This window comes from Pseudomonas fluorescens NCIMB 11764, from assembly GCF_000293885.2.
GTDB lineage: Bacteria > Pseudomonadota > Gammaproteobacteria > Pseudomonadales > Pseudomonadaceae > Aquipseudomonas > Aquipseudomonas fluorescens_B.
Genome location: NZ_CP010945.1, coordinates 1,601,454 through 2,062,826 on the forward strand (window position 1 = coordinate 1,601,454; position 461,373 = coordinate 2,062,826).

Sequence of the window (461,373 nt, forward strand, 5' to 3'; positions counted from 1 at the left end):
CGATTTCGGGGCCGCTTCGCGACCCAGCGGGAGCGAGCTCCCTCGCCACAGGAGCCCGCTCACACAGAATGTTGCTTACAGGATATAACGGGACAGGTCTTCGTTCTGCGCCAATTCGCCCAGGTGGCTGTTGACGTAGTCGGCGTCGATCAGGATCACCTTGCCGTCGTGGGCGCTGGCCAGGTCACCGGCGCTGAACGACACCTCTTCGAGCAGTCGCTCAAGCAAGGTGTGCAGGCGACGGGCACCGATGTTCTCGGTCTTCTCGTTGACCTGCCAGGCGATCTCGGCGATGCGCTTGATGCCGTCCGGCTGGAACTCGATGGCCAGGCCTTCGGTTTTCAGCAGTGCGCAATATTGCTCGGTGAGCGACGCGTGCGGCTCGCTGAGAATGCGTTCGAAATCTTCCGGTGTCAGCGCTTTCAGCTCGACACGGATCGGCAGACGACCTTGCAACTCAGGCACCAGATCGCTCGGCTTGCTCAAGTGGAATGCGCCGGAAGCGATGAACAGGATGTGGTCGGTCTTGACCATGCCCAGTTTGGTGTTGACGGTGCAGCCTTCGATCAGCGGCAGCAGGTCGCGCTGTACGCCTTCACGAGACACATCGACGCCACCGGAGTTACCGCGCTTGGCCACCTTGTCGATTTCGTCGATGAACACAATGCCGTGCTGCTCGACCGCTTCCAGCGCCTTGGCCTTCAACTCTTCATCGTTGACCAGGCGGCTGGCTTCTTCGTCGCGCACCAGCTTCAGCGCTTCCTTGACCTTAAGCTTGCGGCTCTTGCGTTTGCCCTTGCCCATGTTGGCGAACAGGCTTTGCAGCTGGTTGGTCATTTCTTCCATGCCCGGTGGCGCGGAGATATCGACGCCGGCCACTTCGGCGACTTCGATTTCGATCTCCTTGTCATCCAGCTGACCTTCGCGCAGGCGCTTGCGGAACAGCTGGCGGGTGTTGGAGTCGGCCGACGGGGTGTCATCGTTGCTGAAACCCATGCGCGCCGGTGGCAGCAGGGCGTCGAGGATGCGCTCTTCGGCGGCGTCTTCGGCGCGGTGGCGAACCTTGGTCATTTCCTGTTCGCGCAGCAGCTTGATAGCGGCGTCAGCCAGATCACGAATGATCGACTCGACGTCGCGACCGACGTAGCCGACCTCGGTGAACTTGGTCGCTTCGACCTTGATGAACGGCGCGTTGGCCAGTTTGGCCAGGCGACGGGCGATCTCGGTTTTACCGACACCGGTCGGGCCGATCATCAGGATGTTCTTGGGTGTGACTTCAACGCGCAGTTCTTCCGGCAGCTGCATCCGGCGCCAGCGGTTGCGCAGCGCGATGGCGACGGCGCGCTTGGCATCGTCCTGGCCGATGATGTGACGATTGAGTTCGTGGACGATTTCACGGGGAGTCATGGACATAGTAATTGGCGGTCCTCAAGCAAAAGTGAGCCGTGGCGCTAAGGCCGGAACAGGCTTACTCGGCGAGGTCCTGCTCCTCAATGGTGAAGGTGTGGTTGGTGAATACGCAGATGTCGCCGGCGATGCCGAGCGCGGTTTCGACGATTTCGCGGGCGGACAGATCGGTTTTCTTCAGCAGCGCGCTGGCGGCAGCCTGGGCGTAACCGCCACCGGAACCCATGGCGATCAGGCCTTCTTCGGGTTCGACCACGTCGCCGTTGCCGGTGATGATCAGGGACGCGTCTTTGTTGGCGACCGCGAGCATGGCTTCGAGGCGGCTGAGGGAGCGGTCGGTGCGCCATTCTTTGGCGAGTTCGACGGCGGCGCGAACCAGGTGACCTTGATGTTTCTCGAGCTGGCCTTCGAAGCGCTCGAAGAGGGTGAAGGCGTCAGCGGTGGCCCCGGCAAAACCGGCGATAACCTGGCCGTGGTACAGGCGACGAACTTTCTTCGCGTTGCCTTTCATCACGGTATTGCCGAGAGAAACCTGGCCGTCGCCGCCCATGACGACTTTGCCGTGGCGGCGAACTGAAACGATGGTGGTCAAGGGAGAGTCTCCACGCAGCGGGGCGAAAATGCCTTATGCCAACTCATATGGGGGTGGTGGAGCGTTTTTCAACTGCGGGGTATGGCGGGGGACGAGCGGTGTGCAGCTCGCAAAAAAGGCTTGGAGCGAATACCTGTGGCGAGGGAGCTTGCTCCCGCTCGGCTGCGAAGCAGTCGTAAATCCGGCCATCGCGGTTTGTCTATAAGCCGCGATGGCTGAATTGGGAGCGCTTCGCACTCCAGCGGGAGCAAGCTCCCTCGCCACAAAGCAGGTTGTGTCCCGGGGGAATCAGCGGTTCTGGCGTTGTTGTAACAACAGGTTGCTGAAGCCCGCGCCGGCCAGTTGCTTCTGCGCGGTGGTCAGTTGTTCGCGGTTGCTGAACGGTCCAACCAAAACGCGATACCAGGTCTCGTCTTTGACCGTGCCGGATTCAACCGCCACCGCCTGACCGAGCAAGATGATCTGCGCACGCACCTTGTCGGCATCGGCTTCCTTGCGGAACGAGCCGGCCTGCAGGAAAAACTTGGTCACCGGCGCGGCCTTGGCCACGGGTGGCGGCGGTGGCGGGGTGATGCCGGCCAATGCCGCTTGAGCGCGCGCAGTGTCGATCTTCGCCGCTTCCGCTGGTGTGACCGGCGTGGTCGGTACAGCCGGCGTCGGCGGCGTTTTCTCCGGCACGGCATCCGGCGGCACGATCACTTCCGATTCCGGCAGCAGGGTGTAGAAGTCGTACTTCGGCTTCACCGGTTGCGTCGGGCTCGGCGGGGTCTTGTTGGCCTCGGCGATCTTGCTGGCTTTCTGCTGCTCGATCTTCTCGCGCTTGACGCTCTCGCTACCCTTGCCCGGTTCCAGCTTCATCAGGAACACAATGAACGCGCCGACCGTCAGGCCGATGGCCATCCACAGCCAGCCCGGAATCGGTTGCTTTGCAGGAGCTTGGTAACGGCTGGCGCCACGCTTGGGTGCAGGTTTTTTCTTGGCAGCCAACTTACATACGCTCCAGAGTTTCCAGACCCAAGAGTTCCAGGCCTTGCTTGAGAGTGCGGCCGGTCAGCGCGGCGAGGCGCAGGCGGCTTTGCATTTGCGCCGGGGTTTCAGCGCTGAGGATCGGGCAGTTCTCGTAGAAGCTGGAGAACAGGCCGGCAACGTCGTACAGGTAGGTGCAGAGGATGTGCGGGGTGCCTTTCTCGGCCACGTTGTTCAGTATTTCACCGAATTGCGCGAGTTTGGCAGCCAGCTCATGTTCATGCGCGGCTTCCAGGACGATCTGCCCTTCGACTTCGCTGAAGTCCTTGCCGAGCTTGCGGAACACGCCCGCCACGCGGGTATACGCGTACAGCAGGTACGGCGCGGTGTTGCCTTCGAAGTTCAGCATCAGGTCGAAGTTGAAGCTGTAGTCGCTGGTGCGGTGCTTGGACAGGTCGGCGTATTTCACCGCGCCAATGCCCACGACCTTGGCGATGTTGCGCAGCTCGGCCTCGGCCAGCTCCGGGTTCTTGTCCTTCACCAGGGTGTAGGCGCGTTCCTGGGCTTCGGTCAGCAGGTCGATCAGCTTCACGGTGCCGCCATCACGGGTCTTGAACGGACGGCCATCGGCGCCATTCATGGTGCCGAAGCCCATGTGTTCCATTTCCATCGGGTGCGTCACGAAGCCGGCCTTGCGGGCGACCGCGAACACTTGCTGGAAGTGCAAGGCCTGGCGCTGGTCGACAAAATACAGCGCGCGATCAGCCTTCAGCTTGCCGCTGCGGTAACGCACGGCCGCCAGGTCGGTGGTCGCATAGAGGTAGCCGCCATCCGCCTTGACGATGATCACCGGCAGCGGGTCGCCGTCGGCGTTCTTGAATTCGTCGAGGAACACGCACTGCGCGCCGTTGCTCTCGACCAGCATGCCGGCGGCCTTGAGGTCGTTGACCACGTTGATCAGGTCGTCGTTGTAGGCGCTTTCGCCCATCACGTCGGCCATGGTCAGTTTGACGTTCAGCAGTTCGTAGATTTTCTGGCAGTGGGACAGCGAGATGTCCTTGAACTTGGTCCACAGCGCCAGGCAGTCCGGGTCGCCGGCTTGCAGCTTGACCACCAGGCCACGGGCGCGGTCGGCGAACTCTTCGGATTCGTCGAAGCGTTGCTTGGCGGCGCGGTAGAAGTTTTCCAGGTCCGACAGCTCGTCGCTGGTGATCGGGTTTTCCTGCAAGTACGCCATCAACATGCCGAACTGGGTGCCCCAGTCGCCCACGTGGTTCTGGCGGATCACTTCGTCGCCGAGGAATTCCAGCACCCGGGCCACGCCGTCGCCGATGATGGTCGAGCGCAAGTGACCGACGTGCATCTCTTTTGCCAGGTTCGGTGCGGACAGATCGACAACCGTGCGTTGCACCGGGCCGGCCTTGCGTACGCCGATGTGCTCGTCGGCCAAAGCGGCGTCGAGGCGCGTAGCCAGGGCCTGGGTATTCTGGAAGAAGTTCAGGAAGCCAGGACCGGCGATCTCGGTCTTGGTGACGTTCTCGTCGGCCGGCAGTGCAGCGATGATTTTTTCGGCCAGATCCCGCGGCTTCATGCCGGCAGGCTTGGCCAGCATCATGGCGATGTTGCTGGCGAAATCGCCGTTCTTCTTGTCGCGGGAGTTTTCCACCTGGATCGCCGGCGACAGGCCTTCAGGCAACACACCTTCGTTGACGAGTTGGGTGATGGCTTGTTGGATCAGCTGGCGAATGGTGTCTTTCATGGTCTTCTCTTTCGACCGCAAGCGCGGCGGCGCTTCGATGCGCTGGTGGAAAAACTGGGCATTATCCGTTGCGAAGGCGGGCTTGCCAACCATTGTAGGTTCATTGCGGACTTACGGCGGATGATTCCCTTGTGGCGAGGGAGCTTGCTCCCGCTGGGGCGCGTAGCGGTCCTAAATCAGTCGCCTTAATCTGTCTGGCGGTTCTCGGTTGGCAGTTTGCGGCCGCTTCGCAATCGAGCGGGAGCAAGCTTACTCGCCACTGGGTTTCAGTATAAATCTACAGGGTCGACATCCAGCGACCAGCGCACCGCCCGCCCGCTCGGCATCTGCTCCAGTACCAGCAACCAATTGGCCAGTAACCGATGCAGCGGCGCCCGCGCCGTCGCTTGCAGTAACAACTGCGCGCGATAACGCCCGGCCCGGCGTTCCATCGGCGCCGGCACTGGCCCTAGCAGCTCGATCCCGGTCAGGTTCTGTTCGGCCAGCAACCGTTCAGCCTCACTGCATGCTTCATCCAGAAACCCTTCCGCCTGCCCCGGTTTGTGCGCTTCCGCCCGCAGCAGCGCCAAATGTGCAAATGGCGGCAAACCGGCAGAACGCCGCTCGCTCAGCGCCTGCTCGGCAAAGGCGAAGTAACCTTGTTCGGTCAATTGCACCAGCAGCGGATGATCCGCCAGATGCGTCTGGATAATCACCTTGCCCGGCTCTTCAGCCCGGCCCGCACGTCCGGCCACCTGAACGATCAGTTGCGCCATGCGCTCGCTGGCGCGGAAGTCGCCGGAGAACAGTCCGCCGTCGGCATCGAGAATCGACACCAGCGTTACTCGTGGAAAGTGATGCCCTTTGGCAAGCATCTGCGTGCCCACCAGAATGCATGGCTGACCCTTCTGAATGGTCGCGAACAACTGATTCATCGCGTCCTTGCGCGATGTGCTGTCGCGGTCGACCCGCAGCACCGGCACGTCCGGAAACAGGATGGCCAGGCGTTCTTCGGCACGTTCGGTGCCGGCGCCGACGGGTCGCAAGTCGACCTTGCCGCATTTCGGACAGTGCCGGGGCACGCGTTCGACGTAGCCGCAATGGTGGCAGCGCAGTTCGCCGGAGCGCTGGTGCACGGTCATCCGCGCGTCGCAGCGCTGGCATTCGGACATCCAGCCACAGTCGTGGCACAACAGCGTCGGCGCGAAACCTCGACGGTTGAGAAACACCAACACTTGTTGGCCGGCTGCGAGTGTCTGGCCAATGGCTTGCTGCATTGGCCCGGAAATACCGCTGTCGAGCGGGCGACTTTTCACATCCAGGCGAAGGAAGCGCGGTTGCTTCGCGCCGCCCGCCCGCTCGTTCAGCCGTAGGAGGCCGTACCGACCGGTGTAGGCGTTGTGCAGGCTTTCCAGCGAAGGCGTGGCAGAGCCGAGCACGATCGGGATGTTTTCCTGTCGTGCGCGCACCAATGCCAGGTCGCGGGCGTGATAGCGCAGGCCTTCCTGCTGTTTATAGGAGCCGTCGTGCTCTTCGTCGATGATGATCAGGCCGGGATTTTTCATCGGTGTGAACAGCGCCGAGCGGGTGCCGATAATAATGTCGGCGTCGCCATCCCGGGCGGCGAGCCAGGCTTCAAGACGCTCGCGGTCGTTGACCGCCGAGTGGATCAGCGCGATGCGCGCATTGAATCGTTGCTCGAAGCGCGCCAGGGTTTGCGGGCCGAGGTTGATCTCCGGGATCAACACCAGTGCTTGCTTGCCGGCTTCGAGGGTTTCACGAATCAGCTGCAAATAGACTTCGGTCTTGCCGCTGCCGGTGACGCCGGCCAGCAGGAACGCGTGATAACTGTCGAACCCGGCGCGAATCGCTTCATAAGCGGCCCGTTGCTCAGGGTTGAGCGGCAACTCGGGTTGCGCCAGCCAATGCTCGTGGCGCGCGCCGGGAGCGTGCTTGCGGATTTCGACTTGCACCAGGTCCTTGGCCAGCAGCAGGTCGAGGCTGTCCTTGCTCAGCATCAGTTTGCTCAGCAATTGATGAGCGACGCCGTGGGGATGCTGGGCCAGTGTCGCCAGCGCTTCACGCTGACGCGGGGCGCGGGCGATACGCGGGTCATCGAGGCTGGCGCCAGGCGCGGCGGACCAGAAACGTTCCTGGCGCGCTTCGGCCAGCTCACCCTGACGCAACAACACCGGCAGCGCCCAGCTCAAGGTGTCGCCGAGGCTGTGCTGATAATACTGAGAGGTCCACAGGCACAGCTTGAATAATGCGGGTGGCAAGGGCGGTGTGGCGTCGAGCAGGGCCAGGGCCGGTTTGAGTTTTTCTGCCGGTACTTCACTGGTGTCGGTGACCTCCACCAGAATCCCGATCATCTCCCGCCGGCCGAACGGCACCCGCAAGCGCATGCCCGGTTGCAACTGGTCGCGCAGGACCCCGGCAGGGGCGCGGTAATCGAACAGGCGGCGCAGGGGCGAAGGCAGGGCGAGGCGCAGAATGGCGTCGGGCACGCGGCTATTTTCTCGATGATTGAGCGGTGAGGAAGGCCGGGAGCCTAGCAGACGGTCGGTCTCAGCGACAGCTTGCGTGATTGAGATTGTCTGGTAGAATCCGCGGCCTAATTACGTGCGGTATTCAACAATGGTGTTGAGTGGCGGCACGCTAGCCTGAGGAATTCATCATGAAAGCCGATATCCATCCAACATACGAAATCACCGCAGTTACCTGCAGCTGTGGCAACAAGTTCGAAACTCGTTCGAACCTGGCCAAGCCTCTGGCGATCGACGTATGCAACGAGTGCCACCCGTTCTACACCGGTAAGCAGAAGACTCTGGATACTGGCGGCCGTGTACAGCGCTTCGCAGACCGCTTCGGTGCTTTCGGCAAGAAGCCTGCTGCTGCAGCAGAGTAAGGTTCGAAAGCCCCATGGGCTTTACCTTGCTAATGAAAAAGGCGTCCCTCGTGGGCGCCTTTTTTGTGTCCGCGATTTGGTTCTCGGGCGCCCAGGCCTTCTGCCCTGTGCCGAGTGGGCTGGCGTCGGTCGCGGTGCAACGCGTGGTGGATGGCGACACAGTGCGCCTGAGCGATGGCCGCAGTGTGCGCATGATTGGCTTGAATACGCCGGAGCTGGGCAAGCAGGGCCGCTCCGACGAGCCGTTCGCCGTGGCGGCGCGCAAACGTCTGGAAGCCTTGGTGGCTGCCAGCGACGGGCGGGTCAGCGTGCTCCCGGGTAAAGAGAGCAAGGATCACTACGGTCGCACCCTTGCACACCTCTATGGCGCCGATGGCGTCAACCTCGAAGCGCAGATGCTCGCTGAGGGCCTTGGGTTTCAGGTGGCGGTCGCGCCGAATGTCGATCTGGTCACCTGTCAGCAAGCGGCGGAACACAGTGCGCGACAGGCCGGGCTCGGCGTTTGGCGTCAGTCACCTGTACTGAAAGCGGAGCAGATCAACGCGTCCGGTTTCGCCGTGGTCAGTGGGCGTGTGAGCAAGGTTCAGCGCAATCGCGGCGGCGTTTGGATCGAGTTGCAGGATTCGCTTGTACTGCGAGTTGCACCCAATTTGCTGGGGCAGTTCGACGTCGCGGCGCTGGAGCGCTTGAAGGGCAGCCAGATCGAGGCACGTGGCTGGGTGGTGGACCGTTCCCGCCGTGGCGGATTGAAACAGGGGCAGGCGCGCTGGCTCCTGCCTCTGACCGATCCGGCGATGCTGCAAGCGGCGCCCTGATAAAAAATTGTAGACATTTTTTATGTCGATTGTGAACAGTCTATCCCTTATGTTCCGTGGCTCTTGGCCCAAAGTCGTAGGGCCGGGCGCTTGACAGGGGTGACTGGTCAGTCTTGTGGGGACTTTGCGAGGCGCGTATCCTCGCTGACCAGTCTGTCCAACAGTAAAAGCGGAATGCCCCCATGTCTGATCTGAAAACTGCCGCTCTCGAATATCACGCCCATCCTCGTCCAGGTAAGCTGAGTGTCGAGCTCACCAAGGCCACCGCTACCGCCCGCGACCTGTCGCTGGCCTACAGCCCCGGCGTAGCCGAACCAGTACGCGAAATCGCTCGCGACCCTGAACTGGCCTACAAATACACCGGCAAAGGCAACCTGGTTGCAGTCATTTCCGATGGCACCGCGATTCTGGGCCTGGGCAACCTCGGCCCGTTGGCTTCCAAGCCCGTGATGGAAGGTAAAGGCGTGCTGTTCAAGCGCTTCGCCGGCATCGACGTATTCGACATCGAAGTCGATTCCGAAAGCCCGCAAGCCTTCATCGACACCGTTAAGCGTATCTCCATTACCTTCGGTGGCATCAACCTGGAAGACATCAAGGCGCCTGAGTGCTTTGAGATCGAACGTGCTCTGATCGAGCAGTGCGACATTCCAGTGTTCCACGATGACCAGCATGGCACCGCGATCGTGACCGCGGCCGGTATGATCAACGCCCTGGAAATCGCTGGCAAAACCCTCGCCGACGCCAAGATCGTCTGCCTGGGCGCCGGTGCTGCCGCCATCTCCTGCATGAAATTGCTGGTGAGCATGGGCGCCAACATCGAAAACATCTACATGGTCGACCGTACCGGTGTGATCCACTCCGGCCGTGACGACCTGAACCAGTACAAGGCTGTCTTCGCTCACGCGACCGACAAGCGCACCTTGGCAGATGCCCTGCAAGGCGCGGACGTGTTCGTTGGCCTGTCCGGCCCGAACCTGCTGAGCGCTGAGGGCCTGAAGTCCATGGCGGCCAACCCGATCGTATTCGCGTGCTCGAACCCGGATCCGGAAATCGCCCCGGAACTGGCTCACGCTACCCGTGACGACGTGATCATGGCCACCGGCCGTTCGGACTACCCGAACCAGGTCAACAACGTACTGGGCTTCCCGTTCATCTTCCGTGGTGCCCTGGACGTTCGCGCCAAGCGCATCAACGAAGAGATGAAAGTGGCGGCGGCCAACGCCCTGCGTGAACTGGCCAAACTGCCGGTTCCTCAGGAAGTGTGCGACGCCTACGGCGGCATCAAACTGGAATTCGGCCGTGAGTACATCATCCCGAAACCAATGGATGCCCGTCTGATCACCCTGATCTCCGATGCCGTGGCCAAGGCTGCGATCGAGACCGGTGTGGCCACCCTGCCGTATCCGAAGAACTACCCGCTGAAAAGCGTGGATGACGTGTTCAACGGCTAAGCCGTTGTAGCGCTTCGATCAGAGGCCCCGATTCGTATGAGTCGGGGCCTTTTTGCATCTGGGCCTTTGTATCGCCCGCGAAGAGGCCGCGTCATACAGCGTAGAAACGACAGGCGATAAAAAGCCCCGCACTTCCATCGAAGGCGGGGCTTTTGCATTGTGCCGCGCGATCAGAACAAATCGATAGGCGCCGCTTCATCCGCTGGCAGTGGGCTTCCCGGCGCGTTGCCGTTACCCAGCTCATTCACCGAGGGCGGCGTATCTTCGGCCTTGAACAGCTCGAAGTACGCGCCTGGCGTGCCTGGGGTGGCTGCGCGACCACTGACCGGATCAACCCGCAGGCTCAGAATGCCTTCCGGCTCTGGCTGCGTATGCGGCGGCTTGTCCTTGAGCGCGGCTGCCATGTAATTCATCCAGATCGGCAGCGCCACAGTGCCGCCGAACTCGCGCTTGCCCAGGCTTTCCGGCTGGTCGAAACCGGTCCAGACGGTGGTCACGTAATCAGCGTTGTAGCCCGAGAACCACGCGTCCTTGGATTCGTTGGTGGTACCGGTCTTGCCTGCGATATCGGGGCGACCCATGGCCAGTGCGCGGCGGCCAGTGCCGAGCTTAATCACGTCCTCGAGCATGCTGTTGAGGATGTAAGTGGTACGGCCATCGACAATGCGTTCAGCCACGGCGGGTGCCTGAGGCGCGGGTTGGCCCGGAGCCTCACCCGGCGTCGCGTTGACCGTAAAGGCCTCGGCCGCGGGGGCGGCAATGCCATCCGTTGCGACACCACCTTTCGGCACGCTCGGCGGGTTGGCGACGAACAGCGTGTCGCCATTACGGCTTTCGATCTTGTCGATGATGTACGGGCTGATCTTGTAGCCGCCGTTGGCAAACGTGCTCCAGCCGGTGGCGATTTCCATTGGCGTCAGGGTCGCGGTGCCCAGGGCCAGCGACAGATTGCGCGGCAGGTCCTGCTTGTTGAAGCCGAACTTGCTGATGTAGTCGATGGTGCGATCAATGCCCAGGGCCTGCAACAGACGGATCGACACCAGGTTGCGCGACTTGTAGAGCCCTTCGCGCAGGCGGATAGGGCCGAGGAAAGTGTTGGTGTCGTTCTTCGGGCGCCAGACCTTGTCCAGGTATTCGTCGACGAACACGATCGGTGCGTCGTTCACCAGGCTGGCGGCGGTGTAGCCGTTATCCAGTGCGGCGCTGTAGACGAACGGTTTGAAGCTCGAGCCCGGCTGACGCTTGGCCTGCAGGGCGCGGTTGTAATTGCTCTGCTCGAAGGCGAAGCCGCCGACCAGCGAGCGAATGGCGCCGTTCTGCGGATCAAGAGAAACCAGCGCGCCTTGTGCTTGCGGGATCTGGCTGAACTTCAGCGAATTGTCCGGCTGGCGTTGCACGCGAATCAAGTCGCCGACCTGGGCAACATCCGACGGCTGCTTCGGGTTGGCACCCATGCTGTTGGTGTTCAGGAACGGCCGCGCCCATTTCATGCTGTCCCAGCCAACATGCTCGTCGCCGGTACGGGTCATCACCTGCAGGCCGGTCTTGTCGACCTGAGTGACGATGGCGGGTTCAAGGCTGCTGATCGTGCGTTGCTTGGTCAGTTCGGCGGCCCAGGCTTCACGCGTCTTGCCCGGCAGGCGTGACTCGGGACCGCGATAACCATGGCGCTGATCGTAAGTCATCAAGCCTTCGTGAAGCGCGGTGTTGGCCATTTCCTGCAGGTTTCTCGGCACGGTGGTCGTGACGCGGAAACCTTCGGTGTAGGCATCGCTGCCATAGCGGCCGACCATTTCGGCACGAGCCATTTCAGCGATGTAGGGCGCGTTCACTTCCGGGGTAGGCACGTGATAACTGGCGTTCAGCGGCTCGTTGATCGCAGCGGTGTAATCGGCTTCGGTGATTTTTCCGAGCTTGTACATGCGCCCCAGGATCCAGTCGCGACGCTCCTTGCTGCGCGCCGGGTTGGCCAGCGGGTTGAAGCGCGACGGGGCTTTTGGCAAACCGGCGATCATCGCCATCTGCGCCAGGCTGACGTCACGAATCGACTTGCCGTAATACACTTGCGCCGCCGCCTCGATGCCGTAGGCGCGGTTGCCGAGGTAGATCTTGTTGACGTACAGCTCAAGGATCTCGTCCTTGGTCAGCTGCCGTTCGATCTGCAGCGCCAGGAGGATTTCAGTGGTCTTGCGCGAAAAGCTGCGTTCGCTGGTCAGGAAGAAGTTCTTCGCCACCTGCATGGTGATGGTGCTGCCGCCGGACTGAATGTGGCCGCTTTTGACCAATTGGGTGGCGGCGCGCATCAGGCTGCTGGGATCGACGCCATAATGGTTGGCGAAATTGTCGTCTTCAGCACTTAGTAACGCATTTATGAAATTGGGAGGAATATCGGCGAAACGGATCGGAGTGCGGCGCATTTCGCCAAATTCTGCGATCAACTTGTTATCGCTGCTGTATACCCTTAGAGGAATCTGCAACTGAATGCTTCTCAGCGCCTCCACAGACGGCAATCCGGGGCTAAGGTAAAGAAAAGCGCCGGTCAGACCAAGAAGCAGTCCGCAGAAAACGGCGACGATGGACCAACCGAAAAACTTCAGCAGACGAATCAAGGCTTTGGGATATCCAGGGCAAAGAATGAATGAGGCATCAGGGTTCAGGTAAAAAAGGAGAACGACCCGCGCTTGACGTAAAAAGCGGAAAAAATCGCTGGGCATTATAAGCATTTTTCCGTCGAGAGCGTCATTTGCGCTGCTGTCAAGACGGGTGGATGGAACGCAATGGACATTACAGAGTCCGTAACTCACGGATAGTCATAGGGAATTGGTAGTGCTAGGACTCTTCAATAAAAAGGCCAATACGCTTTTGGGGATCGACATCAGCTCTACGTCGGTGAAGCTTCTGGAGTTAAGCCGCCAGGGCGACCGCTACCGGGTCGAAGCCTATGCGGTAGAGCCGTTGCCTGCCAGCGCGGTGGTCGAGAAAAATATCGCCGAGCTCGAAGGCGTGGGTCAGGCACTCACGCGCGTGCTGCTCAAGGCCAGAACCAGTCTCAGGAACGTCGCAGTGGCCGTTGCCGGCTCGGCGGTGATCACCAAGACCATCGAAATGGATGCCGGTCTTTCCGACGACGAGTTGGAAAACCAGCTGAAAATCGAGGCTGATCAATACATCCCTTATCCGCTGGACGAAGTGGCCATCGACTTCGAAGTCCAGGGTGCATCGGCGCGCAACCCCGAACGGGTCAATGTGTTGCTGGCTGCCTGTCGCAAGGAAAACGTCGAAGTCCGTGAGGCGGCGCTCGCACTGGCCGGCCTGACCGCTCGCGTGGTCGATGTCGAGGCCTATGCGCTGGAGCGATCCTTCGGTTTGCTGGCCGGACAGCTGGCAGCCGCTCAGGACCGTCTGACGGTTGCCGTGGTCGACATCGGTGCGACCATGACCACGCTCAGCGTCCTGTACAACGGACGCATCATCTACACCCGCGAACAATTGTTCGGTGGTCGTCAACTGACGGAAGAAATCCAGCGACGTTATGGCCTGACCCTCGAGCAAGCAGGGTTGGCAAAGAAGCAGGGCGGTTTGCCGGACGACTACGTCAGCGAGGTGCTGCAGCCATTTCGTGATGCGCTGGTGCAGCAGGTGTCGCGATCGTTGCAGTTTTTCTTCGCCTCCGGGCAGTACAACGCTGTGGATCACATCCTGTTGGCCGGTGGTACCGCATCGGTGCCGGGGCTGGACCGGTTGATCGAGCAGCGTTTGAGCACGCCGACGCAGGTGGCCAATCCCTTCTCGAACATGACCCTGAGCAGCAAGGTCAACGCTGGCGCCCTGGCCAGCGATGCGCCGGCGCTGATGATCGCTTGCGGGCTGGCCCTCAGGAGTTTCGACTGATGGCGCGGATCAACCTTTTACCCTGGCGCGAAGAACTGCGGGAACAGCGGCGCAAACGCTTCTTGCTGGCGCTGGTGGGTGTGCTGGTGGGCTCAGTGGCAGCGTTACTGATTGCGGACCAGGCCATCAATGGCGCCATCGATCGACAAGTCGCCCGAAACGATTACATCGGTAAACAGATTACGGTGGTCGACGAGCGGATCAAGCAGATCAGTGATCTGAAGGCCCGTCGCCAGCAGCTCGTCGAGCGCATGCGCATCATCCAGGACCTGCAAGGCAATCGTCCGATCAGCGGGCGGATCTTCGATCAGTTGGCGCGTACGTTGCCGGACGGGGTGTATTTCACCGAGGTGAAAATGGAAGGCAAGACCCTGTCCATTACCGGCGCGGCAGATTCCAATAACCGTGTGTCAGACCTTATGCGCAACCTGGATGCATCGGACTGGTTCGACGCGCCGAACCTGACGGAAGTCAAGGCGACCACCGCCGGCCAGCTGGATCAGGCCAACGTCTTCCAGTTGACCGTGCGCCAGACCCAGCCAGCCGCTACGGAGGCTGTTCAATGAGGCTGGCCGAATGGATTGAAGGCTTGCGCAAGATTGACATCAACGATCTGGACACCAACAACCTGGGTTCCTGGCCGCCTGCCATCAAGACGCTGGCGGGTGCGCTGCTGATGGTTCTGGTGCTGGCGCTGGGCTACAGCTTTTCCATCAGCGACCTTGAGAGCCAGCTGGAACTCAAGCGTGAGGAAGAGTCGACGCTCAAAGAGCAGTTTGCCTCCAAGGCGCACATGGCGGCGAATCTGGAGTTATACATCCAGCAGATGAAGGAAATGGAGAATTCCTTTGGTGTGCTCTTGCGGCAATTGCCCAGCGACACCGAAGTGCCCGGTCTGCTGGAGGACATCACTCGAACCGGTCTGGGCAGTGGCCTGGAGTTCGAAGAAATCAAGCTGCTGCCGGAGGTCACCCAGCCGTTCTACATCGAGCTGCCGATCCAGATCACCGTCACCGGCGCGTATCACGACCTCGCCACGTTCGTCAGTGGCGTGGCCGGGTTGCCGCGCATCGTCACCCTGCATGACTTCGATCTCGCACCGGCCAACCCCGAGGGCGGGACGAAATTGCGCATGAGCATCCTTGCCAAGACTTACCGGTATAACGACAAGGGGCTGCAGAAATGACCCCGATGCGTTTTATCCCGATGATCGGAATACTGGTCGTTCTGGCCGGTTGTGGCGGCGACACTGACTTCCGCGACCTGGACGCGTACATGAACGAAATGCGCCTGCGTGCACCGGGCAGGATTGAACCAACGCCGACATTCCGGTCTTACCCAACGTTCACCTACAACGCCGCTAACCTGCGCAGTCCCTTTTCCCGGCAGGTCAAGGTCGACCTGGCTGGCCAGAAACACGGCTCACGCAACGTCAAGCCTGATCCCAACCGGGTCAAGCAGTACCTCGAAGGTTTCAACATCGAGCAGTTTGAAATGGTCGGCACGATCTCCAATGCGGCTGGCTCCTTTGCGCTGTTGCGCGGGGCAGGCGGTGTGCATCGGTTGAAGGTCGGCGATTACCTGGGACGTAACGATGGCCGGATCGTTGCCATCAGCGGCTCGCAAGTCGATGTGGTCGAAATCGTTCCTGACGGCGAAGGCGCCTGGCTGGAACGGCCGCGGACCATCCCTTTGAAAGAGCACTCATAGTGGAACTCGAATAATGAACAGGATTTTCGCAACCTTCGGAGTTTCGCTATGGATAGCGTTGCTTTCGCCGATGGTACAAGCGGCCAACCTCAAAGCGCTGGATGTCGCTGCGCTGCCGGGAGACCGCGTCGAGTTGAAGCTGTCATTCGATGGCGCGCCCCCAGCGCCCCACGGTTACACGACGGAGCAGCCTGCGCGGATCGCGCTGGACCTGCCTGGTGTGGTCAGCCAGCTAACGAGCAAGACTCGCGACCTGGGCGGTGGCAATGCCCGCAGTGCCACGGTGGTGGAAGCCAAGGACCGCACGCGGCTGATCATCAACCTGACTCAATTGACCCCGTACACCGCTCGTGTCGAAGGCAATAATCTGTTTGTGGTGGTCGGGCGCGGAACCAGTAACGCAGCACCTGCACCTGCAACCGCATCCAAGCCGCCACGCGTCGCCACGGCAACTCCCGCGCCGGCCAAGGCCTATGCGCCGGTGAGCAAGGCGATCCGCGGCGTGGATTTCCAGCGCGGCACCCAGGGTGAAGGCAATGTGGTCATCGATCTCTCGGATCCGTCCATCGCCCCGGACATTCAGGAGCGCGATGGCAGGATTGTCGTCGGTTTCGCCAGGACCCAATTGCCGGAACCGTTGCGGGTCCGTCTGGACGTCAAGGATTTCGCCACGCCTGTGCAGTTCGTCAACGCCAGCGCTACGGGAGACCGGGCGACCATCAGCATTGAGCCCAGCGGCGCGTTCGATTACTCGACCTATCAGACCGACAACAAGCTGACCGTCAGCGTCCGCCCGATGACCGTAGACGACTTGCAGAAGCGCAACGCCGAGCGTTTTGCCTACACCGGTGAAAAGCTCTCGCTGAACTTCCAGGACATTGACGTGCGCTCGGTGCTGCAACTGATCGCCGATTTCACCAACCTCAATCTGGTGGCCAGCGACACGGTGCAGGGCGGCATTACCTTGCGCTTGCAGAACGTGCCGTGGGATCAGGCGCTGGACCTGGTGCTGAAAACCAAGGGCCTGGACAAACGAAAGATCGGTAACGTGTTGCTGGTGGCGCCGGCCGATGAGATTGCCGCCCGCGAACGCCAGGAACTGGAGTCGCAGAAGCAGATCGCCGAACTGGCGCCTTTGCGTCGCGAGCTGCTGCAAGTCAATTACGCCAAGGCGGCCGATATCGCCAAGCTGTTCCAGTCAGTGACCAGTGCCGAAGCGAAAGTCGACGAGCGGGGTTCGATCACCGTCGATGAACGAACCAATAACATCATCGCCTACCAGACCCAGGACCGTCTCGACGAGCTGCGCCGTATTGTCGCGCAACTGGATATCCCGGTGCGTCAGGTGATGATCGAGGCTCGGATCGTCGAAGCGAACGTCGACTACGACAAGAGCCTCGGTGTGCGTTGGGGTGGTTCGGTGCAGAACAAGGGCAACTGGAACACATCCGGTGTCAGCAACGGCGCCAACGCGTCGTCGACCATTGGTACGCCGGGCAGCACCAGCACCAACTCACCGTTCGTCGACATGGGCACCGCCGCCAACACTTCAGGGCTCGGCATCGCCTTCATCACCGATAATGTGCTGCTGGATCTTGAGCTGACCGCGATGGAAAAAACCGGTAACGGCGAAATCGTCTCGCAACCCAAGGTGGTTACCTCCGACAAGGAAACCGCAAAAATCCTCAAGGGCACCGAGATCCCGTACCAGGAAGCCAGCTCCAGCGGCGCTACGTCGGTATCGTTCAAGGAGGCCTCGCTGTCGCTGGAAGTGACGCCGCAGATCACCCCGGACAACCGGATCATCATGGAGGTCAAGGTCACCAAGGACGAACCGGACTACCTGAACAAGGTGCAGGATGTACCGCCCATCAAGAAAAACGAGGTCAATGCCAAGGTTCTCGTCAATGACGGCGAGACCATCGTGATCGGTGGGGTTTTCTCAAATACTCAGAGCAAGGTTGTAGATAAGGTGCCATTTCTCGGTGATGTGCCGTATCTTGGCCGCCTTTTCCGGCGTGACGTGGTTTCGGAGAAAAAATCCGAGCTGCTGGTATTTCTCACTCCGCGTATCATGAACAATCAGGCGATTGCTGTGAGTCATTGATTCTGTGCGAAATTTGATTCTTGTTGGACCGATGGGGGCTGGAAAAAGCACCATCGGCCGGTTGCTGGCCAAAGAGCTGCGCCTGCCATTCAAAGATTCCGATAAGGAAATTGAATTGCGCACGGGCGCCAATATCCCATGGATTTTCGATAAGGAAGGCGAGCCGGGCTTTCGTGACCGCGAGCAGGCGATGATTGCCGAGCTGTGCGGCTGCGATGGCGTGGTGCTGGCGACCGGCGGCGGCGCGGTCATGCGCGAAGCCAACCGTCGAGCACTGCGCGCCGGTGGTCGGGTGGTTTATCTGCATGCTTCTGTCGAACAGCAGGTTGGCCGTACCGCCCGTGACCGCAATCGACCCCTGTTGCGGACTGCCGATCCGGCCAAGACCCTTCGGGACCTGCTGGAGTTGCGCGATCCGCTGTATCGGGAAATCGCCGACCTGGTGGTGGAAACCGATGAGCGACCGCCGCGAATGGTGGTGCTCGACATTCTTGACCGCCTGCAGCAGCTGCCTCCCCGTTAAAGCACAGCGCGAAATGCGCTATCCTCGGCGTCCTGCCACGACCGCTCAAGGTTGTGGCGCAAGGTTGCCGAACGGCGTCACACCAGCAAATGCCGCGGACATTCGATAACTCAAGGCAGGACGCCTGATTCCATCTTCACTGTGGGGACACATGCAGACACTCAAGGTCGATCTAGGCGAGCGCAGCTACCCGATTCATATTGGCGAAGGTTTGTTGGATCAGCCTGAGCTGCTGGCCCCGCATATTCGCGGGCGGCAAGTGGCGATCATCTCCAACGAAACCGTTGCGCCGCTCTATCTCGAACGTCTGACCCGCAGCCTTGCGCAGTTCTCGGTGATTTCCGTGGTGCTGCCCGACGGCGAAGCCTTCAAGACCTGGGAAACCCTGCAACTGATTTTCGACGGTCTGCTGACCGCACGCCATGATCGCCGCACCACCGTGATCGCCCTCGGCGGCGGTGTGATTGGTGACATGGCCGGTTTTGCTGCTGCCTGCTACCAGCGCGGTGTCGATTTCATCCAGGTTCCGACTACCCTGCTGTCGCAAGTCGACTCCTCGGTCGGCGGCAAGACCGGGATCAATCATCCCCTGGGCAAAAACATGGTCGGCGCCTTCTATCAGCCGAACGTGGTCCTGATCGATACCGCCTCCCTCAATACCCTGCCGGCTCGCGAGTTGTCTGCCGGGCTGGCTGAAGTCATCAAGTACGGGCTGATTTGCGACGAGCCGTTCCTCACCTGGCTCGAAGAAAACGTCGATCGCCTGCGCGCCCTGGACCAGGTTGCCCTGACGTATGCGATCGAACGTTCCTGCGCGGCCAAGGCGGCGGTGGTCGGTGCCGACGAGAAGGAAACCGGCGTTCGTGCCACCCTGAACCTGGGACACACCTTCGGCCATGCCATCGAAACCCACATGGGATATGGTGTGTGGCTACATGGCGAGGCGGTAGCTGCTGGCACCGTAATGGCCCTGGAGATGTCCGCGCGCCTGGGCTGGATCAGCGAGCAGGAGCGTGATCGCGGCATTCGCCTGTTCCAGCGTGCCGGCCTGCCGGTCATTCCGCCCGAAGAGATGACTGAAGCCGATTTTCTCGAACACATGGCAATTGACAAGAAAGTGATCGACGGTCGTTTGCGCCTGGTGCTGCTGCGCCACATGGGCGAAGCGGTGGTGACCGACGATTATCCGAAAGAGGTTCTACAGGCCACGCTGGGAGCGGACTACCGCGCCCTGGCTCAGCTTAAAGGTTAATAAGATCCCGATGACTAGTTTGCACGCCGACGAGGCTTTCCTCGGCCATTACCAGTTAAGCCATGACCCTTTTGCTCCACGGGTGCCTGGCTTCAAATTCTTCCCGGCCCAGCGCAAACCGGTGCTGGGGCAACTGCACCACCTGGCCCGCTACAGCCAGTTGCTGCTGGTGGTTACCGGCCCGCAAGGCAGTGGCAAGACCCTGTTGCGTCAGGCTCTGGTGGCCAGTACCAACAAACAATCCGTTCAGAGCGTGGTGGTTTCCGCTCGTGGCGCGGGCGATGCGGCTGGCGTGCTGCGTCAGGTGGCCCAGGCGTTGAACGTCGCTCAGGCAGAGATCGGCCCGATCCTGTCTCAGGTCGTGCAGCTCGCGCTGACGGGTCAGGAAGTCTATTTGCTGGTGGACGATGCCGAGCAGCTCGACGAGTCCGCACTGGAAGCCTTGATGGAGCTGGCCGCGGGTGCACCGGAAGGTCGTCCGCATGTGTTCCTGTTCGGCGAGTCCTCGCTGATCGCGCAACTCGAGGCGTTGAACCTTGAAGAAGAGCGCTTCCACGTCATCGAACTGCAGCCTTACACCGAAGAAGAAACCCGCGAGTATCTGGACCAGCGGCTAGAAGGTGCAGGTCGCGGTATCGAACTTTTTACCGCGGATCAGATCTCTGATATTCACGAAAGCTCCGACGGCTGGCCTGGCAACATCAATCAGGTTGCCCGCGATGCAATGATCGAAGCCATGATTGCCAGCCGCTCTGCGGTCAAGCGTCCAAGTATGGGGTTCAACATGCCGAAGAAACACGTATTGGCGATTTCCGCCGTTGTCGTGGTCGCGGTGGCCGCCGCCTGGTTGATGCCGGGTCGCAGCAAAGCACCGACCACCGGCGCACCTGCCAACGAACAGGCGCAACTGCCGCTTGGCCAGGGCACGCCACAACCTAACAGCGGCGGCGCACCTGCCGTGGAGTTCGCCGGTAACTCGCAACCGATGCCGTTGCCGCTGGTCGGTAATTCGCAACCGGTCATGCGCGGTCCCCTCGCGGAAGCGGCCGGTGGTATCACCGAAGGCGACGATGGCGTGCCGGTCGAAGGCTCCAGCGATACACCGCCGACCGTGACCACCACCGCGCCTCCTGCAGGCGTTCCTGCCGGTCCTGCACCGACGCCAGCCGCCAAGCCGACGCCTGCGCCGACTCAGGTCGCGACAGCCAAGCCTGTCCCGACTGCCCCTGCGGTGAAGCCGGCTCCAGCGCCAGCCAAGCCAGCCGCGGTCGCTACCGCCAAGCCTGCCGAGAAGCCAGCCGCTGCTGCTGCCAAAGGCGCTGGCGGCACCTGGTACGCCGGGCAGCCGACGAGCAACTACGTGGTGCAGATCCTCGGCACCAGCTCTGAAGCGGCCGCGCAATCCTTCGTGAAGGAGCAGGGCGGCGAGTACCGTTATTTCAAGAAAGTCCTCAACGGCAAGCCGCTTTACGTCATCACTTACGGTAGCTTCGCCAACCGCGATGCGGCCGTTACCGCCATCAAGGCCTTGCCAGCGAAGGTTCAGGCTGGTAAACCTTGGCCTCGCACTGTCGCCAGCGTCCAACAGGAACTGGCAACAACTCGCTGAAGATTCGGCGGCCTTACCCAGGCCGCCTCTCCAAGCACCTCAAAATTTCTGCAAGTGCGCGCCGTCTCTACAGACCGCGTGCCTTGTGGTGTCTGCGTTACAGTAGTCTTTGAGTCGTTGCGGTCAGAATTAAAAAAGTTTTGACTAGCACAGCAGATCGCTTTAAACCTTTCACAAATGCGACATAGATTTGCGACAGTTCGTCGTCAAATTTGTGAGCGTCTGTGTCGCTGTGTACAATGACCACCCTTTTGCCCCCGCTAAGCCGGCGTACGTTCGGCGTGGAATGCAAGTGGTTGAATTGAAAAGAAATTTGCCTTGATAAGAGGCAGCCTGGTGAGAAAGTGTCTATGAAAGCAGGTCTGTACCAACCAGATGAATTCAAGGATAACTGCGGTTTCGGCCTGATAGCCCACATGCAGGGCGAGCCCAGTCATACCCTTTTGCAAACGGCCATCGAGGCCCTGACCTGCATGACCCACCGCGGTGGGATCAACGCCGACGGCAAGACCGGTGACGGTTGCGGTCTGCTGATTCAAAAGCCGGATGTGTTCCTGCGAGCGATCGCCCAGGAAACCTTTGGCGTCGAATTGCCCAAGCAATACGCAGTGGGCATGGTTTTCTTCAACCAGGACCCGGTCAAGGCCGAAGCCGCTCGCGAGAACATGAACCGCGAGATCCTGGCTGAAGGCCTGACCCTGGTCGGCTGGCGCAAAGTGCCGATCGACACCAGTGTCCTCGGCCGCCTGGCCCTCGAGCGCTTGCCGCAGATCGAGCAGGTCTACATCGGTGGTGAAGGCCTGAGCGATCAGGACATGGCGATCAAGCTGTTCAGCGCCCGTCGTCGCTCGTCCGTGGCCAACGCCGCCGACGTCGATCACTACATCTGCAGCTTTTCCCACAAGACCATCATTTATAAAGGCCTGATGATGCCGGCGGATTTGACCGCCTTCTATCCAGACCTCAGCGACCAGCGCCTGCAAACCTCGATTTGCGTGTTCCACCAGCGCTTCTCCACCAACACCCTGCCGAAATGGCCGCTGGCGCAACCGTTCCGCTTCCTCGCCCACAACGGCGAGATCAACACCATTACCGGCAACCGCAACTGGGCCCAGGCCCGTCGCACCAAGTTCACCAACGATCTGATGGATCTGGAAGAACTCGGCCCGCTGGTTAACCGTGTTGGTTCCGACTCCTCCAGCATGGACAACATGCTCGAGCTGATGGTCACCGGTGGCATCGACCTGTTCCGTGGCGTGCGGATGATCATTCCGCCTGCGTGGCAGAACGTCGAAACCATGGACCCGGATCTGCGTGCGTTCTACGAATACAACTCGATGCACATGGAACCGTGGGACGGCCCGGCCGGCGTGGTCATGACCGACGGTCGCTACGCGGTGTGCCTGCTCGACCGTAACGGTCTGCGCCCGGCGCGCTGGGTCACGACCAAAAACGGTTTCATCACCCTGGCGTCCGAAATCGGTGTCTGGAACTACCAGCCTGAAGACGTGATCGCCAAGGGCCGTGTGGGGCCGGGACAGATCTTTGCCGTGGACACCGAAACCGGTCAGATCCTCGACACCGACGCCATCGACAACCGCCTGAAGTCCCGTCATCCGTACAAGCAATGGCTGCGCAAGAATGCCCTGCGCATCCAGGCGACCATGGAAGACAACGATCACGGTTCGGCTTTCTACGATGTCGACCAGCTCAAGCAGTACATGAAGATGTACCAGGTCACGTTCGAAGAGCGCGACCAAGTGCTGCGCCCGCTCGGCGAGCAAGGCTACGAGGCCGTTGGCTCGATGGGCGACGATACGCCGATGGCCGTGCTGTCCCAGCGCGTGCGCACGCCGTACGACTATTTCCGCCAGCAGTTCGCGCAGGTTACCAACCCGCCGATCGACCCGCTGCGTGAAGCCATCGTCATGTCGCTGGAGATCTGCCTCGGTGCCGAGCGCAACATCTTCCAGGAGTCGCCGGAACATGCTTCGCGTGTGATCCTCAGCTCGCCGGTCATTTCTCCGGCCAAGTGGCGCTCGCTGATGAACCTCGATCGTCCGGGCTTCGAGCGCGCGATCATCGACCTCAACTACGACGAAAGCGTCGGCCTTGAAGCCGCTGTGCGTAACGTCGCGGATCAGGCTGAAGAAGCCGTTCGCGCCGGTCGCACCCAGATCGTCTTGAGTGACCGTCACATTGCCCCGGGCAAGTTGCCGATCCACGCCTCTCTAGCCACCGGCGCGGTGCACCACCGCCTGACCGAAAAAGGCCTGCGTTGCGACTCCAACATCCTCGTGGAAACTGCTACCGCACGCGATCCGCACCACTTTGCCGTGTTGATCGGTTTCGGCGCTTCGGCGGTCTATCCGTTCCTGGCCTACGAAGTGCTGGGTGACCTGATCCGCACCGGTGAAGTGCTGGGCGACCTCTATGAGGTGTTCAAGAACTACCGTAAGGGCATCACCAAAGGCCTGCTGAAGATCCTGTCGAAGATGGGTATTTCCACCATCGCTTCGTACCGGGGTGCGCAGCTGTTCGAAGCCATCGGCCTGTCCGAAGAAGTCTGCGACCTGAGCTTCCGCGGCGTTCCGAGCCGTATCAAGGGCGCACGTTTCGTCGACATCGAAGCCGAGCAGAAAGCCCTGGCCGCCGAAGCCTGGAGTCCGCGCAAGCCGATCCAGCAGGGCGGCCTGCTGAAGTTCGTCCACGGTGGCGAATATCACGCCTACAACCCGGACGTGGTCAACACCTTGCAAGCCGCTGTGCAGCAAGGCGACTACAGCAAGTTCAAGGAATACACGGCGCTGGTGGACAACCGCCCGGTGTCGATGATCCGCGACCTGTTCAAGGTCAAGACTCTGGACAAACCGCTGGACATCAGCGAGATCGAACCGCTGGAGTCGGTGCTCAAGCGCTTTGACTCCGCGGGCATCTCGCTTGGCGCTTTGTCGCCGGAAGCTCACGAAGCCCTGGCCGAAGCCATGAACCGCCTCGGTGCGCGTTCCAACTCCGGTGAAGGCGGCGAAGACCCGGCGCGCTACGGCACGATCAAGAGCTCGAAAATCAAGCAAGTCGCGACCGGCCGTTTCGGTGTCACTCCGGAATACCTGGTCAACGCTGAAGTGCTGCAGATCAAGGTCGCCCAGGGCGCCAAGCCCGGCGAAGGCGGTCAACTGCCAGGCGGCAAGGTCAACGGCCTGATCGCCAAGCTGCGTTACGCAGTGCCGGGCGTGACCCTGATTTCGCCACCGCCGCACCACGACATCTATTCGATCGAAGACTTGTCGCAGCTGATCTTCGACCTGAAACAAGTCAACCCGAAGGCCCTGGTTTCGGTGAAGCTGGTGGCAGAAGCCGGTGTTGGCACCATCGCTGCCGGTGTGGCCAAGGCCTATGCGGACTTGATCACCATCTCCGGTTACGACGGCGGCACTGGCGCATCGCCGCTGACCTCGATCAAATACGCGGGCGCTCCGTGGGAACTCGGCCTGGCCGAAACCCACCAGACCCTGCGCGGTAACGACTTGCGCGGCAAAGTGCGGGTGCAGACCGACGGCGGCCTGAAAACCGGCCTCGACGTGATCAAGGCCGCGATCCTCGGCGCTGAAAGCTTCGGCTTCGGCACCGCGCCAATGATCGCGCTGGGCTGCAAGTACCTGCGTATCTGCCACCTGAACAACTGCGCCACCGGCGTCGCGACTCAGAACGAGAAGCTGCGCAAGGATCACTACATCGGCACCGTCGACATGGTGGTGAACTTCTTCACCTACGTCGCCGAAGAAACCCGTGAGTGGCTGGCCAAACTGGGCGTGCGCTCCCTCGAAGAGCTGATCGGCCGTACCGATCTGCTGGAAATCCTCGAAGGCCAGACCGCCAAGCAGCAACACCTGGACCTGACGCCATTGCTGGGCAGCGATCACATCCCGGCAGACAAGCCTCAGTTCTGCCAGGTCGACCGCAACCCACCGTTCGACAAAGGCTTGCTGGCCGAGAAAATGGTCGACATGGCCACTTCGGCCATCAACGACATGAGCGGTGCCGATTTCGCCCTGGATATCTGCAACTGCGACCGCTCCATCGGCGCGCGGATCTCCGGCGAAATTGCGCGCAAGCACGGCAACCAGGGCATGGCGAACGCGCCGATCACCTTCCGCTTCAAAGGGACGGCCGGTCAGAGCTTCGGTGTGTGGAACGCCGGCGGCTTGAACATGTACCTGGAAGGCGACGCCAACGACTACGTCGGCAAAGGCATGACCGGCGGCAAGCTGGTCATCGTTCCGCCGAAGGGCAGCGCCTACAAGACTCAGGACAGTGCGATCATCGGCAACACCTGCCTGTACGGCGCGACCGGCGGTAAATTGTTCGCGGCCGGCACCGCAGGCGAGCGTTTCGCAGTGCGTAACTCCGGTGCTCACACCGTGGTGGAAGGCACCGGCGATCACTGCTGCGAGTACATGACCGGTGGTTTCGTCTGCGTTTTGGGCAAGACCGGTTACAACTTCGGCTCAGGCATGACCGGCGGTTTCGCCTACGTGCTCGACCAGGACAACACCTTCGTTGACCGGGTCAACCACGAACTGGTGGAAATCCAGCGGATCAGCGGCGAAGCGATGGAAGCCTACCGCAGCCACCTGCAACGCGTGCTGAACGAGTACGTCGAGGAAACCGACAGCGAGTGGGGTCGTGAACTCGCGGAAAACCTCGATGACTACCTGCGCCGTTTCTGGTTGGTCAAGCCGAAGGCTGCCAGCTTGAAAACGTTGCTTTCCAGCACCCGTGCCAACCCGCAGTGATATGCGCCTGAACAGTTTGATGAGGTTTTAACAATGGCTGAACGTCTGAATAACGACTTCCAGTTCATCGACGTCGGGCGCAAAGATCCGAAGAAGAAACTGTTGCGTCAACGCAAGAAAGAGTTCGTGGAGATCTACGAACCCTTCAAACCCCAGCATTCGGCCGATCAGGCCCACCGTTGCCTGGGTTGCGGTAACCCGTATTGCGAATGGAAGTGCCCGGTGCACAACTTCATTCCGAACTGGCTGAAACTGGTGGCCGAGGGCAACATCCTTCAGGCCGCCGAGCTGTCACACCAGACCAACACCCTGCCGGAAGTCTGCGGCCGGGTGTGCCCGCAGGATCGTCTGTGCGAGGGTGCCTGCACCCTTAACGACGGTTTCGGCGCGGTGACCATCGGTTCGGTCGAGAAGTACATCACCGACACCGCGTTCGCCATGGGCTGGCGCCCCGACATGTCCAAGGTCAAGCCGACCGGCAAACGTGTCGCGATCATCGGCGCAGGCCCTGCCGGCCTCGGCTGTGCCGACGTGCTGGTACGCGGCGGCGTGACCCCGGTGGTGTTCGACAGGAACCCGGAAATCGGCGGTCTGCTGACCTTCGGCATTCCCGAGTTCAAACTGGAAAAGACCGTGCTGAGCAATCGTCGCGAAGTCTTCACCGGCATGGGCATCGAGTTCCGCCTGAACACCGAAGTGGGCAAGGACGTGTCCGTCGAGCAACTGCTCGAAGAATACGATGCCGTGTTCATGGGCATGGGCACCTACACCTACATGAAGGGCGGCTTTGCCGGTGAGGATCTGCCGGGCGTGCATGACGCGCTCGACTTCCTGATCGCCAACGTCAACCGCAACCTGGGCTTCGAAAAGTCGCCGGAAGATTTCGTCGACATGAAAGGCAAGAAGGTTGTGGTGCTGGGCGGCGGCGACACGGCGATGGACTGCAACCGTACCTCGATCCGCCAGGGCGCCAAGTCGGTGACCTGTGCGTATCGCCGTGACGAAGCGAACATGCCGGGCTCGCGCAAAGAGGTGAAGAACGCCAAGGAAGAAGGCGTGAAATTCCTCTACAACCGCCAGCCGATCGCCATCGTTGGCGAAGACAAGGTCGAAGGTGTGAAGGTGGTCGAGACCCGTCTCGGCGAACCGGACGCCCGTGGCCGTCGCAGCCCCGAGCCGATCCCGGGTTCCGAAGAGATCATCCCGGCCGACGCTGTGGTTATCGCTTTCGGCTTCCGCCCGAGCCCGGCGCCGTGGTTCGAGCAGTTCAGTATCCAGACCGACAGCCAGGGCCGTGTTGTGGCGCCGGAACAAGGTCAGTACAAGCACCAGACCAGCAACCCGAAAATCTTCGCCGGTGGCGACATGGTTCGCGGCTCTGACCTGGTGGTGACGGCGATCTTCGAAGGCCGCAATGCGGCTGAAGGGATTCTGGATTACCTGGGCGTCTAACCCGACGGTCCAGACCTGACAGGCAGTAACCCTGTGGGAGCTGGCCGGCCAGCGATAGCATCACCTCGGTCTGACTGATCACCGAGGTGGCCGCATCGCTGGCCGGCCAGCTCCCACATTGGTTTGCGGGTGTTGCTGAAATCTGCGTATTTGTTGCGACAAATTGACCCGATAGACAAAAGGCTGACCTGCAACCGTGCCTTTTGCCTCGCGCTCTGAGAAAATGCCCGCACTTTTTTTCCGGATGCCGACATGACTGCCCTGAAGAACGACCGTTTCCTTCGCGCCCTGCTCAAGCAACCCGTAGACGTCACCCCTGTGTGGATGATGCGTCAGGCCGGTCGCTACCTGCCGGAATACCGCGCCAGCCGTGCCAAGGCCGGTGATTTCATGAGCCTGTGCATGAACCCGGAGTTCGCTTGCGAAGTCACCATGCAGCCACTCGACCGCTATCCGCAACTGGACGCGGCGATCCTCTTCTCGGACATCCTCACCATCCCGGATGCCATGGGCCAAGGCCTGTACTTCGAAACCGGCGAAGGCCCGCGCTTCAAGAAAGTTGTCAGCACGATGGCCGATATCGAAGCCCTGCCGATTCCTGACCCGCACAAAGACCTCGGCTACGTGATGGACGCGGTCAGCACCATTCGCCGCGAACTGAACGGCCGTGTGCCGCTGATCGGTTTCTCCGGCAGTCCATGGACGTTGGCTACCTACATGGTCGAAGGCGGTTCGTCGAAAGACTTCCGCAAGACCAAAGCCATGCTCTACGACAACCCGCAAGCCATGCACCTGCTGCTGGACAAGCTCGCGCAGTCGGTCACGTCCTACCTCAACGGCCAGATCATGGCCGGCGCGCAAGCGGTACAGATTTTCGACACGTGGGGCGGCAACCTCTCAGCGGCGGCGTATCAGGAATTCTCCCTGGCCTACATGCGCAAAATCGTCAGCGGCCTGATCCGCGAACACGAAGGCCGCAAGGTTCCGGTCATCCTGTTCACCAAGAACGGCGGCCTGTGGCTGGAAAGCATCGCCGACGCGGGTGCTGATGCGCTGGGCCTGGACTGGACGTGCGACATCGGCAACGCCCGCGATCGCGTCGGCAACAAGGTCGCGTTGCAAGGCAACATGGACCCGACGGTGCTCTACGCCAAACCGGAAGCCATTCGCACCGAAGTCGGCCGGATCCTCGCCAGTTATGGCAAGGGCAGCGGTCACGTGTTCAACCTCGGACATGGCATCACCCCGGAGGTCGATCCCGAGCATGCGGGTGCGTTCCTGCGCGCGGTGCATGAGTTGTCGGCGCAGTATCACGAGTAGTCATACCCGCGTTTCATCAAGCCTGTCCGGTCAACGCCGGACAGGCTTTTTTTATGCCTGAAAAACGTATGCCAGCCTGATGCGTTTTCATCTGTAAGAAATTTCTCTCTCTTTGTCAGATGAGTGAAGAGAGAGATCAATCCTCATGTAAGCGAAGACTTGTCCTACATAGAAAACGCGTTCATCCCGGTAAGGTTCCAGCCCTTCGTTTGGTGCCGCACACCGAGCGGCACTACGAACAGTGGCGCCCGCAAGGCGCCTTAATTTTCGATAAGTAGTCTGGAACGCAGTGATGAAAAAAAAATTCCGCAAGGGAGGTGCACTAACCGCATGCGCCTCTCCAATGATCCTGTTATCGGCAATGTTGGCGTCTCAAACTGTTGCTGCCCATGGCTATCTTGAAGTGCCACCTTCGCGGGCATTGCTTTGCCAGAAAGGCTTGAACACCCACTGTGGCCCCGCGCAATACGAACCTCAAAGTGTCGGCGAAACGTTCAAAGGCTTTCCGGCGGGTGCAGGTGGTGCTCCTCTGCAAGGGCCGATCGACGGCAAGATTCCGAGTGGCGGTCATCCATCGTTCTCCGCGATGGATGCCCAGTCCGCCACCCGTTGGCATCTGACGGAAATCAAGGACCGCAACATCGATTTCCAATGGCGCTACACCGCGGTTCACCCGGCAACCAAACACGAATACTTCATCACTCGCAACGGCTGGAATCCGAACGAGTCGCTGAAACGGGCCACCTTTGAAAGCACGCCGTTCTGCACCATTGAGGGTGGTAATCAGAAGCCTGGATCGGGTGATAAGCACAACTGCACCATCCCGACAGACAAGTCCGGCCAGCATGTGATTCTGGCGGTCTGGACGGTTGGAGACACCGACGCAGCGTTCTACAACCCGGCCGATGTGAACATTATTGCCGAAGCAGAGTTGCCGGGCGGCTGGTCTTCCGTTGGCGGTATCGCACCGTCGACCGAATTGCTGATCGGCGACAAGGTCAAGGCCCGTGCATTCTCCGCCAATGGCGTTAGCCCGGATTACGACGTGGAAATCGCCATCGCCACTGCCGAAGAAGGCTTGCCAAACAACTGGGCGTTCAAACTGGCAGAAAAGATCAACGCCACTCACACCCTCATCCGCGCCGGTATTCGTGGTGAGAGCGGCAACATCGAACCGGTCCGGGGTAACAACACCCTTTATGCCCAAAAAGAAAGCGGCGTGACCCGTTTCGAAGTTCAACTGGACATGAAGGAAGACGCTGCAGCACGCATGTCGGTAGCTTCTCAGCAAGCTGAATACGTTCTGGAGAAAGGCCTGGCCAAGGTCGGTTTCAGCATGATCTCCAATCGCAAGATGAACGTTGAAGCGACCTTGTTCGATGAGAACAACAAGCCGGTCGGCACCACCTCTGCACAGGTGGACAGCGGCTCGACGACGTTGACCCTGGATGTGCGCAGTAACCCTGGCCAACACACGCTGACACTGGTCGGCACCACCCTGGATGGCCGTACCACTCGCCAGGATACCCAGCCGACCAACATGACCGGTGAAGGCGCTGGCGTCGAGCATGACTTCGTGTTCCCTGAAGGCCTCGGCGAATACACCGCCGGTACCAAAGTGCTGCAACCGAAGACCAACGAAGTCTTCGAATGCAAGCCGTTCCCCGAGTCCGGCTACTGCAAGCAATACAGCCCGACCGCCAATGGTTTTGAACCTGGCGTAGGGGCGCACTGGCACATGGCGTGGGACAAGCTTTAAGCCCGCCGTAACCCTTCAGGCGATCCGCGAATGGATCGCCTGAGGGTTCATCCTCTTGTAGAAAATCGAGTTGAAAAATGACGGTTTTGGGTTATTCCACCCAACGCGTATGGCTGCACTGGTTATCGGTGGCACTCATCGCCTGGACCCTGATTTTCGGCTTTTATGTGGCCCGCGTTCGAAGTGAGCGACTCGAGTGAGCAGGCGCTTGAGCACACTCTGCCTGCTGGTTATGTCCGCAGGTTACGCAACGTTTCTGGCGTGGCAGGAGTGGGGTTTTCGCAAAACTCTCGCCCCGCCGTTGTCGTTCGCTGCGACCTTACCGGCGCCAACGCCCCGTGCGCCCCTCGATACCACAGCGGTCGCAACGGTGCTCGGTCTGGCGACTGAAACCTCGTTGCTGCCCAGTGCCGAAGCGCTGACCTTGCAGGCCAGTTTTGTCCTCGACACAGGCTTGTCCAGAGCGTTGCTGGCGGACGCTCAAGGCTCACGGATTTACCAGGTGGGGGATCAGTTGCCGGGCGGCAGCGTCCTGCGTCGCGTCGAGGTGAATCAAGCGGTGTTGTGGAACAAGGGTCGAGAAGAGGTGCTGACGTTGCAGAGCTCTTCCGCGAGTTTCCTGCGCCAACTCGACTCGCCATCCCAACCACCGACACCGGTCAGTTCTACGCGTTTTCTACGCCCTCTTTCCGGGCAGTCAGAGTGATCACACCCATGAACAGCTTCATCGGCGCGTATCCCTTGCGCATCCTTCTTTTTCTGGTCGCTTTGGCGACGACGTTCTTTCACGACACGTTGCAAGCCGAGGAAGAAAAATGGCAACTGGCGATGAACAATGCCGAGTTGCGCGACATCGTCGAAGAAATCTCGAACATTCTCGGGACCACAGTGGTGCTCGACCCCAGAGTCTCCGGGCGCATCACCGTCATGTCCCGCCAGGCCCTCGATCGCGAGGGCGTTCGCCGGTTGTTTTATTCGGTACTCGATGCCCATAACTTTACGGTGATCGACGAAGGTGACCGCATTCTGATCACGCCGGTCACCGAAGCGAAAACCCGTGCAGGCCAGAGCACCGCGACAAACGTCACGGCATCGCAGTTTGTCACCCGGGTCATTGAATTGAACACCAGCAGCGCCTCCGATATTGCCGGGCTGGTCCGGCCGCTGGTGTCGGTCAATGGTTACGTCGGCCCGTCGGTGTCGGCGAATGCGCTGGTCGTCACCGATACGGCTGCCAATGTGGGTCGTATTGCCAAGGTTGTGGGTCAGCTGGATGCGGGGCAGAACAACCTGCATGCCGTGGTGCAGATGCATCACGCCCAGGCCGCCGACGTGATGACGATCATTGAGTCTTCACTGGGCAAGCGCGCCGCCGATACGCCGATCCAGGTGCTTGCCGACACCAGGACCAATCGACTGATCCTCATTGGTCCACCGTCGGTGCGTCAGCGCCTGATCGACCTCGCACGCAGTCTCGATACGCCCGCCACTGCATCCCTCGACAATGCCCGGGTCATCCGTTTGCGCCACAGCGATGCCAAGCAATTGGCCGACGTTCTGGAAATGATGGGGCAGAGCCGAAAACAGGCATCGAACCTGGGCGCCGTGAAGGATGGCTCGTCCGGCGCGACGTTCATGATCAAGGCCGACGAAAGCCAGAATGCGCTGGTGCTGATCGCCGAGCCCGCGCAAATCCGCACCATCGAAAACATCGTGCGCCAGTTGGACCAGCCCCGGGCCCAAGTGTTGATCCATGCCGCTATCGTCGAAATCTCGGGAGACATCGCCGAAGCCGTAGGCGTCCAGTGGGGCATCAGCAGCGGCGACGCGAAAGGCTTTATCAACTTCCCCGGCACCGATATTCCGATCATTGGCGGGCTGACTTTCGACGAGAAAAAATAGGCGCCGGAAGGCGCGCTCCTGAAACTGGGCAATGACCGTTTTGGCGCGTTGATTTCGGCGTTGGCCAGCAATACCCATAGCAATCTGCTTTCCACGCCGAGCCTGTTGACCCTGGACAATCAGGAAGCGGAAATCATCGTCGGCCAGAACGTACCGTTCAAGACCGGGTCCTACGCCACCAACAGCAACGGGGCGGGCAACCCGTTTACCACCGTCGAGCGCAAGGACGTCGGCATCAGCCTGAAGATCAAGCCGTACATCAACGAAGGTTCGACGTTGCGCCTGGAAGTGGAGCAGGAGGTGTCGGACATTGCGCCGTCGGTGTCAGGAATCGATTCTTCCGACCTGATCACCAACAAGCGTGCACTCAAGAGCACCATTCTCGCCGACGATGGCGAGATCATCGTGATCGGCGGTTTGATCCGCGACAGCGTTCGTACCCAGCAAAGCGGCGTGCCGCTGCTGCGCAATATTCCTTATCTAGGCGCGCTGTTTCGCTGGACCCGGGATACGCAAACCAAAAGCAACCTGATGGTCTTTTTGCGGCCCACCATCGTGCGCAGCAAGGAAGATCTGGCGGATGTAAGCCAACAGCGATACGACGCGCTGCGCAAGCTGAGCCAGCCGGGGGCGCACGGGAACAACTCGTTATTGCTACCGGCAGAATCGCGCCAGTTGTTCGACCCGGCCCCTGATGCGCCGGTGTTTGATTTGCGCAAGCAGACCCCGGTTTCGCCATGAGCGGAAAAATCGAACAGTTGCCCTTCGGTTTCGCCCGGCGTTTCGGTGTTTTGCTGGCGAGCGAGGGGCCCGATTCGAGCCTGGTGCTGCGAGCCGATACGCCGCTGACAGCCCTGTCGGAAGCACGCCGGATGTGCGGGTGGAATCTGCCGATCCAGGTGCTGGATGCCGAGGTCTTCGCAGCACGTCTGGCCGCTGCTTACCGTGACGGTCAAAGCGCGGCGGAGCAGGTGGCCCAGGGCCTGGATGACGAACTGGATCTGCTCAGCCTTGTCGATCAGGTCCCGCAGACCGCCGACTTGCTGGAACAGCAGGGCGACGCGCCGATCATCCGGCTGATCAACGCCCTGCTCAGCGAAGCCGTGCGCGAGCAGGCCTCGGACGTGCACCTTGAAACCTTCGAGCACACTCTGTCGGTGCGCATGCGGGTCGACGGGCAGTTGCGCGAAATGCTCAGGCCGCGGCGTGAATTGGCGACGTTGCTGGTGTCGCGGATCAAGGTCATGGCGCGTCTGGACATCGCTGAAAAACGTATCCCGCAGGACGGTCGAATGGCCCTGCGACTGGCCGGGCACGAAGTCGATGTGCGGGTCTCGACATTGCCGTCGGCGCACGGTGAGCGGGTGGTGCTGCGGTTGCTCGACAAACAGGCCGGGCGCCTGGAGTTGCAGCGACTCGGCATGCCTCCCGACACCCTCGCGGCGTTGCGCCAGTTGCTCGGAAAACCCCACGGCATTCTGCTGGTGACCGGGCCCACCGGCTCCGGCAAGACCACCAGTCTGTATGCCGCGCTGAGCAGCCTGAATGACCAGACGCGCAACATCCTGACGGTCGAAGACCCCATCGAATATCACCTGCCGGGTGTTGGGCAGATGCCGGTCAATCCGAAAGTGGACATGACCTTTGCCCGAGGCTTGCGGGCGATTCTGCGTCAGGATCCGGATGTGGTGATGGTCGGCGAAATCCGTGATCGCGAAACGGCGGAAATCGCCGTCCAGGCCTCGCTGACCGGGCACCTGGTGCTCTCGACGCTGCACACCAACAGCGCGGTGGGCGCGGTGACACGGCTGGTGGACATGGGGGTTGATGCCTACCTGCTCGCGTCGTCGCTGGTGGGCATCCTGGCTCAACGTTTACTGCGTACGTTGTGCCCGCATTGCAAGGCGTCGTTTCGCGCCGATGCGGCCATGTGTCAGCGTCTCGGGCTCGATGTGGCGGCGCCACCGCAGCTCTTCAGCGCCGTGGGGTGTGAGCAGTGCCAGCACGGTTATCGCGGGCGTATCGGGATCTACGAACTGATCAGCGTCACGCCGGCCGTGTCGACGCTGATTCATCAGGGCGCCAGTGAGCAGGCGTTGATCGATGAGACGCGCAAGGTCTCCCGCAGTTTGTTTCAGGACGGTCGGCAACGGGTGCTCGACGGCGTGACCAGCCTTGACGAGTTACTGCGCGTGACTCAGGAGGACTAGCGAGTGCCGACGTTCGAATACCGCGCTGATGATGCCCAGGGCCGACGCTGCAAGGGCCGACTGGAAGCCGACAGCCCGCGTCATGCACGACAGCTGATGCGCGAGCGCGGTTTGTGGCCGCGTGAATTGAATGAGGTCAACACGGGCGGCGCTACCGGTGCGCAACCGCGCAGTGGGCGGCTGGGGGCGGCAGAACTGGCGCTGTTGACGCTGCAGTTGTCCACGCTCGTTCAGGCGGGTCTGCCCCTGGAAGAAGCACTGGAAGCAGTGACCAGACAGAGCGCCAGGCGCAAGGTCGCCGGCCTGTTGTCGGCGGTCCGCAGCCGGGTGATGGAAGGGCATGCCCTTTCAACCGCGCTGGGGCTGTTTCCCAAGGCGTTCCCCGAGTTGTTTCGCGCCACCGTCGCGGCCGGCGAGCGTTCCGGGCACTTGGGTCATGTGCTCGAACAGCTGGCGGCTTACACCCAGGCGCGCCAGGCATCGCGGCAGAAAATCCAGATGGCCTTGGTCTACCCGATGATCCTGATGCTGGCGAGCGTGGCGATCGTGGGTTTCCTGCTCGGTTATGTGGTGCCGGACGTGGTGAAAATCTTCGTCGACAGTGGCCAGCCGTTGCCTTGGCTGACGCAGGCGCTGATCGGGTTGAGCGACGGTCTGCGTAACCATTTCCTGGCATTGATGGGCGTGCTGGCGACGTTGATCGGCCTCTGGCGCTGGAGTTTGCGCCAGCCGCCCTGGCGCCTGCGCTGGCATCGCCTGGCCTTGAAGCTGCCGGTAGCCGGTGAGGTGCTGCGGGCGATGGAAGCCGCGCGGTTTGCCAGCACCCTGGCGATCCTCGGAAAAAGCGCCGTGCCGCTGGTGGACGCGCTGGAAATCGCTGCCGCTGTCATCGGCAATCTGACCATTCGTGCGCGCATGGTCGATGTTGCCCGCTCCGTACGTGAAGGCGGAACCCTGACCCGGGGCCTGGAACTCAGCGGCGATATCCCGCCGATGATGCTGCACATGATCGCCAGCGGCGAGCGCGCGGGCGAACTCGATCACATGCTGGTAAGGGCCGCCGAACAGCAGGAAAACAGCCTGGCGGCGCGCATCGCGCTGGTTGTGAGCCTCTTTGAACCGGCCATGCTGGTGCTGATGGGCGGCGTCGTGCTGCTGATCGTCATGGCCATTCTTCTACCGATACTCAGCCTCAACCAATTGGTGAATTGATCCATGCAACCTCTACGCAGCAACTCGCGCCGCGGGCAACGCGGTTTTACCCTGATCGAAATCATGGTGGTGGTCGTGATCATCGGCGTGCTGGGGGCCATCGTGGTGCCGCAGTTCATGAGCCGGCCCGACCAGGCCAAGGTCACCGCAGCAAAAATTGATATCCAGGCCATTGCCACCGCCCTGGAAATGTACCGCCTCGACAACTTCCACTACCCCTCGACGCAGCAAGGGCTGGAAGCCTTGAGCAAACGTCCTTCGGGCCTGCCGGCGGCGAGGAACTGGAACCCTCAGGGTTACCTGAAAAACCTGCCGGTCGACCCGTGGGGCACGCCTTATCAGTTTCTCAATCCTGGTGTGCAGTCGATCGACGGCAGCTACGACTTGTATTCCCTGGGCTCCGATGGCGTGGTGGGCGGCGAAGGGCATGCGACCGATATCGGCAATTGGGGCGACTGATTCATGCGCCAACGTTGCCGCGGGTTTACCTTGCTCGAGTTGATGATCGTGATCGTTGTGATCGGCGTGCTGCTGTGCATGGTGAGTCTGGTCGGCGGCCCGAATCCGGTGCGTCAGGCGCGGCACGAGGCGCACGGGATGGCAGGTCTGATTCAACAGCTGCGTGAGCGGGCGGTGCTGGATGGCGAGGAATACGGCCTGCGGATCAGTGACAGCGGTTACCGCGCGATGCGCCTCGATGCTCGAGGCTGGGAGCCGGTGGCTGCGTTTTACAAGTGGCCCGACACCTTGCGGCTACACCTTGAACAGGATGGGCATTCCCTTATGCTGGGTGCCGATGAAGGACTGCCGCAATTATTGATGCTCAGCAGCGATGAAACCAGCGCCTTTACGCTGACGTTCGCGACCCGGGACAGCACGCTCCTGAGCCTTTCGAGCGATGGACTGGGTGAGGCAGTGATTGATGGTTAAGGGCCTGTCTCGGGCACGCACGTGTGGATTCACACTGCTGGAAATCATGGTGGCCCTGGCGGTCTTCGCCACACTGGCGGCGGCCGTGCTGTCGGCGAGCCAGTACGTGTTGAAACAGACCGGGGCGGTCGAGGAACGCCTCTTCGCCACCTGGTTGGCCGATAACCATTTGAACGAACTGCGCCTGCAACCGGGGCTGCCCCTCGGTCAACAGCAGCGCGTGGTGCATATGGATCGCCGCGACTGGCTGCTGCGCCAGCACATCAGCGCATCGACTGACCCGCGTCTGCTCAAGGTCGACGTTGACGTCAGCCTTTCCGGTCGCGAACAAACACTGCACCGCGCCAGCGGCTGGATACCTGATCGTCATGAATAGGCAATCCGGTTTCACCTTGCTGGAGCTGGTGATCGCCATGGCGATATTCGCTTTGCTCGGCCTGGCCAGTTGGGGCTTGTTCGATGGCGTCGTGCGTGCACAGCAGGGCACGACAGCCCACGAGCGTGAGTTTCGACGCCTGCAACGGGCGGTGGCGGTGATTGAGCGGGACGTGTTGCAGGTTACCGAACAGCCAGTCGTGCTCCAGCCAATGGGGCTGCAGTTGCAGCGCAGCCACTGGCGCAATCCTCTGGACCAGCCCCGCAGCGAGCGCCAGACACTGACGTACCGACTCGAAAACGGTGTGCTGTGGCGTGAAAGCCAAGGCGAGGGCACGCCCCTCATGCAACGGCAACGACTGCTCGACGATGTGCGGGACGTGAGCTGGCGTTTGTTTGATCGTCAAACCGGATGGCGCAGCGAGGGGCCGTCGGGGCGAGACGCGAAGGCACCGATGGCAGTGGAACTGCAAGTGTCGGCAGGCCGTTTCGAGGCGATCCGTCGGGTGTTGCTGTTGCCGGGCGTCTTGCCATGAACGGGCGTCAACGGGGCATCGCGCTGATCAGTGTGTTGCTGGTCGTGAGTCTGGCGTTGTTGATCACCAGCGGCATGCTGCGCAGTCATCGACTGTCGTTGCAAGGCAGCGGGCAAGCGATGCATTACGTTCACTTGCGGCAACTGGCGGGTGCCGGTGAAACCTGGGCGCTTTTACAGCTACAGGACGCCGCGCGTGCTTCGCAAAAAAACGTTGACCTGACTCAGGACTGGGCGCGGACGGCGCCCGACTTCGACATCGAGGGCGTGCAGTTGCGCGTCGATATCGAAGACCTCGCCGGGCGATTCAATCTCAATTCATTGTTGACCCAGGGTCAGATAGATCAGGTCACCCTTGATCGTTGGGGACGCTTGCTCGAGCTACTCGATCTTGCGCCGCTGCAATTGAGTCAGGTCGGCGCATTACAAGAACTGAGCCAGCTGCGCCTGCTTCCAGGTGTCGACGGCCAGCTGTTGCGTCAACTGGAGCCCTGGGTCGCGGTGCTTCCCACAGAGGCCGCGCTGAACATCAACACCGCGCCTGCGCTGGTATTGAGGATGCTCGATGGCGTGGAAGCGACGACAGCCGACGCGCTGGTCCGTCAGCAATCGGCCACTGCATGGGCGAGCGTTCAGGCCTTTACTCAAGACCCGCTGCTCTCCGGCGCAGGTGTGAGCAGACATGGGCTGGGCACCGGCAGCCGCTGGTTCCGGATCACAGTGCAGGTCATTCAGGGCCAAAACCGTTTGCGCCTGGCCACTGATGTCGAGCGAGACCCCGACACGCACCAATTCAAGATCCTGCAAAGACGTCTTCTTCCTTCGAGTACCCATGAGATGCCGCGATGAACACCTGGCTTTACCTGACCGCCGAGGGCCTGACCGAGCCGTCGACCGACTGGCCGTGCTGCCTGTGGCCTTCGACCGGCCAACGCCAGTTCATGCCATTGAATCAAGCCGCGCAGTCACTGAACGGGCAGACGGTCGATCTGTTGTTGCCCATGGAAATGTGCAGTTGGGTGCGCAGCGATCCGTGGCCTTCCAGGCGTCAGCCCGCTGCGCAAGCCATTGCGTTTGCCGTTGAAGATCAGCTGAGTGACGCGCTGGAGAAATTGCACCTGGGCATTGGCGCTCGCGACCGGGAAGGGCGCTATCCGGTGATGGTGATCGGTCGAGAGCGATTTGCCGCTGTGCTCGCGCTGCTGGCGGAGGCGGGGGTTGGCGTCCGTTCTGTCTTTGTCGATGCCGATGTGTTGCCCGGGGCTCAGGCGGTCGTCGTGCGCTGGTTCGGTCGATGGTTGCTTGGCGGCGCAATGCCGGCTCGCGTGGCGGTGTCGGATGACGGGTTGACCTCGCTGAGACCGGCATTGCCCCCGGATATCCGGTGGGTCGACGAGCGTCACGATGCGGTCGATGTCGACCAGTGCCTGACCCTTCGCCACCCCCAGGCCATCAACCTGCTGCAAGGAGCATTCGCCCCTCGCGGCAAACGTCTGCCCTGGCATTTCGGTGGATTGGCGTTACTGATGCTATTGCTGCTGACCTGGGGTGCCAGCGCCACGCGAATCCATTTTATCGAGGGTGAAACCCGGCGGCTCTACAGCCAGAACGAGCAGCGGTTCAAGGCCCTTTACCCTGACCAGAGCCGCATCGTAGACCTGGCGACGCAACTCAAGGTGCTGCAGAACCAGACCGCCGAACCGGAGAAGACACGTATCGCCGGTTTGGTGGGGCTGATCGAGCAGGTCATCGGCGCGAGTCATGTTGAAGTTCAGCGTATCGAATTTCGTACAGGCGACGGCTGGAAAGTCCGGCTGACTGCCAACAGTTTTGCCGAGCTTGAGCAACTGCGTGAGCGCGGACGGCAGCAAGGTGTGCCGGTCAGGCTCGACAGTGCGAGCAGAGAGCGCAATCGGGTACAGGCGACATTGGTTGTGGAGGACAACTCATGAAAACCGTCTGGCAACGCCTGTCCAATCGTGAGCAGCGACTGCTGTTGGCCGTGGGCGTATTTTTGCTGGTTGTCGCGGTGTTCAGCCTGATCTGGCAGCCGACCCGTCAGCGTCTGGAAGCCGTCGAACGCGGTCATCAACAGCAACGGGCCTTGGCGGCGCAGTTGCAACGGGCGCAACCCCGAAGCACCGTTGCGGTCGTTGCTGACCAGCCCTTGTCGCTGCGTATCAGCGAAAGTGCCACAGCGGCGGGCCTCGAACTGCATCAGATGGATGCCGATAACAACTTGCTGCGTTTGACCCTCAGCGGTGATGCGAAGACGCTGCTGCAATGGCTGGATCGTGCTGAGCGGGATGGGGCTGTGGTGCAATCGCTGGTGCTGGAAAGGCGTGATGCGGTGCTTGAGGCGCGGGTGGTGCTCAGGTAGTTGCGGTGGGTTGGGATTGCCCACTGCGCAGGTGCCTGGGGGTTTTCACGAGCAGGCTCGCTCACACAAGGGGCAGGGTCTAAACCTGTGCAGCCCCCGGCAACGGCGGTAATTTTGCCAGTTTCAACGCGATCAACAACGCCACCACCAGCAACGCCCCGATAAACAACCCGATCCCGTTCCATCCGCCCAGGTGCCAGAACACCCCGCCCGCTGTGCCGGCGATGCTCGACCCGGCGTAGTAGCTGAACAGATACAGCGACGAAGCCTGCCCCTTGGCTTTGGTGGCGCGGCGCCCAATCCAGCTGCTCGCCACCGAGTGAGCGCCGAAGAAGCCGAAGGTGAAAATCAGCATGCCGATGATCACCATGGGCAGTGGCGTGAACATCGTCAGGGCCAGGCCGGCGAGCATCAGCACGATGGTGGCCCAGAGCACCTGGCGTCGGCCCAGCTTGTCGGCCAATGCACCGATTTTCGCCGAGCTGTAGATGCCCGACAGGTACACCACCGAGAGCAGCCCGACGAAGGCCTGGTCCATGTGGTACGGCTCGGCCAGCAGGCGATAACCGATGTAGTTGAACAGCGTGACAAACGCGCCCATCAGCACAAAGGCTTCGAGAAACAACAACGGCAGGCCGGCGTCGCGAAAGTGCATGGTGAAGCCGTCGAGCAGGCTGCGCGGGTGCAGTGAGCGGGCGCGGAAGTTGCGTGATTCGGGAAGGATTTTCCAGAACACCGCCGCCGCGATCAGCGCCAGGCCGCCGATCACCAGCATCGCCGTGTGCCAGCTGACGAAGTCGATCAACACCCCGGTGATCAAGCGTCCGCTCATCCCGCCGATGGCATTGCCGCCGATGTACAGGCCCATCGCCAGGCCGATGTGTTGCGGATGGATCTCCTCGCTCAGGTACGTCATGGCGACCGCCGCCAGGCCGCTCAACGACAACCCGATCAGCGCGCGCATTACCAGCACGCCGTGCCAGCTCGGCATCATCGAACTGGCGATGGTGCACAGCGCCGCGGCGAACAGCGCCGTCACCATCACCGGTTTGCGCCCGACACGGTCGGAGATCGGGCCGGTGATCAGCAAGCCGATGGCGAGCATGCCGGTGGCCACTGAAAGAATCAGACTGCTCTGCGCCGCGTTGATGGAATATTCGTGGGACAGCAGCGGCATCATCGGCTGCACGCAGTACAGCAGCGCGAAAGTCGCGAAGCCGCCGGAGAACAGGGCCAGCACCGTGCGCATGAACATCGGCGTGCCTTTTTCGATGTAGATTTCCTTGAGCTCAGCCACGGCATCATCCAGCGCGGCGGGCGGAACTTCATGGGCGAGTGGGGCGACAGCAGTTTTCACGTCAGACCTCGGGGCAGGCAGCCGGTCAGGCAATGAAAAAAGCATATAGCTGCCTAATGATTCAATCCAATATATTGTTCGACCTGTTTAAGAGGTTTTGCGACCTAATGGGGGTTTCATGGAATTGCGTCACCTGCGCTACTTCATTGCCGTCGCCGAAGAACTGCACTTCGGCCGCGCCGCCCAGGTGCTGGGCATCTCGCAACCGCCGTTGAGTCAGCAGATTCAGGCGCTGGAGCAGGAGGTCGGCGCACGATTGTTCGAGCGTACCAATCGTCGGGTCGAGCTCAGTGAAGCCGGGCGATTGTTTCTGGAAGAGGCGCGGTTGGTGCTGGCGCAGGTCGACAAAGCCGCGGATGTGGCGCGACGGGCGCAGCTCGGTGAGTTGGGCGAACTCAAAATCGGTTTCACCTCGTCGGCACCGTTCAACTCGACCATCCCTCAGGCGATTTTTTCATTTCGCCAGCGTTTTCCGGCGGTGCACCTGAACCTGCGGGAAATGAGCAGCACCCAGGTGGCCGAAGCGCTGGTGGACGAGTCGATCGAAGTCGGGATCATGCGCCCGTTAGGTTTGCCGGATTCGCTCAGCGTGGTGGAGTTGATGCGCGAGCCGCTGGTCGCCGTGCTCAGTTCCAAGCATCCGCTGGTGCAGGACAGTGAAGCGGGATTGTTCCTGTCGGCGTTGGCGCTCGAACCGTTCGTATTTTTCCCGCGCAGTTATGGCAGTGGTCTGTATGCGCAGTTGCTCAGCCTGGCGCGGGACGCCGGTTTCAGCCCGCACTTTGCCCAAGAGGCGGGTGAGGCCATGACGATCATCGGTCTGGTGGCGGCGGGGTTGGGGGTGTCGGTGTTGCCGGCGTCTTATCAGCGGATGCGGATTGATGGCGTGGTCTATCGGCCGTTGCTCGACCCGGAAGCGGTTTCGGCCGTGTGGCTGGTGCAGCGCAAGGATCAGAAGTCGCCGATGGCCAAGGCGTTTGTGGAGTTGTTGACGCGTAAGGTAGAACCCCTCCAATCGTGACCGAACACAAACCTGTAGGAGCCGGCTCCTACAGTTTTTGCATCGTGTCAGCGGTGGTTGTGGGACGTTTCCTAAGACGTGTTCCGGGAGGCTACAGCAGCTTGCGGCAGCGCCTACAACTACGCCAGAATCCGCCGGCTTGTGCGCTTTGGGGAGCATCGGTAACTTGATTCGTGTCACTGATTCCCAGTGATCGGGTTTAGTAGCCCGGTTTTCCTTCCCAAAAAAATGCATAAGCGTCGATCAGTCAGGCATACGCCTGCACTTGATGGTAGCTGTGCGCATGGCGCCCTTGGGTGCGCCGGATTTGGGTCGGTGTCCGGTCTACTAACTTGCGTACAGCTGCCACCCTTCCGTTTAGTAGCGAGACAGGTTGCAGCACTACTAACAGGAAGACCTTCCCAATGTCCAAGCCAACTCCGAATCCGCCGGATTCCGATCCGGTCACTCCATCCGTATCAACAGATTCCGAAACACGCCAACCAAGCAAAATCTTCCTCATCGCCCCCGACATCGACAACCAGACCCTACTCGAATACGCCTGTGAATCCCTGGCATCTGCCAACGTCATGGCGAGTGATTTCGCGAGGTATCTGGAGGGATCGCAAAGCAACACACTGCTGGGCATTCAACAGTCGATCATGCTCGGGGAACTGGCGGTGAACCGGGTGCTGGATAACCTTGACCCACCCTAGCTCAGCACTCGATTGATCGTTCCGAGAGGGGCTTGTGAGGCTCTAAAGATCCTGGGCAACCAGGCCATCGCCGAGAACTCAACGTTTCTCACTGAGTGCTTCACACTCGGGAATCGGCGATGGCTTGGGACTGCCAAGGCACAGCGAGTACACCTGCTCCCAGTCTGCTTCAATTTCATCGAAGGGTACCCACGGCTTGGCCACCGAAAGAGTAATGAGATAGCGTTCTTCGGTCGGATTTCTGGAATCACTAAACTGTCCTAGAAGCAGCATTGCTTGATACTTGTCTCCTGCCTGCCAAAAGGATCTCCCTGATCGCTCACTGTCCCGAAGCCACGCTCGCCATTCGGGTGTATCGGCGATGGTGGGGTTGCTCCGCAGGCCCCTCGCCACCCAGCCTTTTTCGCGCCATTGGTTCTGTAAGTCGAGAACGACCTTAAGGGCGTCGTCGAGCAGCAACGGTTCTATTTGAGGGGACATGCGGATGTCGTCAATGACATTGTCGTCGAACCCAACCGTGAAAAAGCGAGCCAGAGGCGTGACGAACCCGAACTGCGGGTCGATGAATCGCATTCGTGCATCCACCATAGGAACTCCGAGCCACAGGTGCCCACGGATTAACGGGCTAAAAGAGGCTGAAGAGCGATTACGCATCTCTTCATACGTTCCGCCTATCTCCACGGCGACTTCCGGTTCATCCCACAAAGGCTGTCTCAGTTGGTGTATGGCGGCCAGCGCCAAAACAGCCAGAAGCAACCAGCCTGCTCCTCGGCGCCAGCTGCGCAAGTTCATGCCTCGCCACCGGAGGCGATTTCTCGAATCGACTGCTCTAATGCCCCTCGGTTGCTGTCGTTTAGCATCTCATCGAACCTCGCCGCCGCCCGGAGTACGAAAGGCATGCGCTGCTTGATGTTCGACAAGTCCGCCAGCGGGTTGGAACTAAAGCCGATGGTGCGTTCGTCCTTAACGCTTTGGCATTGGCTCGTGAGGGTCAACTCGATAGCCTGAGCCACGCCAGAGGGAAAACCGGTCACGTAGGCAGCATGATTGGTACGCAGCAAGGCCACCAATTGCTGGTCCTCGTAAATGGCTGGCTGGAGGATATTGCGCTGCTCATGCCACGCCAGAAACTCCACGCTTTGGGCAATATCCCCTTCATCAATCAACTCGAAAGCACGAAAGATTTCCTGATGAAATTGTCCAAAGCGGAGCTTTTTCTGCCCCGCAGGCCAAAGCACTGACCACTTCGGATGTCCGTAAATCCCCGCTCGCGCTTCCAGACATTTCTTCAACTCCTTCAAGCCTCGCTTCGCATAGAACTCATGCAGCGGGAAAATATCCAGAAACAGCGTGGTGTTCCCCAGTGCCATCATGTCGTACACATGCCGGAACTGTTGCTGCACCAACGACAAGTCATTTCCCTTGAAACGGAGATCTACGGACGGAACCGGGTTACGCGCATCGGCTTCTTTGTAGTCACGCAGCGCTTCGGCCTGTTCGGCCATCCTGTCAGCTGTAAACAACCCGAATTCACTACGGCTATCTCGCACGCGCTGTCGGGATTGATGTTCCGCGCCAATATGTCCAATGGTGTCCGCCGCATGCAGCAGTCCGCAGCCAACCTGCTTGGAAGCAAATGCAGCAAGCCCGGCCCACTGAAACCGCGAATCATGCAACCACAGCCGGGCATAGGCTGCGTTGATCACTCGGTTGCGTTCCACCGGATCAGCAATCAGCACGCCGCCAGGGGCAACGATGTCTTCGGCTTGGCGTTGGTAGATGCGCCAAAGGCATGCGCACGTGAGGATGGGGACCTTGGTCACCATGGTCTTGACGCCGTAAAGCAGTTCTTCTTTGCATTCACAGTCAGCAACGGGCGTGCTGTTGTGGTTCAGGCGCTGATTATCGCTGGGGTGTTCTTTGAAGCATTGGGTCATGGCTGGAGGGTCGCTTGTCAGGAAATGCCTGAACCCTAACAGCCATAAATCCCGCCCAGATCACGCGGACCCAAAATCAGACGTCACTGGCAGACGAGATGCGCAAAGTGCGAGGAAATTACGATGAAGCGGGTAGGAAATATCCTCAAGTGCCTCGTTCATCGTAGGAAATCCATGTTTCTTGCTGTGGTGAATCAAACGATTGCTGCAGGCGGCGATCGTTTGATTTTGCTTAGGCCCACCGCCGAAAAATCAACGACGTATTAACCCCGCCAAACGCAAAATTATTGTTCATCACATACTGATTACTCATCTGCCGAAACTCGCCGCGCAGGTAATCGAGCTTGCCGCAATTGGGATCGACTTCATCAAGGTTGAACGTGTGCGCGTACAGGTTGCTGTTCATCATTTCGATGCTGAACCAGGACTCCAAAGCACCGCAGGCGCCGAGTGTGTGGCCGAGGAAGCTCTTCTGCGAACTGATCGGCATGTGCTCACCGAACAGCGAACTGGTGGCCAGCGTTTCGGCGATGTCGCCCTGTTCAGTCGCGGTGCCGTGACCGTTGACGTAGCCGATGTCCGACGGCTGCAAACCGGCGTCTTCCAACGCCAGTTCCATGGCCCGGCGCATGGTGGACTGCTCTGGACGCGTGGTGTGCTGGCCGTCGGCGTTGCTGCCGAAACCGACGAGTTCGGCATGAATATGCGCGCCGCGCGCCAGTGCGTGCTCCAGTTCTTCAAGCACCAGCATGCCGCCGCCTTCCCCGATCACCAGGCCATCGCGACCGCTGTCGTAGGGGCGCGGGGACGTCTGTGGCGCATCGTTTTTCAGGCTGGTGGCGTAAAGCGCATCGAAGACCATGGCTTCGGTGGGGCATAGCTCCTCGGCCCCACCGGCAAGCATCAAGGGCAAACGCCCGAACTTGATCGATTCGTAGGCATAACCGATGCCCTGGCTGCCGCTGGTGCAGGCGCTGGAGGTCGGGATCAGCCGGCCGGTGAGGCCGAAGAAGATGCTGATGTTCGCCGCCGTGGTGTGCGGCATCATGCGCACATAGGAGTTGGCGTTCAGACCTTCGGCCACGGAGTTGAGCAGCATGTTGCCGAACGCCTTGATCTCGTCGGTGCTGCCCGTGGAGGAGCCGCAGGCGACGCCCATGCGGCCGTCCTTGATCGACTCGTCACCCAGCAAACCTGCATCGGCCAACGCCTGCTCCGCCGCGCCGACGGCCAGGCGCGAAACCCGGCCCATGCTGCGCAGTTGTTTGCGGGTCCAGTGGCTCGGTACCTTGAAGTCATCGATGGGCCCGGCCAGGCGTGTGTTGAGTTCGGTAAAGCGATCCCATTCGTCCATCCGGCGAATGCCGCTGCGGTTGGCCGCGAAGTTGGCGGCGATGGTTGCCCAATCGCTGCCCAATGAGGTGATGCCGGCCATGCCGGTGACGACGACGCGTTTCATCAGCACAGGCCTCCGTTGACGGCCAGCACCTGCCGGGTGATGTACGACGCTTCCGCCGACATCAGGAAATTCACCGCGCCGGCCACCTCTTCCGGGGTGCCCATGCGCTGTGCGGGGATCATTTTCATCAGTTCTTCCACTGGCACGTTTTCGTCGAGCATGGCGGTGTCGATCAAGCCCGGGGCGACACAGTTGACGGTAATTTTGCGCTTGCCCAGTTCGATCGCCAACGCTTTTGCCGCGCCGATCAAACCGGCCTTGGAGGCGCTGTAGTTGACCTGCCCGCGATTGCCGATCAACCCCGAAACCGACGTGATACAAACGATGCGTCCGGCGGCGCGACGACGGATCATCGGCATCATCACCGGGTGCAGCACGTTGTAGAAACCGTCGAGGTTGGTGCGCATCACCACATCCCAATCATCCTCGCTCAGCGCTGGAAAAGCACCGTCGCGTGTCAGGCCGGCGTTGAGCACCACGCCGTAGTAGGCGCCGTGGCTTTCTACGTCGGCTTCGAGAATGGCTTTGCAACTGGCGCGGTCGGACACATCGAATTGCAGGATGCGCGCGTTGCGGCCCAAGGCTTCGACTTCGATCTTCACGGCCTCGGCGTCCGCAAGACCGCTGCGGCAATGCAGCACGATGTCATGCCCGGCCCGGGCCAGACGCAAGGCGATGGCGCGGCCGATGCCACGGCTGGAGCCGGTGACCAGTACGGATTCAGTCATGACCGGACTCCTGGGGTTTCATTAAGGTATTGGGCGGCTTGCGGCGGACGAAACACGTTCAGACGAGCGGTGGCGTGAATGCCGGGGGCGTTGATGTGGCATTCGAACACGCCCATGCCGTTGTCGTCTTCCAGCGAACGCATCCCGTGGATGGTCAGCTCGGTGCCGGCGGGAAAATATTCGACGTTGCATTCAAATTTACGGGTGCCGAGCAGGAAGCCCAGCTCCACACCGTCGCCCCGCTGGCGCGCATGGCAACCGGCGAAGGCGGCCACGCTCTGGGCCATCAATTCGATGCCGACCCACGCCGGCAGGCTGCCGTCGGGACGACTGAACAGGCCATCGGGCTTGACGGTAAGGCGGGTGTGGATCTGCTCGTCATCGAACGCCAGGATCTGATCGATGAGGATCATGTCGCCAGCGTGCGGCAGCAGTTCGGCGAGCGGCCAGTCAATCATGGGGCGTCTCCGATAATCAGGCTGACGTTATTGCCCCCGAAGGCAAAGGAATTGCTCATCAGGTAGCGAGGTGCAATGGACGCCAGGCGATCGGCCGGGGTCACCCAATTCAGGGCCGGCAGATCGGGGTCGGGCTGGCCGTCCCAGACATGTGGCGGCAACGCATGGTGTTGATTGTCAGCGCTCAGGCTCAACCAGCAGAACGCCGCTTCCAATGCGCCGGCCGCACCGAGGGTGTGGCCGGTCATCGGTTTGGTCGACGAACAGGGTACGCCGGCCGGGAACAATGCCGACACCGCCAGGCTTTCCATGGCGTCGTTGTGCTGAGTGGCGGTGCCGTGCAGATTCAGGTAACCGATCTGTTCAGGTTGCAGGCTCGCCCGGCTCAAGGCTTTGCGCATCGCCTGCAGGGCGCCACGGCCGGTCGGTTCCGGTGCGGAAATGTGGTGCGCATCGGAACTCGCCCCACTGCCCAACAGGGCAATCGACGGTTCGTCGCCAGCCACTTTCGTCATCAGGAACAGCACGGCGGCTTCGCCGATGTTGATGCCATGACGATTCACCGAGAACGGGTTGCAGCGTTGTTCGGACACTGCCTCCAGCGCCGAGAAGCCGTTGAGGGTCAGCTTGCACAACGTGTCGACGCCGCCGCACAGCACCGCGTCGCACAGGCCCAGGTCCAGCAGGCGTTGGGCACTCATCAGCGCCCGGGCGCTGGAGGTGCACGCGGTGGAAATCACATAGGCCGGGCCGCTGAGTTGCAGCCAGTCGGCAAGAAAATTCGCCGGTGCGCCGAGTTCCTGTTGCTGGTAGTCGTAATCGACAGGGAACTGATCCTCGCGGATGTAATGAGCCAACCCATGACTGGCTTCATCGATGCCGGAGGTGCTGGTGCCGAGGATCACGCCGATGCGATCACGGCCATAAGTCTGGATCGCTTGATCGATGTCGTCGCGAATTTGCAGCGCCGCTTCCAGCAGCAATTGGTTGTTGCGGCTGCTTTGTTTCGCCAGTTCCACAGGGATCGGCGCCAGTTCGCCGCGCACCGCGGCCACCGGCAACGAGCGTTCCGGCACCCAGCCGGCCTCGCTGCGCATGCCGGAGCAATCGCCGGCGAACAGGTTGTGTGCAACTTCCTGCTTGCTGCGGCCCAGGGCGCAGATCACCCCGAGGGCGTTGAGGTAAGCGGTCATGGCGTTTCACCGGTCAGGGGCGTGACTTGATACGTCGGACCTTTGGGCACGTTCAATTCAAAGCTCATCGATTGTGAGTAACGGACTTCCCAGTGCGACGGCAGGGAACGTTGTGCGCCATGCTGCCAGGCGCCGGGATAGTTGCCCTGTAATTCATCTTTGGGCGTGAGCGCAAACAGCAACGCGGCGAACAACTCACGGGCTTCCGGATTCGGTGGCAGCAAGCCGTCAGCCTGCCATTTGCCGTCGATCAGTTTCTGACGTGCCTGTGGAATGCCCAGCAAATCCATCATCGACCAGCGAATGCCCGGGCCTTCACGCGCAATCACCAACACCCAATCCTGACGCTGGCCGTCCAGCAGCCGCTGGATGTGCAGTTGCTGTGGCAACGGCACGCTCGGGGTTTGCTCGGGCAAGGGCGCGTGGCTGGTGCAGGCGCTCAGCAACACGACCGCGCCGAGCAGCAAATATCTCAGCATGTATTTTGAGCGACTGGCAATGAACATCACACAACACCTTCAAGCGGTTTGCGCGCCACCACATTGACCAGGGTTTCTTCCCGTTGGCCAACAGGTTTTGGCTGGCGCAGGCCAAAGCGTTCGAGCAGGCCGAAATCCTTGGCGCGACTCCACCACAAGTATGGATAAGACACGTTCTGCGCGCTGAATTCGAACCCTTGGCGACGAATCATCTCAAGGTACTCGGCGGCGCTCTTTTGCACGTGCATCGGATGGCGGAACAGCCAGCGAATCACCCAGGTATCAATGTAAGCCTCGGTGGATTCGGCGAACAGCAGATAACCGCCGGGCTTGAGCACGCGGTAGAACTCGGCCAGTGCCTTGTCCTGCTCCACCAGATGGTGGAAGGTCTGGTGACAGAACAGCAGGTCGACGCTGGCATCCGGCACGGCAAGCGTGGCGCAGTCGCTGCCGACCAACTCCACGTCCATGCCCTGACGGGCGGCTTCTTCGCCGCTCAAGTCGAGGCTGTGCGGGTCGGCGTCCACGCCAATCAGGCGCTGTGGCGCAAAGGTCTGGCGCAGGTACTGGAACGACTTGCCCTGACCGCATCCGGCATCCAGCAACACCGGGTTGCCTGGCAACGGTTCGCTGAACAGGCTGCACAGGTCATTGATTGCGACGCGCAACACATGGTGCTGCCAGGTGTGGCTGCGCAGGAACCAGAAACCGAACCGGGTCTCTTCGACGTAGTGTTCGCTCAAATAGCTCACGAAGCGTCACTCGCGCAAATTTCCGAAAGCATGCGCAACCGGCGCTTGGCTTCGCTGACGAACGGATTGCGCTCGTCCCACGCATAACCGGCCAGGATCGAGCTGATCATGCGGCGAATATCCGCCGAGCCGCCCTCGTGATAAATCACGTCCTGGAATGTTCCGGCGTACCAGCCTTCGACATAGCAACGGAACGTATCGACGCCACGCTTGAGCGGTTCGGCGAACTCGGCCTGCCAGTCGACGCTTTCCCCCTGCAACTGACGGTGCAGAACCCCGGCGGCCATGCTCGCCGAACGCATGGCGATGGTCACGCCGGAGGAGAACACCGGATCGAGGAATTCCGCCGCGTTACCGAGCAGTGCAAAACCGGGACCGTGCAGGGTTTTGACGTTGGCCGAATAGCCGCCGATGGTGCGCGCCGGCGTATCCCACACAGCGTTGCCCAGCACGCCGGAGAGGCTTGGGGTTTCAGCGATAAACCCCCGCAGGCACTCGTCCAGATTGTCCATGCGGCCTTCATAGTGTTCGGCTGCCGCGACGACCCCCACCGAGCAACGGCCGTTGCTGAACGGAATGGTCCAGAACCAGATATCGCGCTGGGTCGGATGGGTGGTGATGAGGATCTTTTCCCGTTCGAATGCCGGGCTGTCGATATGGTCTTCGATGTGCGTGAACACGGCTTGGCGCACTGGAAAATTCGACGGTGCCTCAAGGTCGAGCAAGCGCGGCAGGACACGGCCGTAACCGCTGGCGTCGAGCATGAAGTCCGCTTCGATCGCGTACTCGCTGCCGTCTTCACGACGCACGCCGAGCTGCGGTTTCGCCCGGTCGACATCGACGCTGAAGATGGCTTCGCCGTAGCGGATTTCGACACCCTGCAGCGCGGCCTGATCGGCCAGCAGTTTGTCGAAGTCGGCGCGCTGGACCTGGAAGGTGGTCGGCTTGCCGTCACTGAACGTGTCGCCGAAATCGAAAGCGCTATAGCGCTCGCCCCAGGCAAATGCTGCACCGTTTTTCATCTGGAAACCGGCGGCGTTGACGGCATCGAGCATGCCGGCCTCCTCGACGAAATCCAGGCAGTGCGACAGCAGGCTTTCGCCGATGGAAAACCTTGGGAAATGCTGGCGCTCGATCACCAGGACATCATGCCCTTTGCGCTTGAGCAGCGCGGAGGCGATGGCGCCCGACGGGCCGGCGCCGATGATTACTACCTGACGACGTTCCATTTCAACGATTGGCATGGGGGCTCCTTGCCGGGACGGCAGCTTTCAAGGGGATTCGATGCATGCCGACCAATGCCGGCAGCAGTGTCGCGATCAGGCCCATCAACATCAGCGCAAAGTACAGCGGCGGGCTGATGAGCTGTTGTTGCAGCAGCAGGTTGAGAAAGACGATCTCGCTCAAGCCGCGAATATTCAGCAGTACGCTTTCGCGCCAGCGGCTGGCGCCAGCAAACGAAGCGCCGGCCCAGCCGAGCCCCAGCCAGTTACCCAGCAGTTTGCTGGCAATCGGCAACAGCAGGAGCGCGGCCAGTTGCGCCCAGCTCAGGCTGTCCATGGCGCTGTGGACATTGATCTGCACGATGCCGAACGTGAGGATCAGCGGGATCGCGACCCAGGTTTGCAATCGATTCATCCAGATCGCTTGCACCGGCAACACCAGCGGCACCTTCAGCGCGGCCATGCACAGCAGATAGCCGATGCCGACAATCAGCGCGTTGAGTTTGTAGTGTTCAGCCACCACCAGCAGTGCAAAGAAACACCCGCTGTAGAGTCGTGGCTGGCGCAGGCCGGCAACCCACATCAGTGCGGGCACACAGGCGCAGGCCAAGGGCAGCAGCAGACTGCTCAGGTGCAGGCTGCCCTGGGCAATGGCAAACAGCGTCCAGCAAGTGAGGTCGATCAGAATCGCCGTCTGCACCAGTCGCCGGGTGGCGGTGGTCGGGTAACCGATATGCCGCAAGTACAGATACAACACCGGTATTGCGGTGATGGCGAACAGCAAGCCCACCGCCAGCGAACTGATCCACGGCTGGGGCGGCAGCCACCAGATCGCGGTGGCCAGGCCGCAGGCAAACGGCACGCAGAAACTCGGCAGAGCTATTTTCAGGCTCTGGCGATCAAGGCGCAGGTCGATTACGTCGCTGAGGATGTAACCCAGCAACAGTGCGAAACTCAGGCTGTAGAGGTTTTTCAGCCAGATCGGTGCGACGAGCGTCGCGCCGCTCAACTGCCAGTCGGGTTCGATCCAGAAGTACATCAGCAACGGCAGGCCGACGGTGGCCAGCAACAATTGACTGACGATCGGGATCAAGCCGAAGTGACGCCCGACACGGGTGGCCACGGCGAACAGCGCCAGGGCCATTGCCCAGAACAGCACGACCATCATGCTGCCGACTCCGCGACGCTGGTCGCCTGCACGTGTCGCCCGGCCCACGGCGCGAGCAGGAAGCTGAACGCCAGGCCCAGGCTCACCGACAGTCCGAAGTTACTCACCGCCGGCGTGCTGGACACCGCCAGCAAACCGAACGACAGCCAGGTGGTCAACGCCGCCAGCAAGGTGCCCAGCAGGCTGACGGCGGCGCCGCCGACCTGTTCGCGCATGAGGATCGCGTAGTCGACGCTGATCGCCGTCACCAGCAGCAGGCCGAACAGGCTGAACAACGTCAGTGGCTGGCCGAGCCAGCCAAGACTGGCGAGGCTGCACAGCGCTGCCAGAAGCGGCAGTGAGACGATGCGCAACGCGCCGCCGAGGCCGAACGGCAGGATCAACACCAGCACGATCAGCACGCAGGAGGCGAGTTTCAGTTCGGCGGCGCTGATCTGCGTCTCGGCGAAAACCTGGTTCAATTCACCCAGGCGATCCACTAGCTCCACACCCGGCAAATCCAGCGCCTGAACCCGCAGCAGCGCGGGGTTGTTCAGGCCTTGCAGGCTGACCATCGCCGCCACGCCGTCCTCGGTCGGGCCCAGCCACAGTGTGCGATAGGGTTCGGCCAACGGACCGGTCAGCGCGCTGTCGATGTCTTCAACCGGCAATGCCTGCAACTTCGCCAGCTCTGCTTTCAGTGCTTCAAGCGGCACGCCGACGTCGAGCAGCGGTTGCCAGAATTGCGGCAACCTGTTCAGCGCTTCGCGTACCAGATCTTGCTCGCGGGGCTGACTCACCAGTTGGTTGAGCGACAGGTAGCCCTGGAGTTTGTCCAGGTTGACCAACTGATCCAGGCGCTCGCTCAACGCGGTTTGGCGTTCGAGCAGTTCTTGCTGATTGGTGGCCCGTACCAGGAAGAACTGGCTGGTGGGTTGGTAACCGGTGATGCGCGCAATGGTCTGGGCTTCGTCCGTCAATTGCTGCGGCGCGCCGACCCATTGGCGAATGTCGTTTTTGCTGTCGAGCTGCAACAGACCGCCGACGCAGAAGGCGATCAGCAGCGCCAGCAGCACTGGCGTACGGGCGAAGTTCAACAGCCTTTCGCGCAGTGCCAGCAAATATTCGGCGACGCGCAGCGGCCACTGTGCCGGGCGCAAATCCGCACCCTTGAGCAGTGCCGGTAGCAGGCACACCGCTGACAGGTAGGCGCCGATCAGTCCGGCGGCGGAGAACACGGCGATCTGGGTCAGCGCCGGGAACGGCGTCCAGGCCAGCGCGAGGTAACCGATGCAACTGGTGATCAGGCTCAGCGTCAGGCCAGGCAGCGTCAGGCGCAATGCGGGCCAGCTGTGCCAGGGTTTCAGGCTCCAGCTCTTGGACAGATAGTGCAGCGGGTAATCGACCGCGACGCCGATCAGGCTGGAGCCGAGCACCAGCGTCATCACATGCATATGGCCGAACAGCGCCACACACGCCACCGCGCCGAACAGCATGCCGACCAGAACCGGAACGAACGCCAGCAACACGCGCCAGCGGCGGAAGGCCAGCAGTAACAGCAACAAAATACCGACGGTGGCGCCGCCGCCTACCCAGGTCATTTCCCGAGTCGCCTGTTGTTGACCGGCGGCGGCGTAGAGCAAACCGCTGGCGGCCAGCAGTTGCACGTCGCTATGAGCTGCTTCTTCGCGGCTGTGCTTGAGCAGTTCGGCCACTTGCAGCGGCAGGTTCATGTCGAAGGCATTGCCGGTGGTGCGCGCACGGAGCATCACCCAGCTCTTGCCGTCGGCATCGGCGACCAGTGCGCCGCTGCCGATGTCCAGTTGCACCGAACCGTGCTGCGGCTGGCTGTTCTGGATGCGTCCGGCCAGGCCCAGCCAGTCATCCTGGCTCGGCACCAGGCTGAAACCGGTGAACGGGTCGAACAGCGCCTGCACCCGTTGCTGGATAAAGGCGTCGGGGTGCTCGATCAGTTGCTGTCGATCCGTTGCTGAAAGCATCGCCAGCCGGCCTTGCAGCAATTGCGTGCGCAGCGCCGGCAAGTCGGCTTGCAGGGTCCATTGGACTCTTTCGAACAAACCACTGGCCTGCCATTGCTCGCCCAGTTTCTGCGCCATGGCGACGGCTTGCTGACGATCCTTGTGACCGACCAGCACCAGCATTTCGCGGTTCAGCGGTTCTTGCATGCGTTGCTCGGCGCGCAGCTCCAGCGCGTCCGGTGCCGTGCCCGGCACCAGTTCCATCAGGTTGGCCGACAGCGGTGCGCCGTCACGCCATTGCCATCCGGCAAGCGCGAGCACTGCCAGCAGCAGGATCAGAAACAGGCGTGGAAGCGTGCGTTCACTCGGCAAAGTCATGTTGCTCCGCATCGCTCAACGGTTGGGCGCTGGTGCTGTCCTGCATGCGTAACAGGGTGCTGTCGCCCTGGGTTTCCAACAGTTCGATGCTGTGCACCAGTTCACCACCGGTGATGTTGATCTGATTGAACACTTGCTTGAGCAACAGCGAGCGCGGAATCAGGGTCAGTTTCCAGTTCTGCGCCTCGCCGCTCAGGGACAGTTCGAAGTCCCGTTGCAAGCCGCTGCTGTCGCCTTGCAGCACGGCGAGGAACAAGCGGTTCTGCTCGGCACCGGCACTCTTGCCCGGCAGCATCTGCCAACCGCTGGCGTCACGTCGTGCGATGCCTTTGTCGGTGATGCGGTAATCCTGTTGCAGCGGGGTTTTCAGTAGCCAGAGGAGGCCGTGGTTTTTCGCCAGGACGAAGGTGCCCTTGCTGGTTAACGGCTGGGGCAGGGCGCGCAGGTGTTTTTCCTGGATGAAGTCGCCGTGGATCACATCGGGTCTGGCCAATTGATCGCTAAGCTGTTGCAGATCGAAGGCGTGAGCCATCGATGACAACCCGAGCAGCGCCAAAGCAGCGAGGTATCGAAACACCTGTGGCGAGCGAGCTTGCTCGCGCTGGGCTGCGAAGCGGCCCCAAAAACCTGCCAGCCATGGCCCTGTTTGTGAGTGCTGCGCACTCAAGCGCGAGCAAGCTCGCTCGCCACAGGAAACGGGGTTGGCCTCAGAAGAGGTGTCGATATCGGTGTTCATGGCAGCATCCTTTCAACGGCGTCGGTGAACACTTTCGGTGAGGCCATCTGCATCTCGCGGCTGGCCATGTCGACAGCCACCTGCACGGAACTGGCCCGGGTCAAACGTTCACCGGTTTGCAGATCGCTGATCAGGTAATTGATCTTCAACCGGTTCTCCCACTCCACCAGATTCGCCCGCACATTCAGCTTCTGGCCGAACACCGCGCCGCGCACGTAGCGCAATTGCAGGTCGATCACCGGCCAGGCGTAGCCCGATGCAACCATGGCGTCGTAGTTGTGGCCGATCCTGTCCAGCAGCGCGCAGCGAGCGACTTCCAGGTATTTGACGTAATGGCCGTGCCAGACGACGTTCATGGTGTCGACGTCAAAGAACGGCACGAGGATTTCCGTATCGGTGTGAAGCACTCCCTTGCTACGCATGCAGCCTCCAGTGTTGTTCGGCAATCCGTTTCAGGCACAGGCGCAATTCGCCTTCCAGTGCGCGGTCTTCGATGACTGGCGGGAAGTCCTTGGCCAGCGCTTCGTGCATGGCGGCAAGGGCGGGTGGCAACGGGCGGGCATTTTCAGCTTTGCTGCGCAGCCACACACCCTGATTGGCGGCGAGCAGCGTGGCGGCGGCGACCTGTTCGGTCAGCTCCAGCACACGGATCGCATCACGGGCGGCGATGGTGCCCATGCTCACCTTGTCCTGGTTGTGGCATTCGGTGGAGCGGGAGAACACGCTGGCCGGCATGGTGTTTTTCAATGCTTCGGCGGTCCAGGCGCTGGTGCCGATCTGCACGGCTTTGAAGCCGTGGTTGAGCATCGCGCGATCCGCCGTGGCGCCGGACAGATTGCTCGGCAAGCCATGGTTGTAACGCTCGTCCACCAACAGTGCGAGTTGACGGTCGAGCAGGTCGGCAACGTTGGCCACCAGGTTTTTCAGGCTGTCCATGGCGAACGCGATGTGGCCGCCGTAGAAATGCCCGCCGTGCAGCACGCGCTCGGCTTCGGCGTCGATGATCGGGTTGTCGTTGGCGCTGTTGAGTTCGATCTCGATAAACGAGCGCAACCAGTTCAGGCTGTCGGCCAGGACGCCGAGCACGTGGGGCGCGCAGCGCAGGGAATAGCGGTCTTGCAAGCGATGCAGCGGCGCGGTCGGTGCGTCGATCGCCAGGTCCTTGCGCAGCCACGCGGCGACTTGCATCTGCCCCGGATGCGGTTTGGCGGCGAACAGGCGCTCGTCGAAGTGCTCTGGATTGCCTTGCAGCGCGACCACGTTCAGCGCGGTGATTCGGGTGGCCAGTTGCAGCAAATAATCGGCGCGGGCGTAGGCCAGGCAGGCGAGGCCGGTCATCACGGCGGTGCCGTTCATCAGTGCCAGGGCTTCTTTCGGGCGCAGAACCAGCGGTTCCCAACCCAGTTCGCGATGCACGTCTGTGGCCTGGCGACGTTCGCCGCGGAACATCACTTCGCGCTCGCCGGACAAGGTCGCCGCGACATAGGACAGTGGCGTCAGATCACCGCTGGCGCCTACCGAGCCCTCTTCCGGGATCAGCGGCAGGATGTCGTGTTCGAGGAACGCTTGCAGGCGCTCCAGCAATTCCACGCGCACCCCGGACACGCCGTGGCACAGCGACTGCAAACGCGCTGCGAGCACCGCGCGGGTGGCCTGGGCGTCGAGCAGTTTGCCCAGCCCGCAACCGTGGAATGTGTACAGATGACGCGGCAACGCCTCGACGTGATGCAGCGGCACCGCGACCACGCAGGAATCGCCATAACCGGTGGTCACGCCATAGATCACGCCTTCCTTGTCCAGCAGGGAATCGAGGAATCGCGCACCCTTGGCGATGCGCTCGCGGTACGCAGGATCGTCCTGCAACTGCGTCGGCACCTGACGGTTGGCCAGGGCCAGCACGTCTTCGATGCGCAAAGGGAGTTCGCCGAAGGTTACCGGCTCAAGCGTTGGCGTCGTCATCGGTCTTCCAGAAGGGGTAAAAGTTGAACCATTGTTGAGGTGCTTCGAGGCAATAGTGACCCAGGCGTTCGGCGTAGCGGGTCGCCCACTGATGAATGACCTGTTCGCGGTCGCTGCGTTTCCAGGTGATCGCGTCAGCGAACGGTTCCAGGGTCAGCCGGTAATCACCGTCGGGTTTTTTCAGGCACAGCAGCAGGTTGACCGGGCATTTCAACAGCCCCGCGAGCAGCCACGGCCCTTGCGGAAACTTTGCCGGCTGGCCAAGGAAATCCACGGTCACGCTGCGCCCGCCATGCAACGGCACGCGATCACCGGCAATCGCCAGCCACTCGCCGCGCTCCAGGCGCTCGTGCAGTTGCAGCATGATCACCGGGTCCAGTTCGCTGACCTGGATAAGCCGCAGATTGGTCGCCCCGGCTTCGCCCAGCAAACGGTTGAACTGCTCGGCGTGCTTGGTGTGCACCAGCACGTTCATCGTGACCTTTTCGCCGATCTCCGCCAGCGCGCGACACACCTCGAGGTTGCCCAGATGCGCGCCCACCAGCAGTTGCCCGCGGCTGCCGCGCAGCTGATTGCGCAGCAATGCCGGATCGATGATTTCGATCTGCTCGAGGCTCAGCTTGCCGTTCCACACGTCGAGTTTGTCGAGCATCGAATCGGCAAAGGCCATGAACTGACCGAATACGCGCCAGTGGCTGGGGCGTAATTCCTCGCGATGACTCCAGTCGGCGAGGCGCTGCTGGTATTGCCAGGCACTGTGGCGGGCACTGCGACCGAACAGGAAAAAGTACAGGACGATGCCGTACAACAGCGGGCTCAACAGTCGGCGGCCGAGTACCTTGGCGCCGAACGCGGTGAGCTTCATCAGCCAGAAACTGCCGCGCTCCTGGCGGTCGGCCCAGTGTTCCTTGTCTGCGTTGCTGCTCATGCTCGCCACCGTCGCCAAAGGATCACCGGGGCTCGCAGCAACATGCCGAAGAACAGCCGGGTGTGCATGCTCGAAATCAGCACGTTGTCGTGGAACATCCGGAAGTGTGAGACACCGTCCAGCGGGTAGTGCACCTTGGTCGGCAGCCACTGCATCGGCTGATTGCGCCAGGCCAGACGCACCAGAATGTCCGAGTCGAAGTCCATGCGCTTGCCGATTTTCGCCGAGTCGATCAGCGCCAGGGTTGGCGGCAATGGATAGACGCGGAAGCCGCACATGGAGTCGCGAATCTGCAGCGACAGGGTGTTTATCCAGACCATTACGTGCGTCAGGTAGCGGGCGTACAGACGACCTTTCGGCACGCTGGCATCGTATTGCGGATAGCCGCAGATCACCGCGCGCGGATGGGCGCGTGATTGTTCGATGAACGTCGCGATGTCTTGCAGGTCGTGCTGACCGTCGGCGTCTACCTGCAAGGCATGGCTGAAGCCCAGGCGCGAGGCTTCGCGCAGGCCGGTCATGACCGCGCCGCCCTTGCCCTGATTGGCGGCGAGGCGGATCAGGTAAACCATCTCGCGTTGGGCCAGTTGATCGAGCACCGCCGCGCAGGCCGGGTCGCTGGCGTCGTCGACCAGAATGCATGGCAAGTTGCTTGCGATCACTGCGTCGACCACGGTGGTGATCGCGGTTTCGTGGTTGTAGACCGGGATGATTGCGCAGGGGTTATGCATGATGTGGAACCTGCGCAAAACCCCTGTGGAAAGAGCGCTTGCTCCCGCTGGGCTGCGAAGCAGCTCCAAAACTGATTAGTGCTGACATCAAGGCGACTGCTGCGCAGTCGAGCGGGAGCAAGCTCCCTCGCCACAGGTTAAGCATTGCCTGCAGCCTCCAGCAAAATCCGCCCGCTGGAGCAGGTGGCGGTCTCGTTGCGATAGGCGAAATACAGCTTGCTGCGCACCGGATCGAAGCGCAGGTGTAACTGGATTTCATCGCCCGGACGCACCAGTTGCTGGAATTTCAGCACTTCCATGCCGGCGAACTTTTCCGGCAGTTTCATCAATTGCTGACCAAGGTTCAGTGCCCATTCCACCTGCACCACACCGGGCAGAACCGGCGCCTGGGGGAAGTGGCCACTGAAGTAGGCGAGGTCCGGTGGTATCGCCAATTGCAGGCTCCACTCGCCATCGACTTCGACCTGCTCCAGCACTTGCGGCGCTTTCGGGCGCGGCGCCAGCAGCAAGGCTTCCACCTCGGCCTGAGGCAGTTTGCCTTGAGTGTTGAGCGGCAGTTGCCGCAGCAAACGCCAGCGTCGTGGCAGGGCGAGGGCTTCGCAATGCTGGCTGAGGTGTTGGCGCAGTTCCTGAGTGAGGGTGCGTCGGCCCTGATTGCGCAAGGCATGCAAACCCGATTCGCTGAGCACCAGCAATGCACCCAGCGAGGCACGATTCTCCTGAACCACGCCGAGGCGCGCTTCCGCGATCCATTCGTGGGCCATCAGCGCCTGCTCCAGCATCGGCAGCGAGATACGTTTTTCTTCCAGTTTGACGATCCGGTCCAGCCGCCCGAGCAGTTCGAAGCGGCCGTCGGCGGCGATTCGCGCCGCATCCGCAGTGTGTTCGATGTGACCGGGCGGCAAGTATGGCGACGCAATGAGCAGCGCGCCGTCGCTGTCCTGGCTCAACTCGATGCCGGCGAAGGCTTGCCAGAGAGTGTTGCCCTGACGCCAGGCGATGCCACCGGTTTCCGAACTGCCGAAGATTTCCGTCGGCCACTGTTGCAGCCGTTGTTGAAGGCTTTGCGCTGCCTCGGCGGGTAAAGCGCCGCCAGAGGAAAACACCCGGCGAACCGCGCTCAGCGCCGGCCAGTCAAGGTTGTCGCCCATGCGCTTGAGCAGCGCCGGGCTGGCAACCCACGCAAAGGTCGGGTGTTTGCGGCTGGCGCGCTGCAAATCTTCTGGAAAGGCCAGTTGCTTGCGCACGAATGAACGCCCGGCGCACAGCGGCCACAACACCCGAAACAGCAGACCGTAGATGTGCTGGGTGGCGACGCTGCCAATCAGGCACGCCTCGCCCAGATCGGCACCCCAGAGCTGCTCCAGCGCTTCGACTTCATTGGCCAGTTGGCGCAGGGGCTTGTCGATGCGCTTGGGTTCGCCGCTGGAGCCGGAGGTGCACAGGCTTAGCGTGCAGCGATCCAGGTCCAGGGCCGCGGCGGTCAGTGACGCGTGGCGATAATCGCTGAGGTGCGCATCATCGGCCTGATCCGTCAGCCACAGGTCGGCTTCGCTCGACCAGCGTTGACGCGTTTGCGGTTGCAGGTCGGCAGGCAGCAGCACGCTGACGCCGGCGCGCCAGGCACCCAGCAGCGCAATTGCCAGGTCGGCGGCATCCTCAAGGTGCACGGCAATGCGCTGCACGCCCTGCGTTTGCAGGCCGGCGGCCAGACTCAGGGCCTGTTCGCACAGTTGTGCGTGATTCAGCACCGGATCAGCCGTCACAGCACGTTCCGGTTGAGCCTTGAGCAACAATTGCTCAAGTTTTATCCAATTCATGGGTGGCCTCGTACCCGTTGTCGTATAAGCCATTCAATGGCAAACATCAGGCCGATCAATCCATAGGAGATCAGGCCGGTGTACAACATCCACCAACTCAGCGGCGCCCAGAGGGTCAGGGCTGCAGCGCACAAACCGTTGCAGAGAAAAAACACACACCAGGCAATGGTGACCTGGCGGGTATAGCGAATTGCCTTGGCCGGCAAGCGTGGTTCACGCAGGCGGGCAAGGCGTTCGATCATCGGCGGGCCGTATTTCAAACTCAACCCGAACAGCATCAGCATGAAGCCGCTGATCAGCACGGGGTACCAGCGCAGCATGGCGGGGCTGTCGAACAGTGCGAGCAACAGGCAAAACACGATGGCGATGGTGGCCATCCACCGGTTTCCCGGTCGGCGCACGCCCGTCAGCGCCCGAGCCAGCCACAGGCTGCCCAGCAGCAGACCGAACTGCCACGGGGCAAAATGTTCCATGCCGAAATACACCGCAAAGGGGTACAGCAGGCCCGCCAGCAGCAGGCCAAGGCCGATCACTCGGCTCATGCGGCGGGTTGAACCAGACGGTAGACCGCCTCGACCACGTCGCTGACGGTACGCACCGTTTTGAATTCTTCAGCGGCGATTTTCTTGCCGGTCTGGCGCTTGATGTGGTCGATCAGGTCGACCGCGTCAATGCTGTCGATTTCCAGGTCCTGGTACAGGTTGGATTCGAGACTCACACGCTCGGGGTCCAGCTCGAAGAGTTCTACCAAGGCATCGCGCAGGGTGTTGAAAATGTCATCACGAGTTTGCATGGTCCGGTCTCAAGCTGCCTGTTTTGCGGTGACGAACGCCGCAAGGCTCGCCACGTTGCTGAAGTGATTACGGGTGTCCTTGGCGTCGGCGTCGATTTTGATGCCGTATTTTTTCTGGATCGCCAGGCCGAGCTCCAGGGCGTCGACGGAGTCCAGGCCCAGGCCTTCGCCAAACAAAGTCTGGTTATTGCCGATGTCGTCGACGCTGATGTCTTCGAGGCCCAGGGCTTCGATAATCAGTTCTTTGATTTCACGGTGCAGATCGCTCATCTTCGGCGAGCTCCTTAATAAAGTAGTGATGCAAGTAATCATTGAGCTTGCGCGAGGCTTGAGGTGCGGGCCCTTGCACGGCGAAGGCCTGTGGGTCTATATCGGCCCCGACCCGAAAACTGAAGTGCACGCGGCGTTTGGGGATCCGATACCAGGGTTCGGCCTTGGTCAACGTGGTCGGGCTGACCTTGATGACCACCGGGGTGAGAATTTTCGCACCGCGCAGTGCGATCGACGCCGCACCCCGATGAAAGGAGGGCGTTTCACCGGGCTGGGTGCGGGTGCCCTCCGGAAAAATGATCAGGGTCTGGCCGCTTTTCAGTGCGTCGGCTGCCGCATCGAGCATGTCCATGCTGCCGTCGTTGCTGATGTATTCGGTGCGGCGTAGCGGGCCGCGGGTAAAGGGGTTTTCCCAAAGGCTGCTTTTGACCACGCAGTTGGAATGGCGTACGAGGCCGATCAGGAACACCACGTCGATCAGCGACGGGTGATTGGCGATGATCATCTGCCCGGGGCGGCCGAGTTTTTCCGCGCCCTCAATGTCGTAGGTCAGCACGCCGGTACGGGCCATGAACCGGACGAAAAACCAGAAACAGCGACTGACGGTTTGCCGCGCGCGTAGCCGGTGCGTCTGTGCGCTGCCGGGCAGGCAGCCCAGCACCGGAAAAACCACCAGGCGCAGGCACAGCCCACCCAGTCCGAAGAGGGTGAAACTAGCGGCGGTGGCCAGCAAACGCCAGTAATAGGCGTCGCGGTTTTTTTCACTTACAGGTTGCGTTGCCAGGTCCATACACGATTTTTCCAGGCATGTTGGCAGGTGGTCTGCTGGCCTAGCAGGGTACGCAAGAGATTCAGGGCATGGGGCCAGTGGGCTTTGGACAACTCATCCGAAGTGCTGTTCAGGGACAACTGCCAATCGTTGCCGGGTGTCAGCAACAAACCCACCGCGTAGGGAAAGGGCACGTCGTCGATCCAGTCCGAATAGGCTTCGGGTGGCTGTTCTTCGGTGACCACCAGCAGAACCGCGGGTGCGCCTTCGGCAAGCAGTGCCGCCGCCTCTAGCATGCCGTGTTCAAGGCCATCGCCGGCGGCAGCCAGGGCGGTCATTTCACTGGTTTCGCCACGCATGATCGACCACAGGCCGATGACCGCGTTATGCACGGACAGGCTGAACTGGGTCGGCGACAGTGGCTGATCGGCGGCCAAATCGCTGAGGATGTCGAAGGTGCGCGGGGTTTCGCCGTGGCGGGAAATAAAGACCAACGGTAGATCAGGGCGACCATCGGCCAACGGCCAGCCGACACTGAACGCCATCCGCGCAAGACGGCTGAGCCGCCGCCGCTGCATGGCCGGCAGAAACGAGACGTCGGGGGCAGCATCGCAGCTTGGCAGCGCGACCGGTTGTCGGCTCCAGGCCTGCCAATCGTCCACGCTTTCGAGCCCAGGGGCCCACGCGCGCCATTGGGCGATGTTGAAGTTGATCACAGGCATTCATCCCGCCCCTGCGGGCTTTCTTGACGCGACGAGGCGCGAAAACGCGACTCACCTTACGTGACGCTTAGCGTCGAGTGGCGCGCATTATCCCGGTGCGGCGGGCGTGTAGCAAATGCTGGTTACATTTTGCACAACGAAATGTACCGATTGGTCCGTGAGTGGATGTCGTTTGGCCATTATCCACATCGGGTCGTGGATGTCTGTCGGCTCCGGGAGCCTTTTTCTTGACGAGATGGCGGCTTTTTCAGTGAGCGTTTGCACCTGACTGTGTAGTCCTTGTGCCGGCGAGGTAGCTAAGCGACGCCGTGGACTACTACACTCGGTCATTCTTTGATACACGGAGGTTTTGACATGCGGCGCGTGGTATTCAATCAGAAAGGCGGCGTAGGCAAATCCAGCATTGCCTGCAATCTGGCGGCGGTCAGTGCCAGCGAGGGCTATCGAACCCTCCTGGTGGATCTCGACGCTCAGGCCAATTCTACCCAGTACCTCACCGGGCTCACCGGTAATGACATTCCGATGGGTATTGCCGACTTCTTCAAGCAGACACTGTCTTCGGGGCCGTTCTCGAAGAAAAACCAGGTCGATATCTACGAAACCCCGTTCGACAACCTCCATGTCATTACCGCCACTGCCGAGCTGGCCGACTTGCAGCCCAAGCTTGAGGCGAAACACAAGATCAACAAGCTGCGAAAATTGCTCGAGGAACTGGACGGCGATTATGACCGGATCTACCTCGACACCCCGCCAGCGCTGAATTTCTATGCGGTTTCAGCGTTGATTGCCGCTGATCGGGTGCTGATTCCGTTCGACTGCGACAGCTTCTCGCGTCAGGCGCTGTACGGCCTGCTGGCGGAAATCGAAGAATTGAAGGAAGACCATAACGAAGGGCTGGAGGTCGAGGGTATCGTCGTCAACCAGTTCCAGGCCCGCGCCAGCCTGCCGCAGCAGATCCTCGATGAGCTGATTGCTGAAGGTCTGCCGGTGTTGCCGGTGTATTTGGCGAGTTCGGTGCGCATGCGCGAATCGCATCAGGCCAACACACCGCTGATCCATCTTGATCCACGGCACAAGCTGACCCAGCAATTCGTCGAGCTGCATAACCTGCTGGAAAACGCCTGATTCGCGCAAACGACGCCGGCCATTGTGGTGATATTAAATCCCCTGGCTACGTAGCCAGCTCATCAACTGCGGCAACGGAAAGGCCCCGCTCTGGCGCGCCACTTCCCGACCGTTCTTGAACAGAATCAGGCTCGGAATCGAGCGAATCCCCAACTGCGCCGACAACTGCTGGTTGGCCTCGCTGTCCAGTTTCGCCAACCGGCACTTGCCCGCCAGCTGAGTGGCCGCCTGCTCGAACACCGGCGCAAACGACTTGCACGGCCCGCACCAGTCCGCCCACACGTCCACCAGCAAGGGCAAATCACCCTTGATCTGGCTGGCGTAATCGCCTTGTTTCAGCTCGAACGGTTTGCTCGGCAGGACTTCGCCCTTGCAGCGGCCACATTTCGGATGGTCGCTGAGGCGCTCGGCGGGTATGCGGTTGAGGCCGTTGCAGTGGGGGCAGGGGATGAGGAGTGGGGCGGTCATGAGGGTGGTCCTTTTAAGAAGCCGTCCCCCTGATTTGGAGACGTTTGCTCATATTTTCAACCGTTCGAACAATCGCAGCGAATCTACGCTAGGAGAACGCTGGCGCGCCGCCGGTCGGCTGAAGATTATCGCAACTTGCGATATTCACTCCCTGTGGTTAACTCATCCATAGCCAATGCGATAAGGAAATTGCATGCGTGTGTTTTCTGAAAAACGAATATGGGATTCAAAGGAAAAATGGCCAAATTCAGCAACTGCGCTTGACCATTGGTATCGACTGCTCAAGCGAAATAGTCCTTGTGATTTTGCCGCCATGAAGTCGTTGTTTTCTGCGACCGACAAGGTTGGGGAGTTACATGTATTCGATATCGGGGGAAATAAGCTGCGCTTGATTGCATATGTCAGGTACCGGAGCCAAAAGCTGTACATCAAGCACGTACTGGATCATCGCGAATATGACCGAGGAAAATGGAAGGAGGGAAAAGAATGAGTGCATTGATCAAACAGGCGGCTGAGCACTGGGAGTTTGTTTCACCCTTGTTGCGGAAGCCGAAAAACGAAGACGACTACGACAGGCTTGTTCTTGCGCTCGATGAGTTGCTCGAAATAACAGGTGATGACGAGTCGCATCCTCTAATGAGTCTTGTCGACATCATCGGAGACTGGATAGAGGAATGGGATCACAAACATCACCCTATGCCCGAAGCCAGCGGTGCTGATGTTCTTGGTTACATGATGCGCGAGCACGGTTTGACTCAGAGCGATCTGCCTGGTGTTGGCACTCAATCGGTGGTGTCCGAAATCCTCAGCGGCAAGCGTCAGCTCAACCTGCGACAGATCCGTTGGTTGGCCGAGCGCTTCGGTACGTCAGTGGAAACCTTTATCTAGCCAGGTTCAGGAAGAACAACTGATCTCCAAATGCTTCCCCCACTCCGGCGGCCGCTCGGCATAGCTTTCCATCCCCGGCTGCTCCTCGAATGGCTTGCTCAGTACCGCATGCAGCCGGCGAACTTCTGAGTAGTCGCCGCTTTCCGCCGCGTCGATGGCTTTCTGCGCCAGGTAGTTGCGCAGGATGTAGAGCGGATTGACCGCGTGCATCCGTTGGCGGCGCTGTTCCTGATCAGCTTCACCTTCGCGTGCAACACGGGCGACATAGCGCTCGGCCCAGGCATCGAAGCCCTTGATGTCGACGAAGTCGTCGCGCAACCGGGCCACGGCCGGTTCCGGTGATTCATCACCGAGGCGGCGGAAGAACAGACTGTAGTCGACGCCGCTGTTCTGCATCAGTTGCAGCAGCTGTTCCAGCAGTTTCTGGTCGTCGTCTTCGGCGGTGGTGAACCCGAGGCGGCGGCGCATCAGGTCCAGATAGTGAGCCTGGAACAGTGGCAGGTACAGGCCCAGGGTTTCACGCAGGGCCTCGACGCTGATGAACGGCGTCAAGGCTTGAGCCAAAGCGCTGAGGTTCCACTGACCAATCGGCACCTGGTTGCTGAAGGAGTAGCGGCCCTGGTCATCGGAGTGGTTGCAGATGAAATTGGCGTCGAAATCGTCGAGGAAGGCGAACGGGCCGAAATCGAAGGTGATGCCGAGGATCGACATGTTGTCGGTGTTCATCACGCCGTGGCAGAAACCATAGGCCTGCCATTTGGCGATGAGCTCGGCATTGCGCTCGACGATTTCGCGGAACATCGCCAGATAAGGTTCGGGCTGTTCGAGGCATTCGGGGAAGTGCAGGGCCAGCACGTGCTCGCCGAGTTCTTTCTGTTTCTCTGGGCGTTTGGTGTAGTAGAAATATTCGAAATGCCCGAAGCGCACATGACTCGGCGCCAGGCGCAGGACCATGGCGGCGCGCTCCTGTTTTTCGCGCCACACCGGCGTGTCGGAGCCGATCACGCACAACGCGCGAGTAGTCGGGATGTTCAGTGCATGCAAGGCTTCTGAGGCGAGAAACTCGCGGATAGACGAACGCAGTACCGCGCGTCCATCGCCCATGCGCGAAAAAGGCGTCTGGCCGGCACCTTTGAGGTGCAGGTCCCAATGTTCGCCGGCCTCGTTGTAGACCTCGCCCAGCAACAGGCCGCGACCATCGCCCAGCTGCGGGTTGTAGGAGCCGAACTGATGCCCGGAATAGACCATCGCCCGAGGCACCGCATCGGCCCAGAGCTTGTGGCCGCTGAACAGCTCGGCAAACTCCCCGGTTTCGGCCACGGCCGGATCAAGGTCGAGCAGCGCCATGGCGGCAGGGCTCGCGACTACGAGGCGCGGGTTGTCGATGGGCTCGGGCAGCACGTGGGCGGAAAACGTATCGCCCAGGCGATCGAAGCGGTTATCGAAGGTCAGTTCGTCGAGGGCTTTCACCGGCCATCTCCAGCAGAATGTCCGAGCATTCTGCTAGGGACGGGGCGGTTAGTCGAGCTTGGCGGCTGGTGGCTCTTGCGGTGGTTTGCCATCCACCAGCGGCACGATGGTTTTGGTTTCCGACTCGACCGGCACCATTTTGTATTCCTGGCCGTGCAGGTTCTTCAGGTAAACCTCCATCTGCCGGAACGAGATGTTGATGTGCTGTTTCTTGAACTCGCGGTTGATGAAGCGGTTGACCTCATCGAGCACCGGGTTACGGTCACCGAGGTCGCGCACATGCATGCGTAGCTCGTGGTCGAGGGTACTTTCGCCGAAGTTCAGGAAGTACACGTGGGGTTCGGGGTCTTTCAAGACACGCGGATTGTCCCGGGCAGCCTTCAGCAGCAGTTCTTTCACCAGGTCCAGGTCCGAGCCGTAATCGACGCCGAGCTTCAAGGTCACCCGGGTGATGGTGTCGGTCAGGGACCAGTTGATCAGTTGCCCGGTAATGAACGTCTTGTTCGGGACGATGATGTCCTTGCGGTCGAAGTCGGTGATGGTCGTGGCGCGGATGCGAATCTTGCTCACCGTGCCCGACAGGTTGCCGATGGTGATGGTGTCGCCGATCCGTACCGGGCGTTCGAACAGGATCATGATGCCGGAAATGAAGTTCGCAAAGATCTCCTGCATCCCGAAACCAAGACCGACCGAGAGCGCCGCCACCAGCCATTGCAACTTGTCCCAGCTCACGCCGAGGGTCGACAGGGTCGAGACAAAACCGACGCCGGCGATCACGTAGGACAGCAACGTGGTCGTGGCATAGGCGCTGCCCTGGGCCAGGTTCAGCTTCGACAACACCAGAACTTCCAGCAGCCCCGGCAAGTTGCGCGCGAGGGCGAAGGTGATGCCGATGATGATCAGCGCACCGAGCATGTCGCCGATGCTGATCGGCACCATGCTCATGTTGGCGCCGGTGCCGCTGGTGTATTCGTAGAGGGTGATGTTGTCCAGGTACGAGAACACCGAGATAAGGTCAGACCAGACCCAGTACAGCGCCGCCATGAAGCCGCCGAGTAGCGCCAGACGAATCAGGCGCAGGGACTGTTCATTGACCTTTTCGATGTCCAGGGTCGGCTCTTCGATCACTGCTTCGCCGTCGCCAGCCTCTTTGGCGGCCTGACGTTTGGCCAGCGCCCGCTGATAGGCCAGGCGCCGTGCGGCAACACTGAGCCCTCGGACAAAGGTGGCTTCGATCACCAGCCAGAACATCAGCAGGTAAAGGGTGTTGATCAAGCGGTCGCTGAGTTTCAGCGCGGTGTAGTAGTAGCCAAAGCAGACGGCGACGAACAACGCAATGGGCAACGCGGTGAACAGGATGCCCACCGCCTTGCGGAACAGTGAGGCGTTCTGGTGCGTCGGGCTGCTGATCAGCAGGCGGCTGAGCAACCAGGCCATCAGTGCGTAGCAGGTCAGTACCACCGGCATGCCGAGCACGTCATCGGCCAGTGCTGCCGGTTGCAGCTCGGCAACCGCCACCACGGCGACCAGGGCCATCACCACCAGACCCAGTCGGCGGACCCAGCCCTGGAGGAATTCGACCTGGGGTTTTTCCCAGCGGAAATGCAGTTCAGCGACGCCGCCCGGCGCGAGGATTCGGTAGGCGGTGTAGAACACCAGCCAGGCCTGGGCCATCTGCAACAAGGCCGAGCCCATGTTGGCGTTCTGCCCGCGAGCGTCGATCTGCAAGGCCAGGCCGCACAAGGCCAGGCCCAGTGCGACCGGCATGGCCAGCAGAATATTGATCAGAATCGCCTGCGGCGTGTGCAGCTGGCTGTCACGCTTGAAGTGGCCGATGTCCTGGTGAACCTTGTTCAGTCGGGCGTACAGGCTTTTGCGTCGCCACAACAGGGCGCCGATCAGCAGAACCAACGGCAGGAACAGCAGCGGTCGCTGTGTCAGGCCGTCGATCAGTTCGCTCACGCTCGACGCCAGCGGCAGGGTCGCGATCTGGCGTTGCAGACGCTCCGGCACGCCGCGCATCCATTCCGGATCGAGCGGCTTGTTGCTCGGAATCCAGAACATCTGCTCATCGAGGGTCGCCCGCAGGCTTTGCGCGGTACTGAGCAGCTGTTTCTGATTGAGTTGCAGCGTGATCGATTCGTTGAGCACCGCGCTGAGTTCGCGGTTCAGCCGCTCCAGCAGGTCGGCGCGGGTCGTGGCCAGTTCCAGCAGGCTCTTGCGCAGTTGCGGGGTGACTTGCTCGGGAGGTTGGGTCGAGAGCAGGTTGTCGACGTAGGTCGCCGGGTTGCTGAGCAGTTCCCGTTGCTGGCTGACTTCGAACTGATACAAGCGGATATCGGCGATCTGGTCGGCCAGGTCACGGTCAAGCTTGAGGCGCGGCAGGCCCTGTTTCTGTTTGTAGAGAATCTTCGACAGCAGCAGGCTGCCCTTGAGCACGTTGATTTGTTCGTCCAGGGCCGAATCGCTCTGGGTCACGTTGTCCAGCTGCTGCTTGGTTTGCAGGTTCTGCTGGGTGACGACGTTCAAGCGGTCAGTGCTTTTGAGCAGATAGTCGGAAAGCTTCAGATTGGCCGCGCTTTCGGTGGCTAGCAGGGCGCTGCTGCCGGATTTCTGAGCCTCGATGGACTGCTGCGTCACGGTTTCCTGAGACTGGGCCAGGCGTTTCTGGTTGATCAGGGTTTGCAGCTCCTGGATCTCCCGGTCCAGGCGATCGGTTTTTTCCGTCAGCAAGTCATGCTGGCTGTTGCCCAGATCCTGCAACTGGCTGTTGCCGGCCAGTTCCTGGCGGCGCAGCGGGATCAGCGCGTTCAGTGCGGCCAGCTCGGCATTGAGCAGGTCACGCTGTTCGCCGCTCAAGGTCTTGCCGTTGTCCTTGCCAGCCTTGAGGATGTTGTTGATCTGCTGGATGCGCGTCTGGCTGGTGGAAATTTCAGCCTGGGCGCGCTCGGGCCGGGTCTGGGCGGTAATGACCAGGCTGTTCGCTTCGGCGAGGGCTTTTTGCATGTCGCTTTGCTGGGTCGAACGCTCGGTGAGCATCTGCTCCAGCTGCTGAATGGACTCTTTGCTATAGCGTTGCGCCACCGGCGTCACGTTGGTGGCCTTGAGGCGAGTCAGTTCGCGCTGGTTCTCGATGTTCTGCTTCGGCGCCGTGGCGAGTTGCTGCTTGAGATCGGTCAGCTTCCGCTCGTAATCACGCTTATTCTCGAGCTGGGTCAGCGTGTTCTGCAGGAGGGTCTGCAGGGCCTTTTGGTCGGCTTCCGGCAGTTTGCGCTCGGCAATCTTGTCCAGGTTTGCCTGCACGGCTTCGCTGGACGGCGGTTCGGCCGCTTGCAACGTACCGACAGAAAGACTCAAGCCCAGCAGGGCCATGATGAAAAAGGTGCGCAGGGTTGACATAGAGACCGATCGAAAACGAGACGAAGTGTGGAGTTTAGAGGAAGAGTCCCGGACCCGGGCGACTTCCTTCGGGGAATCTGACGCCCACTTTGCCGATCTTGTTCCCCTCCATGACCGCGACGGTCCAGATGGTGTTGTTCCATTCCACCTGGTCACCCACCACTGGCGCACCGCCCACTTTGTGGGCAATGAAACGGGCCAGAGTCATATCCGGATCGATGCCCTCGACTTTCAATCCGTACAGGGCAGCAACCGCGGCCAGCTGGGCATCTCCTTCCAGTACGAAGTCGCCGAAGAAGCGCAAATCCAGACCTCGTTGCGGTGCCTGGCTGAACAATTTTCCGAGGGCCGGAAGGTTGTGTTCGTGACCGATTACGCACAGCAAATCATCGACTTCGAGCACCGTACTACCCGACGGATGGAGCAGTTGCTGGCCACGAAACAGGGCCGCGATACGCGTGCCTTCGGGCATTTTCAGTTCGCGAAGGGGCGAGCCGATGCACCATTTTTCAGCGCCGAGGCGATAAACGAACAGCTCCCACTCGCTGGTGACATGCACCTCCAGCGCTGCGCGGGAGATCGGCGCCGGCTCGGGCGGAACGGTCACCTTCAACAGCTTCGCCACCCATGGCAGGCTCGTACCCTGCACCAGCAGCGAGACCAGCACGATAAAGAACGCGAGGTTGAAGTACAGCTGAGCGTTGGGCAGGCCGGCCATCAGCGGGAACACCGCCAGGATGATCGGGACCGCACCACGCAGGCCAACCCAGGAAATAAAGGCTTTTTCCCGGCCGTGGAAGGCCTTGAACGGCAACAGGCCGACCATCACCGACAGTGGCCGTGCAAACAGAATCATCCACAGCGCCAGGCCCAGGGCGGGCAGGGCGATGGGCAATAAATCATGCGGCGTCACCAACAGCCCCAGCACCAGGAACATGCCGATCTGCGCCAGCCACGCCATGCCGTCGAGCATGTGCAAGATGCCGTGGCGGCTGCGCACCGGACGGTTGCCGATCACCAGGCCGCACAGGTAGACCGCAAGGAAACCGCTGCCGTGCAGGGCGTTGGTCAGGGCGAACACCACCAGGCCGCCGGCAATCACCAGAATCGGATAAAGGCCGGTGGCCAGATTGATCCGGTTGACCAGCTGCAGCATCAACCAGCCGCCACCCAGGCCGATCACGCCGCCAATGCCGAATTCGCGCACCAGATGCACCAGCAGGTTCCAGTGCAGGCCGGTTTCGCCGCTGGCGAGCATGTCGATCAGGGTGACCGTGAGGAACACCGCCATCGGGTCGTTGCTGCCGGATTCGATCTCGAGGCTGGCGGTGACCCGTTCGTTAAGGCCCTTGCCGCCGAGCAGCGAAAACACCGCCGCGGCATCCGTGGAGCCGACGATGGCACCGATCAGCAGGCCTTGAATCAGGTTCAGATTGAACAGCCACGCCGCGGCCATGCCGGTCAGCCCGGTGGTAATCAGCACGCCGACCGTGGCCAGCGACAGTGCCGGCCATAACGCCACGCGGAAACTCGACACCCTGGTTCGCAAGCCACCGTCGAGCAGGATCACCGCCAGCGCGAGGTTGCCGACCAGATAGGCCGTCGGGTAGTTATCGAAAATGATGCCGCCGCCATCGACGCCGGCCGCCATGCCCACGGCCAGGATAATCACCAGAATCGGGATGCCGAGGCGGGACGAAAGTGAGCTCACCAGAATGCTTGCACCTACCAGCAACGCGCCGATCAAGAACAGGCTGTTGATGGTCGTCGCATTCAAAGGCAGTACTCCAGAAAGCTGAAAGGCGGGCACAAACTGACCACGCAGTCTGCGTGCCAGCGATTCTAACCTGTTGAAATGTGATGCTGTCAAAAAGGTTTTTGACGGAGCGAACTACATCGCCAGGTCGAGCGCATTTACTGTGGCGAGGGAGCTTGCTCCCGCTCGGCTGCGAAGCAGTCGCAAAAATCGGATCTCGTGTGGAACCTGATTCACCGCGTTGCCTGCTTGGGGTCGCTACGCGACCCAGCGGGAGCAAGCTCCCTCGCCACAGGGGCAGTGTTAGCCGTTAGAGACTGAACCGCCCAACCATGTTGTTCAGGTCCAGCGCCAACCGCGACAGCTCATTGCTCGCTGCGCTGGTCTGATTGGCCCCGGTTGCCGATTGCACCGACAGATCACGGATGTTCACCAGGTTGCGATCCACTTCCCGCGCCACCTGCGCCTGCTCTTCGGCCGCGCTGGCGATGACCAGGTTGCGTTCGTTGATTTCGACGATGGCGCTGTTGATCGTGTCCAGCGACAGGCCGGCACCCCGGGCGATGTTCAGGGTCGACTCGGCACGCTCGGTGCTGTTGCGCATCGAATCCACAGCGTGTTCGGTGCCGCTTTGAATGCTGCCGATCATCCGTTCGATTTCACTGGTCGACTGCTGGGTGCGATGCGCCAGGGCGCGGACCTCATCCGCCACTACCGCAAAACCACGACCGGCTTCACCCGCGCGAGCGGCTTCGATCGCCGCGTTCAACGCCAGCAGGTTGGTCTGGTCGGCCAAGCCACGGATCACATCCAGCACCTTGCCGATGTCACGGGATTCATTCGCCAGGTCGCCAATCAGCGTGGCGGTGCTTTGCACATCGGCGCTCATGCGTTCGATGGCGCTGACGGTTTCCTGAACCAGATCGCGGCCATCGCCAGCCGATGTGGTGGCGTTCTTCGACGCTTCGGACGTGCTCACCGCGTTGCGCGCCACTTCTTCCACGGCGCTGGTCATTTCGTTGACCGCGGTGGCTGCCTGTTCGATCTCGTTGTTCTGTTGGGTCAGGCCGCGTGCGCTTTCGTCGGTGACGCTGTTGAGCTCTTCGGCGGCGGAGGCCAGTTGCGTGGCCGAGCCGGAAATCCGCTGCAGGGTGTCGCGCAGCTTGTCCTGCATCTTCGACATGGCCAGCAGCAAACGACCGGCTTCGTCTTCGCCATCAACGGTGATCGGGCGAGTCAGGTTACCTTCGGCGATTTCTTCGGCAGCGCTCAAGGCATTGGCGATCGGTTTGGTGATGCTGTTGGTCAGCAACCAGGCAAACAGCACGGTCAGGCCGGTGGCGATGACCAGCAAAGTGATCACCAGATTGAAGGACATCGAATACTGGTCACCTGCATTACGGTCGGTTTTGTCGATCTGCAGGGTATTGATTTCAAGCAACTTCGCGAGGGCTGCGTTGACTTCTTCGGAGTTGGCGAGCAACTCGGTGTTCAACAACTTGCGCAGGTCGTCGACCTGATTGTTGCGCGAGAACGTCTTCATCCGCTCTTCGAGTTGGCGATACTGCGCCAGCAACTGCACGTACTTATCATAGGCGGCGCGTTCTTCCGGGCCCTCGATCAGTTGCTCGTAGACTTTCTGGGCATCGCGGATCTGCTGGTTGCGCAGGTCGAACAGTTCCATGGTTTTCTGCTGAACATCAGGTTCGCGGTTTACCAGCAAACGATAGGACAGGACCCGAAGTCGCAAGGTCAGCTGGGTGAACTCATCCAGGCTTTTGATGCTCGGTACGCTCATGGAGGCGATGTCTTCACCGGCACCACGGATCTTGCTCATCTGGTTCAAGGCAAACACACCCAGAACCAGCATCAAACCGCCAATCAGAGCGAAGCCGAGGAACGCCCGCGGCGCGATATTCATATTACGAAGGGACATGGTGTTTACCGAAAAGAGCGCAGCCGTGCGGCGCTGGGACTGACGTATGGATGACTTATCGGTCATACGACTAAAGTCTTGAATGCCTGTGCGTATTTGTCGCAGCGAGGGCCCGGCGACGAAGTGCAGGAACCAGATTCGCCAATCACAGTCTTTAAAGTTCGCGAGGAAGGTCACCCGCCAGCAAAATCAAGGCCTTGCGCCCCAATAACCCTGGCATCCGTGGTGACTTTTCTTTATCGTACGCGCCCTTTGAAAATGCCTGGAAAATCAAAATGTTGGAAGCATCCCTAAGCCAATTGGAACAGCTGGTCAGCGACCTTGTTCAACAGAACCAGAACCTGCTCGGCACCAACCAGACCCTGAGCGCAGAATTGGCCCAGGCCAAGGATGAAAACGAAAGCCTGCAGCTGAGTCTGATGGAGCAGGAAGAAAAACAAGGCGCCACCGCCGCCCGCATTCAGGCCCTGGTTGAACGCGTCAGCGCCGGCCCGGTCAGCGCATGAGTCAGGGCGCCGCAGGGGTAAAAGTCGTCTCGATCCTGGGGGAGGACTATTCGATCAAGGCGCCGGCCGGGGAAGAGCAAACCCTGCTGGACGCCGCCATGATGTTGAAAGCCGCTTTGGCCGACACCAAAAGAAAGTACCCGACGCTGATCGGTGACCGCCTGCTGGTGCTGGCAGCCATGAATCTGTGCTCGCAGCAGATCGAAATGCAAAAGCAACACAAGCTCGAACTCGACCGTTACCAAGAGCAAGTCAGCGCCACGGTTGAAGTGATCTCCAAGACGATCAATCAGGCCTGATCGGCTTTGCGCACAACCAAAGAATAAATTGTCGTTTGTGTTGTATACAATCGGCACGGCTGTTGCAGTGTTTCAGCCTCTTATTCTTTGGGGGTGCTCCATGCAGTTCTGGCGACGCAGTATTCAATGGCAGTTGATCCTGAGCATGGGCACCGCCCTGCTGGTCAGTATTCTGATCGTGGTTGGCATTTATACCCTCGTGGTCAACCGTCTTGCCCAGAGCTACCTTGTCGAACAAGCGCTGCCGTCGAGCATCGAAGCGATGCGCAACGACATCGAACGCATCCTGGTGCAACCCCTTACCGCCGCCAAGGACATCGCCAGCAACAGCATGGTGCGTGACTGGCTGGCCGGGGGTGAAGACAGTGCCCGGACCGCCGCGTTCGTGGAGTATCTGGAAGGCATTCGCGCGGAACACAAAGCGTTTACCGCGCTGATCGTCGGCACGGCTTCAAACCACTATTTCACTGAAAAAGGCCTGGACCGGACCCTCAGCCGATCCAACCCCAAGGACGCCTGGTTCTACTCGTTCCTCGACAGCAACCAGCCGCGCACCCTCAATATCGACAATGACACCGCGACCGGAGAGTTGGCGTTGTTCATCGACCTCAAGGTCGAACAGGCCGGCAAAGTCGTGGGCGTTGCGGGCCTCGGGTTGAGCATGAAAGAGTTGTCGGAGCTGATCCACAACTTCAACTTTGGTGAGCGCGGCAAGGTCTATCTCGTACGTTCCGACGGTTTGATCCAGGTTCATCCCGAGGCGCAGTTCAGCGGAAAACGGACCCTGGCCGAGCAAATTGGCGGCTCAGCGGCGCAAACAGTCATGGGTCAAAAAGCCGCCACCAGCAGCGGATTCACCCGCGACGGCGAAGATTTCCTGGCATTGAGCCTGCCTTTGCGGGATCTGGGCTGGACCCTGGTGGCCGAAGTGCCACAGTCGCAGATCTACGCCGAAGCCCGCCGCGCCATGTGGATGAGCAGCGGCATCGGTCTGGCGGTGGCGCTGGTGTGCCTGTTGCTGGTGGTGTTGCTGGCCCGTGGCCTGGTGCGCCCGATTCGTCAGGTAACAGCGGCATTGGTAGCCATCGGTAGCGGTGGTGGAGATTTGACCCACAGGTTAGATTCCAGCCGCGCCGATGAGCTGGGCGACCTGGCGCGCGGTTTCAATCGATTCCTCGACAGTCAGCGCGAGATGATCGGTGAAGTGCTGACCACCAGTGAGCGCTTGCGCACCGCAGTCAGTCAGGTGGCGAAGGTTGTGGACAACACCGCCGAACGCTCCGGGCGTCAGCAGGAAATGACCGACATGGTCGCCACCGCCGTCCACGAAATGGGCCTGACCGTGCAGGAAATCGCGCAGAACGCCGGCAACGCCGCGGTTGCTTCGCAGAATGCTCGCGATGAGGCGATGCAGGCGCGGGAAGTGGTCGGCGGTTCGATCCGGCATATTGAAAGCATGTCCGATGAAATCGGCCACGCCGCTAGCGCGGTAGGCGAGCTGGCCAATCAGGTGGCGTCCATCGATCAGGTGCTGGCGGTGATTCGCGGGATTTCCGAGCAGACCAACCTTTTGGCGTTGAACGCAGCCATCGAAGCGGCGCGGGCCGGGGACATGGGGCGTGGATTTGCGGTGGTGGCGGATGAAGTGCGCACGTTGGCTCGACGTACGCAGGCTTCCACCGATGAGATTCAGCAGATGATCGGCAGCCTCAAGCAGGGCGCGGAGAACGCGGTGTCGTCGATGCACACCGGGCAAGCGGCGACGGGCACCGGGGTTGAGTCCAGCCAGCGCACCGGGGCGTCGTTGACGGCGATTACCGGGCAGGTCGAGCGCATCAGCGACATGAACCATCAGGTGGCGACCGCGACGGAAGAGCAGTCGGCGGTGACGGAAGAGATCAACCGCAATGTGCAGGGGATTTCCGATCTGGCCCGGGCGACGGCGGGGGAGGTCAGGGCTTGCCGTGAGGACTGTCAGACGTTGCAGCGATTGGCGGATGATCTGGCGCGGCAGATGGGCAGTTTCAAGCTGAAGTGATGTGTTGGTTGTGCTGATGCCATCGCGAGCAGGCTCGCTCCCACAGGATTCGGGTGTTGATCACATTATCTGTGACCGACAGAGATCCCTGTGGGGGCGAGCCTGCTCGCGATTGGATTTCAGCAGCATTGCAAGGCTTTAGTTAAAACCACTCATCCTGCATCCCAAGACACACATCATCCCGAGCCTCAAGAATCGCCAGTTCATGGTGGCAACCCGGCACTTCCCACGTCAGGAAATACCGCGCCGCCTGCAGCTTGCCCTTATAGAAGCCCGCATCCGCCGCATTCCCTTTGGCCAACCCTTCCTCGGCGCGAATCGCCTGTTCCAGCCAGCGCCAGCCAATCACTGTGTGCCCGAACACTTTCAGGTACAGCGCCGAGTTCGCCAGGCTGCTGTTGACCTTGCCTTGGCCCAGATCGGTCAGCAGGCCAATGGTCACGGTCTGCAGGCGTGCCACCAGTTTCTCCAGCGGTTCACGCAACGGGGTCAACGAATCGTATGCGTGAGCGCGCTCGGCAGTATTGGCGATCAGGCGGATCAATTGCTTGAGTCCCGCGCCACCGTTCTGCGCCAGTTTGCGCCCCAACAGGTCGAGCGACTGAATGCCGTGGGTGCCTTCATGAATCGGGTTCAGACGGTTGTCGCGGTAATACTGCTCGACCGGGTACTCACGGGTGTAGCCGTGGCCGCCGAGAATCTGGATCGCCAGTTCGTTGGCCTTCAGGCAAAACTCTGACGGCCAGGATTTGACGATCGGGGTCAGCAAATCCAGCAGCTCATGCGCCTGTTTGCGCTCGCCTTCGGTTTCCAGTGTCGTGGTGTCATCGAACAATCGCGCCGCATACAACCCAAGGTCGAACGAACCTTCGACGTAGGCTTTTTGCGTGAGCAACATGCGTTTCACGTCAGCATGTTGAATGATCGCCACCGGCGCGGTGTTCGGGTCTTTGCTGTCCGGCACGCGGCCCTGTGGGCGCTCGCGGGCGTACTCCAGCGAATACAGGTAACCGGCGTAGCCGAGCATCACCGCGCCCATACCGACGCCGATCCGCGCCTCGTTCATCATCTGGAACATGTAGCTCAAACCGTGGTGCGGCTTGCCCACCAGATAGCCGACGCATTCGCCGTTGTCGCCGAAGTTCAGCGCCGTAGACGTGGTGCCGCGCCAGCCCATCTTGTGGAACAGGCCGGCCAGCAACACGTCATTGCGTTTGCCTAGGCTGCCGTCATCGTTGACCAGGAACTTGGGCACGATAAACAGCGAAATCCCCTTCACCCCGGCCGGCGCGTCCGGCAGTTTGGCCAGCACCATGTGCACGATGTTTTCCGACAGCGGGTGATCGCCGCCGGAGATGAAAATCTTGTTGCCCTTCAGGCGATAAGTGCCGTCCGACGCCGGCTCCGCGCGGGTACGAATATCCGACAGGGATGAGCCGGCATGGGGCTCGGTCAGCGCCATGGTGCCGAAAAAGCGGCCGTCGATCATCGGCTGCAGGAAGCGTTGTTTCTGCTCTTCAGTGCCGAAGCTTTCGATCAGGTTCGCCGCGCCCATGGTCAGGAAGGGATAAGAAGTTGACGCCGCGTTGGCCGATTGAAAGTGCGCGAAGCAGGCCTGGGACAACAGTGTAGGCAGTTGCATGCCGCCGGCGTCGAAACTGCGCGCAGCGTTGAGGAAACCGGCTTCGAGGAAAGCATCCACGGCCGGTTTCACTTCCGGAATCAGAATCGCCTGGCCGTCCTCATAGCGCGGTTCGTTCTCGTCACCCTTGCGGTTATGCGGGGCGAAGAACTTCTCGGCGATGTTGCGGGCAGTGCCGATGGCAGCATCGAAGGTCTCGCGATTGTGCTCGGCGAAACGCTCACGCTGTGTCAGGCCTTCGGCATCGAGGACTTCATACAGCTCGAAAGCCAGATTGCGGGAACTGAGCAACGTCTCGGACATGGCGGCCTACCTTTTTTTGGAATAGGCCGAGTCTAGGCGTGGGAATAGAGGCTGAACAGGATGATTGATGAGCGTGATGGTGGGATGCGGGCAGCGCGAATCAAATGTGGGAGCGAGCCTGCTCGCGATGAGGCCATAACATTCAACATATTAGTTGAATGCTATACCGCTATCGCTAGCAGGCTAGCTCCCACAGGGGAGGTTGCTGACCGGGCGACCATTGCGGACGCCCGGTCTTGTTGCGATTTAGCCGATCGTCATCAAGCTCGCATTACCACCCGCCGCAGCGGTGTTAACACTCAATGCCCGCTCGATCACCAGACGCTCCAGCGCGATGTTGGTCTCGCCCTGGGACAACCCGTGAACCCCGACGATCGCCCCGGCACGCTTGGCCACTTGCTGGCAAACCGCGCGCAGCTGATCGGAATGGCCGTGATGCAGGACCGCATCAAACACCACTTCGTCCTTGTTCCAGTCGGCAACCAGCTTGATCTTCGCCTGAATTTCCTTTGGCATGCGTGCGAACAATGCCTTGGTCAAGTCAGCTTCCGGCCAAACCGCCGAACCACCGACAGCCAATACCGCCGCCAGTTGAGTCAACAGATCGCCTTCGACTTCCGCCAGGCACAGCACGTGTTCACGCGGCAGAATGGCGTAGCTGTTGCGCTCGCCAGTCGGCCCCGCCAGCACACGGGTGATCCCGCTTTGCGATTGCGCCGCGAACTGCACGCACAGGGTGCTCAGGTCGCTGAGCTTGTTGCTGTCGGCCCAGGCTTGCAGCGCAGTCAGCGGTTTGCTCATGGCGTCACGCAGACGAACATCCGGTGCAGTGACGGCATCGCCGCGAGCGAAGGACTGTTCGATCGCATCGGTAGGACGGGTCGACAGCAGGCGGTACAGGTACAACGGACCACCGGCTTTCGGGCCAGTGCCCGACAGGCCTTCGCCACCAAACGGTTGCACGCCAACCACAGCGCCAACGATGTTGCGGTTCACGTAGACGTTACCGGCGTTGACGTTGTCGATCACCTTGGCGATGGTCTCGTCGATACGCGTGTGCACGCCCAGCGTCAGGCCGTAGCCGGAAGCGTTGATCTGGCCGATCAACTGGTCGATGTCCTTGCGCTTGTAGCGAACCACGTGCAGCACCGGGCCGAAGATCTCGCGTTGCAGTTCGTCGAAGCTCTCCAGCTCGATCAGCGTCGGCATCACGAAGGTGCCGCGTTTGACTTCTTCGCTGTTGGCGATCGCCACCTGATACACGTTGCGTCCTTTGTCGCGCATGGCCTGGATGTGCTTCTCGATGCCCGCCTTGGCTTCGGCGTCGATCACCGGGCCGATGTCCACGGACAGGCGCTCAGGGTTGCCGAGACGGCATTCAGCCATGGCGCCCTTGAGCATTTCGATGACGCGATCAGCGGAATCTTCCTGCAAGCACAGTACACGCAGGGCCGAGCAACGTTGACCGGCGCTGTCGAAGGCCGACGATACGACGTCGATCACAACCTGTTCGGTCAGTGCCGAGGAGTCGACGATCATCGCGTTCTGGCCGCCGGTTTCGGCGATCAGCGGAATCGGACGACCCTGTGCATCCAGACGACCGGCGACGTTGCGTTGCAGCAAGCGAGCGACTTCGGTGGAACCGGTGAACATCACGCCTTTGACCCGATCGTCACCGACCAGACGGGCGCCAACGGTTTCGCCACGACCCGGCAACAGTTGCAGCACGCCTTCCGGAATCCCGGCTTCGAGCAACAGGCGCACGGCTTGAGCGGCGACCAGCGGGGTTTGTTCCGCTGGCTTGGCCAGAACCGGGTTACCGGCGGCAAGCGCAGCAGCGACCTGGCCACTGAAGATCGCCAGCGGGAAGTTCCACGGGCTGATGCAGACCACCGGACCCAATGGGCGGTGGGCGTCATTGGTGAAATCGTTGCGAGCCTGCACGGCGTAATAACGCAGGAAGTCCACGGCTTCGCGCACTTCGGCGATGGCGTTGGCGAAGGTCTTGCCGGCTTCGCGAGCCAGCAGGCCCATCAGCGGCTGAATCTCGCCTTCCATCAAATCGGCGGCACGTTCCAGGATCGCAGCACGTTCGGCGGGCGGAGTGGCCTGCCAGATCGGCGCAGCGTTCAGGGCGCACTGGATCGCGTTGTCGACGTCGTCGACGGTTGCTTCCTGCACATGGCCGACCACGTCACGCAGATCGGACGGGTTGAGCACTGGCGCAGGTGTTTCAGTGCTGGAGGCGCAACCGAGCATCGGTGCGGCCTTCCAGTGGTTGTGAGCGGTGGCCAGCAAAGCACAGGACAGCGAAGCCAGACGATGTTCGTTGGCCATGTCGATGCCGCTGGAGTTGGCGCGCTCGGCACCATAAAGGTCACGCGGCAGCGGGATACGCGGGTGCGGCAGGCCGAAGCCGCCTTCCAGCGTCGCCATCTGCTCGATGCTGGCCACTGGATCGGCCACCAGCTCCTGAATCGAAATGGACTGGTCGGCGATACGGTTGACGAACGAGGTGTTCGCGCCGTTTTCCAGCAGACGACGAACCAGGTACGCCAGCAGTGTTTCGTGAGTACCAACCGGAGCGTACACGCGGCACGGACGGTTCAGCTTGCCTTCGGAAACTTTGCCTACAACCTGTTCGTACAGCGGTTCACCCATGCCGTGCAAGCACTGGAACTCGTACTGGCCGGGGTAATAGTTCTGCCCCGCGATGTGGTAAATGGCCGACAGGGTGTGGGCGTTGTGCGTGGCGAACTGCGGATAGATGACTTCCGGCACCGACAGCAGTTTGCGCGCGCAGGCGATGTAGGAAACGTCGGTGTACACCTTGCGGGTGTAGACCGGATAGCCTTCCAGGCCTTCGACCTGGGCGCGCTTGATTTCGCTGTCCCAGTACGCGCCTTTTACCAGGCGGATCATCAGGCGATGACGACTGCGACGCGCCAGGTCGATCACGTAATCGATCACGTACGGGCAACGCTTCTGGTAAGCCTGGATCACGAAGCCGATGCCGTTCCAGCCGGTCAGTTGCGGCTCGAAGCACAGGCGCTCCAGCAGATCCAGCGACAGCTCGAGGCGGTCGGCTTCTTCGGCGTCGATGTTCAGGCCGATGTCGTACTGCTTGGCCAACAGGGTCAGCGACAACAGGCGCGGGTACAACTCGTCCATCACACGCTCGTACTGCGCACGGCTGTAACGCGGGTGCAGTGCCGACAGCTTGATGGAAATGCCCGGGCCTTCATAAATCCCACGACCGTGGGACGCTTTGCCGATCGAGTGGATGGCTTGTTCGTACGAGGCGAGGTATTTCTGCGCGTCGTGCTCGGTGAGTGCGGCTTCACCCAGCATGTCGTAGGAATAGCGGAAGCCTTTGGCTTCGAACTTGCTGGCGTTGGCCAGGGCTTCGGCGATGGTTTCGCCGGTAACGAACTGCTCGCCCATCAGGCGCATGGCCATGTCGACGCCCTTGCGGATCATCGGCTCGCCGCTTTTGCCGATAATGCGGCTCAAGGACGAAGTCAGGCCGGCTTCATTGTGGGTGGCGACCAGTTTGCCGGTCAGTAGCAGACCCCAAGTGGCGGCGTTGACGAACAGCGACGGACTGTTGCCCAAGTGCGGGTGCCAGTTGCCGGTGCTGATCTTGTCGCGAATCAGTGCGTCGCGAGTGCCTTTGTCCGGGATGCGCAGCAGCGCTTCGGCCAGGCACATCAGCGCCACGCCTTCCTGGGACGACAGGGAAAATTCCTGCAGCAGGCCCTGAACAATCCCGGCACGGCCGCCGGCGCTCTTCTGATTGCGCAGTTTCTCGGCAATCGAGGCCGCCAGCTTGTTGGTGGCTTCGGCCATGGCGACCGGCAAGCGAGCCTGTTCGATCAACATCGGCACCACTTCCGGCTCAGGGCGACGGTAAGCGGCGGTGATCGAAGCACGCAGCACCGATTGCGGCAGGATGCTTTCGGCGAACTCGAGGAAGCACTGGTGTGCATGGTCGACATGGACTTCGCCACTGTCGTCAGCCTCTTTGGAGGTCAAACCGTTCAGCTCGGTCAGGGTTGCACCACCCTCGAGTTTTTCCAGGTAATTGAAAATTGCCTGCTTGATCAGCCAGTGCGGCGTGCGATCAATCGAGGTCGCGGCCGCCTTTAGGCGCTCGCGGGTCGGGTCATCAAGTTTGACCCCAAGGGTGGTGGTAGCCATATTTTTATCCTCATGTTTGCCACGACCGCGTGGCATCAGCTGGCCGCAAGATTAGCTGGGCAACCTTTGAGGTGCAACCGGGTGCAACCCTTTTTTTGTCGGAATTATAAGCAGCTCGTCAGGAAATAAATTCCGATACGAACGTACCGCACTTGCTTGGTGCTTTTAATTCTAGGAACGGTCGTTGACTGCGCTAAAAGGAAGCAAAAACCGGCTTTTTTCGGATAAATCCGACTAGGTGCAACTTATTCTCGCGAAATGGGTTGCACCTTATTTGCATTGTTGAATAGCATTCGCGGCTAAGGTGCAACCAGTCAAAAAGACAGGTGTATCTGGCTGATGGCTTTCCTGGGGAAACATCAGTCATAAATGCGCGGGATCTGAAATCGTCTGTCAAACGTCGTCGTTTGCGCGCGGTTCACCAGCCGCCGCTACATAAAAACAAAGCCAGGGCGTAACTTAATGAGCGTTAGCAATCCAACCCTGATCACCTTCGTGATCTACATCGCAGCAATGGTGCTGATCGGCTTCATGGCCTATCGTTCCACCAACAATCTTTCTGACTACATTCTGGGCGGTCGCAGCCTGGGCAGCGTCGTGACTGCATTGTCCGCCGGCGCCTCCGACATGAGCGGCTGGTTGTTGATGGGCCTGCCGGGCGCCATCTACATGTCCGGCCTGTCCGAAAGCTGGATCGCCATCGGCCTGATCATCGGTGCTTACCTGAACTGGCTGTTCGTCGCCGGCCGTCTGCGCGTGCAGACCGAGCACAACGGTGATGCACTGACCCTGCCGGACTACTTCTCCAGCCGCTTCGAAGACAAAAGCGGTCTGCTGCGGATCATCTCCGCGGTCGTGATCCTGGTGTTCTTCACCATCTACTGCGCTTCCGGCATCGTGGCCGGCGCCCGCCTGTTCGAAAGCACCTTCGGCATGTCCTACGAGACAGCGCTGTGGGCCGGTGCTGCGGCGACGATTGCCTACACCTTCGTCGGCGGTTTCCTGGCAGTAAGCTGGACGGATACCGTGCAAGCCACGCTGATGATCTTCGCTCTGTTGCTGACGCCGATCATCGTGCTGCTGGCCACCGGCGGCGTCGACACCACGTTCCTGGCCATCGAAGCGCAAGACGCCAGCAACTTCGACATGCTGAAAAACACTACCTTCGTCGGCATCATCTCGCTGATGGGCTGGGGCCTGGGCTACTTCGGCCAGCCGCACATCCTCGCGCGTTTCATGGCGGCGGATTCGGTCAAGTCGATTGCCAAGGCACGTCGTATCTCCATGGCTTGGATGATCCTGTGCCTGGGCGGCACCGTGGCTGTAGGCTTTTTCGGTATCGCTTACTTCTCCGCGCACCCAGAAGTCGCTGGTCCTGTGACCGAAAACCCGGAGCGCGTGTTCATCGAGCTGGCCAAAATCCTCTTCAATCCTTGGGTTGCCGGTGTCCTGCTGTCGGCTATTTTGGCCGCGGTAATGAGCACCCTGAGCTGCCAGTTGCTGGTGTGCTCGAGCGCCCTGACCGAAGACTTCTACAAAACCTTCCTGCGCAAAACCGCTTCCCAGGTTGAGCTGGTTTGGGTCGGTCGCGCCATGGTGCTGCTGGTTGCCCTGATCGCTATCGCGCTGGCGGCTAACCCGAACAACCGTGTACTCGGTCTGGTCAGCTACGCCTGGGCCGGTTTCGGTGCTGCGTTCGGTCCGGTTGTGCTGATCTCCGTGATCTGGAAAGACATGACCCGCAACGGCGCACTGGCCGGTATTCTGGTTGGCGCGATCACCGTCATCGTGTGGAAACACTTCGAGCTGCTGGGTCTGTACGAAATCATCCCTGGTTTCATCTTCGCCAGCCTGGCGATCTACATCGTCAGCAAACTGGGCAACCCGACGGCGGGCATGCTTCAGCGCTTTGCCGCTGCCGAGGCAGATTTCCGCCTGAACAAGTGATCGGGACGAGCTGAGGCTCCGACCTTTCGCCGAACATGAAAACGGCCCGCTTCCTTTGGAGGCGGGCCGTTTTTTTTGCTTGCGGGGGACAAAGACCCGCTCCCCCATTGGCCGGTGGTGGTTTTGAGGGGGATGTCTGTAGTCGGATGTCCCGATTTTTTGAAGGAAGAATCTATAAAAAAGTAGGGCGAATCTGAGTTTCCTGTCCCTTCATCAACACCCCTTGTCGCTCATGCAGAATCGCCCGCCTACATTTTGCAGAGACACATCGGATGTTCGCTCTCGCCAATCAACCGCGCTTCACGCTGACCGTCGACGGCAACCAGAATGAGCTCAAGGTGCTTGAGTTCACGGGAAAGGAAGCCATCAGCCAGCCCTACCGTTTTGACCTGGAACTGGTCAGCGAACGGCCGGACCTCGATCTCGAAAGCCTTCTGCATTGTCAGGCGTTTCTGAGTTTTGATGCGCAAGGTTGCGGCATCCACGGTCAGATTTATCGCGTGGGCCAAGGCGATTCCGGTCAACGTCTGACGCGTTATCAGATCAGCCTGGTGCCGCGTCTGAGCTACCTCGGGCAGCGCGTCAATCAGCGGATTTTCCAGCACAAAAGCGTGCCGACGATCATTGCGCAGGTTCTCAAGGATCATGGCATCCAGCGTGATGCCTTCGCGTTTCGTCTTGGCAGTGACTACCCCGAGCGCGAGTACTGCGTGCAATACGCGGAAAGCGATCTGGCGTTCATCCAGCGGTTATGTGCCGAAATTGGCATTCACTACCACTTCCAGCACAGCATCGACGGGCATTTGCTGGTGTTTGGTGATGATCAGACGGTTTTTCCTCTGATCGCCAAACCGACGCTTTACTTGCCCGACACCGGTATGGCGGCAGATGCGCCAGCGATCAATCGCTTCAACGTACGACTGGAAACCCGCACCACGGCGGTAGCTCGTCGCGACTACGACTTCCACAAACCGCGACTGCAACTTGAAAGCCGAATCGACAACGGGCAGTTGCCGGCCCTTGAGGACTACCACTTTCCAGGCCAGTTCACGGATCGCGAATACGGTAAGGAGCTGGCTCAGCGAGCGCTTGAACGCCACAACGCGGACTACCGTCAGGCTGAAGGGTGGGGCGATGAAACTGCTTTGGTAAGCGGGCATTTCCTACGCTTGGCCGAGCACCCGCGTCAGACATGGAATGACCTGTGGCTGATCACCCAAATTGAACACCATGGCCGTCAGCCGCAGGTGCTGGAAGAGATGGCCGGCAGCAACCCGGAAGATTTCCAAGGCTATCGAAATACCTTTCTGGCAACGCCGTGGGATGTTTCGTTTCGCCCGGTTCATATCGGGAAACCCTCTTTCACCGGTTATCAAACGGCTGTAGTCACGGGCCCAAGTGACAGCGAGATCCACTGCGACGAGTACGGCCGGGTCAAGGTACAGCTTGCTTGGGATCGTGACGGGAAGCGCAACGAACATTCCAGTTGCTGGCTGCGCGTCGCCACGGGCTGGGCGCATGACGGCTACGGCATCGCACTGATTCCTCGGGTCGGCATGGAAGTACTGGTGGGGTTCGTCGATGCCGACGTGGATAAACCGGTGGTCATGGGCTGCGTTCCCAACGGCGCCAACTCGGCACCACTGAATCTGCCCGCCGACAAAACCCGCAGCATTTTCCGCAGCCAAAGCAGTCCCGGTGGTGGCGGTTACAGCGAATTACGCATTGAGGATCGCAAAGGCGCCGAGGAAATCTACCTGCGGGCCCAGCGAAACTGGACTCAAGAGGTATTGAGCGACTTGCACGTCGAGGTCGGCAACCGGCGCAGTGCGGTCGTTGGTGTAAGCGATAACCTGCACGTGCGCGGTGATCGACACATCAGCGTCGGCAACCAGAGCGTTAAAGCGAGCGGACAAGTCGTCATCGAAGGCGGTACCAATGTCACGCTTCAGGCGGGCGGGCACTGGATCAACATCGGCCCCGCCGGGATCTTCAGCAGCGTTCCGATAGAACTCGGTGGTGCGCCGATGCCGGCAATGAGTGCGCCGAGCAGCCAAAGACAGCTCGCCGCACTCAGCGTCGCACAGATTCTGAGCCTCAAAAGCGACGCGCCGTTCTGCGAAGAATGCGCGCGTTGCAAGGAGGGTGTCTGTGCAGCCTGATCGCTTGTCACCTCGCGAATGGCTGGAGCGCCAACCGCTGAAACCTTCGGAGCAACTGTTCGCGATCTTCAGCAATACAAGCTCCGCAGAACCCTTAAAGGCCTGGCAGCGATCGATCGCCGCTCAAGCACCCTGTCCGATCTGGGCCGACACCGACTATGCCGAGTGGGAGCCGGTCATGCCTTATGTCGGAATCGTCGCTGCCGGCAGTGAGTTTCTGGAATGGGCGGCCACGACCGAGTCTTGCGACTGGGGTTGGCTCGCGGTGTCTTCTTCGACTCGGGAAGTGTTGGTCGAGCATTTATGCAGCCTTACGCAAGTGCTTTTGCCTAATGGCAGCGCGGTATTTTTCCGTTTCTGGGATGGGCGTTATTTATTGCCGATTCTTCAGTCTGCCGAGGTAAACGCGGCACAACTGATGCCGGTGATCGGGCGTTGCCTGATCAATGGCCAGTCACTTGAAATTGGCGGTGACGCGCTGAAAACCTCCAGGGTTTTTCCATGGTGGGAAGTCTCCGCAACGCTGCTGGAACATCTCGCTGACCAGTCAAGCACCACTCGGGTGAACAACTTGCTCAAGTGGCTGAGCGAAGACCGTCCTGATCTTTTCGAGGCGTTCTCCGAAAACGTCTTGCGGCACAAGGTGGTGGTCTTTTTAGAGGCGCCAGACCTGCCGTCAGCACCGAAATCAGCCTTGGTGGATTACCTGATATCGGAGCTGGACTGATGGATCAGATCGTACAGATCGAGCAGGAGCTCGACGGCTTCAAAGACACCTTGACGCTCTATCGCGAACAACTTGGCAACTGGTTCAACCGTACTGCCGACAAAGTCAGCCGGGCGACGGACATGCCTTCGCTGATGGGCGTGGAACGGCAAATCAAGCTCGGCAGTACCACCCAGTCGGTCAGCAGTAGCGATGACGATTTTATCTCCAGTGTTGCTCAGTGTCCTGAGAGCAGGATTCTGGAGATCGAAAGCAAGTTCGAGTCGGTTTACGACATTCCACTGGGGAACATTCAGGTTGATGTGATTGCCGTTGATGGCGGCGAAAAGACAACGGTCACGCTTGATGAAAACGGCAAGGGACGGTTCGAAGGTACACCCGGCAAGTTCTACCGTGTTCATGTCCACAGCGCGGTGACTTCGGATCAAGTTGATGAGCTTTTCAAGTCTTACGACGACCTGAGCGAACAACTCGAAACCTGGCTGCGCAACGAGTGGCAAGGTTTCAAGCCGCAATGGTCGCAGTCGGTTTTTGCCGCAGCGGGTAACGGCATGCTTGCTGGAAGTTGGGCCGCAATTATTGGTGTGTGGGACAGCCTCAACGTGCTCTCGGACATTCTCAAGGATCCCGGCGAGTTCGTTGAGCGACTGGGTAGCGGTGCTGATGAGCTGGCCAGGCTCGCAAAAACGGCTCCGGACGTGATGGCAAAAGTCCAACTGTTGGCCAGCGATGAAGCGGCACTGTGTTTGTTGCTGCGCACCGCCAGCCTCTGGTTGGAGATGCTGCCGCCCAGCGAGGTCGCCGGAAAAACCGCCGAGGCTGTATCAACAGTCGTCGTGCAGTTGCTCATCGACATTCTGATCGGGATTGTCCTGACCTTCGCTGGCGCGGGGGCTGGCATTGCTTATCTGAGTATGCGTTTTGCCAGTTACGGCGCCCGCCTCGTCAGCGCCGTGCAGGGATTCGTCAAAGCGATCTTCAACCTCATCGATAACTTCATGAGCTACGTCGACCGCTACAAAAAGGTCGCAGCAAGGGGCGTGGCGGCGGGCCCCAGAAGTGGCGGGGTGCAGCTGCGTTGGGACGCCAAACGCAACACGACCCTCAAGCAAACCGAACACCAGGACGACGTCCCGGTTCAGGCGAAAAACCCCAACGGCGACCCTGCCGATTCCGCCGATAAAACCGCCACCAACAAATGCCCGGTGTCGATGGTCACCGGCGAAGAGCTGCTGACCCTCACTGACGGCTCGCTGGACGGCATCCTGCCGTTCGACTTCACCCGCCTCTACCGCACCAGCGCTGTCGAGATCGATGGCGGGCTCGGTTTCGGCTGGAGTCACAGCCTCGCGCATCGACTGGAAATCGAGGGCGACAACGTCATCTGGATCGATCACGAAAATCGCCGCACCTCTTTTCCACTGCCGAGCATCGAACGCCCGGCCATCCACAACAGCCTCTCGCGCGCGGCAATTTTCCTGGGCGACGAACCAGAAGAATTGATCCTCGCCCAGGCCGGCGATGACACGCGTTTCTATCACTTCATCAACGGCCGACTGACAACGATCAGCGACGGTTACGACAACCGACTGCGCGTCACACGCGACCGCCAGGAGCGCATCAAGCGCCTCGATAACGGCGCCGGCCGTGCCTTGCTGTTGCGTTATGAGCGCAGCCATCTGGTCGCCGTCGATTATCAGGTTTTCGTCCCGGCCCAAAATCTCGACCAGGCTTGGCACACCGAACAGACGCTGATCAGTTACCGCTACAACGACCGCCGGCAACTGATCGAAGCCACCAACGCTGTCGGCGAAAGCGAACGTTACGACTACGACGATCAGCACGTCATCCTGCAGCGGCAACTGGCCGGTGGGGCGAGTTTCTTCTGGGAGTGGGAACGGTCCGGCAAGGCGGCGCGATGCATCCGTCATTGGGCGTCATTTGCCCAGATGGAGGCGCGGTATGTCTGGGACGACGCGGGCAGCGTCACGGTCCGCAACAGTGATGGCAGCGAAGAGGTTTACCAGCACGATGATCGCGCGCGGTTGGTGCGCAGGATCGGGCTGGATGGCGGCGAACACTTCAAGGCCTACGACGACAAAGGCCGGTTGATTGCCGAGCAGGATCCGCTCGGCGCCGTCACCGAATACCACTACGACGAAGTCGGGCGGCTGGTCGCGCTGATTCCACCGGAAGAGGAACCAACTTCCTACGAGTATCGCAACGGTTTCCTGCATGCGCAGTCCCGCGGCAAAGCCGTGTGGACGTACCGGCGCAATGCCCAGGGCGATGTCATCGAGGCGACCGATCCTGACGGTCATGTCACCCACTATCACTACGATGAAAAAGGGCAGTTGCTGTCGATCCGGTATCCGGATAACAGCCGTCATCTCTTCGTCTGGAATGCCTTGGGCCAACGGGTTGAAGAGACCTTGCCGGACGGTGGTCAGCGGCGGTTTTCCTACGATGCGTTGGGTCGGCAGATTACCCGCCAGGACGAACACGGCGCCGTCACCCGCTACCAGTGGGATGCCGTCGGACGACTGCTTCAGACGACGCTTCCCACAGGTGCCACTCGGGCATTCAGCTACAACGCCTACGGAAAAATCACCGCTGAACGTGACGAACTGGGTCGTGCCACGCGCTACGAATACCTCGACGATTTGCACTTGGTCAGCCGCCGCGTCAATGCCGACGGTTCGCAGCTGAAGTATCGCTACGACAACGCACAGCTATTACTGACGGAAATCGAAAACGAGTCGGGTGAGAAATATCGCCTGGATTACACGCCCGGCGGATTGATCCGACAGGAAACCGGATTCGATGGTCGTCGCACCGCGTATGCCTACGACCTCAACGGCCATCTGTTGGAGAAAACCGAGTTCGGCGATGAGGGGGCGCGGTGGGTTACCGCTTATGAACGAGACTCGGCAGGGCGGTTGCTGGTCAAGACGCTGCCCGACGGCATCAAGGTCGAGTATGGCTACGACAGCCTTGGCCGCCTGATCAACGTCAATGACGGCCACGATCATCCGCTGGAATTCGAGTACGACCAACAGGACCGCCTGATCACCGAACATCAGGGCTGGGGCACCTTGCGCTATGGCTACGATGCCTGCGGCCAGCTCAACCGCATGCGCCTGCCGGACGGCAGCAAACTCGACTACCACCACGAAAAGGGCGGCGCGCTGAGCGCCATCGACCTCAATGGCGCGCGGCTCACCACTCACCAATTCGCCTTCGGCCGCGAGCAGCAACGCCAACAAGGTCAACTCACCAGCCACTATCACTATGACGAACAGGGCCGGCTGCAAGCCCACGCGATCAACCAGCCAACCCGATCGCTGTACCTGCGCCACTACAGCTACGCGGTCAACGGCAACCTGGCGACCATCGCCGACAGCCGCCACGGCCAGCGCAGCTATTACTACGACCCGCTCAACCGCCTGACCCGCGTACGCCATACCCGCGACGACCTACCGGAAACCTTCGCTCACGACCCTGCTGGCAACCTGCTGTTGCAGGATCGCCCCGGCGTGGCGACCGTTAAAGGTAATCGCCTGCTGATGCAGGGTGACCGCCATTACGACTACGACGCCTTTGGCAACCTCATCCGCGAGCGGTGCGGTACTGGGCAAAAACTCGTCACCGACTACCGTTACGACTGCCAGCACCGGTTGATCGGCGTCACCACACCCGACGGACGTTGCGCGAGTTACCGCTACGACGCCTTCGGCCGCCGCATCGCCAAAACCGTCGACGGTCACACCACCGAATTCTTCTGGCAGGGCGACAACCTCGTCGCCGAAAGCAGCCGCGAGCATTACCGCAGCTACGTCTACGAACCCGGCACTTTTCGCCCATTGGCCATGCTCGACGGCAAAGGCCCGCGCAAGGCGTGCCCGTTTTACTACCAGCTCGATCACCTTGGTACGCCGCAGGAGCTGACGGACTTTGGTGGCGAAATTGTCTGGTCGGCGAAGTACAACGCCTACGGAAAAGTCACGCATTTAGCAGTTGGCGGGGGAGAGCGGCTCGAACAACCGCTGCGGTTTCAGGGGCAGTACTTTGATGTCGAGAGCGGTCTGCATTACAACCGGCATCGGTACTATGATCCGGAGGTAGGGCGATATCTGACGCCGGATCCTGTGAAGCTGGCGGGCGGGCTGAATCAGTACCGCTACGCGCTGAATCCGACGGGGTGGGTTGATCCGTTGGGGTTGAACGGGAATTGTCCGCAGTCGGTTAAGCCCGGGTGTAAGGCGCCGGATGATGCGACTGGCGCTAGGGTTGATGAGGGTGAGCCGCCTCTGCCGAAGATGACGCCTGAACAGAGGCGGGCGAGAATTGATGAGTTGGCTGAGGCGAATGCTTATCGGGAGTTGGAAAAAATTGAGAAGGCGACTCCAGGGGGACATTTTTTAGAAAAGCACGGCGCGCAAACTACGTTGCAATCGCAGATGGAGCGCGTGACGTCGGGTAAAAATCCGACAACGGGGGTAGTAGAAACCTACAGTAGTGGAAGGAGAAGAGGGGAGCCTAAAATACCTTCTGCGGCGACTCACTTCTTGAGCCACAGGGATCAGCTGAATGCTATACACAGAGCGCAATTGATTTTTCGACAAGCCGGTCTACTGGCGTCACGCAGGCCTATTGATATGGGGAAAAAAGTAGGGGCGGGGTATAAGCGAGGAAGTCTAGAGTATGGTGAACAGACCAAGGCGGTAGTCATATTGGATGATGTCGGGCGGCCTAAAACTTCTTATACGGACTTTGATTGATGAAAGATTATTACAATATCGCTGATATACGCAGTCTGCTTTTTGTCTTTGATATCGAGAACACGGATGACGAAGAAAGGGAGGAGATAATAGTTTCCAAAAATGTAAATGATGAGAAGGAGCTTTCTGAGCTGTTTGATGTTTTGATTAGGCCTGAATTTCTTGTTTATAAGGAGAAAGAACGAGAGTTTTTAATTAGTACAATCTCATATTTTTTAGATGTAAATGATACGTTTGATCAGGTCTTTAAGAAGATGACGACCTACTTTGATGATGAGGTCATAGATCAAAGGAAGTTTATGACGATTCTTTTAGGTTGTTTGCAGCGGTATCAGCGAGACGAGAGTTGATCGTTGGATTTCTCATAAGTGATCGAGAAATTTCTGGGCAAGGTCGTCGGAAGTTTCCTTCAAGTCGCGGCGGTTTCCATGAACTGGTTTGGAATACGTTCCATCGATAGTCTCTGGTGGTCACTGAAAATTCAGTGGCAGGGTGTAGGAACCCTTCAAGACTAGAGAGGACGCTTTGGCGTCGACACTTGAATTGCGGCCATCAACATGCGTCCGTAAGATCAGTTGCGGCGGCTGTGCGCGGGCACGCTTCGGTGTGGTCGAGTTCTCTGGTCTCGATATTCCTACCCCGCGTATAGCTGCCACCCAAGCCTGTAGGAAGGCCGATGGTAGCTTCCCTTCTTACCAGAGGTTTAAAAATGACAAATCTTCACCCCGATCCACCCTACGAAAAACCAGCCCCTCCACCCAAAAGCCGCTTCATGGCACTGACCAGCAACTGCGACGACATGCCCACCTTGTTCGTCGATACCCTCGCACCACTCGACGTTTTATACGACGCGGCCAGCTTTCGAATCCGCGCCGTCACCCAAGTCATGGAAAACCTGTCGATGCGTGGCTCGGTCGAGTGTCAGTCCTTCATCCTCAGTGACTTTGCCTTGCTCTGCGCCATTCCGTTGCGAGACGGGTGTGATGTGCTGGATGTGCTGGGGCGGCGGTTGAAAGCGCTGTCGTAACATCGGTAAAGGGGGATCCTTCCGGTTTAATTGCAGGAAGGATCGTCCGGATGATTTTTGATGACCTACTTTGGTAGGTACTGATCCTGAGATTTGACGAATGCGTCGAATTCCGCGGAGTTGTAAACCTCTAGGCAACCATAAAAAACCATACTTTTATCGGAGTGCTTGCTGACGGATGAGGTCCTTGCGTAGGCATTACGCATGTATTTCTCGGTTTCTGCGTAGGGATCGTGCGTGACTTCAAGGGTGTCCTCGTTTTGAACGATCAGATGCTGACCTTTTCCCATCGACGAGTAGGCGCCAATCGCGAGTCCTATATCAGATTTGATTTCTGACTCGCCCTTGAATTGGCCGGAAATACAGTTGGCCAACCCATAATTTTTAAGCGTTTCTCGAGCCTTGTCGATACTGATTTCAGCAGATATGGCTCGCCCTGAAACCAATAGCAGTGCCAGCACAATTAACTGCGAGCGCGTCATCCTTTCAACTCCCAAAAGTTTATTTTTTCCAGCTTTACCCTCGGATTGTCATAGGTGTGGCTGTCTTGCCTATGGTAGTCACTTTCGTCACCGGTCACGCTCCCGTTCCAAAGGGTCGCGTGGCCTGATGCGTCGCTCCACCCGGTGATCTCCATGACAATGACGCCTTTTTTGCCATTTATAAAATTTGAATTACTTTGCGTCAAAATATGGTCGGGTTCGCCCCAGTTATGTCTAAGAAACGCGAGGAAATCTACCACCTTCATGATGTAGGGGAGTTGGTCCGCTCCACTCAATCGATAGATGGGCTGGTTTTTTATGATCGTGCCTTTGGGGATTTTGTATCCGCCATAGTTAAAGGCTCTGCTTATCCTCAAGGCGCAGGCATTCGCATAAGCATCAGGCTTTTCAACTCTTGCCGCTTCGACTCCGTCGCCGACATGAGCGAATGCCCGCTCAGCCGCGAAGCCCTGACGTTCGCCTCGGTACAAGGTAAACTTCCCGGCCTTCGCAGGAGCAATCATGAATTATCGTCACGCCTTCCATGCCGGCAATCACGCCGATGTGTTCAAACACCTGACTTTGACCCGCCTCATCGCCCTGATGTCGCGCAAGGAGCAGCCGTTTGCCTATCTCGACACTCACGCCGGCATTGGTCTGTATGACCTGCAGGGTGATCAGGCGAGCCGCACCGGGGAGTACCTGGAAGGCATCGCGCGGTTGTGGGATCAGCCGGACCTGCCGGCGTTGACCGCCGATTACATGAAGGTGCTGCATGACATGAACCCGGATGGCCAGTTGCGCTATTACCCGGGGTCGCCGGAGCTGGCGCGGCGTCTGACGCGGCCGCAGGATCGGGTGATGCTCAACGAGAAGCATCCGCAAGACGGTGTGTTGCTCAAGGACAATATGGCCGGCGACCGTCGGGTGAAGGTTCACCTGGGCGAAGGCTGGCATGTGCCTCGGGCGATGTTGCCGGTGCAGGAGAAGCGGGCGGTGATGTTGATCGATCCGCCGTTTGAACAGCTGGATGAAATGCAACGCTGTGCGGCGGCGCTGAAAGAGGCGGTTGGCCGGATGCGCCAGACCGTGGCGGCGATCTGGTACCCGGTGAAGGACCAGCGCATGTTGCGGCGTTTCTATCAGGATCTCGCAGGGTCGGGCGCGCCGAAGTTGTTGCGGGTGGAATTGCTGGTGCATCCACTGGACACGCCGAACAGTTTGAACGGGTCCGGGTTGGCGATTGCGAATCCGCCGTGGGGGCTGGAAGAGGAATTGCGTGAGTTGCTGCCGTGGTTGTCCAAGAAGCTTGGGCAGACCCAGGGTGGGTGGCAGATGGATTGGTTGATTGCTGAGTAAGCAGAGAATTTGTGGCGAGGGAGCTTGCTCCCGCTGGGGCGCGGAGCGGCCCTGATTTCGGTAGCGATGTTCATTCAGCAAGAACCCGCATACCGATCTTATGACTGCTTCGCAGCCGAGCGGGAGCAAGCTCCCTCGCCACAGGTATTGCGCTAAGTCAGATCGGGCACGTCACGCCCGTACCGCCAATCCCGCAATACCCTTCGGGATTCTTGGCCAGATACTGCTGGTGATAGGCCTCGGCGAAGTAGAACGTCGGCGCTTCTTCGATTTCAGTCGTGATCGTGCCTTTACCCGCCTTGGTCAACTCGGCCTGGAATACTTCCTTGCTGTGATTGGCGGCTGCCAATTGAGTCGGGTTGGTCGCGTAGATGACCGAGCGATATTGGGTGCCGATGTCGTTGCCCTGACGCATGCCCTGAGTCGGGTTGTGCAGTTCCCAGAACATCTTCAGCAGCTCTTCATAGCTGACTTTCGCCGGCTCGTAGACCACCAATACCACTTCGCTGTGGCCGGTCAGGCCCGAGCAGACTTCTTCATAGGTCGGGTTCGGCGTAAAGCCGCCGGCGTAACCCGCCGCCGTACTCACCACACCTTCACGCTGCCAGAACTTGCGCTCCGCACCCCAGAAGCACCCGAGACCGAAGATCGCGAAATCCACGTCCATGGCAAACGGGCCCAGCAGCGGGGCGTCGTGGACGAAGTGTTTTTCCGGCACGGTCATCGGGGTTTCGCGGCCAGGCAGCGCTTGTTCTTTTGTAGGGAGCACGTTTTTGTTCACCAGAATTTCCGAGCGCAGAACCATTATCAGTCCTCTCAGTCAGGTTGAAATTGTCAGACGCGCAGTTTGCCCGAATGCAGCCCCGCTGTCAGGCGAGCGGGCCACGCGGGTAGCGCTTGAGCTTTTCGATCAGCTCGGAGCCCGGGATCGGTCGGTCGAACAGGTAGCCCTGGCCGACGTCACAGCGGTGGCGGCGCAGGAAAGCCAACTGCTCGGCCGTCTCGATGCCTTCCGCCACGACCTTGATTTTCAGGTTGTGGGCCATGGCGATCACCGCGGAGGTGATTTCCATGTCGTCCTGGTTGTCCGGGATTTCGTGAATGAAGCTTCGATCAATCTTAATGATGTCGATCGGGAATTTTTTCAAGTAACTCAGCGACGAGTAACCGGTGCCGAAGTCGTCCATGGCCAGCGTCAGGCCCAGGCGTTTGAGCTGGTCGAGCTGCAGGTGGGTGTCTTCGGTGGCTTCCAGCAGCAGGCCTTCGGTCAGTTCCAGCTCCAGCAGGTTCGCCGGCAGCGCTTCTTCCTTGAGGATGTTGGCGATCGACGACACCAGGTCCGGGTCGGAAAACTGCTTGGGTGACAGGTTGATCGCCACTTGCAGGTTGCCCAGGCCCGCCGCCGTCAGGTCTTTGCTCATGCGGCAGGCCTGGCGCGCGATCCATTTGCCGATCGGAATGATCAGGCCGGTTTCTTCAGCGACGCTGATGAACTGATCCGGGCGGATCATGCCCTTTTCCGGATGGTTCCAGCGCAGCAGCGCTTCCATGCCGAGCAGGCGGCCGCTGCGCAGGCAGAGCTTGGGCTGGTAGAACACGTCCAGCTCGTTTTGGGTCAGGGCGCGGCGCAGGTTGTTCTCGACGAACAGTTTGTAACTGGCTTCGGCGTTCAGCGCTTCGGTGAACACCTGGACCTGGTGCTTGCCGTTGGCCTTGGCCTTGTGCAGCGCGAGCCCGGCGTTACGCATCAGGGTTTGTGGATCGCGGCCATGCAGTGGCGCGCAGGCCAGGCCAACAGAGCCGGTGACGCTGATCAGCTGGTTGTCGACGAACATCGGTTTGTCGAGGGTCGCCAGCAGTTGGTTGGCGACTTGCTGGCCCATCGCGAGGTCGGTGTCGTCCAGCAGTACGGCGAATTCGTTACTGGCGAAACGCGCCAGGCTGCCGCTCGGGATCAGGCTGTTGCGCAGGCGCCGCGCCAGGCTGATCAGCAGCTTGTCGCCGGTCTGGTGGCCGAGGCTGTCGTTGATCCGCTTGAAGTTGTCGATGTCCACCAGCAACAGGCTGATCGGGGTGTCGCTGTCTCGGGCGAAGCGTTCATCGAGGTTGCGGATGAACGCTGGTCGGTTGCCGAGGTTGGTCAGGTTGTCGGTGTAGGCCAGGCGCTCGATGCGCTGCTGGGCGAGTTTGGTCTGGGTGATGTCTTCGTAGATGCCGATGTAATGCGTCAGCTCGCGGTTGTCGCCGTACACCTTGGAGATCGACAACTGGCCCCAGTAGGGTTCGAGGTTTTTGCGCCGGCTTTTGAATTCGCCCTGCCAGCTGTTGCTCTTGGCCAGCGCCGAGGGCGCGTCGAACAGCAGTTCGCTGAGGTTTTCCAGGGCCGGCAGTTCCGACAGCCGCTGGCCGTGGACTTCTTCGGTGCTGTACTGGGTGATCGCGGTGAAGCTCGGGTTGACGTATTCCACCACACCGTCGCAATTGACCAGCAAGAAGGCGTTGGCACTCTGCTCGACCGCCCGCTGGAACAGGTGCAGGGCGCTGGTGACGGTGCGGCGGTTGTGGTTGTTGATGACCTGGGCGAACTGATCGGCCAGCTCGCCAGCGAAGGCGATTTCGTCGGACTGCCAGGCGCGGGTCGCACCCGTTTGTTCCAGGCAGAGCACGCCGACCACCTGGCCATCCACGCGAATGCTGGCGTCGAGCATCGCGTTGACGTTGCGCGGGCGCAGGCTCTCGGCCATTTCCCGGGTGCGCGGATCACGAATCGCATTGTGCGCATCGATCGCTCGGCTGCCGTGCAGCGCATCCATGTAATCGGGGAAACCGCTGATGTCGATTGGTTCCGGCATCGCGTATTCCCGAGTGGCACGGTGATACGCCGAGATCGGCACCAACATCGAGCCGTCGAGGTTCCACAGGCTGGCGCAGTCGATTTCGTAGATGTCACAGGCACTGCGGGTGATCAGTTCAGCGGCTTCTTGCAGGGAATTGCCGGAGCTGTAGCGCTGGCGGGTCAGCAGCAGGATCAGGTCTTGCTGGGCGCGCACGCGATCCAGGTGCAGGAGTTGCTCCTGTTGGGCGCGCTGATTGAGTTCAAGGGCGATCTGCAGGCGCGAGTTCTGGGTTTCCAGGTCCAGCGCCGGCAGCAGCGGTTCGCCCTCGAACAGACCGTCGACCACCAGCAGGTAGCCGCGCAGCAGGTGTCTGTTGTGTTGTTTGTAGGCTTCGCCCATTTCCAGCAGGCTCAACGTGCCGGCGGCGGTGTGCAGGGAGTAGCGGATCAGGTAATGCGGGCACTCGGTGAGTTGCTGCTGGATGGCGTCATGCAGCTGATAGCGCGCTTCGGGCTCCATCAGGCTGGCGTAGGGTGAGCCGACCAGGGCGCAGAGCTCCACTGCCGGCAGACCGAACTGTCGCTCGCAATTGGGATCGAGAAACAGCAGCGCCCAGCTTGGTTCATTCAGCCGTTCGAAACGCAGCATGCCGAGCCGCGAGGGCACAGGCAACTGCGTCACTACCTCGGCCACCATACGGCTGGCGGCATCGGGTTGGCTCTTCATATGGAGGGAAACTCGCTTCGAATGTGCTGATCGCGCCGGGCTCTCGCCCTCTTTACTGTTGCCTGCGGCAAGGTTGCATCATTGCGACACTGACTGACAAGAGACATGAAGGCCAAGTGCTATAAGAATATGTCGGCAGAGGCGAAGATTTCTTCAGCGTGGGCCGAAAAGTAATGTTTTTACCCAAAAGATCGCAGCCTTCGGCAGCTCCTGCAGAGGAATGCAATCTCATGTAGGAACTGCCGCAGGCTGCGATCTTTTTGCGATTAACGCAATTTGATGTTTGTCGAATGCAGCGGTTTGCCTTCCCGGTCGTGATAACTGACGCGAATCCGCTCTGACTCTACGATCAGATGGGCAAAGTTGTCCTGGCTGATCACCTCGCTGGTCAGTTCATGCCGATAAACTCCCGCGGCAGCCTGCGCCAGTGGTTGATCGAGGATGAAGGTGGAGGCCTTGGCGTAGGGCAGCAGTTTGCTGTTGCACAGCGGCGAGGAGACGATGGTGTGAACCTCGAAATCTGGGTCTTCGCTGTGTGTCAGCCGGCTGGTGAGGGAGCCGTGCACATCGCCGGACACGAAGAAGACGTTCTTGATGCGCTGTGTGCGAATAATCTCCAGCAATCGCAGGCGTTGTTCCGGAAAGGCTTGCCAGGCGTCATTGCCCAGGCGCTTGCGATCGGGATAGAACATCACACTGGTGACGACGAATTTCACCCGGGCCGGACTGTGAATCAGCCAGTTGCACAAGGCTGTTTCCTGCTCGTTGTCGAGGATCCGCCGGTCGCTGGCCGATAGATTGCGTCGGGTTCGGCTGTCGGTGACAAACCATTCGATATCACCATGGGTGAATTGATACCAATAGCGCTCCAGGCGTCGTTCGATGTTTCCATCTTCCAGCAACTCTCGGGCGGGGCTGTGGCTGGCTTGATATAACTCATAGGCGGCGATGGCATTGTTATAGAGATCGTCGTCGTTTTTGTTTTTATTGGCGGGCCAGTTGTCTTCGATTTCATGGTCGTCGAGGATCATGTAAGTCGGTGTGCCGGACATCAACTTTGCAATATGTGGCTGGGAAAAAGCGATGCGGTACTTACTGAGTATTTCCTTGTATTCCCGATCCGGGGCGATGATGTTCAAGTCATCGATATAGACTTGGTCGCCCGTCATCAACAGTGCGCTGATGGGCGTTTCGGTGCGCTGTGCCAGATGGGTGATGGAAGCGAAGATCCGGTCGCCCAGATGCGGGAGCGACGGCGCACCGACCGTCATCCGCAGGTAGCGGCATGACCCGACGATGTAAGCTCGTGGCACGGCGGGATTGCTGGACGGGGTGCTGAAACGGTAGACAGCCCGGGGCCATTGCAACGGCAGTTCCTGAATCGTCTCGACGGTGTGCACCGGGCTCATGGGGCTGAACCAGCCCGCCTGGTATTCGTACTCGGTATCGGCGGCGAGGCCGTTGAGCGCAAAGACGTCGCACATGTCTCGCGCGGCAGTCAGTTGAATGAACATTCCTTTGGACCAGGGTGTGTCGCCGCTGCGTCGATAACGAACTCCACCAAATACCAGCGTGTCTTTTTGAAGTTCTCCACGTAAAAAGATACGTGCGTGATGAGCTGTAGTGTGGCCAATGATCGGGCCGACTGTAGGTTTGAACATATTCGAATCCATTCGAAGAAGTGCTAACTAATCAATTAAGTCTGTTTAACTTTTCGTCAGTTGTTTGTGTAACTAAGCCTAGAGGCTGGCCGGAAAAAAATATCGTGCCGAAGTGGATTCGAGTTGTGGGTGAACTCAGCCGCGGGCGTAGGAAAGAGTCTTTTTTCAAGGCAAAAAAAGCCCCGCCAAATTGGCGGGGTTGAGGTACGAGCGTGGCGCTCGGAAAACGTGGAACGCGACAGGCCCTCCGGTGAAGGAGGGCCGGCCGGTGTTACAGCAAGATGGTGCGGATGTCCGCCAGCAGGTCGCTCAGACGCTTGGTGAAGCGTGCAGCAGCGGCGCCGTTGATCACACGGTGATCGTAGGACAGCGACAGTGGCAGCATCAGTTTCGGCTGGAAGGCTTTGCCGTCCCAGACTGGCTGGATGGTTGCCTTGGAAACACCGAGGATCGCCACTTCCGGCGCGTTGACGATCGGCGTGAAGCCGGTGCCGCCAATGTGGCCGAGGCTGGAAATGGTGAAGCAGGCGCCTTGCATATCGTCAGCGGTGAGCTTCTTGTCGCGGGCTTTGGCGGCCAGCGCAGCGGCTTCGGCTGCCAGTTGCAACAGGCTCTTCTGGTCGACGTTCTTGATGACCGGTACCAGCAGGCCTTCAGGGGTGTCGACCGCGAAGCCGATGTTCACGTACTTCTTGCGGATGATCGCCTTGCCGCTAGGTGCCAGCGAACTGTTGAAGTCCGGCAGTTCCTTGAGCAGGTGCGCGCAGGATTTGAGCAGCAGCGGCAGGATGGTCAGCTTGACGCCGGCCTTCTCTGCAACGGCTTTCTGAGCGATACGGAACGCTTCCAGCTCGGTGATATCAGCCGAGTCGAACTGAGTCACGTGTGGAATGTTCAGCCAGCTGCGGTGCAGGCTCGACGCGCCGATCTGCATCAGGCGAGTCATCGGCACTTCTTCGGTTTCACCGAAGCGGCTGAAGTCCACGACCGGAATCGGCGGGATGCCCGCGCCACCGGTTGCGCCTGCAGCAGCGGCCGGTGCTTCCTTGGCCTTCTGCATCATCGCCTTGACGTAAACCTGCACGTCTTCTTTCAGCACGCGACCGTGCGGGCCGCTTGGGCTGACCGCGCTCAGCTCGACGCCGAATTCGCGGGCCAGTTGGCGTACGGCCGGGCCAGCGTGAACCTTGGCGCCAGGCTTGGCCGGTGCCGCTGCAGGTGCGGCCGGTGCCGGAGCCGCAGGTGCCGCGGCGGCTGGAGCAGGCGCAGCAGCGCTCGGTGCCGCAGCCGCCGGAGCCGGGGCAGCAGCAGGCGCAGCGCCTTTGACTTTCAGCTTCAGGATCAAGTCGCCAGTACCGACTTCGTCATCCAGCTTGATGGAAACGCTTTCCACCACGCCAGCGGCAGGCGATGGAATTTCCATGCTGGCCTTGTCGGATTCCAGGGTGATCAGCGACTGGTCGGCGGTGACGGTATCGCCTGCCTTGACCAGCACTTCGATGATCTTGGCCTTGCCCGACGAACCGATGTCAGGGACGTGAATGTCCTGAACACTGTCGGCAACCGGTGCAGCCGGGGCAGCAGCGGCAGGCGCCGGAGCAGCGGCCGCAGGAGCAGCAGCCTGTGCTGGCGCGGCAGCGGCAGGGGCCGCAGCACCCGCCACTTCCAGATCCAGGATCAGGTCGCCAGTGCCGACTTCGTCGTTGAGCTTGACGCTGATGCTCTTGACCACGCCAGCGGCAGGCGATGGAATTTCCATGCTGGCCTTGTCGGATTCCAGGGTGATCAGCGACTGATCAGCGGCGACGGTGTCGCCGACCTTGACCTGGATCTCGATGATCTGGGCCTTGCCTGCCGAACCGATGTCCGGCACGTGCACTTGCTGAACCGAAGCGGCGGCAGGCGCGGCGGCTGGCGCTGGAGCAGCGGCGGCAGGGGCAGCAGCCGGTTTCTCTTCAGCTTTTGCAGCTGGCGCAGCGGCAGCCGCAGGGGGCGGTGCAGAGGCCGGGGCAGCGGCACCTTCGACTTCCAGCTCCAGCAGTTCGTCGCCTTCTTTCAGGCGATCGCCCAGCTTCACTTTCAGGCTCTTGATGATACCGGCCTTCGGCGCAGGCACTTCCATGCTCGCCTTGTCCGATTCCAGCGTCAGGATGCTCTGGTCGGCTTCGATGCGGTCGCCGACCTTCACAAACAGTTCAATTACTTCACCTTCACCGCTGCCGATGTCAGGTACGCGAATGAGTTCGCTCACAGAGTGTCTCCTCAGCAGTCCAGTGGGTTGCGTTTTTCCGGGTCGATACCGAACTTGGCGATGGCTTCAGCCACCACTTTAGGTTCGATGTCGCCGCGGTCAGCCAATGCTTCCAGGGCTGCCAACACCACGAAATGACGATCGACTTCGAAGAAGTGACGCAGCTTCTTGCGGCTGTCACTGCGGCCGAAACCGTCGGTGCCCAGGACTTTGAATTCCTTGGACGGTACCCACTGACGAATTTGCTCTGCGAACAGTTTCATGTAGTCGGTAGAGGCGATGACCGGACCTTTACGGCCGCTCAGGCACTCTTCGACGTAGCTCAGTTTAGGCTTCTGGCCAGGGTGCAGACGGTTGGTGCGCTCAACGGCCAGGCCATCGCGACGCAGTTCGTTGAAGCTGGTAACGCTCCACACGTCGGCGCCGACGTTGAACTGTTCACGCAGGATCTTCGCCGCTTCACGGACTTCACGCAGGATGGTGCCGGAGCCCATCAGCTGAACGTGGTGCGCCGCTTCGCGGGTGTCTTCTTCGAGCAGGTACATGCCCTTGATGATGCCTTCCTCTACACCGGCCGGCATGGCTGGCTGCTGGTAGGACTCGTTCATCACGGTGATGTAGTAGAAAACGTCCTGCTGCTCTTCGGTCATCTTCTTCATGCCGTCCTGAATGATCACCGCCAGCTCGTAGCCGTAGGTTGGATCAAAGGTGCGGCAGTTCGGGATGGTGGCAGCCAGGATGTGGCTGTGACCGTCTTCGTGTTGCAGGCCTTCGCCGTTCAGCGTGGTCCGGCCGGCGGTGCCGCCGATCAGGAAGCCACGGGTACGGCTGTCGCCGGCAGCCCAGGCCAGGTCGCCGATACGCTGGAAGCCGAACATCGAGTAGAAGATGTAGAACGGCAGCATTGGCTGGTTGTGGCTGGAGTACGAAGTACCGGCCGCGATGAAGGAGCTCATGGCGCCCGCTTCGTTGATACCTTCCTCGAGGATCTGGCCCTTCTTGTCTTCCTTGTAGAACATCACCTGGTCTTTATCGACTGGCTCGTAGAGCTGGCCGACGGACGAGTAGATGCCCAACTGACGGAACATGCCTTCCATACCGAAGGTACGGGCTTCGTCCGGGATGATCGGAACGATGCGCGGGCCGATTTCCTTGTCCTTGACCAGCTGCGCGAGGATCCGCACGAACGCCATGGTGGTGGAAATCTCACGGTCGCCCGAGCCGTCTAGGATAGCCTTGAGGGTATCCAGCGATGGGGTCGGTACGCTGAAGCTCTGCGCGCGGCGCTGTGGCACGAAACCGCCCAGTGCAGTGCGGCGCTCGCTCAGGTAGCGGGCTTCGGCGCTGTTCGGTTCAGGTTTGAAGAACGGCAGGTTTTCCAGCTCTTCGTCCTTGACCGGGATGTCGAAGCGGTCACGGAACAACTTAAGGCTGTCGACATCGACTTTCTTGGTGTTGTGCGCAGTGTTTTTCGCTTCGCCGGCACCGGTGCCATAACCCTTGATGGTCTTGGCCAGGATGACGGTCGGTTGTTCTTTGTGGTTGACCGCTTCGTGGTACGCCGCGTAGACCTTGTACGGGTCGTGACCGCCACGGTTGAGTTTCCAGATCTCGTCGTCGGACAGATCAGCAACCATCGCCTTGAGTTCTGGCGAGTTGAAGAAGTGTTCACGCACGAACGCGCCGTCTTTGGCTTTGTAGTTCTGGTACTCGCCGTCGATGACTTCGTCCATGCGACGTTGCAGGATGCCGTCGACGTCTTTGGCCAGCAGTGGGTCCCAGAAACGGCCCCAGATGACTTTGGTCACGTTCCACTGAGCGCCACGGAACACGCCTTCGAGTTCCTGGATGATCTTGCCGTTGCCGCGAACCGGGCCGTCGAGGCGCTGCAGGTTGCAGTTGATGACAAAGATCAGGTTGTCGAGCTTCTCGCGGCCAGCCAGCGAGATCGCGCCCAGGGATTCCGGCTCGTCGCACTCGCCGTCGCCCAGGAAGCACCAGACTTTCTGCTTGCCTTCCGGGATGAAGCCACGGGCTTCCAGGTACTTCATGAAGCGAGCCTGGTAGATCGCCTGGATCGGGCCCAGACCCATGGATACGGTCGGGAACTGCCAGAAATCAGGCATCAGCCAAGGGTGCGGATAGGACGAGAGGCCCTGGCCGTCCACTTCCTGGCGGAAGTTGTTCATCTGGTCTTCGGTGATGCGGCCTTCCATGAACGCGCGGGCATAAACGCCTGGCGAGGTGTGGCCCTGGAAGTAGATCAGGTCGCCGCCGTGTTCGTCGGTCGGGGCCTGGAAGAAATAGTTGAAACCGATGTCGTACAGGGTGGCGCTGGAGGCGAAGCTGGAGATGTGACCGCCCAGGTCAGAATCTTTCAGGTTCGTACGCATCACCATGGCCATCGCGTTCCAGCGTACCAACGAGCGAATGCGGCGTTCCATGAACAGGTCGCCAGGCATGCGTGCTTCGTGGGTAACGGGAATGGTGTTGCGGTATGGCGTGGTGATGGCGTAAGGCAATTGCGAACCGCTGCGGGTTGCGAGTTCGCCCATACGGGTCATCAGATAATGAGCACGGTCTTCGCCTTCTTTGTCGAGAACCGATTCCAGGGCGTCCAGCCATTCCTGGGTTTCGACGGGATCGAGGTCTTGCATGGCTTGCTCCAGGGCGGAAAGGCTTCCAGAATCGGTTGCCTGAGTTTGCGACTGGCCTTGTGGGCAGACGATATAAATTCTTGGATTGCCGAGAGGTTGTTCCGGCGGCGTGTAGTTTTACTACAAATCATCGGGCATTTCAGCCTTTCGAATGTATATACGAGTAGTAAAACTACAGATGAGCGGCTTGTGGCCTCCAGCTGCGTTGTGAGAATAATCGTTAAGGTTGGTCTTTTGCCAACCAAAAAAGGTGAAAGCTTGATGCTGTCTACCAAAAATGAAGAAATTTCAGCTATTTCTAACCTTTGTTCGACAGTCGATCACGTAGTGCAATTTGAAAATTCACTACATGCAGCCCTCTACACGCCGATCAAGGATAGACCATGAGCCTCCCTTCGCTTGCCGAACTGCCTGGCATTCTCCTGCCGTTTGTCACCCGTGCCGAGCAGTCGTTCCGTGCAGCGGTCGAGGCGCTCGATGATGATCATGGCCTGTCTTCGTGGACACCTGAACGCTGGGCGCAGTTCGCCCGTGTCACTGCCGCCAGCGACTTCGTGATTGAACAAAGCATTCGTGACCCTTTGATGTTGCTGGCACTGGTGCAGTCCGGCGAACTGGATCGCGGCTTTGCCCCCGGCGAGTTGTGCGCGCAGATTGCGGCGGCGGTGAATGCCGGGCAGACCGAAGACGAACTCGGCCGCGTCTTGCGTCGCCAGCGCACCCGTCATCAAGTGCGGATCATCTGGCGTGACCTGACCCGTCAGGCCGACCTCATCCAGACCTGCCGCGACCTCTCGGACATGGCCGACGCCAGCATCGATCAGGCTTATCAATGGTTGTACTCGCGCCATTGCCAGCAGTTCGGCGTGCCGACCGGTCGACGCAGCGGCGAGCCGCAGCAGATGGTCATCCTCGGCATGGGCAAGCTCGGCGCGGTCGAGCTCAACCTGTCTTCGGACATCGACCTGATCTTCGCCTACCCCGAGGGCGGCGAAACTGTCGGCGTGAAACGCTCGCTGGATAATCAGGAATTCTTCATCCGCCTCGGTCAGCGCCTGATCAAGGCACTGGACCCGATGACCGTCGACGGTTTTGTGTTCCGCGTGGACATGCGCCTGCGACCCTACGGTTCGGCCGGTGCGTTGGTGCTGAGCTTCAACGCGCTGGAGCAGTATTACCAGGATCAGGGGCGCGACTGGGAGCGCTACGCGATGATCAAGTCGCGGGTGGTGGCCGGCGATCAAGTGGCGGGTGCGCAGCTGCAAGAGATGCTGCGGCCGTTCGTTTACCGGCGTTACCTGGACTTCTCCGCCATCGAAGCGCTGCGCACGATGAAGCAGTTGATCCAGCAGGAAGTCCGGCGCAAGGGCATGGCCGACAACATCAAGCTCGGCTCCGGCGGCATCCGCGAAGTCGAGTTTATCGCCCAGGCATTTCAGCTGATCCACGGCGGCCGCGACCTGAGCCTGCAACAACGTCCTCTATTAAAAGTATTGAGCACCCTGGAAGGTCAGGGCTACCTGCCGCCGGCGGTGGTCAGCGAACTGCGCGAAGGCTACGAATTCCTGCGTTACACCGAGCACGCCATTCAGGCGATTGCAGACCGCCAGACCCAGATGTTGCCGGACGGTGCGCAGGATCAGGCGCGTATTGCCTTTATGTTGGGCTTTGCCGATTGGGACGCCTTTCATGAGCAACTGATGTATTGGCGCGGTCGTGTTGCGTGGCACTTCGGCCAGGTGATCGCCGATCCCGACGAAGAGGAAGGGGCTGAAAGCGAAGTGGTGGTCGGCGGTGAATGGCTGCCACTGTGGGAAGAGGCGCAGGACGAAGAGGCCGCTTGCCGCCAGTTGGAGGAGGGCGGTTTCGTCGATGCCACCAAAGCCCTGAAAGCCCTGGCCAGCCTGCGCAGCAGCCCGCAATTGCGCGCGATGCAGCGTTTGGGGCGCGAACGCCTTGATGCCTTTATTCCACGGTTGCTGGCGCAGGCGGTCGAACACGCCAATCCGGATCTGGTGCTGGAACGCGTGCTGCCGCTGGTTGAAGCGGTGGCCCGGCGTTCCGCGTACTTGGTGCTGCTGACCGAAAACCCCGGCGCGCTGCGACGCTTGCTGACCTTGTGCGCTGCGAGCCCGTGGATTGCCGAACAGATCACCCGCTTCCCGCTGCTGCTCGACGAATTGCTCAACGAAGGCCGGCTGTTCAAACCGCCCCTGGCGCCGGAGCTGGCCGCTGAGTTGCGCGAGCGCCTGACACGAATTCCCGAGGACGACCTCGAGCAGCAAATGGAAGCCCTGCGCCATTTCAAGCTGGCGCACCGCTTGCGCGTCGCCGCGTCGGAGATCGCCGGCAGCCTGCCGTTGATGAAAGTCAGCGATTACCTGACCTGGCTCGCCGAAGCGATCCTCGAACAGGTGCTGGCCCTGGCCTGGCGCCAGACGGTAGCCAAATACGGCACGCCGCTGCGCAGTGACGGTACGCTGTGCGATCCGGGCTTCATCATTGTCGGTTACGGGAAAGTCGGCGGGCTGGAATTGGGGCATGGTTCGGACCTGGACCTGGTGTTCATTCATGACGGTGACCCGCAGGCTGAAACCGACGGCCCGAAACCGATTGATGGCGCGCAATTCTTCACCCGGCTCGGGCAGCGGATCATTCACTTGCTCACGGCCCAGACCAACTCCGGCCAGCTCTATGAAGTGGACATGCGCCTGCGACCGTCCGGTGCTTCCGGTCTGTTGGTGAGTTCGCTTGGCGCGTTTGCGCGTTATCAGGAAAACGAAGCCTGGACCTGGGAACATCAGGCGTTGGTGCGGGCGCGGGTATTGGTGGGCAGTCAGGACGTCGGCCAGGCGTTCGAGAAGGTTCGCGCGGCGATTTTGGGCAAAGTCCGGGATTTACCGACCTTGCGCCAGGAGGTCAGCGAGATGCGCGCCAAGATGCGCGACAACCTCGGCAGCAAGAGCACCGCGGCCGGCACCGGGGCGAATGCCTTCGAGGCCACGGCGCCGTTCGATCTCAAGCAGGACGCCGGAGGTATCGTCGATATTGAATTTATGGTGCAATACGCGGCCTTGGCGTGGTCCGAAACACACCCGCCATTGCTGCGCTGGACCGACAATATCCGCATTCTGGAAGAGCTGGAACACGAAGGGCTGATGCCCGCCGAAGACGCCAGCCTGTTGCGCGAGGCCTATAAAGCCTACCGCTCCGCCGCGCACCGGCAGGCCTTGCAGAAGGACGCCGGGGTGATACCGGGCGACCAGTTCGTGGACGAACGACGGCAGGTGTTGCGGATCTGGCGCGAGTTGGGTCTAAGCTGAAACGTGGCCGTTGGAACGACGAGATTCAAATGTGGGAGCGAGACCGGCTTGCCGGCGATGAGGCCGTCACATCCGGCAGGTATGCTGACTGTCACGCCGCTTTCGCGAGCAGGCTCGCCCCCACAGTAGATCTGCAGTGTTTTGTAGAATTCTCGAGGCGGGGAGGCGTATGCCTCCCCGGTTCGTTTTTGGAAACCACATGAAAATTCTGATCGTTGGGCCCAGTTGGGTCGGTGACATGGTGATGGCGCAGACACTGTTTCAGTGTCTCAAGCAACGCCACCCGCAGTGCGAAATCGACGTCCTGGCCCCCGAATGGAGCCGGCCGATTCTTGAACGCATGCCCGAAGTTCGCCAGGCCTTGAGCTTTCCGCTCGGTCACGGTGCTTTGGAGCTGGCGACGCGTAGGCGCATCGGCAAATCCCTGGCCGGCCAGTACGACCAGGCGATCCTGTTGCCCAATTCCCTGAAGTCGGCATTGGTGCCGTTTTTTGCCGGCATCCCGAAGCGCACCGGCTGGCGCGGCGAATTCCGCTACGGCCTGCTCAATGACGTGCGTACGCTGGACAAAGAACGTTACCCGCTGATGATCGAGCGCTTCATGGCGCTGGCTTACGAGCCGGGCCTTGAACTGCCGAAACCGTACCCGCGCCCGAGCTTGCAGATCGATCCGGTCACCCGCGAAGCGGCGCTGGCCAAATTCGGTCTGGCCCTCGACCGCCCGGTGTTGGCGCTGTGCCCCGGTGCCGAGTTCGGCGAGTCCAAGCGCTGGCCGTCCGAGCATTACGCCAAGGTCGCCGAAGCGAAAATTCGCGAAGGCTGGCAAGTCTGGCTGTTCGGTTCGAAAAACGATCACGCCGTAGGCGAAGACATCCGCGCGCGCTTGATTCCCGGCCTGCGGGAAGAGTCGGTGAACCTCAGCGGCGGCACGTCGCTGGCCGAAGCCATCGATTTGCTGTCCTGCGCACATTCGGTGGTGTCCAACGACTCCGGCCTGATGCACGTTGCCGCGGCACTGAATCGCCCGCTGGTGGCGGTGTACGGCTCGACGTCACCGGGCTTTACGCCGCCGCTGGCCGAGCACGTCGAGATCGTGCGCCTGGGCATCGAATGCAGCCCGTGCTTCGATCGCACGTGCCGCTTCGGTCATTACAACTGCCTGCGCCAGCTGATGCCGCAAGCGGTGAACGAAGCCTTGCAGCGGTTGCAGGGCACTGTGGTCGAGGTCAAATAGTTTGCGGGTTCTGCTGATCAAGACTTCTTCGCTGGGCGACGTGATTCATGCGTTGCCGGCGTTGACCGACGCGGCCCGGGCGATTCCCGGCATCACGTTCGACTGGGTGGTGGAAGAAGGTTTCGCCGAGATCCCGACCTGGCACCCGGCTGTAGGCAAAGTGATTCCGGTGGCGATCCGTCGCTGGCGCAAGAACATCTGGCAGACCATCAAGAGTGGCGAGTGGAAGCGCTTCAAGCAAAGCCTTCGCGCCACGAAATATGATCTGGTGATTGACGCGCAGGGCCTGCTGAAAAGCGCCTTGCTGACCCGCTATGTCAAGGCGCCGGTGGCAGGCCTCGATAACGGCTCGGCACGGGAACCGATCGCCGCGCGTTTCTACGATCGGCGTCTGGCGGTTGCCCGTGGCCAGCACGCGGTTGAGCGAGTGCGTCAGTTGTTCGCCATCGCCCTGGGCTACGACCTGCCCAATGGGTTGGGCGACTACGGCCTGAACGTCGAGCGCCTGGTGGAACTGCCGCGCAAGAACCCTTACGTGCTGTTCCTGCACGGCACCACCTGGGATACCAAGCACTGGCCTGAAGCCTACTGGCGCGAGCTGGCCGAGCGCGTCGGCTACCTGGGCGTCGGCGTGAAGCTGGCGTGGGGCAATCCGGCGGAAAAAGCCCGGGCCGAGCGCATTGCCAAGGACATGCGGCACGTCGAAGTGCTGCCCAAACTGAATCTGGCGGGCATCGGCAAAGTGCTGGCCGGTGCGCAGGCGTGCGTGGCGGTGGACACCGGCCTCGGTCACCTGGCCGCTGCACTGGACGTGCCGACGCTGTCGCTGTTCGGCCCGACTAACCCGGGCCTGACCGGCGCTTACGGCAAGGCCCAGATCCACATGGCCAGCGATTTCCCCTGCGCTCCGTGCCTGCAAAAGAAATGCACCTATCAACCGACGGCCGAAGATGCCCGCCGGTTCGACCTGAAACGCGAGTGGCCGCTGTGCTTCACGCGTCTGAATCCCGAGCGTGTCGCGACCCGACTGAGCACGTTGTTACTGGCTGAGGAGCTGCGCTGATGCAATTGGCATTCGTCTTGTACAAGTACTTTCCATTCGGGGGGTTGCAGCGTGATTTCATGCGCATCGCCCTGGAATGCCAAAAGCGTGGCCACCAGATTCGCGTCTACACGCTGATCTGGGAGGGCGATATTCCGCCGGGTTTCGAAGTGCTGGTGGCGCCGGTCAAGGCGTTTTTCAATCATCGGCGTAACGAGAAGCTCAGCGAGTGGATGGAGGCCGATCTGGCCAAGCGTCCGGTGGATCGCCTGATCGGCTTCAACAAAATGCCGGGCCTGGACGTTTACTACGCGGCCGACGGTTGCTTCGAAGACAAGGCGCAAAACCTGCGCAACTCGCTGTACCGTCGCTGGGGCCGCTACCGGCACTTCGCCGAGTACGAGCGCGCGGTGTTTGCCAGGGACGCCAAGACTGAAGTGTTGATGATCTCCGAGGTCCAGCAGCCGCTGTTCATCAAGCATTACGACACGCCGCTGGAACGCTTCCATTTGCTGCCGCCGGGCATTTCTCAGGATCGGCGCGCGCCACCGAATGCGGCTGAGATTCGTACCGGGTTCCGTCGTGAATTCAACCTGAAGGACGACGAGTTGCTGCTGGTGCAGATCGGCTCCGGGTTCAAGACCAAAGGCGTGGATCGCAGCCTCAAGGCGCTGGCCGCGTTGCCCGCTGATCTGAGGAAACGCACCCGGCTGTTTGTAATTGGCCAGGATGACCCCAAATTGTTCCAGATGCAGAGCGCTGCGTTGGGGCTCGGCGACAACGTGACGTTCCTCAAGGGCCGCAGCGATATTCCGCGTTTCCTGCTCGGGGCCGATCTGTTGATCCATCCGGCGTACAACGAAAACACCGGGACTGTGCTGCTCGAAGCCCTGGTGGCCGGTTTGCCGGTGCTGGTGAGTGCGGTGTGCGGTTACGCCCATTACATTGCCGAGGCCGACGCCGGTCTGGTGCTGGATGAACCCTTCGATCAGGCGCAACTGACGCAATACCTGACCGGTATGTTGAACGACGCTCAAGCACGGGCGGCCTGGAGCCGCAACGGTCTGGCCTTCGCCGAGACGGCAGACCTCTACAGCATGCCGCAACACGCGGCCGATGTGATTCTGGCGGAGCACGCTTAATGAAGTTGATGCTGGCTGAACCGTTCAAGAGCCTTTGGGCCGGACGCGATCCATTCGCCGAGGTCGAAGGGCTTCAGGGCGAGGTGTACCGCGAGCTGGAAGCTCGTCGCACGTTACGCACCGAGGTGAACGGCAACGGGTTTTTCGTGAAGATTCACCGTGGCATTGGCTGGGGCGAAATCTTCAAAAACCTGCTGACGGCCAAGCTGCCGGTGCTCGGCGCGGGTCAGGAATGGAAAGCCATTCAGCGCCTGCAGGAAGTCGGCGTGCCAACCATGACGGCGGTTGCCTACGGCGAGAAGGGCAGCAACCCGGCGGATCAGCATTCGTTCATCGTCACCGAAGAACTGGCGCCGACCGTCAGCCTCGAAGACTTCAGCATCGACTGGGTCAAGAACCCGCCGGAGCCGAGACTCAAGCGCGCGCTGATCGCCGAAGTGGCACGCATGACCGGCATGATGCACCGCGCCGGGGTCAACCACCGCGACTGCTACATCTGTCACTTCCTGCTGCACACTGACAAACCGGTGACTGCTGACGACTTCAAGCTCTCGGTGATCGACCTGCACCGCGCCCAGACCCGCCCGACGATTACCCAACGCTGGCGCAACAAGGATTTGGCGGCGCTGTACTTTTCGGCCCTGGACATCGGCCTGACCCGACGCGACAAGCTGCGTTTCCTCAAGGGTTATTTCCAGCAACCCCTGCGCCAGATCCTCGGCGAAGAAGCCGGGTTGCTCACCTGGCTCGAAGGCAAGGCCAGCAAACTCTATGACCGTAAACAGCGATACGGGGATGCGCTCTGATGTCGGGCTGGAGACTGGAACCTGCTTACAGTGACCTGGCCGATGATTTTGGCAGTCTTGAGGCGGTGTTTGCCCTTCAGGGCGAGCAGTTGACCCGCGACCCGTTGTCCGAGGTTGTCCGCGTCCAGCTCAAGGGCGTCAACTATTACGTCAAGCGCTACGTGGGCGCAGGCAAAGGCCTGCGCCGCTACCTCGGCAAGCCGCGGGTGAAGATGGAATGGCAAAACCTCAAGCGCTTTGCCAAGTGGGGCATTCCCACCGCAGAGGTGGTGGCCTGGGGGCTGGAACGGCGCGGTGCAGCCTACGCTCGCGGTGCGATGATCACCCGTGAACTGCCCAATACCGAAGACCTGAATGCCCTGGCTGAACGACGTGACCCGAAACTGACGGATCGCGCCTGGGTCGATCACATCAGTCGGCAACTGGCCGGTTACACCCGGATCATGCATGACAATCGCTTCACCCATAATGATTTGAAGTGGCGCAACCTGCTGGTCGACGATCAGGCACAACTGTTCCTGATCGACTGTCCCAACGGTGACTTCTGGAGCGGCTTCTGGCTCAAGTACCGCATCACCAAGGATCTGGCATGTCTCGACAAGGTCGCCAAGTATCACCTGTCGGCCACCCAGCGACTGCGCTTTTACCTGCAATACCGCCAACGGACGCGGCTCAATGCGGCCGATAAAAAGCGGATCCGGCACGTGGTGAGATTTTTCGAGGGGCGCGAATGACTGATTTTCTGGCCGCTGAAGACCGGGCGCTTTTGGAGCGTCACGGCCTCGGCACCTTCGATGCACTGTGGGCCCGGCAGCTTGAGGCTGTGGATGAGCCCAACACCGCGCGCGGTGGCTGGAGCAGCGTGTTTCGGCTGGATCTTGAAGGTCACGGCTTCTACCTCAAGCGCCAAAGCAACTACCAGATGCGCACCTTGCACGCGCCCTTTGGCGAGCCGAGTTTTGCCCGGGAATTTCGCAACATCAGCCGTTATGAAAAGCTTGGCATTCCGGCGCTGAAAGCGGTTTTTTTCGGTGAGCGCAAGGTCGACGGCGAGGTCCGCGCGGTTTTGCTGACCCGTGCACTGGACGGCTGGGATGACCTGGATTCGCTGTTGCAGCGCTGGTCGGATCTGAGCCCGGCGCAGCACTCGGCCATTTTGCAGGCCTGCGGGCTATTGGCTCGGCGCCTGCACGGTGCGCGTCAGGTCCACGGCTGTTTCTACCCCAAGCACATTTTTCTCCAGGCCACCGGCGACGGTTACATGGCCCAGCTCATCGACCTGGAAAAGACCCGGCCGCTGCTGTTCGGTCAGCGTGACCGGATCAAGGATCTGGAACCGCTGACCCGGCGCTCGCCCCAGTGGAGCGATGCACAGCTGCGCGAGCTGTTGGCCACCTACCTGGATCAACCGCCGGACAGTTCGCTGATCGACAGCTGGCTGGCGAAATTGACCGCGCGGCGTAGTTACAAGAGGTCCAACTGATGCGTTTGTCCGAACTGAAAGAGGCGGGACGCGACCCGGTGCTGCCGCTGAGTATCTCGCTGGCCGATGCCGCCGGGCCTGCCGAGTTGCAGTTGTTGAGCCTGTTGCGGGTGTTGCCGGGCCAGCGCTATGTCGGCGCCGGTGTCTGGCGTGGCCGGCCGGTATTGGCCAAGTTGCTGGTCGGCAGCAAAGCGGCGCGGCATTTCCAGCGTGAGCTGAGCGGCGTGCGCTTGCTCGCGGACCAAGGGCTGACTACGCCGCAGCTGTTGGCCGATGGCCTGAAGGACGGCGAAGGTGGCTGGCTGCTGTTCGATTACCTCGAAGGTGCGCAAAGCCTGGGGGATACCTGGAAACGGGTCGAGCATTTGCCGGTGCTCTCGGATGGGCAAGGGGCCGTGTTGGCCGAGGCGCTGGGCGCGATCGGCCAGATGCACCGCAAAGGGCTGTGGCAGGAAGACCTGCACCTGGACAACCTGCTGCGCCAGCGCGGTCGCCTGTATTTGATCGATGGCGCCGGGATTTGCAGTGAAACCCCCGGCCAGCCGCTGTCGCGACAGAAAGTCCTGGAAAACCTCGGGGTGTTTTTTGCTCAGTTGCCCAGGTCGCTGGAGCCGTTCACTGAAGAATTGCTGGTGTATTACCTCCTGAGCAATGGCGAACATGCCTTGCCGATGGAGGCGTTGCAGAAGCAGATCGACAAGGTGCGCAGTTGGCGCCTCAAGGACTTTCTGATCAAGGTCGGCCGCGAATGCACGCTGTTCAGCGTGCAGCGTGGCGCCTTCGGTTTACGGGCGATTCGCCGCGAAGAAGAAGCGGCGATGTTGCCGGTGCTGGAACAGGCCGATGCGTTGCTCGATCAAGGGCATCTGTACAAGACCGGCGGTGCGGCGAGCGTCGGCAAGGTCGAAGTGGCCGGTCGTACCCTGGTGATCAAACGCTACAACATCAAGGGGTTCGCCCACTGGCTCAAACGCTTCTGGCGCCCGAGCCGTGCCTGGCATTCCTGGCGCGAAGGCAATCGATTGGCGTTCCTCGGGATCGCTACGCCGAAACCGTTGGCGGTGCTGGAAAAGCGTTTTCTCTGGTTGCGCAGTCGGGCTTATCTGGTGACCGAGCACCTTCCGGGGCCGGACATCATCGAACGGTTCGCGCCGTACGTTGACAGCGGTGATGCGCCCGAAGCCGAGCTGGTGGCGCTGGATCACCTGTTTGCGGAGCTGATTCGCGAGCGGATCAGCCACGGCGACTTCAAGGGCCATAACCTGTTCTGGCAAGAGGATCGCTGGGCGCTGATCGATCTCGATGCGATGTGCCAGCATGGCTCGTTCCACAGTTTCGCCCCGGCCTATGCACGGGATCGGGCGCGGTTCATGCGTAACTGGCCTGAAAGCAGTGCATTGCATCAGGTGATTGATCAGCGTTTGCCCAAAGATATCTCAGGCGCTGGCTGAATCGGACCTGCGGTCCTATCGCGAGCAAGCCCCCTCCCACACTGCTCCGGGCCTTACGCAGATTATGCGCAAAGCCAGGAAACTGTGGGAGCGGGCGTGGTCTGGGCGGCCTTGCGACGATTGCGTCAGGCCAGTCACCCGAGATTAAGGGACAAGTTCTTATGAAATGTCCTACATGATCTCCAGACCCCATGAACTGTGCCCTGAATAGTCGCGATGCTAGTTTGCCTGACGTTCCTCGGAGGGCAGGTCTTGACTATAAAAACGGTTGTCCTATTCATCGCATGCTCATTGGCACTCTCCGGCTGCGGCACCGCTGTCACAGTCCTGCAAAATGACGAAGACGCGGCGCGCAGCCTGCGCAAGCAAAAAACCTACTGCCAGTCCATCCCGCGTATCTACAGCGGCCTGGCCTACGATTTCTGCGTCTTGAATGCCCCGCCTGACCCTACGGGCTTTCTCGTCCCGCTGGTCCTGCTGGATCTGGCGTTGTCGGGTGCGCTGGATACCGTTTCCCTGCCCTACACGATTTACCGACAAGGGGTGGATGGCAATATCAGGATCTACTGGCGGGCGAGCCGCGGTTAGCCCAGGGTTTCGGCGTCGTGCAGGCCATCATTGCGCCGCTGATAACCGTAGGGTCATTCCTACTATGTTTACGCTATAATCCCGCCCTTTAGCTGTCTCTCGCCCTCTTGCGAGGGCACATTCATTTTGAGGCGCCTTGCGCCTGCATGCAGACTAAAGAGGCTAGACCCCTGTGGCATTGACGATTCTTGGCCTGTCCGGCGCCCTTAGCCATGATCCTTCCGCAGCGTTGTACATCGACGGCAAGCTGGTCGCGGCGGCTGAAGAAGAGCGCTTTGTGCGCGATAAACATGCAAAGAACCGCATGCCTTACGAATCGGCGAAGTTCTGCCTCGAGCAGGCCGGCATCAAGCCGTCCGACGTTGACGTGGTCGCCATTCCGTTCGCGCCGATCAGCCTGTTCGGCAAGGCACGCTGGCACTACGCCAAGCGTTACTGGTACGCCCCGGACCGCGCACTTGACGCGATCCTGATGGGCAATCGCCGCTACAAGCGCTACCGCAACAAAATCGTCTGGTGCCTGGAGCAACTGGGCTTCGATCCGAAGAAGATCAAGATCGAGCCGGTCGAACACCACCTGGCTCACGCCTCCAGCGCTTACCACTGCTCGGGTTTCAAAGAGAAAACCGCGATCCTCGGGATCGACGGCAAGGGCGAGTACGCCACGACCTTCTTCGGTTACGGCGAAAACGGCAAGATCCACAAGATCAAGGAATTCTTCGATCCGGACTCCCTCGGCGGCCTGTACGGCGCGATCACCGAGTTCCTCGGTTTCGAGATGCTCGACGGCGAGTTCAAGGTCATGGGCATGGCGCCGTATGGCGATGCCAGCAAGTACGATTTCTCGCGCCTGGCCTCGTTCGAAAACGGCGAGCTGGTGATCAACACCGACTACGCCAACGTCATCGGCCTGCGTCGCTATAAAGAGAAGGGCAAGGGGTTCTACTTCTCGCCGAAGCTGATCGAGTGGCTGGGTCCGAAGCGCGAAGGCGACATCGCCGACGAGCCGTACATCCACTACGCCGCGAGCATGCAAGCGCTGTTCGAAAAGATCTCGCTGCAGATGATCGACCACTATCTGGGCGATGTGCTCAAGGAAACCGGCAAACTGGCCTTCGCCGGTGGCTGTGCATTGAACGTGAAGCTGAACCAGAAAATCATCGCCCGCGACGACGTCAAGGAGCTGTTCGTGCAGCCTGCGTCCGGTGACGCCGGCACCGCGGTCGGCGCGGCGGCTTATGTGTCTCACGCCCGTGGCGTGCCGGTCGAGAAGATGGAACACGTCTACCTCGGCCCGTCGTACAGCAACGAAGACGTGCTCGCCGCATGTGCCCGACACCCGAGCAAGCCGGTATGGCGCAAGCTCGAGAACATGCCGGAAAACATCGCCAAAATCATGGTCGATGGCAACCCGGTCGCCTGGTTCCAGGGGCGTATGGAGTTTGGTCCGCGTGCCTTGGGCGGTCGTTCGATCATCGGTTGCCCGAGCGCGACCGGCGTGGCTGACCGCATCAACCACCAGATCAAGTTCCGCGAGCGCTGGAGGCCTTTCTGCCCGTCGATGCTCGACACCGTCGCACCGCAGATGATCAAGATCGATCACCCTGCGCCATTCATGACCTTCACCTTCGAAGTGGCGGAAGAGTGGAAGACCCGCGTGCCGGAAGTCGTCCATGAAGACGGGACGTCCCGGGCCCAGGTGCTCAAGCGCGAATACAACCCGCGCTACTACGACATGATGAAGGCGCTGGAAGTACTGACCGGCAACGGTGTGTCGCTGAACACCTCGCTCAACCGTCGTGGCGAACCGATGATCTGCTCGCCGACGGATGCCCTGAACATGTTCTTCGGTTCCGACCTACAGTATCTGATCATGGAAGACATTCTGGTGGTCAAAGAGGGCGCGGACGCATATGACACGCTCGGCTGAACGCCATGTGCTGCAGTTCTGCCACGGTTATGACGGTCCGTTTCTGGACTGCGCCCGGCAGTACGCCAGCCTGTTCGCGGGGACCGGTTATCGAGTGACCACGGTGTTTCTGACCGGGGTTGCCGATGCCCGAGTCGCCGAGGCCTGCGCCTCCGATGAAGTGCTGTTCATGGAATACAGCTCCAAGGCTATTCGTGGCCTGAAGCTGGGTGCCATCGGCGATCTGCGCAAGATCGCCGCTTCGCGCAATTTCAGTTTCTGCATTGCTCACCGTTTCAAACCGATCTACATCGCCTTGCTTGGCACGTCGTTGCCGGTGATCGGCGTGCATCACGCGTTTGACGACTACAAACGCGGCACCCGCAAACTCTTTGTGAATTTTTTCCGCAAGCGTTTGAGTCTGCTCGGGGTTTCCGATGCGGTACGCGACGACATACGCAGTTGCCTGCCGAATTGGCCGGCTGCACGGATTCAGACGCTCTACAACCGCATCAACGTGCAAGCCTTGCAAGGCAGTCACGTGTCGGTTCGCGAAGCTCGGGAAACCCTGGGTCTGTCCATGGATGCGTGGATTATCGGTAATGTCGGCAGACTGCACCCGGACAAGGACCAAGCCACGTTGCTGCACGGTTTTGCTGCGGCGTTACCGGGTTTGCCGGCTAACAGCCAGCTGGTGATTCTCGGTATCGGTCGGCTGGAACAGGATCTCAAGGCCATGGCCCGTGAACTGGGGATCGGCGACCGCGTGCTGTTCCTCGGTCAGGTGCCCGAAGCCCGTCGTTATTTTCGTGCATTCGATGTGTTTGCCTTGAGCTCCGATCACGAACCGTTCGGCATGGTGCTGCTGGAAGCCATGGCCGCAGGTGTGCCGTTGCTCGCGACGGCATGCGGCGGTGCGAAGGAAGTGGTCGAGGGCGTCGGGATTCTATTCCCGCTGGGCGACGCCGAGCACTTGGCTCAAGGGCTGCAACACCTGGCTGCGATGGATGATCAGCAGCGTCGCCAGTGTGCCGAGTTGATGCTCGACCGTTTACGCGAGCGCTTCTCCGACCGCGCGGTACGCGATGCTTTCTGGCATTTGCCCGCCGTCACCGAACTGGCGGCGAGGGGTTGATGCTCAACCGATTTCAAGGATGGCGCGAACGTGGCTGGGCGGTGGTCGATGCCTCGACATACGCCGAGGCCTGGCACCGTTATGGCGGCAGCGTCGCCACTCATCCGCTGGTGGTCGAGCGCCTGGCGCAGTTGGCCGATATTCCGGTGCGTTACCTGGCCTGGGCGCCCAATGGCGAAGTCCAGGCGGCGATTCCAACCTGGGGTCGCGACCTTGCCTTGTCCAAGGACGTGCTCAAGCGCAACGGTAAAAAGGGCCTGTTCGATCTCGGCAATGCTGAGTTGATCCTGCCGGCCGCCGCTGATACGCAAGCGCCCCTGCGCCATCGCGCGCGTTACTTGTCCGCACTGAATGAAGGCCGCTTCAGCGGCATCAGGCTGCAGGCAGAACAACTGGCCATGGCCCGTACGCCCGAAGAACTGTCGAAAAAATTTCGCTATAACCAGCGCCGCGAATTGCGTCTGCTGGAAGAAGCGGGCGGTGTGGTGCGGCCGGTCAGCGACTTTTCCAGCGGCGAACTGGCGGCGATTTACTGCGACCTGTTCCAGCGTCGCTGGGGGTTTCCGGCGACCGGTGCCGAGCGCATGGCCGAGGTGATCGAGTTGTTGCGTGACTTGCTGATCGGCTCGGTGATTTTCCTGAACGATGCGCCGATCGCGATTCAACTGGTGTACCGCGTCGAAGCGCCGCAATGGATCAGCGTCGAGTACATCAACGGTGGCGTCGATCCCGAGACCCGTGAATTCAGCCCCGGCAGCGTCTTGAGCTTTCTCAATACCCAAAGCGCCTGGGAGCATGCACGCGCGCTGGACAAGCCGCTGCGTTTTTCCTTCGGTCGCGCCGACCGTGAATACAAGGACCGCTGGTGTAATCCTGTGCCGGTGTTCACCGTATGAGCGAGCCCATGAGTCGAAAACAGCAATTGCTCAAGCGGCACCGGCGCAACAAACGCATCGGCCTGCTGATCGCCTTGATGCTGTTGATCGTCATCGGCGTGCTGGTGGCCTGGTGGCTGCCGCTGGTGCTGGCGGTGCTGGGCTGGATTGCTCATGAAGCCTGGTTTGCCGATCATTTGTTCTATTCGCCCAAGGACGATTACGCGTACAGCTTCCCGCCTTACACCCCGCAACCCAAGATTCACCTGGACGGCGAGCGTTTGCGCCTGGATGACGGCGTCATGCTGGTGGACGACGCTACGCTGGTATTGGCCCTGCGGATCAAGAGCACCTGGCTTGGACGCTTTATCGACCCGGCAGTCGAATTGTCGGGTGGCGATAATCCCGATCGACAAACCTTCGAGCGTGGCGCCAACGGGCTGCGCTACCTCAACCTCAGTGGTCAGGCGCAAGTGCTGTCGCGAGGCGAGTTGCGTCTGCGTGGACGTTTTTGCCGAGTGCTGGGCGAGCCCGTGCTCTGGGCGTTCGAACAACCGGATTACCGCCGTCAGCGGGTAATGGTCATTGCGCCACACGCCGATGACGCCGAGCTGGCGGCTTATGGTTTGTACAGTCAGGCCGACGAAGCCTGGATCGTCACCCTCACCGCCGGCGAAATCGAAGCGGAACACTATCAGCAGATCGGCCTGAACAAGGTCGAAGCAGCGCGGCTCAAGGGGCGGCTGCGGGCCTGGGACAGCATCGCCGTGCCACGCTGGGCCGGAGTGCCCGAAGCCCATTGCGTGCAGTTGGGCTATTTCTGCCTGCAGCTGGCTGCGATGCAGGCAGCACCGTCCCGGCCAGTGGGTTCACGGGAAGCGGAGATGGACGACACCCGCTTGTTTCGCCAGTTGAACCCCTTTGCACTGCCGGGCGATGTCGATGGGGCGCCGACCTGGAACAACCTGTTGGCCGACCTGCGCGAGTTGCTGTTGCGGGCACGACCTGAAGTCATCGTGTTGCCGCACCCCACGCTCGATCCGCACCCGGATCACCTGTGCGCCCAACAAGCGATCCTTGAAGCACTGCGAGGTCTGGAGTGGCAGCCGACCACGTTGCTCGGTTATGCCAACCATTTGCATGACAATGATCGCTGGCCCATGGGGGATGCCGGTCATGGCATCGCGCTGCCGCCGGCCTTTGATTCGTCGGTGCCGATGCAGCCTTATTGCCTTCCGGTTCCCCCGGAACTTCAGCGTGATAAAGCCATGGCGCTGGGAATGATGCACGACCTGCAGCCGCGCATGCCCTTCAAGCGGCGACTGCGGCGGTTGATACAGTGGCTTTTGGCCAGTAGAGTGCCGCCCCCTTATGGCGAAAATGAATTTTTTCGCAAGGCGGTCAGGCGCCAGGAATTGTTCTGGCTTCTGAAGCATGACGAAACACCTGTGAAGCAGAACTGAAGCAGAACTCTGCCTAGCATGGTGGCGTTCCCAGCATTGACAGCGAGTTATCCGTGATTAATCCATGCCCGCGTATTTTGTTTCTGATGCCTTATTTCGGCAGCTGGCCCTTCTGGATGCCGTTTTTTCTGGAGAGCTGCCGTCGCAATCCGGACATCGACTGGCTGTTCTTCACCGACTGCGGGGTTCCCGAGAATCTGCCGCCCAACGTGACCATCGAATGCATGATGTTCAGCGATTACTGTGGATTGGTGTCCCAGCGGCTGGGTATCGATTTTGCGCCGACCCAGGCTTACAAACTGTGCGACATCAGGCCTGCGTTCGGACTGATTCATGCCGACCGCCTGGAGGGCTATGATTTCTGGGCCTTCGGCGACATTGATCTGGTGTACGGCGACTTGCGCAGCTACTTCACCGCAGATCGTCTCGCTTCGTACGACCTGTACTCCACTCACGAGCGGCGAGTGGCCGGGCATCTTTGCCTGATCAGAAACACCCCCCGCAAGCGTGAGTTGTTCAGGCAGATCAAGGACTGGGAAGCGCGTTTCACCGATCAGAAACATCATGCGATCGACGAAGGTGCATTCAGTCGAATCTTTCTCTGGCGCAAGAATTTTCCCCAGCCCTTGTTCAAGTTGGTGGGCAAGTTCAACCCGTGGCGTCGACGCAGTGAATTCACCGAGGCATTCAGTACGCCCGGTGGTTGCATCAAGTGGCATGACGGGACCGATAATTTCCCGCACCAATGGTTTTGGCGCGACGGCCATCTGACCAATGATCGCGATGGCGATCGCCGGTTTCCGTATTTCCATTTCGTTTGCTGGAAACGCAACGAGTGGCCACGGTTGCCTCAACCCGATCCGGCGGAGATCAAGCGCCTCGCCGCTGAACCCGCCTGGGTCATCGACGCGACTGGTTTTCACCGGGGAGAGTTATGAGTCAACGGTCAAAGGTTCTGCAGTTGCAGCCTGACTACAATGTCAAAGCCCATGACTTTGCCGACCTGGCAGAGCAGATCGTCAAGGCTTTGCCGGGCGATCGCTATGAGGTGACCGCGGCGTTTCTGCGCGGCAAGCCCGGGCCGGGCGAGGCCGTGAGCCGTGCCGCGCGTTCCGTTTATTTCGAGTTTTCCGACAAGTCGCTCAAGGGCATGCGCCTGCGCGCCATGTGGCGGCTGTATCAGTTTTGCCGTAAAGAAAAATTCGATGTGGTGATCTGCAACCGCTTCAAGCCGGTCAACATGATGCTGACGCTCAACCGCTGGTTGAAAGTGCCATTGTGCATCGGCATCTCCCATGGCTTTGGTGAGTACGACCGATTCTACCGACGTCGCCAGACCCAGCGTCTGATCGATCGTCACTGGCGATTTGTCGGTGTATCGCCGGCGGTCAAACAGTACCTGCTGGACTGTGACTGCGGTTTCACCGACCAGAATACCTACGCCATTACCAATGCGATCGACATCGAACAGGCCGAAGGCTTGCAACACAGCCGCGAGCGCGCCCGTGAACTGCTCGGGATTGATCCGTCGGTGCGACTGATCGGCGCATTGGGCCGGTTGGTGCCGGTCAAGGGGCACACTTACCTGTTGCAGGCGTTTGCGGCACTCAAGGACAAATACCCGAATACTCATTTGGCGATCATCGGTGCCGGCCGCGAAGAGTCGCGCCTGGCCGCCGAGATCGAGCGTCTGGGCCTGAGCGGACGTGCGCACCTGCTGGGCTTCAAGGAAAACGCCTTGCAGTACGTTCGCGCCTTTGACATCTGGACCATGCCATCGCTGGCCGAAGGTCTCGGGCTGGCATTGCTCGAAGGCATGAGCGGTCACCTTCCGGTGATCGCCTCCAACGTACCGGCGATGCTGCCGTTGATTCAGGGCGCGGGCGGTCTGGCGATTACGCCGAAGGATGTGCCGAGTCTGGTCGCGGCACTGGATACTTACCTCGAGCTACCGGATGACGCGCTCAAGGCCAAGGGCGAACAAGCCTACCGTTATCTCCAGGAACAACACGATATCGAGGTGTTCCGCCAGGAATACCTGAACCTGATCGACTCCGGCTTGAGCAAGGCCCGCAAGGAACAATCATGAGCGACGCACAACCCATCGTCACGGTCATCATCGCGTCGTATAACCACGGTCGTTATATTGAGGAGAGCATTCTCAGCGTCCTCAACCAGACCTATTCGAACATCGAGCTGCTGGTGGTCGATGATGGTTCCAGCGATGACAGTGTCGAGCGGATCAACGCCTTGCAGGCGCAACACGGTTTTGATTTCCGTGTTCAGCAGAATCAGGGGCTGACCAATACCCTCAACGGTGCGATTGCGCGCGCAAAGGGCAGTCTGATCGTGCCCTTCGGTTCCGATGACATCATGTTGCCCGAGCGCATCGCCACGCAGGTCGCGCACATGGATGGCAAGCCCGAGGTCGGCATCTGCGCCGGCAATATCGAGCTGATGGACGCTGACGGCATTGCGTACCCGGAGTCGCGCCAGCGCCGCGATGTGCCGTTCCGCCGCCTGGACTTCGATGACATGTTCCTCGAGCGCAAGCCCTATCCGCCGGCACCGACCCTGATGATCCGCCGCGAAGCGCTGGACAAGGTCGGCGGGTTCGATCCGAACATTCGCCTGGAAGATTTGCTGATCGAACTGAAGGTGACCCATGCCGGCTACTTCATTGATGGTTTGAACGTGCTGATGGCGCGCTATCGCAAGCACGCCACCAATTCCTACAAGAATCACCGTTTCATGATCGACAACATTCTGCGCACCTATGCCTTGTTCAGCGATCACCCGCTGTACGATCACGTGCGCTACAAGTTTCTCAGTTCGATGTTCCTGAAGACTGCCAATCGAGACCGAAAACTGGCGCGTGAGCTGCTGGCGCAGATTCCGTTCAAGGCGTGGAACAAGAAGACCTGGCGTGGTCTGGGGCGCTTGTATTTCTCGCCTCTGGAAAAGGATTGAGCCATTGGCTGAATCCGGGCCGCAGTCCGGTGTGCCAGGACTGGCCAAACAAAAAGAGCAGCCGAGGCTGCTCTTTTTCGTTGCGCGTTGCTAATCAGTGAACCTGGGCGGGTGAGCTCGCAGCCAGCACTTGTTTGTGCAGGGTGTCCACCGCAGATTTCGATGCTGTCACGGCATACCCTTGCAGCAATGCCTGGAAATGATCCTCGAACAACCAGCGTCGATCGACGGTGTATCGCTGCATATGACGCAGGTTGCGCTGACGCAAAGACAGGCTCAGTGACGAAGGGTAGATGCGCAGGTCCGCCACGTCGATCAGACCGAACTCGCCGTCCTCCAGCACCAGCACATTACCCAGATGCAGGGAGCGGAAATACACCCCTTGCTCATGCAACTGCGCCATGAACTTGCCGAAGCGTTCCACCAGCGCCTGACGCACGTCCGGAGCCGTGATTGCTTGCAGGACCTGGCGCAGGGTATTTCCCGGCAGGGGGGTGTAGTGCACGGCACTGCCGCCATCGTCCAGGCGGTACAGGTCGAGGATCTGCGGCGTCGGGAATCCCATGTTGCGCAGTCGCTCGCTATTGACGGCAAAGCGTTCGGAGTAGGCGTTGAAACTGCCCGAAGTGTACCAGCGACGAGGTCGGAACAACTTGAGGAAGCTGTCATCGGCCAAGCGCAGGACCTTCGGCCCCAGGCCATCTTCTTCAATCACCCGTGCGTGGGTGGTCAACGCTTGCAGGGCCGGTTGCGTCAGTCTCTTGATCGAAACGGCCAGCAGGCGACCAGCGCGTTGGTTGATACTCAGCGCGGCGATCAGTGCCAGAGGAATCCACAACAGGAACCAGTGTTCCTTGGGGCGTGAAATGATCCCGCCGCCTTCGGTCAGGCCCGCACCGATACCGAACACCAGCCAGGTGGAGGCGATGATGAACAGCGGTTGCACGCGATGGCGCCAGCTGCTCAGCAGGCCCCAGGCCTGGAAGAACAGCCATGGGATAAAGCCGAAAATACCGACGTAGTAAAGAACCCCCAAAGCGAAGCTGTGGGGTTCTGCCAGCGTGTAGCCCAGGCCCGGATCGACGTTCAGGCTGGCGTCGTAGCCATGACCGATCCAGGGGTGTTCGGCGATTTTTTGCAGGACCATCTGCCAGATTTCGAAACGGTAGGAGTCGCCTCGTCCGAAAATCATGTTCGAAAAAAATGCAATCACCGACGCTCCGCCGACGAGCATGATGCCCAGTAATACGATTGACCGTCGATTCCAGCAGATGAAACTCAGCCACAACGCCGCCAGTGTCAGTGCCACCAGCGGTGTCCGGGAGCCGGTAGCGATCACCGCAATGAACATGATCACCATTGCCGGGACACTCAACCAGAGTATCTGCGGGCGCTTGCAGGTCATGCTCAGGCTCAGCCAATAGGCGCAGAAGAAGCCGAACAAGTGCGAGCTCAACAATGGATTGTCGAATGCGCCGCCACCAATCAGGCGTTGGCCCGGCTCATAGATGTGGGCAAACACGTACAGGTTGTAGACCGACGCAACCAGACCGACCATGGCGGCGCTGAACAGCAGGGGCTGGACGATATCGTTGCGATAGCGCACCAGCAGGTAGCACCCGACGAACAGCATCAGCGTGTGGAGCGGTGGCTTGAACTTGCCGGAAAACCCTTCATCGCCCGGGCTCCAGCACAGACTCAACAGCGCCCACCCGGCGAACAGCAGCATCGCAATGAAGATCGGCTCGCGCAGCAACTCTTTGAGCTCGCGTGGTCGCAGGCAAAGCGCCATCAGCGCTGGAATGCTGAACAAACCATAGTAGAGCTTGTGAAGCAGACTGCGGTCCGGCAGGAAAAACAGCGAACACAGAAGTAAAAGATAGCCCAGTGGAAGTATCCACAGGCAAATGAAATCGAAGACTCGATTGGACGTACTGTTGAAACCACTGAGTCGCATGTTGAGAAATTCAATCCTGAAGTTGATCGGCCATTCCGATGGTGGCTATATGATACTGTTTGCGCCGACTAACAATAACAGCCTTTATGGGATTGCCAGAACCCTGGGGAAGCTGTGCTAAAGTCAGCGTCCTTTTTATCGACATTCGCGTGATATGGCCGACTCCAGTCTCTCCGCAAGCCCCTCGAGCTTGAAAATCTACTTCCGTCTGCTCGGTTATGTCCGGCCGTACATCGGCCTGTTCCTGATCAGCATCGTCGGTTTTCTGATTTTCGCTTCGACGCAGCCAATGCTCGGCTACATCCTCAAGTACTTCGTCGATGGCCTGTCCAATCCCGAAGCGGTGCTCTTTCCCAGTGTCCCCTACCTGCGCGACCTGCAACTGCTGCAAGCCGTGCCGTTGCTGATCATTTTGATCGCCGCCTGGCAGGGGTTGGGATCTTATCTGGGCAACTACTTCCTGGCCAAGGTTTCTCTCGGGCTGGTCCACGACCTGCGGGTTGAGTTGTTCAATAACCTGCTGGTCCTGCCCAACCGATACTTTGACAAGCATAACTCCGGTCACCTGATTTCCCGTATCACCTTTAACGTGACCATGGTCACCGGGGCGGCCACAGATGCGATCAAGGTCGTAATCCGTGAAGGCATGACGGTGATCTTCCTGTTTGCCTCGCTGCTGTTCATGAACTGGCGCCTGACTCTGGTCATGGTCGCGATCCTGCCGCTGATCGCGTTGATGGTCCGTACCGCGAGCAAGAAATTCCGCAAGCAGAGCAAGAAGATCCAGGCGGCCATGGGCGACGTGACGCACGTGGCGTCGGAAACCATCCAGGGTTATCGTGTGGTGCGCAGCTTCGGCGGCGAAGTCTACGAACAGAAGCGTTTCTTCAATGCCAGCCAGGGCAACACCGACAAGCAATTGCGCATGACCCGCACCGGCGCTATCTACACGCCGCTGCTGCAGTTGGTGATCTACAGCGCCATGGCCGTGCTGATGTTCCTGGTCCTTTTTCTGCGTGGCGATGCGTCCGCCGGTGACATGGTGGCCTACATCACCCTGGCGGGCCTGCTGCCCAAGCCGATCCGTCAATTGTCCGAAGTCAGCTCGACCATTCAAAAAGGCGTGGCGGGCGCCGAAAGCATCTTCGAACAACTGGACGTTGAACCGGAAGTCGATACCGGTACCGTCGAACGCGATGCGGTGACCGGACGCCTGGATGTGCGGCATCTGAGCTTCACCTATCCTGGCACCGAGCGTCAGGTACTCGACGACATCAGTTTCTCGGTCGAGCCCGGGCAAATGGTGGCGCTGGTCGGGCGGTCCGGCAGCGGCAAGTCGACCCTGGCCAACCTGATTCCGCGTTTCTATCACCACGACAATGGCGAAATCCTGATCGATGGCGTCGAGGTGGAACAGTACAAACTGCTGAACCTGCGCAAGCACATCGCCCAGGTCACCCAGCACGTGACGTTGTTCAGCGATACCGTGGCCAACAACATCGCGTACGGCGATCTGGCCGGTGCGCCCCGTGAAGACATCGTAAAAGCGGCGAAAGACGCTTATGCGATGGACTTCATCGCACAACTGCCCGAAGGCCTGGACACTCAGGTCGGCGAGAACGGCGTATTGCTTTCCGGTGGCCAGCGCCAGCGTCTGGCGATTGCCCGGGCCCTGTTGAAGAACGCGCCTTTGCTGATTCTCGACGAAGCCACCTCGGCACTGGACACCGAATCGGAACGGCATATCCAGGCGGCCCTGGATCAAGTGATGAAAGGCCGCACGACCCTGGTGATTGCTCACCGTCTGTCGACCATCGAAAAAGCCGACCTGATCCTGGTCATGGATCAGGGCCGGATCGTCGAGCGCGGCACGCACGCCGAACTGTTGGCGCAAAATGGTTATTACGCCCGCCTGAATGCCATGGGGCTTGATGCCCCGGCTGAAGATATCGCCTGATTCCTGTCGACGTTCGTTCGTCGTGAACGACTGAAAAGAGTCGCAGTCTGTCGTTTTAGAACGTTTACAGGCTGCGATTTTTTTGCTTTTGGCACCCTCGTTCATGCCATGCGCAAGCCCTGCGTCAACCCTGTGCTAATATCCCGCCCTTGTTCATTTTGTATGTGGGATGCTCCATGAAGTTGTCCATGCCGCGATTCGATCAAGCCCCTGTCTTGGTGGTCGGCGATGTCATGCTCGACCGTTATTGGCATGGTGGTACCTCACGGATTTCCCCTGAGGCGCCGGTACCGGTGGTCAAGGTCGAGCAAATCGAGGACCGCCCGGGCGGTGCCGCTAACGTTGCCCTGAACATTGCCGCGCTTGGCGCACCGGCCTCGCTGGTCGGTGTGACCGGCGACGACGAAGCTGCCGACAGCCTGGCCAACAGCCTCAAGGGTGCTGGTGTGCGCGCATTGTTCCAGCGTATTGCGCACCAGCCGACCATCGTCAAGTTGCGGGTTATGAGTCGACACCAGCAGTTGCTGCGTATCGACTTCGAAGAACCCTTTGCCACCGACGCCCTGGCGCTGGGCGAGCAAGTTGACGAGTTGCTTGAAGGCATCAAGGTGCTGGTGCTGTCCGACTACGGCAAAGGCGCGCTGAAAAATCATCAGGTACTGATCCAGGCCGCCCGTGCCCGTGGCATTCCGGTGCTGGCCGATCCCAAGGGCAAGGATTTCTCGATCTACCGGGGGGCGAGCCTGATTACCCCGAACCTCAGCGAATTCGAAACGATCGTCGGCGGTTGCGCCGATGAGCACGAACTGGTGAGCAAGGGCGCGCAACTGATGCACGACCTGGACCTTGGCGCGTTGCTGGTGACTCGTGGCGAACACGGCATGACCTTGCTGCGCCCGGATCATCCCGCGTTGCACTTGCCCGCGCGCGCGCGGGAAGTGTTCGACGTGACCGGTGCCGGCGACACGGTGATTTCCACCCTGGCGGCCGCGATCGCCGCTGGCGAGGAATTGCCCCACGCAGTGGCGTTGGCCAACCTGGCGGCGGGCATCGTGGTCGGCAAGCTCGGTACGGCGGCCATCAGCGCTCCGGAGCTGCGGCGTGCCATCCAGCGTGAGGAAGGTTCCGAGCGCGGTGTATTGGGTCTGGAGCAGTTACTGCTGGCGGTAGACGATGCGCGTGCGCACAAAGAGAAAATCGTCTTCACTAACGGTTGTTTCGACATCCTGCATGCCGGTCATGTGACCTACCTCGAACAGGCACGGGCCCAAGGGGATCGCTTGATCGTTGCGGTCAACGACGATGCATCGGTAAGCCGTTTGAAAGGGCCGGGACGTCCGATCAACAGCGTCGACCGTCGCATGGCTGTGCTGGCGGGGCTGGGCGCGGTGGATTGGGTGATCAGCTTCCCTGAAGGCACTCCTGAAAACCTGCTGCGCGAGGTCAAGCCGGACGTGCTGGTGAAGGGGGGCGATTACGGGATCGATCAAGTGGTCGGTGCCGACATCGTGACGGCCTACGGTGGTACTGTGAAGGTGCTGGGATTGGTGGAAAACAGCTCGACGACAGCGATTGTCGAGAAGATTCGAAGTCATTGATGAGATCTAGACTCCGTTTCACACAGTGTGTGAACGGGTTTTATCGTGAGGATATAACCGTCCCAGACGATGTTGGCCGGAATTAACCCAATGCTCTTACCCGCTTTTGTCTTGTGGTAAAAGATTTATGAAAGTGATGCTCCTGGTAATGGACGAGCAGCGCGTCATTCTGGATCGACTGTATGAAATCGTGCAGCAGAACTGCGACGAGTGTGTTGTCTATCGCCTGAGCAAAAAGCAGCAGCTGAAACTTGGTTCGTTTCTCGCGACAGTCAACTACCAGACATTCGACCGGATCGTGATTTTTTCCAGGGTCAAGCGCCTCGTCCCGCAACTAAGGGTCCTGAAATGTATTCCGGGCCTGGTGTTTCTCGAACATGACGCTTATCAGAATTACATGCCCGCGAGTAAATACCTTCGGGTTTACTCGCGTCTTTACAGTCGTTTGCCCAGCTCTCGCGCGCTGGTTTCCGGCGCTGTCGTAGCGCGTCGGATGCAAGCTGAAAACATTGATGCAGTGTTCGTTTCGAAGGGATATGACGAACAAATGCTGCACAACACCAACAGTGTCCGGGACATCCCGGTGGCTTTTCTGGGCAGTCTGAAAAGTACTGAATACGCGCAGCGCAGAGCGCTTCTGGAGTCCCTTTCCCGGCGTACCGGCATGTTGGTGGGCCGCACCAAATCGGGCGCTGAGTATCTGGAAATGCTCAATCGCATCAAGATTTTCGTGAGTGCCGATATCGGCATGAATGAATTCATGATCAAGAACTTTGAAGCAATGGCGTGTGGCTGTGTATTGCTGGCCTGGAGTCAGGGCGAAGAAGACCAATTGCTGGGTTTCCAGGACATGCACAACACGGTTTTCTATCGCTCTGAAGATGAGGCCGTGGAAAAACTCCAGCTGCTGCAGAGCGACCCGTTGCTGACGGCTCGTATCGCCAGTAACGGGCAGGCATTCGCCGAGAGCCAGTATTCCTTTGCTCGGGTGGGGCGCACGCTCGCTGCCGAGATTCAGCGTGAAATGCGTCCTTGGCAGCCACCTTCATTGTTGACTCGCCTGTGGGTAAAGCTGCGTTACGGTATGCAGGTTCCAGAGTAACCATGGAAAATCCTCCGTCCCAAGCCGATGAGCCAATGGCGCTGGACGCATTGCCCGGTGGTCATCAGTCTGTTCCGGGCGGGCTGCCGCAGGAACTGAAGGAGTGTCTGCGCAGGGCGCCGCGGGTTCTGCTGGTTGCCAACAATCCAGCGATTACCCGGGACGATTTCCAGGCGCTGAACATCGGCGCCGACGATGTCGTCGTCAGCTTCAACAAGTGTGTCCTGGCGCCGCTGCTTTCCCCACAAAGCGTTAATCTCTTCGTTCATGGTTTCAATTCGCCGGACGCCTATTTTTTTGGTCTTCCTTACGGGCCTGAAGTGCAGCGGCTTTTCCGGCAGGCCGACGCGCGGTGTTTCACGATGCTAGTCGGTTGCACCGGGGCCATGTGTCCCTTGCCACAGGTGGCGCTCTATTGGGAGCGTATCCCGTTGCCGGCATTGTGGAACTACCCGGTCGATCGCCCGGGCGGTAAACGCTATGTCGGACCCACCACCGGTTTCAATGCGCTGGTGCTGTTCGACTGGCTGCGCGGGCAGGCAGGGTATGACTATCAGCTCATGACGTTAGGTTTTTCCGACGAGGCGGGTAAACGCTGGGGCGGGCATGCATGGGATTATGAGCGTGACTGGCTGAAAAACTCAGACGTTATCGTGATACCTCTGCGGCGTCGACGTTGGTGGCAGAAGCTGTTTGATCGCGGATGATTTGTCGCCGGTTGCCCACAGGGGCCTGATTATTTTTCAAGGGGTGCTGTAGTGTTGAATATTGCGGTGGCTTTTTTTGGTATCCCGAGAAATTCGCAGATCTGCTTTCCTTCCATTCAAGAAAACGTTCTGGCGCTGCTTCCTTCCGACAGCAACGTAAAATGCTTTTATCACCTGTACAAGATCGACGAAGTGCAGAACTCCCGTTCGGGCGAGCAAGGTGAGCTGAAGGCTGACAACTACGAGCCCTTCGAAACCATGACCGGGCAACTGACCTCGACCGAGGGTGTGCTGGAGCGCTGGAACTTTGAACAAGTGAAAGCGCTGGGCGATACCTGGGCAGATGACTACGCCTCACTCAGAAACCTGATCTATCAACTCAATTCGCTGCACACCGTTGCGACCATGATGGAATCTTTCAATCCTGATTTCGTCGTCTACGTGCGGCCGGACATTTTCTTTCATACACCGCTTCCCGCTTATGTGTTCAAGCACGCAGAAGCCCGGCGACGTAATACCTACATTCCCGACTGGCAGTGGTGGGGCGGGCTGAATGATCGTTTTGCCATTTGTGGTCGCGACACCTACGTCGCGTACGGCAAAAGGATCGAGCGCATGTTTGATTTCAGTAAAGTGACGGGAAGGAAGTTGCACTCCGAGCGGCTGCTCAAATTTGCACTGCAACAGGCAGGGGCGAAGATCTGCACCCTGGAGACCCAGGCGTCGCGTGTTCGTATCAACGGCGCCTTTGCCGAAGAATCGTTCTCTCCCAAGCGCGGCATGGGCAAGCGCGAGAATCGCTATTTCCATTTTTTTGCGCGGTTACGCACCTTCATGGACAAACAACGAGCCGGTTAGATCGAACCTGATTTATTTGCGCAAGCTTCCCTGTACCAACCGCACCAGGCGCAAGGCCTTGACGCTCAGTTTCTTCAGTCCCCGTCGCGGGGCTTTGGGTGCTTCCAGCCCTTGTTGTGCAACCCAGTCCTTCCAGCGAATACGCTCCTCGCGCACTGTCCAGCCTTCCTGGATGGCAAAGCTCTCCGCCAGATACAGTCCACGGGTGCTGGCGGGTATAAGTTTGTCGCGCTTGAGCGTGTACAACTCGGGGCGCGGGACGCCATCTTCCAGAGGCATCAAGTACAGATCCGGACGTTTGCGATCCAGGCGGGCCACCAGTTGGTCGCCTTCCAGTCGTTCGTCGACATGAAACAGGCTCAGGGACTTGGCTTCCCTGGGCACATCCAGGCGCAAGTCATAGATCAATTGCAGCGACGCTGTCGGCAGGTGCACGTAAGCCCGCGGACGCTCGATCAGTTGCATGTTGGCGCAACGCACCGGCCGCGCCGAGCCGGAAAACGGGGTGAGGCGAAAGGGCAAGGCCTCGCGATAGTGCAGCGCAGACGAGTAGGGCGCTGGCAGCCAGGTGTCGTTGAAACGTCCACCGAGCCAGCCTTCCGGAGTTTCCAGCAGGCACTCTTCGGCTATCTCCTGAATCGCCGTGTGCAGGGGCAGGTTCAGCTCGTGGGCCGGTACGTAACCGGAGATCAGTTTGAGCACCACGTCGCCACGATCCTGCCGACGCTGGCGTACCAGCACCCAGTAATCGCGATTCTGCCAATGCAGGGTCAGGCGCACCGAGACCCCGAGGTTGGCCAGCTCCAGCGCGAACCGCTCGTTGTCAGCCACCGTCACCGGGCGGCGACGCTGCAGGGTCTGGGAAAAATTGAGCGGCATCCCGACGCTCTGGTAGTTCAAGCCTTCGGGAGTCGCTTCGACGAATAACGGCAGGGTCTTGAAGTTGCTCGGATTCTTTCTAATGAGCGTACGCGGCATGTCGGCTCCTGCTTTAAGGCCGCGAGGGGCGGCATCAGTTGCTACGTAGGACCTGGGCAACGGTCGCGACGTTGTGGGCGAGGTGCAGCGGATTGATGGTCCCGACAATAGCACTGGCGACACCCGGATGTTCAAACAACAACTCGAAGCTGGCGCGCACCGGGTCTACACCCGGGCTCAGGCAGACATGACCGCTGGCCAGGGCTTTCTTGACCAGGATGGCTTTGCCGTGTGCAGCAGCATAGTCAATGACCGGCTTCTCGTTCTGATCGTTCAGATTGTAGGTGACCATCGCGCAATCACCTTGCTCCAGAGCCTTCAAACCGCCTTCGACGGTTTTGCCGGAGAAACCATAGCCGCGAATCTTGCCTTCGGCCTTGAGCGCGGCGAGGGTCGTATAGACTTCGCTGTCGTTGAGGATCGCCAGGTCGTTGCCGTCGGAATGCACCAGCACCAGATCGATAAAATCCGTTTCCAGGCGTTGCAGGCTGCGTTCCACCGACAGGCGAGTATGCGCAGCGCTGAAATCATGACGGGACAGACCGTCGGCAAATTCCTCGCCGACCTTGCTGACGATCACCCAATCCTGGCGCTGCCCCCGCAGCAACGGGCCGAGCCGTTCTTCGCTGCGGCCATAGGCGGGGGCGGTGTCGATCAGGTTGATGCCCAGATCGCGCGCGAGTTTGAGCAACATGCGCGCTTCGTCATCGCCGGGAATCTGAAAGCCATTGGGGTATTTCACGCCTTGATCGCGGCCGAGTTTGACCGTGCCCAGACCCAGCGGCGAAACCATCAGGCCGGTGCTGCCCAGTGGACGATGCACATCGTGCAGGGTGGGTTGGCTCATGGCAGCAGTTGCTCCCAGGCCGGGACGCCCATCGGCGGTTTCGGCAATTCGGGCAGCGGCGCCGGATGGCCTGGCTGGATGCCGTCGCGTTGCAAGGCGTTGATCACGCGGTCGGCGAAGTCCGGCGCCAGCGCCAGTTTGGTAGGCCAGCCGACCAGCAAGCGGCCTTCTTCGGCAAGGAAGGCGTTGTCCGGACGGGTCAGGCCCGATTGCAGCGGCTCGGCGCGGTCCACGCGCAAGGTCGCCCATTGCGCGGTGCTCAAGTCGATCCATGGCAGCAACTGGCCGAGTTCTTTCTGCGCGGTGGCAATCTGCTCGGCAGGTTCGCGTGCAACACCTTCGGCTTCGGCAATGTCGCCACCCAGGTACCAGACCCATTGGCCATCGGCGGCCGGGTGCGTGGTGACGGTGATGCGCGGTTTGGTGCCGCCGCCCAGGCAGTGGGCGTACAGCGGTTTGAGGCTCGGGCCTTTGACGATGATCATGTGCAACGGTCGGCGTTGCATGGCGGGCTGGCTCAGGCCCAGCGCTTCAAGCAGCGCCGCCGTGCCGGCTCCGGCGCTCAAGACGATGCGCTGGGCGCGGATCTCGCGCCCGTCGACCTTCAGGCCCACCAGGACGTCACCGTCCAGCAGCGGTTCGATGTTCTGACCGGCGAGCAAGCCATCGCCCGCCAGATCGGCCAGGCGCTGGACCAGGCTCGGCACGTCGATCACCAACTCCGCCAGGCGGTAGACCTTGCCCTTGAAGCGCTTGTCCTGCAGGGCCGGCGGCAGTTGGTCGCCCTTGACCTGGTCGACGCGGCCACGCACGGCTTTGCTGGCGAAGAAACTGGTGAGGTTGCCGGCGATCGTGCCGGGAGACCACAGGTAGTGGGCTTCGGACAGCAGGCGCACACCGGACAGGTCCAGTTCGCCGTCGCCGGCCAAGGCTTCACGCCAGCGACGGGGCATGTCGGCGATGGCTTCCGAAGCGCCGGTCAGGGCACCATGCAGCGCGTATTTGGCGCCGCCATGGATGATCCCCTGGGACTTCACACTCTGCCCGCCGCCAAGGCTGGCGCTTTCCACCAGCACGGTCGAAAAACCCTGGCGGCGCAAACGCGCATTCAGCCAGAGGCCGGCGACACCAGCGCCGACAATCAAAACGTCGGTGGAAATAACGGATGGCATGCAGCGACCTCAGTGTTCAAGACGAGGGCGCAGTATACAGAGCTAGGACGGGAAAAAAGATCGCAGCCTTCGTCAATGCCCAGCGGTTTTGGAGAAGAGCTGGATCACGACGACACCCAGCACAATCAACGCCATGCCCAACATAGCCGGCACATCCAGCTTCTGCCCGTAAATAAACAGCGCTGCAACGCTGACCATCACGATCCCCATGCCGGCCCACACCGCGTATGCCACACCCACCGGAACGCTGCGCACGACCAGCGTCAGCATCCAGAAGGCGATGCCGTAGCCGACGATCACCAGAATCAGCGGCAGCGGCGTGCTGAAGCCTTTGACCGCTTTCATCGAAACAGTGGCAATCACTTCGGCGCAGATGGCAATAGCCAGGTAGTAGTAAGCGGTCATGGGTGCATCCTCATGTGAAGTGTTGCTTTCTGAGGTCGGCATTTTAGTGATTCTCCAGATGCGGTAAAGTCATTACCTATCTGTTATGGCGATGGGTTGATCATGAACACGCAATGGAATCTGGAGCAGCTACGGCTGTTTGTCAGCGTAGCGGAGCAGCGATCGTTTTCCGCCGTCGCACGGGATCAGCGCAAGGCGCAGTCGGCGGTCAGCAGCTCGATTGCGTTGCTGGAGGAAGACTTGGGTGTGAGCCTGTTCGACCGCAGCAGCGGCCGTCAGCCAAAACTCACCGAAGCCGGCAGTGCCTTGCTGGAGGAGGCGCGGGAAGTGCTGCGCCAGTGCGAGCGACTCAACGGTCGGGCGCTGGCGATGATGCGCGGGCAGGAGGCTCGTCTGCGGGTGGCTCAGGATGAGGCGATGCCCTACCAGCCGATCATCGAAAGCTTCGAAGCACTTGGCGAGCAATTTCCCAGCCTTGAAGTGCAATTGACCAGCGCGGCCCAGGGTGATGTGGCGCGCAAACTGGTGGAGCGTCGGGCCGATCTGGGGTTGCTGTTTTATCACGACCAGATTCCCGAAGCGCTTGAGCGGCGCGTGCTGGGCAGCGTTGAAATGGTTACGGTCTGTGGCGTCGGGCATCCGTTGGCGGCGAACGCTGCCGTGAACTGTCAGGAACTGGCGCAGCATCGACAGCTGCTGATGTCCACGCAGTCCAGTGTCTACCCCGGCAGCGAGCCGGCCAGCCCGCAAGTCTGGCGGGCCGACAGCTTCTACGTGATGGCCGAATGGCTGGTGCGGGGCCTCGGCTGGGCCTGGCTGCCGCGACACGTGGTGCAATACCCGGCGTATCAGAATTTGATGGTCGAACTGGTCAGCGAATGGACACCGCCGGCGCTGGTGGTGGAATTGGTCTGGCGGCGCGACGAACCCCTTGGCCCGGCGGCTCGCTGGCTGGCGGAACGTTTTGCCGTGCACTTGCAGGCGATCGGCGAGAAAAGCCGATAAACTCCGCCGCCATGAATAGAACTCTCTACACCGCGCTGTTTTACCTGGGGCTGCCACTGGTAGCGATTCGGCTATGGTTGCGCTCGCGCAAGGCGCCGGCGTATGCCAAACGCATCGGCGAGCGTTTCTCCCTCGGGTTGCCAGCGATGAAGCCGGGCGGCATCTGGGTACACGCGGTGTCGGTGGGCGAAAGCATTGCCGCAGCGCCGATGATTCGCGCGTTGCTGCAACGCTATCCGGCGCTGCCGATCACCGTGACCTGCATGACCCCGACCGGCTCCGAACGCATCCAGGCGATGTTCGCCAGCGAGCCGCGCATCCAGCACTGTTATTTGCCTTACGACTTGCCGTGCGCAGCGGCGCGATTTCTGGACCGGGTCCGGCCAACACTGGCGGTGATCATGGAAACCGAACTCTGGCCCAACCATATCCATCAATGCGCCAAACGCGGGATTCCCGTCGCTCTGGCCAATGCACGACTATCCGAGCGTTCGGCCAAAGGCTATGGCCGTTTCGGCAAGCTGACCCAGCCGATGCTCGCCGAGATGAGTCTGTTCGCGGTGCAGACCGAAGCCGAAGCCCAGCGCTTCCGTGAGTTGGGCGCCCGTGCAGAAACCGTTGAAGTGACCGGCTCGATCAAGTTCGACCTGACCATTGATCCGCAATTGCTCCTGCGCGCCGCTGAGCTCCGCGGGCAATGGCAGGCTCAGGAGCGTCCGGTGTGGATCGCCGCCAGTACTCACGACGGTGAAGACGAAGTGGTGCTGGCGGCGCATCGGCAGTTGCTGGCCGGTCATCCCGATGCGTTGCTGATTCTGGTGCCGCGTCACCCGGAGCGATTCAACTCGGTGTTCGACCTGTGCAAGCAGCAGGGTTTCGCCACGGTCCGTCGTTCCACCGGCGAGCCGGTGACCGCAGGGACTTCGGTGTTGCTTGGCGACACCATGGGCGAGTTGCTGTTTCTTTATGCCTTGGCTGATAGCGCGTTTGTCGGCGGCAGTCTGGTGCCGAACGGTGGCCATAACCTGCTGGAGCCCGCCGCCCTGGCGAAACCGGTGCTCAGTGGGCCACACCTGTTCAACTTCCTCGAGATCGCCGCGCAGTTGCGCAGCGCCGGCGCGTTGCAGGAGGTGGAGGATGCCGAAGGGCTGGCCCTGGCCGTGCAGCGACTGTTCGAATTGCCGCGCGATGCGCAGCGGATGGCGCAGGCGGGGTTGAAGGTGATGCGCACCAATCAGGGCGCGTTGCAGCGGTTGCTGGAGGGGTTGGGGCGGTTGATCGACAAGCCCTGAGTCTGTCACTGAAATAGTGTGGCGAGGGAGCTTGCTCCCGCTCGACTGTGAAGCAGTCGTGAAATCAGCCGTTGCGGTCTATCTGACAGACCGCGTGCTCAGGGTTTGGGGCCACTTCGCAGCCCGGCGGGAGCAAGTTCCCTCGCCACAGGTTAGCCCTGCCGCAACGCTCCCTCAGGGCCGGGCTTTGAGCTGCTCTGCCGCAGCCTTGGCCAGATCCGGTGGCAGGAAGTCCTTGTCCGGGTTGTAGTCGGCCTTGAGATAGCGCTTCAGATCCTGCAAATCCCCCGGGTTCAACGTACCGGCGGCCTGCTTCAGGCGCAGGTTGTCGAGGATGTAGTCGTAGCGGGTGTTGTTGTAATTGCGCACCGAGGTGTACAGCTGACGCTGGGCATCGAGCACATCAACGATGTTTCGCGTGCCCACCTGATAACCGATTTCGGTCGCTTCCACTGCGCTCTGGTTGGAGATGATCGACTGTTTGCGCGCCTGTACCTGTTCCACATCGGTGTTCACCGCGCGGTGCAGGTTGCGGGTGTTTTCCACCACTTGCCGACGCAGGCCTTCACGCTGTTGTTCAGTCTGGTCCAGGCGCGAGTACGACTCGCGCACCTGCGAACTGGTCAGCCCGCCGCTGTAGATCGGGATGTTCAGTTGCAGGGCCAGCGTGCGCTGCTCGACGGGGCCGCCATAAGACTGGCGGAAGGCATTCGGGTTGCTGAAACCGAAGGCGTCGTTGTCGCCTTTCTCATACTTGGCCACCGCATCCACCGTGGGCGCGTGGCCAGCCTTGCGCTGCTTGAGGGTTTCTTCGGCAGCGCTGACCGCGTAGTTGCTGGCCAGCAGATTCAGGTTCTGTTTGGCAGCGGTGTCGACCCAGGCCTTGGCGTCATTCGGGGCCGGCGGCAGGATCGGCAAGGTGTGGACGATGCCCTGGATCGAGTTGTACTGACGGTTGGTCAGGGTGATCAACGCTTCAAATGCATCATCCACCTGGCGCTGGGCAACGATCCGGTTGGCCCGTGCCGTGTCGTAACTGGCTTGCGATTGCAGCACGTCGGTCTTGTCCGACAGGCCGACATCGAAGCGCTCGTTGGACTGGTCGAGCTGGCGCTTGAATGCCGCTTCTTCAGCCTTGGTCGAGGCCAGGGTGTCCTGGCTGCGCAGCACGTTGAAGTAGTTTTCAGCGGTTTGCAGAATCAGGTTTTGCTCGGTCGCCGAGAGTTGCAGGGCTGCCTGCTCATTGACGTCCTTGGCGGCCTGATACTGGAACCAGCGATCGGCACGAAACAACGGCTGAGCCAATGTCGCCCGATAGGAGTTGGCGCTGCGGTTGGCGATGGCCGCCGGTTGATCGATGTCGGTGCGCACGTTGGCCACCTGGGCGCCGCCGGAGATATTCGGCAGCAGGCCGGCGCGGGCCTGGGGCACGACTTCCTTCTGGGCGCCGTACTGGGCGCGGGCGGCGGCCAGGTCGGCGTTGTTGTCCACCGCTTCCTGGTAGACGCTGACCAGATCGGTATTGGTCGATAAGGGCGCTTCTGCTGCCCAGGCCATTCCATTGGAAGCACAAGACACGGCAAGGGCCAGTGAAAGTTTGCGCAGCATGCGGCCATCCCTAAAAATTACGCTGATAATTTGAGCGCCAAAGGTACGGCGCAGGCCACGTAGCGTCAATGCGCTGCATGGCCGATGCGAGTGTAGTTGCACGCTCGTTCCGCAACAATCCTGTAATTGCGCCATTCATCATGGTGTTTACAGCGGTGTTGGCGTTCTTTGCCACTTGTGTCTAGACTGGCCGGGTTCTTGTCGGGGTGCCTTGCTATGAGGCTGAGATCGAATAATTTCGGATCCCGTTGAACCTGATCAGGTTAGCGCCTGCGTAGGGAACAAGATTTCTCGTCACCCGGCGAGTCCTCTTGTGCTTCGTCCGGGATGTTGTTCGACAATCGAACACCCCTCGAGCACTGAGCACAGCACCAACAGCGATGTCATGGCTGATTGGTCGCGTCCATTCGTTACAGGTTCGCTCCGACAAAATTCCAATGCCTGGATGCTGTCTGGAGAGCCCGTGATGACGATAAAATTAAAAAACACTACGAACCTGAGTGACTCGGCCCAAGTCGATCAACAATCGGTTCAGCCGTTTACCCGTTCGCAAAAAATCTATGTCCAGGGCTCTCGTCCGGACATCCTCGTGCCGATGCGCGAAATCAGCCTCGACGTGACCCCGACCGACTTCGGCGGCGAGATCAACTCGCCGGTGGTGGTGTACGACACCTCGGGCCCGTACACCGATCCCAACGTCATCATCGATGTGCGCAAAGGCCTGGCCGATGTGCGTTCGCCGTGGATCGAATCCCGTGGCGACACCGAGCGGCTGCCGGGCTTGAGTTCCAACTTCGGCCAGGAACGCCTCGCCGATGCCGAGCTGACCAAGCTGCGTTTCGCCCACGTCAACAACCCGCGCCGGGCCAAGGCCGGGGCCAACGTCAGCCAGATGCACTACGCGCGCAAAGGCATCATCACCGCCGAGATGGAATACGTCGCCATCCGCGAGAACATGAAGCTCGAAGTGGCCCGTGCCGCCGGGTTGCTGGACCAGCAACACGCCGGTCACAGCTTCGGCGCCAGCGTACCGAAAATCATCACCCCCGAATTCGTCCGTGACGAGATCGCCCGCGGTCGCGCAATCATTCCGGCCAACATCAACCACACCGAACTGGAACCGATGATCATCGGCCGTAACTTCCTGGTGAAGATCAACGGCAACATCGGCAACAGCGCCTTGGGTTCGTCCATCGAAGAAGAAGTGGCGAAACTGACCTGGGGCATTCGCTGGGGTTCGGACACGGTCATGGACCTGTCCACTGGCAAGCACATTCACGAAACCCGCGAGTGGATCATCCGCAACTCGCCGGTGCCGATCGGTACCGTGCCGATCTACCAGGCCCTGGAAAAAGTCGGCGGCGCTGCCGAAGACCTGACCTGGGAGCTGTTCCGCGACACGCTGATCGAACAGGCCGAGCAGGGCGTCGACTACTTCACCATCCACGCCGGCGTGTTGCTGCGCTACGTGCCGCTGACCGCCAAGCGCGTGACCGGCATCGTTTCCCGTGGCGGTTCGATCATGGCCAAGTGGTGCCTGGCGCACCATAAAGAGAACTTCCTCTACACTCATTTCGAAGACATCTGCGAAATCATGAAGGCCTACGACGTCAGCTTCTCGCTGGGCGATGGCCTGCGTCCGGGCTCGATTGCCGACGCCAACGACGCTGCGCAATTCGGTGAGCTGGAAACTCTCGGCGAGCTGACCAAGATTGCCTGGAAGCACGACGTGCAATGCATGATCGAAGGCCCCGGCCACGTGCCGATGCAGTTGATCAAAGAGAACATGGACAAACAGCTCGAGTGCTGCGACGAGGCGCCTTTCTATACCCTCGGTCCTCTGACCACCGACATTGCGCCGGGCTACGACCACATCACCTCGGGTATCGGTGCGGCCATGATCGGCTGGTTCGGTTGCGCCATGCTCTGCTACGTGACGCCGAAGGAGCACTTGGGCCTGCCGAACAAGGATGACGTGAAGACCGGGATCATCACCTACAAGATCGCCGCGCATGCTGCCGATCTGGCGAAGGGACATCCGGGCGCGCAGATTCGCGACAATGCCTTGAGCAAGGCGCGCTTCGAATTCCGTTGGGAAGACCAGTTCAACCTGGGCCTGGATCCGGACACCGCCCGTTCGTATCACGATGAAACCCTGCCGAAGGATTCGGCCAAGGTCGCGCATTTCTGTTCGATGTGCGGGCCAAAATTCTGCTCGATGAAAATCACCCAGGAAGTCCGTGAATACGCGGCCAACCAGCGGATCGAAACCGTCGATGCCGAAGTCGCCCAGGGATTGGCGGAACAGGCCGAGCGGTTCAAGCAGGAAGGCAGTCAGCTGTACAAGAAGGTTTGACCTGACCTGAAAAGGTGGGGCCTGTAAGGGCCTCATCGCCAGCAGGCTGGCTCCCACACTGGATTTGGGGTGTTCACAAGTCCCCTGTGGGAGCCAGCCTGCTGGCGATAGCGATCCACACAACAACAAATGTCCCTCTGAGATAACACCCCTTGAGCATTCAACCCAGCACTTATTCCCCTGACATCGCGGTGCCGACCGACAAGCGTGTCTTCGGCGGACGCGATCTGTTTTCCCTGTGGTTTTCCCTCGGCATCGGCCTGATGGTTTTGCAGACCGGCGCATTGCTCGCGCCAGGTCTTGGCCTGTCCGGTTCGCTGTTGGCGATCTTCCTCGGCACGCTGGTCGGCGTTCTGCTGCTCGCCGCTGTCGGCGTGATCGGCAGTGACACCGGCCTGTCGTCGATGGCCGCGCTCAAACTCAGCCTCGGCAAGCGTGGCGCGAGCCTGCCCGCGGTGCTGAACCTGCTGCAACTGATCGGTTGGGGCTCGTTCGAAATCATCGTGATGCGCGACGCTGCCAGCCTGCTTGGTGCCCGTGCGTTCAGCGAAGGCAGTCTGTTCACCAGTCCGCTGCTCTGGACGTTGTTCTTCGGTGCCTTGGCGACTTTGCTGGCTGTCAGCGGTCCGTTGACCTTCGTGCGGCAGATACTGCGTAAGTGGGGCATCTGGCTGTTGCTGGCGGCGTGTATCTGGCTGACCTGGAACCTGTTCGCCAAGGCCGACCTGGCCGCGTTGTGGGCGCAGGCGGGTGACGGTTCGATGCCGTTCGCGGTGGGCTTCGACATTGCTATCGCGATGCCGCTGTCGTGGCTGCCGCTGATTGCCGACTACTCGCGTTTCGGCAAGCGGGCGAAGAACGTTTTCGGCGGTACGGCGATCGGCTTCTTTATCGGTAATTTCTGGCTGATGAGCCTGGGCGTGGCCTACACCCTGGCGTTCGCGCCGAGCGGTGAAGTGAACGCCTTGCTGTTGGCCTTGGCGGGTGCGGGCCTGGGGATTCCGCTGCTGCTGATTCTGCTCGATGAGTCGGAAAATGCGTTTGCCGACATTCATTCGGCGGCCGTCTCCAGCGGGATTCTGTTGCGCTTGAAAGTCGAGCACCTGGCGTTGGCCATTGGTGTGGTCTGCACCCTGATCGCCTTGCTGGCGCCGTTGGCTCAGTACCAGAACTTCCTGTTGTTGATCGGTTCGGTGTTTGCGCCGCTGTTCGGCGTGGTGCTGGTGGATCACTTCATCTTGCGCAAACGCAGTGCTCGTGTGGCGTCAGCTGCATTGCGCTGGCCGGCGTTGCTCGCCTGGTTGGGCGGGGTGAGCACCTATCACTTGCTGGCCAATCTGTATCCGGACATCGGCGCAACCCTGCCGTCGTTGATTCTGGCAGGGCTGCTGCAGCTGGTGCTGGGCCGGGCCTTCAGTTACGGCCGGGAAACAGCTCGGGCTTGAGAATGCCGTTCAGGCGCGGGTAGGGGATCTTCAATTCGACGTGGCCCAGCGCGTAAGGCGCGATGGTGCTCACTTCGTACTTGAGGATCACCCCGCCGTAGGTCAGCGCCACGTTCGGGGTTTTCTGGAACGGCCACTGCTTCACGAACTCCGGCTCCTGATCGAGCTTGGTGCTGATCAGCCAGCTGTTGTGCGCCACCTGCGCCGCTTTCCAGAATGCTTCTTCCTGCCCCGGCACCAACATGTCGGACAAGGTCAGCACTTTATGCTGCTGGCGCGAATAGTTGATGAAACTGCGACCCGGCGTGCCATGCGCACCGCCGGTGTCCAGGTAGCTGGAAAACTCAACGATCACCAAGCCGTCATGCTGCTCACGTACTTTCGCTTGCAGGTAACTGCTGTAGCGCGGGCCGGCAGTGCGCAAAAACTCATCGCGATAAGCCGCCAGCGTCGGTGCCGCGGGGGCGTCGGGTGAGGTGCGGGTCATTTGCAGCAGGCGTTTTTCGACGATGCCGTCAAGCTGAGGCTCGGCGGGAAAGCGCAGCGTATCAATGTTTACCAGCGGGCACTCGGGTGTGGTGCAGCCCGGTTTCAGCGTTTCGGTCGCGTCGCGGGTGGTTTCCAGCGGCGCCCGGTAGTTGGGCTGGAACAGACTCTGGCAAGCGCCCAGGGTCAGGGCGATTGCGGCCACGGAGGCGATTTTAAAAAGCGACATGGGCGTCCTTCATAAAACAGGGAAAGGCGAAAAGTTAACCGCTTCGACTCTCAACGAAGCAGTCAGTTCGCCACTAAGCTAATTAGAGTTGGTTTCGCCCTCACCGTCTATCCCGCTGACGGGAAAGGGGCTGCATCAAACGTCACGGGCGCGTTAGGATGGCGCGAAGTCGAGGCAGGAGCCTCGCTGCACATACGAGGATAGTCATGACTGATTTTGCCAACGCCATTCCGACCGCCGTCGATATCGTCCGGCGCGAAAAGTGCTACGAGGGCTTTTACAAGCTTGATCGTGTGCACTTGCGCCACGAGTTGTTCGCCGGTGGCATGAGCCGCGAAATCAATCGTGAAGTGTTTGTTCGCCACGATGCCGTCTGCGTGCTGCCTTACGACCCGCAGCGTGACGAAGTGGTGCTGATCGAGCAGTTTCGCGTCGGTGCCATGGGCAAGACCGATAACCCGTGGCTGATCGAGCTGGTCGCCGGTCTGATCGACAAGGATGAGGTGCCGGAAGAGGTTGCTCACCGCGAAGCGCAGGAGGAAGCTGGGCTTGTATTCGGGGCGCTGTGGCCGATGACCAAATATTTTCCATCGCCGGGCGGCAGCAATGAATTCGTGCATTTGTACCTGGGGCGTTGCGAGACAACCGGGGTCGGCGGCCTGCATGGGCTGGAGGAAGAAGCAGAAGATATCCGCGTTTCGGTCTGGGCGTTCGAAGACGCGCTGCAAGCCGTACGCGACGGACGTATTGCCAACGCGCCAAGCATCATTGCCTTGCAGTGGCTGGCTTTGAATCGCGTTGAAGTGAGGGGGCTATGGTCGTAAACAAGCTGCGCGATCGTTACAGGGTCGACCTCGTGGGGCTGCAAGCCTCTTGCGAGGCCAACTACGCGCGCCTGATGCGACTGTTGCCGGACATGCGCAACGAACCGGCGGCGCGGCGCATTGCCGTGACCCATGGCGAGCAGATGCTCGGCGTGCTGGCGCTGGAAGTGCTGCAGGTCTGTCCGTATACCACCACCCTGCAAGTGCGCCAGGAGCACAGCCTGCCGTGGTTGCCGGTGCCGCAACTGGAAGTGCAGGTCTATCACGACGCCTGCATGGCCGAAGTGGTCAGCGCCGAACATGCGCGACGCTTTCGCGGCATCTATCCTTACCCGAACGCCGCGATGCATCAGCCGGACGAAAAGGCCCAGCTGAACATGTTTCTGGGGGAGTGGCTGAGCCATTGCCTGGCGCTGGGGCACGAGTACGAAGTCGTTCGTTGACGTTGTTGTGAACTGCGTCAGGTTCGCGCGTTTCCTCTTTTGACCATCCCCCAGCATAATTGCGGCACTTCATCATCCCGTGATTCAGCCCTGGGAGATCGCCTTGCCGAGCGTATCCACATTGACCACCGCCGATCCGGCGTTGCTGGTGCAACTGTCCGACAGCCATCTGTTTGCCGAGCCCGACGGTACGTTGCTGGGCATGAATACGCGCGACAGCCTGCAAAAGGTCATCGAGCTGGTCAGGCTGCAACAGCCGCAGATCAATCTGATCATCGCCAGTGGCGACCTTTCCCAGGACGGGACGCTGGAGTCGTACCAGCAGTTTCGCGACCTGACCCGACAGCTCGATGCACCGGCGCGCTGGATTCCTGGCAATCACGATGAACCGCAGATCATGGCCGAAGCCGCGACTCACAGCGCTTTACTGGAACCAATGGTGGATATCGGCAATTGGCGCGTCACCTTGCTTGATTCCGCGGTGCCCGGTTCGGTGCCGGGGTATCTGCAGGATGAGCAACTGCAACTGCTGGCCCGCTCGTTGAGCGAGGCGCCCGAGCGGCATCATCTGGTGTGTTTCCATCATCATCCGGTGCCGATCGGGTGTGCGTGGATGGAGCCGATCGGGTTGCGCAATCCAGAGGCGCTGTTCGCGGTGCTGGATCGGTTCCCGCAGGTGCGCGCTGTCTTGTGGGGGCATGTGCACCAGGAAATTGATCAGGATCGTAATGGCGTACGCCTGTTCGCCTCGCCTTCTACCTGCATTCAGTTCGAGCCGGGGAGCGAGGATTTCAAGGTGGGGGAGCAGGCGCCGGGATATCGATGGTTGCGGCTGTTGCCGGATGGGCAGATTGAAACCGGCGTGGAGCGTGTAACTGGCTTTGATTTCACGGTCGATTATGGCTCCAACGGCTACTGAATATCTGCGGTGCTGCCATCGCCAGACGGCTGGCTCCCACTCTGCGTCGTGCACAAATCCCTGTGGGAGCCAGCCTGCCGTCGATGGCGTCCGCTCAGACGATATCAATTCCACGGATATCCCCGATTCCCCCGACACCCTGTAAACTCCGCCTTCTTTACCCGACGCACAGGGAGTTCAAATGTCCGGTTCGATCCTTTATATCCACGGTTTCAACAGCGCGCCTTCGTCGAAAAAAGCCACGCAGTTGATCGAAGTGATGGAGCGTCTGGGCTTGAGCGATCACCTGCGCGTTCCAGCCTTGCATCACCATCCGCGCGAAGCCATCGGTCAGCTGGAACAGGCGATTGCCGAACTGGGGCGGCCACTGCTGGTCGGCAGCTCACTCGGCGGCTACTATGCGACTCACTTGGCCGAGCGCCATGGCCTCAAGGCCCTGTTGATCAATCCTGCCGTCAGTCCGCACCGGATGTTCGACGGGCACCTGGGGACACAGAAAAACCTGTATACCGATGAGGCCTGGGAACTGACCCACGACCACGTGACGGCCCTGGCCGAGCTGGAAGTGCCGGCGCCCCGGGACCCGCAGCGTTATCAGGTGTGGTTGCAGACCGGTGATGAAACACTGGATTATCGCCTCGCCCAGCAGTATTACCGGGCTTGTGCCTTGCGCATCCAGGCCGGCGGCGACCATGGTTTCCAGGGTTTTGCCGAGCGATTGCCGGCAATGCTGAGTTTTGCCGGCATCGGCGCAGATTTGTATCAGGCGATTGATTTCACTGCACTTTGATCCTTGCCTCTTATTCACAGAACATTGACGACGAGACCCCATGGCCACTCCCAGCGCTAGCTCTTATAACGCAGACGCCATCGAAGTCCTCTCGGGCCTCGACCCGGTGCGCAAACGCCCCGGCATGTACACCGACACCAGTCGGCCGAATCACCTCGCCCAGGAAGTCATCGACAACAGCGTCGACGAAGCCTTGGCCGGGCACGCGACCTCGGTGCAGGTCATCCTGCACGCCGATCACTCCCTGGAAGTCAGCGATGACGGTCGTGGCATGCCGGTGGACATTCACCCGGAAGAGGGTGTTTCCGGGGTCGAGCTGATCCTCACCAAGCTTCATGCGGGTGGCAAGTTTTCCAACAAGAACTACCAGTTCTCCGGCGGCCTGCACGGGGTGGGTATTTCGGTGGTCAACGCCTTGTCGACCGAAGTCCGTGTGCGCGTAAAGCGTGACGGCAACGAATACCAGATGACTTTCGCCGACGGTTACAAGAAGACCGAACTGGAAGTGGTCGGCACCGTCGGCAAGCGCAACACCGGCACCAGCGTATTCTTCGCCCCGGACCCGAAATACTTCGACTCCCCGAAATTTTCCATCAGCCGCCTCAAGCACGTACTCAAGGCCAAGGCCGTCCTGTGCCCGGGTCTGCTGGTCAGCTTTGAAGACAAGGCCACCGGCGAGAAAGTCGAATGGCATTACGAAGACGGTCTGCGCTCCTATCTGGTCGACGCAGTCAGCGAATTCGAACGCCTGCCGGACGAACCGTTCTGCGGCAGCCTGGCCGGTAACAAGGAAGCGGTCGACTGGGCGCTGCTGTGGTTGCCGGAAGGTGGCGACAGCGTGCAGGAAAGCTACGTCAACCTGATCCCGACGGCCCAGGGTGGTACCCACGTCAACGGTTTGCGCCAGGGCTTGCTCGATGCCATGCGCGAGTTCTGCGAATTTCGCAGCCTGCTGCCGCGCGGCGTGAAGCTGGCGCCGGAAGACGTCTGGGAACGCATCGCCTTCGTCCTGTCGATGAAAATGCAGGAACCGCAATTCTCCGGCCAGACCAAAGAGCGGCTGTCGTCCCGTGAAGCGGCGGCGTTTGTTTCCGGTGTGGTCAAGGACGCGTTCAGCCTGTGGCTCAATGCGAACCCGGAAACCGGCATGCTCCTGGCGGAACTGGCGATCAACAACGCCGGCCGTCGCCTGAAGGCGAGCAAAAAGGTCGAGCGCAAGCGCATCACGGCGGGACCGGCACTGCCAGGCAAGCTCGCCGACTGCGCCGGGCAGGACCCGATGCGTTCCGAGTTGTTCCTGGTGGAAGGTGACTCCGCCGGCGGTTCCGCCAAACAAGCACGGGACAAAGAGTTTCAAGCCATCCTGCCGTTGCGCGGCAAAATCCTGAACACCTGGGAAGTCGACGGCAGTGAAGTGCTGGCCAGCCAGGAAGTACACAACATTGCCGTGGCGATCGGTGTCGATCCGGGTGCGGCGGACATGAGCCAGCTGCGTTACGGCAAAATCTGCATCCTCGCCGACGCCGACTCCGACGGTTTGCACATTGCTACGCTGTTGTGCGCGTTGTTCGTCCAGCATTTCCGTCCGTTGGTGGATGCCGGTCACGTCTACGTCGCGATGCCGCCGCTTTACCGTATCGACCTCGGCAAAGAGATTTACTACGCCCTCGACGAAGCCGAGCGCGATGGCATTCTCGACCGTCTGGTGGCCGAGAAGAAACGCGGCAAGCCTCAGGTCACCCGATTCAAAGGCCTGGGTGAAATGAACCCGCCGCAACTGCGCGAAACCACCATGGACCCGAACACCCGGCGTCTGGTGCAGCTGACCCTGGACGATTTCGAAGCGACGTCGGAAATGATGGACATGTTGCTGGCGAAGAAGCGCGCCGGTGACCGTAAATCCTGGCTCGAATCCAAAGGCAACCTGGCCGAGGTTCTTGGCTGATGCGGGTTGGCCTTGCCCTGGCATGTGCGTTACTTCTGACCTCTGTTTCGGCGTTCGCCGAACCGGCACCGGAGTTGCGCCTGTTGTCCGAACATCCCGTGGAGGGCATGCGCGGCGGCAACCTGTCGGGGCTGGCGCAGTGCGGCAAGGATTTGTGGACGATTTCCGATCGCGACGACGATCAGATCTACCGACTCGAGACCGGCGATACGGTCTGGCAGGCGGAAACCGTACGTATCGGTGTGCCGCCTGTGCCGGACAGCGGTTTGCCCTGGGGTTTGCGTTCGCGGACGTGGGCGGCGTCGTTCGTGCGGGGCGGGGATCTGGATTTCGAAGGCATCACCTGCGACAACGCCGGCAATCGCTACATCGTCAGCGAGTCCCACGCAGCGGTACTGCAAGTGCCGCCCGTTGGGCCGACGTCCTGGCTGAAGATCTCGCCGATGCTGGTTCGCGAAGCCCGGGCCAGTGGCATGTTGTTGCACTTCAACGCATTGTTCGAAGGTCTGGCGATCAACCCGGCCGGCGATCAATTGTGGTTGGCCGCCGAACGTGAGCGCCGTGGCCTGTTGTTGATCAAGCGTCAGCAAACGGTCTGGGATTGCGACGGCGGTTGTGTACTGCTGAGCGAGGCCGGCATGGAAATGCAGCCGGCGAAATTTCCCAAGGCCAGGGCAGTGTCGCGCGACTTTGCCGACCTGTCGTTGTTCAACGGCAAGCTGTTTACCCTTGAGCGCAATGCGTTCGAAATTTGCCGCCGTGACGCGGTGACGGCCAAGGTCGAGCGTTGCTGGTCGTTTGCCGACGAAGCCTTGCAGGATAACCGTCGTTATCCACAGGGCTATGGCCTGACGGAAGCACTGATCGTCGACGCCGATGGCGCCTGGGTCGGCATCGACAACAACGATGGTGCCCGTGCTGATGGCGAGTACCGCCCGATTGTCTGGCGCTTCGCCGCGCCTGAAGGTGGCTGGAGTGCCAAGCCGTGACGCCGCAAACGCCCGGGAAACGCGCGGGTCGGGTGTTCATGGTGCTGGCCTGGTGCGCAGCGCTGTTTCTGGCGACGCGGTTTTTCGGCCAATGGGAGGAGCGTCAGCAAAATCCCAATGTCGTCGTCAGCTCGGAACAGGGCGAAGGTTTTATCGAAGTGAAACTGGCGAGCAACACCCAGGGGCACTTCGTCGCCAGCGGCCAGATCAACGGCCAGCCGGTGGATTTCATGCTGGATACCGGGGCAACCGATGTGGCGATCCCGGCAGAAATGGCCGAACGGCTGAAACTTGAAAAAGGCTTCGGGGTGACCCTGAGCACCGCCAACGGTCGTACCGAGGGTTATCGAACCCGTGTCGACCGGCTGCAACTGGGCGACATCGTGCTGCGTGATGTGCGCGCCATCGTCGTGCCAGGCCTTGATGGCAAGCAAGTGCTGCTCGGTATGAGTGCACTGAACAAACTTGAATTTACCCAGCGCGGTGGCACCATGCTTCTGCGCCAGACAACGAACCGATGAGGCCCGCATGAGCGACTCCCTTGATCTCAGCCTGGACGGTGTAGAACGCCGGTCACTGGCTGACTTCACCGAAAATGCCTACCTCAACTACTCCATGTACGTGATCATGGACCGTGCCTTGCCGCATATCGGCGATGGCCTGAAGCCGGTACAGCGTCGCATCATTTATGCGATGAGCGAGTTGGGGCTGGACGCCGATTCCAAGCACAAGAAATCGGCGCGTACCGTCGGTGACGTGCTCGGCAAGTTCCACCCGCACGGCGATTCGGCCTGCTACGAAGCCATGGTCCTGATGGCTCAACCGTTCAGCTACCGCTACACGCTGGTCGACGGTCAGGGTAACTGGGGTGCGCCGGATGATCCCAAGTCCTTCGCCGCCATGCGTTACACCGAAGCGCGGCTGTCGCGTTATTCCGAAGTGCTGCTCAGCGAACTGGGCCAGGGCACGGCCGACTGGGGCCCGAACTTCGACGGCACCCTCGACGAGCCCCTGGTGTTGCCGGCACGTTTGCCGAACATCCTGCTCAACGGCACCACCGGGATTGCCGTGGGCATGGCCACCGACGTACCGCCGCACAACCTGCGGGAAGTCGCGACAGCGTGCGTGCGTTTGCTCGATGAGCCGAAAGCCACGGTCGAACAGCTCTGCGAGCACATCCAGGGCCCGGATTATCCGACCGAAGCGGAAATCATCACCCCGCGCGCCGATCTGCTGAAAATGTATGAAACCGGCAAGGGCTCGGTGCGCATGCGCGCCGTTTACCACATCGAAGACGGCGACATCATCGTCACCGCGCTGCCGCATCAAGTGTCCGGTGCCAAGGTGCTGGAGCAGATCGCGGCCATGATGCAGGCCAAGCCGTCCAAGGCCCCGCAGATCGCGGACCTGCGCGACGAATCCGACCACGAAAACCCGTGCCGGATCGTAATCATTCCGGGCGCGCGCAAGAATTTTGACCACGACGCGCTGATGCAGCACCTGTTCGCCAGCACCGAGCTGGAGTCGAGCTACCGGGTCAACATCAACATCATCGGCCTGGACGGCAAGCCGCAGCTGAAAAACCTGCGTGCGCTGCTGGTGGAATGGCTGGAGTTCCGCGTTCAAACCGTGCGTCGTCGCCTGCAATTCCGCCTCGACAAGGTTGAACGTCGTCTGCACCTGTTGGACGGTTTGTTGATTGCCTACCTCAACCTGGATGAAGTGATCCACATCATCCGCACCGAGGAACACCCGAAAGCCGCCCTGATCGCGCGTTTCGCCCTGAGCGAAATCCAGGCCGAGTACATTCTCGACACCCGTTTGCGTCAGTTGGCGCGCCTGGAAGAAATGAAGCTGCGCTCCGAGCAGGATGAACTGCTCAAGGAACAAGCCAAGCTGCAAGCCCTGCTGGGCAGCGAAGCCAAGCTGAAAAAACTGGTGCGCACCGAGCTGATCAAGGACGCCGAAACCTATGGCGACGACCGTCGCTCGCCGATCGTCGAGCGCACCGAAGCCAAGGCCCTGACAGAGCACGATCTGCTGCCGAACGAGAAAGTAACCGTCGTGCTGTCGGAAAAAGGTTGGGTTCGTTCCGCCAAGGGGCACGAAATCGACGCCACCGGGCTTTCCTACAAGGCTGGGGACGGTTTCAAGGCCCTGGCACCCGGGCGTTCCAACCAGTTTGCCGTGTTTATCGACTCTACCGGTCGTAGCTATTCGGTGGCTGCTCATACCTTGCCATCAGCCCGTGGTCAGGGCGAGCCGTTGACCGGTCGTCTGACGCCGCCACCCGGCGCGAGTTTCGAATGCGTGCTGATGCCGGATGATGACTCGCTGTACGTGATCGCCTCCGACGCCGGTTACGGTTTCGTGGTCAAGGGTGAGGACTTCCAGGCCAAGAACAAGGCGGGCAAAGCGTTGCTGAGCTTGCCGAACAACTCGAAGGTCATTCTGCCGCGCCCGGTGGCTGATCGTGAGAACAACTGGCTGGCCTCGGTGACCACCGAAGGTCGCCTGCTGATCTTCAAAATCAGCGATCTGCCACAATTAGGTAAGGGCAAAGGCAACAAGATCATCGGGATTTCCGGTGAGCGTGTGGCCAGTCGCGAAGAATATGTCACGGACATCGCTGTTCTGCCGGAAGGCGCCACCTTAGTGCTGCAGGCCGGAAAACGTACCTTGTCACTGAAGGCGGACGACCTCGAACACTACAAAGGTGAGCGTGGGCGGCGTGGAAACAAACTTCCACGAGGCTTCCAGAGGGTAGATGCGCTGCTCGTCGAAAACCTCAATTAAGCGTCCTAGAGCGCTCGATCTGCGATTTAACGCGTAGATCGACGCTTTGCCGCTGGAGTCGGAACGCATATTCACGGATGATATGGCCTTTCCAAGCGCCGGCGTGGCCGAGCGTTCTTCATATTTATTGAGTATTTTCACTGTGGTTAGCCTTGTGGCAACCACCTGGATGGGACGATGACTGCTCTGCGCCTTCCTTTTATTTTGATGCTCGCCGGCGTTCTTGGCCTGGCGGGTTGCAGCACTCACCAACCGGTGTCGCTGTATCAGCTGGACAGCGGAAGTCCGGCTCAGCCTGCGCAAAGCGCGGGCATGGCGGTATTGCTCGGCCCGGTAACGGTCGCCGACTATCTGCAACGTGAGACATTGCTGCAGCGTCAGCCGGATGGCAGCTTGCAGGCTTCGACCGATGGTCGTTGGGCGGGAAGCCTGTCTTCCGACATCGATCAGCTGTTGCTGCGTCAGGTGGCAGGTCATCTGGACAGTCAACGCGTGGTGCTGGCGCCGGCAACGCTCGGCTTCACGCCGGACGTTCAGGTGCTGCTGACCATCACGCGCCTGGACTCGGGTGAGTCGCAACCGGCGATCCTTGATGCGCAATGGCGTTTGATCGACCGTCGTGGTCAGGTGCGCGATAACCGCATCATTCATCTGCAGGAACAACACGCCGGCGGTACTGCCGCGCAGGTTCAGGCTCAGGGTGTGTTGTTGCAGAAACTTGCCGAGCAGTTGTCGGTAGCGCTCAAGCCGCTGGCTAACCAGCCACCGATTGCGGAAGCGCCAAAGAAACCGGCTGCCAAGCCTGCGGCGCCAGCGACGGAACAGGAAAAGCAGCCGAAGATTCCGATGGCTTCGCCTATCCGTACCGATATGGAAGTGTTCAGGTTCTAAGCCTGGATTGATCCAACACAAAGCCCGCAGAGATGCGGGCTTTGTTGTTTCTGCAGGTTCATCTCCATTGCCTGTCCCGGCCTCATCGCCAGCAGGCTGGCTCCCACAGGGGACATGTGGACGCCATAGATCCAATGTGGGAGCCAGCCTGCTGGCGATGGGGCCAGAACAGACAACAAAAAACCCGCAGACAATCACTCATCTGCGGGCTTCTTCACATCAGGGCCTAAGGTTTACGCCCGGCGCTCATGCATCCGCGCCAGTTGCCGCTCCAGCATCGACGGATAAGGCTCCATCAGCCGCTCTACACAGCATGCACCCTCAGGGCTGGCAATCGGACGGATCCGCGCACGCTGGCGAATCAGCGCGTCGTCGCTGATCTTGCGCTCCACCAACAGCAGATTGCGGCTGTGTTGCGACAGTGCCAGGGCGTCCTGGGCGGTTTCGGTCAGTAGCAGGTCAATCTGGCTCAAGCCAAACAACTCGTCGCCCAGGGTCAGGCCCAACTGCAATTGCAGGGTGATGCCGCTGTCCGCGACTTCGATCTGCAACTGATGGCCCAGCGCCCGCAGCAACTCACCGCAGCAAATGGCGTTGGTCAGGTAGTCGTCACCGCTGTCTTCGGTGTGGAACACCATCAACGTGCTGCCATCGTTCAGGCTATGCAGTTCGCCCTCATAGAGTGACGCGGCCTGGTCGAGGCAGTCGCGATAGCGTTTCAGCAATTCTTCCAGGCGCGCACGTGGCAGGCGGCGCAACTGATCCTGGGCGCCCAGTTGCACGGCCAGCACCGCGCTGTGTTGCGGCACGTTCGATACCTGCGGTTTGACCACTGGCTTCGATGCGCTCGCTACCGACTCGTCACGCAGGTCGGCAAACGCATCGTCGTCATCTTCATCTTCTACGGTGCTGACGATATGCCGTGGCGCAGGCTTGAGGCCAGCGACAGGCTTGGTTTCGTCGAAGCTCGGATCACGCAGATTGCGCACTTCGAAGGCCGGCTCGTCGTCGCCGTCTTCGTAATCGTTTTCGTCGTACTCGGGTTCCGGCTCAGGCTCTGGCTCGGCCGGCTCCGGCGCGAAGTTGGCGTGCAGCTGGCGAGCCAGGTCGCCGATCTCGTCCTGACGCCCGGTTGCCGGGGTGTATTCATCGATGTTGCGCAGCCACACGCGCAATTGCAGCAGCGGTGTGGAGATGTGCCGACCCAGGCGCAGGCTCAAGGCCAACGACAAGGCCAACAGGATTGCACTCAAGATGCCCATGCTTTGCAGGCTGATGGTCATCGGCTGCTGGAACTGATCCATGTCCAGGCTGATGCGCAGTTGCCCGGCAGTCACGTCCTGGAAGGTGATCTTGCTCTGGTACATGCCCTCCGCTTCGCCCAGCAGGCTGTGCTTGGGGCGCTGGCCGGCTTCGGCGAGGATGCGGTTGTCCACGCTGTAGATGGCGGCGTGGGCCACCAGCTTGTTCTTGGTCAGGTTGTTGAGCAGCACGTTGAGGCTGAGGATGTCGTTGGACACCAGCAGCTCCGTGGCGGACGTGGCGGTCTGCGTGGTCAGGCTTTCGCCCAGGGCATCCGCCTGCTCGTGCATGGCCTGCTTGAACTGCAAACCCATCACACAGGCGTAGATCACCAGGGCCAGAGCGACCAGGATCACGTTATGGCTGGCAATGCGCAATGCAATCGGTACACGGCGGTGGCGCAGTGCACGGAAGATCAGCAGAAAGAAGTTATCGGTTTTTACTGGCGTGGGCCGGTTCACTTGAGCTCGGCTCTTTTGTCCGTGAAGTTGACGCGCAGTATAGCGACAGGCCCTAGACCGGCAAAGCGCTCACGGTGCCCGATGGTCACTGAAAGTGGGTAGAATGCGGTTTTTTTCCACCTGCGGGGGTGCGCCTTGCGCGAAATCGTCCTGATAAACATCACGGGAGTCGACCGTCCGGGTCTGACTGCGGCCATTACCGGCGTTCTGGCCCAGGGTGGTGTGAACATTCTCGACATCGGTCAGGCGGTGATCCACGACACCCTGTCGTTCGGCATCCTGGTTGAAATTCCTGACACCGAGCAAGGCAACTCGGTGCTCAAGGACATTCTGTTCACGGCTTACAAACTCGATCAGCAGGTGCGTTTCACGCCGGTGTCCGAAGATGATTACCAGCAGTGGGTCGGCAATCAGGGCAAAAAGCGCCACATCGTGACGCTATTGACCCGCAAAGTGACCGCCGGGCAATTGCAGGCCGTGAGCTCGATCACCGCCAAATATGGCCTGAACATCGACCACATCGATCGTCTGTCCGGGCGCATGCCGCTGGACACGCCGGCTGACAAAGGCAAGGGCTGCATCGAGTTTTCCGTGCGTGGCGAAGCGGCTGATCCGCAAGCGCTGCGGGCCGAGTTCCTCAGCGTCGCCCAGGAATTGAATGTCGATATCGCCTTCCAGGAAGATTCGCTGTTCCGCCGCAACCGTCGTCTGGCGGTGTTCGACATGGACTCCACACTGATCGAAGCCGAAGTCATCGACGAATTGGCCAAGGCCGCTGGCGTCGGCGACCAGGTTTCGGAAATCACCGAGCGGGCGATGGCCGGAGAGCTCGACTTCCGCGCCAGCTTCAAAGAGCGTCTGGCCTTGCTCAAAGGTCTGGACGTCAGCGTGCTGGATTCGATCGGCGCCTCCCTGCGCCTGACCGAAGGTGCCGAAACCCTGTTTGCCGAACTCAAGCGCCTGGGCTACAAGACTGCGATCTTGTCGGGTGGCTTCACTTACTTCGCCAAGCAATTGCAGGCCAAGCTGGGCATCGACTACGTGTTCGCCAACGAGCTGGAAGTGGTTGATGGGAAGGTCACCGGCGTGGCGGTCGAGCCGATCGTCGATGCCCAGCGCAAGGCGGATCTGCTGAAGGAGCTGGCGCACAAGGAAGGTTTGCGTCTGGAGCAGACCATCGCGGTCGGCGACGGTGCCAACGATTTGCCGATGCTGGCGATTGCCGGGCTGGGTGTAGCGTTTCGCGCCAAACCGCTGGTCAAGCAGTCGGCGAAGCAGGCGATTTCCACCCTTGGGCTGGATGGCGTGCTGTACTTGCTGGGCTTTCGGGACCGTGACGGGCAGCTCTGAGTTTTCCATAACTCAGAAAGTGCCTTTGTGGCGAGGGAGCTTGCTCCCGCTGGGCTGCGAAGCGGCCCCAAAAAATGGACTGCTAGGCAGTCCAGGCGGGAGCAAGCTCCCTCGCCACAGTTATCGGATTCACCCTCAAAGCGTTTTCCACAACGAATCAAATTCTTCCTCAATACCGACCACGCCGCTCCCCGCGGCGTTGTCGTTTCTGGTGGCCTCCAGCGAACGATAGGCAAACTGATTGAAGCTGTTGGTGCTCGCCACCCGGCGGTCCAGTCCGGCCCGGCGTTCCTCGCCATTGGTGTTGATCACCACCTTGTTGCCTTCCTGAAAGGGCAGGCGCGGGGCGAGCAAGGTGGCCGGCAGGTCTATCGCGCTGATCGCGGGCAATAGCAAGCCTCGCAGATATTGGCTGTGGTCGTCACGGGTGCGCACCAGTTGCAGGCCGCAAGGCTCGGCGTAGGGCGCGACTTGCTCGATACCCATTTGCGTGCCGCCGCCGCGAACCTGGCGGATCCAGCGCACCACCGCGATGCTCCAGCCCGACCCCGCCGTATCCTCGATGCCCACCATCTCGCCTGCCTGTAACTCGGCCGGCACGTCACCGGGCCAGGCCAGGCAATAACCGCCCGGGCTGTGATTGATCACCGGCAAGGCGTAGGTCGGAAAGTGACGGTTGCGGTCGGAGTCTTTTTGATTGTCGTCGTTCTGAAGTTGCGGGTATTCGATTTCTTCGTAGGGCAGCAACGTGTCGGCGGTGCCTTGCGGCGCTGCGTCGAAGGCGTGGTGCCATTGGTCTTTTTCCCGAAGGGAGGGCGAGGTCGCCGCGAACTGTGCGCGCCCGGCACCGGGATGTTTCAGGATCTCGCTGAACGGACGCTGCCCGCCCAGATAGAAGTGCAGCGCGCTCATGCCCACGCACAAGGTCAAGGTCCCTTGACTGGGCGTGCGCTGGAAACTGCGTTCGACCGCCTGGCCCCAGGCGGCATTCAGGTGTTGCAGCGTATCCAGGCTCAATCCTGCCGGCACGGGCAGTGGCACCGCACTGTCGGTTTTTTGCAAATGGGCATCAATGGCTGTGACCAGCGGCAGCGTATCGAGCCCCAGCAAGCATTCCTGTTGCTCGGGCCGGAATTTCGAACGGTAACGCGGCCCGATGTCGAGCTCCGGTGCGACGCCAAACAGTCCGCCGCTCGCGGATTCCGGTTGCAGCTTGATCAATTTGCTCCACGGCTCCAGCACTTCGGCGAGCCGCGCGATCTGGTTCTGGCGCAGTTGATTGCATCGTGCGGCGCCCAGCAGCAGTGCGACCACGTACGTCTGTTCGATGCTCAGGGTTTGCGTCTGGCTGGCCAGCTCATCGCGCAGGCTCAGGTGCTGGAGCCGATGAGAACAGGCGATCCGATACAGCAGATGCAGTTCCAGCCACACACCTTCCGGCACGGGACAATAGAGCTCGGTGGCGCGGATCAGAGGACCGTTGAGGCAATGGATCGCCCGTTGCAATGCTTGGGCCAGCAGCGGCGCGCGGTCCTTGCTGAGGCGCGGCGAGAGGCGCACGACGATCTGTTTATAGCCAATCGCCAAATGACTTTGCAGCGCCTGGCAAAGGTTGGCGATCTTGCGCGAACGCTCGTCGAGGACAATCGACTGGTACAGGAAGTGCCGCTCCAGGTGTTTGCAAACGTAATACACCTCGGGCCTGAGTAACTCGAGTAATTGCAGACGATTGTCGCTGGGTGTCAGCAGTTGATTCAGTTCGCTCAAGCCTTGATAGAGCTGGCGAGCGGTTTCGCCGATGTTGGCCTTGGGGAGGTCGGCGATCCAGCGCTTGAGGTCGCGCGGGGTGGCTTCGCAGAACGACAGGCGCAACTGTGCAGGGATCGGCGCGCGTAGCAAAAGGTGAGGACTGGTCTCATTCATGCCGTGAACAAACTCCAACCGGGAAAATGGGCAGTGAATGACCTGACTGTAGCAGTTCTGGTCGGCGACCGTTTGTCTGTCAGCCGAGTGAGGTTCGAGTGTGCTACTAATCTGACAGACGTGCGACTGGATACGCACGGTCGTACGGCCTGCTGCCTGTGCCGGGCAGGTCTCTCGTAACTTCAAGGAGATGAAGTTTATGTCTAGATACGTAGTGGCAAATCAATGGGGCGGTAGTTCTGCACCCTGGCATCCGGGCGGAGACTGGACGTTAGGCGCGCGGGACAACCAGAAGGTTGTCGCGATCGAGATCAAGTCGAGCGATGGCGGCAAGAGCTTCACCGGCACCATGACGTACGCGGGTGAAGGTCCCATTGGCTTCAAGGCTCAGCGCACGGGCCAGAACCAGTACAACGTTGAAAACCAGTGGGGCGGTAACGACGCTCCATGGCATCCGGGTGGCAAGTGGGTCATCGGGGGGCGGGACAATCAGAACGTTGTCGCGTTGAGCGTGACCTCCAGTGATGGAGGGAAAAACCTCAGTGGCACCAATACCTACGCCAACGAAGGACCGATCGGTTTTCGTGGACAGATAGAGTAGGGGCACCACCGAAATGTCCGACCCCACGAAGACGTTCGTGGGGTTCGGATCAGGGGATCAGGCTTTTGGCAGGCCCATGCCCTGGCCCATCTGCACCGGCGAACCGGCCGCCAGTTCTTCAGCCCACTGCACTTGATCAGGGCCGAACAGCACTACAGCCGTCGAACCCAGCTTGAAACGACCCAGTTCCGCACCTTTTTCCAGGTGGATCGGCGCACGAGCCGCTTCGTCGTAGCGGAAGGTTTTCAGCTCGCGCTTCGGTGGCGTCACCAGGCCCGCCCAGACGGTTTCGATCGATGCGACGATCATCGCGCCCACCAGCACCACGGCCATCGGCCCGCGCTCGGTGTCGAAAATGCACGCCACACGCTCGTTGCGGGCAAACAATTCCGGAACGTTTTCAGCGGTGGTCTGATTGACCGAGAAAATCCGGCCTGGAATGTAGACCATCTCGCGCAATGTGCCGGCCAGCGGCATGTGCACGCGGTGATAGTCCTTCGGTGACAGGTAAATGGTCGCGAAATCACCGCCCATGAACGGCGCTGCGTTGGCAGCGTCACCGCCCAGCAACTCCAGCACGCTGAAGCTGTGGCCCTTGGCCTGGAACACGCGACCGTGTTCGATCGGACCGAGCTGGCTGACCGCGCCGTCGGCCGGGCTGAGGATCGCGCCCGGGGTTTCGTCCAGCGGACGAGCGCCGTCTTTCAACGCGCGGGTGAAGAACGCGTTGAAGTGCTCGTAGGCGGTCAGGTCTTCGACCAGGGCCTGGGACATGTCCACCTGATAGCGCTTGGCGAACCACGCGGTGAACGCATTCTTGAACCAGCGCACGCGGCATTCGGCGATGCAGCCGGCCAGTCGCGAGAGCAAGTGGTGGGGCAGCAGGTATTGGCTGAGGATAAACAAACGCTTATTCATTAACTGTCCTTAAAAACCTTAAATCTCTACAGGCGTATCGGGATGGTTGCCCCATTCGCCCCAGGAGCCGGCGTAGCCTTTGACCCGCGGATAACCGAGGGACTTGGCCACCAGATAGGTGAAACCAGAACGGTGGTGAGTCTGGCAGTGGGTAATCACTTCTTTGTCTTTGCTGATCCCGAGTTGTTCGAGGATCTGCGGCATGTCGGTACGGATGCGCAGGTTCCGCGCCCGGTCCATGCCCGCGGTCCATTCGAAATTGACCGCGCCGGGAATGTGTCCGGCCTTGGCCGCCAGGACTTTCTCGCCGGAGTACTCCAGCGGCCCGCGCGCGTCCCAGATCGCCAGGTCGGGGGCACCGAGGCGGCTTTGCAGGTACTCGCGGGTGGCGGTGGGTTCATCGTGCAGGGTCAGGGCAACCGGGCCGCCGACCGCGGGAGGGATCTGGATCGACATGGGCAAGCCTTCTGCCAGCCACGCCGTAAGGCCGCCATCGACATAGTGGTACTTGCTGTGGCCGATGACGTCCAGCAGCCAGATAAAACGCCCGGCCCAACCGCCGCCTTCGTCGTCATACACGACGTAGACCGCGTCGGGGTTGTGGCCCAGCTCACCGAACAACGCTTCGAGTGCCGCGTGCGGCGGCATCAAGCCTGGCGCCGGCGGCTGTCCGAGTTGCGTGCGTTTCGGATCGACAAAACGCGCACCGGGAATATGCCCTTCGGCATAGCGGGCACTGCTGGTCAGGTCCACCAGAATCAGTTCGCGGGCGTCGAGACGGGCGAGCAAGTCGCTCGGCTCGATCACCAGCGGCAAGCCAGAGAAGTCAGACATGTGAGGTCTCCAGGGCATAAAGGGGAGGATTGTAGCGGGTCATTGGCCGCGATGGCTAAAGCTGTGCAGGGCTTTCTCGATGCACTGCGCGGTTTTGCCAAAGGCCTGCACGGTGATTTCCGAGAACGGCCCGCCCCCCTGATCCGCCACGACGATCATGATCACGCGGCCGTTGTTGACCAGCGAGCGCAACAGCAGGTGTTCGCCACCGAACTGCGAACGCAGGCCGGCCGGCAGCAGGGCCGAAAATTGCGCGTTGTTGGCCGGAGACAGGCGCACCTGCGCCTGTTGCGAAAGCAGGCGTTGCAGTACGGTGCTTTGGCTGACCACGAAATTCAGGCCCGCGGCTTCTTTCGGCAACCCGGCGATCTGGTGCACGCGCAGATTGGCGTGCGTGCGGTCGGCCATCAGGATCATCACCCGACGCATGCCGCACGCGACCAGCGCGTCACGGGCCGAGTTGGTCAAGTGCATGGCATTGGTGAAACGACTCGGCTCTACCAGCAGTTCGGCGCATTGTGCGCGCCACTTGGCCAGGTCTTCGGCGGTCGGTGCCGGGGCTGGCAGCAGTCCGGCGTGAACGCGGTTCATGCCCCACGGCCAGAGCAGCGCAACGGCTGGGTGCCAGAGGTCGGGCATGGCGTGTTGACGCGCACTGTTGGCGGCCTGCTGGTGCAATTGTTGCTGCACTTCGTCCATCGGCATTTGCAGGTAAAGGCTGGTCAGGTACTGCCAGCGTTCGCTGTGCGGACTGTCCCAGGCCTGTTGCGCCGACAGCGCCAGACCGTTGGACAGCAACACGGTGTTGGCCGGTTGATTGAGCCAGCGGCGAAGGGTCGGATCGTCATCAAGACGGTTCTGCTGGCGCAATGGATGATCGCTGTCGCGGGCGATGCGCAGGACTTTCACCAGTTCCCGCTGCTCGTTGAGCAACAACTTGTAACCCTGCTGCACCCAGATCGGCAGGTGCCAGATATCCACCAGCGCCTGAGCGATTTCCAGCAGGCGAACGCCGAACAATTGTTTCTCGACGTTGCGGGCCGACTCGCCTTTATGGATGACCCGCAGTTCCCATTCTTCAAGCAGCTGCGGATGGGTCAACGCCATGGGCCACAGCGGCGAAAGAAACAGCAGGCTGCCCCAGTGGATGTCCTGCCACAGCCGCGCCAGGCGAGCGGCGAAAAAACCGTTGGCCTGTTGCGTCGCGTGCTGACTGATCATCTGCAACTGACGCAGGGCCACGGGGATTTGCGACTCAGGTTCCGCGGGCAACCGGGCGAGCAGTTCTTCGGTGCGCTTCAAACCGAGGCGATTGATCGCCACCTCGAGGTTTTCCGCCGGCTCGGTCATGCTGCCGTGGGTGTGCCGGTTGGCTTCGCGGATCACGCTCAAGGCCAGGGCGGGGCTGTCCTGCATCAACTCGGCGATATCGCGCAGGGAACTGCGATCGTCGCGGATGGCTTTGCAGACACGGTCGTGACTGGCCTGCGGAACCGGCAGGCGCACACCGTCAAGAAGCTTGACCCAGCCTTCGAGTGTGGTGGGTTTTGGAGTTGGGACGTTCGTTTCGTTAGCCATGTCTGGACGCGACCATCGTCTGCATTACCTATGCCTGGAGCGGGCCAAATTGGCTTTTCGCCTGAACTGGCTATAGTCTGGCGCAGTTTTGCCGATAAGTAGAAGAAGAGATTTTTTAACTTCCGAATATGACCTTGAACCCGACTCAGTAAGTGCTCTCCTACCTATGGCTAAAATAATCGGCATCATCGTCGTATTCGCGAGCGTGCTCGGCGGATACGTGCTCTCCCACGGCAAGATTGCAGCCCTGATTCAACCCTTCGAGGTGTTGATCATCGGTGGTGCGGCCCTTGGCGCATTCCTCCAGGCCAACCCCGGTTACATGACCCTGCACGTGCTCAAGAAGTCCTTGAGCATGTTCGGGTCGCGGTTCAATCACGGCTACTACCTTGAAGTGTTGGGCCTGATCTACGAGATCCTCAACAAGAGCCGCCGCGAAGGCATGATGGCCATCGAAGGCGACATCGAAGATGCCGCTGCGAGTCCCATCTTCGCCAAGTACCCGTCGGTGCTCAAGGACGAGCGCATGACCGCGTTCATCTGCGATTACCTGCGCATCATGTCCTCCGGCAACATGGCTCCCCATGAGCTGGAAGGCCTGTTCGACATGGAACTCTACAATCTCAAGGAAGACCTGGAGCACCCCTCCCACGCGGTGAACGGCATCGCCGACGCCATGCCCGGTTTCGGTATCGTTGCGGCGGTATTGGGTATCGTGGTGACCATGGCGTCCCTGGGCGAAGGCGACCAGAAATCCATCGGTCTGCACGTCGGTGCGGCACTGGTCGGTACGTTCTTCGGTATTTTGGCCGCCTACGGTTTCTTCGGTCCGCTGGCCCATTCCCTGGCCCACGATGCCAAGGAAGAACTGAACGTCTACGAAGCCATCAAGGCTTCGCTGGTGGCTTCGGCTTCCGGCATGCCGCCATCGCTGGCGGTAGAGTTCGGGCGCAAGGTTCTGTACCCGGCGCACCGTCCTAGCTTCGCTGAGCTGGAACAAGCGGTTCGCGGTCGCTAAGCCATGGAAAACAATCAGCCGATAATCATCAAGCGCGTCAAGCGCATCGCCGGCGGGCATCACGGGGGCGCCTGGAAAATCGCCTTCGCCGACTTCGCGACGGCGATGATGGCGTTCTTCCTGGTGCTGTGGCTGCTGTCTACCGCAACACCGGAACAGAAGATCGCCATCGCCGGTTACTTCAAGGACCCGGTCGGCTTTTCCGAAAGCGGCACGCCTTACATCATCGACCTGGGCGGCACGCCGACCCTGGCGCCGGAAAACACCCTCAACCCTGAGGTGAAGTCCCAGCCGCAGCCGGACAAGGTGACTGTCGACGCCGAACAGGTCGAAGGCATGGCTGAGATGGTGGAGAAGGAACGCCTCGAACTGTTGCTGCAAGAATTGCAGAACAAGGTCGAAGAGAACCCGCAGCTGAAGAAATTCAAGGACCAGATCCTGTTCGAGATCACGCCGGACGGTTTGCGCATCCAGATCGTGGACGCCGAAAACCGCCCGATGTTCGACTCGGGTTCAGCGCGTCTCAAGCCTTACTTCGAAGACATCCTGCTGGCCATGGCCGACACCATCAAAGCGGTGCCGAACAAGATCAGCATCAGCGGCCACACCGATGCCAAGCCGTACTCGGGCACTGGTGACTTCGGTAACTGGGAGCTTTCGGCCAACCGGGCCAACGCCGCACGCCGTGCGCTGGTGGCCGGCAGTTATCCGGAACAGCAGATCGCACGAGTGGTCGGTTATGCCTCGTCGGCCTTGTTCGATCGCGAGAACCCGCTCAACCCGGTCAACCGCCGAATCGACATTGTCGTGCTGACCAAGAAAGCCCAGCGTGCCATCGAAGGTTCGCAAGGCGCGGAACCGACGCCAGAGCCGACCCAGGGGCAGGGTGGCCCGGGTGAGGTGCCTGCCACGCCAGCTGATCCGAACGCGTTGCCGGCGGATAAAGAGCCGTTGCCGGCGCATGAGCTTCGTGAGCGGTTGAATCTGTTTGATGATCCCAAGCCAACAGACCCGCCGAAACAATGACGCACAAAAAAGCCGCGAGATGATCGCGGCTTTTTTGTCTCTGCAGGAAGCGGCTTAGTAACTGCTCTCCGGCAAACTCGCGATGATCGAGCGATAGCTGTTCATCCGTTGCTGCTGCACGCGGCCTTCTTCCAATGCCTTGAGCAATGCGCAACCCGGCTCGCGGTCGTGCTTGCAGTCGCGGAAGCGGCAGGTGCCGATCAGGTCGTTGAACTCGATGAAGCCGGCTTCGACGTCGGCGCGGCTGACGTGGCCGAGGCCGAACTCACGAATACCCGGGGAGTCGATCAGCTCTCCGCCACCGGGGAAGTGGAACAACCGCGCGGTGGTGGTGGTGTGAGTGCCCTGGCCGGACAGCTCGGACAACGGGCCGACGCGGGTGTCGACTTCCGGCAGCAGGCTGTTGACCAGCGACGACTTGCCGACGCCGGACTGGCCGACGAACACGCTGATGCGCCCGTCCAGCTGTTCCTGAAGTTGTTCCATGCCATTGCCATGGTGCGCCGACACTTCGAGGACCGGATAACCCAGCGTGCGGTAAACCGCGAGCAAGGCATTCAGCGCCGGGGCGTTCTGCTCGTCGATCAGGTCGAATTTGTTGAGCAGCAGCAGCGGCCGAATCCCGGCATGCTCCGCCGCGACCAGATAGCGGTCGATCAGGTTGGCGTGAGGCTCGGGCAGTGGCGCGAAGACGATGACGATCATGTCGACGTTAGCGGCTACGGGCTTGAGCTGGCCACGGCTGTCCGGACGGCAGAGTTCGGTCTTGCGCGGCAGTTGCGCCACGATCACACCGATGCCCTGGTTGCCGGCACGCCAGACCACCTGATCGCCGGTCACCAGCGCCGGCAGGTTGGCACGCAAGTGGCAGCGGAACACCTGTCCGGCCAAATCGCCATCGAGGGCTTCGACTTCGACCTGCACACCGAAGTGCGCGATCACCAGGCCGGTCTGTTCCGGACCCAGGTCGCCACCTTCGAGTGCCTCGACAGCCGAGGACTCGCGTTTGGCGGCGCGTGCAGCGCGTTCGCCCTGAATCTTTTCGATGCGCCAGTTTTGACGACGATTGAGTTGGCGTTTGGCCATGGGTGTTCCGTATCAAGAATGCAGCGATTAGGTAAAACGGCCGCGAGTTTAGCACGCCCGGCCACCGGCCTAGGCTAAACTGCGCAGCATTGCCTAGGAGCCGACACATGCAAAACCCGCAGAATCTGATCTGGATCGACCTGGAAATGACCGGTCTGAACCCTGATACCGACGTCATCATCGAGATGGCCACCATCGTCACCGACAGCGATCTGAACACCTTGGCCGAAGGGCCGGTGATCGCGATCCATCACAGTGATGAAATCCTCGCCGGCATGGACGAGTGGAACACCCGTCAGCACGGCGGTTCGGGCCTGACCCAGCGCGTGCGCGACAGCCGCATCAGCATGGCCGAAGCGGAAGCCGAGACCATTGCCTTCCTGGAGAAGTGGGTGCCGAAGGGTAAGTCGCCGATCTGTGGCAACAGCATTTGCCAGGACCGTCGCTTCCTTTATACCCACATGAAATCCCTGGAAAGCTATTTCCACTACCGCAACCTCGACGTCTCGACCCTGAAAGAACTGGCCGCTCGCTGGGCGCCGGACGTGCGCGACAGCTTCAAGAAAGGCAGCACCCACCTGGCGTTGGACGACATCCGCGAATCCATCGCCGAGTTGCAGCATTACCGCAAGCATTTCATCAAGTTCTGATTGGCGGCGGAGGGCTTTTGTGGCGAGGGGGCTTGCTCCCGCTCGGCTGCGAAGCAGTCGCAACCCAGTCGATGCGGTACATCTGAAAGAGCAAGGTGTCTGGTTTTGGGGCCGCGTCGCGGCCCAGCGGGAGCAAGTGTCCTCGCCACAGGTACTCAGTGTCTGTTCTTGCCCTCTTTTGGTGCCGGGACTAAATGGCTAGACTGCGCGCCTTCCTGCAAGGACCGCCACCATGTTGCTGATGCTTTACCTGATCGCCATTACCGCCGAAGCCATGACCGGTGCCCTGTCTGCCGGTCGTCGGGGCATGGACTGGTTCGGCGTGGTGCTGATCGCCTGCATCACGGCGTTGGGCGGTGGTTCGGTGCGTGACGTGCTGCTCGGCCATTACCCGCTGACGTGGGTGAAACACCCGGAATACCTGGTGCTGACATCGATTGCAGCCATGTTCACGGTCTTCGCTGCGCGCTGGATGCGTCACTTGCGCTCACTGTTTCTGGTGCTCGACGCCGTGGGCCTGGTGGCGTTCACCCTGATCGGTTGCATGACTGCCCTGGAAATGGGCCACGGCATGCTGGTGGCCTCGGTCAGCGGCGTGATCACCGGGGTATTCGGCGGCATCCTGCGCGACATCTTCTGTAACGACATCCCGCTGATCTTCCGTCGCGAACTCTACGCCAGCGTGTCGTTCGCGGCGGCGTGGTGCTACATGCTGTGCCTGTATTTGAACGTGCCGGGAGAACAGGCAATTCTGATCACCCTGTTCGGCGGCTTCCTGCTGAGGTTGTTGGCGATTCGTTTCCACTGGGAAATGCCGAAATTCGTTTATAACGACGAAGCCTGACGTTCGGCGTGTTGCTTCAACGCCCATTCCACATGCTCGCGAACCAGTTCCGACGGATACTCGCGCCGCGCCTTCAACGCTTCCAGCACCGGAATGCTCGACGGCGCATTCCCCAGGCCCACCGCCAGATTCCGCAACCAGCGCTCATAACCGGCACGCCGTAACGGCGAGCCTTCAGTGCTGCTGAGGAACTTGTCTTCGTCCCACATAAACAGCTCCGCCAGTTCGGCGTTGTCCAGATTGTGCCGTGGCTTGAAGTCGCTTTCGCCGGACGGGCGAGCGAAGCGGTTCCACGGGCAGACGATCTGGCAGTCGTCGCAGCCGAAGACCCGATTGCCGATCAATGGCCGCAAGTCTTCGGGGATCGCGCTTTTCAGTTCGATGGTCAGGTAGGAAATGCAGCGACGGGCATCCAGCACATAAGGGCCGACAAAGGCGTTGGTCGGGCAGATGTCGAGGCACGCGGTGCAGCGGCCGCAATGTTCGGTGCTGTGGGGCGGGTCGACGGGCAGCGGCAAGTCGACAAACAGCTCACTGAGGAAGAAATAACTGCCGGCCTTGCGATTCAAGACCAGGGTATTTTTGCCGATCCATCCAAGGCCCGCCTGTTCCGCTATGGCTTTTTCCAGCACCGGCGCACTGTCGACAAACGCGCGGTAGCCGAACGGGCCGATGACCGCCTGAATCTTTTCTGCCAGTTGTTGCACACGTTTACGGATCAATTTGTGGTAATCGCGGCCCAAGGCATAACGCGACACGTAGGCTTTTTCCGGTTGGGCGAGGCGTTTGGCCATTTCAGTATCACCCGGCAGGTAATCCATGCGCAGGGACACCACCCGAAGCGTACCGGGCACGAGCTCTTCCGGGTGTGAGCGTTTAGTGCCGTGGGCACCCATGTAGTCCATTTCGCCGTGGTAGCCGGCCGCAAGCCAGCGCTCCAGGTGCTGTTCATGCTCGGCCAGGTCCAGGCCGCTGATGCCGACTTGCTGAAAGCCCAGCTCGCGGCCCCAGTCCTTGATGGATTGGGCGAGGGCGGGCAGGTCTGTGGTAATAGCAGGCATGAGGCGAGAGAAACCGGAGCTGAGGTGCGTATAATTCTGCCAGACATCGGAGCCCGAAGACGCATGCCGCACACTAAAGATGATTTACCCGACGCGCTGTACAGCGCCGCACAAGTGCGAGCCCTCGATGCGAGCCTGATTGCGGCGGGTACGCCGGGCTTCGAATTGATGCACCGTGCAGCACGGGCGACCTGGCGTGCGCTGGTCCGACAGTGGCCGACGGCCAACGAGCTGACGGTAGTCGCCGGTCAAGGCAATAACGCCGGTGATGGCTATCTGGTGGCGGTGTTGGCCCGGCGTGCCGGTTGGCATGTGCGCGTATTGGCGGCGGGTGATCCTCAGCGTTTGCAGGGCGATGCCGGGTTGGCCCACGCCGAGGCCCTGTCCGAAGGCGTTGCCGTTCAAGCCTGGAGCGCGCAATCCGATTTGCGCGGTGTCGTGTTGGACGCCTTGCTGGGCACCGGTCTGACAGGCGAGGTGCGAGAGCCTTACGCCAGTGTCATCGCCGCGATCAATGCCAGCGATCTGCCGGTTGCTGCCGTGGACATTCCTTCGGGACTGTGTGCCGATACAGGGCGTGTGCTCGGCGTGGCCGTTCGGGCGAATCTGACCGTGACCTTCATCGGTTTGAAGTTGGGACTGTTCACGGGCGAAGCGGCGGACGTGGTGGGTGAGTTGGTTTTCAATGATCTGCAGGCTTCTCCCGAGTCGTACAACGGGATTGGCGTCAGTGCGCGTCGCCTGACGGCCGGCAAATTGCCGCGTTTGGCGGATCGCGCGCCGACTGCCCATAAAGGCAAATTCGGCCATGTTTTGTTGATCGGCGGGGATCGCGGCTTTGGCGGTGCCATTTTGTTGAGCGCGCAAAGTGCCCTGCGCAGTGGGGCCGGCATGGTTTCGGTGGCCACCCGCAGCGAGCATGTGCCCGCAGCACTCGCCCGAATCCCCGAAGCCATGGTAGTGGGCACTTCGTCAGCCAATCAGTTGATGGGATTGCTGCAAAAGGTTTCCGTGCTGGTAGTGGGGCCGGGCCTGGGGCAGGCTTCGTGGGGGCGCAGTCTGTTGTCGGCGGCGGCCAATGCGCCGTTGCCGCAGGTATGGGACGCCGACGCGCTGAACCTGCTGGCCGAACAACATGTGAGCTTGCCCATGGACTGCGTGATCACCCCGCATCCAGGGGAGGCGGCGCGGTTGCTCGGGATAAGTACCGCTGAAGTTCAGGCTGACCGTCCGTCCGCCGCTCACGCATTGAGCAAAAAATACACAGCTGTCGTGATTCTGAAAGGCGCCGGCAGCCTGATCGCCAGTCCCGACGGGCGCCTGGCGTTGTGTCATCAAGGCCACCCGGCCATGGCCACCGCTGGTCTGGGCGATGTGCTGGCTGGATTGGTTGGCGCATTGCTGGCGCAAGGCATGAATGCGTACGACGCCGCTTGCCTGGCGGTCTGGCTGCACGCCAATGCCGGTGCGCAACAAGGTAAATCGGGCCGTGGGCTGGCGGCCAGTGATCTGATTCCAGCCATTCGTCAGTTGTTGGAGGAGCAAGCACCGTGTCTGAAGTAACCCTGTACCTGGCTGATGAAGAGGCGATGACCGCATTTGGCGAGCGCATCGCAAAAACCACTCAAGGGCACGGTCTGATTTTTCTGGAAGGGGATCTGGGGGCGGGCAAGACCACGCTGTCGCGGGGCATCATCCGGGGCCTAGGGCATGTAGGCGCGGTTAAAAGTCCGACCTTCACGCTGGTCGAGCCCTACGAGATCGGTGACATCCGCGCCTTCCATTTCGATCTCTATCGCTTGGTCGACCCTGAAGAACTGGAGTACCTCGGCATCCGCGACTACTTCGAAGACGACGCGTTATGCCTGATCGAATGGCCCCGCAAAGGTGCAGGCTTTTTGCCAAAGCCCGACCTGACCATTACCATTAGCCCGCAAGGCAGCGGGCGTTCGCTGAAAATTTTGTCCCAGGGCTCGCGTGGCGAGTCGTGGTGTGCCGCTTTGGCATTGGAATCCAATTAAATGATGGGGTCAGGTATGCGCTTTCGCGCGATGGTAGCTGCCGTAGGGATGTTGTTTTTGGCGGTGACCGTCGACGCTGTGGCTGAAACAAAGGTCAACAGCGTTCGCCTGTGGCGGGCGCCGGACAACACACGGTTGGTGTTCGACCTGACCGGGCCGGTGCAGCACAGCGTTTTCACCCTGACATCCCCGGATCGACTGGTTATCGACATCAATGGCGCGTCCCTCGGCGCACCACTGAACGTCAATGCTTCGAATACGCCCATCACCGCCATGCGTTCGGCCCAACGCACGCCGACCGACTTGCGTGTGGTCATCGACCTGAAAAAAGCCGTCACGCCAAAAAGCTTCACCCTGGCGCCGAACGCCCAGTACGGCAATCGCCTGGTGGTCGATCTGTTCGATAACGCCGCCGACGCCGCGCCGATCCCGCCGCCGACCAACGTGGCGACCGTGGCACCGGTCCCGGTCACCCCGGTAGATCCACCGGTCAAATTGCCGCCCGCTCCGGCTGGCAAGCGCGACATCATCGTGGTCATCGATGCCGGCCACGGCGGTGAGGACCCGGGCGCCTCCGGCTCTCGCGGCCAGCGTGAAAAAGACGTGGTGCTGGCCATCGCCCGCGAATTGCAGCGTCAGGTCAACGGCATGAAGGGCTTCCGCGCCGAACTGACCCGCACCGGTGACTACTTCATCCCGTTGCGTGGCCGTACCGAAATCGCCCGTAAGAAGGGCGCCGACCTCTTTGTCTCCATCCACGCCGACGCCGCGCCTTCGGCGGCTGCGTTCGGTGCGTCGGTGTTCGCCTTGTCGGATCGCGGCGCCACGTCTGAAACAGCCCGCTGGCTGGCCGACAGCGAAAACCGTTCCGACTTGATCGGCGGTGCCGGCAACGTCAGCCTCGACGACAAGGACCGAATGCTCGCAGGCGTTCTGCTCGACCTGTCGATGACCGCGTCCCTGACCTCCAGCCTGAACGTTGGCCAAAAAGTGCTGAGCAACATCGGTCGCGTGACGCCACTGCACAAACAGCGCGTGGAACAAGCCGGTTTCATGGTGCTGAAATCGCCGGACATCCCGTCGATCCTGGTGGAAACCGGATTCATCTCCAACGCCAACGAAGCGTCGAAACTCGCGGCGGCCAGCCACCAGCAAGCGCTGGCGCGCTCGATCAGCAGCGGCGTGCGTCAGTTCTTCCAGCAGAATCCACCGCCGGGCACTTACATTGCCTGGTTGCGTGATTCCGGCAAGATCGCCCAGGGCCCACGGGATCACCGGGTCAACCCGGGCGAAACCCTGGCGATGATTGCCGTGCGTTATCAGGTGTCCCCGGCCACCTTGCGCAGTGCCAACAATCTCAAAAGTGACGAGCTGAAAATCGGTCAGACCCTGACCATTCCCGGCACTGAACTGGCGTCCAAAGAATGAATCAGGCCGTGATCAACAGCGCTCGCATCGAGCTCCTCAGCCCGCGACTGGCGAACCAGATTGCCGCCGGTGAGGTGGTTGAGCGTCCCGCTTCGGTGATCAAGGAGTTGCTGGAAAACAGCCTCGACTCCGGCGCCAGGCGCATCGATGTCGATGTCGAGCAGGGCGGCGTCAAGCTGCTGCGGGTGCGCGACGATGGCAGCGGCATTTCTGCCGATGACCTGCCACTGGCCCTGGCGCGACACGCCACCAGCAAGATCCGCAACCTGGAAGATCTCGAACAGGTCATGAGCCTCGGGTTTCGCGGTGAAGCACTCGCCTCGATCAGTTCCGTGGCGCGCCTGACCCTGACGTCCCGCACCCGCGATGCCGATCAGGCCTGGCAGGTTGAAACCGAAGGCCGGGACATGGCGCCCCGCGTGCAACCGGCCGCTCACCCGGTGGGTACTTCGGTGGAAGTGCGTGACCTGTTTTTCAACACTCCGGCGCGGCGCAAATTCCTCAAGACCGAAAAAACCGAATTCGATCACCTCCAGGAAGTGATCAAGCGTCTGGCCCTGGCGCGCTTCGACGTGGCGTTCCATTTGCGCCACAACGGCAAAACCATCCTCAGCCTGCACGAAGCCCATGATGACGCGGCCCGTGCGCGGCGAGTGGCGGCGATTTGCGGTTCGGGTTTTCTCGAACAGGCGCTGCCGATCGAGATCGAGCGCAATGGTCTGCATTTATGGGGTTGGGTTGGCTTGCCGACGTTCAACCGCAGCCAGGCGGACTTGCAGTATTTCTTCGTCAACGGCCGTGCCGTACGCGACAAACTGGTGGCTCACGCGGTGCGCCAGGCGTATCGCGACGTGCTGTTCAATGGTCGGCACCCGACGTTCGTGCTGTTTTTCGAAGTCGATCCGGCCGGTGTCGACGTCAACGTGCACCCGACCAAACACGAAGTACGCTTCCGTGACGGACGCATGGTTCACGATTTTCTTTATGGCACCTTGCACCGCGCTTTGGGCGATGTACGGCCGGATGATCATTTGGCGGCGCCGGTGGCGACGGCCATTGTTCGCCCGACCGGCATCGATGCGGGGGAATTCGGTCCCCAAGGCGAAATGCGCCTGGCGGCCAATGCGCTGCTGGAACAGCCTCAGGCACAACCGTCATTCAACACCGCTGCGGGTTCCGGCGCTGGCGCCGGTTATCAGTATCAGTACACGGCGCGTCCCCAGTCGGGCGTGCCTGCGGCTGAAGCCCAGGCGGCGTATCGTGAATTTTTTGCGCCGTTGCCTGAAGCCAACGCCGTCGCACTTCCGGCCGGTCAGGACGATATTCCTCCGCTGGGTTATGCGCTGGCGCAGCTCAAAGGCATCTACATTCTTTCGGAAAACGCCCAGGGCCTGGTGCTGGTGGACATGCACGCCGCGCACGAGCGGATCATGTATGAACGCCTGAAAGTCGCCATGGCCAGCGAAGGCCTGAGCGGTCAACCGTTGTTGGTGCCGGAGTCTTTGGCTGTGAGCGAGCGCGAAGGTGACTGCGCCGAAGAAAACGTCGCGTGGTTCCAGCGTCTGGGCTTTGAATTGCAGCGTCTGGGCCCGGAAACGCTGGCCATCCGGCAGATTCCAGCCTTGCTCAAGCAGGCGGAAGCCAATCGATTGGTGAGCGACGTGTTGTCGGATTTGATGGAATACGGCACCAGCGACCGGATTCAGGCGCACCTGAACGAATTGCTCGGCACCATGGCCTGCCACGGCGCGATTCGGGCGAATCGGCGTCTGGCCCTGCCGGAAATGAACGGTCTGCTGCGTGATATGGAAAACACCGAGCGCAGCGGTCAATGTAACCATGGCCGGCCGACCTGGACCCAATTGGGCCTGGACGATCTGGACAAACTGTTCCTGCGCGGTCGTTGATGAGCCAGCTCCCTCCTGCGATTTTCCTGATGGGCCCGACAGCAGCGGGCAAGACCGACCTGGCCATCGAGCTCACCAAAGTCTTGCCTTGCGAGTTGATCAGTGTCGATTCGGCGCTGGTCTATCGCGGCATGGACATCGGCACCGCCAAGCCCTCGAAAGAGATTCTGGCCGAATTCCCCCACCGTCTGATCGACATTCTCGATCCGGCAGAGAGCTATTCCGCTGCGGATTTCCGCCGTGACGCCCTCGAAGCCATGGCCGACATCACCGCACGCGGAAAAATTCCGCTGCTGGTGGGTGGCACAATGCTCTATTACAAGGCTTTGGTTGAAGGTCTGGCGGACATGCCAGCCGCGGATCCTGAAGTCCGCGCGCAGATCGAAGAAGAAGCCGCACGCCTTGGCTGGCAAGCCCTGCATGACCAATTGGCACTCATCGACCCGCAATCCGCCGCACGTATTCACCCGAACGATCCCCAGCGCCTGAGTCGAGCACTGGAAGTTTATCGCGTCAGTGGTCAGAGCATGACCGAGCTGCGGCAGCGACAAAGTGCGCAAAGTACTGAAGCAGCCGCTTCGGGACTGCAACAATTGCCCTATACTGTCGCGAACTTGGCCATTGCTCCGGCAAATCGCCAGGTACTGCACGAGCGAATTAAACAAAGATTCACTTTAATGTTGGAACAGGGATTCATTGACGAGGTCGTAGCCCTGCGTGAGCGAAGTGACCTGCATTCAGGGTTGCCGTCTATACGTGCGGTAGGCTACCGACAAGTCTGGGACTACCTGGATGGCAAGCTGACGCAAGCCGAGATGCAGGAGCGTGGAATCATTGCCACGCGCCAATTGGCAAAGCGTCAGTTCACCTGGCTGCGCAGTTGGGCTGATTTACACTGGCTGGACAGCCTGGATTGCGACAATCTGCCGCGCGCCTTGAAATACCTGGGGACCATCTCCATATTGAGCTGAGTCCTTGCAATTGCCGTCTATCCTTGGGGGTGTGACGGCCACAAGCCATCTGTTTACCTATTTTTTTATATTGAATCCTTAAAGGAGTGCGGCACATGTCAAAAGGGCATTCGCTACAAGACCCTTACTTGAATACTTTACGTAAAGAGAAAGTTGGGGTGTCGATCTACCTGGTCAACGGGATCAAACTGCAAGGCACGATCGAGTCTTTCGACCAGTTCGTTATCCTGCTGAAAAACACCGTCAGCCAGATGGTTTACAAACACGCTATCTCTACAGTGGTGCCGGTTCGTCCAATTCGTCTGCCTAGCGCAACCGAATCCGAGGCAGGCGACGCTGAGCCAGGTAACGCCTGATAGGAGTCTCCTTTGTTCTTTGAGCGCCACGGTGGTGGTGAGCGAGTGATCCTCGTTCACTTGGATGGACAGGACCCTGAGGCGCGCGAAGACCCGCAGGAGTTTCAGGAATTGGCTAATTCGGCCGGCGCCGAGACCGTTGCGTTTTTTAACGTGCCGCGTCATCGGCCAACCGCCAAATACCTGATCGGTAGCGGCAAGGTCGAGGAACTACGCGACCTGGTCCATGCCGAAAAGGCAGATCTGGTGATCTTCAATCACATCCTCACGCCCAGTCAGGAACGTAACCTCGAACGTGTTTTCGAGTGTCGCGTGATCGACCGCACCGGCCTGATTCTCGATATTTTCGCCCAGCGCGCCCGTACCCATGAAGGCAAGCTCCAGGTAGAACTGGCCCAACTTGACCACATGAGTACCCGTCTGGTTCGTGGCTGGACTCACCTTGAACGTCAAGGTGGCGGTATCGGCATGCGTGGCCCGGGTGAAACCCAGCTGGAAACTGACCGCCGCTTGCTGCGGGTTCGCCTGCGACAGATCAAGGGCCGGTTGGAAAAAGTGCGCAGCCAGCGCGAACAGTCGCGACGTGGTCGTACGCGTGCGGATATCCCTACCGTGTCTTTGGTGGGGTATACCAACGCCGGTAAATCCACGCTCTTCAATAACCTGACGAAATCCGACGTGTACGCGGCTGACCAGTTGTTTGCCACGCTGGACCCGACCTTGCGCCGTCTGGAACTGGACGACCTGGGGCCGATTGTCCTGGCTGACACTGTGGGTTTCATTCGCCACTTGCCCCACAAGCTGGTCGAGGCATTTCGGTCTACCCTCGAAGAGTCGAGTAACTCCGACCTGCTGTTGCACGTGATCGACGCGGCCGAACCGGATCGCATGTTGCAGATCGAGCAGGTGATGGTGGTGCTGGGCGAGATTGGTGCCCAGGACTTGCCGATCCTCGAGGTCTATAACAAACTCGATTTGCTTGAAGGCGTTGAACCACAAATCCAGCGCGACGAAAACGGCAAGCCTCAACGGGTCTGGCTGTCTGCGCGTGATGGCAGTGGTCTGGAACTGCTTGAACAAGCCATTGCCGAGTTGCTGGGCAGTGAGTTGTTTATCGGTACCTTGCGCTTGCCGCAACGATTCGCTCGACTGCGTGCGCAGTTCTTCGAACTCGGAGCAGTGCAGAAAGAAGAACACGACGAAGAAGGTGTCAGCTTGCTGGCCGTTCGATTGCCGCGCTCGGAGCTCAATCGGCTGGTCAGCCGTGAAGGCGTTGTGCCGACAGAGTTCATCGAGCAACACACTTTGCAATAAAAGCCTGAGAAAGCGGTTGTGCCGTGGTGACAGGCATTCTGTAGCATTGGTCGGCGCGCCGTGGGTGCGTCTTTGCTTTATCAGATGGAGAGCGCTATGGCTTGGAATGAGCCGGGTGGCAACTCGAACAATCAGGATCCTTGGGGTGGCAAGCGCCGCAATAACGGCGACCGCAAGGGACCACCGGATCTCGACGAGGCCTTCCGAAAGCTGCAGGAAAGCCTGAATGGGTTGTTCGGTGGTGGTAAGAAACGTGGTGACGACGGCGGTGGTTCGGGCAAGAGTGGCGGCTTCGGCGGCCTGCTCGGCATCGGCCTGGTCGTATTGGCGGCCGTGTGGTTGTACAGCGCGGTCTACGTGGTCGACGAGCAGGAGCAAGCCGTGGTGCTTCGCTTCGGCAAGTACTATGAAACCGTCGGCCCGGGCCTGAACATCTATTTCCCGCCGCTCGATCGAAAGTACCTGGAAAACGTCACGCGTGAGCGTGCCTATACCAAGCAGGGTCAAATGCTGACTGAAGACGAAAACATCGTCGAAGTGCCGCTGACCGTGCAGTACAAGATCAGCAACCTGCAGGACTTCGTGCTGAGCGTAGACCAGCCGGAAATCAGTCTGCAGCACGCGACTGAAAGTGCCTTGCGCCATGTGGTGGGTTCCACCGCGATGGACCAGGTGCTGACCGAAGGTCGTGAGTTGATGGCCAGTGAAATCAAGGAGCGTCTGCAACGCTTCATGGATACATACCGCACCGGCATCACCATTACCCAGGTCAACGTACAGAACGCAGCGGCACCGCGTGAAGTGCAGGAAGCTTTCGATGACGTGATTCGCGCCCGTGAAGACGAGCAGCGTTCGCGCAACCAGGCTGAAACCTACGCCAACGGCGTCGTGCCGGAAGCCCGTGGCCAGGCCCAGCGCATCCTTGAAGATGCCAATGGTTACCGCGATGAAACCGTCTCGCGCGCCAAGGGTGAGGCCGATCGCTTCACCAAACTGGTCGCCGAGTATCGCAAGGCACCTGAAGTCACCCGCGAGCGTCTGTATCTGGACACCATGCAGGAAGTCTTCAGCAATACCAGCAAGGTTCTCGTGACCGGCAACAAGAATGGCCAGAGCAATCTGCTGTACTTGCCGCTGGACAAGATGGTCGAAAGTGGTCGCAACACCAGCACGTCCGTGCCTGGCGCGGCTGCCACCAGCAATGAAGCGAATGCACGTGCGGCAGCTGATCTGCAGCAACAGCCAGCACGTACCAGGGAGAGTCGCTGATGAGCAATAAATCGCTGATCACCCTTATTGTCGTCGTCGTTGTAGCGATCGCAGCCTGGAACTGCTTCTACATCGTGGCTCAGACCGAGCGTGCGGTGCTGCTGCAATTTGGTCGTGTGGTTCAGGCCGATGTTCAGCCTGGCCTGCATGTGAAAGTGCCTTACGTTAACCAGGTGCGTAAATTCGACGCGCGTCTGATGACGCTGGATGCACCGACACAACGCTTCCTGACGCTGGAAAAGAAAGCGGTCATGGTCGATGCCTACGCCAAGTGGCGGGTGAAGGACGCCGAGCGCTTCTACACCGCAACTTCCGGTCTCAAGCAGATCGCTGACGAGCGTCTTTCCCGTCGTCTGGAGTCGGGCCTGCGTGACCAGTTTGGTAAGCGCACGCTGCATGAAGTGGTTTCTGGTGAGCGCGACGCGTTGATGTCCGATATCACTGCCTCGTTGAACACGATGGCGGAAAAAGAGCTGGGCATCGAAGTGGTCGATGTTCGGGTCAAGGCCATCGATCTGCCGAAAGAAGTAAATCGCAGTGTGTTCGAGCGCATGAGCTCCGAGCGTGAGCGTGAAGCTCGCGAGCACCGCGCCAAGGGTAACGAGCTGGCGGAAGGCATTCGTGCCGACGCCGATCGTCAACGCCGCGTGCTGCTGGCTGAAGCCTATCGTGAATCCGAAGAGGTTCGCGGTGATGGCGATGCCCAGGCCGCTGCGATCTACTCCAAGGCCTACGGCCAGGATCAGGAGTTCTACGGTTTCTACCGTAGCCTGCGCGCCTACCGTGAAAGCTTCGCGAACAAATCCGACGTCATGGTCCTGGACCCAAGCAGCGACTTCTTCCGTTACCTGGAAAAAGCCAAGCCTTGATACGACGTTGACCTGAATCATCCCCCGCCTGGCGGCTAAAGCCTCGGGCGGGGTGATCCTTTGGGAAAACGTGTGTATGATGCGGCAGCCGGGAAATTCCCGGCTTTTTTGCGTCTGCACGTTTGATTGCTGTTGTTTATGCAGGCGCCCGAGTCGAATGACTCGACAGGTTTTTCGAGGAAAGTGATTGGCGAAGCTTATTTTCAGGCTTTTCGCCGCGTTGTTCATGCGTGGCTTGTCAACAAGGCCGATCATTTTCTGCTTCACTCAAGGCTCGCCCAAAGGCTGGCCGCCCGGACCATAGGGGAATGGCGTAATGGCAACGGTAGACCGCTGGCTGCTGCCAGATGGCATCGAAGAAGTACTGCCACCGGAAGCGGCGCGCATTGAAGTCGCGCGTCGTCAGGTGTTGGATCTGTTCCAGAGCTGGGGTTACGAGTTTGTCGTGACTCCCCATATCGAGTACCTGGAATCCCTGCTGACCGGTGCCGGCCAGGACCTCGATCTGCGTACCTTCAAGGTCATCGACCCGCAATCGGGTCGGCAGATGGGTTTCCGTGCCGACATCACGCCGCAAGTGGCGCGCATCGACGCGCACACCCTGCGTCGCGAAGGTCCGAGCCGCCTGTGCTATGCCGGCAGCGTGCTGCACGCTCAGCCACGCGCCTTGTCGTCCTCGCGCAGCCCGATTCAGCTGGGCGCCGAGTTGTACGGCGATGCCAGCCCGAGCAGCGACGTGGAAGTCATCAGTCTGATGCTGGCCATGCTGCAACTGGCCGATGTGCCGGATGTGCACATGGACCTCGGTCATGTGGGTATCTACCGCGGCCTGGCCCGCGCGGCCGGTTTGTCCGGTGAAGTTGAACAACAGTTGTTCGATGCGTTGCAACGCAAGGCCATCGACGAGGTCATTACCTTGACCGAAGGCTTGCCTGCCGATCTGTCGGGCATGCTGCGGGCGTTGGTTGACCTGTGTGGCGGCCGTGAAGTGCTGGAAGCTGCGCGCGTACGTCTGGCAGATGCGCCGGCGCCAGTGTTGGCGGCTCTGGATGACTTGCTGGCGATTGCCGAGCGTCTGTCCACGCGTTTCCCTGAATTGCCGCTTTACTTCGACCTTGGCGAGCTGCGCGGCTACCACTACCACACCGGTGTGGTGTTCGCGGTGTTCGTGCCGGGCGTTGGCCAGTCCATTGCCCAGGGCGGTCGTTACGACGACATCGGCGCCGACTTCGGTCGTGCCCGTCCGGCAACCGGCTTCTCTACCGATTTGAAAACCCTGGTGACCCTGGGGCGTGCTGACATCGAGCTACCGTCTGGCGGTATCTGGATGCCTGACAGTACGGATGCGGCACTCTGGCAGCAGGTTTGCCAGTTGCGCAGTGAGGGTCAGCGTGTCGTTCAGGCCTTGCCTGGACAACCTTTGGCCGCCGCCCGTGAAGCGGACTGCGACCGGCAATTGATTCAGCAGAACGGGCTTTGGCAAGTATCGCCACTGGCTTCTTGAGTTTTCCTGTCGGCCCGTGGCCGGCACCAAGTTTGCGCGAATGAGGACAAGTGTTATGGGTAAGAATGTCGTAGTCCTGGGCACCCAATGGGGTGATGAGGGCAAAGGCAAGATCGTTGATCTGCTGACCGAACATGCTGCCGCCGTAGTGCGCTACCAGGGTGGCCACAACGCTGGCCACACCCTGGTGATCGATGGCGAAAAAACCGTCTTGCACCTGATCCCGTCGGGCGTACTGCGCGAAGGCGTGCAGTGCCTGATCGGCAACGGCGTGGTGGTTGCACCGGACGCCTTGCTGCGCGAGATCGTCAAGCTGGAAGAGAAAGGCGTGCCGGTGCGTGAGCGCCTGCGTATCAGCCCGTCCTGCCCGCTGATCCTGTCCTTCCACGTTGCGCTGGACCAGGCCCGTGAAAAGGCCCGTGGCGAGCTGAAGATCGGTACCACCGGTCGCGGCATCGGCCCGGCCTACGAAGACAAGGTTGCTCGTCGTGGCCTGCGTGTTGGCGACCTGCTCAACATGCCGCGCTTTGAAGACAAACTGCGTGAACTGGTGGATTACCACAACTTCATGCTGGTGGGTTACTACAAAGAGCCAGCCATCGAATTCGACAAAACCCTGGCCGAATGTAAAGCATACGCTGAGCTGCTCAAGCCGCTGATGCTGGACGTGACGGCCGAGCTGCACGATCTGCGTCGCGCAGGCAAAGACATCATGTTTGAAGGCGCCCAGGGTTCGTTGCTGGACATCGACCACGGTACCTATCCGTACGTGACCAGTTCTAACACCACCGCTGGCGGCGTTGCTACCGGTTCGGGTGTTGGCCCGATGTTCCTGGACTACATCCTGGGCATCACCAAGGCTTACACCACGCGTGTAGGCTCGGGTCCATTCCCGACTGAACTGTTCGACGAAGTCGGTGCGCACCTGGCCAAACAAGGTCACGAGTTCGGCGCGACGACCGGCCGTGCCCGTCGTTGTGGCTGGTTCGACGCCGTTATCCTGCGTCGCGCTATCGATGTGAACAGCATCTCGGGCATCTGCCTGACCAAGCTGGACGTGCTCGACGGTCTGGAAACCATCAACATCTGCGTCGGCTACAAAGATGCAGAAGGTAAAGTTGTTGCCCCGACTGATGCTGACAGCTACGTGGGTCTGCAGCCTGTGTACGAAGAAGTGCCGGGCTGGACCGAGTCGACCGTGGGTGCCAAAACCCTGGAAGAGTTGCCAGCGAACGCACGTGCCTACATCAAGCGTGTTGAAGAGCTGATCGGTGCGCCGATTGACATTATTTCGACGGGCCCGGATCGCAACGAAACCATCGTTCTGCGTCACCCGTTCGCTTAATAAGCCGTTGATGTAAAACACAAAGGGCCCTTAATCGGGCCCTTTGTCGTTTTTGCCTGTTGGACGGCATGACCTTTGCTGTGATCTTCATTAAGAGCACGTCTTCTGGCGTGCCATCAATTTAATGGCGTCCAGGCAGAGGGATATCAAGTGTCGGCGGTTCTCTCATTGTTACAAAGCCGTCTATTGCGGCCGGTGTTCGTTACCCTTGGTATCGCCCTTTTGGTGCAGGTGCTGGTGGCTGTTGCTCTGACTCGAAGCACAGTGACTGCACTGGAAGCCGATCTGGGTGTGCGCCTTGGGGCGGACAGTCAAAAGCTCTCTGGTGAGCTGGAGCAGGCAGGGCGTGAAGTCACGTCGAGCCTCGACAACCTCTCCACCAGTACACGCCAGCGCCTCACGGCCGGTTTGTCCTCGAAGCTGGAGGAAGAACAGGCTCAGCTGCGTGCCACGCTGGAAAAGGATCTGAAGGATTCCGCCAATGATATGGCGCAGCTCCTGGCCTCGGTCGCACCCCGCGCCATGTGGGACAGCGACGTGCCAACCCTGTCCGAATTCGCCCGTCGCGCCCAGCGCAATCCGAACGTGCTGTTCGTGGTTTATGACGACGCAACGGGGCAGCATCTGACGCGCTACCTCAATCGCGAAAACCCGATCAACAAGGCCCTTCTGGAGAAAGGCCAGGGCGAGCGCGCACTGGACAAAGTGCTGGATGCGGCGAAGAACGATCCTTCGGTCTACTACCTCGAAGCCTCGATCAACCCAAATGGCGTGGAAATCGGCAAGGTTTTGATGGGCGTTTCCACCGCCTCGGTGGAAACCGATCTGGCCGCGTTGGACAAGCGCTTCTCGGCGCTGATCGCCAGCAGTGATCAACTGGTCGGCGATAGCCTCAAAGGTGCGGCAGCTGACAGCGCCACCGCGATGCGGGCTCGCCTGACCTCCGCTCAGTCGACCGCCTCGGAAATGAAAGCCAACACCACCAGTACCGTGCAGGAAGCTGCAGCGACCTTGCGCTGGCGCATCGGCATGGGTCTGGCGCTTGTGGGTTTCGGCGTACTGCTGTTGCTGGCCGTGGTCCTGGGTCGTCGTGTGGTCAACCGCTTGAAGATGCTGATTGCCGCGATGGACGACCTGGCGGCAGGCGAGGGTGATCTGACCAAGCGCGTGCAGATCAACAGCAAGGACGAGATTGGCGATATGGCGTCGGCGGTCAATCGCTTTGTGGACAAGTTGCAACCCATCGTGCGTGAGGCGGGCGACGTGGCCCAGCGCACGGGCGTTGAAATTGGCGCCATGACCTTGCGTAACGCTGGTGCCGACGCGGCCGCGGGCATGCAGCGTGACGAGGTTGCCGAAAGTCTGCGCGCGTTGTCGCAGATGGCTGATGAAGCGCAGTCTGAAAGTCATGCCATGCAGGCAGCCTTGCAGCAGGTGGTGGACATCCGTTCTGCGACCGATGAAAACACCCGGACCTCGGCGAAAGTCGGCAGCTTGATAGAGGCGTTGGCCGGACAGGTCGATACCGGGGCGAAAGTCATCGAGCGACTGGCGCAGCAGAGTGAACAGATTGAAGTGGTGCTCACCGTGATTCACGGGATCGCCGAGCAGACCAACCTGCTGGCGCTGAACGCTGCCATTGAAGCAGCGCGTGCAGGCGAGACCGGCCGCGGCTTTGCCGTAGTGGCGGACGAAGTACGGGCATTGGCGAGCAAGACCCAGAGCTCCACGGGCGACATTCAGGCGCACATCGTGGCCTTGCAGCAAGGTGCACGTGAGGCGGTTGCCGCGATCGGTCAGGCCGGGCGTCAGGCCAGCGAAGGTCTGCTGGTATTGCGTGACAGTGCGCGGTTGCAGCAGTCGGTGCAGGTGTCGGTCGAGCAGGTGCATGCGGCCATTGGCCTGGCAACGCAGGCAGCAGCGCATCAGGCGCAAGGCGCGCAGGCGGTGCGGGGTCGGGTTGAAACCATTCACGCGCAGGCTGAGAAAGCGGCTCAGGCGGTGGTGGAGACTACGGCGAGCGGCAAGGTGCTGGACGGGTTGGCAGCGCAGTTGAAGGCGAGCCTGGGGCAGTTCAGGGCCTGATAAGGTCTGAAGATCAAGAGATCGCAGCCTTCGGTAGCTCCTGCACAGGAATATGCGTTTCCCTGTAGGAGCTGCCGAAGGCTGCGATCTTTTTTGCTTTGTTAGCGGCTCAGGTACATTCGCGTTGTAAGCAGATAAACCGGTAGCCCCGACACCAATATCAACAACGCCGCATAAGGCGCCGCCGCCGCAAACTCTACGTTCGCGGTATGCGCCCAAACTTCCGTCGCCAACGTATTAAGTCCGGTCGGACTCAGCAGCAACGTCGCCGTCAGCTCCTTCATCGCGTCCAGAAACACCAGCGCAAACGCCGCGCCGAGTGCCGGGAAAATAATCGGCAGGGTCACCCGGCAAAACGCACTGAAGGATGAGGCCCCCAGCGTGCGAGCCGCCTCTTCCAGCTGCGGCGCAGCCTTGTTCAATGCCGTACGAATCGGCGCCTGAGCCAGCGGCAGAAACAGCAGCGCATAAGCGATCAGCAGCAACGCTGAGGTCTGGTACAGCACCGGCACGTAGTGCAGCGCGAAATACACCAGCGTCAGCGCAATCACCAGTCCTGGCAGCGCATGCAGGAGATACGGCAATCGCTCGGCCCAGATCGCCAGTTGGCCTTTGTAGCGCACCACCAACAAGCCCACCGGCACCGCCAGCACCAGGCACAACGCTGCGCCACCCAGCGATAGCGCCAGAGAAGAAAGCAGTGCCTCGCTGATCGCTGCCACCGGGAACGCCGCTGAAGAACCGACCGCCAGCCAGTACGCCAGCATCCCCAAGGGAATCCCGCTGCCGATGATCGCCAGTGCCAGGCAATAAATTTGTCCGGCGACAGCCCAGGGCCCTAATCGAACCTGTTCCGCTTGTCGCGCGGCGCCCTGGCCGGTGCGCACGTGCCGGCCTTTACCGCGGACTCGCAGTTCAAGCAATAGCAGCATCAGGCATAGCGCGAGCAACACAGCGGAAAGCATCGCCGCGTTGGCGTTGCTGAATTCCAGTTCGAACTGCTGATAGATCGCCGTGGTGAATGTCTGCAAGCCGATGATCGACAGCGCACCGAATTCCACGAGCATGTGCAGGGCAATCAGCAACGAGCCGGCAAGCAGCGACGGCCAGAGCAGTGGCAGGGTGATTTTGAAGAATACACCCCAGCGATTCTGTCCAAGCGTCCGTGCGGACTCCTCGAGAGAGGGGTCAAGATTGCGCAGGGTCGCCGCAACCGGTAAAAAAATCAGCGGATACTTGGACAGGGTCATCACCAGGATCGCCCCGCCCAAACCTTCGAAGTGGGCGCTCAACGAAACCCAGGTGAAGCTGCTGACAAAGGCCGGCACCGCGAACGGCAGGCACAGGATCACGCCCCACAAACGCCGTCCGGGCAAGTTGCTGCGCTCAAGCAGCCAGGCCAGCGAGAGGCCGATCACGCCACAGGCAACCGTCACACCCACCATCAATGCCAGGGTATTGCGCAGCAGGCCGAACACATACGGTCGCCACAACAGATGCAGCGCCTCGGCCCAGCCGGCCTGCCAGGTCTTGAGCCCGACGTATGCCAGCGGTAAAAGACTGAGCACCACCAGCAGCAAAACCGGTAACAACAGCCAGATCGAAGGCCGCTTGCGCCGTGGCACGTAAGCCCCGCGAGACGCAGGGACTGATAACGATGCGCCCATCAGTTCAAGCCAACGTCACGTTCCAGGTCCAGGGCTTCTTCGGCGTTGCCAAGGTCGGCCGGCGTGACTTTCGGCGCTTGCAGTTCGCTGAATGGCTTGAGGCCGCGATCCGATTGCATGCCTTTGTGCAGCGGGTATTCGGCGGTGGTCTGGGTGATCACGCGCTGACCTTCTTCGCTGGCCATGTAGGCGAGGAATTGCTGGGCTTCTTTTGGGTGTTTGCTGGATTTCAGGACGGCAGCGCTGGAAACGGTGATCAGTCCGCCGACGTCGCCGCCGGTGAAGTAGTGCAGTTTCGAGTCGAGCTGGCCTTTTTCACGCTGCAAGGCGAACCAGTAGTAATTGTTCACCAGCACGGTGGCGACTTCGCCGTTTTCCACGGCTTTCAGCGCCACCATGTTATTGCTGTAAGTCTTGCCGAACGCGCGCAGGCCGGTCAGCCATTCTTCGGCTGCGTCCATGCCGTGCACCTTGATGATTGCCACGGCTTGTTCCTGGAACGCGCCGCTGGTGGGCACGAAGCCGACCTTGCCTTGCCATTTCGGGTCGGAGAATTCCATCACCGATTTCGGCAGGTCTTTTTCATCGATGAGCTTGGGGTTGAATGCAACGACGCGGACTCGTGCAGTAATTCCGATCCAGGTGCCATTGCCGGCGACGTAGTCTTTGGGCAGGACGGCGAGGGTGGTGGCATCGGTTTGTGCCAGCAGGCCCTGTTCGCCCAGTTTGTTCAGCGGCGGCGATTCTTCGGTGTAGATCACGTCGGCGGGGGAGCGATCGCCTTCTTCGACGACCTGGCTGGCAAGCTGGTTGCTGCTGCCTTTGCGCACATTGACGTGGATGCCGGTCTTGGCTTCAAAGGCTTTGGCGACGGCGTCGCCGACTTCCTTGTGTTGGCCGTTATAGAGTGTCAGGGAAACTGGATCAGCCGCCTGGGTGAGGGAGGTGGCGAGTGCCAGGCCGAGCAGGGTGAAGGTCAGGCCGCGGCGCAGGGTATTTCGAAACATCATTCGCAGGGTTCCTCACTGTCGCATTGCAAAATCTTGCAACAATGATAAACGATATTGTTTCTCAAGTGCGCCTTGCGGCGCTGGAAGGGTTTTGCTAGAGGGGGCTGGTTCAGATCTGTGTGGCGAGGGAGCTTGCTCCCCTCGGCTGCCAAGCAGTCGTTGATCCTGAGCGCGCGGTGTCAATTTTGAAATAGGTCGGGAGCGCTTCGCTCTCCAGCGGGAGCAAGCTCCCTCGCCACAAAAGCCTTCATGTATTTTCGAAAGCCAGAAACGCAAAAACCCGCTTTCGCGGGTTTCTGTGAAACTCAAGGTCGTGACCTTGAATTTGAATTGGTGCCCAGAAGAAGACTCGAACTTCCACGACCTTGCGGTCACCAGCACCTGAAGCTGGCGTGTCTACCAATTTCACCATCTGGGCATAATCTTCAGCGTTGCCGCTGTTGATGTGGCGCACTATACGGAGAGCGTTTTGATCTGTAAACCCCTGATTTGGTTTTAATAAATCAGAAGCCTGGAATGCAAAAACCCGCTTTCGCGGGTTTTTGTGTGAGCCTTGAAATTGAACTAATCTCAAGCTCTAAATTGGTGCCCAGAAGAAGACTCGAACTTCCACGACCTTGCGGTCACCAGCACCTGAAGCTGGCGTGTCTACCAATTTCACCATCTGGGCAGTATCTACAGCGCTAGTGCGTCGTCGATGGCGCGCACTATACGGAGCGTCTTTTTAACTGTAAACCCCTGGCATCAAAAAAACCTGAAAAATATTACCAGTGGCATTCAAGTAAGCTTTTCGGTGTCGATAAAGGGCTTTAGATGGGCGCTCATAGCCTGAAATTTCCCGTTTCATTACGCCTATGCCAAACTAACCCGCATATAGACAAGGTGAAAACTCTCTAATGGCCGATTGGCAGTCCCTCGATCCCGAGGCCGCTCGTGAAGCGGAAAAATACGATAACCCTATTCCTAGCCGCGAACTGATCCTTCAGCACCTTGCTGATCGGGGTTCGCCTGCTAACCGCGAGCAACTGGTCGAAGAGTTTGGTCTGACCACAGAAGACCAGATCGAAGCCCTGCGCCGCCGCCTGCGCGCCATGGAGCGCGACGCTCAACTCATCTATACCCGTCGCGGCACCTATGCGCCGGTGGACAAGCTCGACCTGATCCTGGGCCGCATCAGCGGTCACCGTGACGGCTTCGGTTTCCTGGTCCCGGACGACGGCAGTGACGATCTGTTCATGAGCCCGGCGCAAATGCGTCTGGTGTTCGATGGTGACCGTGCCCTGGCGCGTGTTTCCGGCCTGGACCGTCGCGGTCGCCGTGAAGGCATGATCGTCGAAGTGGTCTCCCGCGCTCACGAAACCATCGTCGGCCGTTACTTCGAAGAGGGCGGTATCGGCTTCGTGGTGGCGGACAATCCGAAGATCCAGCAGGAAGTGCTGGTCACGCCGGGCCGCAATGCCAACGCCAAGATCGGTCAGTTCGTCGAAGTGAAGATCACTCACTGGCCGACCCCACGCTTCCAGCCGCAAGGCGACGTGGTCGAGGTCGTGGGCAACTACATGGCGCCGGGCATGGAAATCGACGTTGCCCTGCGCACCTACGATATTCCTCACGTCTGGCCTGAGGCGGTACTCAAAGAGGCCGCCAAGCTCAAGCCTGAAGTTGAAGAGAAAGACAAAGAGAAGCGCATCGACCTGCGTCATCTGCCGTTCGTGACCATCGACGGTGAAGATGCGCGCGACTTCGATGACGCGGTTTACTGCGAAGCCAAGCCTGGCAAGCTGCGCCTGTTCTCCGGCGGCTGGAAGTTGTACGTGGCGATTGCCGACGTTTCCAGCTACGTGAAGATCGGTTCGGCACTGGATAACGAATCCCAGGTTCGCGGCAACTCCGTTTACTTCCCGGAGCGCGTCGTGCCGATGCTGCCCGAGCAGCTGTCCAACGGCCTGTGCTCGCTGAATCCGCACGTCGATCGCCTGGCCATGGTCTGCGAAATGACCATCTCCAAAACCGGTGAGATGACCGACTACTGCTTCTACGAAGCAGTTATTCACTCCCATGCCCGCCTGACCTACAACAAGGTCAGCGCGATGCTGGAAACGCCGAAACTCACCGAGGCGCGTCAGCTTCGTGGCGAGTACAACGACGTTCTGCCGCATCTGAAGCAGCTTTACTCACTGTACAAAGTGCTGCTGGCCGCTCGTCACGTGCGTGGCGCGATCGATTTCGAAACGCAGGAAACCCGGATCATCTTCGGGACCGAGCGCAAGATTGCCGAAATCCGCCCAACCGTTCGTAACGATGCGCACAAGCTGATCGAGGAATGCATGCTGGCGGCCAACGTGGCCACCGCCGAATTCCTGAAAAAGCACGAAATTCCTGCGCTGTATCGCGTCCACGATGGTCCGCCGCCGGAGCGTCTGGAAAAACTGCGCGCCTTCCTTGGTGAGCTCGGCCTGTCCCTGCACAAAGGCAAGGATGGCCCGTCGCCGAAGGATTACCAGGCCTTGCTGGCGAGCATCAAGGACCGTCCGGATTTCCATCTGATCCAGACCGTCATGCTGCGCTCGTTGAGCCAGGCGGTGTACAGCGCCGATAACCAGGGCCACTTCGGCCTGAATTACGAAGCCTATACCCACTTCACCTCGCCGATCCGCCGCTACCCGGACTTGCTCACGCACCGGGCGATCCGCAGCGTCATCCATTCCAAGCAGAACACCCCGCACGTTCGCCGTGCCGGCGCGATGACTATTCCGAAAGCGCGCATCTATCCATACGACGAAGCGGCGCTGGAACAGCTCGGCGAGCAATGCTCGATGAGCGAACGCCGTGCCGACGAAGCCACCCGCGACGTGGTGAACTGGCTCAAGTGCGAGTTCATGAAAGACCGTGTGGGCGAATCGTTCCCGGGTGTGATCACCGCAGTGACCGGTTTTGGTCTGTTTGTCGAGCTGACCGACATCTACGTCGAAGGTCTGGTGCACGTCACCGCGCTGCCGGGCGATTACTACCACTTCGATCCTGTGCATCACCGCCTCGCCGGTGAGCGTACCGGTCGCAGCTTCCGCCTTGGCGACACTGTTGAAGTGCGCGTGATGCGCGTCGACCTCGATGAGCGCAAGATCGACTTCGAGATGGCTGAAAAAACCATCAGCGCACCGATCGGCCGCAAGAAGCGCGGGACTGAAACCGCTGCACCTGCTGCGAAAACGGCTGCTGAGCCGGCGCCGGCGAAAACCGGTCGTCGTCCTGCCAAGGAAAAGGCGGTCGAAGCCTATCGCCCGAGCGATGCTGCGGCGAAAAACGCTGAGCTGCGTAAAAGCCGTGAACTGAAGCAGGCGTTGCTGTCTGAAGCGAAAAGCGGTGGTAAAGCGGCGTCTGGGGGAAAGACCGGACGGTCGGCGCCTGACAAGGCTCCCGGCAGCAAGCCAAGCAAACACCGTAAAGGCCCGCCGAAAGCGGGCTCGGCCCCAGCCAAAAGCGGCGGGGCGCGTAAACCTAAGGCCAAGTCATGAGTCAGTTGGAAAAAATCTACGGCGTACATGCGGTAGAAGCATTGCTGCGTCATCACCCGAAACGCGTCAAGCAGATCTGGCTGGCTGAAGGCCGCAGTGATCCGCGGGTTCAGACGCTGATCCAGCTCGCTGCGGAAAATCGCGTAGCTGTCGGCAACGCCGAGCGTCGTGAACTCGATGCCTGGGTTGAAGGTGTGCACCAGGGCGTGGTGGCGGACGTGAGCCCGAGCCAGGTGTGGGGTGAGGCGATGCTCGACGAGCTGCTCGATCGTACCGACGGGGCGCCGCTGCTGCTGGTGCTTGACGGCGTGACCGATCCGCACAACCTTGGCGCTTGCCTGCGTTCGGCCGATGCGGCCGGCGCGTTGGCGGTGATCGTTCCGAAAGACAAGTCGGCCACGCTGACCCCGACGGTACGAAAAGTGGCCTGTGGCGCAGCGGAAGTGATTCCGTTGGTCGCGGTGACCAACCTGGCGCGTACCCTGGAAAAGCTCAAGCAGCGCGGCTTGTGGGTCGTCGGTACGGCGGGCGAGGCTGAGCAGAGTCTGTATCAGCAAGACATGACCGGCCCGACCATTCTGATCATGGGAGCGGAAGGCAGCGGCATGCGTCGCCTGACTCGCGATCTTTGCGACTACCTGGTGCACCTGCCGATGGCCGGCAGCGTCAGCAGTCTCAACGTGTCCGTGGCGACTGGCGTTTGCCTGTTCGAAGCCCAGCGCCAGCGCAGCGTCAAGGCTGCAGCGGGCGGCAAAAAGTCTTAAAGCGGTTGTAATCCCTGTGGGAGCGGGCCTGCTCGCGATAGCGGTGTAACATTCAGCATAAATATTGAATGTTGCGTCCTCATCGCGAGCAGGCTCGCTCCCACAGTGGTTTGTGTCAGGGCGAAAAGGAACGGTGTGAACGAACTGTTCAAATAATCACCAATTGCCTTGCACCTCTTCTGTCCCTTCTCTACAATTGCGCCCCTTGCTGTGACGGCAGGCACGCATGTGTCTATCGCAGGCAAGTCCATAAGTGTCATTCACTCCTTGTCTGACCGCTTTTGAGCGGCAGGCTACAACCCGTAAGGAGCATTCATGCGTCATTACGAAATCATCTTTTTGGTCCACCCGGATCAAAGCGAGCAAGTCGGCGGCATGGTTGAGCGTTACACCAAGCTGATCGAAGAAGACGGCGGCAAAATCCACCGTCTGGAAGATTGGGGCCGTCGTCAACTGGCCTACGCAATCAACAATGTTCACAAGGCTCACTACGTGATGCTGAACGTTGAGTGCACTGGCAAGGCCCTGGCCGAGCTGGAAGACAACTTCCGCTACAACGATGCAGTGATCCGTAACCTGGTCATCCGTCGCGAAGAAGCCGTTACCGGCCAATCCGAGATGCTCAAGGCTGAAGAAAACCGCAGTGAGCGCCGTGAGCGTCGCGACCGTCCTGAGCACGAAGGCGCTGAAAGCGCTGATAGTGATGACAGCGACAACAGCGATAACGCTGACGAGTAATCCACGGACCTTTTAAGGAGCCTATCAAATGGCACGTTTCTTCCGTCGTCGTAAATTCTGCCGCTTCACCGCTGAAGACGTGAAAGAGATCGATTACAAAGATCTCAACACTCTGAAAGCTTACGTATCCGAGACCGGCAAAATCGTTCCAAGCCGCATCACCGGTACCAAAGCACGTTATCAGCGTCAGCTGGCCACCGCTATCAAGCGCGCCCGCTTCCTGGCCCTGCTGGCCTACACCGACAGCCACGGCCGCTGAGACCGGGCAGTCGACACGTAGCAAAGGATTGAAAGCATGCGTGCCTTAGCTGAGTTCATCATGCGCGGCCGTATGCAGGCCACTCTCGTAGTGGCTGGATGCGCAACATTGCCGTTGTTGTATTGGTTGGGTGCTGCCGCCGGATGCCTTGTGCTCCTGCGGCGCGGATTGAAGGACGCCCTTGGCGTACTTGCTCTGGGACTGCTGCCGGCGTTGATCTGGTGGCTTTACTCCGATGACCCACGGGCACTCCTGGTGCTGCTGGGGTCTTCGAGCCTTGCGTTGGTTTTGCGCGCAAGCGAGTCCTGGAACCGCGTGCTGCTGGTCAGCATAGCGATGGGAGTGGTGTTTGCAGTGGTGCTGGGGACAGCTTTTGCTCCCCAAATCGAGATGCTGGCGCAGGCCTTGATAAAGGTCATGCCGTCGCTACTCGGTGATGTCTACCAGAAGTTGTCGGTAGACGAGCAAGCGCATTTTGCGTCCCTGATTGCACCGGTCCTGACCGGCCTGATTGCGGCCTTGTTGCAAATCGTCAGTGTGCTGAGCCTGATTGTCGGGCGCTACTGGCAGGCGTTGTTGTACAACCCGGGTGGTTTTGGTCGCGAGTTTCGCGCCATCCGATTCCCGCTTTTACCAGCGATGTTGCTGCTGGCGTGCATGCTTCTGGGGCCGAACATCGGTCCACAGATGGCCATGTTGACGCCGTTGTGCAGCGTACCGCTGGTGTTCGCCGGGCTGGCCCTGATTCACGGGCTGGTGGCGCAAAAGCGACTGGCCAGGTTCTGGCTGGTGGGGTTGTACGTCACGCTGTTGCTGTTCATGCAGCTGATCTATCCGTTGCTGGTGGTTCTGGCCATCGTCGACAGCCTGATTGATTTTCGCGGTCGTCTGGTGTCGAAAGACCCCGATAACGCGAACGGTGAAGGTTAAAAGTTAAGAGGATTTTCACATGCAACTGATCCTTCTGGAAAAAGTCACCAACCTGGGCAACCTGGGTGACAAAGTGAACGTTAAGGCTGGTTACGGTCGTAACTACCTGCTGCCTTACGGCAAAGCTACCGCCGCGACCCCAGCCAACCTGGCTGCGTTCGAAGAGCGTCGCGCTGAGCTGGAAAAAGCCGCAGCAGACCGTAAAGCATCGGCTGAAAGCCGTGCCGCCCAACTGGCTGAGCTGGAAGTGACTATCACTGCCACCGCTGGTGACGAAGGCAAGCTGTTCGGTTCGATCGGTACTCACGATATCGCTGATGCACTGACCGCCTCTGGCGTTGAAGTTGCCAAAAGCGAAGTTCGTCTGCCGAACGGCACCATCCGCAACGTAGGCGAATTCGACGTAGCCGTGCACCTGCACGCCGAAGTTGAAGCCACCGTACGCGTTGTCGTGGTAGCAGCTTAAGCAGCACTTGTCGGCTGGCACCCTCGGGTGCTTGCCGGTAACATCGGGCACGATCCTGTTTACAGGTCGTGCCCTTTGTCTTTCTGAACCCCCCAGCTTTTCTTAAATAAACCTAGTGGCCATGAACGATATCTCCGCTCCCGAGCAATACGATCTGCAAACCGCTGCCCTGAAGGTGCCGCCGCATTCCATCGAGGCCGAACAGGCTGTGCTCGGTGGTCTGATGCTGGACAACAACGCCTGGGAACGTGTGCTCGATCAAGTCTCCGACGGCGATTTCTACCGGCATGACCACCGCCTGATCTTCCGCGCGATCGCCAAGCTCGCCGACCAGAACTCCCCGATCGACGTCGTGACCCTTGCCGAGCAATTGGACAAGGAAGGTCAGACTTCGCAGGTCGGCGGCCTCGGTTACCTCGGCGAGTTGGCGAAAAACACGCCGTCCGTCGCCAACATCAAGGCCTATGCGCAGATCGTCCGCGCGCGGGCAACGCTGAGGCAACTGATCGGCATCGCGACCGAGATTGCCGACAGCGCCTTCAACCCGGAAGGCCGCACCGCTGAAGAGATTCTCGACGAAGCCGAGCGTCAGATTTTCCAGATCGCCGAGGCCCGGCCTAAAACCGGCGGCCCGGTGAGCGTGAATGACCTGCTGACCAAGGCAATCGACCGCATCGACACCCTGTTCAACACCGACAACGCCATCACTGGCCTGTCGACGGGTTACACCGACCTTGATGAAAAGACCAGCGGCCTGCAGCCAGCCGACCTGATCATCGTCGCCGGCCGTCCGTCCATGGGTAAAACCACCTTTGCGATGAACCTGGTGGAAAACGCCGTGCTACGCAGCGACAAGTGCGTGCTGGTGTACTCGCTCGAGATGCCAGGTGAATCGCTGATCATGCGTATGCTCTCGTCCCTCGGCCGCATCGACCAGACCAAGGTCCGTGCCGGTCGACTGGACGACGACGATTGGCCGCGCCTGACCTCGGCGGTCAACCTGCTCAACGACCGCAAGCTGTTCATCGACGATACGGCGGGTATCAGCCCTTCGGAAATGCGCGCGCGGACCCGGCGCCTGGTGCGTGAGCACGGCGATGTTGCCCTGATCATGATCGACTACCTGCAATTGATGCAGATTCCGGGTTCCGGTGGTGACAACCGGACCAACGAGATTTCCGAAATCTCCCGTTCCTTGAAAGCCCTGGCCAAGGAATTCAATTGCCCGGTGGTGGCGCTGTCACAGCTCAACCGCTCCCTGGAGCAACGACCGAACAAACGCCCGATCAACTCCGACCTCCGGGAATCCGGAGCGATCGAGCAGGATGCCGACGTCATCATGTTCGTGTACCGGGACGAGGTGTATCACCCGGAAACCGAGCACAAAGGCATCGCCGAGATCATCATCGGCAAGCAGCGGAACGGCCCGATCGGCACGTCGCGACTGGCGTTCATCGGCAAGTACACCCGCTTCGAAAACCTGGCGCCGGGCAGCTACAACTTCGACGACGAGTAACCCGGCAAAAACCTGTGGCAAAGCAGTTTTTGTGGCGAGGGAGCTTGCTTCCGCTTGAGTGCGCAGCGCTCACAAGATCTTGGGGCCGCTTCGCAACCCAGCGGGAGCAAGCTCCTTGGCCACAAAGGCGTGACCTTAAGATCGGCGCTCAAAACAACCACCGACATTTCCGACCATAGCCGTCGGAATTGGTTATTTTTTGTGCTATATTCCGCGCCCGCGATTTTTCATCTCAACACCGGTCATCGTCATGCAAACAGCCAAGCCGTTATTTGACTATCCCAAGTACTGGGCCGAATGTTTCGGTCCAGCGCCATTCCTGCCAATGAGCAGGGAGGAGATGGATCAGCTTGGCTGGGATTCGTGCGACATCATCATCGTCACCGGTGATGCCTACGTTGACCATCCGTCGTTCGGCATGGCGATCATCGGCCGGCTGCTGGAGTCGCAAGGTTTCCGCGTCGGGATCATCGCCCAGCCGAACTGGCAGTCCAAAGACGATTTCATGAAACTCGGCGAGCCGAACCTGTTCTTCGGCGTCGCGGCCGGCAACATGGACTCGATGATCAACCGCTACACCGCCGACAAGAAAATCCGTTCCGATGACGCCTACACCCCCGGTGGCCTGGCGGGCAAACGTCCGGATCGTGCGAGCCTTGTTTACAGCCAGCGCTGCAAGGAAGCCTACAAGAACGTGCCGATCGTGCTTGGCGGCATCGAAGCGTCCCTGCGCCGCATCGCCCACTACGATTACTGGCAGGACCGGGTGCGCAACTCGATCCTGATCGACGCCTGCGCTGACATCCTGCTCTACGGCAACGCCGAGCGTGCGATCGTCGAAGTTGCCCAGCGTCTGTCCTACGGTCACAAGATCGAAGACATCACCGACGTGCGCGGCACCGCGTTCATCCGTCGCGATACGCCGAAAGACTGGTACGAAGTCGATTCCACGCGCATCGACCGTCCGGGCAAGATCGACAAGATCATCAACCCGTACGTGAACACCCAGGACACTCAGGCCTGCGCCATCGAGCAGGAAAAGGGCCCGGTTGAAGACCCGAGCGAAGCCAAGGTCGTGCAGATCCTGGCGAGCCCGAAAATGACTCGCGACAAGACCGTGATTCGTCTGCCATCGGTTGAAAAGGTCCGTGGCGACGCGGTGCTTTATGCTCACGCCAACCGTGTGCTTCACCTCGAAACCAACCCGGGCAACGCCCGTGCACTGGTGCAGAGGCATGGCGAAGTCGACGTCTGGTTCAACCCGCCGCCGATTCCGATGACCACTGAAGAAATGGACTACGTGTTCGGCATGCCTTACGCACGTATCCCGCACCCGGCGTACGGCAAGGAAAAAATCCCGGCCTACGACATGATCCGTTTCTCGGTGAACATCATGCGAGGCTGCTTCGGTGGCTGCACGTTCTGCTCGATCACCGAGCACGAAGGCCGGATCATCCAGAACCGTTCCGAAGAGTCGATCATTCGCGAAATCGAAGAGATCCGCGACAAGGTCCCAGGCTTTACCGGCGTCATTTCCGACCTCGGCGGCCCGACCGCGAACATGTACCGAATCGCCTGCAAGAGCCCGGAAATCGAATCCGCGTGCCGCAAGCCATCGTGCGTGTTCCCGGGTATTTGTCCGAACCTGAACACCGACCACTCGTCGCTGATCCAGCTGTATCGCAGCGCCCGTGCCTTGCCGGGTGTGAAGAAGATTTTGATCGCGTCCGGCCTGCGTTATGACCTCGCGGTCGAGTCGCCGGAATACGTCAAGGAGCTGGTGACCCACCACGTCGGTGGTTACCTGAAGATCGCCCCGGAACACACCGAGGAAGGTCCGCTCAACCAGATGATGAAACCGGGCATCGGCAGCTACGACAAGTTCAAGCGCATGTTCGAGAAGTACTCCAAGGAAGCCGGGAAAGAGCAGTACCTGATTCCGTACTTCATCGCCGCTCACCCGGGCACCACCGACGAAGACATGATGAACCTGGCCCTGTGGCTCAAGGGCAATGGCTTCCGCGCCGACCAGGTGCAGGCGTTCTACCCGTCGCCAATGGCCACCGCCACCGCGATGTACCATTCGGGCAAGAACCCGCTGCGCAAGGTCACTTACAAGAGCGACGCCGTGACCATCGTCAAGAGCGAAGAGCAGCGTCGTCTGCACAAGGCGTTCTTGCGTTACCACGACCCGAAAGGCTGGCCGATGCTGCGTGAAGCGTTGACCCGCATGGGCCGCGCCGACCTGATCGGGCCAGGCAAGAACCAGCTGATTCCGCTGCATCAGCCGGCGACCGACAGCTATCAGAGTGCCCGTCGCAAGAACTCGACGCCGGCGGGCAGCCATAAAGTGGCGGGTGAGAAGACCACCAAGATCCTGACCCAGCACACTGGCCTGCCACCGCGTGCCAGCGATGGCGGCAACCCGTGGGACAAGCGTGAACAGGCCAAGGCGGCGGCATTCGCCCGCAACCAGCAGGCGGCCAAGGAGCGCAAGGATGCGGCCAAAGGCAAAGGACCCAAGCCTGCGCGCAAGCCGGTGGTACCACGGTAAACACTGACCGCTGACAACAGAACGCCAACCTTCGGGTTGGCGTTCTGCGTTTCTGGATCGGTGATCACCTGTGGCGAGGGCGCTTGCTCCCGCTCGACTGTGAAGCAGTCGCAAACCAGCTGGCACGTCTTGATAGAAGGGACTCATTACCTGATTCAGGGCCGCTGCGCGCCCCAGCGGGAGCAAGCGCCCTCGCCACAATGACGGCGTACACTCACTCCTGCGCCACAAATGCGTGCAACTCCCCCAAACCAATTCTCCGCATTGCCCGATTTTGGTGCTGTACTGCCTAAGCAAATCTATGAAAGCGCCAGCGCCACTGGATGGCATAAGTCTTGCGCGCTTTCGAATACGCTCAAGGCTCGCAGGAGGCACGCCGTGTCGATTCATGTCGCATTGCACCACGTCACGCATTACCGCTACGACCGCGCCGTCGAGCTCGGGCCGCAGATCGTTCGCCTGCGCCCGGCCGCCCACAGTCGCACGCGGATACTGTCGTACGCGCTGAAAGTCTCGCCCGAGCAGCATTTCATCAACTGGCAGCAGGATCCCCAGGGCAATTACCTGGCGCGGTTGGTGTTCCCGGAGAAAACCGCGGAACTGCGGATCGAAGTCGATCTGCTGGCAGAGATGGCGGTGTTCAATCCGTTCGACTTTTTCCTCGAGCCTTACGCCGAACAGATCCCTTTCGCCTACGCTGCCGACGAGCGCAAGGAACTGGCGCCGTACCTGGAAACCTTGCCGCTGACGCCGAAGTTCAAGGCGTATCTGGACGGTATCGACCGCACGCCGTTGCCAAGCGTGGATTTCCTTGTCGCGCTGAACCAGCGGCTGAGCGAAGACATTGGCTACCTGATTCGTATGGAGCCGGGTGTGCAAACGCCTGAACACACGCTTGAGCATGCCTCCGGTTCCTGCCGCGACTCGGCGTGGTTGCTGGTGCAATTGCTGCGCAATCTCGGGCTGGCCGCTCGTTTCGTCTCCGGTTACCTGATTCAACTCACCGCCGACGTCAAAAGTCTGGATGGCCCTTCTGGTACCGAGGTGGACTTCACTGATTTGCACGCCTGGTGCGAAGTCTATTTGCCGGGGGCCGGCTGGATCGGCCTGGACGCGACGTCGGGGCTGTTTGCCGGTGAAGGACACATTCCGTTGGCGTGTAGTCCCGATCCGGGCTCTGCGGCACCGATCAGTGGCTTGGTGGAACCGTGCGAGTGCGAATTCACCCATGAAATGTCCGTGGAGCGGATTTGGGAAGCGCCGCGGGTCACCAAGCCCTACACCGAGGATCAATGGCTGGCGATCCAGGCGCTGGGCCGGCAGATCGATGCCGACCTGCTGGAAGGCGACGTTCGCCTGACCATGGGCGGGGAGCCGACCTTCGTCTCCATCGATGATCCAGACGGCGCCGAGTGGAACACCGCTGCACTCGGGCCGGACAAGCGTCGCCTGTCCGCCGAACTGTTTCAGCGCATGCGCAAGCGTTACGCGCCCAAGGGCCTGGTGCACTTCGGTCAAGGCAAGTGGTACCCCGGCGAGCAACTGCCGCGCTGGTCGCTGAACTGTTACTGGCGTCGGGACGGCGTGCCGATCTGGCACAACAGCGCGCTGATTGCCGACGAGCAGGAAGACTACGGCGCCGATGGCGAGCTGGCGGGGCGCTTTCTGGCAAGTGTCGCCGAACGTTTGAAAATTCCGACACGTTTTGTGTTCCCGGCTTACGAAGACAATTTCTATTACCTCTGGCGCGAAGGCACGTTGCCGCAGAACGTCAGCGCCGAAGACTCACGACTGGAAGAGCCGCTGGAGCGTGCGCGTCTGCGTAAAGTCTTCAGTCAGGGGCTGGATAAAGTAATCGGCCAGGTCCTGCCGCTGGCGCGCACCGCCAAGGGCGATCAATGGCAAAGCGGTCGCTGGTACCTGCGCGATGACCACTGCCGCTTGGTGCCGGGGGATTCGCCGCTGGGCTATCGCTTGCCGCTGGGATCGCAGCCGTGGGTCAAGGCCGCCGAGTATCCGTTCATCTATCCCAACGACCCTAACCAGGAATTCCCGGCGCTTCCGGACACCCAGCAGCTGAACAGCCCCGGAGCCGCGGCTGAAGCGGTCGAGCGGGATCTGGAGGTCGACGAATCCGCCGACTGGCTGACGCGCACCGCGTTTTGCGCCGAGGCGCGGGAAGGGCGCTTGTACCTGTTCATGCCGCCGCTGGAGCGGGTCGAGGATTATCTGGAACTTGTCACCGCGATCGAGGCCACGGCGCAGGAATTGCACTGCCCGGTGTTGCTGGAAGGCTATGAGCCGCCGAGCGATCCGCGTCTGAGCAACTTCCGCATCACCCCGGACCCGGGCGTGATCGAGGTGAACGTGCAGCCGTCCGCCACATGGGACGAACTGGTCGAGCGCACCGAGTTTCTCTACGAAGAGGCGCGCCAGACCCGGCTGACCACCGAGAAATTCATGATCGATGGCCGACACACTGGCACCGGCGGCGGTAACCATTTCGTACTGGGTGGCGCGACGCCGGCTGACTCACCGTTTCTGCGTCGTCCCGACCTGCTGCGCAGCCTGATCAGTTACTGGCACAACCATCCGTCGTTGTCCTACCTGTTTTCCGGGCTGTTCATCGGCCCGACGTCCCAGGCACCGCGCGTCGATGAGGCACGCAACGATGCGCTGTACGAGCTGGAAATCGCCTTTGCACAAATGCCTGAACCGGGCGAAGAGTGCGCGCCATGGCTGGTGGATCGGTTGTTGCGCAACCTGTTGATCGACGTGACTGGCAACACCCACCGCGCCGAGTTCTGCATCGACAAGCTTTATTCACCGGACGGCGCGACGGGGCGCCTTGGTTTGCTGGAGTTGCGTGCCTTTGAAATGCCACCGCATGCGCGCATGAGTCTGGCGCAACAGTTGTTGCTGCGAGCGCTGGTCGCGCGATTCTGGCGCGAGCCTTATGCGCCGCCGAAACTGGCGCGCTGGGGCACTGAATTACACGACCGGTTCCTGTTGCCGCACTTTATCGAACAGGATTTCGCCGATGTCATCGTTGATCTCAACGCCTCGGGTTACCCCGTGCGGGCCGAGTGGTTTGCCGCGCATCTGGAGTTCCGCTTTCCCAAGGTCGGCGACTACGCCGTCAGCGGCATCGAACTGGAAGTGCGCCAGGCGCTCGAGCCGTGGCATGTGCTGGGCGAGGAGGGCGCCGTTGGTGGCACGGTACGGTATGTGGATTCTTCCCTTGAGCGTTTGCAGGTCAAGCTCACCGGCCTGCCGCCGCAACGTTATTTGCTGACCTGCAACGGCGTTCCGGTGCCCTTGCAGCCCACCGGGCGGGTTGGCGAGTTCGTGGCCGGCGTGCGTTTCCGCGCCTGGCAGCCGGCCAACTGCCTGCAACCGACCATTGCGGTCCATGCGCCGCTGGTGTTCGACCTGCTCGACACCTGGATGCAGCGGTCGCTGGGGGGCTGTCAGTACCACGTCGCCCATCCGGGCGGGCGCAACTATGACAGCTTGCCGGTGAACGCCAATGAAGCCGAAAGTCGGAGAATGGCGCGTTTCTTCCGCATCGGACACAGCCCAGGGAAACTTCCTATCCCGATTCTGGAAGTTAACGACGAGCTGCCGATGACTCTCGATTTGCGACGTTTCTAAACCGTACGCGACGCTCGGATTTTTCGTATATCCGGGCGTCATGAGCCTGCGTTAGTCTGACCGTTCCTTGCTGTCTGCCGAGCTTTCCATGCCTGACCTGCTAGACCGCTACCCGCTGACGGCGGGCACTTATCACGAACTGCTCGACAACAGCGGCGCGGTGCGTTTGCACTGGCGTCGGCTGTTCGACCAGTTGCAACGCAGTACGCCCGCGCAGCTGGTGCAGCGTCAGGCACTGCTGACCCGGCAGATCCAGGAAAACGGCGTGACCTACAACGTCTACGCCGATCCCAAGGGCGCGGATCGACCGTGGGAGCTGGACCTGCTGCCGCATGTGATCGCCGCGGATGAGTGGGCGCTGTTGTCAGCCGGGATCGCACAGCGGGCGCGTCTGTTGAATGCCGTCCTGGCGGATTTATACGGGCCGCAGCGGCTGATCGCTGAAGGCTTGCTGCCGGCTGAACTGGTGTTCGGTCACAACAACTTCCTCTGGCCCTGTCAGGGCATCACGCCGCCCGACGGGGCCTTTCTGCATCTGTATGCCGTGGATCTGGCGCGCACGCCCGACGGGCGCTGGTGGGTCACGGCGGATCGGACTCAGGCACCGTCCGGCGCGGGTTACGCCCTGGAAAACCGCACGATCGTGTCCCGGGCCTTCCCCGAGTTGTACCGAGATTTGAAGGTGCAGCATCTGGCCGGGTTCTTCCGCACGCTGCAGGAAACCCTGGCCCGTCAGGCTCCGAGCGATGATGAAGCGCCGTTGGTGGTACTGCTGACACCGGGGCGTTTCAACGAAAGCTACTTCGAACATCTGTACTTGGCACGGCAGCTCGGTTATCCGCTGGTGGAGGGTGGCGACCTCACGGTGCGCGATGCCACGGTGTACCTGAAAACCCTGAGCGGCCTGCGTCGCGTCCACGCGATCATGCGTCGCCTCGACGACGACTTCTGCGATCCGCTGGAATTGCGCACCGACTCTGCGCTGGGCGTGCCGGGCCTGCTCGAAGCCGTGCGGCAGGGGCGAGTGCTGGTGGCCAACGCGCTGGGCAGCGGCGTTCTCGAGTCGCCAGGACTGTTGGGCTTTCTACCGAGGATCAATCAATTCCTGTTCGGCGAAGAGCTGATTCTGCCCTCCATCGCCACATGGTGGTGCGGCGAAGCGCCGGTGCTGGCCCAGGCATTGGAAAAGTTGCCGGAGCTGCTGATCAAACCGGCGTTTCCTTCGCAGAGTTTTGCGCCGGTATTTGGCCGTGACTTGAGTGAAAAACAGCGCCAGACCCTTGCTGAGCGCATGCAGGCGCGACCTTACGCCTATGTGGCGCAAGAGCTGGCGCAATTGTCGCAGGCGCCGATCTGGCAGGCTGAGGACGGTCAGTTACAGCCTCGGGCGATCGGCATGCGCATGTATGCGGTGGCCAGTCGCGATGGCTATCGGGTGCTGCCCGGTGGTTTGACCCGTGTGGCCGCCGAGGCCGATGCCGAAGTGGTGTCGATGCAACGTGGCGGCGCGAGCAAGGACACCTGGGTGCTGGGGGATCGGCCACCGAGCGGCGAGCAGTGGAAAGCCCAGCGCAGCATCGGCGTGCACGACCTGGTGCGGCGCGATCCGTATCTGCCGTCCCGGGTCGTGGAAAACCTGTTCTGGTTCGGCCGCTACTGTGAACGCTGCGATGACAGCGCTCGGTTGCTGCGGATCATGCTGGCGCGCTACGTCGACGGCGATGACCCGCAAGCTCTGGAGGCGGCTGTCGAACTGGGCGAGCGGTTGATGTTGCTGCCCGATGAAGGCGAATTGCCTGAACGGCTACTGGCGGCGCTGCTCGGCGACGACTGGCCGTTCAGCCTGCGTTCCAACCTGCAGCGCTTGCAGTGGGCGGCTTCTCAGGTGCGCGGCAAGCTCTCGCGGGAAAACTGGCAGGCGCTGGTGGAGTTGCAGCGCGAGGCAATCGAGCTGGAAACCGAAGAGCCGGATTTCGGCGAGTTGCTGGATTTCCTCAACCGTCTGGTGATGTCGCTGGCGGCGCTGTCGGGTTTTGCCCTCGACGACATGACCCGGGACGAAGGCTGGCGCTTCCTGATGATCGGCCGGCGGATCGAGCGCCTGCAATTTCTCAGCGGCAGCCTGGCGGCGTTCCTGCGCGGTAGTGGTGCCTTCGACCAGGCCGGACTTGAATGGCTGCTGGAACTGGGCAACAGCAGCATCACCTACCGCTCGCGGTATCTGGCGGTGGCGCAATTGATTCCGGTGCTGGACCTGTTGCTGCTCGATGAGCAGAACCCTCACGCCGTGTTGTTCCAGCTGAAACTGGTCACTCGCACCCTCAAGCGGTTGAACGATGATTTTGCTGTGCCGCGCGAAGCGGGGCTGCCGCACTTGGTGGAACGGCTGGCGCGCTTCGATCTGGGGTGCCTGGAGAATTCGTTGTTCGGCGATGCCAGCGTTCGTGCCGCCATAGAGGGTCTGGCCGATCTGCTGCAAGAGATCGCTGACGCCAGCGGACAAGTGTCGGATCGTCTGGCGTTGCGCCATTTCGCCCATGTCGATGATGTCAGCCAGCGCACGGTGTCCGTCTGATGAGCGCCCGTTACCAGATTTTCCACGACACCCATTATCACTACGACAGCCCGGTGTCCCTCGCCCAGCAATTGGCACACCTGTGGCCGCGATCGTGTGCCTGGCAGCGCTGCACCGAGCAGCAATTGCAGATCAGCCCCGATCCGACATCGCGCCGGGACGAGCTGGATGTGTTTGGCAACCCGCTGACCCGACTGGCATTCGAGCGGCCGCACGATGAACTATTGGTCAACGCCCGGCTCACCGTCGAAGTGATGTCTCGGCCAACGCTGGATTTCAATCAATCCCCGGCCTGGGAAGACACCCGCAACGCACTGACCTACAGCAGTCAGCCGCTTTCTCCTGAATTGCTGGAAGCTTGCCGTTACCGGTTCGAATCGCCCTATGTGCATCTGAAGCGCAACTTCGTCGAGTTCTCGGAAAGTTGTTTCCCCGCGGGCCGTCCGTTGTTGCTCGGCGTTCAGGCGCTGATGGAGAAAATCTTCAGCGAGTTCACCTTCGACGCCGAAGCGACGCAGGTGGCAACGCCACTGGTGGAAGTGCTGGAGCGCCGGCGCGGGGTTTGCCAGGACTTCGCTCACCTGATGCTCGCTTGCGTGCGTTCCCGCGGGTTGGCGGCTCGTTACATCAGCGGTTACCTGCTGACTCAGCCACCGCCCGGCCAGCCACGGCTGATCGGTGCCGACGCCTCGCATGCCTGGGTTTCGGTTTTTTGCCCGATGCTGGGCTGGGTGGATTTCGATCCGACCAACAATGTGCAGCCGGCGCTGGAACACATCACCCTGGCCTGGGGCCGGGATTTCTCCGATGTCTCGCCGTTGCGGGGGGTGATTCTGGGGGGCGGTAATCACGACCCGGAAGTCCGCGTCACCGTAATGCCACTGGAGTAACGCAGGGCCAGCAGCGTAACTGCTGACCCTGGACACAGATCCGGTGGGCCTGATCAGATCATCGGGCCCTGAGGGTCTCAGGCGTCGGGCGCCTGATCTTTCGGTGCTTCAACATCACTTTCTGCGGCCACTTCACCGTCTGTTTCCGGGTTCAGTGCGGCGGCTTCTTCTTCAGCTGTAGCTTTCTTGCGCTGAAGCTTTTCCTCTTTCTTCTGCTCCTTGGCCAAGTCTCTCTGACGTTTGGCGAAGGAATAATTAGGTTTAGCCATGGGCGATCCTCTGGGGTCGAAGGTGAGGTTGAGCGGCGCATATTCTGCCCTGTATCGGTGCCGAGCCGTTAGCTGGGTTTTTGCTCTGTCCACTTTGGCACCACGGTCGGCTGCCAGGCATCCAGGGCATCGAGCAGGGTTTGCGGCGATTCGCTCAGTTGCAGCATGTCACGGTGCGCTTCGCGAACGAAGCCTTCGCCGACGATATGATCAAGAAAACCAGTCAATTTGCTGTAGAAGCCGTTCACTTCCAGCAGACCCAGTGGTTTGCCGTGGTAGCCGAGCTGGCCCCACGTCCAGACTTCGAACAGTTCCTCCAGAGTGCCCAGGCCGCCGGGCAATGCGATAAATGCGTCGCTGAGCTCAGCCATCCGCGCCTTTCGCGCATGCATGCCGTCGACCACTTCGAGGCGAGTCAGGCCGCTGTGGCCGATTTCCTTGTCCTTGAGGCTTTGCGGGATGATCCCGATCACTTCACCGCCGGCTGCCAGTGCAGCATCGGCCACAATCCCCATCAACCCCACGGCGCCGCCGCCATAGACCAGGGTCAACCTGCGCTCGGCCAATGCTCGCCCCAGGGCGACAGCCGCTTCACGATAAGCCGGGTTGGTGCCGGTGCTGGCACCGCAAAATACACAAACGGATGCTAAAGACATGCCTTGCTCCAGGGTCAGGATGGCCACAGAGTAAAGGCTGAGGCGCTGCGCTCCAAGGTCTAAACTTCGCGTTGGGACGTTTCACAGGTACCACTGGCGCCACAGGCATAAGCGGCGAGCAAACTGCACAAAAAGCTGTTGATCGACATGACAGACGCTCCATATTGGTGATGACGACCTGATGATAGGGCCGCCCTGGACGTCTGGCTGGTAGATTATTTGGATAGGTGTCATAGCTCTAAAGTTGTATACAATTTTTGATTCAGGTCATAGGAACTTGCGAAGTTTTCAGGCAGTCTTCTGTCCATTCGCACTTTTGTTTACCCCCGCCTTGGAGATTCACCATGTTTGCCAAACTTGTTGCGGTATCCCTGCTGACACTGGCCAGCAGTCAATTGATGGCTGCCGAGTGCAAGACGACCATCGACTCCACCGACCAAATGTCCTTCAACACCAAGGCCATTGAAATCGACAAAAGCTGCAAGACCTTCACCGTTGAACTGACCCACTCCGGCAGCCTGCCGAAAAATGTGATGGGTCATAACTGGGTGCTGAGCAAAGAGGCTGACATGCAGCCGATCGCCACTGACGGCCTGGCTGCCGGTATCGACAAGAACTATCTGAAGGAAGGTGATGCGCGCGTTATCGCCCACACCAAAATCATCGGTGCCAAGGAAACCGACTCGGTGACCTTCGACGTGTCGAAGCTTGATGCTGCCGAGAAATACGGCTTCTTCTGCTCGTTCCCGGGCCACATTTCGATGATGAAAGGCACGGTTACGCTGAAGTAAGCGAATCGGGTTCATAAAAAAAGCGTCCTGCGAGGGACGCTTTTTTTGTGCCTGACATTTGACCGAGTCATCGTTCATCGCTAGCAGGCTAGCTCCCACACTGGATCTGCGACACTCCGCAAGTCCCCTGTGGGAGCTAGCCTGCTAGCGATGTGGTCGGTTCAGGCGCCGCCCTTGCTTATGGTGCAAACGGCATCACGCGCTTGTGGTGGGTCTTTTTGTACGTATCGCAGATGATCTTGAACGCTTCCTCACGCACCGGCTCACCGTGCAGGAACGCATCGATCTCGGCATACGTCACGCCGTGGGACGCTTCGTCCGGCTTACCCGGCGACAGGTCTTCCAGGTCGGCAGTCGGGACTTTCTCCACCAGTGCTTCTGGCGCACCGAAACTGCGGGCAATGGCCCGGACCTGGTTTTTCACCAGGCCGCTCAACGGGGCCAGGTCGCAAGCACCGTCACCGAACTTGGTGAAGAACCCCATCACCGCTTCTGCCGCGTGGTCGGTGCCGATCACCAGGCCATGGGCCGCGCCAGCGATGGTGTACTGGGCGACCATGCGCATCCGCGCCTTGGTGTTGCCGAGGACGAAATCCACTGACACCGCGTGCTTGCCTTCGAAGGCTGCCACTTCATTGGCCAGGGATTTGACTGCCGGGCCGATGTTCACGGTGTGACGCTCGTCCGGCTTGATGAAATCCACCGAAGCCTGGGCGTCGTGTTCATCGAACTGGGTTTCATACGGCAGGCGCACGGCGATGAACTTGTAGTTGTCATCACCGGTGCGGGTGCGCAGTTCACGCATGGCGCGCTGGGCCAGCAGGCCGGCGGTCAGGGAATCGACCCCGCCGCTGATGCCGAGCACCAGGGTCTTGAGCCCGGAATTGACCAGGCAATCCTGGATGAAGGTAATGCGCCGGGCGATTTCCGCCTCGAGGGCGGCCTTGTCGGCGAATGGCGGTTGAACCTTGAGCTGCTCAGCAATCTCACGCTGTACGGCTTGCATGAATTCACTCCTTGCTTGGTGTGCTGGAAAGGGCGGCAGGAACTTTGAAAACGTGTCGCAAGTAGGCGACGAAATTCGGGTCTTTGCAGTGAGTCTTGCCAGGCTCGTCGGAGATCTTTGCCACCGGTTGGCCATTGCAGGCCGCCATTTTAAGCACGATGCTCATCGGTTCAACACCTGGAATATCGCACGTCAGGTTGGTGCCGATGCCGAAGCTGACATTGATCCGACCGCGTAATGCGCGAAATATTTCCAGCGCCTTGGGCAGCGTCAGACTGTCGGAGAACGTCAGGGTCTTGCTCATCGGGTCGATGCCCAGCTTTTGATAGTGGGCGATCGCCTTTTCTGCCCAGATCACCGGATCCCCGGAGTCATGGCGCAGGCCGTCGAAGAGTTTGGCAAAGTACAGGTCGAAATCGTTGAGGAAGGCATCCATGGTGATGCAGTCAGTCAAGGCGATCCCCAGCAGGCCGCGGTATTCGCGGACCCAGCAATCGAGGGCGGCAATCTGGCTGTCGATCAGTCGCGGACCGAGTTGCTGGTGGGCCATGATCCATTCGTGGGCCATGGTGCCCAGCGGTTTCATGTCCAGTTCCCGGGACAAATGCACGTTGCTGGTGCCGACGAAACGTCCGGGGAAATCGTGCTTGAGCACGTTCACCACTTCTTCCTGCACACGGTACGAAAAGCGACGGCGGGTGCCGAAATCGGCTACTTGCAATTCCGACAATTCGTCGCTGCTGGCGTTGGCGGTCAGCCAGTCGAACTTGCGATAAAGTTGCTCGCGCGCTTGCTCCAGAACGATGTCCCGGTAGCGATAGCGGTTGCGCACTTCGCTGACGATGGACAGCAGCGGGACTTCAAAAAGAATCACATGCAGCCAGGGCCCGCGCAGGCGGATAAACAGCTCGCCGTTTTCGATGCCGGTGTGGACGTAGCGCAGGTTGAAGCGGAACAAGCCGAGGAAGCGCAGGAAATCCGGCTTCATGAAGCTGATGCGCTCCATGAAACTCAACTGGTCGGCGCTCAGGTTCAACTCGGCGAGGCGCTCGATCTGAAAGCGGATTTCCGCCAGGTACGGGCGCAGGTCTTCACTGTTGCGGCAACGGAACTCCCATTCGACGTCCACGTTCGGGTAGTTGTGCAGCACCGCCTGCATCATCGTCAGTTTGTAGAAGTCGGTGTCGAGCAGGTTCTGCACGATGCGATCGGCAAACACACTCTCGCTCATAACGGGGTTCTCCAGGCTGGCCGCGGCCCGTGGCAGTGGCGTTGCAGCTGTTTCAATGAATGGGGCTAGTGGCGCATATCCGCGCGGGGTATTGCCAGCGATTTTTGCATCGCAGCAGATCCCTGTGGCGAGGGAGCTTGCTCCCGCTCGGTTGCGCAGCAGCCGCAAAACGGTAAACGCAGCTTTTCAGTTTGAACGTAGCGGCTGTAGGGGGGCGCTTCGCACCCCAGCGGGAGCAAGCTCCCTCGCCACAGTGATGGTGCTTTGCCACAGGTCTTGGTGAAGCCTTAAGTTTGCGGTACTTCCGGGCTATCAATCTGCTCCAGCATCCACTTCACAAAGTCCCGCACCTTGGGCACTTCCGCCGAATGTTCCGGGTACGCCAGGTAATAGGCGTCGGAACTGGGCATCGCGTGCTGCCAGGGTATGACCAGTTTGCCGTCGGCCAACTCCTCTTCCACCAGAAACCGCGGCAACAGCGCCACGCCACAGCCGACCTGCGCGGCGCGGATGCACATGTAGAAGGTCTCGAAGCGCGGCCCGTGGTAGCTGTGTTCGGTGTGGTAACCCTGACTGTCGAACCAGTCGTGCCAAGCCTGCGGACGGGAGGCGTTTTGCAGCAGGACCAGGTCGGTGAGTTGGGTGGGATCAGTGAACGGTGTCGCCGGCAGGCTACCCGGTGCACACACGGGAACAAGCTCTTCGCCGAACAGCTTCAGGCATTCGGTACGGGGGCGTGAGCCCTGGCCGAAATAGAACGCCAGATCGCTGCGACCTTGCAGCAGGTCATCGGCTTCCTGCTCGCTGCACAGGTCCAGGTGGATCGATGGGTGACGCAGGCGCCAGCCTTTCAGGCGGGGCACCAGCCAGCGGGCGCCGAAGGTCGGAGGGGTCGAGACGCGCAGGACTTCGGTTTCCCCGCCGTAGGAACGCAGGTAGTGGGTCGACATCTCGACTTGCGTGAGGATTTTTCGTACCTCAACCAGGTACAAATCACCGGCCGGGGTCATTTGCAGGCGTCGACGCACCCGGCGAAACAACAGGTGTTGCAACAATTCTTCCAGTTGCGCGACCTGTTTGCTGACCGCGCTCTGGGTCAGGTTCAGCTCTTCGGCCGCCCGTGTGAAGCTCAAATGCCGGGTCACGGCCTCGAAACACTGCAATGCGGTGATCGACGGCAGGTAACGTTTATTCAGCATGGGGTTGTCCTTTTTCTTGTTTCTTTCTGACCAGCAATTCGCAGCATGAATAAACGGAATGATATCTCTCTTAAAGGTCGTTTGTTGGGTAACCTCCGGCAAGCTAAAACTACAGGTCTGATCAGTCGTGATTTTCCGGCTGCATGTTTTGTGTTTTTTGCTCGAGGAGTGACCCATGGTTGCCGCATTGCTTGATCGTCTTGGTGTGAATCCGGCCCTGTACCAGAACGGCAAAGTGCCGGTGCATTCGCCAATCGATGGCAGCAAGATCGCCTCTGTGAACTGGGAAGGTGCCGCTGAAGTCGAGCAGCACATCAGTCGCGCAGATCATGCGTTCGAATTGTGGCGCAAGGTCCCGGCCCCGCGCCGTGGCGAACTGGTACGCCAGTTGGGCGACATCCTGCGTGAATACAAGGCCGATCTCGGCGAGCTGGTGTCCTGGGAAGCGGGCAAGATCACTCAGGAAGGCCTGGGTGAAGTTCAGGAAATGATCGACATCTGCGATTTCGCCGTCGGCCTGTCCCGTCAACTGTACGGCTTGACCATCGCTTCCGAGCGCCCGGGCCACCACATGCGTGAAACCTGGCACCCGCTGGGCATCGTGGGCGTGATCAGTGCGTTCAACTTCCCGGTGGCGGTCTGGGCCTGGAACACCACGCTGGCGCTGGTCTGCGGCAACCCGGTGATCTGGAAACCCTCGGAGAAAACCCCGTTGACCGCACTGGCCTGCCAGGCGCTGTTCGACCGCGTACTGAAAAACTTCAGCGACGCACCTCCGCACCTGAGCCAAGTGATCATCGGCGGCCGCGATGCCGGCGAAGCGCTGGTCGATGACCCGCGTGTCGCGCTGATCAGCGCCACCGGCAGCACCCGCATGGGCCGCGAAGTGGCACCGAAAATCGCCGCACGATTCGCCCGCAGCATCCTGGAGCTGGGTGGCAACAACGCCATGATCCTCGGCCCAAGCGCTGATCTGGACATGGCTGTTCGCGCGATCCTGTTCAGCGCCGTCGGCACCGCCGGCCAGCGTTGCACCACGTTGCGTCGCCTGATCGCTCACGAATCGGTGAAAGAAGAAATCGTTACCCGCCTCAAGGCCGCTTACTCGAAAGTGCGCATCGGCAATCCGCTGGAAGGCAACCTGATCGGCCCACTGATCGACAAGCACAGCTTCGACAACATGCAGGACGCGCTGGAGCAAGCCTTGAGCGAAGGCGGTCGGGTCTTCGGCGGCAAGCGTCAGCTGGAAGACAAATACCCGAACGCTTACTACGTCTCGCCGGCCATCGTTGAAATGCCGGAACAGAGCGATGTGGTCTGTCACGAAACCTTCGCGCCGATCCTGTACGTGGTCGGTTACAAGGACTTCGCTGAAGCGCTGCGCCTGAACAACGCCGTTCCACAAGGCCTGTCCTCATGCATCTTCACCACCGACGTGCGTGAAGCCGAGCAGTTCATGTCGGCGGTGGGCAGCGACTGCGGCATCGCCAACGTCAACATCGGCCCGAGCGGTGCGGAAATCGGCGGCGCGTTTGGTGGCGAGAAAGAGACGGGCGGTGGTCGTGAGTCGGGCTCCGATGCATGGCGCGGGTACATGCGCCGCCAGACCAACACCGTGAACTACTCGCTGGAGTTGCCGTTAGCTCAAGGGATTACGTTCGACTGATCGGGCCCCATCGCTGGCAAGCCAGCTCCTGCACGGCCTGTGTCGTGGCGCATAACCTGTAGGAGCTGGCTTGCCAGCGAAGCTTTTTCTGTTTGTTAGGTTTCTGTTGGAGTCTGGCAATGCCGTTACGCGAAGAGTGTCTGTGGGAAAAACTGACGCCGCAAAGGCCTGATAACGCGGCGCTCAAGGGTGAAGTCACGGTCGACGTCTGCGTCATCGGCGCCGGTTTCACCGGTCTGTCGGCGGCGGTGCATCTGCTGGAACAAGGCAAAACGGTGTGTGTGCTGGAAGCCCATCGTGCCGGTCATGGCGGTTCGGGGCGCAACGTCGGGCTGGTCAATGCCGGCATGTGGATTCCGCCGGACGACATCGAAGCCGGGTTTGGCGAAGCGGTGGGCAGTCAGCTCAATCGCATGCTGGGGGCGGCACCTTCGTTGGTGTTCAGCCTTGTGGACAAGTACAACATCGATTGCCAGTTACGCCGCGAAGGCACGCTGCACATGGCGCATAACGCTCGTGGTGAAGCGGACTTGCGCAGTCGTGAAGAACAATGGAAACGTCGCGGCGCACCGGTCGAACTGCTGACCGGTCAAGCCTGCGAACAGGCAACCGGCACCCAAAAAATCGCCGCCGCACTGCTGGATCGGCGTGCTGGCACGATCAACCCGATGGCTTACACCACGGGGCTGGCCAAAGCGGCCATCGGCCTCGGCGGTCAGCTGTTCGATCATTCCCCCGTGACCCGGCTCGAACGTCAGGGCCAGAAGTGGTCAGTACAGACCGCGCAGGGTTCGGTGCTTGCCGAGCAGGTTGTCATCGCGTCCAACGCTTATACCGAAGGCGACTGGACAGAGCTTCGGCGCAATTTCTTCCCCGGTTATTACTATCAGGTGGCATCGGTGCCACTCACTGAAGAAGCCGCCCGGCAAATCCTGCCCGGTGGCCAGGGTTCCTGGGACACCCGTCAGGTGCTCAGCAGCATTCGCCGCGATAAAGACGGTCGGCTGTTGCTCGGCAGCCTGGGTAATGGCAATCAGAAGCCGACCTGGTTCCTCAAGGCCTGGGCCGATCGCGTTCAGCAGCACTATTTCCCCTACCTCAAACCGGTGGAATGGGAGTGCACCTGGACCGGTTGCATCGCCTTCACCCCCGATCATTTGATGCGCCTGTTCGAGCCAGCGCCCGGTTTAGTGGCAGTCACTGGCTATAACGGTCGGGGCGTGACCACTGGCACTGTAGTCGGCAAAGCCTTTGCCGATTATTTGTGCAACGGAAATCCGCAGGCGTTGCCGATCCCCTTCGCTCCGATGCAACCACTGGCCGGGGCTGGCCTGCGTAGCTGTCTGTATGAAGCGGGATTTTCGCTGTATCACGCGGGCCAGTGCTTGCGGATCGTGATTTGATTGTTGAAATTTGTTGCGGGGAGCGGCGCTTTTCGGCGCAGCGACTAGCCTGTAAAAGGTGCGGGTTGTAGCAGTACCGCACCAGCAGTGTGCACTTCGGTGACGCGCGTTGTTACAGGCTGGTTGCACGTCGTTTGGCGCTGCGGTTGCAATGATGGCGCGCACGGGTTGCGCCTTGATAAATAAATGGTTTCACCTTCAGCGGTTTAGACGGTTGCACGTCCAATGAAAATGGGCTCGAAACAGTCGATATAACAATAAAGCAGCGACTTTTTTCAGAATAAAAAACCGATGGCACGGCCCTTGCTCTGAGCATTCAGTGAAGTTGCAGTGCCAATTAAAAAAAAACCTTGGAGCACCACCTCATGTCCCAGACGTTTTACAAGAAAGGCTTTCTGGCCCTCGCAGTGGCAACTGCGCTGGGTGTTTCTGCGTTTGCACAGGCTGACGTAAAAATCGGTGTGGCGGGTCCAATGACGGGCGCCAACGCGGCATTTGGCGAGCAGTACATGAAGGGTGCACAGGCCGCAGCCGATGCCATCAACGCATCGGGCGGCGTTAACGGGGAAAAAATCGTACTGGTCAAGGGCGATGACGCCTGCGAACCGAAACAGGCTGTGACGGTCGCCAAGGACCTGACCAACCAGAAAGTGGCAGGCGTGGTCGGTCACTTCTGCTCCTCGTCGACCATTCCGGCCTCCGAGATCTACGACGAAGCAGGCATCATCGCAATCACTCCGGGCTCCACCAACCCACAGGTGACCGAGCGCGGCCTGAGCGCCATGTTCCGTATGTGCGGCCGTGACGACCAGCAGGGTATCGTGGCCGGCGACTACATCGTCGACGTGCTCAAGGGCAAGAAAGTCGTGGTTCTGCACGACAAGGACACCTACGGTCAAGGTCTGGCGGATGCCACCAAGGCCCAACTGGCCAAGCGCGGCGTGACCCCGGTGCTGTACGAAGGTCTGACCCGTGGCGAGAAAGACTTCAGCGCCGTGGTGACCAAGATCCGTGCAGCCGGTGCCGATGTCGTCTATTTCGGCGGCCTGCACCCGGAAGCCGGTCCACTGGTTCGTCAACTGCGTGAGCAAGGCCTCAAGGACGTCAAATTCATGTCCGATGATGGCATCGTGACTGATGAACTCGTGACCACCGCCGGTGGCCCGCAGAACGTTGATGGCGTGTACATGACCTTCGGCGCCGACCCACGCCTGCTGCCAGACAGCAAGACCGTGGTAGACACCTTCCGCAAGGCCGGTACCGAGCCTGAAGGCTACACCCTGTACGCCTACGCTTCGGTTCAAACCCTGGCGGCTGCTTTCAACGGCGCCAAGTCCAACAATGGCGAAAAAGCGGCCGAGTGGCTGAAGAAAAACCCGGTTAAAACCGTGATGGGCGAGAAGACCTGGGACGCCAAGGGCGACCTGAAAGTCTCCGACTACGTGGTTTATCAGTGGGACAAGGATGGCAAATACCACCAACTGGAAAAACAGAAGTGATATGAGCTGCTGAATTGCCCGGTGCCTTGTGCACCGGGCAGTCAACCAACATGTCCGTGCAGTACCTGTCTTTTCTCGTAGAGCTGCACACAACCGTGTTGCGCGGGTGGCTGAACCCCGGTCCGTCGCACCCGGCTTCTGTGCAGTCTCTCAAATGCGTGAGATTGCGTTATGGATGGTATTTTCCTGCAGCAACTGGTCAACGGCCTGACCCTCGGGTCGGTCTATGGCCTGATCGCCATCGGCTACACAATGGTCTATGGCATCATCGGCATGATCAACTTCGCCCATGGTGAGGTTTACATGATCTCCGCTTACCTCGCGGCGATCAGTCTGGCTCTGCTGGCATACTTCGGTATTGAATCCTTCCCTCTGCTGATGCTTGGCACACTGGTCTTCACCATCATCGTCACGGCGGTTTATGGCTGGGTCATCGAGCGTGTCGCCTACAAACCCCTGCGTAACTCAACCCGACTGGCACCGCTGATCAGCGCCATCGGTATTTCCCTGATCCTGCAAAACTATGCACAGATCGCCCAGGGCGCCCGCCAACAAGGCGTACCTACCTTGCTGACCGGTGCATGGCGAGTGGAAGTCGGAAGCGGCTTCGTCCAGCTCACCTACACCAAGATCTTCATTCTGATCGCCGCATTCGCCGGCATGGCCCTGCTGACCTACGTCATCAAGTACACCAAGCTCGGCCGCATGTGCCGCGCCACCCAGCAAGACCGCAAGATGGCCTCGATCCTGGGGATCAACACCGATCGCGTGATTTCCTACGTGTTCATCATCGGTGCCGCAATGGCGGCCCTGGCCGGTGTGCTGATCACCATGAACTACGGCACGTTCGACTTCTACGCAGGCTTCGTTATCGGTATCAAGGCGTTCACCGCTGCGGTACTTGGCGGAATCGGCTCGCTGCCTGGCGCGATGCTTGGCGGGATCATCCTCGGCATTTCCGAGTCGCTGTTCTCGGGTCTGGTCAACTCGGACTACAAAGACGTTTTCAGCTTCTCGCTGCTCGTTCTCGTTCTGGTCTTTCGGCCCCAAGGCCTGCTCGGCCGTCCTCTTGTGTCGAAGGTGTAAGCGATGTCTTCAACCACTAAAAAAACCATTGATCTCAAAAGAAGCCTGGTTGACGCGATTCTTGCCGGTCTGGTCGCCCTCATTGTGTTCGGCCCGATTGTTGGCGTAGTCCTCGACGGCTACGGCTTCAATCTGGAAACGACCCGAGTGGCGTGGATTGTCGCCATCGTCATGGCCGGCCGCTTTGCCCTGAGCCTGTTCCTGCAAACGCCCAAAGGCCTGAGAATTCTCGAAGGTTTTGAAAGCACAGGCTCCGGGGTACATGTACTGCCGCCTGACTACAAGACCCGGTTGCGCTGGATCATTCCAGTGGTGATCGTCGTCGCCGTGGTGTTCCCGTTTTTCTCCAACTCCTACCTGCTGGGCGTGGTCATCCTCGGGCTGATCTACGTGCTGCTGGGGCTTGGCTTGAACATCGTGGTCGGCCTGGCCGGCCTGCTCGACCTCGGCTACGTGGCGTTCTACGCCATCGGGGCCTATGGCCTGGCACTCGGCTATCAATACCTGGGGCTGGGCTTCTGGACGGTGCTGCCACTGGCAGCGATCACCGCCGGCCTTGCCGGTTGCATCCTCGGCTTCCCGGTATTGCGCCTGCACGGTGACTACCTGGCGATCGTGACCCTGGGCTTCGGTGAAATCATTCGCTTGGTCCTCAACAACTGGCTGAGCCTGACGGGGGGCCCAAATGGCATGGCGGCGCCGCTGCCAACCTTCTTCGGCCTGGAGTTCGGCAAAAGGGCAAAGGACGGTGGCGTTCCGTTCCATGAGTTTTTCGGTATCGCCTACAACCCGGACGTGAAGTATTACTTCATTTACGCGGTGTTGTTCCTCGTGGTACTGGCCGTGCTGTACGTCAAGCACCGTCTGACCCGTATGCCGGTCGGTCGCGCCTGGGAGGCCTTGCGTGAAGATGAAATCGCCTGCCGCTCCATGGGTCTGAACCACGTGCTGGTCAAGCTTTCGGCGTTCACCATCGGTGCGTCGACGGCGGGTCTGGCGGGTGTGTTCTTCGCCACCTACCAAGGCTTCGTCAACCCGACCTCGTTCACCTTCTTCGAGTCGGCACTGATCCTCGCCATCGTGGTACTCGGTGGTATGGGCTCGACCATTGGCGTCGTCATCGCAGCCTTCGTGCTGACCGTGGCCCCGGAACTGCTGCGTGGCTTCGCGGAATACCGCGTGCTGCTGTTCGGCATCCTGATGGTGTTGATGATGATCTGGCGACCGCGCGGCCTGATTCGGATCAGCCGTACCGGTGTGACCCCGCGTAAAGGAGTAGCGCCATGAGCGAAGTCGTACTCTCGGTCGAGAAACTGATGATGCACTTCGGCGGCATCAAGGCGTTGAACGATGTCAGCCTGAAGGTCCACCGCAACTCGATCTTCGCATTGATCGGCCCCAACGGCGCCGGCAAAACCACGGTGTTCAACTGCCTGACCGGTTTCTACAAGGCCTCCGGTGGCAAGATCGAACTCAGCGTGCGGGGCGAGCAGACCAACGTCATCCAGTTGCTGGGCGAATCGTTCAAACCGGCGGATTTCGTTTCGCCAAAATCCTTTCTCAGTCGGCTGTATTACAAGATGTTCGGCGGTACCCACCTGGTGAACCGTGCCGGGCTGGCGCGGACCTTCCAGAACATTCGCCTGTTCAAGGAAATGTCGGTGCTGGAAAACCTGCTGGTTGCCCAGCACATGTGGGTCAACCGCAGCATGCTCGCCGGTATCCTCAACACGAAGGGCTACCAAAAGGCTGAAAGCGATGCGCTGGACCACGCCTTCTACTGGCTGGAAGTGGTGGACCTGGTGGACTGCGCCAACCGTCTGGCCGGTGAACTGTCCTACGGCCAGCAACGCCGTCTGGAAATCGCCCGGGCCATGTGCACCCGGCCGCAGATCATCTGCCTCGACGAACCGGCCGCCGGCCTCAACCCTCAGGAAACCGAAGCGCTGAGCGCGATGATCCGGCTGCTGCGCGACGAGCATGATCTGACCGTGGTGCTGATCGAACACGACATGGGCATGGTTATGAGCATTTCCGACCACATCGTGGTGCTGGACCACGGCATCGTCATTGCCGAGGGCGGGCCTGATGCGATACGCAACGATCCGAAAGTGATTGCGGCCTACCTGGGTGCCGATGAAGAGGAAGTGGCGCTATGAGTCAACCTATCCTCGAACTGAAGGATCTGGACGTGTTTTACGGGCCAATCCAGGCCCTGAAAAAAGTCTCGCTGCACATCAACGAAGGGGAAACCGTCAGTCTGATCGGCTCCAACGGTGCCGGGAAGTCGACCCTGCTGATGTCGATCTTCGGCCAACCGCGGGCGGCTGACGGGCAGATCATCTATCAAGGGGTGGACATCACCCACAAGTCGTCGCACTACATCGCGTCCCACGGTATCGCGCAATCGCCGGAAGGACGGCGGGTGTTCCCCGACATGACTGTCGAGGAAAACCTGCTGATGGGCACCATCCCGATCGGTGACAAGTACGCCAAGGAAGACATGCAACGCATGTTCGAGCTGTTTCCGCGGCTCGAAGAGCGACGCACCCAGCGCGCCATGACCATGTCCGGTGGTGAACAGCAAATGCTCGCCATCGCCCGTGCGCTGATGAGTCGGCCCAAACTGTTGTTGCTTGACGAGCCGAGCCTGGGTCTGGCACCGATCGTGGTGAAACAGATCTTTGCCACGCTGCGGGAACTGGCCAAGACCGGAATGACCATCTTCCTGGTCGAGCAGAATGCCAACCACGCGCTCAAGCTGTCGGACCGGGCGTATGTCATGGTCAACGGCGAGATCCGAATCACGGGCACCGGCAAGGAGTTGCTGGTTAACGAGGAAGTGCGTAACGCCTATCTCGGCGGCCACTGATTTCGCTGTTGTAACACCAAGCCCCGGCGCGCAATCGCCGGGGCTTTTTTACATTTTCAATACTCCCGCAGGTGTCCGCGGTGTGCTTTCTGGAAATTGTGGAAAACAAATTCATCAAGCTCTCAAAGCGCGACATAAAGCCGCTGCAAATAGTTGTTTTGTCACGCTTTTGACTTGTCCCCGTTTGCTGTGGAGCTGGCTGTGAATAACGTGGGAGTAGCTGGCTGAGGGCCTTTGGATACGTGGCTTGCAGCGATGTGGTTGTTTTTTGATCAGGTGTTTTTACGCGACTGGGGCTCGGCTTTGTCAACCTTTTTATTGGCTGGGAAATCAGTCCGGAACGGAGGGGTGATGCCTGTGGATAAGTCTGTGGTTAAACTCTGGAAAGAGTCGGCTGAGGGCCGTAGTTACTGGCTCGGCGCCATCGCTGGTTTACCGGGTCGATCGTGCAAAATGCCACGGGCTACACAGTGAGCGCTTCAGGGTCAAGCAAAAAACTTTGTAATTTGCCCGCAAAGCCTTGTGCACAGCGGCTTTCAGCTTTTTCACTTGCCCCCGGAAACTGTGGACCGGCCTGTGGATAACGTGCGCGTACATGGCTGCAGGCCACGGGGGATAAGGCGCCGCTGACATTGATCGTTTTTCATACAGCTTTTGTGGTGGTTGCCGCTGTCGGCAAGGCCGGGCATGCTGCCAGCTGATTTTCTATTCCAATGGCTGCCCGTCGGCCGAAGCAAGGAGAACACGATGTCCAACACCCTGTTTATTACCGGCGCGACTTCCGGTTTTGGTGAAGCCTGTGCCCGTCGTTTTGCCGAGGCTGGCTGGAAACTGGTGCTGACAGGTCGTCGTGAAGAACGCCTCAATGCCCTGTGCGCCGAGTTGTCGAAGCAGACCGAGGTCCATGGCCTGGTGCTCGACGTGCGTGATCGCAAGGCCATGGAGGAGGCGATTGCCAACCTGCCGCCTTCCTTCGCCAAGCTGCGCGGGCTGATCAATAACGCCGGCCTGGCGCTCGGCGTGGACCCGGCGCCGAAGTGCAACCTTGATGATTGGGACACGATGGTCGACACCAACATCAAGGGCCTGATGTACAGCACTCGCCTGCTGCTGCCACGCCTGATCGCCCACGGCCGTGGCGCCAGCATCGTCAACCTCGGTTCCATCGCCGGCAACTACCCGTATCCAGGCAGCCACGTGTATGGCGCGAGCAAGGCGTTCGTCAAACAGTTCTCGCTGAACCTGCGCTGTGACCTGCAGGGCACGGGCGTGCGAGTCAGCAACATTGAACCGGGCCTGTGCGAGAGCGAATTCTCGCTGGTGCGTTTTGCCGGTGATCAGGAACGCTATAACGCGACCTACGCCGGTGCGGAGCCAATCCAGCCACAAGACATCGCCGAGACCATTTTCTGGGTGCTCAATGCGCCGGCACACATCAACATCAACAGCCTTGAGCTGATGCCGGTGAGCCAGACGTGGAGCGGGTTTGCGATTGAGCGTAACGGAGCCAAGGCGTAATTATGGCGAGGGAGCTTGCTCCCGTTGGACTGCACAGCAGTCCCTTTCTTTTCAGGGGTAAGCGGGGCCGCTTCGCGGCCCAGCGGGAGCAAGCTCCCTCGCCACAGAGGATTTAGCCGAGATAATCGGCCAATCCGCGATAGCAGGTCGCCAAGTGATAAGGCGTGGTCGAAGGCATGTCCTGGCGGCTCACTTCACCGTTTTCATTGCGACACTCATACCAGCCCTCCGAATGCAGGGAGCGCTGTTGCAGTGCCTGCAATTGGCGCAATACCGATGCCTTGCTGTGTGGACGCAAGGTCAGCGCACGCAGGTATTCAGCCTGGGCCCAGATGCGTTGGGTGCCATCCTTCGATTGCCCATCGAGCGTGAGCATTGCCCGCACCGCCCCACTCGATTGATCGACACCCAACTGCTCTGTGTACGCAAAGGCGCGTTCCAGGGAGGCGTGCAGTTTGGAGCCGCGCAACAACGGTGAAGACTCCAGCAGGAAATACCACTCGAACTGATGCCCCGGTTCAAACCAGTTATCCACAGCACCCAGCGGTTTTTCCATCAGCACACCGTGCTGCGAATCGATAAAGCGCTTCTGCATGGCTGTGCATAACTCGACGAGCGCGCGCTGCACTGCGAGGTCTTCACGCACCGACAGTGTGGCGAGGAAGGCTTCGGCCAGGTGCATCAGCGGGTTTTGCAGCGGCCCGGTATTCAGCGACGACCAGTCACGTTCAAGGCAAGCTTCGTACAGGCCGTCGCCCGTGGCGAAACGCTGCGCAACCACTTCCAGCACGGCGTTGAGCACTGACTCCACCAGCGGTTCGCGAACCTTGTCCCAGTAATGGGCGCAGGCGAAGAGAATGAAGGCGTGGGTGTAGAGATCCTTGCGCTGGTCCAGCGGCGCGCCTTGCGGATCGATGCTGTAGAACCAGCCACCGTGTTCGGCGTCATGGAAATGTTGCTGCAACGAGCGGAACAGCGCCGCGGCACGCTCTTCGGCGCCGGGTATCTGGCCGATCAGGCTGGAAAACAGATACAACTGCCGCGCGCAGGCCATGGCCCGGTAGCGTTGAGGTGGCAAGGGCAGATGTCCGGCGTCCAGCGCCTCGTAGGGCAGGGCCAGTTCGGCGTTCCAGCCCGGGCCTTGCCAGAGGGGCACGATCACGTCCTGGAAATGCTGATGCACTGAGGAGAACAGAGCGATCAAGTCAGGCTGGGAGGCGGAGCGGGGAGAATGAGGCATTGGCTGGCGTCGTCACGGCAGGGTCGATTGCGCGCCATGTTAACAGGCCTGAGAGTTGCGGTGTCTGTCAGGCCGCCTTCGCGGGCAAGCCCGCATTGGTTCTGCGCACACGCATCTCAAGCCCGCTCCCGACATTGGTTCTGTGTACACGTGTGTGCGGGCTTGCCCGCGAGGGGGCCATCACTGACGGTAGAAAATCAACCCGCCAACAACCACACTCCAGCCGCCGCCGAAACCGCGCCCGCCAGCCGAACCAACGGCGCCGCCGCCTGCGGCAACACACGAACCACCGCATAACCCGCCGCGTGCAAGGCTGCCGTCGCCACTACAAACCCTGCGGCATACGCCCACGGGCTCGACATTTCCGGCAATTCCAGCCCATGCGCCACGCCATGGAACAGCGCAAACAGCGCCGTCGCACCCACCGCCATGCCCAATGGCGGACGCACCGCCAGTGCCACCGCCAGGCCCAGCGCCAGCACCGATGCGGCGATCCCGCTTTCCAGCGCCGGCAGGTTGAGCCCTTCAAAACCCAGCAGTCCGCCGATCAACAGGGTGCCGACAAACGTGCACGGCAGCGCCCAGCGTGCGGCGCCTTTCTGCTGCGCCGCCCACAACCCGACCGCAACCATCGCCAGCAAGTGATCGAGGCCGCCGATCGGATGGCTGATACCGGCGATCAAACCATTGTCGCCGTGCCCGGGGTGGGCAAAGGCGATGGCCGGGGTCAGCAGCAGGGCCATGGCGCCGAGAATGCGTTTAAGAGACATGGATAAGCTTCCTTGTTGATAGGTGTGGTCGTGATCAGGCTGCGGTCAGCAGGCCCTGGCGTTCGATGAACGCGATGATTTCTTCCAGGCCCAGCCCGGTTTTCTGGTTGCTGAAGACAAACGGTTTGCCGTTGCGCATGCGCTGGGTGTCGCTGTCCATCATCTCCAGCGACGCGCCCACCAAGGGGGCGAGGTCGATCTTGTTGATCACCAGCAGGTCGGATTTACAGATCCCCGGCCCACCCTTGCGCGGCAGCTTGTCGCCGGCCGAGACGTCGATCACGTAGATCGTCAGGTCCGACAGTTCCGGGCTGAACGTGGCCGACAGATTGTCGCCACCGGACTCCACCAGAATCAGGTCCAGCCCGGGAAAGCGGCGGTTAAGTTGATCCACGGCTTCGAGGTTGATCGAGGCGTCTTCGCGGATCGCCGTGTGCGGGCAGCCGCCGGTTTCCACGCCGATGATCCGCTCCGGCGCCAGGGCTTCGTTGCGCACCAGAAAGTCAGCGTCTTCGCGGGTGTAGATGTCATTGGTCACGACGGCCAGGTTGTAGCGGTCGCGCAGCGCCAGGCACAGGGCCAGCGTCAAAGCGGTTTTGCCGGAACCGACCGGGCCGCCGATGCCGACGCGCAGAGGTTGTGTGTTCATGTGATTCTCCAAAGTAACAGGCCCTAGGAACGGAACAGACGGCTGTACTGGCGCTCATGGGCCATGCACGCCAGGGACAGGCCGAAAGCGGCGCTGCCGTAGTGTTCGGGGTTGATTCGGGTGGCGTTCTGCTGGGCTTGCTGCAATAGCGGCAGCAATTCGCTGGTCAGGCGTTGCGCGGCTTGCTGCCCCATCGGCAGGGTCTTCATCAGCACTGCCAGCTGGTTTTCCAGCCAGCTCCACAGCCAGGCCGCCAGCGCGTCCTGCGGACTGATGCGCCAGGCGCGCGCGGCCAGTGCCCAGCCGAGGGCCAGGTGTGGTTCGGGACGCTGATCGAGAAAGGCGCGGGCCAGGGTATCGAGTTCCGGCAAGCCGTTGAGCAGTTGCTGCAAGGAATAACCCATCTGCCGGCTTTCCTGATGCAACTCGCGGGTTTCCCGGCTGGCGCGGTGTTCCTCGCAGCGTTGCAGCAATTCGCCCCAGTCTTCTTCGGCGGCGGCCACGCAATGGGCGAGTAGCAGCGGCGCTTCGAAACGCGCGAGGTTCAGCAGCAACTGATCGCTGATCCAGCGTCGGGCGCTGTCGGAATTTTTCACCCGACCGTTATCCACCGCCATTTCCAGGCCTTGGGAATAGCTGTAGCCGCCAATCGGCAATTGCGGACTGGCCAGGCGCAGCAGCGCCCAGGCCGGGTTCATAGGCGTACGCCGAACTGGTGCAGTTTCGGCGGGTAGTTGAAATCCTCGTCGCCATGCCGCGAATGGTGATGGCCACCGCCATAGGCGCCGTGCTCCGGCTGGAACGGCGCCTCGATGTTTTCGACCCTGGCATCAAGTTGCTCGAGCATCGCCTTGAGCACGTAGTCATCGAGCAGACGCAACCAGCCATCGCCGACTTGCAGGGCGACGTGGCGATTGCCGAGGTGATAAGCCGCGCGGGTCAGCTCGAAAGCGTTGGCGCAGGTGACGTGCAGCAGGTGTTCGGGGTGGGCACAGACGCGGACGATGCGACCGTCTTCAGCCTGTAGGCATTCGCCGTCATACAGCGGCGACTGACCGCGCTCCAAAAACAACCCGACGTCTTCACCCTCGGCACTGAAACAGCGCAAGCGGCTTTTGCTCCGGGCTTCGAAGGTCAGGTGCAATTCAGCGGCCCAGACGGGTTGAGGGTCGATTCTGCGGTGAATCACCAGCATCGGAAGGCTTCCAGCAATGGACATTGCTGTGGTTAGAGCAAGGGGCTTGCCAATCGGGGGATGTGTAGGAAATGCCTGTCGGAGCGACGGTTATGTTTCAGATTGTTGTAGTAATTTGGTGCGCGGCATTGTTGGGCGCACCAAATGATGGCGCGCGGTGTGCTCTAGATCAGTCGCGCGTTGCACAACTGGGTAGGGACCGGCTTGCTGGTGTTAGGTGTTGTGATGAAAGCGAGGTTATTCGGTACTGCCGAGTCCCTGCCAATGCTTCAGCCCGATAAAGATAAACCGCAACTGCTGAGTGATTTTTGCCTGCGGCGTCAGATGCTCGGGCAATGCTTCTGCCGGTGGATCAATGATGTCGGGCAAGGTTGCGAACACGCTTTTAACAATCAGGTCGGCCATGACACTCAGGCCGGCGATGTCCAGGTGTTGCAGCTTTGGCATCAATGACAAGTCGGCCGCCAGGTCCGAGCTGATGTCTTCGCGCAACCGTCCGATGGCCAGGCGCACCGGCAGCGAACCGCCGTACTGCTCGCGGGCGAGAAACAGGAATTGCGAACGATTGGCCGACACCACGTCGAGAAAGATCCGCACCGAGGCATCGATGATGCCGCCCATCACGAATTCGTTGTGGCGCACCAGGCGGATGGTTTCGCGGAAGGTCTGACCGACTTCGCTCACCAGTACCAGGCCCAGTTCATCCATATCGGAAAAATGCCGGTAGAAACCGGTGGGAACGATGCCGGCGGTTTTCGCCACTTCGCGCAGGCTCAGGCTGCCGAATCCTCGGCCGCATTCCATCAAATGGCGGGCAGCGTCCATCAGGGCGTTGCGGGTTTGTTGTTTCTGTTCGGCGCGGGGCAGCATCGCAAGGGTGTTTTTCTGGACAAGACAGCGACGCACTCTAGCAAATCGGCTTTGCTGGCGTCGAACGACGATCGGGGGACACCTAAAAGAGGGGCAGGTAGAGAAGGGGTGCTTCTATAAAATCAAAAGCCCAATCCGTGGATTGGGCTTTTTTTCAGGGCCGCCATGGGCTCAGCTCAAAGCGCTGTTGCGTTCGATCACGCGGTCACCACCACCTTCAGCGAGGATTTGACCTTGTGGGGTGCGATCGGAACCACCTTCAGCGAGGGTTTGACCTTGTGGAGTGCGTTCGGAACCGCCTTCAGCGAGGGTTTGACCTTGTGGAGTGCGTTCGGAACCGCCTTCGGCGAGGGTTTGACCTTGTGGAGTGCGTTCGGAACCGCCTTCGGCGAGGGTTTGACCTTGTGGAGTGCGTTCGGAACCGCCTTCGGCGAGGGTTTGACCTTGTGGAGTGCGTTCGGAACCGCCTTCGGCGAGGATTTGACCTTGTGGAGTGCGGTCCGAGCCATCTTGAGAGATCAGGCCTTTTTCTTTCAGGCGATCGTTACCGCCTTCGGCGACGGTCTGGCTGAACACCGAGTGGGCGGCTTTCACTTGTGGGGTTGCCTGGTCAGCAGCTGGCAGAGCGAAAGCGGTGCTGGCCAGCAGTGAGAGGGAAAGGCTAAGCAGTAATTGGCGTTTCATGATTGGGTGCTCCGTGGGAGGGCGATAAAGTGGGTACGAGGGCAATGCTACTCTCGATAAGTCGATATAAAAGTTCATAAACGCAATGGTAATAATCAACAGAATTGATTGTTCCCTGGGAAGGCTCTAGAACGGGCCTCTCCGGCGAGGCTTTTTGCACTGGTGTGGGTATTTTCGACCCACTCGTGCCGCGCAAAAGTGCGGGGTCGGTAACGCCGGGTTTGCGAGAGCAGGGTGTCCCCGACCGATTATTTGAACGTTAAGCCCATTTCGGTTAAACCTGCGCGCCGTTTCCCAGTCCTAGATTTCATGGCAGGCCGGTTCTGGCCTAACGTTTCACACGTGCGTCGCAGTCAGGGCGCTCAGTCGTATTCAGGAGCCCTGTGCAATGACGCGCACCCCCAAGATTTTTGCCTGGACCTTTGCCAGCCTGGTTGTGTTGCTGGCGATACTGGTTCTGATCATCGTGTTCTTCGATTGGAACCGGATCAAACCGACCATCAACTCCAAAGTCTCCGAAGAACTGCATCGACCGTTTGCCATCAATGGCAACCTGGCGGTGGTCTGGCAGCGCGAGCTCGACGAAGGTGGTTGGCGGGCGTGGGTGCCGTGGCCGCATGTGGTGGCAGAGGACCTGAGCCTCGGCAACCCTGAGTGGTCGAAGCAGCCGCAGATGGTCACGCTCAAACGCGTCGAACTGCGCCTGTCGCCGCTGGCATTGCTGGCTCAACGCGTGGCGATCCCGCGCATTGACTTGACCGAACCGAACGCAGACCTCCAGCGTCTGGCCGATGGCCGCGCGAACTGGACGTTCAAGTTCGACCCGGAAGACCCGAACGCCGAGCCTTCAAATTGGGTGGTCGACATCGGCGCAATCGGCTTCGACAAAGGCCACGTCACCCTTGACGACCAGAGCCTGAAAACGCAGCTCGACCTGATCGTCGACCCACTGGGCAAACCGATTCCGTTCGGCGAAATCGTCGGCGACAAAGCGGCGAAAACCGCGCTGGAGAAGGGTGCGGCACCCCAGGATTACGCGTTTGCGCTGAAGGTCAAAGGCCAATATCACGGACAGAAACTCGCTGGAGACGGCAAGGTCGGCGGTTTGCTGGCGTTGCAGGATTCGGCCCGACCGTTCCCGCTCCAGGCCCAGGTCAAGATCGCTGACACCAGCGTCGAACTCGCGGGCACGCTGACCGATCCACTCAATCTCGGCGCATTGGACCTGCGACTGAAACTGGCCGGCAGCAGTCTGGGCAACCTCTATCCGCTGACTGGCGTGACTCTGCCGGATACGCCGCCCTACGCCACCGACGGCCACTTGATCGCCAAGTTGCACGAGGCCGGCGGCGCGGTGTTCCGTTATGAAGCGTTCAACGGCAAGATCGGCGAGAGCGACATTCATGGCAGCCTGGCCTACGTCGCCAGCGAGCCACTGCCGAAACTCAGCGGTTCACTGCTCTCCAATCAGCTGTTGTTTGCTGACCTTGCACCCTTGATTGGCGCCGACTCCAACGCCAAACAAAAGGCCCGTGGCGGTGAAAGCAAGCAACCGGCGGACAAAGTGCTACCGGTCGAAGAGTTCAAGACCGAGCGCTGGCGTGACATGGACGCCGATGTCGAATTCACCGGTAAACGCATCGTCCACAGTGAAAAACTGCCGTTCAATGACCTTTATACCCACTTGGTGCTGACCGACGGCGTGCTCAGCCTCGAGCCCCTGCGCTTCGGTGTGGCCGGCGGCAAGCTGGATGCGCAGATTCGCCTCAACGGACGTACCGAGCCGTTGGAAGGCAATGCCAAGCTGACCGCGCGCGGGTTCAAGCTCAAGCAGCTATTCCCCACCTTCGAGCCGATGAAGACCAGTTTCGGCGAGCTCAATGGCGATGCCGACATCAATGGTCGTGGCAACTCGGTGGCAAAACTGCTGGGTTCGGCCAACGGCAATCTGAAAATGCTGATCAACGACGGGGCGATCAGTCGCGAGCTGATGGAGCTGGCCGGACTCAACGTCGGCAACTATGTGGTAGGCAAGATCTTTGGTGACAAGGAAGTGAAGATCAATTGCGCGGCGGCCGACTTCGACATCAAGACGGGCCTGGCCACCACGCGGCTGTTCGTCTTCGACACCGAGAACGCAATCATCTACATCGACGGCACGGCGAACATGGCCACTGAGCAACTGGACCTGACGGTGACGCCGGAATCCAAGGGCTGGCGTTTGATTTCGCTGCGTTCGCCGCTGTATGTACGGGGCAAGTTCATCAAACCCGATGCCGGTGTGAAAGCGGTGCCGCTGATGTTGCGGGGCGCGGGGATGGTGGCGCTGGGTGTGATCGCGGCGCCGGCGGCGGGGTTGTTGGCACTGGTGGCGCCGAGTGGTGGCGAGCCGAATCAGTGTGCGCCGTTGTTGCAGCAGATGAAGGCGGGGAAGGCGCCGGTGACCGTTAAACCCACCAAGTAAAATCTTCGGTGTCTATCAAGACGCCTTCGCGGGCTTGCTCGCGAAGGCGGTCTGTCCGGCGCTACAAATCTTTCAGAATGTCCGCCATATCATCCGCATGCTCTTCTTCCTGAGCCAGGATGTCTTCGAAGATGCGCCGGGTGGTCGGGTCTTTCTCGCCGATGTACTGAATGATCTCACGGTAGCTGTCGATGGCGATGCGCTCGGCGACCAGGTCCTCGTAGACCATCTCTTTGAGCGAGTTACCGGCCACGTACTGTGCGTGGGAGTTTTTCGACAGCAGGTCAGGGTTGAATTCCGGCTCGCCGCCCAGCTGCACGATGCGCTCGGCCAATCGGTCGGCATGCGCCGCTTCCTGATTCGCGTGCTCAAGGAACTCGTCGGCGGCGACATGGGCTTTGAGGCCGTTGGCCATGAAATAGTGGCGTTTGTAGCGCAAGACGCAGACCAGTTCGGTGGCCAGCGATTCGTTGAGCAGGCGCAGCACTTCGTCGAGGTCGGCGCTGTAGCTTTCGGTCACCGCGCCGTTCTCGACGTTCTGGCGGGCCCGTGCGCGAAGGGTCGTTACATCAGACAAATGCATGTCACTCATCTCGTTCTCCTTGGAGGCTGATCCGGGTTTGCGTCACCTTCTGGGGAGGTGATCACTACCTAGTTGTGAGTGATGAGCGTGGCGAAAAGTTTGATGTAATTTCCATCGAGAAAGATCGCAGGCTGAGCCAGCGCCTACAGGGGCATGCGTTTTCCTGTAGGCGCCGGCGCAGCCTGCGATCCTGGCAGTAGGCCAGACAATCGAGCTTCTTCCTGCAGCCAGGCAAAGAATGCACGCACGGGCGGATGGCGCTCGCGGCCCGGAACGCAAAGCGCGCTGTAACCGGCACCCTGCACTTGAATGTCACTGCGGTAAGCCACCAGCAAGCCACTGGCCACACTCTCCGACACCAGAATATTGCTCGCCAGCACCAGGCCTTGCCCGGCGATGGCGGCTTGCAGGGCGTAATGTTCTTCATCGTATTCCCGGACAACCGGTTGCCCCGTCAGCCAGGTTTCGCCGGACTGCGCGCACCACGCCGCCCAGCCATGGGCGTAGAGCTTCGAGTTGTGCCAGCGCACGCTGATCAACGTGGGGGCCTGGCCACTTAGGGCCAGCGCGACCTGTCCAGGCGAGCCATAAACGCCAAACGCCTCATCGAACAGGCACAGACCATAAAGGTTCGGATAGTCATCCAGGCTGTAGCGCACCACCAGATCGACACTGGCGTCCTGATGCAAATCGATCACTTCGCAATGGGTGTCCAGGCGCAGGCTGATGGTCGGATGCCGGGCGTAAAACCGCCCAAGCCGAGGCACCAGCCACAGCGCGGCAAACGCGGCCGTGGTGGAAATCGTCAGGCTCGCGCCGCTGCGTTGCGGGCGCAAGGTGTCGACGCTCTGGGCCACTTCCAGAAAAGCGCCGTGCAGGCTGTGGAACAGACGCTCACCGCACTCGGTCAGGCGAACCTGCCGTGGCAGGCGCTCGAACAGCGGCACGCCGAGCCAGCCCTCCAACGAACGAATCTGATGGGAAACCGCCGTTGGCGTCACGGACAGTTCTTCGGCGGCGGCCTTGAAGCTCAATAGGCGAGAGGCCGATTCAAAGGCGCGCAGGGCGGTCAACGGCAGCGAGGCGAACATGGGTTACTCCATGGGTGAAATAAATTCATCCAGACTGATTTTTATTCATTTGAGACGAGTCAGCGGCGAGCTCAATCTGCACGCCACAAGCCGTTTGAGTTTAGTCCCCAGGAGATTCAGATGAACAGAGTTCTTGCCATTCACGCCAGCCCACGGGGCGAACGTTCCCACTCCCGGCGCTTGGCCGAAGTGTTTCTCAGCGCCTGGCAGGCGCGTCACCCGCAATCACAATTGACCCGCCGCGAAGTCGGTCGGGCCTTGATTCCACCGGTCAACGAAGCCTTTGTGGCCGCCGCGTTCTACCCCGAACCCGAGGCACGGCCGCTGTCGATGCAGGCCGATCTCGCGTTCAGCGATCAACTGGTGGGTGAATTGCTGGGCCACGATGTGCTGGTGATCTCCACGCCCATGCACAACTTCAGCGTGCCCAGCGGCCTCAAGGCGTGGATCGATCAAGTGGTGCGGCTCGGGCTGACGTTCAACCACACGCTGGACAACGGCGTCGCTCAATACGAGCCGCTGGTAAAGGGCAAGAAAGCGCTGATCGTCACCAGCCGTGGCGGGTTCGGCTTCGGCCCCGGGGGCGAACTCGAAGCGATGAATCATGCCGATACCCTGCTGCGCACGGCGTTGGGTTTCATCGGCATTACCGATGTCACCGTGGTCGCCGCCGAGGGCGAAGAATCCGCCGAGCGCACCTTTGAAATCTCCGTCACCGAGGCCGAGCAACGTTTGCTGACGCTGGCCAGGGAGTTCTAGATGGCCTGGGTGTTTTTGCTGATCGCCGCCGGGTTTGAAGTCACCTTCGCCATGGGCATGAAGTACGCCGAAGGTTTCACCCGGCCCTGGCCTTCGCTGATCACGGTCGTGGCGGCGGTAGGCGGGATCTACTTCCTGACCCTGGCAATGCGTGAGTTGCCAGTGAGCATCGCTTACCCGATCTGGACCGCCATCGGTTCGCTGGGCACCGTGTTTCTAGGGTTTGCGTTGCTCGGCGAAAGCCTGACGGTGGTCAAACTGGTGTCGGTGGGGCTGATCGTGGCGGGGGTGGCAGGGCTGAAGTAGGACGGATGTCATAGACTGGTCGTCGTGTTGTCATTTTTGATGACGATGCTTGGCTGATGTCTTGCATTCAGCCTTGCTTCACCTCACCGATCACAAGGACGTCCACCCATGTCGCAAGGTTCTGCCCCGCGTTATCCGTTGGTGCTGGTCCCGGGAATGCTCGGGTTTATCCGTCTGGTGCTTTATCCGTACTGGTACGGGATTGTCGGAGCGTTGCGCCAAGAAGGGGCGACGGTGATTGCGGTGCAGGTTTCACCGCTCCACTCGACCGAGGTGCGCGGTGAGCAATTGTTGGCGCGCATCGACGAGATCCTGCAGGAAACCGGCGCCGAGAAGGTTAACCTGATCGGCCACAGCCAGGGCTCGCTGACCGCCCGTTACGCCGCCGCGAAACGCCCGGATCTTGTGGCGTCCGTCACGTCGGTGGCAGGGCCCAATCACGGCTCGGAACTGGCGGATTACCTGCACAAGCATTACCCGGCAGACAGCGTGAAGGGACGGCTGCTCGCCTTTTTTCTCTGGATCATCGGTGCGTTGATGAGCCTGCTGGAAACCGGCTATCGCGGGCCGAGGCTGCCGGTGGATATTCACGCTTCCCATGAGTCCCTGACGACGGCCGGGGTGACGCTGTTCAATCAGCGTTATCCACAGGGCTTGCCTGACACGTGGGGCGGGCACGGGCCGGAAGAGGTCAACGGCGTGCGCTATTACTCGTGGTCCGGCACCTTGCAGCCGGGCAAGACCGATCGCGGGCGCAATCTGTTCGACGGGACCAACCGCAGTTGTCGGCTGTTTGCCAAAACCTTCGTGCGTGAAGTCGGGCATTGTGACGGGATGGTCGGGCGCTACAGCTCGCATCTCGGGACGGTGATTGGCGATGAGTATCCGCTGGATCACTTCGACATCGTCAACCAGTCGCTAGGGCTGGTGGGAAAGGGGGCCGAGCCGATCCGGTTGTTTGTCGAGCATGCGGCGCGGTTGAAAGCGGCGGGGGTTTAACCCGCGTTGTGGCGAGGGGATTTATCCCCGTTGGACTGCATAGCAGTCCCTTTTTTTGGGGCCGCTTCGCAGCCCAACGGGGATAAATCCCCTCGCCACAGATCAGGCGACGCTAATCTTGCGGCCCAACACCGTGGTCCAGCGCTCCGAAAGAATCACCCCGCCCAACGTCAGCACACCGCCCACCAGGTGATACATCGCCAACTGCTCATGCAGCACCAGCGCGGCAATCAGCGCCGTCAACAACGGCAGCAGATTGAAAAACTGCGTAGTCCGGCTCGGCCCCAGGCGCACCACGGCCTGCATCCACGCCAGTGGCGCAACCATCGACGCCAGCAGGCAGGCATACAGCACCAGCGGAATGTTCTGCAGCGTCGGGCCGATTTTCGGCGACACCGCGAACAGCGGAAACAGCACCACCACCGCCACCCACACCTGCAGATACAACAACACCAGCGGTGGCAAACGCAGCTGCCACTTTTTCAACAGGGTGCTGTAGATCGCGTAGGCCAGCGTGGCGATCAGCATCATCGCATCGCCCAGATTCACCCCGTGCTCCAGCAAAGCACCGAGGCTGCCGGACGAGACCACCACCAACACCCCGGCAAACGACAGCACGGCACCGGCCAGCGCGCCCGCCGTCAGACGCTGACCGAGACTGATGATCGCCATGGCCAGCGACATCAACGGCATCAGCGACAGGATGATGCCCATGTTGGTGGCCGACGTCAGCGACGCCGCGAAATACGCCAGGCTCTGATAAACCGCCATGCCGAGCACGCCGAGGACGAAAATCTTCCCCAGGTTCGGGCGAATGGCCGACCAATGGGCAAAGACGGGTTTGAGCATGAATGGCGTGAACAACAAGCCGGCCAGCAGCCAGCGGTAAAAACCGATTTCGGCGGGGAAAATCGCGCCGGCCGACATTTTGGTGATCACGGTGTTGCCGGCCCAAATGAAAATGGCCAGCAGGGGATAAGCGTATTGCATCGGAAAAACCAGAAACGTTAATGAGGAGTGATTATCGCCTGTCTGGATGAAAGCCTATACTTCGATCCAGACAACCCGCCCCGGATGACGGACAGGATGACCAGTAAACACATCGACCTGCTGGACTTCAGCGAATTGCCTTCGCCGGTCTACTTCCGTTATGCCGACTTCGACACCCACGAGTATGCCTCGGCCCACCGTCACCCCTGGGGCACGCTGGAATATTCGGCCAACGGTGTCCTGCACATGGAAATCGGCAGCAGCCGGTTCATGTCGCCACCGCAATATGCCGTGTGGGTGCCACCGCAGATCGAGCACAGTTTTTACAGCAATCAACCGATCAACTACCGCGCGGTCTGCCTCGCGCCGGCGCTCTGCCAGGAACTGCCACAGCAGGCTTGCACCCTGGCGATCAGCGACATTCTCAAAGCGATCCTCAAGGACTTCGCCGCCCGAGATGTGAAAATTCCCGAACAGGCTGCGGACCAGCGCCTGGCGCAGGTGCTGGTGGACCAGCTGCAGCAGGCGCCCGCTCACGAGTGCTACTTGCCCTACGCCAGCAACCCCGGCCTGCTCGGGATACTGGAAGCCTTGCAGGTGGAACCCGGGGATAACCGACCGTTGTCGGCGTGGGCTGCACAGATTCACGTCAGTGAGCGCACGCTGGCGCGGCAGTTTGTGCGCGAACTGGGCATGAGTTTCGGCGAGTGGCGACAGCGCGTGCGCTTTCTGGCAGCGATCGAGGCACTGGACAGTCACCGCAGCGTTCAGGAAATCGCTTTCGACATGGGTTACAGCACCGGCTCGGCGTTTATCGCGATGTTTCAACGTCAGGCCGGGTGCACGCCGGAGCAGTATCGCCGTAGCCATCTTGAGAACAGGAAGGTGTAACAGGCTTTGTCTACACTCCAGAATGAGGCCGCACCCCTCGGTGCGGCAACAAGGAGAAAACTCCATGAAGATGTTGCGTGTCCCTTTGTTGATGATCGGTTTGCTGCTCTGTTCCCAAGGCTTCGCCACCACAGCCCAACAGAACAAGATGACCACCTGCAATGCCGACGCTACCGCGAAAAGCCTCAAGGGCGACGAGCGCAAAGCTTTCATGAGCACTTGCCTTAAAGCGGCGCCAGCCGCCAATGACGCGAAAGCCTTGACCCCTCAGCAAGAGAAGATGAAAACCTGTAATGCCGATGCGGCGACCAAAGCCCTCAAGGGGGATGAGCGCAAGGCGTTCATGAGTGATTGCCTGAAGAAAAAGTAAACACTGGACTGGGGGGCTGTGAGGATCTCATCGCCAGCAGGCTGGCTCCCACACTTGGAATGCATTCCCCTGTGGGCAGCTAGCCTGCTAGCGATGGGGCCGGCAAGGTCACTACAAAAAACACCTGAGCCCCCGACCAAGGTCGCCCTACACAATCCCTAGTGCTGACACCCGAACGCTGGCAGACTGCCAATCCTTTTAGGCCGTTCGTTTTGAGGCTGTATGCCAACGTTTTCTCAACGCCAAGTCTTGCTGCTGATCAGTTGGGTCATCATCTTTGGTGGTTTGCTGCTGGTGATTCCGCTGCGCTTGCTGCCAAGCCTGCTCGCCGGTTTGCTGGTGTTCGAACTGGTCAACATGCTCACCCCGCAATTGCAGCGGCTGATCGAAGGACGGCGTGCACGCTGGCTGGCGGTGGCATTGCTGGGGACGCTGGTGGTCAGTGTACTGGCGCTGATCTTTGCCGGGGCCATCAGTTTTCTGTTGCACGAGGCGGAAAACCCCGGGGCTTCCCTCGATAAATTCATGGGCGTGGTCGACCGTGCGCGCGGGCAATTGCCGCCGTTCATCGACGCCTACCTGCCCGCCAGCGCCGCCGAGTTCCGCGTGGCCATCGGCGAGTGGATGAGCAAACACCTTAGCGACTTGCAGCTGGTCGGCAAAGACGCGGCGCACATGTTCGTGACGCTGCTGATCGGTATGGTGCTGGGGGCGATCATTGCCTTGCAGCGTGTGCCGGACGTGACCAAGCGCAAGCCGCTGGCCGCCGCCCTGTTCGATCGTTTGCACCTGCTGGTGCAGGCCTTTCGCAACATCGTGTTCGCCCAGATCAAGATTTCCCTGCTCAACACCTTCTTCACCGGGATTTTCCTGGCGGTGGTCCTGCCGATGTTCGGCATCAAGCTGCCGCTGACCAAGACCCTGATCGTGCTGACTTTCCTGCTCGGCCTCCTGCCGGTGATCGGCAACCTGATGTCGAACACGCTGATCACCATCGTCGGTTTGTCGCTGTCGATCTGGGTGGCGGTGGCGGCGTTGGGTTACCTGATTGTTATCCACAAGCTCGAATACTTCCTCAACGCGCGCATTGTCGGCGGGCAGATCAGTGCCAAGTCGTGGGAGTTGCTGCTGGCAATGCTGGTGTTCGAGGCCGCGTTCGGCCTGCCGGGGGTGGTGGCGGGGCCGATTTATTACGCGTACCTGAAGAGTGAGTTGAAGCAGGTGGGGATGGTTTGATCCCGCGTCGATCTAATTGTGGCGAGGGAGCTTGCTCCCGCTGGACTGCGTAGCAGTCCCCCTTCTTTTCGGGGAAAAGCAGGGCCGCTTCACGGCCCAACGGGAGCAAGCTCCCTCGCCACAAGGTTTCGGGTCAGTCCATCGGGCCGTAACGCTTGGCCGCTTCAATCGCCAACCCGCTGCCGATGCTGCCAAAGATGTTCCCTTCCACATGCCGCGCATTCGGCAACATTGCCGACACACTGTTGCGCAACGCCGGAATCCCGCTCGAGCCGCCGGTGAAGAACACCGTATCCACCTGATCGACCCGCACATTGGCGTCGTTCAGCAGTTGGGTCACGCTGTTGCGCACACGCTCCAGCAGGTTGTCGATGGCCGATTCGAACAGCGCCCGGCTCAGCTCCACGCTCAGTCCCGGTTCGATGCGGTCCAGCGGCACATGGCGGCTGTCGGCGTGGGTCAGCTGGATCTTGGTTTCTTCCACTTCCATCGCCAGCCAGTGCCCGGCGCGTTGCTCGATCAGCTTGAACAGACGGTCGATGCCGCCGGTGTCTTCGATGTCGTAACGCATGCAGCCCAGGGCCAGGGTCGACTTCTGCGAGTACACCGAGTTGATGGTGTGCCAGGTCGCCAGGTTCATGTGGTGGCTGGTGGGCATGTAGGCGCCGCTCTTCATGCGGCTGCCATAGCCGAACAGCGGCATCAGGCCTTGCAGGCTCAGCTGCTTGTCGAAATCGGTCCCGCCGATGTGCACGCCGCCGGTGGCGAGGATGTCATCGTGACGGTTGTCGTGGTTGCGGCGCTCGGGCGACAGGCGCACCAGCGAGAAGTCGGACGTACCACCGCCGATGTCGACGATCAGGACCAGCTCTTCCTTTTCGATGGTCGACTCATAATCGAACGCCGCCGCAATCGGCTCGTACTGAAAGGACACGTCCTTGAAGCCGATGGCGCGGGCGACGTCCACCAGGGTGTTCTCCGCTTCCTGGTCGGCCATTTCATCGTCATCGACGAAAAACACCGGACGGCCCAGCACCACTTCTTCGAACTCCCGACCAGCGGCGGTTTCTGCGCGCTTCTTCAGCTGGCCGATGAACAGCCCGAGCAGGTCCTTGAACGGCATCGCCGTACCGAGGACGCTGGTGTCGTGCTTGATCAGCTTGGAGCCCAGCAGGCTCTTGAGCGAGCGCATCAACCGGCCTTCGTAGCCTTCCAGGTACTCGTGCAGCGCCAGTCGGCCGTACACCGGGCGGCGTTCTTCCATGTTGAAGAACACCACCGACGGCAGGGTGATCTTGTCGTCCTCCAGCGCGATCAGCGTTTCCATGCCGGGGCGCAGCCAGCCGACGGTGGAGTTGGACGTGCCGAAGTCGATACCACAGGCACGGGCTGGAGATGCGTTTTTCATGTCTTTCAGGTTCCGGTTAAAAAACGGCCGCGCAGTGTATGCCAGTGCGGCGCAGATTCGAAGGCCGACTATCCGCTAAATCTCAGCCAATAGCGCCTTGATAAGCTGGCGGAATGCCCCAAACTTGTCTGCATTGAGCCTGGCAGCCATCGGACGGTCGCAAGAACCGCCCACTGCTGCCGATAAACTTCTGATGCGCCCTCCGGTCACAACCTTGAGATCGGTCAACCCGGCAGCTGCCAATGAGCGCATGCTGCGAGTGACGGCGCGATTTTGATAAGGGATGGTGATTCCACGATGGACTTCAAAGACTATTACAAGATTCTCGGTGTGGAACCGACCGCGGACGATAAGACGATCAAAGCGGCTTATCGCAAGCTGGCGCGCAAATACCACCCCGACGTCAGCAAGGAAAAGGACGCCGAGGCCAAGTTCAAGGACGCCTCGGAAGCCTATGAAGCGCTGAAAAGCGCCGACAAGCGCGCCGAATACGACGACTTGCGCAAGTACGGCCAGCATGGCCAACCGTTCCAGGGCCCGCCAGGCTGGCAGGGGCGTGGTGGCGGTGGTTTCGGTGGCGGCCAGGACACGGGCGATTTTTCGGACTTCTTCAGTTCGATCTTCGGCAACCGTGGTCCGGGTTTTGGTGGTGGACAGTCGGGCCGCAGCGCCGGACGTCGAGGGCAAGACGTGGAAATGGAACTTGGGATCTTTCTGGAAGAAACCCTCTCGAACGAATCGAAGAAGGTCACCTTCCAGGTGCCGCAGTACAACGCGGCCGGTCAGCACGTCAGCAACACTAGCAAGAGCCTGAACGTGAAAATCCCGGCCGGCGTGACCGACGGCGAACGCATCCGCCTCAAAGGGCAGGGTGCACCGGGCATCGGTGGTGGCGCCAACGGCGATTTGTTCCTGATCATTCGCTTCGCGCCGCATCCGAAGTTCGACGTCGAAGGCGAGAACCTGATCATTACGCTGCCGCTGGCTCCGTGGGAGTTGGCACTGGGCACCGAAGTGGCTGTGCCTACACTGACAGGCAAGATCAACCTCAAGGTGCCGGCCGGCAGTCAGAACGGCCAGCGCATGCGCGCCAAGGGACATGGCTTGCTGAACAAGGCTGGTCAACGAGGTTACCTGTTCGTGCAATTGAAAGCGGTCATGCCTAAAACCTCGAACGATGAGGTCAAGGCGTTGTGGCAGGAACTGGCGAAAAAAGCTGCATTCGACCCGCGAGAAAATTTCTGATCCAAGAGACGGAGTAGCCCATCATGAGCAGCCCCCTGATCGTTCAACTGGACATGGCAGAATTCTGTGAGGCGTCCGATTTGTCGGACGTCTACGTGATCGAAATCGTCGAGCACGGCATCCTCGAACCTCAGGGCAAGCAGCCCAAGGATTGGCGTTTCAACGATTATGAGCTGGCCCTGGCCAAGCGTGCCGCCAAGCTGCGGCACGACCTGGAGCTGGAGTGGGAAGGCGTCGCCCTGGCGCTCGACCTGCTTGAAGAGGTGCAGCAACTGCGGTCCGAGAACCGCATGCTCAAGCAGCGGTTGGGGCGGTTGGTGGCTGAATAGCGCTGAGCACTGAACCTGTGGCAAGGGCTTGTCGGGACGCCGCACCGTACTGCTCGGCAGCCCAGCGGGAGCAAGCGTCCTCGCCACAAAGCCTTTTCCCGCAACACCCCTAGATATTTCTCGGCAACACCACGGTGAACAGTGTTCCGTCCACTTCGTTCGAGCTGACTTCAATCGTCCCGGAATGCGCATCGACCACTTCCTTGACGATGAACAAGCCAAGGCCAAGGCTAGTGGACGGCTGGCCGAGTTCTTCATCGGCGCTGCGTACCAGCGGATCGAAGATCGTACCGATGGCCTCTTCGGGAATCGGCGCTCCGAAGTTATGCACCGTCAGGCGAACGGTATCCGGTTCGCCGGTGAGGGTCACCGTCACATCCCGCTTGTTCGACCCATGCTGCAACGCATTGCCGATCAGGTTTTGCAGCAGTTGAGCCAGGCGTCCGGCATCCCAGACGCCTGAGGTGTCCCCCTCTGCATGAACCATAGGGTCGCACTCCGGATTACCGGCACAGGCTTCGGCCACTGCTGCGTGGACGGCATCGGCCAGGTCCATCGGCTTCGGTTCAATCGGCAGGCTCTTGCCCAGGCGACTTCGCACCAGCTCCAGCAAATCGCTGACCATCACCGCCATGTGCCGCGCACCGCGCTTGATGTTGATCGCGCAAGCCAAGGCATCGCCCTCAAGCGTGGCTTTGCGCATCAGCATTTCAGTGGACATGCTCACGGCTTGCAAGGGGGCGCGCAGATCATGCCCGAGTATCGCCAGAAACAGGTCCCGCGAATGGTTGACCTGTTCGGCATAGGCCGCCGTGGATTCGGCAAGGGCTTCATCGATGGCTTCGTTGAAACGGATCATGTCCTGGAAGTGGGCAAGTTCCGGCGATTCCAGGCTGTCGACCCACAGACGAATCACACAGGCGCGCAAATGGCGGAACTCACTGGTCATCTGCACCAGGTCGAACCCCACGGTATGCCGCAGTTCACCATGACTGGCGCCAGCTTCGTCCAGACTCGGGGTTTTCTCCGGACCTTCGCCCTTCGCTTTGGCGAGTTGCTCGCGGGCGGTTTGCGCGGTGGTCATGTCCCGCGCTGCCGCCAACAGAATTGCCTTGGCATGATCGCGCAAGGCCAATCGATCCATGTGATCGGCTGCCGGGGTAATCGTTCTGGCGAACTGCTCCCATTCATCGACGATACGGTCTACGTGCTGCCTGATGAATTCGGATAAGCGCATGGTCGGTTTCCTGATGGCAATCCGGGGCATATTAGCCCCTTTGACGTCCCCTAAAAACTACCATTACGCCGGCGACCATTCTTTGACGGCTTCAGGGTACTAATTATTTATTTTTTAGATCTTGAAATTAATTGCATTGTCCGATTTTTGCGGTTTTCCAAGTGGTTTTTTAATCTTTTGTTTTTAACCGCATTCAATAGTCTGGTGGTTCTTTTCATCGCATAAGGATTTGCGAAATGACCCAACTATCGGACGTTCCGGCGTTGCAAGTTAATTCCGGACAGAGACAAGGCCAGGATAATGTCCATCATGATTATCTTCTGAGCAAACTGCCTTCGCCGCTAAAAGACGCACCGGTTTCGCGTCTGCTGTCGATGGCCGATTCGGCAGCGGGTTTTCCGGAGTGGTATTTGAATGCACGCGCCATCGATCGTCAGTACCTCAAGCAACTGACAGATGAGCGCTGGCGCACTCAGGCCCCGCTGGACGAAGCGCTGGAGCATTTGCAGCAGGACATCCTCGCCTTTGCCGAACCCTTGCTCGTCAAAGCATTAAAGGAACAACTGAATCTCGATCTGGACGTCAATGCGACGCTCATTCGCCTGTATATCCCGGCAAAGCTGGGTTTTGGCATCGATACCAATGCCAGTCGACTCAGGCAATCGACTTTGCTGGAAGCGGCGCTTCACAATTTCGAGGAGCCTGAAACGCAGGCCGACGCATTTCGCGATGGCTCTGGCATCTTCACCCTGGACGACGAAAACCAGTTACAGCGGCATGCGCTGACCGTCGAACGGTTTGCTGCCCTGTGCCGGACGCTTGATATCGGTACGAACTATCAGCAGCACATAAAGGGCCTGCTGAGTCCGCAAGGAGACACGGCCAAAGCGTTGGTTGAACGGCGATGCCTGGCCAGCGAAAAAGCCGCTTTCGACGAAGCCGCGCTGATCGCTTACTTGAAAAGCGACATCAGTTCCTATGGCTACGGGAAACTCAAGCAAGTTCGTGGCAATGAAAAGGGCATCCTATGGAACAATCGCCCTTGGCAATGTCATCGACTTTCGCTAATGGGGTTCAGGTTATCCGGCATCCTGTTATTCAGCGCGGTGGCAGACCCCATTGAAGTGAAAAGAATCTACGACAGTCTGGTTCCCGCGCACCAGCGCACACTGCTGGAATGGTCCAGGCGTTTGACGCTGCTGCCAGGCCAGGAATTTGCCCAGTTCAAACTGCTCGAGGCGTTTTTCGCCAATGGCCCCGGCGGCCTCGTCGACGCCATGCTGCAAAGGGAAGATGATTTTCAACAAAGCCGTCTCGACGGGACGTTGATCGCCTATGTTCCGGATGATCCTGAGCACCCGCTCAAAGAGTATGCGTCCTTCACTGACTTCATGAAGGAACTGGCGAGCCAGTTGCGCTCGCCGGACTATCAACAGTTTTTCAGCCGATTCGTCGCACAAAAAGACCATGGCAAATTCTTTGCCCGGGTTCGCGAGCGTTTCACCACGTTCACCTGGACGCAGCGTGAACCGCTGGACATGGGGCCGTGGTGGCGAGAGACCGCGGTTGAAAACGCCAACGCAGAGCCCATCACCCTCATCATCTCAGGCGATCTCTGGACGCAAATCGGTCGCTGGCGCAGGGACAAAGCCATTGCCGATGCGCGGCACATCGCTGTGCCGACCGGGGACGAAGACGCGACCACCCGCTGGAATCGGTTGACCAGCTATCTGACCATCGGCTGGAACGTGTTCAACTTTGGCGCCATGTTGGTGCCGGGGCTCGGCGAAGCGATGCTGGCGGTCATGGTCGGGCAGATGCTGTTCGAAACCATGGAGGGCATTGAAGAGTGGAGCAAGGGCGACAGGGAGGAAGCGGCGGCCCATCTCACCGGCGTCATGATCAATTTCGCCCAACTGGCGATCATGGCGGCGGGAAACGTCTTGCCCGCCGGTGCGGCGGCGTCGGTCAAACCGTCGGCCTTTATCGATCAGTTGAAAAAGGTTGAGTTGCCTGACGGCCAGACGCGCCTGTGGAAGCCGGACCTGTCGCCCTACGCCCATGACCTGACGCTGCCCGAAGGGGGGACGCCAAGTGAGCAGGGGCTGTACCGCCACAGCGAAAAAGACTTTCTGAAGCATGAAGGCAAGCACTTCGAAGTCAGAAACGATCCGCGCACCGGTCAGCCATACCTGCAACATCCGGATCGGGCGCAGGCGTATCAGCCAACACTCGAACATGACGGTGCGGGAGTATGGAGGACCGAGCTCGACCGACCTCTCGAGTGGGACAAAACCACACTCATGCGGCGCATGGGGCCGTCGGTCGAGGGGTTCTCCGACACGACGCTGGAGCAGATTCGGGTCGTCAGTGGTATCGAAGAAAACCAGTTGCGCAGGTTGCACGTGGTCAACGAACCCGCGCCAGCATTGCTGACCGACACGATCGAGCGGTTCAAGACCTGGGCCGAGGTGCAAAAACTGCCCGAACAGATACTGCGCGATGAGGTGCCTGAAGCGTTCATCGAACAGGTGCCCCGTTTGCTGGTTGACCTGCCGAGATGGCCCGAGCAAAAAAACATCGAGCTTTTTGACGGCGCAGGTATTGCCGGGCGTTCGACAAAGTACGGCAATGTCGACGCGTCGCCGGCCAACACGCTGAAGATAAGCCGTGCCGAGGTCAGCGCAGGAAAACTTCCAGAGCTTGCCGTGAAGTTCATGAGCGAGGCCGACGTCCACGCAATGCTCGGACAGGGCATTTCGACAGACGAGCACATCCGGATCGATGCGTTGAAAAACAAGTTGGCCGTACGGGCGGGCAATCAGCGTGATTCGCTGTTCAACGCGCGGGATCGTCGTCTGCAACAGACCGACAATCGGCAAGTGCTGGCGCTTCAGGACGCGTTCAGCGGCCTGCCCACGGTGATCGCCCGGGAGTTGCTGGCCGACCTCGAACCGCAAGAACGGCTCAAAATCACCGACTCTTCGCGCATCCCCTTACAGCTGCAAGAGCGTACGCGGGGGACTTTGCAGGCGTTACGAGCGGCACGCGCCTACGAAGGGCTGTTTCTCGATGCCGCGTACAGTGTCGATACCGAACGGCTGGCGTTGCACTCGTTGCAAGCGTTGCCCGACTGGCCCGACAACGTGCAGATCGAAATCCGCGAGGATTCATTTGATGGACCGTTGCACGACAGTGTCGGCCCGGCCAATGCCTCCGTTCGCCGTGTGTTGGTCAGCGAGGACGGTCAGTACCAGGCCCGCGATGACGATGATCTGCACCTGCATGGGCCCGATGATCTCTACGCGTCCGTACTGCACGCCCTGCCTGATGCCGAACGAAACGCGCTGGGGTATCACATCAATCAAGGCGCAACGCTCAAGCAGGCCGTTCAAAAAACGCCCTTGCCACGGGACAGGTTCAACGCGCTTCTGGCGCAGAACCCTGTCCGTAAACCCGCTTACGACCCGGCCACGATGCGGCTGCGTGGCGGTATGCGCGGAGTTTCCCAAGGGCTGCGGCGGGTCACCGGGAACATTACGCCACAGGAACGTGTGCGGGTTGTCCGCCCAGGCTGGACGGAGGCCGAGGCGCAGGCTTATCTGCAGGCGGGTGGCAGCGAGGTCAGTTTTGAGCAGAGGGCGAGTGCCCTGGAAGGGGAATTCGATCGGTTGAACACCAATTTCCAACGCTGGCTGAAATCGCCGACTGAGTCATACCGCTTCACGTCCGCCGGCATCGCTGAATGGCGATCCAGAAACGCGCTGTACAAAGCGATCAGAGAGTGTTGGCAGCACTCCGGATTGCGCCATGTGGATTCGTTTGGCGAGTTGCAAGGCGTTGTGCTCGACCTCGAGAACATGCCGCTGGGCCGTCATCTGCGCACCATGCCCATGCTGGAGGGCACCTTCGATCACGTCACCCGCCTCAATCTGACCCTGACCGAATTGACCGACGCGCATATTTCCCTGCTCTATCATTTCCCCCGATTGCGTTCGCTCAACGTCAACGGTAATTCGCTCACCCGGATTCCTCGTGCCGTCGGTCGCATGCGCGCACTGACGGAATTGAACATGCGAGGAAACCGCATTGTCCTGGATGCGCAAGGCGTCGCGGACCTGCGCAACCTGACACGGCTTCAGGTCCTGGACCTGTACGGCAACCCTCTGGGCCGGGAACCGGATATTGGCAGCATGCGCATGTTGCATACGCTGATCCTGGCCGACACTGGCATTCGGACCTGGCCGGACGGTTTGTTCGCGCAGCCACGCTTCCGGCATTTTTACCTGGACATGCAGTACAACGAAATCACCTACGTGCCCATGGTCGCGCGTGGCTCCGTTGAGGCGGAATTGCTGGCGCGCACGGTGTTGAGCCGGGACACGGATTATCTGCCGGCCTTCAATCTGCAGACGCTCAGGGAGTACATCGCGTCCGTCGGCATGGACCCCGATCGACCGTATCCGCCTCGTGGCGTGCGTGACAGCCTCGATTGGGAGGCCGGCATGACCCGACGGGAATGGGTGGCCAAACAGGCAGTGTGGAACAGCGTCGAGGATGAGATCGGCTCGCTCGGGTTTTTCAACGAGATTCGCAAACTCACGGAATCGGGACATTTCAAGCACGACCCCGGGTTTCGGATCGACATGACTGCCAAGGTCTGGCGAATGCTCGAAGCGATGTCGAAAAATACCGAGCTGCGGCAAAAACTCTTCACTATGACCACCGTGCCCACGGCGTGTGTCGATGCCGGCGCGCAGCTGTTCAACGCCATGGGAATGGAAGTGCTGATTCATGAGGCGTATGAACTGGCCAATCCTGCGCTGGTGGAGGCTGAACTGGTGTCGCTGGCGCGGGGCAAGTCACGTCTGGATGAACTCAGCAGGATTGCCCGCAAAACGGTCTCCGAACGCGAGGCGGTTGGCGAGCAATTCAGGCGCGTCAATGCCGCGGGCGAGGTCACTGGCACGATTGATGAGGTTGAAGTTCACCTGGCGTTCATGACGGATCTTGCCGAGCGTCTGGACCTGCCCTGGCAGACGCGAAAAATGCAGTTCAGAAAAATCGCCGCGGTTACGCCAGCGATGATCGAGGATGCTTTGCGACGTGTACTGGACCTTGAGGAAGGAGAGCTTCTGGCTGATTTACTCGTCGATCAACCGTTCTGGGCATCCTATGTCGAGGGCGTCAATCGGGGGGTTGTCAAAGGTTTCAGTCGCCGGATCGAAGCCACGATCGAGTTCTACTCAGCATTGGAAAAACGTGCAACCGAGACAACACTGTCTCTGGAGCAAAAGGCTCAGTTGAAGGAAGAGCTCAGGGTACTCGGTGCTGAATTGAACAAGCCGGAAAGCGCGTTTGCACCGGGACGCGTCATGACCGAAGCGGAATATGCCGCCGAGCTGGAAGTCATCGACGAAGACAGGAAAGCCTTTATCAAAACCTTCACACGCCAGGCGATCGAACGGGCAAGACTGCAACGGGTGGAAATTCCTTTCACCGTACAGCCGAACAGCTGATCGTTATTGCTTTACGCCGGGGCCCGGCAAGGCCCCGGTGATCCAGTCAACCGATCAAAACAGGAAGTAACGCTGAGCCATCGGCAGCACATCCGCTGGCTCGCACCACAGCAGGACACCGTCGGCCTTGACCTGATACGTCTGCGGATCGACATCGATACTCGGCAGGTAGTCATTGTGGATCAGGTCGGTTTTCTGCACCTCACGGCAGCCTTTGACCACAGCGATTTTCTTCTTCAAGCCCAAGGCCTCGGGAAGACCGGCCTCCTGCGCCGCCTGGCTGATAAACGTCAGGCTGGTGGCATGCAGCGAGCCGCCGTAACTGGCGAACATCGGACGGTAATGCACCGGTTGCGGTGTCGGAATCGAGGCGTTGGCATCGCCCATCAGACTGGCGGCAATGGCGCCACCCTTGAGGATCAGCGTCGGTTTGACTCCGAAGAACGCCGGGCGCCACAGGACCAGATCCGCCCATTTACCCACTTCGACCGAGCCCACTTCATGACTGATACCGTGGGTGATTGCCGGGTTGATGGTGTATTTGGCGATGTAGCGTTTGGCGCGGAAGTTGTCGTTGCCTTCACCATCATCGGGCAACGGGCCGCGCTGTTTTTTCATCTTGTCGGCGGTCTGCCAGGTGCGCGTAATGACTTCACCGACACGGCCCATGGCCTGGCTGTCGGAGCTGATCATCGAGAACGCGCCGAGGTCGTGGAGGATGTCCTCGGCGGCAATCGTCTCGCGACGGATACGGCTTTCGGCGAAGGCCACGTCTTCGGCAATGCTTGGGTCCAGGTGGTGGCAGACCATCAGCATGTCGAGGTGTTCGTCGATGGTGTTGCGGGTGAACGGCCGGGTCGGGTTGGTCGAACTCGGCAGCACGTTGGCAAAGCCGCAGGCCTTGATGATGTCCGGTGCATGCCCGCCGCCCGCGCCTTCGGTGTGATAGGTGTGGATGGTGCGGCCCTTGAAGGCGGCGAGGGTGGTTTCGACGAAACCCGACTCGTTGAGCGTGTCGGTGTGGATCGCCACCTGCACGTCGTACTGATCGGCGACGCTGAGACAGTTGTCGATGCTCGCAGGTGTGGTGCCCCAGTCTTCGTGCAATTTGAGACCGATGGCGCCGGCCTTGACCTGTTCGATCAACGGCTCCGGCAGGCTGGCGTTGCCCTTGCCGGTGAGGCCGATGTTCATCGGGAACGCATCCGCCGCTTGAAGCATCCGCGCCAGGTGCCATGGGCCGGACGTACAAGTGGTCGCGTTGGTGCCGGTGGCCGGCCCGGTGCCGCCGCCGATCATGGTAGTGACGCCACTCATCAAGGCTTCTTCGATCTGCTGCGGGCAGATGAAGTGGATGTGGGTGTCGATGCCGCCAGCGGTGAGGATCATGCCTTCACCGGCGATCACTTCGGTGCTGGCGCCGATGGCGAGGGTGACGTTGGGCTGCACGTCCGGGTTGCCGGCCTTGCCGATGCCGGCGATGCGCCCGTCCTTGAGACCGACGTCGGCCTTGACGATGCCCCAGTGGTCGATGATCAGCGCGTTGGTGATCACGGTATCGACGACTTCGGCGGCCAGTAGCTGGCTTTGGCCCTGGCCGTCGCGGATGACTTTGCCGCCGCCGAATTTCACTTCTTCGCCGTAGGTGGTGAAGTCCTTTTCCACTTCGATCCACAGCTCGGTGTCGGCCAGGCGGACCTTGTCACCGACGGTGGGGCCGAACATGTCGGCGTAGGCTTGTCTCGAAATTTTCATATGTTTGCCTTGGAAAGTGCGGCAGTCCGCTGCCCATTGTGGCGAGGGAGCTTGCTCCCGCTCGGCTGCGCAGCAGTCGTAAAAATCTACCGTCTGGGTGTATTCAGATAAATCGCATTAGCTGTATTGCGTGCGCTTCGCGCTCGAGCGGGAGTAAGAGCTCCCTCGCCACAAAGACGGTGTTAATCGAGGTCACCCATGATCCTGCCGGCAAACCCGAACACCCGGCGATGCCCGGCCAGGTCGACCAGCTCGACTTCGCGGCTCTGCCCCGGCTCGAAGCGCACGGCGGTGCCGGCGGGGATGTTCAGGCGCATGCCGCGGCTGGCGGCGCGGTCGAAGGTCAGGGCGTCGTTGGTTTCGAAAAAGTGGTAGTGCGAGCCGACCTGGATCGGCCGGTCACCGCTGTTGGCGACTTTCAGGCTGACGGTGCGGCGGCCGGCGTTGAGTTCGATGTCGCCGGGCTGGATCTGGAATTCACCGGGAATCATCAATGGGCTCCCTGGAGAATTTTGTAGTAAAGGGCGGTCGGCTTGTAGCGGCCGCTCGGGTCGCAGGCGTAGTCGGGGATTTCGCCGGCCCGGCTGTAACCCAGAGCCTTGTAGAAGTCCTCGGCAGGGGAGCCGGCTTCGGTGTCGAGGTAGAGCATGCCGCGCTTGTGCTGGAGCGCGGCCTGTTCCAAAGCGCTCATCAACTGTTGGCCCAGGCCACGGCGGCGCGCGTGTTCACGCACCAGCAGTTTCTGCACTTCGGCGCGGTTCAGGCCATTGGCTTTCTGACACAGGGTCAGTTGCACACTGGCCTGCACCTGTTCGTCCTTGACTACCACCCACAGCAGCACGTTGCCCTTGTTGAGGTTGTCCTGAACTTCATCGAAATAGGCGCGTGCCTGAGTGGCATCCAGATCGGCCATGAAGCCGACACTGGCGCCATAACCCACGGCGTCGAGCAGCAGATCAATCAAACCCTGGCGATAGTGCGCGAAGCTTTCAACATTGACGCGGCGCAGTTGGGCGGCGTTCATCGGGCGTTACTCCTTGCTGGCGGGCGACGGTTCGGCGCCAGGGTTGAGGGTCAGTTGCATGAAGGTCAGGTCCAGCCAGCGACCGAACTTGGTGCCCACCTGAGGCATTTGCCCGGTGGTCACGAAACCGACGCGTTCATGCAGGCGGATGGAGGCGGCATTGCCGCTTTCGATGGCAGCGACCATCACATGTTTGTCGCAGCCTTTGGCGCGTTCGATCAGCACGTCCATCAATTGCGGACCGAGACCATTGCCGCGCTGGTCGCTGCGCACATAGACCGAATGCTCGACGGTGTGGCGGAAACCATCGAACGGTCGCCAGTCACCAAATGAAGCGTAGCCGAGTACGCTGTTATCGCCGTCGACGATCACCAGGATCGGATAGCCCTGGGCTTGCCGGGCGCTGAACCAGGCCTGGCGGTTGCCCAGGTCGACAGCCTGGTCGTTCCAGATCGCCGTGGTGTTGAGTACGGCGTCGTTGTAGATGTCGCGGATCGCCGGCAGGTCAGCGTGCACCGCATCGCGGATGTGGTAAGTCATGGCACGGCCTCAGGCGATGGGTTGGTGGACGGTGACCAGTTTGGTGCCGTCGGGGAAGGTGGCCTCGACCTGGATCTCCGGGATCATCTCCGGGATGCCTTCCATCACTTGTTCGCGGCTGAGCAGGGTGGTGCCGAAGTGCATCAGCTCGGCCACGGTCTGGCCGTCACGGGCGCCTTCGAGCAGCGCTGCGGAAATATAGGCCATTGCTTCCGGGTAGTTGAGTTTCACGCCGCGCGCCAAACGCCGCTCGGCCACGAGGCCGGCGGTGAAGATCAGCAGCTTGTCTTTTTCGCGTGGGGTCAGGTCCATCGTTTGGAATCCATCCGGGCAGATAAAAAAGAGTTGGATCTGCTGGCGCAGATCCCTGTGGGAGCGGGCAAGCCCGCTCCCCGGGATTGCATTTCAGGTGCTCCATATTCGGGGTGGGACGGCTTCTCGGTCGAGGAGTGCCGGCCTGAGCATCCGCCACAAATCAATCAGCCAGCCCCGCGCCAGCAATGCCTCACGGGCCAGGCATCGTGCAACCAACAGCCCCGGCAACTGCGTCAAATCCCCGCGTACTTCATGGTTCAGCGAACGGCATTTCTCCAGCAGCTCGCTATCAATCTCCCCCGTTACCAACAACGTCGCAAACACCGGTTGCCCATCCATCCCGATCGGCGAATCGAGCAAACCATCACCGCCGACAATGCGCTGGCGTTCATGCCAGAGCAACTGGCCGTCGCGACGGATGTCCAGCTGCGCCTGGAAATGCCCGAGGTCAAAACGCTCGCCACTGGCCGGGCGGCCCAGCGCCACGACGTCCCAGTAGAACAACCGCCCGTCGCCTTCCAGATCGATGGACGTGCTGAGCTCAGCCTGGGCGGCGCTGAAGATAATCGTCTCTTGCGGCAGCCACTCCAGTGTCGCGCCGCTGGCTACTTTCAGATCAAGTGTCTGATAAGCCGGCCCGGCCGCGCGATACCACTTGGCAGCGCCGGGGCTGGTAATTTGCGCCCACGCCCCGTGGCCGACACTGGCGCTGATGTCGAGCCGGTCGCCGCCGGCAATCCCTCCGGGCGGATGCACGATGATGTGCTGGCACACTTCGGGCCCTTCGGCATACAGATGCTTCTGCACCCGCAACGGACCTTTGTGCCGGCGCTGAACCGGGCGCGTGCTGTCGCCGAATCGGGCATAGCCCAGTTCCAGCTCGGCGTGCCAGCTAGGCGTGAACAGCGTGGTGTGGGCAGGTAAATTCATGGTTTTCAGTTATCGTCAGGACGCTGCAGATTAAATCGTAACCAGACCGCGTACACCCTCGGCTTCCATATTTTCTCCGCGACCCTGCTGCACGATCTCGCCGCGTGACATCACCAGGTATTGATCGGCCAGTTCGGCGGCGAAATCGTAGAACTGCTCCACCAGCAGAATCGCCATGTCGCCCCGTGCCGCGAGCTTCTTGATCACTGCGCCGATCTCCTTGATCACCGAAGGCTGGATGCCTTCGGTCGGCTCGTCGAGAATCAGCAACCGCGGTCGGCTGGCCAATGCCCTCCCGATGGCAAGCTGCTGTTGCTGACCACCGGACAAGTCACCGCCGCGCCGTTGCTTCATTTGCAGCAGCACCGGGAACAGCTCGTAGATGAACGCCGGGACTTCCTTCGCTTCACTGCCAGGAAACCGCGACAGGCCCATCAGCAGGTTTTCTTCCACGGTCAACCGGCCAAAAATCTCCCGGCCCTGAGGCACGTAAGCGATTCCGGCGTGAACCCGTTGGTGCGGCTTGAACGTGGTGATCGGCTTGCCTTCCCAGTTCACCGCGCCTTCTTTGGCCGGCAGCAATCCCATGAGGCATTTGAGCAGGGTGGTCTTGCCCACGCCATTGCGCCCGAGCAGGCAGGTGACTTCACCGACCTTCACGTCGAACGACAGGCCCCGAAGGATGTGGCTACCGCCGTAGTACTGGTGCAGCTTGTCGACTTGCAGCATGTCCAGATTCCTTGAATTTCAAACAGAACCCCTGTGGGAGCTGGCCTGCCAGCGATGGGGGCGGCACATCAAGCATCGATGTTGTCTGACCCACTGCTATCGCTGGCAGGCCAGCTTCCACAGTGACCGTGTTGGCAGGTTCAGCGACCGAGGTACACCTCGATCACCCGCTCGTTTTCCTGCACCTGTTCCAGCGACCCTTCGGCCAGCACGCTGCCCTGGTGCAATACGGTGACGTGGTCGGCAATCGAGCCGACAAACCCCATGTCGTGTTCCACCACCATCAGCGAATGCTTGCCGGCCAGGCTTTTGAACAGCTCGGCGGTGAATTCGGTTTCGGCGTCGGTCATGCCCGCCACCGGTTCGTCGAGCAGTAGCAGTTGCGGGTCTTGCATCAGCAACATGCCGATCTCCAGAAACTGCTTCTGACCGTGGGACAACAAGCCTGCCGGGCGATTGACCGAGGTGGTCAGGCGAATGGTCTCCAGCACTTCGCTGATGCGATCCTTCTGTTCTCCACTCAAGCGAGCCCGCAGGCTGGCCCACACGGACTTATCGGTTTTCTGCGCCAGCTCCAGGTTTTCGAATACGCTCAGGGCTTCGAACACTGTCGGCTTCTGGAACTTGCGGCCGATGCCGGCCTGGGCAATCTGTACTTCGCTCATCTGCGTCAGGTCGAGGGTTTCACCGAACCAGGCTTTGCCATGACTGGGGCGAGTCTTGCCGGTGATCACGTCCATCAGCGTGGTCTTTCCCGCGCCGTTGGGGCCGATGATGCAGCGCAATTCGCCGACGCCGATGTACAGGTTCAAATCGTTCAGAGCCTTGAAACCATCGAAGCTGACGCTGATGTCTTCCAGGGTCAGGATGGTGCCGTGGCGGGTATCCAGGCCGGGGCCGACGCGTTGGCCGAGGCCGATGGCGTCGCGGCTGCTGCCGGCGTCCTTGTTCGGGTTCGGTGGATAAAACGCCGGTTCGAGCATGAATTCAGCCGTCGCAGTCACTCTCATTGGTCACCCCTTTTCTTCAGCAGGCCGATCACGCCTTTGGGCAGGTACAAGGTCACGACGATGAACAACGCGCCGAGGAAGAACAGCCAGTATTCCGGGAATGCCACGGTGAACCAGCTCTTCATGCCGTTGACTACACCAGCACCGAGCAGCGGGCCGATCAGCGTGCCGCGACCACCCAGCGCCACCCAGACAGCGGCTTCGATGGAGTTGGTCGGCGACATTTCGCTCGGGTTGATGATGCCGACCTGCGGCACATACAGCGCACCGGCCAGACCGCATAACACCGCGCTCAATACCCAGACAAACAGCTTGAATCCGCGAGGGTCGTAACCGCAGAACATTAGGCGGTTTTCTGCATCGCGCAACGCGGTCAGCACCCGGCCGAACTTGCTTTGCGCGAGGCGCCAACCGATGAACAGGCTCGCCACCAGCAACAGCACCGTTGCGAAAAACAGCACGGCGCGCGTCCCCGGTTCGGTGATGCCAAAACCGAGAATGGTGCGGAAATTGGTGAAGCCGTTGTTGCCGCCAAATCCGGTTTCGTTGCGGAAAAACAGCAGCATCCCGGCGAAGGTCAGGGCCTGGGTCATGATCGAGAAATACACGCCTTTGATCCGCGAACGGAAGGCGAAGAACCCGAACACCAGCGCCAGCAACCCCGGCGCCAGTACCACCAGGCACATCGACCAGAGGAAACTGCTGGTGCCGGTCCAGTACCACGGCAGTTCGGTCCACGACAGAAACGTCATGAATGCGGGCAAACCATCGCCCGAAGCCTGGCGCATCAGGTACATGCCCATCGCATAACCGCCGAGAGCGAAGAACAGACCATGGCCGAGGGACAGCAGGCCGGCGTAGCCCCAGACCAGATCCAGCGCCAGGGCGACAATGGCGTAGCAAAGAATCTTGCCCACCAGGGTCAGCGTATAAGCCGAGACATGAAACGCGCTGTCCGGCGACAACAGCGACAGCAGCGGCAGCGCGAGCAACAGAACGAGGATCACCGCGCCGACGGCAATCGTGACTTTGGGGCCGGCCTTTTGGCTGGCCGTGAGCATCAGGGGCTGGTTCATCAGTCGATCACCCGTCCTTTCAGTGCGAAGAGGCCTTGCGGACGTTTCTGGATAAACAGAATGATCAGCGCGAGGATCAGGATCTTGCCGAGCACGGCGCCGATCTGCGGTTCGAGAATCTTGTTGGCGATGCCCAGGCCAAACGCGGCGAGCACGCTACCGGCCAACTGACCGACACCGCCGAGCACCACCACCAGGAACGAGTCGATGATGTAGCTCTGGCCGAGGTCCGGGCCGACGTTGCCGATCTGGCTCAGCGCGACGCCGCCAAGGCCGGCAATGCCCGAGCCTAGGCCAAAGGCGAGCATGTCGACGCGCCCGGTGGGCACGCCGCAGCAGGCCGCCATGTTGCGATTCTGAGTGACGGCGCGCACGTTCAGGCCCAGGCGCGTCTTGTTCAGCAGCAGCCAGGTCAGCACCACCACAAACAGCGCGAAGGCGATGATCACGATGCGGTTGTACGGCAGCACCAGATTGGGCAGCACCTGAATCCCGCCGGACAACCAGGCGGGGTTGGCCACTTCCACGTTCTGCGCGCCGAACAGCAATCGGACCAGCTGAATCAGCATCAGGCTGATGCCCCACGTCGCAAGCAGGGTTTCCAGCGGGCGACCGTAGAGGTGACGAATCACCGTGCGTTCCAGTGCCATGCCAATCGCGGCGGTGACGAAAAACGCCACCGGCAACGCGATCAGCGGATAAAACTCGATGGCTTGCGGAGCGAAACGCTGGAACATCAGTTGCACCACGTACGTCGAGTAGGCGCCGAGCATCAGCATCTCGCCGTGGGCCATGTTGATCACGCCGAGCAGGCCGAAGGTGATCGCCAGGCCAAGCGCCGCGAGCAACAGGATCGAGCCGAGGGACATACCGCTGAAGGCTTGCCCGAGCATTTCGCCGATCAGCAGTTTGCGTTTGACTTGGGCCAAGCTGGTTTCGGCAGCCGTGCGCACATTGGCGTCGGCTTCGATACCCGGTTCCAGCAGACTCTCGAGACGAGTGCGGGCCAATGGATCGCCGGTTTCGCCGAGCAGACGCACAGCGGCGAGGCGCACGGCCGGGTCGGTGTCGACCAGTTGCAGATTGGCCAGGGCCAGGCTGAGGGCGGCGTGGACGTTTTCATCTTTTTCGCCAGCCAGTTGCTGGTCGAGAAATTTCAGCTGCGCGGGTTTGGCGCTTTTCTGCAATTGCTGGGCGGCGCCCAGACGGATTTTGGCGTCGGCGGCGAGCAATTGGTGGCTGGCCAGCGCGGTGTCGATCAGACCCCGCAGGCGATTGTTCAGGCGCAGGGTTTTCGGTTGACCGTCGACCATCAACTCGCCTTGCTGCAGGGCGTTGATCAGTTCGACACGGGCCGGATCGGGCTGCGCGGCCCAGGTTTCCAGGAGTTTGGCTTGCTGCACGGGATTGGCGGCGACGAAATCTTCGGCGTCGCTGGCGTGTACAGCCATCGGCAGTAACAACGCGATGGCGAGGATGAAGCGGTAAAGGGCGGTGGGCATATGCATGGCCTTGCGCGGACTAAATGTGGAGACAGACTTACTGTGGCGAGGGAGCTTGCTCCCGCTGGACTGCGCAGCAGTCCCCTTCTTTCCAGGTCAGTAAGGGGGCCGCTTCGCGGCCCAGCGGGAGCAAGCTCCCTCGCCACAAAAGCCCGCTCTCACAGGAGTTTTGTCGGGCCCTGGGCTGTGTGCCAAGCCCGACATCCAATGGCTTAGTTGCTCTTCACCGCATAATCCGGCTTCTTGTCGTTGCCGGGAATGAACGGGCTCCACGGCTGGGCGCGGATCGGCCCTTCGGTCTGCCACACCACGTTGAACTGACCGTCCGCCTGGATCTCGCCGATCATCACCGGCTTGTGCAGGTGGTGGTTGGTCTTGTCCATGGTCAGGGTGTAACCCGACGGCGCGGCAAAGGTCTGACCGGCGAGGGCTTCGCGGACTTTGTCGACGTCGGTGGACTTGGCTTTCTCCGCCGCTTGCGCCCACATGTGAATGCCAACGTAGGTGGCTTCCATCGGGTCGTTGGTCACCGCTTTGTCGGCGCCCGGCAGATTGTGTTTCTTCGCGTAGGCTTTCCAGTCGGCGACGAATTTCTTGTTCGTCGGGTTCTCTACCGACTCGAAGTAATTCCACGCCGCGAGGTTGCCCACCAGCGGTTTGGTGTCGATGCCACGCAGTTCTTCTTCACCGACCGAGAACGCCACGACCGGAACGTCGGTGGCTTTCAGGCCCTGGTTGGCCAGCTCTTTATAGAACGGCACGTTGGAGTCGCCGTTGACGGTGGAGATGACAGCGGTTTTGCCGCCCGCCGAGAATTTTTTGATGTTGGCCACGATGGTTTGATAGTCGCTATGGCCGAACGGGGTGTAGACCTCTTCGATGTCCTTGTCGGCCACGCCTTTGGAGTGCAGGAACGAACGCAGGATCTTGTTGGTGGTGCGCGGGTAGACGTAGTCGGTGCCGAGCAGGAAGTAACGCTTGGCGCTGCCGCCTTCTTCGCTCATCAGGTATTCCACTGCCGGGATCGCCTGCTGGTTCGGCGCGGCGCCGGTGTAGAACACGTTCGGCGACATTTCTTCGCCTTCGTATTGCACCGGGTAGAACAGCAGGCCGTTGAGCTCTTCGAACACCGGCAGCACCGATTTACGCGACACCGACGTCCAGCAACCGAACACCACAGCGACCTTGTCCTGGGTCAGCAGTTGACGACCCTTTTCCGCGAACAGCGGCCAGTTCGACGCCGGGTCGACGACCACCGGTTCCAGCATCTTGCCGTTCACGCCGCCCTTGGCGTTGATCTCGTCGATGGTCATCAACGCCATGTCTTTCAGGGACGTTTCGGAGATCGCCATGGTGCCGGACAACGAATGCAGAATACCGACCTTGATGGTCTCGGCGGCCTGGACGGTCCAGGTCATGCCCATCGCGGCAATGCTTGCCGTGAGTGTGAAAGCCTTGATCAAGCTGCGACGCTTCATTGTGCGATCTCCATGAATTTATGAATTTTCTTGGTTGGCAGATGCGGACTACTGAAGGGTCTTTAGCAAGGGCTGTGCCTGTTCGGCAAAGGCCGGGAAAACTCGGGATAGAGCCTTTGGCGGACTGGGGCGCGCACCAGACTGGGGCCTGAGTGCAAGGCAGGTGCGCCTGCGTGCGCAGCATTGGTGCTGACGGTGTTTAACAGCAAATCCCGGCAAGCGATAAATATGTACCGCCCGTTGCGCTGCGCAATCTTGATGATGAGGGACTCTCAATCAGGCGAGCAGAGCATGGACAGCACTTCGATCAATACACCTTCAACCGCCCGGGCGACGGCACGATTTCCCGCCCTGGGACCAACATTCATGAGCGCCGATGATGCGGCCTATTGGGCGCATCGGCAGATTGGCGCGCGCTATGACCAGCACTACGGCGGCGTAATCCTGCAACGGGCCGACGGTAAATATCAGCCCACGTTTCCTGTGCCAGGCAAGAAAGGGCGTTTCGATTTCGACACCCTGCTGTCTGCCGACAACCCTGGGGAGCTGTTCGTCTCCCCTGGCTACAGTGGCGCTGCGTATTACTTGTCCCATTCGGCCAATCACGCCGAAGTCCTGCGTGTTCACCCAGGCTGGACGAACGAGCAGATCAAGTTGAGCCTCGGTTTTTTTTCGAGACACTACATCCTCAGCGACATGCAGGATTCGGGTGCCTATGGACAGCGCCACTATTTATCGGGGCCGGATGGCTCGCTGATCAAATACGAGTCCACTCAACCGGCAGAGGAGAAAAAGCTCTTTGAGGTGGCGTTCAAGGCTTTCGGGCCGTTCTCCGACGTTGAGCGATTGATTCAAAAATTGGCCACGACCGGCACGCTGAGCGTACTGGTACCCAACGCTCAGTGGGGCGGAGTGCGAGGAAACGTGTCGGCGAGCTGGAGCCTCGGTACTGCCGCGCAGCGAAGTCCGACGCCGGTACAGCCGTTTTTTTGTGCGGTGTCCGATCAAGTGGACAAGGCGATAGAAGCCGCAGCAACGACGCTCCCCCCGACGTCCGACAGCCTTTATCTAGGGTTTGTGGTGACCTCTGCCGGCAGCTCGGAATGCATGGCGACCTATCCGGTTCTTTCCAGCAATCCGGCAGCCGAACTGTTCAAAACATTTCCGATGCGAGCGGATCGCAAGTTGGAGCCTTTGCTCGATTTCGACCTCAACGGCGTCTATTTCATATCGCACAGTGATGGGGCGCAGAGTGCCAACGAGCCTTGGCTGTATGAGCGGTTTTTTTCACCGGACGAGCTGGCGGCTGGCATCAGGTTTTCGCTGTGGGATGTTTACCGGCAGGAGTACCCGGACTATCTGAAGGTGTACGCCCGGACCCGCGACGGTGCCGTTTTGCAGTACCAGCCTTCGGCGCACCAGCGTGAAGCTGCGCTGAAGGACAGCACAGACTTCAACGCGCGACTGAAGGAAGGTACGCTCAAGCCTGCGGTTTACGTCAAGCAGGTGGCAGCAGCCGGCGAGTTGACGGTGCTGAAGGACAGCGCGTTATGGGATGTTGTCGGGAACGTTGGCACCGACTGGCAACCCTATGCGAGGTCAAGACGTTTGAGTCCCGCTTTCCTCCTCGCCGACGATGCTGCACGGTTTGCGCATGGGTACATCGGCAGCCGCCGTGAACAAGGCTTTGTCGGGATGATTTTGCAGGATCAAGACAAGCGTTTTGTCGCCACTGAGCCGGTTATCGGCGCGCAGCCGCGGTTTGCCCTGGACCGGCTCTGTCCTCTCGACGCCTCAGGAGCACCGATCGTACTGCTCGAGGGACACTCGTTTTATGGGTTGTACGCTTCACGCTGGCAAACGGACTCAAGTGCTGTTGTCCGTGCCGACGCGGAAGAGCAATTGACGCAGGCGCAAATGTTCACCACCGAGGACATTCGCTCAGTGCTCGCCAAGAGCGCGCATGTTGCCGATTTTTACCTCTCGGGTTCGCCAGACAGCCTGCTGGCTTACAGCCCCGATTTATCGAAAGTGGCCGCTCGCAACAAGGTGAAAGAGCGAGTTACCTTGCTTGCCGATGATTCCACCTTGATAGATCGGGAGCTGGCAGTCGGCACACTGGCACCCGATGCCGTGGTCGAAGAATTGGCCGGGACTGGCCGATTGCGTGTGGTCGCGGGCAATGATGTGTGGGGGCCGCGGGGAACGGTGCTGGGTGATGAATCAGCGCCCGCAGGCGTTTCCGTTCCGGTGCTCGGCGCGATTTTTTCCAATGCCGAAGACGCGGTGCTGAACGCCCGTCATCGCGCCCGGCTCGACTACCGTGCGGCGGCTGCGGGTTGGGGTTTTATCCTTAAGCACAAGGACCGCGAAGAGTATGTGGCGACCGAAACGGTGCCTGCCAGCCACCTGGGGGCGCTGAACCAGGCTAGCGACTTTGGCGCGCCCGTATTGATCGACGAGTTTCGCACCCTCGCGCTTTATTACTCGGCAAGCTGGATTCCCGATGGGTTATCGACAACGGACGCCTGGTTTGCCCGTCATTTTGCTTCCATGACCGAACTGGCTGCGGCGATCCATGACGACGATGGCACCCAACGCCTTACGCATTTTCAGGACCTGAGCGTTTTTATCGCGACCCTGGATGGGGCCTTGTTGCGCTATCAATATTCGGCCACCTCAACACAATTCGACGCGAACGGTTTGCAGCAGCTCAAGTCGCTGTTGCTCAACGCCACGCCGCCCTTTGCCAACGTCATTCAATGGATCGCCAAGGCCGGAGAGCTGAAGGTGCTGCGTACCAGTGAGCTGTGGGACGAGACGGGCATTGTCGGCGCCGATTGGAAATCCTATGTACAGCTCCAGCGACGAGCGCTCAGCCCGGTCTTTGTGTCGCAGGATGATGCAGTGCGCCATGCGCTGGAGCAGTTGGGCTCGCGGCGAGAGCGGATCTACGGTGGCCTGGTGCTGCGTCGGCTCGATGGTTTGTTTGTCGCAACATTGCCGGTGGCCGTCGAGGTCGAGAATTTCCCTGCCAGCTGGATTCGCCTGGACGAGTTGATCGAGCAGGGACTGTTTCTGGCCGGGAGCACGGTTGTCGCCCGCTACCATTCGCGAATGCAGGTCGAACCGATTTTCGCGCTGTCGAACCGCGAGCGGGACGTGTACCTCACCATGTTCTCCACTGATTTTCTGGCGGCAATCCTGAGCGGCTCGTCGCTTTCGCCCGGCAAGGAATATCTGCTGGGGCTCGACGGCAGCCTCATCAGCTACACCCTCAGCGCCAGTGCTGCGGAAAAACAACTCGCGCGGTCATTGGCGTCCCCCAGTCAATTGCAGCGCCGGCACACCCCGATAGAGCTGCAAATGCGCAATGGCACGCTGACCCCGAGTGAATACGTCAATCAGGTTGCAAGAGCCGGTCGGTTGCAAGTGATCAAAGGCAGCCGACTGTGGGGCAAGGCCAGGCAGTTGTCGGTATGGAGCGCTTATTCCGAGGGAGGCCCTTCGCAAGTGCATCGGTCGGCTATTGCTGATCCGGCGTTCAGTCCGGTCTTCACGCAAATGGACGACGCCGTACGGCATGTCCACCGAGCGGTTGGCGTTCGAACCGGATTGATGTTCGGGTTCATACTCAAGGCGCTGAACGCCGAGCGGTATGTGACGACGATGCCGATCGACGGGCGGCAAGGAAGTCTCGCCGTCGAGAAGGTATTTCCCGACGGGCTATTGCCTCTGGGGTACCGCGTGGAGGGGATTTTTCTGTGTTCCTCGGCCGGAGCGGGGCGACTGCCGCACGACTTGAATCAGAGTTTCATCTCGCCTCGGGATCTGATGTACGGGTTGGACGCTGTCCGTGTGCGCACGGAGGCAGTCACTGCTTTCCTCTCCGTCTTTGTGTCCTGTGCCGATGGCGCCTTGTTGCGATACAAGCCCAAGTCCATCGCACCAGAGTGGACCCAGTTGCAGGTCGCGCTCGCCTACGAAAAGGTCCTGCAATCTGGAAGCGAAACGCTGTTCGAATATCTGCGTAAAGTGATCGCAAACGGTGAGTTGCAGGCAGTGGTGCGCAGCGCTTTCTGGTCGCCGTTCAGGGTGGACTCCCGAGGTGTCAAAACCGGCATCGGGTTGGTGAGATGGGCGCCGGATAACAGCTTTGCCCTCGGGCCTGTATTCGCACATGCCGATGATGCGGCTCGTTCGGCCCAAAGACAGATTGGCGATTACGTTGCTCAGGAGTTTCTGGGGGGGATCCTGATGCATGAGGCGAGCGCTTCATTCGTTGCTGTCGAGCCGCTTGAAGACGGCCCCGACAGTGGCGCTGCCAGTTCGCTGTTTTACTCGGGGGTGGGCGGGCCCATTGCCCCTGTTTCCATACCGGGGGCGCAACCATTGCCATTACCGATATTTCCTCCGGACTACAAATGGGTCGCCGTCCATCAGTTCTACAAACGCTTCAACCTGTTGGTCAAGGACCCCTCTGCGATGGATCGATTGCTGCTGGATAACCTGGCCCTGGCGGACCTGTGGTTCAGCCGGGACGTGGTGAAAAAGAGCGGGGTCTCCGGCGGTAGTTGCTACTTCTCCGGTCGCGGGGGCGCGCTGTTCAAATTCACCCCCAGTTTCTCGGCACAGGAAACCGCATTTTTCAATGAGGAAGCAAAGGACGGGGTCGCTGCTTACCTCGCTCGACTCGCAGGCGTCGGCCGGCTTGAAGTCGTGGACACCGATGGTTACTGGCGCCGCCTCGGACGTCTGGACTCGACCTGGACGCCGACGGTACAACCGGACGTGAAGCCAGACCGTGACGAGCTGTAGAACGCCTGATGAGCCGTGCCCACACGTACGCAAGCAGTTCGGGGGGGAGGAATAACTATGTACCGCCATGGGCGTATTTCACAGTGCGACAGTGAGTGTTCAATGAAGACTCACTGGAGTACTCCCATCATGGATGAACAACCTCAACAGCCTGACTCGACAACTGCTGTATCAACATTAAGTGTATTGGGCCGGACCTTTCTTTCGGCAGACGACGCCGCCTGTTATGCCCACGAACGGGTAGGGCGGCGCCGTAATCGCGGTTACTACGGCTATATCCTCCAGCGAGATGATCAGCGGTACGTGATTACTGAGCCCGCCGAACAATTGGCCAGTTCGAGTACGCATCACGAGCGTGTCCCCGACAATCATGTCTTGCACAGTCGGTTTTACGCTCACCCCGCGCTTTCGACACTCGACGCACACGCAGCAGCGGATCTGGAATGGTCCGTCGAAGATGCGGCAACGAGCTTGCTGATGTTCAGTGTCAAAGCGTTGCGTAATAGCCTCGCAACCGACCTGTCGGCCTATCTGTCGGGGGCCGAAGACAGCTTGATCCGGTTCACCCCGGACAGCTCTCGCTCGCAGGCACTGCTCAAACAGTTGGGAACCAGCCAATCGCCCGGCAAGCTTGCCCTCGACCTGGAAAAGGGCGTGGTCAAACCGGAACAACTGGTGACAGAGGCGGCGGCCGCTGGCGATTTGCAGGTCATTATCAGCAACGGTCGCTGGCGACCTCGGGGGAAAGTCACGGAGCACTTCGTTCCCGGCCCCTGGGAACGGAATGTCCCGGAGAGAGTGTCGTTGGGTGCGGTGTTCCAGTCGGCCGACGCAGCGGCGCTCGATCGTTATGCCCGAAACACCGGACAACGTGATGAAGGACAGACCTGGTTCGGCTTCATTCTCAAGCACAGGGACAAAGAAGAATATGTCGCTTCAGAACTGGTTCCCGTCAGCTATCCAAGAGACAAGCTTTTCCTGGAGCGCAGTGTGTTCCGACGTTCCCCAACGTCCGGGGACTATGTTTATCCCGAGTCCTTCGCTCCTCACTCCTATTTCTATTCGCGCCAGCGGGTTAACCATGAGCGGGATGCGCCCCGACGCTGGCTGGCCGAGCATTTCATTGTTCCGAAAGATTTGTGGGTCGCTGTCTACAACGCCAAAAAACGCCCTGTCTTCGGGGAAAGAATTCCGGCGCTGCTTTACGTGTCGACGCCGGATGGCGCACTGCTGAAGTACGAGCCCCGACCGGACACCCCGCTGTTCGACAACGATGTTCCGAACATGGGCCTGGAGGCCATTCAAAACAATCTGGCCAAGGGCGTGTCGAGCGCAACCGATTTTGTCGCGACGGTCGCCCGCAACGATGCATTGCACGTGTTGCGCACCAGTGTGTGCTGGGACAGGAAAGGGCTGGTGGGCGCCAATTGGGCGCCGAGCCAGAACGTGCAGCGTCGTTCGCTCGGTCCGGTGTTCCTGACGGCCGATGACGCCGCCGTGCATGCTCGTTCACAAGTGCCTGCCGGCACGCCAAGGGCATTCGGTGGTCTGATTCTCCAGCGCTCTGATGGGCGTTTTGTGGCCACTGATCCTGCCGATATCCCCCAGGAAGACTTCGATATCAAGTGGATCTTTGCGGATGCAGCGATCGAGCTCGGTCAGTTTCCGACAGACTGCACGATCGTGGCGCGTTATCGCTCACGGGTGCTGCGCGCGTTACCCGTCCTGTTATCGGACGTCGACAAAGAGCTCTATCGCAACATGCTCTCTGTCGATACCGTTTACACCGCCTTCATGCGCAGAACACAGGCGCTCGATGAATACCTGTTTGCACCCGACGGATCGATCATCCGTTACCGGATCGGCACATGGGAGCGCATCCGCGCGGACCTGGGCATAGCGATCAGCCTGTCGGGTAAGCCGGCTCGTGATCTGGACGCCACCTGGATCAAGGATCAGATCCATGCCGGTACGTTGACGCCGACAGCGTGGGTTAAAAAACTGGTCAATTGCGGGTATCTGAAAGTGGTTGCAGGAAGCCGCCTATGGGGCCCGGCTCGAGAAGTCACGGAGTTTGAACCGTATCAGACGATACCCCAAACGACGGGTTACCCAAGGGCCTTGGTGGAGCCGGCTTACACTGCGGTCTGCATCCAGGAACAGGATGCCGCCCGCCTGGCACATGAACAGGCGGGCAGTCGTTCATTACCCGGCTTTGGATTTATCCTGCGCAACGCTCGCGATGGTTCATTCCTCGCGACGCTGCCCGTGAGTGTGCGCAACTCACGGTTGGCGTATGACCGTGTGTTTCCTGGCGTATTGCCTTACCGCTACGTGGACAGTGGGCTCATCCTGTGTGCGGTCGCTACGCCGCCGGGGCTGCCGGACGATGACTACCGGCACTTCTTTTCGCCCATGGAGGTGAGTCTGGCGCGTGACAGCGTCCGTACGTCTCACGGGTACAGGCCGATTTATTTTTCCTGTGGCGACGGCGCCTTGCTACGTCTTGAACTCGCGCCGTTCGATCCGGTGGTGTCGCGGGACAAATATGGCCAGGTGCAGGTCAGGGACAACCCGTTTGCGACAACGGCGCAGGCTCAACGTGATCAGGACGATATCAACCGTGGCTCACTCAAACTGACCGATTACATTCGGCGTATGGCAGCGGCGGGGAAACTGGAGGTGCTGTTGACCAGCGCTTACTGGTCCCGTGCCGGTGAGGTGGGTCAGGACTGGTTTGCCGGTATGCCGTTTGTGTCCGTCGAAGCAAGGTGGGCAAACACCTCCAGTCTGCCGTTTGGGCCGATGTTTCATCATCCCGACGATGCTGCTCGTTATGCTCAGTTTCGAGCGGAACACTTTAATCGGGGATTGGCGTGTACAAGCGCAATCCTGGCCAAACCCGATACCTTTTCATACGTCGGCATGCAGCCCCTCGCTGGCACGAGTCATCCCGATGCAGCCATCAGGCTGATCTTCCGCACTGCCAACGACCTTTCAACTGCACCAGACACTCGATTGCCACGCTTGCCTGACGGCTACACATGGATGGCCAGTCATCAGATTGATCAGTCAGGCAAGGTGCAAGCGGGATCGGATGCCGACGTTGAGAACTATGCTTCTCCCGAGTCGATTCATTCGCACACTCAAGTCGTGAAAAACAAAGGCTTCGATATCACGGCTTTCTACTATTCCTCACGCGACGGCGCATTGCTGAAGTACGTACCGACCTATTCGATAGCGGAGCAAGCACTGCTTAACGTCATGCTGGTGCAGCCTCCCAATGATCGATGGACCACCGTGATGTCGTTCGAGGCGTTCATTTCCAGGCTGGCTGACACCAGCCATTTAGAAGTACTGAGGGCCGCCGGTTACTGGCGCCAGCCCGGGCGACTGGGCGCCGACTGGAAAGACGTGCGCCAGCAGTTTCCCGACGTATCCGTCCAATACCCCCGGGATGAGTTGTAACCGTGTCCGCAGCCTGACCACCTCGCACCCGGTCAACGCTTGCGCATGAGGCCGATGAAAAACAATCCGCCAATCGCCGCCGTGGCCACGCCTATGGGCAAGTCCTCGGGGGCGATCAGGGTGCGCGCGGCGACATCGACCCATACCAGAAACACACTGCCCAACAGCACGCACACCGGCAGCAATCGCCGATGTTCAGCCCCCACCAATCGGCGTGCGATGTGCGGCACCATCAACCCGACAAATCCGATGGACCCACTGATCGACACCAGCACCCCCGTCATCAGCGACGCAATCAAAAACACGCGCAGGCGTACGCTACGGGCGTTGAGCCCCAGCGTCACGGCCGTCTGTTCACCCGCCATCAACGCGTTCAACGGACGGGCCATGCCCAGCAACAAAACCAGCCCGAGCAACACGCTCGCCGCCGGCACCGCGAGCAATTCCCAGCGCGCCAGTCCGAGCCCGCCCAGCATCCAGAACATCACCGCCGAACTGGCACGGTGATCGCCGAGAAACAGCAACAGATTAGCGATCGCCATCATCACGAACGACACCGCCACGCCGCACAACAGCAGCCGGTCACTGTCCAGCCGACCGTTGCGGTTGGCGATCACCAGGACGATCAGCATGCTCAGCAGTGCACCGATAAAGGCGGCGATGGGCAAGGTCAGCAGGCCGACGATTTCACCGACATGCAGCACCACGATCACTGCGCCAAGTGTCGCGCCGGACGTCACCCCGAGCAAATGCGGATCGGCCAGCGGGTTGCGCGTCACCGCTTGCAGCACCGCGCCGATCAACGCCAGGCCGGCGCCCACCAGCGCGCCGAGCAACATGCGCGGCACGCGGATCAACCACACGATATGTTCCTGACCGGCTGTCCAGCTCACCTCGCCAAAGCCAGACACCTTGTGCAGCAAAATGTGCCAGACCGCGTCCACCGGCACCCGCGCCGGGCCGAAGCCCAGTGACACCACGCACGACACAATCAACAGTGCGCCGAGGGCGATCAGCAACAAGGCGTAGCGACGACTGGTCATTCGCCGTGGAAACCCTTGGCCAGGGTTTCAACCGCCAGCACGTTGTCGATGCCAGGCGTGGCCTGCACATACGGAATGACGATGAAGCGCTGGTTCTTGATCGCGTCCACCGATTGCAGCGCCTTGTTGTTCAGCAGGAATTGCACCTTCTGCTCGGCGGTGACCTCGCCGTAGTCGACGATCACGATCACCTGCGGATTGCGCTCGACCACGTTTTCCCAATTCACGCGGGTCCAGCTCGCGTCGGTGTCATCCAGAATGTTGCGCCCGCCCGCCGCGTCGATCAGCGCTTGCGGCATGCCCAGGCGACCCGAGGTCATGGCGCGGTCTTCGCCACTGTCATAGAGGAACACGCGGGGTTTTTTGGCCGGCAGATCCTTGCGCACGTCCGCAACTTGCGCCTGCATTTGGGCGATCAAGGCGTTGGCACGATCCTGCACATCGAAGATTCTGCCGAGGTTGCGCAGGTCGTTGTAAGTGTCTTCCAGCGTGGCGGCCGGGCGCTTCATCACGAACGCGCAGGATTCGGTCAGCTCGTAGACGTTGATGCCCAGCGGCTGCAACGTTTGCGGCGTGAGATCACCGCCGACGCGCATGCCGTAATCCCAACCGGCAAAGAAGAAATCGACGTTGGCGTTGAGCAGGGTTTCCACTGACGGGTATTTGGCCGCCAGCTCCGGCAGGCCGTCGAGGATGGTCTGCATCTGTGGCGTGACCGATTTCCAGCCGGTGACGCCGCTGTAGCCGGCCATGCTCGGCTTGAGGCCGAGGGCGAGCATCATTTGCGTCATGTTGATGTCATGGCTGACCGCGTGTTTCGGCGCTTGCGCGAAGGTCACTTCGCGGTTGCAACTCTGGACCGTCAGCGGATATTTCGTTGCTTCGGCAAGCGCTTGGGCACTGCCCAGCAACAGCGCGACGCACAGCAGGGAACGCAAAGTCATGGTTGGGTTATCCAGGTGATTCGTGGGTAGCCGTGCAGAGGGTGTTCATCGATCAGCGCTTCGACGCCGAACACATCACGCAGCAGCGGGGCAGTCAGGACTTCTTTGGGTGTGCCGCTGGCGACGATGCGGCCGTGATCGAGCACGTACAGCCGATCACAGAACGCGGCGGCGAGATTGAGGTCGTGGATGCTCGCCAGGGTGCCGATCTGCAGGCGCTTGACCAGTTGCAACAGCTCCAGCTGATAGCGCGGGTCGAGGTGATTGGTCGGCTCGTCGAGGATCAGCAGCTGTGGTTGCTGGGCGAGTGCGCGGGCGAGGATCACGCGTTGCTTTTCGCCGCCGGAGAGCGTGGCGAAAGCGTGGTCTTCAAAACCGTTGAGGCCGACGGATTCCAGTGCTTGCGTCGCGAGGTTTCGGTCTTCGAGGGTGTCACCGTCGAACAGGCCTTTGTGCGGTGTCCGGCCCATGGCGACCACTTCGTCGACGGTCAGGCCGAAGGCGTCGGGAAATTCCTGCAACACCACGGCGATGCGTTGCGCGCACCAGCGCGAGGATTGTTTCCATACGTTGTGGTGGTCGAGTCGAACCTCGCCGTTTTCCGGTTTGCTGAAGCGGTAGGCGCAGCGCAGCAGACTGGTCTTGCCGCTGCCGTTGGGACCGATCAACCCGACAAACTCACCGGCGGCCACGTGCAACGAGGCATCACGCAGCTGGAACTGGTGATGACAGTGGCCGTGGCCCATGGGTGTCCAGGCGAGGTTTGTGAGGTTCAGCGAGGTCATTGCATTCCTGATTGATCGTTTTAACTGTACACATCACCTGTGGCGAGGGAACAAACGCCCTCGCCAAAACAGCTTCGGCTGCACTTGGGCACTGTTCAGGGCAGCAGGCAGAGGCCGGTCAAGAGGTACTGTTCATCGGGATGGTGAATCACTTCTTCAAAAGAAAACCCGCAGCCATGGCTGCGGGTTGAATGATGCACTAGAGTTATACAGTAACACTTAATATGACCGGGCGATAAGTGCCGAAGTCTACACGTGCCTCTAAAACAAGCATCTCGCCTGTTTCATGATGAAGATGAGGCCGATTCAGTTTGTCGGTTGAAGCGCGAAAGCAGCACGCGATCCAGCAACCAGACCACCACCAACGAAGCCCCCACCAATGGAAACGCCACCGCCAGCACGAGCATGATCACCACCCCGGTTTTCCATTTCGGCAGATCGTGGCGTAGCGGCGGAACACCGAACTTGCCTTGCGGGCGGCGCTTCCACCAGATCACCACGCCGCTGACGGCGCTGAGCAGAATCATCAGGCAGATCAGCAACACGATGATCTGGTTGAGCACGCCGAACATCTTGCCTTCGTGGAGCATCACGCCGATTTCCGTGGCGCGGGCGACGGTGCCGTATTGCTCGAAGCGCACATCGGCGAGGACGTTGCCGGTGTATTGATCGACGTGCAGAGTGGCATCGTTGCGCGGGTCGTCGGCGAATACAGCGATGGTGAACACGCCGGTGGCGGTGGTCGGGAACGTGATGCTGTAGCCAGGCTCGACCTTGCGCTGTTCGGCGATGTTCTGCACGTCTTGCAGGCTGATGGTCGGCGCCGCAGGACCGGCTTGCGCGCTGTCGTGGGCCATGTGTTCGGCGTGGTCACCGGACATCGGCATCGGCGTGTTTTCCATCGCCCAGGGCACGGTCTGGCGGGTGGCGGTGTTAAGGCTGCGGGCCTCGACATCGGACTTGGGCATGTCATTCCACATGGCGTCCGGGAACACGTTCCAGACCCCGGCGTATTGCTTGCCCCAGAACCCGGTCCAGGTCATGCCGCTCAGCAGCATCACCAACAGAAACGCGGCACCCCAGAACCCGGTGACGGCATGCAGGTCGCGCCACAGCACGCGACCGCGACTGCTCAGGCGCGGCCACAAGATGCCGGCGGCCTGACCTCGCGGCCACCACAGAAATACCCCGGAGACCACCAGCACGATGCCCCAGCCAGCGGCGAGTTCGATCAGTCGATCACCGACTGTGCCGATCATCAATTCACCGTGGATCGCTCGGGCAACGGCTTGCAGATTCTTCTTCGCGTCTTGCTCGCCGAGAATGTCGCCGTGATAGGGGTCGACGAAAACATTCAACTCATTGCCGGCGTTGAGCACGACAAACTGCGCGCTGCGTTCGGCGTTGATCGGCGGCAGGTACTGCTTGATCGTTGCTTGTGGATAAGCCTCTTTTACCCGCTTGAGCAGGGCATCGGCCGGGACACTGTGATGACCGGCCGGGACGTTCATCAGGCTGCCGTACATCAACGGATCGAGTTGCGGCTTGAACAGGTAAATGACGCCGGTCAGGGCCAGCATCACCATGAATGGCGCGACGAACAGACCGGCATAGAAATGCCAGCGCCAGGCCAGGTTGTAGAAATTCGGTTTGGGCTGTTTCATCGGTTGTGCTCCGCTTGGCTTGGTACTTTTGTTGTTGTCTGGTGACTGCTGTGCAGTCATTCGCGAGCAGGCTCGCTCCCACAGGTTCAACACTTTCCATGTGGAAGCGGGCTTGCCCGCGATGTTCTTAGAAACTCATGTCCACCTTGGTCCAGAGCGTGCGCCCCGGTTCTTTGATGGCCTGCGGGTCATTGGCCGGGTAGCCAAAACCGGCGTTGCCGGCCAGGTTCAAATGCTCGGCGTAAGCCTTGCCGAACAGGTTGTCGACGCCGCTGCTGACCTTCCAGTTCTTGTTGATCCGGTACGCACCGTTGAGCGAAAACACGCCGAACCCCGAGGTCTTGTCGAAGTCCTTGCCGACCACGTTGCCTTTGTTCTGGTCGATACGATTTTGCGCGGCGACCACTCTCCACAGTGCGCCGGCGCTCCAGTTGTCTTCGCTGTAGGTCAGGCCGAAACGTGCATCCAGTGGCGGCATTTGCGGCAACGCGTTGCCGTCGCTGCTGTTCTTGCCCCAGGCGTAGGCGAGGGTCGCATCGGCCTTCCAGTTCGAGGTCAGCTTGTAAGCCGCACCGAGTTCACCGCCCATGATCCGCGCGTCGATGTTCTCGGCTTGCGAGGTCATGCCCATCATTCCCGGCGTGTAGTTGAACAGGATGTAATCGCGCACCTGTCCGACATAACCCGAGGCCCAGGCTTCGAGGTCTTCGGTCTTGTATTGCAGGCCGAAGTCGAGCTGGGTGGTTTTTTCAGGCTTGATCGAATCGAAGGCATTCACCGAGCCGGCAGGGCCGGAGTTGGGCGAAAACAGCTCCCAATAATCCGGGAAACGCTGGGTGTGACCGAGACCGGCGTACAACGTGGTCGGGCTGTCGGCGAGGTCGTGTTCGTAGCGGACGAAGCCGCTGGGCAAGGTGTCGGCGCGGGTGTCGTCGGCGGTCGGGTTGCGCCGGGTCATCATCCCCGAGCCAATGGTCTGCCGAAAATCCCTGGCCGAAGCGCGGTCCAGTCGCGCGCCGGAGATCAAGCGATCGCGGTCGGCGGCGTACCAGGTCAATTCGCTGAACACGCCGTAGTTGTGGAAGTCGGCGTCCTTGTCGCGCGGCAGATCCTTGTAGGTGTCGATGCCCATGGCGCTGCGCTTGCGGTGTTCGTTAGTCTGCGCGTCGATGCCGCTGATCAATTGCACATCGGCCCAGCGCCAGGTGCCCTTGATCCGCGCACCGAGGGTTCGCCGATCGACACTGGAGGCCATCGGCCCAGCCATCATCCCGGTGCCGGACGGCGTGCGCAGGGTGTAGTTGTCCATCACGTGGTCGGCGTAGTTGTAGTAGATCTGTGCTTCGACCTTGTCCAGTACGTCGCCGATGTTGGACTTCTCGAAGCGCAAGCCGAGGCTTTCGCGTTTGAACTGCGCACCGTCCATGCCGCGTCCGGCATAACGGGCTTCGCCATCGCCCTTGCCGGCGGTGAGTTCCAGCAGCGTGTCGGCGTCCGGGGTCCAGCCAACGGCGACGTCGCCGTTCCACTTGTCGTAGCGCGACGCCACGGTGTCGTTGTTGCCGTCGCGGTAGTCGTCGGAATGCGCGGTGTTGCCGATCACTCGCACGTAACCCGACTGGCCGCCGGCGGCAGCATCCACCACTTTGTCGAAGCGACCGTTGGAACCGGCCAATACGCTGGCATTCACGCGTGTACCGAGTTCGCCGAAGCTTTCCGGCTCACGGTCGAACAGGATGGTGCCGGCTGACGCGCCTGGCCCCCACAGCACGGTTTGCGGGCCTTTGATGACGGTAAGTTTGTCGTAGGTTTCCGGGGAGATGTAGGAGGTCGGCGCGTCCATCCGGCCGGGGCAGGCCCCGAGCATCTGGCCGCCGTTGGTGAGGATATTCAACCGTGAGCCGAACATGCCGCGCAGCACAGGGTCACCGTTGGTGCCGCCGTTGCGTACCAGGGCGAAACCGGGAATGGTCTTCAGATAGTCGCCGCCGTCGCTGGCCGGCACCGGTTGGCGCGGGTCCTTGGGGTTGGTGACGACGGTCAGCGGCGAACTCGGCGCGACGGCGGTGATCACCGTCGGGCTCAGTTCTTCATGCTGGCCGGCGTGCTCGTCGGCCAGCACCATAGGGGTCAGCAAAGCGCCGCAAAGAACGGCAGTGGCGTGCCTGAAACGAACGCGCGTTTCGTTCAGGGCAAAAGTGGCTTGGGCAGCGCTCAAGCGCGTGTCAGCAGAAAGCGTGGACATGACAATTTCCATCGAACAGTCGTAAACGACACGGCCGGCCGCCGACGCCATCCCCTGTGGGAGCGTGCCGTGTGGCGAGGGAGCTTGCTCCCGCTGGGCTGCGTAGCGGCCCTTTTGTGAGTGCTGCGCACTCAAGCGGGAGCAAGCTCCCTCGCCACACAGACTCGCGCCCACAGGGATGGCGCAGGCAATCTTCAGGACCGTGTGAGATTGGGGGGGTGTTTACGTGACGATGGGCGGCGCGCGGGTGCGGGCGCCGGGGAAGAAGGTCTGCCGGGCGTGGCCCAGGCGAGTGGCGGGTTTGGTGAAGGTAGTGGCTGTTGGTGTATCGAATGCGATGAAGGACTGGCCACCCGTCAGTGCCGGGCAATTGAACAGCAGGCTGCAATAGCCGCACTTTTCCCAGATGGCGTGATGAGGTGTCTTGGGTGGGCAGTGCTCGGCGGCGGCTTGCGCGCCGTGGTCGCCGTGCTCCATTGCCGGCATCTCCATGGGCATGTCCATCGACATGTTCATGGAGACTTCCATCAGGGCGGAGGCGCGCGGATCCATCGGCATCGACTGAGAAATCAGCGGGCCGATGAAGATCATCAACATGGCGAACAGGCTGATCCAGCTACCGCGGGTCAGGCTCAATGGCTGACGACGGGGGGCAGATGACCTGGCGCTAAGCGGGCGCATGGGCGTATTCAGCGTTGGCGATTACGGGGTGTGCGCGTGCACTTGCACGCCGTTCGGCGCGGTTTTCTGCACTGCGACTTCGACCGTCACATCACCGGATTTCTCGAAATGCATCGTCAGCCGGAACCGTTTTCCGTCGCTCAGCAGGCTGCGGTCTTTGAGTTCCAGCAGCATCACGTGATACGCCATCGGCGCAAACGTAACGCTCCCGCCCGCCGGGATTTCGACGACCGGCACTTGCTGCATTTTCATCAGATCGTTTTGCATCACGTGCTCGTGCAGTTGAGCGATACCTGCAATCGGCGAGTCGACGCTGAGCAGTTTGTCTGCGGTTTTACCGTGGTTTTGAATCACGAAATAAGCCGCAACGGTCGGCGCGTTAGGCGGTAACTCTTGCGACCATGGATGAGCGATCTCCAGTTCGCCCGCCTTGTATTCATGGGCATTGGCAAAGCAGGCAGGCAGCAGCAACGCAGCCAGAACGATGAGTTTGTTCAACATGACAGTTCTCCAGAACGATTCAAGACGCAGGTCAATTGCGAGAAGGAATCACACCAGAGGGGATGCGCGGGGGTTGAGATTCGGCCATTGCTGGCGCGGAGTGGGCGTGTCGAGAGAAGCAGCGGGCAGGCTTCGATTGGCCTCGAAACGCGCGAAGTACAACTGCGGTACATGCCCGGGCAGTGCCACCAACGGCGCTGAGCCGGAGCAACACCAGCAATGCTGCATGCTGGAATGATCGTCGTTCTGCGGCGCTTTCTGTTCAAGCGTCCCCAGGGAAATCGCCACCATCTTCGTGCCGGTGGACGAGCAAAAACTGCCCCACAACAGCTGTTCGGCCGGCGATTTCGCCGTCTGCGCCATCGCTCCGGTCATCGGCATGGCGAGCATGTTGAACAGCACTGCGAAGCAGGCTATCCAGGCAATTGCGAGCCGTTGTCGGGACATGGGACAGATCCGGTTGAGTGGGAGATCAGGCGCGGCTATTTAGCCTGATCAATGCCGATAAGTAAAAAAGCGGCCTGCGGTTTGGTGTCGCAGCGTATTTCAGATGAGTGTAGCGGCTCCGATTTGAAATGCCGGGAGGAGTGGTGACTCGCCGCAAATACTTAGGCGTCCGTCAGTGCGGCCAGGACTTCACTCACCGACCCGAACTCCCGATCCACCCCCGCCAACACCGGCCGCTTCAACACCAGCACCGGCACCCCCCGTTCCCGCGCCACGTCCAGTTTCGGCTCGGTGGCAGTGCTGCCGCTGTTCTTGCTGATCAGCACATCAATCTGCCGGCGCTCGAACAGCTCACGTTCATCGTCAATCAGAAATGGCCCGCGGGCGCCAATCACTTCGCAGCGTTCGTTGCCGGGATAAACATCCAGTGCGCGCAACGTCCAGAATTGCTCCGGCGGGATTTCGTGCAGGTGTTGCAAGGGTTCACGGCCAAGGGTGAACAGCGGTCGGCGGAACGGTTTCAGCGCTTCGATCAACCCGGCCCAGTCGCTGACTTCGCGCCAGTCATCCCCGGCTTGCGGCTGCCAGGCCGGACGCCTGAGTGCCCAGCAGGGAATACCGGCCCGTTGCGCGGCAGTCGCAGCGTTCTGGCTGATTTGTGCAGCATAGGGATGAGTCGCGTCCAGCAGCAGGTCAATCCCTTCATCGCGGATGAACTGCGCCAGACCCTCGGCACCGCCATAGCCTCCGACGCGCACCTGGCAATTCAGATCGGTCGGCACTCGACCGACGCCGGCAAGGCTGTAGATGTGTTCCGGGCCTAGCGTACGGGCGATTGCCAATGCTTCCGTCACACCGCCGAGCAGCAAAATGCGTTTCATTGAAAAGCTCCCACATGGCCGACGATGCCGCCCTGGCGATCGATGGCAAACACTTCGACCTGAACCTGCGCCGGCACCACACTGCGCGCAAACGCCAGCGCGTGTCCGCACACCGCATCGCCAAGCGCGATGCCGGCCGCGCTGGCCATGGCCAACGCCTGTTGGCTGGTGTTGGCTTCGCGGATCGCTTGCTGCAACGCTTCATTCGCGCCGACCGCCGCGGCCCATTCGGCCAGTTGCGGCAGGTCGATACTCGAATGCCGGCTGTGCAGATCCATGTGCCCGGCCGCCAGTTTGCTGATCTTGCCGAAACCGCCACAAATGCTGAGTTTATCCACAGGCACTTTGCGCAGGTGCTTGAGCACGGCGCCGACGAAGTCGCCCATTTCGATCAGGGCGATTTCAGGCAAGTCGTAGACGCGGCGCATGGTGTCTTCGCTGGCATTGCCGGTGCATGCGGCGATGTGCAGGTAACCGTTGGTTTTCGCCACGTCGATGCCTTGATGGATCGAGGCAATGTACGCCGCGCAGGAAAACGGCCGGACGATGCCGCTGGTGCCCAGGATCGACAAGCCACCGAGAATGCCCAGTCGTGGATTCATGGTTTTCAATGCCAGCGCCTCGCCGCCCTCGACGTTCACCGTGACCTCGAAACCGCCGTGATAGCCCAGTTCCTCGGCAAGCAAGGTCAAGTGGTCGGTGATCATTTTGCGCGGGACCGGGTTGATCGCCGGTTCGCCGACAGCCAACACCAATCCTGGCCGGGTGACCGTGCCCACCCCTTGGCCAGCACTGAATCGAATGCCTGGTTCGGCGTTCAATCGCACTTGGGAAAACAGCAGTGCGCCGTGGGTCACGTCCGGATCGTCGCCGGCATCCTTGATCGTGCCGGCCTCGGCGCCGTCATCCACAAGCCGACAGAACTCCAGACGCATCTGCACCTGCTTGCCTTTGGGCAGGACGATGTCCACTGCATCCGCGGGCTCGCCGCCGAGTAGCAGGCGAGCGGCCGCGAGGCTGGTCGCGGTGGCGCAACTGCCCGTCGTGAGGCCGCTGCGCAGCGGTGCGGGTTGTTCGGCAGTTTCGTCACGCATCGAAAGGTTTGACCACGTCCAGCAAGGTAATCGGCAGCGCCTGGCGCCAAGTGTCGAATTCGCCCAGCGGCTGCGCCTGAGCGATGTGGATGCGCGTCAGTTCGCCGCCATGCCGCTCGCGCCAAGCCATCAGGGTCATTTCACTTTGCAGCGTGACGGCGTTGGCGATCAGGCGACCACCGGGTTTCAACTGAGTCCAGCAGGTGTCCAGCACACCCTCGCGAGTGACGCCGCCACCAATGAAAATCGCATCCGGGCGTTCCAGTCCGGCGAGCGCTTGCGGTGCACTGCCGCGAACCAGTTGCAGGCCGGGCACGCCAAGCGCGTCGCGATTTTGCTCGATCAACAGTTGCCGTCCTTCATCGGCCTCGATGGCCAGCGCCCGGCAACTCGGGTGGGCACGCATCCATTCGATGCCGATCGAGCCGCTGCCGGCGCCGACGTCCCACAGCAGTTCACCGGGCACCGGGGCCAGGCGAGCGAGGGTGATTGCGCGCACGTCGCGTTTGGTCAGTTGGCCGTCGTGCTTAAAGGCTGAATCCGGCAAGCCGGCCAGTCGCGACAGGCGCGGCGCATCGGGTTCAGCGATGCATTCGATGGCGATCAGATTCAGATCGGCGATCACCGGGTCGGCCCAATCGCGGGCGACGCCGTCGATGCGTCGCTCGACATCGCTGCCCAAATGTTCCAGTACGGTCAGGCGACTTGGCCCGAATCCGCGCTCGCGCAGCAGTGCAGCAATCGCCGCAGGGCTTTGACCGTCGTTACTGAGTACCAGCAGGCGAACACCGCTGAACAACTGCGCGTTGAGCGCCGCGATCGGGCGGGCGACGACGGACAGCGTGACCACCTCCTGCAACGGCCAGCCCATTCGCGCCGCGGCCAGCGAGCAGGAGGAGGGCGCCGGCAGGATCAGCATTTCATCGCCGGGCAGTTGTCGAGCGAGGGTGGCGCCGACACCGAAGAACATTGGATCTCCGCTGGCGAGCACGCAGACCGGATCGCCCCGCAGGGCCAGCAACCCATCGAGGGAGAATGGACTCGGCCACACTCGGCGTTCGCCGCGGATACACGCCGGGAGCAGATCCAATTGTCGTTGGCTGCCAAAGATCTTCGACGCGGCCAACAGCGCATGCCGGGCATTTTTGCCCAGACCTTTGAAGCCCTCCTCACCAATGCCTGTCACGGTCAGCCAGCGTGCCATGTGTGTGCTCTGTTCAACTGTATAAAGCGGCACATGATACGCGTCGGCAGTGAAGGCGAGTAATGGAATGTTTTAAGTGGCCTGCCCCAGTTGCTGGATGACGGTTTTCAAGTTGTAAAGCCTGAACTTTCTTGCATCGCTGATTGATGGTTTAAAAAGAATTAACGATGGATTTGAAGAGCGCGGAATACCTGGGCTTTACGGTATGTTCGGAAGCGTTCGAAACTGACAAGAGCGCGATCGTCAAACAGATCCCCAGGGTTTGTTCTCCCTGTTTGCCATCACGCTTTGGTCTATGGACTGGGAGTACAAAGACGAAAGCGTCGTCGAGCCATATTACAGGCATGTCTCCGGTCAACTAAGTCAGGCTTGTTTGAATGAAGTTTCTGGTGTTGAAAATCAAATGGGAAAAGTTACAAGAGATATGTTGTCTGCACTATTGGCAAATACATCTGCCCTTTGCTCCTTGTCCCCGAGTCCAGCGGGAAGAATTTTGTTTCGGGACTGGAGCGAGAGCAGCGTCACGCTCACGCATCGCGCCGTGCCATTCACTCTGAACAGCGCAAGGTTTGATGAGGTCCGTCCAGTGTTGAAGGATCGGCTCGGCATTATCGCTGACGCGATATTCGAGTTTTATTCGCAACGTCTATGTGGGGCGCCGGATGATTGATTGAGGGAGCAAGCGTTTGCGACACGCGGTCTTAGGATGCCGTACGGCAAAGCAGGCATAATACTGCTCGCTTCCATCCGGAGGCGCTTCCACTTTTGATCCGGTCGTCCCTTTGAACAAACACTCTGCGCCCATCGCTTTACGCCCCTCGGCTTGTCCGGGGCTGCTGCGTATCGTTCAGGCCAGGGATGGGGGTATCTGCCGAATAAAGCTCGCCGGTGGTGTGGTGAGTACTGCGCAGGCCTGCGCCATTGCCGATGGCGCACAGCGTTACGGCAGCTCAGTGATCGAGGCGACTAATCGGGCCAACGTGCAGATTCGTGGCATCGCACATGAGCAGGCCGCGCTGATTGAAGGTCTGCTCGCCGCGGGCCTCGGCCCTTCGAATGCGGCCGGCGACGATGTACGCAATCTGATGCTGAGCCCGAGCGCAGGCATCGACCGGCAGATGCTGTTCGACACCCGCGACCTGGCCCGGCAGATCCTCGCTACCCTGCAAGAGCACGAACCTTTCCACGACCTCAGCGCCAAATTCGCCGTGCAGCTGGATGGGGGCGAGGGCCTGGCGATGCTCGAACACCCTCATGATCTGTGGTTGTCCGCTGTCGAGCGGGAGGGCGAGCGGCGCTTGGCTTTCGGTTTGGCCGGGTGTCTCTCCGACGGGCCGGTTGGTTCGGTGCCGCTGGAAGAGGGTCATGCGCTGGTGGTCGCCGTGCTTGAGTTGTTCCTGGAGCTGGCCCAGCCCGATCAAACGCGAATGCGCCATTTGCTGAGCGAAATGACGACCTGCGGGTTTCTCGCCCGGCTGGCCGAGCGTGTGCCATTCAAGCCCGTTACAGCCTGGCAGCGTTCATTGACTTCAAACGTTCTGCACATTGGCGCCCATCCGCAGGCGCAAGCCGGTCATGTCTATGTCGGCGCCGTACCGCCGCTGGGGCGGCTCGATTGCGCGATGCTTCGGGGGGCTGCTCAGCTGGCGCAGGAATACGGCGACGCAACGCTGCGGTTCACCCCGTGGCAAAGCCTGCTGTTGCCGAACGTCCGCGACGAAAACGCCGATGAAGTCATCCGGCGTCTGCATCGGTTGGGCCTGCTGTGCGACGCCGATCAGTCCTTGTCGCGGTTGATCGCCTGTACCGGTTCCAGTGGCTGCGGCAAAGGCCTGGCCGACACCAAGGGCGACGCTCTGCAACTGGCCGCGCTGTTGCAGCGTCATGGCCAGGTATTGAACGTGCATCTGTCCGGCTGCTCACGTTCCTGCGCCGCCGCGCATGTTGCACCCATCACTTTACTGGCGATCAGCCCCGGTCATTACGACCTCTATTTTCGCGAAGGGGGGCAGCCAGGTTTCGGCGCCCTGCACGCACGCAACCTTACTATTGAAGCGGTCGCAGCCCTGCTCGACGCCCGCTCACGGAGCCCCTTTGATGCTTGATTACATCCGCGACGGTCAGGAGATCTATCGCAACTCCTTCGCGATCATTCGCGCCGAGGCCAACCTCGAACGAATCCCGGCCGATCTGGAAAAACTCGCGGTACGGGTGATTCACGCCTGCGGCATGGTCGATGCGATTGACGGTCTGCAATTCTCCGACGGCGCGGGCAAGGCCGGGCGCGATGCGCTGGCCGCCGGCGCGCCGATTCTGTGTGATGCGCGGATGGTGTCCGAAGGCGTGACCCGCACACGCTTGCCGGCGAACAACGAAGTGATCTGCACCCTGCGCGATGAAAGCGTTCCGGAGCTGGCGCGCGAGCTGGGAAACACCCGTTCCGCCGCCGCGCTGGAACTGTGGCGCCCGCACCTGGAGGGCAGTGTGGTAGTGATCGGCAATGCGCCAACCGCCTTGTTTTATCTGCTGGAAATGCTCGATGCCGGCGCGCCGAAACCGGCGCTGATTCTCGGCTTCCCGGTGGGCTTCGTCGGCGCCGCCGAATCCAAGGCAGCGCTCGCGGCGGACAGCCGTGGCGTGCCGTTTGTCATCATGCAAGGCCGGCTGGGCGGTAGCGCCATGGCCGCCGCCGCCGTCAATGCCCTCGCCACGGAGATCGAATAATGCAGCAACCTGGACGTTTGATCGGCCTTGGCGTCGGCCCCGGTGATCCAGAACTGATTACCGTCAAGGCTCTGCGCCTGCTGCGCGAATCGCCGGTGGTGGCGTACTTCGTTGCCAAGGGGAAGAAGGGCAATGCCTTCGGCATCATCGAAGCGCATTTGCAGGATGCACAAACCTTGCTGCCGCTGGTGTATCCCGTGACGACCGAAGCATTACCGGCACCGCTGTCCTATGAACAGGTGATCAGTGATTTCTACGATGCGGCCGGCGAAGAACTCGCCGCTCATCTCGATGCCGGACGTGACGTTGCAGTGATCTGCGAAGGTGATCCGTTCTTCTACGGTTCCTACATGTACCTGCACGATCGTCTGGCGGAACGTTATGAGGCTGAAGTCGTGCCAGGTGTCTGTTCGATGCTCGGCGGCGCTTCGGTCCTTGGTGCGCCACTGGTGTACCGCAATCAGAGCTTGTCGGTCCTGTCCGGCGTATTGCCTCATGACGATCTCAAGCGCCGGCTGGCTGATGCCGACGCGGCGGTGATCATGAAGCTGGGGCGTAACTTCCCCAAGGTCCGTCAGGTGCTCGAAGAGCTTGGTCTGGCAGAGCGCGCGCTTTACGTCGAACGCGCGACCATGGCCAATCAGAAGATTGTGCCGCTGGATCAGGTCGAGCCCATGTCCTCGCCGTACTTCTCGCTGATCATCGTTCCGGGTGAAAGGTGGCAAGGCTGATGACTCGTCCAGCTCCGGCGATTGTCATCCTCGGCAATGGCAGCCTTGCGACCGCGCGCAATATTCAAAAACTGTACCCCGACGCCGTGATCCATGGCCTGGCCGATCGGGTTGAAGGCGCGGACCGTGCCTATCACGAATTCGGCGCAACCCTGCGCGAACTTTATCAGCAGGACACGCCGATCATTGCCCTGTGCGCGGCCGGTATCGTGATCCGCACACTGGCGCCGTTGCTGCTGGAAAAAGGCGCCGAGCCGCCGGTGCTGGCCGTTGCCGAAGATGGCAGCGCGGTGGTGCCGCTGCTGGGCGGTCTGGGCGGCGTGAACGTGCTGGCGCGGGAAATCGCGGCCGCGCTGAACGTGGCGGCGGCGATCACCACCAGTGGCGAGTTGCGATTCGGCACGTGCCTGCTCAATCCACCCAACGGATATGCCCTCGGCGACCTGGAACTGGGCAAGCGCTTTGTGTCCGATTTGCTGGCCGGTGAAACCGTGCGCATCGAGGGTGAAGCGCCGTGGTTGGCGCAGGCGCAGTTACCTGAAAACCCGCAAGCGCGACTGGCAGTTCACGTGGGGCATGCCGAGCGTACGCCGGCGGCGAACGAACTTTTGATTTATCCGCGCAACGTGTTGGTGGCCATCAGTGCCGGCGTGGCCAATGTGCCCAATGCCGTTCGCGATGCTTTGCACCAGACAAAAATCGCCGTGCAGTCGGTGGCGTGTCTGTTGGCTGCAGACAGTGAAATGTCGAGCGCTGCATTGCATGAAGCGGCGCTTGAACTGGGTGTGCCATTGCGCTTTGCCTCGGCGACGGGTGCGGTCAGTGAGCTGGCACGCAACGCCATCACCCCGCCTGTTTTGATCTTCGGCAATGACGCCATTGCCATCGCGGTGGCCGAGCAGCCTCTGGACCCGTTATCGATCGGCCGTCCCCGGGGGCGTCTGGCGGTGATCGGTCTTGGCCCCGGCGCAGCCGAGTTGATGGTGCCCGCGGTCAAGGCTGAACTGGCGCGCGCCAACGATGTGCTGGGCTACGAAACCTATGTGCGCATGGCTGGCCCGTTCCGCGCCGATCAAGTGCTGCATTGCACTGACAACCGCGAAGAGATGCAGCGTGCGCGTCACGCGTTCGAGCTGGCGGCGCAAGGGCGTTCCGTGGTCGTGGTTTCGTCGGGTGATCCGGGTGTGTTCGCCATGGCGGCGGCGGTGCTCGAAGCCCTGCACGAATCCAGTGATGCGAACTGGCACAACGTCGATCTGGAAATCCTTCCCGGTGTTTCCGCATCACTGGCCACCGCTGCTCAGGCGGGTGCGCCGTTGGGGCATGACTTCTGTGTGTTGTCGCTGTCGGATAACCTCAAGCCTTGGGACATTATCGAGAAACGTCTCGATCTGGCGTCGCAGGCTGATCTGGCGCTGGCGTTCTACAACCCGATCTCACGCTCCCGTCCCTGGCAGCTTGGCCGGGCGCTGGAAATCGTCGCTCGACACCGTACGCCTCAGACGCCAGTTGTTTTGGGGCGCGACATCGGCCGCCCGGGTCAGACGTTGCGAGTAACAACCCTTGGCCAGTTGACCCCGGACCAGGTGGATATGCGCACCATGGTGCTGGTGGGATCGTCCACGACCTGCGTATTTTCGCGGGCAGGTGGCGGTGATTGGGTATACACCCCTCGCTGGTACGGAGAAAAACCCTCTTCCTGAAGATGTACTCTTCAATGAAAAGCCATGGCAGCCGAGTGTCCTCTCGCGTTGCCATGGCTTTTTTTTTGGGTTCTTCACGGAAGCCCGGGAAACACAGAAACAAGAACGCCGGTTTGAATCATTGCGCTTGCCAGAGGCTTCACGCCTCTGGTCATCGCTGCCGTCAGGGCACCAGGTAACCCTTCACCCCTGTGAAAATGATCTGTGCAGCCAGTGCGCACACAAACAACCCCATCAACCGACTGACAATCTGCAAACCTTGGTCACCCAGTATCCGCTCGATGCGGTTCGACAGATAAAGCACCACACCCACCGTGAAACTGGCCAGGGCGATGCTGAGGATGGCGGTGAGTTTGTCGTCCCAGTGCGGCTGGCTCACCCCCATCACCAGCAACGCACCGATGGTGCCGGGGCCGACGGTCAGGGGGATGGTCAGCGGCACGATGGTGACGTCCTGCTGCACATTGTCGGTCTGGACCGCGGACTTGCCTTGGGCCATGCCCAACGCCGAGATAAACAGCACGCTGCCGGCGCCGATGCGGAACGCGTCCACGGTGATGCCAAACACATTGAAAATGACCCGCCCGAACAGGTACAGCAAGACGCTGGACACCAGCGTGGCCGTTGCCACTTTCCACGCCAGCCGACGTTGCTCCTTGCGTGAATAACCGCGGGTCAGGCTGATGAAGCAGGACAACACGAAGAACGGGCTATAGAGCACCAGCATCTTCAGGTAAACGCTGAACAACACATGGAGCATGGGACAAGCTCACTGGCGAGGGAAGTCGTGGGGGAGTCTATCAGGCGTGATCGGGTCTGTCGGCTCAGGACGTTTGAGCCGTTGCCCGGTTCTGCTGATCGCGCTGGGCTACCCAATGCTCGATCAGTTCGCGCAACTGCGACAGCTCGACCGGCTTGGCCATGTGCCCGTCCATGCCGGCCTGACGCGCACGCTCTTTGTGTTCGGCGAGGATATGCGCGGTCAACGCCACGACAGGGGTGCGAACCCGCTGGTTGCCGACTTCCCAGGCGCGCAATTGCTGGGTGGCCGAGAAACCATCGAGGATCGGCATTTCGCAATCCATCAGTACCAGGTCGTAACGCTGGGCCTTCATGGCCTGCAAGGCTTCTTCGCCATTGCTGGCGGTGTCCGGTTGCAGGTTGAGTTTGCCCAGCATGCCGCGAATGACTTTGGTCGAAATGCTGTTGTCTTCGGCAACCAGAATGCGGAAGTCGCTGGGCACCTTGACCGGCAGGGTCGGGCCCGTGGGCAGGTGCGGCGAAACGGCGAGGCCCTTGTTGCGCTGGTTCAGTTCATCCGCCAGCGTGGTCTTGAGGGTGTAGCCGGCCACCGGTTTGGCGAGGATGCGCTTGATCCCGGAGTTGCGCGCGATGATCTTGCTCGGCGCATTGCTGATGCCTGTGAGCATGATCAGCAGGATGTCGTGGTTGAGGCTCGGGTCTTCCTTGATCTTGGCCGCCAGTTGCATGCCGGTCATGCCGGGCATGTTCTGGTCGAGCAGGACCACGTCGAAGTAATCGCGCAGGTGCGCCTTGGTCCGCAGCAGCGCCAGCGCCTCCTTGCCGGACGGGACAGCGCTGACATTCAATCCCCAGGCGCTGCACTGTTGCACCAATACTTTGCGGCAGGTGTCGTTGTCGTCCACCACCAGCACCCGAGCACCCTGCAGCGGGCCATCGAGGTCGGAGGTCGGGTGTTCGAGGCGGTCAGGGTCCAGGGGCAAGGTCAGCCACAAGGTGCTGCCCTGGTTGGCGCCGCTCTTGATGCCGAATTCGCCTTGCATCAAACGGATCAGCTGGCGGGCAATCACCAGCCCGAGGTTGCCGCCCAGTCGGGTGGCGGAGAGGAAGTTCTTGCTGTGCAGTTCGGCGTGCATCAGCGCGTCGCGTTCTTCGGCGTCCATCGGCTCGCCGCTGTCCTGCACGGCAATGCGCAGGCGCGGCCTGGCGCTGCGCTCGTCGAGGGCGACGACGATCAGGATCTCGCCTTCGTCGGTTTTCTTCAGGGCGTTTTCCAGCAGGCTCAGCAAGGTCTGGCGCAGGCGCGTCGGGTCACCGCTGATGACCCGCGGCACTTGCGGCTGGATAAAGCTGATCAGTTCGACGTTCTGCTGTTCGGCCTTGGCGCGGAAGATGCTCAGGCAATCTTCGATCAGCGCATTGAGATCGAACTGCACATCGTCCAGCTCGATCTGTCCGGATTCGAGTTTGGAGATGTCGAGAATCTCGTTGATCAGGGTCAGCAGTTCGTTGCCGGCGCTGTGGATGGTTTGCACGTAGTCGCGCTGCTTGACCGACAGCGGTGTGCCCAGCAACAGTTCGGTCATGCCCAGCACGCCATTCATCGGGGTGCGGATTTCGTGGCTGATCTTCGCCAGGAATTCGGCCTTGGCATTGATTTCGGCGTTGCTGGCGGCGAGGTCGCGGCTGATGCTGAAACGGTCCTCGGTGATGCTGCGCTGGCGTTCACTCAGGGCAATACTCATCAACAGACCGCTGATGCAGATGAACACCAGGAGGGCGATGATCAGGCCCTGCGGTTCAATCAGCGTCAACCCCAGCAGGGCCGGCAGGATGATCAGCGTTCCCGCGTTGAACACCACCATGGCTGCCACGAACAGCCGCGCCGGGCGATAGCCTTTTTGCCAGTGCCAGGCGCTGACGAACAACATCGTCAGGCCCGCCAGAGCGACCAGCGTATAGGTGATGATGTTCAGCGGCAGCGTATTGACGAACAGCAACAGCAGGCCGCAGACGGTGATGAGCAGGATTTCGCCGAGCAGCAGTTTGTTCAGCGGATGCGGGCCGAGCGGAGCAAAGAAGCGGTAGGCAAGCATCAGCCCGCACGGTGCGGTGAGCAGCAAGGCGAGGTAGGCACCCGGTGTCTGCACCGCGTGCCAGTCCGGTAACCACGGTCCCGCGAGGTTCAGCAGCAGCCCGAGGCTGAGCATCAACAATGCTTCACAACCTGCCAGCCACAGGCTACTGCGCGATCGGGTGTAGGCATATCGAATCAGGTTGTGCAGGACCAGCATGCCGATGCAGCCGAACAGCAGGCCGTAGATCAACGTCTGACTCTGATTGGCCGCGGTCATGATGGCTGATTGCAGGGTGATGTAGGGCCGCATCTGGTGTTCGGAAACCAGGCGCAGGTAAACATCGAGGGGTTTGTCGCTTTGCGGCAACGGCAACATGAAGTCGCTGTTGGGTAATGGCCGTTCAACCTGGGGCTGTTCGGTGCCGGTGTTGAGCTGATCAATCAGCTTGTCGCCGTCCAGCACATACAGATTGAGGTGCGACAGGTCGGGCGCAAACACCCGCAGTAATTGCTCGTGCTTGCCCGGTGAGAGCCTGAAACGCAGCCAGAGCGCACCGCCGGGCTCCGCCGCGGTGAGGCGTTCGAGTTCGGTGGGGCTGAATTGGTTGGTGTAGCGAGCGGAACGGATGTCGCTCAGCTGCAGGTCGCCCTGTTCGTCGAGCAATACCGCCCAACCACTGCCTTGCGCGGCCTGGGCCGGGAGCATGCAGAGCAAAGTCAGCACGGTGACAGTGAAACCTATGGCAATCCTGAGCCAGCGCACGGCGAAATCCCTTCGTAGGTTGATGCCAGAATATAACTATGCGCGGCGCCGGAATAGTCCGGCAAGGGGTTGAAACCCTTGCCCGACCGAATGGATCGATTATTCCTGATTTTCGCCACGCTCGCGGGCAATGGCGCGGTAGCCAATGTCCTTGCGATAGAAACAGCCTTCCCAGTCAATCTTCGCCGCCAGCCTGTAAGCCTGCTGCTGAGCAGCATCAACGCTGGCGCCCATGGCGGTAGCGCAAAGCACACGACCACCGGCCGTCACCACTTGACCGTCTTTCAGTGCCGTACCGGCGTGGAAGACTTTGCCTTCCAGCGCGGCGGCTGCATCCAGACCGTTGATGGCCACGCCTTTAGCGTAGTCGCCAGGATAGCCGCCTGCCGCCAGCACGATGCCGACGCTCGGACGTGGATCCCACTGGGCTTCCACCTTGTCCAGAGCTTGTGCCAGGGCGGCCTCGACCAGCAACACCAGGCTCGACTGCAAACGCAGCATAACCGGTTGGGTCTCAGGGTCGCCGAAGCGGCAGTTGAATTCGATGACTTTTGGGTTACCAGCCTTGTCGATCATCAAGCCAGCATAGAGGAAACCGGTGTAAACGTTGCCTTCTTCGGCCATGCCGCGCACGGTTGGCCAGATCACCAGGTCCATGACGCGCTTGTGCACTTCGCTGGTCACAACCGGTGCCGGGGAGTAAGCGCCCATGCCGCCGGTGTTCGGACCGGTATCGCCGTCGCCAACACGTTTGTGGTCCTGGCTGGTGGCCATCGGCAATACGTTCTTGCCGTCGACCATGACGATGAAGCTGGCTTCTTCGCCGTCCAGGAACTCTTCGATGACCACGCGCGAGCCGGCGTCGCCGAACGCGTTGCCGGCGAGCATGTCGCGCACGGCGTCTTCGGCTTCGGCCAGCGTCATGGCAACGATCACGCCTTTACCGGCGGCCAGGCCGTCGGCCTTGATCACGATCGGTGCGCCTTTTTCACGCAGATAAGCCAGGGCTGGCTCGATCTCGGTGAAATTCTGGTAGTCGGCGGTCGGGATCTTGTGACGCGCGAGGAAATCCTTGGTGAACGCTTTCGAGCCTTCCAGCTGGGCAGCGCCCGCCGTCGGACCGAAGCAGTCCAGACCGCGGGAGCGGAACAGATCTACGACGCCAGCCACCAGTGGCACTTCCGGACCGACGATGGTCAGGGAAACGTTCTTCTCGGCGAAGTCGGCCAACTGTTCGAGGGCCAGCACGTCGATAGCGACGTTTTCGCACTTGGCTTCAATGGCGGTGCCAGCATTGCCGGGCGCTACGAAAACCTTCTGCACGCGCGGATCCTGAGCCACTTTCCAGGCCAGGGCGTGTTCACGGCCACCGCTGCCAATGATCAAAACATTCATTTCGAAAAACCTCGGATGACGCTAATTCTGTTGAGCGCCGCAGGGGCGCTTTTCTGTGGGAGCCGGCCTGCCGGCGATGCAGACAACTCGGTTTATCGGCTAAACCGAGGGGATGCTATCGCTGGCAGGCCAGCTCCCACAGTGGATCGTGTACTTAGTGACGGAAGTGGCGCATGCCGGTGAATACCATGGCGATGCCAGCTTCATCAGCCGCTGCAATCACTTCTGCATCACGCATCGAGCCGCCCGGCTGGATTACTGCGGTAACGCCGGCCTTCGCCGCATTGTCCAGACCGTCGCGGAACGGGAAGAATGCATCGGAGGCCATGACCGAGCCGGCGACCTGCAAACCGGCATGTTCAGCCTTGATCGCAGCGATACGCGCAGAGTTGACGCGGCTCATCTGGCCAGCGCCGACACCGATGGTCTGACGATTCTTGGCGTAGACGATGGCGTTGGACTTGACGTACTTGGCGACTTTCCAGGCGAAGATCAGGTCGTGGATTTCCTGTTCGGTCGGTGCGCGCTTGGTCACGACTTTCAGGTCATCGGCGCCGATCATGCCGATGTCGCGGCTCTGCACCAGCAGGCCACCGTTGACGCGTTTGTAGTCCCACGCAGCGGCACGGTCAGCCGACCACTCGCCGCAGGCCAGCAGGCGCACGTTGGCTTTTGCCGCGACGATGGCGCGGGCTTCTTCGCTGACGCTTGGGGCAATGATCACTTCGACGAACTGACGCTCGACGATGGCCTTGGCGGTCTCGGCATCCAGTTCACGGTTGAAGGCAATGATGCCGCCGAAGGCGGATTCGGTGTCGGTGGCGTAGGCCAGTTCGTAGGCCTGGCGAATGCCGCCCTCGGCGTCGGGGCTCACGGCAACGCCGCACGGGTTGGCGTGCTTGACGATCACGCAGGCCGGCTTGACGAAGCTCTTCACGCATTCCAGCGCGGCGTCGGTGTCGGCCACGTTGTTGTACGACAGCTCCTTGCCTTGCAGTTGGGTCGCGGTGGCGATGCCGACTTCGGCAGGCTTGGCTTCCACATAGAACGCCGCGCTCTGGTGCGGGTTCTCGCCGTAGCGCATTTCCTGAGCCTTGATGAACTGGCTGTTAAAGGTGCGCGGGAACTCGCTGCGACCGGAGGTCGAGAGGGTTTCAGCGGCCTGGTTCACGGTGCCCATGTAGTTGGCGATCATGCCGTCATAGGCGGCGGTGTGTTCGAAGGCCTTGAGCATCAGGTCGAAACGCTGAGCGTAGGTCAGGCCGCCGGCCTTGAGGCCTTCGAGGACGCTGGCGTAGTCGCTGGCATTCACCACGATGGCCACGTCTTTATGGTTTTTCGCAGCGGAGCGGACCATGGTCGGGCCGCCGATGTCGATGTTTTCGATGGCGGTCGGCAGGTCGCAGCCTGGCTTGTTGATGGTGGCTTCGAACGGGTACAGGTTGACTGCAACCAGATCGATCGGCTTGATGCCGTGCTCGTTCATGATCGCGTCGTCGATACCGCGACGACCGAGGATCCCGCCGTGGATTTTCGGGTGCAGGGTTTTCACCCGACCGTCCATCATTTCTGCGAAACCGGTGTAGTCCGCGACTTCCACTGCGGCAACACCGTTGTCGCGCAGCAGCTTGAACGTTCCGCCGGTGGAAAGGATCTCGACGCCCAGGGCTTCAAGCTCTTTGGCGAATTCGAGGATCCCGGTCTTGTCGGAAACGCTGATCAAGGCGCGGCGGATCGGCAGGCGGGTAGTCTGGTCGGTCATTTCAATTTCCATCAAAAGCAAAGGAGTCAGCAAAAAAGGCGACCGTTTTTACGCGGGCGCCTTTCTGGTTTGATTGAATGCTTACAGCAAATCGTACTGCTTGAGTTTCTTGCGCAGGGTGCCTCGGTTCAGTCCGAGCAGCTCGCTGGCCTTGGTCTGGTTGCCCTTGACGTAGTTCATCACGCACTCGAGCAGGGGCGCCTCGACTTCGGAGAGCACCAGGTTGTACACATCCGTGACGGCAGCGCCCTCAAGGTGGGCGAAATAATTGTGCAGCGCCTTCTCGACACTCCCGCGAAGGGTCTGACCTTCTTCGCTCGGCGTGTTGAGGTGCTGTTTCAAATTCACGTTGTCGCTCACGGGTGTTGTTCCACTCACTAAAGTCTCGGTCATCATCGTCATGCGGCCACCTCTTCTCCGTCCCCTGTCAGGCTCTTGTAACGTTCGGCGAAGAAGCCCTGAACGTTGGCGCATTGTGCTTCCGTATCTTCCAAACGATTGAAGTGGGCGCGGAACTCCCTGGCGCCCGGCAGGGTTGCGAGATACCAGCCCACATGCTTTCGAGCAATGCGTACGCCCATGACATCTCCATAGAAGACGTGCAGCGCAGCCAGATGCTCTAGCAGAATGCGTTCCACCTCGATCAGTTCCAGCGCCGGGAGTTTCTCGCCGGTACGCAGGAAATGGTCGATCTCGCGAAAAATCCATGGCCGCCCCTGGGCAGCCCGTCCAACCAGCAATCCATCGGCACCGGTCGCGTCGAGCACGTATCGGGCCTTCTCCGGCGAATCGATGTCGCCATTGGCGAAGACCGGAATCGACACCGCCTGCTTGATCGCGGCAATGGTGTCGTACTCGGCTTCTCCGGTGTACAGATCGGCACGGGTGCGGCCATGAACCGCCAGCGCCGTGATACCTGCCTGCTCGGCGATCTTCGCCACCGTCAGACCGTTCTTGTTGTCCCGGTCCCAGCCGGTGCGGATCTTCAGGGTAACCGGCACATCAACTGCAGCCACCACGGCCTGCAGGATCTCGGTTACCAGTGCCTCATCCTTCAACAGCGCAGAACCGGCGGCCTTGTTGCAGACCTTCTTCGCCGGACACCCCATGTTGATATCAATAATCTGTGCGCCCAGTTCGACATTGGCCCGGGCCGCATCCGCCAGCATCTGCGCATCGCCACCGGCGATCTGTACCGAGCGTGGCTCGGGATCGCCTTCGTGGATCATGCGCATGCGCGATTTGCGGGTGTTCCACAAACTCATGTCGCTGGTGACCATTTCCGAGACTACAAGTCCTGCGCCCAGTCGCTTGCACAGCTGACGAAAGGGTTGGTCGGTGACACCCGCCATGGGGGCGAGAATCAAGCCGTTGTGCAATGTGTATGGACCGATGCGTACCGCCGACATAGGACTTTCCAGTTGTGGGGCCGGATCATGAGAGTTCGAAAAAGGGTTGGCATGATACCCGCTCTCGATGACTGGATAAAGGCTGAATTGAACAAAATCTGAACAGTTATTCTGTTATCGCCAGCAGTTTGGTTTGAGCGGTCGCTGTCAGAAATGTGCCGTCAAACCCGTAGCACTGAACCGTTTCACTCGGGCGAGTGGAAGCTCAGGCTGTAGTTCACGGCTTTGGCGCCTGGGTCGAGGATATCCAGGGCAATGTGGATCGGCGTTTGCGGCGGCATTTCCGCCATGCCTTCGAGATCGCCGTTGAGGTACTCGCCGGGCTTGAAGCGACGGCTGGCGATCAGATGGCCGTTGAGGTCGGCAAAACGCAATTCCAGCAGCGGGAACGGCTGGGAGAACGGCGCGCGGTTGTAGATGATCGCGTCGACCACCAGTGCGCCATTGAATTCCGGATGGCTGCGCACCACCAGGTTGCTGCTCTTGATTTTCGCGATGTCGACTTTCGACGGCACGGTGCAGCCGATTTGCGGGCACAACTGCTGGAACCACGGACGGTACTGATCCTGGCGCGCCAGTTCATCGAAGTGGTAGGCGATGTACTGGCCGACGAGCGCGCCGGCACCGAGCAGAATCAGCAGCAACCAGAGAAGCCGTCGACCCCAGGGGGATCGGCGTTTCTGCCAATCGAGTTGCAGCGGGTCGTCGGTCAGGTCTTGCAGAACCTCGGCACGCATCGCCGGCTCGCTGCGTTCGCGACGCTTGCGCAAGGGTTCGATCGAGGGCAGGTCGTCGTCGAACTCGTCAGTGGTGTCGGCCGCTGACAGGCGTTCGTGATGAAGCGGGGCGTCGAGCGGATCGTTCAGGCGTAGTTGCGGCGGCAGAGGCTCGTCGTCCAGTTCCACCGGTTCCAGGGACAGCGAGGGCTCGGTGCGCGAGGGTGTGCTCGGCTCGACGGTCGGTTCTGGCGTGATCGTGGCTTCGGCCGCTTCGGCGCGATCGGCAGCCGATTCGCTGAACAGGCTGTCGGACCAAGGCTCTTCGTCGGGCTCAGTGGTATCCCGACGGGCACTCAGATTGTCTTCGCGGTGGCGTCCGAACTCGGTAGTCGGCTGGATTTCCCGCTGTTCGAGCCGGGCGAGTTCTTCGTCCAGGTCCAGGCTGTCCAGGTCGAGTTCAGCGGCAGACCACTGCTTCTGGCTGATGGCCCGTGGTTCTGGCTCGGCGGTCTCGACGATGGCCGGAGCAACCCGGGGGATCACGTCCTTGCCTGCCTGCTCAAGCAACTGCTTGGCGGCGTTGAACACCTGCAGGCATGAGCCGCAACGAACCACCCCACGGGCCACGCTCAATTGAGCATGGCTGACGCGGAAGCTGGTTTGGCAATGCGGGCACTGAGTGACGAAGCTGTCGGTCATGCGGCGATCCGGATTATGCAGGCGCTCATTCTAGCGCCGACGGCCAGTGATGCGCACCCAGCCATCGCGATTGGCGATCGGGTCCAGATCGAAATCACGGGCGTAGGCGTTGGCAACCTCTTCGCCTTGTTCGGCAAGAATGCCGGACAGTGCCAGGCGGCCACCCGGCTTGACCAGGCTGGACAGTTGCGGCGCCAGGGACACCAGCGGGCCGGCGAGAATGTTGGCCACCAGTACGTCGGCCTGAACTTGCGGCAGGTCCTCGGGCAGATACAGCGGGAACAGCGCTTCGGCGATGTTGTTGCGCCCGGCGTTGTCGCGCGAGGCTTCCAGCGCCTGCACGTCGATGTCGGTGCCGACGGCTTGTTTGGCACCCAGCAGCAGGGCGGCAATCGCCAGGATCCCCGAGCCGCAACCGAAGTCCAGCACGTTGCAGTCTTTCAGGTCCTGACCGTCGAGCCATTCCAGGCACAGCGCGGTGGTCGGGTGCGTGCCGGTGCCGAATGCGAGGCCCGGGTCCAGCAGAATGTTCACGGCGTCGGGTTCAGGGGCAGCGTGCCAGCTTGGAACGATCCACAGGCGCTGGCCGAAGCGCATTGGCTGGAAATCGTCCATCCAGGTGCGTTCCCAGTCCTGGTCTTCGATGACTTCGCTGTGATGCTCGGGCAGCGGGCTGCCCGTCAACAGCTCCAGATGCGCCAGTACGCTGGCCGCTTCGGTGCCACCTTCGAACAGGGCCAGCAGGTGGGTGTGCGACCACAGCGGGGTGGTATTGAGTTCCGGTTCGAAGATCGGCTGATCTTCGGCGTCCATGAAGGTCACCGACACGGCGCCCACTTCAAGGAAAGCGTCTTCGTAGGTTTCGGCTTGTTCTGGGCTGATGGCGAGACGGACTTGCAGCCAAGGCATGGCGGGCACCTTTGAAAAATATTGATTGCAGCCTAGCGGGCTGCGAGAAGCGCACAAGTTTACGCGAGCGCGACGCAGAAGACGACCGGGTTGCCAGGGTTCAGCGGTTAACAAATCACTTGTGGCGAGGGAGCTTGCTCCCGCTGGGGCGCGAAGCGGTCCCAAAATGGCCCAACCGGATCTGTCTGGCACCGCCCTGTTGAATGGTCCTTGCGGTCGCTGCGCAACCGAGCGGGAGCAAGCTCCCTCGCCACAATGGTTTTGCGTGGAGCATTCTGCAGAAACAACAAAGCCGCCCGAAGGCGGCTTTGTTGTTCGGGCTAAAGCTTAGTGCTTGTCGCCAGCCAGCTTGTGTTCCAGGTAGTGGATGTTGATCCCACCTTTGCAGAAGCCTTCATCGCGGACCAGATCGCGGTGCAGCGGGATGTTGGTCTTGATCCCGTCGACAACGATTTCGTCCAGCGCATTGCGCATGCGCGCCAGCGCTTCGTCACGGGTTGCGCCGTAGGTGATCAGCTTGCCGATCAACGAATCGTAGTTCGGCGGAACGGCATAACCGCTGTACAGGTGCGAATCGACGCGAACGCCGTTGCCGCCTGGGGCGTGGAAATGCTTGACCGTGCCTGGGCTTGGCATGAAGGTTTTCGGGTCTTCGGCGTTGATCCGGCATTCAAGTGCGTGACCGCGGATGACGACGTCTTCCTGGGTGTACGACAGCTTGTTGCCAGCGGCGATGCTGAGCATCTCCTTGACGATGTCGATGCCGGTGACCATTTCCGAAACCGGGTGCTCAACCTGAACGCGGGTGTTCATTTCGATGAAATAGAACGCGCCGTTCTCGTACAGGAACTCGAAGGTGCCCGCGCCACGGTAGTTGATGTCGATGCAGGCTTTGACGCAGCGTGCGAGGACTTCAGCCCGTGCTTTCTCGTCGATGCCCGGTGCCGGCGCCTCTTCGAGAACCTTCTGGTGACGACGTTGCAGCGAGCAATCGCGGTCGCCCAGATGGATGGCATGGCCCTGGCCGTCGGAAAGTACCTGGACTTCCACGTGACGTGGGTTGGTCAGGAATTTTTCCAGGTAGACCATCGGGTTGCCGAACGCCGCGCCAGCTTCGGAGCGGGTCAGTTTCGCCGAGGAAATCAGGTCTTCTTCTTTATGCACGACGCGCATGCCGCGACCACCACCGCCGCCAGCGGCTTTGATGATCACCGGATAACCGACTTCGCGACCGATGCGCAGAGCGGTTTCTTCGTCTTCCGGCAGCGGGCCGTCAGAGCCCGGAACGGTTGGAACACCGGCAGCGATCATCGCGTGCTTGGCCGACACCTTGTCACCCATCAGGCGAATGGTGTCGGCTTTCGGGCCAATGAAGGCGAAGCCGGAGTTCTCGACCTGTTCAGCGAAATCAGCGTTTTCCGCAAGGAAACCGTAGCCTGGGTGAATGGCGGTAGCGCCAGTCACTTCAGCCGCGGCGATGATAGCCGGGATGTGCAGGTAAGAGTGGGCGGCCGAGGCCGGACCGATGCAGACGGATTCGTCTGCCAGGCCCAGGTGCATCAGCTCTTTGTCAGCCTTGGAGTAAACGGCGACGGTCTTGATGCCCATCTCTTTGCAGGCACGCAGAATCCGCAGTGCGATCTCACCGCGGTTGGCGATCAGAACTTTTTCCAACTTCGCAGTCATCAAAGTTTCTCCGCGGTTCAAACGATGGTGAACAGCGGTTGGTCGTACTCAACCGGCTGGCCGTCTTCGACGAGGATGGATTCGATCACACCGCTGGTTTCAGCTTCGATGTGGTTCATCATCTTCATGGCTTCGACGATGCACAGGGTGTCGCCTTTCTTCACGGTCTGGCCGACTTCAACGAAGGACGGCGAGCTTGGCGAAGACTTGCGATAGAAGGTGCCGACCATCGGCGAACGGGCAACGCTGCCGTTCAGGACAGGGGCGGCCGGGGCGGCAGGCGCGGCAGCGGCGGCAACCGGAGCAGCAGCAGGTGCTGGAGCCGGAGCGTGCATTGGAGCCGGTGCGTAGTACTGCTGAGCCGGGGTCTTGCTATGGCGGCTGATGCGTACGGACTCTTCGCCTTCCTTGATCTCGAGCTCGTCGATGCCGGACTCTTCCAGCAATTCGATCAGTTTCTTAACTTTACGGATATCCATGAATCATCAACTCCCAAGGGTCGGTCAGGGGCGTTTAACGCTTGTTGTTCAAGCCGTTGCCTGTCTTTCAAGCTGCTCTAGTGCGGCCTCCAGGGCCAGTCGATAACCGCTGGCGCCAAGGCCGCAGATCACTCCCACCGCTACGTCGGAGAAGTAAGAGTGATGGCGGAAAGGTTCGCGTTTGTGCACGTTAGACAAATGCACTTCGATGAATGGGATGCTCACCGCCAGCAGCGCGTCACGTAATGCGACACTTGTGTGCGTAAAAGCTGCTGGGTTGATCAGAATGAAGTCCACACCTTCGCTGCGGGCAGCGTGGATGCGGTCGATCAATTCGTACTCGGCGTTGCTTTGCAGGTGCAGCAAATGATGGCCGGCTTCACGAGCACGGCGTTCCAGGTCCTGGTTGATCTGCGCCAGTGTCGTAGCGCCATAGGTGCCCGGTTCACGGGTGCCGAGCATGTTCAGGTTGGGGCCGTGCAGAACCAATAGGGTCGCCATCTGCTGTTCCTTCTTATCCGCTGTGCATTTGTCAGAACCCGGCGACTATGCCGCAAAGCCTTTGTGACTGTCCAGTTCTATGCAATAGCCAGCACGATGGCCGATGTTTGCGCGAAATATGTGACCGGGTGATTAAATCCGGTCATTTGCTTTCGCGACACGTTCGGCGAAGTCCGTGGCGTTGATCTCGCCGATCACTCGCACCTCGGTGCGTTCGACACCGTCCTTGCCGAAAAACATCAGCGCCGGTGGGCCGAACAATTTGTAGCGGTCGAGTAGCGCACGTTGCTCGGCGTTGCTCGCAGTGATGTCGAAGCGGATCAGCCGATAGCCCTTGAGGCGTTCGACGACCTTCGCGTCGTTGAGCACTTCGTGTTCGATGACTTTGCAGCTGATGCACCAGTCGGCGTACCAGTCGAGCAGCAGTGGGGTGCCGGACGATCTGGCGTCCGCGAGGGCGCGATCCAGTTCAGCCGGGGTGGTGATGGTTTGCCAGTTGCCGGTGTGTTGCGGCTGCCCGTTGCCATTGACGATACGCGGCTGGCCGATGGGATTGAGCGGATCAGTCTGGCCGCTGAAGGCGCCATACCAACACGCCAGCGCATAAAACAGCAGGAACATGCCGAGCAATTGACCGACACGTTTTCGCGGCGGTTTGTAGACGAACTCCAGCGCACCCATGAACAGGCCGACGCCACCGGCCAGCAAGCCGATCAGCAGCAAGGTGATCTGCCCCGGCAACACCCGACTGAGCAGACCGATCGCCAGCCCCAGCAACAAAACGCCAATCGCGTTTTTCACGTAGACCAGCCACGGCCCGCTTTTCGGCAGCCAGGCTGCACCGCCGGTGGCCACCAACAATAGCGGGGCGCCCATGCCGAGGCCGAGCATGAACAGCTTCAGCCCGCCGCCCAGCGCATCGCCGCTGGCGCTGATGTACAGCAACGCGCCGGCCAGCGGTGCCGAGACGCAGGGCGAAACCAGCAGACTGGAAACCACGCCCAGCACCGCCGCACCCCATAACGAGCCACCTTCGGTGCGACCGGCGATGCGGTCCAGTCGGCTGCTGATCGCCTGCGGCAACTTGAGTTCGAAGACGCCGAACATCGCCAGGGCAAACACGGCAAAAAACATCGCGAACGGCACCAGCACCCACGCCGATTGCAGCCTCGCCTGAAGATTGAGCTGTGCGCCGAACAGCCCCATCAACGCACCGAGCAGGGCGAAACAGGCGGCCATCGGCAGCACATACGCGAGAGACAGATTGAAGCCGCGCAAGCCACCGACCTGGCCACGCAACACCACGCCGGACAGGATTGGCAGCATCGGCAATACGCAAGGGGTGAACGTCAGGCCCAGGCCGGCGAGGAAGAACAGCGCCAGTTCCCGCCAGCTCCAACTCGTGGTCGCGCCGCTGCTGCCATCGATACTCAGGCGTTCGGTTTCAGGCGGATAGCACAGGCCTTTATCGGCACAGCCCTGATACGTCACGGCCAGCGTAAAGGCGCGTTGATCGGTGCGTGGCAGTTCTATATCGAGGATCCCGTGGTAAACCTCGACATCGCCAAAATATTCATCGTGCTTTTGTTCACCCTTGGGCAATTGCGCCGTGCCGAGTGCGAGATCGGCGGGGTCGGCGCGAAACTGAAAGCGATGGCGGTAGAGGTAGTAACCCTCGGTGGCGACGAAACGCAGCTTTATCGATTGCGGCGTGCTTTCGACCAGACTGAGCTGAAAGGCTTCGCGCACCGGCAGGAAGTCGGCGCTGTTGTTGATCGAGCCCAGCGTGGCGCTTGGCCGACTCTCCAGCAGCCCGGCGGCGTTGGCCGGCAGGGCGAGAACAAAAAACAGCAGGCAAAGCACACGGCGCATGACAATCTCGCGTATCGGAGGTGCGGGAATGATAGCGGAGTCGTCGCGGATGCGTATGTAGGCGCTGTCGAGTGAAACGAGGCTGCGATCTTTTGACGTTGATCCAAAAACCAAAATCAAAGATCGCCGCCTCGTTTCACTCGACAGCGCCTACAGGGAGTCTGGTCAGACGCGGAAGGCTTGAACGGCTGTATGCAACCGCCCTCCCAGCACCAACAAATGCTCCCCTTGCTCACGTCCCTCACCGATGCGCAGCAGGTTATCCCCACCCAGCTGGTGAATCCGCTCACTGTGATCGCGGATCTCGCTGACCGCGCCGCTTTGCTGAGCGGTGACATCGGCGATGCGTACGGCAGTGTCGGAAATGGTCTGGATCGCCCCGACGATTTTATCCAGCGCGCCGTCAGCGGCCTGGGCCTGATTGGCCGTTGCTTCAGCATGCTCAACCTGCGCACGCATGCCTTGCACCGATTGCTGCGCCGCCGTTTGCAATCCGGCGATCAAGACCTGAATCTCGGCCGTGGCGCCAGCGGTGCGTTGCGCCAACGAGCGAACCTCTTCAGCCACGACGGCAAAACCACGGCCCATTTCCCCGGCGCGAGCCGCTTCAATGGCTGCGTTCAAGGCCAGCAGGTTGGTCTGGTCGGCAATCGAGCGAATCACCGTCAGCACGCCGCCGATGGTGGCCGATTCCGAGGCCAGGTGTTCGATCATCTGTGCATTGCCTTGCACTTCATCGACCAGTGCGTGCAGCCCGGTGAGGCTCAGGCCGATGACTTTTTGCCCATGTTCCACCGCCAACCCGGCATGGCGGCTGGCGTCGGCAGCCTGGCTGGCATCACCGGCCACTTGTTGAATGGTCGCTTCCAGTTCGCCGAGAGAATCACGGATGAGCGCCGTGTCACCCGCCTGATGCTCGGCGCCGCTGTGCAGGTCATTGCTCAATTCGGCCAGGGTGCGGCTGCTGCCGGCGACCTGTTCGGCGTTAAGGCGAATGGTCCCGACGAGATCGACGAGGTAGGCGCGCAGACGGTTGAGCGAGGCTTGAATGTCATGCAGCTCGCGATTGGTCTTGCCCAATTCAATGTCCCGGCTGAAGTCGCCTTCGGCCCAGGTCGAAAGCGCCGGCGCGAGGTTGGTCAGTGTTCGGGCCAGGCGTCGTTGCAGGGTGTCGATGAGCAACGCGATCAGCAGGATCAGGCCGATCATCACGCCTTGCATCAGCCGCACTTCGCTTTGGATCTGCCCATGCTGGGCGCGGACCACCGGTTCCAGCCCGGCGATGGTCTGTTGTACCGCAGCGATTTTCAGGTGAGTCGCGGCGCTGAGGTCGGTACGTTTCTGGATCTGCTCACGGGTGCGCGCAAGCTCCGCGGGATAGCGGGTTAGCAGGCTGTTGAGTTCGCGTTTGAGCCCGACGCCAGCATCTTCGGTCACGGTTTTTTCGGTGTTCTCCAGGCCCATCATCGCGGCGAAATCATCGGTGCCCGATTCACTTTTACTGGCAACGCCGAGTAGCGGCAGGGCATCCAGACGTTCTGCTTGAGCGCGGATGTTGGTGACTTCACGCTCAACATCCGCAGCCAGTTCGCTGCGACCGCTGCTGACCAGTTTGTCCCGGGCCAGCGACAGTTTGCCCAGGTGTTGGGATGCATTAAGCAGAGGCGTCAGATAAGTCGCGTTATCGCTGGCGTACTGGCTGAGCTGATCGAGGCTGGCACCGAGCTCGCGTTCGGCTTGCAGCAGCAGTGCCTGAGGATCTCCCGCGAGTTTGCCGGCGGCCAACAGGTCGGTTTTGCTGAACTCATCCAGGTTCGTCAGGCTGGGGCGCAAGGTGTCGGCCAATGCCGGCGGCAACTCCACGAGCTCCTTTTGCAATGCGTCTATGGCCTGGCTGGCGCTGCTCAGGCGCAAGGCATCACCGCTGGCGAGGTAATCCTCGACGTTGCGCGCCACTTCATTTTGAAACTGCTGTGACAGCCCCAGGTAACGCTCCATCAACAAATACGGGCGTTCCAGGGCTTTTTGCGACCACCAGAGCGTGGCGCCGAGGGCCACGCACACGGCGACTAAAAGGAGGGTGTTGAGATTGGTCAGCAGCTTCAGGCGCATCGCGGGACTACCAACGGCAGAATGGTAAGTCCCTGAAGTTATTGCGTTTCTGTTACAGGGTTATGACTGACTGGGTGGATTCCGATGAAAAGGTGGCATTTTGCTTTGATGCCCGCGCCGCCTGTACGCGGTTGCGCCCGGCGTGCTTGGCACGGTACAGAGCCTCGTCCGCCTGGCTGGCCATCATCAGGCCGTCGGAGTCTTCGCCCAGCTCGACCACCCCGGCGCTGAAGGTGCACCAGAGATCCTGCGGCTGCGCGGGGTAATGAATTTCCGCAAAGCGCTGACGGATTTCATCGAGGACGTTGTAGGCGGCTTCGATATCGGTGTCCGGCATGACGATGGCGAACTCTTCGCCGCCGTAACGGCCGATGAAGTCAGTCTTGCGCAGGCGTTGCTTGAGAAACAGCGCCAGGCTCTTGATCACGCGGTCGCCCATCGGGTGGCCGTGACTGTCGTTGACCCGTTTGAAGTGGTCAATGTCGAGCATCGCGAAGCTCAAAGGCTTGCTCTCGCGGCGGGCGCGAAACGAGCAGTCTTCGAGCAATTGCAGAATGTGCGTGTGGTTGTACAGCCCGGTGAGGCTGTCGCGGACCATCCGCGCTTTGAGATTGCGCGCGCGCGCTGCGCGGTTGCGCACCGTGGTGATCAGGTGGCGCGGCTTGATCGGTTTGGTCAGGAAGTCGTCGCCGCCCTCGCTCATGGCGTCGAGCTGCTTGTCCAGATCGTCTTCGGCGGACAGGTAAATGATCGGCACGCTGACGTAGCGGTCGTTGTGACGAATGACCTTGGCCAGTTCGGTACCGGTGCAGGTCGGCATGTACATGTCGAGGATGATCAGGTCGGGCTGGAAGTCCGCGAGTTCAGCCATGGCCTGGATCGGCTCGATCAAGGTCCGCGTGACGATTCCGGCGCTGTTGAGCAGGCGCTCGGTATGCAAGGCCTGTGCGCGGGAGTCGTCGATGATCAGCACTTTATAAGGTTCGTATTGCGCAACGCAGGTCAGGACTTCGATCTTTTCCAGCAGGCTCGAGGCTTCGAGGGTGCCGGTCAGGAACTCCTGGCCGCCGGCACGCACCGCCGCGAGGCGGGTCGGGGTGTCGGTTTCGAGCAGGCTGAAAAACAGCAGTGGCAACGGTTCATCCAGACCGACCTGGGCTTCGGCGGCCAGTTTCAGGCCGATGCCGGGACCGCTGAAGTCCACGTCCATGACGATTGCGGCGGGCAAGCGTTCGACCATCGACGAACGAAAGGCCGCCACGCTGTCGAGGGATTGGGCGCTGAGTCCAAAGAATTCAAGCTGCTTGGCCAGGCGCTCGGCACGGTCGTGATCCTGGAGCATCACGTAGATCGGCTTGCGCAGCGGCGGCAGGAAGGTTTGTTCGAGTTGATCGCCATGTCGCAGGCCGGTGCGCGACAAGCGCTGCATCAGGCGATTGAGATCAGTGATCAGGCCGCTGCTCAGGCGTCCGCGATTGGCATCGACGGCTTCCAGCGACTGGCCGATGTGGCGCGCCAGCTGGATGTGTTCCGGTTGTTCGAAACGCTCGGCGAAACGCTGCAGGCGCAGGTTGGCCTCGCTCAGTTCCGATAAATCGGTGACGGACCACTCGCTGCGTTGCAGGCGCTGCCAGATCTCAAGAATTTGACGTGCCTGATGAATTACCCGCTGGGCAAAGTGGTGCTTGAGGCGCTCACGGCTGGGGTCTTCTGGCTCGGTCATATCCTGACTACTAGTTAGGGTGCATGCTGAGATCGACTGGTGGCTCTATGCTAGCACCTCTTTTCGTTTGCATGAGTGTCGTACGTCAATAATCTGCAAAGCGACGTCATTCAGTTTCTGACTGGCTGGTCTGAAAATGCCTGAAGGTTATTCCGAAAGGCCCGTGGGCTGGGTGTCTCAGGGCACTTTTCGTGTTTTTGTGCGAAGCGTCCGTAAGCTTGGCGAGTGTTATTTGTCAGGGAGTTCTGGTTTTTGGCTTGCTGGATTCGAGCCGGGTTTTCGGCGTGTAGGGTGTCAGGGAAACCCTTAGACGCCATCCACGAATCATGACCCAGTGTTTCAAAGACCAACCCAGCGATCAGCAGCGCCTCAACCACAACAGCACCCCCATCGCTGACTGTGAATGCAAAGAGGAGCTGCTTTATGGCAGCAAGGCACTCATTACCGACGTGCCGATTCTTACTTGCGCCTGCCTATGGCGACACTACCAGCGCGAGGCGGAAGAGATTGTCGCACCCGGTGGGGTACTGATTGCCGACCCGGTAGAGCGCAACCGCGTGATCAACGCTGCCTACGCTCGCCTGTGGCTGCACGATTCAAGGTTTCAGTGGGCCGGGCTGGCGGCATTTGCCTCCAAGCAGGTCGGCTGCGGATTACTGCATGCGGCGGACAGTATCGACCTCATTCGCAAGGAGTACGAGGCGCGGCAGCGTGTGCGCGATAGCCGCAGCGAGTTCGGGTTGCTGACGCCAGACAAGATGGCCGAGCAGGCGGATGAGTTGCGTGGCTATAAGGAAGCGGATGCGCGTAATCCTGTGCCCTCTGTGGACTTTCGTTCAACGGGTGAGGACTTGTCGCTGGTGCAGCAGCAGTTCCGGCATGTGCACGACATGATGGCGCTGGGGAATACCACGCTGTTTCTGGATATTTATCCGTTGCATGAGTTTTATGCGAAGCGTGGGTTCAGAGAGTTGAAACAGTGCTTGGGAGCACGAGCGGGAATATTTGGGCATCCGAAGTTTCCGGTGCTGTGGCCGGTGGGGGAGGAAAAGCTCGAATTCGGGCTGGATTACACCGAGATTTTTCTGGGTTTTGAGGCGATAGAGGACGGAGATATTGCCGCAGGTGTTAAGCATTTGGCGCGGCATGAGCAGAAGAATATCCTCCAGCCAACGATTTACCAGGACCGCCAACTGGTAGCTTTGCTGCGTGCCAATCACGCCTCCTACGTTACGGGGTTTTCTTCAGGCGTTGCCCAGGCGATTGAGTTGACCCTTACCAGTCAGTGTCAGCGTGTCGGGGACGGGCGCACCGTCGATTTTGGCGACAACCCACTGGCGGACTTGTCCGACATCAATCAGCGAATGGCATTCGTGCTCCAGGCAGCGACACGCTTTGATCGGATGCTCGGTGACCACAACCGTTATGCATTGGAGCAGTCAATCAACGAGATCGCAGCAAGCGGTAGTAGTCAATGACTCTTCGATCACATTGGTTCGGCTGGCGCTGCGGCGCCTTTCTTCTTGTCCTGGCTGGCCTGACGTGGGCCGTCATACACCGCCTGACGCAACCTCTCTGGGATGAACCCGAAATCGTCGTGGAAATGGGGGGGACGTATGAAAACCTGCTCAGAAACTCTTCAGCTCCCTTTAGTCCGGAGATCCGTGACCGCATCTGGTTCGGCATTCCCATGACCGACGCACGATTGCGATTTGTTGATCCACAGTTCGGATTCACCACGCCGGCGGCGCGCTTTTTCACTGTCAATTTTGACGACAATGTCATTTCCGGTATCCGCATGTCCCCGCAGGTCGAACCGCTGCTAATCGATGATGCCCTCGAGGTAGTTCTCGATCTGCAAGACCAATGGCGTGAAAAAGGTTGGGTGGCAAAAGGGCTGCGAAACAATCCCACAATCTCCGATACCCCTGAGTGGCGGGCCTACTTGAGTAAAGGAATTCTCTCCGGACGATCCTATTGGCAGGCGGGCGACAAGTATCAGGCCATGCTGATAATGGGGCGTTTCGAGGATTATCGAAATCCGAGTCAGGAACGCTACCTCATCACCTTGGACCTCGGTAAAGCCTGGCGGCCCTTTGACGAAATCGAAGACATGTACGACGAGCCCAGTCACTTCCCCGCCCCACAACCCAAATAAAAAGGAGCCCCACCATGCCAACTCCCGCCTTCATGACCCTGCGCGGCGAACGACAGGGTGATCGACACTGACAGCGAAGTGCTTGACCAGATCGAGCGGGGAGAGTGGTGGTTGGTCAGGCCTGAAGCCGATTACGCTGACTGGGTCATGCCGGAGCGGAGCTTTGATCCTGCGATCATGGAGCTGATGCAAAATCCCCCCGCCCAGGCCACAAGATCGCCAAGGCTCTTTCGCCTCCTGGACAGCGTAACCGGTGAGCCGCTGGCGCAGCGTCACTATATTGCGACGGTGGATGGGGACACGGCGCCGCGCAGAACTGACGGAAAGGGCATCGCGCATCTTTTTCTATCGGCGGAGGTTCAGCCAATCTCAATGAAGGTCACTGGCGTTTAACACGGGCAGGGCGGCTCGGGTTCATGGACACGGTTTTCACCGCTACCTGACGGTAATTTACCCGGATAACCTGACGACGGGTGCCGGGCAAAGGCACGTTGTTGTATGGTTGTGGTCGAACCGATGAACTCAAGTGATTGAAAGGATATCGCCATGCTGGACTGGAAGAACCGCGCGGGCAGCGCGCCTGAACGTGCCGCCGAACCGAAATCGGCCACCCGCAGCTACATCGGCGGCCTGTTGTTCAGCCGGGCGCTGGCCACGTTGATCGGCCTCTACCTGATTGTGGCCGTTGCGCTTGGCTGGTACTGGAGCCAGGAGCCGGCGCTGTTCCCGGTTCAACAGAATGCCCAGGTGGCTGCCGAGAAAGAAGGCAAGCAGATGGTCATCGGCTACACCACGGTCGAAACCCTCAAGACGGTTGCCGACACCTTGTTGACCAAACCGGGCGGTTACATTTCCAACGATCGTTTCCCGCCGGGCCTGTGGATGGATAACACGCCGAGCTGGGAATATGGCGTGCTGGTCCAGGTCCGCGACCTGACGCGTGCGTTGCGTAAAGACTTCGCCCGTTCGCAATCGCAATCGGCGGAAGACTCCGATCTGGCGAAAGCCGAGCCGCGTTTCAACTTCGACAATAAAAGCTGGGTGCTGCCGTCCAGTGAGTCCGAGTACCTGGAAGGCATCAATTCCCTGAGCCGCTATCAGGCGCGCCTGTCCGATCCGACGCAGAAAAACGCGCTGTTCTATGCCCGCGCCGACAACCTCAACAACTGGCTGGGCGATGTGGGCACCCGCTTGGGTTCGCTGTCACAACGTCTGTCGGCCAGCGTTGGCCGGGTCAAACTGAACACCGCGCTGAAAACCGAAGTGGTCGCGCCGGGTCAGGTGCCACAGGTGGACGAGGAAGTCGTCGAAACACCGTGGATGCAAATCGATAACGTGTTCTACGAGGCTCGCGGCCAGGCCTGGGCGTTGTCCCATCTGCTGCGCGCCATCGAGGTCGATTTCGCCGATGTGCTGGCGAAAAAGAACGCGACGGTCAGCGTGCGCCAGATCATTCGTGAGCTGGAAGCCTCGCAAGAGCCGGTCTGGAGCCCGATGATCCTCAACGGCAGCGGCTTTGGCGTGCTGGCCAACCACTCACTGGTCATGGCCAACTACATCTCCCGGGCCAACGCAGCGGTGATCGATCTCCGTCAACTGCTCAATCAGGGCTGAGTCATGGTCGATAGCGCCAAAGAGGCCGCCCATCGCGCAGCCTCGGATGCCGAACAGATCGCCTGGGTCGACGAGCAGGACAACCTGCTCGGCGCTCTGGTTCGCTCCGACCTGCGCGAGCGCGGGCTGATCGGCCGCGGCACGTACATCATGCTGTTCAATTCCATCGGTGAGCTCTGCGTGCATCGGCGCACGTTGAGCAAGGCGATTTATCCCGGTTACTGGGATGTGGCGGCAGGGGGCATGGTGCTGGCCACCGAAACCTACGCCGAATCGGCCGCCCGTGAACTGGAAGAAGAGCTCGGTGTGAGCGGCGTGGAACTGACCGCCCATGACCATTTTTTCTTCGAAGACACTGGTAATCGCCTCTGGTGTTCGGCGTTTTCGGCGGTGTGGGACGGCCCGTTGATCCTGCAGTCGGAGGAAGTGCTCGAAGCGCGCTTTATTCCCGTCGATCAGGTCATGCTGGAAATCCAGCAAAAGCCTTATTGCCCGGACTCTTTGGCCGCCTTGAAGCGCTATCTCCGGGCTCGCGGGGAAGACGTCGCATAAGAGGCATAAATTGGCGCCGATTGGCTCTTAGCAATCGGCGTTTTTGCCGTTACACTGCGCGACCTTTTCAAGCTGAACCGGCATTGCTTTTTGTAGGAGCTGCCGCAGGCTACGATCTTTTGACATTGCTTTTGATTCAACATCAAAAGATCGCAGCCTCGTTGCACTCGCCAGCTCCTACGCAGGGCTGTACCGGTTCAGTAGCGCTGCCCCTGCCTGAGTGGGGCTTCGCGGTCGATGGCACTTGCCCAAGTGCCGCGACCAGTCTTTGTCCTCCCAAGAGGATTGCCGGTGGCCAAAAAAGCCGCATCCTTCGCCGCCCTTGGTGGCCTGGTATTTTCCACCGACGCAGGTCGTCATTGCCCGGAGTGCAGTAAACCGGTGGACGCCTGTATCTGCAAACAGACCGTTATCCCCGCCGGCGACGGCATCGCTCGCGTGCGTCGCGAAAGCAAGGGGCGTGGCGGCAAGACGGTGACCACCATCACCGGCGTGCCGCTGGCCGAAGACGCGCTCAAGGACCTGGCCACCACGTTGAAGAAGCGCTGTGGCACCGGTGGAGCGTTGAAAGACGGAATCATTGAAATCCAGGGCGATCATGTCGAGCTGCTGTTGGGCGAGCTGATCAAACTCGGTTTCAAGGCGAAGAAGTCCGGCGGCTAGCAGCCTCTGTGAAAACCACCCCCGGCTTGATCCGGGCCTGATTCAACCCGGGTCCGCCGTCGCCTACATGGTTTTCACAGAGCCTGTTCTGACCGGTTTCTAAACTCACTGCGGTCAGCGAGGTCTATCCCCTCGTTGACGAACCGTCATTTTCATCCTTTAGACTGCGCCGGCCTGAACCCAGGCGACGCTCTATGACTTCTTTATAGGGGACTTCAATGTCCGTACGACGCACACGCAAAGACGATGGCAGCCAATGGACAGTTGCGGACAGCCGCAGTGTTTACGGGATTCGCCATTGGGGGGCCGGGTATTTCGCGATCAATGATGCCGGTCGCGTCGAGGTTCGTCCGAACGGTCCGACCAGTTCGCCCATCGATCTGTTCGAACAAGTCGACCAGCTGCGCAAGAGCGGCCTGTCCTTGCCGTTGCTGGTACGTTTCCCGGACATTCTGCAAGACCGCGTGCGTCAGCTGACCGGCGCGTTCGACGCCAACATCGAGCGCCTGGAATACCAGAGCAAATACACCGCGCTGTACCCGATCAAGGTCAACCAGCAAGAAGCGGTGATCGAGAACATCATCGCCACGCAAAACGTGTCGATCGGCCTCGAAGCCGGTTCCAAGCCTGAGCTGCTGGCGGTACTGGCGCTGGCGCCGAAGGGCGGGACCATCGTCTGCAATGGTTACAAGGACCGCGAGTTCATCCGTCTGGCGCTGATGGGCCAGAAGCTGGGCCACAACGTGTTCATCGTGATCGAGAAAGAATCCGAAGTGGGGCTGGTGATCGAAGAAGCCGCCTCGCTGAAGGTCAAGCCGCAGGTCGGCCTGCGTGTGCGTCTGTCGTCCCTGGCCTCGAGCAAGTGGGCAGACACTGGCGGCGAGAAATCCAAGTTCGGTCTGTCGGCGGCGCAATTGCTGTCGGTGGTCGAGCGTTTCCGCGCGGCGGGCCTTGACCAGGGCATTCGTCTGCTGCACTTCCACATGGGTTCGCAGATCGCCAACCTGGCGGACTACCAGCACGGCTTCAAGGAAGCGATTCGTTACTACGGCGAACTGCGCAACCTCGGCCTGCCGGTGGATCACATCGACGTCGGTGGCGGTCTGGGCGTCGACTACGACGGCACGCATTCGCGCAACGCCAGCTCGATCAACTACGACATGGACGATTACGCCGGTGTCGTGGTCGGGATGCTCAAGGAGTTCTGCGACGCGCAGAGCCTGCCGCACCCGAACATTTTCTCCGAAAGCGGCCGCTCACTGACCGCGCACCACGCCATGCTGGTGGTGCAAGTCACCGACGTCGAGAAACACAACGACGACGTGCCGCAGATCGAAAACAAGGAAGCGCTGCCGGAAACCGTGCAGTGGCTGGTTGACCTGCTCGGCCCGACCGACATCGAAATGGTTACCGAGACCTACTGGCGCGCCACACACTACATGAGCGACGTGGCCACCCAGTACGCCGACGGCAAGCTGACCCTGGCGGAAAAAGCCCTGGCCGAGCAATGCTACTTCGCCGTGTGCCGTCGCCTGCACAACTCGTTGAAGGCCCGTCAGCGTTCCCACCGTCAGGTGCTCGACGAACTCAACGACAAGCTGGCCGACAAGTACATCTGCAACTTCTCGGTGTTCCAGAGCCTGCCGGACACGTGGGCCATCGGCCAGGTCCTGCCGATCCTGCCGTTGCACCGTCTCGACGAAGAACCGCTGCGTCGCGCCGTATTGCAGGATCTGACCTGCGACTCCGACGGCAAGATCAAGCAATACGTCGACGAGCAGAGCATCGAGACCAGCCTGCCAGTGCACGCACTGAACGAGGGCGAGGATTACCTGCTGGGGATTTTCCTGGTCGGCGCCTATCAGGAAATTCTGGGCGACATGCACAACCTGTTCGGCGACACCGACTCGGTGAACATCTACCAGAATGCCGACGGCAGCGTATACCACGCGGGTATCGAAACCCACGACACCATCGAAGACATGCTGCGTTACGTGCATTTGTCGCCGGAAGAGCTGATGACTCACTACCGCGACAAGTGCGCCAGTGCACGCATCACCGCCGCCGAACGGACCCAGTTCCTCGACGCATTGCGTCTGGGCCTGACCCGTTCGTCTTACCTGTCTTCTTGAGGTAAGTCGCCGCGCTCATCAGGTTGTCTGAAATTGTTCCGCACGCTGCGGAAATTTCGGATGACCTGGTGCGGCGGTTCTCTATTTCCCCGCGAAATTGCCCACACTCCCGGCTATCAAAGCCATATGGTCTTCTTTTCGCGTAGGCCATTTCCTAAGTTGTACTTCGGCACTCTACTCAGCCATGGCTCTCGGCGAGAATCCCCGGCCGCCCCTCCTGTAGAGAATCGCCGATGTTCGATCCAGTCAACGAACCTTCATTTCGTCTGGACGTAGCCGGTCTGCCCGACCCTTTCGAAGTTCTGGCCTTTACCGGTAGAGAAGCGATCAGCGAGCCCTTTGTGTTCGATGTGGACCTGCTGATCGATGACCCGACGCTCGACCTTGCGAGCTTGCTGTACCGCCCGGCCGCTTTACATTTCGGGCCGGAGGGCAGCACGGTGCATGGTCTGTTGCATGAACTCGTCCAGCGTGACCATGGCCCGACAGTCAGGCTTTGCCATGTGCGTCTGAGGCCCAGGCTGGCTTGCCTTTCCCAGCGTTTCAGTCGACGCATTTTCAACGACGTCTCGGTGCCCGAGATTCTCAGCCAGGTGCTCAAGGAGCACGGCATCACGGGTAAGGATCGACGCTTCGAACTGAGTGGCGATTACCCGCCCCGTGATTTCTGCACGCAGTATCGGGAGTCGGATTTGCAGTTTCTCCAGCGCCTGTGCGCCCAGGAGTGCCTGCATTATCACTTCGAGCATCACGCACGCGGGCACTGCGTGGTGTTTGGTGATGGTCGTGGCCATTTCCGTCCCGCTGCGAACGCGCCGTTCCAGGTCGATGGCGAGCAACCGGCGGTGCGGCAGTTTCAGCTTCAGGCGGGGCAGCGTACCGTGCCGGGTGTGGAAGGTCGTACAGACTTGCCGACGTTGCGCAGTGGTCAGATGATGCCGTTGTCCGGCCACCCGGTTGCCGACTGGAATCATTTGTGGCTGCTGACCCATGTCGAACATCAGGGTAGTCAGGATCCAGTGGCTCCCTACAGTAATCGGATCCGTGCGCTTCATGGGGCCACCTCCTTCGTCCCGCCTCCCTGTGCGGTGAAACCGCGGATGCACAGCCTGCAACGAGCCTGGGTGGTCGATGTCGATGAACCTCGGCCGGATCCCTCTCGGCCAGTGGCCGTGCAGTTCGACTGGCTCTATCAGGGCGAAGGCGCGGCCCCCAGCCATTGTTGGCTACCGCTGGCCGCTGAGCTGGAGGATCCGAGCGTCTCGCTGCTGAGCGAGGGCACCGAGGTGGTGGTGAGCTTTATCGAGGGCGATCCGGATCAGCCGCTGATTTGCGGGTTTCTTCATACGCCGTCGCGGGTCGAGGTGGTCGAGGAACCCAGCCCGCCAGAGGCCAGCTCACTCCATGACGGTTTGCTGGAACTGCTGCGCTCGGGTGAACCCTTGGTGCTGTTGTGTCTGTTACCCGGCGGCGGCAGCTTCAGCCACTGCTCGCAGGCGCTTTGCACCTGTCGGGCAGCGACGCTGTTTGGCCAGAGCGGTGCTGCATGATTGGCGCAACCCCGCAATGGCTGTTGCTGGACGTCCCGAGTGCGACTCAGGCGAGCGCAACACTGCAACAGGTATTCTCGCAGGCCCAGCGGTTCTGGCTGTTCGAGGGCACCGAACTGCAGGCGTTGCGTGAAGACGGCCCGGCGCTGGTCGACCTTCGAACGTGCGCGGCGCTGGCCGAGTTGTGCTACAGCGATACGCAGGCCTTGCGTGGCTTGCTGATTGTCAGCGAGGTGTCGTCATCACGATTGCTGGCGCATTTACGCCGCATGCTCATCGTGACTTGCGGGCTGCACCATCGAGCCTTGTTGAGTTATTACAATCCGAACACGGCCAGTTACTTTTTCGACGCCTGTGATGCCCGGGAGCTGAGTCGCTGGCTGGGACCGATCAGTCAGTTGCACTGGTTCGGCGGGACGTGGGCCGATCGAGCGATCGGCAGTCAGGGCTGGCAGCAGTTGTTCAACCCGGGGCTCGCCGTCAGCCCGCTGGCGGTCGAAGAAAGCCTCAGCCCCCGTCAGCGGGAAACCCTGCAAACCTGCCTGCTGGAACAGCATGCCTGGCACTGGAGCCAATCCACCGGGACCGATTACCGCCGCTTGTGGTCCCATGTGCAGGAAGGGCTGGCGCTGGGTTTCAGCGAACGGCCGGTACTCGATGGCTGGCTATGGCTACGCTTGCAGTACCCCCGCGCTTCGCTGGTGCCGCCATTATCGGGGCTGACCCAGCAGGAACGCCTCGATAGCCTGCGCATTCGGTGGCAGAACGATCAACCCTGAATACGAGGTACGGCATTAATGACGAGCACTCTGCGGCGACTGTTCTGCCTGGCAATGGGCGGGTGTCTGCTGTTGGCGATGACGGCGTGCTCGCCACTGAAATTGCTCAATGCCCTGACGCCCGACGGGAGTTTCGACAAGACCGAGGGCATCGCCTACGGTGCTGATCCGCGGCAAAAACTCGATGTGTACGTGCCGAGTCATCCCGTGGCGAACGCCCCTGTTGTGGTGTTTTTCTATGGCGGCAGCTGGAACAGCGGGTCCCGCAGCGATTACGGGTTTGTCGGCGAGGCTTTGGCGTCTCGGGGGATTGTCGCGGTGCTGGCAGACTATCGGTTATATCCGCAGGTGCGTTATCCGCTGTTCCTGGAAGATGGCGCAAAAGCGGTTGCCTGGACACACGAACACATTCGGCAGTTTTCCGGGAATCCGCAGCGGCTATATCTGATGGGCCACAGTTCCGGGGCGTACAACGCTGCGATGTTGGCGCTGGACCCCGACCTGCTCGGCGCGGTAGGCCTGTCGCCACACAATCTCAGCGGCTGGATCGGTCTGGCGGGACCGTATGATTTTTTGCCGATCAAGAATCCGGACGTACGCCCGGTATTTTTCTGGCCGGATTCACCGCCGCAGTCGCAGCCGATCAATCACGTCAGTCGTGGCTCGCCACCAGCCTTGTTGATGGCCGCGACGGACGATGAGCTGGTCAACCCGGCGCGCAACACCGGCGGCCTGGCGCGCAAGCTGCGCGAGGCGGGCGTACCGGTGCAGGACCTGTACTTCTCGCGTCCCGGCCACGCCACGCTGGTAGCGACCCTGTCACGACCGATGCGCGGTCTGGCGCCGGTGCTGGAGCAGGTCGCCGCGTTCGTGAAGGCGACGCCGGGTCAGTGAGCCCGGCCGCTGAACCAGCCGTCGTTGTTGCGCAGAAACCAGGCAATCACACCAAGGGTCAGGCTGCGCAGCACCATGAACAACAGGAAGGTTATCCACAGTCCGTGGTTGCCCAAACCTTGCAACGCCCAGCCAAACGGCAAAAGCAGAATCACGGTCAACAGCATGCCGTTGCGCATTTCCCGAGCGCGGGTGGCGCCGATGAACAGCCCGTCGAGCAAGTAGCTCCAGACCGCGATCAAGGGCAGGGCGGCGAGGTAGGGCAGGTAGATGAATGCCGTATCGCGCACGCTCTGAATGTCAGTCTGCATCTCGATGAACAAGTGCCCGGCGAACAGAAACAGCACGGCAAACCCCAGGCTCGCCAACAACGACCAGCCACAGGCAACGACCAGTGAGCGGCGCAGGGCATCACGGTCGCGAGCGCCAATGGCATGTCCGCACAACGCTTCCATCGCGTGGGCCAGGCCATCGAGCGCATGGGCGGTCAGCAGCAGCCCGTTGAGCAACAAGGCGTTGGCCGCGACGGTGGCGTCACCCAGTCGTGCGCCCTGTACGGTGATCAGGAAAAACACTGATTGCAGCAACAGGCTGCGGATGAATATGTCGCGATTGACCGCCAACAACGGTCGCCAACTCTGCCACAGCGCCAGTGCGGCCCAGGCGATGTGGCCGGGGTAGGCGCGCAGGGCCTTGCGGGTCATCAGCAGGCCGATCAGCGCGCCGGTCCATTCGGCGATTACCGAAGCCCGGGCCGAACCGACCACGCCCCAATCCAGGCCGAGGACGAACCACAGGTTCAGCGCAATGTTGACCAGGTTGGTGCTCAGCAGAATCGCCAGTGGTGCCCGGGCGTTTTGCGTGCCGAGGAACCAGCCGACCAGCGCATAACTGGCCAGCGCGGCCGGGAGGCCGAACAACCGCGTGTGAAAGAATTCGCGGGTCAGTTGGTCCAGCTCTGCCGAGGGTTGCATGAAGTGCAACGCGACTCCGCTCAACGGGATGCCCACCGCCCCCAATGCAATGGCCAGAACCATGGCCAGCAACAGCCCCTGCAACAGAATCTGCCGCAACGCTGCGCCATCCCCGCGTCCGGCGGCCTGGGCGGCAAAACCGGTGGAGCCCATGCGCAGAAAGCCCATGGCCCAGGCGAGAAAGGTATACAGGCTGGCCCCGACCGCGACAGCGCCCAGTTGATGGGCGTGAGGCAAGTGGCCGATGACCGTGCTGTCGACCAGCGCCACCAGTGGCACGGAAATGTTCGAGAGGATCATGGGCGCGGCGAGTGCCCAGACCCGGCGATGGGTCGGGCGGTCGCGCCAGTCGGCAATCAGGTTGGACATGCAGGCTCCTTGGAGAGCCGGCATTGTAGCGATACATGCGAATCCGCAGCATCAATTGTGGCGAGTGAGCTTGCCCCGCTGGGTCGCGAAGCGGCCCCACCCCCCGACTTCGAGTGTATGCAGACACACCGCGCTGGCTGATTTACGACTGCTTCGCAGTCGAGCGGGAGCAAGCTCCCTCGCTACAGTGTTTGTGCGAGGGCTAGTGGATTATCCAGCTAAGCAGCCACAACCCCAGCAGCAACCAGATGATCCCCATGATGACCGACGCATTCATGAACGCCCGGATCGCCGACCACAACAGCATCAGCCCCAGGATCAACGCAATGATGCTGATGATCGATGTGTCCATGCCCAGCGCGCGGGACAATCCTTCGACAAAATTGCTGCCGGCATGGCTCAACAGATTGAACAGGCCGCTGAGGGCGTCAACGATAAAGCGGATGACTGAACCGATTGCCTGGCCGAGCCATTCGAAAAAACTTTCTACCTGCATGTCGTTAACGTCCTGATGTAAGTGGTTGAGCCTTGGGCCATTGAACGCGGTGGCGAGTTCCCTGTAGGAGCTGCCGGAGGCTGCGATCTTTTTGATTATGGAGCAAAGAAACGCGCCTTACCGAGATGCTTGCCTTCCTCAGTCATCCCCCCGAAGCTATACGCCTTCAGGAGAGCCCGATGAACCTTGTTGAACTGACCGAACGCCTGCACGCCATCCGTGACCGCAATGACTGGCGGCAATTTCACAGCCCGAAAAACCTGGCCATGGCCGCGAGCGTGGAAATGTCCGAACTGGTGGAAATCTTCCAGTGGCTGAGCGAAGACCAGTCACGCCAGTTGCCGGCGGACAAACTGGCCCATGCCGGGCAGGAGGTCGGTGACATCGTGCTCTATCTACTGCTGCTGTGCAGCGAGTTGGGGCTGGACATGAATGAAGTGGTGCGCAGCAAACTGGCGGACAGTGAACGGAGGTTCAGCTGATGAGTGACCGTCATTTCGATCAACTGGCAACCCGTTTCGCCGAAAAGATCTACGGCGGCGCCAAGGGCGCGATCCGCCTGGCGGTGCTTCAGGCCGACCTGGCCGAAACCCTGCCTGACCGTCCGCTGCGTGTGCTCGACATCGGCGCCGGCCTGGGCCACATGTCGTTGTGGCTGGCCCAGCGCGGTCATGACGTGACGCTGGCAGAGCCCGCCGAGCCGATGCTGGAAGGCGCCCGCCAGCGTTTTGCCGACGCCGGCCAGACGGCTACTTTCATTCAGGCGCCGTGGCAGGATTTGCTCGGCCAACTCACCGAGCCCTACGATCTGGTCCTGTGCCACGCGGTGCTGGAATGGCTGGCGGAACCCCATGCAATCCTGCCGGTACTGCATCAATTGACCAAGCAGGATGGCTGGTTGTCCCTGGCCTTCTACAACCGCGATGCGCTGATCTATCGCAACCTGCTCAAGGGGCACTTCCGCAAAATGCGCAAGAACGACATGGCGGGTGAAAAGCAGAGCCTGACCCCACAGCAGCCGCTTGATCCGCGTGAATTGGCGGCGCAACTTGAAGGCCTGTGGCAGGTCGAAACCCAGAGCGGGGTGCGTGTTTTTCACGACTACATGCCGGTGGAGTTCCAGGCCCGCGCCGAACTCGTGGACTTGCTGGAAATGGAACTGGCCCACCGTCGTCACCCAAGTTTTGCCGGGCTTGGGCGCTACTTGCACTGGATCTGTCGGCCGGTCTGATCGGAGCGCGAAATGAAACGTCGTTCAGGGTTACTGGTGATCTGTCTCGGGTTGGCTGCCTGCCAGGGCACCAATCCCTATGTGGCAAGTTCCAAACCGTTGCCGCCGGCGCCACCCGAGGCGGCCAACACCTTCGATCGCAGCGCCTACCCGGCTGCGCCGCGTGACTACGGTCGCTACCGCAGCTGGGCGTGGCTCAACGGGCGCATGCCCGCGGGGGCGGCCTGGGCGGATTCGGCGCAAGTCGCCGAGGCCGTGAGCAATGCCCTCGATCAGCGCGGTTTGCGGCCGCTGCATGACAATCGCCCGGCGGACTTGTTTGTCAGTGCCAATCTGCATCTGGAAACCCGCTTGCGTCAGGTCCGGGACGACTATGGTTATTACGGCGGCTATGGCGGTTACAACCACCACGGCAGCGGTTATGGCATGTACAACACGGTGCCGATCGTTCGCACGTATTCGGAACAGGTCGTGGTCGTGAGGGTGGACCTGTTCGATGCGCAAAGCGGTCAACCGGTGTGGAGCGCGAGCGCCGAAACCGCCAACAAGGGCAGCCAGAGCGCCCGCGCCGATGCCATACGGGAGGCTGTGGAAAAGGCCATGTCGGCGTATCCTCCCAGTTAGCTTCTGCAATCAGGAAGCGTTCCGCAGGTTCATGTCTTCAATCGGAGAATCATCATGTTCCGCCGTCTCGCTTTACTGGCAGTGGCCGCGCTCCTGAGCGCCTGCGCCGCCAACCAGGTCAATCATGACTTCGACGCCAGCCGCGACTTCGCCGCCTATCGCAGCTGGAGCTGGAAAGACCCCGCCCTGCAATATCGCCCCGATGACCCACGGATCAAAAGCGACCTGACCGAACAGCGCATTCGCCAATCGGTGGCCGATCAGCTGGATCAGCGTGGCCTGCGCCCGGCCGCTGCGGGCAAACAGGGTGATTTGAGCGTGCAAACCTACCTGATCGTCGAAGACCGTCAGCAACAAGTGACCACCAACTACGGCGGCGCGTGGGGTAACCCGTGGAATGGCTACTGGGGCGGGCCGATGTACAACGAAACCCGCAACATCAGCTACAAAGTGGCAATCATTCAGATCGACCTGCTCGACGGCAAGGACGGCAAACTGGTGTGGCGCGGCAGTGACGAACAAATCCTCAGCCGCTCACCGAACCCGTCGGATCGCAGCACGGCGATACGTGAAACGGTCGGCCGGATACTGGCCAACTACCCACCCAAGTAAGCCGGAACCCCCGCTCCCACTGTTTTTTGGGGCTGGAGTGGCGGGTTGCCAGCAGGCTCTTCCAGCCTTGTCTACACTGCTTTTCACCAATGGAGGTAGCGCCCGGCAGCGCGCCGGCAAAGGAGTGCGCCATGTCTCCCCGCATGCAGTTTCGCGGCCCGGCCCGGCAACGGGGGGCGATCGGATTGATGGCGGCCCTGACCCTGGCCATGGCCCTAGGCTTCACGGTGCTGGTCATCGACAGCGGTCGGCTCTATCTGGAACAACGGAAATTGCAGCGGGTGGCGGATACCGCGGCACTCGAGGCCGTGACCCGCGATGGCAATTGCCTGCCCGGGCTCAGCGCTACCAGTTACGCCACGCAAAGTGCGACGCGTAACGGTTTTGCCGTCAACGCCAGCAACACGCTGACGGTCAGTTGCGGCACCTTGCAGACCGGCGCGGACAACCTGCGCGCCTTCACTGTCGACGCCACAAAAAGCGCCGCCGTGCGCGTCATCGCCACCCAGACCGTTGCCACCAGCGTGGCCGCCGGCATCGGCGCTTTGCTGTCCGGCGGGCCCGTCGCTTTAACCACCCAGCTCAGCGCCACCGCCGTGGCGGCCGAGCCCAAGCTGACATTGGCACAACTCAGCATTCGAAGCAGCCTCGTGGGCGCCGATACCTCCCGATCGAACCTGTTGAACCCGCTGTTCTCGACCTTGTTGGGCGGCAACGTCAACCTCACGGCCGTGGGCTGGGACGGCTTGATCAAAACCGACGTCAATTTGTTGAAGTTCATGGATCGACTGGCGATAAAGCTGGGCGTGGCGGCGGGTGACTACATCACGTTGTTGAACACGCAAGCCAGCGTGACCCAATTCATCCAGGCCGCCGCCGATGTACTGCCCGCCAACGGCTCCACGGCGACCGTCAAGACCGCGTTGGTTAATCTCCAATTGGCCGCCACCAATGCCTCACCGATCAAGTTGGGTGACTTGCTCCAGCTGCAAACCGGCGCACAAGCGGCCAGTCTCGACGCCACGGTGCAACTGTTCCAATTGGTTCAAGGGTTTGTGCAACTGGCGAACAAGAACAGCGCGGTGGCCGCGGTATTGCCGGTGAATGTGATGGGACTGGCTGGCATGACCACCCGCATCAAAGTCATTCAGCCGCCGCAGTTTTCTGCGGTAGGTGACCCCGCGCTGGCGAAAGTGGCACCGCTGGGCGCGAACAAAATATACGTGCGTACTGCACAAATCCGCATCCTTGTGTCGGTGGACCTGACGCTGATCAATGTCGTCCTGCAAACCGTCAATGCGCTGTTACAGACGGTGACAAGCCTGATCAATACGGCTCTGGCGCCCGGCTGCATCCTGGGCAACTGCACCCAGACGGACCTGCAAATACTGCCCGATGGATTGAACCTCGACGTCGGTCTTGAAGCCGGTGTCGGCAGCAGCTACGTCACCGATTACGCCTGCGCCAGCCCTGCAAACAAAAGCCTCACCGCCACCACCAATATCTCCGCGGTGCAACTCAAGGTCGGCAAAATCGATCCGGCGATCTGGCTCTCCTCTTCCGCGGCGTCCAGTCTGTCGCCGCTGACCTTGGTGGATATCGGCTCGAAGACCTGCCACTTGCTCAGCTGCGGCGCGCGAACACCGTTCGGCGGCGGCGGTTTGGAACTCAAGATCGACAGCCCCGTTGCCGGCACCAGCGAGCCCAATTACACCTTCGCCAATCCGCATGAGGTCAATGTGGCGCCAGACCCCACGCACCCGGTGATGGTGTCGGATGTCGTGGGCAGTTTGAAGGGGACGCTCATGGGCATCACGTTAACCCAACACCCTCCGACCATTGGCAGTCTGTTGGGGTTACTGCTCAATACCTTGCTGTCGACGCTGGCTGATGTCACCCAACTTCTGGTCACGGCCATCAGTGGCCTGATCGCGCCTCTGATTGATCCGATCGTCGACAGCCTGTTGCTCAACCTCGGGATCGACGTCAATAAAGTTGACGTCGGTTTCAACCTCACCTGCGGGCAAAAAGGCAAAGCCTATCTGGTGATCTGATTGTCCACGGCAATCGGCAGCTCGATACAAAACCGTGCACCCTCGGTCGAGTTCCGCACGCTGAGTTTGCCGCCCATGTTCTCGACGATCCCATAGCTCACCGACAAGCCCAACCCGGTGCCGACGCCTACCGGCTTGGTGGTGAAAAACGGTTCGAAGATCCGCTCCAGCAGGCGCGGATCAATCCCGCCGCCGTTGTCCTCGACCCACAGTCGAACCGACTGCGCATCACGTTCGGCGTACAGCGAAATCCACGGTTTGAATTGTTGATCCGCCTCACGTTTGACGAGTAGCGCATCCCGGGCGTTGACCATCAGGTTGATCAGTACCTGTTCCAGCTGATCGACATAACCGCGCACCAGCGCCTCGAAGCCTGTCTCGCTGACCCTCAACTCGATACCTTTGCCGCGCATGCCTTCGGCCAGCAACGACAGCGTGCCTTCGATGGCTTGAACCGGATTGAAAGGGTGCTGTTCGATCTCCGAGCGGCGACCGAACACCCGCATGTGATCCACCACCCGCCCCGCCCGCTGGACCTGCGCATCGATGCGGTTGAGTTTGTCGGTCAGGTAATCGATCTGCACATCGCCGTTACTCAAGCGCTTGAGCACATTGACGATGGCCATGCGCATCACGTTCAGCGGCTGGTTGATTTCATGGGCCAGGCCGGTGGCCATTTCGCCGAGGGTGGCCATTTTCGCGCTCTGGGCAAGTTGCTGCTGCGAACGGCGGACTTCGGTGTTGTCGCGGCCCACGGCCTGAACCTCAAGCAAACGGCCTTGCGCATCGAACACGCCGCGATCCGACCAGACCCACCAGGCGTGTTCCCGTCCCGGCAGCTGCAGGTTGATTTCCGCCGTGCTGACCGGAAACTCCGGGCTCAGCTGGCCCAGTCGACGGAGAAACGCTGCCTGCTGTTCCGCTGACATCCAGCTGCCCAGGTTCACGCCTGGCAGTTGCTCGGGCAGGCATTCCAGGTACGTCGCCAGCGGGCGGTTACCGAAGGTCAGGGTCAGGTCCGGCCGATAACGGCAGATCATCGCCGGGGAATCCTCGACCAGAATCCGATAGCGCTCTTCGCTTTGTTTGACGTGCTCGGCGGCCAGGGTCGCGTCGGTCACGTCCAGCCACAATCCGACCGCTTCGACCGGCAGGCCAAGGTCGTCGCGTAACAGCTTGGCTTCGTCGAGCAGCCAGTGGTAGTCGCCGCGACTGTCACGCAGCCGGTAGCGCGCACGGACCGAGCCTTCGCGAAGCAGTTGCCGAGAGCGTTCGAAATAGCGCTCGCGGTCCTCGGGATGAACCCGTTCCACCAGCGCTCCAGCTGCGCAATCGGCGAGGGTCCACCCCAGCAAAGGCAGCAGGCTGTCGCTGAAAAAGCTCGGTTGCAACGCGCCTTCGGCATAGCGCTGCACATAGATTACCGCCGGTGAACTGGCGATCAGGTTGTCCAGTCGGGCATGGGCCGCCGCCGCCTGTTGCTCCTGATTCTTGATGTCGCTGATGTCGAGCATGAAGCCCACCAGCCGCCGGTTTTTGCCGATGCCCAAGGCCTGGCCCTGCAGGCGATACCAGATCGGTGCGTCTCGGCGATGCAGGCGCACACAGAGGAGCAAAGGCGTGCCCTCATCCTGCAAGTCTTGCAGGCGACTGCGCAGTTCTTCGCGGTCGGCGGGATGGAACTGCTCAAGCCAGTCAGGCAGGGGCAGGCGTGTATCGGGCAGGTCGAGGGTGCTGGCCAGCGACGGCGCCAATTGCACCTCGGCACCGTCGCTGAAAATTTCCCACCAACCGCTGCCCAGCAGGGCTTGTAACGAGTCCAGCCGCTCCAGTTGCACATGGTGCCGATACTCGCGCAAGCGCTCCAGCAGCGGGCCGGCGAGCGCTGCGGCGAGCTGCAACCAGTCGCGGGCGCCGACGTCGGGTGCTCGCTGCTGCGCCGGGTAAAACCCGCAGAGCAACCATGCGACCACACCTTGCGCGTCGTGATAGGGCACTGCAAACCCTTCAGCATTGCCGAAAGTGGCTTGCAGGCGCGGGTGCTCGCCGAGCGCAAGAGGCTGCGGGGCGGAGCCGTTCAAACTGTCGAGACCGGTGCCCAGGCGCTGACCGTTTTGCCACAGTTGTGGGGCGTCGAAGGCGGCGTAGTGCTGGTGGATCTGCCAACCGTCTTCGTGCTCATCCAGCAATGCCAAGGCGATGCAAGGGACTTGATAACGCTGGGCCAGGCTCTGTAATTGCTCCGCCAACACCTCGGGCAGACGCGCCATGCTGCACAGGCGCAACTGGTCGCCGATCTGCGTCGCGAGCCATTGGGATTGTTCGCGGCTGCGCGATTGCCGACGCTCGTGCAACAAGTCACCGATGTCCAGCAACTGCAGCAGCCAGGCGTCAGCCCACGGCTGCACCCAGCCGCGCAGGTGCAGGGGGGACCCGCTGAGGCTGTAAAAATCCAGGTCCAGCAGTTGCCCCTGCCAATCGGCCGGTGTGCCTTCAACGGCGAGGAAGCTGTGGGGCAAGAGAAAATCCAGCAGGTGCGGCGCCCGGGCGGCGCTCAGTTGCTGGGCCAGCCCATGTCGCAACGGACCGGTCAGATGAAGCACCCGGCCTTCGGCATCCAGATGCATCTGTAAACCGACATCCGGCACGCTCAAGCGGCTCGGCGCGTTCTGGGGCGGTGGCATTTGGCGGTTGAGCAGGCGCCCGAACAGTCTGTCCCCGGAGCTCAAAATTGCAGGCTCGAACTGGCGGTGAGCGTGGCCGGCAGGTTGGGTACCGAGCCGATTCCCGGCAGGGTCAGAAACGGGATGACATGCTTGAGTTTGCTGGTGGGGTAGTTGATGGAGACCTTCAATACCCCGCCTGCGTAAGTGGCGGTGGTATCGGTGGCGACGTTGAAGTTCAGCGTTGCCGGAATCCAGGCCAGTTGCCGGCTCAGTTCAGCTGTGGCGACGGTCTTTATCACGGTGTCGTAACCGGGTGTGTTCGGGTCGAGCGCGACGCTTTGGCGCACAGCTTCTGCGGTCGACTGGTTGAAGGATTGCATAAGCAACAGCGGCAGGCTGTAGGTGACGATGCCGTAAAACACAGCGAAAAACATGACGAACACCAAGGCGAACTCAATCGCGATGGCACCTTTTTGCTGGCGGGGGAGGTTGGTTTTCATGAGTGCGTCTACCCTGACAATCACTGCGTAATGTCAGCATAGAATCATTCAGCCAAAACGGACGTTTTTTACCGAATGCAGAGTTTTTTCCTACTGGTGTGGCTGACGCTATGCGCCGAGCAGGATATTCGGCAGCGGCACATCGCCAATCATCTGACCCTGGGCGCCAGCTTGGTGGCACTGGTGTTTCTGGGGTGGACCGGCCGCACCTGGCTAGGGGCCGAAGCCGTGCAGGGTGGTTGGGCTTTTCTGTTGGCGCTGGCCTTCACGTTGCCCGGCTATGCGGCGCGGCGCCTGGGCGCAGGCGATGTGAAACTCATGACAGCGTTGGCTCTTGCGACGGACGGTATGCATGTACTGGGCACATTTATTGGCGCCGGATTGGCCAGTGTCTGTTGGCTGCTGCTGGCGCCAAGAGTCTGGCTTCTTTTGAGTCAGGACCTTAGGAATCTTCTTCAATATCTGGGACCCGGAACGTCAAATAAGCAGCCATTTGCACCCTTCGTACTGCTGGGTTTTTTGCTGTCCCTCGCCTGGATTCACTAGTCACCTGTTCTATGTACATAGTCAAAAAGTACGTCTACTTTCAAATCAGTTGTTGTACAGCCCGTGGCTGTCGGTACAGGAACAGCCAGCCTTTGTTTTTGCAGGGAGTTGCATGTGAACAAGCCTACCTCCGTAGTGAAAGTCCTTGTGGTCGATGATCAACCATTGATTGTCGAAGAACTTTGCGAGTTTCTTGAAAGCAGCGGTTACCGTTGTGTGCCATGTGAGTCCAGCGGTCAGGCAGTCGAACGATTCGCTGAAGACGCGGACATCGGCCTGGTGCTCTGCGATTTGCACATGCCCGGGCTGGATGGCATCCAGTTGGTCCAGGAGCTGCAACGGTTGTCCGGCAAGCATCGGGCGTTCGAAGCGATCATGCTCACCGGGCGCGCGGACAAGCAGGATGTGATCAAGGCTTTGCGTGCCGGGATTGCCGATTACTATCAGAAGCCGATTGACCTGGATGAGTTGCTCGAGGGCATTGCGCGACAGGAGGTGGCATTGCGGGAGCGGCAGAAGAGTTTGCAGTTGGGGCATTTGAATCAGAAGCTCCAGTATCTTTCCGAGTCGATCGATGATCTGTATCAGGATCTGGACAAGGTTCGGCGTAGTCCGCAGTCATCGAATTCCTCTGATAGCGATGACAGTGATCTGGATCGGATTGAGATCCCGGCGGTTTTCAATCAACTGTCGCCCAGGCAGTTGGATGTGGCGCGTTTGGTGGGCAAGGGGCAGACCAACTATCAGATTGCCTGTGAGCTGGGGATTACCGAGAACACGGTAAAGTTGTACGTGTCGCAGGTCTTGCGGTTGACGCACATGCATAATCGGACGCAGCTGGCTTTGGCGTTAACGCCCAGCAATTCGGGTTTGCGCCAGAGGGTTACGGCTCACTAGCACTGTGCGCCTGCATGATCGGGACTTTCGCATCCATCGCGCCACTTAGGCTCGTTAAGAGGGGCTGTTATCCCCCCGATCCGCTATCGACCTTCCCGCCCTCATCCTGATCGAAGAACTGCGGGATCTCATGCTCATAACTCTTCAGCCAGCGCTGCATGCTCAACTCGCGTTCCGTCGCGGTTGAGGTTTGCTGTTGAGTCGACGCGGCCTTGTTGCTTCTCTGCAGTTGCAGCCAGCCTTCGGTTTCCTGTTGTTGCGGCGACGCCGGGCCAGCCTCGATTGCGTGCGCAGCGACAGGCAGGGTCAGCAAGCCGAGGCAACAGATCAGTGTCGTTTTCATGACGTCTCTCTATTGAAGGTTCGGGGCCGTGACGGCAGCGACCTGGTTGGCATTGGCCGGGACTGTTTTGCCCGGGGTCTTCAGTTTTTCCGCGCGTGCCTGGGCTTCGGTGACTTGGGCGGGGCTCAGGCCGAGGCGGCTGACCAGTTCGGCGGCGCGACTCCAATCATCCTGGTAGATCAGCAATGTCACCAGATTCAACGCCGCCAGTTGATCGCTTTGCTTGAGCTCCATCGCCGTCAGAAACTCGAAGCGAGCATCTTCGACGCGCAATTGATTGAGGTACACCACACCGAGGTCGTTGCGGATTTTTTCGTCAGTGGGTGCCAGTCGTGCTGCCCGTTGCAAGTGGCTTTGAGCCTGGCCGTTATCGCCCTTCGCGGCGGCGAGTTGGCCCAGGCCATGTTCGGCTTCGGCAGCGAGGCAACTGCCGAGCAGGCTTCGATACAGCGGCTCGGCTTCGCTGCGGCCCAACAATCGGTAGACCTTGGCCTTGCGCAGGCGCACGTCGGCGAGGTTGTCGGGCAGGCTTTGCAGGTTGGCCAGGCTGGCGTGCAGTTTGCCATCGTTGGCCATGTCGTCGGCCAGGTTCATTGACAGTTGCTCATCGGAACTCAGCTTGCCGCAACGGGTGGTGTTGGTCAGGGCGTTCCAGGGCGTCTGGCCGTTGCTCGCACAACCGCTCAGCAGCAGCAGACTCAAACCGGCAATCATTGCTCTCATCAGATTCCCTCTAGGAAGCAAAGGCCCGGGCCATGGCGGTGAAGCCGGGGCCGGCCAGCACGATCAACAACGCCGGGAAGAGAAACAGCATCATCACGACGGACATTTTGGCGGACATCTTGGATATGTATTCCTGCAAGCGCGTCAGGCGCCGGTCATCGAGCAACTGTTTGAGGGCCAGCAGGGATTTCATCGCGCCGCCGCCCTGGTGGATCAACTGCTGAAGGATCACACAGGTGTCGGTGAACTCTTCCACCGCCAGCAACCGGGAAGCCTTGTTCAGTTCTTCGCCCAGCTCCAGGCCGGAATCGACACGGGCCAGCACCAGGCGCAGTTCGTGGGTCAGCGCCGGCAGTAATTGTTTGCCTTCGTTGCTAAGGACGCGCAGCGACTGCTCCACGGCCATGCCCGATTCGAACAGGATGCGCAGCAGCGGAATGAAGGTGGAGATCTCGATCGCCAGTTGTTTCTGACGACGTTTGGCCGCCGCGGCCAGCAAGCGTTTGGGCAGCAGGTAGCCGAGGCCCGTGACAAAGGCCGGGGCGATCCAGTGGTTTTCCACAGGCGGGAAGAACAGGCTTTGGACCAGCATGCTCAAGGCCAGCGCGAGCACCGGCACGCCCACCTGGAACGCCGCGAACAACGAGCGTCGCCGGATGCTGCGCCAACCCAGACGGTTGAGCAGGATCTGGGTTTCATTGTCCAGTTTGACCGAGCGCTGGCCGATGCGGCTGCTGCCCAAGGCTTGCAGCCAATGCCCGACACGGTTAGCGCTCGGCGATTTGCCGTCCAGCCGTTGCGCCACCTGTCGGACTTGTCGCTGCTGCTTGAGCAATCCACTGATGAGCAGGATCCCGGCGGCCAAAAACAGCAGTGCGCTGATCAGCAAGGGAATCTTCATACGCTGCGCAACATGCGCCAGAGCGCAAGGCTGCCCACCAGCTGCAGGCCGAACGCGGTCGCGAGCATGATTCGCCCGGAATCGTCGTGCCACATGGCGAGCAAGTAGTGAGGATTGGCCATCAGGAAATAGCCGGCCAGCCCAATAGGCAAACAGCCCAGTACCCACGCCGTGACGCGGGTTTCACCGGTCATGGCGCTGAGCTGGCGCGCAGCCTGTTCGCGTTCGCGGATCATCTTTATCAGGTTCTCCAACAGCTCGCTGGCGTTGCCGCCGTAGCGATGGTTGACCTTCAAGCCGAGGGCAAACAAATGCAGTTCGTCTTTGTCATACAACCTGGCGAGGTCGGACGCGGCGTCCGGCAAACTGACCCCCAATTGCACGTTGCGCTGCAGCCGGCCCATGGCCTGTTTCAACGGATGTTCCGCGGTCTCGATGGCGCCCAGTACCGCATCCGCCAACGTTCGCCCGGACTTCAGGCTTCGCACCGCGTGATCGAGTAGCGGCGGCAGTTGTTCGATCATGCGTTTGAGCCGGCGCTGATAACGCCAACTGACATACAGCCGCACCGCCAAGGGCGGCACCAGCAACGACAGCAGGGCGCCGATCCAGCTGCCGACGGCAATACCGAGCAGGATGCCAAACACCCAGAGTGTCAGCCACAGACCGATGCGCTCGGTGGGGCGGCCGAGACCGGCGCGCAAAAACGCCCGTTCCAGGCCGGCCCATGAGGACTTCTCGACCACTCGCTGCGGCTGCTCGTGGGCCAGTCGATCAAGGACCCGATCGGTCCCGGACTGGCGAATGCCGCGATAGAACAAGCGCACCGACAACCCGAACAAACCCAGGCAGACAAGAATGAGCAGCAGCGGTTTGAGCATGCCGTGGCCTTCAATACGCTGAGGGAGAAAGCGCCGACTCGCGGCGCAGTTTGTCGCCGGCGGGGTTGACCGCCTCGCGCAGGAAACCGACACCGCTGCGCCGGTCGAGACGGAACAAGGTGTTGGTGACGTAGACGTCGTCGCGGATGCCGATTACCTCCACCACTTCACTGACGCAGCGGCGGCCATCGGGCATGCGCGTCAACTGAATCACCACGTCCAGGGCCGCGCAGATCATTTGCCGCAGGGTCCGTTCGGCGATGGTGCGGCCAGTCAGGCCGACCAGCGTTTCCAGGCGCAACAGTGCGTCCTGGGCGTTGTTGGCGTGCACGGTGCTCATGGAGCCGTCGTGACCGGTATTCATCGCGGTGAGCACATCGACCACTTCGACACCGCGAATCTCGCCGAGGATGATCCGGTCGGGACGCATCCGCAGGGCGTTGCGGATCAGGTCGCTGGCCTTCACTTCGCCGTGGCCCTCGGCATTTGGCGGGCGTGTCTCCAGGCGCACGACGTGCGGGTGGCCGAGTTGCAGTTCGGCCACATCCTCGATGGTGACAAGCCGTTCGTGCGGGCTGATCAACTGGCTGAGGATGTTCAGCAACGTGGTTTTGCCGGTGCCGGTGCCGCCGCTGATCAGGATGTTGCAGCGTCTGCCCACGGCCTCCTGAATGAATTCCAGGATCGCCTGGTCGATGGTTTGCATCGCCATCAGGTCGGCGCTTTTAAGCATGTCCTTGCGGAATTTTCGAATCGACAGGCATGGGCCGTCGAGAGCGATCGGCGGGATGATCGCGTTGACCCGGCTGCCATCCGGCAGGCGCGCATCGACCATCGGGGACGACTCGTCCAACCGTCGGCCCAGGGGCGCGAGGATCCGCTGCATCACGCGTTCGACGTGATGCGCGTCGACAAAACGCAGGTCGCTCTGATGCAGGATGCCGTCGCGTTCGACGAACACCCGATGCGGCCCGTTGACCAGGATTTCGCTGACCGCCGGATCGCGCAACAGCACTTCCAGCGGACCGAAACCGGTGAGCTCATCGACGATTTCTTCGGCCAGGCGTTCCATCTCATAGCGGGAGATCGCCAGGTGCAAACGGGCGATGTACTCGGCCACTTTATCGATGACGAAGTGCGAGAGCACTTGCCGCGAGCCTTCGAGCAGGTTTTTTCCCGACTCTTCAATGGCGTCGATGATGTAGCGGTGCAGCACCAGTTTCAGGCCTTCGTGGTCTGTGTTGCCGGTGGAGGTGCGCACCGGAGCGCCGAACAGTTTTTCGCCGTTCATGGCGTGCCCCTCAAGCGGGTGAACCAGCCCGCCTTGGGTTTGGCCAGGCCTTCGGAGCGCCTGGCCAGGCGTTCGCCGAGGTTCCGCAGGCTTTGGGTCAGGCCATCGCGGGGGGCCAGTTCAAACAGGGTGACGCCCTGGTTTTTGGCATTGAGGCGTACTTCCGGGCTGTAGGCGAGCGTTGCGATGACTTCCATGCCGAAGCTTTTACCGAGGGTTTCCGGGTCCGGCGCGACGTTGCGCAGGTAGCGGTCCACCAGCAGTCGCGCGTGATCGAGCTTCATGCCTTTTTCGCGCCAGAGGGTGAGCAGGACCAGATTGCGGCGGCAGTCGATCACGTTCTGGTCGGTGTACCAGATCAACTTGTCGCAATGGCTGACAAAGGTGCGCAAGGCTTCGCTGTCGGACTGGCCGGTGAGGTTCACCACGATGTGCTGGAAGTGTTGGCGCAAGGCGCTGAGCAACATGTACAACTCGGCGGCGCTGGTGCGCTCCAGGGAATCATCGTTGTTGGCGTAGGCGAGGATTCGCAGCCCGGCATCGCAGCTGGTGAATGCGCTGTCGATCAGCGTCGCATCGAGGCGCCGCAAATGCCGCAGGGCATCGCCGAAGTGAAACGAGCTTTCCAGGCCGAGCAGCGCCAGGCTGTCGCCGCGTGGCAGGCCGAGGTCGAGCAGCAGCGTTTGCTGGCCACTCTTCTGCACCACTTGCGCCATGTGGCTGGCAAGCAGTGCCCCGTCGGCGTTGCTCTGCACACCGTAGAGCACGGTCAATCTGCCCAGTTGCGTATTTGGCGCCACGGACGGCATGCGTTTGCCCAGCCGGCGCACCAGGCCTGTGACTTCACTGGAACGCGAGCCATACGCGACGAAATCCCGGGCCCCGGCGCGCATGGCATTGAGCACCAGCTGATTGTCCATGCCGTCCCCCAACGCGACGATCGCGAGCATCGGTTTGGCTTCCAGCGCACCCTCGATCAATGCGCTCTGGGTTACCACGTGCTCACGATCGAGGCCGACGAACACCAGACTGGCGAAGGTCACATCCACCAGCGCCAGCAACTCGTCGAGGCTGCCGCCACCGGCGCTGACCACCTGGCCCAAGGGTGCGAGGGCGCCTTGAAGCCATTCAAGGTCGGTGCTGTTGCGTGTGATCGCGAGGAAGGTCTGACTCAGGCTTTGACTCTGGCTCATTGCGATAATCCGCTGCGTTTGTCGAAGTTGCCGTTTTCGAGGAAGTACAGGCGATACCAGTTCGGGTCGTAGTTCCGCAGTTTTTCGCCGGGCAACGAGGGCAACTGTGCGTTGGCGGCCAGCGGCTGCACCAGGTGCGGCGTGACGATCATCAGCAGTTCGCGTTCTTCGCGCTTGAGCTGAGAGTTGCGGAAGAACGCGCCGAGAATCGGAATATCGCCCAGCCCGGGAAACTTGCTGACTTCGGACGCGTTGTGCGTGCTGATCAAGCCGCTGATGACGAAACTCTCGCCGTCGGCTAGCGAGATGCTGGTGTCGGTGCGGCGAATGGTAAACGCCGGCACGGTGGTGCCGCCGATGGTCACGCCGTTGTTGTAATCCAGTTCGCTGACTTCCGGTGCCACTTTGAGGGCGATGCGGTCGTGGCTGACCACGGTCGGCGTGAGCGTCAGGCGGATACCGAACTCCTTGTATTCGATGGAGTAGCTGTTGCTGTTGGCGCTGGGCACCGGGATCGGGATTTCACCACCCGCGAGGAAGCTCGCACTCTGCCCGCTGAGGGCCACCAGGCTTGGTCGCGCCAGGGTGTAGGCGAAGCCGCTGCCTTCCAGGGCGTTGACGATGCCGAGGAATTTGCTGCTGCCACCGCCCCAGACAATGTTGAAGCTGTCGTTGAGCAACGGGATGCTCGGCGCCGCGATGCGTGGATCGATATTGAACAGCGGCACGACGCCTGGCGTGACGCCAGTGTTGGGAACCGTGCCCGGGGCGCCGAAGAGAAAGTTGTTCGAGGCCTTGCCGAAAATCGAGGTGCCGGCCTCTTTCAGTTTGGTCCGGCTGACTTCGACAAAGCGGATATCGGTCTGCACTTGCGACGGCAGCAACGTGTCATCGGACGGCAGTTGCGCGGCAGTGGTCATGGCCGCCGTGGCCCGTCCCTGAACGAACACCATGCTCTGGCGCGGTGCGCTGGCGCAGGCTGTCCAAACCATCAGGCTGGTGGCGCCGGGCGCCATGCCGGTGAGCAAAAAGGCTTGGTTGCCATTGACGCGCACGTCGGCGATTTTCGGGTCGCCCACGGCCACTCGCGTGATCGCCACCGGGGACTGCACCTCCTGTTGCAGCCCTTCACCGACTTCCAGCGCTGCCGGCAATGCAGCGAGTGCGGCGCAATTTCCTACGGCGGCTGACGTCGCCGTCAGCGGCAGTCCGCTTAACAGAGAGACCCAGAACAGGCCTTGAAACATGGGCATGGAACGTCTGCGCATTTAGATGCGTCCTTGCTCGATTCAGGGAGTTTGTTGCGTGATTTCGTTGCCGCGAATGACCTCCACACTCGACCTGCGCGGTGCTGCGACGTTGCTAGTGCTAGTGGTGGTGATGGGCTTGGGCGCGGGCGTCATGGCCAGTTGGCTGAACTGGATCAGCTCGCGGTTGGCATTGGCGAGGTTGGCCGAAGCATCGCTTTCGCCAGCCCAGTAACGGGCCAGGCGTTTCTCCTCGGCGCTGCGCACCGCCAGGCGTAACACGCCGGCCTGAGCCGCAAGCATCAGACGACTCAAGAGTGCTTCGGGAACGGCGAGCACCACCGTCCGGGCGCTGACGCGCGACTGTTCCTGCTTGAGCTTTTCTTCGCTGCTGCGCGCCGGGCTGGCGGGTTGGCCGTCGTTGGTCAGCCCCAACTGTTCGCCGACCCCGAGTACACGCAGGGCCGGGACAACCAGTTGAGCCGATGGCTGCGGGTTGTTGGTGTCCAGGCGCAAAAACAGCAGCACATCGACGTAGTCCCCCGGTGTGAGTTGCCCTCCGGCGTTGATAACTTCATCGACGGCCACGGCGAGGGCGCGCTCATTTGGGCGAATCATTCGCGCCAGTTTGCTGCCGGCCTCGAAGCTTTCGTCATTGAGCCAGGTGCCGGCGGCCAGGGCGCGCCAGGTCGTCTTTCCGATAGCTTGATCGATCCGGCTCAGGCTGCCGGCGGGGACGATGGCGAGTTTTTCCACGGCCACGTCGGCTGCGGTGATTTGCTCGAACGGCGCGACGTCACGCAGCAGTACCACTACCGGATGACGGGTGGGATCCTCGACGGAAGCAGATGCCTGTGGGGAGGGGGCGGACGAGCCCGTGTCAACTGGCGCGACAGGTTCGGCAGTGGGTTGACGGCTTAACGTGAGGCCCCAGTAACCGGCAATCATGGCGCCCACCAGCAGCACGCCGGCCAGGCCCAGGGTGACACGACTGTTCATAACGGCTCTCCCTTTCCCGCTGCTCAAACAACCTCGTCTTTTCCGACGAGACAACTTCTCAAACAGGCAGCTATGAACTTGAACTATTTCGCTATTTGACGGTAGCGCAGCTAAAGCGAAATGCCATTACTGTTGTGAAAATTACTAATGAAGGGCGCAAGGCGGCGCGGTTTCTTTGACGTCAACGAAAGGGCTAATACTTTAGTAATAATTCATTCTTACAGTTGCTGGCAGGGGGAATGCCGACAATGCTGATGCTGGCATAGGGGAATCATGTTGCGACTGCGCAACACCCGTCGTCATCAAGGAGAAACGTCATGTCCTTCACCAAGCTCGCTCAGAAGATCAAATCCGAAATCGCTTTTTACCAAGGGCTGGCCAAAGATACCGAGGGTGCTTCGGGTATTGAGTACGCGGTCGTGGCCGCGATGGTTGCGTTGGTGATTGCGGGGTTGAGTTCGGATATTGAAGGGGCGATCAGCACTCTGTTCGGCAATATCAAGACGGCGCTGACATAACCGCGGTGGAAGTGCCGCGGGGCAAACTGCCAAACCCCCAGGATTCTAACGTCAGTGTTTAGTCCATTTCAGGTGTTGCCCATGAACGCTCCCGCACTTGCACGCCAACAGCTTCTTCTGGTCGATGATGAAGAGGACGCGTTGCTGGAGTTGGCGGAGTTGCTCGAAGGCGAAGGCTTTCATTGTTTTGCCGCCACCTCGGTGAAACTTGCGCTGCACCATCTGACTCTCCACCCGGATATCGCGCTGGTCATCACCGATCTGCGGATGCCGGAAGAGAGCGGCATGTCGCTGATCAAACGGCTGCGCGAACATACCTCCCGGCAACATTTGCCGGTGATCGTGACGTCGGGCCACGCGGACATGGAGGACGTCAGCGACATGCTGCGATTGCAGGTGCTCGACCTGTTTCGCAAGCCGATTTATCACGTGCGGTTGCTGGAGACGCTGAATAACCTGTTTCCGCAGCCACGGTTGAATCTGGTCAATCTGTAAATCCCCCACCTCCCCCAAACCCCACGGACCCGTGGCGCTGGCTTGCCAGCGAAATCGGTCTGACGCCCGCCTTCATCCGGTTCGTTACGACCTACAGCTGATAACTGAAACTGATGCTGTACCTCGGCTTGCGATTGAACGTATCCAGCGCCTCATCCGACATCGGCTTGGCCGCTTCAAGCGCGATGTTGTAGTACTTCGCGTCACCAAATCGCAATCCGACCGCCGCCGAGGACAGGTTGTTGCCCTTGATCGGTAACTCGTTGAACCAGGTCCTGGCGCGATCCATCACCACATAAGGTTGCAGCACCCTGACCCAATTGCCGTCGCGGTTGAAGCTGTAGTTCAGCTCATATGCCACCCCCCATCCCTTGTCGCCCGAGGCCTGATCGTCAGGGTAACCACGGCCGAAATTTTGTCCGCCGAAAACCGCGCGTTCACTTTCGGGCAAGGTGTCGTCACTCCAGTACAGCGCGGCGGAAATCACCCCCTGCCAGTTGTCGAAAAACTTGTCGCTCTGCACGCCTGAGAACCGCAGGCGGAAGAAGTCCAGGTCGAGCTCAGGGTTGTTGGTTTTTGCGCCCATGCCGTCGATGCCCTGATACAGCCCGCCGCTGAGAATGCGCAGTTGTTGTTCATCGGCCTTGCGCCAGTCGCTTTCGAAGGCGAGGGCGCGAAGGTCGGTGCGTTCCTCGAGGGTCAGCGGGAAGCCGACGACCTGGTAGCGTGTCTTGTCGTTGACCGCGTACAACCGCGATCCGGCGCTGAGCAGCTCGTTGGGTGACGCAATGAACGGGTGACTGAAGCCGATGGAATAGCGATCGTTTTCCCGGTGAGGCTTGAGTTCGATGCCGTTGTCCAGTTGCACGTTGGTGCCCAGGTCGGCGCGGTAACGCGAGGCGGACAAGACCAGTTGTGTGCCTTCTGCGTTGAGGTACTGGTTGTAGTCCAGGCGGTAGTAATGCTCATCGTCGTCCCCAGGCGGAAACAGCCCGCTGAGGCTCAGTTGTTCGCCCATGGCCGTCTGTGAGTTGCTGCTCGCGCCGAGCAAGGCCTGGGTGCCGTTGCGGTTGTCCTCGGTAGCACTCAGCGAGCTGGTAAACGGCTTGCGACTGGCCTGGGCAACGAGGTAGGCCGCGCCGTCGGTGGTGCCCGGCGGCGGCACTTGGGCCTGCAAGGTCACGCCGGGAATGCGGCTCATCAACGTGGTGTAGCGCTCGAAAGTCTTGCGCGTCAGGGGCCGCTCGGTCTGGAGTTTGGCCACCAGTTTGTCGAGCAGCCCCTTGACCCGCCCGACGTCGCCCTGCAACCGGTAATCCTTGATGTAACCCTCCACCAGCACCACGCGCACCACGCCATTGTCGAAGGACTGTTGAGGCAGAAACGCGTAGGACAGCAGATACCCGTCCTGCTGATAACGACGAGTGATGCTGCGGGTGGCTTCGATCAGATCGGCGAGGCTGGTTTCGTGGCCAAGCAAAGGCTGGAAGAGCGTTGCCAGTTCGCCGAGCGGGTAAATCGTCCCGCCTTCGATCTGCACGGTTTTGAGGGTGACTTTGGTGCCCATCATCAACGGTTGGCCCTGGGTCGCTCCGGGCTCCGGCACTTGCAGCGGCGCAGCCGTCGGGCGGTAGGCGTCGGCGGGAAGGTTCGGGACAGGGAGATTGCGAATGGTTTCGTTGCTGTTGAGAAAACTCGGAAGGGTGTCTGCAAAGGTACAGGTACTGACGGTGAGGAACAGCAAAGACGCAACGCGCATAGGACACTCCCTGTTCAATTCGCTACATCATTTGGATCTTCATGTCCCAAAGAAAGGGCGGAAGACTCATGCGAATCTTCCGCCTCCAACCAAGCGTAGGCGCTGTAGTCAAGGCCGTCGAATCGGCCAGGTGCAATCAGCGATTGTTGCCGCCCAGGCCGCCGAGGAGTCCGCCAAGACCGCCGCCGGTGCCGCCGTTGACCAACCCGCCAACGCCGCTGACGGTATTGCCCAAGGAGGTGACAGTGTTACCCAGTGCCGCGGTGACCGCGTTGGTATTGCTGGCGACAATCGCGCCGCCGAGGTTGGCGACCGCGCCGCCGGCCTGGCCGGTCAGACCCGCGATCGGACTGCCGAGGCCGGTGGCGGCGCCGACATTTTGGGTGAGACCGGTGACGGCGCTGGTCACCGGGTTGAGCGCTGTGCCGATGTTGCTTCCGACGCTGGCCAGTGCAGCGGTCGGGCCGACATTGGCGACACCGCTGCCGCCCAGGCCGCCGCCTACAGTGGCGACCAGATTGCCGCCGGCAACAGCGTTTTTGCCCGCCGTACCGACCACCCCGTTACTGCCGCTCAGGCCCTGGCCGAGGTTGACCACCGCGCCACCAACGGTTTCCAGCAGGCCGTTGCCACCCAGACCACCGCCGCTGCCGGTGCCTGAATCTTTGCCGTTGGACACCAGGCCACCGGCCTTGCCGACCGTGGTGCCTGTGTTGCTCAGGGCGTTGCCGAGGGTGTCCGTCACTGGATTGCCATTGCCGGCATCGGCGACGTTGTCACCCACGCCATCGACGGTATCGCCGACTTTCTTGATCACACCTTTGAGCGGATCGCCCAGGCCGGTGGCGTCGCCTGCTTTGTCCGTGGTGTTCTCGACCAAGGCAATCACCGGCACCAGCTTGCTTCCGATCTCCTTGGTCACCGACCCCAACGGACCTGTGGTGGTTGCGGTGCTCAAGGTGTCGCCGAGCATGGTGACTCTTTCGCCGACGCCATCCAGCACTGGCGCGACTTTGGTGACCACGCCGCCCACCAGCGGGACGCTGCTGGTCGCGGTGGCGAGCTTGCCGCTGACATCGGAGACACCGTTGCCGACATCCTGCACCACGCCGCCCACCGAGGCGGCCGTGACGCCAAGACCATTCGGGTCGGTGGTCAGTTTGCCAATGCCGTTGCCCAAGCCGTCACCCAGTGTGGTGACTACATTGCCGGTGGTGTTGGCGACGCTTTGAACCACACCACCCACCACGGGAACTGAACTCAGGGAATTGCCGAGCTGCCCGACGCCATCGCCGAGGCCGCTGACTGTTGTGCCGACATCCTGTACCAGTGTGGTGGTCACCAGCGGCGAGGCAGTCGGCGTGGTTGTGCCGCCACCGCCTGTACCTCCTCCCGTGCCGCCGCCCGCTCCGCCACCGCTTGCGCCACCGGCGCCCGCCGTGTTCGTGCTGTCAGGGGACGAACTGTCGGAGCTGCTGTGATGACCGCCACCGCCGCTGCTGCAACCGGCGAGGCCGAGAGAGAGGATGAGCGTCAATGCCGTTGCCGATTTACACCATACGTGAGTGTTCATGAGTGAGATCCCTTGCACCTGTAACAACGTCGTTGTTGTCGATGGCTTGCCGTTTCTGTCGTCGGCAATGCCTTCGTCCGTTGTCCACATCACAATCGCAAAGGCTCTGAGGCACCATTCTCCAGTTGGTATTAACCTTTTAGATACGGACGCGCCGGTGCCGCCTAAGCACTAATACCTTGGGTGTGGTTTTTGCCGGTGGCGGGAGATAAATTTGTTTTAAATCAATGTGCAGTGTTGTTTGGCGGAGGCGTGGGGAGCGGCGAAAAAACTGAAGTGATATATACAATTAAACATGTTCAACGTCCGATCCGACTGTCTGCACACGGCCCGCAGGCGCTGGTTTACGAGCGACTGCAGTGTTTGTGTGAAGCTCAAGCCGGGTGTCAGGCCACCGGCCGCCAATGGCCGACCATATGTTCCAGATCGCCCACGCCTACCAGTCGAAAATCCCCACTCGAAGCCGCCGTGCTGGCGAGCAATGTCACTTCGCCGGGCAAGCGCACCGGCTTGCGAAACTGCACGGCGATCTCGACATTCGCTGTGGGCAAATGATCCGCCAGCGCTGCCAGCGTCCGTGCCTTGTTCCACAGTCCATGAGCGATGGCCGCAGGGAAACCGAACAGTCTGGCGCTCACCGCACTGAGGTGTATCGGGTTGTAATCCCCTGACACCCTGGCGTATTGCCGGCCGATGTCCGCAGGTGCTTTCCAGCGGGCGACTTCAGTCAGCATCATCGTCGAGGCCAGTACCTCCTCGACGGGCTCGCCTTCAAGTTTGACCCCGCGACACAGCATCCGGCTTTGCGCTTCCCACAACGGTCCCAGCTGATCATCGAGCGTGGTCAGCAGATCGAACGTCGCGCCCTTCGCATGGGGTTGCAGATTCTGCACCTGCACGCTGACCCGCACGCGATTCACGCCGCCCATGGGCCGCAAGACGCGAATGCGGTTGCTCAGGTGAATCAACCCCAGCAGCGGGAACGGGAAATCCTTGTCAGTCAGCAGTTGCATCTGCAACGCGAACGCCAGGATGTGGGGATACGTCGGCGGCAACAAACCGTTGTCGGCAAACCCGCAGACGTTGCGATAAGCCGCCAGACGTTTCGGATCGACATCGACCCAGCAACGCAAACCCGAATCGGGCAACGTGGAGCCGGTGATCTTGCGTCGCGTCGCGGCCTGCACATACAACCCGGGCAGGCTTGGTTCGCGGTTGAGCGTGTGCCAATCGGTAATCATCACTAAGCCCCCAAAACACTTTGTCCGCAGACGCGCAGCGCTTGCCCGGTGAACGCGCCGGTGCCCGGTTGCGCCAGCCACGCCACCGCTTCGGCGACGTCTTGCGGCAGGCCGCCCTGGCCCAGCGAACTCATGCGCCGGCCCGCTTCACGCAGGCCGAATGGAATGTGCGCAGTCATTTGCGTCTCGATGAACCCCGGCGCCACCGCGTTGATGCTGATGCCGCGTTCGTTGAGCAGCGGCGCCCAGGCTTGGGCCAGCCCAATCAACCCGGCCTTGCTCGCCGCGTAATTGGTTTGCCCGCGATTGCCGGCGATGCCGCTGATGGACGCCAGCAAAACCACCCGGCCGTTGTCGCGCAGGGTGCCACTGTCGAGCAAGGCCTTGGTCAACACCTGTGGGGCATTGAGGTTGACCGCGAGCACTGCATCCCAGAATTCCGGGGTCATGTTGGCCAGGGTTTTATCGCGGGTGATACCGGCGTTGTGCACCACAATGTCGACGCCGTCAGGCAGTTGCTCGATCAACTGTGTGCCGGCGTCTTCGGCGCAGATGTCCAGGGTAATGCTGCGCCCGCCGAGGCGTGCGGCGAGGGCGTCGAGATCGGTTTTTGCCGCGGGCACGTCGAGCAGGATCACGTCGGCGCCGTCACGGGCCAGGGTTTCGGCAATCGATGCACCTATGCCGCGTGCGGCGCCGGTGACGAGAGCCTTGCGCCCCGACAACGGACGCGTCCAGTCCGTCACCGGCGTGGTGCAGGGACTCAGGTGAATCACTTGTCCGGAGACGAACGCGCTTTTTGGCGAAAGGAAAAACCGCAGCGGGCCTTCCAGTTGATCCTCGGCACCTTCGCCGACGTGAATCAGTTGCAAGGTGCCGCCACTGCGCAGTTCCTTGGCCAGCGAACGACTGAAACCTTCCAGGGCACGCTGAGCGCTGGCAGCAAACGGATCGCTCAACGTCTGCGGTGCGCGCCCGAGAATGACCAGGTGCGCGGAGTCCTCGAGGTTTTTCAGCAGTGGCTGGAAGAACTCGCGCAGCTGTTTGAGCTGATCGGTATGCATCAGATGACTGGCGTCGAACACCACTGCCTTCAGCTTCGGGCCGTGACCGGGAATCCACGCGGTGGCGATCGAGGGTTCGCTGTCGTAGCTGTAAATCGCATCGGTCAGGCGGTTGGCGAAAGCGCTGACATTCTGCGCCAGCGGCCCGCCGCCGATCAGCAGCGCCCCTTCGACAGGGCGCAGTCGACCTGCCTGCCAGCGTTCCAGCCGAACCGGCGTCGGCAGACCCAGGGCGCCGACCAGACGGTGGCCGATGGATGAATTGGCGAAGTCGATATAGCGATCAGACATGGAACGCGCTCCAGTAGCTGGGGTTCAAAGTGTGGACCACGAATGGCAATCAGTCGTTCGATTCACGAGATAAGGCCTACGCTTGGACATTGCGGAGGTTTTCAGGAACACGCAGACCCTGTGGGAGTTGCAGTGTTTTTTAAATTGTTCATCAGGAGCTTTTCATGACTCAACTGCGCCGCGTCGCGATTATCGGCGGTAACCGGATTCCCTTCGCCCGCTCCAACGGGCCGTACGCTACCGCGAGTAACCAGGCGATGCTCACCGCCGCGCTCGAAGGCCTGATCGAGCGTTTCAACCTGCACGGTCTGCGCATGGGCGAAGTGGCTGCGGGCGCGGTGCTCAAGCATTCCCGGGACTTCAACCTGACCCGCGAATGCGTGCTCGGCTCACGGCTGTCACCGACCACCCCGGCCTATGACATTCAGCAAGCGTGTGGCACCGGTCTGGAAGCGGCGTTGCTGGTGGCCAATAAAATCGCCCTGGGCCAGATCGAGTGCGGTATTGCCGGCGGCGTCGATACCACGTCCGACGCGCCGATCGGCATCAACGAAGGTTTGCGCAAAATCCTCCTGCAGGCCAACCGCGCGAAAACCACCGCCGACAAACTGAAAACCTTTTTGCAACTGCGCCCCGGGCATCTCATTCCGGAATTTCCCCGCAACGGCGAGCCACGCACGGGCCTGTCGATGGGCGAGCACTGCGAGTTGATGGCGCAGACCTGGAACATTCCGCGCGCGGAGCAGGATCAACTGGCGCTGGAGAGTCACCAGAAAATGGCGGCGTCATATACCGAAGGCTGGCACAACGACCTGATGACGCCGTTCCTGGGCCTGACCCGCGATAACAACCTGCGCCCGGACCTGACCCTGGAAAAACTCGCTTCGCTCAAACCCGCCTTCGAGAAAAGCGCCAAAGGCACGCTGACCGCCGGCAATTCGACGCCGCTCACCGACGGCGCGTCGCTGGTACTGTTGGGCAGTGAAGAATGGGCGAAGGAGCGCGGCTTGCCGATCCTTGCGTATTTACGCGATGGCGAAGCGGCGGCGGTGGATTTCGTCAACGGCGCCGAAGGGCTGTTGATGGCGCCGGTCTACGCGGTGCCACGCCTCCTGGCGCGCAATGGCCTGACCTTGCAGGACTTCGATTACTACGAAATCCACGAAGCGTTCGCCGCGCAAGTGCTCTGCACCTTGAAGGCCTGGGAAGACCCCGAGTACTGCAAAACCCGCCTCGGCCTCGACGCGCCACTGGGCTCCATCGACCGCAGCCGGCTCAACGTCAAAGGCAGTTCACTGGCGGCAGGGCATCCGTTTGCGGCTACCGGCGGACGTATTGTGGCCAGCCTGGCCAAGCTGCTCGACGCTGCAGGCAAGGGGCGAGGGCTGATCTCGATTTGTGCGGCTGGCGGGCAGGGTGTCACCGCAATAGTTGAGCGTTGAATCAAGACCTGTGGGAGCAAGCCTGCTCGCGATGGCTGCGGCACATTCAACATTAATGTCGCCTGACAGTCCGCCATCGCGAGCAGGCTCGCCCCACAGGGGATCAGCGGTGTTGAATGCGGGAGTGGCTTGGCCTAACGTCGACTCTTTAGCAACCTTGCAACACAAGGCTCATCAATGCCGACTAACGGACAACTCTCCCTCGAACGGACAATTCCCGCACTGACCTTACTGCCGCGCCCCCTGTATGCGCGGGCGGAAAGCCTCAACGCCGGTTCGTGGACCTCGTCTCATCGCCATGACTGGGTGCAATTTTCCTACGCGATCAGCGGCGTTCTCGGCGTGCACACCGCCGAGGGCAGTTTCTTTGCGCCGCCGCAGTGGGGGATCTGGATTCCGGCGGATGTCGACCATCAGGTCGTGACCTCGATGCGCGCCGAGATGCGCAGTCTTTATGTGCGCCGAGAGGATTGCCCTTGGGCGGACGACCGCTGTCGGGTGTTGGAGGTGACGCCGCTGGCCCGGGAGTTGATCAAGAGTTTTTGCCTGCTGCCCGTGGAATATCCACAGGGCGACAGCCCGGAAGCACGGTTGGTGAGTGTGTTGCTGGACCAGTTGGCGAATCTGCCCGAAGTCGGTTTCTCGCTGCCGTTGCCGCGTCATGAGCGCTTGCTGGGGCTGTGCAATGAGCTGATCGAAAGTCCTGAGCGGACTGTGACCTTGCAGGAATGGGCGCAGCGACTGGGCACGTCGGAAAAAACCCTGATGCGCCTGTTTCAGCGTGAAACCGGGTTGAGTTTTCGCGGCTGGCGTCAGCGGATGCGACTGCTGTCGTCGTTGAATGTGCTGGAGGAGGGTGACAGCGTGACGAATGCCGCGTTGTCTTGTGGGTACGACTCGACGTCGGCGTTTATAGCGGCGTTCAAAGGGTTGTTCGGGTTTACCCCCGGGGAATTGTTTCGACAGTAATTGTGGCGAGGGGGCTTGCTCCCGCTGGAGCGCGAAGCGGTCCCAGATCAGTCCACGCGGTGTCTCAGGATGGTCCGCATTTTCCAATTTTCACGACTGCTTCGCAGCCGACGGGAGCAAGCTCCCTCGCCACAGTTATAAGCGATTTTGGATCAGGTTCTGAAACGACGAACCAACCCGTCCAGTTCATTCGACAATCCGGCCAGGCTCTGGGAATCCAGCCGCGCCGAGTTCGCCAGTTCCGCCACCAACTGCGCATCGCCATGAATCTGGCTGATGTGCCGGTTGATGTCTTCCGCCACCTGGTGCTGTTGTTCTGCTGCCGTGGCGATCTGGGTGTTCATGTCGCGGATCACGTCCACCGATTCACGAATCTGCCCGAAGCTGCTGCGCGCCTCGCCGATGCGGGTCACCGACTGCTGGGACACTTCCAGGCTCGCGTGCATCTGCTGAGTGACCTGGCTGGTGCGCTTGGCAAGGTTGCCGAGCAGGCCGTCGATCTCCGCCGTGGAATCGGCCGTGCGTTTGGCCAGCGCCCGCACTTCGTCCGCCACCACCGCAAAACCGCGACCTTGTTCACCGGCCCGTGCAGCCTCGATGGCAGCGTTCAGTGCCAGCAGGTTGGTCTGTTCGGCGATCGAACGAATGGTTCCGAGAATCGACTGAATGTCATTGCTGTCGCGTTCCAGCTGTTGCATCGACTGGGCCGATTGTTCGATTTCCTGGCTCAGTCGATCGACGCTGGTCACCGCCGCATCGATCTGCTGCTGACCTTCTCGCGCCTGGCGCTGGCCACTGTCGGCCGACTCGGCGGCCTGGCTGCAGGAGCGCGCGACTTCGTTGGCAGTGGCGACCATTTCATGGAACGCGGTGGAGACCATGTCCACGGCTTCACGCTGGCGCACGGCCGCTTCGGCCATGTCGCTGGAGACCTGGGTCGAGCTCTTGGAGGTGGCGAGGATTTTGGTCGCGGCGCCGCCGATGCTTTGGATCAGGTTGCGAATCGCCGCCAGGAACTGGTTGAACCAGTTGGCCAGTTGCGCGGTTTCGTCGCTGCCACGGACGTGCAGGTTTTTGGTCAGGTCGCCTTCACCCTGGGCGATGCCTTCCAGGCCATCGGCCACGCTGCGGATCGGACGCACGATGACGCTGGCGAAACTGGCTCCGACGATGGCGAAGACCACGGCCAGCACGGCGGCGATGATTGCGATCAACCAGGTCAGTTGGGTCGCGGTGCTCATCACGTCGCTCTGCTTGATCAGGCCGATGAAGGTCCAGCCCAGTTGCTCGGACGGCCAGACGTTGGCCATGTAGCGCTCGCCATTGAGTTCGACTTCGACCAGGCCTTTGCCGGCCTTGGCCAGTTGCGCATAACCCTCGCCGAGGCTGCCCAGGGCCTTGAAGTTGTTTTCCGGTTGTTTCGGATCGACCAGTACGGTGCCGGAGTTTTCCAGCAGCATCAGGTAGCCGGTTTCACCGAGCTTGATTTGCTTGACCAGTTCAGTGAGCTGCTTGAGTGACACGTCGATGCTGACCACGCCGCCGTTGGTGCCCAGCTTGTTATCGATGGTGCGTACGGTACTGACGTAGGACGTGTCATTTTCGGCCCAGTAATAGGCCTCGGTACGGAACGGCTTGCCCGGTTTGGCCTGGGCCGCCTTGTACCACGGACGCTGGCGCGGGTCGTAGTTCGCCAGCTTGGCATCGTCCGGCCACGACACGTAGCCGCCGGCTGCCGTGCCGAGGATGGCGTAGGCGTAGGACGGATGGGCGTTGCCCAGGTCCTGCAGGAAGCCGAAGATTTTTTTGTCCATCTCGCCCTGGGGAATGCTGGCGGCGTTGGCATTCATGTAGGTCTTGAGGCTGTCGTCGGAGTTCGTGATCAGCGGCTGCCTGGCCAGGTATTCGACGTTCTGGCTGATGCCGTCGAAGAACAGTTGCATGGCATTGCTGACCTGACGGATTTCGCGACCGCTGTTGTCGACGAATTCGTCCTTGGCATCACTGCGCAGGTTCAGCACAACGAGGGTGGCGACCAGCACCACGGGCAAGCAGGCGATGATTGCAAACGCCCACGTCAACTTCTGTTTGATGTTCATCCGCGCTCCAGATTTTCTTGTAGGCCCACGCAGTGCAGATGACTCGCGGAATTATTGGCAGCCGTAAACGTACTTTTCGAACCCCTATCCCTTGGGGGCACCATCGTTTTCTATCGGAACGATCGTCGGACAATTCACTTTGTTACAGATGACTTCGGCTGCGGAAGGAGGAAATTTAGGGCTGTTGGAAAAAATCCTGCGAAGGGTGGCGACCGGTATGTCGGATTCTGTCGCAAATCCCCTTGCATCCCTTCTCCAACAAGTGCTGCCGGCTCGGCTATGATCCTTGGCGGTCGATGAACCTCGGCGGGTTTGTCGGGTTTTTCCGGCACATTGTGTGCATCCGCAACGTTCATAGGTCGGCAACCCCTCCCCCGAACGAGTGGATTGCCGTATAACGAATGACTTTCGCGTGTTTGGTAATAAAGGACCCACAATAAAAGCTGATGAAGACTCCAAAACGCATTGAACCCCTGATCGAGGACGGTCTGGTCGACGAGGTGCTGCGCCCACTCATGAGTGGTAAAGAAGCAGCTGTTTATGTGGTGCGCTGCGGCAACGAGTTACGTTGCGCGAAGGTCTACAAGGAGGCGAATAAACGCAGTTTCCGTCAGGCGGCCGAGTACCAGGAAGGCCGCAAGGTGCGCAACAGCCGTCAGGCCCGTGCGATGGCCAAGGGCTCCAAGTTCGGCAAGAAAGAAACCGAAGACGCCTGGCAGAACGCCGAAGTGGCGGCGTTGTTCCGTCTGGCCGGCGCCGGTGTCCGGGTCCCTCAGCCTTACGACTTCCTTGAAGGCGTGCTGTTGATGGAGCTGGTGGCCGATGAGTACGGCGATGCCGCGCCGCGTCTGAACGACGTGGTGCTGGAGCCGGATCAGGCGCGCGAATACCACGCGTTCCTGATTTCGCAGATCGTGCTGATGTTGTGTACCGGCCTGGTGCACGGTGACCTGTCCGAGTTCAACGTACTGTTGACCCCGACCGGCCCGGTCATCATCGACTTGCCGCAAGCGGTGGACGCGGCGGGCAACAACCACGCGTTCAGCATGCTGGAGCGTGACGTGGGCAACATGGCGTCCTACTTCGGGCGGTTTGCCCCGGAGTTGAAAAAGACCAAATACGCCAAGGAAATGTGGGCGTTGTACGAAGCCGGCACCTTGCACCCGGCCAGTGTCTTGACCGGCGAGTTCGACGAGCCGGAAGAGTTGGCCGACGTCGGCGGGATCATGCGCGAAATCGAGGCGGCACGCCTGGATGAAGAACGCAAGCAAGCGGTCCGCGCGGCAGATGACGCGCCACCGAGCAAAACCGAAGAACCGCCTCCGCCCTGGATGCAGTGATCGGTTGACGAAAAACCCGGCTTCGGCCGGGTTTTTTGTCAAACGCTAAACCCTTTGCAGGATTGAATGTGGACACCTCCACCCGCAACGCCCAGTTGATCATCGCCGCCCGTCTGGTCTCGGACTTCGGCGCGTTCCTCAACATGGTCGCCCTGGCCACCTACGTCTACCTGCTCAGCAACAGCGCCATGAGCGTTGGCATCTTCCTCGCCAGTCGCGTGGGTGGAGGGATTTTTGCCAGCCTCATCGGCACCCGCTTCTATCGCCGCTGGGCCGGGCGTCTGCCGCTGATTGTCTTCGATGTGCTGCGCGCCGGATTGCTGGGGCTGCTGCTGGTCTTGCCGGTTACCCAGCAAGCGCTGCTGCTGCCGGTCATTGCCTTCGGGCTTGGCTTGGGCAACTCAATGTTTGCCATCGGCCTCAACAGTCAGCTGCCGCACTTGATCGAGGGCGATCAACTGCTCAAGACCAACGCCTGGATCACCTCGGCGTCATCGGCAGCCATGGTCGGCGGAAGTCTGGTGGCCGGGGTGTTGGTGGCAGCGTTTGGCTTTGAGGTGGTCTTCGCACTGAACGTAGTCACTTACCTGTTGGCCGCGTTGTTCATCCTGCCGCTGCGGTTTTCCGGACCGTCTCCCAGCGCCGGGCCCGATCACGAACGAGGCGAATGGTCAGCCCTGCGCCAGGGGCTGCGCGCTACGCCGGTGGTGGCGGCGATGCTCGCGGTCGCGATGGCCGATACCTTGGGCAGCGCCGCACACAACGTGGGTTTGCCGATCATTTCAAAACTGCTGACACCCGAATCCGCCAGCACCACGCTGGGCCTGATGCTGGCGGTATGGGCTTGCGGAAAACTCATCGGCGCACGGATCGCCAGCCGCCTCAAAGGCTCGGATAACGTGAACCTGGAAAGACGGTTTTTTTTCGGTGTGCTGCTGATGTCCTGCGGCTTCATCCTGATGTTCCAGCAACAGACCCTCTACGGCTTGCTGCTGTTCTCACTGCCGGCAGGGTTGGGCGACGGTTTCTCTGAAGTCGGCCTGATGTCGCGCCTGCAACGAGAACCGGACAGCCTGCGCCTGCCGATTTTCAGCTTTCTGACGTTGTTGCAGATGACCGGGTTCGGTGTCGGCATGCTGATCGCTGCACCGTTTTATGCGTGGTGGACGCCCGGCGCGGTGGTGCTGTTGTTCCACGGCATTCCCCTCACCGCCTTGCTGCTGGTGAAGGTGCTCGCGATCAGGAGCGAGCGGGTACGGCGCAGCAACCCGACTCAAGATTTTTGAGGATCGGGCAGTCCGGACGGTGATCGCCATGGCAGTGCTCGACCAGGTCCTGCAAGGTATCGCGCAACTGACCGAGTTCGAGGATTTTCTGGTTGAGCTCGTCGATGTGCTGACGAGCCAGGGCCTTCACGTCAGCACTGGCGCGCTGACGGTCCTGCCAGAGGGTCAGCAGTTTACCGACCTCTTCCAGTGAAAACCCCAGGTCCCGCGAACGCTTGATAAACGCCAGCGTGTGTAAGTCGTCATCGCCGTACACCCGGTAACCGCTGTCGGTGCGATGGGCCGCCTTGAGCAGACCGATGGACTCGTAATAACGAATCATCTTCGCGCTCAGGCCACTTTGGCGGGCTGCTTGGCCGATGTTCATCGGTTGTCCTCCAGATCCTTCGGTTTCCAGGTCTTCAACAGTAGCGCATTGCTCACCACGCTGACGCTCGACAACGCCATCGCCGCGCCGGCCAGCACCGGGTTGAGGAAACCGAACGCGGCCAGCGGAATGCCGATCAGGTTATAGACGAAGGCCCAGAACAGATTCTGACGAATCTTCGCGTAGGTCTTGCGGCTGATTTCCAGCGCGGCCGGCACCAGTCGCGGGTCGCCACGCATCAGGGTGATGCCGGCCGCGTGCATGGCGACGTCGGTGCCGCCACCCATGGCGATGCCGATGTCGGCGGCGGCCAGGGCCGGGGCGTCGTTGATACCGTCGCCGACCATCGCCACCACGCCGTTTTTCTTCAGTTCGGCGACGGTGGCGGCTTTGTCGGCCGGCAGCACCTCGGCGTGGACATCCTGGATGCCGAGCGCTTCGGCGACCACTTTGGCGCTGCCGCGATTGTCGCCGGTCAGCAGGTGACTGCTGATGTGCCGGGCGCTGAGTTGTTGCACCGCTTGCAGCGCGCCGGGTTTTAGGGTGTCACCGAAGGCGAACAGGCCCAGGACGGTTGGTTGCGGACTTTGCTCGATCAGCCAGGACAGGGTCCGGCCTTCGGTTTCCCACGCGGTTGCAGAGTCGGCCAAAGGACCGGCGCTTAATCCGCTCTCTTCCAGCAAGCGTCGATTGCCCAGCGCCAAACGGCGACCATCGAGGTTGCCGGCAATGCCCCTTCCGGTCAGGGATTGGCTGTCGCTGACATCGGCCACGGTCAATCCGCGTTCGACGCAAGCGTCCAGAACCGCTTTAGCCAAGGGGTGTTCACTGCCGCGTTGCAGCGCACCGGCCCATTTCAGCAAGGTCGCTTCGTCACCGTCGACGGCACTTAAATGGGCGATGCGTGGCGCACCCGAGGTCAGCGTGCCAGTCTTGTCGAAGACTACGGCGCTGACTTCATGGGCTCGCTCCAGTGCCTCGGCGTCCTTGATCAGAATGCCGTAGCGCGCGGCCACGCCGGTGCCGGCCATGATCGCGGTTGGCGTGGCCAGACCGAGCGCACAAGGGCAGGCGATCACCAATACCGCGACGGCATTGATCAGCGCCGTTTCGATGGGCGCGCCGTACAGCCACCATCCCATCAGTGTCGCCAGTGCAATCAGCAGGACCGTTGGCACAAATACCTGGCTGACTTTGTCCACCAGTTTCTGAATCGGCGCTTTTGCGGCTTGCGCGTCTTCCACCAGACGGATGATTCGCGCCAACACGGTTTCCGCGCCCAAGGCCTGGGTACGAACCAGCAACCGGCCTTCACCATTGATGGCGCCGCCGGTGACCTTGTCGCCAGGTTGTTTCGGCACGGGCAGGCTCTCGCCGCTGATCAATGCTTCGTCGGCGTGGCTCTGGCCTTCGACCACTTCGCCGTCCACGGGGAATCGTTCCCCGGGCTTGACCAGCACCAGATCATTCAGGCGCAAAGCGCTGATGGCGACGTCCTGTTCGCGGCCGTCGATCACTTGAATGGCCCGCTCCGGACGCAATGCCTCAAGGGCGCGGATGGCGCTGGCGGTCTGGCGTTTGGCGCGGCTTTCGAGGTATTTGCCCAACAGGACCAAGGCGATCACGACGGCCGAGGCTTCGAAATAAAGATGGGGCATGCGCCCGGCGGCGGTGGCCCATTCGTAGAGGCTCAAGCCATAACCGGCGCTGGTGCCGAGGGCGACCAGCAGGTCCATGTTGCCGGCCCCGGCGCGCACTGCTTTCCATGCTGCTACATAAAAGCGGGCACCGAAGATGAATTGCACCGGCGTGGCCAGCGCGAACTGCACCCACGCCGGGAGCATCCAGTGCACACCGAACGGTTGCAGCAGCATCGGCAACACCAGCGGCAAGGCGAGGGCAATCGCCATGATCAAGACCCAGCGCTCATGGTGCAGGCGCTGTTGTTGAGTGTCGGTTGTCGGGTGTTCGACCTCCCAGACGCTGGCGTTGTAGCCAGCCTTGGTCACGGCCGCGATCAAGCTTTGCGGATCGACCTGGCCGAGCAGTTCGAGGTGGGCGCGTTCGTTGGCCAGGTTGACGCTGACACTTTTTACCCCCGGCACCTTGGCCAGCGCCCGTTCGACCCGACCGACGCACGACGCGCAGGTCATGCCGTCGATACTCAATTCCAGACTCTGCTGCGGCACGCTGTAACCGGCTTGCTGCACAGCGTCCATCAACGCCGGCAGACTGTCGCTGGGTGCTTGAACGCGGGCCTGCTCGGTGGCCAGGTTGACGCTGACGGCAGAGGCGCCGATGACTTTGCTCAAGGCACGCTCGACACGCCCGGCGCAACTGGCACAGGTCATGCCGGCAATCGGCAGATCGAATGTGGTGGTTTCGGACATATCGGTCGCGCTCCCTGTAGAAGATGTCTACAGGATCAACCTTGCCATGCTGGCAAGGTCAAGCGCCATGTCTCAGATCAAAAGATCGCAGGTGAATCAATATCCGAGGTCAGCAGGCTTCAGGTACATCCCTTCCTGCGTCATCGCAATCCGGAACTTCAACACATCCCCGGCCTTGAGCGTGATGTCCTGCGACCCCGGCGCCAACATCCCCGGATTGCAGCCCGGCGCCTGGCCCGGCAGCAGCTTCAGGCGTAAGGAAACATTGCCCGGCGGCAGGTTGAACGATGTGCTTTGCTCCTGAAAAAGCCGCGCCGACAGTTGATCCTGGATGTACACACCGATTTCGCAGTTGGTCGAGACTTCCAGGCGCTCGCGGGAAATGATCAGCACACCGTAATCCTCCCCGGCAGCATTGACCGAGGGCACGGCGGCGAAAAGGCTGAGGAAGCCAAACAGGCTGAGAGCTGACCAGCGCATGGCTGAATCTCCTGAGATCGAGTCATAGATGCACGCAGCTTGGCCGAGCGCGACGCCGATTGCCAGCCCGGCAGATCACATCAGAACTTGACCTTGCCATGGTGGCAAGCTCGAGACTGCTCGCAATCCCACTAAAGGAGTCATTCCATGCAAGTGTTCAACGTTCAAGGCATGTCCTGCGGTCACTGTGTCAAAGCCATCACTCAAGCGCTGCAAGCGAGGGATCCCGCGGCCAGCGTGCGGATTGATCTGGCGGCAAAGGAAGTTGGCGTCGAGAGTGCGTTGACTGCGGATGAAGTGATCGCAGCGATCAGCGAAGAAGGTTATGAAGTGAAAGTCGCCTGAGGCCAAACGCAATCCCATGTGTGCGGGCTTGCATTTATCCAGGGGTTTTTAATAGTTAGCGAGCTATCGGAATGTTCAAGGTGTCCCCACGCGGCTAGACTGTGGAGCTGCCGACTTCAGCCCTGGATACCTGATGAACTTCCGTACCATTTTGATACTTGGCGCCCTGAGCGCTTTTGGGCCGCTTGCAATCGACTTCTATCTGCCGGCGTTCCCGGCCATGGCGCTGGCGTTCGGTACCGATGAACAACACGTTCAGCTGACGCTGGCGGCGTATTTCCTCGGTTTGTCCATTGGTCAGCTGATGTACGGCCCGGTAGCGGATCGGTTTGGCCGGCGCATTCCGCTGTTGACGGGTGTCGGTCTGTTCACCGCCGCTTCGTTGGCGTGCGCCTATGCGCCGAATCTTGAATGGCTGCTGGGCGCGCGTTTTGTCCAGGCGCTGGGCGGTTGCGCGGGGATGGTGATTTCCCGGGCGATTGTCAGTGACAAATGCGATGCGGTGGGTTCGGCCAAAGTCTTTTCCCAGCTGATGCTGGTCATGGGCCTGGCGCCGATTCTCGCGCCGATGCTCGGCGGTTTGCTGGTCAATACCACCGGCTGGCAGTCGATCTTCCTGGCGTTGAGCGGTTTCAGTGCCTTGGCGGCGGTGGCCGTGGCGCTTGGCTTGCCGGAAAGCATGCCCGCGCATGTGCCCCGTCAACCGCTGTCGGGCGCGCTGCGTCAGTACGGTCGCCTGTTGTCGGACCCGGTGTACCTCGGCCACGCCCTGACCGGTGGCATCGCCATCGCCGGGATGTTTGCCTACATCGCCGGTTCGCCGTTCGTCTTCATCAAACTCTACGGTGTACCGGCCGAGCATTTCGGCTGGTTGTTCGGCACCAATGCGGCGGGTTTCATTCTGGTGGCGCAGGTCAACGCGCGACTGCTCGCCAAGCGTGGCCCTGCTTTTTTGCTGGCGCGGACGGTGTGGATTTATCTGGCGGCCGGCCTGACGTTGCTGGCTGTCAGTTCGCTGCACACCGAACAGTTGTGGCCGCTGCTGATTCCACTGTTCATCTGCATCGCCAGCCTCGGCTGCATCCTCCCCAACGCGTCGGCCTGTGCCATGAACGGGCAGGGCGCCCGCGCCGGGAGTGCGTCGGCGATGCTCGGGTGCCTGCAATTCAGCGTCGCCGCCGGGGCTGCGTCGCTGGTGGGTATTTTGTACGACGGCAGCGCCGTGCCGATGGCCATGGTCATCAGCCTGTGTGGAATTCTGGTGGTGAGCGTGGCGATGCTCACCCGGCGTTTGCAAAATGCCCGGGCGTTGGTGCAAGCCCAGGTGTGAGGCAGGTCTCAGCCAACAGCGCGCTGCTGTTGGACGGGAATCTGATGAGGGGCGTGCAAGCGTGCTTCGAGGGTTCGGGTGAAAGCGCGAGCTTCGGCTTCGCTACGGAACGTCACCGCGTGTTGGTCCAGGCGGACCTGCCACTGGGATTTTGCCAATTCTTTTATCAGGATCTTCATTGCTGACCTCCTCGGTTAAAAGATTGCATCGCAGAGTTCTGGATTGTAGACCTGAATACGATCGCAATTATGACAACGGTCAACCTTCGGACTGACGGTGTCGTCCATCCGGACGACACTTGTATCAATCTGTGTCAGAAGCCTTCGAGCACAATCTTGCCCTTGGACTTGCCGCTTTCCAGCAACTCATGGGCTCGCCGCAGATTCGCCGCGTTGATGGTTCCGAAGTGCTCGCCCACCGTGGTTTTCAATGTGCCGTCATCGATCAGTCCGGCCACGCGGTTGAGCAGTTTGTGCTGCTCGATCATGTCCGGCGTTTCGAACAGCGAGCGGGTGTACATGAACTCCCAGTGCAGTGACAGGCTCTTGCGTTTGAGCTTGGTGACGTCCAGCGCTTTCGGGTCATCGATCAGCGCGAGTTTGCCTTGTGGCGCCAGGGCCTCGACCAACTGATCGAGATGCTGATCGGTCTGGGTCAGGCTGGCGACGTGGGTCACCTGCGCAACGCCTGCGCGTTTCAGTTCTTCACTGAGCGGCTGGCTATGATCGATCACCAGGTCGGCGCCCAACTCACGCACCCAACTCTGGGTTTGCGCACGGGAAGCGGTGCCGATGACTTTCAAACCGGTGAGTTGACTGGCCAGTTGCGTCAGGATTGAACCGACACCGCCGGCCGCCCCGACGATCAGCAAGCTCTGGCCTTCATCGGTGTTGCCTTCGCGCACTTGCAGGCGTTCGAAAAGCAATTCCCAAGCGGTAATGGCGGTCAGCGGCAGCGCGGCCGCTTCGGCAAAACCGAGGGTTTTCGGCATATGGCCGACGATCCGCTCATCCACCACGTGCAGTTCGCTGTTGCCGCCGGCGCGGGCAATCGAGCCGGCATAGAACACCTTGTCGCCGGCCTTGAACAAGGTCACTTCGCTGCCGACGGCCTTGACCACGCCGGCCACGTCCCAGCCCAGCACTTTTGCCGCGCCGCCTTCGGGCTGGACGTTCTGGCGGACCTTGGTGTCCACCGGGTTGACCGAGATGGCTTTGACTTCCACCAACAGGTCACGGGGGCCGGCGACCGGTTCCGGCAGTTCGATGTCTTGCAGGGATTTTTCGTCGCTGATCGGCAACGAGGCGTAGTAGGCAATGGCTTTCATGAGGAGGGTTCCGAACAGTAATAGAAGAAGGGATCAAGCCACGGAGCGCAGGCGCTTGAGATCGAAGTGTTCGATCAGGTCGCCGGCCTGGGCGCGAAAGTTCTGGATGTGTGCGCTGGCGTCGTGGGCTTGCAGCGCTTCGTCGCTGCTCCATTGTTCAATCATGTAGAAGGCCAGCGGATTGGCGAGGTCCTGATGCAGGTCGTATTGACCGCAACCGGCTTCGGCGCGGGTCGGCTCCAGCAGTGCACGCAGGTGTTGCTCGAGCGCGTCCTGTTGGCCGGCTTTGGCGATCAGGGTGGCAATGGCGGTGAAAGGCTGGGACATGGTCGACTCCAGGAGCAGGATGATTTCGATGCAGCAGATGATTGGCTATTTCTCTGCAAGATAAAACCCGCTAAAAGAGCAGTCTCTTTCAATATTTTTTTGATAATCGAGGCTGTAAATGCTGCGTTTCGATGACTTGCAGTTGTTTGTCCGGGCGGCGGACCTGGGCAGCCTGTCAGCGGCGGCGAGGGGAATGGACATGTCGGCGGCGGTGGCGAGTGCGGCGTTGAAGCGCATCGAGCAGCAACTCGGCGCCCGATTGCTCGCCCGCTCCACCCGCAGTCTGCGCCTGACGGCGGAGGGCGAAGGATTTCTCGAGTATGCCCGGGCCGCGCTGAGCAACCTCGACGAGGGCCGCCGATTATTGGCCAGCGGTCAGGACCAGGTCAGCGGGGTGCTGCAGCTGTCGGCGCCGTCGGATTTCGGTCGCAACCTGCTGCTGCCCTGGCTGGACGAGTTCCAGCGTGAACACCCCAAACTCACGGTGCGCTTGTTGCTGGGCGACCGCATCGCCGATCTGTTCCGCCAACCGGTGGACATTGCCCTGCGCTACGGTGAGCCGGAAGACTCCAGCCTGGTGGCGCTGCCCATCGCCCCGAATAACCGCCGCGTGCTGTGTGCCGCCCCGAGCTACCTGGCCCGGCATGGCGAACCGCGGCAACTGGAGCAACTGGCGCAGCACAATTGCCTGCTGTTCATGCTCGGCAGCCGGGTTCACGACCATTGGAGTTTTCACGACGGCAAACGCGAAGTCAGCCTGACCGTCAGCGGTGATCGCTTCAGTGACGATGCCGACGTGGTGCGCTTGTGGGCCGTGGCGGGTGCCGGGATCGCCTACAAATCCTGGCTCGATGTCGCCGCCGATGTATTGGCCGGCCGCCTGAAAGTGCTGATGCCGGAGCTGCTCTGTGAGCGCGCACCGCTGAATTTGCTGTGCGCCCATCGCGCACAATTGAGTAAGCCGGTGAACCTTTTGCGGGAAATGCTTGCCAGCCGATGTACTCGATTAGGCAGTCAATTTCCTGTGTTGGCGCATGTCGATCATTAGTCGCAGGCAAATAGCGAAATTTCCCTCAGGATCAATCACCACCAATGGTTTCCGGGGGGCAGGAACCGACCGGCAACGGGCTTATACTAGCGCCCGCCTCATGTACGCACCGTCGACCTCGCCATGGCGAGTCCGCGTTCGAGTCGGTCAGGCTCCACCGTCAATCCAAAGCCTTTGCAAGGTCTTCGAAGCAATGGCTTGTGTGAGTGGATGGCTTTGCCCGGTTTATGGCGGTTTCCACGTCTTGGCCGACGACACATTACTGGTCAAGATGTCTCTGAGCAGTAGACGAAACGATTCAACAGGGAGTGAATACATGGAACATGCACCTTGCATCAGCCAGATCGCCACGTTGCTGGCTGACCCAAAGCGCAGCGCAATGATGTGGGCCTTGATGGACGGCGCTGCGCGGCAGACCGAAGAGCTGGCATTGCTGGCCCGCCTGTCGCCGTCTTCGGCCAGTGCACACCTGGGGCGTTTGTCCGCCGGAGGTCTGTTGAAAGTCGAAACCCGCGGCCGCAAGCGATTCTTCCGGTTGGCCGCACCCGAAGTCGGGGCCGCGATAGAAGCGCTGGCCAGTGCGACGATCGCCAGCACACCTCGGGACATTCCCGATGTTTTCAGCCGCACCCCCGCCATCCCCAAACGTCAGGCCGCGCCCTCGTCCTTGTTGCGCGCACGGCTCTGCGACGATCATTTAGGCGGCACGCTGGCCGCCGATCTGTACCAGCGCTTGCTGGATGCGGGCTGGATCGAACAGTTCGATCATCGGGTGTCGATCACGCACAAGGGCGCCACGCAACTGGCGACACGCGGCGTTTTCGTCCAGGCGCTGGCGCAGAGCACCAGCCGAGCCGCCTGTGCCTGTCCTGACTGGAGCGAAAGACGTCCGCACATGGGCGGTTCACTGGGCGCGGCGTTGCTGCAATTGTTCATGCAGTCCGGCTGGCTGAGCTTGCCTAACGATTCGCGCGCCTTGCACGTCACCGTGACGGGGCAGCGTGAAATCCACCGTTTCGCCAAGGAGACCGAGCTGGAAATGGCGTTGTAGACGCATCGGGATCGACGTCCGGGGGCACGGGCGTCGTTCAGAGCTGTGGCCAGGTCGCATCCAGCAATAACCCCCGGCGACCATCGCGCACACTCGTTCAGGGACTTTCGAACGGGGGATGTGGCATGGAAACACGAGGCTTCAGCGCGGCAGAACGATTGGAACGGCTGCCCATCAGCGGCTATCACCGGATCATTTTCATCATCATCGCCCTGGCGTTTTTCTTTGACTCCATGGACCTGGCGATGATGACTTTCCTGCTCGGCTCGATCAAAACCGAGTTCGGCCTCAGCACGGCGCAGGCCGGGTTGCTCGCCAGTTCGAGTTTCTTCGGCATGGTCGTGGGCGCATCACTGTCCGGCATGCTGGCGGACCGTTTCGGCCGCAAACCGGTGTTCCAGTGGAGCATTGTGTTGTGGGGCATCGCCAGTTACCTGTGCTCCACGGCGCAGAATGTCGAGACGCTGACGCTCTTCCGCGTCCTCTTGGGAATTGGCATGGGCATGGAGTTTCCCATCGCCCAGTCGATGCTTTCGGAATTGATTCCGGCGAAAAGACGTGGGCGTTACATCGCGTTGATGGACGGTTTCTGGCCCTTGGGGTTTGTCGCGGCCGGGGTGCTGTCGTATTTCCTGTTACCGGTGATTGGCTGGCGGGATATTTTTCTGGTGCTGGCGGTGCCGGCGGTGTTTGTCCTGGTGATTCGCTTTTTCATTCCCGAGTCACCGCGCTGGCTGGAACAGGCCGGGCGTGATGAGGCGGCGGACAAGGTCTTGCTGGGTATCGAAGCGCGGGTCCGGACGTCGCTGGGTCATGGGGATTTGCCTGAGCCGATCCGCTTGCCGCGTGTGGCAAGTACGCCGGGCAACTTCTTTTCGGCTTTGCAGCAGATCTGGTCGCCGCTGTATCGCCAGCGCACGATGATGATCTGGAGCGTCTGGTTCTTTGCCTTGCTGGGGTTCTACGGGTTGACGTCGTGGCTCAGTGCACTGCTGCAGCAGTCGGGTTTCGCCGTGACCCAGTCGGTGTATTACACCGTGCTGATTTCCCTCGGCGGGATTCCCGGTTTCCTCATGGCGGCTTGGCTGGTGGAGCGTTGGGGCCGTAAACCGGTGTGCGTGGTGACGTTGCTCGGCGGCGGGGTGATGGCGTTTCTTTACGGTCAGAGCGCAGTGTTTGGCGGCAATGTCGGCTTGCTGATCACGTCGGGGCTGTTGATGCAGTTTTTCCTGTTCGGCATGTGGGCAGTGCTCTACACCTACACGCCAGAGTTGTACCCGACGTCGGCGCGGGCCACGGGTTCCGGTTTTGCGTCGGCGATTGGCCGAGTGGGTTCGTTGCTTGGGCCAATGGTGACCGGGCTGGTGTTCCCGATGACCGGGCAGGGTGGCGTGTTCGCGCTGGGGGCGATGTGTTTTGCGATCGCGGCGGGGGTGGTGTGGGTGTTCGGGATGGAGACGCGGGGCAAGACGCTGGAGGAGTTGAGCGAAGTGGTAACCGTCGGCTAAACACAAACCCTGTGGGAGCGAGCTTGCTCGCGATAGCGGATTCACATTCACCAATGACGCTGGATGTGATGGCCTCATCGCGAGCAAGCTCGCACCACATTGGGTCTTCAGCAGTTACGGTTTTACCAACCGCGCATCCAGGCTGTTTTGCGCCAATCGCTTGGCCTGATCCTGGGTCATGCCCAGATCGGTGTACAGCGCATGGAAGTTCTCGGTCACATACCCGCCGAAGTACGCCGGGTCATCCGAGTTCACGGTGACTTTCACGCCGCGCTCGAGCATGTCGAGAATGTTGTGCTGTGACATGTGATCGAACACGCAAAGCTTGGTGTTCGACAACGGGCACACCGTCAACGGGATCTGCTCATCAATGATCCGCTGCATCAGGCGCTCGTCTTCGATGGCGCGCACGCCATGGTCGATACGCTGGATTTTCAGCAGGTCGAGGGCTTCCCAGATGTATTCCGGCGGGCCTTCTTCACCGGCGTGAGCGACGGTCAGGAAACCTTCGTGACGGGCACGATCAAACACGCGCTGGAACTTGCTCGGCGGGTGACCCATTTCCGAACTGTCCAGACCGACGGCCACGAACGCGTCGCGGAATGGCAGCGCCTGGTCGAGGGTCTTCTGTGCTTCGTCTTCGCTCAAGTGACGCAGGAAACTCAGGATCAAACCGCTGGTGATGCCCAGCTGCTGTTCGCCGTCCTTCAACGCGGCGGCGATGCCGTTGAGCACGACTTCGAACGGGATGCCACGGTCGGTGTGGGTCTGCGGGTCGAAGAACGGTTCGGTGTGAATCACGTTCTGCGCCTTGCAACGCAACAGGTAGGCCCAGGTCAGGTCGTAGAAATCCTGGGAGGTGCGCAGCACATCGGCGCCCTGGTAATACAGGTCGAGAAACTCTTGCAGGTTGTTGAAGGCGTACGCCTTGCGCAGGGTTTCGACATCGCTCCACGGCAGGGCGATCCTGTTGCGTTCGGCCAGGGCGAACAGCAGTTCGGGCTCCAGCGAACCTTCGAGGTGCAGGTGCAGTTCTGCCTTGGGCAGTGCGTTCAGCCAATCGTACATTTGTTCAAATCTCATCAGGTGCAATGACGGCATTCTACAGATGCTCGCTGCAACAATTGGTAAAACCTGACCAAGAGGTTCATTGGCCGGCTGTCATCCATTGCTGGGCTAAGGTGTAACGAAACGTTAGCGCCGCTCCACAGTCAGTAGCTCATCACACTGATTCCGCTCCATTCGGCAAAAAGGCCTGCAATGCTCACATTCCTCAAGCAAGAAAAATTTCTGCTGTTGGCCCTGATCGCCGCCTTCATCGCTTACCCGATGGAACACTGGATGCTGCACAGCGGCCAGCCCATAGCCCTGACTGCCGGTCTCGTGCTGATCGCCTTCATCGTCGCCGTATCCATGCGCGTCGCCCATCACGCCGAACTGCTGGCGGAAAAAGTCGGCGATCCCTACGGCACGATGATCCTGACCCTGGCGGCGGTGCTGGTGGAAGTGGTGATCCTGGCGATCATGATGAGCAACGAAGCCTCGCCGACGCTGGTGCGCGATACGATTTACTCGGCGGTGATGCTCGACATCAACGGCATCATCGGCCTCGCGGCATTGATGGGCGGGATCAAGCACGGTGAACAGTCCTACAACGATGACTCGGCGCGCAGCTACAGCGTGATGATCCTCACCGCCATGGGCGTTTCCATGGTGGTGCCGGAGTTTATTCCCGAGGCGAACTGGAAGCTGTATTCCGCGTTTACCATTGGCGCGATGGTCGTGCTTTACACCCTGTTCCTGCGCATGCAGGTCGGGCCGCACAGTTATTTTTTCAGCTACAGCTATCCGGAAAAACGCCGCAAAAAAGTCCCGGAGGAAGCACCTGAATCGGTCAATCTCGCGCTGAGTATCGGGACGTTGGTGTTGGGTGTGGTGGTGATCGGCGCATTGGCCGAGGTGATGTCCAAGACCCTCGACCTGGGCCTGGAAGGGACGGGCGCACCGCCGGTGATCACGGCGATTCTGGTGGCGGCGATTTCCGCGGCGCCAGAGATTCTGACGGCGTTGCGCGCAGCGCTGGCCAACCGTATGCAGTCGGTGGTGAACATTGCGATGGGCGCATCGCTGTCGACGGTGATCCTGACGGTGCCGGTGATGGAAGCGATGGCGCTCTACACCGGTCAACCGTTTCAGATGGCGATGACGCCGGTACAGACAGTGATGATCTTCCTCACCCTGATCGTCAGCGCGATCAATCTCAATGACGGCGAAACCAATGCCATCGAAGGGATGACCCACTTCGTGTTGTTTGCGACGTTCATCATGTTGTCGCTGCTCGGTCTCTGAACTTTCCACAAATCCAACGTGGGAGCGGGCAAGCCCTCTCCCACATTGGGTTCGAGTTGTATCAGGTACCGGCGATCAACTGCCGGGCCGCCTGGCTGTGATCCGCAATCAAACCCTTCAGATCAAGCCCCTCGACCTGCCCGTCAATCACTCGCCACTGGCCACCGACCATCACCCGATCCGCCCGGTCCGCACCACACAGCAGCAACGCCGACACCGGATCATGACTGCCGGAAAACCGCAGCTCATCCAGCTTGAACAACGCCAGATCCGCCTGCTTGCCCACTGCCAGCTCACCAATATCGGTACGCCCGAGCAAACTCGCCGAGCCCTTGGTCGCCCATCCCAGCACCAATTCCGGGGTGATCTTCTCGGCGCCATAACGCAAGCGCTGAATGTAAAGCGCCTGACGGGTTTCGAGCATCATGTTCGACGCATCGTTGGACGCTGAACCGTCCACGCCCAGCCCGAGCAACGCGCCGGCGGCGGTCAGGTCCAGTGTCGGGCAAATGCCGGAGGCCAGGCGCATGTTCGAGCTCGGGCAATGGCAAATGCCTGTGCCGGCCGCGCCGAGGCGGGCGATTTCGTCCGGGTTGAAGTGGATGCCATGGGCGAGCCAGGTGCGCGGGCCGAGCCAGCCGACGCTGTCCAGGTAATCCACGGTACGCAGGCCGAAGCGCTGCAGGCAGAAGTCTTCTTCGTCGAGGGTTTCGGCCAGATGCGTGTGCAGGCGCACATCGAGCTTGTTCGCCAGCTCGGCGCTGGCCGACATGATTTCCGGGGTCACCGAGAACGGCGAGCACGGCGCCAGGGCGATCTGGATTTGCGCGCCATCGCCACGCTCGTGATATTCGGCGATCAGGCGCTGACTGTCGTCGAGAATCACTTCGCCTTCCTGGACCGTTTGCTGCGGTGGCAGGCCGCCGTCCTTTTCGCCGAGGCTCATTGAGCCGCGCGTGAGCATGGCGCGCATGCCCAGTTCGCGGACACTCTCGACCTGCACGTCGATCGCATTTTCCAGGCCCTGCGGGAACAGGTAATGGTGATCGGCCGCTGTGGTGCAGCCAGACAACAACAACTCGGCCAGCGCGACTTTTGTGGCGAGGGCGAGTTTTTCCGGGGTGAGTCGTGCCCAGACCGGGTACAGGGTTTTCAGCCACGGGAACAACGGCTGATTGACCACTGGCGCCCAGGCACGGGTCAGGGTTTGATAGAAGTGGTGATGGGTGTTGATCAGTCCCGGCAGGATCACATGCTCGCGCGCAGCGAAGACTTGTCCACAGGGCGCGGAAGGTTGCTGGCCGGCGGCGAGCACTTCGACGATCAGACCGTCTTGCACAACCAGCCCGCCACGGGCATCGAGGTCATTGGCAGTGAAGATCGCGAGGGGATTTTTTAACCAGGTACGGGTCGCAGGCATGTTGGCCGGCTCCTCTGAAAGTGGGTTCAGGTTAGCCAGCTCAGTGATTACCCTGTCTGCTGATCCAGGGTCGCCGCAAGGGACGAGGTGCGGAGTTTCAAACAAAACCGCGTGGTGGGCAAGCCCGGCCCGACCAGACGATAAAAATCCTGTGGGATCCGGGCTTGCCCGCGATGCATGCACCTCGGTCTTTCAGGTCTTCCCAGGTGACGCCATCGCAGGCACGCCAGCTCCCACAGGGGGACGCAGTGACTACCAGGGAATGGTTTCACCTCTGTAATTCACAAAGTGATGCCCGCCCTTGCCGACATACGCATTCACCTGATCAACCAGCCCACGCGTGCTGGTTTCCACATCGATATCAGCGCCTTCGCCGCCCATGTCGGTCTTCACCCAACCCGGATGCAGCGACAGCACGGTCAGTTTCTGCTCGCCCAACTGCGTCACGAAACTGCTGGTCATGGAGTTCAGTGCCGCCTTGCTCGCCTTGTACAACGCCAGCTCCGGCGCGTCCGGCATGGTTACGCTGCCGAGCACCGAGCTCATGAACGCCAGCACGCCGCTTTCCGGGCGGATTTGCCCGACAAAACGTTGTGCCAGGTTGATCGGTGCCACCGCGTTGGTAAAAAACAACTGGCCCACTTCAGCCAGCGTCGCGCCGCCCGGTGTTTGTACTTCCGGCCCCTTGACCCCGGCATTCACGAACAGCAGATCAAACACTTCGCCCTTGAGTTGCTGGCTCAACGCGATGACGGCCTGCTGATCATCCATGTCGAGTTTTTCGATCCGCACCGTTCCCAATGCCTTCAAGGCGTCGGCATTCTGCGGGTTACGCACAGTGGCGGTGACTTGCCAGCCGTCGGCGAGCAGGGTCTTCACCAGACCGAGGCCCAGGCCCCTGGAGGCGCCGATGATGAGTGCGGTTTTTGCCTTGGACATGAGTGGCTTCCTTGAGAAGTGAGAATCACGGATTCAATGGACAACGTTGACCAAGACGTTGCTGCAACTCGTGTCGCAGCGCGCCAAGTTCATCCATTCGGGTTTCGATCAGTTTGAGTTTGTCTTGCAGCAGTTGGGTGACGGCGCTGTCCGGGTCGGGCGACTGCCACAACGTGGCGACGCTATTGCCGATTTCGCCCAGGGTAAAACCCAGCCGTTGAGCGGTCTTGATGTACAGCACCAGTTGCACCACGTCCGGCGGATAATCGCGATAACCGTTGGCGCTGCGTTGCGCGGCGATCAATCCGCGTTGCTCGTAGAAGCGCAGCGTGTCGCGGCTGACCGCGCTGGCCTGGGCTAATTCACCGATGCGCATCCTGACGTCTCGAGAGGGGGGCTTGACCCTGGAGCATACTCCAGGCTTTAGCCTTGTTGCTCCCTGAATTTATGGAGCAATGCCGATGTGGACTTCAACGCAATATCGCCGGTTGGTGCGTGGTAGCGCCTGGTATGACTTGATCGTGACGGCGGCGTTTGTCACGCCGTGGACATTTGCGGCGTTGCACGGCGTTTTGACGGGGGTGAGCCGGGCGTTCGACTTACCCGGAGAACTGCCGGCATTCGAACCGATGCACATGCTGATGGCGAACCTGTTGGGATCGATTGTGTGCATTTGGGCCGTGCTGAGGATTCGTGATCCGCATCAGGTGTTTGGTCGGTATGACGCCGTGGGCCGGTTTCTGTTTTCGGCTTGGCAACTCTATGCCTTGCTGCATGGCGCCAGTTCGCTGTTGGTGATTTTTTTGTTCTTTGAATTGGCGTGGGGTGTGGTTCAGGTCCTGCCTGTGGATAAAACAGTGACCTGGCCATTGAGACAGGAAATTTGAAATCTCATGGCGACCAAGGCCTCAAGGGCGCTGCCTCGCCACCTTTCAATTGGCAGGCAGGCACCACTTGAGGGCGAAGTCGGTGGTCGAGCTCTGTTTTTGCTCATCAAGCTTTGGTCAAAAAACGAGCAACCCGGCGCGAGCCATGCCGGACATGGGGCCGCGACAGCCATGAACGGGTTATCCACAGATTGCTCCACAGTATTTGTGCGCAAGCGCAAAGCCCGGGCATAAGCATTGAGCGGCTTTCTTCTAAAGGTGATAAACCACGCTAACTGGTTGTTTTTACGTGGATTTAGTCTTGGTGGTGGCAAATTGGGCGAAAAATGAGCAATGCCCGCAAAGCCGCATGACAGAAGGGTTACAGCGGTATGTGCTCAGGTTATCCACAGCCGGGTGCACAGTAGATGTGGGCAACTGTGACAGTTCGACGAAAGGGCAATGGGCGTTGTTGGTGCGATCAGCGTTGCAACAGAATGCGTCCGCGACTCAAATCTGCGAGCTGGGTTTGCAGGGTTTCGATCTGCGCTTCGCCCATCGCTAACTGCAGCTCTACACCGTTCGCCGTGAACGTCTCTTCCACTACCAGGCCACCGAGCTCCGCCACCCGAAGCTTCACCAGCGTCAGTTCAGCAAACCCGCAGGCGCAACTCACCGGCACTCGGCTGATCAGCTCTATCTTCGGCGCTGCTTGCAGGCACTTGTTGGCGCCACCGCCATACGCCCGTGCGAGCCCGCCGGTGCCCAGTTGAATGCCGCCATACCAGCGGATAACCAGCACGGCGACCTGATCGCAATCCTGCGCCTCGATCGCCGCGAGAATCGGTCGACCCGCCGTGCCGCCCGGTTCGCCATCATCGGTGCTGCGGTATTGAGCGCCGAGCTTCCATGCCCAGCAGTTGTGCGTGGCATTCAAATCACTGTGCTGTTCGATAAATGCCTGGGCTTCAGCAGGGCTGCTGATCGGCGCGGCGAAGGTGATGAAACGGCTCTTGCGAATCTCTTCGCGGTATTCGCAAAAGCCGCTGAGGGTAAAAGGCATAAGAGTCTTAAATAGCTGGAGTCAGGCCGCAGCCTTTGAGAATGATGCGGATCAGGTTATCGCTGGCATCTTCCATGTCTTGCTTGGTCAACTTGGTTCGGCCGCTGACCCGGCAAATTTGCGTGGCGAAATCGGCGTAATGCTGGGTGCTGCCCCACAACAGGAAGATCAGGTTGACCGGGTCGACCGGGTCCATTTTTCCGGCGTCGATCCACGCTTGGAACACCGCCGCCCGGCCCTGGAACCAGGCGCGGTAGTCCTGGTTGAAATACTCGGTCAGGCATTCACCGCCGCTGATCACTTCCATCGCGAAGATCCGCGAGGCCTGCGGTTGCCGGCGGGAGAATTCCATCTTGGCGCGGATGTATCGCGTCAGCGCTTCGGCCGGGTCATCTTCGGCGGTCAGGGTGTTGAACGTACTGTCCCACAACTGAAGGATGTTGCTCAGCACCGCCACGTACAAACCCAGTTTATTGGTGAAGTAGTAATGCAGGTTCGCCTTGGGCAACCCGGCATTCAGGGCGATGGTGTTCATGCTGGTGCCTTTGAACCCGTGTCTGGCGAACTCGTCTTCGGCGGCTTTGATGATGGTCTCTTCGTTCTTCTGACGAATGCGGCTGGCAGGTTTGCCGCCGTGAGCGGGGACTTCAAAGGTCATAGGCACTTCCGGACAGGTGGGTGGGTGCAACCAAGTGCGTTGATAGCGCACCCATGGGGATCCGACAAGTCCTGACGCAATAAAAGCCCCGCGACGTTCTATCGTGTCGCGGCCAGGCTCTCCAAAAAGCTTTCCAGCACCAAATGCGGGCGACGTCCCTTGCGCGTGACCGATGCGAGGCTGAGGTCATAGAAGCGCGCTGTAGGTTTCAGTGCGCGCAAACGACCTTGTTGAACCCAGAGGCTGGCGTAGTGATCGGGCAGGTAGCCGATATAGCGTCCAGTGAGAATCAGGAATGCCATGCCTTCGCGGTCCGATGCACTGGCGGTGCAGTTGAGGGCCTGGTAATGCGCCTGGATTTCGGCAGGCAAGCGGAAGGTCGGGGCGATGGCGTCCTGACTGTTCAGGCGTTCGTCGTCCAGTTGTTTGTCGTCGACGTAGAACAAGGGATGCCCGACCGCGCAATACAGCAACGAGCGCTCGCTATAGAGCGGCTGATACTCCAGGCCTGACAGCGCGCTGGCCTGCGGCACCACGCCGACATGCAAGCGACCGTCGAGCACACCTTGTTCGACTTCGTTGGGCGCGATCATGCGGATTTGAATCTGCACGTCCGGTCCACGTTCCTTCAATTGCGCCAGGGCGTGGGTGATGCGCATGTGGGGCAGGGTGACGAGGTTGTCGGTCAGGCCGATGGTCAATTCGCCGCGCAGGTGTTGGTGCAGACCGTTGACCTCGGTGCGGAAACTTTCCAGCGCACTTAATAGCTGTAATGCGGACTGGTAGACCTCGCGACCTTCCTCGGTCAGGGAAAATCCGGCGCGACCGCGTTGGCACAGGCGCAGACCGAGGCGCTGTTCCAGGTCACTCATCTGTTGGCTGATCGCCGAACGGCCAATCCCGAGCACTGATTCCGCTGCAGAAAAACCGCCGCACTCCACCACGCTGCGAAAAATCCGTAGCAGGCGGATATCAAAGTCGCTGACTTGTGCCAGCGGATCGGGGCGACGAGTGCTCATAGTTTAGTGATGGCCTGACTGAACGTTAGAAAAGTTGGATTTCACAGACTTTATCCCCGTGGCAATTTAGCTGCAAGAACGCTTTTCATCTCCACGCCGCTTATTGCCTTGCGAGGTTTTGCCCATGAACTTGCCTGAAAACGCCCCGTCTTCCCTGGCCAGCCAGCTCAAGCTCGATGCTCACTGGATGCCCTACACCGCCAACCGGAATTTCCAGCGCGATCCGCGACTGATCGTGGCGGCTGAAGGCAGTTGGCTGACGGACGACAAGGGCCGCAAGGTCTACGATTCGCTGTCCGGTCTGTGGACCTGTGGCGCCGGGCACACCCGCAAGGAAATCCAGGAAGCGGTAGCCAAGCAATTGGGCACCCTCGATTACTCGCCGGGCTTCCAGTACGGTCACCCGTTGTCGTTCCAGCTGGCCGAGAAAATCACTGACCTGACGCCGGGCAATCTGAATCACGTGTTCTTCACTGACTCGGGTTCCGAGTGTGCGGATACCGCGGTGAAAATGGTCCGTGCTTACTGGCGTCTGAAAGGCCAGGCAACCAAAACCAAAATGATCGGCCGTGCCCGTGGTTACCACGGCGTGAACATCGCCGGCACCAGCCTCGGCGGCGTCAACGGCAACCGCAAAATGTTCGGTCAGGCGATGATGGACGTTGATCACCTGCCGCACACCTTGCTGGCAAGCAATGCCTATTCTCGTGGCATGCCGAAAGAGGGCGGTATCGCTCTGGCCGATGAGCTGCTCAAACTCATCGAGCTGCATGACGCTTCGAACATTGCTGCTGTATTTGTTGAACCAATGGCCGGCTCCGCTGGTGTGCTGGTTCCGCCTGAGGGCTACCTCAAGCGTCTGCGCGAGATCTGCGATCAGCACAACATCCTGCTGGTGTTCGACGAAGTGATCACCGGTTTCGGCCGTACCGGCTCGATGTTCGGCGCTGACAGCTTCGGCGTGACCCCGGACCTGATGTGCATCGCCAAGCAAGTCACCAACGGCGCGATCCCGATGGGCGCGGTGATTGCCAGCTCCGAGATCTACCAGACCTTCATGAACCAGGCGACGCCTGAATACGCCGTGGAATTCCCGCACGGTTACACCTACTCCGCGCACCCGGTGGCGTGCGCCGCAGGCCTGGCAGCACTCGACCTGCTGCAAAAGGAAAACCTGGTGCAGAGCGTGGCCGACGTCGCGCCGCATTTCGAAAATGCGCTGCACGGCCTGAAGGGCTCGAAAAACATCATCGACATTCGTAACTACGGTCTGGCCGGTGCGATCCAGATTGCCCCGCGTGACGGCGACGCCATCGTGCGTCCGTTCGAAGCGGGCATGGCGCTTTGGAAAGCCGGGTTCTACGTGCGCTTCGGCGGCGACACCCTGCAGTTCGGCCCAACCTTCAACAGCAAGCCGCAAGACCTTGATCGCCTGTTCGACGCGGTCGGCGAAGTGCTGAACAAAATCGACTGATTTTCCCTTCTATATAGAGGCGTCCGTTGACGGGCGCCTGTGGACAACTTTTCTGGAGCCCCGCATGAGCCTTATTCCGCATTTGATCAATGGCGAACTGGTGACCGAAGACGGTCGCACGGCTGACGTGTTCAACCCGTCCACCGGCCAGGCGATCCATAAGCTGCCTTTGGCCAGTCGCGAAACCATTCAGAAAGCCATCGATTCGGCCAAGGCTGCGTTCCCGGCCTGGCGCAATACTCCGCCGGCCAAGCGTGCTCAGGTGATGTTCCGCTTCAAGCAACTGCTGGAACAGAACGAAGCACGTATCGCCCAACTGATCAGCGAAGAGCACGGCAAGACGCTGGAAGATGCTGCCGGTGAACTGAAACGCGGTATCGAGAACGTCGAGTTCGCGTGTGCAGCGCCGGAAATCCTCAAGGGCGAGTACAGTCGTAACGTCGGCCCGAACATTGATGCCTGGTCGGACTTCCAGCCGTTGGGCGTGGTTGCCGGCATTACGCCGTTCAACTTCCCTGCGATGGTGCCGCTGTGGATGTATCCGCTGGCGATCGTCTGCGGTAACTGCTTCATCCTCAAGCCGTCCGAGCGTGATCCAAGTTCTACACTGTTGATCGCTCAGTTGTTGTTGGAAGCCGGTCTGCCTAAAGGTGTGTTGAGCGTTGTGCATGGTGACAAGGCTGCGGTAGATGCGCTGATCGAAGCGCCGGAAGTCAAAGCGTTGAGCTTTGTCGGTTCGACGCCGATTGCCGAATACATCTACGCCGAAGGCACCAAGCGCGGCAAACGCGTTCAGGCACTGGGCGGCGCGAAGAACCACGCGGTGCTGATGCCGGATGCAGATCTGGATAACGCCGTCAGCGCACTGATGGGCGCGGCGTACGGTTCGTGCGGTGAGCGTTGCATGGCGATCTCGGTGGCTGTGTGCGTCGGTGATCAGGTGGCAGATGCTTTGGTGGCCAAACTGACGCCGCAGATCAAGGCATTGAAGATTGGCGCAGGCACCACTTGTGGCTTGGACATGGGGCCATTGGTCACCGGTCAGGCTCGTGACAAAGTCAGTGGCTATGTAGAAGACGGTGTTGCGTCGGGTGCAACCTTGGTCGTCGATGGTCGTGGTCTGAGTGTGGCCGGTCATGAAGAAGGTTTCTTCCTGGGTGGCTGTCTTTTCGATAACGTCACCCCGGAAATGCGTATCTATAAAGAAGAGATCTTCGGGCCAGTGTTGTGCGTTGTCCGGGTCAACAGCCTGGAAGAGGCGATGCAGCTGATCAATGATCACGAGTATGGCAATGGCACCTGCATCTTTACCCGTGATGGGGAAGCGGCGCGGTTGTTCTGCGATGAGATCGAAGTCGGTATGGTCGGCGTCAACGTGCCGTTGCCAGTGCCAGTGGCGTATCACAGCTTTGGCGGTTGGAAGCGTTCGCTGTTCGGCGACCTGCATGCGTATGGCCCGGATGGCGTGCGCTTCTACACCCGTCGCAAAGCCATCACCCAGCGCTGGCCGCAGCGTGCGAGCCATGAAGCGTCGCAATTTGCGTTCCCGAGCTTGTAAGTAGAAGAGAAGAAGGCCGAGCCCCCTGGGGCTCGGCCTTCGTGTTTACGGGCTTTTTTGACCTGTATGACAGAAATGTGAAATCAGGGGTTGACGGCAGATTCTGGAAGTCTATAATTCGCCCCACTTCCGGCGCAGTCGAAACGGAAAACTCCTTGGTAAACAAAGAGTTACGCAGTTTTCGACAGCGAGTTGCTTCGGTTCATCGAAGCCCAGAAGGAGTTGGTCAGGCAGTGTGTTGTCGCTTGATTGACGGCTCGATCTTCTCGGTCGAAAGCGGAGAAAAAGAGGTGTTGACAGCAGCGAACAACGCTGTAGGATTCTCCTCCCGCTAACGAGAGATCGGAAGCGCAAGTGGTTGAAGTTGCAAAGGAAACTTTGAAAACTTCTGAAAATAACCGCTTGACAGATACAGAGGACGCTGTAGAATGCGCGCCTCGGTTGAGACGAAAGATCTTAACCAACCGCTCTTTAACAACTGAATCAAGCAATTCGTGTGGGTGCTTGTGGAGTCAGACTGATAGTCAACAAGATTATCAGCATCACAAGTTACTCCGCGAGAAATCAAAGATGTAACCAACGATTGCTGAGCCAAGTTTAGGGTTTCTTAAAAACCCAAAGATGTTTGAACTGAAGAGTTTGATCATGGCTCAGATTGAACGCTGGCGGCAGGCCTAACACATGCAAGTCGAGCGGTAGAGAGAAGCTTGCTTCTCTTGAGAGCGGCGGACGGGTGAGTAATGCCTAGGAATCTGCCTGGTAGTGGGGGATAACGCTCGGAAACGGACGCTAATACCGCATACGTCCTACGGGAGAAAGCAGGGGACCTTCGGGCCTTGCGCTATCAGATGAGCCTAGGTCGGATTAGCTAGTTGGTGAGGTAATGGCTCACCAAGGCGACGATCCGTAACTGGTCTGAGAGGATGATCAGTCACACTGGAACTGAGACACGGTCCAGACTCCTACGGGAGGCAGCAGTGGGGAATATTGGACAATGGGCGAAAGCCTGATCCAGCCATGCCGCGTGTGTGAAGAAGGTCTTCGGATTGTAAAGCACTTTAAGTTGGGAGGAAGGGCATTAACCTAATACGTTGGTGTCTTGACGTTACCGACAGAATAAGCACCGGCTAACTCTGTGCCAGCAGCCGCGGTAATACAGAGGGTGCAAGCGTTAATCGGAATTACTGGGCGTAAAGCGCGCGTAGGTGGTTCGTTAAGTTGGATGTGAAATCCCCGGGCTCAACCTGGGAACTGCATTCAAAACTGACGAGCTAGAGTATGGTAGAGGGTGGTGGAATTTCCTGTGTAGCGGTGAAATGCGTAGATATAGGAAGGAACACCAGTGGCGAAGGCGACCACCTGGACTGATACTGACACTGAGGTGCGAAAGCGTGGGGAGCAAACAGGATTAGATACCCTGGTAGTCCACGCCGTAAACGATGTCAACTAGCCGTTGGGAGCCTTGAGCTCTTAGTGGCGCAGCTAACGCATTAAGTTGACCGCCTGGGGAGTACGGCCGCAAGGTTAAAACTCAAATGAATTGACGGGGGCCCGCACAAGCGGTGGAGCATGTGGTTTAATTCGAAGCAACGCGAAGAACCTTACCAGGCCTTGACATCCAATGAACTTTCCAGAGATGGATTGGTGCCTTCGGGAACATTGAGACAGGTGCTGCATGGCTGTCGTCAGCTCGTGTCGTGAGATGTTGGGTTAAGTCCCGTAACGAGCGCAACCCTTGTCCTTAGTTACCAGCACGTTATGGTGGGCACTCTAAGGAGACTGCCGGTGACAAACCGGAGGAAGGTGGGGATGACGTCAAGTCATCATGGCCCTTACGGCCTGGGCTACACACGTGCTACAATGGTCGGTACAGAGGGTTGCCAAGCCGCGAGGTGGAGCTAATCCCACAAAACCGATCGTAGTCCGGATCGCAGTCTGCAACTCGACTGCGTGAAGTCGGAATCGCTAGTAATCGCGAATCAGAATGTCGCGGTGAATACGTTCCCGGGCCTTGTACACACCGCCCGTCACACCATGGGAGTGGGTTGCACCAGAAGTAGCTAGTCTAACCTTCGGGAGGACGGTTACCACGGTGTGATTCATGACTGGGGTGAAGTCGTAACAAGGTAGCCGTAGGGGAACCTGCGGCTGGATCACCTCCTTAATCGACGACATCAGCTGCTCCATAAGTTCCCACACGAATTGCTTGATTCATTGAAGAAGACGATAAGAAGCAGCCCGAAATTGGGTCTGTAGCTCAGTTGGTTAGAGCGCACCCCTGATAAGGGTGAGGTCGGCAGTTCGAATCTGCCCAGACCCACCAATTTTGTTATGGGGCCATAGCTCAGCTGGGAGAGCGCCTGCCTTGCACGCAGGAGGTCAACGGTTCGATCCCGTTTGGCTCCACCATATAACTGCTTCTGCTGTTAGAGTTTAGAAATGAATATTCCGGTGTGAATATTGATTTCTAGTCTTTGATTAGATCGTTCTTTAAAAATTTGGGTATGTGATAGAAAGATAGACTGAACGTTACTTTCACTGGTAACGGATCAGGCTAAGGTAAAATTTGTGAGTTTAATCGCGAATTTTCGGCGAATGTCGTCTTCACAGTATAACCAGATTGCTTGGGGTTATATGGTCAAGTGAAGAAGCGCATACGGTGGATGCCTTGGCAGTCAGAGGCGATGAAAGACGTGGTAGCCTGCGAAAAGCTTCGGGGAGTCGGCAAACAGACTTTGATCCGGAGATATCTGAATGGGGGAACCCACCTAACATAAGTTAGGTATCTTAAGCTGAATACATAGGCTTAAGAAGCGAACCAGGGGAACTGAAACATCTAAGTACCCTGAGGAAAAGAAATCAACCGAGATTCCCTTAGTAGTGGCGAGCGAACGGGGACTAGCCCTTAAGTGGCTTTGAGATTAGCGGAACGCTCTGGAAAGTGCGGCCATAGTGGGTGATAGCCCTGTACGCGAAAATCTCTTAGTCATGAAATCGAGTAGGACGGAGCACGAGAAACTTTGTCTGAATATGGGGGGACCATCCTCCAAGGCTAAATACTACTGACTGACCGATAGTGAACTAGTACCGTGAGGGAAAGGCGAAAAGAACCCCGGAGAGGGGAGTGAAATAGATCCTGAAACCGTATGCGTACAAGCAGTGGGAGCCCACTTTGTTGGGTGACTGCGTACCTTTTGTATAATGGGTCAGCGACTTATTTTCAGTGGCGAGCTTAACCGAATAGGGGAGGCGTAGCGAAAGCGAGTCTTAATAGGGCGTCTAGTCGCTGGGAATAGACCCGAAACCGGGCGATCTATCCATGGGCAGGTTGAAGGTTGGGTAACACTAACTGGAGGACCGAACCGACTACCGTTGAAAAGTTAGCGGATGACCTGTGGATCGGAGTGAAAGGCTAATCAAGCTCGGAGATAGCTGGTTCTCCTCGAAAGCTATTTAGGTAGCGCCTCATGTATCACTGTAGGGGGTAGAGCACTGTTTCGGCTAGGGGGTCATCCCGACTTACCAAACCGATGCAAACTCCGAATACCTACAAGTGCCGAGCATGGGAGACACACGGCGGGTGCTAACGTCCGTCGTGAAAAGGGAAACAACCCAGACCGTCAGCTAAGGTCCCAAAGTTATGGTTAAGTGGGAAACGATGTGGGAAGGCTTAGACAGCTAGGAGGTTGGCTTAGAAGCAGCCACCCTTTAAAGAAAGCGTAATAGCTCACTAGTCGAGTCGGCCTGCGCGGAAGATGTAACGGGGCTCAAACCATACACCGAAGCTACGGGTATCACTTAGGTGATGCGGTAGAGGAGCGTTCTGTAAGCCTGTGAAGGTGAGTTGAGAAGCTTGCTGGAGGTATCAGAAGTGCGAATGCTGACATGAGTAACGACAATGGGTGTGAAAAACACCCACGCCGAAAGACCAAGGTTTCCTGCGCAACGTTAATCGACGCAGGGTTAGTCGGTCCCTAAGGCGAGGCTGAAAAGCGTAGTCGATGGAAAACAGGTTAATATTCCTGTACTTCTGGTTATTGCGATGGAGGGACGGAGAAGGCTAGGCCAGCTTGGCGTTGGTTGTCCAAGTTTAAGGTGGTAGGCTGGAATCTTAGGTAAATCCGGGATTCTAAGGCCGAGAGCTGATGACGAGTGTTCTTTTAGAACACGAAGTGGTTGATGCCATGCTTCCAAGAAAAGCTTCTAAGCTTCAGGTAACCAGGAACCGTACCCCAAACCGACACAGGTGGTTGGGTAGAGAATACCAAGGCGCTTGAGAGAACTCGGGTGAAGGAACTAGGCAAAATGGCACCGTAACTTCGGGAGAAGGTGCGCCGGTGAGGGTGAAGGACTTGCTCCGTAAGCTCATGCCGGTCGAAGATACCAGGCCGCTGCGACTGTTTATTAAAAACACAGCACTCTGCAAACACGAAAGTGGACGTATAGGGTGTGACGCCTGCCCGGTGCCGGAAGGTTAATTGATGGGGTTAGCTAACGCGAAGCTCTTGATCGAAGCCCCGGTAAACGGCGGCCGTAACTATAACGGTCCTAAGGTAGCGAAATTCCTTGTCGGGTAAGTTCCGACCTGCACGAATGGCGTAACGATGGCGGCGCTGTCTCCACCCGAGACTCAGTGAAATTGAAATCGCTGTGAAGATGCAGTGTATCCGCGGCTAGACGGAAAGACCCCGTGAACCTTTACTATAGCTTTGCACTGGACTTTGAATTTGCTTGTGTAGGATAGGTGGGAGGCTTTGAAGCGTGGACGCCAGTTCGCGTGGAGCCAACCTTGAAATACCACCCTGGCAACTTTGAGGTTCTAACTCAGGTCCGTTATCCGGATCGAGGACAGTGTATGGTGGGTAGTTTGACTGGGGCGGTCTCCTCCTAAAGAGTAACGGAGGAGTACGAAGGTGCGCTCAGACCGGTCGGAAATCGGTCGTAGAGTATAAAGGCAAAAGCGCGCTTGACTGCGAGACAGACACGTCGAGCAGGTACGAAAGTAGGTCTTAGTGATCCGGTGGTTCTGTATGGAAGGGCCATCGCTCAACGGATAAAAGGTACTCCGGGGATAACAGGCTGATACCGCCCAAGAGTTCATATCGACGGCGGTGTTTGGCACCTCGATGTCGGCTCATCACATCCTGGGGCTGAAGCCGGTCCCAAGGGTATGGCTGTTCGCCATTTAAAGTGGTACGCGAGCTGGGTTTAGAACGTCGTGAGACAGTTCGGTCCCTATCTGCCGTGGACGTTTGAGATTTGAGAGGGGCTGCTCCTAGTACGAGAGGACCGGAGTGGACGAACCTCTGGTGTTCCGGTTGTCACGCCAGTGGCATTGCCGGGTAGCTATGTTCGGAATAGATAACCGCTGAAAGCATCTAAGCGGGAAACTAGCCTCAAGATGAGATCTCACTGGGACCTTGAGTCCCCTGAAGGGCCGTCGAAGACTACGACGTTGATAGGTTGGGTGTGTAAGCGCTGTGAGGCGTTGAGCTAACCAATACTAATTGCCCGTGAGGCTTGACCATATAACACCCAAGCAATTTGCTGACCTGAAAAGGCACCAGATTGCGGTGTGTGAAGACGAAACGAACCGAAAGTTCGAGAAACAAACACACAAACTATCGCATACCCATTCGCTGGAGCGTGAACCTGCAAAGGCCCACGACCTGGCTACCGAATTTCTTGACGACCATAGAGCATTGGAACCACCTGATCCCATCCCGAACTCAGCAGTGAAACGATGCATCGCCGATGGTAGTGTGGGGTTTCCCCATGTGAGAGTAGGTCATCGTCAAGATTAAATTCCGAAACCCCAATTGCGAAAGCAGTTGGGGTTTTGTTTTGTCCGCAGGAAAGTTCGTACAGCAACACCGGACGCCTTCCGGCTGTCACAGTCTCCCGACAATGCTAAGGTTCGGCCCTAGCTTTTGTATTTTTCCAAGGAAGCCTTTATGCCGGACGCAACGTCCCTCAGTGCTGGTTTTATGGTGGTTCACGGCAACCGCCTGGACGAGTTGCGCAGCCTGGTGGTCAGCTGGATGCGGCGCTACCCGCTGGCACCCTTGGAAAATGAAATCGCTTTGGTCCAGAGCAACGGCATCGCCCAATGGTTGAAGCTGGCACTGGCGGAGGACCCGAAAGAGGACGACATGGGCGGCTGCGGTATCGCCGCAGCGATCGATGTGCAGTTACCGGGCAGCTTCATGTGGCAGCTCTATCGCATGGTCCTGGGCCGAGATGAAATCCCGGTCAAATCCCTGCTCGATAAAGCCCCACTGACCTGGCGTCTCATGCGCCTGCTTCCGCAGTTGATCGATCAGCCACACTTCGAACCTCTGCAACGCTTCCTTACCCATGACACCGATTTGCGCAAACGCTATCAGTTGGCCGAGCGACTGGCTGACCTGTTTGACCAATACCAGGTATACCGAGCTGACTGGCTCGAGGACTGGGCAGAAGGTCGTCATCAATTACGCAACGGTCGAGGTGAAGCGAAAGCCCTGACTGCGGCAAACTGCTGGCAGGCAGAATTGTGGCGTGCACTGTTGCTGGATGTCGGTGAACAAGGCATGGCGCAAAGCCGTGCCGGCGTCCATCAACGATTTATCGAGCGTATCAACAGCCTCGACGTTGCGCCTGATGGACTTCCCTCGCGGGTGATCGTTTTCGGTATTTCTTCACTTCCCGCCCAGGCGCTTGAAGCGCTCGCCGGGCTGGCTCGTTTCAGTCAGGTCTTGCTGTGCGTTCATAATCCGTGTCGCCACCATTGGGCGGACATCGTCGCTGATAAAGACCTGTTACGGCATCAATACAAACGTCAGGCTCGCAAGAGCGGCATGCCGGTTGTCCTGGATCCGCAAATCCTGCATCAGCATGCCCATCCCCTCTTGGCTGCGTGGGGCAAGCAGGGACGGGACTACATCAATCTGCTCGATAGCTACGACGATCCCAACAGCTATCGCTCGGCATTTCGTGACGGGAGAATCGACCTGTTCAGTGACAGTCAGCCACTGAGCATGCTCAATCAATTGCAGGACGACATTCTTGAATTACGTCCTCTGAATGAAACGCGTGAACGCTGGCCGGCAGTCGATCCAAAAGTGGATCAATCAATCCGATTTCACATCGCCCATAGCGCCCAGCGAGAGGTGGAGATCCTTCACGACCAGTTGCTCGCCCGTTTCAGTGCAGATCCCGATTTAAGGCCTCGCGACGTCATTGTGATGGTCCCGGATATCGACAGCTATGCCCCGCATATTCGTGCAGTATTCGGGCAGCTTGAACGCAATGACCCGCGCTTCATTCCCTTCACGCTCGCAGACCAGGGGCAACGTGGCCGTGACCCGCTGCTGATCGCTGTCGAACATCTGCTTAAACTGCCGGACAGTCGATTCCCCGTCAGCGAAATCCTCGACCTGCTGGATGTTCCGGCCCTGCGCACTCGCTTTGGTGTGGAGGAGCGAGACCTGCCGACCCTGCATCGCTGGATCGAAGGCGCTGGCATTCGTTGGGGTATGAACGCCGGGCAACGGGCAGGTTTGGGCCTGCCTCAGGAACTGGAACAGAACAGTTGGCGTTTCGGACTGCGTCGGATGCTGCTTGGCTACGCCGTGGGAAGCGGCAGCGCTTGCGAAGGCATCGAGCCCTACGACGAGATCGGTGGTCTGGATGCCGCACTCATCGGGCCACTGGTTGCTTTGTTGGACGCGCTGGAGATTGCCCATCAGGAGCTCTCGCGACCGGCGCCGCCCAAGCAATGGGGTGTACGGTTGCAGGCGCTGGTGCAGTTGTTTTTCCAGGCCAGCAATGAACATGACGACTACCTGCTGGCCCAGCTCGAGGAGTTGCGTGAAACCTGGCTTGAGACTTGCGAGTCCGTCGGTTTGCATGACGAGCTACCGTTGACGGTCGTTCGTGAAGCCTGGCTCGCCGGACTTGATCAAGGCCGATTGTCCCAGCGCTTTCTCGCCGGCGCAGTCAATTTCTGCACGTTGATGCCGATGCGCGCGATCCCGTTCAAACTGGTCTGTCTGCTCGGCATGAATGACGGCGATTATCCGCGCGCGCAACCGCCTTTGGACTTCGACCTCATGGGCAGCGATTATCGACCGGGTGACCGTTCGCGCCGAGAAGATGATCGCTATCTGCTGCTGGAGGCACTGCTGTCGGCATGTGACCAGCTCTATATCAGTTGGGTTGGCCGTAGCATTCGCGATAACAGCGAGCGTCCCGCATCCGTATTGATCGGCCAGTTGCGCGACCATCTGGCCAGTGGCTGGCGATTGCGCAATGCAGATGAAGATCTGCTTGAGGCCATGACTCAGGAACATCCGTTGCAACCGTTCAGCGCCCGTTACTTCCATGAAGGCGATGATCTGTTCAGCTTCGCCAACGAATGGCAGGTGCTTCATCAGTCTGGTGAGCCAGTTATCGATAACAACATCCTGGACGCTTACGTTCAGGAAGAGCCGTTGAGCCTGGGTCAGTTGCAGGATTTCCTGCGCAATCCTGTGCGACATTTCTTCAGCCAGCGATTGAAGGTGTTCTTCGAAGCCGCTGAAGTGCCGCTGGCCGATGAAGAGCCCTTTGTACTTGATGCGCTGCAACGCTATAGCCTCAGCGACAGTTTGCTTGGCGCCGCGCTGGCACAGCTTGAACGTGTGGATGAGGTGTTGGATGCGCATGCCAAACGCCTGCAAAACAGCGGTCTGCTGCCCATGGCCGGTTTTGGCGAATGCCTGCAACGAGAGTTGATCGAGCCGTTACCGGATCTGCTGCAACGCTATCAACAGCTACTGGCGTTATGGCCCACGCCACTCACCAGCGCTCTGCCGGTCAATTTCGAACTTCAAGGTCTGCGTCTGGAAGGATGGCTCAGCGGTCTGCATCAACGCGCAGACGGCGGATTGTTGTCGGTCACTACGATCCCCAACAGCATCGGTTCGATCAAATCCCGCAAGTGGCATCGTCTGACACGACCCTGGGTCAATCATCTGGTTGCCTGCGCCAGTGGCATGGAGATGACCACTGCACTGGTGGCCAGTGACGACAGTCTGTTACTCGGCCCGATTGAAAAAAATACCGCATCCCTAATCCTGGGCGACCTGTTGATGGCCTGGCAAACGGGCATGCGCCAGCCTCTGCCCATTGCGGTGAAAACAGCGTTTGCCTGGCTCGCTCAAACCGATCCGGCCAAAGCCGATGCCGCTGGCCGCAAAGCTTATGAAGGCGATGGCATGACCACGGATGGCGAGCGTAGGGAAAGTCCCGCGCTCGCCCGACAGTTCGCTGACTACGACGCACTGATCGCCGACGAGACTTTCCCTGATTGGTGCAACGCTTTGTACAAACCGATGCTTGAAGCGCCGTGGCGCTCATTGAGCAGCGAGGAAGCGCGCTCATGACCGCGAAAACACCGCTGGCCCTGGCATTCCCGCTGCGCGGCAGTCAACTGATCGAAGCCAGTGCCGGCACCGGGAAAACCTTCACTATTTCCGCGCTGTACCTACGCCTGGTCCTCGGCCACGGTGGCGAATCGAGTGGCTTCGGGCGTGAATTGTTACCGCCGCAAATCCTCGTCGTGACCTTCACTGACGCCGCGACCAAGGAGCTGCGCGAACGCATTCGAACGCGCCTGGCAGAAGCCGCGCGGTTTTTCCGCGATGAAACTCCGCCGCCGGATGCGCTGATCGCGGAGTTGCGTGATCAGTACCTTCCGGAGCAGTGGCCCGGATGCGCGAATCGTCTGGACATCGCTGCCCAGTGGATGGATGAAGCGGCTGTCTCGACCATCCACAGCTGGTGTCAGCGGATGTTGCGCGAGCATGCGTTCGACAGCGGCAGCCTGTTTACCCAGACCCTGGAAACCGATCACAGCGATTTGCTGGGCGAAGTCCTGCGCGATTACTGGCGATTGTTCTGCTACCCGATGCAAGGCGATGCGCTGAACTGGGTGCGTGGTAATTGGGGCGGTCCGGCGGCGCTGTTGCCACGCGTCCGTGGATTATTCGCCAGTGAGCGCGACAGCGTCGAAGGCAAAGAGCCTGCCGAGCTGATCAACGAATGTCTGCAGGAGCGCCGGGCAGCCTTGATCGAACTCAAAATGCCCTGGCGTCAGTGGGCCGACGAGTTGCTTGCGATCTGTCACGAGGGTGTTGCGAGCAAAAGCGTTGATGGGCGCAAGATGCAGGCGCGTTACTTCGAACCCTGGTTCGAAAAGTTGAAGGCCTGGGCCGAAGACGAATTGCTTGAGCAGTTGGATATTGGCACCGGCTTCACCCGCCTGACCCCTGAGGGCATGGCTGAAGCGTGGAAAAAAGGCGAAGTCCCCCGCCATCCGGGACTGGACGCCATGCCGGGCCTCAAGGCCAGTCTCGATGGATTGCCGACTCCCGATGCCGCGGTTCTGCAACACGCCGCCCAGTGGGTGGGCGCACGGTTCGAGGCGGAAAAACGTCGTCGCGCGGAAATGGGCTTCGATGACATGTTGCTGCGCCTCGATGCCGCATTGCAATCCGAGGGTGGCGAACGCCTGGCGACCTTGATCCGCGAACAGTTTCCGGTGGCGTTGATCGACGAGTTCCAGGACACCGACCCGGTGCAGTACCAAATCTTCGAAAGCATCTATCGCATCGAAGACAACAACCCCGAATGCGGCCTGTTCCTGATCGGCGACCCAAAGCAGGCGATCTATGCCTTCCGTGGTGCCGATATCTATACCTACCTGCGCGCTCGTCAAGCCACCGCAGGCCGACTGCATACACTGGGGACCAACTTCCGTTCCAGCCATGGCATGGTCGGTGCGGTGAACCATGTGTTTGCGCGCGCCGAGTCGCGCGAGGCCGGTCGGGGTGCGTTCCTGTTTCGCGAACGGAATGGCGATAACCCCGTGCCGTTTCTGCCGGTCGCCTCCCAGGGACGCAAAGAAGTGTTGAGCATCGGGGGGCAGGTTGTACCCGCGCTGAACATCTGGCATTTGTCCGCCGACCAGCCCCTGTCGGGCGCGGTTTACCGACAGCAATTGGCTGCCGCTTGCGCCAGTGAAATTACCGCGTTGCTGAACGGCGGACAGCAAGGCAAGGCGGGTTTCATCCAGGACGGCAAGGACTTCAGGGGCCTGTTGCCGGCGGATATCGCAATTCTGGTGCGCGACGGTAAAGAAGCTCAGGCCGTACGCGCCGAACTCTCCGCCCGTGGTGTGCGCAGCGTTTATCTGTCGGACAAGGATTCCGTGTTCGCCGCCCAGGAAGCCCACGATCTGCTGACCTGGCTCAAGGCGTGTGCCGAGCCGGATGTCGAGCGTCCGTTGCGGGCCGCGCTGGCGAGCATCACGTTGAACCTGTCGCTGGCAGAACTTGAACGGTTGAATCAGGACGAGCTGGCCTGGGAAGCGCGGGTCATGCAGTTCCGTGGTTATCGCGAGCTCTGGCGCAAGCAAGGCGTGCTGCCCATGCTGCGTCGTTTGCTGCATGACTTCCAGCTGCCTCAGGCATTGATTGCGCGCAGTGACGGCGAGCGGGTGCTGACCAACTTGCTGCACCTGTCCGAGTTGCTGCAACAGGCGGCCGCCGAACTGGATGGCGAGCAAGCGTTGATCCGGCACTTGTCCGAACATCTGGCGCTGTCCGGTCAGGCGGGTGAGGAACAGATCCTGCGTCTTGAAAGTGACGAGCAACTGGTCAAGGTCGTGACCATTCACAAGTCCAAGGGGCTTGAGTATCCCTTGGTGTTTCTGCCATTCGTGTGTTCGGCGAAACCGGTGGACGGAAGCCGTTTGCCGCTGCATTACCACGATGAAGCGGGCAATGCTCGAGTGACCCTCAAGCCCACGCCCGAGTTGATCGCGCTGGCGGATGATGAGCGGCTGGCCGAGGATCTGCGTTTGCTTTATGTCGCCTTGACCCGGGCTCAACATGCCTGCTGGCTCGGTGTCACTGACCTCAAGCGCGGTAATAACAACAGTTCGGTGTTGCACCTCTCTGCGTTGGGTTATCTGTTGGGGGGCGGTGCTCCATTGGTGGAGTCGCAAGGTTTGAAGCGTTGGCTGGAAGACCTGCAGCAGGATTGTCCCGCGCTGAATTACAGTGAGATGCCTGAAAAGACGGATGAGCATTACCATCCGCCGCAGAACGATGCGAGCTTGCTCGCCCCCCTGATCCCCAAGCGCAAAGCCAGCGAAAACTGGTGGATTGCCTCCTACAGCGCCCTTCGCATAGGCGACAGCCTGAGCGTGGGCAGTGATGAAGCACCGGAAAACCCGCAGGCGCAAAAGCTGTTCGACGACGAGCGCCTCGATCCTGAAGCGCCGCGCGAAGTGATCGCCGGCGGTGCCGATATCCATCGGTTCCCGCGTGGTCCGAATCCCGGCACCTTTCTTCATGGTTTGCTTGAGTGGGCGGGTGACGAAGGTTTTGCCGCCACGCCGCGGGCCGTGGAAGACGCGATTGCCCGTCGCTGCAACCGTCGTGGCTGGGAAGGCTGGATCACCACGCTGAGCGATTGGCTGCAGCACTTGCTCAAGTCGCCGCTGCACATCGGCGCTGGGCAGGCGCCCGTGATTTTTGGGCAACTGAAACAATACCGTGTCGAGATGGAGTTCTGGTTCGCCAGCCATAAGGTCGATGTGCTCAAACTCGACGAGCTGGTCCGCCAACATACCCACAACGGCGTCGCCCGTGTTGCGGCCGAACCGGTACTGCTCAATGGCATGTTCAAAGGCTTCATCGACCTGACTTTCGAGCACGATGGTCGCTATTACGTCGCCGATTACAAATCCAACTGGCTGGGCGTCGATGACATGGCCTACACCGAGCAGGCGATGGAACAGTCGATCCTGGATAATCGCTACGACCTGCAATACGTGCTGTACCTGTTGGCCCTGCATCGTCAGCTCAAGGCGCGGCTTGCCGATTACGATTACGACCGGCATGTCGGAGGGGCGTTGTATCTGTTTCTGCGCGGCACGCGCTCATCCAGTCAGGGCGTGTATTTTGCCCGTCCGCCACGGGAACTGATCGAGCGTCTGGACCGGCTGTTTCAGGGCAAGCCGGAACCCAAGGCCGAACCGGCCTGGGAACAGGGAGTATTGCTATGAGCCGCACCTTTGCCGATGTGTTGCCGACGCCGTTGGCAGCCGAAAGCCTGGCAAATCTGGCGCCGTTGAGTCGCGCCGATGACTTGTTGTCGTTGCTCACGCGCTGGGTCGAGCGCGGCTGGTTGCGAGCGCTGGACAAAGCCTTCGTTGCCTTTTTGCACGAGCTCGCCCCCGACGATGATCCGCTGGTGCTGCTGGCGGCGGCATTGACCAGCCATCAACTGGGCCACGGTCACGTCTGCCTGGATCTGTTCGAGACGCTCAAGGCGCCGGATTTCGCCCTGTCGTTGCCGCCGGAAGGCGACCTGCAAAGTGGTGCGATGTTGCTGCCTTCGCAATTGCTTGAGACGCTGGACGGCGCCCACTGGTGCAAGGTCCTGGCCTCCAGCCGGCTGGTCGCATTGGCGGCCGATGGCAGCGAAACGGCGTTGCAAAGGCCGTTGGTGTTGTCGGGAAAGCGCCTGTACTTGCGCCGTTACTGGGTGTACGAGCGACGTATCGATAACGCGCTGCGCCTGCGTCTGGCAGAACACGAGTCCACACCGAATGACTTGCCTCAACGCCTCACCGGTCTGTTCGGCCCGGCCCGGCCCGGCGAACTGATCGACTGGCAGAAACTCGCGTGTGCCTTGGCGACCCGCAGTGCATTCAGCATCGTCACTGGCGGTCCCGGAACCGGCAAGACCACCACGGTCGTGCGTTTGCTGGCGCTGTTGCAGGCACCGGCGGTGGAGGCTGGCAAACCACTGCGCATCCGTCTTGCGGCCCCCACCGGCAAAGCGGCGGCGCGGCTGACGGAATCCATCAGCCAGCAAGTCCGGACGCTGGAGGTGGCCGAGGCCGTGCGAGAAAAAATTCCGTCAGACGTCACTACCGTGCACCGCCTGCTCGGCAGCCGTCCCGGTACCCGACACTTTCGGCATCACGCCGGTAATCGCTTGCCGCTGGATGTCCTGGTGGTCGATGAAGCCTCGATGATCGACCTGGAGATGATGGCCAATCTGCTCGACGCGATGCCGGCTCATGCACGACTGGTGCTGCTCGGTGACAAGGATCAACTGGCATCGGTGGAAGCCGGCGCCGTGCTGGGCGATTTGTGCCGCGACGCCGAGGCAGGTTGGTACGGCCCGCAGACCCGACAGTGGCTGGAAGCGGTCAGTGGTGAACACCTCGAAACCAGCGGTTTGCAGCAAGACACTCACGGGACTCATCCGCTGGCCCAGCAGGTCGTGATGCTGCGCCACTCGCGCCGGTTCGGCGAGGGCAGTGGCATAGGCCAACTGGCTCGCTGGGTCAATCAGCAACAACCCGAAGAAGCTCGCAAGTTGTTGGCGGCCGGAAACCACGATGATGTGTTTTCCCTGCCTCTCAAAGGTGAGCACGACAGGGCACTGGAGCGCTTGTTGCTCGAAGGCCATGGCGATGGACCGCAAGGGTATCGGCATTACCTGAGCCTGCTGCGCAGTCGGCGACCGTCGCTCGACAGCACCCTCGAGGATCCGCGCTGGACCGATTGGGCTCGCGACGTGTTGCAAGCCTTCGATGCCTTCCAGTTACTGTGCGCCGTGCGCAAGGGACCATGGGGCGTGGAAGGCCTGAATCAGCGAGTGACCGATGCGCTGCTCAAGGCCAGGCTGATCGACAGCAATCAACAGTGGTACGAAGGTCGGCCAGTGCTGATGACCCGCAACGACTATGGCCTGGGCTTGATGAACGGCGACATCGGCATTGCGCTCAAGCTGCCGGAGCGCGAGGGACCCGAGGCGGGGCGCCAAGTGCTGCGCGTGGCCTTCCCGCGTAACGACGGCCAGGGCGGCGTGCGCTTTGTCCTGCCGAGCCGGCTGAATGATGTCGAAACGGTGTACGCCATGACCGTGCACAAGTCCCAGGGCTCCGAGTTCGCCCATACGGCGCTGATTTTGCCGGACGCCCTGAACCCGGTTCTGACCAAGGAGCTGATCTACACCGGCATCACCCGCGCCAAACACTGGTTTACTTTGATCGAACCGCGTAGCGGCGTGTTTGAGGAGGCCGTGCGACGCAAGGTCAAGCGCCTGAGCGGGCTGATGCTGGAATTGGAAGAGGCCATGCCGCCGGGGGATTGAGGACGGCAGCGCCAGACGACGGAAACTGTCCGAAGTGCCGTCTTGCGCGGCCTCGCGAGCGTTTCGACGCTATGCTATCGTTGCGGCATCATCCCGTTACGACCGAATGGAATCCCTGCATGAAGGTGGCTGTCTGGACGACAGGGCACATTGTTGCCTGCAAGCGAGTCATGCTGGCAGGCATTCTCTGTTTGCTCAGTGGCCTCGTGTTCGCGCAAGCGCAAACGCCCCCCGGCATGGCCGATCAACGCGCCCAAGCCGTTACGCAGGTTGTACTCGGCATCCTCAGTTATGCCCGTTGGCCTGTTGAGCCAGCACAACTGCGTTTGTGCATAGTGGGCCCCACCGAATACACCGACGATCTGGTCAAGGGCACGACCCAGGCCACCGGCCGTCCTGTCACCGTGCGTCGGTTGCTGGCGGATAGCCCGTCCATTGTCGGTGAGTGCGACGCGGTGTACATCGGCAAACTGACCAGCGAGGAACGCAGCCGGCTCTTCGCTTCGCTGGCGGGGCGGCCGGTGCTGAGCATCAGCGAAAGCGACGACCAATGCACCGTCGGCAGCCTGTTCTGCCTGCGAGTCGGCGATGAGCAAGTGTCCTTCGAGGTCAACCTCGATTCCGTCGCCCGCAGCGGCGTGAGAATTCACCCCAGTGTGCTGCAACTGTCCCGCCGCAAGCCGGCGGCACCATGACGCTATTCAAACCGGATAGTCGTCCGACCTTGCGCTCCGTCATCGGTCGCGGTCATTTGATCGTCGCACTGGTGGGCGTGGCCATGGCCAGTGTTTCGCTGACGTTGCTGGGCGTGCTGGCCTTGCGGGTTTACGCCGACCACAACCTGCACCTGATTGCACGCTCCATCAACTACACCGTGGAAGCGGCGGTGGTGTTCAATGACAAGGCAGCCGCCACGGAGGCGCTGGCATTGATCGCGTCCACCGAAGAAGTGGCTGATGCCCAGGTGCTGGACGAGCAAGGCAAGTTGTTGGCCCGTTGGCAGCGACCGGAAACCGGATTTTTCTCGGACCTGGAAATGCAGATGGCCAAGGCGTTTCTGGAAAAGCCGATCAGCATGCCGATTGTCCATCAGGGCCAGGAAATCGGCAGTGTCCAGCTCATTGGTCACGGTGGCAGCCTGATGCGTTTTTTGCTCAGCGGACTGGTGGGGATCGTTCTGTGTACCGCTGTCAGCGCCTGGGTGGCGCTGTATCTCGCACGCCGACAACTTCGCGGGATCACCGGCCCACTGCGCAGCCTGGCTTGCGTGGCTCACGCTGCACGCAGCGACCGTGCCTTCGACCGGCGTGTGCCGCCGGCGGCCATTGCCGAACTCGACAACCTGGGCAACGACTTCAATGCCTTGCTCGATGAACTCGAATCCTGGCAGACCCACCTGCAAAGCGAAAACGAAACCCTGGCCCACCAGGCCAGCCATGACAGCCTCACCGGGCTACCGAACCGGGCGTTTTTCGAAGGCCGGCTGAGTCGTTCGCTGCGCAACGCCAACAAACTCAACGAGCGCGTGGCGGTGCTGTTTCTCGACAGCGACCGATTCAAGGAGATCAACGATAACTTCGGTCACGCCGCCGGCGATGCGGTGCTGGTGGCCGTGGCCAATCGGGTTCGTGCGCAGCTGCGCGAAGACGATCTGGTGGCGCGTCTGGGGGGCGATGAATTTGCCGTCCTGCTGTCCCCGCTGCACATGACCGAAGACGCCGAGCGTATCGCCGACAAAATCCTAGAAAGCATGGAAATGCCGATCCCGTTGCCGGGGACCAGCCAGGTGCTGACCTCTCTCAGTATCGGCATCGCCGTGTACCCTGATCATGGAACGACACCGGGGGCGCTGCTCAATGCTGCCGATGCGGCCATGTACCAAGCCAAGCGCCTCGCCAGGGGTGCTCAGCACACGTCAGGGTCGGAGCACCCTGTCGCCGATGTTCAAACCAGGAGCTAATGCCCGTGTTTTCACTCCCTCTGCGATTTTTCACGATGACCCTGTTCATGGCCGTGCTGGCATTGGCCGGTTGCCAGACGGCGCCGCAAAAAGGCCTGACCCCGGCGCAGGTCGCGGTGCTCAAACAACAAGGTTTCGAGTTGACCGACGAGGGCTGGGCGTTTGGGCTGTCCGGCAAAGTCTTGTTTGGCAGTGACGTCGAAAAACTCAATGCGCAGAGCACCGAGATCGTCGAGCGCATTGGCAAGGCGCTGTTGGGGGTCGGAATCGAGCGGGTACGGGTCGATGGTCACACCGACGCGTCGGGTAAAGAATCGTATAACGAACAGCTGTCCGTGCGCCGCGCGAAAAGCGTTGGCATGGTTCTGACCTCGGTGGGCATGAACGAACAAAACATCCAGCTGCGTGGCTTCGGCAGCAGTCAGCCCGTCGCCTCCAACGACACCGCCGCTGGCCGAACCGAGAACCGCCGGGTGTCGATTGTGGTCAGCGCCGATTAGTCGGCGAACACCATGTCCCGTCGCTCACCCATCAACAGACCCTGATTTTGCTCAGTCACCTCCCGGATGTAATCCCACAACAGGGTAATCCGCTTGAGCTTGCGCAGGTCCTCGCGGCAGTACATCCAGAACTGCCGGGTGATGTTGATCTCTTCCGGCAACACCGGCAGCAGACGCGGATCCTGCGCGGCGAGGAAGCACGGCAGAATTGCCAGTGACCGCCCCTGCTGCGCCGCCACGAACTGTGCGATCACGCTGGTGCTGCGCAGATTGGCGCTGGCGCCAGGCAGCACGTTTGCCAGGTACAACAGCTCCGAGCTGAACGCCAGGTCGTCGACATAACTGATGAATGAATGCTTGCCCAAGTCTGCCGGGCGGCGGATGGGCGGGTGTTTGTCCAGATAGTCCTGGGTCGCGTACAGCTGCAACTTGTAGTCGCAGAGTTTGCAGCAGACATAGGGACCATGCTCGGGGCGCTCCAGCGCAATGACGATGTCCGCCTCACGCTTGGACAGGCTGATGAAGTGCGGCAATGGCAGGATGTCCACCGAGATCGCCGGATAGGCGTCGACGAAATGACTCAGTTGCGGGGTGATGAAAAAGCTGCCGAACCCTTCCGTGCAGCCCATCCGCACGTGCCCGGACAGCGCGACGCCAGAGCCTGATACTTGCTCGCAGGCCATGTGCAGGGTGCTTTCGATCGACTCGGCGTAACCGAGCAATCGCTGACCTTCAGCCGTCAGCACGAAACCGCTGGTCCGGGACTTTTCAAAAAGCAGCGTGCCCAACGCCGCTTCCAGCGAACTGATACGCCGCGACACAGTGGTGTAGTCCACCGCCAGGCGCTTGGCCGCGGTGCTGGCCTTGCGGGTGCGGGCGACTTCGAGGAAAAACTTGAGGTCATCCCAGTTCAGCGAGCCTAGGGACGTGATGTTTTTTTGCATGATGGACCGGCTTTTATGTGCGTTCTTATTAGAAGTTTGCACATCTATACTCCAAAAACAGTCCGATAACCAATTCGCGACACACGCCTCATCTCAAGGCGACTTTCTCGCCTTGGCTCCCTAGATAGCTCTCTAAATAAGAACAATGTCCCGGAGACCAACATGAACGCATCGCTCACGCCAAACGAAACCACTGTGCAAAAGGTCAAGCTGTTGATCGACGGCGAGTGGGTCGAGTCCCAGACCAGCGAATGGCACGACATCGTCAACCCGGCGACCCAACAAGTGCTTGCCAAGGTTCCGTTCGCCACGGCGCAGGAAGTCGACGCCGCGATCAGTGCCGCCCATCGCGCCTTCCAGACCTGGAAGCTGACCCCGATCGGCGCGCGCATGCGCATCATGCTCAAGCTCCAGGCGTTGATCCGCGAGCACTCCAAACGCATCGCCGTGGTGCTCAGCAACGAGCAGGGCAAAACCATTGCCGACGCTGAAGGCGACATTTTCCGTGGCCTGGAAGTGGTCGAACACGCCTGCTCCATCGGCAGCCTGCAAATGGGTGAATTCGCCGAGAACGTCGCGGGCGGCGTCGATACCTACACCCTGCGTCAGCCCATCGGCGTTTGCGCCGGCATCACCCCGTTCAACTTCCCAGCGATGATCCCGCTGTGGATGTTCCCGATGGCCATCGCCTGCGGCAACACCTTTGTGCTCAAGCCGTCCGAACAGGACCCGATGTCGACCATGCTGCTGGTGGAACTGGCAATCGAGGCCGGCGTTCCGGCAGGCGTGCTTAACGTGGTGCATGGCGGCAAGGACGTGGTGGACGCCCTTTGCACGCATAAAGATATCAAGGCGGTTTCCTTCGTCGGTTCGACCGCCGTCGGTACCCATGTCTATGACCTGGCCGGCAAACACGGCAAGCGCGTGCAATCGATGATGGGCGCGAAAAACCACGCCGTGGTTCTGCCAGATGCCAATCGCGTACAAGCACTGAATGCGCTGGTCGGCGCCGGTTTCGGCGCAGCGGGCCAACGTTGTATGGCCACGTCCGTGGTGGTGCTGGTGGGCGCGGCCAAACAATGGTTGCCGGACCTGAAAGCGCTGGCGCAAAAACTCACCGTGAATGCCGGCAGCGAGCCGGGCACTGACGTTGGCCCGGTGATCTCGAAAAAAGCCAAACAACGGATCCTCGATCTGATCGAGAGCGGCATCAAGGAAGGCGCCAAGCTGGAGCTGGATGGTCGCGACGTCACCGTTCCAGGCTTCGAGAAGGGCAACTTTGTCGGCCCGACCCTGTTCTCCGGCGTGACCACCGACATGCAGATCTACACCCAGGAAATTTTCGGCCCGGTGCTGGTGGTGCTGGAGGTCAACACGCTCGACGAGGCCATCGCACTGGTCAACGCCAACCCGTTCGGTAACGGCACCGGCCTGTTCACCCAAAGCGGTGCGGCGGCGCGCAAATTCCAGAGCGAAATCGATGTCGGCCAGGTCGGCATCAACATCCCGATTCCGGTGCCGGTCCCGTTCTTCAGCTTCACCGGTTCGCGCGGTTCCAAACTCGGCGACCTCGGCCCGTATGGCAAGCAAGTGGTGCAGTTCTACACTCAGACCAAGACAGTCACCAGTCGCTGGTTCGATGACGACAGCGTCAACGACGGTGTGAACACCACCATCAACTTGCGTTAAGGAGCCGGACATGAAAATCGCTTTTATCGGTCTCGGCAACATGGGCGCGCCGATGGCGCGCAACCTGATCAAGGCCGGCCATTCGCTGCGGCTGGTCGACCTGAACAAAACCGTTCTGGCCGAGCTGGAACAACTGGGCGGCAGCATCAGCGCGACAGCCCGTGAAGCCGCTCAAGGTGCAGAACTGGTGATCACCATGCTGCCCGCCGCTGTGCACGTGCGCAGTGTGTGGCTAGGTGAAGACGGCGTGCTGGCGGGGATCGCCAAAGGTGTGCCGGCCGTGGATTGCAGCACCATCGATCCGCAGACGGCGCGTGATGTAGCCGCTGCGGCAGCCAAACAGGGCGTGGCGATGGCCGACGCGCCGGTGTCTGGTGGCACTGGCGGCGCAGCGGCCGGGACGCTGACCTTCATGGTCGGCGCCACCCCCGAACTGTTTGCCACTCTGCAACCGGTGCTGGCGCAGATGGGTCGCAACATCGTCCATTGCGGCGAAGTCGGCACCGGGCAAATCGCCAAGATCTGCAACAACCTGCTGCTGGCGATCTCCATGGTCGGCGTCAGCGAAGCCATGGCGCTGGGTGATGCGCTCGGAATCGACACCACGGTGCTCGCCGGGATCATCAACAGTTCCACGGGGCGTTGCTGGAGTTCCGAGATGTACAACCCGTGGCCGGGCATCGTCGAAACGGCGCCGGCCTCGCGTGGTTATACCGGTGGTTTTGGTGCCGAACTGATGCTCAAGGATCTGGGGCTGGCCACGGAAGCGGCCCGTCAGGCGCACCAACCGGTGGTGCTCGGCGCGGTGGCCCAGCAGTTGTATCAGGCGATGAGTCAGCGTGGGGAGGGTGGCAAGGACTTCTCGGCGATCATCAACAGCTATCGCAAACCCCAATAAGGGCTTTGGTGAGGGGCTTTGGTGGTGAGGGAGCTTGCTCCCGCTGGTTCGCGAAGCGGACCCGTTCGGGGTTAATGCGGTGTATCGGTTAGGGCGCATTGGCTGACTGTACGACGGCTTCGCCGCCGAGCGGGAGCAAGCTCCCTCGCCACAGGTACTGCGTGTACGCATCGACATTTACCGGGAAATCACGTCGGGTGATCTCCCGGTTTTTTTGCATCAGGCAAACACGAAATACTTGCGCACGGTTTCAACCACTTCCCACGTGCCTTTCATGCCCGGCTCGATGACGAAAATATCACCGGCACGCAGATGGATCGGCTCCTTTCCTTCCGGGGTGATGATGCAGTAGCCCTCGCGGAAATCGCAGTATTCCCACTTCACGTATTCCACGTACCACTTGCCCGGCGTGCAGATCCAGGTGCCCATGATCTTGCTGCCGTCTTCGCTGGTGTAGGCATTGAGGTTGACGGTGTGCGGGTCGCCTTCGAGTTTTTCCCATTTGCAGGCGTCGAGGACCGGCAGGGGATGGGTGTCGCGAAGAACGGTAATCGGTGCGGACATGATGACTCCGAGCGTGAGGGAGAACTGAAGTCGCACCCTATAGGGCTTGGTGCGGCATCAGTTGTCTGTGCTCGACATCGGGGTGTCCAGAAACGCTCGTTCATGAGCGCGTCCCATAAAAAACGCCCCGGTATTCATCGAATGCCGGGGCGTTTTTTTATCAGTGTTTATTGCGCCACTGGCAGGTTTCGATGCCGCGCCATGCGCAGCCGGTAGCACCCGTAGATGACCAAGACCCACACCGGCATGGCGTACACCGAAGCGCGCACCGGTGGAATCATCCAGATGACACCGATGATCACGGCCATGAACGCCAGGCACAGGTAATTGGTGTACGGCGACCAGAAGGCCTTGAAGCCTGGCACGATGCCGCGCTGAACCATGGCCTTGCGAAACTTCAGGTGCGTGAGGCTGATGAGCGCCCAGTTGATCATCAGCGAGGCGACCACCAGGGCAAACAGCATCTCAAGCGCTTCATGCGGAGCGACGTAGTTGACCACCACGGCCAACATCGTGATCAGCGCCGATACGCCCAGCGCCAGTAACGGAACGCCTTGCTTGTTCAGCTTCATCAACACCTTGGGTGCATCGCCTTGTTCGGCCAGGCCATAGAGCATGCGGCTGTTGCAGTAGACGCCGCTGTTGTAGACCGAGAGCGCGGCGGTGAGTACCACGAAGTTGAGGATTTGCGCGGCGGTGTCGCTGCCTATCAAGGCAAAAATCTGCACGAACGGACTGCCGCTGTAGGCATCGCCCGAGGCGCCCAGTGTTTGTAGCAGTTGGTCCCACGGATACAGCGACAACAACACGGTGAGTGCGCCGACGTAGAAGATCAACACCCGATAAACCACTTGGTTGATGGCCTTGGGAATGACCTTTCTTGGCTCGCTGGCTTCAGCGGCGGTGATGCCGACCAGTTCCAGGCCGCCGAAGGAGAACATGATGAACGCCATCGCCATCAGTAGTCCGGTGGTGCCGTTGGGGAAGAAACCGCCGTGGCTCCACAGGTTGCTCACCGATGCTTGCGGGCCGCCGGTGCCGCTGAACAGCATGTAGCAGCCGAGGAGGATCATGCCGATGATGGCTACGACTTTGATGATCGCGAACCAGAACTCCATCTCGCCGAAGACTTTGACGTTCAAGGTGTTGATCAGGTTGACCAGCACGAAGAACACCGCCGCGCTGACCCAGGTCGGCACCTCCGGCCACCAGAACTGCACGTACTTGCCGACGGCTGTCAGCTCGGCCATGCCCACCAGCACATACAGCACCCAGTAGTTCCAGCCGGACAGGAAACCGGCAAAGCCGCCCCAGTAATTGTGAGCGAAGTGGCTGAACGAGCCGGCCACCGGTTCTTCGACAATCATCTCGCCCAGTTGGCGCATGATCAGGAACGCAATGAAACCGGCAATCGCGTAGCCGAGGATCATCGACGGTCCGGCGGACTTGAGCACTCCGGCAGAGCCCAGGAACAGCCCCGTACCAATGGCGCCGCCCAATGCGATCAGTTGAATGTGTCGATTTTTCAACCCCCGCTTGAGCGTTGCCGGTTGCAAGATTTCATCCGCCATCTGGTTCCCTTTTTGGTTGTTGTGGCCAGGCCTGATTTGAAGGGGCAGATATTACTCTGCGCGGCCTTCGTCATACAGGTGCCAGTTGGGCCAAACACTGGTTTTCAAGGCGCGCGTAACGCGTCGAGCAAGGCTCTCGCATAACCGGGCAGGCCAGTGAATGAACGTGCGCACAACAACAGTTTGCGCTGTGCCCAGTCTTCCTTCAGGGCGAAGCTCTTGAGCGGTTGATCGACGGCCCGGCGCTGGATCGCTGCCAGCGGCACAATCGCCAGCCCGGCGCCGCGAGCGACCATGCGCATCACACCGTCGAAACCTTCCGCACGGATGCGGATTTGCAGGCGCATCCCCGCGTGCAGCGCCTGTTCTTCGAGGTACACCGCCAGTGCACTGTTGGCGCTCAGGCCAACGTAATCGTGATGCAGGGTGTCGCTGAAGTTTGGTGTCGCGCCGTTCGCCAGGGGATGGTCGGGCGGCATGATCAGCACCAGCGGATCATCGCGAAAGGGCAGGGTCTCGAGGGCGTGGGTGTCCACGGCGTCGGAGACGATGCCAAGGTCTGCAGCGCCCTGGCGCAGGGCGTGAGTGATACGGGCGCTGGGCAGCTCTTGCAGGTCAATGTCGAGGTTGGGATGACGGCACAGAAAGTCTGCCAGCACTTCCGGCAGGTGCTCGGTGATCGCTGTGGTGTTGCACAACAAGCGCACCTGGCCTTTGACGCCGTTGGCATATTCGGCCAGGTCCTGCTGCATGCGTTCGGCCTGTTGCAACAGGCGTCGGGCGTGTTGCGCCAGGGCTTTTCCGGCGGGCGTGGGGGTGACGCCGCGCCGACCGCGTTCGAGAAAATCGATTCCCAGCGATGACTCCATGGCGCGGATTCGTGCGCTTGCCGCCGCCAGGGATAAATGGCTGCGAGCGGCGCCGGCGGTGATGTTGCCGGTGTCGAGGATGTTCAGGTAGAGACGCAGGTCGGTCAGGTCGAAGTGCATTACAGCAACCTCAGAATATGTGTTGTCTGGACGGACGCCATCGCGAGCAGGCTCGCTCCCACATTTGTCCGCGTCAGACCGGACGACGCGTTTAACTGTGGGAGCGAGCCTGCTCGCGATGGCGTCAGTGGAAGCAATGAATTTTAAGCCTCTGAAAAAACAAGAGGCACCCTCAGTGTATGGCAGATTTTCACGCAGCCATTCCGGGCTCAGGATAAGCCCATGAATACACTCTCTGCGTTTTATCAAAACCTCGGCCTGGCCCTTTCCCTGCTGGTCATTGCGACCTTCCTGCTGGCCGGCATGATCAAGGGGGTCATCGGTCTCGGCCTGCCGACCATCGCCATGGGGCTGCTCGGTCTGGCTATGGCGCCGTCGCAGGCTGCGGCGTTGCTGATCATTCCCGCGACCCTGACCAACGTCTGGCAACTGGCATTCGGCGGGCATTTGCGTGGGCTGGTCAAACGGCTGTGGCCGATGCTGCTGGCGATCTTCATCGGTACCGGCGCCGGTACGTTGTGGATCGGCATGGCCGGCGGTCATTGGGTGGTGCGAGGCCTGGGCGCGGCGTTGCTGCTCTACGCGCTGAGCGGGTTGTTCCTGCCGACCTTGCGCATCGGCAACCAGGCCGAACGCTGGTCAGGGCCGCTGTGCGGCGTGCTGACCGGCGTCATCACCTCGGCTACCGGCGTCTTCGTGATTCCGGCGGTGCCGTACCTGCAAGCACTGGGTTTGAGCAAGGATGAACTGGTGCAGGCGCTGGGCCTGTCGTTCACGGTGTCGACCCTCGCACTCGCCGCTGGCCTGTTGTGGCGTGGGGCGTTGGGCAGTGGCGAGCTGAGCGCGTCATTGCTGGCACTGATCCCGGCCGTGCTGGGCATGTTGCTGGGCCAGTGGCTACGGCAGCGGATCAGCGCCCCCTTGTTCAAGCGCGTGTTTTTCATTGGCCTCGGTGTACTTGGCGGCCACTTGCTGGTCAGCGGGTAGCGGACGACGGGCTGAGCATCTCGATGGCGCGGATCTCGAAATCCCGCTCCAGGTATTCCTCGCGTTGCTCAAGGAACTGCTTCATGTGCGGCAGGTTCGAGTGCACGTCGAGGTGGGCCTGGGATTGCCAGATCTCGAAGAAGATAAACAGCGTCGGGTCCTGTTTGTCGCGCAGCATGTGGTACTCGATGCAGCCGGGCTCGGCGCGGCTCGCTTCTACATAGCCACGGAAGAACGCTTCGAAGGCGTCGGATTTTTCCGGGCGGGTCTTGGCGTGCAGGATGAAGCCTTGCATTTCACTCATCAAAAATCTCCTCAAGTTCAGAATCGGCGCAAGTTTATGGCAACAATCGCCTGTTGATTCGTGCGTATGGGTCAAATTAGTTTTGTGAATTCAGGGCTTATTCCGCGCGAGGCGGGCCATTAACCTGCCGCCATCCAATTTCTGACCCTTCCGAGATTTCCCATGAAAAAAGTCCTGTTGCTCAATGGCGGCAAAAAGTTTGCTCACTCCGACGGCCGCTACAACGCCACCCTGCATGAAGCCGCGTTGAGCGTGCTGGATCGCGGCGGCGTTGACGTGAAGGCCACGTTCATCGACGAGGGTTACGACGTCGCCGAAGAAGTCGCCAAATTCCTCTGGGCGGACGTGATCATTTATCAGATGCCCGGCTGGTGGATGGGCGCGCCGTGGACGGTGAAGAAGTACATCGACGAAGTTTTCACCGAGGGCCACGGCAGCCTCTATGCCAGCGACGGTCGCACCCGTTCCGACGCCTCGCAAAAGTACGGCAGCGGCGGTCTGGTGCAGGGCAAGCAATACATGTTGTCGCTGACCTGGAACGCGCCGCAGCAAGCCTTCGACGACCCGACCGACTTCTTCGAAGCCAAGGGCGTGGACGCGGTGTACTTCCCGTTCCACAAGGCCAACGAGTTCATCGGCATGACCGGTTTGCCGACGTTCCTGTGCGTTGACGTGATGAAGCGCCCGAACATCGAAGCCGACGTGGCGCGTTATGAACAGCATTTGAAAGAGGTGTTTGGCCTCAAGGCTTAAGGCTCGGCTACTATCGATACCTGTAGCAGGCACTGAACTGTGACGAGGGCTTTTTTGTGGCGAGGGAGCTTGCTCCCGCTGGTGCGCGAAGCGGACCCCAAATCAGCGAACGCGGTGAATCAGGCGGACCCTGCAGGCTGATTCACGACGGCGCCGCCGCCGAGCGGGAGCAAGCTCCCTCGTCACATCAGGCTTCTTTTGCACAGTGAATTTGCGCCGGACTATCGATAAGGGACACATGTGAAAGCCAGATCCGATGAGTTGCAGATTTTCGTCTGCGTGATTGAGTGCGGTTCGATTTCGGCTGCGGCCGAGCAGGTCGGGCAAACGCCTTCGGCGGTCAGTCGCACGCTGTCGCGGCTGGAGGCCAAGCTCGACACCACACTGATCAACCGCACCACGCGACGCATGGACCTGACCGAGGAAGGGAAGTATTTCTTCGAGCACGCCAAGCTGATTCTCGATCAGATGGACGAACTCGAAGAGCGCCTCAACTCACGCCAGCAAACCCCGTCCGGGCGTCTGCGGATCAACGCCGCCTCGCCGTTCATGCTGCACGCCATCGTGCCGTACATCGATGAGTTCCGCCGGCTCTACCCGGACATTCAGCTGGAGCTCAACAGCAACGACCTGATCATCGACCTGCTCGAACAGAGTACCGACATCGCCATCCGCATCGGCACCCTGGCCGACTCGACCCTGCACGCCCGTTCGCTGGGTTGCAGCCCGCTGCACATCGTCGCCAGCCCGGCCTACCTTGAGCAACATGGCACTCCGATGGTGGTCGAGGACCTGACGGGGCACGCGCTGCTGGGCTTTACGAATAACGAAGGGCTCAACCAATGGCCGTTGCGTTATGTGCATGGCGATCGCTGGCCGATTCAAGCGTCGATCAGCGCGTCCAGCGGCGAGACGATCAGGCACCTGGCGCTTGAGGGCCAGGGCATTGCCAGCCTCTCGCATTTCATGACCATCGACGACATCCGCGCCGGGCGCCTGAAGGTGCTGCTGGCGGATTTCAACAGCGGCTATCGCCAACCGATCAACGCGGTGTACTACCGCAACTCGCAACTGGCCTTGCGGATTCAATGCTTCCTGGACTTCATCCAGGACAAATTGGCGGTTTACGCGAACTCGGATTTCAAGGGCTGATTCGTGATCCCTGCGCAAGAGTGAATTGGGTCAACGGGGATTTTTCGTCCGCGATGACTACTTGATACTCGTTGCATCACTTATTCACGCAGGGAGTTTCTCCATGAACGTATTCGTTACCGGCGCTGCCGGTTTTATCGGCGGCTCCATCGCCACGGGCCTGGTCCGCGCTGGCCACACAGTTACCGGCCTGGTGCGCAGCACCGAACAGGCCAATGAATTGCGCGCTTTGGGCATCACCCCGGTCATCGGTACTCTTGACGACAGCGCACTACTGGCTGAACAGGCCCGCGCTGCCGACGCCGTGATCAACGCCGCCAGCAGCGATCATCGCGGCGCGGTGGAAGCGTTGCTCAATGCCTTGCGCGGTTCCAACAAAGTGTTCCTGCACACCAGCGGTTCGAGCATCGTCGGCGATGCGTCGGGCGGTAAATCCAGCGACGTCATCTATGACGAAGACAGCTTGCCGGAGCCGACCGTCGACAAGGCTGCACGCGTGGCCATCGACAACCTGATCCTCGCCGCAGCGAAAGACGGCGTGAACTCGGCCGTGATCTGCAACACCCTGATCTACGGCCACAGCCTGGGCGTCAAGCGTGACAGCGTGCAGCTGCCGCGCCTGCTGAAACAGGCGCGCAAAAGTGGCGTGGTTCGTCATGTCGGCACGGGCCAGAACATCTGGTCCAACGTGCACATCGAAGACGTTGTTTCGCTGTACCTGCTGGCGCTGACCAAAAACGTACCGGGCACGTTCTACTTCGTTGAAAGCGGTGAAGCGTCGTTCATCGACATGACCACGGCGATTGCCGAAGCGTTGAAGCTGGGTGAGCCACAAGACTGGCCACTGAAGGATGCCGAGGCCGAGTGGGGTTATGAAATGGCCAACTATGGTTTGGGTTCCAACAGCCGTGTGCGCGGCAAGCATGCGCGGGAACTGCTGGGTTGGGCGCCGCAGCGGACGTCTGTGGTTGAGTGGATTCGGGACGAGATGGTTTGAGTTCGCTGTAGACCGCGTCATCGTTCATTGCGGGCAAGCCACGCTCCGCCAGGATTTGCGTCGTTCACACATTGGGTGAACGACGCAAATCCTGTGGGAGCGTGGCTTGCCCGCGATTGCTTTTTCAGCCGCACGGCAACTGGCCGGGCCAGGCTCAATTCCGTAACATCCGCCCCCTCTATCCCTGCTGTGTTCTGTTCCCATGAAAGCAAAACGTCTGCGCGCCGATCTCCTGGCCGGGCTCACCACCTCATTTGCCCTGCTTCCCGAATGCATCGCCTTCGCGCTGGTGGCCCACCTCAACCCGCTGATGGGGCTTTATGGAGCGTTCATCATTTGCACCCTGACTGCGCTGTTCGGCGGCCGGCCGGGCATGGTGTCGGGCGCGGCCGGTTCGATGGCCGTAGTGATCGTCGCGTTGGTGGTGCAGCACGGTGTGCAATATTTACTCGCGACGGTGTTGCTGGGTGGCCTGATCATGCTGGCGTTCGGGTTGCTGAAACTCGGCAAGCTGGTACGCATGGTGCCGCACCCGGTGATGCTCGGCTTCGTCAACGGCCTGGCGATCATCATTGCGTTGGCGCAACTCGAACACTTCAAGAGCGGTGACGCCTGGCTCAGCGGCACGCCGTTGTATGTGATGACGGGGCTGGTGGCGCTGACGATGGCGATTGTCTATCTGCTGCCGCGTCTGACGCGTGCGGTGCCACCGGCATTGGTGGCGATTCTTGGCGTGGGGCTGGCGGTTTATCTGCTCGGCCTGCCGACCCGCACGCTCGGCGACATGGCACACATCGCCGGCGGCTTGCCGACGTTTGCCTGGCCGGACATTCCATGGACGCTGGACACCCTGCGCATCATCGCGCCTTACGCGATCCTGATGGCGCTGGTCGGTCTGCTGGAAACTCTGCTGACCCTGAACCTCACCGATGAAATCACCGAAAGCCGTGGCTTTCCGGATCGCGAGTGCGTGGCGCTGGGCGCGGCCAACATGGTGTCCGGTGTGTTTGGCGGCATGGGTGGCTGCGCGATGATCGGCCAGACCGTGATCAACCTCAGTTCCGGAGGTCGTGGCCGGCTGTCCGGCGTGGTGGCCGGTGTGCTGATTCTGCTGTTCATCCTGTTTTTATCACCCTTGATCGAGCGCATCCCACTGGCGGCACTGGTCGGGGTGATGTTCGTGGTGTCGCAGCAAACCTTCGCCTGGGCTTCGCTGCGGGTCGCGAACAAGGTGCCGTTGAATGACGTGCTGGTGATCGTCGCGGTGACGGTCATTACCGTGTTCACCGATCTGGCGACCGCCGTGCTGTGCGGGATCATCATTGCCGCGCTCAACTTCGCCTGGCAGCAGGCTCGCGAACTGTATGCCGACAGTCACCTCGAAGCTGACGGCAGCAAGCTTTACTTGCTGCATGGCACGCTGTTCTTCGCCTCGACGACGCCTTTTCTCAATCAGTTCGACCCGGCCAATGACCCGTCCGTGGTGACGATCGACTGCCGTCACCTGAGCTTCGTCGATTACTCAGCCATCGCGGCGCTCAAGACCCTGCGCGAACGCTACGCCAAGGCCGGCAAGCACCTGCGCGTGCTGCACTTGTCCGAGCGTTGCAAGAAGTTGCTCAAGCGTGCGCGGGTGAGTCACGACTGAGTAACATCGGGCAGGCGCGATGAAAATCCGCCTGCCCGATTTTCATATCCGCCGACCTCGCATGCCTCTGCGCGACAACCCTTACCCCTTTACGAAAATTACTTTCACCTCGTTTGAGTTTCACGCTTCGAAATGTTTTAAGAGTTTCACAAAACTTTCGACGTGACCCTTTCGAGGAGTACCGCATGACCCTGTCCTTCGGCTATTGGCTGCTGGTGTATGCCGCCATCGCCATCATTGCCCTGATCGTTCTGATCGCCCGTTACCGGCTTAATCCCTTCATCGTCATCACCCTGGTGTCCATCGGCCTCGCGCTGCTGGCCGGCATGCCGCCGTCCGGGGTGGTCGGTGCGTACGAGGCCGGCGTCGGCAAGACCCTGGGGCATATCGCGCTGGTGGTGGCGCTGGGCACGATGCTCGGCAAGATGATGGCCGAGTCCGGCGGTGCCGAGCAGGTGGCGCGCACCTTGATCGACCGTTTCGGCGAGAAGAACGCGCACTGGGCGATGGTCTGCATCGCGTTCCTGGTTGGGCTGCCGTTGTTCTTCGAGGTCGGTTTTGTGTTGCTGGTGCCGATCGCCTTTACCGTGGCGCGCCGGGTCGGGGTGTCGATCCTGATGGTCGGGTTGCCGATGGTGGCCGGGCTCTCGGTGGTGCATGCCCTGGTGCCGCCGCACCCGGCGGCGATGCTGGCGGTGCAGGTGTATGGGGCGTCGGTCGGGCAGACTTTGATGTACGCGATTCTGATCGGCATTCCGACCGCGATCATCGCCGGTCCGCTGTACGCCAGGTTCATCGTGCCGCGCATTCAATTGCCGGCGGAAAACCCGCTGGAGCGGCAGTTCCTCGAACGCGAACCACGCGACAGCCTGCCGGGTTTCGGCATCACCATGGCGACCATTCTGCTGCCGGTGGTGCTGATGCTGATCGGCGGCTGGGCCAACCTGATTTCCACGCCGGGCAGCGGCTTCAACCAGTTTCTGCTGTTCATCGGCAACTCGGTGATCGCCTTGCTGCTGGCGACCTTGCTGAGCTTCTGGACCCTCGGCATTGCCCAGGGCTTCAACCGCGAATCGATCCTCAAGTTCACCAACGAATGCCTGGCGCCGACCGCCAGCATCACCCTGCTGGTCGGCGCTGGCGGCGGGTTGAACCGGATTCTGGTGGACGCCGGGGTGACCGATCAGATCGTCAGCCTGGCCCATGAATTTCACCTGTCGCCGCTGCTGATGGGCTGGCTGTTCGCCGCGCTGATGCGCATTGCCACTGGCTCTGCCACCGTAGCGATGACCACCGCCTCGGGCATCGTCGCGCCGGTGGCCATTGGTCTGGGTTATCCGCATCCGGAGTTGCTGGTGCTGGCGACGGGCGCGGGGTCGGTGATCTTTTCCCACGTCAACGACGGCGGCTTCTGGTTGATCAAGGAATACTTCAACATGAGCGTCGCCCAGACCTTCAAGACCTGGACCGTGCTGGAGACCATCATTTCAGTGGTCGCCTTTGCGTTGACCGTAGGTCTTTCTTACCTGATTTAACCGGAGCCGCCTGCCATGGACATCCTCTATCAGATCCGCGCCCGTCAGGATTCCTTCAGCGCCGGCGAAGGACGCATCGCCCGGCTGATGCTCGACGACGTAGGGTTTGCCTCTGCCGCCAGCCTCGATGAGCTGGCGCTGAAAGCGGAAGTCAGCACCGCCACGCTGTCGCGTTTCGCCCGCACCGTGGGTTGCCGCGACTTGCGGGACTTGCGCCTGCAACTGGCTCAGGCCAGCGGCGTCGGCAGCCGTTTTCTCGACCCGGCGGGTACGCCCGATCAGTCGGCGTTCTACGGGCAGATCGTCGGCGATATCGAGTCCACTTTGCGCCAGCATCTGTCGGCGTTCGACGAGTCGCGTTTTGCTGATGCAGTCAAACTGCTGGGCAAGGCGCGGATGATTCACGCCTTCGGCATGGGCGGTTGCTCGACCTTGTGCAGCGATGAACTGCAAGTGCGGCTGGTGCGGTTCGGTTACCCGATTTCGGCGTGCCACGACCCGGTGATGATGCGCGTCACTGCTGCCAGCCTGGGCGCGGAACACGCGGTTATCGTGTGTTCGCTGACCGGCATCACTCCAGAATTGCTCGAAGCCGTCGCGCTGGCGCGCAACTACGGCGCACGGATTGTCGCCATCACCCGGGCCGACTCGCCGCTGGCGCAATTGGCCGATGTGCTGCTGCCGCTGCAGGGCGTCGAAACCTCGTTCATCTACAAACCCACGGCGGCGCGCTACGGCATGCTGCTGGCCATCGACGTGCTTGCCACCGAACTGGCGCTGGCCAATCCTGAAGACAATCAAGAGCGTCTGCGGCGGATCAAACTTGCCCTGGACGATTACCGCGGCGGCGACGATCACTTGCCGCTGGGAGACTGACATGAAGTACGACACGCTGATTCGCAACGCTCTGATCATCGACGGCAGCAACGCCCCCGGTTACCCCGCCGACCTGGCGATTCTGAATGGCCGCATCGAGCGCATCGGCGACTTGCACGACGCCACAGCCACTGAAGAAATCGACGCGGCAGGGAGGGTGCTGGCGCCAGGTTTCATCGATGTGCACACCCACGACGACACGGTGGTGATCCGCCAGCCGCAGATGCTGCCCAAGCTCAGCCAGGGCGTGACCACCGTCATTGTGGGCAACTGCGGGATCAGCGCTTCGCCGGTAAGTTTGAAAGGTGATCCACCCGACCCGATGAACTTGCTCGGTACCTCGGCGGCCTTCGTTTATCCGACCTTCCGCGACTACCGCACGGCGGTCGAGGCGGCGAACACCACGTTGAACGTCGCCGCACTGGTGGGCCACACCGCGTTGCGCAGCAATCACCTCGACGACCTGTTCCGCACCGCCACGCCGGATGAAATCAGCGCGATGCGTGAGCAACTGCGCGAAAGCCTTGAAGCGGGCGCTTTGGGCTTATCCACAGGCCTGGCTTATGCCAGCGCCTTCTCGGCCTCCACCGATGAAGTGATGCAACTGACCGAAGAACTGACCGCGTTCGGTGCGGTGTACACCACCCATTTACGCAGCGAATTCGAGCCGGTGCTGGAAGCCATGGACGAGGCGTTCAAGATCGGTCGCCATGCGAAGTCACCGGTGATCATTTCCCACCTCAAATGTGCCGGCGCTGGTAACTGGGGGCGGAGTCCTCAGCTGTTGGCGTCGCTTGAAGCGGCCGCGAAAACCCACCCGGTGGGCTGCGATTGTTATCCCTACGCGGCGAGCTCTTCGACCCTGGACCTCAAGCAAGTCACCGACGCCCATCGCATCACCATCACCTGGTCCACACCACACCCGGAATTGGGCGGTCGCGACCTGCTGGACATTGCTGCGGAATGGAGTGTGCCATTACTCGAAGCTGCTCGCCGACTGCAACCGGCCGGCGCGGTGTATTACGGAATGGACGAGAACGATGTGCGAAGAATCCTCGCGCATCCGCTGTCGATGGTCGGCTCTGACGGACTGCCGGAAGACCCGTTTCCGCATCCGCGTCTGTGGGGCGCATTCCCGCGGGTGCTCGGACATTTCAGTCGCGATGTCGGGCTGTTTCCGCTGCACACGGCGGTGCACAAAATGACCGGATTGTCCGCGGCGCGATTCGGCTTGAAACAGCGCGGCGAAATCCGTGAAGGGCATTGGGCGGACCTGGTGTTGTTCAATCCTGCAACCATTCGCGATGTCGCCGATTTCAGTGACCCGCAACGCGCGGCAGAAGGCATCGACGGCGTGTGGGTCAACGGTGTGTTGAGTTACAGCGAAGGGCAGGCAAACGGCAGAAGGGAAGGGCGGTTTCTGGCGCGGGAAGGGGATTTGCGTGACGGGTTTCAGTAAGCATTTCGAGTGCTGCGTCACAGTGGTGGCACATTGCGATTAAAGAAAGCCCTCGCCAAGCCGAAGCGCTGACACTAGCCCGGCTACACTCTGGGCCTTTCCAGTCTGGGAGCAACTTTATGAGCTGCGGCAAAACCACCCCGATCCTGCGGATTTTCGACGAAAACAAAGCCGTGGAGTTCTACGTCGACTTCCTCGGTTTCAAGATCGACTGGCAGCATCGTTTCGAGTCGGATTTTCCGTTGTACCTGCAAGTGTCCCGTGGCGAATGCGTGCTGCATTTGTCCGAGCACCACGGCGACAGCACACCGGGTTCGGCGCTGCGCATCGAGACCGATGAACTGGAAGCGTTTCAGCAGCAATTGCTCGCCAAGGAATACAAGTTTTCGCACCCACAGATCCAGGCCATGCCGTGGGGCAGCCAGGACATGACCATCGCCGACCCGTTCGGCAATCGGTTGGTGTTTACCAATGCGATCAGTGTGTAACGCGGCGGGGTCGAGTCAGATCTGCCTTGGCGCCAGATAGAGCGGTGAATACCAGGCCGGGCGGATCCGAATTATCTGTTGCTTGTCGAAAGCCATCGCGGGCTTGCCCGCGATGGGGTCAGTGATTCAATGCTGACTGAATGTCAGACGCGGAAATGGCTCACCATCATCTGCAACTGATTACCCAACCGTGCCAGTTCAACACTGGACTTGGCCGTTTCGTCGCTGGCCGCGGCGGTCTGTTCGGACACGTCGCGCACATTGATGATGCTGCGGCTGATCTCTTCGGCCACGGCGCTTTGCTGTTCGGCAGCCGCGGCGATCTGCTGGTTCATCGACTGGATGTTGGACACTGTGCGGGTGATGTTTTCCAGTGACACACCGGCCTTGCGGGTCAGGGCGACGCTGCTGTCGGTGAGGGCGCGGCTGTTGTTCATCACCGTCGACACTTGTTGCGTGCCGTTTTGCAGACCCGCCACCAGGCCTTCGATTTCCTCGGTGGATTTCTGCGTGCGCTGGGCCAGGCCACGAACCTCGTCGGCCACCACCGCAAAACCACGACCGGCTTCACCGGCACGGGCGGCTTCGATGGCAGCGTTGAGCGCCAGCAGGTTGGTCTGCTCGGCGACGGCCTTGATCACGTCCATGACGCTGCCGATCTTGTCGCTTTCCTGTTGCAACACGCTCATGGCTTCGGTGGAACGCGCCACTTCGCTGGCCAGGCGTTCGATCTGGGCGATGGCTTCGTTGACCACCTTGTCGCCTTCGCGGGCTTCGCCGTCGGCAGCGGCTGCGGCTTGCGAGGCTTCTTCGGCGTTGCGTGCGACTTCCTGCACGGTGGCCGTCATTTCGTGCATGGCGGTGGCCACCTGATCGGTCTCGATCTTCTGGCTGTTCACGCCGGCGCTGGTCTGCCCGGTCACGGCCGACAGTTCTTCGGCAGCGCTGGCGATCTGGGTCACGCCGTCGCGGATGCCGCTGATCAAGTCACGCAGGGTCACGCCCATGCGTGCGATGCCTTGCTGCAACACACCGAGTTCATCGCGGCGAGTGACCTTGACGTCCTGGGACAGGTCGCCGCTGGCGATGCGTTCAACCACGGCCAGCGTGTCGCGCAGCGGGCCGGTGATCTGACGGGTGATGATCACGGCGGCAATGACGCCCACCAGCAACGCCAGCAAGGTACTGATCAGTTGCAGGGTGCGGGCCTGCGCGCTTTCGGCGTCACGGCGGTCGAGCTGGATCTGATACAGCTGCTCGCTGAGGCTCACGATGGCGCCGCCCTGGTCGGTCATCTCCTTGCGTGCCTGCACCGCATCGACGCTCGCGGTCTTATAGGCCTGCAAAGCGCTGCGGTAATTGTGCAGCGCGGTTTCCAGTTGACGCAGGGCGTCCTGCTGAGAGTCTGCGAAATGCACATTCAGTTGTTTCAGGCTGGCGATGGCCGCGTCCAGTTGGCCGACGGCTTTCTGCTCGGTCTCGGCGTTGGTGGTCGCGGTGTAGCCGCGCACTTCGTAGCGGGCCAGCATGAACGCTTCCTTGGCGGCGGTGATGGCCTGGAATTGGTCGAAGCGCTGATCGCTCAGTGGCATTTGCTGTACGTGGGTGTTGATGGCGTTGATCAGCGAGTACGCGTTTTCCGCATTGGCGCCCATGGCGTCGCGTGCGCTGTTGCCGGTGCGGTAGGCGCTGCGCATTTTGTTCAGGGACGTTTTGTACGCCTCAATCTGCGTGCCTTGCTCTTTGAGCAGCTTGATGTTTTCCGGGCTCTTGAATTTCACCAGCAGCGCTTGTTGCTGAGCGGCAAACGCATCCAGGGTGGTCTGTACATTCTGTGCGGCGGTTTCATCGCCGTTGGTCAGCATGTATTGCAGGCGAACCACACGCAGTTTGGTCAGGCCGGCATTGAGCTGGGTGATGTCGCTCATCCAGTTGCTGCGGTCAATCAAGCCGCCCAGGCTTGTCCAGCCGGTGAGGGCGAGGATGCAGGTCAGTGCCAGGACCAGGCCAAACCCCAGGCCCAGTTTCATGTTCACGCTGATGTTGCCGAACCAGCTATTCATCAAATTCCTCCAGGAACGTTGCGCTTTTTGGTCGTCGGTTGGCTGGAAGATTGTTGTTTTTGGTAGCCAAGGATATGTAGCAGGTCTGTATCGGCAGCAAGCACGAGAGCTGAAAGGATTTTGTTGGAGCGATGTGTAACAAGGTTTTTGAGGGTGAATTAAGCTTTTTTTCACATCGGTTTCACCCCTAGCGGACGCCAGGCTCCCTACCCTCGCGGCATCGAATCAAGGGATGCATGCCGGTGAGGCGGCCTGATGTGGAACTGAGACTGAATCTGTTCGGGGTAACGCGCTCGATTGATCTGAGCCGTTTGACCCGCTATCGAAATACTGCGGTAGTGCTGGCCTCTGTGCTGTTGGTGATTCCGCTGACGGTCTGGCTGCTGCGGCCTGCGGCGGTGCCAGACCTGGCCCACGGCAATGTCGCCGGCGCCCAGGCGTTACTGAGCGGCTGGGCCAAGGGGGACCTGATTGTGCTGGTGCGTCATGTCGAGCGCTGCGATCACTCCAAAGCCGCGTGCCTGAGTGGCAATGACGGCATTACCGATCGCTCCCGCAGTGTCGCGGTGAGTGTCGGTGCGCAGTTCGAACAGTTGGGGCTGGAAAAGGCAGACATCTACAACAGCCCGATGATTCGTACCGCACAGACCGCCGGCTATATGTTCAACAAGGTGAGCGCCAATGAAGACTGGCTGATCAGCTGCAAGGGCACGATGCTGCGCGACGCGCTGGCGCACAAAGTGGCAGGTCGCAATCTGATTCTGGTGACTCACAGCGAATGCATGGCGCAGATTGAGAAAGACCTCAAGTTACCGGCTGCCACCCTCGGTTACGGTGCCTCTTTGTTTATCTCCGCCGCCACACCACAAACACCGCAAATGCTCGGTTTCATCGAAGCTTCCGACTGGCGCACGGTGACCTCCCAATGAGTAAGTCCCTACGCTTTTACGGCTTCAATTTCGGTATTCCGCTGGCCTGTGCGGCGATGGTTTTCCTGTTGTTCGACATGACGAAAATCGACATCGCGTTCAGCAATCTGTTTTTTGATCCGGTGACCCAGACGTTTCCGCTCGACCAGGTTCACTTCTTTGAAAAGCTCACCCACAAGTGGGCGCGCATCATTCCGAACTGGACCGGTGAACTCGCGTTGATCGGCGCGATGCTGTCGTTTGTCTGGCCGCTGACCAACCCGCAGAAGCATCCGCGCCTTGGCCGTTTTCTGGTGCGGAGCAAAGCCGCTTCGGTGCTGCGATTTGCCCACGACCATCGTCGGGACTTTCTGTTTGTAGTGATCGCGTTTGCCATTTGCACCGGTGTGATTCATTTCCTCAAGTCGCACACCAGCGTGTATTGCCCGATTGAAACGACCCTCTACGGCGGAAAAATTGCCCATATGGAGTGGTACAGCAACTTCCAGTTGTTCAGGGAGGCCGGCGATGGCCGCTGCTGGCCGGGCGGACATGCTTCGGGAGGGTTCACCATGCTTGCGCTGTACTTTGTTGCGCGCCGTTACCGCTGGCGCCATTCGAAAGCGCTGATGTACGGCTCGCTGTTCCTCGGTTTCGTCTACGGCACGACTCGGGTTCTGCAAGGCTGGCATTACATGTCCCACACCCTCTGGGCCGGGATCTTCGTCTGGCTGGCGTGCTTGCTGACCGCGCTGGCGTTTTATGGGCGAGCGCGCCTGGAGTTGCCCGTGCTGCAAAAGCACAAAGAGCCGCTGGTTTTAATCCAGTCGACCAGTGTTTCCTGAAGGCAAAAAAAAGCCCGCGGGAGGGCGGGCAAACCGTAGTTTCTTGAATGAGCGAGGGCAATGTACCGGTTGGCGAGGTGTGTCGGGGTGAAGAAAAATTTATGTGGCGCAATGGCCTTTCGCTGCGAAAGGTTATTGGCTTTTTTATAAACACACCATAAATGCCATGCCACTCCCTCGACGTCACCGTGTGCCTGACATGATGCTCCCACCGCCGCACGCCCAATCCCTCCCGCCGATCCAGCGACGCCCGACCGTCAGGTCCATGATCAGCGTCGGTTGCGACCCCGCGTCAAGCAACGCCCCTCCCGCCGTCAGGCAACGGATCTCGGCCTGAAGTCCGCACACCAGCACGTGTCCCACTTGCAAACTGGACAGATAATCTATGGCCATCAGGTGATGGCGCGTAGCCATGCCTGATGAAAATGCGATCAGCGTGGATCAGGTTTTCATCGTCCGGTGTGGGGGGGCGCCGAGTTATTTCTCGAAAAGTGGTTCCAGAGGCGGTGTCGCCTGAGTCATTGGATGTCGATATGTCATTTATTAATGTCGTCAATAAAATGGCGAATAATCGTTGTCGAGAGCCGTATGGCGGCTTAATGGACAAACTATTGACAGTGCGTCGCCGATCTCACATTATCTGCGCCGCATTAATGGCCTTGCGCCATAAAATCGACGTTGCCGGACACTACCTACTGAACCTTTGAGATTGAGAAGATGTCGCAGTCTCAGGCGTGAGAGGCTAAGTGCCATCAGCTCGAATCAATGATCTACAGAGTCACCGTTTGGCGGACTTTACATACGAAGTGTCCGTGTGAATCTTCAGGAATAAACTTCATGCTTGATGGGCGAATACTGGTTACCGGCGGTGCAGGATTTATTGGGTCACACCTTGTGGAAGCGTTGCTTGGCAAAGGCTACAAGGTTCGCGTACTGGATAATTTGTCGACCGGAAAGGTCGGTAATCTGCCGGTGGGTAACGCCAATCTGAACCTGGTCGTCGGCGATGTAGCGGACGATGCCGCGGTAGAACAAGCCATGCGTGATTGCACCGCAGTCGTGCACCTGGCGGCGGTGGCCTCGGTACAAGCCTCGGTAGATGATCCGGTCAGCACCCATCAAAGCAACTTCGTTGGCACGCTCAACGTGTGTGAGCACATGATGAAGGCCGGTATCAAGCGCGTGGTATTCGCGTCCAGCGCGGCCATCTACGGCAACAATGGCGAAGGCTCTGCAATCGACGAGGACACCCCCAAGTCCCCGCTCACGCCTTATGCCAGCGACAAACTGGCCAGCGAGTATTACCTGGACTTCTACCGCCGTGAACATGGCCTGGAGCCGGTGGTCCTGAGGTTCTTCAATATCTTCGGCCCGCGCCAGGACCCTTCGTCGCCGTACTCCGGCGTGATCAGCATTTTCACCGAACGGGCCATGGCCCGGCAGCCTGTGGCGATTTTCGGCGACGGTGAACAGACCCGTGACTTTGTCTACGTCCAGGACCTGGTAAGCATCCTCGTCCAGGCCGTGGAAGCCAACGAACCGAGCCCCGGCGCGGTGAATGTCGGGCTCAGTCGTTCCACCAGCCTCAACGATCTGATCACTGAACTGGGGAACGCCACCGGCAACCCTCTGACGGTGACTTATCAGGCGCCGCGTCAAGGCGATATTCGCCATTCACGCGCTAATAACGCTCGCCTGCTCGAGCGTTTTACGCTGGCGACACCGACCTCCATTGGTGACGGTTTAGCACAGCTTTTGCGCAGTTTGTAACCCGCCCGTTCCACCCATTGGTGTGCAGGCAGTCTCGGTTCAGTTCCTTTCAAGAGTGAATTATGGAAATCGTTTTTCGCAGGACGCGTGTCCGCTCAGTCGCCAGGCGTCTATTCGCTGCCGTGGCACTCTTCGTGAGCGGACCAGCCGTCCAGGCTGCAGCGGTACAGTCTCCATCCAGTGTGGCTTTCTGGTATGCCGAACAGCCACCGCTGTCTGAACTGGCTCAGTTCGAATGGTCTGTGGTCGAGCCGGGTCACATGACGGCCAACGATGTCAAAACCTTGCGCAAATTAGGCAGCCAGCCGTTTGCATATGTGTCCGTCGGCGAGTTCGATGGCAACAAGGCTGAAATCGACAAGGCGGGGCTGGGCAAGGCGGTCACGTCGGTGCGAAACGACTCCTGGGACAGTCAGGTCATGGACCTCACTGCGCCAGCCTGGCGGGAGCACTTGCTCGGCCGCGCCAAAGCGCTGCAAGCGCAAGGGTATGCCGGTCTGTTTCTGGACACCCTCGACAGTTTTCAGTTATTGCCAGAAGCGTCGCAGCAAGCCCAGCGTGTTGCCCTTGCCAGTTTCCTGCGCGAACTGCACAGCCGTCAGCCAACGCTGAAGCTGTTTTTCAATCGTGGATTTGAAGTGTTGCCCGAGCTTGATGGCGTGGCGGCAGCAGTGGCTTTTGAATCCCTGTACGCCGGCTGGGATCCTGCCGCCAAGCGTTATCGGCCGGTCCCGGAAGCTGATCGCCAGTGGTTGATGGGTGAGTTGCAACCCCTGCGCGCCAAAGGCATACCGCTGGTTGCGATCGACTATCTGCCGCCGGAGCGTCGTGAAGAAGCACGCAAGCTGGCCAAACGCCTGCGCGATGAGGGTTTCATTCCCTTCATCAGCACGCCTGAATTGGACTCGATGGGTATCAGTAACATCGAAGTCCAGCCGCGGCGGATCGCAATGATCTACGATCCGCGTGAAGATGAACTGACCAGCAACGCCGGCCACACAATGCTCGGCGGTCTGATCGAATACCTGGGATACCGGGTTGATTACCTGGCTGTGGACAGCTTGCCGGAGCATCGTTTCAGCGGCCTGTACGCGGGCATTATCACCTGGATGGCCAGTGGTACTCCGCAGGACAGCGCCGGGTTCAACCGTTGGCTCAACAAGCGCCTCGACGAGAAGGTGCCGTTAGCGTTTTTCGCCAGCCTGCCAATTGAAGACAAAGTGTTGCTCAAGCGTCTGGGGTTGAATCTGTCCAGCCCGCCGGGCACTCAAACCTTGAACATCACTTATCAGGACAAGTCGTTGATCGGGGCCTTCGAAGCACCGGTACAAGCCCGATCCCGCGACCTGAGCGCTATTTCCGTACTGCCCCAGGGGCCAAAACCCGCGCTGTTGCTGACGGGCAAAAACGGCCAGACGTTCGCGCCGGTGGCGGTTGGCGAGTGGGGCGGTCTGGCACTTTCTCCGTATGTCCTGGAAACGAACAGCGAACGCAGCCGCTGGATCATCGACCCGTTCGCCTTTCTTCAGGCGGCCCTGCACTTGCCGGAGCAGCCTCGTCCGGACACCACCACGGAAAACGGTCGGCGAATCGCGACGGTGCATATCGATGGCGATGGTTTCCCTTCGCGCGCCGAAGTGCGTGGTTCGCCGTATGCCGGCAAGCAAGTGCTCGACGATTTCATTCGGCCCAACCCGTTTCTGACCTCGGTATCGATCATTGAGGGGGAGATTTCGCCGCGCGGCATGTTCCCGCATCTGGCTCGCGAGCTGGAGCCGATTGCGCGTGAGTTGTTCGCCAGCCCTAAAGTCGAAGTCGCCACGCACACCTTCAGCCATCCGTTTTTCATGCAACCGGAACAAGCCCGGAAACGGGAGGACTTTAACCCTGAGTACGGCTTGAAAATGGCCATCCCGGGTTATGACACGATCGATTTTCGCCGCGAGATCTTCGGTTCGCGCGACTACATCAACCAACGTCTCACCACCCCGGAAAAACCGGTAAAGATGGTCTTCTGGCCGGGCGATGCCTTGCCGTCGGCAGCCACCATAAAACTGGCCTACGACGCTGGCCTGAAAAACGTCAACGGCGCCTCGACCATGCTGACCAAGGCCAAGCCATCGCTGACCGGGTTGTATCCGCTGTTGCGTCCCACCGAAGGTGGCTTGCAGTACTACGCGCCGATCATCAACGAGAACGTCTACACCAATCTCTGGAAAGGCCCGTATTACGGCTTCCGCGAAGTGATCGAGACCTTTGAACTGACCGACAGCCCGCGCCGATTACGCGGTCTGCACCTCTATTACCACTTCTACTCGGGCACCAAGCAGGCCTCGATCAAAGCCATGAACGACATCTATGCGTTCATGAAAGACCAGCAGCCGATGTCATTGTGGATGAGCGATTACATCGATCGGTTGCACGGCCTGTACCAGTCGAGCCTGGCGCGTACGGCCGAAGGCGCCTGGCAGGTTCGAGGGATGGATGCATTGCGCACTGTGCGGCTTGACCCGCAAATGGGTTGGCCGGATCTGCTGCGCTCCCAAGGTGTCGCCGGGGTGCGTGATTTGCCTCAGGGACGCTATGTGCATTTGAGCAGTGACCAGGCGCTGTTGGTCTTGCGTCCTGACCGGGATGACAGACCTGCGCTGGAGGAGGCCAATCTACCGTTGGTGGACTGGCGTTATCTGGATGATCGGCGCGTGAGCTTTTCGTTTGCCGGAGAATTCGATCTGAGCTTCTCGGTTCGCTCCTCGAGCGCTTGCCGGGTGGAAGTGGATGGCCAGCGTTTCACGGGCAAGGCATCCGCCGGTCTGTGGACTTTTCAGTTACCCATGAAGCAGGTGAGTAATGCTCAACTCCTCTGCAACTAACTCCTCGGTAACTAAAAGCGGCCGTCTGCTCAATCCCTGGGCATTGGCGGCGGTAGCGGTCGCAGTGGGGGGAATACTGTGGGCGACTTTCCAGCGTGAGGAAGTGTTCCAGCCCGATGGTCGAGAGCCGGATGCAGTGTCGGCCAACTATGCCGAGTTGCTGCTGGCGGCCCACCCGTCGGACGACCACCTGCGCCTGCAATTGGTCGATCTGTTGATTCGTCTCGGTGACTACACGAAGGCGCGCCAGTATCTGGAGAGTTGGCCTGATCCTGCGCCGGAGGTACAGGCGTACTACCGGCTTGAGCTGGATACATTGGTGGCGGTGAACAGCGAAGATCCTGCTGTGCGGCTGGCGCTGGTGGAGCGGCTCAAAAGCTTGGACCATCGCAAGTTGTCACTGCCGCAATTACAGAACCTGGCCCGCCTGGCGTTGTCGTTGCAGGCACCCGCCATGGCGGCCAGCGTCTATGAAGAAATTGCCGACCGTGACCCCACGCTGCGTACCGAGGCGTTGAGGTCTGCTGCCCAGTGGCATTTGGCGGGCGAGCAGCCGGGCCTGGCGGCAGACATCTATCTGCGGCTGAAAAGAGACAGCGTGCAGCCCGCTGAACGTCGAGAGTTTGCCCAATTGGCGTTCAACAGTCTGCTGGCTGATGGTCGCGGCGAACAGGCAACGCAAGTACTGGCCGATGAACTCGGTGGGCTCAAGGATCCGCAAGGCGATTCGGTCTGGCTGGAGCAGGGCGTTGACGTCGCGGTTGCGAACAACCGCTTCGACCTGGCTCAGCTGTTCCTCGAGCAGTGGCGCGTTTTTCAGCCGGACAATACGCAACGCCTCAGAAAAGAATTCAGCCTGCGTCTGGCATTGAACGAACTCAACGGCGCGTGGGAGAGCGGCCAGCAATTGCTCGTCAGTTTTCCCGATGAGCAGGCATTGCTGGAACAAATGGCGCACCTGGGCGAATGGCGTGGCGACAACCGCGCGGCACTGGATTACTGGATTCGTTTGCTCGAGCTCAACGAAACGGCGCCAGTCCGTGAGCACGCCTGGCGTCTGGCAAGCCAGGAGTTCGATTTTGACCGGTCGATTCCATTGCTTGAAGAAATCATGGACCAGCGAGCGCTGACCGACATCGAGCTGGATGCCCTGATTTATGGCCATGAATCGCGGGGTACACCGCAGCAGGCCGAATCATGGCTGCGCCAATACCTACGTAAATACCCGGCCCATCGTCTGGCCTGGACACGATTGCTGCAAAATCTTGAAAACACCGGGCAGTTTGCGAAAAAGACCGAGGTTTACCAGGACATGTCGAAACGTTTCACGCTGACTGGCGCCGAACGGGTCGAATGGGCTCATACCTACCTTCTGCTGTTTGACAATCGCCAGGCCTGGGAAGTCGTTAAGGCGAATGACCCCGCCATCTCCGATCAGGATTACTGGCGTGTGCGGGCCTTCCTGGCCTGGGAGCTGGAGCGTGACGATGAGTTGCAGTTGTCCATGGAGAAACTGCTGACCCTCAAAGGTGCGCTGGACAGTAACGAGGAGACTCAGTTGATCTCCAGTTATCGCATCAGCAATCCGCAGCGCGCGCTGCAATTGACCGTGGCCAGTTGGGAGCGCACCCACAATCCGCTGCGGCTGGTCGACGCGCTGCTGATGGCTCAGGAGTTGGAGGATTGGCCACTGGTAGAGACGTTGCTCAAGGACGCCAGCCAGAATCCGGAGATTGACGAGCAGGCTCAGGTGCTGGCGGTGCGCGCCGCCCTGGCCGTGCAGCAGGGGCAATACGAAGAGGCAGAGCGCTTGTACCTGTCGGGTTTATCGCGTTATCCCAATGACAATCTGTTTCGCGAGCGTCTGATGTGGCTTTACATCGACCGAGGTAACACGGCGGCGCTCAAGCCGCTGCTGACCCGGTGGCGGAGTCAGGCGCGGAACGACCAGACCCTTTGGCTGGCGTTTGCCAGTGCCAGCCAGATATTCGGTCGCGACAGCGAAGCGTTGGCCTGGTATCGCATGTACCTCAAGAACAACTCGCAGGACTGGCTGGTTCAGGCGGCTTATGCCGATGCGCTTTACAGCGCCGGGTATCAGGATGCGGCCCAGCGTCTGCGCTTGAAGCTGTTGCGCAGCCCAGAGGGTGAAAACCTTCAGCCATCGTCTCAGCGCTACACGACCTGGCTGCGCCTGATGGCCAGCAGTTATTCGCCACGGGCGGCACAGCGAGAAGTGTTGAAGTGGAAAGATGGTTCGCCGGCCATGTTGCAGTTATGGTTCGAACGCCTGTTGGCGCGTCTGGATGCGACAAACCAGGAGGCGCAAAAAGACGAGTGGCTGGCGTGGGCGCAGAGCCAGGGCCTGAAGGTCGAGCGTTACGAGCAGATTCAACAGGCCCTGCGCAGCCGTAACAAAGCCCAGGTCGAAACACTGTTGGCCGGTAGCGATCTGAACCCGGCCCAGCGGGCCCAGGCTTTGACCCGTCTGGGGCGTCTGGGAGAAGCACTCGACACCAGCCTCTCTGCGCTGGGGGACGATCAGCCTGCCGACGTGCGTGAGCAACTGCGCAATCAGGCGGTAGAACTGCAGGAGCGCACGCCTCAGGGTATGTTGTTGTCCTGGCAGGCGCAGAATTTCGGCGGTGTGCAATTTGATGCCCCGACGTTGCAGATCGCGCACAACCTGGGTGATCACTGGTACGCCGATCTCGAACTGGAACAGGGTTCGTACAACGACGAAGATATCGAGTCATCCAAGCTCGGCCAGGAGCGTAACGCCGCCCTGACCCTGCAACGCTCGGTTGAAGACGGCAGTTACAAACTGTTCGCCGACACCAGTCAGCGCAAGGACGATGACCGTAATGGCCTGGGGCTGTCGCGCACCTGGGAATTGGGCGTGAGTGATGAACTGGAAACGGGTGTGGGCTGGCATCGCAAGAGCGAGGACAGCGGGCTGATGCGCGCTTTCGGTCAGCAGGACAGCGTTTGGCTGGGCGGTCGTCACAGCCTGACGGCCCGCGACCAGCTCAGTTGGGAAGTCTCGCAGCGTTCGTTTTCAACGCGGGCGGGCGACAGCCTCGGCGATGGTCACGCCCTGAAAATGGAGTTGAACCACACGCTGGAGTTCGCCGGTCCCAACTGGACCGTGCGCAGCGGTGTCGACTATCAGAAAAACCGGGTCAAGAACACCAATCTGGACTACCTGTCGAGTAACTATGGCGGCGCGATAAAACAGTTGGCGCCTGAAGTGGTCATCGATGAGGACACCGGTTTGCCCGAGCCGATCGATCCACTCGACATCGAAACGGTCACCGCCAAGGACCTGCTGCAAAGCCGCTACGGCCAACTGTATGTCGGCAGCACCTGGCGTCGCGGTATACCGGGCGCGCTGGTGCGCACCAAGCCGCAATACACCTGGCTGGTGGACGCGACGGCCGGTTGGCAATGGACCGATCAAACCTTCAATTACGGCCTCAACACCGGCATCGGTTTTGAAGTGCTGGGTGACGACGAACTGGCCCTGACCATCGGTTACCAGTCCGCGCCACAAGGCGGGGATGGTAAATCGGGCGGAACACTGGGTGTGAGCTACGGCGTGCGGTTTGGACGCTGATCATGGAATGTCTACGGAGAAAAACTATGCAAGCAATTCGTAATCTGGGCCTGGCCCTCGCCGTCCTGTTCGTCGCCGGTTGCGCCAGCTTCACCGATGAATCCAGCCCGAACCTGCCGCGCAACGCGCAGTGGGGCATCGTGCCGATGGTCAACTATTCGCAGACGCCGCAGGCCGGTGAGCGCAGCGAGCAGATCCTGCTCAGTGTTCTCAGCAGTCACGGTCTACAACCCCAGGTTTACCCGGCCAGCACCCAGGGCGAACAAGCGCTGATGGATGACAATGAACGTCTGGCCGGAGCCCTGGAATGGGCACGCGAGCAGAAACTCGATTATGTGATCGCCGGCAGCGTGGAAGAGTGGCAGTACAAGAACGGCCTGGACGGCGAGCCGGCGGTGGGCATCAGCCTGCGCGTACTCGAAGGCAGCAGCGGTCGCGTACTCTGGAGCAAGAGTGGCGCACGTGCCGGTTGGTCCCGTGAAAGCCTCGCGGGCACCGCTCAAACGGTGCTCGACAAACTTGTCGGCGCCCTTCGGTTCGAGTGATTGCAATGAATTCTCCCCACATGGATTACAGCCTGGCGCCTCAAGCCAGCGGCCCGGTGTCTTGGCTGGAAACGTTTCTGGTCACCGGCGCGGCGATCGGCCTGGGCTTGTGGCTGACCCCTGAAGACCCGTTGCAGGTACACGGCGGGTTCCCCTGGCCGATTCTGGCGCCGCTGTTGTTGGGCGTGCGTTACGGTTTCGTGCGTGGTCTGTTCAGCGCCAGCCTGTTGGTCCTGGCGATGTTTGCCCTGCGCTACAGCGGTCTTGAAGGCTACGCCCGGATCGATCCGTCATTCATTGTCGGCGTGCTGGTTTGCGGGATGCTGGTGGGTGAGGTTCGCGATCTGTGGATGCGGCGTCTGGAGCGGCTGCAGATGGCCAACGAATATCGTCAGTACCGTCTCGACGAGTTCACCCGGTCGCACCAGATTCTGCGGGTCTCCCACGACTTGCTCGAGCAGCGCGTGGCCGGTAGCGACCAGAGCCTGCGCAGCTCCTTGCTGGGCTTGCGCGAAAAGTTGAGGGTGATGCCGGACGCGGGCGATGCATTGATCGCGCTGGCAGATCCGATCGTGGCGATGCTTGGGCAATACGGCGCATTGCGCGTGGCCGGTCTATACCGCGTTGACGAGCGTGAAGAAAATGTCTTGCCTGACGCGTTGGCAACGATCGGCGTGATGGGGCCGTTGGGCACCGAGGACGGCCTGGTCAAGCTTTGCCTGGAGCGCGGCGAACTGGTGAGCGTACGTCAGGAGTTGATCGATTCCGGCACCTCGGCGCAGTTCTCGTCGTTGCAGGCGTGCATCCCGTTGATCGATGCCGAGGGGCGTCTGCTGGCAATTCTGGCGGTTCGGCAGATGCCGTTCTTTGCCTTCCAGGATCGCACCCTGAGCCTGTTGGCGCTGCTCGCCGGGCACATCGCCGACCTGTTGCGCCGTGACCCGCAAGTGCTGCAACTGCCCGACGCCGATGCGCAGCAGTTCACCCTGCAGCTCAAACGCTCGCTGGTGGATGTCGAGAAACACAAATTGCCGGCCGGTTTGTTTGCCTTTGAAATGACCCGCCCCAACGACGAGCTGACGCGTCTGCTGGAACGCAGCCAGCGCGGCCTCGATTTGCACTTGCCGGCGCGCAACAATCGCGATCATCAACTGTTGCTGGTGCTCTTGCCGTTGACCAGTCCGCAGGGCACCGAAGGTTATCTGGCGCGGATCAGCCTGTTGTTGCATGAGCACTTTGGTATTGAAAGTGACATGGCGAGCCTGGGTGTGCGGGTGATGCCTTTCAATCTGGAGCCTGGCTGTGAACGCGACGGGCTGCGTAATTTCCTGTTCAACGAGTGTGGCCTGAATGATCAGCAAGTGGCTGTTTAGCGGAGCCTTGTTGTTTGAGGCGGGCAGTTGGGCCAGTTTGTGGCTCGCGGCGCCCGAGTTGCAACAATTGCTGGTATTCACCCTCAGCCATGGTCTGGCATGCGTGCTGCTGTGCGCCGCGGTGTGGCTGTTGTTGCCGGCACGCTACCGTGCGCCGTTGCCCTGGAGCCCGCTGTTCATTTTCAGCCTGGCGTTCTTTGTGCCGGTGATCGGCATGGTCGGTGTGGTCGTGTCGATCTTTCCAGCGCTGTACCTGCCGCGTAAACGCGACAAACAAGCCTGGCAGGCTGTCGGTATTCCAAGCCTGCCGTATCGCGCGCAGCTGCAATTGCATTCGCCGATCTTTGCCGACGGCGGTTTGCAGGATGTGCTGCGCCATGCGCCCGATCCGGACCAGCGTCTGGCCGCATTGCTGGCCACGCGACGCATGCCGGGCAAGGAAGCGGTGCCGATCCTCAAACTGGCGCTGGGTGATCCCAGCGACGACGTGCGGCTACTGGCGTACTCGATGCTCGACAAGCAGGAAAGCGACATCAACCTGCGCATCCAGATCGCCCTCGGGCAACTCAGCGGCGCCAATGCCAAAACCGCGGGTGCGCTGCATGGCACGCTGGCGCGCTGGTATTGGGAGCTGGCGTACCTCGGCCTGGCGCAAGGCAGTGTGCTCGAGCACGTGCTCGACCAGGCCAGCGAACACGCCGAGCAAGGGCTTGAAGCGGGCGAGGGCGGCGAGCTGTTCTTGCTGGCCGGACGCATTGCGCTGGAGCGCGGTGATATCGAGCGCGCCGAAGTGCTCTTGCATCAGGCCCAGGACAACGGCATGGGCGCAGCGCAGGTTCTGCCGTTCCGCGCTGAACTGGCGTTCGAGGCCGGTCGTTATCACGAAATTCCCGGGTTGCTCGAGAAACTGCCCGAGAAAACCCGTCAGCGGCCACCGTTCGCTGAACTGGTGAGGAGCTGGTCATGAATCACAAGGAAGCGGCGCCGACGGCCGACATCTGTCTGCTGCTCGAAGGCACCTGGCCTTACGTGCGCGGCGGCGTGTCGAGCTGGATTCATCAGATGATTCTCGGCCTGCCGGAGCTGACCTTCTCGGTGATGTTCATCGGCGGCCAGCGTTCGGCCTACCCGTCGCGACGCTATGAAGTCCCTTCGAATGTGCTGCACATCGAAGAGGTGTTTCTCGAGGATGCGACCCATCCGGCCAACACCCGCGGAACGCCGCGAGAGGCCGACCCGCAGCAGTTGCTGGACCTGTATCGCTTCCTGCACCACCCGGATGCGCCGGAGCCTGAGCTGGGCGAACGCCTGCTCGACTGCATCGCGCAGGGCCGCATGACCCTCGACGACGTGCTGCGCAGCCGCGCCAGTTGGGAAGCGTTGAGCGAAGGGTATCGGCTGCATTGCGCCGACCCCTCCTTCGTCAATTATTTCTGGACCCTGCGTTCGATGCAGTCGCCGTTGCTGATGCTCGCCGAAGCGTCGCGGAAAATGCCGCGAGCACGGATGCTGCATTCGATTTCCACCGGTTACGCCGGGCTGCTGGGGTGCATTCTCAAGCAACGCTGGAACTGCACCTACCTGCTCAGCGAGCACGGGATTTACACCAAGGAACGCAAGATCGACCTGGCCCAGGCCAGCTGGATCGCCGAGAGTTCCGGCCAGGCGCTCAATCGCAGCCTCGACGCCGGCTCGGGTTACATCCGCACCTTGTGGATACGCTTCTTCGAACGCATTGGCCAGCTGACTTACAACAGCGCCGACAACATCATCGCGTTGTATGACGGCAACCGTCAGCGGCAGATCAAGGACGGCGCCGACCCGGCCCGCACGCAGGTCATTCCGAACGGCATCGACCTGCCGCAGTGGACCGCGGCACTGGAATCCCGTGCGCCCGGTATCACACCCGTGGTGGGCTTGATCGGGCGTGTGGTGCCGATCAAGGACGTGAAAACCTTCCTGCGGGCCATGCGCGGTGTGATCAGCGCCATGCCGGAGGCCGAAGGCTGGATCGTCGGTCCCGAAGAGGAAGACCCGGAGTACGTCAGCGAATGCCGCAGCCTGATGGCCAGCCTGGGGCTGGAGGGCAAGGTGCATTTCCTGGGCTTCCAGCGCATCCAGGACATCCTGCCGAAACTCGGCCTGATGGTGCTGACCTCGATCAGCGAGGCGCAACCACTGGTGATCCTCGAAGCCTGGGCCGCCGGTACGCCGGTGGTCAGCAGTGATGTGGGCTCGTGTCGTGAATTGATCGAAGGCGGCAGCGCCGAGGACCGCGACCTCGGCTTGGCGGGCAAAGTGGTGGCGATTGCCGATCCACAAGCCACCTGCGCCGCGATCCTCGAACTGCTGCGCAGCCCGCAACGCTGGCAGGCCGCACAGGCCAGCGGCTTGTTGCGGGTCAATCGTTATTACACGGAAGCCTTGATGCTGCAGCGTTATCGCGACTTGTATCAAGCAGCCATGGAGAACAGTTAAATGGCCGGCATTGGCTTCGAACTGCGCAAGATCCTTTCGCGCGACTCCTACACCGCGACCTTGCACGCTTATGTGTATGCCGGCCTGATCAGCTCCGGGCCCTGGGTGTTATCGATCATCAGCGTGATGCTGGTGGGGATCATCAGTCTGGGGCTTGTGATACCCAACACGCTGGTGGGGCAGTTTCTGGTGACGGTGACCTACCTGATGGCCACCTCGCTGATTCTCACGGGAGGCTTGCAGCTGTTTTTCACCCGGTTCGTGTCCGACCGTTTGTTCGAGCACAAATACGAACAGATCCTGCCCAACTTGCTGGGCATCCTGTTGCTGGTCACGCTCGCTGCCGGCGTGCTGGGCATCATCGTGCTGGCCGTGTTGTTCGATCAACCACTGATCTACCGGGTGCTGGTGCTGTCGAATTTCGTGGTGCTGTGCAACTTGTGGCTGGTGATCATCTTCCTGTCGGGGATGAAGGCCTATAACCGCATTCTGCTGGTGATGCTGGTGGGCTACACGTTGATGGTGGCAAGCGCCTATGTGCTGGCTTTCCTGCAGATACCGGGCCTGCTGCTGGCACTGTTGATCGGGCACAGCACGCTGCTGTTCCTGTTCCTCTATGACATCCTGCGCGAGTACCGTGCGGAGAAACTGATCGCCTTCGATTTCCTTGATCGTCGCCACGTCTTTCTCAGTCTGCTCGCCACCGGTTTCTTCTACAACTTCGGTATCTGGATCGACAAGTTCCTGTTCTGGTTCAACCCCGGCACCTCGAACATCGTCATCGGTCCGCTGCGTGCGTCGATCCTGTATGACCTGCCGATCTTCCTTGCCTACCTGGCGATCATCCCGGGGATGGCGGTGTTCCTGGTGCGCATCGAAACCGATTTCGCCGAATGGTATGACCGTCTGTTCCGGGCGATCCGCGAGGGCGAAACCTTGCAGCACATCGGTTCGCTGAAAACCGAGATGACCTTGTCGATCCGTCAGGGGCTGCTGGAAATCTGCAAGGTGCAGGGGCTGACGGTGGTGCTGCTGTTCCTGTTCGCGCCGCGTCTGCTGGATTGGCTGGGTATTTCCAGCTACTACCTGCCGTTGTTCTACATCGACCTGATCGGCGTCAGTATCCAGGTGGTGTTCATGGCGTTGCTCAACGTGTTCTTCTACCTGGACAAGCGCACCGTGGTGCTGGAATTGTGTGTGCTGTTCGCGGTGTTGAACGGGGCGCTGACGATGTTGAGCATGTACCTTGGCCCAAGCTTCTTTGGCTACGGGTTCACCCTGTCGTTGCTGGTCTGTGTGCTGCTGGGGCTGCACCGACTGTCCACGGCGCTGGAAGACCTGGAGTACGACACGTTCATGCTGTCATCGCGCTGACCGGTTGTTGCCGGTATAAAAAAGGCACTGGCGATCATCGCCCAGTGCCTTTTTTTTCGCCTGATGGCTTCCGACTGACGTCACTTGAAAGGCCAGGTTGCGCTGCTAACCTTGATCATTCGGAGCTGCCGACGACAGACGATCTGTTCCGGGCTACCTCTTGATGCGAGTGCCACTCGATCGATCAAGCCGTCCCCGCCCCCTCCCATCGACTCCTGCGATATCTCCGACACGTGTCTTTCGATAGCGCTCTGGAGATGCCACATGAAACTACAGTTGCTGAGTTCTGCGCTCATGCTCGCCGCAATGGCGACGGCCAGTCTGACCTTCGCCGGTGAGACGGCCCCAGCCACCCCCTCGAAATCTGCCACCCCCGCCGTCAAACAGGAGATCAAACTCACGCGTGTCACGCCCGAGTACTGGCGCGTCACGTTCCACAATCCGCCGTACAACATCTACGGCCCGGAAACCATGCCGCAATTGAACGAGGTCATCACCGCGCTCGAGACCGATCCGAAGGTCAAGGTGGTGGTGTTCGACAGCGATGTTCCGGATTTTTTCCTTACCCACTATGACTTCGTGCCGCCACTGACGGACACGACGAGCCTGCCCAACGGCCCCACCGGCTTGCCTCCGCTGCCGGACATGCTGGTTCGTCTGAGCAAGGCGCCGGTCGTATCGATTGTGTCGATTCGCGGTCGCGCCACCGGTGTCGGCAGTGAGCTGTCACTGGCCAGCGACATGCGCTTTGCCAGTCGCGAAAAGGCCATCCTGTCGCAATGGGAAATCGGCGCTGCGCTGGTGCCGGGCGGTGGCCCCATGGCTCGATTGCCGCGGCTGATGGGGCGTGGGCGCGCACTGGAAGTGCTGTTGACCGGTAACGACATCGATGGCGACCTGGCTGAACGCTATGGCTACGTCAATCGTGCGTTGCCCGACGCCGAACTCGACGCGTTCGTCGACACCATGGCCCGCCGTATTGCCCGGTTCGACAAACAGTCGATCACCGACATCAAACGCCTCGTCGACGCTTCAAGCCTGCCACCGAACGACGCCATCGCTGCCGAATGGGACGGGTTCATCGGCTCGGTGAAACGTCCGGCGGCACAGCAACGGATCAAACAGTTGATGGAGCTTGGCTTGCAGAAGAATGCGGATGTTGAAAAACGCCTGGCGCATCACACGGGCACTCTCGGGGATTGATCAAAAAGACCCTCACCTATCAGGAGTTACTGTCATGAGCACTGCACTGGAAACCGTTCTGTACACCGCAAAAACCCACACTGTCGGCGGCCGCACGGGCACCGGAAAATCCAGCGATGGCGAGCTGGACGTGAAATTCAGCTCACCGGGCTCGGGCAAACCGGGGACCAATCCGGAGCAGCTGTTTGCACTGGGGTATTCAGCCTGCTTTATCGGTGCGATTCAGGTGGCGGCGGGCAAAATGAAAATCAAACTACCGGAAGACACATCGGTGGACGCCGAAGTGGACCTGGGCAAAACCGGTGGTGGGGATTTTCAGTTGGCGGTCAGGCTCAACGTCAACATTCCCGGCCTGGAGGAGGGCGTGAAACGGGAATTGGCAGAGGCTGCGCATCAGATCTGCCCGTATTCGCGGATGACGCGGGGGCATGTGGCAGTGGAGTTGAAAGTCGTTTGATCGCCGGATAAAAAATCAAGGCAACAAAAAAGCCGTGAAGCTTCGACTTCTCGATGCTTTACGGCTTGGTTTTACTGACTCAGGCAGGCCATGGCCTTGGTGATAAGGTGGCGCGATTGAGTCCTCCCACTCTGGTGATCAAGTCAGACGGGGCCAGCACAAAATTGTTCGCTGTTAACCAATACGCCTACAACTTGAACGTATCTACGACGTTTCTGAGTCGCCCAGCTTCTGAATCCAATGCTGCACAGGCTCTGAGGGTAGAGCCCAGATTGTCAGTGGTCTGGCGATTCAACTGGCTGATCTCATGCACATCCCTTGTCAGTTGATCGACGGCTGTTGTTTGCTCTTCAGTCGCGGCAGCGACCGTAAGGCACATCTCATCGATCTCACCGATTTTCGAGACGACGTTCACAAGGCTGGCCCCAGCCTGTTTCGCGACGAGCACGCTTTGGCTGCCGATTTCATTGCTGTGCAGCATGGTTCGGGAAGCCTGGGCGCCGCCGGCCTGTAACGCTTCGATGACCTGGCGAATTTCTTCGGTCGCATTCTGGGTATGGTGGGCAAGGTTTCTCACTTCGTCCGCCACGACGGCAAAGCCGCGTCCCGCCTCTCCGGCTCTGGCCGCCTCGATAGCCGCATTCAGGGCCAGCAGATTGGTCTTTGCGGAAATCGTCGAAATGACCTCCAGGACTGTTCCGATGTTGATGGTTTTGGCGTTGAGGTCTTCGATCTGCGAGCGGGTCAGTTCGATATTTGCCTGCAGGTCGCTCATGGCTGTGACTGTGTTCTCGACCAGTTCGCAGGTCGACTCGATCTGCAACCGGGCGCTGGAAGCGCCTTTGGACGCCGCCGAGGCGCTGGAAGCGATCTCCTGCGCCGCTGCACCCAACTGTTCGATTGCGGCAGCCACGCTCGTGGTGTAACCCGACTGGTGTTCCGACTTTTCCACCGAGGAGTCGGACGCCGACAGTACCCGCCGCGTCGCTTCACCCAAGGCATCCGTCGTCGAGGATACTTCGCTGATAGAAGCGTGGATACGATCGCTGAAGCGGTTGAAACTCATGGCCAGTTGCCCGAATTCGTCCTTCGACAGGATCGACAATCTACGGGTCAAGTCAGCATCGCCTTGGGCGATATCTTCCATCGCGTGGCTGATCGAATGCAGGGGCCTCATCAGCACGCGAATCAGCAGCCCGAGCAGCAGCAAAGTGGCCAGGCCTGCAACAGCCGTCGCGATGATCGCGGAGTTGCGGAACGCGGAGACACTGGCCAGGGCCGCTTGTTTGTCGAGCACGATACCGATGTACCAATCCTGCGAAGGCAGGCCGTTGACCGGTGAGAACAGGGTGAATTTGCTGCCATCAACCGACGTGGCTTCGACCAGCCGGTCGCTCAGGGTCAAGGTGTTGCCCGGAAACAGATCGGCCAGGGTTTTACCTATCAGCGCCTGGTCAGGGTGAACCAGGATCTTGCCCTCCTTGCTCACCAGAAAGGCGTAGCCGTTGCCATCGAACGCCTGGGCATTGAGTGTTTGCGAGATCGTCTCGATTTTCAGGCTGGCGCCCAGTACCCCGAGTGTTTGCTGCCCGGAAGGGATGGCGACCGCCTGGGTAATGATCCGGTAATCGATCCCTGCGCCTACGTAGGGTTCGGTCATCGCGGCTCCGTTGGCGATGGCGTCCTTGTACCACTGGCGCTGTCGGGCGTCGTAGTCCGCAGGCATTTCCCGTGGCGGATAGATCTGAAACTTGCCGTCACGGGTGCCGGCATACGTGGCAATGAACTGCTCCATCAGCACTTGGTTTTGTAATGTGGCCAGGACGTTTTCTGCCGTGGGGTTGTGCCCGATAAACTCGGCGACGCTTTTCATCAGAATCAGCCGGCCGGTCAGCCAGCTCTGGATGTCATGCGCCATGGAGGCGGCGAGGGCGCGTGTGTTTTGTTCGATTTTCTGCGCGTTGTCTTCGCGCAGGCGAATGTCATTCAACACGGAAAATGCGCAAAACACCGTCATGATCACCAAGGAGGCGATCAGCAATATCTTTTGATTAAATTTGAGATGTCCCATCGTTCACTCTCCGGGTTTGAATCGGTACACCACGTATTCAGGCTGAGGATTCCGGGGTTGGAGTATCAACCCCGGGACCTTGTTACTTGCGAACGCAATTGCCTCCTTGTAAAAACGGAGCTGTCAGTTATCCGAAGTTTGCTTTGTTGTACCTGTTCAAACATCGCGTCAGGATAAAAGCGCCCCTGCGGCAGCCAATTTCATGGCGAGCCAGATACTTTGACTTGCGCTATTGATTGGTAAATTTGTAAGGCGTCCAGCACAGGTTGTGGCTGAAAGTTGTCTGGGTGTTTTGCCGTTACCACAATGCCAAGGTGTAACTAAGGATCAGGCGTGTTTCATCCAGGTCATTACCAAAGTTTGACCTGACGGTTGCGTTTCTGACTTTCAGTCCGACGTTTTTCAGCGAGCCCGACTGTATGACATAACCAATGTCGGTGTTGCGTTCCCACTCTTTACCGGTGTTGTTGCCGGCGACCAACGCGTTGTCTCCCTGGACATAACGACTCATGAACGTCAGCCCCGGGAGGCCCAGCGCGGCGAAGTTGTAGTCATAGCGCAGCTGCCAGGAGCGTTCCTGGGTATTGGCGAAGTCATTGATCTGGACGAAGTTGACCAGGTACGGATCGCTATTGGCAATGTAGGGGAAGGGGTCGTCACCGCTCATGCGTTGATAGGCCGCGGTGAATACGTTGGAGCCCAGGGTGTAGGCCACCAGGCCGTTCGCTGCCCGGTTATCGAGGGGACGAAAGTTGCCGTCGTCGGTGCTTTTCGAATAGCGCAGGTCGAACTTCAGCGACTGTTGCTCGGCGAGGGGGATCTCGTAGACCACGCCGCCAAAGTACTGCCGATAGACGTTTTCCAGGTTGCCGTAGTACAGGCTGGTGCTCAGGGCCTTGTTGAAACTGTAGGTGCCGCCGGCAAAGCGAAAGTCATCGCTGACGCCGCCAATACGGTTACCCGTGAAGTCTTGATAATTTGAAGAGCTGTTGAACTTGATTTGCTCCAGCTTGCCGCCTTGCAACATGAGCTTGTCGATGTCCTTCGACGTCAGCAGTGCGCCTTCGAACGTCGACGGCAGTAAGCGCGTGTCATTGCTCGAGACCACGGGCGTACGGAAGGCGAGTGAACCGACCTTCAGGATGGTTTCCGATACCTTCGCCTTGGCCGTCAGCTCGAGTTTGGAGTATTCGTCCTGTGAGCCTCGGCCGTTTTTCGAACCAAGGTCCGCCGGCAGCAGGCCCGTGCCGCCGGAACCATCACCGCCGTCAAGCTTGATACCGAGCATGCCGACAGCGTCGACGCCCAGGCCCAGAGTACCTGCGGTATAACCCGACTCGAATCGCAACATGGCTCCCTGCGCCCACTCCGCCGCAGAGTCACGTTGGGTGGTGGGCGGTCCGTTACGAAAGTCACGGTTGAAGTAGAAGTTGCGCAGTTCAACGCTAGCCTTGCTGTCGGCAATAAAATCTGCAGATGCCGGAAATGGGAAAACCAACGCGCAAGTACCCGCGACAGCGAAAGTCGTTTTGATCAACATGCTCTTTATGCTCCAGATAACGGCAGATTTATTGGTTGAGTTTTTATCGTTATTTTGAATGCGCAGTTACATCTACAGTTTTCTGCAGGCAGCACGCGGCAACGGAGTTATTACCCCGTTGTGCGTACTACCGGCGAAAAGAAGAGTGTTTAAATCAATTAATGGTCTTGATGCGGCCAATCACGGAGCCGGCTTCAAAATAGTCACCGGCCTGTTTGGCGATCTGCACCTGACCTTCACAAGGTGCCAGGACCGAGGTTTCCATTTTCATGGCTTCTACAACCGCGATCACTTGCCCGACGCTCACCGACTCGCCGTCTTCGACGACCCAGGTATGCAGATTCCCCGCTACGGGTGTCAGTACCGCCTGAGGATCAGAGACCTCGGAGGCGGCCGTGCTTTCGCTGACGGTGTCCGCTGCGTTCAGGCTGACGCCTCGCAGCAGCGCAGCCGGAAGGCCGAGTTCGTGGCGCTTGCCGTCGATCTCGACAAACGTGCGCAGGATGCCAGGGTCGGCCGATACAACGGCACGGGGGGCGAGAGTGATCTGTTCGGCGAAATCGGTCTCGATCCAGCGCGTGTGTACGGCGAATGTATCGGCACCGGTGAAGTCGTCATGATCCATCACGGCTCGGTGGAACGGCAGCACCGAGGCGATGCCCTCAATGTTGAACTCAGCCAGCGCGCGCCGGGCGCGGACGATGGCCTGTTCGCGGGTGGCGCCGGTGACGATCAGTTTGGCCATCATCGAATCGAAGGTACTGGGCACTCGCGAGCCGCTTATCACGCCGCTGTCCAGACGCACCCCCGGGCCAGACGGTGGCAGGAAATCAGTGATGTGACCGGGAGTGGGCAGGAAGCCCTTGCCCGGGTCTTCCGCGTTGATGCGAAATTCGAAGCTGTGGCCACGCGGGGTCGGCGTCTCACTGAAGGACAACGGGAAACCGTCGGCGATTCGCAGTTGTTCGATCACCAGATCGACCCCAGTGGTCTCTTCGGTCACCGGGTGCTCGACCTGCAAACGGGTATTGACCTCAAGGAACGACAGGGTGCCATCCTGGCTCAGCAGGAACTCCACCGTGCCTGCACCGACATAGCCGGCTTTGGCGCAGATATCCTGCGCAGATTGATGAATACGCTGGCGCTGTTCGTCGCTGATAAAGGGCGCTGGCGCTTCCTCCACCAGCTTCTGATTGCGCCGCTGCAAGGAGCAGTCCCGCGTGCCGACGACGACGACCTTGCCGTGCTTGTCGGCGAGGATCTGCGCTTCGATGTGCCGAGGACGGTCGAGGAACTGTTCGACATAGCATTCGCCACGACCAAAGGCTGCTTCCGCTTCGCGCACGGCGGAGGCGAACAATTCAGCCACTTCATCCATGCGCCAGGCGACTTTCATGCCGCGTCCGCCGCCGCCAAAGGCCGCCTTGATGGCAATTGGCAGGCCATGCTGTTCGGCAAAGGCCAGTACTTCGGCGGCGCTTTCGACCGGGCCAGGCGTACCGGCCACCAGAGGCGCACCGACCAGTTGGGCAATTTTCCGCGCCTCGACCTTGTCGCCGAGCACGTCGATGGTCTCCGGGTTGGGACCGACCCAGATCAACCCTGCGTCGATCACCGCCCGGGCGAAGTCGGCCCGTTCAGACAAAAAACCATAGCCGGGGTGCACGGCATCGGCGCCGCTGCGTTTGGCGACGGCGATCAGTTTGCCGATATCCAGGTAGGTCTCGGCCGGGCGCTGGCCATTCAGTGAGTAGGCTTCGTCGGCTTGGCGCACATGCAGGGCGTCGATGTCCGCGTCGGCATAGACCGCGACAGACTGCACGCCGTAGTCGCGGCAGGCGCGGGCGATGCGGACGGCAATTTCACCACGGTTGGCAATCAGTAATTTTTTCATGGAAGTTTTTTCACATCGGCAGTTGAAGAAGAGGCTTCCGTAATGGCTTGAATCTCTTTGAAGCCGTCCAAAGGGTTGAAGCGAATCTGCGCATTGACAGGTATCTGGCCAGCCAGGTCGAGATGGTAGCTGGCGACTGCGGCGATCACCGGATAGCCTCCGGTCAACGGGTGATCGGCGAGAAACAGAACCGGTTGGCCGCTGGCCGGAACCTGAATGGCCCCGACGGAAGTGCCTTCGCTGGGCAACTCTTGGTGGTTGGTGCGCTCCAGCGGGGTTTCACCGGCCAGACGAATACCGACGCGGTTGGACTGTGAGGTGACGCGCCAGAGTTGGCTGCTCAGGCGCTGGATAGCTTCTTCGGTAAACCAGTCGGTGCGCGGCCCCATCACCACGTCAAGGGTGACGATGTTTGCCGCCGTCGGTAGTTCAAAGGCCGGGGCTTCGTTCAGCGATACGCTGGTGCCGGTGGTCAGTGTGGCAAAGCCCAGTCGGTCGCCGACGGCGAGCGCCGGGGGTCCAACCTGGGCCAGTGTGTCTGTGGACAGGCTGCCGAGCACCGGCGTGACCTCAAAGCCGCCTCGAATCGCCAGGTAGCTGCGCAGCCCCGCCAGCGGTGAGCCCAGGCTGACACGGTCACCCACATCCAGCTCGATGGGCTGGTAGTTGCTTGCCTGCCATTGCAGGCCACTCGCGTTGGTGATGGTGACCGGGGTTTGCGCACCGGTGACGGCGATCATCGCACGGCCATGGCAAACGAAGCTCAGGCCGCCGAGTACCGATTCCACACAGGCCATGTCCGAGCGGTTGCCGACCGCGCGGTTGGCTGCCCGCAGGGCGCCCAGGTCCAGCGCGCCGGAACGGGATACGCCTTGGCCGGTCTGGCCGGGACGGCCCATATCCTGCAGTACGCTGTGCAAACCAGGGGTCATGATTTCCAGATAGGCACCGGTGGGCGTAGCGGCACTTGCCGGTACCGAGGGGGCAGGCAGGCCGCCCGCCGGGAGCGGGCCAGCATCGGTGAACCGCACTTTATAGCCTGGGCGCAGCAAGGCCGATTCAGCGCGGTTCAGGTCCCACATTTGCAAAGGCGTTACGCCGATGATCTGCCAACCACCGGGGCTGGCTTGCGGATAAACACCGCTGAATTCTCCCGCCAGAGCAACCGCACCTGCGGGTATGCGGGTGCGTGGCGTTTGTCTGCGAGGCACCTGGAAATCGGCACCGCCGGTGAGGTAGGCGAAGCCCGGAGCGAATCCGCAAAAGGCCACGCTGTAGTCCCGGGCGGTGTGGCGTCGGACCACCTCGGCGCGGCTGATCCCCAGCAGCGTGGCGACCTCGTCGAGGTCTTCACCATTGTAGTGGACGGGAATTTCCACCCGGCGATGCTCGATCGCGCGGCGCTGGCTCAGGTCCTGGCCAGCGATACAATCAACGAGCGCCTGCTGCGTAATGGCGCTGGGGCGAAACTGGATCAGCAGGGTCCGTGCGGCAGGAATGATTTCTTCCACGCCCGCAATAGACTCCGCGATCAGGGCGTCGAACAACGCCAGGGTCTCGTCCAGGTCTTTCAATTCGACGAGCAGGGCGTCCAGGTTGACCGGTAGAAAGCGCACGGGAGACTCCTAGACGTGGTAAGTGCTGTCGGGCACATCGGTGATGAACATGTGGCCGGGCGCATGCGTGATCGCAAAGGGCACACCCGAAGCCGCTACCGCAGCCTGTGGCGTCACACCGCAGGCCCAGAAAACTGGAACTTCGCCAGGCTCAATGCGCACGGCGTCGCCAAAATCGGGTCGGCTCAGGTCCTGTATGCCCAGCAGCGCAGGCTCACCGATGTGCACCGGGGCGCCGTGGACGGAGGGATAACGCCCGGAGATTCCACTGGCCTCTGCCACGCGATCGGGCGGGATCGGGCGCATGGACACGACCATTTCACCCTGTAGGCGTCCCGCCGGACGGCAGGCGCGATTGGTACGGTACATGGGCACGTTGCAGCCATCTGCGATATGCCGCACTTCGATGCCCGCTTCTTGCAAGGCGGTTTCAAAGGTAAAGCTGCAACCAATCAAAAACGCCACCATATCGTCGTGCTCAGCCCAGGCTTGGGTGGCGTCGCTGACTTCCTCGACCATTTTTCCGTCCCTCCAGATGCGATACAGGGGGATATCGGTGCGCAGGTCTGCGCCTTCAGCCAGCACTGTTCTCGGACTGCCCGCATCGCTGACGTCGAGGACCGGGCAAGCTTTCGGATTGCGCTGGGCGTATAGCAGAAAGTCGTAGGCCCATTCGCGCGGCAAGGCGATCAGGTTGGCCTGGGTCATGCCCGGGGCGATACCGGCTGTGGGGGTTACCAGTCCGCCACGATAGGTTTTGCGTGCTTCCCGGGCGGCGGCAATGGCCGACTGGCGGGCGCGGGCGAAGGCATTCATGGACGATCTCCTGCAAAAGGCCGCAGGGACAGGTTGGCGTGCTCCAGGACGCGGCGCAGTTCGCGAGCCATTTCCACGGCAGCGGGGCTGTCGCCATGAACACAGATTGAGTCAGCCTGGATTCGGGTTCGACTGCCATCAATGGCCTCGATGGTGCCGTCTTCGACCAGACGGAGCATGCGTTGGGCCACTAGCTGGGGATCGTGCAGCACGGCCCCCGGCTCGCGTCGTGAAACCAGGGTGCCTTGCGGTGTATAGGCACGGTCGGCGAAGGCCTCCGCGACACACTGCAAGCCCTCGTTACGCGCCAACTCAATCAGCTCGGAACCGGCCAAAGCCACCAGTATCAGCGAGGGGTCGATGGCGCGGATAGCGGCGATCACCGCCAGCGCCTGGCGGCGGTCGTGGGCGATGGTGTTGTACAGGGCGCCGTGGGGCTTCACATAGCGCACCGAGGTGCCCGCGGCCTTGGCCAGGCTTTGCAGCGCGCCGATCTGGTAGATCACGTCGGCAGTCAGCTCATCGCTGGCCAGGTCCATGTTTCGTCGGCCAAAGCCCACTTTGTCCGGGTACGCGACATGGGCGCCAATGGTGACGTTTTTGGCTGCTGCGGCTTTCAGTGTCCGCAGGATGCCCGCCGGGTCTCCGGCATGAAAACCGCAGGCGACATTGGCGCTGGTCACGATATCGAGCATCGCGTCATCGTCGCCCATGCTCCAGGCGCCGAAGCTTTCGCCCAGGTCACTATTGATATCTATCGTTGGCATTCACGTGACTCCTTTTTCGTTATCAGGCTCAGACGACGTTGAGGAAGGCAAAGATCGGCCCGACGGATTTGATTGCCATGTACCAGGTCAGCATGCAGGTCAGGGCGCCCAGCACCAGGAGCCAGCGTGGGTAATGGTAACCGTCCATGAGGTCGGATCGGCGCCAGCCGACGTAGATGAAGATGCTCAGGCCGATTGGCAATATCAGGCCGTTGAAACCGCCTGCGAAGAGCAGCAGTGCGGCAGGAGCAGTACCCATCAGGACAAAGATCAGCAGCGATAGGGCGATGAACACTGTGGTGGCGCGGTTGCGCCCCTGCTCAGTGATGTTCGGCTTGAACACGGTGATAAAGGAGATGGAGGTGTAAGCGGCGCCGATCACGCTGGTGATACTGGCGGCCCAGAGGATGAGACCGAAGACGCGCAGGCCGATCTGCCCGGCCGCTGCCTGGAAGGCTTGTGCGGCCGGATTGGCGCCTTGACCCGAGGTGTCGATGATTACGCCGCTGGCAACCACGCCGAGGATGGCGAGAAACAGGATGTAGCGCATGAGGCCGGTGACCAGGATGCCGCTCAGGGCTGCTTTGGTCACTGCCTGGAGATTTTCAACCCCGGTAGTACCGCGATCCAGCAGTTTGTGAGCCCCCGCATAGGTGATGTAACCACCCACCGTACCTCCGACAATGGTGGTAATGGTGGCGAAGTTGATCTGGTCCGGAAGAACGGTCTGGTAGAGGGCTTCACCCAGTGGCGGGTTGGAGGCAAAGGCTACGAACAGCGTCAGGCCAATCATCACCAGGCCCAGCACGACGATCAGCCGGTCGACCGCCAATCCGGCGCGGTGGGAGAGGAAGATGCCGATGGCCAGCAGGGCGCTCAGACTGCCGCCCCATTTTGCATCAAGCCCCAGCAGCGCGTTCAGACCCAGCCCGGCACCGGCGATGTTGCCGACGTTGAATACCAGCCCGCCGAAGATCACCAGCACCGCTAGCAGGTAACCACTGCCTGGAATCGCTTTGTTGGCCACATCTGCGGCACGCATTCGGGTCAGGGAGACGATACGCCATACGTTAAGTTGAACCACGAAGTCGATCAGAATCGACGCCAGGATACCGAACGCAAATGCCGCCCCCATCTTGGCTGTGAACGTGGCGGTCTGGGTGATGAATCCAGGACCGATGGCAGAAGTCGCCATCATGAAAATCGCGGCGATCAAAGAAGCGCGCCGAGCTTTTGTAAACTCTTGAGTGGTCTGTGTCACGGCATCCACGGCATCATTCCTACGGTGAGAGATACCTTGACAGAGCAATGAGCATGCCAAGAGTCAAGCAAACACCACGCAATGTAGGTAGATCAATGCTTATTTGTTGAACAATCCAATTCTGATGGTTGAGCTATCGGCACCAAATTGTTACCTCGCCCTATAAAAGTGCTACTTAATGAAGCGCACTACACGTTTCGACCTTGTGCCATGCACTGAGCTCTGATGGAATAATGGTGCGGTTTTTCTCACCCTGGATTTTTTATGAATGACGCCTCTCCCGCTCTTCCTCGAACACTGGGAGAATCCATCACCCAAGAAATACGCAGAATGCTGGTCGAGGGTGAACTCGTGCCCGGCCAACGTCTTTCAGAAGCCGCACTGGCCGAAAACCTGGACATTTCGCGGAACACCTTGAGAGAGGCATTCAGAGTCCTGACGCGTGAAGGGTTGCTCAAACACGAACCCAACCGTGGAGTAACAGTTGCGGAGCCTGACATGTCGTCGATTATCGACATCTACAGGGTGCGCCGTTTCATCGAATGCAAGGCGATCGCCCAAGGTTACCCCCAACACCCAGGCACCCTGCACATGCAAGAGGCGGTCGAATTAGGCGTCCGCGCGCGCGAAGCGAAAGACTGGGTAGCGGTCGGCACTGCTAACATGATGTTCCACAAATCAATCGTCGAACTGGCCGACAGTCCGCGCCTGCTCGTTTTTTATGGGCAGATATCGGCTGAATTGCGGCTGGCCTTCGGATTGCTCAACGATCCCCAATTCCTGCATTTGCCGTTTCTCGATATGAATGCTTCGATACTTCGATGCGTTGAGGAAGGCCGCTCGGACGAGGCGACTATTATGCTGGATGCCTACCTGGTCCAATCGGAGCGAACTGTCTTGGCAGCTTATGAGCGCAGCAGGAACCGATAGTCGACTTGATGTGCGGTGCAGGTAGGCCTGAAACACCTGTATTCACTGGATTTCAGGCACAAAAAAAGACGTCCGTGGACGTCTTTAGATGATGAAGTGGTGGAGCCGGGGGGATTTGAACCCCCGTCCGCCAGTACTCCGCTGTCGGTACTACATGCGTAGCCGTGTCTATTAAGTTAACCCTCAGCGACCCGACGGGCAGGGTGCTTTGGGCGAGTTGTGTAAGTTTTAGCCGCTTCGTCCACAACGTACTGCACGGCGATTCTGTTCTATATGACAATCACTTTGGGTTTACAGACATCCCCTGATGATTGCTGGACCCGAAGGTACCAGAAGGGAAGGGCTAAGGCTGCTTACGCAGCGAGAGCGTATTCCCCGTAGGTTTCGTCATTGGCAACTATAGAAAGTTGCAACAGTGGATTTACGAGTTCTGTTACCAACTCGGCATGCACCTAAAGTTTCGCAACCGGCGTCGAATCCTAAACGGCCCCGAGCCTGCTGCTCCGTGAATCCAAGTGAGCAACAAGCCTGTGCAGTGTACGCCAACGCGGCTCAGAAGGCCAACCCGCGTTGGTCACCAGCGATTATGGATTGGCTTCATTGCGCAGTTTGTCAGCGAGTGCCGATGCCTGGGTGGCCTCGGTGACGCATTTTTTGTCGTCCCCGGAAGCCTGGGACGCTTCGGCGCTGGACATCAGTCTTTTGATCTCCATCGCGGTGTTGCTGGAGCTCGCCGGCAGTGAGTTCACTTTGCTTTTGAGCTCTTGAAGCTTGCTCGTGCAGAGGTTGTTGTCCGCAGCAAAGACGGGAGAGGCCAACATAGCAGCAGAAATGAACAGACCAGCGAGTGCGGTACGTTTCATGGATATCTCCTTGAACTGATGGTCTCGGTGCTGCCGTATGAGCGTGCGGCTCGGCCGAGGTCGGAAAATAAGCCACGATTGATCAGGCCTACTTAAAAGACTACGGCGCTGCGCAGGAATTCGGTTTTCGCAAAAAAGGGTATAGGAAATTTTTTAGTAGAACCCAACCCCTACAGCAACAAAACCCGCACTTGGCGGGTTTTGATGTGCTTCATATGGGGTGACGTCGGGCCGGGTTACTTCCCGCCTTTGTTCGCGTTCTTGATTTGCTGGATAGTCTGTTCGGTCTCGGCGATGCAATCATCAATCCCTTCCTTGGTGCCTTTTGCCTGATGGGCTTGGGCTTTCTTGACGCTGTCCATTACCTGATCAGCCATCTCCGGAGGAGTCTGTGCCTTGGCATTTTCAATGGTCTTCAGATTGACCGCACAGAGGTCATCAGCGGCAAACGAGGGGGACGCCATCAGTGAGGCAGTAACGAACAAACCAAACAGTACAGAACGTTTCATGTGTATCTCCTTGAACTGAAGGTCCAGGTATCGCTGACCATCAGGACGGGCTGCCGAGTATGGGAAAGTCCCACCTTTGCGGGACTTGATCAGTGGACTGCGGCAACACGGCAGGGTTCTATTTTTCTACGATAGCGCTGTCGATTCCGGCAAGAAGCATTAAAAAGGCGCACAAATTCGCCTTCTTTGAGGTCTTGCTTTCAGGTCACCCTGGCCTTGGTAACGCGATCCACCAGATAGACTAGCCCGTGGTAGTCAATTCCGCCGTGTTGCGTCAGACCGATCTCACACGTGCGGCTGGTAGAAATCCCCTCACTGCATTGCCGAACCGCGTCCTTGAGCGTTCTTAACGAATGAGCGTTCAATTCCGGCGTAGTGAATCCCTTGTCCCCGGCAAATCCGCAACAGTGAATGCCCTCGGGAATGACCACGTTCTTGCTGCATTTACGCGCCAGATCGATCAGCGCCTGACTTTCCCCCAAGTGCTGAGTGCTGCACGTGACGTGCACGGCGATGGGCGCTTCCTGCGGCGTGAATTCAAGCCGGTCCATCAAATGCGTACGGATGAAACGCACCGGATCGTACAGGTCCAGTCGAACATCACCCAAGTCCTGAACCAGGCGCAGCGTGCAAGGGCTGGTGTCGCAGTAGATCGGGTCGAGCCCGCCACGGCTGGCGTGCAGCAACGCGCCGATCAGTTCCTGGCGTTTGTGTTCGGCTTGCTCGGCGTAACCCTTGGAGGCGAACGGCTGACCGCAGCAGAGGCTGTCCTGATTGTCCGGAAAGACGACCTGGTAACCGGCTTTTTCCAGCAGGCCACGGGTTTTGTCGTACAGCGACATTTGTTCTTTATCACCCGCCGCAGGCCCCATCACCCGCGAGACGCAAGCGGCCAGGTACACCACTCGCGGACGCGCATCCGTCACGGTCGGGCTGAAGCGAATGGCCTTTTCCGGCTGCGGCATGGCGTTGGTCCATTGCGGGACCTGACCTTTGGACAGCTTCGTCAGCGTCGCCGAAAGTTTCGCCAGGCGTGGCGCCCCCAGCAGCATCCGCGCACCGTTAGCCACATGCAGGGTGAACCGCGCGCCTTGCAACGCGGTGGCGAAATTGCCTTCAAGCCAATTAGCAGTTTTCGTATGCGTTGCGTTACGGCTGCGGAGCTTTTTCACCAGCTCGCCGGTGTTGATACCTACAGGACAACGCTGGGCGCACAAACCGGTGGCGGCGCAGGTGTCGATGCCCTGGTATTCATAAGCGGCTTCGAGTTCAGTGGTGTCCACGCCGGCGCGTTTTTTGGCCTGAATGTCCCGCCAGATCACGATGCGCTGGCGCGGGCTCAGGGTCAGGCCCTTCGACGGGCAAACCGGTTCGCAGAAACCGCACTCGATGCACTTGTCCACAATCTCGTCGGCGGCCGGCAGCGGTTTGAGGTTCTTCAGGTGGATCTGCGGATCGTCGCTGAGCACTACGTCGGGATTGAGAATGCCATTCGGGTCGAGCAGGCGCTTGAGCTGCCACATCAACTGGTAGGCATCGCTGCCCCATTCCAGTTCGACGAAGGGCGCCATATTGCGGCCGGTGCCGTGCTCGGCCTTCAGCGAACCGCCGAATTCCACGGCGACCAATTGCGCGACGTCATCCATGAACGCCTGATAGCGTGCGACTTCTTCCGGGTTGTTGAAGCCCTGGGTGAAGACAAAGTGCAGATTGCCTTCCAGGGCGTGTCCGAAAAGAATCGCTTCGTCGTAGTGATGTTTGTCGAACAGCTCGATCAGACGGTTTACGCCGATGGCCAGTTGTTCCACCGGGAAGGTCACGTCTTCGATGATCACCGTGGTGCCGGTTTTGCGCACCGCACCGACGGCGGGAAAGGTGTCCTTGCGAATCGCCCACAGACGAGCGTTTTCGACGGGGTCTTCGGTGAAGTCGACTTGTTTCTCCATCGGGAATGAGGCCAGCGACGCCATGATTTGCGTCAGTTGCTCGTGCAGCAAAGTGGACGACGCGGCGCGGGATTCGATCAGCAGGGCGCAGGCATTGTTCGACAGGTGCTGTACGAAAGCCGGCATGCCGGGTTTGTTCTGCACCGATCGCAGACTGCGGCGGTCCAGCAGTTCCACGGCCGACACCGGTTGGCTTTTCAGCACAGTCACGGCATTGCAGCAGGTTTCCACATCCGGGAACACGATCAGCGCCGAGGCCTTGTTCGGGTGGTCGATCACGGTGTCGTAAGTCACGGCGCTGATGAACCCGAGGGTGCCTTCGGAACCCACCAGCAAGTGGCTCAAGATATCCACAGGCTCGTCGAAATCCACCAGGGCGTTGAGTGACAGGCCGGTAGTATTTTTCAGGCGATATTTGTGGCGGATTTTTGCGGCCAATTCGGAATTGGCGCGGGTCTCGCGGCCCAGCGCCGCCAGACGATCAAGCAGTGCTGCGTGGCTCTGGCGAAATGCCGCGAGACTCGCCGCATCTTCGGTATCGAGGCGGCTGCCGTCGGCGAGCACCAGGCGAATACCGGCCAGCGTGTGATAGGTGTTTTGCGCCGTGCCGCAGCACATGCCGCTGGCATTGTTGGCGACAATGCCTCCGATTTTGCAGGCATTGATCGACGCCGGGTCCGGGCCGATCTTGCGTCCGAACGGTGCCAGCCAGGCATTGGCCTGTGCGCCGATCACGCCCGGTTGCAGGCGGATTTGCGTGCCCTGGCCGCGGATCTCCCGACCGTTCCAGTTATCCCCCAGCACGATCAGCACTGAATCGCTGATGGCCTGGCCGGACAGGCTGGTGCCGGCGGCGCGGAAGGTCACCGGGACTCGATCCCGTTGCGCCAGTCCGAGCAGCGCCACCACTTCGTCTTCGGATTCGACACGGATCACCAGTTTCGGAATCAACCGGTAGAAACTGGCGTCGGTGCCGAAGGCCAATGTCGACAGTGGATCGTCGAAACGTCGGTCTTCAGGGATGAGTTTCTGTGCATCTCGCAGGAAAGCCGCCGGTAGACTCATTGGTCCTCCAGAATCAAAACCACCAGGTCTTTCGGACCGTGAGCGCCGTAGGCCAGGACTTGCTCGATGTCGGCGGTCTTCGACGGGCCGGAGACCAGCAGTGCGTTGGTCGGCATGCCTTGCGCCCAGTTGAATTCCTGCTGCACCTGATAGAAGTTGTCGCGGATTTCACTGGCCTTGAGCAGGGCAAAATGCACCGGCGGCACCAGGCTCATCAAGCGCGGTTCTTCGCGTGTCGGCCAGACAATCAGACTGCCTGTGGCCGCGATTGCACCGAGGGTTCCGGTCAGGCTGGCGGGCGTGTCGTTGAACAGCTGGGCTTTCCATTCTTCGACCGGACGGTCGTAGGACTTGAGCGCTGGTAGCCCCGGATTTTTCTCCCAGTGCTGAGCGACACGTTGACCGTGAGGCGTCGTCGGCGCGATCAGCAGGCTCGGCAATTGGCGATCTCGAAGCAATTGTGCGAGCAGGGCGGGCCAGCCTTCGCCGGAGGTCAGATGGATTTCCGTGTGGACCGCTTCCATCAGTTTGCGCAATTGCGGAATGCGTTGCTCGGGCGCGTAGGTGTAGGGCGCTGTCACCAGTTCGACGTCGAATTCGTCCGGCACGGGCGTGGTGCCGGTCAGACTATTGCGTAACTTGGCGAGGATATTCTGTTTGGCGCTCATCGGCGGTCTCCCTGTTTGGCCAGATGCTCGCGGGCCATGTCGTGCAGTGAGCGGGCAGCGGGTTTCGGGGCGCTGTGGTTTTGCGTCCACGGGCCAACGTTGCTCGGTGCGAGGGCGCGCAGTCGTGTAGCGAAAAAGCCGAACAGCCGGTACAGCGTCGGCGAGCTGTTGAGCTTCGCCCAGGCATTCCAGATAAAGCGTTCCTTGCGCGAATATTTGCTGCCCTGGCCGCGCATGACTTGATGCGGACTGTCCGGTGCTTTGACGTTCTCTTCCCGTAGGCGACGCAGCAAAGCGGGGATAGGAATTTTTACCGGGCACACTTCACCGCAAGCACCGCACAACGACGATGCGCTCGGATGGTCCGGGACATTCGCCAGGCCGACCATGTGCGGGGTGATGATTTTTCCGATCGGCCCAGGGTAAACCTCCCCATAGGCGTGGCCGCCGATTCGAGTGTAGACCGGGCAATGATTCATACAGGCGCCGCAGCGAATGCAGTTCAGGGTCTGGCGCAATTCACTGTCGGCAAAGGCCTGGCTGCGACCGTTGTCCAGCAGCACCAGATGCACTTCCTGCGGGCCATCGAGCTCATGGGCCTTGCGCGGGCCGGAGATCATGTTGACGTAGGTGGTGATGGGCTGGCCGAGCGCTGAGCGGGTCAGCAGCGACAACAGGGGCACCACGTCGCGCAGGTTTTCCACGACTTTTTCGATGCCGGTGACAGCGATGTGCACCGGCGGCACCGTAGTCGTCATGCGCCCGTTGCCTTCGTTTTCCACCAGCAGCAGGGTGCCGGTTTCGGCCACGGCGAAGTTGACGCCGGAGACGCCGATGTCCGCTTCGAAGAATTTCTGTCGCAAGACTTTGCGACCGATCTGAATGAGTTGGTCAACGTCCTTGGTGTACTCCACGCCAAGTTTGTCGTGGAACAAGGACGCGACCTGACCGGCATTCTTGTGGATCGCCGGCATAATAATGTGTGAAGGCTTCTCGTGGTCGAGCTGGACGATGTACTCGCCCATGTCCGATTCCAGGCATTCAATGCCCCGATCAGCGAGGAAATGGTTCATTTCCATTTCTTCGCTGACCATCGATTTGCCCTTGATCACTTGCCGCCCCTCGTGAGCGCGGATGATCGAGAGGACGATGCCATTGGCTTCGTCCACCGTTTCCGCCCAGTGCACTGTCACACCGTTGCGGGTCAGGTTCCGTTCAAGTTGCTCGAGCAGGTCGGGCAACTTCGATAACGCACGGGCGCGGACCGCATTGCCCAGTGCTCGTAGATGTTCTCTTTCGTGGGCATCGCTGAAGGACGCTGCCCGTTTTGTCATCAGTGAATCCATCGCAGTGCGAAAGTTGTTTCGCAACTGCTTGTCACCCAGCGCGGTGTGAGCGCGGGTGCGGAAATCTTCTTCTACGGCAACCGTAGGAATAATCGCGGAAGCGTTCATTGACCGCCTCCGGTTCGCTGCCAGAGGAAACTGGCCAGATGCTGACCGCGTAACGCTTCCTTCTGTTTCTCCAGCGAGCCGTTGATGTTCATCAGGCAACCGCAGTCGGCACTCAGTACCTTGTGCGCCCCGGATTCCTTCAACGACCGGGTCTTGTCAGCCACCATCGCGCCGGAAATGTCCGGCATACGGACGCTGAAAGTCCCACCAAAGCCACAGCATTCACTTTCATGGCTATGGTCGACACGTTCCACATTGCCCAGCTGCGCCAACAACTCGCGGCCGTGCAAGTGGGTGTTCATCTCACGACGTGCCGAGCACGAGGTGTGCAGCGCCACTTTTACCGGTTCGCCACTGTCCTTGAGCTGCACCTTGCAGACGAACAACAGAAACTCGGCCAACTCGTAAGTCCGGGCAGCCAGCGCCTGAACCTGTTTCAGTGTTTGCGGCTCGTCCTTGAACAAGTCGGCGTAGTGTTCGCGCAACATGCCGGCACACGATCCCGACGGCACTACCACTGGATAATCGCCAGCGAACAGCGCCAATTGCGAGCGTGCAACGGCCCGGGCCTGGTCGGTGTAACCAGAGGTGTAGGCCGGTTGCCCGCAACAGCTTTGCCCCTGCGGGTACTCGACACGGATGCCTTCGCGTTCCAACAGGTGAATCGCGTCCATTCCGGCTTCCGGGTAGAACAAATCCACCACGCAGGTCCCGAACAGGTAGACCCGTGACGGTTTTTCGCCGGGGTATTGCCGAGGCTCGGGCAGTGGCGGGGCGACGCGTGTTGCGTTCGGCACGGCGTTGTAAAAAAGCTCGCTCATCAGGCGTGTCTCCGGGTGGGCCCGGTTATCCGTCCGCTGAGGCTGCTGAATATAGTGAGTGATGCTTTCAGCAGCCTTACAGACCGGGTTGTGAATAGCTGACGCCGGAATCGTGGTCCGGCGTCGGTTTTTGCGTTTTTTCTCGTAGTACTTAGTGCACCAGCATGCCGGTGAACCAGTAGGCCTGAGCCAGCGTGATCAAGCCGACGATTGTTGCGAAGAACAGACTGTGCTTGAGGGTGAAGCGGAACAGATCCGACTCCTTGCCCACCAGCCCGGTCGCGGCGCAGGCCACGGCGATCGATTGTGGCGAGATCATCTTGCCGGTGACGCCGCCGCTGGTGTTCGCTGCGACCAGCAAGGTGTCGTTGACGCCGATCTGGTGTGCGGTAGTCGCCTGCAACGAACTGAACAGCGCGTTGGACGAGGTATCGGAACCGGTGAGGAACACGCCCAGCCAGCCGAGGAACGGCGAGAAGAACGGGAACGCCGCGCCGGTGCCTGCCAGTACCAGTGCCATGGTCGAGGACATGCCCGAGTAGTTGGTGACGAAAGCAAACGCCAGCACCATACCGATGGACAGAATCGGCCAGCGCAGCTCGTAGAACGTCTCTCTAAAAGTGGTCAGACCAGTTTTGAGATTGATCTTCAGCACCAGCATCGAGATCAGCGCGGAGAAGAAAATCGCCGTGCCGGTCGCGGAAATCGGATCAAGTTTGAACACGGCCGGAATGGCGGTTGGCGCGGTCACGATCGGGGCGACCTTGATCACCATTTGATCGAGGTGCGGGATCGCGAAGTTGAACACCCAGCCGTACATCGAACCGCCAGCGGCAAACATCGCCTTGAACGGCTTCAGGGTCCAGATGGTGACCAGTACGGTGAGGATCAGGAACGGCGACCAGGCCTTGAAAATTTCACCCAGGCTGTAAGGCGACGCCACGGTTGTGCGCGGCTGGCCGAAACCGCCGGCGCTGGCAGTCACAACGGAGGCCGAGACCGCGCCTGCGATGTGTTGGCCTGCAGCGCGTTTTGGCTGCCAGACTTTCAGGAACAGCGTCAGGGAGATCAGGCTGGCCAGGGCCGAGGTGATGTCCGGCAACTCAGGGCCGATGAAGTTCGACGTGAAGTATTGGGTGATGGCAAAGCTCAAGCCGGCCACCAGCGCTGCCGGCCAGGTTTCCCGCACGCCGCGCAGGCCATCCATCATGAACACCAGCCAGAACGGCACGAACAGCGACAGCAGCGGCAATTGGCGGCCGGTCATGGCGCCGATCTTGAACGCATCGATACCAGTCACTTGCCCGGCGACGATGATTGGAATCCCCAGGGCACCAAACGCCACCGGCGCGGTGTTGGCGATCAGGCACAGGCCTGCGGCGTACAGCGGATTGAAGCCCAGTCCGACAAGCAGTGCGGCAGTAATCGCTACCGGTGCGCCGAAACCGGCTGCACCTTCAAGGAACGCACCGAAGCAGAAACCGATCAGCAGCACCTGCAAGCGCTGGTCGTCGGTGATCGACAGGACGGAGCTGCGAATCACCTCGAACTGACCGCTCTTGACCGTCAGCTTGTAGAGGAAAACCGCTGCCACGATGATCCACGCAATCGGCCACAAGCCGTAGGCGAAGCCATACCCGGCGGCGGCGAATGCCATGTCGACCGGCATCTGGAAAGCGAAAATGGCCACGGCGATGGACAAGGCCAGCGTGATGCTGCCCGCCACGTGCCCTTTGAGCCGGAACACGGCCAACGCCAGAAAGAAAAACACGATGGGAATGACGGCCGCGAGCGCGGAAAAGCCGAGGCTGCCGAGCGGGGTATAGAGCTGTTGCCAGGTTTGCATATGGGGTGGCCCCTAATTGTTGTTGGTCATGCACTGTCAGCGTTCTTGGTTAATTGGTAATACCAATTTACAATCGCTGTTCGCTAGGGTAAAAGCCTTGTAGGCGGTGTGTCAATTTGCCGCCCTAAAACTTTTGTCGAACACGCGCTGTGGTTTCCGAGTGATGCGCTCGAACAAATGCCGTCGGGTGGGTGCTGGCACAGCGCCGATAGGCCAGAATAGAGAGCCCGGCGAGCCGTCGGGATCGCGGAGATTTGAGTTATGGGGTTTGATCAAATTCGTCAGCGCCGTTTGTCTGACGATATTGTCGAGCGGCTCGAGGGGATGATCCTCGAGGGCACGCTGAAGGCAGGTGAGCGCTTGCCGGCAGAACGCGCGCTGGCCGAGCAGTTCGGTGTGTCACGCCCTTCGTTGCGCGAAGCGATTCAGAAACTGGCGGCCAAGGGCTTGCTGGTCAGTCGCCAGGGTGGCGGAAATTATGTGGTGGAATCACTGGGCACGACGTTCAGTGATCCACTTCTTCATCTGCTGGAAAGCAACCCCGAAGCCCAGCGTGATTTGCTGGAGTTTCGCCACACCCTGGAAGCGTCCTGCGCCTATTACGCAGCGCTGCGCGCCACGGATGTCGACCGCGAGCGACTGACCGCGGCCTTTAATGAATTGCAGGATTGCTACACGCGCCACGATGAAGTGAGCCGGGCGGAAGAGGGCGCGGCGGATGCGAAATTTCACCTGGCGATTGCCGAGGCCAGTCACAACGCAGTGTTGCTCCACACGATTCGTGGACTGTTCGATTTGCTCAAGCGCAACGTGGTGACCAACATCGGTGGTATGTACAAACAGCGCACTGAAACCCGCGACATGCTGATCACGCAGCACCGCGAGTTGTACGTGGCGATTATCGAAGGAAGGGCGGAACAGGCGCGGGAAGTTTCCAGTCGACACATTTTGTATGTGCAGGAAGTACTGGAAGAGGTGCGTCAGGAAGTGCAGCGCATGGCCCGGGCGGAGCGGCGCAAGGGAATGTAGAGAGCGTCTGTGGCGAGGGAGCTTGCTCCCGCTGGGGCGCGAAGCGGCCCTCAAACCAGTCAATACAAGATTGTATTTACCGGTTTGCGACTGCTTCGCAGCCGAGCGGGAGCAAGCTCCCTCGCCACAAAATGCGCCGGGGTCGGAGAGCTACTCTTCCTTGCCCTTGTTGCGCACCGCACGCTGCAACTCGCGACCGGCGTCGCGTTCGCGCTCGGTATCACGCTTGTCGTATTCCTTCTTGCCCTTGCCCAGCGCGATCTCGCACTTGACCATGTGCTTGCTCCAGTACCAGGACAGGCACACGCAGGCGTAACCCTTTTGCTGCACGGCGGCGGCCAGCTTTTCCAGCTCGCGGCGGTTGAGCAACAATTTTCGGGTGCGCGTCGGATCAGCGATGACGTGGGTGCTGGCGGTCGTCAGGGGCGTAATGTGGCTGCCGAGCAGCCAGGCTTCGCCATCCTTGAGCAGTACATAACTGTCAACCAGCTGTAGCTTGCTTGCCCGCAGACTTTTTACTTCCCAGCCGGCCAGGACCAGACCAGCCTCGAACCGATGTTCGATGAAGTAATCGTGTCGCGCCTTTTTATTTTGCGCGATGGTCCCTGTTGGGTGTTTCTTCTGTTTAGCCATAGGGGCGGCATTATAGGGAGTTGCAAGCGAGTCGGCTACGGTGACGCAGCGTGCTTGAGCAGGTTGATTGAATCCCGGACAATGCGCCCTCTTTTTTCAATGCTTGGACGTGGTAACGATGTCGACAGACAAGGTTTCTGTCCACGGCAGTTGGGCTAGCCGTTGGGTCTTCATACTCGCCGCGACCGGTTCGGCCGTGGGCCTGGGTAGCATCTGGAAGTTCCCGTACATGGTCGGGGTCTACGGCGGCGGTGCATTTGTGTTGATGTTCCTCGCCTGTATCGCACTGATCGGCGTGCCGGTCATGCTGGCGGAAACCCTGATCGGCCGGCGCGCCCGGCAAAGTCCGGCCAACGCCTTGAAGGTGCTGGCGCTGGAGGCGGGGCATTCGGGCAAGTGGTCCTGGGGCGCGTTCGCCGGGATGATCACGGCGTTGTTGATCCTGTCTTTCTATAGCGTCGTCGGCGGCTGGTCGCTGGATTACATCATCGACATGGGGCGCGGCGATTTTCAGGGGGCAGCGCCTGATCAGGTTGGCGCTTACTTTGGCAAAGTGATCGCCGATCCATGGCGACTGACACTTTGGCACACGATTTTTATGCTGCTGTCAGCCATTGTGATTGCCAAAGGCGTCGTCGCCGGGCTTGAGCGCAGCCTGCGCATCATGATGCCGTTGCTCTTTGTAATGATTCTGGTGTTGCTGGGCTACAGCATGACCACCGGCCATTTCATGGAGGGCGTGCATTTCATGTTCGACTTCCAACCGGAAAAAGTCCTCGACGGTTTACTGCCCGCCATGGGGCATGCGTTCTTCTCCCTGAGCGTGGGCGTGGGTTCGATCATGATCTACGGCGCTTACATGCCAAAGGATTCGTCGATTTCAGGCACTGTCGTCGGAGTAGCGCTGCTCGATACCTTTGTTTCTCTCGTGGCTGGCCTGGCGTTGTTCCCAATAGTGTTTGCTGCCGGCCTGAATCCGAGTGAAGGCCCTGGCCTGATGTTCGTGAGCCTGCCATTTGCCTTTGGTAACATAGCCTTTGGCCAGTTGATGGGCGTAGTGTTCTTCGTGCTGGTAGCGATTGCGGCCTGGAGTTCGGCGATTTCGTTGCTGGAGCCGATGGTGGCTTACCTGGTTGAGCGTACTAAAGTCAGTCGCGCCTGGGTGACATTCTGGCTGGCGTTCACGTGCTGGTTCGTCGGTCTGGGCACGGTGTTTTCCTTCAATATCTGGAAGCAAGCCAAATTTTTCGTGAACGAAGGCGGGATGTTCCATCTCTATCAATGGGGTGCGACCGGCGGCCTGGATTTCTTTGGTGTGATCGATTTCTTTACCTCGCGGATCATGCTGCCTCTCGGTGGTTTGTGTTTCGTGGTGTTTGCGGGCTGGGTGATGGGGCGTGAAGCGGTGCGCGACGAGTTGTCGATCCGCAGTCCCAGGCTGTTCACTCTGGCCCTGTTTTTGATGCGCTATGTAGCGCCCATCGGCATTCTCGTAGTGTTTGCCGCCCAGCTGTGGAAGTGACGCTGACATGACGACACACATTCAACGTTCGGCCCTGCTGCCGTATCCGGCGCAAGCGCTGTATGACCTGGTCAATGACGTGGCGCGTTACCCGGAGTTTCTGCCGTGGTGCTCATCGGCCGAAGTCCTGGAAAGCTCTGAGGAGCATATGCGCGCGAGTGTAGGTGTGGCCAAGGGTGGACTCAGCCAGCATTTCGTGACGCGCAACACACTGGTGCACGGGCAATCGATCGAAATGAATCTCGAGGAAGGGCCGTTCACTCAGTTGCACGGCATCTGGGTGTTCAAGGCATTGACCGACAAGGCCTGCAAGATCAGCCTGGACCTTTCGTTCGACTACGCCGGGCCGATTGTCCGCGCAACGCTGGGGCCCTTGTTCAATCAGGCGGCCAATACGCTGGTGGATGCGTTCTGCCAGCGCGCCAAGCAAATGCATGGTTGAGGCCGTGATCGAGGTTGAGGTGGTGTATGCCGCCGTTGATCGTCAAGTGCTTCTGTGTGTGACAGTGCCAGCGGGGGCGACGGTGCGCGCGGCTTTGCTGGCGTCGGGAGTGGATCGCGAGTTCCCTGAGCTGGATCTGGCTGAATGCCCGGTGGGGATCTTCGGCAAGGTGGTCGCGGATCCCGATACTCGTCAGCTTCAGGCGGGGGATCGCATCGAGATTTATCGGCCGCTGCTGGCTGATCCGAAAGAGGTTCGCCGGCTTCGCGCCGCCAAGGCTGCCGAGGCGAAAGCACGGAATCAGTGATGCGCCAAACGCCAGGCAATAAAAAACCCGGACATTCCGGGTTTTTTATTGCGTCGCAAATTATTGCGGCGAGGTGTCCAGCGGTTCTGGCGTCGGGACAGGAACGGTTTCTACGCCGTCCACGTCCTTCTGGATCTGATCCAGCAACGAACCCGGCTTGACCGGTTTTTCCGGTTTCGGCTTCTCGGCGTTTTCTGCAGGTGCGGTCACGTTAGTGCCACTGTCCTTGCCGAGAATGGCTTCGTCCCGGCTCACGCCTGGCATGAAATCGCCAGAGAGGCTGACAAGTTGGTCATTTGGGTTGAAGATAACGCTGATGCGTTCCTGTTGGCGTTCACCGCCACCCGGTTGCAGGCTGTACAGATAATCCCAGCGATCGGCATGGAACGTGTCGGTCAGCAGAGGGTTGCCCATGATAAACCGTACTTGCCGACGGGTCATTCCCGGGCGTAACTGGTCTATCATGTCCTGCGTGACGACATTGCCCTGCTGGATGTCGATTTTGTAAACCCCGGGGAATGAACAACCGGCGAGTGCGAGCAGTCCCACAAAGGTGAAACTGGTTAGCAAGAGCTTGGTGTTTTGCATCGGTGGGCGACTTCCACTATCTTGGCTGGGACAACGTAAACGCCGATCATACCCGCATTAAGAGAAGCTGCGAAGCAGCATCGCGAGAAAGCTGACCATGGTTGAAAATAGCGAACTACGCAAAGCCGGCCTCAAAGTGACCCTGCCACGGGTCAAGATTCTTCAAATGCTCGATTCCGCCGAGCAACGCCACATGAGTGCCGAGGATGTTTACAAGGCGCTGATGGAGGCTGGTGAGGACGTCGGTCTGGCCACGGTTTACCGTGTACTGACCCAGTTCGAGGCAGCTGGCCTTGTGGTGCGGCACAACTTCGACGGAGGCCATGCGGTCTTCGAGCTGGACGACGGCAAGCATCACGACCATATGGTCAACGTCGAGACCAGTGAAGTGATCGAATTCTTCGACGAAGAAATCGAGCGTCTGCAGAAAGCCATTGTCGACAAGTATGGCTTTGAGATGGTTGATCACAATCTTGTGCTGTACGTGCGCAAGAAAAAGTAAGCATGTCGCGCGAACTTCAGGTTCGCGAAACGAGCGAAGGCGACCCCAGGGTCGCCTTCGTGCTTTCTGCCGTTCCTAGATTTTTGCGGTAACGACCATTTTTTTCGCGTGTGCCAAAGATTCCTTGGTCAGGTCGATACCCCCCAGCATCCGGGCGACTTCTTCGACACGATCATTCTTGCTGAGCTTGGAGACGGCCGTGTGGGTCGCATCCTCGCCACGGACCTTGTGCACAAATAGATGCTGATGTCCCTGCGCCGCCACTTGTGGCAAGTGAGTCACCGTCAACACCTGCCCGCGCTCGCCAAGACGACGCAACAGTTGGCCGACAATCTCAGCGGTCGGTCCGCCGATACCCACGTCCACTTCGTCGAATACGAGGGTTGGTACGCGTGAAGTCTGCGCGGTGATCACCTGAATCGCGAGGCTGATCCGCGATAACTCACCGCCCGAGGCTACTTTTGCCAGGGCTTTCAAGGGCTGGCCGGGGTTGGCACTGACCAGCAGTTCTACCTGTTCGAGCCCGTTAGGCAGCAACTCATCGCTGCTGTTGGGCCGCAGCTCGATGGTGAAGCGACCGCCAGGCATGCCCAGTCGCTGGATTTCCTGCTCCACGGCGCTGGCTAGGCTGCTTGAGGCCTGGTGGCGCAAATCGCTCAATTCCCGCGCCTTCTCCTGATAGTGGCGGGCATAGGACGCCAGCTCGTCACTCAGTCGTTCGATGGATTCGTCGTTCGCATTCAACGTTTCGATTTCATCCAGCAATCGCTGCTGCATCTCGGCCACCTCGGTGGGCTGGATGCGGTGTTTGCGGGCCATGGTGTAGATCGCATCGAGGCGTTCTTCCAGGTATTGCAGGCGCGCCGGATCGGCATCGAAGTTATCGAGGAAGCGGTTCAGCTCGCCCACGGCTTCTTCAACCTGGATCTGCGCACTGGTCAGCAGGCTGCTGGCTTCGCCCAGCGCACCAATCGAGTTGTTCACGCTCGACAGGCGATTAAGGCTGGCGGTCAGGGCGTTTAGGACATTGCCGGAATCACTTTCGCTGCATTGCTCGACCACTTGTCGGCAGATGCCCAGCAAGGTCTCGGCATTGGTCAGGTTTTTGTGTTCCTGCTCCAACTGCTCCAGTTCGCTTTCGCCGAGGCCGAGGTTTTCCAGTTCTTCGAGTTGATAGCTCAGCAATTGATGGCGGGCGCGCTGCTCATCACCGGAGTTGGACAGGCGTTCCAGTTCCTGGCGCGTCTGGCGCCAGCGCTGGGCGGCGAGCTGAACCTGGCGGGCAAGGTCGGTGGCGCCAGCGTACTCGTCGAGCAGGCGGCGGTGAGTGTCGGTCTTGAGCAGGGATTGGTGTTCGTGCTGGCTGTGGATATCAATCAGTAGCTCGCCCAAGGACTTGAGATCCCCGAGGGGGCAGGGCGTGCCATTGATATAGCCGCGCGAGCGTCCTTCGGCGGTGATCACCCGGCGAAGGATGCACGGGCCATCGCTTTCGAGGTCGCGCTCGGCCAGCCAGGCACTGGCTTCCGGAATGTCGACCAGGTCGAAGGTGGCCAGGATGTCGGCCTTGTCGGCGCCGGGGCGGACGACGCCACTGTCGGCGCGATCACCGAGGGTCAGGCCGAGGGCGTCGAGCATGATCGACTTGCCGGCGCCGGTTTCCCCTGTGATCACGCTCATCCCGCGATCGAGTTCGAGATCGAGATGTTCGACGATGGCGTAGTTGTGTACGGACAGGTGCACCAGCATAAAGGCCGCTCCCAGGCTTTAGGTCTGGTTATTTATACAGTGTTTTATTTGCGCCTGACAATGCCCTCGCTTAGCTTGATTTGCTTGATCCGACGAAATCGTCAGTGCATCGAGGAATGACAATGCAGCTGTTTTTTGTAGGGTTAATCACAGCAAACCCCTTGAAGCTGATTTTTGCGGCCCCATATAGCTGGGCAGAAGCGCGAGTTGAGCTCGCGGACGATATTGAAAGGAGAAATCTATGGCTGACGAACAGACAGTGGATACGCAAAATCAAGATGCCAACCAGGGCTCCGCGGCTTCGGGTGAAGACCTCGCGGCTCGTGTACAAGTGCTCGAAGAGCAACTGGCAGGCGCGCAGGATCAGGCTTTGCGTGTTGCCGCCGATCTGCAGAACGTCCGCCGTCGCGCTGAGCAGGATGTAGAAAAAGCGCACAAATTCGCCCTGGAAAAATTTGCAGGCGATTTGCTGCCGATCATCGACAGCCTGGAGCGTGGCCTGGAGTTGTCCAACCCGGACGACGAAAGCATCCGCCCTATGCGCGAAGGCATCGAGCTGACCCTGAAAATGTTCCAGGACACCCTGAAGCGTTATCAGCTGGAAGCGATCGATCCGCATGGCGAACCGTTCAATGCCGTTCTTCACCAGGCAATGGCCATGCAGGAAAGCGCTGACGTCGAGCCGAACAGTGTGCTCAAGGTGTTCCAGAAGGGTTATCAGCTCAATGGACGTCTGCTGCGCCCGGCCATGGTCGTGGTCAGCAAGGCCCCGGCACCTGTTTCGCCATCGATTGACGAGCAGGCTTGAAATTAGCCGCAAGGCCCCCATTTAGAAGTCAAGCGTTTAAGTATTACCGCAGTTAGCCACCACTGCTGCGGCAACCAAATCCAAAGTTTCGGGAGAGTGAACATGGGCAAAATTATCGGTATCGACCTGGGGACTACCAACTCCTGCGTCTCCGTGCTTGAAAACGGCGTAGCCAAAGTTATCGAAAACGCCGAAGGCGCGCGTACCACGCCGTCGATCATCGCTTACGCCAACGACGGCGAAATCCTCGTGGGCCAGTCGGCCAAGCGTCAGGCAGTGACCAATCCGCACAACACCCTGTATGCGGTGAAGCGTCTGATCGGTCGTAAGTTCGACGAAGAAGTCGTGCAGAAAGACATCAAGATGGTCCCTTACAAAATCGCCAAGGCTGACAACGGCGACGCGTGGGTAGAAGTGAACGGCCAGAAAATGTCGCCGCCACAAATCTCGGCTGAAATTCTGAAGAAAATGAAGAAGACCGCCGAAGACTACCTCGGCGAGCCTGTGACCGAAGCGGTGATCACCGTTCCGGCCTACTTCAACGACAGCCAGCGTCAGGCGACCAAAGACGCCGGCCGCATCGCGGGCCTTGACGTTAAACGTATCATCAACGAACCGACCGCAGCCGCACTGGCTTACGGTATGGACAAAGCGAAAGGCGATCACACCGTGATCGTTTACGACCTGGGCGGCGGTACTTTCGACGTTTCCGTGATCGAAATCGCTGAAGTCGATGGTGAGCACCAGTTCGAAGTATTGGCCACCAACGGTGACACGTTCCTGGGCGGTGAAGACTTTGACATTCGTCTGATCGACTACCTCGTCGACGAATTCAAGAAAGAAAGCGGCATGAACCTCAAAGGTGACCCGCTGGCCATGCAGCGCCTGAAAGAAGCTGCTGAAAAAGCCAAGATCGAACTGTCTTCGAGCATGTCGACCGACGTGAACCTGCCGTACATCACTGCAGATGCCACCGGTCCTAAGCACTTGAACGTGAAAATCTCCCGCGCCAAGCTTGAAGCGCTGGTAGAAGACCTGGTTCAGCGCACCATCGAACCTTGCCGCATCGCTCTGAAAGACTCCGGCATTGACGTTGGCGCTATCAACGACGTGATCCTGGTGGGCGGTCAGACCCGTATGCCACTGGTTCAGAAGTTGGTGACCGAGTTCTTCGGTAAAGAAGCACGTAAAGACGTGAACCCGGACGAAGCCGTTGCCATGGGTGCTGCTATCCAGGGCGCCGTATTGGCCGGTGACGTGAAAGACGTTCTGCTGCTCGACGTCAGCCCGCTGACCCTGGGTATCGAAACCATGGGTGGTGTGATGACCGCGCTGATCGAGAAAAACACCACGATTCCTACCAAGAAATCGCAAGTGTTCTCGACTGCCGACGACAACCAGGGCGCCGTGACCATTCACGTGCTGCAAGGTGAGCGTAAGCAAGCTGCTCAGAACAAGTCCTTGGGCAAGTTCGACCTGGCCGAGATTCCACCAGCACCACGTGGCGTGCCACAGATTGAAGTGACCTTCGATATCGACGCCAACGGCATCCTGCATGTCGGCGCGAAAGACAAGGCTACCGGCAAGACTCAGTCGATTGTGATCAAGGCCAACTCCGGTCTGTCCGAGGAAGAGATTCAGCAGATGATTCGCGATGCTGAAGCCAACGCCGAGGAAGACAGCAAGTTCGAAGCGCTGGCAGCAGCCCGCAACCAGGGCGACGCGCTGGTTCACTCGACTCGCAAAATGGTCGCAGACGCTGGCGATAAAGTGACGGCTGAAGAGAAGACTGCAATCGAAGCTGCCGTGGTTGCCCTGGAAGCCGCCGTTAAAGGCGACGACAAGGCTGCCATCGAAGCCAAGGTTGAAGAGCTGTCGAAAGTCTCCGCTCCAGTGGCGCAGAAGATGTACGCCGAACAGGCCCAGCCTGCTGAAGGCGCTGCACCGCAAGGCGAATCGGCTGAGAAGGCTGACGACGTTGTCGATGCCGAGTTCGAAGAAGTCAAAGACCACAAGTAAGTCAGTGGTCGTCCGGTTGACTGCCTTGCGGCGGTGACTGGTAGGATGTCGCCGCGCGGGAGCTTGCTCCCGCGTTGGCGTGTCTGGAGTACACGAATTTTTACAGCATGCGACAGCGTTTGTGTGTTGGCGGTATGGCCGAAGATGCTCCTGCTTTTCGGGCCGAAAGTACTGCAATGAAATCAAAGACCAGGATCGTTGAATTGACGTGAGTTGGGTCCGGGCCTGTATTGGGGCTCAACGAGTTTGGCGAGGCTCAGGAGGGGTTTGCCGAACGTCCTTAAGAGTGCAAAGACTTATGGCAAAGCGTGACTATTACGAAGTATTGGGTGTTGAACGAGGCTCAAGCGAAGGGGACCTGAAAAAGGCCTACCGTCGCCTGGCGATGAAGCACCACCCGGACCGTAATCCCGATGACAAAGCGTCGGAAGAAATGTTCAAAGAGGCCAACGAGGCCTACGAAGTGCTGTCCGATTCCAGCAAGCGCGCGGCGTACGACCAGTATGGTCATGCCGGTGTTGACCCAAGCATGGGTGGCGGCGGTGCCGGGTTTGGCGGTCAGAACTTCTCCGACATCTTTGGCGATGTCTTCAGTGACTTCTTCGGTGGCGGTCGCGGCGGTGCTCGTGGGGGCGCTCAGCGCGGCAGCGACTTGCGCTACACCCTGGAGCTGAATCTGGAAGAGGCGGTGCGCGGTACTACCGTCAACATCCGCGTTCCGACACTGGTCAACTGCAAGCCATGCGATGGCTCCGGTGCCAAGAAAGGCTCCTCGCCGGTTACCTGCCCGACGTGCGGCGGTATCGGTCAGGTCCGCATGCAGCAAGGTTTCTTCTCGGTGCAGCAGACCTGCCCGCGCTGCCATGGTCAGGGCAAGATCATTTCCGATCCATGCACCTCCTGCAACGGTGACGGTCGCGTCGAAGAGTACAAGACCCTTTCCGTGAAAGTGCCGGCCGGTGTCGACACCGGTGACCGCATTCGTCTGTCAGGCGAAGGCGAGGCGGGTGCCCAGGGCGGTCCGACTGGCGACCTGTACGTGGTGATCAATGTGCGCGAGCACGCGATCTTCCAGCGCGATGGCAAGCACCTGTTCTGCGAAGTGCCGATCAGCTTCGTCGACGCGGCGCTGGGTGGCGAGCTGGAGATTCCGACCCTCGATGGTCGGGTCAAACTGAAAATCCCTGAAGGGACTCAGACCGGCAAACAATTCCGTGTGCGCGGCAAAGGCGTTGCGCCCGTGCGTGGTGGCGGTGCCGGTGACCTGATGTGCCGTGTGGCGGTAGAGACTCCGGTTAATCTGGGTCGTCGTCAGCGCGAATTGCTGGAAGAGTTCCGCAGTTCGCTGGCGGACGACAACAGCCATTCGCCGAAAACCACCGGTTGGTTCGAAGGCGTGAAGCGCTTCTTCGGCGATCTGTAAGGAGTGAGCATGCGACGTATAGCTGTGATGGGCGCTGCTGGCCGCATGGGCAAAATCCTGGTCGAAGCCGTGCAGCAACGCGCGCCGCAGACAGGTCTGACGGCCGCCATCGTTCGCCCCGGCAGCACTCTGATTGGTGTGGATGCCGGTGAGCTGGCTTCGTTGGGGCGTATCGGTGTGCCGTTGTCCGGTCATGTCGAGGCGGTGGCGGATGAGTTCGATGTGTTGATCGATTTCACGCTGCCGGAAGTCATGCTGAAAAACCTGGCTTTCTGCCGCAAGGCAGGCAAGGCCATGGTGATCGGCACAACGGGGCTCGATGCTGCGCAGAAGCAATTGCTGGTCGAGGCGGGCAAGGACATTCCTGTCGTGTTCGCGGCCAACTTCAGTGTCGGCGTGAATCTGTCGCTGAAGCTGCTCGACATGGCTGCTCGCGTGCTGGGTGATGAGGCGGATATCGAAATCATCGAGGCTCATCATCGGCACAAGATCGACGCGCCTTCAGGCACGGCCCTGCGCATGGGTGAAGTGATTGCCAGCGCACTGGATCGCGATTTGCAGAAGGTCGCGGTCTACGGGCGTGAAGGCCACACTGGTGCGCGTGAACGGGAAACGATCGGTTTTGCGACGGTGCGTGGCGGTGATGTGGTCGGTGATCACACGGTGCTGTTCGCTTGTGAGGGCGAGCGCCTCGAAATCACACACAAGGCGTCGAGTCGCATGACTTTCGCCAAGGGTGCGGTGCGTGCGGCGTTGTGGCTGGACGGTCGTGAGCCTGGCCTTTACGACATGCAAGACGTGCTCGACCTGCGTTAAGATGCACCCGAAACCGGGTTCCGGCTCAACGATGGGGCCCGGTTTTATTACGCCAAGCGACGTCCTGTCGCATTCTCCGGCCTTTAAGGCTCATTGGCGGTAGACCAAAAAAGCCTTTTTCTGTAAGCTACAGCTTTAGTGTGTCCACTAAAAGCGCGCAGAATAATTCAGTGAAGAAGCGGGGTGACGTGTCCATACGTCACTCCGCTTTTTTACAACCTGCGATCGCCCTTTCAGGCTTTATTTACGGGAGGTCTTCTTGACTAAGCCAGCCATACTCGCCCTTGCTGATGGCAGCATTTTTCGCGGCGAAGCCATTGGAGCCGACGGTCAAACCGTTGGTGAGGTGGTGTTTAACACCGCAATGACCGGCTATCAGGAAATCCTTACCGATCCTTCCTACGCCCAACAGATCGTTACCCTGACTTACCCGCACATCGGCAACACCGGCACCACGCCGGAAGACGCCGAGTCCGACCGCGTCTGGTCCGCTGGCCTGGTTATCCGTGACCTGCCACTGGTTGCGAGCAACTGGCGTAACACGATGTCCCTGTCCGACTACCTGAAAGCCAACAACGTTGTGGCCATCGCCGGTATCGACACCCGCCGTCTGACACGCATCCTGCGTGAAAAAGGCGCACAGAACGGCTGCATCATGGCCGGTGACAACATTTCCGAAGAAGCGGCCATCGCCGCTGCCCAAGGCTTCCCTGGCCTCAAGGGCATGGACCTGGCGAAAGTTGTCAGCACCAAGGAAACCTACGAGTGGCGCTCGACTGTCTGGGACCTGAAAACCGACAGCCACGCGACCATCGATGCCTCCGAGCTGCCATACCACGTGGTTGCCTACGACTACGGCGTCAAGCTGAACATCCTGCGCATGCTGGTCGCGCGCGGTTGCCGCGTCACCGTGGTGCCGGCGCAAACACCTGCCGCTGATGTGCTGGCGATGAAGCCGGACGGCGTGTTCCTGTCCAACGGTCCTGGTGATCCGGAGCCTTGCGACTACGCGATCCAGGCGATCAAGGACGTACTGGAAACCGAAATCCCGGTGTTCGGTATCTGCCTCGGTCACCAGCTGCTGGCCCTGGCTTCCGGCGCCAAGACCTTGAAAATGGGTCATGGCCACCACGGCGCCAATCACCCGGTCCAGGACCTGGACACCGGCGTGGTGATGATTACCAGCCAGAACCACGGTTTTGCGGTAGACGAAGCGACCCTGCCCGCCAACGTCCGCGCGATTCACAAGTCGCTGTTCGACGGCACCCTGCAAGGGATCGAGCGTACCGACAAGAGCGCCTTCAGCTTCCAGGGTCACCCGGAAGCCAGCCCTGGCCCGAACGACGTAGCGCCTCTGTTCGATCGCTTCATCAACGAAATGGCCAAGCGACGCTGATCGCTGGCCTTGATGCAGCAAGGCCTGGGGGCGGTCCCGACACCGGCGACCCCTCCAGGCTTCACAGATTGAACAAGACGGCTTGCCGACTGACCTGCGGATTTGAGTGACAAACCCATGCCAAAACGTACAGACATTAAAAGCATCCTGATTCTCGGCGCTGGCCCGATCGTTATCGGCCAGGCCTGCGAATTCGACTACTCCGGCGCCCAGGCCTGCAAAGCCCTGCGCGAAGAGGGTTACCGCGTCATCCTGGTGAACTCCAACCCAGCGACCATCATGACCGACCCGGACATGGCCGACGCCACCTACATCGAGCCGATCAAATGGCAGACCGTTGCCAAGATCATCGAGAAAGAGCGTCCGGACGCGCTGCTGCCAACCATGGGCGGCCAGACCGCGCTGAACTGCGCACTGGACCTGGAGCGCGAAGGCGTTCTGGAGAAGTTCGGCGTAGAGATGATTGGTGCCAACGCTGACACCATCGACAAGGCTGAAGACCGTTCGCGCTTTGACAAGGCAATGAAATCCATCGGTCTGGACTGCCCGCGCTCGGGTATCGCCCACAGTATGGAAGAAGCCAACGCAGTGCTCGAGAAGCTTGGCTTCCCGTGCATCATCCGTCCGTCCTTCACCATGGGTGGCACGGGTGGCGGTATCGCTTACAACCGTGAAGAGTTTGAAGAAATCTGCGCCCGCGGCCTGGACCTGTCGCCGACCAAAGAGCTGCTGATTGACGAATCCCTGATCGGCTGGAAAGAGTACGAGATGGAGGTTGTCCGCGATAAGAAGGACAACTGCATCATCGTTTGCTCCATCGAAAACTTTGACCCGATGGGCGTGCACACCGGTGACTCGATCACCGTTGCTCCGGCACAGACCCTGACGGACAAGGAATACCAGATCATGCGTAACGCCTCCCTGGCGGTACTGCGCGAGATCGGCGTGGAAACCGGCGGCTCCAACGTCCAGTTCGGCATCTGCCCGGACACTGGCCGCATGGTGGTCATCGAGATGAACCCGCGTGTATCCCGCTCTTCGGCACTGGCCTCGAAAGCCACTGGTTTCCCGATTGCGCGTATCGCAGCCAAGCTGGCGATCGGCTACACCCTGGACGAACTGCAGAACGAAATCACCGGCGGTGCTACGCCTGCATCCTTCGAGCCGTCCATCGATTATGTCGTGACCAAGCTGCCACGCTTCGCGTTCGAGAAATTCCCGAAAGCCGACGCGCGCCTGACCACTCAAATGAAGTCGGTGGGTGAAGTCATGGCCATCGGCCGGACTTTCCAGGAATCCCTGCAGAAAGCTTTGCGCGGTCTCGAAGTGGGCGTTTGCGGCCTGGACGAGAAGCTTGACCTGAGCAATCCGGAAAGCATGAGCATCCTCAAGCGCGAACTGACCGTGCCGGGTGCCGAGCGTATCTGGTACGTGGCGGACGCGTTCCGCGCCGGTCTGTCGGTCGAAGACATCTTCGGTATGAACATGATCGACCCGTGGTTCCTGGTGCAGATCGAAGATCTGATCAAGGACGAAGAGAAGGTCAAGACCCTGGGTCTGGCCAGCATCGACCGCGACCTGATGTACAAGCTCAAGCGCAAGGGTTTCTCCGACATGCGTCTGGCCAAGCTGCTGGGCGTGACCGAGAAGGCACTGCGTCGTCACCGTCACAAGCTGGAAATCTTCCCGGTCTACAAGCGCGTTGACACCTGCGCGGCCGAGTTCGCCACTGACACCGCCTACATGTACTCGACTTACGAGGAAGAGTGCGAAGCCGCGCCGTCGGGCCGCGACAAGATCATGATCCTCGGCGGCGGTCCAAACCGTATCGGCCAGGGTATCGAGTTCGACTACTGCTGCGTGCACGCGGCGTTGGCTCTGCGCGAAGACGGTTACGAGACCATCATGGTCAACTGCAACCCGGAAACCGTTTCCACCGACTACGACACCTCCGATCGCCTGTACTTCGAGCCAGTGACCCTGGAAGACGTGCTGGAAATCTGCCGCGTCGAGAAGCCGAAAGGTGTGATCGTCCAGTACGGCGGCCAGACCCCGCTGAAACTGGCTCGCGCCCTGGAAGAAGCCGGCGTGCCGATCATCGGCACCAGCCCTGACGCCATCGACCGTGCCGAAGACCGTGAGCGCTTCCAGCAGATGGTCGAGCGTCTTAACCTGCGTCAGCCGCCAAACGCCACCGTGCGCAGCGAAGACGAAGCGATTCGTGCCGCCGCCAAGATCGGCTACCCGCTGGTGGTGCGCCCGTCCTACGTACTGGGCGGTCGTGCGATGGAAATCGTCTACGAAGAAGAAGAGCTCAAGCGCTACCTGCGTGACGCGGTGAAAGTGTCGAACGACAGCCCGGTGCTGCTCGACCACTTCCTCAACTGCGCCATCGAAATGGACGTGGATGCGGTCTGCGACGGCACCGACGTAGTGATCGGCGCAATCATGCAGCACATCGAGCAGGCTGGCGTTCACTCCGGTGACTCCGCTTGCTCCCTGCCGCCGTACTCGCTGCCTGCCCACATCCAGGACGAGATGCGCGAACAGGTCAAGAAAATGGCCCTGGAACTGGGCGTAGTCGGCCTGATGAACGTTCAGTTGGCGCTGCAAGGCGAAGACATCTACGTCATCGAAGTCAACCCGCGCGCTTCCCGTACCGTACCGTTCGTCTCCAAGTGCATCGGTGTGTCCCTGGCGATGATCGCGGCTCGCGTAATGGCCGGTAAAACCCTGAAGGAAATCGGCTTCACCAAAGAAATCATTCCGAACTTCTACAGCGTGAAAGAGGCAGTGTTCCCATTCGCCAAATTCCCTGGCGTGGACCCGATCCTGGGCCCAGAGATGAAGTCCACCGGTGAAGTGATGGGTGTGGGCGATACCTTCGGCGAAGCCTTTGCCAAAGCCCAGATGGGTGCCAGCGAAGTACTGCCGACTGGCGGTACCGCGTTCATCAGCGTGCGTGACGATGACAAGCCACTGGTTGCAGGCGTGGCCCGTGATCTGATCAACTTGGGCTTCGAAGTGGTCGCCACTGCCGGTACTGCCAAGCTGATCGAAGCCGCAGGCCTGAAAGTGCGTCGTGTGAACAAGGTGACCGAAGGCCGTCCACACGTGGTCGACATGATCAAGAACGACGAAGTCACCCTGATCATCAACACCACCGAAGGTCGCCAGTCGATCGCCGATTCCTATTCCATTCGTCGTAATGCCTTGCAGCACAAGATCTACTGCACCACTACCATTGCTGCTGGCGAAGCTATCTGCGAAGCGCTGAAGTTCGGTCCCGAGAAGACCGTGCGCCGCTTGCAGGATCTACACGCAGGATTGAAGGCATGATCAAATACCCAATGACCGTTCAGGGCGCAAAAGCCCTGGAAGAAGAACACGCTCACCTGACCAAGGTCGTCCGTCCGAAGCTCAGCCAGGACATCGGTACGGCTCGCGAGTTGGGTGACTTGAAGGAAAACGCCGAATACCACGCTGCTCGCGAGCAGCAAGGTATGGTCGAGGCGCGGATTCGTGACATCGAAGGCCGGATTCAGAATCAGGTCATCATCGACGTCACGACCATTCCTCACACCGGCAAAGTGATTTTCGGCACCACCGTTGAAATCGCCAACGTCGAGACTGATGAAAGCGTCACTTACCACATCGTGGGTGAGGATGAGGCTGACTTCAAGCTCGGCAAGATTTCGGTAGGTTCGCCATTGGCCCGCGCCTTGATTGCCAAGGAAGAGGGTGATGTGGTCGCGGTGAAAACGCCAGGTGGCGTTATCGAGTACGAGATTGTCGAAGTCCGCCACATCTGAACGCAGGCGCCCGCTTCGAGCGGGCGCGTTGCTTTGGCAGCTGACTCAGATGTTGTGGGTCGGCGGCCTGTGGCTGTTGCATATCGGTCTGTTGCCGGTGCTCGACCATATTGGTCTGGCGCCGCTGCTGATCGACGAAATTGCAGGCATGCTGAACTCGCTGATGGTGGGATTCGCCGCAGCGTGTGTGATTTTTCAGGCTTTGGTGCTGGTTCAGGCCGAGGGCTTTGCCAGTCTATGGCGCGATATTCGCGGGCAGTTGCTGCTGATGGCGTTGTATGCGTGCGCGATGTATGTCGCGGTGCGTGTCGGCTGGCCGGATGCCGTGCGTTGGCAGGTGTTCAGTTATCTGGTTCTGGGTTTTTCCGGGCTGGTGCTGGTACTGCAACCGGTGCCCGGATGGAGTGGCAGGGTGCGCGAAGCACACCCTTGACCCTTGCCATCACTTGAAGCGATGAACGTTCGACAGCTGCTTGTTGACGCTGAAGTTCTTGCGGTAAATCAGTGCCATCTTGCCGATGACCTGAACCAGATCCGCTTTGCCGGCCTTGCAGAGCTCTGCAATGGACGCCAGGCGCGATTCACGATCGAGGATGTTGAGCTTGATTTTGATCAGCTCGTGATCCGCCAGGGCGCGTTCAAGTTCGGCTAACACACCTTCAGTCAAACCGTTGTCAGCCACGATCAAAACCGGTTTCAGATGGTGGCCGATGGATTTGTACTGTTTCTTCTGCTCTTGAGTGAGCGGCATAATCTGACCCTTTAGTCTGGATTCTGTAAAATGGCGGCCATTTTACCCGAGGGTTCGTGGATCCGCCCAATTAATCACGACCCTTATCATCGAGGTGCCCAATGGCGCGTTCCAAGACAAGCCTTGGTTGGCTGAAAAGACATGTCAATGATCCCTATGTGAAGCAGGCGCAGAAGGATGGTTACCGCTCGCGTGCGAGTTACAAGCTTCTGGAGGTCCAGGAGAAATACAAGCTGATCCGTCCAGGTATGAGCGTTGTCGACCTGGGGGCGGCGCCCGGCGGCTGGTCGCAGGTCACTAGTCGGCTGATCGGTGGTCAGGGGCGACTGATCGCCTCGGACATCCTGGAAATGGACAGCATTCCGGACGTGACTTTCATCCAGGGTGACTTCACCCAGGACGAAGTGCTCGCTCAGATTCTTGAAGCCGTGGGTAATTCGCAGGTGGACCTTGTGATTTCCGATATGGCCCCCAATATGAGTGGTACGCCTGAGGTGGACATGCCCAAAGCCATGTTTCTATGTGAGCTGGCTCTTGATCTGGCGGCTCGGATACTCAAGCCGGGTGGTAATTTCGTGATCAAGGTGTTTCAGGGTGAAGGGTTTGATGCTTACGTGAAGGACGCTCGTCAGAAATTCGACAAGGTCCAGATGATCAAGCCGGACTCTTCCCGTGGCAGTTCCCGCGAGCAATACATGCTGGCTTGGGGCTACCGCGGCCGTAGTGAGTAAATCGAGGTTTTTTTGCGGGTCGATAGGATTTTCGTATTTCGCCCCGTGAGCTTTAGCGAATACTGTGTAGAAAGTGTTTCACAAAGGGTTACAGACGGCGCCTGCCAGAGCCGTAGGTAATGTAGTAAGTTAGGCCGGTGAATATCATGCGAAGCGCGCGCCATTAGCGGAGCTTGCTTCAGAGGGTAGTTAATTGAACGATATGGCAAAGAATCTGATCCTGTGGTTGATCATCGCGGCTGTCCTGGTGACGGTGATGAACAACTTCTCCAGCCCTAACGAGCCGCAGACCCTCAACTATTCCGACTTCATCCAGCAGGTCAAGGATGGCAAGGTCGAGCGCGTAGCCGTTGATGGCTATGTGATTACCGGTAAGCGCAACGATGGCGACAGCTTCAAGACCATCCGTCCCGCTATCCAGGACAATGGTCTGATCGGCGATCTCGTGGATAACCACGTGGTAGTCGAAGGTAAACAGCCTGAACAGCAAAGCATCTGGACACAACTCCTGGTCGCGAGCTTCCCGATCCTGGTGATTATTGCCGTGTTCATGTTCTTCATGCGGCAGATGCAGGGCGGCGCCGGAGGCAAGGGCGGGCCGATGAGCTTCGGCAAGAGCAAGGCGCGCCTGTTATCCGAAGACCAGGTGAAAACCACCCTGGCTGACGTTGCCGGTTGCGACGAAGCCAAAGAGGAAGTCGGCGAACTGGTCGAGTTTCTTCGTGATCCGGGCAAGTTCCAGCGTCTGGGCGGTCGCATTCCACGCGGCGTGCTGATGGTCGGTCCTCCAGGTACCGGTAAAACCTTGCTGGCCAAGGCGATTGCCGGCGAAGCCAAAGTCCCGTTCTTCACCATTTCCGGTTCCGACTTCGTCGAAATGTTTGTCGGTGTCGGTGCGAGCCGTGTTCGCGACATGTTCGAGCAGGCCAAGAAGCACGCTCCATGCATCATCTTCATCGATGAAATCGACGCCGTCGGTCGCCACCGTGGTGCCGGTATGGGCGGTGGTCACGACGAGCGCGAGCAGACGCTCAACCAGTTGCTGGTAGAGATGGACGGCTTCGAAATGAATGACGGCATTATCGTCATTGCCGCAACCAACCGTCCGGACGTACTGGACCCTGCGTTGTTGCGTCCGGGCCGTTTCGACCGTCAGGTCGTGGTGGGTCTGCCGGATATCCGCGGTCGCGAGCAGATCCTCAAGGTCCACATGCGCAAAGTGCCGATGGGTGACGACGTTGCTCCGGCGGTAATTGCTCGTGGTACACCTGGCTTCTCCGGTGCCGACCTGGCCAACCTGGTGAACGAGGCGTCGTTGTTCGCTGCCCGTACAGGCAAGCGCATCGTCGAAATGAAAGAGTTCGAACTGGCCAAAGATAAGATCATGATGGGCGCCGAGCGCAAATCCATGGTCATGTCCGAGAAAGAGAAGCAGAACACCGCTTATCACGAAGCAGGCCACGCCATCGTGGGTCGCGTCGTGCCAGAGCATGACCCGGTCTACAAAGTGTCGATCATCCCGCGCGGTCGTGCACTGGGCGTGACCATGTTCCTGCCGGAAGAAGATCGCTACAGCCTGTCCAAGCGTGCATTGATCAGTCAGATCTGCTCGCTGTACGGCGGCCGTATCGCTGAAGAAATGACCCTGGGCTTCGACGGTGTGACCACCGGTGCGTCCAACGACATCATGCGTGCCAGCCAGATTGCACGGAACATGGTGACCAAGTGGGGGCTTTCGGAAAAACTCGGTCCGTTGATGTATGCCGAAGAAGAGGGTGAAGTGTTCCTCGGTCGCGGCGGCGGTGGTCAGAGTGCAAGTTTCTCCGGTGAGACAGCCAAGCTGATCGACTCCGAAGTGCGCAGCATCATTGATCAGTGCTACGGCACGGCCAAGCAGATCCTCACGGATAACCGTGACAAGCTCGACGCCATGGCTGATGCCCTGATGAAGTACGAAACGATCGATGCTGATCAGATCGACGACATCATGGCAGGTCGTACGCCTCGCGAACCTCGCGACTGGTCGGGCGGCACCGGTACTTCCGGAACACCTCCGGCAGTACAGGATCCGCGTCCGGAAACACCGATCGGCGGTCCGGCTGCTGACGTTTAAGGTTTGAAATGACTTCTGTTCAGTCCTCGACCCGGTTGCCATGCGGCAACCGGGTTCTTGATTTGGCCCAGACGCATGTCATGGGCATTCTCAATGTCACTCCCGATTCATTCTCTGACGGCGGCCAATACAGCCAGCTCGACGCGGCCTTGCGTCACGCTGAGGCCATGGTGTTGGCTGGCGCGACGCTGATTGATGTCGGCGGCGAATCGACCCGGCCCGGTGCCAGGGCGGTTTCCCCCCTCGAAGAGCTGGAGCGCGTAGCGCCGATCGTTGAGCGCATCAATCGCGAGCTGGATGTGATCATCTCGGTCGATACCTCCACGCCAGCCGTCATGCGTGAAACCGCGCGGCTTGGGGCAGGTTTGATCAATGACGTTCGCGCATTGCGCCGTGAAGGCGCCCTTGACGCGGCCGCGGACACCGGTTTGCCGGTTTGTCTGATGCACATGCTGGGCGAGCCGGGCGACATGCAGGACAATCCGCATTATCAGGACGTGACCAAGGAAGTGAGCGAGTTTCTCGCCGAGCGCATGGCGCAGTGTGCATTGGTCGGAATTCCGGCTGAACGGATCATCCTGGATCCGGGTTTCGGCTTCGCCAAAAACTTGCAGCACAATCTAAGTTTGTTCAAACATATGGAAGCCCTGCATATCTTCGGGCGCCCCTTGTTGGTCGGGGTTTCGCGCAAGAGCATGATAGGTCAGGCCTTGAATCGCCCGGTTGGAGAGCGACTGCATGGCGGTTTGGCGCTCGCGGCGCTGGCTTCATTCAAGGGGGCGCGTATATTGCGCGTCCATGATGTGGCCGAAACCGTCGATGTGGTGCGAATGATCGCTGCAGTGGAATCAGCCGAATAAGAATGATGGAGTACTTATGACTAAGAAATACTTTGGCACCGACGGGATTCGTGGTCGGGTCGGCGAATATCCGATTACTCCTGAATTCATGCTCAAGCTCGGCTGGGCTGCAGGCATGGCGTTCCGCAAAATGGGCGCCTGCAAGGTGCTGGTGGGCAAGGACACCCGGATCTCCGGGTACATGTTCGAATCGGCGCTCGAGGCCGGGCTGACTTCGGCGGGTGCCGACGTGATGCTCCTGGGCCCGATGCCGACCCCGGCCATCGCTTATCTGACGCGTACGTTCCATGCCGAAGCCGGGATCGTGATCAGTGCCTCGCACAATCCTCACGATGATAATGGCATCAAGTTTTTCTCCGGAAAGGGCACCAAGCTCCCGGATGAAGTCGAGCACATGATCGAAGAATTGCTCGACACCCCGATGACCGTTGTTGAATCGAGCAAGATCGGCAAAGTGTCGCGAATCAACGACGCTTCGGGTCGTTATATCGAATTCTGCAAGAGCAGCGTGCCGACCGGCACCAGCTTTTCGGGCCTGAAGATCGTGATCGATTGCGCTCACGGTGCGACCTACAAAGTGGCGCCGAGTGTGTTCCGCGAGTTGGGCGCCGACGTTGTTGTGCTTTCCGCACAGCCGAACGGCCTGAATATCAATGACAACTGCGGTTCGACCCATATGGGCCCGCTGCAGGCTGCCGTACTGGCTGAGCATGCCGATCTCGGGATTGCTTTCGACGGTGATGGCGATCGGGTCCTGATGGTCGATCACACAGGCGCCGTCGTCGATGGTGACGAGCTTTTGTTCATCATTGCCCGCGACCTGCATGAGCGTGACCTGTTGAAAGGCGGTGTGGTCGGGACATTGATGAGTAACCTGGGGCTGGAGCTGGCCCTCGCGGATCTGTCGATTCCATTTGTGCGTGCGAATGTCGGTGACCGTTATGTGATCGCGGATTTGCTGGAGCGCAACTGGCTGGTGGGTGGTGAGAACTCGGGTCATATCGTTTGCTTCAATCACACCACCACCGGTGATGCGATTATTGCAGCGTTGCAGGTGCTGATGGCATTGCAGACGCGCTCCGAAGGGTTGGGTCAGGCCCGGCAGGCGCTGCGCAAGTGCCCTCAGGTGCTGATCAACGTGCGGTTCGGCGGTGGTGCGAGCCCGCTGGATCATCCGTCAGTGAAAGAGGCCGGCGAGCGTGTGACCAAAGCCATGGCGGGCCGTGGGCGCGTGCTGTTGCGCAAGTCCGGCACGGAGCCGTTGGTGCGAGTCATGGTCGAAGGCGAAGACGAAACACAGGTTCGCGGCTACGCCGAAGAGCTGGCAAAACTGGTTACTGAAGTTTCTGCCTGAATTCGGCTTGCCAGCCATGATTGTGTTGGGTAACATCTGCGCCCACTTTGACCGACGAGGTACAGCATGCGTCGCCCTATGGTAGCTGGTAACTGGAAGATGCACGGTACCCGCGCCAGCGTCGCTGAGCTGATCAAAGGCTTGCGTAATTTGGCCTTGCCGAGCGGTGTTGATGTAGCGGTATTCCCGTCTTTCTTGCATGTCAATCAAGTGATTGATGGTCTGGAAGGCAAGTCGATCAAGGTCGGCGCGCAGAACGCTGCGGTGGAATCCAAGCAAGGTGCGTTGACCGGTGAAGTTGCGCCGAGTCAGTTGGCTGATGAAGGTTGTTCCCTGGTGCTTGTCGGGCATTCCGAACGCCGCCAGGTCATCGGCGAGAATGATGAAACACTGATTCGCAAGTTCGCAGCGGCACAGGAATGTGGCTTGATTCCGGTGTTGTGCATAGGGGAAAC

Annotated in this window: 376 protein-coding genes, 4 tRNA genes, 3 rRNA genes, 1 other RNA gene, 6 pseudogenes and 1 riboswitch (1 of these 391 cut by a window edge); of the genes and pseudogenes, 217 read left to right on the forward strand and 173 right to left on the reverse strand. The window is 60.2% G+C overall.

Annotated features, from left to right (window positions below; all coding sequences use genetic code 11):
• Positions 1-75: 75 nt before the first annotated feature.
• The 5 genes from hslU to B723_RS07430 all read right to left on the reverse strand — a co-directional run bounded on the left by hslU (position 76) and on the right by B723_RS07430 (position 7,210).
• Positions 76-1,413: an ATP-dependent protease ATPase subunit HslU gene (gene hslU / locus B723_RS07410; RefSeq protein ID WP_017336112.1), complete on the reverse strand. Its 1,338-nt coding sequence runs from the start codon at positions 1,411-1,413 to the stop codon at positions 76-78.
• Between the two features lie 55 nt (positions 1,414-1,468).
• Positions 1,469-1,999 carry an ATP-dependent protease subunit HslV gene (gene hslV / locus B723_RS07415; protein WP_007899242.1) on the reverse strand — a complete coding sequence of 177 codons (531 nt, stop codon included), beginning with the start codon at positions 1,997-1,999 and terminating at the stop codon, positions 1,469-1,471.
• Between the two features lie 288 nt (positions 2,000-2,287).
• Entirely contained in the window at positions 2,288-2,986 is a 699-nt protein-coding gene (locus B723_RS07420; protein WP_017336113.1) for an SPOR domain-containing protein, read from the reverse strand.
• Between the two features lies 1 nt (position 2,987).
• Positions 2,988-4,724 carry an arginine--tRNA ligase gene (gene argS, locus B723_RS07425; protein ID WP_031318290.1) on the reverse strand — a complete coding sequence of 579 codons (1,737 nt, stop codon included), beginning with the start codon at positions 4,722-4,724 and terminating at the stop codon, positions 2,988-2,990.
• A 266-nt stretch (positions 4,725-4,990) separates the two neighbouring features.
• Positions 4,991-7,210: a primosomal protein N' gene (locus B723_RS07430; RefSeq protein ID WP_017336115.1), complete on the reverse strand. Its 2,220-nt coding sequence runs from the start codon at positions 7,208-7,210 to the stop codon at positions 4,991-4,993.
• Positions 7,211-7,380: 170 nt separating this feature from the next.
• Between B723_RS07430 and rpmE the strand changes: the two genes are divergently transcribed.
• From rpmE to B723_RS07445, 3 genes are all read left to right on the forward strand, one after another.
• Complete coding sequence (gene rpmE, locus B723_RS07435; protein WP_017336116.1) at positions 7,381-7,611, forward strand: 50S ribosomal protein L31; 231 nt, start codon at positions 7,381-7,383, stop codon at positions 7,609-7,611.
• Between the two features lie 14 nt (positions 7,612-7,625).
• Entirely contained in the window at positions 7,626-8,426 is an 801-nt protein-coding gene (locus B723_RS07440; protein ID WP_031318292.1) for a thermonuclease family protein, read from the forward strand.
• A gap of 182 nt (positions 8,427-8,608) precedes the next feature.
• On the forward strand, positions 8,609-9,877 hold the full coding sequence (locus B723_RS07445) for a malic enzyme-like NAD(P)-binding protein (RefSeq protein ID WP_017336118.1): 1,269 nt from the start codon (positions 8,609-8,611) through the stop codon (positions 9,875-9,877).
• Positions 9,878-10,047: 170 nt separating this feature from the next.
• On the opposite strand, the gene B723_RS07450 is transcribed toward B723_RS07445, so the two are convergent.
• A complete protein-coding gene (locus B723_RS07450) occupies positions 10,048-12,486 on the reverse strand; it encodes a penicillin-binding protein 1A (RefSeq protein ID WP_031318294.1) in 2,439 nt (812 codons plus the stop codon).
• Positions 12,487-12,703: 217 nt separating this feature from the next.
• On the opposite strand from B723_RS07450, the gene B723_RS07455 reads away from it, so the two are divergent.
• From B723_RS07455 to gspM, 23 genes and pseudogenes are all read left to right on the forward strand, one after another.
• Positions 12,704-13,768 (forward strand): pilus assembly protein PilM, encoded by a 1,065-nt coding sequence (locus B723_RS07455; RefSeq protein WP_017336120.1) that lies wholly within the window; start codon positions 12,704-12,706, stop codon positions 13,766-13,768.
• The gene (locus B723_RS07460; RefSeq protein ID WP_017336121.1) at positions 13,768-14,334 is read left to right on the forward strand and encodes a PilN domain-containing protein; all 567 of its coding nucleotides are present in this window, start codon (positions 13,768-13,770) and stop codon (positions 14,332-14,334) included. The genes B723_RS07455 and B723_RS07460 overlap by 1 nt, the downstream gene beginning before the upstream one ends.
• On the forward strand, positions 14,331-14,954 hold the full coding sequence (gene pilO / locus B723_RS07465; protein ID WP_017336122.1) for a type 4a pilus biogenesis protein PilO: 624 nt from the start codon (positions 14,331-14,333) through the stop codon (positions 14,952-14,954). The genes B723_RS07460 and pilO overlap by 4 nt, the downstream gene beginning before the upstream one ends.
• Positions 14,951-15,478, forward strand: coding sequence for a pilus assembly protein PilP (locus B723_RS07470; protein WP_017336123.1), 528 nt, complete (start codon positions 14,951-14,953; stop codon positions 15,476-15,478). Before pilO ends, B723_RS07470 begins: the two co-directional genes overlap by 4 nt.
• A 13-nt stretch (positions 15,479-15,491) precedes the next feature.
• Positions 15,492-17,585, forward strand: a complete 2,094-nt coding sequence (gene pilQ, locus B723_RS07475) for a type IV pilus secretin PilQ (protein ID WP_017336124.1) — start codon at positions 15,492-15,494, stop codon at positions 17,583-17,585.
• Between the two features lie 4 nt (positions 17,586-17,589).
• Positions 17,590-18,108 carry a shikimate kinase AroK gene (gene aroK / locus B723_RS07480; protein WP_017336125.1) on the forward strand — a complete coding sequence of 173 codons (519 nt, stop codon included), beginning with the start codon at positions 17,590-17,592 and terminating at the stop codon, positions 18,106-18,108.
• 151 nt (positions 18,109-18,259) lie between these two features.
• On the forward strand, positions 18,260-19,360 hold the full coding sequence (aroB, locus tag B723_RS07485) for a 3-dehydroquinate synthase (protein ID WP_017336126.1): 1,101 nt from the start codon (positions 18,260-18,262) through the stop codon (positions 19,358-19,360).
• Between the two features lie 10 nt (positions 19,361-19,370).
• Entirely contained in the window at positions 19,371-20,969 is a 1,599-nt protein-coding gene (locus B723_RS07490; RefSeq protein WP_017336127.1) for an AAA family ATPase, read from the forward strand.
• A gap of 350 nt (positions 20,970-21,319) precedes the next feature.
• Entirely contained in the window at positions 21,320-25,765 is a 4,446-nt protein-coding gene (gene gltB, locus B723_RS07495) for a glutamate synthase large subunit (RefSeq protein WP_017336128.1), read from the forward strand.
• A gap of 33 nt (positions 25,766-25,798) precedes the next feature.
• The gene (locus B723_RS07500) at positions 25,799-27,217 is read left to right on the forward strand and encodes an FAD-dependent oxidoreductase (RefSeq protein ID WP_017336129.1); all 1,419 of its coding nucleotides are present in this window, start codon (positions 25,799-25,801) and stop codon (positions 27,215-27,217) included.
• A 252-nt stretch (positions 27,218-27,469) separates the two neighbouring features.
• Positions 27,470-28,537 (forward strand): uroporphyrinogen decarboxylase, encoded by a 1,068-nt coding sequence (gene hemE / locus B723_RS07505; RefSeq protein ID WP_017336130.1) that lies wholly within the window; start codon positions 27,470-27,472, stop codon positions 28,535-28,537.
• A 292-nt stretch (positions 28,538-28,829) separates the two neighbouring features.
• Positions 28,830-30,296 (forward strand): N-acetylglucosamine-binding protein GbpA, encoded by a 1,467-nt coding sequence (gbpA, locus tag B723_RS07510; protein WP_031318298.1) that lies wholly within the window; start codon positions 28,830-28,832, stop codon positions 30,294-30,296.
• A 232-nt stretch (positions 30,297-30,528) separates the two neighbouring features.
• A complete protein-coding gene (locus B723_RS07515) occupies positions 30,529-31,002 on the forward strand; it encodes a hypothetical protein (protein WP_017336133.1) in 474 nt (157 codons plus the stop codon).
• 8 nt (positions 31,003-31,010) lie between these two features.
• Positions 31,011-32,939, forward strand: a pseudogene (gene gspD / locus B723_RS07520) (type II secretion system secretin GspD).
• Entirely contained in the window at positions 32,936-34,408 is a 1,473-nt protein-coding gene (gene gspE, locus B723_RS07525; RefSeq protein ID WP_017336136.1) for a type II secretion system ATPase GspE, read from the forward strand. Before gspD ends, gspE begins: the two are co-directional and overlap by 4 nt.
• A gap of 3 nt (positions 34,409-34,411) precedes the next feature.
• Positions 34,412-35,620 carry a type II secretion system inner membrane protein GspF gene (gene gspF, locus B723_RS07530; protein WP_017336137.1) on the forward strand — a complete coding sequence of 403 codons (1,209 nt, stop codon included), beginning with the start codon at positions 34,412-34,414 and terminating at the stop codon, positions 35,618-35,620.
• A gap of 3 nt (positions 35,621-35,623) precedes the next feature.
• Positions 35,624-36,079 carry a type II secretion system major pseudopilin GspG gene (gene gspG, locus B723_RS07535; RefSeq protein ID WP_017336138.1) on the forward strand — a complete coding sequence of 152 codons (456 nt, stop codon included), beginning with the start codon at positions 35,624-35,626 and terminating at the stop codon, positions 36,077-36,079.
• A gap of 3 nt (positions 36,080-36,082) precedes the next feature.
• Positions 36,083-36,550: a type II secretion system minor pseudopilin GspH gene (gene gspH / locus B723_RS07540; RefSeq protein ID WP_017336139.1), complete on the forward strand. Its 468-nt coding sequence runs from the start codon at positions 36,083-36,085 to the stop codon at positions 36,548-36,550.
• Entirely contained in the window at positions 36,543-36,926 is a 384-nt protein-coding gene (gspI, locus tag B723_RS07545) for a type II secretion system minor pseudopilin GspI (protein ID WP_031318301.1), read from the forward strand. The genes gspH and gspI overlap by 8 nt, the downstream gene beginning before the upstream one ends.
• Entirely contained in the window at positions 36,919-37,461 is a 543-nt protein-coding gene (locus B723_RS07550) for a type II secretion system protein GspJ (RefSeq protein ID WP_017336141.1), read from the forward strand. Before gspI ends, B723_RS07550 begins: the two co-directional genes overlap by 8 nt.
• Positions 37,458-38,309 (forward strand): type II secretion system protein GspK, encoded by an 852-nt coding sequence (locus B723_RS07555; RefSeq protein ID WP_017336142.1) that lies wholly within the window; start codon positions 37,458-37,460, stop codon positions 38,307-38,309. Before B723_RS07550 ends, B723_RS07555 begins: the two co-directional genes overlap by 4 nt.
• A complete protein-coding gene (gspL, locus tag B723_RS07560) occupies positions 38,306-39,412 on the forward strand; it encodes a type II secretion system protein GspL (RefSeq protein WP_017336143.1) in 1,107 nt (368 codons plus the stop codon). Before B723_RS07555 ends, gspL begins: the two co-directional genes overlap by 4 nt.
• Complete coding sequence (gspM, locus tag B723_RS07565) at positions 39,409-39,840, forward strand: type II secretion system protein GspM (protein WP_017336144.1); 432 nt, start codon at positions 39,409-39,411, stop codon at positions 39,838-39,840. Before gspL ends, gspM begins: the two co-directional genes overlap by 4 nt.
• A gap of 79 nt (positions 39,841-39,919) precedes the next feature.
• Here gspM and B723_RS07570 read toward each other — a convergent pair whose 3' ends face one another.
• Positions 39,920-41,149 (reverse strand): MFS transporter, encoded by a 1,230-nt coding sequence (locus tag B723_RS07570; RefSeq protein WP_414879995.1) that lies wholly within the window; start codon positions 41,147-41,149, stop codon positions 39,920-39,922.
• Between the two features lie 166 nt (positions 41,150-41,315).
• Here B723_RS07570 and B723_RS07575 point away from each other — a divergent pair, with 166 nt between their 5' ends.
• Positions 41,316-42,218 carry a LysR family transcriptional regulator gene (locus B723_RS07575; protein WP_017336146.1) on the forward strand — a complete coding sequence of 301 codons (903 nt, stop codon included), beginning with the start codon at positions 41,316-41,318 and terminating at the stop codon, positions 42,216-42,218.
• A gap of 404 nt (positions 42,219-42,622) precedes the next feature.
• On the forward strand, positions 42,623-42,913 hold the full coding sequence (locus tag B723_RS07580) for a DUF6124 family protein (RefSeq protein WP_017336147.1): 291 nt from the start codon (positions 42,623-42,625) through the stop codon (positions 42,911-42,913).
• Positions 42,914-42,991: 78 nt separating this feature from the next.
• Here B723_RS07580 and B723_RS07585 read toward each other — a convergent pair whose 3' ends face one another.
• The 22 genes from B723_RS07585 to B723_RS07690 all read right to left on the reverse strand — a co-directional run bounded on the left by B723_RS07585 (position 42,992) and on the right by B723_RS07690 (position 63,374).
• Entirely contained in the window at positions 42,992-43,705 is a 714-nt protein-coding gene (locus B723_RS07585; protein WP_017336148.1) for a hypothetical protein, read from the reverse strand.
• Positions 43,702-44,850, reverse strand: a complete 1,149-nt coding sequence (locus B723_RS07590; RefSeq protein WP_017336149.1) for a DUF2515 family protein — start codon at positions 44,848-44,850, stop codon at positions 43,702-43,704. Before B723_RS07590 ends, B723_RS07585 begins: the two co-directional genes overlap by 4 nt.
• Before the next feature lie 232 nt (positions 44,851-45,082).
• A complete protein-coding gene (locus tag B723_RS07595; RefSeq protein ID WP_017336150.1) occupies positions 45,083-46,309 on the reverse strand; it encodes a beta-ketoacyl-ACP synthase in 1,227 nt (408 codons plus the stop codon).
• Positions 46,309-47,037 (reverse strand): 3-oxoacyl-ACP reductase FabG, encoded by a 729-nt coding sequence (gene fabG / locus B723_RS07600; protein WP_017336151.1) that lies wholly within the window; start codon positions 47,035-47,037, stop codon positions 46,309-46,311. Before fabG ends, B723_RS07595 begins: the two co-directional genes overlap by 1 nt.
• A complete protein-coding gene (locus tag B723_RS07605) occupies positions 47,034-47,495 on the reverse strand; it encodes a hotdog family protein (RefSeq protein WP_017336152.1) in 462 nt (153 codons plus the stop codon). Before B723_RS07605 ends, fabG begins: the two co-directional genes overlap by 4 nt.
• Positions 47,492-48,688: a beta-ketoacyl-[acyl-carrier-protein] synthase family protein gene (locus tag B723_RS07610; protein WP_017336153.1), complete on the reverse strand. Its 1,197-nt coding sequence runs from the start codon at positions 48,686-48,688 to the stop codon at positions 47,492-47,494. Before B723_RS07610 ends, B723_RS07605 begins: the two co-directional genes overlap by 4 nt.
• Complete coding sequence (locus B723_RS07615; protein WP_031318302.1) at positions 48,685-49,167, reverse strand: hypothetical protein; 483 nt, start codon at positions 49,165-49,167, stop codon at positions 48,685-48,687. The genes B723_RS07610 and B723_RS07615 overlap by 4 nt, the downstream gene beginning before the upstream one ends.
• A gap of 26 nt (positions 49,168-49,193) precedes the next feature.
• The gene (locus B723_RS07620) at positions 49,194-49,919 is read right to left on the reverse strand and encodes a class I SAM-dependent methyltransferase (RefSeq protein WP_017336155.1); all 726 of its coding nucleotides are present in this window, start codon (positions 49,917-49,919) and stop codon (positions 49,194-49,196) included.
• Positions 49,916-51,163, reverse strand: coding sequence for an NAD(P)/FAD-dependent oxidoreductase (locus B723_RS07625; RefSeq protein WP_017336156.1), 1,248 nt, complete (start codon positions 51,161-51,163; stop codon positions 49,916-49,918). The genes B723_RS07620 and B723_RS07625 overlap by 4 nt, the downstream gene beginning before the upstream one ends.
• Positions 51,150-52,310 carry a hypothetical protein gene (locus tag B723_RS07630; protein ID WP_017336157.1) on the reverse strand — a complete coding sequence of 387 codons (1,161 nt, stop codon included), beginning with the start codon at positions 52,308-52,310 and terminating at the stop codon, positions 51,150-51,152. The genes B723_RS07625 and B723_RS07630 overlap by 14 nt, the downstream gene beginning before the upstream one ends.
• A complete protein-coding gene (locus B723_RS07635) occupies positions 52,307-54,646 on the reverse strand; it encodes an MMPL family transporter (RefSeq protein WP_017336158.1) in 2,340 nt (779 codons plus the stop codon). Before B723_RS07635 ends, B723_RS07630 begins: the two co-directional genes overlap by 4 nt.
• Positions 54,630-55,178: an outer membrane lipoprotein carrier protein LolA gene (locus tag B723_RS07640; protein ID WP_144425210.1), complete on the reverse strand. Its 549-nt coding sequence runs from the start codon at positions 55,176-55,178 to the stop codon at positions 54,630-54,632. Before B723_RS07640 ends, B723_RS07635 begins: the two co-directional genes overlap by 17 nt.
• A 200-nt stretch (positions 55,179-55,378) precedes the next feature.
• Positions 55,379-55,804, reverse strand: a complete 426-nt coding sequence (locus B723_RS07645; RefSeq protein ID WP_017336160.1) for an acyl-CoA thioesterase — start codon at positions 55,802-55,804, stop codon at positions 55,379-55,381.
• Positions 55,797-57,341, reverse strand: coding sequence for an HAL/PAL/TAL family ammonia-lyase (locus B723_RS07650; RefSeq protein WP_017336161.1), 1,545 nt, complete (start codon positions 57,339-57,341; stop codon positions 55,797-55,799). The genes B723_RS07645 and B723_RS07650 overlap by 8 nt, the downstream gene beginning before the upstream one ends.
• Complete coding sequence (locus B723_RS07655; protein ID WP_017336162.1) at positions 57,322-58,269, reverse strand: glycosyl transferase; 948 nt, start codon at positions 58,267-58,269, stop codon at positions 57,322-57,324. The genes B723_RS07650 and B723_RS07655 overlap by 20 nt, the downstream gene beginning before the upstream one ends.
• On the reverse strand, positions 58,266-59,000 hold the full coding sequence (locus B723_RS07660; RefSeq protein WP_017336163.1) for a glycosyltransferase family 2 protein: 735 nt from the start codon (positions 58,998-59,000) through the stop codon (positions 58,266-58,268). Before B723_RS07660 ends, B723_RS07655 begins: the two co-directional genes overlap by 4 nt.
• 137 nt (positions 59,001-59,137) lie before the next feature.
• On the reverse strand, positions 59,138-60,820 hold the full coding sequence (locus tag B723_RS07665) for an acyl-CoA synthetase family protein (protein WP_017336164.1): 1,683 nt from the start codon (positions 60,818-60,820) through the stop codon (positions 59,138-59,140).
• On the reverse strand, positions 60,817-61,362 hold the full coding sequence (locus B723_RS07670) for a membrane protein (protein ID WP_017336165.1): 546 nt from the start codon (positions 61,360-61,362) through the stop codon (positions 60,817-60,819). Before B723_RS07670 ends, B723_RS07665 begins: the two co-directional genes overlap by 4 nt.
• A complete protein-coding gene (locus B723_RS07675; protein ID WP_017336166.1) occupies positions 61,359-61,613 on the reverse strand; it encodes an acyl carrier protein in 255 nt (84 codons plus the stop codon). Before B723_RS07675 ends, B723_RS07670 begins: the two co-directional genes overlap by 4 nt.
• Before the next feature lie 9 nt (positions 61,614-61,622).
• The gene (locus B723_RS07680; protein ID WP_017336167.1) at positions 61,623-61,883 is read right to left on the reverse strand and encodes a phosphopantetheine-binding protein; all 261 of its coding nucleotides are present in this window, start codon (positions 61,881-61,883) and stop codon (positions 61,623-61,625) included.
• Positions 61,864-62,673: a lysophospholipid acyltransferase family protein gene (locus B723_RS07685; RefSeq protein ID WP_017336168.1), complete on the reverse strand. Its 810-nt coding sequence runs from the start codon at positions 62,671-62,673 to the stop codon at positions 61,864-61,866. Before B723_RS07685 ends, B723_RS07680 begins: the two co-directional genes overlap by 20 nt.
• Positions 62,649-63,374 (reverse strand): beta-ketoacyl synthase chain length factor, encoded by a 726-nt coding sequence (locus B723_RS07690; protein ID WP_017336169.1) that lies wholly within the window; start codon positions 63,372-63,374, stop codon positions 62,649-62,651. Before B723_RS07690 ends, B723_RS07685 begins: the two co-directional genes overlap by 25 nt.
• Positions 63,375-63,728: 354 nt before the next feature.
• Between B723_RS07690 and B723_RS07695 the strand changes: the two genes are divergently transcribed.
• A complete protein-coding gene (locus B723_RS07695) occupies positions 63,729-64,499 on the forward strand; it encodes a ParA family protein (RefSeq protein WP_017336170.1) in 771 nt (256 codons plus the stop codon).
• A gap of 33 nt (positions 64,500-64,532) precedes the next feature.
• Here the strand turns inward: B723_RS07695 and trxC are convergent, their stop codons facing one another.
• Entirely contained in the window at positions 64,533-64,967 is a 435-nt protein-coding gene (trxC, locus tag B723_RS07700; RefSeq protein ID WP_017336171.1) for a thioredoxin TrxC, read from the reverse strand.
• Positions 64,968-65,160: 193 nt separating this feature from the next.
• Here trxC and B723_RS07705 point away from each other — a divergent pair, with 193 nt between their 5' ends.
• Together B723_RS07705 and B723_RS07710 are read left to right on the forward strand one after the other, a co-directional pair.
• Positions 65,161-65,457, forward strand: a complete 297-nt coding sequence (locus B723_RS07705; protein WP_017336172.1) for a type II toxin-antitoxin system HigB family toxin — start codon at positions 65,161-65,163, stop codon at positions 65,455-65,457.
• A complete protein-coding gene (locus B723_RS07710; RefSeq protein WP_017336173.1) occupies positions 65,454-65,855 on the forward strand; it encodes a helix-turn-helix domain-containing protein in 402 nt (133 codons plus the stop codon). The genes B723_RS07705 and B723_RS07710 overlap by 4 nt, the downstream gene beginning before the upstream one ends.
• Before the next feature lie 6 nt (positions 65,856-65,861).
• On the opposite strand, the gene selO is transcribed toward B723_RS07710, so the two are convergent.
• The 5 genes and pseudogenes from selO to B723_RS34065 form a co-directional block, all read right to left on the reverse strand.
• Entirely contained in the window at positions 65,862-67,325 is a 1,464-nt protein-coding gene (gene selO, locus B723_RS07715; RefSeq protein WP_017336174.1) for a protein adenylyltransferase SelO, read from the reverse strand.
• Between the two features lie 48 nt (positions 67,326-67,373).
• Positions 67,374-70,724, reverse strand: coding sequence for a mechanosensitive channel MscK (mscK, locus tag B723_RS07720; protein WP_017336175.1), 3,351 nt, complete (start codon positions 70,722-70,724; stop codon positions 67,374-67,376).
• 34 nt (positions 70,725-70,758) lie between these two features.
• Positions 70,759-72,501, reverse strand: a complete 1,743-nt coding sequence (locus B723_RS07725) for a potassium/proton antiporter (protein ID WP_017336176.1) — start codon at positions 72,499-72,501, stop codon at positions 70,759-70,761.
• Between the two features lie 289 nt (positions 72,502-72,790).
• Entirely contained in the window at positions 72,791-73,663 is an 873-nt protein-coding gene (locus B723_RS34060; protein WP_404942955.1) for a methyl-accepting chemotaxis protein, read from the reverse strand.
• Positions 73,646-74,482, reverse strand: a pseudogene (locus B723_RS34065) (MCP four helix bundle domain-containing protein); the annotation flags it as partial. The pseudogene B723_RS34065 and the gene B723_RS34060, both read right to left, overlap by 18 nt.
• Positions 74,483-74,691: 209 nt before the next feature.
• Between B723_RS34065 and B723_RS07735 the strand changes: the two are divergent.
• The 4 genes and pseudogenes from B723_RS07735 (at position 74,692) to B723_RS34075 (ending at position 77,259) form a co-directional block, all read left to right on the forward strand.
• A complete protein-coding gene (locus B723_RS07735) occupies positions 74,692-74,922 on the forward strand; it encodes a hypothetical protein (protein ID WP_017336178.1) in 231 nt (76 codons plus the stop codon).
• Positions 74,919-75,221 (forward strand): cell division protein ZapA, encoded by a 303-nt coding sequence (locus B723_RS07740; protein WP_017336179.1) that lies wholly within the window; start codon positions 74,919-74,921, stop codon positions 75,219-75,221. Before B723_RS07735 ends, B723_RS07740 begins: the two co-directional genes overlap by 4 nt.
• A 145-nt stretch (positions 75,222-75,366) precedes the next feature.
• A pseudogene (locus B723_RS34070) lies at positions 75,367-76,395 on the forward strand (HAMP domain-containing protein); the annotation flags it as partial.
• 132 nt (positions 76,396-76,527) lie between these two features.
• Complete coding sequence (locus B723_RS34075) at positions 76,528-77,259, forward strand: methyl-accepting chemotaxis protein (RefSeq protein ID WP_414879998.1); 732 nt, start codon at positions 76,528-76,530, stop codon at positions 77,257-77,259.
• 142 nt (positions 77,260-77,401) lie between these two features.
• Here B723_RS34075 and B723_RS07750 read toward each other — a convergent pair whose 3' ends face one another.
• Positions 77,402-79,204 carry an acyl-CoA dehydrogenase gene (locus B723_RS07750; protein ID WP_017336181.1) on the reverse strand — a complete coding sequence of 601 codons (1,803 nt, stop codon included), beginning with the start codon at positions 79,202-79,204 and terminating at the stop codon, positions 77,402-77,404.
• Positions 79,205-79,450: 246 nt separating this feature from the next.
• Complete coding sequence (gene putA / locus B723_RS07755; protein ID WP_017336182.1) at positions 79,451-83,404, reverse strand: trifunctional transcriptional regulator/proline dehydrogenase/L-glutamate gamma-semialdehyde dehydrogenase; 3,954 nt, start codon at positions 83,402-83,404, stop codon at positions 79,451-79,453.
• A gap of 462 nt (positions 83,405-83,866) precedes the next feature.
• Between putA and putP the strand changes: the two genes are divergently transcribed.
• The 6 genes from putP to B723_RS07785 all read left to right on the forward strand — a co-directional run bounded on the left by putP (position 83,867) and on the right by B723_RS07785 (position 94,048).
• Positions 83,867-85,351, forward strand: coding sequence for a sodium/proline symporter PutP (gene putP / locus B723_RS07760; RefSeq protein ID WP_017336183.1), 1,485 nt, complete (start codon positions 83,867-83,869; stop codon positions 85,349-85,351).
• Between the two features lie 272 nt (positions 85,352-85,623).
• Entirely contained in the window at positions 85,624-87,513 is a 1,890-nt protein-coding gene (locus B723_RS07765) for a type VI secretion system tip protein VgrG (RefSeq protein ID WP_017336184.1), read from the forward strand.
• On the forward strand, positions 87,503-88,240 hold the full coding sequence (locus B723_RS07770) for a DUF4123 domain-containing protein (RefSeq protein ID WP_017336185.1): 738 nt from the start codon (positions 87,503-87,505) through the stop codon (positions 88,238-88,240). The genes B723_RS07765 and B723_RS07770 overlap by 11 nt, the downstream gene beginning before the upstream one ends.
• Positions 88,240-93,021, forward strand: coding sequence for an RHS repeat-associated core domain-containing protein (locus B723_RS07775; RefSeq protein WP_017336186.1), 4,782 nt, complete (start codon positions 88,240-88,242; stop codon positions 93,019-93,021). The genes B723_RS07770 and B723_RS07775 overlap by 1 nt, the downstream gene beginning before the upstream one ends.
• Positions 93,021-93,371 (forward strand): hypothetical protein, encoded by a 351-nt coding sequence (locus B723_RS07780; protein ID WP_017336187.1) that lies wholly within the window; start codon positions 93,021-93,023, stop codon positions 93,369-93,371. The genes B723_RS07775 and B723_RS07780 overlap by 1 nt, the downstream gene beginning before the upstream one ends.
• A 359-nt stretch (positions 93,372-93,730) precedes the next feature.
• A complete protein-coding gene (locus B723_RS07785) occupies positions 93,731-94,048 on the forward strand; it encodes a hypothetical protein (protein ID WP_017336188.1) in 318 nt (105 codons plus the stop codon).
• A 65-nt stretch (positions 94,049-94,113) separates the two neighbouring features.
• Here B723_RS07785 and B723_RS07790 read toward each other — a convergent pair whose 3' ends face one another.
• Both B723_RS07790 and B723_RS07795 read right to left on the reverse strand, forming a co-directional pair.
• Positions 94,114-94,530: a hypothetical protein gene (locus B723_RS07790; protein WP_017336189.1), complete on the reverse strand. Its 417-nt coding sequence runs from the start codon at positions 94,528-94,530 to the stop codon at positions 94,114-94,116.
• Complete coding sequence (locus tag B723_RS07795) at positions 94,527-95,054, reverse strand: type VI secretion system amidase effector protein Tae4 (RefSeq protein WP_017336190.1); 528 nt, start codon at positions 95,052-95,054, stop codon at positions 94,527-94,529. Before B723_RS07795 ends, B723_RS07790 begins: the two co-directional genes overlap by 4 nt.
• On the opposite strand from B723_RS07795, the gene B723_RS07800 reads away from it, so the two are divergent.
• Positions 95,053-95,889, forward strand: coding sequence for a 23S rRNA (adenine(2030)-N(6))-methyltransferase RlmJ (locus B723_RS07800; protein WP_017336191.1), 837 nt, complete (start codon positions 95,053-95,055; stop codon positions 95,887-95,889). The genes B723_RS07795 and B723_RS07800 overlap by 2 nt on opposite strands.
• A 157-nt stretch (positions 95,890-96,046) precedes the next feature.
• Here B723_RS07800 and msrA read toward each other — a convergent pair whose 3' ends face one another.
• From msrA to aceE, 5 genes are all read right to left on the reverse strand, one after another.
• Positions 96,047-96,694, reverse strand: a complete 648-nt coding sequence (gene msrA / locus B723_RS07805; protein WP_017336192.1) for a peptide-methionine (S)-S-oxide reductase MsrA — start codon at positions 96,692-96,694, stop codon at positions 96,047-96,049.
• A 64-nt stretch (positions 96,695-96,758) separates the two neighbouring features.
• Positions 96,759-99,452: a putative bifunctional diguanylate cyclase/phosphodiesterase gene (locus tag B723_RS07810; RefSeq protein WP_017336193.1), complete on the reverse strand. Its 2,694-nt coding sequence runs from the start codon at positions 99,450-99,452 to the stop codon at positions 96,759-96,761.
• A 266-nt stretch (positions 99,453-99,718) separates the two neighbouring features.
• Positions 99,719-101,113 carry an alkaline phosphatase D family protein gene (locus B723_RS07815; protein WP_017336194.1) on the reverse strand — a complete coding sequence of 465 codons (1,395 nt, stop codon included), beginning with the start codon at positions 101,111-101,113 and terminating at the stop codon, positions 99,719-99,721.
• 271 nt (positions 101,114-101,384) lie between these two features.
• Positions 101,385-103,364, reverse strand: coding sequence for a dihydrolipoyllysine-residue acetyltransferase (gene aceF / locus B723_RS07820; RefSeq protein WP_052909682.1), 1,980 nt, complete (start codon positions 103,362-103,364; stop codon positions 101,385-101,387).
• An 11-nt stretch (positions 103,365-103,375) separates the two neighbouring features.
• Positions 103,376-106,021 (reverse strand): pyruvate dehydrogenase (acetyl-transferring), homodimeric type, encoded by a 2,646-nt coding sequence (gene aceE, locus B723_RS07825; RefSeq protein ID WP_017336197.1) that lies wholly within the window; start codon positions 106,019-106,021, stop codon positions 103,376-103,378.
• Here aceE and B723_RS32040 point away from each other — a divergent pair.
• The 17 genes from B723_RS32040 to B723_RS07905 all read left to right on the forward strand — a co-directional run bounded on the left by B723_RS32040 (position 106,016) and on the right by B723_RS07905 (position 125,442).
• A complete protein-coding gene (locus B723_RS32040) occupies positions 106,016-106,408 on the forward strand; it encodes a hypothetical protein (protein WP_080995105.1) in 393 nt (130 codons plus the stop codon). The genes aceE and B723_RS32040 overlap by 6 nt on opposite strands.
• The gene (glnE, locus tag B723_RS07830; RefSeq protein ID WP_017336198.1) at positions 106,405-109,344 is read left to right on the forward strand and encodes a bifunctional [glutamate--ammonia ligase]-adenylyl-L-tyrosine phosphorylase/[glutamate--ammonia-ligase] adenylyltransferase; all 2,940 of its coding nucleotides are present in this window, start codon (positions 106,405-106,407) and stop codon (positions 109,342-109,344) included. The genes B723_RS32040 and glnE overlap by 4 nt, the downstream gene beginning before the upstream one ends.
• Before the next feature lie 199 nt (positions 109,345-109,543).
• Positions 109,544-110,578 (forward strand): lipopolysaccharide heptosyltransferase II, encoded by a 1,035-nt coding sequence (gene waaF, locus B723_RS07835; RefSeq protein WP_017336199.1) that lies wholly within the window; start codon positions 109,544-109,546, stop codon positions 110,576-110,578.
• Between the two features lies 1 nt (position 110,579).
• On the forward strand, positions 110,580-111,641 hold the full coding sequence (waaC, locus tag B723_RS07840) for a lipopolysaccharide heptosyltransferase I (protein WP_017336200.1): 1,062 nt from the start codon (positions 110,580-110,582) through the stop codon (positions 111,639-111,641).
• A complete protein-coding gene (locus B723_RS07845) occupies positions 111,641-112,762 on the forward strand; it encodes a glycosyltransferase family 4 protein (RefSeq protein WP_017336201.1) in 1,122 nt (373 codons plus the stop codon). Before waaC ends, B723_RS07845 begins: the two co-directional genes overlap by 1 nt.
• The gene (rfaP, locus tag B723_RS07850) at positions 112,762-113,568 is read left to right on the forward strand and encodes a lipopolysaccharide core heptose(I) kinase RfaP (RefSeq protein ID WP_017336202.1); all 807 of its coding nucleotides are present in this window, start codon (positions 112,762-112,764) and stop codon (positions 113,566-113,568) included. The genes B723_RS07845 and rfaP overlap by 1 nt, the downstream gene beginning before the upstream one ends.
• Positions 113,568-114,302 (forward strand): lipopolysaccharide kinase InaA family protein, encoded by a 735-nt coding sequence (locus B723_RS07855; RefSeq protein ID WP_017336203.1) that lies wholly within the window; start codon positions 113,568-113,570, stop codon positions 114,300-114,302. Before rfaP ends, B723_RS07855 begins: the two co-directional genes overlap by 1 nt.
• Complete coding sequence (locus tag B723_RS07860) at positions 114,299-115,051, forward strand: lipopolysaccharide kinase InaA family protein (RefSeq protein ID WP_017336204.1); 753 nt, start codon at positions 114,299-114,301, stop codon at positions 115,049-115,051. Before B723_RS07855 ends, B723_RS07860 begins: the two co-directional genes overlap by 4 nt.
• Positions 115,051-116,502 (forward strand): lipopolysaccharide kinase InaA family protein, encoded by a 1,452-nt coding sequence (locus B723_RS07865; RefSeq protein WP_017336205.1) that lies wholly within the window; start codon positions 115,051-115,053, stop codon positions 116,500-116,502. The genes B723_RS07860 and B723_RS07865 overlap by 1 nt, the downstream gene beginning before the upstream one ends.
• Positions 116,503-116,754: 252 nt before the next feature.
• On the forward strand, positions 116,755-117,090 hold the full coding sequence (locus tag B723_RS07870) for a YceK/YidQ family lipoprotein (RefSeq protein ID WP_031318309.1): 336 nt from the start codon (positions 116,755-116,757) through the stop codon (positions 117,088-117,090).
• A 172-nt stretch (positions 117,091-117,262) separates the two neighbouring features.
• Positions 117,263-119,020: a carbamoyltransferase family protein gene (locus B723_RS07875; protein ID WP_017336206.1), complete on the forward strand. Its 1,758-nt coding sequence runs from the start codon at positions 117,263-117,265 to the stop codon at positions 119,018-119,020.
• The gene (locus B723_RS07880; protein WP_017336207.1) at positions 119,004-120,134 is read left to right on the forward strand and encodes a glycosyltransferase; all 1,131 of its coding nucleotides are present in this window, start codon (positions 119,004-119,006) and stop codon (positions 120,132-120,134) included. The genes B723_RS07875 and B723_RS07880 overlap by 17 nt, the downstream gene beginning before the upstream one ends.
• On the forward strand, positions 120,134-121,030 hold the full coding sequence (locus tag B723_RS07885) for an antimicrobial resistance protein Mig-14 (protein ID WP_017336208.1): 897 nt from the start codon (positions 120,134-120,136) through the stop codon (positions 121,028-121,030). Before B723_RS07880 ends, B723_RS07885 begins: the two co-directional genes overlap by 1 nt.
• Positions 121,031-121,038: 8 nt before the next feature.
• Positions 121,039-122,472, forward strand: a complete 1,434-nt coding sequence (locus tag B723_RS07890) for a PIG-L family deacetylase (protein WP_017336209.1) — start codon at positions 121,039-121,041, stop codon at positions 122,470-122,472.
• A 53-nt stretch (positions 122,473-122,525) separates the two neighbouring features.
• Positions 122,526-123,410, forward strand: a complete 885-nt coding sequence (locus B723_RS07895; protein WP_017336210.1) for a DUF6625 family protein — start codon at positions 122,526-122,528, stop codon at positions 123,408-123,410.
• Positions 123,407-124,561, forward strand: coding sequence for a glycosyltransferase family 4 protein (locus tag B723_RS07900; protein WP_017336211.1), 1,155 nt, complete (start codon positions 123,407-123,409; stop codon positions 124,559-124,561). The genes B723_RS07895 and B723_RS07900 overlap by 4 nt, the downstream gene beginning before the upstream one ends.
• Positions 124,558-125,442 (forward strand): glycosyltransferase, encoded by an 885-nt coding sequence (locus tag B723_RS07905; protein WP_017336212.1) that lies wholly within the window; start codon positions 124,558-124,560, stop codon positions 125,440-125,442. The genes B723_RS07900 and B723_RS07905 overlap by 4 nt, the downstream gene beginning before the upstream one ends.
• A 94-nt stretch (positions 125,443-125,536) precedes the next feature.
• On the opposite strand, the gene B723_RS07910 is transcribed toward B723_RS07905, so the two are convergent.
• Entirely contained in the window at positions 125,537-127,399 is a 1,863-nt protein-coding gene (locus B723_RS07910) for a bifunctional O-antigen ligase/aminoglycoside phosphotransferase family protein (protein WP_017336213.1), read from the reverse strand.
• Positions 127,400-127,553: 154 nt separating this feature from the next.
• Here B723_RS07910 and msbA point away from each other — a divergent pair, with 154 nt between their 5' ends.
• From msbA to B723_RS07935, 5 genes are all read left to right on the forward strand, one after another.
• The gene (msbA, locus tag B723_RS07915; protein WP_017336214.1) at positions 127,554-129,356 is read left to right on the forward strand and encodes a lipid A export permease/ATP-binding protein MsbA; all 1,803 of its coding nucleotides are present in this window, start codon (positions 127,554-127,556) and stop codon (positions 129,354-129,356) included.
• Positions 129,357-129,532: 176 nt separating this feature from the next.
• Complete coding sequence (gene hldE, locus B723_RS07920) at positions 129,533-130,954, forward strand: bifunctional D-glycero-beta-D-manno-heptose-7-phosphate kinase/D-glycero-beta-D-manno-heptose 1-phosphate adenylyltransferase HldE (protein ID WP_017336215.1); 1,422 nt, start codon at positions 129,533-129,535, stop codon at positions 130,952-130,954.
• Positions 130,955-131,081: 127 nt separating this feature from the next.
• Entirely contained in the window at positions 131,082-132,056 is a 975-nt protein-coding gene (locus tag B723_RS07925; RefSeq protein WP_017336216.1) for a glycosyltransferase, read from the forward strand.
• 2 nt (positions 132,057-132,058) lie between these two features.
• Positions 132,059-132,763, forward strand: a complete 705-nt coding sequence (locus B723_RS07930; RefSeq protein ID WP_031318311.1) for a hypothetical protein — start codon at positions 132,059-132,061, stop codon at positions 132,761-132,763.
• Between the two features lie 51 nt (positions 132,764-132,814).
• On the forward strand, positions 132,815-133,621 hold the full coding sequence (locus B723_RS07935) for a hypothetical protein (RefSeq protein WP_017336218.1): 807 nt from the start codon (positions 132,815-132,817) through the stop codon (positions 133,619-133,621).
• Positions 133,622-133,633: 12 nt separating this feature from the next.
• On the opposite strand, the gene B723_RS07940 is transcribed toward B723_RS07935, so the two are convergent.
• The 4 genes from B723_RS07940 to B723_RS07955 all read right to left on the reverse strand — a co-directional run bounded on the left by B723_RS07940 (position 133,634) and on the right by B723_RS07955 (position 137,023).
• Positions 133,634-134,599: a hypothetical protein gene (locus B723_RS07940; RefSeq protein WP_017336219.1), complete on the reverse strand. Its 966-nt coding sequence runs from the start codon at positions 134,597-134,599 to the stop codon at positions 133,634-133,636.
• Positions 134,600-134,633: 34 nt separating this feature from the next.
• Positions 134,634-135,446: an aldo/keto reductase gene (locus tag B723_RS07945; RefSeq protein ID WP_017336220.1), complete on the reverse strand. Its 813-nt coding sequence runs from the start codon at positions 135,444-135,446 to the stop codon at positions 134,634-134,636.
• A complete protein-coding gene (locus tag B723_RS07950; RefSeq protein ID WP_017336221.1) occupies positions 135,443-136,618 on the reverse strand; it encodes an NAD(P)/FAD-dependent oxidoreductase in 1,176 nt (391 codons plus the stop codon). Before B723_RS07950 ends, B723_RS07945 begins: the two co-directional genes overlap by 4 nt.
• 72 nt (positions 136,619-136,690) lie before the next feature.
• Entirely contained in the window at positions 136,691-137,023 is a 333-nt protein-coding gene (locus B723_RS07955) for a DMT family transporter (RefSeq protein ID WP_008027887.1), read from the reverse strand.
• 102 nt (positions 137,024-137,125) lie between these two features.
• Between B723_RS07955 and B723_RS07960 the strand changes: the two genes are divergently transcribed.
• Both B723_RS07960 and waaA read left to right on the forward strand, forming a co-directional pair.
• Positions 137,126-138,028 (forward strand): LysR family transcriptional regulator, encoded by a 903-nt coding sequence (locus tag B723_RS07960; protein WP_017336222.1) that lies wholly within the window; start codon positions 137,126-137,128, stop codon positions 138,026-138,028.
• A gap of 11 nt (positions 138,029-138,039) precedes the next feature.
• Positions 138,040-139,320, forward strand: a complete 1,281-nt coding sequence (gene waaA / locus B723_RS07965; protein ID WP_017336223.1) for a lipid IV(A) 3-deoxy-D-manno-octulosonic acid transferase — start codon at positions 138,040-138,042, stop codon at positions 139,318-139,320.
• A 174-nt stretch (positions 139,321-139,494) separates the two neighbouring features.
• On the opposite strand, the gene B723_RS07970 is transcribed toward waaA, so the two are convergent.
• The gene (locus B723_RS07970) at positions 139,495-140,928 is read right to left on the reverse strand and encodes a TolC family outer membrane protein (protein WP_017336224.1); all 1,434 of its coding nucleotides are present in this window, start codon (positions 140,926-140,928) and stop codon (positions 139,495-139,497) included.
• A 192-nt stretch (positions 140,929-141,120) separates the two neighbouring features.
• Positions 141,121-141,226, forward strand: a riboswitch (TPP riboswitch).
• Positions 141,227-141,394: 168 nt separating this feature from the next.
• Between B723_RS07970 and thiC the strand changes: the two genes are divergently transcribed.
• Positions 141,395-143,284, forward strand: coding sequence for a phosphomethylpyrimidine synthase ThiC (thiC, locus tag B723_RS07975; protein WP_017336225.1), 1,890 nt, complete (start codon positions 141,395-141,397; stop codon positions 143,282-143,284).
• Between the two features lie 152 nt (positions 143,285-143,436).
• Entirely contained in the window at positions 143,437-144,729 is a 1,293-nt protein-coding gene (gene cytX, locus B723_RS07980; protein WP_017336226.1) for a putative hydroxymethylpyrimidine transporter CytX, read from the forward strand.
• On the opposite strand, the gene B723_RS07985 is transcribed toward cytX, so the two are convergent.
• Positions 144,698-145,444: an RsiV family protein gene (locus tag B723_RS07985; RefSeq protein ID WP_017336227.1), complete on the reverse strand. Its 747-nt coding sequence runs from the start codon at positions 145,442-145,444 to the stop codon at positions 144,698-144,700. The genes cytX and B723_RS07985 overlap by 32 nt on opposite strands.
• 206 nt (positions 145,445-145,650) lie before the next feature.
• Here B723_RS07985 and B723_RS07990 point away from each other — a divergent pair, with 206 nt between their 5' ends.
• The 9 genes from B723_RS07990 (at position 145,651) to B723_RS08030 (ending at position 155,041) form a co-directional block, all read left to right on the forward strand.
• Entirely contained in the window at positions 145,651-146,268 is a 618-nt protein-coding gene (locus B723_RS07990; RefSeq protein ID WP_017336228.1) for an NUDIX domain-containing protein, read from the forward strand.
• Positions 146,259-146,711, forward strand: a complete 453-nt coding sequence (locus B723_RS07995; RefSeq protein WP_017336229.1) for a DUF1249 domain-containing protein — start codon at positions 146,259-146,261, stop codon at positions 146,709-146,711. The genes B723_RS07990 and B723_RS07995 overlap by 10 nt, the downstream gene beginning before the upstream one ends.
• A 103-nt stretch (positions 146,712-146,814) precedes the next feature.
• Entirely contained in the window at positions 146,815-147,630 is an 816-nt protein-coding gene (gene cpdA, locus B723_RS08000) for a 3',5'-cyclic-AMP phosphodiesterase (protein WP_031318314.1), read from the forward strand.
• A gap of 181 nt (positions 147,631-147,811) precedes the next feature.
• Positions 147,812-148,420 carry a YqiA/YcfP family alpha/beta fold hydrolase gene (locus B723_RS08005; protein WP_017336231.1) on the forward strand — a complete coding sequence of 203 codons (609 nt, stop codon included), beginning with the start codon at positions 147,812-147,814 and terminating at the stop codon, positions 148,418-148,420.
• A 40-nt stretch (positions 148,421-148,460) separates the two neighbouring features.
• Positions 148,461-150,365, forward strand: a complete 1,905-nt coding sequence (parE, locus tag B723_RS08010) for a DNA topoisomerase IV subunit B (protein WP_017336232.1) — start codon at positions 148,461-148,463, stop codon at positions 150,363-150,365.
• Positions 150,365-151,354 carry an esterase-like activity of phytase family protein gene (locus tag B723_RS08015; protein WP_017336233.1) on the forward strand — a complete coding sequence of 330 codons (990 nt, stop codon included), beginning with the start codon at positions 150,365-150,367 and terminating at the stop codon, positions 151,352-151,354. The genes parE and B723_RS08015 overlap by 1 nt, the downstream gene beginning before the upstream one ends.
• Positions 151,351-151,875: a retropepsin-like aspartic protease family protein gene (locus tag B723_RS08020; protein ID WP_017336234.1), complete on the forward strand. Its 525-nt coding sequence runs from the start codon at positions 151,351-151,353 to the stop codon at positions 151,873-151,875. Before B723_RS08015 ends, B723_RS08020 begins: the two co-directional genes overlap by 4 nt.
• Before the next feature lie 7 nt (positions 151,876-151,882).
• Positions 151,883-154,150 carry a DNA topoisomerase IV subunit A gene (gene parC, locus B723_RS08025; RefSeq protein ID WP_017336235.1) on the forward strand — a complete coding sequence of 756 codons (2,268 nt, stop codon included), beginning with the start codon at positions 151,883-151,885 and terminating at the stop codon, positions 154,148-154,150.
• 177 nt (positions 154,151-154,327) lie between these two features.
• Entirely contained in the window at positions 154,328-155,041 is a 714-nt protein-coding gene (locus B723_RS08030) for a PqiC family protein (protein WP_017336236.1), read from the forward strand.
• 233 nt (positions 155,042-155,274) lie between these two features.
• Here B723_RS08030 and B723_RS08035 read toward each other — a convergent pair whose 3' ends face one another.
• Entirely contained in the window at positions 155,275-156,804 is a 1,530-nt protein-coding gene (locus B723_RS08035; RefSeq protein ID WP_017336237.1) for an AhpA/YtjB family protein, read from the reverse strand.
• Positions 156,805-156,939: 135 nt separating this feature from the next.
• On the opposite strand from B723_RS08035, the gene serB reads away from it, so the two are divergent.
• Positions 156,940-158,154, forward strand: coding sequence for a phosphoserine phosphatase SerB (gene serB, locus B723_RS08040; protein ID WP_017336238.1), 1,215 nt, complete (start codon positions 156,940-156,942; stop codon positions 158,152-158,154).
• A 135-nt stretch (positions 158,155-158,289) separates the two neighbouring features.
• Here serB and B723_RS08045 read toward each other — a convergent pair whose 3' ends face one another.
• Complete coding sequence (locus tag B723_RS08045) at positions 158,290-160,077, reverse strand: hypothetical protein (protein WP_017336239.1); 1,788 nt, start codon at positions 160,075-160,077, stop codon at positions 158,290-158,292.
• Positions 160,078-160,276: 199 nt separating this feature from the next.
• Between B723_RS08045 and B723_RS08050 the strand changes: the two genes are divergently transcribed.
• Complete coding sequence (locus B723_RS08050; RefSeq protein WP_031318316.1) at positions 160,277-160,678, forward strand: lectin OAA family protein; 402 nt, start codon at positions 160,277-160,279, stop codon at positions 160,676-160,678.
• A gap of 57 nt (positions 160,679-160,735) precedes the next feature.
• Here B723_RS08050 and asd read toward each other — a convergent pair whose 3' ends face one another.
• From asd to B723_RS08065, 3 genes are read right to left on the reverse strand one after another with little or no spacing between them, the layout of a single operon-like run.
• Positions 160,736-161,596, reverse strand: a complete 861-nt coding sequence (gene asd, locus B723_RS08055; RefSeq protein WP_008040415.1) for an archaetidylserine decarboxylase — start codon at positions 161,594-161,596, stop codon at positions 160,736-160,738.
• 18 nt (positions 161,597-161,614) lie between these two features.
• On the reverse strand, positions 161,615-162,430 hold the full coding sequence (locus B723_RS08060; RefSeq protein ID WP_017336241.1) for a rhodanese-like domain-containing protein: 816 nt from the start codon (positions 162,428-162,430) through the stop codon (positions 161,615-161,617).
• Positions 162,431-162,469: 39 nt separating this feature from the next.
• Positions 162,470-164,008, reverse strand: a complete 1,539-nt coding sequence (locus B723_RS08065) for an HDOD domain-containing protein (protein WP_017336242.1) — start codon at positions 164,006-164,008, stop codon at positions 162,470-162,472.
• A 166-nt stretch (positions 164,009-164,174) separates the two neighbouring features.
• Here B723_RS08065 and motA point away from each other — a divergent pair, with 166 nt between their 5' ends.
• Both motA and motB read left to right on the forward strand, forming a co-directional pair.
• On the forward strand, positions 164,175-165,026 hold the full coding sequence (motA, locus tag B723_RS08070) for a flagellar motor stator protein MotA (RefSeq protein ID WP_017336243.1): 852 nt from the start codon (positions 164,175-164,177) through the stop codon (positions 165,024-165,026).
• A 3-nt stretch (positions 165,027-165,029) separates the two neighbouring features.
• Positions 165,030-166,052 (forward strand): flagellar motor protein MotB, encoded by a 1,023-nt coding sequence (motB, locus tag B723_RS08075; protein ID WP_017336244.1) that lies wholly within the window; start codon positions 165,030-165,032, stop codon positions 166,050-166,052.
• Between the two features lie 54 nt (positions 166,053-166,106).
• Here motB and rsgA read toward each other — a convergent pair whose 3' ends face one another.
• Positions 166,107-167,138, reverse strand: a complete 1,032-nt coding sequence (rsgA, locus tag B723_RS08080) for a small ribosomal subunit biogenesis GTPase RsgA (RefSeq protein WP_017336245.1) — start codon at positions 167,136-167,138, stop codon at positions 166,107-166,109.
• 107 nt (positions 167,139-167,245) lie between these two features.
• Here rsgA and orn point away from each other — a divergent pair, with 107 nt between their 5' ends.
• Both orn and B723_RS08090 read left to right on the forward strand, forming a co-directional pair.
• Positions 167,246-167,788 (forward strand): oligoribonuclease, encoded by a 543-nt coding sequence (gene orn, locus B723_RS08085; protein WP_007995036.1) that lies wholly within the window; start codon positions 167,246-167,248, stop codon positions 167,786-167,788.
• A gap of 232 nt (positions 167,789-168,020) precedes the next feature.
• Entirely contained in the window at positions 168,021-168,632 is a 612-nt protein-coding gene (locus tag B723_RS08090; RefSeq protein ID WP_017336246.1) for a trimeric intracellular cation channel family protein, read from the forward strand.
• Here B723_RS08090 and queG read toward each other — a convergent pair.
• Positions 168,614-169,693 carry a tRNA epoxyqueuosine(34) reductase QueG gene (gene queG, locus B723_RS08095; protein WP_017336247.1) on the reverse strand — a complete coding sequence of 360 codons (1,080 nt, stop codon included), beginning with the start codon at positions 169,691-169,693 and terminating at the stop codon, positions 168,614-168,616. The genes B723_RS08090 and queG overlap by 19 nt on opposite strands.
• 63 nt (positions 169,694-169,756) lie before the next feature.
• Here queG and B723_RS08100 point away from each other — a divergent pair, with 63 nt between their 5' ends.
• The 12 genes from B723_RS08100 to B723_RS08155 all read left to right on the forward strand — a co-directional run bounded on the left by B723_RS08100 (position 169,757) and on the right by B723_RS08155 (position 184,762).
• On the forward strand, positions 169,757-171,256 hold the full coding sequence (locus B723_RS08100) for a bifunctional ADP-dependent NAD(P)H-hydrate dehydratase/NAD(P)H-hydrate epimerase (RefSeq protein ID WP_017336248.1): 1,500 nt from the start codon (positions 169,757-169,759) through the stop codon (positions 171,254-171,256).
• A complete protein-coding gene (gene tsaE / locus B723_RS08105; RefSeq protein WP_017336249.1) occupies positions 171,244-171,714 on the forward strand; it encodes a tRNA (adenosine(37)-N6)-threonylcarbamoyltransferase complex ATPase subunit type 1 TsaE in 471 nt (156 codons plus the stop codon). The genes B723_RS08100 and tsaE overlap by 13 nt, the downstream gene beginning before the upstream one ends.
• Before the next feature lie 48 nt (positions 171,715-171,762).
• A complete protein-coding gene (locus B723_RS08110) occupies positions 171,763-173,142 on the forward strand; it encodes an N-acetylmuramoyl-L-alanine amidase (protein WP_414878231.1) in 1,380 nt (459 codons plus the stop codon).
• Positions 173,139-175,049: a DNA mismatch repair endonuclease MutL gene (gene mutL / locus B723_RS08115; protein WP_017336251.1), complete on the forward strand. Its 1,911-nt coding sequence runs from the start codon at positions 173,139-173,141 to the stop codon at positions 175,047-175,049. Before B723_RS08110 ends, mutL begins: the two co-directional genes overlap by 4 nt.
• Positions 175,049-176,020, forward strand: coding sequence for a tRNA (adenosine(37)-N6)-dimethylallyltransferase MiaA (gene miaA / locus B723_RS08120; RefSeq protein WP_017336252.1), 972 nt, complete (start codon positions 175,049-175,051; stop codon positions 176,018-176,020). The genes mutL and miaA overlap by 1 nt, the downstream gene beginning before the upstream one ends.
• 95 nt (positions 176,021-176,115) lie before the next feature.
• Entirely contained in the window at positions 176,116-176,376 is a 261-nt protein-coding gene (gene hfq / locus B723_RS08125; RefSeq protein WP_007902656.1) for an RNA chaperone Hfq, read from the forward strand.
• Between the two features lie 12 nt (positions 176,377-176,388).
• A complete protein-coding gene (gene hflX / locus B723_RS08130) occupies positions 176,389-177,690 on the forward strand; it encodes a ribosome rescue GTPase HflX (RefSeq protein ID WP_017336253.1) in 1,302 nt (433 codons plus the stop codon).
• Positions 177,691-177,786: 96 nt separating this feature from the next.
• Positions 177,787-178,959: an FtsH protease activity modulator HflK gene (gene hflK, locus B723_RS08135; protein WP_017336254.1), complete on the forward strand. Its 1,173-nt coding sequence runs from the start codon at positions 177,787-177,789 to the stop codon at positions 178,957-178,959.
• Complete coding sequence (gene hflC, locus B723_RS08140; RefSeq protein ID WP_017336255.1) at positions 178,959-179,828, forward strand: protease modulator HflC; 870 nt, start codon at positions 178,959-178,961, stop codon at positions 179,826-179,828. Before hflK ends, hflC begins: the two co-directional genes overlap by 1 nt.
• A gap of 316 nt (positions 179,829-180,144) precedes the next feature.
• Complete coding sequence (locus B723_RS08145; protein WP_017336256.1) at positions 180,145-181,332, forward strand: ATP phosphoribosyltransferase regulatory subunit; 1,188 nt, start codon at positions 180,145-180,147, stop codon at positions 181,330-181,332.
• A gap of 55 nt (positions 181,333-181,387) precedes the next feature.
• A complete protein-coding gene (locus B723_RS08150) occupies positions 181,388-182,677 on the forward strand; it encodes an adenylosuccinate synthase (protein WP_017336257.1) in 1,290 nt (429 codons plus the stop codon).
• A 150-nt stretch (positions 182,678-182,827) separates the two neighbouring features.
• The gene (locus tag B723_RS08155) at positions 182,828-184,762 is read left to right on the forward strand and encodes a methyl-accepting chemotaxis protein (protein ID WP_017336258.1); all 1,935 of its coding nucleotides are present in this window, start codon (positions 182,828-182,830) and stop codon (positions 184,760-184,762) included.
• 101 nt (positions 184,763-184,863) lie between these two features.
• Here the strand turns inward: B723_RS08155 and B723_RS08160 are convergent, their stop codons facing one another.
• From B723_RS08160 to B723_RS08175, 4 genes are all read right to left on the reverse strand, one after another.
• A complete protein-coding gene (locus tag B723_RS08160; protein WP_017336259.1) occupies positions 184,864-186,429 on the reverse strand; it encodes an ABC transporter permease in 1,566 nt (521 codons plus the stop codon).
• Positions 186,429-187,439 carry an extracellular solute-binding protein gene (locus B723_RS08165; RefSeq protein WP_017336260.1) on the reverse strand — a complete coding sequence of 337 codons (1,011 nt, stop codon included), beginning with the start codon at positions 187,437-187,439 and terminating at the stop codon, positions 186,429-186,431. The genes B723_RS08160 and B723_RS08165 overlap by 1 nt, the downstream gene beginning before the upstream one ends.
• 331 nt (positions 187,440-187,770) lie before the next feature.
• A tRNA-Leu gene (locus tag B723_RS08170) sits at positions 187,771-187,857 on the reverse strand.
• A 165-nt stretch (positions 187,858-188,022) separates the two neighbouring features.
• Positions 188,023-188,109, reverse strand: a tRNA-Leu gene (locus B723_RS08175).
• A 226-nt stretch (positions 188,110-188,335) separates the two neighbouring features.
• Here B723_RS08175 and rnr point away from each other — a divergent pair.
• From rnr to B723_RS08235, 11 genes are all read left to right on the forward strand, one after another.
• A complete protein-coding gene (gene rnr, locus B723_RS08180) occupies positions 188,336-190,954 on the forward strand; it encodes a ribonuclease R (RefSeq protein WP_017336261.1) in 2,619 nt (872 codons plus the stop codon).
• Entirely contained in the window at positions 190,951-191,718 is a 768-nt protein-coding gene (gene rlmB / locus B723_RS08185; protein ID WP_017336262.1) for a 23S rRNA (guanosine(2251)-2'-O)-methyltransferase RlmB, read from the forward strand. Before rnr ends, rlmB begins: the two co-directional genes overlap by 4 nt.
• Before the next feature lie 315 nt (positions 191,719-192,033).
• A complete protein-coding gene (rpsF, locus tag B723_RS08195; protein WP_003217491.1) occupies positions 192,034-192,456 on the forward strand; it encodes a 30S ribosomal protein S6 in 423 nt (140 codons plus the stop codon).
• Positions 192,457-192,484: 28 nt separating this feature from the next.
• A complete protein-coding gene (rpsR, locus tag B723_RS08200; protein WP_002551829.1) occupies positions 192,485-192,715 on the forward strand; it encodes a 30S ribosomal protein S18 in 231 nt (76 codons plus the stop codon).
• Between the two features lie 36 nt (positions 192,716-192,751).
• Complete coding sequence (locus B723_RS08205) at positions 192,752-193,645, forward strand: hypothetical protein (RefSeq protein WP_017336264.1); 894 nt, start codon at positions 192,752-192,754, stop codon at positions 193,643-193,645.
• A 19-nt stretch (positions 193,646-193,664) separates the two neighbouring features.
• On the forward strand, positions 193,665-194,111 hold the full coding sequence (gene rplI / locus B723_RS08210) for a 50S ribosomal protein L9 (protein WP_007939577.1): 447 nt from the start codon (positions 193,665-193,667) through the stop codon (positions 194,109-194,111).
• A 121-nt stretch (positions 194,112-194,232) separates the two neighbouring features.
• Complete coding sequence (dnaB, locus tag B723_RS08215; protein ID WP_017336265.1) at positions 194,233-195,627, forward strand: replicative DNA helicase; 1,395 nt, start codon at positions 194,233-194,235, stop codon at positions 195,625-195,627.
• A 250-nt stretch (positions 195,628-195,877) separates the two neighbouring features.
• Positions 195,878-198,181: a YgiQ family radical SAM protein gene (locus tag B723_RS08220; RefSeq protein WP_017336266.1), complete on the forward strand. Its 2,304-nt coding sequence runs from the start codon at positions 195,878-195,880 to the stop codon at positions 198,179-198,181.
• Between the two features lie 378 nt (positions 198,182-198,559).
• The gene (locus tag B723_RS08225) at positions 198,560-201,835 is read left to right on the forward strand and encodes a DUF2126 domain-containing protein (protein ID WP_017336267.1); all 3,276 of its coding nucleotides are present in this window, start codon (positions 198,560-198,562) and stop codon (positions 201,833-201,835) included.
• Between the two features lie 88 nt (positions 201,836-201,923).
• A complete protein-coding gene (locus tag B723_RS08230; protein ID WP_017336268.1) occupies positions 201,924-204,410 on the forward strand; it encodes a circularly permuted type 2 ATP-grasp protein in 2,487 nt (828 codons plus the stop codon).
• Positions 204,410-205,300: a transglutaminase family protein gene (locus B723_RS08235; RefSeq protein WP_017336269.1), complete on the forward strand. Its 891-nt coding sequence runs from the start codon at positions 204,410-204,412 to the stop codon at positions 205,298-205,300. The genes B723_RS08230 and B723_RS08235 overlap by 1 nt, the downstream gene beginning before the upstream one ends.
• Before the next feature lie 77 nt (positions 205,301-205,377).
• Here the strand turns inward: B723_RS08235 and B723_RS08240 are convergent, their stop codons facing one another.
• Both B723_RS08240 and B723_RS08245 read right to left on the reverse strand, forming a co-directional pair.
• Positions 205,378-205,569: a hypothetical protein gene (locus tag B723_RS08240; RefSeq protein ID WP_017336270.1), complete on the reverse strand. Its 192-nt coding sequence runs from the start codon at positions 205,567-205,569 to the stop codon at positions 205,378-205,380.
• Positions 205,570-205,637: 68 nt separating this feature from the next.
• The gene (locus B723_RS08245) at positions 205,638-206,225 is read right to left on the reverse strand and encodes a TIGR00730 family Rossman fold protein (protein WP_017336271.1); all 588 of its coding nucleotides are present in this window, start codon (positions 206,223-206,225) and stop codon (positions 205,638-205,640) included.
• A 344-nt stretch (positions 206,226-206,569) separates the two neighbouring features.
• On the opposite strand from B723_RS08245, the gene azu reads away from it, so the two are divergent.
• A complete protein-coding gene (gene azu / locus B723_RS08250; RefSeq protein ID WP_017336273.1) occupies positions 206,570-207,016 on the forward strand; it encodes an azurin in 447 nt (148 codons plus the stop codon).
• Between the two features lie 178 nt (positions 207,017-207,194).
• Here the strand turns inward: azu and nadE are convergent, their stop codons facing one another.
• The 3 genes from nadE to B723_RS08265 all read right to left on the reverse strand — a co-directional run bounded on the left by nadE (position 207,195) and on the right by B723_RS08265 (position 210,452).
• Positions 207,195-208,022, reverse strand: a complete 828-nt coding sequence (gene nadE, locus B723_RS08255) for an ammonia-dependent NAD(+) synthetase (protein WP_017336274.1) — start codon at positions 208,020-208,022, stop codon at positions 207,195-207,197.
• Positions 208,023-208,026: 4 nt separating this feature from the next.
• A complete protein-coding gene (gene pncB, locus B723_RS08260; RefSeq protein ID WP_017336275.1) occupies positions 208,027-209,253 on the reverse strand; it encodes a nicotinate phosphoribosyltransferase in 1,227 nt (408 codons plus the stop codon).
• Positions 209,254-209,540: 287 nt separating this feature from the next.
• A complete protein-coding gene (locus B723_RS08265; RefSeq protein ID WP_017336276.1) occupies positions 209,541-210,452 on the reverse strand; it encodes a LysR family transcriptional regulator in 912 nt (303 codons plus the stop codon).
• 175 nt (positions 210,453-210,627) lie between these two features.
• Between B723_RS08265 and B723_RS08270 the strand changes: the two genes are divergently transcribed.
• The 8 genes from B723_RS08270 (at position 210,628) to B723_RS08305 (ending at position 220,496) form a co-directional block, all read left to right on the forward strand.
• Positions 210,628-212,118: an L-piperidine-6-carboxylate dehydrogenase gene (locus B723_RS08270; RefSeq protein WP_017336277.1), complete on the forward strand. Its 1,491-nt coding sequence runs from the start codon at positions 210,628-210,630 to the stop codon at positions 212,116-212,118.
• Positions 212,119-212,237: 119 nt separating this feature from the next.
• Complete coding sequence (locus B723_RS08275) at positions 212,238-213,521, forward strand: L-pipecolate oxidase (RefSeq protein ID WP_017336278.1); 1,284 nt, start codon at positions 212,238-212,240, stop codon at positions 213,519-213,521.
• A 365-nt stretch (positions 213,522-213,886) separates the two neighbouring features.
• Positions 213,887-215,020 (forward strand): branched-chain amino acid ABC transporter substrate-binding protein, encoded by a 1,134-nt coding sequence (locus tag B723_RS08280; protein WP_017336279.1) that lies wholly within the window; start codon positions 213,887-213,889, stop codon positions 215,018-215,020.
• Positions 215,021-215,191: 171 nt separating this feature from the next.
• Positions 215,192-216,106, forward strand: coding sequence for an ABC transporter permease subunit (locus tag B723_RS08285; protein ID WP_017336280.1), 915 nt, complete (start codon positions 215,192-215,194; stop codon positions 216,104-216,106).
• A gap of 3 nt (positions 216,107-216,109) precedes the next feature.
• Positions 216,110-217,393 carry a high-affinity branched-chain amino acid ABC transporter permease LivM gene (gene livM / locus B723_RS08290; protein ID WP_017336281.1) on the forward strand — a complete coding sequence of 428 codons (1,284 nt, stop codon included), beginning with the start codon at positions 216,110-216,112 and terminating at the stop codon, positions 217,391-217,393.
• Positions 217,390-218,265, forward strand: coding sequence for an ABC transporter ATP-binding protein (locus B723_RS08295; RefSeq protein WP_017336282.1), 876 nt, complete (start codon positions 217,390-217,392; stop codon positions 218,263-218,265). Before livM ends, B723_RS08295 begins: the two co-directional genes overlap by 4 nt.
• On the forward strand, positions 218,262-218,978 hold the full coding sequence (locus B723_RS08300) for an ABC transporter ATP-binding protein (RefSeq protein ID WP_017336283.1): 717 nt from the start codon (positions 218,262-218,264) through the stop codon (positions 218,976-218,978). Before B723_RS08295 ends, B723_RS08300 begins: the two co-directional genes overlap by 4 nt.
• 747 nt (positions 218,979-219,725) lie before the next feature.
• On the forward strand, positions 219,726-220,496 hold the full coding sequence (locus B723_RS08305; RefSeq protein WP_017336284.1) for an SDR family oxidoreductase: 771 nt from the start codon (positions 219,726-219,728) through the stop codon (positions 220,494-220,496).
• A 112-nt stretch (positions 220,497-220,608) separates the two neighbouring features.
• Here the strand turns inward: B723_RS08305 and B723_RS08310 are convergent, their stop codons facing one another.
• The 7 genes from B723_RS08310 to B723_RS08340 all read right to left on the reverse strand — a co-directional run bounded on the left by B723_RS08310 (position 220,609) and on the right by B723_RS08340 (position 225,904).
• Positions 220,609-221,736 (reverse strand): AGE family epimerase/isomerase, encoded by a 1,128-nt coding sequence (locus B723_RS08310; RefSeq protein ID WP_031318325.1) that lies wholly within the window; start codon positions 221,734-221,736, stop codon positions 220,609-220,611.
• Positions 221,737-221,933: 197 nt separating this feature from the next.
• Positions 221,934-222,506, reverse strand: a complete 573-nt coding sequence (locus tag B723_RS08315; protein WP_017336286.1) for a HupE/UreJ family protein — start codon at positions 222,504-222,506, stop codon at positions 221,934-221,936.
• Between the two features lie 34 nt (positions 222,507-222,540).
• Positions 222,541-223,155, reverse strand: coding sequence for an urease accessory protein UreG (ureG, locus tag B723_RS08320; RefSeq protein ID WP_017336287.1), 615 nt, complete (start codon positions 223,153-223,155; stop codon positions 222,541-222,543).
• A 23-nt stretch (positions 223,156-223,178) separates the two neighbouring features.
• Complete coding sequence (locus B723_RS08325; RefSeq protein WP_017336288.1) at positions 223,179-223,853, reverse strand: urease accessory protein UreF; 675 nt, start codon at positions 223,851-223,853, stop codon at positions 223,179-223,181.
• Positions 223,850-224,350: an urease accessory protein UreE gene (ureE, locus tag B723_RS08330; protein WP_017336289.1), complete on the reverse strand. Its 501-nt coding sequence runs from the start codon at positions 224,348-224,350 to the stop codon at positions 223,850-223,852. Before ureE ends, B723_RS08325 begins: the two co-directional genes overlap by 4 nt.
• Before the next feature lie 237 nt (positions 224,351-224,587).
• Positions 224,588-225,220: a TetR family transcriptional regulator gene (locus tag B723_RS08335; protein WP_017336290.1), complete on the reverse strand. Its 633-nt coding sequence runs from the start codon at positions 225,218-225,220 to the stop codon at positions 224,588-224,590.
• Positions 225,221-225,391: 171 nt separating this feature from the next.
• Complete coding sequence (locus B723_RS08340; RefSeq protein ID WP_052909683.1) at positions 225,392-225,904, reverse strand: hypothetical protein; 513 nt, start codon at positions 225,902-225,904, stop codon at positions 225,392-225,394.
• A gap of 388 nt (positions 225,905-226,292) precedes the next feature.
• Here B723_RS08340 and B723_RS08345 point away from each other — a divergent pair, with 388 nt between their 5' ends.
• On the forward strand, positions 226,293-228,368 hold the full coding sequence (locus B723_RS08345) for an AsmA family protein (RefSeq protein ID WP_017336292.1): 2,076 nt from the start codon (positions 226,293-226,295) through the stop codon (positions 228,366-228,368).
• Between the two features lie 61 nt (positions 228,369-228,429).
• On the opposite strand, the gene B723_RS08350 is transcribed toward B723_RS08345, so the two are convergent.
• Both B723_RS08350 and B723_RS08355 read right to left on the reverse strand, forming a co-directional pair.
• Positions 228,430-228,960 (reverse strand): ferritin-like domain-containing protein, encoded by a 531-nt coding sequence (locus B723_RS08350; protein WP_017336293.1) that lies wholly within the window; start codon positions 228,958-228,960, stop codon positions 228,430-228,432.
• Positions 228,961-229,094: 134 nt separating this feature from the next.
• The gene (locus tag B723_RS08355) at positions 229,095-230,042 is read right to left on the reverse strand and encodes a LysR substrate-binding domain-containing protein (protein ID WP_017336294.1); all 948 of its coding nucleotides are present in this window, start codon (positions 230,040-230,042) and stop codon (positions 229,095-229,097) included.
• A gap of 120 nt (positions 230,043-230,162) precedes the next feature.
• Between B723_RS08355 and B723_RS08360 the strand changes: the two genes are divergently transcribed.
• The 3 genes from B723_RS08360 (at position 230,163) to B723_RS08370 (ending at position 232,106) form a co-directional block, all read left to right on the forward strand.
• The gene (locus B723_RS08360; RefSeq protein WP_017336295.1) at positions 230,163-230,801 is read left to right on the forward strand and encodes an FMN-dependent NADH-azoreductase; all 639 of its coding nucleotides are present in this window, start codon (positions 230,163-230,165) and stop codon (positions 230,799-230,801) included.
• Positions 230,802-231,107 (forward strand): DMT family transporter, encoded by a 306-nt coding sequence (locus tag B723_RS08365; protein ID WP_017336296.1) that lies wholly within the window; start codon positions 230,802-230,804, stop codon positions 231,105-231,107.
• 108 nt (positions 231,108-231,215) lie between these two features.
• Complete coding sequence (locus tag B723_RS08370; RefSeq protein WP_017336297.1) at positions 231,216-232,106, forward strand: esterase/lipase family protein; 891 nt, start codon at positions 231,216-231,218, stop codon at positions 232,104-232,106.
• A 102-nt stretch (positions 232,107-232,208) separates the two neighbouring features.
• Here B723_RS08370 and B723_RS08375 read toward each other — a convergent pair whose 3' ends face one another.
• Entirely contained in the window at positions 232,209-233,096 is an 888-nt protein-coding gene (locus B723_RS08375) for a DMT family transporter (RefSeq protein WP_017336298.1), read from the reverse strand.
• A gap of 96 nt (positions 233,097-233,192) precedes the next feature.
• On the opposite strand from B723_RS08375, the gene B723_RS08380 reads away from it, so the two are divergent.
• From B723_RS08380 to B723_RS08390, 3 genes are all read left to right on the forward strand, one after another.
• On the forward strand, positions 233,193-233,987 hold the full coding sequence (locus tag B723_RS08380; RefSeq protein WP_017336299.1) for an AraC family transcriptional regulator: 795 nt from the start codon (positions 233,193-233,195) through the stop codon (positions 233,985-233,987).
• A gap of 64 nt (positions 233,988-234,051) precedes the next feature.
• Positions 234,052-234,357 (forward strand): PsiF family protein, encoded by a 306-nt coding sequence (locus B723_RS08385; protein ID WP_017336300.1) that lies wholly within the window; start codon positions 234,052-234,054, stop codon positions 234,355-234,357.
• A gap of 222 nt (positions 234,358-234,579) precedes the next feature.
• Positions 234,580-235,593 carry an AI-2E family transporter gene (locus B723_RS08390; protein WP_017336301.1) on the forward strand — a complete coding sequence of 338 codons (1,014 nt, stop codon included), beginning with the start codon at positions 234,580-234,582 and terminating at the stop codon, positions 235,591-235,593.
• 133 nt (positions 235,594-235,726) lie between these two features.
• Here B723_RS08390 and B723_RS08395 read toward each other — a convergent pair whose 3' ends face one another.
• Complete coding sequence (locus tag B723_RS08395; protein ID WP_017336302.1) at positions 235,727-237,001, reverse strand: Hsp70 family protein; 1,275 nt, start codon at positions 236,999-237,001, stop codon at positions 235,727-235,729.
• A 297-nt stretch (positions 237,002-237,298) separates the two neighbouring features.
• On the opposite strand from B723_RS08395, the gene B723_RS08400 reads away from it, so the two are divergent.
• Both B723_RS08400 and B723_RS08405 read left to right on the forward strand, forming a co-directional pair.
• Positions 237,299-238,246 carry a DnaJ C-terminal domain-containing protein gene (locus tag B723_RS08400; RefSeq protein ID WP_017336303.1) on the forward strand — a complete coding sequence of 316 codons (948 nt, stop codon included), beginning with the start codon at positions 237,299-237,301 and terminating at the stop codon, positions 238,244-238,246.
• A 23-nt stretch (positions 238,247-238,269) separates the two neighbouring features.
• A complete protein-coding gene (locus B723_RS08405; RefSeq protein WP_017336304.1) occupies positions 238,270-238,575 on the forward strand; it encodes a chaperone modulator CbpM in 306 nt (101 codons plus the stop codon).
• A 109-nt stretch (positions 238,576-238,684) separates the two neighbouring features.
• On the opposite strand, the gene B723_RS08410 is transcribed toward B723_RS08405, so the two are convergent.
• Entirely contained in the window at positions 238,685-239,812 is a 1,128-nt protein-coding gene (locus tag B723_RS08410) for a sensor histidine kinase (protein WP_017336305.1), read from the reverse strand.
• A 236-nt stretch (positions 239,813-240,048) separates the two neighbouring features.
• On the opposite strand from B723_RS08410, the gene B723_RS08415 reads away from it, so the two are divergent.
• Entirely contained in the window at positions 240,049-245,331 is a 5,283-nt protein-coding gene (locus tag B723_RS08415) for a dermonecrotic toxin domain-containing protein (RefSeq protein WP_017336306.1), read from the forward strand.
• A 54-nt stretch (positions 245,332-245,385) separates the two neighbouring features.
• Here the strand turns inward: B723_RS08415 and ureC are convergent, their stop codons facing one another.
• From ureC to urtA, 11 genes are all read right to left on the reverse strand, one after another.
• Positions 245,386-247,086 (reverse strand): urease subunit alpha, encoded by a 1,701-nt coding sequence (ureC, locus tag B723_RS08420; RefSeq protein ID WP_017336307.1) that lies wholly within the window; start codon positions 247,084-247,086, stop codon positions 245,386-245,388.
• Positions 247,087-247,268: 182 nt separating this feature from the next.
• Positions 247,269-247,577 carry an urease subunit beta gene (locus B723_RS08425; protein ID WP_017336308.1) on the reverse strand — a complete coding sequence of 103 codons (309 nt, stop codon included), beginning with the start codon at positions 247,575-247,577 and terminating at the stop codon, positions 247,269-247,271.
• Positions 247,577-248,110, reverse strand: a complete 534-nt coding sequence (locus B723_RS08430) for a GNAT family N-acetyltransferase (protein WP_017336309.1) — start codon at positions 248,108-248,110, stop codon at positions 247,577-247,579. Before B723_RS08430 ends, B723_RS08425 begins: the two co-directional genes overlap by 1 nt.
• A gap of 6 nt (positions 248,111-248,116) precedes the next feature.
• Entirely contained in the window at positions 248,117-248,650 is a 534-nt protein-coding gene (locus tag B723_RS08435; protein WP_017336310.1) for a GNAT family N-acetyltransferase, read from the reverse strand.
• Between the two features lie 9 nt (positions 248,651-248,659).
• Positions 248,660-248,962, reverse strand: coding sequence for an urease subunit gamma (gene ureA / locus B723_RS08440; RefSeq protein ID WP_007907366.1), 303 nt, complete (start codon positions 248,960-248,962; stop codon positions 248,660-248,662).
• Between the two features lie 93 nt (positions 248,963-249,055).
• Positions 249,056-249,895 carry an urease accessory protein UreD gene (locus B723_RS08445; RefSeq protein ID WP_017336311.1) on the reverse strand — a complete coding sequence of 280 codons (840 nt, stop codon included), beginning with the start codon at positions 249,893-249,895 and terminating at the stop codon, positions 249,056-249,058.
• Between the two features lie 30 nt (positions 249,896-249,925).
• Positions 249,926-250,624, reverse strand: a complete 699-nt coding sequence (gene urtE / locus B723_RS08450) for an urea ABC transporter ATP-binding subunit UrtE (protein ID WP_007950600.1) — start codon at positions 250,622-250,624, stop codon at positions 249,926-249,928.
• 140 nt (positions 250,625-250,764) lie between these two features.
• On the reverse strand, positions 250,765-251,634 hold the full coding sequence (gene urtD / locus B723_RS08455; protein ID WP_017336312.1) for an urea ABC transporter ATP-binding protein UrtD: 870 nt from the start codon (positions 251,632-251,634) through the stop codon (positions 250,765-250,767).
• Positions 251,631-252,710 (reverse strand): urea ABC transporter permease subunit UrtC, encoded by a 1,080-nt coding sequence (urtC, locus tag B723_RS08460; protein ID WP_017336313.1) that lies wholly within the window; start codon positions 252,708-252,710, stop codon positions 251,631-251,633. Before urtC ends, urtD begins: the two co-directional genes overlap by 4 nt.
• Positions 252,710-254,212: an urea ABC transporter permease subunit UrtB gene (urtB, locus tag B723_RS08465; RefSeq protein WP_017336314.1), complete on the reverse strand. Its 1,503-nt coding sequence runs from the start codon at positions 254,210-254,212 to the stop codon at positions 252,710-252,712. Before urtB ends, urtC begins: the two co-directional genes overlap by 1 nt.
• A gap of 212 nt (positions 254,213-254,424) precedes the next feature.
• Complete coding sequence (gene urtA / locus B723_RS08470) at positions 254,425-255,690, reverse strand: urea ABC transporter substrate-binding protein (protein ID WP_017336315.1); 1,266 nt, start codon at positions 255,688-255,690, stop codon at positions 254,425-254,427.
• Positions 255,691-255,918: 228 nt separating this feature from the next.
• Here urtA and B723_RS08475 point away from each other — a divergent pair, with 228 nt between their 5' ends.
• Both B723_RS08475 and B723_RS08480 read left to right on the forward strand, forming a co-directional pair.
• Positions 255,919-260,508: a DUF4329 domain-containing protein gene (locus B723_RS08475; RefSeq protein WP_238588315.1), complete on the forward strand. Its 4,590-nt coding sequence runs from the start codon at positions 255,919-255,921 to the stop codon at positions 260,506-260,508.
• 129 nt (positions 260,509-260,637) lie between these two features.
• Entirely contained in the window at positions 260,638-263,976 is a 3,339-nt protein-coding gene (locus tag B723_RS08480) for a hypothetical protein (protein WP_031318331.1), read from the forward strand.
• Between the two features lie 32 nt (positions 263,977-264,008).
• On the opposite strand, the gene B723_RS08485 is transcribed toward B723_RS08480, so the two are convergent.
• From B723_RS08485 to B723_RS08535, 11 genes are all read right to left on the reverse strand, one after another.
• A complete protein-coding gene (locus tag B723_RS08485) occupies positions 264,009-265,019 on the reverse strand; it encodes a FecCD family ABC transporter permease (protein WP_017336319.1) in 1,011 nt (336 codons plus the stop codon).
• Positions 265,016-265,963, reverse strand: a complete 948-nt coding sequence (locus tag B723_RS08490) for an ABC transporter substrate-binding protein (protein ID WP_017336320.1) — start codon at positions 265,961-265,963, stop codon at positions 265,016-265,018. Before B723_RS08490 ends, B723_RS08485 begins: the two co-directional genes overlap by 4 nt.
• Positions 265,960-266,748: an ABC transporter ATP-binding protein gene (locus B723_RS08495; protein ID WP_017336321.1), complete on the reverse strand. Its 789-nt coding sequence runs from the start codon at positions 266,746-266,748 to the stop codon at positions 265,960-265,962. The genes B723_RS08490 and B723_RS08495 overlap by 4 nt, the downstream gene beginning before the upstream one ends.
• 284 nt (positions 266,749-267,032) lie before the next feature.
• Entirely contained in the window at positions 267,033-268,412 is a 1,380-nt protein-coding gene (locus B723_RS08500) for a PepSY-associated TM helix domain-containing protein (protein WP_017336322.1), read from the reverse strand.
• 127 nt (positions 268,413-268,539) lie between these two features.
• Complete coding sequence (locus B723_RS08505) at positions 268,540-270,657, reverse strand: TonB-dependent copper receptor (RefSeq protein WP_017336323.1); 2,118 nt, start codon at positions 270,655-270,657, stop codon at positions 268,540-268,542.
• A 222-nt stretch (positions 270,658-270,879) separates the two neighbouring features.
• Positions 270,880-271,338 carry a DUF2946 domain-containing protein gene (locus B723_RS08510; RefSeq protein ID WP_031318334.1) on the reverse strand — a complete coding sequence of 153 codons (459 nt, stop codon included), beginning with the start codon at positions 271,336-271,338 and terminating at the stop codon, positions 270,880-270,882.
• A 21-nt stretch (positions 271,339-271,359) separates the two neighbouring features.
• The gene (locus tag B723_RS08515; RefSeq protein ID WP_017336325.1) at positions 271,360-271,839 is read right to left on the reverse strand and encodes a copper chaperone PCu(A)C; all 480 of its coding nucleotides are present in this window, start codon (positions 271,837-271,839) and stop codon (positions 271,360-271,362) included.
• 48 nt (positions 271,840-271,887) lie between these two features.
• Complete coding sequence (locus B723_RS08520) at positions 271,888-272,286, reverse strand: DUF2946 domain-containing protein (protein WP_017336326.1); 399 nt, start codon at positions 272,284-272,286, stop codon at positions 271,888-271,890.
• A 161-nt stretch (positions 272,287-272,447) separates the two neighbouring features.
• Positions 272,448-273,167 carry a cobalt-precorrin-6A reductase gene (locus tag B723_RS08525; RefSeq protein WP_017336327.1) on the reverse strand — a complete coding sequence of 240 codons (720 nt, stop codon included), beginning with the start codon at positions 273,165-273,167 and terminating at the stop codon, positions 272,448-272,450.
• Positions 273,164-274,261 (reverse strand): cobalt-precorrin-5B (C(1))-methyltransferase, encoded by a 1,098-nt coding sequence (locus B723_RS08530; protein ID WP_017336328.1) that lies wholly within the window; start codon positions 274,259-274,261, stop codon positions 273,164-273,166. The genes B723_RS08525 and B723_RS08530 overlap by 4 nt, the downstream gene beginning before the upstream one ends.
• Entirely contained in the window at positions 274,254-275,465 is a 1,212-nt protein-coding gene (locus B723_RS08535) for a bifunctional cobalt-precorrin-7 (C(5))-methyltransferase/cobalt-precorrin-6B (C(15))-methyltransferase (RefSeq protein ID WP_017336329.1), read from the reverse strand. The genes B723_RS08530 and B723_RS08535 overlap by 8 nt, the downstream gene beginning before the upstream one ends.
• Positions 275,466-275,727: 262 nt before the next feature.
• On the opposite strand from B723_RS08535, the gene B723_RS32865 reads away from it, so the two are divergent.
• The 5 genes from B723_RS32865 (at position 275,728) to cobJ (ending at position 280,623) form a co-directional block, all read left to right on the forward strand.
• Entirely contained in the window at positions 275,728-276,135 is a 408-nt protein-coding gene (locus B723_RS32865; RefSeq protein WP_144425211.1) for a hypothetical protein, read from the forward strand.
• A gap of 112 nt (positions 276,136-276,247) precedes the next feature.
• Positions 276,248-277,570: a precorrin-3B synthase gene (gene cobG / locus B723_RS08540; protein ID WP_017336330.1), complete on the forward strand. Its 1,323-nt coding sequence runs from the start codon at positions 276,248-276,250 to the stop codon at positions 277,568-277,570.
• Positions 277,563-278,189, forward strand: a complete 627-nt coding sequence (locus B723_RS08545) for a precorrin-8X methylmutase (RefSeq protein WP_017336331.1) — start codon at positions 277,563-277,565, stop codon at positions 278,187-278,189. The genes cobG and B723_RS08545 overlap by 8 nt, the downstream gene beginning before the upstream one ends.
• The gene (locus B723_RS08550; RefSeq protein WP_017336332.1) at positions 278,189-278,920 is read left to right on the forward strand and encodes a precorrin-2 C(20)-methyltransferase; all 732 of its coding nucleotides are present in this window, start codon (positions 278,189-278,191) and stop codon (positions 278,918-278,920) included. The genes B723_RS08545 and B723_RS08550 overlap by 1 nt, the downstream gene beginning before the upstream one ends.
• On the forward strand, positions 278,920-280,623 hold the full coding sequence (gene cobJ, locus B723_RS08555; RefSeq protein ID WP_017336333.1) for a precorrin-3B C(17)-methyltransferase: 1,704 nt from the start codon (positions 278,920-278,922) through the stop codon (positions 280,621-280,623). Before B723_RS08550 ends, cobJ begins: the two co-directional genes overlap by 1 nt.
• Positions 280,624-280,786: 163 nt before the next feature.
• On the opposite strand, the gene B723_RS08560 is transcribed toward cobJ, so the two are convergent.
• The 14 genes from B723_RS08560 to gcbA all read right to left on the reverse strand — a co-directional run bounded on the left by B723_RS08560 (position 280,787) and on the right by gcbA (position 299,491).
• Positions 280,787-281,383, reverse strand: coding sequence for a MarC family protein (locus B723_RS08560; protein ID WP_017336334.1), 597 nt, complete (start codon positions 281,381-281,383; stop codon positions 280,787-280,789).
• Positions 281,384-281,447: 64 nt separating this feature from the next.
• Entirely contained in the window at positions 281,448-284,225 is a 2,778-nt protein-coding gene (locus B723_RS08565) for a hybrid sensor histidine kinase/response regulator (RefSeq protein WP_017336335.1), read from the reverse strand.
• A gap of 99 nt (positions 284,226-284,324) precedes the next feature.
• Complete coding sequence (gene purD / locus B723_RS08570) at positions 284,325-285,620, reverse strand: phosphoribosylamine--glycine ligase (protein WP_017336336.1); 1,296 nt, start codon at positions 285,618-285,620, stop codon at positions 284,325-284,327.
• A gap of 154 nt (positions 285,621-285,774) precedes the next feature.
• Positions 285,775-287,382 carry a bifunctional phosphoribosylaminoimidazolecarboxamide formyltransferase/IMP cyclohydrolase gene (gene purH / locus B723_RS08575; protein ID WP_017336337.1) on the reverse strand — a complete coding sequence of 536 codons (1,608 nt, stop codon included), beginning with the start codon at positions 287,380-287,382 and terminating at the stop codon, positions 285,775-285,777.
• 81 nt (positions 287,383-287,463) lie between these two features.
• Positions 287,464-287,784, reverse strand: a complete 321-nt coding sequence (gene fis, locus B723_RS08580) for a DNA-binding transcriptional regulator Fis (protein WP_007907419.1) — start codon at positions 287,782-287,784, stop codon at positions 287,464-287,466.
• Positions 287,781-288,791: a tRNA dihydrouridine synthase DusB gene (dusB, locus tag B723_RS08585; RefSeq protein ID WP_017336338.1), complete on the reverse strand. Its 1,011-nt coding sequence runs from the start codon at positions 288,789-288,791 to the stop codon at positions 287,781-287,783. Before dusB ends, fis begins: the two co-directional genes overlap by 4 nt.
• Positions 288,792-288,976: 185 nt before the next feature.
• On the reverse strand, positions 288,977-290,209 hold the full coding sequence (locus B723_RS08590) for a DUF3426 domain-containing protein (protein ID WP_017336339.1): 1,233 nt from the start codon (positions 290,207-290,209) through the stop codon (positions 288,977-288,979).
• 30 nt (positions 290,210-290,239) lie between these two features.
• Positions 290,240-291,118: a 50S ribosomal protein L11 methyltransferase gene (gene prmA, locus B723_RS08595; RefSeq protein ID WP_017336340.1), complete on the reverse strand. Its 879-nt coding sequence runs from the start codon at positions 291,116-291,118 to the stop codon at positions 290,240-290,242.
• 327 nt (positions 291,119-291,445) lie between these two features.
• On the reverse strand, positions 291,446-292,804 hold the full coding sequence (gene accC / locus B723_RS08600) for an acetyl-CoA carboxylase biotin carboxylase subunit (protein WP_017336341.1): 1,359 nt from the start codon (positions 292,802-292,804) through the stop codon (positions 291,446-291,448).
• A gap of 17 nt (positions 292,805-292,821) precedes the next feature.
• A complete protein-coding gene (accB, locus tag B723_RS08605) occupies positions 292,822-293,283 on the reverse strand; it encodes an acetyl-CoA carboxylase biotin carboxyl carrier protein (RefSeq protein WP_017336342.1) in 462 nt (153 codons plus the stop codon).
• 48 nt (positions 293,284-293,331) lie between these two features.
• Positions 293,332-293,784 (reverse strand): type II 3-dehydroquinate dehydratase, encoded by a 453-nt coding sequence (aroQ, locus tag B723_RS08610; RefSeq protein ID WP_017336343.1) that lies wholly within the window; start codon positions 293,782-293,784, stop codon positions 293,332-293,334.
• 132 nt (positions 293,785-293,916) lie between these two features.
• Positions 293,917-295,656 carry a protein-disulfide reductase DsbD gene (locus B723_RS08615; protein WP_017336344.1) on the reverse strand — a complete coding sequence of 580 codons (1,740 nt, stop codon included), beginning with the start codon at positions 295,654-295,656 and terminating at the stop codon, positions 293,917-293,919.
• A gap of 165 nt (positions 295,657-295,821) precedes the next feature.
• Positions 295,822-297,768, reverse strand: coding sequence for a methyl-accepting chemotaxis protein (locus B723_RS08620; RefSeq protein WP_017336345.1), 1,947 nt, complete (start codon positions 297,766-297,768; stop codon positions 295,822-295,824).
• A gap of 52 nt (positions 297,769-297,820) precedes the next feature.
• Positions 297,821-299,491 (reverse strand): diguanylate cyclase GcbA, encoded by a 1,671-nt coding sequence (gene gcbA / locus B723_RS08625; RefSeq protein WP_017336346.1) that lies wholly within the window; start codon positions 299,489-299,491, stop codon positions 297,821-297,823.
• A 326-nt stretch (positions 299,492-299,817) separates the two neighbouring features.
• On the opposite strand from gcbA, the gene B723_RS08630 reads away from it, so the two are divergent.
• From B723_RS08630 to B723_RS08675, 10 genes are all read left to right on the forward strand, one after another.
• Entirely contained in the window at positions 299,818-300,969 is a 1,152-nt protein-coding gene (locus tag B723_RS08630) for a DUF2515 family protein (RefSeq protein ID WP_017336347.1), read from the forward strand.
• The gene (locus tag B723_RS08635; protein ID WP_017336348.1) at positions 300,966-301,649 is read left to right on the forward strand and encodes a hypothetical protein; all 684 of its coding nucleotides are present in this window, start codon (positions 300,966-300,968) and stop codon (positions 301,647-301,649) included. Before B723_RS08630 ends, B723_RS08635 begins: the two co-directional genes overlap by 4 nt.
• Before the next feature lie 57 nt (positions 301,650-301,706).
• Complete coding sequence (locus B723_RS08640) at positions 301,707-302,042, forward strand: hypothetical protein (protein ID WP_017336349.1); 336 nt, start codon at positions 301,707-301,709, stop codon at positions 302,040-302,042.
• A 153-nt stretch (positions 302,043-302,195) separates the two neighbouring features.
• Positions 302,196-303,263 carry a DUF2333 family protein gene (locus B723_RS08645; protein WP_017336350.1) on the forward strand — a complete coding sequence of 356 codons (1,068 nt, stop codon included), beginning with the start codon at positions 302,196-302,198 and terminating at the stop codon, positions 303,261-303,263.
• A 3-nt stretch (positions 303,264-303,266) separates the two neighbouring features.
• Complete coding sequence (locus B723_RS08650) at positions 303,267-303,815, forward strand: NUDIX hydrolase (RefSeq protein WP_017336351.1); 549 nt, start codon at positions 303,267-303,269, stop codon at positions 303,813-303,815.
• 291 nt (positions 303,816-304,106) lie between these two features.
• The gene (locus tag B723_RS08655; protein WP_007947660.1) at positions 304,107-304,478 is read left to right on the forward strand and encodes a translation initiation factor Sui1; all 372 of its coding nucleotides are present in this window, start codon (positions 304,107-304,109) and stop codon (positions 304,476-304,478) included.
• 218 nt (positions 304,479-304,696) lie between these two features.
• Complete coding sequence (gene speA / locus B723_RS08660; RefSeq protein WP_017336352.1) at positions 304,697-306,610, forward strand: arginine decarboxylase; 1,914 nt, start codon at positions 304,697-304,699, stop codon at positions 306,608-306,610.
• A 233-nt stretch (positions 306,611-306,843) separates the two neighbouring features.
• On the forward strand, positions 306,844-308,160 hold the full coding sequence (locus B723_RS08665) for a type VI secretion system Vgr family protein (RefSeq protein ID WP_017336353.1): 1,317 nt from the start codon (positions 306,844-306,846) through the stop codon (positions 308,158-308,160).
• On the forward strand, positions 308,157-308,939 hold the full coding sequence (locus B723_RS08670) for a DUF4123 domain-containing protein (protein WP_017336354.1): 783 nt from the start codon (positions 308,157-308,159) through the stop codon (positions 308,937-308,939). Before B723_RS08665 ends, B723_RS08670 begins: the two co-directional genes overlap by 4 nt.
• Before the next feature lie 18 nt (positions 308,940-308,957).
• Positions 308,958-309,833, forward strand: a complete 876-nt coding sequence (locus B723_RS08675) for an alpha/beta hydrolase (protein ID WP_031318341.1) — start codon at positions 308,958-308,960, stop codon at positions 309,831-309,833.
• Here the strand turns inward: B723_RS08675 and B723_RS08680 are convergent.
• Together B723_RS08680 and B723_RS08685 are read right to left on the reverse strand one after the other, a co-directional pair.
• Entirely contained in the window at positions 309,827-311,176 is a 1,350-nt protein-coding gene (locus tag B723_RS08680; RefSeq protein WP_017336356.1) for an MATE family efflux transporter, read from the reverse strand. The genes B723_RS08675 and B723_RS08680 overlap by 7 nt on opposite strands.
• 202 nt (positions 311,177-311,378) lie before the next feature.
• Positions 311,379-311,672 carry a hypothetical protein gene (locus B723_RS08685; RefSeq protein WP_017336357.1) on the reverse strand — a complete coding sequence of 98 codons (294 nt, stop codon included), beginning with the start codon at positions 311,670-311,672 and terminating at the stop codon, positions 311,379-311,381.
• A gap of 179 nt (positions 311,673-311,851) precedes the next feature.
• Between B723_RS08685 and B723_RS08690 the strand changes: the two genes are divergently transcribed.
• The 5 genes from B723_RS08690 (at position 311,852) to B723_RS08710 (ending at position 316,193) form a co-directional block, all read left to right on the forward strand.
• A complete protein-coding gene (locus B723_RS08690) occupies positions 311,852-312,154 on the forward strand; it encodes a MazG-like family protein (protein ID WP_017336358.1) in 303 nt (100 codons plus the stop codon).
• Entirely contained in the window at positions 312,154-312,903 is a 750-nt protein-coding gene (locus B723_RS08695) for a methyltransferase domain-containing protein (RefSeq protein WP_017336359.1), read from the forward strand. Before B723_RS08690 ends, B723_RS08695 begins: the two co-directional genes overlap by 1 nt.
• Before the next feature lie 12 nt (positions 312,904-312,915).
• Positions 312,916-313,527, forward strand: a complete 612-nt coding sequence (locus B723_RS08700) for a DUF4136 domain-containing protein (protein WP_017336360.1) — start codon at positions 312,916-312,918, stop codon at positions 313,525-313,527.
• A 54-nt stretch (positions 313,528-313,581) separates the two neighbouring features.
• Positions 313,582-314,139 (forward strand): DUF4136 domain-containing protein, encoded by a 558-nt coding sequence (locus tag B723_RS08705; protein ID WP_017336361.1) that lies wholly within the window; start codon positions 313,582-313,584, stop codon positions 314,137-314,139.
• A gap of 131 nt (positions 314,140-314,270) precedes the next feature.
• The gene (locus tag B723_RS08710) at positions 314,271-316,193 is read left to right on the forward strand and encodes a pilus assembly protein TadG-related protein (RefSeq protein WP_017336362.1); all 1,923 of its coding nucleotides are present in this window, start codon (positions 314,271-314,273) and stop codon (positions 316,191-316,193) included.
• Here B723_RS08710 and B723_RS08715 read toward each other — a convergent pair.
• A complete protein-coding gene (locus B723_RS08715; protein WP_017336363.1) occupies positions 316,178-318,922 on the reverse strand; it encodes an ATP-binding protein in 2,745 nt (914 codons plus the stop codon). The two genes, B723_RS08710 and B723_RS08715, sit on opposite strands and share 16 nt — an antisense overlap.
• A complete protein-coding gene (locus B723_RS08720) occupies positions 318,919-319,359 on the reverse strand; it encodes a TadE/TadG family type IV pilus assembly protein (RefSeq protein WP_017336364.1) in 441 nt (146 codons plus the stop codon). The genes B723_RS08715 and B723_RS08720 overlap by 4 nt, the downstream gene beginning before the upstream one ends.
• A gap of 75 nt (positions 319,360-319,434) precedes the next feature.
• Between B723_RS08720 and B723_RS08725 the strand changes: the two genes are divergently transcribed.
• Both B723_RS08725 and B723_RS08730 read left to right on the forward strand, forming a co-directional pair.
• Entirely contained in the window at positions 319,435-319,905 is a 471-nt protein-coding gene (locus B723_RS08725; RefSeq protein WP_017336365.1) for a prepilin peptidase, read from the forward strand.
• Between the two features lie 114 nt (positions 319,906-320,019).
• Positions 320,020-320,802: a response regulator transcription factor gene (locus B723_RS08730; protein ID WP_017336366.1), complete on the forward strand. Its 783-nt coding sequence runs from the start codon at positions 320,020-320,022 to the stop codon at positions 320,800-320,802.
• Positions 320,803-320,869: 67 nt separating this feature from the next.
• On the opposite strand, the gene B723_RS08735 is transcribed toward B723_RS08730, so the two are convergent.
• From B723_RS08735 to cpaB, 8 genes are read right to left on the reverse strand one after another with little or no spacing between them, the layout of a single operon-like run.
• Positions 320,870-321,145, reverse strand: coding sequence for a DUF3613 domain-containing protein (locus tag B723_RS08735; protein WP_017336367.1), 276 nt, complete (start codon positions 321,143-321,145; stop codon positions 320,870-320,872).
• Between the two features lie 9 nt (positions 321,146-321,154).
• The gene (locus B723_RS08740) at positions 321,155-321,868 is read right to left on the reverse strand and encodes a tetratricopeptide repeat protein (RefSeq protein ID WP_017336368.1); all 714 of its coding nucleotides are present in this window, start codon (positions 321,866-321,868) and stop codon (positions 321,155-321,157) included.
• Positions 321,869-321,878: 10 nt separating this feature from the next.
• Positions 321,879-322,769 carry a type II secretion system F family protein gene (locus tag B723_RS08745; RefSeq protein WP_017336369.1) on the reverse strand — a complete coding sequence of 297 codons (891 nt, stop codon included), beginning with the start codon at positions 322,767-322,769 and terminating at the stop codon, positions 321,879-321,881.
• Positions 322,766-323,650, reverse strand: a complete 885-nt coding sequence (locus B723_RS08750; RefSeq protein ID WP_017336370.1) for a type II secretion system F family protein — start codon at positions 323,648-323,650, stop codon at positions 322,766-322,768. The genes B723_RS08745 and B723_RS08750 overlap by 4 nt, the downstream gene beginning before the upstream one ends.
• Before the next feature lie 10 nt (positions 323,651-323,660).
• The gene (locus B723_RS08755; RefSeq protein WP_017336371.1) at positions 323,661-324,941 is read right to left on the reverse strand and encodes a CpaF family protein; all 1,281 of its coding nucleotides are present in this window, start codon (positions 324,939-324,941) and stop codon (positions 323,661-323,663) included.
• Positions 324,938-326,134: an AAA family ATPase gene (locus B723_RS08760; protein WP_017336372.1), complete on the reverse strand. Its 1,197-nt coding sequence runs from the start codon at positions 326,132-326,134 to the stop codon at positions 324,938-324,940. Before B723_RS08760 ends, B723_RS08755 begins: the two co-directional genes overlap by 4 nt.
• Complete coding sequence (locus B723_RS08765; protein ID WP_017336373.1) at positions 326,131-327,402, reverse strand: type II and III secretion system protein family protein; 1,272 nt, start codon at positions 327,400-327,402, stop codon at positions 326,131-326,133. The genes B723_RS08760 and B723_RS08765 overlap by 4 nt, the downstream gene beginning before the upstream one ends.
• 21 nt (positions 327,403-327,423) lie before the next feature.
• Entirely contained in the window at positions 327,424-328,380 is a 957-nt protein-coding gene (gene cpaB / locus B723_RS08770; RefSeq protein WP_017336374.1) for a Flp pilus assembly protein CpaB, read from the reverse strand.
• Positions 328,381-328,697: 317 nt separating this feature from the next.
• On the opposite strand from cpaB, the gene B723_RS08775 reads away from it, so the two are divergent.
• Together B723_RS08775 and B723_RS08780 are read left to right on the forward strand one after the other, a co-directional pair.
• Positions 328,698-328,898: a Flp family type IVb pilin gene (locus B723_RS08775; protein ID WP_017336375.1), complete on the forward strand. Its 201-nt coding sequence runs from the start codon at positions 328,698-328,700 to the stop codon at positions 328,896-328,898.
• 81 nt (positions 328,899-328,979) lie between these two features.
• Entirely contained in the window at positions 328,980-329,393 is a 414-nt protein-coding gene (locus B723_RS08780) for a response regulator (RefSeq protein ID WP_017336376.1), read from the forward strand.
• 91 nt (positions 329,394-329,484) lie between these two features.
• On the opposite strand, the gene B723_RS08785 is transcribed toward B723_RS08780, so the two are convergent.
• From B723_RS08785 to B723_RS08800, 4 genes are all read right to left on the reverse strand, one after another.
• Positions 329,485-331,152, reverse strand: a complete 1,668-nt coding sequence (locus tag B723_RS08785; RefSeq protein WP_017336377.1) for a ShlB/FhaC/HecB family hemolysin secretion/activation protein — start codon at positions 331,150-331,152, stop codon at positions 329,485-329,487.
• 136 nt (positions 331,153-331,288) lie between these two features.
• Positions 331,289-332,725 (reverse strand): collagen-like triple helix repeat-containing protein, encoded by a 1,437-nt coding sequence (locus B723_RS08790; RefSeq protein ID WP_017336378.1) that lies wholly within the window; start codon positions 332,723-332,725, stop codon positions 331,289-331,291.
• 386 nt (positions 332,726-333,111) lie between these two features.
• A complete protein-coding gene (locus B723_RS08795) occupies positions 333,112-333,966 on the reverse strand; it encodes a MaoC family dehydratase (protein WP_017336379.1) in 855 nt (284 codons plus the stop codon).
• Between the two features lie 2 nt (positions 333,967-333,968).
• Positions 333,969-335,321, reverse strand: a complete 1,353-nt coding sequence (locus tag B723_RS08800) for a 3-oxoacyl-ACP reductase (protein WP_017336380.1) — start codon at positions 335,319-335,321, stop codon at positions 333,969-333,971.
• 164 nt (positions 335,322-335,485) lie between these two features.
• Here B723_RS08800 and B723_RS08805 point away from each other — a divergent pair, with 164 nt between their 5' ends.
• The gene (locus B723_RS08805; RefSeq protein ID WP_017336381.1) at positions 335,486-336,763 is read left to right on the forward strand and encodes an acetyl-CoA C-acetyltransferase; all 1,278 of its coding nucleotides are present in this window, start codon (positions 335,486-335,488) and stop codon (positions 336,761-336,763) included.
• 177 nt (positions 336,764-336,940) lie between these two features.
• Positions 336,941-337,732, forward strand: a complete 792-nt coding sequence (locus B723_RS08810; protein ID WP_017336382.1) for an AraC family transcriptional regulator — start codon at positions 336,941-336,943, stop codon at positions 337,730-337,732.
• A gap of 152 nt (positions 337,733-337,884) precedes the next feature.
• Here the strand turns inward: B723_RS08810 and B723_RS34080 are convergent, their stop codons facing one another.
• Together B723_RS34080 and B723_RS34085 are read right to left on the reverse strand one after the other, a co-directional pair.
• Positions 337,885-338,652 carry a methyl-accepting chemotaxis protein gene (locus tag B723_RS34080; protein WP_425311819.1) on the reverse strand — a complete coding sequence of 256 codons (768 nt, stop codon included), beginning with the start codon at positions 338,650-338,652 and terminating at the stop codon, positions 337,885-337,887.
• 90 nt (positions 338,653-338,742) lie between these two features.
• Positions 338,743-339,831: pseudogene (locus B723_RS34085) on the reverse strand (cache domain-containing protein); the annotation flags it as partial.
• A 446-nt stretch (positions 339,832-340,277) separates the two neighbouring features.
• On the opposite strand from B723_RS34085, the gene B723_RS08820 reads away from it, so the two are divergent.
• Both B723_RS08820 and B723_RS08825 read left to right on the forward strand, forming a co-directional pair.
• Positions 340,278-341,171: a PA4780 family RIO1-like protein kinase gene (locus tag B723_RS08820; RefSeq protein WP_017336384.1), complete on the forward strand. Its 894-nt coding sequence runs from the start codon at positions 340,278-340,280 to the stop codon at positions 341,169-341,171.
• A 68-nt stretch (positions 341,172-341,239) separates the two neighbouring features.
• On the forward strand, positions 341,240-342,457 hold the full coding sequence (locus B723_RS08825; RefSeq protein ID WP_017336385.1) for an MFS transporter: 1,218 nt from the start codon (positions 341,240-341,242) through the stop codon (positions 342,455-342,457).
• On the opposite strand, the gene cueR is transcribed toward B723_RS08825, so the two are convergent.
• The 3 genes from cueR to B723_RS08840 all read right to left on the reverse strand — a co-directional run bounded on the left by cueR (position 342,411) and on the right by B723_RS08840 (position 345,694).
• Positions 342,411-342,824 (reverse strand): Cu(I)-responsive transcriptional regulator, encoded by a 414-nt coding sequence (cueR, locus tag B723_RS08830; RefSeq protein WP_017336386.1) that lies wholly within the window; start codon positions 342,822-342,824, stop codon positions 342,411-342,413. The two genes, B723_RS08825 and cueR, sit on opposite strands and share 47 nt — an antisense overlap.
• The gene (locus tag B723_RS08835; protein ID WP_017336387.1) at positions 342,821-345,214 is read right to left on the reverse strand and encodes a heavy metal translocating P-type ATPase; all 2,394 of its coding nucleotides are present in this window, start codon (positions 345,212-345,214) and stop codon (positions 342,821-342,823) included. Before B723_RS08835 ends, cueR begins: the two co-directional genes overlap by 4 nt.
• A gap of 96 nt (positions 345,215-345,310) precedes the next feature.
• Positions 345,311-345,694, reverse strand: a complete 384-nt coding sequence (locus B723_RS08840) for a hypothetical protein (protein ID WP_017336388.1) — start codon at positions 345,692-345,694, stop codon at positions 345,311-345,313.
• Positions 345,695-345,841: 147 nt separating this feature from the next.
• Here B723_RS08840 and B723_RS08845 point away from each other — a divergent pair, with 147 nt between their 5' ends.
• Positions 345,842-346,039 (forward strand): heavy-metal-associated domain-containing protein, encoded by a 198-nt coding sequence (locus B723_RS08845; protein ID WP_017336389.1) that lies wholly within the window; start codon positions 345,842-345,844, stop codon positions 346,037-346,039.
• 133 nt (positions 346,040-346,172) lie between these two features.
• Positions 346,173-347,369 carry a multidrug effflux MFS transporter gene (locus B723_RS08850; RefSeq protein WP_017336390.1) on the forward strand — a complete coding sequence of 399 codons (1,197 nt, stop codon included), beginning with the start codon at positions 346,173-346,175 and terminating at the stop codon, positions 347,367-347,369.
• Between the two features lie 8 nt (positions 347,370-347,377).
• On the opposite strand, the gene B723_RS33430 is transcribed toward B723_RS08850, so the two are convergent.
• The 3 genes from B723_RS33430 to B723_RS08860 all read right to left on the reverse strand — a co-directional run bounded on the left by B723_RS33430 (position 347,378) and on the right by B723_RS08860 (position 349,023).
• Positions 347,378-347,548 (reverse strand): hypothetical protein, encoded by a 171-nt coding sequence (locus tag B723_RS33430; RefSeq protein WP_017336391.1) that lies wholly within the window; start codon positions 347,546-347,548, stop codon positions 347,378-347,380.
• A 134-nt stretch (positions 347,549-347,682) separates the two neighbouring features.
• Positions 347,683-348,696 (reverse strand): zinc-binding alcohol dehydrogenase family protein, encoded by a 1,014-nt coding sequence (locus tag B723_RS08855; RefSeq protein WP_017336392.1) that lies wholly within the window; start codon positions 348,694-348,696, stop codon positions 347,683-347,685.
• Positions 348,697-348,729: 33 nt separating this feature from the next.
• Entirely contained in the window at positions 348,730-349,023 is a 294-nt protein-coding gene (locus tag B723_RS08860; protein ID WP_017336393.1) for a putative quinol monooxygenase, read from the reverse strand.
• Positions 349,024-349,141: 118 nt separating this feature from the next.
• On the opposite strand from B723_RS08860, the gene B723_RS08865 reads away from it, so the two are divergent.
• The 3 genes from B723_RS08865 to B723_RS08875 all read left to right on the forward strand — a co-directional run bounded on the left by B723_RS08865 (position 349,142) and on the right by B723_RS08875 (position 352,630).
• Positions 349,142-350,071, forward strand: coding sequence for a LysR family transcriptional regulator (locus tag B723_RS08865; protein WP_017336394.1), 930 nt, complete (start codon positions 349,142-349,144; stop codon positions 350,069-350,071).
• A gap of 316 nt (positions 350,072-350,387) precedes the next feature.
• A complete protein-coding gene (locus B723_RS08870; RefSeq protein ID WP_017336395.1) occupies positions 350,388-351,122 on the forward strand; it encodes an ArsR/SmtB family transcription factor in 735 nt (244 codons plus the stop codon).
• A 125-nt stretch (positions 351,123-351,247) separates the two neighbouring features.
• Positions 351,248-352,630, forward strand: coding sequence for an MFS transporter (locus B723_RS08875; protein WP_017336396.1), 1,383 nt, complete (start codon positions 351,248-351,250; stop codon positions 352,628-352,630).
• A gap of 114 nt (positions 352,631-352,744) precedes the next feature.
• Here B723_RS08875 and B723_RS08880 read toward each other — a convergent pair whose 3' ends face one another.
• Entirely contained in the window at positions 352,745-353,698 is a 954-nt protein-coding gene (locus B723_RS08880; RefSeq protein WP_017336397.1) for an adenosine deaminase, read from the reverse strand.
• Between the two features lie 192 nt (positions 353,699-353,890).
• On the opposite strand from B723_RS08880, the gene B723_RS08885 reads away from it, so the two are divergent.
• Positions 353,891-354,979 carry a calcium:proton antiporter gene (locus B723_RS08885; RefSeq protein ID WP_017336398.1) on the forward strand — a complete coding sequence of 363 codons (1,089 nt, stop codon included), beginning with the start codon at positions 353,891-353,893 and terminating at the stop codon, positions 354,977-354,979.
• Between the two features lie 61 nt (positions 354,980-355,040).
• Here the strand turns inward: B723_RS08885 and B723_RS08890 are convergent, their stop codons facing one another.
• From B723_RS08890 to B723_RS08900, 3 genes are all read right to left on the reverse strand, one after another.
• Positions 355,041-356,399, reverse strand: coding sequence for an 8-oxoguanine deaminase (locus B723_RS08890; protein ID WP_017336399.1), 1,359 nt, complete (start codon positions 356,397-356,399; stop codon positions 355,041-355,043).
• A 252-nt stretch (positions 356,400-356,651) separates the two neighbouring features.
• Complete coding sequence (locus B723_RS08895) at positions 356,652-357,338, reverse strand: SDR family oxidoreductase (RefSeq protein WP_017336400.1); 687 nt, start codon at positions 357,336-357,338, stop codon at positions 356,652-356,654.
• Positions 357,339-357,363: 25 nt separating this feature from the next.
• Positions 357,364-357,714 carry a MerR family transcriptional regulator gene (locus B723_RS08900; protein ID WP_017336401.1) on the reverse strand — a complete coding sequence of 117 codons (351 nt, stop codon included), beginning with the start codon at positions 357,712-357,714 and terminating at the stop codon, positions 357,364-357,366.
• Between the two features lie 85 nt (positions 357,715-357,799).
• Here B723_RS08900 and B723_RS08905 point away from each other — a divergent pair, with 85 nt between their 5' ends.
• Positions 357,800-358,225, forward strand: coding sequence for a hypothetical protein (locus B723_RS08905; protein ID WP_017336402.1), 426 nt, complete (start codon positions 357,800-357,802; stop codon positions 358,223-358,225).
• A 460-nt stretch (positions 358,226-358,685) separates the two neighbouring features.
• On the opposite strand, the gene B723_RS08910 is transcribed toward B723_RS08905, so the two are convergent.
• The 3 genes from B723_RS08910 to B723_RS08920 all read right to left on the reverse strand — a co-directional run bounded on the left by B723_RS08910 (position 358,686) and on the right by B723_RS08920 (position 360,944).
• Positions 358,686-359,267 (reverse strand): IMPACT family protein, encoded by a 582-nt coding sequence (locus tag B723_RS08910; protein ID WP_017336403.1) that lies wholly within the window; start codon positions 359,265-359,267, stop codon positions 358,686-358,688.
• Positions 359,268-359,274: 7 nt separating this feature from the next.
• Positions 359,275-359,925 carry a TetR/AcrR family transcriptional regulator gene (locus tag B723_RS08915; protein WP_017336404.1) on the reverse strand — a complete coding sequence of 217 codons (651 nt, stop codon included), beginning with the start codon at positions 359,923-359,925 and terminating at the stop codon, positions 359,275-359,277.
• A gap of 98 nt (positions 359,926-360,023) precedes the next feature.
• Complete coding sequence (locus B723_RS08920) at positions 360,024-360,944, reverse strand: LysR family transcriptional regulator (RefSeq protein WP_008031360.1); 921 nt, start codon at positions 360,942-360,944, stop codon at positions 360,024-360,026.
• A gap of 124 nt (positions 360,945-361,068) precedes the next feature.
• On the opposite strand from B723_RS08920, the gene B723_RS08925 reads away from it, so the two are divergent.
• From B723_RS08925 to B723_RS08985, 13 genes are all read left to right on the forward strand, one after another.
• Positions 361,069-362,418, forward strand: coding sequence for an aspartate aminotransferase family protein (locus B723_RS08925; protein ID WP_017336405.1), 1,350 nt, complete (start codon positions 361,069-361,071; stop codon positions 362,416-362,418).
• 64 nt (positions 362,419-362,482) lie between these two features.
• Positions 362,483-363,976 carry a CoA-acylating methylmalonate-semialdehyde dehydrogenase gene (locus B723_RS08930; protein ID WP_008031364.1) on the forward strand — a complete coding sequence of 498 codons (1,494 nt, stop codon included), beginning with the start codon at positions 362,483-362,485 and terminating at the stop codon, positions 363,974-363,976.
• Positions 363,977-364,603: 627 nt separating this feature from the next.
• Positions 364,604-366,140 (forward strand): 16S ribosomal RNA (locus tag B723_RS08935).
• An 82-nt stretch (positions 366,141-366,222) separates the two neighbouring features.
• Positions 366,223-366,299, forward strand: a tRNA-Ile gene (locus B723_RS08940).
• Positions 366,300-366,309: 10 nt separating this feature from the next.
• Positions 366,310-366,385: transfer RNA gene (locus B723_RS08945), tRNA-Ala, on the forward strand.
• A 227-nt stretch (positions 366,386-366,612) separates the two neighbouring features.
• A 23S ribosomal RNA gene (locus tag B723_RS08950) occupies positions 366,613-369,504 on the forward strand.
• Between the two features lie 156 nt (positions 369,505-369,660).
• Positions 369,661-369,776: ribosomal RNA gene (rrf, locus tag B723_RS08955) — 5S ribosomal RNA — on the forward strand.
• Together the 16S, 23S and 5S rRNA genes with 2 tRNA genes alongside form the textbook arrangement of a ribosomal RNA operon.
• Before the next feature lie 154 nt (positions 369,777-369,930).
• Positions 369,931-373,383 carry an exodeoxyribonuclease V subunit gamma gene (recC, locus tag B723_RS08960; protein WP_017336406.1) on the forward strand — a complete coding sequence of 1,151 codons (3,453 nt, stop codon included), beginning with the start codon at positions 369,931-369,933 and terminating at the stop codon, positions 373,381-373,383.
• Positions 373,380-377,072, forward strand: a complete 3,693-nt coding sequence (gene recB / locus B723_RS08965) for an exodeoxyribonuclease V subunit beta (RefSeq protein WP_017336407.1) — start codon at positions 373,380-373,382, stop codon at positions 377,070-377,072. Before recC ends, recB begins: the two co-directional genes overlap by 4 nt.
• Entirely contained in the window at positions 377,069-379,177 is a 2,109-nt protein-coding gene (recD, locus tag B723_RS08970; RefSeq protein ID WP_017336408.1) for an exodeoxyribonuclease V subunit alpha, read from the forward strand. The genes recB and recD overlap by 4 nt, the downstream gene beginning before the upstream one ends.
• A 119-nt stretch (positions 379,178-379,296) precedes the next feature.
• Positions 379,297-379,872, forward strand: a complete 576-nt coding sequence (locus B723_RS08975) for a YfiR family protein (protein ID WP_017336409.1) — start codon at positions 379,297-379,299, stop codon at positions 379,870-379,872.
• Positions 379,869-381,137 (forward strand): diguanylate cyclase domain-containing protein, encoded by a 1,269-nt coding sequence (locus B723_RS08980; RefSeq protein WP_017336410.1) that lies wholly within the window; start codon positions 379,869-379,871, stop codon positions 381,135-381,137. Before B723_RS08975 ends, B723_RS08980 begins: the two co-directional genes overlap by 4 nt.
• The gene (locus tag B723_RS08985) at positions 381,137-381,637 is read left to right on the forward strand and encodes an OmpA family protein (RefSeq protein WP_017336411.1); all 501 of its coding nucleotides are present in this window, start codon (positions 381,137-381,139) and stop codon (positions 381,635-381,637) included. The genes B723_RS08980 and B723_RS08985 overlap by 1 nt, the downstream gene beginning before the upstream one ends.
• Here B723_RS08985 and B723_RS08990 read toward each other — a convergent pair.
• Complete coding sequence (locus B723_RS08990; RefSeq protein WP_017336412.1) at positions 381,634-382,581, reverse strand: LysR family transcriptional regulator; 948 nt, start codon at positions 382,579-382,581, stop codon at positions 381,634-381,636. The two genes, B723_RS08985 and B723_RS08990, sit on opposite strands and share 4 nt — an antisense overlap.
• Before the next feature lie 162 nt (positions 382,582-382,743).
• On the opposite strand from B723_RS08990, the gene B723_RS08995 reads away from it, so the two are divergent.
• Both B723_RS08995 and mmsB read left to right on the forward strand, forming a co-directional pair.
• Entirely contained in the window at positions 382,744-384,270 is a 1,527-nt protein-coding gene (locus tag B723_RS08995) for a CoA-acylating methylmalonate-semialdehyde dehydrogenase (protein WP_017336413.1), read from the forward strand.
• Positions 384,271-384,280: 10 nt separating this feature from the next.
• The gene (mmsB, locus tag B723_RS09000) at positions 384,281-385,168 is read left to right on the forward strand and encodes a 3-hydroxyisobutyrate dehydrogenase (RefSeq protein ID WP_017336414.1); all 888 of its coding nucleotides are present in this window, start codon (positions 384,281-384,283) and stop codon (positions 385,166-385,168) included.
• A 219-nt stretch (positions 385,169-385,387) separates the two neighbouring features.
• Here the strand turns inward: mmsB and B723_RS09005 are convergent, their stop codons facing one another.
• The 3 genes from B723_RS09005 to B723_RS09015 all read right to left on the reverse strand — a co-directional run bounded on the left by B723_RS09005 (position 385,388) and on the right by B723_RS09015 (position 388,292).
• On the reverse strand, positions 385,388-385,732 hold the full coding sequence (locus tag B723_RS09005; RefSeq protein WP_008024653.1) for a cupin domain-containing protein: 345 nt from the start codon (positions 385,730-385,732) through the stop codon (positions 385,388-385,390).
• 167 nt (positions 385,733-385,899) lie between these two features.
• On the reverse strand, positions 385,900-387,303 hold the full coding sequence (locus B723_RS09010) for an amino acid permease (RefSeq protein WP_017336415.1): 1,404 nt from the start codon (positions 387,301-387,303) through the stop codon (positions 385,900-385,902).
• Positions 387,304-387,407: 104 nt separating this feature from the next.
• A complete protein-coding gene (locus tag B723_RS09015; RefSeq protein ID WP_017336416.1) occupies positions 387,408-388,292 on the reverse strand; it encodes a LysR substrate-binding domain-containing protein in 885 nt (294 codons plus the stop codon).
• A gap of 222 nt (positions 388,293-388,514) precedes the next feature.
• On the opposite strand from B723_RS09015, the gene B723_RS09020 reads away from it, so the two are divergent.
• On the forward strand, positions 388,515-389,279 hold the full coding sequence (locus B723_RS09020) for a sulfite exporter TauE/SafE family protein (RefSeq protein ID WP_017336417.1): 765 nt from the start codon (positions 388,515-388,517) through the stop codon (positions 389,277-389,279).
• On the opposite strand, the gene B723_RS09025 is transcribed toward B723_RS09020, so the two are convergent.
• The gene (locus B723_RS09025) at positions 389,269-389,583 is read right to left on the reverse strand and encodes a putative quinol monooxygenase (RefSeq protein ID WP_017336418.1); all 315 of its coding nucleotides are present in this window, start codon (positions 389,581-389,583) and stop codon (positions 389,269-389,271) included. The genes B723_RS09020 and B723_RS09025 overlap by 11 nt on opposite strands.
• 162 nt (positions 389,584-389,745) lie before the next feature.
• On the opposite strand from B723_RS09025, the gene B723_RS09030 reads away from it, so the two are divergent.
• From B723_RS09030 to B723_RS09065, 8 genes are all read left to right on the forward strand, one after another.
• Complete coding sequence (locus tag B723_RS09030) at positions 389,746-390,336, forward strand: NAD(P)H-dependent oxidoreductase (protein WP_017336419.1); 591 nt, start codon at positions 389,746-389,748, stop codon at positions 390,334-390,336.
• Between the two features lie 240 nt (positions 390,337-390,576).
• Positions 390,577-391,488, forward strand: a complete 912-nt coding sequence (locus B723_RS09035) for a LysR family transcriptional regulator (protein ID WP_017336420.1) — start codon at positions 390,577-390,579, stop codon at positions 391,486-391,488.
• A gap of 103 nt (positions 391,489-391,591) precedes the next feature.
• Entirely contained in the window at positions 391,592-392,485 is an 894-nt protein-coding gene (locus B723_RS09040) for an NAD-dependent epimerase/dehydratase family protein (protein WP_017336421.1), read from the forward strand.
• A gap of 202 nt (positions 392,486-392,687) precedes the next feature.
• Positions 392,688-394,133: a SulP family inorganic anion transporter gene (locus B723_RS09045; RefSeq protein WP_017336422.1), complete on the forward strand. Its 1,446-nt coding sequence runs from the start codon at positions 392,688-392,690 to the stop codon at positions 394,131-394,133.
• A 185-nt stretch (positions 394,134-394,318) separates the two neighbouring features.
• Positions 394,319-395,668: a gluconate:H+ symporter gene (locus B723_RS09050; protein ID WP_052909684.1), complete on the forward strand. Its 1,350-nt coding sequence runs from the start codon at positions 394,319-394,321 to the stop codon at positions 395,666-395,668.
• Positions 395,669-395,683: 15 nt separating this feature from the next.
• Positions 395,684-396,544 (forward strand): MurR/RpiR family transcriptional regulator, encoded by an 861-nt coding sequence (locus B723_RS09055; RefSeq protein WP_017336423.1) that lies wholly within the window; start codon positions 395,684-395,686, stop codon positions 396,542-396,544.
• Position 396,545: 1 nt separating this feature from the next.
• Positions 396,546-398,003, forward strand: coding sequence for an N-acyl-D-amino-acid deacylase family protein (locus B723_RS09060; protein ID WP_017336424.1), 1,458 nt, complete (start codon positions 396,546-396,548; stop codon positions 398,001-398,003).
• A gap of 119 nt (positions 398,004-398,122) precedes the next feature.
• Complete coding sequence (locus B723_RS09065) at positions 398,123-398,491, forward strand: glyoxalase superfamily protein (RefSeq protein WP_017336425.1); 369 nt, start codon at positions 398,123-398,125, stop codon at positions 398,489-398,491.
• 143 nt (positions 398,492-398,634) lie between these two features.
• Here B723_RS09065 and B723_RS34090 read toward each other — a convergent pair whose 3' ends face one another.
• Positions 398,635-399,498, reverse strand: coding sequence for a methyl-accepting chemotaxis protein (locus B723_RS34090; RefSeq protein ID WP_414879634.1), 864 nt, complete (start codon positions 399,496-399,498; stop codon positions 398,635-398,637).
• A 42-nt stretch (positions 399,499-399,540) separates the two neighbouring features.
• Positions 399,541-400,554: pseudogene (locus tag B723_RS34095) on the reverse strand (methyl-accepting chemotaxis protein); the annotation flags it as partial.
• 257 nt (positions 400,555-400,811) lie between these two features.
• Here B723_RS34095 and B723_RS09075 point away from each other — a divergent pair.
• Positions 400,812-401,483: a histidine phosphatase family protein gene (locus B723_RS09075; RefSeq protein WP_017336427.1), complete on the forward strand. Its 672-nt coding sequence runs from the start codon at positions 400,812-400,814 to the stop codon at positions 401,481-401,483.
• Positions 401,480-402,307, forward strand: coding sequence for a phosphatase PAP2 family protein (locus tag B723_RS09080; RefSeq protein WP_017336428.1), 828 nt, complete (start codon positions 401,480-401,482; stop codon positions 402,305-402,307). The genes B723_RS09075 and B723_RS09080 overlap by 4 nt, the downstream gene beginning before the upstream one ends.
• A 172-nt stretch (positions 402,308-402,479) precedes the next feature.
• Here B723_RS09080 and B723_RS09085 read toward each other — a convergent pair.
• A pseudogene (locus tag B723_RS09085) lies at positions 402,480-402,773 on the reverse strand (hydrolase); the annotation flags it as partial.
• A gap of 371 nt (positions 402,774-403,144) precedes the next feature.
• On the opposite strand from B723_RS09085, the gene B723_RS09090 reads away from it, so the two are divergent.
• The 10 genes from B723_RS09090 (at position 403,145) to B723_RS09140 (ending at position 417,996) form a co-directional block, all read left to right on the forward strand.
• The gene (locus B723_RS09090; protein ID WP_017336429.1) at positions 403,145-404,077 is read left to right on the forward strand and encodes an NAD-dependent epimerase/dehydratase family protein; all 933 of its coding nucleotides are present in this window, start codon (positions 403,145-403,147) and stop codon (positions 404,075-404,077) included.
• A gap of 62 nt (positions 404,078-404,139) precedes the next feature.
• Complete coding sequence (locus B723_RS09095; RefSeq protein ID WP_017336430.1) at positions 404,140-406,950, forward strand: bifunctional glycoside hydrolase 114/ polysaccharide deacetylase family protein; 2,811 nt, start codon at positions 404,140-404,142, stop codon at positions 406,948-406,950.
• The gene (locus tag B723_RS09100; protein WP_017336431.1) at positions 406,928-410,566 is read left to right on the forward strand and encodes a tetratricopeptide repeat protein; all 3,639 of its coding nucleotides are present in this window, start codon (positions 406,928-406,930) and stop codon (positions 410,564-410,566) included. Before B723_RS09095 ends, B723_RS09100 begins: the two co-directional genes overlap by 23 nt.
• Before the next feature lie 26 nt (positions 410,567-410,592).
• On the forward strand, positions 410,593-411,111 hold the full coding sequence (locus B723_RS09105) for a hypothetical protein (RefSeq protein ID WP_017336432.1): 519 nt from the start codon (positions 410,593-410,595) through the stop codon (positions 411,109-411,111).
• Between the two features lie 5 nt (positions 411,112-411,116).
• Positions 411,117-412,484, forward strand: a complete 1,368-nt coding sequence (locus B723_RS09110; protein ID WP_017336433.1) for a PelD GGDEF domain-containing protein — start codon at positions 411,117-411,119, stop codon at positions 412,482-412,484.
• On the forward strand, positions 412,462-413,451 hold the full coding sequence (locus B723_RS09115; protein WP_017336434.1) for a tetratricopeptide repeat protein: 990 nt from the start codon (positions 412,462-412,464) through the stop codon (positions 413,449-413,451). The genes B723_RS09110 and B723_RS09115 overlap by 23 nt, the downstream gene beginning before the upstream one ends.
• Positions 413,448-414,962: a GT4 family glycosyltransferase PelF gene (gene pelF, locus B723_RS09120; protein ID WP_017336435.1), complete on the forward strand. Its 1,515-nt coding sequence runs from the start codon at positions 413,448-413,450 to the stop codon at positions 414,960-414,962. Before B723_RS09115 ends, pelF begins: the two co-directional genes overlap by 4 nt.
• Positions 414,963-416,336, forward strand: coding sequence for an exopolysaccharide Pel transporter PelG (pelG, locus tag B723_RS09125; RefSeq protein WP_017336436.1), 1,374 nt, complete (start codon positions 414,963-414,965; stop codon positions 416,334-416,336).
• Between the two features lie 264 nt (positions 416,337-416,600).
• Entirely contained in the window at positions 416,601-417,539 is a 939-nt protein-coding gene (locus B723_RS09135) for an enoyl-CoA hydratase/isomerase family protein (protein WP_017336438.1), read from the forward strand.
• Between the two features lie 34 nt (positions 417,540-417,573).
• On the forward strand, positions 417,574-417,996 hold the full coding sequence (locus tag B723_RS09140; RefSeq protein ID WP_017336439.1) for an organic hydroperoxide resistance protein: 423 nt from the start codon (positions 417,574-417,576) through the stop codon (positions 417,994-417,996).
• Positions 417,997-418,183: 187 nt separating this feature from the next.
• Here B723_RS09140 and B723_RS09145 read toward each other — a convergent pair whose 3' ends face one another.
• The 7 genes from B723_RS09145 to B723_RS09175 all read right to left on the reverse strand — a co-directional run bounded on the left by B723_RS09145 (position 418,184) and on the right by B723_RS09175 (position 427,961).
• A complete protein-coding gene (locus tag B723_RS09145) occupies positions 418,184-420,067 on the reverse strand; it encodes a methyl-accepting chemotaxis protein (RefSeq protein WP_017336440.1) in 1,884 nt (627 codons plus the stop codon).
• Between the two features lie 298 nt (positions 420,068-420,365).
• Positions 420,366-421,607 carry an OprD family porin gene (locus B723_RS09150; protein ID WP_017336441.1) on the reverse strand — a complete coding sequence of 414 codons (1,242 nt, stop codon included), beginning with the start codon at positions 421,605-421,607 and terminating at the stop codon, positions 420,366-420,368.
• 154 nt (positions 421,608-421,761) lie between these two features.
• On the reverse strand, positions 421,762-423,501 hold the full coding sequence (locus tag B723_RS09155; RefSeq protein WP_017336442.1) for an acetyl/propionyl/methylcrotonyl-CoA carboxylase subunit alpha: 1,740 nt from the start codon (positions 423,499-423,501) through the stop codon (positions 421,762-421,764).
• Positions 423,498-425,117 carry a 5-oxoprolinase/urea amidolyase family protein gene (locus tag B723_RS09160; RefSeq protein WP_017336443.1) on the reverse strand — a complete coding sequence of 540 codons (1,620 nt, stop codon included), beginning with the start codon at positions 425,115-425,117 and terminating at the stop codon, positions 423,498-423,500. Before B723_RS09160 ends, B723_RS09155 begins: the two co-directional genes overlap by 4 nt.
• Before the next feature lie 9 nt (positions 425,118-425,126).
• Positions 425,127-425,933 carry a putative hydro-lyase gene (locus B723_RS09165; RefSeq protein WP_017336444.1) on the reverse strand — a complete coding sequence of 269 codons (807 nt, stop codon included), beginning with the start codon at positions 425,931-425,933 and terminating at the stop codon, positions 425,127-425,129.
• Positions 425,930-426,700: a LamB/YcsF family protein gene (locus B723_RS09170; RefSeq protein WP_017336445.1), complete on the reverse strand. Its 771-nt coding sequence runs from the start codon at positions 426,698-426,700 to the stop codon at positions 425,930-425,932. The genes B723_RS09165 and B723_RS09170 overlap by 4 nt, the downstream gene beginning before the upstream one ends.
• A gap of 28 nt (positions 426,701-426,728) precedes the next feature.
• Positions 426,729-427,961, reverse strand: coding sequence for an NRAMP family divalent metal transporter (locus B723_RS09175; RefSeq protein WP_031318365.1), 1,233 nt, complete (start codon positions 427,959-427,961; stop codon positions 426,729-426,731).
• Positions 427,962-428,225: 264 nt separating this feature from the next.
• Here B723_RS09175 and B723_RS09180 point away from each other — a divergent pair, with 264 nt between their 5' ends.
• Positions 428,226-428,891 (forward strand): GntR family transcriptional regulator, encoded by a 666-nt coding sequence (locus tag B723_RS09180; RefSeq protein ID WP_080995107.1) that lies wholly within the window; start codon positions 428,226-428,228, stop codon positions 428,889-428,891.
• 97 nt (positions 428,892-428,988) lie between these two features.
• Here the strand turns inward: B723_RS09180 and ssrA are convergent.
• The 8 genes from ssrA to B723_RS09215 form a co-directional block, all read right to left on the reverse strand.
• Positions 428,989-429,382: a transfer-messenger RNA gene (ssrA, locus tag B723_RS32055) on the reverse strand.
• A 93-nt stretch (positions 429,383-429,475) separates the two neighbouring features.
• The gene (locus B723_RS09185; RefSeq protein WP_017336448.1) at positions 429,476-429,754 is read right to left on the reverse strand and encodes a hypothetical protein; all 279 of its coding nucleotides are present in this window, start codon (positions 429,752-429,754) and stop codon (positions 429,476-429,478) included.
• Positions 429,755-429,990: 236 nt separating this feature from the next.
• Positions 429,991-430,263 (reverse strand): hypothetical protein, encoded by a 273-nt coding sequence (locus B723_RS09190; RefSeq protein ID WP_017336449.1) that lies wholly within the window; start codon positions 430,261-430,263, stop codon positions 429,991-429,993.
• Positions 430,264-430,463: 200 nt separating this feature from the next.
• A complete protein-coding gene (locus B723_RS09195; protein ID WP_017336450.1) occupies positions 430,464-433,274 on the reverse strand; it encodes an FAD-binding and (Fe-S)-binding domain-containing protein in 2,811 nt (936 codons plus the stop codon).
• Positions 433,271-433,942, reverse strand: coding sequence for a LutC/YkgG family protein (locus B723_RS09200; RefSeq protein WP_017336451.1), 672 nt, complete (start codon positions 433,940-433,942; stop codon positions 433,271-433,273). Before B723_RS09200 ends, B723_RS09195 begins: the two co-directional genes overlap by 4 nt.
• Entirely contained in the window at positions 433,939-435,396 is a 1,458-nt protein-coding gene (locus B723_RS09205; RefSeq protein ID WP_017336452.1) for a LutB/LldF family L-lactate oxidation iron-sulfur protein, read from the reverse strand. The genes B723_RS09200 and B723_RS09205 overlap by 4 nt, the downstream gene beginning before the upstream one ends.
• On the reverse strand, positions 435,393-436,217 hold the full coding sequence (locus B723_RS09210) for a (Fe-S)-binding protein (RefSeq protein ID WP_017336453.1): 825 nt from the start codon (positions 436,215-436,217) through the stop codon (positions 435,393-435,395). The genes B723_RS09205 and B723_RS09210 overlap by 4 nt, the downstream gene beginning before the upstream one ends.
• Positions 436,218-436,368: 151 nt before the next feature.
• Positions 436,369-438,063, reverse strand: a complete 1,695-nt coding sequence (locus tag B723_RS09215; protein WP_017336454.1) for a lactate permease LctP family transporter — start codon at positions 438,061-438,063, stop codon at positions 436,369-436,371.
• A gap of 261 nt (positions 438,064-438,324) precedes the next feature.
• On the opposite strand from B723_RS09215, the gene B723_RS09220 reads away from it, so the two are divergent.
• Entirely contained in the window at positions 438,325-439,092 is a 768-nt protein-coding gene (locus B723_RS09220; protein WP_017336455.1) for a GntR family transcriptional regulator, read from the forward strand.
• Between the two features lie 150 nt (positions 439,093-439,242).
• On the opposite strand, the gene smpB is transcribed toward B723_RS09220, so the two are convergent.
• Complete coding sequence (gene smpB / locus B723_RS09225; protein WP_008029800.1) at positions 439,243-439,725, reverse strand: SsrA-binding protein SmpB; 483 nt, start codon at positions 439,723-439,725, stop codon at positions 439,243-439,245.
• Positions 439,726-439,843: 118 nt separating this feature from the next.
• On the opposite strand from smpB, the gene B723_RS09230 reads away from it, so the two are divergent.
• From B723_RS09230 to B723_RS09240, 3 genes are read left to right on the forward strand one after another with little or no spacing between them, the layout of a single operon-like run.
• The gene (locus tag B723_RS09230) at positions 439,844-441,247 is read left to right on the forward strand and encodes a sodium-dependent transporter (RefSeq protein ID WP_017336456.1); all 1,404 of its coding nucleotides are present in this window, start codon (positions 439,844-439,846) and stop codon (positions 441,245-441,247) included.
• A gap of 7 nt (positions 441,248-441,254) precedes the next feature.
• Positions 441,255-441,689, forward strand: coding sequence for a type II toxin-antitoxin system RatA family toxin (locus B723_RS09235; RefSeq protein ID WP_017336457.1), 435 nt, complete (start codon positions 441,255-441,257; stop codon positions 441,687-441,689).
• The gene (locus tag B723_RS09240) at positions 441,682-441,996 is read left to right on the forward strand and encodes an RnfH family protein (RefSeq protein WP_017336458.1); all 315 of its coding nucleotides are present in this window, start codon (positions 441,682-441,684) and stop codon (positions 441,994-441,996) included. Before B723_RS09235 ends, B723_RS09240 begins: the two co-directional genes overlap by 8 nt.
• A gap of 60 nt (positions 441,997-442,056) precedes the next feature.
• On the opposite strand, the gene B723_RS09245 is transcribed toward B723_RS09240, so the two are convergent.
• Positions 442,057-442,584, reverse strand: coding sequence for an outer membrane protein assembly factor BamE (locus B723_RS09245; protein ID WP_017336459.1), 528 nt, complete (start codon positions 442,582-442,584; stop codon positions 442,057-442,059).
• 97 nt (positions 442,585-442,681) lie between these two features.
• Here B723_RS09245 and fur point away from each other — a divergent pair, with 97 nt between their 5' ends.
• On the forward strand, positions 442,682-443,086 hold the full coding sequence (gene fur, locus B723_RS09250) for a ferric iron uptake transcriptional regulator (protein ID WP_003197684.1): 405 nt from the start codon (positions 442,682-442,684) through the stop codon (positions 443,084-443,086).
• 75 nt (positions 443,087-443,161) lie between these two features.
• Here the strand turns inward: fur and recN are convergent, their stop codons facing one another.
• Positions 443,162-444,835, reverse strand: coding sequence for a DNA repair protein RecN (gene recN, locus B723_RS09255; RefSeq protein ID WP_017336460.1), 1,674 nt, complete (start codon positions 444,833-444,835; stop codon positions 443,162-443,164).
• Between the two features lie 241 nt (positions 444,836-445,076).
• Here recN and grpE point away from each other — a divergent pair, with 241 nt between their 5' ends.
• The 8 genes from grpE (at position 445,077) to B723_RS09295 (ending at position 455,542) form a co-directional block, all read left to right on the forward strand.
• Entirely contained in the window at positions 445,077-445,643 is a 567-nt protein-coding gene (gene grpE / locus B723_RS09260) for a nucleotide exchange factor GrpE (protein WP_017336461.1), read from the forward strand.
• A 102-nt stretch (positions 445,644-445,745) separates the two neighbouring features.
• On the forward strand, positions 445,746-447,662 hold the full coding sequence (gene dnaK, locus B723_RS09265) for a molecular chaperone DnaK (protein WP_017336462.1): 1,917 nt from the start codon (positions 445,746-445,748) through the stop codon (positions 447,660-447,662).
• A gap of 298 nt (positions 447,663-447,960) precedes the next feature.
• The gene (gene dnaJ, locus B723_RS09270) at positions 447,961-449,085 is read left to right on the forward strand and encodes a molecular chaperone DnaJ (protein ID WP_017336463.1); all 1,125 of its coding nucleotides are present in this window, start codon (positions 447,961-447,963) and stop codon (positions 449,083-449,085) included.
• A gap of 9 nt (positions 449,086-449,094) precedes the next feature.
• The gene (dapB, locus tag B723_RS09275) at positions 449,095-449,901 is read left to right on the forward strand and encodes a 4-hydroxy-tetrahydrodipicolinate reductase (RefSeq protein ID WP_017336464.1); all 807 of its coding nucleotides are present in this window, start codon (positions 449,095-449,097) and stop codon (positions 449,899-449,901) included.
• A gap of 259 nt (positions 449,902-450,160) precedes the next feature.
• Positions 450,161-451,297: a glutamine-hydrolyzing carbamoyl-phosphate synthase small subunit gene (carA, locus tag B723_RS09280; RefSeq protein ID WP_017336465.1), complete on the forward strand. Its 1,137-nt coding sequence runs from the start codon at positions 450,161-450,163 to the stop codon at positions 451,295-451,297.
• 117 nt (positions 451,298-451,414) lie between these two features.
• Positions 451,415-454,636, forward strand: coding sequence for a carbamoyl-phosphate synthase large subunit (carB, locus tag B723_RS09285; protein WP_017336466.1), 3,222 nt, complete (start codon positions 451,415-451,417; stop codon positions 454,634-454,636).
• Positions 454,633-455,109: a transcription elongation factor GreA gene (gene greA, locus B723_RS09290; RefSeq protein ID WP_010463507.1), complete on the forward strand. Its 477-nt coding sequence runs from the start codon at positions 454,633-454,635 to the stop codon at positions 455,107-455,109. Before carB ends, greA begins: the two co-directional genes overlap by 4 nt.
• 28 nt (positions 455,110-455,137) lie before the next feature.
• On the forward strand, positions 455,138-455,542 hold the full coding sequence (locus tag B723_RS09295; RefSeq protein ID WP_031318371.1) for a hypothetical protein: 405 nt from the start codon (positions 455,138-455,140) through the stop codon (positions 455,540-455,542).
• Between the two features lie 9 nt (positions 455,543-455,551).
• Here B723_RS09295 and B723_RS09300 read toward each other — a convergent pair whose 3' ends face one another.
• The gene (locus tag B723_RS09300; RefSeq protein WP_017336468.1) at positions 455,552-455,860 is read right to left on the reverse strand and encodes a YhbY family RNA-binding protein; all 309 of its coding nucleotides are present in this window, start codon (positions 455,858-455,860) and stop codon (positions 455,552-455,554) included.
• A gap of 101 nt (positions 455,861-455,961) precedes the next feature.
• Here B723_RS09300 and rlmE point away from each other — a divergent pair, with 101 nt between their 5' ends.
• The 5 genes from rlmE to tpiA all read left to right on the forward strand — a co-directional run.
• Positions 455,962-456,591, forward strand: a complete 630-nt coding sequence (gene rlmE, locus B723_RS09305; RefSeq protein ID WP_007900501.1) for a 23S rRNA (uridine(2552)-2'-O)-methyltransferase RlmE — start codon at positions 455,962-455,964, stop codon at positions 456,589-456,591.
• Positions 456,592-456,793: 202 nt separating this feature from the next.
• Positions 456,794-458,704, forward strand: a complete 1,911-nt coding sequence (gene ftsH, locus B723_RS09310; protein ID WP_017336469.1) for an ATP-dependent zinc metalloprotease FtsH — start codon at positions 456,794-456,796, stop codon at positions 458,702-458,704.
• A gap of 8 nt (positions 458,705-458,712) precedes the next feature.
• Positions 458,713-459,564 carry a dihydropteroate synthase gene (gene folP / locus B723_RS09315; protein WP_017336470.1) on the forward strand — a complete coding sequence of 284 codons (852 nt, stop codon included), beginning with the start codon at positions 458,713-458,715 and terminating at the stop codon, positions 459,562-459,564.
• Positions 459,565-459,580: 16 nt separating this feature from the next.
• Positions 459,581-460,918 carry a phosphoglucosamine mutase gene (glmM, locus tag B723_RS09320; RefSeq protein WP_017336471.1) on the forward strand — a complete coding sequence of 446 codons (1,338 nt, stop codon included), beginning with the start codon at positions 459,581-459,583 and terminating at the stop codon, positions 460,916-460,918.
• A gap of 66 nt (positions 460,919-460,984) precedes the next feature.
• On the forward strand, positions 460,985-461,373 hold the 5' portion of the coding sequence (tpiA, locus tag B723_RS09325) for a triose-phosphate isomerase (RefSeq protein ID WP_017336472.1). It continues 367 nt past the right edge of the window; 389 of the gene's 756 nt are visible here — the first part of the coding sequence; its start codon is at positions 460,985-460,987; its stop codon lies off the right edge, out of view.

Bases quoted from the DNA above. Each gene is read 5' to 3' on its own strand.
- recD (WP_017336408.1), top strand. From the start codon at position 377,069: ATGAGCCGCACCTTTGCCGATGTGTTGCCGACGCCGTTGGCAGCCGAA.
- B723_RS07645 (WP_017336160.1), bottom strand. From the start codon at position 55,804: ATGCGTAGCAAGGGAGTGCTTCACACCGATACGGAAATCCTCGTGCCG.
- folP (WP_017336470.1), top strand. From the start codon at position 458,713: ATGACTTCTGTTCAGTCCTCGACCCGGTTGCCATGCGGCAACCGGGTT.
- B723_RS07635 (WP_017336158.1), bottom strand. From the start codon at position 54,646: ATGACTTTGCCGAGTGAACGCACGCTTCCACGCCTGTTTCTGATCCTG.
- B723_RS07590 (WP_017336149.1), bottom strand. From the start codon at position 44,850: ATGACCCAATGCTTCAAAGAACACCCCAGCGATAATCAGCGCCTGAAC.
- B723_RS08985 (WP_017336411.1), top strand. From the start codon at position 381,137: ATGCCCGTGTTTTCACTCCCTCTGCGATTTTTCACGATGACCCTGTTC.
- B723_RS08280 (WP_017336279.1), top strand. From the start codon at position 213,887: ATGTCCCAGACGTTTTACAAGAAAGGCTTTCTGGCCCTCGCAGTGGCA.
- B723_RS08905 (WP_017336402.1), top strand. From the start codon at position 357,800: ATGTGGACTTCAACGCAATATCGCCGGTTGGTGCGTGGTAGCGCCTGG.
- B723_RS07675 (WP_017336166.1), bottom strand. From the start codon at position 61,613: ATGCAAACTCGTGATGACATTTTCAACACCCTGCGCGATGCCTTGGTA.
- ureC (WP_017336307.1), bottom strand. From the start codon at position 247,086: ATGAAAATTTCGAGACAAGCCTACGCCGACATGTTCGGCCCCACCGTC.
- putA (WP_017336182.1), bottom strand. From the start codon at position 83,404: ATGGCTACCACCACCCTTGGGGTCAAACTTGATGACCCGACCCGCGAG.
- B723_RS09065 (WP_017336425.1), top strand. From the start codon at position 398,123: ATGAGCTGCGGCAAAACCACCCCGATCCTGCGGATTTTCGACGAAAAC.
- B723_RS09135 (WP_017336438.1), top strand. From the start codon at position 416,601: ATGAAACTACAGTTGCTGAGTTCTGCGCTCATGCTCGCCGCAATGGCG.
- B723_RS09095 (WP_017336430.1), top strand. From the start codon at position 404,140: ATGGAAATCGTTTTTCGCAGGACGCGTGTCCGCTCAGTCGCCAGGCGT.
- fabG (WP_017336151.1), bottom strand. From the start codon at position 47,037: ATGACTGAATCCGTACTGGTCACCGGCTCCAGCCGTGGCATCGGCCGC.
- rpmE (WP_017336116.1), top strand. From the start codon at position 7,381: ATGAAAGCCGATATCCATCCAACATACGAAATCACCGCAGTTACCTGC.
- hslU (WP_017336112.1), bottom strand. From the start codon at position 1,413: ATGTCCATGACTCCCCGTGAAATCGTCCACGAACTCAATCGTCACATC.
- B723_RS08755 (WP_017336371.1), bottom strand. From the start codon at position 324,941: ATGAACGGCGAAAAACTGTTCGGCGCTCCGGTGCGCACCTCCACCGGC.
- rplI (WP_007939577.1), top strand. From the start codon at position 193,665: ATGCAACTGATCCTTCTGGAAAAAGTCACCAACCTGGGCAACCTGGGT.
- gltB (WP_017336128.1), top strand. From the start codon at position 21,320: ATGAAAGCAGGTCTGTACCAACCAGATGAATTCAAGGATAACTGCGGT.
- B723_RS09020 (WP_017336417.1), top strand. From the start codon at position 388,515: ATGAATACACTCTCTGCGTTTTATCAAAACCTCGGCCTGGCCCTTTCC.
- B723_RS07800 (WP_017336191.1), top strand. From the start codon at position 95,053: ATGAATTATCGTCACGCCTTCCATGCCGGCAATCACGCCGATGTGTTC.
- B723_RS07680 (WP_017336167.1), bottom strand. From the start codon at position 61,883: ATGAGCGATCTGCACCGTGAAATCAAAGAACTGATTATCGAAGCCCTG.
- mmsB (WP_017336414.1), top strand. From the start codon at position 384,281: ATGAAAATCGCTTTTATCGGTCTCGGCAACATGGGCGCGCCGATGGCG.
- parC (WP_017336235.1), top strand. From the start codon at position 151,883: ATGAGCGACTCCCTTGATCTCAGCCTGGACGGTGTAGAACGCCGGTCA.
- B723_RS07705 (WP_017336172.1), top strand. From the start codon at position 65,161: ATGCGTGTGTTTTCTGAAAAACGAATATGGGATTCAAAGGAAAAATGG.
- ureE (WP_017336289.1), bottom strand. From the start codon at position 224,350: ATGCTGGTGATTCACCGCAGAATCGACCCTCAACCCGTCTGGGCCGCT.
- B723_RS07795 (WP_017336190.1), bottom strand. From the start codon at position 95,054: ATGATTGCTCCTGCGAAGGCCGGGAAGTTTACCTTGTACCGAGGCGAA.
- azu (WP_017336273.1), top strand. From the start codon at position 206,570: ATGTTTGCCAAACTTGTTGCGGTATCCCTGCTGACACTGGCCAGCAGT.
- B723_RS08145 (WP_017336256.1), top strand. From the start codon at position 180,145: ATGGCAACGGTAGACCGCTGGCTGCTGCCAGATGGCATCGAAGAAGTA.
- fis (WP_007907419.1), bottom strand. From the start codon at position 287,784: ATGACGATGATGACCGAGACTTTAGTGAGTGGAACAACACCCGTGAGC.
- B723_RS34075 (WP_414879998.1), top strand. From the start codon at position 76,528: ATGGTCGCCACCGCCGTCCACGAAATGGGCCTGACCGTGCAGGAAATC.
- rpsF (WP_003217491.1), top strand. From the start codon at position 192,034: ATGCGTCATTACGAAATCATCTTTTTGGTCCACCCGGATCAAAGCGAG.
- B723_RS08240 (WP_017336270.1), bottom strand. From the start codon at position 205,569: ATGGCTAAACCTAATTATTCCTTCGCCAAACGTCAGAGAGACTTGGCC.
- B723_RS08925 (WP_017336405.1), top strand. From the start codon at position 361,069: ATGAACTTGCCTGAAAACGCCCCGTCTTCCCTGGCCAGCCAGCTCAAG.
- B723_RS08740 (WP_017336368.1), bottom strand. From the start codon at position 321,868: ATGAGAGCAATGATTGCCGGTTTGAGTCTGCTGCTGCTGAGCGGTTGT.
- B723_RS07900 (WP_017336211.1), top strand. From the start codon at position 123,407: ATGAGTCAACGGTCAAAGGTTCTGCAGTTGCAGCCTGACTACAATGTC.
- B723_RS08500 (WP_017336322.1), bottom strand. From the start codon at position 268,412: ATGAAACAGCCCAAACCGAATTTCTACAACCTGGCCTGGCGCTGGCAT.
- B723_RS07515 (WP_017336133.1), top strand. From the start codon at position 30,529: ATGTCCGCAGGTTACGCAACGTTTCTGGCGTGGCAGGAGTGGGGTTTT.
- purH (WP_017336337.1), bottom strand. From the start codon at position 287,382: ATGACCGACCAGACTACCCGCCTGCCGATCCGCCGCGCCTTGATCAGC.
- B723_RS08350 (WP_017336293.1), bottom strand. From the start codon at position 228,960: ATGAGTGACATGCATTTGTCTGATGTAACGACCCTTCGCGCACGGGCC.
- B723_RS08150 (WP_017336257.1), top strand. From the start codon at position 181,388: ATGGGTAAGAATGTCGTAGTCCTGGGCACCCAATGGGGTGATGAGGGC.
- B723_RS08480 (WP_031318331.1), top strand. From the start codon at position 260,638: ATGGATGAACAACCTCAACAGCCTGACTCGACAACTGCTGTATCAACA.
- B723_RS08805 (WP_017336381.1), top strand. From the start codon at position 335,486: ATGACTCAACTGCGCCGCGTCGCGATTATCGGCGGTAACCGGATTCCC.
- B723_RS08335 (WP_017336290.1), bottom strand. From the start codon at position 225,220: ATGCTGCCCCGCGCCGAACAGAAACAACAAACCCGCAACGCCCTGATG.
- B723_RS08205 (WP_017336264.1), top strand. From the start codon at position 192,752: ATGCGTGCCTTAGCTGAGTTCATCATGCGCGGCCGTATGCAGGCCACT.
- gspI (WP_031318301.1), top strand. From the start codon at position 36,543: ATGGTTAAGGGCCTGTCTCGGGCACGCACGTGTGGATTCACACTGCTG.
- B723_RS09245 (WP_017336459.1), bottom strand. From the start codon at position 442,584: ATGCAAAACACCAAGCTCTTGCTAACCAGTTTCACCTTTGTGGGACTG.
- B723_RS08325 (WP_017336288.1), bottom strand. From the start codon at position 223,853: ATGAACCCGGCCTGGGCGCTGCTGCGCCTGGCCAGTCCGCAATTGCCG.
- B723_RS07690 (WP_017336169.1), bottom strand. From the start codon at position 63,374: ATGCCTGTGATCAACTTCAACATCGCCCAATGGCGCGCGTGGGCCCCT.
- B723_RS07775 (WP_017336186.1), top strand. From the start codon at position 88,240: ATGGATCAGATCGTACAGATCGAGCAGGAGCTCGACGGCTTCAAAGAC.
- B723_RS07750 (WP_017336181.1), bottom strand. From the start codon at position 79,204: ATGTCCGAGACGTTGCTCAGTTCCCGCAATCTGGCTTTCGAGCTGTAT.
- B723_RS07855 (WP_017336203.1), top strand. From the start codon at position 113,568: ATGTCGGGCTGGAGACTGGAACCTGCTTACAGTGACCTGGCCGATGAT.
- B723_RS09210 (WP_017336453.1), bottom strand. From the start codon at position 436,217: ATGAGCGAGCTTTTTTACAACGCCGTGCCGAACGCAACACGCGTCGCC.
- pncB (WP_017336275.1), bottom strand. From the start codon at position 209,253: ATGAGCGAGAGTGTGTTTGCCGATCGCATCGTGCAGAACCTGCTCGAC.
- hfq (WP_007902656.1), top strand. From the start codon at position 176,116: ATGTCAAAAGGGCATTCGCTACAAGACCCTTACTTGAATACTTTACGT.
- motB (WP_017336244.1), top strand. From the start codon at position 165,030: ATGGAAAACAATCAGCCGATAATCATCAAGCGCGTCAAGCGCATCGCC.
- B723_RS07780 (WP_017336187.1), top strand. From the start codon at position 93,021: ATGAAAGATTATTACAATATCGCTGATATACGCAGTCTGCTTTTTGTC.
- msrA (WP_017336192.1), bottom strand. From the start codon at position 96,694: ATGGTTCTGCGCTCGGAAATTCTGGTGAACAAAAACGTGCTCCCTACA.
- B723_RS07950 (WP_017336221.1), bottom strand. From the start codon at position 136,618: ATGCCATCCGTTATTTCCACCGACGTTTTGATTGTCGGCGCTGGTGTC.
- B723_RS09190 (WP_017336449.1), bottom strand. From the start codon at position 430,263: ATGAAACGTTCTGTACTGTTTGGTTTGTTCGTTACTGCCTCACTGATG.
- hldE (WP_017336215.1), top strand. From the start codon at position 129,533: ATGAAGTTGTCCATGCCGCGATTCGATCAAGCCCCTGTCTTGGTGGTC.
- gspH (WP_017336139.1), top strand. From the start codon at position 36,083: ATGCGCCAACGTTGCCGCGGGTTTACCTTGCTCGAGTTGATGATCGTG.
- prmA (WP_017336340.1), bottom strand. From the start codon at position 291,118: ATGCCTTGGCTGCAAGTCCGTCTCGCCATCAGCCCAGAACAAGCCGAA.
- B723_RS09195 (WP_017336450.1), bottom strand. From the start codon at position 433,274: ATGAGTCTACCGGCGGCTTTCCTGCGAGATGCACAGAAACTCATCCCT.
- motA (WP_017336243.1), top strand. From the start codon at position 164,175: ATGGCTAAAATAATCGGCATCATCGTCGTATTCGCGAGCGTGCTCGGC.
- speA (WP_017336352.1), top strand. From the start codon at position 304,697: ATGTCCGTACGACGCACACGCAAAGACGATGGCAGCCAATGGACAGTT.
- B723_RS08670 (WP_017336354.1), top strand. From the start codon at position 308,157: ATGATTGGCGCAACCCCGCAATGGCTGTTGCTGGACGTCCCGAGTGCG.
- B723_RS08980 (WP_017336410.1), top strand. From the start codon at position 379,869: ATGACGCTATTCAAACCGGATAGTCGTCCGACCTTGCGCTCCGTCATC.
- B723_RS09100 (WP_017336431.1), top strand. From the start codon at position 406,928: ATGCTCAACTCCTCTGCAACTAACTCCTCGGTAACTAAAAGCGGCCGT.
- queG (WP_017336247.1), bottom strand. From the start codon at position 169,693: ATGCCTGCTATTACCACAGACCTGCCCGCCCTCGCCCAATCCATCAAG.
- B723_RS09140 (WP_017336439.1), top strand. From the start codon at position 417,574: ATGAGCACTGCACTGGAAACCGTTCTGTACACCGCAAAAACCCACACT.
- rfaP (WP_017336202.1), top strand. From the start codon at position 112,762: ATGAAGTTGATGCTGGCTGAACCGTTCAAGAGCCTTTGGGCCGGACGC.
- B723_RS07685 (WP_017336168.1), bottom strand. From the start codon at position 62,673: ATGGACCTGGCAACGCAACCTGTAAGTGAAAAAAACCGCGACGCCTAT.
- fur (WP_003197684.1), top strand. From the start codon at position 442,682: ATGGTTGAAAATAGCGAACTACGCAAAGCCGGCCTCAAAGTGACCCTG.
- B723_RS09215 (WP_017336454.1), bottom strand. From the start codon at position 438,063: ATGCAAACCTGGCAACAGCTCTATACCCCGCTCGGCAGCCTCGGCTTT.
- B723_RS07555 (WP_017336142.1), top strand. From the start codon at position 37,458: ATGAACGGGCGTCAACGGGGCATCGCGCTGATCAGTGTGTTGCTGGTC.
- B723_RS08535 (WP_017336329.1), bottom strand. From the start codon at position 275,465: ATGGCACGCTGGCTGACCGTGACAGGCATTGGTGAGGAGGGCTTCAAA.
- B723_RS07740 (WP_017336179.1), top strand. From the start codon at position 74,919: ATGAGTCAGGGCGCCGCAGGGGTAAAAGTCGTCTCGATCCTGGGGGAG.
- B723_RS08345 (WP_017336292.1), top strand. From the start codon at position 226,293: ATGACGCGCACCCCCAAGATTTTTGCCTGGACCTTTGCCAGCCTGGTT.
- B723_RS07955 (WP_008027887.1), bottom strand. From the start codon at position 137,023: ATGACCGCTTACTACTACCTGGCTATTGCCATCTGCGCCGAAGTGATT.
- recN (WP_017336460.1), bottom strand. From the start codon at position 444,835: ATGCTGGTGCACCTGTCCGTACACAACTACGCCATCGTCGAACATCTC.
- B723_RS08245 (WP_017336271.1), bottom strand. From the start codon at position 206,225: ATGTCTTTAGCATCCGTTTGTGTATTTTGCGGTGCCAGCACCGGCACC.
- B723_RS07765 (WP_017336184.1), top strand. From the start codon at position 85,624: ATGTTCGCTCTCGCCAATCAACCGCGCTTCACGCTGACCGTCGACGGC.
- B723_RS07960 (WP_017336222.1), top strand. From the start codon at position 137,126: ATGAACACGCAATGGAATCTGGAGCAGCTACGGCTGTTTGTCAGCGTA.
- smpB (WP_008029800.1), bottom strand. From the start codon at position 439,725: ATGGCTAAACAGAAGAAACACCCAACAGGGACCATCGCGCAAAATAAA.
- B723_RS08385 (WP_017336300.1), top strand. From the start codon at position 234,052: ATGAAGATGTTGCGTGTCCCTTTGTTGATGATCGGTTTGCTGCTCTGT.
- B723_RS08900 (WP_017336401.1), bottom strand. From the start codon at position 357,714: ATGCGCATCGGTGAATTAGCCCAGGCCAGCGCGGTCAGCCGCGACACG.
- B723_RS07995 (WP_017336229.1), top strand. From the start codon at position 146,259: ATGGTCGTAAACAAGCTGCGCGATCGTTACAGGGTCGACCTCGTGGGG.
- B723_RS08635 (WP_017336348.1), top strand. From the start codon at position 300,966: ATGACTCTTCGATCACATTGGTTCGGCTGGCGCTGCGGCGCCTTTCTT.
- B723_RS07710 (WP_017336173.1), top strand. From the start codon at position 65,454: ATGAGTGCATTGATCAAACAGGCGGCTGAGCACTGGGAGTTTGTTTCA.
- gspM (WP_017336144.1), top strand. From the start codon at position 39,409: ATGAAAACCGTCTGGCAACGCCTGTCCAATCGTGAGCAGCGACTGCTG.
- B723_RS09145 (WP_017336440.1), bottom strand. From the start codon at position 420,067: ATGGGACATCTCAAATTTAATCAAAAGATATTGCTGATCGCCTCCTTG.
- nadE (WP_017336274.1), bottom strand. From the start codon at position 208,022: ATGCAAGCCGTACAGCGTGAGATTGCTGAGCAGCTCAAGGTTCAACCG.
- B723_RS08410 (WP_017336305.1), bottom strand. From the start codon at position 239,812: ATGCGCTTATCCGAATTCATCAGGCAGCACGTAGACCGTATCGTCGAT.
- B723_RS09010 (WP_017336415.1), bottom strand. From the start codon at position 387,303: ATGGCGGATGAAATCTTGCAACCGGCAACGCTCAAGCGGGGGTTGAAA.
- B723_RS07630 (WP_017336157.1), bottom strand. From the start codon at position 52,310: ATGATGGTCGTGCTGTTCTGGGCAATGGCCCTGGCGCTGTTCGCCGTG.
- B723_RS08710 (WP_017336362.1), top strand. From the start codon at position 314,271: ATGTCTCCCCGCATGCAGTTTCGCGGCCCGGCCCGGCAACGGGGGGCG.
- B723_RS09105 (WP_017336432.1), top strand. From the start codon at position 410,593: ATGCAAGCAATTCGTAATCTGGGCCTGGCCCTCGCCGTCCTGTTCGTC.
- B723_RS07860 (WP_017336204.1), top strand. From the start codon at position 114,299: ATGACTGATTTTCTGGCCGCTGAAGACCGGGCGCTTTTGGAGCGTCAC.
- B723_RS09185 (WP_017336448.1), bottom strand. From the start codon at position 429,754: ATGAAACGTACCGCACTCGCTGGTCTGTTCATTTCTGCTGCTATGTTG.
- B723_RS08700 (WP_017336360.1), top strand. From the start codon at position 312,916: ATGAAACGTCGTTCAGGGTTACTGGTGATCTGTCTCGGGTTGGCTGCC.
- B723_RS07605 (WP_017336152.1), bottom strand. From the start codon at position 47,495: ATGATTGACTGGCCGCTCGCCGAACTGCTGCCGCACGCTGGCGACATG.
- B723_RS08590 (WP_017336339.1), bottom strand. From the start codon at position 290,209: ATGACCGACAGCTTCGTCACTCAGTGCCCGCATTGCCAAACCAGCTTC.
- B723_RS09015 (WP_017336416.1), bottom strand. From the start codon at position 388,292: ATGCACTTCGACCTGACCGACCTGCGTCTCTACCTGAACATCCTCGAC.
- B723_RS07660 (WP_017336163.1), bottom strand. From the start codon at position 59,000: ATGCATAACCCCTGCGCAATCATCCCGGTCTACAACCACGAAACCGCG.
- B723_RS08400 (WP_017336303.1), top strand. From the start codon at position 237,299: ATGGACTTCAAAGACTATTACAAGATTCTCGGTGTGGAACCGACCGCG.
- parE (WP_017336232.1), top strand. From the start codon at position 148,461: ATGGCCACTCCCAGCGCTAGCTCTTATAACGCAGACGCCATCGAAGTC.
- B723_RS08375 (WP_017336298.1), bottom strand. From the start codon at position 233,096: ATGCAATACGCTTATCCCCTGCTGGCCATTTTCATTTGGGCCGGCAAC.
- B723_RS07695 (WP_017336170.1), top strand. From the start codon at position 63,729: ATGCGGCGCGTGGTATTCAATCAGAAAGGCGGCGTAGGCAAATCCAGC.
- B723_RS08230 (WP_017336268.1), top strand. From the start codon at position 201,924: ATGCCTGACCTGCTAGACCGCTACCCGCTGACGGCGGGCACTTATCAC.
- B723_RS07985 (WP_017336227.1), bottom strand. From the start codon at position 145,444: ATGTCGCTTTTTAAAATCGCCTCCGTGGCCGCAATCGCCCTGACCCTG.
- B723_RS07655 (WP_017336162.1), bottom strand. From the start codon at position 58,269: ATGAGCAGCAACGCAGACAAGGAACACTGGGCCGACCGCCAGGAGCGC.
- B723_RS08650 (WP_017336351.1), top strand. From the start codon at position 303,267: ATGGTCGATAGCGCCAAAGAGGCCGCCCATCGCGCAGCCTCGGATGCC.
- B723_RS07880 (WP_017336207.1), top strand. From the start codon at position 119,004: ATGACACGCTCGGCTGAACGCCATGTGCTGCAGTTCTGCCACGGTTAT.
- B723_RS08775 (WP_017336375.1), top strand. From the start codon at position 328,698: ATGTCCTTCACCAAGCTCGCTCAGAAGATCAAATCCGAAATCGCTTTT.
- B723_RS08695 (WP_017336359.1), top strand. From the start codon at position 312,154: ATGAGTGACCGTCATTTCGATCAACTGGCAACCCGTTTCGCCGAAAAG.
- B723_RS08790 (WP_017336378.1), bottom strand. From the start codon at position 332,725: ATGAACACTCACGTATGGTGTAAATCGGCAACGGCATTGACGCTCATC.
- B723_RS08360 (WP_017336295.1), top strand. From the start codon at position 230,163: ATGAACAGAGTTCTTGCCATTCACGCCAGCCCACGGGGCGAACGTTCC.
- recC (WP_017336406.1), top strand. From the start codon at position 369,931: ATGCCGGACGCAACGTCCCTCAGTGCTGGTTTTATGGTGGTTCACGGC.
- B723_RS07905 (WP_017336212.1), top strand. From the start codon at position 124,558: ATGAGCGACGCACAACCCATCGTCACGGTCATCATCGCGTCGTATAAC.
- cpaB (WP_017336374.1), bottom strand. From the start codon at position 328,380: ATGAACAGTCGTGTCACCCTGGGCCTGGCCGGCGTGCTGCTGGTGGGC.
- B723_RS09055 (WP_017336423.1), top strand. From the start codon at position 395,684: ATGGACATCCTCTATCAGATCCGCGCCCGTCAGGATTCCTTCAGCGCC.
- ureG (WP_017336287.1), bottom strand. From the start codon at position 223,155: ATGAACACACAACCTCTGCGCGTCGGCATCGGCGGCCCGGTCGGTTCC.
- B723_RS08490 (WP_017336320.1), bottom strand. From the start codon at position 265,963: ATGACTTTGCGTTCCCTGCTGTGCGTCGCGCTGTTGCTGGGCAGTGCC.
- B723_RS08665 (WP_017336353.1), top strand. From the start codon at position 306,844: ATGTTCGATCCAGTCAACGAACCTTCATTTCGTCTGGACGTAGCCGGT.
- B723_RS08690 (WP_017336358.1), top strand. From the start codon at position 311,852: ATGAACCTTGTTGAACTGACCGAACGCCTGCACGCCATCCGTGACCGC.
- B723_RS07970 (WP_017336224.1), bottom strand. From the start codon at position 140,928: ATGCTGCGCAAACTTTCACTGGCCCTTGCCGTGTCTTGTGCTTCCAAT.
- dnaB (WP_017336265.1), top strand. From the start codon at position 194,233: ATGAACGATATCTCCGCTCCCGAGCAATACGATCTGCAAACCGCTGCC.
- ftsH (WP_017336469.1), top strand. From the start codon at position 456,794: ATGGCAAAGAATCTGATCCTGTGGTTGATCATCGCGGCTGTCCTGGTG.
- hemE (WP_017336130.1), top strand. From the start codon at position 27,470: ATGACTGCCCTGAAGAACGACCGTTTCCTTCGCGCCCTGCTCAAGCAA.
- B723_RS07785 (WP_017336188.1), top strand. From the start codon at position 93,731: ATGACAAATCTTCACCCCGATCCACCCTACGAAAAACCAGCCCCTCCA.
- B723_RS08015 (WP_017336233.1), top strand. From the start codon at position 150,365: ATGCGGGTTGGCCTTGCCCTGGCATGTGCGTTACTTCTGACCTCTGTT.
- B723_RS08285 (WP_017336280.1), top strand. From the start codon at position 215,192: ATGGATGGTATTTTCCTGCAGCAACTGGTCAACGGCCTGACCCTCGGG.
- B723_RS08780 (WP_017336376.1), top strand. From the start codon at position 328,980: ATGAACGCTCCCGCACTTGCACGCCAACAGCTTCTTCTGGTCGATGAT.
- B723_RS09050 (WP_052909684.1), top strand. From the start codon at position 394,319: ATGACCCTGTCCTTCGGCTATTGGCTGCTGGTGTATGCCGCCATCGCC.
- B723_RS08750 (WP_017336370.1), bottom strand. From the start codon at position 323,650: ATGCTCAAACCGCTGCTGCTCATTCTTGTCTGCCTGGGTTTGTTCGGG.
- B723_RS08510 (WP_031318334.1), bottom strand. From the start codon at position 271,338: ATGCGCCCGCTTAGCGCCAGGTCATCTGCCCCCCGTCGTCAGCCATTG.
- B723_RS08160 (WP_017336259.1), bottom strand. From the start codon at position 186,429: ATGGGCGCATCGTTATCAGTCCCTGCGTCTCGCGGGGCTTACGTGCCA.
- B723_RS08820 (WP_017336384.1), top strand. From the start codon at position 340,278: ATGAAGACTCCAAAACGCATTGAACCCCTGATCGAGGACGGTCTGGTC.
- B723_RS08110 (WP_414878231.1), top strand. From the start codon at position 171,763: ATGTTGTTTTTGGCGGTGACCGTCGACGCTGTGGCTGAAACAAAGGTC.
- B723_RS07890 (WP_017336209.1), top strand. From the start codon at position 121,039: ATGAGTCGAAAACAGCAATTGCTCAAGCGGCACCGGCGCAACAAACGC.
- B723_RS07845 (WP_017336201.1), top strand. From the start codon at position 111,641: ATGCAATTGGCATTCGTCTTGTACAAGTACTTTCCATTCGGGGGGTTG.
- B723_RS09170 (WP_017336445.1), bottom strand. From the start codon at position 426,700: ATGCCAACGATAGATATCAATAGTGACCTGGGCGAAAGCTTCGGCGCC.
- aroB (WP_017336126.1), top strand. From the start codon at position 18,260: ATGCAGACACTCAAGGTCGATCTAGGCGAGCGCAGCTACCCGATTCAT.
- dnaJ (WP_017336463.1), top strand. From the start codon at position 447,961: ATGGCAAAGCGTGACTATTACGAAGTATTGGGTGTTGAACGAGGCTCA.
- B723_RS07460 (WP_017336121.1), top strand. From the start codon at position 13,768: ATGGCGCGGATCAACCTTTTACCCTGGCGCGAAGAACTGCGGGAACAG.
- B723_RS08310 (WP_031318325.1), bottom strand. From the start codon at position 221,736: ATGCCTCATTCTCCCCGCTCCGCCTCCCAGCCTGACTTGATCGCTCTG.
- B723_RS07865 (WP_017336205.1), top strand. From the start codon at position 115,051: ATGCGTTTGTCCGAACTGAAAGAGGCGGGACGCGACCCGGTGCTGCCG.
- B723_RS08765 (WP_017336373.1), bottom strand. From the start codon at position 327,402: ATGCGCAGACGTTCCATGCCCATGTTTCAAGGCCTGTTCTGGGTCTCT.
- B723_RS08855 (WP_017336392.1), bottom strand. From the start codon at position 348,696: ATGAAAGCCATTGCCTACTACGCCTCGTTGCCGATCAGCGACGAAAAA.
- B723_RS08835 (WP_017336387.1), bottom strand. From the start codon at position 345,214: ATGTCCGAAACCACCACATTCGATCTGCCGATTGCCGGCATGACCTGT.
- orn (WP_007995036.1), top strand. From the start codon at position 167,246: ATGCAAAACCCGCAGAATCTGATCTGGATCGACCTGGAAATGACCGGT.
- dapB (WP_017336464.1), top strand. From the start codon at position 449,095: ATGCGACGTATAGCTGTGATGGGCGCTGCTGGCCGCATGGGCAAAATC.
- B723_RS08395 (WP_017336302.1), bottom strand. From the start codon at position 237,001: ATGAAAAACGCATCTCCAGCCCGTGCCTGTGGTATCGACTTCGGCACG.
- B723_RS08720 (WP_017336364.1), bottom strand. From the start codon at position 319,359: ATGAAAACCAACCTCCCCCGCCAGCAAAAAGGTGCCATCGCGATTGAG.
- mscK (WP_017336175.1), bottom strand. From the start codon at position 70,724: ATGTCAACCCTGCGCACCTTTTTCATCATGGCCCTGCTGGGCTTGAGT.
- B723_RS07910 (WP_017336213.1), bottom strand. From the start codon at position 127,399: ATGCGACTCAGTGGTTTCAACAGTACGTCCAATCGAGTCTTCGATTTC.
- gspE (WP_017336136.1), top strand. From the start codon at position 32,936: ATGAGCGGAAAAATCGAACAGTTGCCCTTCGGTTTCGCCCGGCGTTTC.
- greA (WP_010463507.1), top strand. From the start codon at position 454,633: ATGATCAAATACCCAATGACCGTTCAGGGCGCAAAAGCCCTGGAAGAA.
- urtD (WP_017336312.1), bottom strand. From the start codon at position 251,634: ATGAGAGTGACTGCGACGGCTGAATTCATGCTCGAACCGGCGTTTTAT.
- B723_RS08735 (WP_017336367.1), bottom strand. From the start codon at position 321,145: ATGAAAACGACACTGATCTGTTGCCTCGGCTTGCTGACCCTGCCTGTC.
- pilQ (WP_017336124.1), top strand. From the start codon at position 15,492: ATGAACAGGATTTTCGCAACCTTCGGAGTTTCGCTATGGATAGCGTTG.
- B723_RS09300 (WP_017336468.1), bottom strand. From the start codon at position 455,860: ATGCCGCTCACTCAAGAGCAGAAGAAACAGTACAAATCCATCGGCCAC.
- B723_RS08870 (WP_017336395.1), top strand. From the start codon at position 350,388: ATGGAACATGCACCTTGCATCAGCCAGATCGCCACGTTGCTGGCTGAC.
- B723_RS08365 (WP_017336296.1), top strand. From the start codon at position 230,802: ATGGCCTGGGTGTTTTTGCTGATCGCCGCCGGGTTTGAAGTCACCTTC.
- dnaK (WP_017336462.1), top strand. From the start codon at position 445,746: ATGGGCAAAATTATCGGTATCGACCTGGGGACTACCAACTCCTGCGTC.
- gcbA (WP_017336346.1), bottom strand. From the start codon at position 299,491: ATGACCGAGCCAGAAGACCCCAGCCGTGAGCGCCTCAAGCACCACTTT.
- B723_RS08435 (WP_017336310.1), bottom strand. From the start codon at position 248,650: ATGACTTACCACATCCGCGATGCGGTGCACGCTGACCTGCCGGCGATC.
- B723_RS08515 (WP_017336325.1), bottom strand. From the start codon at position 271,839: ATGTTGAACAAACTCATCGTTCTGGCTGCGTTGCTGCTGCCTGCCTGC.
- B723_RS07615 (WP_031318302.1), bottom strand. From the start codon at position 49,167: ATGCTGAGATATTTGCTGCTCGGCGCGGTCGTGTTGCTGAGCGCCTGC.
- B723_RS34080 (WP_425311819.1), bottom strand. From the start codon at position 338,652: ATGGCCGAAGCGGCCGTGCGCCAGCGTGAAGCCGTGGACATGGTCTCC.
- B723_RS08880 (WP_017336397.1), bottom strand. From the start codon at position 353,698: ATGTACGATTGGCTGAACGCACTGCCCAAGGCAGAACTGCACCTGCAC.
- rpsR (WP_002551829.1), top strand. From the start codon at position 192,485: ATGGCACGTTTCTTCCGTCGTCGTAAATTCTGCCGCTTCACCGCTGAA.
- B723_RS08525 (WP_017336327.1), bottom strand. From the start codon at position 273,167: ATGAAACGCATTTTGCTGCTCGGCGGTGTGACGGAAGCATTGGCAATC.
- B723_RS07610 (WP_017336153.1), bottom strand. From the start codon at position 48,688: ATGACCGCTTACCTCAACGCCCTCGGGGTGATCTGCGCCCTGGGCCGC.
- glmM (WP_017336471.1), top strand. From the start codon at position 459,581: ATGACTAAGAAATACTTTGGCACCGACGGGATTCGTGGTCGGGTCGGC.
- B723_RS08885 (WP_017336398.1), top strand. From the start codon at position 353,891: ATGCTCACATTCCTCAAGCAAGAAAAATTTCTGCTGTTGGCCCTGATC.
- B723_RS08030 (WP_017336236.1), top strand. From the start codon at position 154,328: ATGACTGCTCTGCGCCTTCCTTTTATTTTGATGCTCGCCGGCGTTCTT.
- B723_RS08005 (WP_017336231.1), top strand. From the start codon at position 147,812: ATGTCCGGTTCGATCCTTTATATCCACGGTTTCAACAGCGCGCCTTCG.
- B723_RS07585 (WP_017336148.1), bottom strand. From the start codon at position 43,705: ATGAACTTGCGCAGCTGGCGCCGAGGAGCAGGCTGGTTGCTTCTGGCT.
- rsgA (WP_017336245.1), bottom strand. From the start codon at position 167,138: ATGGCCAAACGCCAACTCAATCGTCGTCAAAACTGGCGCATCGAAAAG.
- B723_RS08415 (WP_017336306.1), top strand. From the start codon at position 240,049: ATGACCCAACTATCGGACGTTCCGGCGTTGCAAGTTAATTCCGGACAG.
- B723_RS08485 (WP_017336319.1), bottom strand. From the start codon at position 265,019: ATGACCAGTCGTCGCTACGCCTTGTTGCTGATCGCCCTCGGCGCACTG.
- recB (WP_017336407.1), top strand. From the start codon at position 373,380: ATGACCGCGAAAACACCGCTGGCCCTGGCATTCCCGCTGCGCGGCAGT.
- B723_RS08920 (WP_008031360.1), bottom strand. From the start codon at position 360,944: ATGAGCACTCGTCGCCCCGATCCGCTGGCACAAGTCAGCGACTTTGAT.
- hflC (WP_017336255.1), top strand. From the start codon at position 178,959: ATGAGCAATAAATCGCTGATCACCCTTATTGTCGTCGTCGTTGTAGCG.
- B723_RS08370 (WP_017336297.1), top strand. From the start codon at position 231,216: ATGTCGCAAGGTTCTGCCCCGCGTTATCCGTTGGTGCTGGTCCCGGGA.
- B723_RS08630 (WP_017336347.1), top strand. From the start codon at position 299,818: ATGACCCAGTGTTTCAAAGACCAACCCAGCGATCAGCAGCGCCTCAAC.
- B723_RS08865 (WP_017336394.1), top strand. From the start codon at position 349,142: ATGCTGCGTTTCGATGACTTGCAGTTGTTTGTCCGGGCGGCGGACCTG.
- B723_RS07940 (WP_017336219.1), bottom strand. From the start codon at position 134,599: ATGCCGCGTACGCTCATTAGAAAGAATCCGAGCAACTTCAAGACCCTG.
- B723_RS08725 (WP_017336365.1), top strand. From the start codon at position 319,435: ATGCAGAGTTTTTTCCTACTGGTGTGGCTGACGCTATGCGCCGAGCAG.
- B723_RS07575 (WP_017336146.1), top strand. From the start codon at position 41,316: ATGGAATTGCGTCACCTGCGCTACTTCATTGCCGTCGCCGAAGAACTG.
- B723_RS08685 (WP_017336357.1), bottom strand. From the start codon at position 311,672: ATGCAGGTAGAAAGTTTTTTCGAATGGCTCGGCCAGGCAATCGGTTCA.
- B723_RS07810 (WP_017336193.1), bottom strand. From the start codon at position 99,452: ATGAAGAGCCAACCCGATGCCGCCAGCCGTATGGTGGCCGAGGTAGTG.
- glnE (WP_017336198.1), top strand. From the start codon at position 106,405: ATGAGCCTCCCTTCGCTTGCCGAACTGCCTGGCATTCTCCTGCCGTTT.
- B723_RS08615 (WP_017336344.1), bottom strand. From the start codon at position 295,656: ATGCGCCGTGTGCTTTGCCTGCTGTTTTTTGTTCTCGCCCTGCCGGCC.
- B723_RS08425 (WP_017336308.1), bottom strand. From the start codon at position 247,577: ATGATTCCCGGTGAATTCCAGATCCAGCCCGGCGACATCGAACTCAAC.
- B723_RS09155 (WP_017336442.1), bottom strand. From the start codon at position 423,501: ATGAAAAAATTACTGATTGCCAACCGTGGTGAAATTGCCGTCCGCATC.
- B723_RS08050 (WP_031318316.1), top strand. From the start codon at position 160,277: ATGTCTAGATACGTAGTGGCAAATCAATGGGGCGGTAGTTCTGCACCC.
- livM (WP_017336281.1), top strand. From the start codon at position 216,110: ATGTCTTCAACCACTAAAAAAACCATTGATCTCAAAAGAAGCCTGGTT.
- grpE (WP_017336461.1), top strand. From the start codon at position 445,077: ATGGCTGACGAACAGACAGTGGATACGCAAAATCAAGATGCCAACCAG.
- B723_RS08910 (WP_017336403.1), bottom strand. From the start codon at position 359,267: ATGCCTTTTACCCTCAGCGGCTTTTGCGAATACCGCGAAGAGATTCGC.
- carB (WP_017336466.1), top strand. From the start codon at position 451,415: ATGCCAAAACGTACAGACATTAAAAGCATCCTGATTCTCGGCGCTGGC.
- B723_RS07445 (WP_017336118.1), top strand. From the start codon at position 8,609: ATGTCTGATCTGAAAACTGCCGCTCTCGAATATCACGCCCATCCTCGT.
- B723_RS08445 (WP_017336311.1), bottom strand. From the start codon at position 249,895: ATGAATTTACCTGCCCACACCACGCTGTTCACGCCTAGCTGGCACGCC.
- B723_RS08675 (WP_031318341.1), top strand. From the start codon at position 308,958: ATGACGAGCACTCTGCGGCGACTGTTCTGCCTGGCAATGGGCGGGTGT.
- aroQ (WP_017336343.1), bottom strand. From the start codon at position 293,784: ATGGCGACCCTATTGGTTCTGCACGGCCCCAACCTGAACATGCTCGGC.
- B723_RS09165 (WP_017336444.1), bottom strand. From the start codon at position 425,933: ATGAATGCCTTCGCCCGCGCCCGCCAGTCGGCCATTGCCGCCGCCCGG.
- B723_RS08760 (WP_017336372.1), bottom strand. From the start codon at position 326,134: ATGAGCCAGAGTCAAAGCCTGAGTCAGACCTTCCTCGCGATCACACGC.
- B723_RS09150 (WP_017336441.1), bottom strand. From the start codon at position 421,607: ATGTTGATCAAAACGACTTTCGCTGTCGCGGGTACTTGCGCGTTGGTT.
- B723_RS07470 (WP_017336123.1), top strand. From the start codon at position 14,951: ATGACCCCGATGCGTTTTATCCCGATGATCGGAATACTGGTCGTTCTG.
- B723_RS08680 (WP_017336356.1), bottom strand. From the start codon at position 311,176: ATGTCCAACCTGATTGCCGACTGGCGCGACCGCCCGACCCATCGCCGG.
- B723_RS08265 (WP_017336276.1), bottom strand. From the start codon at position 210,452: ATGCTGAATAAACGTTACCTGCCGTCGATCACCGCATTGCAGTGTTTC.
- B723_RS08505 (WP_017336323.1), bottom strand. From the start codon at position 270,657: ATGTCCACGCTTTCTGCTGACACGCGCTTGAGCGCTGCCCAAGCCACT.
- B723_RS08990 (WP_017336412.1), bottom strand. From the start codon at position 382,581: ATGCAAAAAAACATCACGTCCCTAGGCTCGCTGAACTGGGATGACCTC.
- B723_RS08930 (WP_008031364.1), top strand. From the start codon at position 362,483: ATGAGCCTTATTCCGCATTTGATCAATGGCGAACTGGTGACCGAAGAC.
- urtC (WP_017336313.1), bottom strand. From the start codon at position 252,710: ATGAACCAGCCCCTGATGCTCACGGCCAGCCAAAAGGCCGGCCCCAAA.
- B723_RS08560 (WP_017336334.1), bottom strand. From the start codon at position 281,383: ATGCTCCATGTGTTGTTCAGCGTTTACCTGAAGATGCTGGTGCTCTAT.
- B723_RS08975 (WP_017336409.1), top strand. From the start codon at position 379,297: ATGAAGGTGGCTGTCTGGACGACAGGGCACATTGTTGCCTGCAAGCGA.
- B723_RS09235 (WP_017336457.1), top strand. From the start codon at position 441,255: ATGACGACACACATTCAACGTTCGGCCCTGCTGCCGTATCCGGCGCAA.
- B723_RS08745 (WP_017336369.1), bottom strand. From the start codon at position 322,769: ATGAAGATTCCCTTGCTGATCAGCGCACTGCTGTTTTTGGCCGCCGGG.
- B723_RS08620 (WP_017336345.1), bottom strand. From the start codon at position 297,768: ATGCGCCTGAAGCTGCTGACCAATCTCAACACCCTCCTTTTAGTCGCC.
- hflK (WP_017336254.1), top strand. From the start codon at position 177,787: ATGGCTTGGAATGAGCCGGGTGGCAACTCGAACAATCAGGATCCTTGG.
- B723_RS07990 (WP_017336228.1), top strand. From the start codon at position 145,651: ATGACTGATTTTGCCAACGCCATTCCGACCGCCGTCGATATCGTCCGG.
- urtA (WP_017336315.1), bottom strand. From the start codon at position 255,690: ATGAAGCGTCGCAGCTTGATCAAGGCTTTCACACTCACGGCAAGCATT.
- B723_RS08220 (WP_017336266.1), top strand. From the start codon at position 195,878: ATGCAAACAGCCAAGCCGTTATTTGACTATCCCAAGTACTGGGCCGAA.
- B723_RS08165 (WP_017336260.1), bottom strand. From the start codon at position 187,439: ATGATGTTTCGAAATACCCTGCGCCGCGGCCTGACCTTCACCCTGCTC.
- gspL (WP_017336143.1), top strand. From the start codon at position 38,306: ATGAACACCTGGCTTTACCTGACCGCCGAGGGCCTGACCGAGCCGTCG.
- B723_RS09240 (WP_017336458.1), top strand. From the start codon at position 441,682: ATGGTTGAGGCCGTGATCGAGGTTGAGGTGGTGTATGCCGCCGTTGAT.
- ureA (WP_007907366.1), bottom strand. From the start codon at position 248,962: ATGGACCTGACCCCACGCGAAAAAGACAAGCTGCTGATCTTCACCGCC.
- B723_RS08850 (WP_017336390.1), top strand. From the start codon at position 346,173: ATGAACTTCCGTACCATTTTGATACTTGGCGCCCTGAGCGCTTTTGGG.
- B723_RS08300 (WP_017336283.1), top strand. From the start codon at position 218,262: ATGAGTCAACCTATCCTCGAACTGAAGGATCTGGACGTGTTTTACGGG.
- B723_RS08305 (WP_017336284.1), top strand. From the start codon at position 219,726: ATGTCCAACACCCTGTTTATTACCGGCGCGACTTCCGGTTTTGGTGAA.
- B723_RS08340 (WP_052909683.1), bottom strand. From the start codon at position 225,904: ATGAAACGCCAATTACTGCTTAGCCTTTCCCTCTCACTGCTGGCCAGC.
- B723_RS08875 (WP_017336396.1), top strand. From the start codon at position 351,248: ATGGAAACACGAGGCTTCAGCGCGGCAGAACGATTGGAACGGCTGCCC.
- thiC (WP_017336225.1), top strand. From the start codon at position 141,395: ATGACGATAAAATTAAAAAACACTACGAACCTGAGTGACTCGGCCCAA.
- B723_RS08530 (WP_017336328.1), bottom strand. From the start codon at position 274,261: ATGCGTGACGAAACTGCCGAACAACCCGCACCGCTGCGCAGCGGCCTC.
- B723_RS08060 (WP_017336241.1), bottom strand. From the start codon at position 162,430: ATGTCTGACTTCTCTGGCTTGCCGCTGGTGATCGAGCCGAGCGACTTG.
- B723_RS08800 (WP_017336380.1), bottom strand. From the start codon at position 335,321: ATGTCTGATCGCTATATCGACTTCGCCAATTCATCCATCGGCCACCGT.
- B723_RS08405 (WP_017336304.1), top strand. From the start codon at position 238,270: ATGAGCAGCCCCCTGATCGTTCAACTGGACATGGCAGAATTCTGTGAG.
- B723_RS07595 (WP_017336150.1), bottom strand. From the start codon at position 46,309: ATGAAACGCGTCGTCGTCACCGGCATGGCCGGCATCACCTCATTGGGC.
- B723_RS08065 (WP_017336242.1), bottom strand. From the start codon at position 164,008: ATGGCTAACGAAACGAACGTCCCAACTCCAAAACCCACCACACTCGAA.
- B723_RS08845 (WP_017336389.1), top strand. From the start codon at position 345,842: ATGCAAGTGTTCAACGTTCAAGGCATGTCCTGCGGTCACTGTGTCAAA.
- B723_RS08795 (WP_017336379.1), bottom strand. From the start codon at position 333,966: ATGATTACCGATTGGCACACGCTCAACCGCGAACCAAGCCTGCCCGGG.
- rlmE (WP_007900501.1), top strand. From the start codon at position 455,962: ATGGCGCGTTCCAAGACAAGCCTTGGTTGGCTGAAAAGACATGTCAAT.
- B723_RS07580 (WP_017336147.1), top strand. From the start codon at position 42,623: ATGTCCAAGCCAACTCCGAATCCGCCGGATTCCGATCCGGTCACTCCA.
- B723_RS08235 (WP_017336269.1), top strand. From the start codon at position 204,410: ATGAGCGCCCGTTACCAGATTTTCCACGACACCCATTATCACTACGAC.
- B723_RS07500 (WP_017336129.1), top strand. From the start codon at position 25,799: ATGGCTGAACGTCTGAATAACGACTTCCAGTTCATCGACGTCGGGCGC.
- msbA (WP_017336214.1), top strand. From the start codon at position 127,554: ATGGCCGACTCCAGTCTCTCCGCAAGCCCCTCGAGCTTGAAAATCTAC.
- B723_RS09180 (WP_080995107.1), top strand. From the start codon at position 428,226: ATGAATGACGCCTCTCCCGCTCTTCCTCGAACACTGGGAGAATCCATC.
- putP (WP_017336183.1), top strand. From the start codon at position 83,867: ATGAGCGTTAGCAATCCAACCCTGATCACCTTCGTGATCTACATCGCA.
- B723_RS08100 (WP_017336248.1), top strand. From the start codon at position 169,757: ATGCCGCACACTAAAGATGATTTACCCGACGCGCTGTACAGCGCCGCA.
- B723_RS09005 (WP_008024653.1), bottom strand. From the start codon at position 385,732: ATGTCCGCACCGATTACCGTTCTTCGCGACACCCATCCCCTGCCGGTC.
- B723_RS08090 (WP_017336246.1), top strand. From the start codon at position 168,021: ATGTTGCTGATGCTTTACCTGATCGCCATTACCGCCGAAGCCATGACC.
- B723_RS08355 (WP_017336294.1), bottom strand. From the start codon at position 230,042: ATGTTCGCCTCGCTGCCGTTGACCGCCCTGCGCGCCTTTGAATCGGCC.
- B723_RS33430 (WP_017336391.1), bottom strand. From the start codon at position 347,548: ATGAAGATCCTGATAAAAGAATTGGCAAAATCCCAGTGGCAGGTCCGC.
- argS (WP_031318290.1), bottom strand. From the start codon at position 4,724: ATGAAAGACACCATTCGCCAGCTGATCCAACAAGCCATCACCCAACTC.
- B723_RS09110 (WP_017336433.1), top strand. From the start codon at position 411,117: ATGAATTCTCCCCACATGGATTACAGCCTGGCGCCTCAAGCCAGCGGC.
- B723_RS09060 (WP_017336424.1), top strand. From the start codon at position 396,546: ATGAAGTACGACACGCTGATTCGCAACGCTCTGATCATCGACGGCAGC.
- B723_RS34060 (WP_404942955.1), bottom strand. From the start codon at position 73,663: ATGTCGAAGATGCAGGACAAGCTGCGCGACACCCTGCAGCGGATTTCC.
- waaF (WP_017336199.1), top strand. From the start codon at position 109,544: ATGAAAATTCTGATCGTTGGGCCCAGTTGGGTCGGTGACATGGTGATG.
- B723_RS09080 (WP_017336428.1), top strand. From the start codon at position 401,480: ATGAGTAAGTCCCTACGCTTTTACGGCTTCAATTTCGGTATTCCGCTG.
- miaA (WP_017336252.1), top strand. From the start codon at position 175,049: ATGAGCCAGCTCCCTCCTGCGATTTTCCTGATGGGCCCGACAGCAGCG.
- B723_RS09220 (WP_017336455.1), top strand. From the start codon at position 438,325: ATGGGGTTTGATCAAATTCGTCAGCGCCGTTTGTCTGACGATATTGTC.
- B723_RS07490 (WP_017336127.1), top strand. From the start codon at position 19,371: ATGACTAGTTTGCACGCCGACGAGGCTTTCCTCGGCCATTACCAGTTA.
- B723_RS07885 (WP_017336208.1), top strand. From the start codon at position 120,134: ATGCTCAACCGATTTCAAGGATGGCGCGAACGTGGCTGGGCGGTGGTC.
- B723_RS08860 (WP_017336393.1), bottom strand. From the start codon at position 349,023: ATGTCCCAGCCTTTCACCGCCATTGCCACCCTGATCGCCAAAGCCGGC.
- B723_RS07670 (WP_017336165.1), bottom strand. From the start codon at position 61,362: ATGAGCCGAGTGATCGGCCTTGGCCTGCTGCTGGCGGGCCTGCTGTAC.
- B723_RS08275 (WP_017336278.1), top strand. From the start codon at position 212,238: ATGCCGTTACGCGAAGAGTGTCTGTGGGAAAAACTGACGCCGCAAAGG.
- B723_RS07925 (WP_017336216.1), top strand. From the start codon at position 131,082: ATGAAAGTGATGCTCCTGGTAATGGACGAGCAGCGCGTCATTCTGGAT.
- B723_RS07790 (WP_017336189.1), bottom strand. From the start codon at position 94,530: ATGACGCGCTCGCAGTTAATTGTGCTGGCACTGCTATTGGTTTCAGGG.
- B723_RS08995 (WP_017336413.1), top strand. From the start codon at position 382,744: ATGAACGCATCGCTCACGCCAAACGAAACCACTGTGCAAAAGGTCAAG.
- asd (WP_008040415.1), bottom strand. From the start codon at position 161,596: ATGAATAAGCGTTTGTTTATCCTCAGCCAATACCTGCTGCCCCACCAC.
- B723_RS08545 (WP_017336331.1), top strand. From the start codon at position 277,563: ATGCTTGATTACATCCGCGACGGTCAGGAGATCTATCGCAACTCCTTC.
- urtE (WP_007950600.1), bottom strand. From the start codon at position 250,624: ATGCTGCAAGTCGACAAGCTGCACCAGTACTACGGCGGTAGCCACATC.
- waaA (WP_017336223.1), top strand. From the start codon at position 138,040: ATGAATAGAACTCTCTACACCGCGCTGTTTTACCTGGGGCTGCCACTG.
- B723_RS09030 (WP_017336419.1), top strand. From the start codon at position 389,746: ATGAAAAAAGTCCTGTTGCTCAATGGCGGCAAAAAGTTTGCTCACTCC.
- B723_RS07735 (WP_017336178.1), top strand. From the start codon at position 74,692: ATGTTGGAAGCATCCCTAAGCCAATTGGAACAGCTGGTCAGCGACCTT.
- B723_RS07440 (WP_031318292.1), top strand. From the start codon at position 7,626: ATGGGCTTTACCTTGCTAATGAAAAAGGCGTCCCTCGTGGGCGCCTTT.
- pelG (WP_017336436.1), top strand. From the start codon at position 414,963: ATGGCCGGCATTGGCTTCGAACTGCGCAAGATCCTTTCGCGCGACTCC.
- B723_RS34090 (WP_414879634.1), bottom strand. From the start codon at position 399,498: ATGGGCGTGACCCTGCGTGACTTGATCAGCGGCATCCGCGACGGCGTG.
- cobJ (WP_017336333.1), top strand. From the start codon at position 278,920: ATGACTCGTCCAGCTCCGGCGATTGTCATCCTCGGCAATGGCAGCCTT.
- B723_RS08475 (WP_238588315.1), top strand. From the start codon at position 255,919: ATGTACCGCCCGTTGCGCTGCGCAATCTTGATGATGAGGGACTCTCAA.
- B723_RS08890 (WP_017336399.1), bottom strand. From the start codon at position 356,399: ATGCCTGCGACCCGTACCTGGTTAAAAAATCCCCTCGCGATCTTCACT.
- urtB (WP_017336314.1), bottom strand. From the start codon at position 254,212: ATGCCCACCGCCCTTTACCGCTTCATCCTCGCCATCGCGTTGTTACTG.
- B723_RS09090 (WP_017336429.1), top strand. From the start codon at position 403,145: ATGCTTGATGGGCGAATACTGGTTACCGGCGGTGCAGGATTTATTGGG.
- B723_RS09230 (WP_017336456.1), top strand. From the start codon at position 439,844: ATGTCGACAGACAAGGTTTCTGTCCACGGCAGTTGGGCTAGCCGTTGG.
- B723_RS08550 (WP_017336332.1), top strand. From the start codon at position 278,189: ATGCAGCAACCTGGACGTTTGATCGGCCTTGGCGTCGGCCCCGGTGAT.
- rnr (WP_017336261.1), top strand. From the start codon at position 188,336: ATGGCCGATTGGCAGTCCCTCGATCCCGAGGCCGCTCGTGAAGCGGAA.
- dusB (WP_017336338.1), bottom strand. From the start codon at position 288,791: ATGTCGGCGGTACGCATCGGTCCATACACATTGCACAACGGCTTGATT.
- B723_RS09040 (WP_017336421.1), top strand. From the start codon at position 391,592: ATGAACGTATTCGTTACCGGCGCTGCCGGTTTTATCGGCGGCTCCATC.
- B723_RS08895 (WP_017336400.1), bottom strand. From the start codon at position 357,338: ATGTCCAAGGCAAAAACCGCACTCATCATCGGCGCCTCCAGGGGCCTG.
- accB (WP_017336342.1), bottom strand. From the start codon at position 293,283: ATGGATATCCGTAAAGTTAAGAAACTGATCGAATTGCTGGAAGAGTCC.
- pelF (WP_017336435.1), top strand. From the start codon at position 413,448: ATGAATCACAAGGAAGCGGCGCCGACGGCCGACATCTGTCTGCTGCTC.
- B723_RS07665 (WP_017336164.1), bottom strand. From the start codon at position 60,820: ATGAATTGGATAAAACTTGAGCAATTGTTGCTCAAGGCTCAACCGGAA.
- B723_RS07815 (WP_017336194.1), bottom strand. From the start codon at position 101,113: ATGTTCAAACCTACAGTCGGCCCGATCATTGGCCACACTACAGCTCAT.
- gspG (WP_017336138.1), top strand. From the start codon at position 35,624: ATGCAACCTCTACGCAGCAACTCGCGCCGCGGGCAACGCGGTTTTACC.
- B723_RS08315 (WP_017336286.1), bottom strand. From the start codon at position 222,506: ATGTCTCTTAAACGCATTCTCGGCGCCATGGCCCTGCTGCTGACCCCG.
- B723_RS09115 (WP_017336434.1), top strand. From the start codon at position 412,462: ATGATCAGCAAGTGGCTGTTTAGCGGAGCCTTGTTGTTTGAGGCGGGC.
- B723_RS08495 (WP_017336321.1), bottom strand. From the start codon at position 266,748: ATGACCTCGCTGAACCTCACAAACCTCGCCTGGACACCCATGGGCCAC.
- B723_RS08705 (WP_017336361.1), top strand. From the start codon at position 313,582: ATGTTCCGCCGTCTCGCTTTACTGGCAGTGGCCGCGCTCCTGAGCGCC.
- B723_RS09205 (WP_017336452.1), bottom strand. From the start codon at position 435,396: ATGAACGCTTCCGCGATTATTCCTACGGTTGCCGTAGAAGAAGATTTC.
- B723_RS07930 (WP_031318311.1), top strand. From the start codon at position 132,059: ATGGAAAATCCTCCGTCCCAAGCCGATGAGCCAATGGCGCTGGACGCA.
- aceE (WP_017336197.1), bottom strand. From the start codon at position 106,021: ATGCAAGACCTCGATCCCGTCGAAACCCAGGAATGGCTGGACGCCCTG.
- B723_RS08785 (WP_017336377.1), bottom strand. From the start codon at position 331,152: ATGCGCGTTGCGTCTTTGCTGTTCCTCACCGTCAGTACCTGTACCTTT.
- mutL (WP_017336251.1), top strand. From the start codon at position 173,139: ATGAATCAGGCCGTGATCAACAGCGCTCGCATCGAGCTCCTCAGCCCG.
- B723_RS07640 (WP_144425210.1), bottom strand. From the start codon at position 55,178: ATGGCTCACGCCTTCGATCTGCAACAGCTTAGCGATCAATTGGCCAGA.
- B723_RS08520 (WP_017336326.1), bottom strand. From the start codon at position 272,286: ATGTCCCGACAACGGCTCGCAATTGCCTGGATAGCCTGCTTCGCAGTG.
- B723_RS09200 (WP_017336451.1), bottom strand. From the start codon at position 433,942: ATGAGCGCCAAACAGAATATCCTCGCCAAGTTACGCAATAGTCTGACC.
- trxC (WP_017336171.1), bottom strand. From the start codon at position 64,967: ATGACCGCCCCACTCCTCATCCCCTGCCCCCACTGCAACGGCCTCAAC.
- purD (WP_017336336.1), bottom strand. From the start codon at position 285,620: ATGAATGTTTTGATCATTGGCAGCGGTGGCCGTGAACACGCCCTGGCC.
- B723_RS07625 (WP_017336156.1), bottom strand. From the start codon at position 51,163: ATGCCAATCGTTGAAATGGAACGTCGTCAGGTAGTAATCATCGGCGCC.
- B723_RS08430 (WP_017336309.1), bottom strand. From the start codon at position 248,110: ATGAACGCCGCCCAACTGCGCCGCGTCAATGTTGAAAGCTTCGCGCAC.
- B723_RS08380 (WP_017336299.1), top strand. From the start codon at position 233,193: ATGACCAGTAAACACATCGACCTGCTGGACTTCAGCGAATTGCCTTCG.
- B723_RS07945 (WP_017336220.1), bottom strand. From the start codon at position 135,446: ATGAGCCAACCCACCCTGCACGATGTGCATCGTCCACTGGGCAGCACC.
- B723_RS09045 (WP_017336422.1), top strand. From the start codon at position 392,688: ATGAAAGCAAAACGTCTGCGCGCCGATCTCCTGGCCGGGCTCACCACC.
- B723_RS08390 (WP_017336301.1), top strand. From the start codon at position 234,580: ATGCCAACGTTTTCTCAACGCCAAGTCTTGCTGCTGATCAGTTGGGTC.
- accC (WP_017336341.1), bottom strand. From the start codon at position 292,804: ATGACTGCGAAGTTGGAAAAAGTTCTGATCGCCAACCGCGGTGAGATC.
- B723_RS07550 (WP_017336141.1), top strand. From the start codon at position 36,919: ATGAATAGGCAATCCGGTTTCACCTTGCTGGAGCTGGTGATCGCCATG.
- B723_RS08045 (WP_017336239.1), bottom strand. From the start codon at position 160,077: ATGAATGAGACCAGTCCTCACCTTTTGCTACGCGCGCCGATCCCTGCA.
- B723_RS08915 (WP_017336404.1), bottom strand. From the start codon at position 359,925: ATGACCTTTGAAGTCCCCGCTCACGGCGGCAAACCTGCCAGCCGCATT.
- gbpA (WP_031318298.1), top strand. From the start codon at position 28,830: ATGAAAAAAAAATTCCGCAAGGGAGGTGCACTAACCGCATGCGCCTCT.
- rlmB (WP_017336262.1), top strand. From the start codon at position 190,951: ATGAGTCAGTTGGAAAAAATCTACGGCGTACATGCGGTAGAAGCATTG.
- B723_RS08645 (WP_017336350.1), top strand. From the start codon at position 302,196: ATGCTGGACTGGAAGAACCGCGCGGGCAGCGCGCCTGAACGTGCCGCC.
- B723_RS08840 (WP_017336388.1), bottom strand. From the start codon at position 345,694: ATGCGCTGGTCAGCTCTCAGCCTGTTTGGCTTCCTCAGCCTTTTCGCC.
- pilO (WP_017336122.1), top strand. From the start codon at position 14,331: ATGAGGCTGGCCGAATGGATTGAAGGCTTGCGCAAGATTGACATCAAC.
- B723_RS08270 (WP_017336277.1), top strand. From the start codon at position 210,628: ATGGTTGCCGCATTGCTTGATCGTCTTGGTGTGAATCCGGCCCTGTAC.
- B723_RS07650 (WP_017336161.1), bottom strand. From the start codon at position 57,341: ATGACGACGCCAACGCTTGAGCCGGTAACCTTCGGCGAACTCCCTTTG.
- B723_RS08810 (WP_017336382.1), top strand. From the start codon at position 336,941: ATGCCGACTAACGGACAACTCTCCCTCGAACGGACAATTCCCGCACTG.
- B723_RS09025 (WP_017336418.1), bottom strand. From the start codon at position 389,583: ATGAGTGAAATGCAAGGCTTCATCCTGCACGCCAAGACCCGCCCGGAA.
- cueR (WP_017336386.1), bottom strand. From the start codon at position 342,824: ATGAACATCGGCCAAGCAGCCCGCCAAAGTGGCCTGAGCGCGAAGATG.
- B723_RS08295 (WP_017336282.1), top strand. From the start codon at position 217,390: ATGAGCGAAGTCGTACTCTCGGTCGAGAAACTGATGATGCACTTCGGC.